The organism is Noviherbaspirillum suwonense (genome assembly GCF_900182955.1).
Classification (GTDB): Bacteria; Pseudomonadota; Gammaproteobacteria; order Burkholderiales; family Burkholderiaceae_D; genus Noviherbaspirillum_A; species Noviherbaspirillum_A suwonense.
This window is the reverse complement of sequence record NZ_FXUL01000003.1, coordinates 1-347,486: the sequence shown is the minus strand read 5'-3', so window position 1 is coordinate 347,486 and position 347,486 is coordinate 1. Positions and strand designations below refer to the sequence as shown.

Genomic DNA, 347,486 nt, shown 5'->3' with positions numbered 1-347,486 from the left:
GGTTCCGTTGTGACGCGGAACCGTCGCTCACTCAAAATACTGACAGTTGTGTTCTTGCGAACCTTTCTGTATTTCTTCTGCGTGAGCACTTGCTTGTATAACTTGAGCATTCCGGCATTGCTGCCGGCGCACTCCATCAAGTGCCCACACTTATCGGCTGTTAGTTGTTAAAGAACCGTCATTCTGTCTGCTTCGGCGCCTGAAGGGCCGGGGCTGCGAAGCGTTGTGTTCGTCAGCAGCAGAGAGGCGAGATTATGGGGCGCTTGCTTCTTGTCGTCAATAGTCTTTTGTCGCTTCGCTTCAAAAAATTTTCGACTGCGCCTGCACTTTCATCGCCCCGCCGCGGTGGTTTGCGACGGGAGGCGGACTATATCAAAGATGCCGAAAATTTGGCAAGCGTTTTTCGAGAAAAGCGTTCATGCCCTCTTTCTGGTCTTCGGTGGCGAAGGTGCTATGGAACAGCCGGCGTTCGTACTGGACGCCGTCCGCGAGCGCAGACTCATAGGCGCGGTTGATCGAATCCTTGATCATCATGACCACCGGGAGCGACATCGACGCGATGGTGTTTGCGGCAGAGATCGCTTCATCGATCAGCTTGTCGGCCGGCACGATGCGCGACACCAGCCCTGCCCGTTCGGCTTCTTCCGCATCCATGATGCGCGCCGTCAGGCACATGTCCATCGCCTTGGCCTTGGACACGGCGCGCGGCAGGCGCTGGGTCCCGCCTGCGCCCGGCATGGTGCCGAGCTTGACTTCCGGCTGCCCAAATTTTGCCGTGTCGGCGGCAATAATGAAGTCGCACATCATGGCCAGCTCGCAGCCGCCGCCCAGTGCATATCCGGAGACAGCGGCGATGACCGGCTTGCGCACCTGCCGGATGGTTTCCCAGTTGCGCGTGATGTACTGGCCCTTGTAGACATCCATGTAGCTGTAGCCGGCCATCGCGCTGATGTCGGCGCCGGCCGCAAACGCCTTCTCGCTGCCGGTGATCACGATGCATCCGATGTTTTCATCCGCATCGAAGGAAAGCAGCGCGCTGCCAAGCTCATCCATAAGCTGATCATTCAGCGCATTGAGCGCCTTGGGACGATTCAGGCGTATCACTCCGACTTTGCCCTGGGTTTCCACAATGATATTTTCATGCTGCATGGAAGTCTCTCCTGAAGTTTGCCGGATGGCCGGCGAATTGTAGCCGCTGCCAGGCGGTGGCACCGCGGCGCCAGCCTGCCTGCCGATATCACGCACGCTGGCGCCAGCCGTGCGTAACCAATGCCGCCCTTACCTGCGGGACAGTTCCTGGCCAGCGCCGAGTTTGGGCAGCAGCACCCATAGCATGCCGCGCTGCTTCATCCTGCCAGCCTTCTCGCCCGCTTCCGCGCCGAAGCCCCAGAAGTAATCCGCCCGCACCGCATTCTTGATCGCGCCGCCGGTATCCTGCGCAACCATCATCCGCTGCAGCGGCAGGTTGCTGCCGGGTTGCGTGGTCGACAGAAAAACCGGCGCGCCCAGCGGGATGTAGTTCGGGTCCACGGCGACCGAACGCTGCGGGGTCAGCGGCACGCCGAGCGCACCCTTAGGTCCCTTGCGCGGGTCGACCAGTTTTTCCTCCTTGAAGAAGACATAGCCGGGATTGGCATTGAGCAGTTCCTGCTGGCGCTTCGGATTGGCGGCCAGCCATGCCTTGATGCCCTGCGCCGACGCCTGGTCCATGGTCAGTTCCCCCTTGTCGACCAGGTAGCGGCCGATCGAACGGTACGGATGCCCGTTCTGGTCTGCGTAGGCGACGCGCACGGTTTCCCTGGTGTCGGCGATCTGGACCCGGCCCGAGCCCTGGACCTGCAGGAAGAACGCGTCGATCGGGTTGTCGACCCAGATCAGTTCGGACCCGGCCAGCGCGCCGGACTGGGCCAGCTCGGCGCGTGCCGGATACGGCACCACCTTGTTGCCTGCCAGCCTGCCGCGCAGGCGCATGTTCTTCAGTTCGGGATAAATGCCGCCGAGATCCACGGTCAGCAGGTCGTCGGGCACCCGGTGCAGCGGCGTCTGGTAAGGGCCGCCGCGCTTGCGGGCGCCATTGAGCAGCGGTTCGTAATAGCCGGTGACGAGGCCATTGTCGGTGCCGTCAGGATTGAATACCTGCTGCGGCGTGAAGAACGCTTCAAAGAATGTGCGGATTGCGCGCGTGTTGCCGCTGTCGACCGTGCGCGCGATCGAACATGGCTCCCGCCATTCGGCGCGCTTGGTCATGACGTCGCAGGATGCGAGAAATGCCGGCCAGGCGTCGCGCAGTTCATCGCGGTCCCAGCCGGGAAGGCTGCTGAAGGCGACCGGGCGCAGCACCGGGCCGGGCGCGGCGCCTGGAGCAGCGGCGGCGGCAGGAGCCTGCGCCGTTTCCGTCGACTTGACCGGGGGCGGAGGCGTGGTGCTGCATCCCGCGAGGATGATCGCCGCGGCAAGCGATAGCGATCCGAGTAAACTACGACGCCTGGTTGACATTAAGGATGAATGATATGTGGTTATTGGTGGTGGAAGCATGCGTTGCTTTATTCGTGCTGGTGTTTATCGTTTGGTGGACCATGTTCGCGGGCAGGAAGCCGGACCAGCATGCCCGCAAGCCGCCGCCGGCCAACGAGGACGACGACAGGAAGGCCTGAGTCGCAGGCCGGATGACGGCGCCGCCGGTGCAGTCAGTGTAGCGTGCGCGGCAACGACAGCACAAACTCCGGCACGGGCGCTTCGAACCGTGTGCCGTCCTCGGCCACGCAGAAATAGGATCCGGACATCGAGCCTTGCGGCGTGGCCAGCGACGTCCCGCTGGTGTAGTCGAATTGCTCGCCCGGCTTCAGCAGCGGCTGGTGGCCGACCACGCCCAGTCCCTTCACTTCTTCAACCTTGTCATTTGCATCCCTGATGATCCAGTGCCGCGAAATGAGCTGTGCCGCCACCTCGCCGGTATTGCGTATCGAGATCGCGTAAGCGAAGACGTAGACGTTGCGTTCCGGGTCCGACTGCTCTTCCAGGTACTGGGTCCGGACCGAAACGGTCAATTCATAAGCTGCCATACATTTCCTTCTGCTGGAGTGGTGCGCAGCGTCATCGCCCGGGGCTTGAAACCCGGGGCGGCGCGCCAATGTAGAATACCGGATTGTTACAGACCCTGAATGCCATGCCTACTTATCGCATTGCTCCCAGCATCCTTTCCGCCGATTTTGCGCGCCTCGGCGAAGAGGTGCGCAACGTGGTCGCCGCGGGGGCCGACATCATCCATTTCGACGTGATGGACAACCATTACGTTCCCAATCTCACGATAGGCCCGCTGGTCTGCGAGGCGATCCGCCCGCATGTGCAGGTGCCCATCGACGTGCACCTGATGGTCAAGCCGGTGGATCGCATCATTCCCGACTTCGCCAAGGCCGGCGCCAATATCATCACCTTCCATCCGGAAGGGTCCGAGCACATCGACCGCACGCTGCAGCTGATCCGCGACCAGGGCTGCAAGGCCGGCCTGGTGTTCAACCCGGGCACCCCGCTGCATCATCTCGACCACGTGATGGACAAGATCGACATCATCCTGATCATGTCGGTCAACCCCGGCTTCGGCGGGCAGTCCTTCATCCCGGAAGCATTGAAGAAGATCGCGGCAGTGCGCCAGCGCATCGATGCATCGGGCCGCGACATCATGCTGGAAGTCGATGGCGGCATCAAGGTCGACAATATCGCGGACGCGGCGGCGGCAGGCGCCGACACCTTCGTCGCCGGCTCGGCCATTTTCGGCAAGCCGGACTACAAGGCCGTGATCGACGCGATGCGCGCGCGACTGGCAAGCCTGTGAACGCGCCCGCCAGCCTGTTCGCGGATATCCGCGCAGTCATCATCGACCTCGACGGCACGATGCTGCACACCGCGCCCGATTTCCTGGTCGCGATCAATGCCATGCGCGCCGAACTGCAGCTTGCGCCGGTTGGGGTCGACGTGATCACCCGCTTCGTCGGCAAGGGCACGGAAAACCTGGTGCGCAGCGTCCTCGGCGTCGATTACACGCATGACCAGGTGGCCGAGCGCTACCCGCAGGCGCTGGAAGCCTACATGCGGCATTACACCGTCATCAACGGCAGGCACTCGACGGTCTACCCCGGCGTTGCCGAAGGCGTGCGCCAGATGCAGGAACAGGGCCTGCGCCTGGCCTGCGTGACCAACAAGCCGATCGCCTTCGCGCTGCCGCTGCTGGAAACGACCGGCCTGCTGCCGGCCTTCGAAGTGGTCTACGGCGGCGATTCGCTGCCCCGGAAAAAGCCGGACCCGATGCCGCTGCTGCAGGTCTGCGCCGACTTCAGCCTGGCGCCGCACCAGGTGGTGGCCATCGGCGACTCGTCCAATGACGCCCAGGCCGCGCGCGCCGCCGGGTGCCGGGTGCTGAACGTGCCGTATGGCTATAATCATGGCCAGCCTATACATGACGTTGATTCGGATGGTATAGTCGACACGCTGCTCGACGCAGCCCGATTACTCTCAGCAGCAAACCCCAATCAACATGTCTCTCAATAAAAAACGCAGCTTTTCTGCGCCGGCCGTTCCTGAGGCCTGGCCCTGGCGACGCTGGCAATCTTGGACTCGTTAGTCCCCGATTAGCTGTCGAGCGCGCGCACGCGCGCCCGATCACGTTTTTAAACTCATGGACCGCCACCTATCCTGCGCGCGGTCGGGAGAGAAGCATGACTGAACTCGAATTCAAATCGCTGGCCGCGCAAGGCTACAACCGCATCCCGCTGATCGCCGAAGCATTTGCCGATCTCGAAACCCCGCTGTCGCTGTACCTGAAGCTGGCACAGCAGCAGAACGGCGGCAAGAACACCTTCCTGCTGGAGTCCGTGGTCGGCGGCGAACGCTTCGGCCGCTATTCCTTCATCGGCCTGCCCGCGTCGACGCTGCTGCGCAGCTATGGCCGGCGCATCGAAGTCGTCAGGGACGGCGCCGTCGTCGAAACGGCGGAAGGCAACCCGCTCGATTTCATCGCGCAATTCCAGGCCCGGTTCCGGGTCGCCATCCTGCCGGGCATGCCGCGCTTCTGCGGCGGGCTGGCCGGGTATTTCGGCTATGACACGGTGCGCCATATCGAAAAGCGCCTGGCCGACAGCGCACCCAGGGACGACCTCGGCCTGCCCGACATCCAGCTGCTGGTGACCGAGGAACTGGCCGTCATCGACAACCTTTCCGGCAAGCTCTACCTGATCGTCTATGCGGACCCGACGCAGGCCGAGGCCTTCCCGCGCGCGCGCCGGCGGCTGCACGACCTGCGCGCGATGCTGCGCCGGGCGGTCGATGCGCCGGTGACGTCGGCGTCGGTGCGGACCGACGCGGTGCGCGACTTCGACAAGGCCGACTACCTGCAGGCGGTGGCGCAGGCCAAGGAATACATCATGGCCGGCGACCTGATGCAGGTGCAGATCGGGCAGCGCATCAAGAAGCCCTACGTCGATTCGCCGCTGTCGCTGTACCGCGCGCTGCGTTCGCTCAATCCGTCGCCCTACATGTACTTCTATAACTTCGGCGACATGCATATCGTCGGCGCATCGCCTGAAATCCTGGTGCGCAACGAAGGCACGCCGGACGGCGGCAAGAAGGTCACGATACGGCCGCTGGCCGGCACCCGGCCGCGCGGCAATACGCCGGAACGCGACGCCGAGCTTGCCACCGAGCTTCTGGCGGACCCGAAAGAAATCGCCGAGCACGTGATGCTGATCGACCTGGCGCGCAACGACATCGGCCGCATCGCGCAGACCGGCAGCGTCAAGGTGACCGACAAGTTCGTCATCGAAAAATACTCGCACGTGCAGCACATCGTCTCCAACGTCGAAGGCACGCTGAAGCCCGGCATGTCCAACCTCGACGTGCTGCGCGCGACCTTCCCGGCCGGCACGCTGTCCGGCGCGCCCAAGGTGCGGGCGATGGAAATCATCGATGAACTCGAGCCGACCAAGCGCGGCATCTATGGCGGCGCCTGCGGCTACCTGTCCTTCGGCGGCGAGATGGACCTGGCGATCGCGATCCGCACCGGCGTCATCAAGGACGGCATGCTGTATGTGCAGGCGGCAGCCGGCATCGTCGCCGACTCGGTGCCCGAGATGGAATGGCAGGAAACGGAAAACAAGGCGCGCGCTGTGCTGCGCGCGGCCGAGCAGGTGCAGGACGGCCTGGATGGAGGGATCTGACATGCTGCTGATGATAGACAACTACGACTCGTTCACCTACAACCTGGTGCAGTACTTCGGGGAGCTGGGCGAGGAGGTGCGCACGGTGCGCAACGACGAGATCACGCTGGAAGAGATCGTCGCGATGAAGCCGGACCGCATCTGCATCTCGCCCGGCCCCTGCACGCCGCACGAGGCCGGCGTGTCGATCCCGGTGCTGCAGCAGCTGGGCGACAAGCTGCCGATACTCGGCGTCTGCCTGGGCCACCAGGCCATCGGCGCGGCCTTCGGCGGCAAGGTGATACGGGCAAAGGAAGTCAAGCATGGCAAGACCGATTTGCTGCACCATACCGGCGTCGGCGTGTTCAGGGATTTGCCCGATCCGTATACGGTGACCCGCTATCACTCGCTGGCGATCGAGCGGGAGTCGCTGCCGGACTGCCTCGAGGTGACCGCCTGGACCGATGATGGCGAAATCATGGGCGTGCGCCACAAGACGCTGGCCATCGAGGGCGTGCAGTTCCACCCTGAGTCCATCCTGACCGAGCACGGCCACCAGCTGCTGCAGAATTTCCTGAAGCGCTGACTTTTGGGACCACACATCATGCCGATCACACCCCAGGAAGCGCTGCTGCGCTGCATAGAACACCGCGAGATTTTCCATGACGAGATGCTGTCGCTGTTCCGGCAGATCATGTCGGGCGAGATGTCGCCGCTGATGATCGCGGCGCTGACCATGGGGCTGCGCGTCAAGAAGGAAACCATAGGCGAGATCGCCGCGGCCGCGCAGGTGATGCGCGAGTTCGCGACCAAGGTGCCGCTCGACGACACCACCGGCCTGCTCGACATCGTCGGCACCGGCGGCGACGGCGCGCATACCTTCAATATCTCCACCGCATCGATGTTCGTCGCGGCGGCGGCCGGCGCCCGCGTCGCCAAGCATGGCGGACGCAGCGTGTCGTCCTCCTCCGGCAGCGCCGACGTGCTCGAGGCGCTGGGCGCGAACATCAACCTGCAGCCGCAGCAGGTGGCCGACTGCATCGCCGAAACCGGCATCGGCTTCATGTACGCGCCTAACCATCATGCGGCGATGAAGCATGCGGCGCCGGTGCGGCGCGAACTGGGCGTGCGCACCATCTTCAACATCCTCGGCCCGCTGACCAACCCGGCCGGCGCGCCCAACATCCTGATGGGCGTGTTCCACTCGGACCTGGTCGGCATACAGGTGCGGGTGCTGCAGCGCCTCGGCGCACAGCGGGCGATGGTGGTCTGGGGCCGCGACAACATGGACGAGGTGTCGCTAGGCGCAGCCACCATGGTCGGCGAGCTGATCGACGGCCAGATCCGCGAATATGAAATCCACCCGGAAGACTTCGGCCTGCAGATGATCGCCAGCCGCAACCTGAAGGTGTCGGGCGCGGAAGAGTCCAGGCAGAAGGTGCTGGAAGCGCTGGACAACGTGCCCGGCCCGGCGCGCGACATCGTCGCGCTCAATGCCGGCACCGCGCTGTATGCAAATGGCCTGGCAGGCGATATCGGGGCCGGCATGGCGACAGCGATCGAGGCGATGGCGTCCGGCGCGGCGCGGGCCAAGATGGAGCAGTTCGTCAGCGCGACAAGAAAAATCGGCGGCGCCTGACCACGGGCGCGCATACGGCAAACAGAACCAGCAGGCAGACCATGTCCGACATACTCAACAAGATTCTTGAAGTAAAGGCCGACGAAGTGGCCGCCGCCAAAAAGTACCGCAGCCTGCAGAGCCTGCGCAGCGAGGTCGAGAGCGACCGCGAAGCACGGGCAAGCCTGCGCGGATTCGAAGGCAGCCTGCGCGGCAAGATCGCGGCGGGCCGGGCCGGCGTGATCGCGGAAGTGAAGAAAGCTTCGCCGTCCAAGGGCGTATTGCGCGCCGACTTCAAGCCGGCGAATATCGCCGAAAGCTACGCACGGCATGGTGCTGCCTGCCTGTCCGTGCTGACCGACGTGCAGTTTTTTCAGGGCGCGCCCGAATACCTGCAGCAGGCGCGCGCGGCATGCGAGATCCCGGTGCTGCGCAAGGATTTTCTGATCGACATGTACCAGGTCTACCAGGCGCGCTCATGGGGCGCGGACGCGATCCTGCTGATCGTCTCCGCCCTCGACCATGGCCTGATGGCCGAACTGGAAGCCTGCGCCCATGAACTGGGCATGGACGTGCTCGTGGAAGTGCATGACGGCGACGAACTGGACGCGGCATTGCGGCTGAAGACGCGGCTGCTGGGCATCAACAACCGCAACCTGCGCACGTTCGAGACCTCGCTGCAGAACACGCTGGACCTGCTGCCGCGCATCCCGACGGACAAGCTGGTGGTGACCGAGTCCGGCATCCTGAATGCCGACGACGTCAGGCGCATGCGCGACGCCGACGTCCATGCCTTCCTGGTCGGCGAAGCCTTCATGCGCGCGCCGGACCCCGGCGTCGAACTCGAACGCCTCTTCGCCTAATCCCGGCCCAGCCAGGCGCTGCGCAAGCGCGCCGCCGCGGCTGGCTTGGCTTCCGGCGTCAGCGTGACGTCCGGCGTATCGTCCGCTTTCAGCACCACCGTAAACGTCATCAGTTCGTCGCGCCGGAATGCATGCACGGTGATCGTGTCATTCACGCCATAGCGGGACATCAGCACATCGAGATTGCCGGCGGTCACGCGCAGGCCGTCGATGGCGACCAGCAGGTCGAGCGCGGACAGGCCCGCCAGGTGCGCGGGGCCGCCTTCATAGACATTGGCCAGCTTGCAGTCATTGCCTTCCTTGACCGTGCGCGCGCCCAGCGACGGCTTGCCATTCTTGCGCTTGTCGGCCAGCGCGATGGCGAATGGCGCGAGCAGTTTTTCCAGCGGCACGTCATCGGTGCCATGGATATGACGGTCGAAATAGCGCTTCAGGCTGACGCCGCTGACCTCCTCGAACAGCCCCAGCGCCTCGGCTTCCCCGATGCCCTGCCCTGCCCCCGCCCCTGCCCCCGCTCCTGAACCATCGCTGTAGAAGTCCCGGCCGTAGCGGGTCCATAGCGCGCGCATCACGTCGTCGAGCGACTTCCTGCCGCCGGTGGCGGCGCGTATCGTCAGGTCCAGGCCAAGCGCGACCAGCGATCCCTTGGCGTAATAGCTGACGATGGCATTGGGCGCATTTTCATCCTGGCGGTAATACTTCACCCAGGCGTCGAAACTGGACTCGGCGACGCTCTGGCGATTGCGGCCGCTGCCGCGCAGCACGCCGTTGGCGGTCTTGGCCAGCAGCTTGTAATAGTCGGGCTCCGCGATCAGGCCGGCGCGCACCAGCATCAGGTCGTCGTAATAGCTGGTGAAGCCTTCGAACAGCCACAGCAGCGAGGTATAGCCTTCATTCTGCAGGTCGTACGGCGCGAAGGCGGCGGGCTTGATGCGCTTGACGTTCCAGGTATGGAAATACTCGTGGCTGCACAGTCCCAGGTAGGTCCGGTAGCCGTCGGTCATCTCCTTCTTGCCCTGCACCGGCAGGTCGGCGCGGGAACAGATCAGCGCGGTGGAAGCACGATGCTCGAGGCCGCCATAACCGTCGCCGACGGCCAGCGTCATGAAGACGTAGCGCTGCATCGGCGCGCGCCGGCTCTTGGGCTCGAACAGGCGGATCTGCGCTTCGCAGACCTTCTTCAGGTCGGCGCACAGGCGCGCCATGTCCAGCCAGGGCACCTGGCCGGTGATCACGATGTCATGCGGGACGCCGTGCGCCTTGAACGTCGCCAGGGCGAACGCGCCAAGCTCGACCGGATGGTCGATCAGCTCGTCATAGTCGGCCGCGACGTAGCGGCCGAAGCCGTAGCGTTCGGCATCGAGTTCGGGCAGCGCGGTGGCCACGCGCCAGTCGGCATACTGCTCGCCCTGCGGACGGCGGATGTCGACTTCGTGCGGCGCCTGCTCCTGGCCCAGCACGCGCAGGAAGACGCTGGTGCCGTTGAAGAATGCATGGGTCTGGTCGAGATGCGCGGTGCGCACCGACAGGTCCCATGCATAGACCTCGTAGACCACGACCAGCGGCCCGTCGCAGCGGCCGGCCTGCCAGCTGTGCTTGTCGGTCTTTTCCAGCGCGACCTTCCTGCCGTTCGACGTCGCCGCGATGCGCACGATGTTGCGCGCGAATTCACGGATCATGTAGCTGCCGGGTATCCACGCCGGCAGCACCAGCCGCTGGCCGGCCGGGTCCGGCACGTCCACCGTGAGCGTGACTTCGAACAGGTGGGCAGCGGGGTCCCTGGGGATGATGCTGTAGCGTACCGGGTGCGTCATGCGCTGTTCCACCTTATGCATTGACGTTGACGACCAGGCGGCCGCGCACCTTGCCCGCGATGATTTCCGGCGCCTGCGTCAGCGCCTCGGCCAGCGTGATCTCGCGCGTGATGGCGTCGAGCTTGGCCGTGTCGAGGTCGCTGGCGAGGCGGCTCCAGGCGGCGATGCGGCGCTCGCGCGGCGCCATCACGCTGTCGATGCCGATCAGCCTGATGCCGCGCAGGATGAAGGGCGCAACCGATGCCGGGAAGTCCAGCCCCTGCGCCAGCCCGCAGGCCGTGACCACGCCGCCGTAGCGCACCTGGGCGATCGCATTGACCAGCGTGTGCGAACCGACCGAATCGACGACGCCGGCCCAGCGCTCCTTCTGCAGCGGCTTGCCGGGCGCGGACAATGCGGCGCGGTCCAGCACGTCCACCGCGCCCAGCGATTTCAGGTAGTCGGTTTCGTCGAGCTTGCCGGTGGACGCCACTACCCGGTAGCCCCAGCCGGACAGGATGGCGATGGCGACGCTGCCGACGCCGCCCGACGCGCCGGTGACCAGGATCTCGCCGCTGTCCTTGTCCACGCCCTGCTCCTGCAGCGCCAGCGCCGACAGCATCGCGGTGTAGCCCGCGGTGCCGATCGCCATTGCCGTGCGCGCCGACATGCCGTCGGGCCGGCGGATCAGCCAGTCGCCCTTCAGGCGCGCGCGCTGCGCCAGGCAGCCCATATGGGTTTCGCCGACGCCCCAGCCATTGAGGATGAACGCGTCGCCCGGCTTCCAGTCCGGGTGGGACGATTCCAGCACCTGGCCGGCGCCATCGATGCCCGGCACCATCGGCCATTTGCGCACCACCGGCGCGCGGCCGGTGATGGCCAGGCCGTCCTTGTAGTTGATGGTGGAATAGTCGATCGCGACGGTGACATCGCCGTCGGCCGGCAACTGGGCGTCGTCCATCTGGCTCAGCTGCGCAGCGGTGCTGCCGTCGTCGTTCTTGTTAAGCAGGATGGCATTGAACATGGGAGCGCTTTCAGGTGGGGAGCATCGATTATAGTGGGCGTTTGGCGACGGCGTGCAGGCTGCCGGCGCGACGTTCCAGGCACGGCAACATTGAAGGGAGGACAAGCAAATGACGTATGGAAAATTGTATGCAGCGGTAAGGTCCACAGCAGAGGCGCAAGCATGATTACCGCAAAGGAAGGACTGCAGAGACTGATGGAGGGCAACCGCCGTTTCGTCGCCGACGAGCGCAGCAGCGAAAGCTACGCGAGCCAGGCGCACCGGGCCGCGCTGGTGGCGGGACAGGCGCCGTTCGCGGTGATCCTGGGCTGCTCCGACTCCAGGGTGCCGGTGGAAATCGTGTTCGACCAGGGTCTGGGCGACCTGTTCGTGATCCGGGTGGCCGGCAACATCGTCGCGCCATCGCAGGTCAGCAGCGTCGAGTTCGCCGCCGAGCGCTTCGGCACGCGGCTGGTCGTGGTGCTGGGGCACTCGCGCTGCGGCGCCATCGAGGCGACGATCGATGCGCTGCAGGCGCCGCCGCACCTGCGCCTGCGCGACCCGCATTCCATCGTCGACCGGGTCAGGCCCAGTGTCGAAGGCTTATTGCAGACGGAACTGCGGCACGATCATGACGCGCTGGTGCACCATGCGGTGCGGGCCAATATCCGCGCGTCCGCCGACCATTTGCGGCATGGCTCGCAGGTGATCGAGCAGCTGATCCGGAACGATGGACTGATGGTGGTGGGCGCCGAGTATTCGCTGGAAACCGGGATGGTCGAGTTCTTCGACGGCGCCGACTGAGGAAAGGCGGGTCGGCGCGCCGACCTGCCGCGCGAAGCGGCGCCGCCGGAAAGCACGCGCCGTTCGCGACATGCGGGGCCGCCTACTTGACCGACGCCAGCTTCGCTTCCAGCCCCTTGGCGTCGATGGCGCCGGGTATGCGGGAGCCGTCGGTGAAGAAGATGGTTGGCGTGCCGGTAATGCGCATCTTCATGCCCAGCGCCTTGATCTTGTCATTCGGCGTGTTGCAGGCTTCCGGCGCGGTGGGCGCGGCCTTGTTGTTCAGCATCCAGTCGTCCCAGGCCTTGTTGCGATCGGCCGAGCACCAGATATTCTTGGACTTGACCGCCGAATCCGGCGACAGGATGTTGTACAGGAAGGTGTAGACGGTGACATTGTCCACGTCCTGCAGGTTCTGCCGGAAGCGCTTGCAATAGCCGCAATTCGGGTCTTCGAAAACAGCGATCACGCGCTTGCCGTTGCCCTTGACGGTCTTCAGCGCGGACTCGAGCGGCAGGTCGGAGAACTTGATCTTGCTGAGCTCGTCCACGCGCGCCTTCGTATAGTCCTCGGTCGTGTTGGCGTCCAGGATGCGGCCGACGAAAAGGTACTTGGCCTGCGCGTCGGTATAGAAAATCTCGCTGCCGACGCGCACTTCGAACAAGCCGCTGTAGGGCGTCTTGGTCACCGAGTCGACGGCGGCGCCGTCGCCCAGGCGCGGCTGTATCAGTTTCCTGATCGATGCTTCCTGCGGGCTTTCGGCAAACGCCGAGGCAACGGCGAACGTCAGTCCGAGCGCGACGCACAACTTGCGTGTATTCATCATTCATCAACCTTTTTTTACGGAAGGCGCCAATGGATTTCCCATCGCGTGGGCCATCAGGCGCCGTTTTAGGACAGGCAGTTGGTCGAGCAGGTTCAATCCCATATTGCGCGCGATGCGCAGCGGCTCGAATTCGGTGGAAAACAGCCGCTCCAGCCCATCGGTCGCGACCTGCATCAGCAGGATGTCTTCCTTGCGTTCCCGGGCATAGCGGCGCAGCAGCCGCGCATCGCCGCAATCGCGTTCGGCGCCGCGTTCGGCCAGCACCTGCAGCAGGCTGGCCACATCGGCAAAGCCCAGGTTCATCCCGTGGCCCGCGAGCGGATGGATCACGTGCGCGGCATCGCCGACCAGCGCCACGCGCTGCGAGACGATCGCATGCGGGCGGATCAGCGCCAGCGGAATGTCCCTGACGTTCTCGGGCTCGAGCGGCGCGAGCTTGCCGAACGGTTGCCGCGGCAGCGCGGAAAGCCGTTCGGCCAGCCGGGACAGCGGCTCCTGCATCAGCTTGTCGGCCAGTGCGTCGGGCGCGGACCAGACCAGCGACACCTGGTTGCCGGGCAGCGGCAGCAGCGCGACGATGCCTTCCGTCGACGTGAACCACTGGTGCGCGGCGCCATGGTGCGGCAGCTCGGTGCTGAAGTTCGCCACCACCGCGCGCTGGCCGTAGGGACGGTAGTCGATGCCGACATCGCATTGCGCCCGCACCCACGACTGGCCGCCGTCGGCGCCCACCACCAGCGCCGCCGGCACGGTGGCGCCATTGTCCAGATGCACGGTCGCGCGTTTTTCATCCTGCTCCAGGCGCACCGCGCGGGCCGAGATGACCTTCAGGTTGGGCGCGAAGCGCAGCGCGGCGTCGAGCGCGGCATTCAGGTTGCTGTCCTCGACGATCCATGCCAGCAGCCCGGCGCGCGCGCTGTAGGCATCGAACGCCAGCCGCCCGGCCGCTTCCGGCCCGTCGCCATTGACCACCATCGCATCGACCGGCGCGATGCGCGAGGCGTCGAGCGCATCCCATACGCGCAGCGACGACAGCAACGCATGCGCAATCTGGTTCAACGCATAGACCCGCACGTCCCACCCGGCCGGCGCGGCTTTCGACTGCGCCGCGGGCGGCGTCAGCAGCGTCACCGACGACCCGGCCTGCGCCAGCCCGAGGGCCGCGACCTTGCCGATGATGCCATTGCCGATGACACAGATATCGCTTGCTGGATTCATGGATGCGCAATCCGGGAGAGTGAATTCATCCGCGCATTATAGCCCGGTCGCTTAACGGTCATTGCGGGCGGGCCTTGCATATCGCGCGAAGTTTGTTATACTTCACCGCCTTGGCCTGGTAGCTCAGTCGGTAGAGCAGAGGATTGAAAATCCTTGTGTCGGTGGTTCGATTCCGCCCCGGGCCACCAAGATGATCTCTTACAGAACGCCAACCTTTGCAGGTTGGCGTTTTTGTTTTGGGACTCGCCTACTTCGCCCCTCTCCTGCACGTCCCCGCTTCCGCTATTGAGTAGCCGCCAACCCGGCCAAATCATCCGGTCAGGCAGCGTAACCATCCCTGATCAACGATCCTCATAGCCCTGGCTGACCCGGCGAATAGCTGACATCTCCGCTCGCCGCGCCCTCGCGCCAAGGCTGCGCGCCGATGCACGTCTCCGTGCTTCCATCAACTCATTGTGGTGCAGATCCGGCCGGCCCGGATTTCCTGGTGCGTTTCCGTGCGCCCTCTTCAAGGCGGCCCTGGAAAACGCATCCTCCAAGCCCATAAAAAAATACCTATATAAATCATATAGTTACATAACATCTCCCGAACTGCAACCTTGCGTTCGCCCAGTGGCATGCCCTTTGCTAGATAAAAACCAACTTGTATCCAAGATTGAACACATGTTGTTGCCTGAACCTCCCGACCTGTCATTCAGCACCCTTCGCCGGCGCTACCGCAGCGGGGAATTGCTGCCCAGCGCGTTGATGCGCGAGATCTGCGAACGGATCGAGGCGGCTGCGCGTCCGGAAATCTGGATCGGCAGGGTGGCGCTCCCGGACTTGCTGGCGCAGGCGGCATTGCTCGATGCGGCCTTGCACGCTGATGCGGCGGACGTGTTCGAAAAATTTCCGCTGTTCGGACTGCCGTTTGCCGTCAAGGACAACATCGATGTCGCGGCCATGGCCACCACGGCCGCCTGCCCGGCCTACGCGTATGTGCCCGCCGCGTCCGCGCAGGTCGTCGAGCGGCTGCAGGCGGCGGGCGCCATCCTGATCGGCAAGACCAACCTCGACCAGTTCGCCACCGGCCTGGTCGGCACGCGTTCACCTTATGGCGCGGTGCGCAATGCCGTGGACATGGACTATGTATCGGGCGGCTCCAGTTCCGGGTCCGCGGTGGCGGTGGCGCTGCGACTGGTCAGTTTTGCGCTGGGCACCGATACCGCGGGGTCCGGGCGCGTGCCTGCCGGCTTCAACGGCATCGTCGGGCTCAAGCCCAGCCGCGGCCTGGTCAGCATGCGCGGCGTGGTGCCCGCGTGCCGCAGCCTCGATTGCGTCTCCGTGTTCGCCGCGTCCGTGCCCGATGCGTGGCGCGTGCTGCAGTGCGCAGCCGCCTACGATGACGCGGACCCGTATTCCCGCCGGGTGAGCATGGCCGGCGTCAGGCAGCGCGGTTACCGCATCGGCGTTCCAGATGCGCTCGAATTTTTTGGCGATGCGCTGGCCGAAGCGGCATTTTCGAAGGAAATCGCGCGCATCGCTTCCCTGCCCAATGTGGAGATCGTGCCGATACCGTTTGCGCCCTTTGCGGAAGCGGCGAACCTGCTGTACCAGGGACCGTGGGTTGCGGAGCGCCGGGCGGCAATCGGCGATTTGTTCGACCAGCAGCCGGAAGCCATGGACCCGGTCGTGCGCGATGTCGTCGGCAATGCAGCGCGGTTCAATGCAGTCGACGCATTCCGTGCGCAGTATCGCCTGGCCGATCTCCGGCGTTCGGCGGAACGGTCGATGGCGACCATCGACATGCTCGTCGTTCCGACCGCGCCGACGATGCCGACAATCGCGGCGGTCGCGGCCGACCCGGTGCGGCGCAACAGCGAGCTCGGGTATTACACCAATTTCGTGAATTTCTTCGACCAGGCGGCATTGGCGATCCCTGCCTCGCCGCGCACCGATGGCCTGCCTGCGGGCATCACGCTGATCGGCGCCTGCGGGACCGACCATATGCTGGCCGCGGCGGCGATCGCCATCGGCGCTGCGCCTGGCGAGCGCAAACCGGCGGCGCCGGACGATGTCCGGCCGCTTGCCGCCGACCCGCTGCCGTTCAACGAGCCGACCGTCAGCCTCGCCGTCGTCGGCGCGCATCTCGAAGGCCAGCCGCTTGCCTGGCAATTGCTGGAACGCGGCGCGCGCAAGTCTGCGTCGACCGCCACCGCGGCGGCCTACCGGCTGTATGCGCTGCCCGACACCACGCCGCCCAAGCCCGGGCTGGCGCGGGTTGCCAATGGCGGCATGGCGATCGCGGTCGAGGTCTGGGAACTGCCGCTGCGTCATTTCGGCAGCTTCGTGGCCGACGTCCCGGCGCCGCTCGGCATCGGCTCGGTCGAGCTTGCCGACGGCCGGATCGTGAAGGGTTTCATCTGCGAGCCGTCGGCGCTGGACGGCGCGCAGGACATCAGCGCGCACGGCGGCTGGCGCGCCTACCTGGCAAGCCGGTGAAGCGACCGTGTTCAACAGAAGGAAAACCAGCAGGAAAAGCGGAAGGACAACCGGAAGGACAAGGCCGGAACCGTCCCGGCCCGTCCTCCCGCCGGCCGCTCCACCCCATTTCAATCTTCTTACTGCAAGGACTGTGACATGAACAAATTCAATCGCCGCGATTTTCTGAAAACGACCGGCGCCGCCGCGCTCGGCAGCGCGCTGCCGTTCGGGCTGGCGCAGGCGGCCGGCGAAAAAATGACGGTGGGCTTCATCTATGTCGGCCCGCGCGACGACTTCGGCTACAACCAGGCGCATGCGCAGGCCGCGGCCGTCATCAAGAAAATGGCGGGCATCAAGGTCATCGAGGAAGAAAAAGTGCCGGAAACCGTGGCCGTTCAAAAGACCATGGAAGCGATGATCGAACAGGATGGTGCGACCCTGATTTTCCCGACCTCGTTTGGCTATTTCGAGCCGCATGTGCTGAAGGTCGCGGAAAAATACCCGAAGGTGCGTTTCGCCCACTGCGGCGGCCTGTGGACCAAGGGCAAGCATCCGGCCAACGTCGGCAGCTTCTTCGGCTACATCGAGGAATGCCAGTACCTCAACGGCGTGATGGCCGGCCACATGAGCAAGACCAAGAAGCTCGGCTTCGTCGCGGCGAAGCCGATCCCGCAGGTGCTGCGCAACATCAATGCATTCACGCTGGGCGCGCAATCGGTCGACCCGTCGATCACCACGCGCGTGATCTTCACTGGCGACTGGTCGCTGCCGGTCAAGGAAGCCGAGGCGGCGAACAGCCTGATCGACCAGGGCGCCGACGTGCTGACCTGCCATGTCGACGGCCCCAAGGTGGTCGTCGAGACCGCGGAAAAGCGCGGCGTGATGAGCTGCGGCTACCACGCGAGCCAGGCCAAGCTGGCGCCCAAGGGCTACCTGACCGGCGCCGAATGGGACTGGCAGACGCCGTACACCACGCTGGTCAAGGCAGCGCAGGAAAACAAGCCGATGATCAACTTCCTGCGCGGCGGCCTGAAGGAAGGCTTCGTCAAGATGTCGCCCTACGGCGCGCCCGACACGGCCGCCGCCAAGACCAAGGCCGACAGCATCCGCACGCAGATGGTGGCCGGGCAGTACCCGATCTTCAAGGGACCGCTGAAGGACAACAAGGGCGGCATCGTGATACCTGCCGGGACCGTGCATGAGCAGACCGCCATCGAACTCGAGTCGATGAATTACCTCGTCGCCGGCGTTATCGGCCAGGTATAGCGCCTGGCCGGCGAGCTGCGCGGTCCGCGGTGGCGGATCGCGCAGCCCGGCGGCTGGCAACCCAACCTTGATCAGGCAATGTCAATTCATCTCATTTCAGGATAGCCATGCGTGCAATTTTCGAACGACTGACGTCGAGGATGCTGCCGGCGCTCCCGACGCTCTGCGCGCTGGCCGGGGCGTTGCTGATGTTCGTGCTGTTTCTTTTCCTGCAGGGGAAACCCGCGCTCGAGGCATGCCGCCTGATTTTCGTCGGCGCCTTCGGGTCGGGCTTTGCCTGGCAAAACACCCTGCAGCGCGCAGCGCCGCTGATGCTGACCGCCCTGTGCGTGGCCTTGCCGGCCCGCGCCGGCCTGGTCATCATCGGCGGCGAAGGCGCGCTGGCGCTGGGCGGCCTGGCCGCCGCACTGACGCCGGGCATCCTGCCTGCCGGCCTGCCCTCGATCGCCGGCCTGGTCCTGATGGCGCTTGCCGCGAGCGCGGCGGGCGGGCTGTGGATCGCGCTGGCCGGATGGCTGCGCCAGGTGCGCGGCGTCAACGAGACGATAGGCAGCCTGCTGCTTTCGTATATTGCGATCGCCGTTTTCCGGCACCTGGTCGAAGGCCCGCTGCGCGATCCCGCGAGCCTGAACAAGCCCTCGACGGTGCCTGTCCCAACTGACTACCTGATCGGCGCCATGCCGGGCCTGAACGTGCACTGGGGCTTGTTCTGGGGCGTCGCCGCCTGCATCGCCGCCTACGGCCTGGTGCGCCATGGCGTGTTCGGCTTTTCGATGTCGGTCGTCGGCGGCAACGTGCGGGCCGCAAGGCTGGTCGGCCTGCCGGTGAACCGGATCGTCGTCATCGCCTGCCTGCTCGGCGGCGCGGCGGCGGGCCTGGCCGGCATGATGGAAATCGCCGCGGTCCACGGCAGCGCCAACAGCGCGCTGATTGCCGGCTATGGCTACAGCGGCATTCTCGTCGCATTCGCCGCGCGCCAGAATCCGCTGGCGATCATTGCCTGCGCGCTGCTGATCGGCGGCATCGAATCCAGCGGCAGCCTGCTGCAGCGCAGGCTGGACCTGCCCGACGCGACGACGCTGGTGCTGCAGGGCCTGCTGTTCATCAACCTGCTGGCGTGGGAAACCATCACCGGGCGCCTGGCGACATGGCGGCTGCGTATCACCACGCCGCGTACTGATCTTGGAGCCGCGCATGCCTAGTCCCGATACCGCTTTCGACTTCGGCGCGCTGCTGCTGGCGCTGTTCGCCGGCGCCATCCGCGTGGGCACGCCCTTCCTGTTCGTCAGCCTCGGCGAATGCCTGACCGAGAAGGCCGGCCGCGTCAACCTCGGGCTGGAAGGCATCCTGGTCTGCGGCGCCATGACAGGCTATGCGGTCTCGCTGATGACCGGCTCGGCATGGCTGGGCGTGCTGGGCGCGGGCCTGTCGGGCCTGGTGCTGGGCGCGCTGCACGGACTGATCTGCTCGCTGCCCCGCGTCAACGACATTGCATTCGGCATCGCGCTGATGCTGTTCGGGCTGGGCATCGCGTTCTACCTTGGCAAGCCGTTCATCCAGCCGCAGGCGCCGATGCTGCCGGCGATTGCGCTCGGCGAATGGAGCGCCAATGCGCAGCTGCGCAATGCGCTGCAGATCAACGGGCTGTTCCTTGCCGGCGTGCTGCTTGCCGCGCTGCTGCACTGGGGTATGGCGAGCACGCGCTGGGGCCTGGCGCTGCGGCTGGTCGGCGACCATGCCGAAACCGCGCGCGCGCTCGGCTACCGTCTCACGCCGATCCGGGTCGCGGCAACGAGCGCCGGCGGCTTCCTGGCCGCGGTGGGCGGCGCGTATCTGTCGCTCTACTATCCAGGCAGCTGGAATGAAGGCTTGTCCAGCGGCCAGGGGCTGATGGCGGTGGCGCTGGTGATCTTCGCGCGCTGGCAACCGCTGCGCTGCCTGCTGGCCGCATTGATCTTCGGCGCCGCCGGCGCGCTCGGGCCGGCGCTGCAATCGCTGGGCGTCAGCTCGGGTTATTACCTTTTCAACGCCGCGCCATACGTCCTGACGCTGGCAATCATGATCTTCACCTGCCGCCCCGACCGCACCCTGAGCGGCGCGCCCGGCGAGCTGAGCCTGACGCGCTGACGTCAATCTTCTTACCATTTTATTGAAAGGATGCACCCATGTCCGGATTAGGCGGCCTGAACAAATCTCCCAACGGCGTCGTCATCGGCCTGGCGCAGCTGCAGCTGCCGGACCCGCGCACGCGAGAAGCAATATGGACACAGACCCAGAAGATCGTCGCCATGGTCGGCAAGGCGCGCCGCAACAACCCGGGCATGGACCTGATCGTCTTTCCCGAGTATTCGCTGCACGGCCTGTCGATGGACACCAGCCCGGACATCATGTGCTCGCTCGACGGGCCCGAAGTCGCCGCCTTCCGCGCCGCATGCGTCGAGCACCGGATCTGGGGCTGCTTCTCGATCATGGAGTTCAACCCCGATGGCAATCCGTACAACAGCGGCCTGATCATCGACGACAAGGGCCAGACCGCGCTGTATTACCGCAAGCTGCATCCCTGGGTGCCGGTCGAGCCGTGGGAGCCGGGCGACCTCGGCATTCCGGTCTGCGACGGGCCGAACGGCAGCAAGCTCGCGCTGATCATCTGCCATGACGGCATGTTCCCGGAAATGGCCCGCGAATGCGCCTACAAGGGCGCGGAAATCATGATCCGCACGGCCGGCTACACGGCGCCGATACGCCACTCGTGGAAGATCACCAACCAGGCCAACGCCTTCTGCAACCTGATGCAGACCGCCAGCGTCTGCATGTGCGGCTCCGACGGCACCTTCGATTCGATGGGCGAAGGCATGTTCGTCAACTTCGACGGCACGGTCATGGTCGAAGGCGGCAACCGCGTCGACGAGATCATCGGCTGCGAGCTCAGGCCGGACCTGGTGCGCGAAGCGCGCAAGCACTGGGGCGTGGAAAACAATATCTACCAGTTCGGCCACCGCGCCTATGTCGCGGTCAAGGGCGGCGCGCAGGATTGCCCGTACACCTACATGCAGGACCTGATGGAAGGCCGCTACCGCTTGCCGTGGGAAGACGAGGTCGTCCATACCGATGGCAGCTCCTGCGGCTTTGCGCCGCCGACGCGGCGCTACAAGGCGTGAGGCCGGCATGATCACGCAACGCCACCTCGACGCCGATCCCTACCCGTGGCCCTTTGATGGCGCGCTCACGCCGGCCAACACCGCTCTGGTCATCATCGACATGCAGACCGACTTTTGCGGCGTCGGCGGCTATGTCGACAAGATGGGCTACGACCTGTCGCTGACCCGCGCGCCGATCGCGCCGATCAAGGCCGTGCTGCAGGCCATGCGCGCCGGCGGCTTCCACGTCATCCATACCCGCGAAGGCCATCGTCTCGACCTGTCGGACCTGCCGGCCAACAAGCGCTGGCGGTCGCAGCGCATCGGCGCCGGCATCGGCGACGACGGGCCTTGCGGGAAAATCCTGGTGCGCGGCGAACCCGGCTGGGAAATCATCGACGAACTCGCGCCGCTGCCGGGCGAGGTCATCATCGACAAGCCGGGCAAGGGCTCGTTCTACGCGACCGACCTCGACATGGTGCTGCGCACGCGCGGCATCCGCAACCTGATATTGACTGGCATTACGACCGACGTCTGCGTGCACACCACGATGCGCGACGCCAACGACCGCGGCTATGAATGCCTGCTGCTGGCCGACTGCTGCGGCGCGACCGACAAACGCAACCACCTGGCCGCGATCGAGATGATCAAGATGCAGGGCGGCGTCTTCGGCGCCGTGGCCACGGGGCCGCAGCTGCTGGCCGTGCTGGACAGGGAGAACTGACATGGCTGCGCTCAGCCTGGCCACGATCGGCGCCGGCAAGTCCTTCGGCAGTTTCCGCGCGCTCGATGACGTATCGATCAAGGTCGCGGCCGGCACCGTGCATGCGCTGCTGGGCGAAAACGGCGCCGGCAAAAGCACGCTGGTCAAGGGCCTGATCGGCTACAGCCCGCTCGACCAGGGCGCCATCCTCCTCGACGGCCGCGAGTGCGCGATCGGCAGCCCGCGCGACGCCCATGCGCTGGGCATCGGCATGGTGTACCAGCATTTCACGCTGGCGCCCGGCCTGACCGTCGCGGAAAACCTGCTGCTGGCGCGCGGCCACCTGCCGTGGCGCATCTCCTGGAAAAAGGAACGCGCGGCGCTGGAGGCATTCATGGATACGATGCCGTTCCGGCTGGCGCTGGGCAGCATGGTCAGCGGCCTGTCCGCCGGCGAAAAACAGAAGCTGGAGCTGCTCAAGCAGCTCTACCTGCAGCGCCGCTTCCTGATACTCGACGAGCCGACCTCGGTGCTGACGCCGCAGGAGGCGGAGGAAGTGCTGGGCCTGGTGCGCGACCTTGCGCATCGGGATGCGCTGACGGTGCTGATGATCACTCACAAGTTCCAGGAAGTTACCGCCTTCGCCGACGACGTCACGGTGCTGCGCAAGGGCCGCATGGCCGGCCAGGCCAGGGTCGCCGACACGTCGCCGGATGAACTGGCGGCCTGGATGATGGGCCAGGGACGCGTCGTCGTCGCCGGCGCGGCCCGCAAGCCGGTGGCGACGGACGCGCCGGTCGGGCTGGACGTGCAGAAGCTGTGCGTTGGCAGCGACCGCGGGACCGAGGCGGTCGGCGGCCTGTCGCTCCAGGTCAGGCGCGGCGAGATCGTTGGCATCGCCGGCATTTCGGGCAATGGCCAGAAGGAGCTGGTGGAAGCCCTGCTGGGCCAGCGCAAGGCCACCAGCGGCGCGATCGTGGTCAATGGCGCGCCGTACCGGGCGACGCGCGCCGAGATGCAGGCGCAGAAAGTCTTTTGCCTGCCCGAAGAACCGCTGCACAACGCCTGCATTGCGGGAATGAGCGTCGCCGAGAACATGGCCCTGCGCGACTTCGACAGCGCAGCGCTGCGCCTGCCCGGATGGCGCATCAACCGGGCGGCCATGCGCGAGCGCGCCGACAAGCTGATTGCCGCATTCAACGTGAAGCCGGCGGCGCCGGACCGCCCGATCGGCACCCTCTCCGGCGGCAACGTCCAGCGCGCGGTGCTGGCGCGCGAACTGGCCGAGTCGGTCACGGTGCTGATCGCCGCCAACCCGGTGTTCGGCCTCGATTTCGCGGCGGTGGCGGATATCCATGCGCGCATCGTGGCCGCGCGCGAACAGGGCGCCGCCGTGCTGCTGGTCAGCGAGGACCTCGACGAACTGCTGGAGCTTGCGGATCGCATCGTGGTGATGGCCAACGGCGCGATCGTGCATGCATCGGATGCGGGCAGCAGCGACAGGGCGACGCTGGGCCGCCACATGGCCGGCCACGCGGTCGCGGGCACAGCGGCGAAAGCCGGATTGAAGGAAGCCGCATGAGGCCGCACGGGCGCGTTCCGATGCCGGCCTGGCATGGCGACTGCTTCCCTGCCGCGCTCTGCGCCGGCGTCGCGCTGCCGGGCGCCTGGCGAGGCCCGATGCCCGCGACCGGATGGCGGCGCAAGCGCGCCGGCGCATCGTTGCGGCCCATCTGCGTGTAATCTGATGACTGAATCATCTTCGATACGATTGCCGCTGACCGCAACCAACGCAAACGCCATGACGCATAATCCCGCCAACCCGCTTGCCGAGCAGGTGTATGCCCGCTTCAAGGAAGACATCTTCGAATTCCGCCTGCTGCCGGGCGACCATTTCACCGAGACGGAAATGGCTGCGCGGTATGACGTTTCCCGCACGCCGATGCGCGATGCGCTCTACCGGCTGCAGCGCGACGGCTTCCTGGAAGTGGGTTTCCGGCGCGGCTGGCGCGTGCGCAAGCTCGACTTCGCCTACTTCGACGACCTGTACGATCTTAGGATCGTATTGGAGACCGCAGCGATGGAACGCATCTGCCAGATGCCGGACCAGCCGGAAAAATTATTGAAGCTCAAGGACATCTGGCTGGTCCCGAAAAACGAACGCGAAAAGGATGGACGCACAGTCGCATGCCTCGATGAAAGCTTCCATACCACCCTGGTCAGTGCCGCCGCCAACGGCGAAATGACCCGCGTGCACACCGACCTGACCGAAAAGATCCGCGTCATCCGCCGCCTCGATTTCACCCAAACTGCCCGCATCGACGCGACCTACCAGGAACACGCAAAGATCCTGCAATTCCTGCTGCGCAAGAAATTCGCGGAAGCCTCGCTGCTGCTCCGCTCGCACATCCAGCTGAGCAAGCTCGAGGTGCGCAAGATCACCCTGCACAGGCTGCACGAGGCGCATGCGCCGGGCTGATTCTTGGCGGTTTTATCGTGCTGGTCCAGAGCATTGATGTTGCTGGCGCCGGTGGACGGAACGATTGCAGGCCGCGATTACATTGCGTCGCTATGCACTTGCTGGGTATTGGTGAAGTACATCGCGCTGCTCTGGCAGCCCGCGCATTCCTGGTAAAACCGCGGTCCATCCTTGCGCAGGCGCGGCTTGTGCCCTTCCTTGCTGCAGTGGAGCTTGATGGGCGTATTGCCATCGCAGCTGCCGCATTTGAAGTAATAGCCAAATTTGCCGTACTGGATCGAGATGTCGGTGCCTTCGCATTTGCGGCAGTGATGCACCGGTGCGCTTGATGTCGGCCGCGATGTAGGCGCTGGCGTTGGTGCTGACGTTGGCGTTGGCGTTGGCCTTGGCGTTGGCCTTGGCGTTGGCGTTGGCGCTGGCCTTGGCGCTGACGTTGGCCTTGGCGTTGGTGCTGGCGATGCCGAATGCCCAAATTGCGTTGTCATGCCGGCGGCGCTATCGACTGCCGGCGCCGGGGCAGCCGCTGCAGGCGCCGGCCATTGCGCGGAATGGCCGAATTGTGTTGCGGAGGTTGGAGTCGCATCGGAAATGGGCGATGCATCCGTCATGCCGAATTTGGCCGCATAGTCGATGGCAATGGGTCGATGCAAGCGGACAAGCTTCTTTGCGATATCCGCAATCGACTCCGAAAACGTCGCCTTGGCGAAACCGCCGAGCAGGCCGAGAATGCTGGCATTGTCCAGATTCTTTTGCATCGCGGTCAGGAACTGGTCCGCCTTGACCACCCTGTCGCTATTGAACCGTTTCGAGCGGTCTATCCTTGCCTGCGGCGCAATCAGGATCATCGATTCGATCGTGGGTTCGCCCATGCCCAACTTCTTCAACACGGTGCGCAGCACCGCCGCATGGCGTTCGTTTTGTTCGATCGGCGACGGCATGCCCTCGTACGTTTTTTTCCAGTCGTTCCAGCGCAGGAATTCGCCCTCGTCGGTGATCTTGACGCCATGCGCGAAGTGCTTGGTTTCCAGGATATAGAAGCGCAGCGTCCGGTGGATCAGCAAATGGTCGATCTGCGCGACCCGGCCATCGCCAAGCTGTATGCGCAAATCATGGATGACGGCGGTCTTTTGACTGTCCTTGAGCTGGAAGTCGATCAGGTAGGCTGCTTCCTGCTCGCCCTTGATGCCAGCGCGCAGCATCCGCAATTCGCGTTCAACCAGGGCTTTCTTGCCAGGGACGGCACATGCCAGCAAGCTCTCCAGGGCGGCAATCGCGCCGGCTTTGCTGTCTGCGTTCTTGCAAATCATCCTGTCACTCCCGAATCAAGAATATTGTCCTATATAAATGTTTCTATATTGTAACAATAGATCGCTCGGGAATGGAATAATTTATTTCCTAAGAGAAATTCATCTGCATTGCAGATGCCTTTCCATCGTAGTCGTCTCCCTCACGCCAGTTCAGCCACCCTCACCCGGTTGCGTCCCGCATGCTTGGCCTGGTAAAGCGCGGCATCGGCCCTTGCCAGCAGCGCGGAGAACTGCTCGCCGGCTTGCAGCGTGGCGACGCCTACGCTCACGGTGTAGCCGGTGATCGCTGCGGCTGTCGGGACGGGCTGTTCCAGCACCTGCCGCAGGCGATCGGCTACCTGCAAGGCCGCGGCGGCGTCCGAATGCGTCAGCAGCAGGGCGAACTCTTCTCCGCCGAGGCGGGCGAAGCAGTCGATTTCGCGGACGATGGCGCTGGCGCGCAGGACCAGGTCGACCAGCACGCGGTCGCCTTCGGCATGGCCGTGGCTGTCGTTGATCTGCTTGAAATGGTCGACGTCCAGTATCAGCAGCGATACCGGATCGCGATGCCGCGCCACGCGCCGCAATTCGCGGTCGGCCACCTGGAACAGCGCGCGGCGGCTCCAGGCGCCGGTCAGGTAGTCGCGGTTGGCCTGTTCCTCGGCCCGCACCACCATCCTGTCATGCACCATCATCATGCCGCCCATCGTCAGCAGCGGCAGCACCAGCGTGCCCACCGCCAGGAAAAACAGGTTCCAGGCCGTGGTCTGGTAGTCGGCAGTCTGCATGTCGCTCTGGAGCGCATACATCAGGCCGCGGCCGAGGTGGCTTGCCGCCAGCAGCAGCGCAACGCCCGCCGTGAAGAAGTAGGAATAGCGGGAGCCGGCCTGCGCCTGGCAGCGCAGGATCGTCACGCCTATGGCCGCGCAGACGGCGCCGTGAAACAGCGAGACCGCCACGGTGCGCATCGCGATGGCGTCGACCAGGTAGTGGAAGCCCGCGACCCCGGCCATCGTGCAGATCCAGCCGACGGCCAGCATGCGCACAGGCACCGGGCGCTGGAAAAACTGCTGGAAACCGGCATAGATGACGGCGATGCACATTGCCAGCAAACCGTTGGCCGCCTCGACGCTCAGCAGCGGCGGCAGGACGCCGCGTCCGGCATACAGCAGGAGCGCCAGGACGGCGAGCACATTGGCGGCGAACCAGGACCGCACGCCCGGTATGCCGCTGCGCATCAGCGAGCCCAGCACAAGCAGCATGATCACGCTCAGGGCCGCGGTGATGAGCAATAGGGTAACGGGGCTAAGCATGGGGCGGGAATGGCAGAGAAAGGGAAAAATGCCGGAAAGTATAGCCAGTCCACCGGACCATTAGTAGCAGCATGCGCGCTGCGTCGCATTTCATGGACACGCGTCCATGACCGTCCCTATAGCGGCAAATGGGGCGGCAACTTGAGCCGGCAATTCGCTCCCCTCGGGGCGCGCCGGTCGGCCCGATAAAAAAGCCCGCGCGCGGCGGGCTCGATGAATGCGGCGGAACCGTTCAGGCCTTGCTGCGCCCGGCCTGCTTGCGGCGCGATCCGGCGAAGCCGAGCAGGCCAAGGCCGAGCAGGGCCATGGTGGCGGGTTCCGGGACGGTGGCCGGCAGCTTCTCGAATACCGCGAGATCCTGCTTGCTGGCGCTGGCATACCAGGTGACGGAATACGCACTTGCGGTCGGGAGATTCGTGAGCCAGTTCTGCGCTATTGCCTTGGCCCCGCCGGATACGTGGTCCGCCTTGAAATTGCCGGTGTCCAAATTATATTTGTCGGAATTTTCATTCACGATTTCCCAGGCGGCCAGCTGGAATGCGCCGGACGTCTCGCTACCGACGACCTGGCTCAGCGCTTCCGTCGCCAGCAGCGCAAGCATGTCGACCGTGTTCCGGCTCACACCGGCGGGAACGCCGACCTTGTAGTCCTTTACCGCCTGGTTGAACGTGGTGAGCTGGAAGATATCCACGCACCAGGCCAGAAAGGTTTTTGTGCCATCGGTCACCACGAACTCGCCGGCCTTGACGTTCAGGTTCGTCGAGGTGGAATGGATGCTCGCCGTCGTGGGATTGGCGTATTTCATGTCGGTCACCGTCAGGGTCATCGCCGCAACGGGCTGGCTCATCGCAATGGCGCCGATTGCGGTGACTGCCAGACCCAACAGTGCTTTCTTGAGTGATTTCATTATGACTCCCTGATGATGGTGAAGGACGACTCGTCCAATAATTTACTCTATAGCAATGTTTATGCCAGTAAATATATTTACCTTAATAAACAATTGCTTAAATGATATTGAGTATCTGTAAACCAAATGACAACACTATCGGTGTAAAAAGTTTCGACAGAGAAAGTAATTGTCGAAACGCATACTCTGTCGATATTGGCGCGGGCTTACGCTGCATGCAGGAAACCATCGCCACGCATGCGGGTCACATCGGGATGAACGCAGCGCCCGCTGCGAGCAATCCATTGGGACCGGAAAGGCCTACCTGCATGCCAGAGCCAATACAAGAAAGCGCCTTGCCGGCGACAGCCGCCACGGAATCGGTGTCGATGCCCGCGGCGGAAAAGGCGCTGGTCGCGCATCGGCGCCTGTGCCAGCACTACGGCTGCCCGTTGCGCTATTTCCATACCATCGACCCGATGAGCGAACTGGTGTCCTCCCTGCTCTCGCATCGGACGCTGAACCGCGACTCGGGCCTGGCTTTCCGCACGCTGCGCGAGCGCTTCGCGGACTGGGCGGCGGTGCGCGATGCGCCGGTGGCCGAGGTGCAGGACGCCATTGCGGCCTGTACCTGGCCTGAACAGAAGGCGCCGCGCCTGCAGGCCGTGCTGCGCGAGGTGTCCGCGCGGCAGGAATCGACGGCCGGCGGCACGCTGTCGCTGGAATTCCTGCGCGACTGGCCGGTGGACAAGGCGCGCGCCTGGCTGGAAACGATGCCGGGCGTCGGCCCCAAGACCAGCGCCGCGGTGCTGTCGTTCAGCACCTTGCGCGGGCGGGCGCTGCCGGTGGACAGCCACCATCACCGGGTGGCGGCGCGGCTGGGCCTCATCCCGGAGAACCTGGCGGTCGGCCCTTCGCACCGGGTGCTGGAAGCGCAATTGCCGCCGGAGTGGGACGCGCAGCAGGTCTACGACAATCACCAGGTGCTGATGCGGCACGGCAAGGACACCTGCACCTGGCGCGCGCCGCGCTGCAGCGCCTGCCTGCTGCTGGACCTCTGCCCGCATGGCCAGGCGCGGGTGAAGCCGGCGGCGGCCGCCGCGGACTGACAACGGACGGATAGCGCGGCGCAGGCGGCGACGCGCATCGCCGGTCCGTCACCGATGGCGCCGGCAGGACGCGCTGATTGAACGGTCGTCGGACCGCGCGGTCTTACCTGTGCGTCCCATCAAGGCTCCAATGACCATCGAACGCATGATCGTCGCAGGCGCTTCGGCAGGCGGCGTGGAAAGCCTGATCGCTTTCACCGCGTCCCTTCCGGACGACTTCAGCGCGCCCATCTTCGTCGTGATGCATCTTGCCCCGAACTATGTGAGCAAGCTGCCGGAGATCCTTGCGCGCAAGTGCCCGCTCCCCGTCCGGCATCCGCAGGACAACGAGAAATTCCAGCCGGGACATGTCTATGTCGCGCCGCCAGACCATCACATGCTGATCGAGGACGACTGCGTCATCGTCACGCGCGGACCCAAGGAAAACCGCAACCGGCCGTCGGTCGATGCGCTGTTCCGCTCGGCGGCCTACTACTACCGCGAAAAGGTGATCGGCATCGTGCTGTCGGGCGCACTCGACGACGGCACGTCCGGGCTGTGGAACATTAAGCGCATGGGCGGCATCGCCATTGCGCAGGAACTGGCCGAATGCATGGTCGACTCGATGCCGGCCAGCGCGATGCAGCAGGTCGACATCGACCACGTGGTGTCCGCGGCGGCCATGGGGCCGCTGGTCGACCGGCTGGTCAGGGAAAGCGTGCAGGCGACGCCGACCGGCAGCGAAAAGGTACACCGGGTAATGGGCCTGGAAGTCAGCATCGCGGTGGAGGGCGACGCGTTCGAGAAAGGCATCATGGATGTCGGCAAGCTGTCCCCTTTCGCCTGCCCCGAATGCCATGGCGTGCTGGTGGAACTGAACGAGGGCGGACGCAGCCGTTTCCGGTGCCATACCGGCCATGCCTATTCGTCCAGCGCGCTGATCGCCGAGATCAGCGGCTCGGTCGACGACAGCTACTGGAAGGCGATGCGCGGCCTGGAAGAGGCGGCCATGCTGCTGGAAAAGGCTGGCCGCGAGCTGCATGACGAAAACCAGATCGCCGCGGCCGGGGTGTTCAGGGCGCAGGCGAAAGTGGCGCGCGACCAGGCCCTGAAACTGCGGGACACCGTGCTTTCGAGCCAGCGCTACAGCGGCGACAGCCTGCTGCAGAAAGCCGGGAAAGACGAGGAATGACCGCGGCCCTTGCTTGCTGTCATCGTCCTTACATATTGGCCATCTATACTTCGCGCATGCGCTTCACGGGGTCCGGCAAGGCCGTCGACATGTCCGGGCGCATCCTCCGGAGCTGGCGGCAGGCAACAATACCAGCACCATCTTCCATGACGCGAAGGGAAAGTCCTACAGCAGATATCGCCGTTGGCTGACTTACCCTGCCCTGCGTTTGGCACTACGATGTGCCTGTCTCCTCCATCCTCCCAAGGTTTGGATTTCAGCCCGCTGCCAGCAAGCCAGCGGGCTTTTTCTTGCCTTTTAGAAATGCTGCACTGCATGTAGACAGTTGGCGCATTTGCATTCATCATTCGCTCACAAAATCCATGCCTATGAGCTGGGGAGCGAGAAGACAGGGGAAGCCCGCATCGATGTCGATTGCGGGTTTTTTCTTTTCCGGCCCGGAAAAACAAACGCGCTGCAACGGCAGCCGTGCCGCTCCGCGCGGCTCGCCCCCTGCGATTCCATCCCGTTCCTCACAGGCCGGCGCACCGGCCCGCATTACCCCGCAAGCCTGATCCAGCATCCGTCGCCGCGCCACCCGATACCTGGAGTACCGGATGTGTTGATCGTTTCGCACCTTATCAAGCAGCCGCACCGCCCATAGAATCCCTGCATCCGTGTTTCATCAACAGGACGTGGGCGCCGGCTTTGGGCGTCCGCGCTCCAGCCATCGAAGGTAGCCCCGGCATGTCATTCCATCCCGCTGAATTCCTGCATCGCCTGTATGCAAGCGCTGTCGACGCGGTCAGCGCGGAACGCTGCCTGCCGCCCTTCCTTCCCGCGCCGCCCAGGCAAGGCCGCACGCTGGTCATCGGCGCCGGCAAGGCGGCCGCGGCGATGGCGAAGGTGGTCGAGGACAACTGGGACGGGCCGCTCGACGGCCTCGTCGTGACGCGCTACGGCCATGGCGTGCGCTGCCGGTCGATCGAGGTGGTGGAAGCCGCGCACCCGGTGCCGGACGCGGCCGGCCAGGATGCCGCGCGGCGCATGCTGCAGATGACCGCCGGCCTGCAGCAGTCCGACCTGGTGATCTGCCTGATCTCCGGCGGCGGCTCGGCGCTGCTCAACATGCCGGCCGAAGGCATCGCGCTGGCGCAGAAGCAGCAGGTCAACCGGGCGCTGCTGAAAAGCGGCGCCGCCATCTCGGAGATCAACTGCGTGCGCAAGCACCTGTCGCTGATCAAGGGCGGCCGCCTGGCAATGGCCTGCGCGCCGGCGACGGTGGTGACCCTGCTCATTTCCGACGTGCCGGCGGATGACCCGGCGATGGTGGCCAGCGGCCCGACGCTGCCGGACGCGACCACCTGCGACGATGCGCTGGCGGTGCTGCGCAAATATGCGATCGACCTGCCGCCCGCGCTCCACGCGCACCTGGCCAGCGGCGCCGGCGAGACGCCCAAGCCCGGCGACGCCTGCTTTGCCGGCAACCGGCATCACGTGGTGGCCACGGCGCAGCAGGCGCTGGACGCCGCGGCGGCGGCGGCGCGGCAGGCCGGCGTGACGCCCTACATCCTGTCGGATGCGATCGAGGGCGAGGCGCGCGATGTCGGCCAGGTGCATGCGGCCATTGCCCGGCAGGTCGCGCTGCATGGCCAGCCGTTCAGCAAGCCCTGCGTCATCCTGTCCGGCGGCGAGACCACGGTGACGGTGCGCGGCGCCGGCCGCGGCGGGCGCAACGCGGAGTTCCTGCTGGGGCTGGTGTGCGCGCTGCAGGGCATGGAGGGCGTGCATGCGATCGCCTGCGACACCGACGGCATCGACGGCTCCGAGGACAATGCCGGCGCGCTGGCCTCGCCCGACACGCTGGCACGCGCGGCGGCGGCCGGACTGGCCGCCCGGCCCATGCTGGAAGCGAATGACGCATACGGCTTCTTCGCCGGCATCGGCGACCTGGTGATGACCGGCCCGACCCGGACCAATGTGAACGACTTCCGCGCCGTGCTGATCCTGTGACGCCGGCCGGCGCATCCCTTCCCCCCTTTTTTTACTAAAGCGACCAGCGATGAGACGACTGCGTAATGCCAAGATTGTTGCCACCCTCGGACCCGCCAGCGGCGACGCCGCCACGATCGCCGCGCTGTTCGCGGCGGGCGCCGACGTGTTCCGCTTCAACTTCAGCCACGGCTCGCACGAGGACCATCGCGCCCGCTACGGCATGGTCCGCGAGATCGAACGGCAGACCGGCCGCCCGATCGCCATCCTCGCCGACCTGCAGGGCCCGAAGCTGCGGGTCGGCCGCTTCGGGCCTGGACCGGTGATGCTGGAGGAAGGCGCGCTGTTCACGCTGGACATGGTCGACCAGCCCGGCGACGCCAGCCGCGTGTTCCTGCCCCACCCCGAACTGTTCGGCGCGGTGGCGGCGGGCCACACGCTGCTGATCGACGACGGCAAGCTGCGCCTGCAGGTCGAGCAGGTCGACGCCGAGCGCATCCGCACGCGAGTGGTGGCGGGCGGCGTCATCTCGGACCGCAAGGGCGTCAATGTGCCGGACGTGATCGTCCCGATTCCGGCGCTGACCGAGAAGGACAGGCGCGACCTGTCGTTCGCGCTGTCGCTCGGGGTCGACTGGGTTGCGCTGTCCTTCGTGCAGCAGGTGTCCGACGTGCTGGAAGCGCGCGAACTCATCGGCAACCGCGCCGGCATCATGTCCAAGATAGAGAAGCCGGCCGCGCTGGGCCAGCTCGAGGGCATCGTCCGCGCCAGCGACGCGGTGATGGTCGCGCGCGGCGACCTCGGCGTCGAGCTGCCGGCCGAGCGCGTGCCGCCGGTGCAGAAGCGCCTGATCAGCATCGCCCGCAAACATGGCAAGCCGGTGGTGGTGGCGACCCAGATGCTGGAGTCCATGGTGTCGGCGTCCACGCCGACGCGGGCCGAGACGTCCGACGTCGCCGGCGCGGTGTACGACGGCGCCGATGCGGTGATGCTGTCTGCCGAGTCGGCCAGCGGCAGGTACCCGGTGGAAGCGGTGGCGATGATGAACCGCATCATCGAGGAAGTCGACCGCGACCCGCTGTACCGGACGCTGATGGATGCGCAGCAGCAGCCGCCGCTGCCGACCCGCGCCGACGCGATCTGCTCGGCGCTGCGCGACGTCACCCGTATCATCCGCGCCGCCGCCACGGTCAGCTACACGACCTCGGGCCACACCAGTATGCGCGCCGCGCGCGAGCGGCCCGACACGCCCATCCTGAGCATCACGCCGAACGTGCACACCGCGCGCCGGCTGGCGCTGGCCTGGGGCGTGCATTCGACCGTGAGCCCGGACGTGCGCTCGGTCGAGGAGATGGTGGAAGTCGCCATCGCCGCGACGCTGCGGGAAGGCTTCGGGCGGGTTGGCGAGAACATCACGATCTCGGCAGGCGTGCCGTTCGGTGAGTCGGGCAGCACGAATCTGCTGCATATTGCGGCGTTGCGGTAGGGAGCGGCGAGGGAGGAATGGCGGATTGGCGATGCGCTGAACATCGGGGCGCAGCCGGCAGGGAGCGGCGCAAGCCCTTGATCGGCGGGCCAAGCGATGCGCTCGTCCCGCGATACTGTTATTACTGCCGGAACGGCATGGACAGGGCTGGCAGCCGGCCGGCCGGCCCGGCCCTGCCCCGTTCAGTTCACCAGTTCACGCCATGACACGCGCTTTGCCACGCCCCGGGTCGCGGTCGAGGTCGGATTCTCCTCAATGCTCAGGCCGCCCCCGGTGTCGGTGACAAGAGTGACCGCCTTGCCGGTCGCGAGCCGGGTCAGCTTGACGCCGGCCACCAGTGCATTGCCGCCCAGCCGGATGCCGACCACGCCTCCCTTGGCGCCCGCAGCCGCCAGGCCGGTCTGGAAGTCGAAGTTATATAACCATGCATAGCCGCCGACCGTGCATGCGTCCACATTGGGCACATTGCCGACCACGGTCAGCAAGCCGAATTGCTGCTGCATGTCGACGTTGACGCGCTCGCCGGAGCTTGCCAGGTCGACGTACCATCCCGCCTTCGTCGCCCAGTTCATGGCGGTGCCATCGGTGGGAACGGTGCGCTTGTTGTCACCGGCAAGCGTCTGCAGCGTGCGGTTTACAAGAACGCCGGCGGATCGCGCCAGGCCCAGGCCGGTTGCGGTGAGGTCATCCCTCAGTGCGTAGACCGACTGCACGCTGACGTCGGTGAGGTCGCTGGCGGCAAAATAGCGCCCGGTGCCGACATGAACGACCGTGTAATGCGTGCCATTCGAGACGACATCGGTCAGCTCGGGCTTGGTCGTCACGGACTGCAGGCCGGCGCCCGCGATCTGGCCCAGGCGGGCCAGCAGGAATGCCTCGCGCCCAACCGGCGGCGTGAGGTCGTCGGTGTCGAAGCGCCACACATTCCCCAGCATGTCGCCGCCATAGAAGCGTTCCGCGCTATTGCTCGTCGGGACCGGCACCCATGCGTTGATCTTCGCAAGGTTGCTCGGCGTGGTCGTGTCGCCGGACCCGGTGCTGAGGCGCAGCAGCAGCTGCCCGGTTGCGGCATTGAGCACATACAGGTAACCCTTGCCATCGCCCGGCGACACATTGTTGTAGCCGGAGGTAAACACCACGACCCAGGTGCCATCCCTGCGCTTGGTAATCACCGGGTTGCCGAAGGTGTAGCCAAGATTTGCATCGTCGCTGACGGAGAAATTCCACAGCGCCTTGGGATTGGCCGGGTCGGTCACGTCCAATGCATAGTAACCGCGCCCACCCGCGTTCAGGCCGCCGACCAAAATCGATTTCCAGGCAGTCGCAGCACAGGTCGCCGAGGGCGCGCCCGGGCAGATGTCGCCCACGGTTGGCGAGCCGTCGACGAAGTAGCGATGGTTGGCGGCATAGTTCTGGTCGGCCAGCCGGTAAAGCTCGGGCATCACGACCGGCGGCACATAGGCCCATCGCTCGACGCCGGTGTCGCCATTGAAGGCATGCAGCATCCCATCGTTGCTGGCGACGTAAACGGTGGCGGGACGCGTGGTTTTCTGGTTTTCCTTGAACGTCGCATAGTTGAGGTCGGCATACTCGAACGGCGGCGCTTTCACATAGACCGGCTGCGATCCGACAATGTCGCCCAGCGTATGCTCGCGGCTGCGGTACAGGCGCGAGGTGTTGCTTGTAAGGTCTTCGAAACCCTTCTGGCCGCGCAGGAAATTGACCAGGTTGGCGCCTGATACGGCAGTCTGGTCCGCAGTCGACAGCGTCGTGCACTGCGACAGCTTGCTGCCGCTGCAGATGTTGTTGAAATATCCCTTTTCCGTCGCATTGAGCGCGGTCCAGGTGAAGGACTTGAGCTTGCTGGTGGCGCTGCCGTCGAAGGTATAGATGGTGCGGCTGTCGCTGGTTGCCGAGACCAAGCCGTCGAGCAGTTCCTGGGCCGACCACAGCGGCGTGGTGGAGATGGCGCCGGTCGCCGGGTCGATGGTCTTTGCCTGCAGGTCGCCGTCCCATTTGACCGTACGGTACAGCGCCGAGTACACAAAATTATCGCCGGCGACCGGCTCCAGGTTACTGGTGGCCGCCGCGGATGACGCACCGGTGCGTGCGCTGACGCCGGCCAGCGCCTTGCTCAGGCCGGTATAGAGCGCATCCGGGCTGGTCGCATTGAAGTAGGTGCCCCTGCCATTGACTGCTGCATGCCACAGGTCGTCGATGCGGGCAGCGCCTTCGTCGGTTATCGCGTCCGGCCATTTCTTGGATCCCTGGATCAGCGCGTTGTAGTCGGCCGACCCGCCCGACAGATAGTCGTCGGTATATTTCAGCGTGCCGCTGACGCCCAGCCCCAGCGTGAACGTGGTCATGTGCTGCTGGGCGTTGCGGTCCGTGCTGCCGCCAGGCACGTTGTTGTCACAGACCAGTGCCGCACTGCTCCCGAGCGCGCCCGTGCAATTGTTGAGCGCCGGCGTCCTGAGGTCCTGGTTGTAGTAATACATCGCGACGTCGGCCAGCGTGTCGGCTTTTTTCAGGTCGTCGCGCATCGGTCGGGCCTGGGTGGTTGCGCTGTCGGTGTCTCCCACGCCGACGTTGCGCGCCAGCGTGCAGCCAGCGCCGTTGCGCCCGGAGCAGCCGCTGTCGCGCCCGGTGTTCCAGTAGCCGTCCGTCGACAGGATGGCGAAGTTCTGCTGGCACGAGTACTGGACCGGGTCCGCCACCGTGGAGCCGTTGAAGGTCAGTCCGTTGAGTTTGCCTGCATAGATCAGCCCGGCCGTCGACAGCGCCGAGCGAAGCGGCGTGCCGTTGTAAGGGACGGCCGCCGTCAGCGTGTCGTACCACGATTTTTTCTGCGTTGCGGTGAAGTCGCCGATGTTGCGGTAGTCGGCGCCCGTATTGTTATTGATGCTCATGAAGCCGACCCGGTAGTTGTCGCCGACAGCCGCGAACGCCCGGGAGGCGGCGGTCTTCATCGCCAGCATGCGGGTGCGGTAGTAGCTGTACCAGTTGGCAAAATTCTGCCGCTCGTCGGTTGCGCCCGGCCCGGAATTCGAGCTGACCACGCGCTTTGTGAAAAGGTTGGACACCGTGACGTTGTTGACCTTGTCGTTCGTTCCGATGGCGGTATTGCATTCCCGGTAAAAGAACGATGTCGTGTCGCCATAATTCGGGACGTCCTGGCTGCCGCTGTAGGTGTAGTAGTAAGCAGCGCCGGCGCCGTACGAATAACGCGTATAGGAGCCGTTCGCGGCATACCAGCCGTTGGCGGCCTCGGGCACGAAGCGATTGACGATGAACTGGCTGCCGAGGTTGACGACCGGCGAGCTGTTGTCGAAGCCGTCAGAATACGCACCGCTGAAACTGGCATTGGCAAAGCTGCGCCCGGTCGAGTCCAGCGGCGGCAGGTACTTGACCGTCGGATCGTAATAGGCGCTGTTGCAATGGCTGCTGGCATAACCGTAAGCGCCCCGGAAATCGTCCGCGGCATCGGGCATATAGGTCCATGACATACTGCCCGAGTCATCCAGCACGAACATGACGTTGGGCTTGACCGACGTCGATGGCGACGACGCGATGGGCACGTTCGCGATGTCGGTGACCGCGGCCTGGGCAGCGAGCAGCGGCCAGAGCAGGACTGACGCTACCGCTGCAATCGTTGCAATTGCTGTTGAATGCTGCTTCATGATGCTTTCCTGGTGTGCCAGTTGCGGAACTGGGCTATGCCTGCTGCGGGATCGTTGCGTCCGCCGCTGCGCGTTTTTCAGAAATGAACGATGGTTTCGACAAAACTGACGGTGTTCCTGGGTCCCCTGACCCGTGTCGTGATCCGGAAATACTCGCCTGGCAATGCGCCGAAACGCTTGTCGTCGCCATATTTCAATTCGCCCCTTTTCGGGCTGGCGTCACTGCCCTGGCTGAAGCTGGCGCAACTGTTTTGCGTGTCGTTCGGGTCGAGGGCGCGCAGGCAGAGGCGATTGATGACGTAGCTGACCGTGTTGTCGACGCCGACCGGCGCCGCCGGCGCCGGGTCGATGCAGTTGGCGCTGCGCTGGCTGTTGCAGCTGTTCTGGTCCCAGTCCACCAGGGCCAGCGCCGGGTTGCGCTGGCCGCCGGTCATGTCCACCAGGTCCATGCTGGTGGCGTAATAGCCGTCGCCGGGACTGTCTTCATAAAGCTCGGGGCCGCCTATCCGGTTCTGCAGCCAGGCGATGGCAGCCTCGGTGCCGGCGTCGGCAGCCGCGGTGGCTCCCTGCTTGAACGAGAGGTTGCCGGCAACCGCATTGCCGGAATCGATCTTGCGCACCATTGCCAATGTGCCCATGGTCATCAGAACCAGCACGATCAGCGCGATCACGAGCACCATGCCGTTTTGACGCACGATTCTTTTGACGGGGCGCGACCGGTTCATGATTTGCCCCAGATCTGGTTGCGCAGAGGGATCACGGTTTCGAACACCTTGTAGCGATAGCACTGCCACAGCGCATTCGCCGTTCCGTCCGGGTTCTTGCTGACGTCGATCGTCGTCGTCCTCAGCACCCCGGTTGCAGGATCGGCCGCGGTCCATGTCGGCCGGACCAGGACCGGGGAAGCACGGGTGTAGTTGTCGCAACTGCCGTTGGCAAGCGGCTTCTCCATCTCGGCGCTGCGCGCGACGACCGCGATGCGCGCAGCGTACATGCGCTGGAGGTCGCCGGTGTCGCCCGCCGTGCCGTTGCCATCGGCATCGATGACTGTGTCGCGCCATGCGTCCACTTGCGCATCCAGTCCCGCTGGCCGCGTGTCGAAGCCGTATTGCGCCTTCAGGCTGACGATGTCGGGAAACAGCTGCTGGTCCGTGTTGGCATTGCCATTCGCCGTATAGTCCGACAGCAGCAGGTTGGCGCTGCTGTCGACCGAATAGGTGCGGACGGAGAAGCTGCCCATGTTGAACAGCAGCGCATCCGTGGTGTAGCCGCTGGTCGGGAAGATGGTGGCGCTGCCGGCCGGGTTCCACCGGCTGCCGGCGCTGGTATGGTTGACCTGGACGTTGCCGGTGGGGATATCGGTGACCTGGAACAGCGCGCAGTTCTTGCCGGGCTCGTAAGCGATCATCATGTCGCCCGGCGCGATCCCGAGCACCGTGTTGAGGAAAAAGCTGCTGCCCTGCGAAGGATGGTCAGTCACCACCCTGGCCGGGACGCTGGGGTTGCGCTTGGCGCTGGAGACGACGCGTATCGTGTCGGGCAAGCCGTTGGCGCCCTTGGTGATGATCAGCGGCGCCAGGATGAATGACCCGCCCAGCGGCGATGGCGCGGTGGGAGTCGCGCCGTTGTAGGAGCTGTTGAGCGTGCAGCCAAGCAATGCCGGCAAGCTCAGGCCATAGCCGGCCATGCGCACATCCCGCTCCAGCGTATACATGGCCAGGCCGCCTTGCATGTGCGCGTCCGACGCTGCGATGGCCGCGCGGCGCGGCGCTTCGAACATCGACAGGGCCTGCATGATCGCCAGCACCGCGACCATGCTGATGACCAGGCCGACCATGATTTCAACCAGGCTGAAACCCGCGCTGGACTTGCTGCCGTATCGCTGCGTGACCATGTCTGCCCCGTTCCTTACTGGTTGATCATCGCGGACATGGTGTAGTTGCTGGCCGCTTGCGCGCCGGGCAGTTTCCAGCGCACCGAGACAGTGACGACATTCTGCGCGTTCACCAAGATGATCGGCGGATTGGCCGCCACATCCGGCAGCACGCCGGCGACCGCGGTCTTCCACTCGACATACCTGGCGCCGTTCGGGCTTTCGTAATTGCTCTTCAGCGTGGCATTGGTCTTGTCGTCGACCCACATGCGGGCAACGATCTGATTCGCCAGGAAACTCGCGTTATTGCGGAATTTCGCGTCGGCCGTGTTCTTGAGCGAAGTTGCCACCATGCCGATCATGCCGAGTATGCCGACTGAAAAAATCAGTAGCGCCACCATGTTCTCTATCAGGATCACGCCTCGCTGCGTTGTGGCTTTCATCGTCGGCCTCCCTTAACAGCCTTGTGAATTGGCCGCGCGCGACAGGGCCGGGTCGCACATGCGCACCACGCCGCCGCTGCCTACCGTGATCACCATGCGCCTGGCGCCCGCGCTGGCCGGGTTGATGACGTCGACCCGGGCAATGTCGGCGCCGGCCGCGGGCACTGAGCGGCCAAAGCCGTCGAAGGTCACGCCAGCGGGCAAGGCGGCGCCCGCGGCAAGCGCGGTGGTGAACTGGGTGGACGGCGCAGGGTTCGGAATGATCGCCGTGCTTGCCCCGATCCGGGCCTTGCTGCTGGCCTCGACCGCGGTCCGGGCCTGTATCGTGGCCGGGCAGTCGGGCGCGGTCGTGATGCTGACGCAGCCCACCCGCCAGCCGATCTGGCCGTCGGCCTCGGTCAGCGTGAAACGTACCGGCGCATTGCGCTTGATTGCCTCCCCTCGCGCCAGCTGCATCCCGCTCTGCACGATTTCGGCGCCGCCGCGTATCTGCGCATTGCTGATCCATGCGGACATCGAAGGCATGCCGGCGGCCATCAGGATGGCAAGGATCGCGATCCCGATCATCAGTTCGATCGAGGTGACCCCGCGCTGCAGGCGATTCAGCATCCGCCGCCCTTGCGCACGATCCAGCAGTTGGCAGGCGTTGTGCCCCAACCGCTGCTTGCCGGCACGCCGGTGGTAGTGCGTGTATTTGACTCATTGACCGCGTAGACGAAGCCGGCCATCGTGCCGGTGCCGGTGGCGGTGGCGGTGAAGGCGGATGGGGTCAGTCCCGTGCAGGAAAACGTGAAATTGCTCGACGTCGGCAGGGGCGCCACGGTCCCGGCCGCGCAGCCGCCCACATAGGTGCGGTTGTCCAGGTAGTACTGCTCCATCTGCGTGCGCAGCGTGGACAGGCCATTGGTGGCATCCGGGATCCGGCCCCGCGTCACGTAGTCACGGTAGGAAGGAATTGCTACCGAGGCCAGGATGGCGACGATGGCCACGGTCACCATCAATTCGATCAGCGTGAATCCACGGTGGGAGCGGCGGGCAACGGTCTGCATATTTTTCATAATGATTTACTGGTATGTCGGGGTGCGAGGGTAAGGGCATCGCCGATGACGCCAGCGCGACAACATTACCAAATATTTATCATGGGAAATATATTTGGAGTGATATTACTCTTGGGAAATGATGGCTGCAATCATCAATTGCAGTTCCGGAGAGATTCTGCGGATCAAAGAAGGGGAAAATTGCGTTAAAGTCAAGAGTGCCGATGAAGGCGCCCAGTGAAAAGCCCGTTGGCTGGGGCATGGCGATGGCATGGCCTGACGTGGCATCGGCGCAACGCAGGGCGCGCCAAGCTACAATGCTGCCTTCACCGCAAAGTGCATACCGTACTTTCTTCAACCGGAGCAACCATCATGAGCAAGAGCCAGGACAGCAAGAAAGCAGTGAAGAAAGAACCCGCCAAGAGCCCCAAGGAAAAAAAGGAAGCGAAGAAGGTAAAGAAGGAAGCCAGCAAGCGGCAATGATGCGCTGACCCTTGCTGCGCCGGGCCGCGGCGGGCCCGCGGTCCAGTGTTCAGGCAGGCACGCGCCAAGCTACTCAGGCGCTCAGGCGCCTGGGCACCCCAGCACCGAAGCAGGGACCCGATAAGCCGCGGCCAGTCCGCGGCTTATTTTTTGGGGCCGCTGCGTTTGCCGGGCGTATGCGGGCGCGACTTGTTCTTTTGCTCGAAGACGGTTTTCGCGTCCTGCTCCGCGCGTTCCTGGGTGCGCATCTCCGGCAGGTCGTCATGCAGGCTGAAGAAGCCGGCCGCCTGCGCACGCATCACATGCTTGATCGCGTCCTCGTCGCTGACATCGTATTTCTCGGTAATCAGCGTTGTCACTTCATCCAGGTATTCCTCGTACGTCATGTTGCCTCCGGTTTGGTCAGGCCACATTCTCGCGCAGTTCGGCAAAAACCGATGGTACTATCCGCGCTCCCCCACCCCTTGCCCCGCTGCCCTCCCCCCGATGAAAGTCCCGAAACGACTCCAGCCCCTGGTTGACGAGGGCCTGGTGGATACCGTCCTGCGCCAGCTCATGAGCGGCAAGGAAGCCACCGTCTATGTCGTGCGCTGCGGCGACGACGTCCGCTGCGCCAAGGTCTACAAGGAGGCCAGCCAGCGCAGCTTCCGGCAGGCCGCGTCCTACCAGGAAGGCCGCAAGGTCAAGAACAGCCGGCAGGCGCGGGCGATGGAAAAAGGCACGCGCTACGGCCGCAAGATGCAGGAGGAAGTCTGGCAGAACGCCGAGGTCGATGCGCTGTACCGGCTGGCGGCGGCCGGCGTGCGCGTGCCCCGGCCCTACATCTGCTTCGAGGGCGTGCTGCTGATGGAACTCGTCACCGACGCCGACGGCCATGCCGCGCCGCGCCTGGCCGAAGTCGACCTGAGCATGGAGCAGGCGCTGCTCTTCCATGCGCAGCTGCTGCGCGAGGTCGTGCTGATGCTGTGCGCCGGCGTGGTCCACGGCGACCTGTCGGGCTACAACATCCTGGTCGATGCGGACGGCCCGGTCATCATCGACCTGCCGCAGGCCATCGATGCGGCGGGCAATACCGAAGCCGCGGCGATGCTGGAACGCGACGTCGCCAACCTGGCCGACTGCCTGGGCCGCTTTGTGCCGGCGCTGCTGGAACTACAGTACGGCAAGGAGATCTGGGCGCTCTACAGCGCCGGCCTGCTGACGCCGGAGACGGTATTGACGGGCAGGGTCGCGGCGCCCGCGCGGCCGGCCGATGTCGGCGCGGTGCTGAGGGAAATCGATATCGCGCGGCGGGAAGAGGAAGAGCGGCAGCGTTACCTGCAGCAGGACTAGAAAAAGCGCAGGCCGGGCTCCTTGCGGCAGCCCGGCCTGCGTATTGTGCTTGATGCCTTGCGCTTGATGCCTTGTGCTTGATGCCTTGTGCTTGATGCTGGCCGCCTAGCGCGGCAGCACCGACGAACCCATCAGGAATTCATCGACCGCGCGGGCGCACTGCCTGCCTTCGCGGATCGCCCATACCACCAGCGACTGGCCGCGGCGGGCGTCGCCGGCGGCGAAGACCTTGTCGACCGAGGTCTTGTAGCAGCCGTCGCCGTCGGTGGTGGCGCGCGCATTGCCGCGGGCGTCCTTGTCGATGCCGAATGCGTCCAGCATCTGCTGCACCGGCGAGACGAAGCCCATGGCCAGCAGCACCAGGTCGGCCTGCAGCTCGAACTCGGAGTCCGGCACTTCCTGCATCCGGCCATCCTTCCATTCGACGCGGGCGGCGATCAGCTTCTCGACCTTGCCGTCGCGGCCTTCGAGGCGCTTGGTGGCGACCGCCCAGTCGCGCTCGCAGCCCTCTTCGTGCGACGACGAGGTGCGCAGCTTGGTCGGCCAGTAAGGCCAGACCAGCGGCTTGTTCTCGGTTTCCGGCGGCTGCGGCAGCAGCTCGAACTGCACGATCGACTCGGCGCCATGCCGGTTGGACGTGCCCACGCAGTCGGAGCCGGTGTCGCCGCCGCCGATGACGACCACGTGCTTGCCGGTCGCCTTGATCTGGTCCTTCAGCTCGTCGCCCGCATTGACCTTGTTCTGCAGCGGCAGGAAGTCCATCGCGAAATGCACGCCCTGCAGTTCGCGGCCCGGCACCGGCAGGTCGCGCGGCTGCTCGGCGCCGCCGGCGATGACGACCGCGTCGAACTCCTGCTGCAGCTGTTCCGGCGAGATGGTCTCGCTGGCCCAGTTGGTCACATTCTTCGGGAAGTCCTTGCCGACCAGCACGCCGGTGCGGAAGGTCACGCCTTCGGCCTTCATCTGCTCGACGCGGCGGTCGATGTGCGACTTCTCCATCTTGAAGTCCGGGATGCCGTAGCGCAGCAGGCCGCCGACGCGGTCATTCTTCTCGAACACGGTGACATCGTGGCCGACGCGCGCGAGCTGCTGCGCGGCCGCCATGCCAGCCGGGCCGGAGCCGACCACGGCGACCTTCTTGCCGGTCTTCGTTTCGGCCGGCTGCGGCACGACCCAGCCGTTTTCCCAGCCCTTGTCGATGATGAAATGCTCGATCGACTTGATGCCGACCGGGTCATTGTTGATGCCCAGCGTGCAGCCGGCCTCGCACGGCGCCGGACAGATGCGGCCGGTGAACTCGGGGAAGTTGTTGGTCAGGTGCAGGTTGTCCAGCGCCTCGCGGTAGGTGCCGCGGTAGACCATGTCATTCCAGTCCGGGATGATGTTGTTGACCGGGCAGCTGTTGTTGCAGAACGGGATGCCGCAGTCCATGCAGCGCGCGCCCTGCACTTTGGCCTGATCGTCCGACAGGCGCAGCGTGAATTCCTTGTAATGCCTCGTGCGCTCGGTGGTCGGTTCCGCTGCTTCCTGCAGACGCTGGAACTCCAGAAATCCGGTGACTTTACCCATGTGTATGTGCTCGCTTCCTCAATGTGCTCTACCGCCGCGCGCCATGCATGAAACGGCGCGCGGCACTGTTCGTTGTCAGGCGGTGACCTTGTCGCGCGCTTCCCGCGCAGTGCGGGCCGCGTCCATCTCGGCCAGCGCCCGCTTGTACTCGGTCGGGAAGACCTTGACGAACTTCGCGCGGGCATGCGCCCAGTCGTCCAGCAACGCCCGCGCGCGGGTGCTGCCGGTGTACTTGAAGTGGCGCTCGATCAGGCCCTTCAGGATCGCCTCGTCGGTCTGGCTGGCGCCGCCGCGCAGCTGGCTGTGCCAGACCGCCCTCGGCATCTTCGCTTCCTGGTCGGCCGCGGCCTGCACCGACTCCAGCGCCACCATGGACATGTTGCACTTCCGCGCGAAGTCGCCTTCCTCGTCGTAGACGTAGGCAATGCCGCCGGACATGCCGGCCGCGAAGTTGCGCCCGGTCTGGCCCAGCACGACGACGGTGCCGCCGGTCATGTATTCGCAGCCATGGTCGCCGGTGCCTTCCACCACTGCCACCGCGCCCGAGTTGCGGACGGCGAAACGCTCGCCTGCAACGCCGTTGAAGAACGCCTCGCCGGCGATCGCGCCGTAGAGCACGGTGTTGCCGATGATGATGTTGTCCACCGCGCGGCCGCGGAACTCGGTGTTCGGGCGCACCACGATGCGTCCGCCCGACAGGCCCTTGCCGACATAGTCGTTGCCCTCGCCGACCAGGTCCAGCGTGATGCCGTGCGCCAGGAAGGCGCCGGCCGACTGGCCCGCGGTGCCGTGCAGCTGGATATGGATGGTGTCGTCCGGCAGGCCTTCATGGCCGTACTTCATCGCCACCTGGCCGGACAGCATCGCGCCGACCGTGCGGTTCAGGTTCTTGATCGGCGAGATGAAGGAGACCCGCTCGCCGCGCTCCAGCGCCGGCTTTGCCTGCGCCAGCAGCTTGTGGTCGAGCGCGCTTTCCAGGTCGTGGTCCTGGAACTCCGCCTGGTACAGCGGGATGTCGTCCGACATTTCCGGCTGGTGGAAGATGCGGCTGAAGTCCAGTCCCTTGGCCTTCCAGTGGGACACGGCGCGCGACTTGTCGAGCAGGTCGGTGCGGCCGATCAGTTCGTTGTAGCTGCGGATGCCCAGCTGCGCCATGATCTGGCGCGCTTCCTCGGCGACGAAGAAGAAGAAGTTGACCACGTGCTCGGGCTTGCCGGTGAATTTCTTGCGCAGCACCGGGTCCTGCGTGGCCACGCCCACCGGGCAGGTGTTGAGGTGGCACTTGCGCATCATGATGCAGCCCTCGGCCACCAGCGGCGCGGTGGCGAAGCCCACTTCGTCGGCGCCCAGCATCGCGGCGATGACGACGTCGCGGCCGGTCTTGATCTGGCCGTCGGTCTGCACGCGGATGCGGCTGCGCAGCCGGTTCAGCACCAGCGTCTGCTGGGTCTCGGCCAGGCCCAGTTCCCACGGCGTGCCGGCATGCTTGACCGACGACAGCGGCGACGCGCCGGTGCCGCCGTCATGGCCGGCCACCACCACGTGGTCGGCCTTGGCTTTCGCCACGCCCGCGGCCACGGTGCCCACGCCCACTTCGGACACCAGCTTGACGGAAATGGCCGCCTTCGGATTCACGTTCTTCAGGTCGTGGATCAGCTGCGCCAGGTCCTCGATCGAGTAGATGTCATGGTGCGGCGGCGGCGAGATCAGGCCCACGCCCGGCACCGAGAAGCGCAGCCGGGCGATGTACTCGGACACCTTGTGGCCGGGCAGCTGGCCGCCTTCGCCGGGCTTGGCGCCCTGCGCCATCTTGATCTGGATCTGGTCGGCGGAAATCAGGTACTCGGCGGTGACGCCGAAACGGCCCGACGCCACCTGCTTGATCTTCGAGCGCAGCGAGTCGCCTGCCAGCAGCGGCATGTCGACCTCGATCTGCTCGCGGCCGACGATGGACGCCAGCGTGTCGCCCTGCTTGATCGGTATGCCCTTCAACTCCTGGCGGTAGCGGTTCACGTCCTCGCCGCCCTCGCCGGTGTTGGACTTGCCGCCGATGCGGTTCATCGCGATGGCCAGCGTCGCATGCGCCTCGGTCGAGATCGAGCCGAGCGACATCGCGCCGGTGGCGAAGCGCTTGACGATTTCCTTGGCCGGCTCGACTTCCTCCAGCGGGATCGCCTTGGCCGGGTCGAGCTTGAACTCGAACAGGCCGCGCAGGGTCATGTGGCGACGCGACTGGTCGTTGATGATCTGCGCATATTCCTTGTAGGTGCTGAAGTTGTTGGCGCGCGCCGAGTGCTGCAGCTTGGCGATCGCGTCCGGCGTCCACATGTGGTCTTCGCCCTGGACGCGGTATGCATATTCGCCGCCGGCGTCGAGCGCGTTGGCCAGCACCGGGTCGTTGCTGAACGCCAGCCGGTGCAGGCGCAGCGCCTCCTCGGCCACTTCGAACACGCCGATGCCCTCGACATTGGACGCGGTGCCCTTGAAGTACTTGTCCACCAGCGCGCGGTTCAGGCCGATGGCCTCGAAGATCTGCGCGCCGCAGTAGGACATGTAGGTCGAGATGCCCATCTTGGACATGACCTTCATCAGGCCCTTGCCGACCGCCTTCTGGAAGTTGTAGATCACCTTCTCCGCCGACAGCTCGCCGGGCAGGCCGCGCGCCATGTCGGCCAGCGTGTCCATCGCCAGGTAGGGATGGATGGCTTCGGCGCCGTAGCCGGCCAGCAGCGCGAAATGGTGCGTCTCGCGGGCCGAGCCGGTTTCCACCACCAGGCCGGTCGACGTGCGCAGGCCCTTGCTGACCAGGTGCAGGTGGATCGCCGAGGTCGCCAGCAGCGCAGGAATGGCGACGTTGTCGCCGTCGATCTTGCGGTCGGAGACGATCAGGATGTTATGGCCGGAACGCACCGCGTCCACCGCCTGCGCGCACAGCGACGCCAGGCGCGCCTCGATGCCTTCCTTGCCCCATGCGAGCGGATAGCAGATGTCGAGCTCATGCGAGCGGAACTTGCCGCCGGTGTGGGCGCTGATGTCGCGCAGGCGCGCGATGTCGGCATAGTCGAGGATGGGCTGCGAGACTTCCAGCCGCATCGGCGGGTTGATGTTGTTGGTGTCGAGCAGGTTGGGCTTGGGGCCGATGAAGGACACCAGCGACATCACCATCGCTTCGCGGATCGGGTCGATCGGCGGGTTGGTCACCTGCGCGAACAGCTGCTTGAAGTAGTGGTACAGCGTCTTGTTCTTGTTGGACATGACCGCCAGCGGCGAGTCGTTGCCCATGGAGCCGGTGGCTTCCTCGGCCTGCACCGCCATCGGCGACATCAGGAACTTCAGGTCTTCCTGGGTGTAGCCGAACGCCTGCTGGCGGTCCAGCAGCGGCACCTCGGACACCGGCGCGACGGCGTCGGCTTCCAGGTCGTCGAGCTTGATGCGGACCGACTCGATCCACTGCTTGTACGGCTTGGCGTTGGCGTAGGTGTCCTTCAGTTCCTTGTCGTCGATGATGCGGCCGGCGTCGAGGTCGATCAGGAACATCTTGCCCGGCTGCAGGCGCCATTTCTTGATGATCTTGGACTCGGGAATCGGCAGCACGCCGGACTCGGACGCCATCACCACCAGGTCGTCGTCGGTGACGATGTAGCGCGCCGGGCGCAGGCCGTTGCGGTCGAGCGTGCCGCCGATGTGGCGGCCGTCGGTGAAGGCCATCGCGGCCGGGCCGTCCCACGGCTCCATCATCGCCGCATGGTATTCATAGAAGGCGCGGCGGTTGTCGTCCATCAGCGTGTGGTTTTCCCAGGCTTCCGGGATCATCATCATCATCGCCTGGGCGATCGGGTAGCCGGCCATCACCAGCAGCTCCAGCGCATTGTCGAAGCAGGCGGTGTCGGACTGGCCTTCATAGATCAGCGGGAACAGCTTTTTCAGGTCGTCGCCCATCACGGCCGACTTCATCACGCCTTCGCGCGCGCGCATCCAGTTGAAGTTGCCCTTGACGGTGTTGATCTCGCCGTTGTGCGCGAGCAGCCGGTACGGGTGGGCCAGCGGCCATTCCGGGAAGGTGTTGGTGGAGAAGCGCTGGTGCACCAGCGCCAGCGCGGAAATGCAGCGCTCGTCCTGCAGGTCCTTGTAATAGACGCCGACCTGGTCGGCCAGCAGCAGGCCCTTGTAGACCACGGTGCGGGCGGACATCGACGGCACGAAGAACTCCTTGCCGTGCAGCAGGTTCAGCGCCTGGATCGCGTGGCCGGACGACTTGCGGATCACGTACAGTTTCCGCTCCAGCGCATCGGTCACCATGATGTCCTGGCCGCGGCCGATGAAGATCTGGCGGATCACCGGCTCTTTCTGGCGCACGGTGGGCGACATCGGCATGTCGATGTCGATGGGCACGTCCCGCCAGCCGAGCACGACCTGGCCTTCGGCCAGCACCGCGCGTTCGATTTCCTGTTCGCAGGCGATGCGCGAGGCGGCTTCCTTCGGCAGGAACACCATGCCGACGCCGTACTCGCCGGGCGGCGGCAGGTTCACGCCCTGCTTCGCCATTTCCTCGCGGTAGTACTGGTCGGGAATCTGGATCAGGATGCCGGCGCCGTCGCCCATCAGCTTGTCCGCGCCGACCGCGCCCCGGTGATCGAGGTTCTTCAGGATCAGCAGGCCCTGCTCGACGATGGAATGGCTCTTGGTGCCCTTGATATGGGCGATGAAACCGACGCCGCAGGCGTCATGTTCATTGGCTGGATCGTAAAGACCTTGCGCGTGCATGGGGTTTCCTCACTGCTGAAAAGATTGACCCTGCAGAATAGTGCAAGGAATCAGATAGTTCAACAGGAAAAATTAGGGTCAGAGTCCAATTAAAATCACGCCCTATCGAAGTTCATTTTAATTGGTGACAGAGTCATTTTGGTGCGATAGGCATGCTTTTTGGCGGCCTCCCGCGCCGGGCCGGGCCGACGCGGCGCTGCGTGCGTTTCTCCAGTTCGCTGCGGAACGCGTCCGAACCCAGCGCCCACTCTGCCCGCACTGCCCGCTCCAGCCGGGCAATCTCGTTGACCGACATGCCCTGCTCCATCAGCCGCCGGTATGCCGCCTCCCGCTCGAACGGCGTGTTGCCGAGCGCCCAGTACAGCGGATGGTCGGCGGTCAGCGGGTCGGATTCGATGCCGGCATGGTGCGCATAGCTCGACCAGCGGTAGTCGGCCGGCTCGGCAGCCGCGCCGAGCAGCACCGGGCGCATTTCCATGTAGAGGCAGCAGTCCAGGAAATGGCTGCCGGCGTCGACCACGGTTGCCTTGTAGCGGCTGCCCCAGAGCGTGCCCGAGCGGCCGTACTTGCGGTTGAACCAGGGTACGTAATACCGCCCTATCCATTGCATCATCCGGCCCGGCCCTTCATGGTCGGAGGGCGTGACCAGCAGGTTGATTTCTTCCGGCAGCAGCAGGTAGGCGTGGATGGCGACGGCGAATTTTTTGCCGGCTTCCCGCAGCCATGCCAGGTAGGCGGCGTAATCCTCGCTGTCGCGAAAGACCGGCTGGCCGTCATGCCCGTGCTGGCTGACGTAATGCGGCTGGTGGGGAACCACGAGGCGTGGGAGGCGGGCCATGGAGGCGGACGGTCCGTTCAGGAAGCCGCCATTGTACCGTCGGCATCCGACCGGGATTCAAGGAAAAAGCCAGGCCGGAAATGGATCGATGACGAAATTTACTTGCGTCTCATCAACTCTTTGGCCGCAAAAACGTTGCAATATACTTAACATATTCAACGGAGACTTATCATGGGTACCTTCAAGGAAGTCGTCTGCGGTTCGCTGATCGTCATCACCTTTGCAGCGATCCTGTATTCGGTTCCGCTCTGACGCACGCTGCAACGCAATAGGCACGGATGCGCGGCACACGCGCCCTTTCCATGCTGATTACAGCGGCACGAGTTCCAGCCTGGTCGCGATGTCGCCGTCCTGCGCGCCGGTCGCCTGCTCCGGCTTGCCCAGCGCGATCCTGGATTCCGGCAATGACGATTTCACCAGCTGTTCCCTGACCATGCTGCCGCGCTCTTTCTGCAGCGCCGCGAGCGCATCCTGCGGCAGCGGCTGCGCGGCGATCAGCTTGTCCAGCAGCTGCGCATGCCAGGCTTCCGGCGTCACATCCGCCGCCGGCTGCGGCGCCTCGCCCGGGAAGCGTTCGCGGTACAGGGCGACGATGGCTTTCTGCACGTCCGGGCCGGCGGTGTCGACCGGTCCCGGCTCCTCGTCTGCCGCCAGCTTCACGCCCATGCGGCCCAGCAGCGCGCGCCGCGCGGCCAGCGAGCGCAATGCCGCCTCGTCCTGCTCGGCGCTGACCGCCGGATGCACCAGCAGCTTCACCGCGGGACGCTTGGCCAGCGCCTCGGCCAGCTTGTCGAGCTTCTGCTGCTCGGGCGGCGCCAGCTCCGCGCTGCCGGGATCGAACGCGATCACATCCATCTTTTCGCCGCCGCCGCCAAACAGCGACGCCAGCGCGCGGAACGGCGCCGAGACGATGTTGCGCAGCACGGTGCCGATGGCGCGGCGGGCCACCGCGCCGAAGCTGAACTGCGGATTCTGCAGGTCGCCCGTCACCGGCACGCCGATGTTGATGATGCCGTTCTCGTCCTCCAGCAGCGACAGCGCCAGCTTCAGCGGCAGGTCCATCGCGGTCGGGCTTTCCACCTTCTCGCCCAGCCTCACCTTGTTGAGCACGAAGCGGTTGTCGCCGACCAGGCGGCCTTCCTTCACCTGGTAACGCAGGTCCGAGGACAGCGTGCCGGCCGTCACCCGGTAGCCAGCGAAGCGCACCACGTACGGCGTCAGCTGGCTCAGGTCGACGTTGCGGAAGTTCATCCGCACGTCGGTCGCATAGGCCGGCTTGAACGGGTTCATCGCGCCGCTGATGCGGGCGTCGCCATAGTCGGCGATGGCGGCATTGAACTGCATCTGCGCGCGGCTGCCGGGCGCGCTGGAAAGCCCGGTCATCACGCCCTCGAAGTCATGCATCCGGGTGCTGAACTGCGGCTGCTGGCTGAAGTCGGCAAAGGTCAGCACGCCGTCGTCGACGCGGATGCGGGCGATCGAGACCGGGAACGGGTCGCCGTCGGCGGCCTTCGCCGGCGCACTGGCGGCGGCCGTTTTCTGCGCGCCGGGGGCCGGCGACTTCCTGAACACCCGCGACAGGTTGACCGTCTGGTCTTCGGCAATGATGAGCTTGCCGACCGGGCCGGCGATATTGAGCTGGCCGATCTCCAGCCGGTTCGGCGACAGCGCCAGCCGCATGTTGGCGGCCGAGATGGCGTCCCACGACAGGAAGGGCTGGCGCGGCGCGGTCTCGTCGATCGCCACCTTGTCCAGCGATGCGCTGCCGGCATAGGTGATCTTCGGGCCGGTCGCATTGCCCACCCGCAGCTTGCCGGCGCCCGACAGCGTGCCGCCGGTCAGCACCAGCCGCGCGGCCTCGGTGATATAGGGCTGCGCCAGCTTCAGCGGCAGGCCGGCGGCCTTGATGTCGAACTCGCCGCCATAGTCCTGCAGCTGCAGGCTGCCCTGCGCCTGCAGCGTGCCGCCGCCCACGCCGGCCCGCAGCGCCACGCGCGCCGGCGCGGCGCCGGCCGTGTCCAGCGCACTGACGCTGGCGACGATGTTGTCGGCATCGACCGCCAGCGGCGGCTGCTGGCGGGCATCGGCATAGGAGGCGCTGAAGTTGCGCAGGTCGATGCTGTCGGCGGTGATGCGCCATGGCGCCGCGGCTGGCGCCCGGCGCGCCGCCACCGGCGCCTTGTCCGGGGGCGGGGTCGAGGCGGTGGAAGCGGTTGAAACGGACGAAGGCGTCGTAGCCGGGGCAGCCGGGGAAGCCACCGCAGGCGACGCCGCCGGGCCGGTCCAGTTCAGGCTGCCGTCGCTGGCGAAGCGCACGCTTGCGGCGCCGTCGGCCAGCGTCAGGCTGCCGAGGTCGAGCTGGCGCGACGCCAGCCGCAGCCGCGCGCCCTTGAGTTCGAGGCTGTCCGCGTGGGCGAGTTCGCCGGGCTGGCGGGCATCGTTGGCGACCAGCTTCCTCAGGGTCGCGGACAATCCGTCGACGAGCGCATCCGGCCCCGAGGCGGGCAACGACAGCGTGACGCTCTCGGCCGCGCCGCGGCCCTCGGCAAGGCCGTACAGCGGCTCCGCGCGGGCGCCGCTGACGTTCAGCGCGGCGACCGAGACCTTGGGCGCGTTCAGGCGCACGGTGAGCGGCGCACTGCCTTCGCGCCTGGTGCTCGCGCTGCGCACGTCCAGCGCGGCCGCGCCCGACCTCAGCTTCTGCGCGCCTTCCTGCCGGGTCATCCCGGCCAGCGTCAGCGCCGCGTCATCGGCCCGCATCGAAAAGCCGCCGGCCAGCGGCTTGAGCGCCAGCCGGCCGGCCTTGGCGGCCGGGGCCGATAGCGCCATGTCGCTGCCGGCCTGCTTCAATGCCAGCTGCGGCAGCGACATGGCGCTTTCCTCCAGCACGTACGCATTGTCGCTGCCGGGCGCGAGCAGCAGCGCGCGGCTGCTGTAACGGGCTTCGGGAAAGCGTAGCCGGGTCGCGCCCTGGGCGAGGCTGGACGAACCGAGCGCCAGGCTGATGTCCGCAATCCTGCCCTGCAGGCCGGCTTCGGCCTGGGCCAGCTGCGCATGCGCCAGGGCCAGCGTCCCGCTCTCCACGGCGATGACGGCGGCGCCGGACTTCAGCGCCAGCCCGGCCAGCGTCAGCTCGACCTTGTCCAGCGTGGCCGCGAGCGCGCCGCCGGCGAGCGCCGCATCGATCTCGCCATGCAGGCCCAGCGTGCCGGCGACATCGGTCAGCGTCACCTGCCTGTGCAGCGCGCGCGCCAGGGTGCCCGCCTGCACGCCGGCCAGGTCGAGCGTGCCGCGCAGCGCCACGGGCTGCAGGCCCAGGGAGCCGCCGGCGCGCAGCACCTCGCCCGCCTCGGAACGGGCGGCCAGCGTCCACTTGCCGGCCGCGTCCGGCAGCGTGCCGATGTCGCTTGCGTCCAGCGTTACCGGGCTGATGCGGGCGATCAACGGCTGCTGCAGGCGCTGGTCGACGACATCGACGCGGCCGTTCCGGATGCTCAGGCGCTGCAGCAGCATGCGCGCCGGCGGCTGGTCGGGCGGCGCCGGATTTTTCTGCAGCGCCGACAGCAGCGGCTGCAGGTTCAGCGCGCCCTGCTTGTCGTATTCGATGCGCAGCATCGGCTGTTCGAGCTGGATGTCGGCGAGGGTCCACGCGCGCCGGAACAGGCCCGACATTTCCAGGTCGGCGCGCAGCTTCCCGGCCGACAGCAGCGTGCCTTCCCGGACCGTGCGCAGGCTGATGTCATTGACTTCCAGCGCCAGCGTCAGCGGATTGAAATAGACCTCGCCCAGCGTCAGCGTCGCGCCCAGCTGGCGCTGGGCCTGCTGCGGCAACTGCCATTTCAGCAGCGCCGGCACGCCGAACAGCCCGCCCGCGAGCCAGGCGATCGCGACCGTGCCGACGGCCAGCATGGGCCTGCTGCCGGCGATGCGGTCGAACCGGTGGCGCAGGTTGCTGATGGACTTGCTCATTTGCTAGGGGTCAATACCATGGATACGGCATTCGCACTTTGGATGCGCGATTGTAGACCGAACGGGAGCGGGAATGGCGGGAAGCGGTTTTGCCCCAGGGCGTGGGGCCGGGCGCTGCGTGGGCGAATGGGGAGGCGCGCGCAGCGCCCTCCCCGCCCGCCGGCCGTTCAGCGTGTCAGCGCCAGCCGCACGCTTTCCAGCAGGTCGCGCATCTGGAATGGCTTTTTCAGCACCGCGTTCTTGCCGACCACGCGCTCGATTTCCTGCATGTCGGCATAGCCGGTGGCAATGATGATGGGCAGGTCCGGGCGTTTCAGGCCGACCTCGGCGGCGAGCTGCGCGCCGTTCATCCCCGGCATCAGGAAGTCGACGATCATCAGGTCCGGCATCGCGCTGTCGATCTGCGCCAGCCCCGCTTCGCCATGCTCGGCCTGGGTCACCCAGTGGCCCGACATTTCCAGGCATTCGACGATGAACTGGCGCACGCCGGGGTCGTCCTCCACCACCAGGATGCGGGCCTGGCCGGCGGTGCGCGGCGGCTCGGCTGCGCGCGCGGCGGCGGCCTCGGCCGCATCCTGCGGCGCCAGCGGCAGCCAGATCTCGACCGTGGTGCCTTCGCCGGCCCGGCTTTCGATGCGCGCGGTGCCGCCGGACTGCTGGGCGATGCCGTAGACCTGGCTCAGTCCCAGGCCGGTGCCCTTGCCGACCGCCTTGGTCGTGAAAAACGGGTCGAACACCTTGTTCAGGATCTCGGGGTTGATGCCCTGGCCATTGTCCCGCACCGACACCACCGCATACCGGCCCGGCGGCAGCAGGCCGTCGGGCGGCTGCCGCAGCGCACAGTCGATGACGAGCCGGCCGCCATTGGGCATCGCGTCGCGCGCATTGATGGCCAGGTTCAGTATCGCCAGCTCGGTCTGGCTCAGGTCGGCCATCGCCGGCGGCAGGTCGGGAGCAAGGCCGAACTCAAGCTGGATGTCCGGCCCGATCGCGGCCGACAGCAGGTCCCTGACCTCGCCCATCAGGTGCGTCAGGTCGACCGGGCGCAGGTCCAGGCTCTGGCTGCGCGAAAAGGCCAGCAGCTGGCCGGTCAGCTTGGCGCCGCGTTCGGCCGAACGGCGGGCCGTCTGCGCCATGCGCTTGATGCGCTCGTCGCTCGACTGCCGCTCGATCAGTTCGACATTGCCCAAAATGACATTGAGCAGGTTGTTGAAATCGTGCGCGATGCCGCCGGTCAGCTGGCCCACCGCCTCCATTTTCTGGGCCTGGACCAGCGCCACCTGGGCCCGTTCGCGCTCGGTGATCTCGCGCATCAGCCTGTCGTTCGCCTGCGCCAGCTCGGCCGTGCGGGCGTCGATGCGCTGCTCCAGCGTCTCGTTGAGCTCGCGCAGCGCTTCCTGGCTTTCGCGCAGGCGCCGCTCGGCCGCGCGGCGTTCGGTGATGTCCTGGGACACGCCGGCCACCGCCACCGGCCTGCCATCCGCGTCCAGGCTGGCCTTGCCCTGCACATGCAGCCAGTGCAGCGAGCCGTCCGGCCAGATCACCCGGTATTCGATGCTGAAGCCGCCGCCGGCGATGATCGTCGCCTTCATCAGGTCATGGTAGCGCCGCCAGTCTTCCTGCTGGATGCCGGCGACCAGCTGGTCGTAGCCGAAAGGCTGCGCCGGGTCGCGGCCGAAGCTGCGCTTGCAGGTGTCCGAAGCCCGCAGCTCCATGCCCGGAAAGTCGATTTCCCAGGTGCCGAGGCGGCCGGCTTCCAGCGCGATGTGCAGCCTTTCCTCGGCCCGTATGCGCACCTGCAGGTCGGTGCGCGCCTGGTACTGGCGCTTGCGCGCGCGCAGCGCGGAGGCGGTGGCGCGGCGTATGGTTTCCGCATTCAGCGGCCGTTCCAACAGCAGCACATTGGCGATATTGCCAAGCAGCATGCGGGCCGCTTCCTTGCGCGGCGCGGCCTGCCGCGACACCAGCAGCACGAACGGGAAGTCGGACCACGACGCCTGCCGCGCCAGCCAGGCGGCGAGGATGTCGAGGTCGGCGCCCTGCAGCGCCTCCTCCGAAATCACCGCCGCGCCGGCGCCGGCGTCGAGCTCGCGCATCAGCGCCGGGTAGTCGCCGCAGGCGGCGCACGTCAGCCCGCTGCCGGCCAGCACCTGCGCGATGACCTGGGCGTCGCGGCCGCGCGGCGCCAGCACCAGGATGCGCTCTTCGGCGCTACTGGCCGTCATTTTCACCGTCGTCCGCCACCTGCATCATCGCCGTGCCGCCACGATAGGTCGGCAGGCCGGTCAGGATGCCCTCGAAATTTTCCAGCGCGTCGCCGACCTGTATGCCGCCGTCCGCGGTAATGCGGAATTCATGCAGCGTGCGCTGGTGGTTGTTGGTCCGGCTCTTGATGACGAACATTGCCGTGCGTATCTGCCCTGCCGCCTCGAAGAAGCGCAGGAACATGGTGGCGTCGCTCAGGTAGCTGAGGTCGACGTCCACATGCACGTCGCCGATGACGCCATGCTGGCCGAGCACCAGCACCGTGGTGATGCCCTGCTGGTTCAGGTAGCTGAGTATTTCGTGCATCTGCAGGATCAGGAATTTCTCGCCGGGCATCGCCTGCAGGTAGGCATTCAGGCTGTCGATCACGACCAGCTTCGCGTGGTTCTTCTCGACGGCCGTGCGCAGCATGTGGGAAAACTCGCCGGGCGCCACCTCGGCCGGGTCGATGTGATGGATCACCAGCAGGCCGTTGTCGATATACGGCTGCATGTCCATGCCCAGCGTCCTGCTGCGCAGCATGAAGGTGCTCATGCCTTCGTCGAACAGGTAATAGGCGACCCGGTCGCCGCGCTGCATCGCGGTCAGCGCGCAGCGCATCGCCGTCGTGGTCTTGCCGATGCCGGACGGGCCGCAGACCAGGAACGAGGTGCCCGGCACCAGCCCGCCGCCCAGCAGCCGGTCGAGCCCGGCCGAGCCGGTGGAATGCATGTCCACCGCGAACGCGCGACCGTGTTCGGCCGCCACGAGCCTCGGGAAAACCTGCAGGCCGCCGGTGCCGAGGATGAAGTCGTGATAGCCGCCGCGGAATTTCAGGCCGCGCATCTTGATGACCCGCATCCGGCGCCTTTCCGGCCCGAACTCGTGGGCCGCCTGTTCGAGGCTGATCACGCCATGCGCAATGCTGTGCAATTGCTGGTCGCCCGACTCCGACGTCTTGTCGTCCAGCAGCAGCACCGTGCATTTGCGCGACGCAAAGTAATGCTTCAGCGCCAGGATCTGGCGCCGGTAGCGCAGCGGGTTCTGCGCCAAGAGCCGCATTTCCGACAGGCTGTCGAACACGATGCGCACCGGCGCCTGCTGGTCGACCTGCTGCATCACGCTCTGGGTCGTCTCGCCAAGCTCGATTTCCGACGGATAAAGAATCGATTGCTCGCCGTCGGGGTCCAGGTTCATGTCGTTGATCAGCTCGTACACCGAGATGCTGTCGAGCATCCAGCCATGGCTCTCGGCCACCGAGGCCAGTTCCTCGGCGGTCTCCGACAGCGTGATGTACAGCCCTTTTTCGCCCTGTTTCGCGCCTTCCAGCAGGAATTGCAGCGCCAGCGTGGTCTTGCCGGTGCCCGGCGTGCCCTCGACCAGGTAGACCCGGCTGGGCGTGAGCCCGCCGCCCAGTATGTCGTTGAGTCCGGCGATGCCGGTGGATGCCCGTGTTTTGTTGGCAACGGTTTGCGCCGGGCCTGTTTTAGTCTGCATGGTCGGCCCGTGAAAGCGCTGAATATAAAGGAGAAAGTATAAATGAAAAGCAATATTGGCAGTTGCGGTACGCCCATCCTCCGGCCATCCGGGTTTGCGTCGGATCAGCGACAGCGCAAAAGTGGACCGGTCCCTGTCCTGATGGCTAGGGTCTGCCGGCGGCCGGCATGCATGCGGGGCAATATGTTAGGCTAGGCCCCCCTTTTGTCCCGCATCGCCATCGCCATGCCCAATCCGCCGGCGCGCCCTGTCCTTCATCTTTTCAACGGTTTCCAGAACCCCTACGGCGGCAGCGAGCAGGAAGCGCTGTCGCTGTATGCGCTGCTGAAGGACCGCGCGGACGTCAGCCTGTGGGCAACGTCGTCCAAGGTCTCCAGGGAGCTGATGCGGCAGTTTCCGATCCGGCGCGTGGCCCGGCGTCCGGGCGCCTTCCCGCAGGGCGGCACCTATGTCTTCATCGGCGCGCACTGGCGCAACAAGCTGTGGCCGTATTTCGTGCAGAAGCCGCGCCGGCTGATCTACCTCTACAACACCTTCCACCCGAAAGTGGTGGCGCTGACCTCGGCGATGCCGCGCCTGCTGGGCTGGCCGCGCACCGAATACGTGCTGATCTCCTCGTTCCAGAGCCGGCTGCTGTCCCTGCCCGGCGAAGTGCATCCGTCGCCTATCGATATCGAACGTTTCCGGCCGGCGCCGCGTTCGCCGGATGCGCCGCACCCGCGCATCGTCATCGGCAGGATGAGCCGCGACGTGCCGGAAAAGCACCATCCCGACGATATCGCGCTGTACCGCCGGCTTGCGGCCAGCGGCTACGCGGTGCGCCTGCAGGGCGCAAGCTGCCTGGCGGACCGCCTTGCCCCGGAGGACGGCATCGCGCTGTCGCCGGAAGGCGCGATGCCGGCGGCCGACTTCCTGCAAGGCCTGGACATCTTCTACTACCGCAGCCACACCCACGTGGAAACCTTCGGCCGGGTCGTTTTCGAGGCCATGGCCTGCGCGCTGCCGGTGGTCTGCCATGTCAACGGCGGCTATGCGGACGCGATCCGGCATGGCGAGAACGGATTTCTCTTCGAGACCACTGAGGAAGCCGCCGCGCTGCTCGAACGTCTCGCCGCCGACGCCGGCCTGCGCGCGCGCCTCGGCGCCGCCGCGCGGGCGACGGTCGAGCAGATGTACTCCGCCGCCGCCCAGGAACAAAGACTGGCGTTTTACCTCCGCTAGGCCGCCGCGCCCGGATGCAGGCACAGGCCGCGCGCCCTTTCGCCGGCGGCGCGCCGCCCTGCCCGCCCATGTCGGAATTTCTTACAACCCCGCCCTCGCCGGAAACCCATGTTCATTTAAGCAATTGTTTTTTATGGGTAATATTTATTGGCATAAACATTGCTACTTCGATAATGCAATTAGAACCATAATCCAAACCGACTCCAGGGAGCGAAAAATGAAAATGTTGAAGAAAGCCTTACTCAGCCTTGCCTTCATGACGGCAGCCGCTACTTCGATCACCGCCAGCGCGGCAGTGGTCACTGACAGCATCGCGAGAAACCCTGATGAGTTGATCTCGATAGCGCACTGGGCCACTTTCACCCACGACATCGGCAGCGGCTACACGCCAGGCAGCGATCGACTGCTTTCCGCGGTGCTCGAAGTCCGCCTGACAGACCTGCTGTTCAATGAAAACTATTTCATTACCGTAGGAACGGGCCAGCTCAAAACCGGCAGCGACGTCCCGAACGGCACCTACAATTCGGCACATGGCGGCGAGATCGTGAATTTCGCGCTGAATTCGGCATCGCTCGCGGATCTCGCGACAGACGGAAAAATTTCCATCACCGTCGGCACTATCAACCCATTGAGCACCTTCTTCTTCGCCGACTCGACCCTGACCGCGCAGGTGCCGGAGCCGCTGTCCATCGCCCTGATGGGCATCGGTTTCCTGGGCATAGGCGCGGCGCGGCGCAAGTCCGCAAAAAACAAGGCAGCCTGATCGCCTGAGCCGTCCAGGCCTCCCGGACCGGCGCGCATGCGGCGGTCCGGGAAACAGAAAGCCCCGGTTCCGGGGCTTTTTTCATGCTGGCCGGCGCGGCGCGAGCAGCGCATCGCCGCTTTTCCCGGCCCACCGCGCTGTCCTGGCGCAGGACAGGGCCGGCACGATCGGCGCTTCCCGCGCCCGATCGAAAAAAACCCCGGCATCCATCGAGGATTGCCGGGGTTGTGCGTTGCCTGGAACTGCGCGGGCGTCAGAACGGAATATCGTCGTCCATGTCCGAGAAGTTCGGCGCCGGGCGCGGCGCCGGGCGGCTGCCGCCGCCGGACGCGCCGCCAGCGGGCGCGCCGGCGTTCTGGCGTGCCGGCGGGGCGCTGCTGTAGCCGCCGCCGTCATCCATGCCGCCGCCGGCGCCGCCGCCCATGCCCTGGCGGCTGCCCAGCATCTGCATCGTGTCGGCCTTGATTTCGGTCGAGTACTTTTCGACGCCGTCCTTGTCGGTGTACTTGCGGGTGCGCAGCGAGCCTTCGATGTAGACCTGGCTGCCTTTTTTCAGGTACTGGCCGGCGATCTCGGCGAGCTTGCCGAAAAAGCTGATCCGGTGCCATTCGGTCTGTTCCTTCTTTTCACCGGTGGTCTTGTCTTTCCATGTGTCGGTGGTTGCGACGGCGATCGACGTCATTGCGTCGCCGCTGGGCATGTAGCGCGTCTCCGGGTCGCGCCCGAGGTTGCCAACGATGATGACTTTATTGACCGAAGCCATGGGTAGTTCTCCTTAACTGATTTAAACGGCGGCAGGTTGCTGACGGGGGCCGCGCCGCGGCAGGTTTTGCATATTGGACGCAATTATAAGCCACACAACAGTCAGTCCCGCGCCCAGGATGAACACCGTCGACGGCCCCGAATGCTGGGTCAGCCAGCCGCCCGCGGCGCCGCCGCAGAACAGGCCCAGCGCCTGCAGCGTGTTGTAGACGCCGAGCGCCGCGCCGCGTCCGCCGGGCGGCGCGATGCGCGACACCAGCGACGGCTGGCTTGCCTCGAGGATATTGAACGCAATGAAGAAGGCGAGCAGCAGCCCGACCAGCGCCATCCAGTGCGGCGCGGGCTGCGACAGGACCAGCCACATGCCGCCCTGGACCAGCAGCAGCAGCGCGATCGCGCCGACGAATACCTGCTTCATCCGGCCCTGCTTCTCGCCGATGAAGACCGGCGGCAGCATCAGCACGAAGGACAGCAGCACGACCGGCAGGTAGACCTTCCAGTGCTCGGCCACCGGCAGGCCCATGCCGCGCACCAGCGCCGCCGGCACGACGACGAACATCGCCATCTGCGTCAGGTGCAGCGCAAAGACGCCATAGTTCAGGCGCATCAGCTCGCGGTTCTTCAGCACCTCGGCGAAGCGCACGGTCTGCGGCGGCAGCGGCGCAGCCTGCGGCACGACATAGATCACCACCAGGATCGCGGCGATGGACATCAGCCCGATCAGCGCGAACATGCCGCCCATGCCGATGGCGCTGTAGAGCAGCGGCGCGGCCACCAGCGACAGCGCGAAGGACAGGCCGATCGAGCCGCCGACCATGGCCATCGCCTTGGTGCGGTGCTCCTCGCGGGTGCTGTCGGCGATCAGCGCGGTGATGGCGGCGGAAATCGCGCCCGCGCCCTGGATGGCGCGGCCGACGATGACCCAGCCGATATGGTTGGCCATGGCCGCGACGAAGGAGCCGAGCGCGAACAGCAGCAGGCCGATGATGATGATGCGCTTCCTGCCGTAGCGGTCGGACGCGATGCCGAAGGGAATCTGCCCGAAGGACTGGGTGAGCCCGTACATGCCCATCGCCAGCCCGATCAGCGTGGCGCTGTCGCCGCCCGGCATGCTGCGCGCGTGCACCGAGAACACCGGCAGGATCAGGAACAGGCCCAGCATGCGCAACGCGAAGATCGAGGCCAGCGAAGCGCTGGCGCGGACCTCGGTGCGGGTCATGCCGCCGTCCTGCGAAGGTGGCTGCGAAGGCGGGGACGATGCGGAATGTAAGGATGACATGGGTAGATGTTAGCGGCAAAAGCCGGGTAATACAGCGAACTTCAAAACCCGTTATAGTATCAGGTTGACCCGCACTGACCCGGTCCCTGCCGAGATTGATTGCACCGCAGCCGGGATACTCACGCTGAAAGTATTCATGGAAGAAATTCGCATTCGAGGCGCGCGCACGCATAACCTCAAGAACATCAACCTCGATCTGCCCCGCAACAAACTGATCGTCATTACCGGGCTCTCCGGCTCCGGCAAATCCTCCCTCGCCTTCGACACGCTGTACGCGGAAGGCCAGCGCCGTTACGTCGAGTCGCTGTCGGCCTATGCGCGCCAGTTCCTGCAGCTGATGGAAAAGCCGGACGTCGACCTGATCGAGGGCCTGTCGCCGGCCATTTCGATCGAGCAGAAAGCCACGTCGCACAATCCGCGTTCGACCGTCGGCACCGTCACCGAGATCCACGACTACCTGCGCCTGCTGTACGCCCGCGTCGGCACGCCCTACTGCCCGCAGCACCCGGAAAATCCGCTGGCGGCGCAGTCGGTGTCGATGATGGTCGACGCCGTGCTGGCCATGCCGGAAGACACCAAGCTGATGATCCTCGGCCCGGTGGTGGCCAACCGCAAGGGCGAGCACGTCGACCTGTTCGAGCACATGCAGGCCCAGGGCTTCGTGCGCTTTCGCATACAGAGCGGGACCAACCCGGCCCGCATCTACGAAATCGACGACCTGCCCAAGCTGAAGAAGACCGAGAAGCACACGATCGACGTGGTGATCGACCGCATCAAGGTCAAGGCCGACATCAAGCAGCGGCTGGCCGAGAGCTTCGAGACCGCGCTGCGCCTGGCCGACGGCCGCGCGGTGGTGGTGGACATGGACAGCCAGGCCGAGCACGTGTTCTCCAACAAGTTCGCCTGCCCCGTCTGCGGCTATTCGCTGCAGGAACTGGAGCCGCGGCTGTTCTCGTTCAACAACCCGATGGGCGCCTGCCAGGAATGCGACGGCCTGGGCCACATCGAATTCTTCGACCCGCGCCGCATCGTCGCCTTCCCCAACCTGTCGCTGGCTTCCGGCGCGGTCAAGGGCTGGGACCGGCGCAACCAGTTCTATTTCCAGATGCTCTCCAGCCTGGCCGCGCACTACGGCTTCGACCTCGACGTGCCGTTCGAGGACCTGCCGGAGAAGGCGCAGGACGCGGTGCTGCACGGCTCGGGCCGGCAGACCGTGCCGTTTACCTACATCAACGAGCGCGGCCGCGCGGTGGTGCGCGAGCATACCTTCGAAGGCGTGGTCAACAACCTGCAGCGGCGCTACCGGGAAACCGACTCCATCGCTGTCAAGGAAGAACTGGCCAAGTTCATCAACAAGAAGGAATGCCCGTCCTGCAACGGCGCCCGGCTGCGGATCGAAGCGCGCAACGTGAAGGTCGGCAACGGCGCGCAGGAGCGCGCGATCTATGAAGTGGCGGCCACGCCGCTGCGCGACACGCTGGCCTTCTTCGAGAACCTGAAGCTCAAGGGCGCCAAGCGCGAGATCGCCGACCGCATCATCAAGGAAATCATCGCGCGCCTGACCTTCCTCAACAATGTCGGCCTCGACTACCTGTCGCTCGAGCGCAGCGCCGACACGCTGTCGGGCGGCGAGGCGCAGCGCATCCGCCTGGCCTCGCAGATCGGCTCCGGCCTGACCGGCGTGATGTACGTGCTGGACGAGCCGTCGATCGGCCTGCACCAGCGCGACAACGACCGCCTGATCGAGACGCTGAAGCACCTGCGCGACATCGGCAACAGCGTGCTCGTGGTCGAGCATGACGAGGACGCGATCCGCTGCGCCGACTACATCGTCGACATGGGCCTGGGCGCGGGCGTGCACGGCGGCGAAGTGATTGCCGAAGGCACGCTGGCGCAAATCTTGAAGAACAAGAAGTCCCTGACCGCGCAGTACCTGAACGGCACCTTCGCCATCAAGGTGCCGGAAAAGCGCACGCCGCCCGACCCCAAGCGCCAGTTCATCATCACTGGCGCCACCGGCAACAACCTGAAGAACGTCACCTTCAAGGTGCCGGTGGGCCTCCTGACCTGCGTGACCGGCGTGTCCGGCTCGGGCAAGTCGACGCTGGTCAACGACACGCTCTACCATGCGGCGGCGCGCCACCTGTACGGCTCGCAGGCGGAGCCGGCGGCGCATGACTCGATCTCCGGCATGGAGCATTTCGACAAGGTGATCTCGGTCGACCAGGCGCCGATCGGACGCACGCCGCGCTCCAACCCGGCGACCTATACCGGCGTCTTCACGCCGATCCGCGACCTGTTCGCGACCGTGCCGACCGCCAAGGAACGCGGCTACTCGGCCGGGCGCTTCTCGTTCAACGTCAAGGGCGGGCGCTGCGAGTCGTGCCAGGGCGACGGCGTGCTGAAAGTGGAAATGCACTTCCTGCCCGACGTCTACGTGCCGTGCGACGTCTGCCACGGCCGGCGCTACAACCGCGAAACGCTGGAAGTGCAGTACAAGGGCAAGAACATCACCGAGGTGCTCGGGATGACGGTGGAGGAAGCGCACGAGTTCTTCAAGCCGGTGCCGGTCATTGCCCGCAAGCTGCACACGCTGCTGGACGTGGGCCTGGGCTACATCCGCCTGGGCCAGAGCGCGACCACGCTGTCGGGCGGCGAGGCGCAGCGGGTCAAGCTGTCGCTGGAACTGTCCAAGCGCGACACCGGCCGCACGCTGTACATCCTCGACGAGCCGACCACCGGCCTGCACTTCCATGACATCGACCTGCTGCTGAAAGTGATACACCGGCTGCGCGACCAGGGAAACACGGTGGTCATCATCGAGCACAACCTGGACGTGATCAAGACGGCCGACTGGCTGATCGACCTCGGTCCCGAGGGCGGCGCGGGCGGCGGGGAGATCATCGCGGCCGGCACGCCGGAAGCCGTGGCGAAAACGCCCGCCAGTTTCACCGGCAGGTACCTGGCGCCGATGCTGAAGAAAAAGAAGTAAGGCAGCCCGCCCGCAGGCCAGGCCCGGTCGTCCACGGGTTTGGCCTGCGGGCGGCGGTTATACTTCGGGCTGCCGCGGCGCAGCAATGCTGTTTTAATGCACGGACAGACAACTAATTGTCATTAGTGCATTAAAATGGGCAGGCTTGCGCAGTCCGACCCGTGTATAGCCAGAAAGAACACCTCGTGCAACAAACCGAACAGCGTCCCGTCGTCATGCAAACCGTCATGACATGGCTTTTCTGCCTGTACCCGGTATCCCTGATCACCAACAAGACCGCCAACGACATCGTCACCGTGCTGATTTTCCTGGCGGCATGCGCGACGCTGGCGATGGCACGCCGCCTGCCGGCCGCGGCGCCCGCCCCGGTCCGGCGCCTGTGGCTGCTGGCGCTGGCATTGCCGCTGGCGCTGGTGACGGTGCAGTACCTGGCCACGCCGCGGCTCATCGCGCTGCGCGATTTCGACGACCTGTCCCGCTTCTTCCTCTGCATACCGGTCTACCTGGCGCTGCGCATCCTGCGGCCGCCGATCCGCCCCTTCCTGTGGGGCTGCGTGTTCTTCACCGTCTACAGCATGGGACTGATGGCCGTGCACATGCACGTGCTGCACCTGGACCGCGGCATCAGCCCGAACGGCTTCCTCGGCACCATTCCGCAGACCTCGCTGTCCATCATCCTGGCCATGGTCGCGCTGCAGTGCTGGGTTGCGCCGAACGGCCTGCTGCGCAGCCGCATCGCGCCGGCGGCGCTGCTGGCGGTCGCCTTCAGCGTGCCCCTGCTCAGCCAGACGCGCAGCGGCCTGGGCGTGGCGCTGGCGCTCGGCATCGTGCTCTGGCTGCTGCTGCCGCGCAAGAACCTGCGGGTGCTGCTGCTGAGCGTGGGCGCGGCGGCCGTCGTCATGGTGGTGGTGATGAGCAACAGCACGCTGTGGGCCAGGGGCGACCAGACCGTCGCCGAGATCGAGCACTACATGACCGAGGAACATTTTGTCAGCACCTCGACGACCACCCGGCTGGAACTGTGGCGCTTCGCCGGCAGGATGCTCACCGAGCACCCGCTGATCGGCGTCGGCAACCATAATTTCGCCGGGACGCTGGCCGGCTACAAGTCGAGCGGCAAGACGCCGGCCGAACTGGGCATGTTCACCCATCCGCACAATGACATCCTGAAGTTCGCCGCGGAAGGCGGTTTGCTTGGTGCGGCCGCCATCCTGATGCTGTATTTCGTGCCGCTGACGGCGGCTTGGCGGCGCTACCGGCTGCAGCCGTCGGCCGCCAGCCCGGCGCTGCCGCTGGTCATCCTGTGCAGCGGCTTCCTGCTGGCCGGCATGGTGGACGTGGTGCTGGCATGGCGGCCGACCATCATGTTCTATGGGCTTGCGGTCAGCCTGCTGCTGGTGAACATGGACAACGCCGGGGCCGATGCATGATCACGGTACAGTGCATTTCGCTGGCCGACGAGCATGCGCGCCGCGCCTACATGCGGGCCCAGCTCGACGCCTGCGGCCTGCCCTACCGCTTCTTCGACGCCGTCCGGGTCGACCTCGGCCGCGGCTGGCCCGACGCCTACGCCCGTGACCGGCGGTTGCGCCACAGCGGCGTCGACATGCGCGCCGGCGAAATGGGCTGCTACCTCAGCCACCGCGAGGTCTGGAAGGCCTTCCTCGCCGGCGACGACCAGCTCTGCCTGGTGCTGGAAGACGATGTCGAGATCGGTCCCGACTTTGCCGCCGTCGTCGACGCGCTTTGCAGGGATACCGGCGACTGGGAATTCGTGCGCCTGACCGGCGTGTTCCAGCGCACCGCCTACCCGCTGCGGCGCCTCGCCGGCGAGCATTTCCTGGTCGACTACCTGGAGCAGCCCAACGGCACGCAGGGCTACCTGCTCAACCGCCGCGCGGCGCGCCGGCTGGTCGACTACACGGCCGACATGGCGCATGCGATCGACATGGCGATCGACCGCGAATGGGAGCATGGCGTCAACATCATGGGCGTGGCGCCGGGGCCGATCTCGCACCAGGAAAGCTTCGAGACGACCCTGGGCAGCGCAAGCAAGCCGCGGCTGTCGCTGCGCCAGAAGCTGATGCGGGAACTGCACCGCGCCGGCGGCAACATCCGCAAGCAGCTGTTCCTGGCGAAGAAGCGCCGGCGGCTGGGCGACAAGCGCACGGTGCGCTAGGCAAACCGCGCCAGCCCCTCAGTCAGGCCAGCCCCAGCCACAAGCCCAGCGGCACGAACGCCAGCGACACCAGGTTCCCGAGCAGCACGATGGACGCCACCTTGTCCGGCTCCTGCTGGTACTGCTCGGCGATCATGAAGCAGAACACCGCCGGCGGCAGCGACGCGAACAGGTACATCTGGCCGCGCTGCATCGCCGAGAGCGGCAGCACCAGGTCGAGCAGGCCGGCGCAGGCCAGCCCCGTCAGCGGGCAGGCAATCGCGCCGACCAGGCCGATGTGCCAGCTCTTGAAGCTCACGTCCATCATCCGCACGCCCAGTGAAAACAGCATCAGCGGTATGCAGGCGTCGCCCATCATCTTCAGCGCGATCTGCAGCGGCCCCGGCAGCCTGAGCTTGAGCACCGCGAACACCATGCCGACCATCATCGCCAGCATCATCGGGCTGCTCATGAACTTGAAGAAGGAGCTGCGCCGTCCGCTGCGGCCAGCCTCGATGATCTTGATGCCGACCGAGAAATACACCAGGTTGGCCGCCATGAACAGCGCCACCGCCGCCGACAGCCCGGCCTGGCCGAACGCCAGCGCCGCCAGCGGCAGGCCCATGTTGCCGCAGTTGTTGTACATCATCGGCGGCACGAAGCTGCGCGGGTCGTAGCCGAGCAGGCGCGCCACGGGCCATGCCAGCAGGCCGGAGCCGAGCGAGATCAGCGCGCCGGCGACGATCAGCGACAGATTGTTGGCGACATCGAAGTCCTTGGCGGCCAGCGCGGTGAAGATCAGCAGCGGGCACAGCACTTCCATGCTGACGCGGTTGACCGGGACCATGTCGGCGCGCACGCTTTCGCCGCGCAGCCGCGCATAGCCGTAACCGAGGCCGATGATGACGAACACCGGCAGGATGATGCCGAGTATGCGTTGAAACATGTCCATCGGCGCTCAGTCCCTCGCTGCGGCGCCGTGACTTGCCACGAAGCGTTCGACATCGTCCAGCACCGGCGCCAGGCTGCGCAGCGGACGCGACAGCGTGGCGACCAGCGTCGCATGGCCGGTGCGGCCGTAGTAGAAGGTTTCGGCGTCGACGCCTGCCTCGCGCAGGCGGCTGGCGAGCCGGCCGGTATTGCGCGCCGGATCGACCACGGCATCCTTTTCCGATGCGATCAGCAGCGCCGGCGGCGCGCCCGCGCTGACATGGTTGACCGGCTGGGACGACGGCGGCGTATCGGGGAAATGGAATACCGGCTTCACATCCGGGCTGTCGATCGGCAGGAAGTCGTACGGGCCGGCCAGGCCGATCCAGCCGCGCAATGCCGTCGGCTTCATGCCCTGCGCACCCAGCCAGCGTCCATCGAGCGCCATCATCGCCGCGTTATAGGCGCCGGCGCTGTGCCCCATCACGAACAGGCGCTCCGGGTTGCCGCCGTAGCTGCGCACCTTGCGCGCGGTCCAGGCGACCGCGGCGGCGCTGTCTTCCAGGAAGCCGGGATAGCTGGCCTGCGGATAAAGCCGGTAGTCCGCAATCACCGCCAGGATGCCGCGCGAGGCCAGCGCCTCGCCGACGAACGCATAGTCGGCGCGGTCGCCCATGCGCCAGTTGCCGCCATAGAAGAACACCACCACCGGCGCGCCGACCGCCACGTCGCGCGGCGCATAGATGTCGAGCTTCTGGCGCGGGTCGGCGCCGTAGCTGATGTCGGCGCTCTTGTGATAGCTGGCCGACGGGGTCAGCGTGTTGATCGCGCTGAGCGGGCTGCAGGCCACGCAGGCGAGCATGATGCCGGCGGCGAAAATCACCGTCAGGGATCGCTTCAAAAACGGCATAAAACTCCATTCATATCAGGGAGGAAGCAGGCGGGGCGCGGCCGTCTGCGCTGCACGGCGCGATTTCTTGAACACGCTATTGTAAAACGCTTCCGTCAGGCGATCGTTTCGTGCACGGCCTGGCGCGGAAAGCGATGAAATCTGCAGTTGCGCGCCCGCGCCCTGGCGGCGTCAGGCCCTCAGCAACCTTTCCTCCGCCAGCGCGATCGCTTCCGTCGCCCCGCGCAGCACGACGATGTCGCCGCCATGGAACACCGTTTCCGGCGAGATGTCGATGCGGCTCCTGCTGCGCCGGATCGCGGTGATCTCCGCGCCGACCTCGTGCAGTCCCAGCGTTCCCAGCGACTTGCCGATCGCATGCGCGTCGCCGGACAGGGCCACCGAGTGCAGCCGCACGTTCAGGTGCTCGGCGCCGTCCGGGCTGTCGTCGGCGCCGTGGAAGTAGCCGCGCAGCGCCGCATAGCGTTCGCCGCGCGCGTCCTGCACCCGGTGCAGGACGCGCCGCAGCGGCACGCCCAGCATCAGCAGCGCATGCGAGGCCAGCATCAGGCTGCCCTCGATCGCTTCGGGCACCACTTCGGCGGCGCCGGCGGCGCGCAGCTTGTCGAGGTCGGTGTCGTCATGGCTGCGCACGATGACCGGCAGCTGCGGCGCAAGCTCATGCACATGGTGCAGCGTCTTCAACGCCGACGGCGTGCTGGCGTAGGTGATCACCAGCGCCGCGGCGCGGTGGATGCCGGCCGCGACCAGGCTTTCGCGCCGCGCGGCATCGCCATACGACACGTTGGCGCCGGCCGCCTGCGCCTCGTGCACCCGTTCCGGGTCGAGGTCCAGCGCGTGATAGGCGATCTTCTCCTCTTCCAGCAGCTTGGCCAGGCTCTGGCCGCTGCGGCCGAAGCCGGCGATGATCACGTGCTGCTGCGTGCTCATCGTGCGGGTGGCGATCTGGGTCAGCGCCAGCGACTGCAGCATCCATTCATTGGCCGACAGCTTGAGCACGATGGCGTCGGACTTGGCCAGGATGAACGGCGTGATCAGCATCGACAGCACCATGGACGCCAGGATCAGCTGGATCAGGAAGGGGTCGACCAGCTGCAGGCCGCCGGCCTGGTTCAGCAGCACGAAGCCGAATTCGCCGGCCTGCGCCAGCCCGAGGCCGGTGCGCAGCGCGACGCCGGTGGAAGCGCCGAAGGCCCGCGCCAGCGCCGCGATCAGGCCGAACTTGATCAGCACCGGGCCGACCAGCAGCAGCAGCACCAGCCACCAGTTCTGCAGCACCAGCGGCACATTGAGCAGCATGCCGATGGTGATGAAGAACAGGCCCAGCAGCACGTCGCGGAACGGCGCGATGTCTTCCTCGACCTGGTGCTTGTATTCGGTCTCCGACACCAGCATGCCGGCGACGAAGGCGCCCAGCGCCAGCGACAGGCCGGCGCGTTCGGTGATCCAGGCCGCGCCCAGCGTGATCAGCAGCAGGTTCAGCATGAACAGTTCCTGCGAGCGGCGCTTGACGACGATCTGGAACCAGCCGCGCATCAGCTTCTGTCCCAGGAACAGCAGCAGCACCAGCACCATCACCGCTTTCAGGCCGGCCCACAGCAGCGTCGGCAGCAGGTCGCGCGGGTTGGCCAGCGCCGGCACCAGGATCAGCAGCGGCACCAGCGCCAGGTCCTGGAACAGCAGGATGCCGATGATGCGGCGCCCGTGCTCGCTTTCCAGTTCGAGCCGCTCGGTCAGCATCTTGGAGACGATGGCGGTCGAGGACATGGCCAGCGCCCCGCCCAGCGCGAACGCGGCGCGCCAGCTGATCTGCATCATCGGCGGCAGCACCAGCGCGGCGAACCAGCCGAACAGCATGGTCACCGCGATGGTCAGCAGCACCTGCGCCATGCCCAGGCCGAACACGGTGCGCCGCATCGACGACAGCTTGGGCAGCGAGAATTCGAGGCCGATGGAAAACATCAGGAACACCACGCCGAACTCGGCCAGCGTATGGGTGGTCGCGTTTTCCTCCGCGAGGCCGAGCGCATGCGGGCCGATCAGGATGCCGACCGCGAGGTAGCCCAGCATCGGCGGCAGATGCAGCATGCGGAAGCCCACCACGCCAAGCACGGCTGAGCCCAGCAGAAGCAGAGTAAGTTCGAGAGCTGAAAACATGGGCGCGGGCAGGAAAGCCGGTCCTGGTTGAAAAATCGAAACAGCCTGTTGCCGCGGCTGGATAGCGACCGATCAAATCACCGGGTTTTTGTTATCTCTGGCAGGTTTTTTGCTTTCGTAATTCGTTTATACTTTGGGCATGAGTGTACCCGATGAAAAAACAATGTCGAAGCCTTTCGACACCAGCCCGGCCCAGCGCGCAACACAGATGGCGCGTGAAACACTGCAGATCGAAGCCGACGCCATCCTCGCGCTGAAAGACCGGATCTCCGCCGACGACGGCAGCGTCGGCCGCGCCGTCGCGCTGCTGCTCGGATGCACCGGCCGCGTGGTGGTGTCCGGCATCGGCAAATCCGGCCACATCGCCCGCAAGATCTCGTCGACCCTGGCCTCTACCGGCACGCCGTCGATGTTCGTCCACCCGGCCGAAGCCGCGCACGGCGACCTCGGCATGGTCACCGAGAACGACGCGTTCATCGCCATCTCGAATTCCGGCGAGACCGCCGAACTGCTGGCCATCGTTCCGATCATCAAGCGCATGGGCGCCAAGCTGATCGCGATGACCGGCAATGAATTCTCCAGCCTGGCGCTGCTGGCCAACGTGCACCTGGACACCCGGGTCGAAAAGGAGGCCTGCCCGCTGAACCTCGCGCCCACGGCCAGCACCACCGCGACGCTGGCGATGGGCGACGCGCTGGCCGTGGCGCTGCTCGACGCGCGCGGCTTCCGCGAGGAAGACTTTGCCCGCTCCCACCCGGGCGGCGCGCTCGGCCGCCGGCTGCTGACCCATGTGCGGGACATCATGCGCAGCGGCGACGCGATCCCGGCGGTTGCCCGCGACGTGTCGCTGAACCAGGCGCTGCTGGAAATCACCCGCAAGGGCATGGCCATGACCGCCATCGTCGACGACATGCGCCGCCCGATCGGCGTGTTCACCGACGGCGACCTGCGGCGGCTGATCGAGCGCGAGCAGGACTTCAGCAAGCTTGCCATCGCCGACGTGATGCATGCCAACCCGCGCACCATCGGGCCGGACCAGCTGGCGGTGGAAGCGGTCGAACTGATGGAGCAGCACCGCATCAACCAGTTGCTGGTGGCAGACGCCGAAGGCAGGCTGGTGGGCGCCCTGCACATCCACGACCTGACCCGCGCCAAGGTGATCTGATGCAGTCCCAGGAAGAAGCCATGATCGCCAGGGCGCGCCGCGTCCGGCTGATGGTGTTCGACGTCGACGGCGTGCTGACCGACGGCAGCCTGCATTTCGGCGCCGACGGCGAAATGATCAAGACCTTCAACGTGCTCGACGGCCACGGCATCAAGCTGCTGCAGCAGTCCGGCGTGATCACCGCCATCATCAGCGCGCGCAAGTCGCCGCTGGTGGCGCGGCGCGCGGCCGACCTCGGCATCGTCCACGTGCAGCAGGGCGTGCATGACAAGCTATCCGGTTACCGCACGCTGCTGCAGGAATGCGGCATCGCGGCCGAAGACAGCGGCTTCATCGGCGACGACGTGATCGACCTGCCGGTGCTGACCCGCGTCGGCTTCGCGGCCAGCGTGCCCAACGGCCATCCCGAGGTGCGTTCGCGCGTGCATTACGTGACTACCGCCCGCGGCGGCCAGGGCGCGGTACGCGAGCTGTGCGACTTCATCCTGCGTGCGCAGGGCAACTACGAGGCGGCGCTGGCGCCGTACCTGCAATGAAAAAGGACCGCAGGCGCTTCGGCGCGCTGCCGCTGCTGATGCTGGCCGTGGTGCTGGCGCTGGGCAGCTTCTGGCTGCTGGAAATCATGCGCAAGACGGGCAATGCCGCGGGAACCGCGACGGCGCGCGTCGACCCGGACTATTTTGTCGAGAACTTCAATTTCGTTCGGCTTTCGGCTACTGGCGAAGCGCAGTACAACATTTCCGGCAAGCGCATGGTGCACAACCCGGCCGACGACACGCATACGGTCGACCTGCCGGTCGTCAACAGCCTGAGCCGCGAACGGCCGCCGATGACGGCCCGCGCCGAGCGTGCGTGGATCGAACCTGACGGCAGCCGGGTGCACATGTATGATCAGGTCCGCATCGACCGGCCCAAGACCCCGGCCTCCACCCTGTTCCACATGGAGTCCGATTACCTGCTGGTGCTGCCCGACGAGGACATCATGCGCACCGACAAGCCGGTCCGCATGACGCTCGGCGACTCGCAGCTCAACGGCACCGGCATGGTGGCCAACAATGCGACCGGCGAAGTGCAGCTCGCGAGCCGCGTGCAGGCGACGCTGCCGCCCAAGAACGCGGCGCCATAAGCCTTGAACGGCTCCGGGCTTCCGCGCATTACCTTAGAGAACACTGATGAAAAGAATCCAATGCTGGATCGTTCTGCTGCTGGGCATGGTTGCCGCAGGCGGCGCACAGGCGGAAAAAGCGGACGCTTCCAAGCCGACCAACATCGAAGCCAACCAGATGGCCTACGATGACGTCAAGCAGATCAATACGTTTACCGGCGACGTGGTGCTGGTGCGCGGCACGCTGACCCTCAAGGCCGACCGCATGGTCGTCACCCAGGACCCGGCCGGTTACCAGTACGCAACCCTGTATGCGAAGCGCGGCGAGAAGGCGACCTTCCGCCAGAAACGCGATGGCGGCCCCAACCTGTGGATCGACGGCGAGGCGGCGGACCGCATCGAGTACGACACCAGGACCGAGGTCGCCAAGTTCTATGTCAATGCGCGGGTGCGGCTGCTGGACGGCACCCGGCCGACCGACGAGGTCGAGGGCGATTTCATTTCCTACGACAGCAAGCAGGAATTCTATTCGGTCAACAACACCGCGAGCGGCGCCAGCAAGGCCGGCGGCGGACGCATCAGGGCGACCATCCAGCCGCGCAACGAGACGAAGGCGCCCTGACATGGACAACAGCACGCTCAACGTCCGCGGCCTGCAGAAAACCTATGGCGCCCGCCAGGTCGTGCGCGACGTCTCGCTGCACGTGGAGAGCGGCCAGGTTGTCGGGCTGCTCGGGCCCAACGGCGCCGGCAAGACCACCTCGTTCTACATGATCGTCGGCCTGGTGCCGTCCGACGCCGGCGAAATCGACCTGGACGGCGTCGACATCTCGCGCCTGCCTATCCACCGGCGCGCGTCGCTGGGCCTGTCCTACTTGCCGCAGGAAGCCTCGGTATTCCGCAAGCTGACCGTGGAGGAAAATATCCGCGCGGTGCTGGAGCTGCAGCGGCTGGACGGAAAGCCGCTGTCCAAGGCCGCGATCGGAAAACGGCTGGACGCACTGCTGTCCGAACTCCAGATCGAGAAACTGCGCGACAACCAGGCAATGTCGCTGTCCGGCGGCGAACGCAGGCGGGTCGAGATCGCGCGCGCGCTGGCCACCAACCCGCGCTTCATCCTGCTGGACGAACCCTTTGCCGGCGTCGACCCGATTGCCGTCATTGAAATCCAGCGCATCGTTCGATTCCTGAAGGAGCGCAATATCGGTGTGCTGATCACCGACCATAACGTTCGCGAAACCTTGGGTATTTGCGATCACGCCTATATCATCAATCAAGGCGTGGTCCTGGCCAGTGGCAGTCCAAACGACATCATTGCCGACGAATCGGTCAGGCGCGTCTATCTGGGCGAGCATTTCCGGATGTAGGCGAAGGCACAAATGAAACAGACCCTTCAACTCCGCGTATCACAGCATCTCGCATTGACGCCGCAACTGCAGCAGTCGATCCGGCTGCTGCAGTTGTCCACCCTGGAATTGCACCAGGAGCTCGAACAGATCCTGTCCGACAATCCGCTGCTGGAGCGGCTGGACGATCCGCTCGATCATTCGGTGCGCCTGCTGGCTGACGGTTCGGTCAGCAGCGCCCCCACCACGACCGCCAGCAGCGATGCGCCGGCGCCCGACGCGGCGCCCGCGGGCGACGGCGAGACCAGCTTCGAGGGCGGCGAAGGCGGCGACAGCGGGGAAAGCAGCGGCGACAGCGACTGGAGTTTCGACGACGTGGCCCGCACGTCCAAGGCGCCCGAGGACGATGACGCCAGGCCGCAGATGGAAGCGCATGACGTCACGCTGCGCGAGCACCTGCTGGAGCAGATGCGCGTGACCGTGAAAAACCCGCGCGACCGGGCGCTGGTCGAACTGGTGGTCGATGCGCTCGACGACAATGGCTACCTGACCGAGCCGCTGGAGGAAATCCATGCGCGCCTGCCCGAGGAACTCGAAGTCGAGGCCGAGGAAATGTCGATGGCGCTGAAGCTGCTGCAGAGCTTCGACCCGCCCGGCGTCGGCGCGCGCGATGCGGCCGAATGCCTTTCCCTGCAGATCCGCCGCATGCCGCGCATCCCGCTGGTCACGCGCCGGACCGCGCTGGCCATCGTGGAAAAGCATCTGCAGCTGTTCGCCCAGCGCGACTTCAACAAGCTCAAGAAGGCGCTCGATTGCGACGACGAGGACCTGCGCGAGGCGCAGGCGGTGATCCGGCAGTGCAACCCGCACCCGGGCGCCGCGTTCGCCAGCGACGCCTCCGACTACGTGGTGCCGGACGTGATCGTCAAGCGCACCAGGGCCGGCTGGCAGGTGGTGCTCAATCACGACGTGATGCCGCGGCTGCGGGTCAATGCGCTGTATGCCAACATCCTGAAGCAGAACAAGGGCGAGGGCTCGATGAGTTCGCAGCTGCAGGAAGCGAAGTGGCTGATCAAGAACATGCGCCAGCGTTTCGACACCATCCTGCGCGTCGCACAGGCCATCGTCGACCGCCAGCGCAATTTTTTCTCGCACGGCGCGGTCGCCATGCGTCCGCTTGTCTTGCGGGAGATTGCTGATACACTGGGTTTACACGAAAGCACCATCTCCCGTGTGACTACCCAGAAATATATGCTTACGCCGCATGGCATGTTCGAACTGAAATACTTTTTCGGCAGCCATGTCGCAACCGATGCCGGCGGTGAAGCGTCATCGACTGCGATACGTGCGCTGATCAAGCAACTCATAGGAGCCGAAGACCCCAAGATCCCATTTTCCGATAGCCGAATCGCAGAAATGCTGGCGGAACAGGGCATGGTGGTTGCCCGCCGCACCGTTGCAAAATATCGGGAAGCCCTGAAGATCCCTCCAGTTAACCTGCGCAAGGCCTTGTAGTTTTTGCTGCATGTACCAGTCGCCAAGTTTCATGTCCGATGAAACCTCTGCCGGCATTTCACAGGAGCGTTGTATGAATCTGACCATCAGTGGACATCATCTCGAAGTGACTCCCGCAATCCGTGAATACCTGCAAGGCAAGCTAGAGCGCATCAGGCGCCATTTTGATCATGTCATCGACATCGCCGTCATCCTGGCGGTGGACAACCTCCCCGAGAAAGAAAAACGCCAGCGCGCCGAGATCACCCTGCGTCTGCGCGGCAAGGATGTGCACGTGGCCAGCCTCGCGCAGGACCTGTACGCCGCCATCGACATCCTGATCGACAAGCTCGATCGCCAGGTGATCAAGTACAAGACGCGCACCCAGGAACACCAGCATCCGGGCTTCAAGCGCATGCCCGGCGAAAGCGTCGAGGGCGGTTCCGACATCGATGCCGACAGCGTCCCGGCCCCCGCGCCGTGAGCCTGCCTGAATTTCCGGCCGCATAGGCCAGCCAGTCCGAGGGCGCGTTCTGCGCCCTTGTTGCTACCCGCGCCGCAAAAATACTGTTTATTCATACAGTACTTGTGATACATTATCGCCATGTTCAACGTTTCTGATCCGGAGAAAACGCCATGGCGCTTCTGAATAACACCGCACCGAATGCAGTCGATTTCGACCGTCCCCAGGCTGGCTTCATGCTGCGCGTCGGCCGCCGCGAAATGCAGATCCGCCGCGAAGTCCGGCGCAGCCAGTACAGCGTGAACCCCATCATCGACTGCCGTCCCGGCGATGACCCAGGCCACCTGCAAATGCTGCTGTTCAACCGCTGGACCGTGGTGCTCGCCAAGGCCAAGTCGACCCACTAAGCGACCCGCCGAGTTTTATCCTGGCGGAATTCCGCTGGCTATCTGCCAGCCCGCTGCCACTGAAGTCGAATGCCGGTAAACTGTGCGTTTTCTTTTGGACAGCAAAGTTTATGACCGCACATGTCACCGGGACTATCAAGAATCGTATCGGCTTTATCACACTGGACCGGCCCAAGGCGCTGAACGCGCTGTCGCTCGACATGATCCGGGCATTGACGACGCTGCTGAATGACTGGCAGCAGGATGACGACGTACTGGCTGTGGCAATACGCGCCAGCACGGAGCGGGCCTTTTGCGCCGGCGGCGACATCCGTTTCTTTTACCAGGTGGGAACCGCGGGTCCTGCGGGCGGCAGCGCGTTGCTCGAGGATTTCTTCACCGAGGAATACGCGCTCAATCACCTGATACACCATTATTCCAAGCCCTACATCGCCTTCATGGACGGCATCGTGATGGGCGGCGGCATGGGCGTGTCGCAGGGCGGCCCGCACACCCGCCTGCGCATCGTGACCGACAAGACGGCAATGGCCATGCCGGAGGTGCACATCGGCCTGTTTCCCGACGTCGGCGGCAGCTATTTCCTGTCGCGTTCGCCCGGCAAGGTCGGCGACTGGCTTGCGCTGACCGGACAGACCGTAAGCGCGGCCGACGCGCTGTATGCGGACCTGGCCGATGTTGCCCTGCCCGCTTCGGCGCTGCCCGAACTGTACTCGGCGCTGGAGACCCAGCCGTTTGCATCCGGCGCGGAGGTGATTGCGCTGATCCATGCCAGCGCCGCGCCCTACGCGGCCGGGTTCAAGCCCGAAGACAGCATGCTCGCGGCCAACCGGGAAGCGATCGACCGTCATTTCGCGCATCACAAGGTGCCGGCCATCATTGCTTCGCTGGAAAGCGACGGCGGCGAATTCGCATCGAAGACGCTGGCGGCGCTGCGCCGCGGTTCGCCGCTGCTCCTGTGCGTGACGCTCGAACAGTTGCGTCGCGGCGCCGACATGACGGTGGCCGAATGCCTGCGCATGGAGCGCACCATGGTCCGGCATTCCTTCGAGGGCCAGGAGGTGCTGGAGGGCATACGGGCGCGGGTGATCGAAAAAGACAATGCGCCGCAGTGGTCGCCGGCCACGCTGGACGAGGTCACCGACGAACAAATCGGGCAATTTTTCAGCCCGGTATGGCCGGATCATGCACATCCGCTGCGGGCGCTGTAATACGCTGCAGCGCATTACCAGCTTGCCAATATCGATCCCGGTTCACAAGGCGCCATGAAACCCCGTAGGGTGTAATAAGCGCAAGCGCATTACACCATTCGTTGCGAATGAGCGATGGGGGTTGATTGGCCGATGGTGTAATGCGCTGCGGTTATTACACCCTACGGGCCAGGTGACGAATCGGCACCATGGATCTCCTTCGGTGCGCGATGACTTGGGATTGGTACACGTCGATCCGCTTCTTTCGATGCGCGGCGAATGCCGCAATGCGCCAACGTTTATTCGTACGGCCACATTGACGGGTGCTCCTGGCGAACGCGATTGTTTTCCCGGCTTGTTGGACGGCTGCGAAGAGCCGCGCCGGCTCAGAGTTCGTCTATCGTAAACAAGCGCCGATGCTCCCGCATCGCATAGCGGTCCGTCATGCCGGCAATGTAATCGGCGATGCTGCGCGCCTGCCGGCCCTGGTGCTCGCCGGCATCCACGCCTGCCGCCTGGGCGATCTGGTAGGACGGCGGCAGCAATATCGGCTCGCGCATGAAAATCTCGAACAACTCGGTGACGATGCGCCGCGCCTTGCTGGTCATCCGGTTGACCTGGTAATGCTGGTACAGGTTCTGCCGCAGGAAGCGCTTGAGCAGCAGGGCCTCGCCGCGCATGCTGCTTGAAAACGCGATCAGCGGCCCGGCGATGCGGACTTCTTCCACGCTCTGCACGCCGCTTTCGCGTATCCGCTCCTTCGACGTGTCGATCAGGTCGACGATCAGCGCATTGATCATCCGGCGCACGGTTTCATTGATCGCACGGCGTCCGCTGATGCCCGGATAAGCCGTCTCGGCCTCGCGCTTGTGGCGCGCAAAGAAATCGATGCCTTCGAGCTGCTCGACCGTCAGCAGCCCGGAACGCAGGCCATCGTCGATATCATGGTTGTTGTACGCGATCTCGTCGGCCAGGTTGGCCAGCTGCGCTTCCAGCGTCGGCTGCTTTCTTTCCAGGAAACGCTTGCCGATGTCGCCCAGCTGCGCGGCATGGGTCGCCGAGCAATGCTTCAGTATCCCCTCGCGGGTTTCGAACATCAGGTTCAGCCCGTCGAAGCCGCCGTAGCGGCGCTCCAGGATGTCGACCACGCGCAGGCTTTGCAGGTTGTGCTCGAAACCGCCGTGGTTTTCCATGCAGGCATGGAGCGCATCCTGTCCGGCATGGCCGAATGGCGTGTGGCCCAGGTCATGCGCCAGCGAAATCGCTTCGACCAGGTCTTCGTTCAAGCCGAGGTTGCGGGAAATCGACCGGGCGATCTGCGCGACTTCGATGCTGTGCGTCAGGCGCGTGCGAAACAGGTCGCCTTCATGGTTGACGAAGACCTGGGTCTTGTACTCCAGCCGCCGGAATGCGCCGCAATGGACGATGCGGTCGCGGTCGCGCTGGAACTCGGTGCGGGAACTGCTTGCCGGCTCCGGGTAACGCCGGCCTGCGGACCGCGCCGACTGCGCGGCATAGGGGGCGAGGCCGGCTTCGAAGTCCATGCTCAGCGCGCCGTGCAGGCTTGCAGCGTCGCCAGCAGCGCGTCTTGCGGCACGGTGGTGATCAGCGGCGCGCCCAGCGGCTTGAGCAGGATGAAGCGGATCTGCCCGCCTTCGTTCTTCTTGTCGACCTGCATCAGCTCCAGCCAGCGTTCCGCGCCGAGGTCAGGCGCGACATCCGGCAGGCCGGCAGCCCGCACCAGCGCCGCCACCCGCTCGCGCTCGGCGGCATCGATCAGGCCGAGGCGCTGCGACAGGTCGGCCGCCATCACCATGCCGCAGCCGACCGCTTCGCCGTGCAGCCATTGCCCGTAGCCCATGCCCGACTCGATTGCATGGCCGAACGTGTGCCCGAAATTCAGGATGGCGCGCAGCCCCCCTTCCCGCTCGTCCTGGCGCACCACGTCCGCCTTGATCTCGCAGGAGCGCCTGATCGCATAGGCCAGCGCTTCCGGGTCGCGCGCCATCAGGCGGCCGATATTGGCCTCGATCCAGTCGAAAAAGGGCGCGTCGATGATCGCGCCGTGCTTGATCACCTCCGCCAGCCCGGCCGACAGCTCCCGCGGCGGCAGCGTGGCGAGCGTGGCGGTGTCGGCAACCACCGCCCTGGGCTGGTAGAACGCGCCTATCATGTTCTTGCCCAGCGGATGGTTGATGCCGGTCTTGCCGCCGACCGAGGAATCGACCTGCGCGAGCAGCGTGGTCGGCACCTGGACGAAGGGCACGCCCCGCATATAGGTCGCCGCGGCGAAGCCCGCCATGTCGCCCACGACGCCGCCGCCGAGCGCAATGACCGTGGTCTTGCGGTCGCACTGGTCGCGCAGCAGGCCGTCATAGATGCGCTGCAGGTTTTCCCAGGTTTTCTCTTCCTCGCCATCGGGCAGGACGATCTCGGTCACGCGCTTGCCGGCTGCGCGCAGCGACTGCACGAGCGCATCGAGATACAGCGGCCCGACCACCGTGTTGGTGACGACCGCGGCGCGTTCGCCGCTGACCGCGTCGGCGACCAGCTTGCCATGTGCAAGCAGGGATTGGCCGATGCTGATCGGGTAGCTGCGTTCGCCGAGATCGACCTGCAAAGTGATCGGCTCGGCCACGGTCTGGGCAGTCTGGGCGGTCTGGTTCATCGGCGGATTGTCGGCGTCCGACAGGCGGACGCCCAATGGGTTTTCGGGAAGTTTTTCGAGGTAGGCGATGATCGTCTGGACCAGGTATTGTACGTTAGGGCGTCCGGTCTCGATGATGATGTCCGCCACTTCCTGGTAATAGGGCTCGCGCTGCGCCGACAGTTCCTCGAGGCGGCCGCGCGGGTCGGCGGTTTGCAGCAGAGGCCGGTTCTTGTCGTGCCCGGTGCGCTGCAGGATGCTGGAGACGCCGGCGCGCAGGTAGATGACGAGGCCGCGCGACTTCAGGTAGGCGCGGCTCTGGGGATTGAGGATGCTGCCGCCGCCGGTCGCCAGCACCACGCCCTCGCAGGCGGTGAGGTCGCGGATCATGTCCGCTTCCCGCTGGCGGAAGGATGCCTCGCCCTCGATCTCGAAGATCAGCGGGATGGACGCGCCGGTGCGCGCCTCGATTTCATGGTCGGAATCGAAGAAGCGTTTGTTCAGTCGTTTTGCGAGCGCGCGGCCGACGGTGGTCTTGCCCGAACCCATCAGTCCTACCAGGAAAATATTGCCCGCCGCGCCAGCCGGGATTACCACAGCCCCCGTGCAGGGTGTGCCCCTGCGTTCAGGAAATTCAATTCGTTATTACCTCACAGCCAGTTTATCGCTGAGAACCTTGGGCGTCAGAAAGATCAGCAGTTCAGTCTTGTTATTCCTGCGCGATGTCGATTTGAACAGGTTCCCCATGACCGGAATGTCGCCAAGCACCGGTACTTTGTTGATTGTATCGCGATCTTCCTGGATATAGATGCCGCCTATGACGACCGTGCCGCCGTTTTCAATCAGCACCTGGGTTTTCACGTGCTTGGTGTCGATCGCCAGGCCGCTCGCGGTGTTCTGGCCGACGCTGTCCTTGTTGACGTCGACGTCGAGGATCACGTTGCCATCCGGCGTGATCTGCGGGATCACTTCCAGCTTCAGGTTGGCCTTGCGGAACGACAGCGCGGTGGCGCCGCTGCTGGTCGCGGTCTGGTAAGGCAGCTCGGTGCCCTGCTCGATCGTCGCCTTCAGCTGGTCGGCGGTGATGACCCGCGGGCTGGACAGGATCTTGCCCTTGCCGTCGGACTCCAGCGCCTGCAGTTCCAGGCTGATGAAGCGGGTCGCCGCGGTGTTGAACAGCGTCAGAGCAACCGAACCCGGCGACAGGCCGCTGCTGGTGCTGGTCGGCAGGTTGACGGAATTGCCGCCGACCGGCGTCGGTCCGGTGCCGGGGATGCCCTGCTGGCCGCCGGCCACGATGTGGTTGTTCTGGATGCCGAAACCGAGCTTGGCGCCGAGGTCGCGGCTGAACGTGTCATTCGCCTCGACGATGCGCGCCTCGATCAGCACCTGCCGGCTGGCGATGTCGGTCTTCTGGACCAGCTTGCGGATTTCCTCCACTTTCGACGTGATGTCGGTGACGAACAGCTGGTTGGTCCGGGGATCGATGACGGCGCTGCCGCGCTTGGACAGGATGCTGCGGCCATTGCCGCCGGCATTGTCGAGCAGGGTCTTGAAGGACTCGGCCTTCTGGTAATTGAGCTGGAAGGTCTCGGTGCGCAGCGGCTCGAGTTCGGCGATCTGCGAGCGTTGTTCCAGCTCCAGTTTTTCCTTGGTCAGCAGTTCATCCTTGGGCGCAATCCACAGCACGTTGCCGTTCTTGCGCATGTCCAGGCCCTTGGCCTGCATCACGATGTCCAGCGCCTGGTCCCATGGCACGTCCTTCAGGCGCAGGGTCAGGTTGCCGGCGACCGTGTCGCTGGTGATGATGTTGAGGCCGGTGAAGTCGGCGATCACCTGCAGCACCGCGCGCACTTCGACGTTCTGGAAATTCAGCGAGAGCTTCTCGCCGCGGTAGCCCTGGGTGCCCTGGCTCAGCTTGTTCGGCTCTTCCTTCAGCGGCCGCACTTCGACCACCAGCTGCGAGTCGCTCTGGTAGGCGCTGTGTTCCCACAAGCCCTTGGGCTCGATCACCATGCGCACGTTTTCACCCTGCGATGTCGCGGTGATGGTGCGCACCGGCGTGCCGAAGTCGCCGACGTCGAGGCGGCGGCGCAGCATCTCGGGCAAGGCCGTTTTCGCGAAATCGACAACGATGTTCTGGCCCTGCTGGCGCACGTCCACGCCGACCTGGTTGCCCGGAAGGTCGATGACGACCCGGCCTTCGCCGGCGGTGCCGCGGCGGAAATCGATGTCGCGGATGGCAGGCTTGCCGGCCGGCGCGCCCGCGGGAGCTGCCTGGGTCGACTGGGCTGCCTGGGCTACCGGGACGCCGGCCGCATTGACCGCGCGGGGGACGCCGCCGGTGCCGTCTATCGTCACGATGACGGTATTGCCGTCGACCGCCGTCGCATAATTCAGCGGGCGGTTGAGGTTGAAGACCAGGCGCGAACGCTCGCCGGCCTGGACGATGTTGACGCTGCGCACGTCGCCGATGCCGACTTCCTGCACCGGCGTATTCAGGCTGCTGCTGGTGCCGGCGAAGTCCAGCGCGATCCGCGCGGGGCTGGTGATCGAAAAACCGATAGGCGGCTTCTGCACCGGGTTCTTCATCGCGATCTTGACGATCACGTTGGCGCCCTGCTGGTTGGCGCTGATGGATTCGATGGCGTTTTCCTGCGCATGGCTGACGCCGAATGCGCCGGCGATGCAAACGGCTGCACAGGCTTGCCACAGCGAACGATAGTGGTGGTTCATCATTTCTTTATCTCCTGCAGCTCCAGCTTGGCAGTGCGCTCGACCCATTCGCCGGCTGCGTCCTGTACGATTTCCTTCAGCTCGACTTCGCTATCGGTAATTTTGGTGATCTGGCCGAAATTCTGGCCGATGTAATTGCCGACCTTGGCCTGGAACAGCGTGTGTTCCGCCTGCACCAGCGCAAAGCTGGCGCCCTGCTTGCGCAAGGTTCCCACCATTTTAAGGTTATCCAGAGGAAAAGTTTCCAGTGGTTCACGACGGCGGTCGGTATTCGGCTGGAAGCGGTTGCCCGTGCCGGACGGCGCCGCCGTCGCGTTCACGAACTTGGCGGGGCTGTACGGGTCGGCCGCGCTCTTGCCGGCATAGGTGAACGGCGTGAATTTTTTCGGCTCGGTGAGCTTGGGCACCACGACCTTCGTCTGGCGCCGGGTCTCATCCATCCACTGCTTCACTTCCGGTATGCCGCCGTCGCCGCAAGCTGCTAGCAGGGCGGGCAACATGGCGCACAGGGACGCGCGTGCTATCCGGGACGGGCTCATTTCTTGATTCCCTTCTTGGCATCGGCCTCCGCCTTGCGCTGCGCGGCGACTTCCTCGCGGTCGAGGTAGCGGAATGTCTTGGCCACCGCTTCCATGGTCAGCGCGCCATCCTTGCCGGCAACCAGGTTCAGGTTGTTCAGCGTGACGATGCGCGGCAGATTGGCGATGTCGCTGGTGAATGCGCCGACGTCGTGATAATTGCCGGTGATCTTGATGTCGATCGGCAGCTCGGCGTAATACTCCTTGACCACGACCTGGCCCGGCTTGAACAGCTCGAACTGCAGCCCGCGCCCAAGGCCGGCCTGGTTGATGTCCGACAGCAGCGCATCCATTTCGGCCTTGCTCGGCAGCTGCTTCTCCAGCGTGGCGACGTATTCGCCGACCTGTTCCTTCTGCTTGCGCAGCGCTTCCAGGTTGACCGCCTGCTGCACCTTGCTCTTGTAGGCTTCGCGCAGGCGCTGCTCTTCCTGCTCGCCCATGCTCAATTCCTCGAGCTGGCCGTCCCAGTAGAAGTACCAGCCCAGCGCCAGCACCAGCAGCAGCACGCCGACGCCGCACAGCGCGCGCGGCAGCAGCGGCCACTGCCCCGGATGGCGACCGCTCAGGTTCTGGAACTGGGCGCCGATATCGAAACTTTTCATGTTTGCCATGGTGTCTTTTCCGCGTCAGGGGCGTTTTGCGGCGGCGATCGGCGCTACCGCGGCCGCTGCGGCCGCCGCGTCCGCTTCACGGCTGCGCTTGATGCCCACGTTGACCGTGAACTCGAATACCTTGCGCAGGTCCTTGGCCTGCCCCGTGGTGGCGGCCCGGATTTCCACCAGGTCCGGCCGCTCCAGCCAGGGCGACACGTTGCCCAGGTTGCGCAGGAGTTCGGAGACCCGCTCGTTGGACTGCGCGTAACCGTTCAGCATGACCTTCTGTCCTGCCTGCTTGAACGAGCGCAGGTAGGTGCCTTCCGGGACCTGCCTGACCAGTTCATCCATCAGGTAGACCGGCTGGTTGCGGTCGCTCTGCAGGTCTTCGACCGCCTGCTGCCGCGCCTTCAGCGCCTCGATTTCCTGCTTCAGCGTGGCGATTTCCTTGATCTGGATATCGAGCTTGGCGTTTTCCGCCTGGATGAAGGCATTGCGCTCGTTCTGGCTGGCGATGCGCGTGGCGATCACGCCGCCGACCGCCAGCACCATCAGCCCGCCGACGAACACCGCGGCGATGAGCATCGCCACGAACGCGGTCTTGCGTTCCTTGCGCCGCGCTTCCCGGTGGGGAAGCAGATTGATTCTGACCATCAGTCAAACCTCCGCATCGCCAGCCCGCAGGCGACGAGATAGGCGGGCGCATCGGCCCGCAGCTGTTTTTCGCGCACCGATGTGCCCAGCTGCATGCCCTGGAACGGGCTGACGACGGCGGTGGACACCTTGGTGCGGCTGGCGACGATGTCGACCAGGCCGGGTATGGTGGCGCAGCCGCCGGCCAGGTAGATCTGGTCGATGCGGGTATAAGGCGTCGATGTGAAGAAAAACTGGATCGCGCGGGTCACTTCCAGCGCGGCGCTTTCCAGGAAAGGCTCCAGCAGTTCCCGCTCGTAGCCTTCGGGCAGGTCACCGGTGCGCTTCCTGTTTTCCGCCTCTTCCTGCGCCATGCCGTAAGTGCGGACGATGTCCTGGGTGAGCTGGTTGCCGCCGAACGGCTGTTCGCGCTCGTACAGCGGCTGGCCGTCGAGCAGCACGGAAATATGGGTGATCTGGGCGCCGATCTGGAACAGCGCGACGATCTGCCCCTGGCCGCCCTGCGGAAGCAGCTCCATCACGCGGCCCAGCGCGGCGCGGGCGGCGTAGGACTCGATATCCATGATCTTCGGCTTGAGGCCGGCGGCTTCGGCGACGGCGACCCTGTCCTCGACCTTTTCCTTGCGGGACGCGGCCAGCAGCACCTCGACATCTTCCAGCGAATTCTGCAGCGGGCCGATCACGTCGAAATCGAGGCTGACCTCTTCCAGCGCAAACGGGATGTACTGGCTCGCCTCGTTTTCGACCTGGAGTTCGAGTTCGTCTTCCGACAGGCCGCCGGCAAGCACGATCTTCTTGGTGATGACCGACGCCGGCGGCATGCCCAGCACCGCCAGCCTGGCGCGGGTGCCGCTCTTCTTCCAGACCCGGCGCACCGCTTCCGACACCTGCTCGATGTTGTCGATGTTGCCGTCCGCCACCGCGCCGCGCGGCAGCGGCTCGCTGGCGTAGCGTTCGAGCCGCAGCATGCCCTTGCCGGCGTCGGACAGTTCGACGAGCTTTATGCCCGACGAGCTAATGTCCAGCCCGATCAGCGGCGCATTTTTTTTCTGGAATAAGGAAGAGAAGTCCATGGCAGAAATTTCCCCTAGAAAACAAGTTTTCTTGTTTGGCTGCGGGTTTTGTGCGCTGGCCTGACATTCGGTACGAGTATGTACATATCAAAAAAACCTTTAAATACCGATATTTAGCGCATGCGCAGGGTGTCTTCAGATCGTAGCAACAAGCTTCTCTGGATGTAAAGCAATTTCCACAGGGTAACACTATTTCGCGTTGCAAAAACCTGACGAAGCGATTGGATGGTGGACAAAAGTGCTCATTTGGGACCGTGGTGCGCCTGCGGACTGTGCTGCCGTTATAATGAGCAGTCTTTAAGACCCCCCTTCCGCACTCCTTCCCTATCCCCGCAATGAGCCCTCCAAACACCCCCGACCGTCCCTCGTCACGGACCACGCCGCCGCCCAAGCGCCGCATGAACCTGTTTGCCCGACTGACGCTGGGCGCCTTCGGAATTCTTGCTGGCTTTGCTGTTATCGGCGTTTTATTGCTGGGCTTTATGCTTGCGATGGCTTATCCGAACCTTCCGGAGCTAAATTCTTTAACTGACTACCGCCCGAAGATTCCGCTGCGGATCTTTACCGCCGATAACGTGATGATTGGCGAGTTCGGCGAGGAGCGCCGCAATGTCGTCCGTTTCAAGGAAATCCCGGACGTGATGAAGCAGGCGGTGCTGGCGATCGAGGACGACCGGTTCTACGAGCATGGCGGCGTCGACTATTTCGGCATCCTGCGCGCCGCTGTCCATAACCTCTCGGGCGGCGCCCGCCAGGGCGCGTCGACCATCACGCAGCAGGTCGCCCGCAACTTCTTCCTGTCGAGCGAGCAGACGCTCAAGCGCAAGCTGTATGAAGTGCTGCTGGCCTGGAAGATCGAGCAGAACCTGAGCAAGGACCAGATCCTCGAGGTCTACATGAACCAGATCTACCTGGGCCAGCGCGCCTACGGCTTCGCCTCGGCGGCCCAGGTCTATTTCGGCAAGAAGCTGTCCGACATCACGCTGGCGGAGGCGGCGATGCTGGCCGGCCTGCCGAAAGCGCCGTCGGCGAACAACCCGGTGGTCAATCCAAAGCGGGCCAAGGCGCGCCAGCAGTACATCCTGCAGCGCATGCATGACCTCGGTTACGTCAGCGACGAGGCCTATGCCGAGGCGAAGAAGGAAGAACTGAAGATCAAGAGCGAGACCAGCGAGTTCGGCATCCATGCCGAGTACGTTGCCGAAATGACGCGCCAGATGGTCTACGAGCAGTTCCGCGAGGAGACCTACACGCGCGGCCTGAACGTCTTCACCACGATCACCAAGTCCGACCAGGACGCGGCCTACATCGCGCTGCGGCGCGGCGTGATGGACTACGAGAAGCGGCACGGCTACCGCGGCCCGGAAGGCTATATGGATATTCCGGCGGCGCGCGAGGAAGCCGAGGACGCCATCGAGACCGAGCTTGCCGACCATCCCGACAGCGACGACCTGATCGCGGCGGTGGTCATGGAAGCCAGCCCCAAGGCGCTGCGCGCGGTGCTGGCCTCCGGCGAAGAAATCTCGATCACCGGCCCCGGCCTGGCGTTCGCCGTCAACCTGCTGAGCGACAAGGCGCCGCCGAACCGCCGCGTCAAGCGCGGCGCGATCATCCGCGTGACCCAGGAAGGCAAGACCTGGAGCATCACGCAGATGCCGGAAGTCGAATCGGCCTTCGTATCGGCCAGCACCGAAGACGGCGCGATTCGCGCGCTGATCGGCGGCTTCGACTTCAGCCGCAACAAGTTCAACCATGTCACGCAGGCATGGCGGCAGCCGGGCTCGTCGTTCAAGCCTTTCATCTACTCCGCGTCGCTGGAAAAGGGCCTGTCGCCGAGCACGGTGATCAACGACTCGCCGCTGACATTCGACGCCGGCCAGACCGGCGGCCAGGCATGGGAGCCGAAGAACTACGACGGCAAGTATGAAGGCCCGATGACCATGCGCAAGGGCCTGACCAAGTCCAAGAACATGATCTCGATCCGCATCCTGAACCGCATCGGCGCGAAGTATGGCCAGGAATATGCGACCCGCTTCGGCTTCGACGCCGACAAGAACCCGGCCTACCTAACGCTGGCGCTGGGCGCGGGCGCGGTGACGCCGCTGCAGATGGCCGGCGCGTACGCGGTCTTCGCCAATGGCGGCTACAAGGTCAATCCCTACCTGATCTCGAAGATCACCGACGCGTCTGGCGCCGTGCTGTCGGAAGTCAAACCCGACCGCGCCGGCGTCGAGGCGAACCGGGTGATCGACGCCCGCAATGCATACGTGATGGACAGCATGCTCAAGGATGTCGTGAAGTACGGCACCGCGAACAAGGCGATGGTGCTGAAGCGGCCGGACATCGCCGGCAAGACCGGCACCACCAACGACTCGATCGACGCCTGGTTCGCCGGCTACCAGACCAAGCTGGTGGGCATTGCCTGGATAGGCTTCGACCAGCCGCGCAACCTGGGCAACAAGGAAACCGGCGGCGGCCTGGCATTGCCGATCTGGATAAACTACATGCAGAAGGCGCTGAAATCGATGCCGGTGGACGAGCGCACGATGCCGGACGGCCTGATCGCGGCCAATGGCGACTACTACTATGCCGAGTACCCGCCCGGCACCGGCGTGCGTACGCTGGGCGTGGCGGAAAATCCGGGCGGGCCGGCAGGCCAGGAAGCCGAGAAGACCCGCGACGAAGTCAAGAACGAGCTGTTCTGACCTGAATTAGCCGGCATCCCTCAGCGTCAGGGGGATGCCGGCCTGCTCGGACGCCATGGTCGACAGCGCCTCGTAGAACTCCGAGCCGTCCCGCGTATTGATCCAGCGGTTATCGACGCGACGGTAATGAAAGCCGCCCGAGCGCGCGGCGATCCACATTTCCTTCATCGGCGCCTGGCTGTTGACGATGATCTTGGTGCCGTTGTCGGCAAACTCGATCTGCAGCACATTGCCGCTGCGGCTGCACTCGATATCGACATCGGTGTCCTCGGCCACCTGTTCCATCGCGCTTTCGATGTTGTCCAGCGTGGACTCCGCCAGGGCCAGGAATTCTGAATCGGTCATGTTACACTCCGCTAAGTTTAGTCACCCGTGATTCTAATCGTGAACTCCCCGTTCCACCTGTGCCGTTCCGGCCTCATTGCGCTGGCCTTCCTGCTGTCGGGCTGCGGCCAGACCGGCCCGCTGTACATGCCGGTCAAGCCCGCGCCCAGGCAGTCCGCGCCTGCGGCCGTGGCGCCACCGCCGCTGCCGGCGACCGCGACGCCGCCCGTACCTGTTTCCCAATAATTCCCTTCCCCCCACCATGCCGCATTTTTCCTATCGCGACGGCGAATTCTGCGCCGAAGCCGTGCCCCTGAAAGACATTGCCAGCCGCTTCGGCACACCGACCTACGTCTATTCGAAGCAGGCGCTGACCGAGAATTTTGCGGCCTATGCGGACGCCTGCGAGCGGCATGCCCGCGGCGCGGACGCCGCGCTGGTCTGCTACTCGGTGAAGTCCAATTCCAACCTGGCCGTGCTCAACCTGCTCGCGGGCATGGGCTCCGGCTTCGACATCGTGTCGGGCGGCGAACTGCTGCGGGTGATCGCCGCCGGCGGCGACCCGCGCAAGGTGATCTTTTCCGGCGTCGGCAAGTCGCGCGACGAGATGCGGCTGGCGCTCGAGCATGACATCCTCTGCTTCAACGTCGAGTCGATACCGGAACTGCACCGGCTCAACGAGGTGGCGGCCGGGCTGGGCCGCAAGGCGCCGGTGTCGCTGCGGGTCAATCCCAATGTGGACGCGAAGACCCATCCATATATTTCGACCGGGCTGAAGGACAACAAATTCGGCGTGGCCTATGAAGACACGCTGGCCACCTATCGCGCCGCGGCCGACCTGCCGCACCTCGATGTGGTCGGCATCGACTGCCATATCGGCTCGCAGCTGCTGGACGATGCGCCGCTGCTGGAAGCGCTGGACAAGGTGATCGAGCTGGTCGACCAGCTCGAGGCGCTGGGCATACCGCTGCATCATCTCGATATCGGCGGCGGCCTGGGCATTACCTACGACAAGGAAGCGCCGGTCGCGGCCGGCGACTACCTGGGGCGGCTGTTCGCCCGCATCAACGCCTGGCGCGACGAGAAATACCAGGGCAAGGGCATCAAGGTGCTATTCGAGCCGGGCCGCTCGATCGTCGGCAACGCCGGGCTGCTGCTGACCGAAGTGCAGTACCTCAAGCATGGCGCCACCAAGAATTTCGCCGTGGTCGACGCCGCGATGAACGACCTGATGCGTCCCGCGATGTACGAGGCGTGGCACGGCGTGAAGGAAGTCATCCAGCACAGCGGCGATGCGGCGGCCGTGTATGACGTGGTCGGCCCGATCTGCGAATCCGGCGACTGGCTGGCCCGCGCCCGGACGCTCGCCATACGGGACGGCGACCTGCTGGCCATCATGTCGGCCGGCGCCTACGGCATGACGATGGCGTCGAACTACAACACCCGCGGCCGCGCCGCCGAAGTGATGGTGGACGGCGCGCAGGTGCACCTGGTGCGCCAGCGCGAGAACCCGGCCGACCTGTTCGTGCTGGAATCGCTGCTTCCCTGAAGGGACGGCAGCGCCGTTATCCCGGACCGGGCGGCAGCGCCCGGCGAGGCGGCGGCAGTGACGGTATGTGCGCCTTCCCTCCCGGCGCATTACGTCCACGCAAAGCGGCGGGCATCTCCGCCCGCTAGACTTTTCCATCGCCGGCGCCCGGCACTGGAAAGCCTTCCCGATGGATCATCAACTTCAAAGCGTCCTGCGCTACCTGCAGGACAACAAGCTCAAGCTCGTCACTGCCGAGTCCTGCACGGCCGGCATGATCGCCTCCACGCTGGCCGACGAGCCCGGCAGCGGCTGCTGGCTCGAGTGCGCCTTCGTCACCTATTCGGAAGAGGCCAAGATGCGCTGCATCGGCGTGAAGCCGGAAACCATCAAGCGCCATAACCTGACCAGCGAGGAAGTCGCACGCGAGATGGCCGAAGGCGCGCTCAGGGCCGCCAATGCCAATGTCGCGATCTCCGACACCGGCGTTGCGGGCCCCGGCCCCGGCGAAGGCGGCATCCCGGCAGGCACCATCTGCTTTGCCTGGTCGTTCGAGCACAAGGACGGCGTCACCACCTTTTCCGAGACCCGGCGCTTCGACGGCGACCGCAACGCGGTCCGCCATGCGGCAACCGATTATGCAATCAACCGCATCTGGCACTACCACAATGCGCTGGCCGCGGACGACGCCCGTCCGCACAAGCTGCCCGAGGCGGTGTAGGCAGCCGGACCCGACTGCCTCCGGCTCAGCGCTTCTGTTCTATCCGCCTGAACTCATCCGTCGAATCGGGCGTGCCTTCGATCATCTGCTGCAGCGCCCGCGCATCGTTGAGCGCGTCCGCACTGTCCGGTTCCGTCTCGGGCCGCGCCTCATCCTGGCGTTTTCCGGCATCGGTTTCCTGCTGCTTGTCCTTGGTCATGCTGCCTCCTGGTCAATGCCAGGTTGGACTGCACGTATCGCCGATGATTCAGCAGGCCGCTTATGCAGGATCAAGCAAACAATTTTAGTTGCGTCGTAGAAATAAATTATGATGTAATATAATTTCTTACCGGAAATTTATCGGTTGTTCCTGATTTCTACACTTTGAAACATCCCATCCCGACATGAGCAAGCTCGCGTTCAACCAGCCAGACCTTCTCTCCGCCATCGATGCCGAGCCGGCAGAGGGGCTAGACCAACTCGATTTCGGCGTGATCGGCTTCGACGCCGAAACCGCCGTCACGCATTACAACGCGTTCGAGTCGCAGGCGGCAGGCCTGTCGCCGCAGCGCGTCCTCGGCCAGCCGCTGTTTACGCTGGTTGCGCCCTGCATGAACAACTTCCTGGTGGCGCAGCGCTTCGAGGATGCCGCCGAGTCGGGCACGGCGCTGGACGACACCATCGACTATGTGCTGACGCTGCGCATGCGCCCGATCAAGGTGAAGTTGCGCCTGCTGGCCGGCGCGCAACGCGGCACGCGCTACGTCCTCGTACAGCGCGCCTAGCCGCGGGACGCGGCGTGAACACGATGGAAGAAGAGTACGAAGCGCTGCTGCAGTTTCTGTACCTGGTCCCGGTAGGCGTGGTGCAGTTCGCGCCGGATGGAACCATCGGCATGCTCAACCCGCTGTGCGCGCAGCTGCTGATGCCGCTGTCCTCCCATGGCGGGCTCGACAACCTGTTCGACGCGCTCGAGCAGGTGGCGCCCGAACTGCGCAACATGGCTAACAACTTCATGGCGACGCACGGCACCATCTGCGAGGGCCAGCGGGTGCAGCTCAGCGCCGGGATACCGGGGAAGATGGATGCCCGGATGCTGTCGGTCTCGCTGTTCAGGCTCGACGGGAAGCGGCTGATGGCCGTCATCACCGACATCACGCAGGTGGTCAAGCGCGAACGCCAGCTCAAGCAGAGCGAAGCCTGGTTCAATGCGGTGCTGACCGGCGTCACCGATTATGCGCTGATGTCGCTCGACAAGAGCGGCCGGGTCGAAGCCTGGAACCAGAGCATTGCACGGGTGACGGGCCACACCGAGCGGACCGTGACCGGCTGCGAACTCACGCTTTTCTTTTCGCCCGGCTCCATTACCAGCGACCGCGTCGCCGACCGCCTGCGGGAAGCCGACGCCAACGGCTGGAGCCTGGACAATGGCTGGTGCGTACGGGCCGACGGCAGCCGGTTCTGGGCCAACACGATGATCGCGCCCCTCGCGCGGGACGATGACATGCCCGAGGAGGAAAAGGGCTATGCGCTGATCGTGCGCGACATTACCGACAAGCGGGAAGCCGGCGACAGCGTGATGCGCGCAAGCGCCTGCGACTTCCTTACCGGCATCGCCAACCGCCGCACCTTCTTCGAGGCGGCCGAGCTGGAGCTGGAGCGCTGGCGCCGTTTCCCGCGGCCGCTGTCGCTGATCGCCATCGATGCCGATTTCTTTAAGAACATCAATGACACCTGGGGCCATGCGGCCGGCGATGACGTGCTGCGCAACCTGGCGCTGACGCTGGCGGCGAACGTGCGGGAGATCGATGTCGTCGCAAGGATGGGCGGCGAGGAATTTGCCGCGCTGCTGCCGTCGACCGACCTTGACGGCGCGCTCAGGCTGGCGGAAAGATTCAGGGTGGCAGTCGAAGGCCAGCGGGTGCGCAGCGGCAACGACGAGATCGGCTATACCGTCAGCATCGGCGTCGCCAGCATGGGGCCTGGGATAACGGGCGTGGACCAGTTGATGAAGCTGGCCGACCGGTCGTTGTACGCAGCCAAGAAAGCAGGACGCAACTGCATCCGGCACCAGCATGCCGACCATCCGCTGCCGGCATTGCAGGCAGCGGCGCCGGAGCCCGCGAGCGATTAACTGAACTACTGGTTTGCCGGGCTACCGGGCGACGGCGCCACCCGCCACGGATTTACTTGGCTGGCGCGGGTGCGGGCGCCGGCTGCTGCGTCTGGGCTTGCGCCTGGGCAGCATCTTTCTTGTTGGCGCGATGGCGTCCGACTGCGCAGCCGGCAGCCGCGCCCAGCACGCCATGGTTGCCAGCCACGTGGCCGGCGACGCCGCCGACCGCTGCGCCCTTCAGGCAACCCTTGGCGGACGCGGCGCCCGACAGCGAAGCGAGCGAGGCGAACAGGCACAAGGCGAGAAGTTTCGATTTCATGGTGTTGCTCCGGAGATGAGTTATACGGCGCGGAAACCGGACCGGATCTGGTCCGTCCGCCTGTAAAGCATTATCTCCAGGCAGGTTCATTCCAACAGTGCGATGCCGAACATAAACACCCATGCAGGATTGGCGGTCAGGCTTTTTCTGGCTTGGGCTTGCCCTGCGCATCGCTCAGGCGGTACTTGGTGCGGCGGTCGCCCATCAATTCCCGCAGCTCGCGGATATCCATGTTGGAGACTTCGTGCATGCGGATCAGCATGGATGCGCCCACCGGCAGCCGGCGATGGCGGATCTTGCTGATGACCGGCGGCGCGACCTCGAGCGCACGCGACAGCGCGGCATCGTTCTTCAGGTTCAGGCGCTCGATCAGCGAGTCAAGCAGGTTGTCCGGGTTATAGGTCACCTGGGACGTGAGCTCATGCGCTTGTTGCGATGATTCCTGAGGCTGTTCCATATTTATCTCCATCCGGATCGGTTGATTGGGCGCCGTTGCCGGCGCCTCGTGATGCTAAATTGTCCATCATTTAAAACTTGCAAGAGAATAGCACTTTGCCAATGTAACGGCCAAGCACAACCTGCAGCAATTCCGGGGATTTTCTGCGCTGGACGGGATTTCAGCGTATCGGTTCGGCTTCCGCGCCGGCCTGCGTTTCGCCGCCGCCCGATGCGCCCGAGGTGGCCACCGGATGATCGTCGCCATAGTCGACCGCGCTGCGGGCAGCCATGCGGGCGCCGGTCACCGGGTCGCGGCCCATGCCGCCGAGGATGGCGCCGACTTCCTCGGCGCTGCGGGCCGGCATGGCGTCGGCCTTGCCGGCCTTGTCAGCCAGGGCGGCTGCCTGGCTGTCGCCGGCCCAGACGCCGCCGCCGACATAACGCCGCACCACGATATCGGCGCGGGTGGTCGGAGGCGGCAGCGATTCCAGTGCGGCGGCGGTCGTCACCACTTCGCCCTGGTTGTCCATCATCGCCGGGGGCGGCGCGGCGGCCATCAGAGACGGACGGGCCGGGCGCGGGAACGACGCCTTCACGTCGAGCATGCCCTTGGCCGTTGCCGCACGGAAGAAGTCGCCGACCAGCAGCAGCGCGCTATGGCCGCCCTGGCCCCAATAGTCGCTGCGCATGGTGACGCGGGCATCGTTGAAGCCGACCCATGAGCCGACCACGAGATTGGGATGCATCAGGATGAACCAGCCGTCGGTATTGTTCTGCGTGGTGCCGGTCTTGCCGGCGATATCGGCGACGATGCGGAACTGGCTCTTGATCGCAGTGCCGGTGCCGCGGCTGACCACGCCGCGCATCATGTCGATCAGTTCGGTCGAGGTTTGCTCGCTCATCACCCGCACCGGCGCCTTGCTGAATTCGGCCAGCACCCTGCCCTCGCGGTCCTTGATGCTGCGGATGAAGATCGGCTCGCGGTATTCGCCGCCGCGCGCGATCGTGCCATAGGAAGCCACCATTTCAAGCAGCGTGACCGGGCTCGTGCCCAGCGCCAGCGACGGCACCGCGTCGAGCTTGCTGCGGTTGACGCCGGCCGCCTTGGCCAGTGCGACGATGTCGTTGACGCCGACATCCTGCATCACCTGCGCGGTAATGGTGTTCTTCGAGTAGACCAGGCCGTCGCGCAGGCTCATCGGCCGGCCGCTTGCGCCGCCCATGTCCGCCGGCCGCCAGAAACGGCCGTCGCCCAGCCGGATTTCCACCGGGCCGTCCGCATACATCCGTTCCGGGCTGAAGCCGCGTTCCAGCGCCGCGCCATAGACGAAGGGCTTGAAGGTCGAACCCGGCTGGCGCTCGGCCTGGGCCACATGGTCGTACTGGTCGCGCTGGAAGTCGCGGCTGCCGACCCAGGCCCGCACTTCGCCGCTGGCCGGGTCCATCGCCAGGAAGCCGGCTTCCAGCCGGGTCTTGGCTTCCTGCAGCCGGGCGATGAAGGCCGGATCGCGCTTGAGCCGCGCCAGCGTCGCCGCCTCGCCGTCGGCGGCAACCGCGCGGCGGAACTCGGGCGTCTCGCGCAGGAAGCTGTCGAGCAGCGTGCCGCGCTCGGTCCACAGGTAGCGGAAAGGCTGCACCCTGGCCTGCATCTTTTCATAGGCCGCCGGCGTTTTCGACAGCAGACGCGGCGACGCCGTGCCCCATTCGACATCGGCCACCGCCTGCAGCACCTGCGACTGCCGCTCGACCGCTTCCGCCGCCAGCGCCTGCAGCTTCGGGTCCAGCGTGGTCTGGATGACCAGGCCTTCGGCGCCGAGATCGCGGTTGTTCCGCTCGGCCCAGTCGGCCAGCCACTTGCGGACATATTCGGTGAAATGCGTCGCGCTGCCGGCCGCTTCCGCCTGCCGCTGGAAGTTCAGCCCCAGCGGCGTGCCGCGCAGTCGCCGGAATTCCTCGTCGCTCAGGTGCCCGCCGCGCACCATCTGCGCCAGCACCACGTCGCGGCGGCCGCGCGCGCGTTCCGGGTTGACCACCGGATTGTAGTAATGGGTGCCCTTGAGCATGCCCACCAGCGTCGCGCTCTCGAGCGCGCCGAGTTCAGCCGCCGGCTTGCCGAAATACGTGCGCGCCGCCATCTCGATGCCGTAGACGTTATAGAGAAACGGCACGGTGTTCAGGTAGGTCTCGAGAATCTCATCCTTGGTATAGCGTTGCTCGATGCGCGTCGCCGTGATGATCTCCCGCAGCTTGCGGTTGACCGTCCGCGCACGCCCGATCTCTTCCGGATACAGGTTGCGCACCAGCTGCTGGGTGATGGTGGAACCGCCCTGGGTATCGCCATTGGCCGTCCGGAACGCCGCCGCCAGCGTGCGCCGCACGTCCACGCCCGGATGCTCGTAGAAACGCTTGTCCTCGGTATCGACCAGCGCATGCACCACCTGCGGCGAGACCCTGTCCAGCGGCAGCCATTCGCGCTGCACATTGCGCAGGGTCGTCAGCTCGCTGCCATCGCCCGCCAGCACCACGCTCGGATGCACCGCCCGCACGGTACGCAGGTGGTCGACGTCCGGCGTTTCCTTGATCGTGATCCAGACCAGCCCCGCCAGCAGCAGCGCCACCGCGACGCCCGCAACCGCCAGTACGCCCGCCATATGCAGCAGCATCCCGCCTGCCCCACGCACCCAGCCGCCACGCGCGCCAACGCCCCTGTTGTCCACGTTCGTTCCTTGCCAATTGATTGAATGCAATATTGACAAGTTTTGCGCAAACAGGTTTTGCGTGGATCGTTGATATGGGGTGGGGGAAAGGGAATCTTTGCGCAAGATTTGCGCAAAATCGCATGGAGATGAAGGCGGCGGGCCGTGAGAAATTCGAGGTGGCGCCGAGCGGTGCAGCGCACCAACGCCTATCGGCAAGCGATTTTCAGATGAGATAGCAGTTTCGCGCAGCGACCGGAGCCGTTGCCCGCGCAGCGACAGTTGCGGTTGCGGTTGCCGTTGCAGTGGCCGTTGCTTTTGAAGTGGCCGTTGCTTTTGAAGTGGCCGTTGCCGTTGCCTTGGCAGTGGCTGTTGCAGTGAATCCCGTTGATGACGCCACGTCGCTGGTGCCGAAATCGGAAAAAGAAGCGTCCGCTGTCTGAGCGAAGCGAGTTTCGGACGCTTCCCGATTTCGGTGCCAGCGGCGTGGGCACCCCGCGCAGCGGGGCGGCATCTCCGGGGTCGCCTTCTCTTGCCTACTTCTCTTGGCGAAGCAAGAGAAGTAGGTCGGCTGCCGGGCCGAAACCCGGCTAGGTCGTCCGGCAGGACAGACAGTATTGCTTCATCCGCCCGCCGGCGTACCGTCGCGAAGCCGCTTCTGCAGTTTGCGACGGCTGCACGTTACGAGAACACGCCACAGCAAGGCGCCGATGCTACGTCTGCTGACGGGTGGAACATTGAGGCTTCACTGCCGTGGGGAGTAGCCGGGTGTTCGGCCCGGCAGCCGACCCGCTTTTTTGCTTCGCCAAAAAAGTGGCGCAAAAAAGGCGACCCCTACGATGGCGGTCCGCTGCGCGGACTGCACGCGCCGCCAGCACCTGAAACGGGAAGCGTCCGAAACTCGCTTCGCTCAGACAGCGGACGCTTCTTTATCCGTTTCAGGCGCTGGCGACGCGTCGCCATCTAACGGGGATTCACTGCAACGGCAACGGCAACTGCCACTTCACAAGCAACGGCAACTGCAACCGCAACTGTCGCTGCGCGGGGCCAGTCGCAACTGCATCAGGATGCAATTTTCCCCTGCCCCCGCCGAAACCACCAACCCGATCAAACCTCAATCAGGCCTGATCAGGTCCCCGCTCATGCGGCATGAAGCTCCTCCACCTTCTCCCCCCGCAAGGCCGCCAGCAACGCCGCCTCCTTCGCCCGCGCAGCAAGCAGGTGCCGCTCCTTCACATGCCCATATCCCCGTATATCCTCCGGCACCGCCGCCAGCGCAATCATCTGCGCCAGATTGTCCGAAGACAGCCGCGGCAGCACACCCAGCAGCGTGTCGCGATAATGCCCGATCAGCTCCCGCTCGGTCCGCCGCTCGGCGGTATACCCGAACACATCGAGCGCGCTCCCCCGCAGGCCCCGCAGCCGCGCCAGAATACGGAACGCGCCCATCATCCATGGCCCGAATTCCCGCTTGACCAGGTGGCCCTTGCTGTCGCGCCTGGCCAGCAGCGGCGGCGCCAGGTGGAATTTCACCTTGTAGTCGCCTTCGAACATGCCGGCGATCTTCTGCGCGAACGCCGGGTCCGAATGCAGGCGCGCCACTTCGTACTCGTCCTTGTAGGCCATCAGCTTGAAGTAGTAGCGCGCCACCGTCTCGGTCAGGCGCAGGGGCTTGCCTGCCTCGACCACGGCGCTCTCGGCCTGCCGCACCTTCGCAACGAGGTCGGTGTACTGCGCCGCATAGGCGGCATTCTGGTAGCCGGTCAGGAAGGCGACGCGACGGGTGATCACGTCGTCCAGGCCGGGCGCGCGCTTGAACTCGATCACCTGGGCCGGTGCGCTGGCGCGGGCCAGCTTTTCCACCGCTGCAAGGTCATGCGCGGCGACCCGGCCCCAGGCAAATGCCTGGGTGTTGAAGGCGACCGACACGCCATTGAGCTCGATGGCCTTCAGCACCGACGCCTCGGCCAGCGGCACCCAGCCTTTTTGCCACGCATAGCCCAGCATGAACATGTTGGTGGCGATGGTGTCGCCCATCAGCGCGGTCGCGATGCGGCCGGCGTCGACGAACTCGGCCTGGCCGGCGCCGCAGGCGCGGTTGATGTCCTGCTGCGCGCCGGCTTCGGGGAACTGCCAGTCCGGGTTGCGGACGAAGGCGGCGGTCGGCGTGCCGGTCGCGTTGATCACCGCGTGGGTGCGGCCCTCGCCCATGCGCGACAGCGCGTCGCGGCCGGCGGTCACGATTTCATCGCAGCCGATGACGAGGTCGGCGGCGCCGGTGCCCACGCGGGTCGAAAAGATTTGCTCCGGGTGGTCGGCCAGGCGCACGTGCGACAGCACCGGCCCGCCCTTCTGCGCCAGGCCGCTCATGTCCAGCACCGAGCAGCCCTTGCCTTCGACGTGCGCGGCCATCGCCAGGATCTGGCCGACCGTCACCACGCCGGTGCCGCCGATGCCGGTGACCAGGATGCCGTACGGCTCCTGCGTGCCCGGCAGCGCCGGCGTCGGCAGGCTGGCCTGCGCCGGCATCGGCTTGCCGGCCTCGGCAACGGCGGCCTTCTTCGGCTTCCTGAGCTGGCCGCCCTCGACCGTCACGAAGCTCGGGCAAAAGCCGTTGACGCAGGAATAGTCCTTGTTGCACGAGGACTGGTTGATCTGGCGCTTGCGGCCGAACTCGGTTTCCAGCGGCTCCACCGACAGGCAGTTGGACTGCACGCTGCAGTCGCCGCAGCCTTCGCAGACCGCCTCGTTGATGACCACACGCTTGGCCGGGTCCGGGTACTCGTTGCGCTTGCGGCGGCGGCGCTTCTCCGACGCGCAGGTCTGGTCGTAGATCATTGCCGAGACGCCCTGCACCTCGCGCAGTTCGCGCTGCACCGCGTCGAGTTCGCTGCGGTGGCGTATCGTCACGCCCGGCGCCCAGTCGACGCCGGCCGGGTACTTGTCCGGCTCGTCGGTCACCACGATGATCGGGTGCACGCCTTCGGCCGCGATCTGGCGCGAGATCATCGCCGGGTCGATCGGGCCATCCACCGTCTGGCCGCCGGTCATCGCCACGGCGTCGTTGTACAGGATCTTGTAGGTGATGTTGACCTTGCCTGCCACCGCCGCCCGTATCGCCAACAGGCCCGAGTGGTAGTAGGTGCCGTCGCCGAGGTTGGAGAACACGTGCTTCTCGCTGGTGAACGGCGCCGCGCCTATCCAGGTCGCGCCTTCCGCGCCCATGTGGGTGAAGGTCGCGGTTTCGCGGTCCATCCATAGCGCCATGTAGTGGCAGCCGATGCCGGCCAGCGCGCGGCTGCCTTCGGGCACCCTGGTCGAGGTGTTGTGCGGGCAGCCCGAGCAGAAATGCGGGATGCGGTCCTTGGCCGGGTCGGGCGCGCTGACCTTCAGCACCGCTTCCTTGGCCTCCAGGTAGGCGATGCGCTCGCGCACCCGCGCCTCGATCGGATGGCCGGCGAAGTAGCGCGAGATGCGGCTGGCGATCGCCCGCGCAATCTGCGCCGGGTTCAGTTCATAGGTTGCCGGCAGCAGCCATTCGCCGTGCCCGGCCTGGTGCTTGTTGCTCCACTCGCCGGTGTCGTCGAACTTGCCCACCACGCGCGGACGGACGTCGTCGCGCCAGTTGTACAGCTCTTCCTTCAGCTGGTATTCGAGGATCTGGCGCTTCTCTTCGACCACCAGGATTTCCTCCAGCCCCTGCGCGAATTCGCGCACGCCTTCGGCTTCCAGCGGCCAGGTCATGCCGACCTTGTAGAGGCGGATGCCGATGTCGCGCGCCACCGTCTCGTCGATGCCGAGGTCGGCCAGCGCCTGCCGCGTGTCGAGGTAGGACTTGCCGGCGGTGATGATGCCGATCCGGGCGCGCGGGCTGTCCCAGACGATGCGGTTCAACTTGTTGGCGCGGGCATAGGCCAGCGCCGCGTACCACTTGTAGTTGCTCATCCGCGCTTCCTGCTCCAGCACCGCGTCCGGCCAGCGGATGTTGAGCCCGCCCGCCGGCAGCTGGAAATCCTGCGGCAGCACGATCTGCACACGGTCCGGGTCGAGGTCGACCGCGGCGCCCGACTCGACGATGTCGGTCACGCACTTCATCGCCACCCACAGCCCGGTGTAGCGGCTCATCGCCCAGCCATGCAGGCCGTAGTCCAGGTATTCCTGCACAGTGGACGGATACAGCACCGGGATGCCGCAGGCTTTCAGGATGTGCTCGCTCTGGTGCGCGGTGGTGGACGACTTCGCCGCATGGTCGTCGCCGGCCAGCACCAGCACGCCGCCATGGGCGCTGGTGCCGGCCATGTTCGCATGCTTGAAGACGTCGCCGCAGCGGTCCACGCCCGGCCCCTTGCCGTACCACATGCCGAACACGCCGTCGTACAGCGCGCCCTCGAACAGGTTGACCTGCTGCGTGCCCCAGATGCTGGTGGCGGCCAGGTCTTCGTTGACGCCCGGATGGAAGCGCACATGCTGCGCGTCCAGGTATTTCTTCGCCTTCATCGCGGTCTGGTCGACGCTGCCCAGCGGCGAGCCGCGATAACCGGTCACGAAGCCGGCCGTGTTGAGGCCGGCATGGGCGTCGCGGATGCGCTGCTGCATCGGCAGGCGGATCAGCGCCTGGGTGCCGGTCAGGAAGGCCCGGCCGCGCTCCAGCGTGTATTTGTCGTCGAGGGATATCGGACCGGCCGGCGATTGCCGATCGGGTGGTAATGGTGCGTTCATACTGTCTCCATGCCAAAAATTGTGTCTTTGGGGTGCGACTTCTCGCGGCCGACAACCCACCTTGTGGGCGGGCCATCTTGTTCGACCTGGCTTAAACATTAACATATCGCCCGTTAAGGCGATTAATGAATTGCTACCGTACTTGTTTAATCAACTTTCCAGTGCTTTTCGCCCGGCAGCAGCGTGTTGGCCGGGTACGGCGCCTGTTGCGACAGGCGGGCATAGATGGGTGTGAAATCGGGCGCAGTTTCCTGGAACAGCTGTTCGAAATCGCGGATCACGAAATACGTGTCCTGGTAGTCGTCGATACGGTAGAGCGTGCGCATCACCCGTTCCACATCGAAGGCGATGCGGCGCGGTTTCGGGCTGGTCAGGCAGTGCTCGATTTCCCCGCCCGAGGACAGGATGCCGGCGCCGTACGCCCGCAGGCCCTGCGCGGTTTCCATCAGGCCGAATTCGATCGTGTACCAGTAAAGCCTTGCCAGGTAAGGCAGTCCGCCCAGCGGCATGGCCTTCAGGCCGCCCTTGCCGTACTCCTGCAGGTGGTCGGCGAACACCGGGTTGAACAGCAGCGGCACGTGCCCGAAAAAGTCGTGGAAGATGTCCGGCTCGACGATGTAGTCGACTTCCGCGGGCGTGCGAAGCCAGACTGTCACCGGGAAGCGGCGCGCCGCCAGGTGTTCGAAGAACGTCTGGTCCGGGACCAGGCCCGGCACGGCCACCAGCCGCCAGCCGGTGGCCGCATGCAGCTTTTCGGACACCTGGTCGAAACGCGGTATGCCGTCCTCGGCTTCCAGCTTCGCCAAGCCCTCGATGTACACGTCCGCCGCCCGGCCCGGCAGCAGCTTCGCCTGCCGCGCATACAGCCGCCGCCACAATGCATGCTCGTCCGGCGTATAGGCATTCCAGTCCTGCCGCACCACGTACTGCGCGTCGGCGTGGGTATAGTCGCCGCGCAATGCGCCGCTGCCGGATTTCTCCGCCACCGCTTCGAGGAATGCCGCCTGTCCTGCCGGATCGAGTTCTGTGTTCATGGTTGTGTGCTCGTGCTGTCGTCCTTGATGACCCCGCGCCGCACCTGGTCGAGTTCGATCGACTCGAACAGCGCGCGGAAATTGCCCTCGCCGAAACCCTGGTCGCCCTTGCGCTGGATGATCTCGAAGAAGATCGGGCCGATCACGTTCTGCGTGAAGATCTGCAGCAGCAGTTCCTTCTGCGCCTCCTGCCCCGGCTCGGCCTGCGTCGATGCCTTGCTGCCGTCGATCAGGATGCGCAGGCGCTTGAGCTCGTCCAGGTTTTCGCCATGGCCGGGCAGGCGGCGGTCGACCAGGTCGTAATAGGTTTCTATCGTGTCCTGGAAGCCCACGTTCCTGTCCTTCATCGCGGCGACCGCGCCGTAGATATCGTCTGTCCCCAGCGCAATGTGCTGGATGCCCTCGCCATGATAGGCATCGAGATACTCGGCAATTTGCGATTTGTCATCCGACGACTCGTTGATGGGAATGCGGATCTTGCCGCAGGGCGAGGTCATCGCCTTGGACTTCAGGCCGGTCAGCCTGCCCTCGATGTCGAAGTAGCGGATTTCGCGGAAGTTGAACAGCGTTTCATAGAACGACGCCAGTTCCTTCATGCGGCCGCGATGCACGTTGTGCGTCAGGTGGTCGATATAGGTCAGGCCGACGCCTCGCGGCTGCGCATTGGCGCCGGGTATCGCGACGAAGTCGACGTCGTAGATGCTGATGTCGCCGATCGCCCCCGCCGGCACGCCGCTGGCGGCATTCTTGCCGCGCCAGCGGTCGACGAAATAGATCAGCGAATCGCCGACGCCCTTGATCGCCGGGATGTTGAGTTCCATCGGGCCGGTGCGGTTGTCGAAACCCCAGGCGCCGAGTTCCAGCGCCCGCTTGTACGCATAGGCAGCGTCGTTGACGCGGATGGCGATTGCGCAGACCGACGGGCCATGCTGGCGCGCGAAGCGCTGCGCAAAGGAATCCTGCTCGGCATTGATGATGAAGTTGATGTCGCCCTGGCGATACAGCGTGACATCCTTGTGGCGGTGGCGGGCGATGGCGGTGAAGCCCATGGTCTCGAACAGCGCGCCCAGCGCCTTCGGGTCCGGCGCCGCATATTCGACGAATTCGAAGCCGTCGGTTCCCATCGGATTGTCCCAGGTCTGCATCTCCATGCTTTTCTCCTTGATTGACTAGCGAACAGTATAGGCAGGAGTGGCTGGCATTAAATTGCAATCCCGCCTGGTGTTTGCCGGCCTTGCGCAATAATATTGCGTCGATACGATTATCTGGGGCAGATTATGGCGCGGATTGAACTGGACAAGATGGACAGGCGGATTCTGGCGGTGATGCAGGAGAACGGGCGGCTCAGCAACCAGGAGGTGGCCGAGCAGGTCAGCCTGTCGCCGTCGCCCTGCCTGCGGCGCATACGGCGGCTCGAACAGGCCGGCGTGATCCGCAAATACGTGGCGCTGCTGGACGCTGACAAGCTCGGGCTGGGCCTGCTGGCCTATGTCAACGTGCGGCTGGAAAAACACGGCGAGGGCGGCGCCCGTTCCGCGACCTCGTCACGCGCGGCCTTCGCGGCCGCGGTCATGCACTGGCCGGAAGTGATTGCCTGCCATGCGATGACCGGCGACATGGATTACCTGCTCCGGGTGCATGTCGAGGACATGGAGCATTTTTCCCGCTTCATGATGGACACGCTGCTGCGGCATCCGGCGGTGCTGGACGTCAGGTCGAGCTTTGCGCTGCAGCAGGTGAAGGAGACGACGGCACTGCCGCTGGGCTGAGCGGGCGGCCGGCCGGGACAACGGTCGCGTCACCCTGGCCGGCGCCGACCGCGCTCAATGTTCCTTGGTCAGGCTCGACAGCCACTTGGAAGCGGCGCGGGCATTGGCTTTCAGCGTGTAATCGAGCATCGCCACCTGTTCCTCGACCGCTTCCTGCATCACGGTGGCCGGGCTGGGCGGCGCCAGTTTCAGGTAGGCATCCGCCTCGCCGTAGGAGCGCTCGATCGCCATGCCGGCTTTCTTGGCGATATGCATCATCGTGCGGTTGGAAGACAGGCAATGCATGTAGAGCGTATCGACATCCGCGTTGCGGCAGTGGATGGCGGCGCGCTGGAACAGCTTGGTGCCTATGCCCATGCCGCGCGCCTCGGACGAGACCGACACGCCGAATTCGGCCACCCGCTCCTTGGTCGTCGCATCGCGCACCGCCGGCAGCGCTTCGCGCGGGGCGAAGGCCAGGTGGCCCACGCCCATCAGCTTGAACCGGTTGTCATAGACGCCGAACACCGTATCGCGCGAAAAATTCAGCTTCTGCACATAACGGGTCAGCAATTCATCCGGCAGCACCGTGCCGAAACGCAAAAGCCGGTCCGACTCGTTGAGCGCAAGGAAGTGCATCAGCAGGCGGCGGCGGTCCCGTTCCGAGAGCGCCTTGACGCGCACCGGAAACTTCTCCGGTCCTTCCTCGGGATCGCGCACGGCCAGACGGGATAAGGCATTACTCAGTAAATTCATTGTTTGCTCCAGACGGTCGCAGCATGCTGCAACGCACAACTCATTCTAGGACATGTGTGCGAAAAATGCTGGAATCCGCTCTCTAATACGAGCAGTTTTGTTTGTACTCAAAGGAGTTGGGGCGAGATAGTGAAAGTTTGAGTAGAAATTAGTGAAATAAGGCCGGAGATACGTTCTTTTAGGGCAATACATTTAAAATGTTGTTTCTTTGACGCATAGTGCAACTGCAGCAATCCGGGCCTGGTGTATCGCTTCCGTTATCCGGGATGGCTGGTCCGGATGGCTTTTCGCGACTGACTGGGCAATGGCGCCGGCGTTGACCGACCGCGCCGCTTCCATCGCCTTCTGCAGCAGCTGCATCTGCGGAAACGGCCGTTCCTCCAGCCCCATGCGGCCGCGATGGTCGCATTCGGCAACCTGCAGCATGTCGACGAAGCGCTGCGGCTTGCGGAAGGCGTCGCAGCGCTCCAGCATCTTCACGATAGTGGCCGGCCGCAGTTCCTGCGCGCGCTGCACGTTGCCATGCTCGCGTGCGGCCATCAGCGCCAGTTCGCGGCAGTCGTTGGGTATTTTCAGCCGGTGGCAGACCGCTTCCGCCAGTTCGACGCTGCGCGCCTCGTGGCCATAATGGCGCGGCCATTCGGACGGCGGCGTGGCGCCCTTGCCGAGGTCATGCATCAGCGCGGCGAAGCGCACGGGCAGCGTGCCGCCAATGCGCGCGGCCATGTCGACCACCATCATCACGTGCACGCCGGTGTCGACTTCCGGATGATGCTGGGGCGGCTGCGGCACGCCCCACAGCTGGTCGAGTTCCGGCAGGATGCGGGCCAGCGCGCCGCAGCCGCGCAGCACCTCGAACATCCGCGACGGCGCCCGCTCCATCAGCCCGCGCGACAGTTCCTGCCAGACCCGTTCCGGCACCAGCGCATCGACCTCGCCGGCCAGCACCATCGCGCGCATCAGCGCCTCGGTTTCAGGCGCGACGGTAAAGTCGGCGAAGCGGGCGGCAAACCGGGCCAGGCGCAGGATGCGCACCGGGTCTTCGGCAAAGGCGTCCGACACGTGGCGAAACACCCGCGCTTCCAGGTCATGCTGGCCGCCGAACGGGTCGATCAGCGTGCCGTCCTCGGTTTCGGCAATCGCATTGATGGTCAGGTCGCGCCGCACCAGGTCTTCTTCCAGCGTCACGTCGGGCGCCGCGTGGAACAGGAATCCCCTGTAGCCGGGCGCCGTCTTGCGCTCGGTGCGGGCCAGCGCGTATTCCTCGCTGGTTTTGGGATGCAGGAACACCGGGAAGTCCTTGCCGACCGGGCGGAAGCCCTGGGCCAGCATCTGTTCGGGCGTGGCGCCGATGACCACGTGGTCGCGATCCTGGACCGGCAACCCGAGCAGCCGGTCGCGCACCGCTCCGCCCACCACGAAGGTTTTCATATGCAGCCCGCCCCTTACTCTGGCCAGTCCTCGAAGCGCTCGACGACTTCGGTTTCCGCCTCGGCCTCGCGCATCCATTGCGCCACCGCCGGATGTTCGCGCACCCGGTCGGCATAGGCCTGCAGCGCCGGCGCCAGGAACACGCCGTAGGTCTGGAAGCGGGTCACGACCGGCGCGTAATACGCGTCGGCAATCGAGAAGTCGCCGAACAGGAACTGGTGATGGCCGAAATTGGACAGGCAGGTTTCCCAGATTTCGCAGATGCGGCCGATGTCGCCCTGCGCTTCCGGCGAGCGGCCCCGGCCCGGCAGCCGGGCGCGGATGTTCATCGTCATCGCATTGCGCAGGCCGGTGAAACCCGAATGCATCTCGGCGCAGATGCTGCGCGCCAGCGCCCGCGCGACCATGTCCTGCGGCCACATGTTCTTTTCCTGGAACTGCTCGGCGAGGTATTCGCAGATGGCCAGCGAGTCCCAGATCGTGGTTTCACGGGTGACCAGCACCGGCACCCGGCCGGAACTGGAGTACATCGCGATCTTGTTGCCGGTTTCCGGCTGGTCCAGCGGGATGCGGATTTCCTGGAACGGGATGCCGAAGGCGGTCATCGCGACCCACGGCCGCATCGACCACGAAGAATAATTCTTGTTGGCGATCACCAGCTTGTAGCCGGAGTGCTCGGCGCTGGCGAGGGTTTCGGAAAGCGTCGGGTCGAGTATGGTTGATTGCATGGCAGGATATCCGGGTGTAAGGCGGGAATGCGGGAAGGCGGCCGGGTCAGCCGCGCCGGCGGGTATGGTCGTAGCCTGTCGGCGACGGCTGGTCGCCCAGGTAGAACGGGGCGATGTCTTCCGGCGCGGTCGGCATCGGCACGGCGCCGGGGGAACCGACATTATCGGTTTGCATCGAGTCGAGGTTGTCGCGGCTCATCAGGGGTCCGCCCGGCGCATGCTCGAGGAACCAGGCCTGCATCCGCGCCAGCGCCGGCGGCAAGCCGAACACCGGGCGCGGATGGCCGCTGTAGCGGCCCGCCAGCTGCACCAGCTCGCGCAGCGTGTAGACCTTGGGGCCGACCAGCTCGACGACCTGGCCGATCGTCGCCTGGTCTTCCAGCGCGGCGACGAACGCATGCACCACGTCCTCGACATACACCGGCTGGAAGCGGGCGTCGGCGCCGCCGATCGCCACCACCGGCAGGATCTTCTGCAGCGACGCGAACAGGTTGAGGAAACTGTCGCCCTCGCCGAACACCACCGAGGGCCGGAAGATCGTGACCGCCAGCCCCGGCTGGGACAGCGCCGCCGCCTCGCCGGCCGCCTTCGAGCGCAGGTACATCGACGGCCCGTCCGGCGACGCGCCCAGCGCGCTCATGTGCAGGCTGCGGCGCACGCCGGCCCGGACGCAGGCCGCCGCCACCTTGCGCGGCAGCTCGACATGGGCGCGCTCGAAGTCCGGTCCGTAGGCGGTGCCGCTCCTGCCGCGGCGCGAGTGCAGCACGCCGACCAGGTTGATCACCGCATCGACGCCGCGCATCAGCTGCGCCAGCGCGGCCTCGTCATGGATATCGGCCTCGACCACGTCGACGCCCGGCAGCATCTGCAGATGTCTGGCGTTGATGGCGCGGCGGGTCGGCAGGACGATGCCGCGTCCCTGCGACGCCAGTTGCGCAACGAGGCGGCTGCCGATGAATCCGCTGCCGCCGAGCACCAGCACGTTGGCGCAATAGGGACCATGCAGGATAGCCATCAGAATGCATCTCCGTTCGAACTGCCGTTATAACCCTTGGGCGTGATCGTGCCCAGCCTGGCCTTGAGCGACTGCGGCGCATTCTCGAACAGGGCCGCGTAGTAGGTCGCGTTGGACATCACGTTCTTCACATAGCCGCGGGTTTCCGCGAACGGGATGGTCTCGGCGAAGATCGCGCCTTCCACCGGCCGCGTCAGCGTTGCGCGCCAGGCCTTCGGACGGCCCGGACCGGCGTTGTAGGCGGCGGTCGCCAGCGGCTGCGAATTGTCGAGCGACTGCAGCACCATGTTCAGGTAATTGGTGCCCAGCAGGATGTTGGTGCCGACATCGTTGATGCGGGCCTGGCTGAAGTCCAGCAGGCCGATCTTGCGCGCCACTTCCTTCGCCGTCCCCGGCATCAGCTGCATCAGCCCGGAGGCGCCGACATGCGAGCGCGCGGCCTGCACGAAGCGCGATTCCTGGCGGATCAGCCCGTAGACCCAGGCCTTGTCCAGCCCCAGGTCGCGCGTGGCCGGATGCATGATGTCATGGTGCGGCGACGGGAAGCGCTGGGTGAAGTCGACCTCGGTCTTCGTGCGGTCCGAGGTGTTGACCATGCGGTCCAGCACATTGCTGCGGCGCGCGAATTCAGCCGCGGCCAGCAGCTGGCGCTCGCTCATCTTGCGCAGCTGCCAGTTCCACTCGCGGTAACCCTCGAAGCGCATGTTCAGGTCGAAGAAGCGGAACGCCCGGCGGAAGCCCTGGTTCGACGCCATCGCGGCCAGGTCGTCCTCGCTCGGGGCGGCGGCGCGCGGCGGTATCGTGATCTTCTGTCCCAGTTCCTCCAGCGCGAGCTGGCCGTAGAAGCTGGTCAGCCCGGCGATCGACTGGAAGCGTTCGTCCGCCTGCTCGCGCTGGCCCTGCGCCTTGTAGGCCCGGCCCAGCCAGTAGACCCAGGCGCTGTCGTCCTTCAGCGACGCCGGCATCGCCTCGATGCTGCTCCTGACCAGCGCCCAGTCGCCGGCGCGCAGCGCGCTGCGCACCCGCCACTGGTAACCGTCGAGCGACAGCGGCGCCGGCAGGGTTTTCTTCCAGTACTCGACCGCATCCGGCTGCAGCTTCTGCGCCGCCTGCATCGCCACCATCGACCAGCCGATGGCGACTTCGCGGGGCGACAGGTAGGACGATGCGCCCAGCACTTCGGCGCCCGCCTGTTCCAGGTTGCCGCGCGCGACCCGGCCCACCGCGATCAGGAAGGCTTCATGCACCGCGCGCGGGCCGCTGGCGCTCTTCGCGATCACGGCGGCTGGCTTGTCATAGGCCAGCTGCACCAGGTTTTCCGGCGCGTCGGTCGCCAGCGCCAGCCGGCGCATCAGGTTGGGATAATTGTATTCGGCCGCCAGCCGCACCTGGTTCCAGACTTCCTCGTCGGTGAACTGGCGGGTTTCCGCGAGCCGCATCACCAGCGCCGGGCAGGCTTCGCCATAGTCCTTGGGCGACACCAGCAGCGAGCGCGCCTCGGCCGCGACATTCTGGCCGCGATCGATCCTCGACATCAGCGCATAGCACTTGACCTGCGTATCGTCGTCCAGCGCGAACAACGGATATTGCTCGTCGAAGGTCCTCCAGTCGCGCACCTTGCCCAGTTCCAGCAGCCAGTCGTTGCGCAGCCGGTCGGCGATGGCCGTGTTCTCGTAGCGGCGCAGGAAGTCGCGGATTTCCGCCTCCGGCAGGTCCTTCATGCGCGGCTTCAGGCGGTAGTAATCGATGTAGGAAGGGATGGAATAATTGCCCAGCCGGGAAGCCAGGTCGGACGTCCTGAGGACATCGTTAACCTTCGCTGCTTCGCGCAGCGCGGCAAACATGTCGTCCTCGCTGCTGTATTGCTGCTGTTGCGGGCGCTGCTGGGCGTGGGCGGCGGGGACCATGATTGCGGCGCACGCGAGCGCCAGGCCGGCTGTCCATTTCATCGGAAACATCGGTTTGCTGCCTTATTCTTGATCGTTTGGTGGGTGGACTAGAATAGCACGCCCCATCGGCCATCTGGCCTGCGGGAATCACGTTCGAATATCGCTTACAACATGATGGAAAAGCATCAATTACGGAAGACGCTGCTCGCCATGCGCAGGGCAATGCCGCCGGACGAGAAGGCCTGGCGGGACAAGGCGATCGCGGAACGGCTGGCCGCTTGGCTGGAGGAAAACCCGGCGGCATCGATCGGCCTCTACTGGCCCACGCAGGGCGAGCCGGACCTGACCGGCGTCTATTCCCTCCTTGCCGACCGCGGGATACGGCTGGCGCTGCCGGTGGTCGTCGGCCGCGACGCGCCGCTGGCGTTCCATCCGTGGCGGCCGGGCGATGCATTGGCGGCCGACGCGCACGGAGTGATGGCGCCGGCCCAACGCGGCGCCCCGGTGCGACCCGAATTGCTGGCGATACCCTGCGTGGGATTCAATGCCCAGGGTTACCGGCTGGGATATGGCGGCGGTTACTACGACCGCACGCTGGCGGTGGAAGCACCGCCCCGCACGGTCGGGATTGCGTATGCGGCATGCGAGGCGGTGTTTGCGGCGAACGCACATGACGTCATGATGGGAACGATCATTACCGAGCGTTAAACGCGCAGGCCTGCCAGGGGTCCCGGATATCCTATCCACCTCAGGCACCGGGTTTCGACTATTCGGACACGCCCACGATGATCTTCTTCAAGCCAAGGACCACGTCCCCTTCCACGTTGAATTCGCCATTCGCCTGAATGGAAAACGTCAACTCGCCGCAAAACGCCGAATTGTCGGGATCCAGTAGCACCGCATACGGTGCGGCGCTCATTGCGGCCAGGTTATCCTTGAACAGGAAATACTTTACCGTCAGGATTCCATCCGCGGTTTTCGACACGATCTGCTCCATTGGCAGAACCATCGGCGTCAGCGCACGCTCGCCCAGGGGACCGTGCAATCCGAGCGATTCCTCATCAGCCGGATGCATCAGGAATATTTTCTTCTCGGCCATCGTCGAAATGACTTGATTCGATACGTCCTGCGTGCAAAGCCTGGAAACTGTCATTGCCTGCTCTTTCGAAATCTGCAAGCGGGAAATCAGCGCGTGGATGATTGCCTGTGATCGTTCATCAGGGGTGCGGCCCGAGAAGCCGTCCATGGGCTCAGTCCCGATCCATATATGGAAGCCCCGGTTGTCGACTTTAAACTGCTCGCAAAACGGATTGCCCGCATCATGGCTGCTGTTTTGACTCAAGTTGGAAATTTCCTTATGGCTCTTTGTCAAACTTTCCTGAAAACTGGCAAGTTCAGAGGGTGAAAATTTCTTGCATTCGAAGTCGCGTTTCCAGTCTGACTCTTTTGAAAGATGGCGAGCCAGCATTGTTACGATCATTTTCCTGTCGCTTTTACGAGGGGTTCCACACTTCCTGGAACTTCCGATTTTCGGCAAAAGCCTTGTCAGGAATTTCGCGGCATCGGTTTCGCCATGCGCATGTAATTTTCCTGATAAATAATTCAGGCACTGGATGATCCTTTGCCGATCGCGCGGAACCATTTTTTCGACTATTTCCCCCTGTGTATTTCCAGGCTCGAAGAAAGACAACTCCTGGAACTTTTTCATGCGCGCGTCATGTTTTTCCGCCAACAGAACGGCAGGCAGCAGATACCACACGCTGTCCATCAATATCGCACCTGTGGCAGCAGACGTGAGCGTCACTAAAAGATCGGTTTCGGAAGATTCCGCCCGACGACCCGCTTCCGCCTTGAGAACTGCCATGTCCTCGGACGATATGCCAATTTCCATCGTTGGCAGACCGTACAGGCCGTCGTCAAATGCCTTGACCAGTTTGTCGTCGCTTAATGCGCCGGCGTGTCTCGCATCAATCAGCCATTTGTCATAACCATTCGGTGAACTGGCCGAAGGGGCTGCAGAATGTGGCGCTGTCTTTACATGCTTTGCGGCAGCCAGCGCAAAAATTCTCCGGATCTCGTTTGGCTTGCATCCGCTGGCGTGTATAAAGCGTTCAAACTTCGTGTAATTGCCGTTTGCAGCGCCAGGTTTGTCCAATTCATCCAGCCGATTTTTCGCAGCCCATGTCAGGTGGATGACCGCGGCCTTTTCGGAGGATGCTCCAGAAAGATGCGGATTCAGCAGGCCAAAGATCTTGTCTATATTCTGCATGCTGTTTCGATCCAGCAGCTCGTTGAAAACTTTATCATCGGACAGGAGTTTTCCGCAGACCGCCTCGTTGACTGCATCGAATAATGAAGAGTATGCCCCATGTGGATTCGACGCTATTGTCAGCAAACGAAATGCACGCAGGCTGTCACCAGCAATCAGCGAATCAACGATAGAACGAATGTTGCATCCGTCAGCCACTGCGCCCTGAAAAATCCTGGCAATCTCGTTGTCATCCTCGTCATTTTTAATGCTTGGATCCAGGCTCAACAAGGTAGCCAGTTTCTTCACGGCAGCGCCATGCGCCTGTGTCCGGCTCTCAATAGCAGGCTGTAGCCAGCCTAGTGAATCACCTTTTTCGCAGACCGATTTCAGTGAAGTTGCTGCGTGACTTTCCATGCTGAGGAATGCCTGGTAGATGACGCGATCCACGTCGACGCCATACCATCTTGCATCGGCACACCGCTTGTTAAAAGCAATGTCCCAATTGTCCAGCTTCATTTTATGGGGGGATTGAAGCATCTGATTCAAATCTTTTTCGATAGCGAGACGCTTGGTCACAAGCGCGCTGGAACATGAGAAAAAGTCTGTAACGGTCAGCAGGACTCTTTCAAGTATTGATTTGATGTTCTGGGTGCAAACGATTTTCTGACTTGCACGCGGAATGGATGGCTTGGCGGCGACATAATGCCGCGTGGAGAAATTTTCTTCGTCGCCGGGGGTAGTGATTGGAGCAGATGCGGAATAAGGTACATTCCAGTTCTCGTACGACTGTTCAGAAATCGCATGCATGGCAATCCTCGGGCTATGGAAACTGGCCGATCTGTACCACGCATGTCGAGCCACGTTCCCCATTGATTTATGGAGCCTGCCTTCCAGGAATCAAACCATCCGGCTACTGCCACTGCGCCGGCCGGCGCTCGACCGGCCGGCTAACATGGCTACGGCGCGAGCCCGGCAACCTGGAACGTACGCTGCGCAGAAAACATCCGCTCGAATGAAATTTTTGCGGACAACTCTTCCAATATTTCGCCCTCCCGATTGATTTCTAAATTTAATTCAGCCATGAACGAAGAAGCGTTTTCATCGGTATGAACAGTGACTTCGCTTATGTCTGCGCCTTTCCATTCCCTGATATTTTTTTGCACGGCATGGACGCGAATGACAAGATTTCCGTTGGCCTTCATGAAGACATTCTCATCGAATTGCAGGTCGGCAGGCAGCAAACCTTCGCTGGCAATGGCAGCCCCGGATAAATTCCCTGCTTCCATTTCATCGACAGACAGCGAACACAATTTTTCCTGCAAGACGAAATCGGAAAAAACATTGGCGATGCTTTGATTGGCGACCCTGCTTGCCATGAAAATTTGCGCATCGCTGATGTTGCGGAGCTTGCGCATTGCATTCAGGTATGCCTGACCCCGGCTTACGGATTGCATTGGAACCCTGGCATCGACAATTTTCGGGATCAGCACCCCGTTCACTGCCAGGTGCGCTTGCGTCGTATCGCGCAGGAACTGGCTGCAAACCGGAAATTCCTGCGAGTTTTCCGCGACCTTTCTTGAAGAGGCCGCTTGCGAGATATGTTCCAGAAGCATGGTCCGCAAGGTATTTTCCTGACCAACGGTCAGCCTTTGCAAACCTGGTCCGCGCTTCCAATTTCCGGCGTCAGGAAGAAAGTCAGAAAGCGCCTCATCCATTTCGTCCTGATCCCGGGCAGCAAGCGGCGCCAGATCGGCCGCATCCTGTTCTTCGATCAGCCTGGAAAAAAGCGGCTCTGTCCTTGTCCTTGTGCCGATTTGATCGTCGTCATTCATCCTTAATTTGTCGGACAAATGCTGGAACATCAATTTTTTATAGGCGCGTGAATATCTGCCGGGCGTTTCGTCGCCCAGATCTATCCCGATCGACTGTGGCGCCACCCCGGCACCGGCCGCATCCTGAAGTTCGACGCGGATTTTTTCCCATGCGCGGATCTCCAGCGCAGCGCGAACCAGGCGGCGGCATGTAAAAGGGAGATGGGTATCGGGATTGAACTGTTCAGCTATCAGCCGGGCTACCGCTATCGTCGCTGCATCGGCACGTCTTATTGCCTCTTTAACGAGCAGATCACGCGTGCCGGGTGGGATTTTATTTTTAGGGAAGGCAAGATAAGCAATCAGCTTGTCATCATCCAGGTCGGCCACGTCGGGCGATGCAAGGTAGTCATTGGCCGCTTCCACCAGCATGCGATCCCCGGCGGTTACCTTGGCAAGATTTGCCACTTTGACGATTGTTGCGGGATCGGATGCAGCGATTGCCTTCCTTAATATCGCCTTCTGTTCAGCAGTAGAGAAACATGCTGACGCCGATTTATTCGTCGATAAAAAACGCTGCCTGGTGCCATCGTCTCCGGGCGAACCGGCCTGGATAAGATGTTTCCTGAAACTTTCGAATAATTCAGTCCTTGCATTGAAAGTCGTGCGGTGCTGTTTTTCTGTTTCTTGCGCTGCCTTGAGCTTCCTGAAGTTATAGCAGCCTGCCAGTTTTCCGAAAGCGTCAAGTTCTGTGTCGTTTGCTGCAGTCAACCGGATATCTTTAACGTTTTTATTTTCCAACTGTTTTTCCAGGAGGAAAAAGGCGCGAGCGGAAAGAGCCTGGAGGACAGAAAGCTTTCCACTGCATCCCATGTAGTGATGCGTCGCCAGAAACAGCAATTCATTTTTATCCGATCCCTGCAATACCTGGTCGATCAATTCACTTCTTAATCCGGGACAGGCCGCCCTGAAGGCAAGGTCCATCTGCGACCAGAGTGTTTGCTGGACAGCCGAATCAAATCCTGCAGATGCCTGGGAATATTCATTCGATTTCAGAAACCCGATTCTCAGCTGACGCTTCAAATTCTCATGGGCCAGGTGGCTGTCAGCAAGACAATCGGAAAGGATGGCAAGTGCCGTTGTCGCCTGGCAGCTTGTCTGCATGGAAAAACGTTCACCGGCATTCGCAGCGGAATAGACTTCCCGGGCCACGTTCTCTATATCGACGCCGTACCAGATCGCGTTTTCCAGGCTCGTTTCCAGCTTGGTGCGGGCTGCTTTTTCTTCCTGGGGAGAATTGGTCTTGAAGGTCGACTTCAATGCCTGCTGCAAGGCGATCCTTGCATTTTCGGGGTTTTGTGCGCGTGCGGTCCTGGGAAGCCTGCTGTCCAGTATTTTGCGCTCCACCCAGTAAATCAGGTTTTTAACGCTGCCGCTTCCCAATACCTGCCACCAGGTCGACCGATGGGAGATGCGGGGCGAGCCAGGCGCGGCAGTGGTCCATGCGCGGCCCTTCGCGGCGGATGGCGAGGCGGCTTTCCGGGCGGCTTGCTGCGGCGCGGAAGGTGCCGTGTAGGAAGGAAAAAGGCAAGCCCACATTTTGCACTCCAGGAGATGGAGAAAAATGTTAGGTAGCTTGCCAACCCGAATCCGTTCCTTCAGCGCGGCATGCGGCGATGCCTGGCTTGATATTTCACTAATCCACCGCTTGCGCTACAAGCCCAGCCGCTTCCATATGGCCGTCGTCGGCCCTGCCTGGTTCAGCGTATAGAAATGCAGCCCGGGCGCGCCGCCCGCCAGCAGCCGTTCGCACAGTTGCGTCACCACGTCCAGGCCGAATGCCTTCAGCGACGCGGTGTCGTCGGCATAGCCGGCCAGCTTCAGCCGTATCCAGCGCGGAATCTCGGCGCCGCACATGTCGGAAAAGCGCATCAGCTGGGTGTAGTTGGTGATCGGCATGATGCCTGCCACCACCGGCACGTCCACGCCCAGTGCGCGGGCGTCATCGACGAAGCGGAAATAGGCATCGGCGTTATAGAAATACTGGGTGATGGCGGCGTCGGCGCCGGCTTTCACCTTGCCGGCAAAATGGCGCAGGTCTTCCTGCGCGGACCTGGCTTGCGGATGCACTTCCGGGTAGGCGGCGGTCTCGATATGGAACCAGTCGCCGGTCTCGGCGCGGATGAATTCGATCAGCTGGCTGGCATAGGCAAACTCGCCGGACGAGGCGTCCAGCATGCCGTAGCCGCTGGGCAGGTCGCCGCGCAGCGCGACCACGCGGCGAATGCCGTGCGCCTGGTACTCGGCCAGCATCGCGCGCAGTTCGTCGCGATTGCGGCCGATGCAGGACAGGTGCGGCGCGGCTTCGTGGCCTTCGGCGCTGATCTCGAACACGGTGTCGCGGGTGCCGGACTGCGTGGAGCCGCCGGCGCCGAAGGTGACGGAAAAATAGCGTGGCTTGAGCTGCGCCAGTTCGGCACGGGTGGCGCGCAGCTTTTGCGCGCCTTCCGGCGTCTTGGGCGGGAACAGCTCGATGCTGTAAGTGTTCTCGGACATTATTTTCTCAACAGTAAGGCCGATAGCCCCCAGGAAATCACGCTGTAGATCAGCGCGCCGCCCACCGCGGACCAGAAGCCGGCCACGGCGAAACCGCCGACCAGGTTGGCGACCAGCCAGAACATCAGGCCGTTGATGACGAAGATGAACAGGCCGAGCGTGACCAGCGTGACCGGCAGCGTCAGCAGCACGAGTATGGGGCGTATCAGGGTATTGACCAGGGCAAGGATCAGCGCGGCGACGAGCGCGGTGCCAAGGTCCTGCACGTAGACCGTGCGGAGAATGTAGGGCACGGCAAACAGGGCGATGGTATTGATCAGCCAGGCTAACAGCAGTCGCATGCGTGCTCCTCGGTGGACTCCAACGATACGGCGGGCAAAAAAAGGGCGGCTCGCGCCGCCCAGCCAGTCTTAGTAGCGGTAATGCTCGGGCTTGAACGGGCCTTCCTTCGACACGCCGATGTAGCCGGCCTGCTCGTCGGTCAGCTCGGTCAGCTGCGCATTGAGCTTCTTCAGCTGCAGGCGCGCCACTTTTTCATCCAGGTGCTTGGGCAGCGTGTAGACGCCGACCGGGTACCTGTCGGTGTTGACGAACAGTTCGATCTGGGCGATGGTCTGGTTCGCGAACGACGAGCTCATCACGTAGGACGGATGGCCGGTGCCGCAGCCCAGGTTCACCAGCCGGCCTTCGGCCAGCAGGATGATGCGCTTGCCGTCCGGGAAGATCACGTGATCGACTTGCGGCTTGATGTTTTCCCAGGTGTGCTCGCGCAGCGCGGCGACTTCGATTTCATTGTCGAAGTGGCCGATGTTGCAGACGATCGCCTGGTCCTTCATCTTCTTCATGTGCTCATGGGTGATCACATGGTAGTTGCCGGTGGCGGTGACGAAGATGTCGGCATGCTCGGCCGCGTAATCCATGGTCACGACGCGGTAGCCTTCCATTGCCGCCTGCAGCGCGCAGATCGGGTCGACTTCGGTGACCCAGACCTGTGCGGACAACGCACGCAGCGCTTGGGCCGAACCCTTGCCCACGTCGCCATAGCCGGCCACGACAGCGACCTTGCCAGCGATCATCACGTCGGTCGCGCGCTTGATGCCGTCCACCAGCGACTCGCGGCAGCCGTACAGGTTGTCGAACTTGGACTTGGTGACCGAATCGTTGACGTTGATGGCCGGGAACGCCAGCTTCAGGTCGCGGTGCATCTGGTACAGGCGATGCACGCCGGTCGTGGTTTCCTCGGTCACGCCCTTGATCTCGGCCAGGCGGGTCGAATACCAGCCGGGTTGCGATGCAAGGCGTTTCTTGATCGAGTTGAACAGGCAGACCTCTTCTTCCGAGCCCGGGTTCTCGAGCACCGATGCATCCTTTTCAGCGCGCGTGCCGAGGTGCAGCAGCAGCGTGGCGTCGCCGCCGTCGTCGAGGATCATGTTCGAATACTGTGGACCTTCAGCGGTGTCCGGCCATTCGAAGATGCGATGGGTGAATTCCCAGTAGTCGTCCAGCGATTCGCCCTTGAACGCGAAGACCGGGGTGCCGGCGTCGGCGATGGCCGCGGCGGCGTGATCCTGGGTCGAGTAGATGTTGCACGACGCCCAGCGCACCTTCGCGCCCAGCGCTTCGAGCGTCTGGATCAGCACGGCGGTCTGGATGGTCATGTGGATGGAACCGGTGATGCGCGCGCCCTTGAGCGGCTGGGCGGCGGCGTATTCCTCGCGGATTGCCATCAGGCCGGGCATTTCGGTCTCGGCGATGCGGATTTCCTTGTGGCCCCAGCTTGCCAGGGACAGGTCGGCTACGACGTAGTCGGTGAAATCAGCGTTGGATTTTGGTGCTTGTGGCAGGGCGCTCATCACGCCTCCTTTCTGTAAAAAACCAAGAAAAAAGTCACGTGAGCGCGGTTGCGGTGTTGATACGCCAAGCCTGGCAGGATGACCACCCTGTCGCAACGCTCCTTGACGAACCGCGAATTTTAACGGAAAAACCCGCGGCTGTCAGGGACAGGCTTACCAGCCCTGGTATTGCCGGCCGCCAGCCTCGGGAATGAAATGCTGCGGGTCCTGCTTTGCGAGCCTGTCGCTTATTCTTGCTTTCATCTCGCCAAGCGCGGCGGCGCTGGATGCGTCATTGGCGGCCGCCAGGCTTTTCTGCAATGTTTTCACCTCTGTCCGCAACGCATTCAGGCCCGCGGTGCTGCCGGTGAATTTCAGCCGGACCGAAAACACCAGGATGGCGAAGCGGGTTGAAAACGGCACGCTGCCGGACGCCTTCCCTGCGATGGGCTTGCCAAGCCCGTCGGCCAATTGCTGCCTGGGCGAACGCATGCCGATCGGCATCGGCTGCGTGCGCTGCACCTTCTGCGCCCTTTGCTCGCCCGCCCGCGTCTCTGCTTTGCCGATAGCCAGATTGGCAGGAAAGACATAATCTGCGAATTTTTTAAAGATGTTGTTTGCCGGAACTAGGATACTCATGGGAACCTCGAAGCAGTTAAAGACCGGCTTCAGTCCCCGCTGCCGCCCTTAACGTTCCAGCAGCGCACGCCGGCTTGTTTACGGCCGCGCATCCGCCAGCTTCTGCGCGGTCACGCTTCGCCCTACCCAGTTGAGCATGTCGCGCCAGATCCGGTCCACTTCGGCATCCTTGGGCATGTCCTGCGCATGCGGCAGTTCGATCGTCACGACCGGCACCTTGCGCTGGCCGCCGCCGTAGTTGCCGAGCGAGCCCGGATAGACGCCGATCGGGTCGTAGCGCAGCAGGCCGAAACGGTTGGGCGGGGCTGCCGGACCGTCGAAGTCGAGCAGGCCGAACGGTGCATGGACCGAGATGATCAGGTCGGGCTGGAAGCGGCGTATTTCATCGTCCAGCCAGCGGCTTTCCGGCTCGGACAGGGCCGAGCGCCCCGGATACCTGCGCGGGTCGCGGCCGGTGACGCGGTTCCAGTAGCGGTCGGTTTCGCGCTGCCAGTCCGGGGTCGGGAAATTGCGGTTGAGGTCGACGCCGCGCGCGTTGACGCGGGTTTTCTGCCTGGCCAGCATGCCGTCCGGATTGACCACCGGCGCAATGCTCCAGCTGAACTGGCGCGCGGTCGGCGTCTGCATGTTGCGCATCCAGCGGAAGATGATGGCCGACGAGGTGGGCTCATCGCCATGGATGCCGCCCAGCAGCAAGATGCGCACCGGCTTGGCCTTGTCGGCCGGCTGCGCCGGTATGCGGCGCACCAGCAGGGGCACGCCCTTGACCGAGCGGCCGCCGCCCGGCGCAAGCATCTGCGCCTGGCAGTCGGACGCGGCCACGCCGGGCAGCGCCTGGCTGATCTGCACGCAATGCGCCGACGGCTGGGCCGCATGCGCCGGCAACGCAGCGGCGGCCCAGCACGCAGCCAGCGCCGCCGCCGTTGCGCGGACTCGCACGTTCAGCCGACGCTGGCGCGCAGCGCTTCGGCCTTGTCGGTCCGTTCCCAGCTGAACTCCGGCTCCTCGCGGCCGAAATGGCCGTAGGCGGCGGTCTTGCTGTAGATCGGGCGCAGCAGGTCCAGCATCTGCACGATGCCTTTCGGACGCAGGTCGAAATGTTCCCTGACCAGTTCGGCGATCTTTTCATCGCTGATCTTGCCGGTGCCGAAGGTGGTGACCATGACCGAGGTCGGCTTGGCGACGCCGATCGCATACGAGATCTGGATCTGGCAGCGCTCGGCGAGGCCGGCGGCGACGATGTTCTTGGCGACGTAGCGGCCCGCATAGGCGGCCGAGCGGTCGACCTTGGACGGGTCCTTGCCGGAGAACGCGCCGCCGCCGTGGGGCGCAGCGCCGCCGTAGGTGTCGACGATGATCTTGCGGCCGGTCAGGCCGCAGTCGCCCTGCGGGCCGCCGATGACGAAGCGGCCGGTCGGGTTGATCAGGAAGCGGGTGCCGTTGAGCCATTCCTGCGGCACCACCGGCTTGATGATCATCTCGATCGCGGCTTCCTCGATCTGCTTGTGCTCCATCTCGGGCGCATGCTGGGTCGACAGCACGATGGTGTCGATGCCGACCGGGCGGCCGTCGACGTAGCGCAGCGTGACCTGCGACTTGGCGTCCGGGCGCAGCCATGGCAGGCGGCCATCCTTGCGCAGCTGCGACTGGCGCTCGACGATGCGGTGCGCGTAATGGATCGCGGCGGGCATCAGTTCCGGCGTTTCATTGCAGGCGTAGCCGAACATCAGGCCCTGGTCGCCGGCGCCTTGGTCGAGGTCGATGCCGCGGCCTTCGTCGACGCCCTGCGCGATGTCGGGCGACTGCTTGTCGTAGCAGACCATGACCGCGCAGCTCTTGTAGTCGATGCCGAAGTCGGCATTGTCGTAGCCGATGCGCTTCAGCGTATCGCGGGCGACGCCGATGTAGTCGACGTTGGCATGCGCGGTGATTTCGCCGGCCAGCACCACCAGGCCGGTGTTGCACAGGGTCTCGGCGGCGACGCGCGCCTTCGGGTCCTGCTCGAAGATGGCGTCTAGGATCGCGTCGGAAATCTGGTCGGCTACCTTGTCGGGATGGCCTTCGGAGACGGATTCGGAGGTAAAGAGGTATTCGTGTGCCATGCAGGCTCCATGAAAGTGATAGTCGAAAAGTCGCGGCCTATCTATGAGCCTGCGACGCTTTAGCGAGATTTGTAGGCCGCCTCGCAAGTTGTCTGTTAACTCGGCGGATAAAACTTCGTGCTATTTTACGCGTCTTGAAAAAAACGCGCAAAACGCTGACGTCTTCCTTAATGCTTGTCAACCTATTCCGCCTGCTGTCGCGCCTGCCGCTGCCAGTGCTGCACCTGACCGGCGCCGCGCTCGGCTGGCTGGTCTATGCCGCCTCCCCTTCCTACCGCCGCCGCCTGAACGCGCACCTGCAGCGCGCCGGCTACAGCGGCCTGCGCAGCAGCGCCATCGCCGAAGCCGGCAAGAGTTTGATGGAACTGCCTTTCGTCTGGTGCGGCCCGGCGCGGCGGGTGCTGCCGGTTGCCCATATCGAGAGCCTGGACCTGCCGCGGGCCGCGCTGGCCGAGGGCCGCGGCCTGATCTTCCTGACGCCGCACCTGGGCTGCTTCGAGATCCTGGCGCAGGCGGTGGCCGAGCACATCCCGCTGACCGTGCTGTACCGGCCGCCGCGCAAGGAGGCGCTGAAGCCGCTGCTGGAAGTGGCCCGGGCGCGGCCGGCCATGCGGCTGGCGCCGGCCAACCTGTCGGGCGTGCGCATGCTGCTGAAGACGCTGAAAGGCGGCCAGGCGATCGGGCTGCTGCCGGACCAGGTGCCGCAGCAGGGCGAAGGCGCGTGGGCCGACTTCTACGGCAAGCCGGCCTACACGATGACGCTGCCGGCCAAGCTGCACCAGATGAGCGGCGCGCCCATCCTGCTGGCCTATGCGGAAAGGCTGAAGCACGGGCGCGGCTACGAGCTGCGCTTCGTGCGCTTCGAGGAAAACCTGTCGGGCACGCCGGAGCAGCAGGCGCGCAGCATCAACGCGGCGATGGAAAAGCTGATCGCGCTGTGCCCGGCGCAGTACTTCTGGAGCTATAACCGCTACAAGACGCCACCCGGCGTGGCGCCGGCCGCAGTGGCGTCGCCGTCATGAGGCTGCTGCTGGCATTGATGTGGCTGCTGCACTGGCTGCCGCTGCCGCTGCTGGGCCGCCTCGGCACCGGCGTCGGCAGCCTGCTCTACCTCGTGATGGGCCCGCGCCGCCACATCACGCAGACCAACCTGCGGCTGTGCATGCCGGAACTGTCCGAGCGCGAACGCAATGCGCTCGCCCGCCGCCACTTCCAGCATTACGCCCGCAGCGTGCTGGAGCGCGGCGTGCTCTGGTGGGGTTCGACCGCGCGGCTGCGGCGGCTGATACAGGTGGAGCCTGGCGTGCCCGACGTGCCCGGCGCGAAGGACGTGCAGGACGTGCAACGCGAGCCTGGCGTGCCGCTGGCGCAGATCGGCGCCGGACCGACCATTTTGCTGTGCCCGCATTTCGTCTGCCTCGATGTCGCCGGCGTGGCGGTGATGCTGGAGTCGTCGCTGTGCTCGATCTATACCGCGCAGCGCGACCCGGTGTTCGACGGCGCGCTGCGCCGCGGCCGCACCCGTTTCCGGCCGATCGAGCTGGTGTCGCGCGCGGCCGGCATCAAGCCCATCATCCGCGCGATGCGCCGCGGCCTGCCCTACTTCATGCTGCCCGACCTCGACTTCGGCGCCAGGGACGCGCTGTTCGTGCCCTTCTTCGGCGTGCCGGCCGCCACGCTGACCGCGCCGGCCCGCATTGCCGCGGCGACCGGCGCGAAAGTGATCCCGGTGGTGGCGACCTTCCTGCCCGGCTACCGCGGCTGGAAGGTGCGCTTCTTTCCGGCCTGGGACGATTATCCGGGCGACGACCTGGCGGTTTCCGCGCGCCGGATGAATGCGTTCATCGAGGCGCGCGTCAGGGAGGCGCCGGGCGAATATTTTTGGGCGCACAAGCGTTTCAAGACCCGCCCGCCAGGCGTGCCCGACGTGTATGATGCCTCGTCCGATTCCACCGTCCCGATGGCGACCGACCCAGCGGACGGCTACTGAATTTCCCTGCCATGAAACTCAAGTTCACCAAGATGCACGGCGCCGGCAATGACTTCGTGGTCATCGACGCCACCGCCCAGGAAATTGCCTTCACGCCGGCGCAGTGGCAGCGCCTTGCCGACCGCCGTTTCGGCGTCGGCGCCGACCAGATGCTGGTGGTCGAAAAGGCGCAGACGCCGGGCATCGATTTCCGCTACCGCATCTACAACAGCGACGGCGGCGAGGTGGAGCAGTGCGGCAACGGCGCGCGCGCCTTCGTCCGCTACGTGACCGAAAAAGGCCTGACCGCCAAGCGCGCGATCCGCGTCGAGACCCTGTCCGGCGTGATCGAGCCGCGGATGGAAGACGACGGCGGCATCACGGTCGACATGGGCGCGCCGGTGCTGGAGGCGGCGCGGGTGCCGTTCGACGCCAGCGGCCTCCAGGGCCAACCGCAGAACGACGACACGCTGTGGCCGCTGGACGTGAACGGCCATACGGTGCTGGTGTCGGCGGTCTCGATGGGCAATCCGCATGCGGTGCAGTTGGTCGACGATGTCGACGCCGCGCCGGTGCTGCAGGACGGCCCGGCGATCGAGCATCATCCGCGCTTCCCGAAGCGGGTCAACGCCGGCTTCATGCAGGTCGTCGACCGCCACGCGATACGCCTCAGGGTATTCGAGCGCAGCGCCGGCGAAACCCTGGCCTGCGGCACCGGAGCCTGCGCGGCAGTGGTGGCCGGCATCCGGCGCGGCCTGCTGGCGTCGCCGGTGCGGGTCGGGACCCGCGGCGGCGAACTGTCCATCGCCTGGGCCGGCGGCAATGCGCCGGTGCTGCTGACCGGTCCCGCGGTCACCGTGTTCGACGGCGAAATCGAACTCTGACGACACACCATCCCCTAATCCGCTTTCATTCTCCGAAAACCGTCATGTCCATGGAATCCACCACCGTCGCCGCCTACCTTGCCAGCCATCCGGATTTCTTCGAGGAGCACACGGAGCTGCTGTCGTCGGTGCGCCTGTCCAGCGGCCTGTCCGGGCGCGCCATCTCGCTGCAGGAGCGGCAGATGGAAGTGCTGCGGGAAAAGTACAAGCAGCTGGAACTGAAGATGTCCACGCTGATGCGCAACGGCCAGGAAAACGACGCGATCGCCGAAAAATTCCAGCAGTGGACCTGCAGCCTGCTGGCCAGCCGGCATGACACCGAGCTGCCGCGCATCCTGGTCGACGGCCTGCGCAACCGTTTCGACGTGCCGCAGGTCACGCTGCGGCTGTGGGGCGTCGGCGCCGACCATGCGAACGCCTGGTTCGCCAAACCGGTCTCGGGCGACATCCGCATATTCGCAAACGGCCTGGATGCGCCGTTCTGCGGCCCCAACAACGACTTCGAGGCCGCCGGCTGGCTCGACGATGCGGGCACGGTGAAATCCATCGCGATGCTGCCGCTGCGCGCGCCCGGCGCACAGCAGGCGTTCGGCATGCTGGTGCTGGGTTCGCCCGATGCGCAGCGCTTCTCGGAAACCATGTCGACCGATTTCCTGATCCGCTTCGCCGCCACCGCCAGCGCCGCGCTGGCCAGCCTGCTGGCCTGAGGCCGCGATGAGCGCGCAGCAACGCCAGGCCCATTACCACGGCTACCTGCAGAACCTGGCGACGCAGCGCCGGCTGTCGCCGCACACGGTCGAAGGCTACCGGCGCGACCTGGCAGAACTGGAACGGCTGGTCGCGGCGGCATTCGCGCCGCCGGCCGCCGCACCCGCGCTGGAAGCGCTGGACCATTTCCATATCCGCAAATTCGCGTCGCAGATGCATGGCGCCGGCCTGCATCCGCGCTCGATCGCGCGCCGGCTGTCGGCTTGGCGCGGCTTTTTCAACTGGCTGTCCGAGCAGCTGCCGCTGGCGGCCAACCCGGTCGACGGCGTGCGGCCGCCCAAGCGCGGCAAGCCCCTGCCCAAGGCGCTGTCGGCCGACGACGCGGTGCAGCTGGTATCGAACAGCCGTCCCGGCCGCGACCCGCTGGCGCCCGACCAGCTATGCGACCGTGCGATGTTCGAGCTGCTCTACTCCAGCGGCCTGCGGGTGTCGGAGCTGGTGTCGCTGGACGCCGGCTATGTGCAGGAAGGCGGCTACACGTCGCCCGGCTGGATCGATTACGCCGGCGGCGAAGTCACCGTCACCGGCAAGGGAAGCAAGAAGCGGGTGGTGCCGGTCGGCGCCGCCGCGCTGGACGCGCTGCGCGCCTGGCTGACTGTCCGGCCGCAGCTGCTGCGCGCCGATGCCGGGGCCGACACCGCGCGGCACGCGCTGTTCCTGTCGCTGCGCGGCAAGCGCATGACGCCGCGCATGGTGCAGGTGCGCATCAAGGCGCATGCGCTGGCGCTGGGCATACCGACCGACGTGCATCCGCATGTGCTGCGGCATTCGTTCGCCTCGCATGTGCTGCAGTCGTCCGGCGACCTGCGCGCGGTGCAGGAGATGCTGGGCCATGCGTCTATATCGTCAACCCAGGTATATACGTCGCTCGACTTCCAGCGGCTGGCGCAGGTGTATGATGCGGCCCATCCGCGCGCCAGGAAGCGCGACGCCTGATCTCCCTTACCGACACTGCCAGATACTGCGCGACACAGCCATGATCCCGACCACCATCCTGACCGGCTTTCTCGGCGCCGGCAAAACCACGCTGCTGAACCGACTGCTCAAGGAGCCGCACGGCTACAAGATCGCGGTCATCGAGAACGAGTTCGGCGCCGAAAACATCGACAACGAGATCCTGGTGCAGGACAGCACCGAGCAGATCGTCGAGATGAACAACGGCTGCATCTGCTGCACGGTGCGCGGCGACCTGATCAGCGCGCTGTCGTCGCTGGCGATCCGGCGCAATGCCGGCGAGCTGCACTTCGACCACGTGGTGATCGAGACCACCGGCCTCGCCAACCCCGGCCCGGTCGCGCAGACCTTCTTCATGGACGAGGAAATCAGCCTGCATTACATGCTGGACGCGGTGATCACCGTGGTCGATGCGCGGCACGCGATGACCCAGCTCGACGAACGCGAGGAAGCGCAGCGCCAGGTCGGTTTCGCCGACCGCATCCTGCTGTCCAAGACCGACCTGTGCAGCGCCGGCGATGTCGCGACGCTGGTGGCGCGGCTGAAGCGCATGAACCCGCGTGCGCCCATCGGCAGCAACGGCCTGGAAGGCGAACCGGTCGCCAGCCTGCTCGACCTGCGCGGCTTCAGGCTCAACGACAAGCTCGACATCGACCCGGACTTCCTGGCGGCCGAGACGCAGGAGGACGGCCACGTGCATGACGAGCACTGCGGCCATGACCACCACCACCATCATGGCCATACGGACGATATCGCCGCGTTCGTCTTTCGCAGCACGCGGCCGTTCGATACCGCGCGGCTGGACAACTTCCTGGGCGGCCTGATCCAGGTGTTCGGTCCGCGGCTGCTGCGTTACAAGGGCATACTGTATATGGAGGGCGCGGACCGGAAAGTCGTGTTCCAGGGCGTGCACCAGACCATGGGGTCGGATATCGGCGCACCGTGGCTGGATGGCGAGGAGCGCGGCAGCAAGATGGTGTTCATCGGCGTGAGCCTGCCGCAGTCCACCATTCTTCAGGGACTGGAGCAGTGTTTGATATAAACTATCGCGGTTTTTCCAGATGTGACAAGCAGTCACCGGCGCCTGCAACATTGTTGAAATAAAGATTCAACATGCTTACAGTCTGTAATGCAATAAGATGGCCGATTTTCATCATCCCTGGCCGGCATTGACAAAAGAATTACCGGGAGCTACTTAATGCTTTGACAGCATTATTCATTCCGGCATACTACTGAGCAGCAACAAAACGTTTGTCCGTTTAACGGATACATTTGACTAAACCGTAGTTTCGAAAGTTACCGAAGTGGCAACCAAGACAACCAAACCGACCGTCGCCGACGATGCCTTGCTCACCGAAGAAGAAATTCTGAAGATGGGCGAGAAGGATTACATGAATGCCGCACAGCTGGCGTTTTTCCGCGCCCGTCTGCAACAGCTTGAAAAGGACTTGCTCAAGAATGCCGGCGAGACGACCGAGCACCTGCGGGAAACCGTGCTGGTGCCCGATCCTGCGGACCGCGCGACGATCGAGGAAGAGCATGCGCTGGAACTGCGCACGCGCGACCGCGAACGCAAGCTGCTGAAAAAGGTGCAGCAATCGATCGCCTCGATCGACACCGGCGACTACGGCTGGTGCGAGGAAACCGGCGAGCCGATCGGCATACCGCGCCTGCTGGCACGTCCCACCGCCACGCTGTCGCTGGAAGCCCAGCAGCGCCGCGAACTGAAACAGAAACTGTACGGCGATTGAATCCCGTACGCATCTCCGTCTCCAGCCGCAGCGCCCTGGTGCTGCTGATGCTGTGCTGCCTGCTGGGCGCGCAGTGGCTGGGACTGGGACACCGGGTGTCGCACGCCGGCTGGGGCGTCCCCGGGCAGGCGGCGAAGGCTGCCGTTTTCAGTAGCGGCGCAAGCAATGCAGGCAGCACAAGCAGCAGTATCGGCAAAATCGGCGACATCGACCTGCGCCACTCGTGCGCCGCGTTCGACGACGCCACCCTCCCCGCGCTGCTGACCACGCCGCCTTACCGGGCGCCGCTGTTGCCGGCAGCCAGCGTGCTGGCGCTGTGGGCTGCATTCCTGTCGTGGAACCAGCCGTTCTCCTGCCATTTCCAGTCCCGCGCACCACCCCTTTCCTGAACGTTTTCCGGCTCCCTTGATGCTGCCGCGCCGTCCCGCTTGACGGGATTGCCGGCCGCCACGTTTTCGCCCCAAATCGATTTTCAGGAAAAACCATGCAATTCCAACGTTCCACCATGGCGCGCGCCGTCCTGCTCGCTTGCGTCGCCTATGCCCAATCCGCACACACCGTCCATGCGGCCGATGCGCTGCCCGAAGTCGTCGTCACCACCAGCCCGCTGGCCGGCAGCGCAGGCGAGCAGATCCTGACGCCTGCCCGCGTCGTGTCCGGCGACGAACTGCGCGACCGCCAGGCCGCCACGCTGGGCGAGACGCTGTCCCATGAACTGGGCGTGTCCGGCTCCGCATTCGGCGCCGGGGCGTCGCGGCCCATCATCCGCGGCCTGGACGGCGCCCGCGTGAAGATGCTGCAAAACGGCATGTCGTTATCCGACGTCTCGACGCTGTCGAACGACCATGCAGTGGCGACCGAGACGGCAACCGCACGCCAGATCGAGATCCTGCGCGGCCCGGCTGCCCTGCTCTATGGTTCAGGTGCGATAGGCGGGCTGGTCAATGTGATCAACGACCGCATTCCAACCAGCCTCGCGCCGGCGCCTACCGGCGAAGCCGAAGTGCGCTACGGCAGCGTCGACCAGTCCAAGAGCCTGTCGCTGTCGCTGGACGGCGCCGCCGGCGCGGTCGGCCTGCATGTCGACGGTGATGTGCGCAACGCAATCGACTACCGGATACCCGGCAACGCGGTACAGGACGATCCGGCATCCGCGTCAGGCCGGCTGCCGAATTCCTTTGCCCGGCAGAACAATGTCGGCTTCGGCCTCTCCACCGTCCAGTCCTGGGGCTACATCGGCGCGTCGGCATCCACGCTGGACAAGCGCTATGGCATCCCGACCGAGGAGCAGGCCCAGATCGACATGCACCAGAATCGCTATGACATCGACGGCCTGGTCCGCAAGCCCTTCGCCGGCGTTGAAAGTGTTCGTCTACGTATGGGATACACCGATTACCGGCATGACGAACTCGACGCCGAGGGCGTGCCGCAAACCAATTTCAAGAACAGGGCGCTGGAAACACGGCTGGAACTGACGCATGAGCGCCTTGCCGGCTGGCGCGGCACGCTGGGCATGCAGGCCAACAACGAACGGTTTTCGGCGCTGGCCGCCGACGGCAGCGGCGCTACCGTGCCGGCAACCCGGTCCAATACCGTCGCCGGCTTCCTGGTGGAGGAAAAGGATGTCGGCCCGGTGCGCCTGAGCGCCGGCGCCCGGCTGGAGTCGGTCAAGCGCGAGCCGGACAACCTGCGCGACCGCCGCTTCAACCTTGGTTCCGGTTCGATCGGCGGCCTGTGGGCATTCCAGCCGGGCTACGGCCTCGGCCTGACCGGGTCGCTGGCGCAGCGCGCGCCGTCGACCGAAGAACTCTATTCGCGCGGACCGCACGAGGCGACCGGCACCTATGACATCGGCGACCAGGACTTCGCGCGCGAAACGTCGCGCAATCTCGAACTCAGCCTGCAAAAGACCGACGGCCTGGTGCGCTGGAAAGCCAACCTGTTCTATAACCGCGTCAAGAATTTCGTCTATGGCGACATCACCGGCGCCCAGGTGGACGCCAGCGGCACTGCCGGCGGCGAATTCAACGAGCGCATCTTCCGCCAGGGCGACGCCACGATACGCGGCGCCGAAGCCGAGATTTCCTACAATCCGCGCGGCGCAGGCTGGTCCGGCCGTGTGTTCGCCGACACTTCCCGCGGCACGCTGGAGAATGCCGGCAACCTGCCGCTGCAGCCGGCCAGCCGGGCCGGCGTCGACGTCAATTACCGGCAGGGTCCGTGGCGCGGCAGCATGACCGTGCTGCGCGCATTGCGGCAGGACAGGCTGGCCGTCTTCGAGACCAGCGCCACGCCCGCTTATACCCAGCTCGACGCCAGCGTGGCGTACACGCAGAGCCTCGGCCGCTATGACGTGACCTGGTTCCTGATAGGCAGGAACCTGCTGAACCAGGACATCCGTTATTCGACATCGGTCCTGAAGGACGAGGTGCCGCAGCCTGGGCGCAACCTGATCGTGGGCGTGCGGACCGCGTTCTAGCGCGGCGGGAAAGGTTTAACACCAATTCCGTTTCAGAAGGTGCGATGAAACTCCGGAGGGTGGACGTAGGGTGTAATAAGCGCAAGCGCATTACACCACTGGCCAATCAACGACCATCGCCTGTTCGCAACGAACGGTGTAATGCGCTGCGCTTATTACACCCTACGAGGCGCGCAGACGCATCGGAAGCATCGGTCTCATCCGGGACGCGATGCCCTGGGATGTGTAGGAAGCTGCCTTGCCAAAGGTCGGCAGGACAGGCGGATTGCCTATCCTGCCGCCGGCGACCTGGCGGCGGCGCGCTGGCCGAACCGCCAGTACACCCGCGCCAGCAGCAGCGCCGCGACGATCAGGCCGAACAGGATGGGCTGCGAGAAATCGTTCTTGCCGGCCTTCATCCACCAGTAATGCAGGATACCCAATGGCGCGACCAGGTAGATCAGCCGGTGCAGCCACTGCCAGCGCTTGCCGCCCAGCCGCTTGATCATTGCATTGGTGCTGGTCGCCGCCAGCGGGATCAGGAGGACGAACGCGGTGAATCCCACGGTGATGAAAGGCCGCTTGACCACGTCCTTCAGCATTTCCGCGACATCGAAGAAATGGTCGAACCAGAGAAACGTCATGAAGTGCAGCGCCGCGTAAAAGAACGCGAACAGGCCGATCATGCGCCGCAGCCGGATCAGCCAGTTCCACCCGGTCAGCCGCCGCAGCGGCGTCACCGCCAGCGTGATGCACAGGAAATACAGCGTCCAGTCCCCGGTATTGCGGGTAATGAATTCGACCGGATTGGCGCCCAGCCAGTCATTGATCGTGTACACCACCAGCCGCAGGAAAGGCAGCGTCGCGACGATGAAGAGCACGACCTTCAGGCGCCGCAGCTGCGCCGGATTCAGGCTCGACAGCGAGGTCGCCATTAGAACAGTTTTCGCAGGTCCATGCCGGTGTACAGGCTGGCGACCTCGTTATAGCCGTTGAACATCAGCGTCTTGCGCTTCTTCGCAAACAGCCCGTCCTCGCCGATGCGGCGCTCGCTGGCCTGCGACCAGCGCGGATGGTCGACCTCGGGATTGACGTTGGAATAAAAGCCGTATTCGGATGCGGCCGCCAGGTTCCACGCGGTTTTCGGCTGCTCCTTGGTGAAGCGCACCTTGACGATGGACTTGGCCGACTTGAAGCCATATTTCCAGGGCACCACGATGCGCACCGGCGCGCCGTTCTGGTTGGGCAGGACTTCGCCGTACATGCCCACGGTGAGGAGCGTCAGCGGATGCATCGCTTCGTCCATGCGCAAGCCTTCGACATACGGCCATTTCAGCACCGGGCTGCCGAGGCCGGGCATCTGCGCCTTGTCGGCCAGCGTGACGAACTCGACGTACTTGGCGTCGCCGGTCGGCTCGGCCTTCTTGATCAGTTCGGAAAGCGAGTAGCCGACCCAGGGCACCACCATCGACCAGCCTTCGACGCACCGCAGCCGGTAGACCCGTTCTTCCAGCGGCGCCAGCTTCATCAGGCTGTCGAGGTCCAGCGTCATCGGCTTCTTGACCTCGCCCTCGATCGCAAGCGTCCACGGCCGGGTTTTCAGCGTGCCGGCATTGCGGGCCGGATCGGCCTTGTCGGTGCCGAACTCGTAGTAGTTGTTGTAGGTGCTGGCATCCTTGAACGAGGTCTGCTTGTCCATCACCACGAAGGCCGGATTGGGCTTGGCAGCGAGCTTTTGCCCGGCCTGCGCGAACGCTTCGCGGTTGACCATTTCCAGCAGCGCCCCGCCGGCGATGGAGCCGACCGCCATCTGGCGGATAAAGGTGCGGCGCGACTCGAACACCTCGCGCGGCGTGATTTCGGACGAATACGGCAGGTCGATGCCGTTGGGGCCGCGTTTGATCAGCATGTTTGTTGCTCCGGAGTCTGTTTTTCGACTGGAGCACAGTACACCAAAATCGACGCAGCCGCTGTGCCCCGGTCTTGCGGAAATCGCGCCCTACAGTTCGCCGTAGGAATGCAGGCCGGACAGGAACATGTTGACGCCAAGGAAAGCAAATGTCGTCACCAAGAGGCCGACTACCGACCACCAAGCGGCGATCTGGCCGCGCAAGCCCTTCATCAGCCGCATGTGCAGCCAGGCTGCATAGTTCAGCCAGACGATCAGCGCCCAGGTTTCCTTCGGATCCCATGACCAGTAGCCGCCCCACGCTTCGGCCGCCCACAGGCCGCCGAGAATGGTGGCGATGGTGAAGAAGGCAAAGCCGACCGCGATCGACTTGTACATCACGTCGTCCAGCAGCTCGAGCGACGGCAGCCGGTCGGCCAGGATGCCATTCGACTTGCACAGGTAAGCCACGCCCACCATCGCGGCCAGCGCAAACGTGCCGTAGCCGATGAAGTTCGCCGGCACGTGGATCTTCATCCACCAGCTTTGCAGCGCAGGCACCAGCGGCTGGATCTCGGCCGCATTGCGGGTGACCGTGTACCACAGCAGGAAGCCGACCGCGGCCGAGACGATCAGCATGACGAAGGCGCCCAGCTGACGGGTTGCATATCGTTGTTCGTAGTACAGGTAGAACAGCGCGGTGATCATGCAGAACAGGATGAAGACTTCGTACAGGTTCGAAACCGGGATGTGGCCGACATCCGCACCGACCAGGTAGGACTCGTACCAGCGCACCAGCATGCCGGTGAATCCCAGCACCACGGCGGCCCAGCACAGCTTGCTGCCGATGGCGGCGCCGAAGTCCGAACGGGCAATCAGCCCGCCCCAGTAGAACAGCGTCGACAGGAAGAACAGCGTGCTCATCCACAGGATGGCCGACTGGCTCGACAGCATGTACTTCAGGAAGAATTTGGTGTTGGCCATGTCCAGCGAGCCGGCATACATCGAGATCGCCGACAGCGACAGCAAGGCCAGCAGCGGCATCAGCCATCGCACCGACTTCCAGTGCCAGCCCAGCCAGGCAAAGGTCGGCGCGGCCAGCACCAGGATGGCCTGCTCGTAATAGTCCATGTGATGGCCATAGCGATTCAGCGCGAACAGCGCACCGGCAAGCAAGGCCAGCGCGTACAGCCAGTCGATGACGGTGAGCCGCCGGAAGAATCCGGCCGGGCGGGTGTAGGCAACGTTGCCTTGTTGGGTGAGTTCCATGCGGTTTCTCCGGTTGTGCCGCGTCGTCGGCAGCACCTTGGTGCAATGTTCCTGGGCAGGCGGCAAGTATAGTGGATAGTGCCGGCCCGCCGCTTGCGCCGTGCGCAGGCTCGCCTGTGAGCCTGCGGCTAGCGGTCCTGCCCGTGCAGCAGCCCTGTCTTCAGCGTATCAAATTCCTTGTCGAAGTCCAGGCTGCGGCGCTGGGTGCTCATCGCCATCAGCGCATGCGCCCTGCCGTCTTCGGCATTCCTGACCCATACCCAGACCCGGCGCTCGCGGATGTACAGCATCGCGAACACGCCCAGCACCAGAAACAGGCAGCCCAGGTAGACCACGTTCTTGCCCGGCGAGCGCGTGACCTGCAGCACCGATGCCTTGATCTCGTCGAAGCCGTCCAGGTTCATGTAGACCGGCGCGCCGTAGAAGAAGGCATCGGCATATGCGTTCGTCGCCAGTTGCAGGAAACGCGCATGCTTTTCGTCGCTGTCGACCGGCTTCAGGCCGTCTTTCTCGCGCGCCACCTGCCACAGTTCCCACATGCCGCCGTTGAGTATCTTCATGAAGATGTCGGCGGCCTTTTCCTGCTCTGCCGCCGGCACCCGCTCCAGGAAACGGGCCACCGCGACATAGCCGGATTCGGTCGTGTTTCCGGCGAAAATGTCCATGCCTTTCTGCGCCGATTCCTTGAGCTGCGTGCGGACCGTCTCGCTGCTGCCCGGCATCGCGCGCGCCGCATAGCGTTCGGCAGCCTGCGCCCGCAGCGCCGGGTTCTGGATCGCCGCGCGCAGCCGCATCCACTCGGCGACCGAGTCGTTGTCGTCGGCCGGGATGCGCAGGTAGCGGAACGGCTCGTTCGGGTTTTCGCGCACGCCGGACAGGTAGACCCAGGCGCCATCGGCCAGCACCGGCTGCATGTAGTTGTGGAATTCCCGCGCCTGTCCGGTCTTGTCGCGCAGCTTGTACTGCACGCTGGGGCCGACGTTTTTCAGGTCCTTGGTGTTGGTGCCCTTGCCCGCCGAGCCGAGCTGCTGCTGCAGGCTGTCGGCCAGCGACTTGTTCTTGGTGACGGCGCGCAGGTCCTGTCCGCTCTGGGCCATGTTCTCGACATTGAACGGACGGAAACCCGACCACTCCACCGTATATTCGCCCGACTGGCTGCCCGTGAGCGGCGTCGATCCGCCGACTTCGCCTTCGAGCTTGAAGCCGGCGGCAAGCGGCCCGGTCATCGGGTAACCCGCCAGCTTGAGCTTGGTGCCGCCATCCTCGAAACTGGACTGGTAGAGCGCGAGGCCCTTGTAGATCAGCGGCTGGTTGACCTTGATCGTCGCCGGGAAGGTTTCGCCGGTTACATGGTCGGTCACCTGGACTTCGCTGGCGAACAGCTTGGGCATGCCGGTCGAATAGAAGTCGATGATGAAGCGGTTCAGCTTGACGGTGAACGGCAGGTCCTGGATCAGCACGCCATTCTGCCGCGCGATGATGGCGGTGGCGCTGGTGCCGCCCTCGGGAATGAGCATGTTGCCGCGGAAAGTCGGGTTGCCCAGGCCCAGCCGGTGCTGCGCCGGAATCTGGGCGATCACGCCATTGCCGGCAAACGGCGTCTTGCCGTAGGCCCATTCCTGGAAGCGGATGCTGAGGTCGGAATCGAGCAGGCCACCGACGCAGATGATGACGATTGCGCTGTGGGCGAAGATATAGCCCCACTTGTTGGCGGCGCCCTTCTTGGCGGTGATCAGCGTCGCCTGCTCCTTCTGCACGACCTTGACCCGGTAGCCATGCGCACTTATCCGCTCGGCCGTTTGCCGCACCAGCTGCGCCTGGTCCTGCGCATCATGCCATTCGGCCTTGTGATGGAAATTGCGCAGCGACTGTTCGCGCACGTTCTCGCGCCAGCTGCGCATGTCGGCCAGCATGCGCGGCGCATTGCGCACGATGCACAGCGAGGTCGACATGACCAGGAATGCCAGGATCAGCAGGAACCACCAGGCCGAATACACCGAGTAAAGGCCCAGCTTGCCGAACACGTCGAACCAGAACGGGCCGAACTGGTTGACGTAATTGGGCATCGGCTCGTTCTGCTTCAGCACGGTGCCGATCACCGACGCAATCGCCAGCACGGAAAGCAGGCTGATCGCAAAACGCATCGACGACAGCAGTTCGATGGCGCTGGCCAGCGCACGCCGTTCGGTCTTCAGTTGTATGCCTGCGGTGCTCGTGCTCATGTCGGTCGGTTCATTTCCGCTTGCGCGCTGCGCGCGTCAACGCGTTATAAAAACAAAAGGGGCAGCCTTGGCCACCCCCGCATGCATGCCTTCTTGTTTTTTGTTTTATTTCAGACCGGCAATGTAGTCCGATACCGCGGCGATCTCGTCGTCGGACAGGCGCTTGGCGATGGTGGTCATCTGGGCGCTGTTGTTGCGGGTGCCTGCGCGGAAGGCGGTCAGCTGCGCGCCGGTGTATTCCTGGTGCTGGCCGGCCAGCCGGGCAAATTGCGCCGGGATGCCTGCGCCGCTCGCGCCGTGGCAGCTAGCGCATGCCGGCACGTTCTTCTCCGCGATGCCGCCGCGGTAGATCTTCTTGCCAAGGTCGATGCTGGCCTTGTTCTTGGCCGCGCCCGGCTTGGGCTGCTGCTTGTCCAGCCAGGCGGCGATATTGTGCATGTCCTGTTCCGTCAGCGCCTTGGAAATCGGCGACATGATGGGATTGTTGCGTTCCGGCGTGCGGAAGTTCATCAACTGCTTGTAGGTGTACGGCTCGTGCTGGGCCGACAGCTTGGGGTTCTGGACGATGGTGGAATTGCCGGCGGCGCCGTGGCAGGAAACGCATGCCGGGATATTGCGGGACGTGTCGCCGTTGGTAAAGATGGTTTCACCCTTTGCAGGATCAGCCTTGACGACTTTGGCTTCTTCCGCTGCGCTGGCTATGGAAGACACGGCGAGCAATGCAACGAACAAGGATTTTGCAAACGGTAGAAACGCACGATTCATTCAGACACCCTGAGGCTTGATTTTAGATTTTGCGCTGTCGCCAACAGTGCTTGCGAACATTTCAAAAACCTGTTGGAGAGGCAGCATTTAACCCCTTATTGTACAATAGCTTTCCGGCTTTTCGCCTCTCCAGCAGCATTTTCTGTACAAACCATGTCCCAACTCTGGCAGGCACGCTTCTTCACCACCGTCAATCACCTGCGCGATCTGCCCGGGACGCAAGTCCCCGAGATCGCGTTCGCCGGCCGCTCCAACGCCGGCAAATCGACGGCCATCAACGTATTGTGCAACCAGAAAAAACTGGCCTTCGCATCGAAGACGCCGGGCCGCACGCAGCATATCAATTATTTTTCCATCGGCGGCGCGCATGTCGGCCAGCATCGCAAGGACGAGACCCGGGTCGATGAAATCCGCGGCCTGCTGGTCGACCTTCCCGGTTATGGCTACGCCGAAGTCTCGGGCAACGCGAAGCTCCACTGGCAGGCGCTGCTGGGCGACTATGTGCAGCGGCGCGCGCAGCTGGCCGCGCTGGTGCTGATCGTCGATTCGCGCCGCCCGTTCACGGAACTGGACATCCAGATGCTCGAATGGTTTGCGCCGACCGGCAAGCCCATCCATTGCATCCTGACCAAGTCCGACAAGCTCAACCGCAACGACGCGACCAACGCGCTGCGGCAGGCGCAGACCATCCTGGCCAGCTACGTGATGGAGGACGGCAGTCCCTGCCCGTTCACCGTGCAGCTGTTTTCCGCGCTCAAGCGCACCGGCCTGGACGAGGCGACCGACCGTATCGAAACCTTGCTGGGACTGAACCTGCCGGCGCCGGAACAGGCCGCGCCGGATTTGCCGGATGCGCCGCAAGCCGCGGATGACGCAGCGCAGGCATAAAAAAACCCTGGAGAAAGGGGAGTATCTCCAGGGTAGTAACGCCTTATCGTTCAGAACGAAAGGCCCCGCTCAGGGAGGAGAAGCGGGAGGCACTTGATGCACCTGTCGGTATGAGATGCATCGCTGCGAAAAGTTTCAAATTCTTTTACCCTTCTATCGAGATTTCTTCCGAGAACAGCCATGGCCCAAAACCCGCTACCACCGCAGTTTCCCGCCATCCGGATGCGCCGCATGCGCAAGGATGCGTTTTCCCGCGCGATGATGCGCGAGAATGTCATCACCCCAGCCGACCTGATCTACCCGGTATTCCTGCTTGACGGAAAGAACCAGTGCGAAAAGGTGTCGTCGATGCCCGGCGTCGAGCGGATGTCCATCGACCACCTGATCGGCGTGGCGGAAGAATGCGTCGCGCTCGGCATCCCGGTGATGGCGCTGTTCCCGGTCATCAATCCGGCGCTGAAAACCCCGGACGGCATCGAGGCGACCAATCCGAAAGGCCTGATCCCGCGCGCGGTGCGCGAACTCAAGCAGCGCTTCCCCGAACTCGGCCTGCTGACCGACGTGGCGCTGGACCCGTACACCAGCCACGGCCAGGACGGCGTGCTCAGCAATGACGGCTACGTGCTGAACGACGAGACCACCAGCATCCTGGTGCGCCAGGCGCTCACGCAGGCCGAGGCCGGCGTCGACATCGTGGCGCCGTCGGACATGATGGACGGCCGCATCGGCGCGATCCGCAGCGCGCTGGAGTCGCACCACTACATCCACACCCGCATCATGGCGTATTCGGCCAAGTATGCTTCGGCCTTCTACGGCCCGTTCCGGGACGCGGTCGGCTCGTCGGCGACGCTGGGCAAGGCCAACAAGGCGACCTACCAGATGGACCCCGCCAACAGCGACGAGGCGCTGCGCGAAGTCGCGCTTGACCTGGCCGAGGGCGCGGACATGGTGATGGTCAAGCCCGGCATGCCTTACCTCGACATCGTGCGGCGGGTGAAGGACGAGTTCCGGGTGCCGACCTTCGCCTACCAGGTCAGCGGCGAGTACGCGATGATCCAGGCGGCCGCCCAGAATGGCTGGCTGGACCATGACAAGACCATGATGGAATCCATCATGGCATTCAAGCGGGCTGGCGCCGACGGCGTGCTGACCTATTTCGCGCTCGATGTGGCGCGGCGCCTGAAGCACAATCCCTGATCGACCGGCGCCGCCTGCATGGATATTTTCCTGATTACCGACACGCAGGTACGCCTTCTCGACGAAGTGCCCGCCGCCCAGCCGCAGCAGGGTTTCCTGTGGCTGGATGCGACGCACGAGGAAGTGGTCGCCGCTCCCGAGGCCTGGCGCGCAGCCGTCGAGCGTGTCACCGGCGTCCACCTGTACGACCCCCACCTGACCGACGCCGTCAACGTGCGCCACCCGTCCTATTTCGATTCCACGCAGGACTACGAAATGGTGGTGTTCCGCAAGCTTGCGCTGAATGGCGAGTCAGCCGCCAATGCCGAGCAGGCCAAGGTCTCCGCCAACGTGACCAAACTCGCCACCCGGCCTGTCACCTTCGTCGTGATGGACAGTGCGCTGGTCACCGTCAGGGCATCGCACAGCCGCACGATAGAAAGCGCGCGCACCCGGCTGCTGGAATACCGCCCCAAGGCCAATGGCAACAACCATAGCGGCCGCCCGCCTTCTTCGCCGCGCGAACTGATGCTGCGGCTGCTCAACGCGATGGTCGACCAGTATCTCGACCTGCGCCAGCCGCTGTCGCTGCAGATCGACCGCTGGCAGCGCGCGCTGCTCAATACCCAGCGTCCGTTCAACGACTGGCTCGCGCTGCTCGATGCGCGCATCGAACTGCGCAAGCTCGATCATCTCTGCGAGGAACAGCATGATGCGCTGCAGGAATTGCGCGACCATTTCGTCGACACCTTCCATGGCCAGGACAACAGCCGCGCCAGCGACCTGTTGCTGGTGCGCATCAACGACGTGATGGAGCACATCACCCGCGTGCTCAACCACGCGCGCCGGCTCGAGTCGTCGATCGAGTCGGCGGTGCAGATCCATTTTGCCGCGATGGCGCACCGGACCAGCGAGATCATGCGCACGCTGACCGTGATCACCGCGCTGTTCATGCCGCTGACGCTGATCACCGGCATCTTCGGCATGAATTTCGAAGTAATGCCCCTATTGAAAGACCGCGCGGGCTTCTGGATCACCATGGGTGCGATGGTGGTGATGGTCGCAGTGCTGCTGTTCTTCTTCCGCCGCCGGCGCTACCTGGAAGACCAGGTGCGCGAGCAGGCGCATGTCGATTCCCGGCGCAAGCCCGGCTAGCCCGCAAGCCAACCCCGGGCCGACCCAAATGAAAAACGCCCCGAGGGGCGTTTTTTGTTGCCTGTACGAAAAGGCGTGCCGCCGGAGGGCGTTTTACTTGTTCGGCTGCGGCGTCAGGCGCAGGTAAGGCTTGGCCGCCGTGTAGCCTTTCGGATACTTCTGCTTGATCACCGCCTCGTCCTGTATGGTCAGCGGGATGATCACGTCGTCGCCGTCGCGCCAGTTGCCCGGCGTCGCCACCGTGTAGCCATCAGTCAGTTGCAGCGCGTCGATGACCCGCAGCACTTCATCGAAATTGCGGCCGGTGCTCATCGGGTAGGTGATGATCAGGCGCACTTTCTTCTTCGGATCGATGACGAACAGCGAGCGCACCGTCATCGTTTCCGACTGTTCCGGATGGATCATGTCGTACAGCGTCGACACGGTCTTGTCGGCGTCGGCAATAATCGGAAAGCCGACCACGGTCTTCTGGGTCTCTTCGATATCCTTGATCCAGTCCACGTGCTTCTCGGCCGGGTCGACCGACAGCGCGATGGCCTTGACATTACGCTTGTCGAATTCGGGCTTGAGTTTGGCGGTCAGCCCGAGTTCGGTCGTGCAGACCGGCGTGAAGTCGGCGGGATGGGAGAACAGCACCACCCATGAATCTCCGGCCCACTCATGGAACTTGATGCGTCCGATGGAGGAATCCTGTTCAAAGTCCGGTGCGGTGTCGCCAAGTCGTAAGCTCATCTCGATCTCCTTCTTTGTTATTAAGACGAAAACTATAGCGCTCCTGCCCCCGGTGTTCCAACGATTTTTACCGACTATGCAAATTACCGGCGGCAGGGTTGGGCGCTTCAGCGGCCGACGACCGCCATGGACGCGAGGAAACGGTCGGCATCCTGGTAGCCGATCACGCGTCCGCCCGGCGTCTCCGCGCCGTCCTTGCCGAAAAAGATGATGCCCGGCGGGCCGAACAGCCGGAAGCGTTTGAGCAAGGCCTTGTCGTCGGCATTGTTGGCCGTGACGTCGGCTTGCAGCAGCACCATGTTGTCGAACCGGGCGCGCACCCGCGGGTCGGTGAACGTCAGCTTCTCCATTTCCTTGCAGGACACGCACCAGTCGGCATAGAAGTCGAGCATCGCCGGCTTGCCGCTGCTGGCGGCCTGCGCCAGCGCAGCGTCCAGGTCGGCCGGCGACTTGACGCGGATGAAGCGGGTCGTGTGCTGGTCGCCGCTCAGGTGCGCCAGCGGCGCCAGCGGGTCGCGGCCGCCGGTGGCGAGGCCGGCCAGCTCGACCGCGCCGAGCATCAGGAACAGCAGCCCGGCCAGCTTGCCGCCCCAGCGGGCGTCGCGCGGCAGGATCAGCCATGCGCCGTAGCCTATGCCCAGCGCCGCCCAGCCGGCCATCTGCAGCCACTCCGGCAGCACGGGCGCGACCATCCACAACGCCGCGGCCAGCATCAGCACGCCGAAGAAACGCTTGACCGCGTTCATCCAGGCACCGGCGCGCGGCAGCAGCGAACCGGCCGACAGCCCGATGATCATCAGCGGAATGCTCATGCCGATGGCCATTGCGAACAGCGCGCTGCCGCCGACCACCACGTCGCGGGTCTGGCTGATGTAGAGCAGCGCGCCGGCCAGCGGCGCGGCGACGCAGGGGCCGACGATCAGCGCCGACAGCGCGCCCATCACGAAGACGCCCGCCAGCTTGCCGGAGGTCTGCCGCTCCGAAAACTGGCTGAGCCGGGTTTGCACCGACGCCGGCATCTGCAGCTGGTAGACGCCGAACATCGACAGCGACAGCGCCGCCATCAGCAGCGCGAACGCCGACAGCACCCACGGGGTCTGCAGCGCCGCCGACAGCCCTTCGCCGAGCAGGCCTGCGGTCACGCCCAGCGCGGTGTAGACGATGGCCATGCCGAGGCTGTAGGCGGCCGACAGCGTGAATCCGCGCAGCCGGGTCGCCTTCGCGCCTTCGCCGACGATGATGAAGGACAGGATGGGCACCATCGGCAGCACGCAGGGCGTGAACGCCAGTCCCAGTCCCAGCAGCAGGAACAGCGGCATGATGGCGAGCAGGCGACCGCTCTTCAGCGAGGACTCGATGCGACCCATCTCGGAGTCGGGCGCCGCGCCGTCCAGAGCGGACGCGCCGGCGGGTGCGCTGCCGGCGGCGCCGGATGTGCCGCGCGCCGCCGACAGCAGGCCGCCGCCGCCGGTCGGCGAGAGGCTGGCCTGCGATTCCATCGGCGTGTAGCACAGGCCCTTGTCGGCGCAGCCCTGGCTGGTCGCCACCAGCCTGAAAGGTCCTGCGGCCTCGACCGGTATCGTGACGACAACGAGCTTGCGGTAAGTCTCGACGTCCTTCTGGAAGGTCTCGTCGAACTTGACCTTGCCGGCCGGGATGGCCGGCGCGCCCAGGGTCGCGCCTTCCGCCCGGAAGGCAAAGCGCTCCCGGTACATGTAGTAGCCGTCGGCAATCTGGTAGCTGACCTCGATGGTTTTCGGGTCCAGCATGCGGCTGGAAAACCGGAAGGCCGCTTCCGGCTCGAGGTAATCCTCCTCGGCATGCGCATTCGGCGCCGTCAGGCCGGCCAGCAGGGCCAGGAGAGACAGCAGCGCCGCCAACGACAGCAGCGAAAGGAACGCCGACGGCATGGACAGGCCGCGGCGCAATACACGCTTAAACATCGGTTTCTTTCCTTGTTTCCTTGACGATCCACGCCAGGTAGGCCGGCAGGCCGGCGCTGACCGGCAGGGCAATCACTTCCGGCAAGTCATACGGATGCAGCGACCGGATGGCTTCCTCAAGCGCCGCATAGCGCGCTGTCGTGGTCTTGATCAGTAGCGTCACTTCGGCAGCCTCCTCCACCGCGTCGTTCCAGCGATAGATGGACTGCACCGCGGGCAGCATGTTCACACAGGCAGCCAGGCGCTGCTCGACCAGCGCGCGCGCCAGCTGCCGTGCGCTGGCGACGTCGGACAGATTGGTGAGGACAAGCAGCGCCTGTTCCATGATGTGCCTTTGCGATCGTGTGGCAGTTTCCGGCGCAGCCTACTTGAGCAGCCGGCGACGGGTCAGCATCGTGGCCAGGTAGAAGCCGGCGATGCAGTAGATGACCAAAATCGCCAGATCCTGCACCGGCGTCGCCGGCCAGTTCCCGAGTATCAGCGGACGCACCAGGTTGACGGCGGCGCCCAGCGGCAAGGCCTGGGAGACGATCTGCAGCCAGCCCGGCAATTGCGCCACCGGATAGTAGACGCCCGACAGGAAGATCATCGGCGTCAGCACCAGCGTGAAATAGTAGGTGAAAAAATCATAGCCCTGCGCAATCGCGTTGAAGACCAGTCCCAGCGACGCGAAGGTCATGCCGATCAGGAACAGCAGCGGCAACGCGAGCAGCGTATGCGGATGCAGGCCTATCCCGAGCAGGAACATCACGCCCAGGATGGCGACGCCGGAAAACAGGGACTTGGTCGCGGCCCACAGCATCTCGGCCAGCACCACGTCGTCGAGCGCGAGCGGCGCATTCAGCAGCGCTTCCCAGGTCTTTTGCACGTGCATCCGCGAAAACGCCGAATACAGCGCCTCGAACGAGGACGCCATCATCACCGACATGCAGATTGAACCCGAGGCCAGGAAATGGATGTACGGTATGCCGTCGACGGTCTTGAGCAGGCTGCCTAGGCCGTAGCCGAAGGCGATCAGCGTGATCAGCGGGTCGGCGATATTGCCGAGCACGCTGGCGACCGCCAGCTTTTTCCAGACCAGGAAATTGCGCCGCCAGATCGGCAGGAAGCGCAGCGAAAAAGACGGCAACGCATAGAGTGCGGTAGTGCTCATTTCAATCCCTCATTTCACGGCCGGTCATTTTCAGGAACAGGTCTTCCAGATTCGCCGGCCGGTGGATGTAGCGCACGCCGCTGACGGTTGCCAGGCTGTCCAGCAGGGGCTGTGCATCGTTGGTATAGCAGAATACGGTCTCGCCGCTGACTTCATAACGCTCGGCCATCCTGCGTCCGGTGGACTCGCCCCAGGACAGCGCATTCTCGCCGTATGCCTCGATGACCTGCGATTCGATATGCGCGGCGATCAGGTCGCGCGGATTGCCTTCGGCGATCATCTTGCCATGGTCGATCACGGCCAGGCGGTCGCACAGGCGCTCGGCTTCGTCCATGAAATGCGTCGTCAGCAGGATGGTCTTGCCGTCGGCCAGCAGGGCCTTCAGGCGCTCCCAGATCATGTGCCGCGCCTGCGGGTCGAGGCCGGTGGTCGGTTCGTCCATGAAGATCAGGTCGGGATCGTTGACCAGCGCCCGCGCCAGCGTCAGCCGGCGGCGCATGCCGCCGGAAAGTTCGCTGATCCGCGCGTCCTTCTTGGCCGTCAGGTTGGAAAATTCCAGCAGCCGCGGGATGCGCTCGCGGATCACCGCATCGGCGATCCCGAAATACCGGCCATAGACCAGCAGGTTTTCGGACACCGTGAAGTCCGGGTCGAGATTGTCGCCCTGCGGCACCACGCCGACCCTGACGCGGGCGGCGCGGGCATCGTCCGGCACCGGGCGGCCGACCAGCGTCACGTTGCCGCTGTCTGGCTTGGTCAGTCCCAGGCACAGCCGCAGGGTCGTCGTCTTGCCTGCGCCGTTCGGGCCGAGCAGGCCATAGCATTCGCCGCGACGCAATGAAAAAGACAGGCCGTCGATGATGGTGTGCTTGTCGTCGCCCGTGCCGTAGGTCTTGCGCAGGTCTTCGACTGAAAGTATCGCTGATGCTCGCATGCGGATTTTTTTCCTCTGATGCGGCAATGGCCGCAACTGCTTTTACTGGAACGCCTCAATGACAAAAGCCAGGCATCAGCCTGGCTTTCGATTGTACAACGCCTGTCAAAAGCGCCTGGGGCGCCCCGACATGCTTAGTCGGCGCTGGTGTCTTCCACTGCCTCGGTGATTTCCGGACGGTCAACCAGTTCGATGAAGGCCATAGGCGCGTTGTCGCCGACGCGGAAACCCATCTTCAGGATGCGCAGGTAGCCGCCATTGCGGTTTGCATAACGCGGGCCGAGTTCGGCGAACAGCTTGACGACCATTTCGCGGTCGCGCAGGCGGGAAAATGCCAGGCGCTTGTTGGCCAGCGTGTCGGTCTTGCCCAGGGTCAGGATAGGCTCGACGACGCGGCGCAGTTCCTTGGCTTTCGGCAGGGTGGTCTTGATGGCTTCGTGGCGCAGCAGCGAAACAGTCATGTTGCGCAGCATGGCGAGACGGTGGGAAGAGGTGCGGTTCAGCTTGCGAAGGCCGTGACGATGACGCATGGTGATTCCTTTCGGTATTGAGTTTGATTCCAGCTCTTCTATCGCCGCCAGATCTGGTCGGCGCGGGCCGGTAAGCTTGGTTTTAAAAGTGCAGCATGATATCCGAAAAAACCCCGCTGGAGGCACAATGTGCCCCAGCGGTTTCGGTAATTACTTCTCCAGGCCGGCAGGCGGCCAGTTTTCCAGCTTCATGCCCAGGGTCAGGCCGCGCGAAGCAAGGACTTCCTTGATTTCGTTAAGCGACTTGCGTCCCAGGTTAGGCGTCTTCAACAGCTCGTTCTCGCTGCGCTGGATCAGGTCGCCGATGTAGTAGATATTTTCGGCTTTCAGGCAGTTCGCGGAACGGACGGTCAGTTCCAGGTCGTCCACCGGACGCAGCAGGATAGGATCGACCGACGGTGCGCGCGACGGTGCTTCGGCAGTCGCCTCGGTGCCTTCCAGCGCGGCAAACACATTGAGCTGGTCGACCAGCACGCGGGCCGACTGGCGGATCGCTTCTTCCGGCGAGATGACGCCGTTGGTCTCGATGTTGATGACCAGCTTGTCCAGGTCGGTGCGCTGTTCGACGCGAGCCGACTCGACTGCATACGACACGCGGCGGACCGGCGAGAACGATGCGTCGAGAATGATGCGGCCGATCGTCTTGTTGGTGTCTTCAGCCAGGCGACGCACGTTGCCCGGCACATAGCCGCGGCCCTTTTCGACCTTGATCTGCATGTCGAGGTTGCCGCCGGCGGTCAGGTGGGAAATCACATGATCCGGGTTGACCAGCTCGACATCGTGCGGCAGGTCGATATCGGACGCCAGCACGGCGCCTTCGCCTTCCTTCTTCAGGGTCAGCGTGACTTCATCGCGATTATGCAGCTTGAAGACGACGCCCTTCAGGTTCAGCAGCATGTCGACAACGTCTTCCTGCACGCCGTCGAGCGACGAGTATTCGTGCACGACACCCGCGATCGTGACTTCGGTCGGCGCGTAGCCAACCATCGAAGACAGCAGCACGCGGCGCAGCGCATTGCCGAGCGTGTGGCCGTAGCCGCGCTCGAACGGTTCCATCACGACTTTCGCGTGGCCGGGACCGAGCACTTCGACTTCGATAATACGGGGTTTCAACAGGCTGTTTTGCATGAAATGTCCTTTTCAATACCCTCGGCTCATTACACCGATAAGGCTGATGGCATTACGAGAAAGCCCGCCACGGATGTGGCGGGCCAGGAGAAACGGAGTGCTGCCGGGAAGATTAACGGCTGTACAGTTCGACGATCAGCGATTCGTTGACGTCGCCAGCGATGTCGCTGCGCTCGGGAATCGACTTGAACGTGCCTTCCATTTTCTTGCTGTCGACGGTCACCCAGCTAGGCATGCCGATCTGTTCAGCCAGCGACAGCGCCTCGACGATACGGGTCTGCTTCTTCGACTTTTCACGCACGGCGATCACGTCGCCCGGCTTGACCTGGTAGGAAGCGATGTTGACGACGATGCCATTGACAGTGAATGCCTTGTGCGAGACCAGCTGGCGGCCCTCAGCACGGGTGGAGCCGAAGCCCATGCGATAGACAACGTTGTCCAGGCGGGTTTCCAGCAGCTTCAGCAGGGTTTCGCCGGTGTTGCCCTTGCGGCGGTTCGCTTCGGTGTAATAACGGCGGAACTGGCGCTCCAGGATGCCGTACATCCGCTTGACCTTCTGCTTTTCACGCAGCTGGTTGCCGTAGTCGGAGGTGCGAACGCCCGAAGTGCGGCCATGCTGGCCTGGCTTCGAGTCCATCTTGCCCTTGGAGTCCGCCGAGCGACGTGCGCTCTTCAGAAACAGGTCGGTGCCTTCACGGCGGGACAGTTTTACTTTTGGTCCGATATAACGTGCCACGAGAATTTCCTTAGTAATGACGCCCCAGGCTCATGGGAATTCCATGCAGTGCCAGGCGCTAGTCCGGCTTTCAAACGGCCAGACGGTGGTCTTGAAAATAGTCCCGTCAGGTTTCATGACGGGCAAATGCAGGTAATGCTTTGCCTTGCAGCTTGAAACGTCTTAGATGCGACGACGCTTCGGAGGACGGCAGCCATTGTGCGGAACCGGCGTCACGTCCTGGATCTGGGTGATCTTGATGCCCAGGTTGTTCAGCGCGCGTACAGCGGATTCACGGCCAGGACCTGGTCCCTTGATACGGACTTCCAGGTTCTTGACACCAAACTCGACAGCCACTTTGCCGGCAGCTTCTGCTGCGACCTGCGCCGCAAACGGGGTCGATTTACGCGAACCCTTGAAGCCTGCACCGCCGGACGTTGCCCACGACAGCGCATTGCCCTGACGATCAGTGATCGTGATGATGGTGTTGTTGAAGGATGCGTGGATGTGCGCAATGCCTTCGGCAACGTTCTTTTTGACTTTCTTGCGCACGCGTGATGCGGCGGCGTTGTTTGGTGCTTTTGCCATAATGATTTCCTTGAATCCCGATGCTGCTGTGGATTATTTCTTCAGCGATTGTGCTGCCTTACGCGGACCTTTGCGGGTACGTGCATTGGTGCGGGTACGCTGACCGCGAACCGGCAGGCCCTTGCGGTGACGCAGGCCGCGGTAGCAGCCGAGGTCCATCAGACGCTTGATGCTCATCGAGACTTCACGACGCAGATCGCCTTCGACAACAAACTTGCCGATCTCGTCACGCAGCTTCTCGAGCTCGTTGTCGTCCAGGTCCTTGACCTTCTTGTCGGTCGCTACACCCGTCTTCTGGCAGATTTCCTCTGCGCGTGGACGGCCAATGCCGAAGATCGCGGTCAAGCCGATCACGGTGTGCTGATGGTTGGGGATATTAACCCCTGCAATACGTGCCATTCGTTATTCCTCGATCAATAACGTTAATTAACCTTGGCGCTGTTTATGGCGCGGTTCGATGCAGATAACACGAACGACGCCCTTGCGCTTGATGATCTTACAGTTGCGGCAGATCCGCTTGACTGATGCGAGCACTTTCATTTTCGCCCTCTCTCTTCCAGTTCTTGGTTCAATTGAATTACTTGGTACGGAACACGATACGTGCACGACTCAAATCATAAGGCGTCAACTCTACCGTCACCTTGTCACCCGGCAGGATACGGATATAGTTCATCCGCATCTTTCCCGAAATATGTCCCAACACAACATGCCCGTTTTCCAATTTCACTCTAAACGTGGCATTCGGCAGATTCTCCAGAATCTCGCCCTGCATCTGAATAACGTCGTCTTTTGCCATGCGATTCGTTGTCAGCCCTGACGCTTAGCGCGTCGGGATGCCACCCTTGAAATTAGCCTTGCGAAGCAATGAATCATATTGCTGCGACATGACATAGTTCTGTACCTGCGCCATGAAGTCCATTGTCACCACGACAATGATCAGCAATGACGTGCCGCCGAAATAGAAAGGCACCTTCCAGCGCGCAATCAGGAACTCCGGCAACAGGCAGACCAGCGTGATATACACGGCGCCAGCCAGCGTCAGGCGCATCAGGATGCGGTCGATGTACCGGGCAGTCTGTTCGCCTGGACGAATACCTGGCACAAATGCGCCGCTCTTCTTCAGGTTGTCCGCCGTTTCCTTGCTGTTGAATACCAGCGCGGTATAGAAGAAGCAGAAAAATACGATCGCACCTGCGTACAGCAGCGCATGAATCGGCTCGCCCGGCGCCAGTGAAGCAGACAGATCCTTCAGAAAACGCACAAAAGGATTCGTCGTCTCGCCTGTCGTGAACCAGCTCGTCAGCGTTGCCGGGAAGAGAATGATCGACGATGCAAAGATCGGCGGGATCACCCCTGCCATGTTCAGCTTCAGCGGCAGATGACTGCTTTGGCCACCGTAAATCTTGTTGCCAACCTGACGCTTCGCATAATTCACCAGTATCTTGCGCTGGCCACGTTCGATGAATACCACCAGGAACGTAACTGCAGCAACGATCAGGCAGATCAGGATCGCGGAAATCGCGCTCATCGAACCGGTCCGAACCAACTCGAACAAGCCGCCGAGAGCATTTGGCAGTCCAGCTGCGATGCCGGCAAAAATGATGATCGAGATGCCGTTGCCCAGACCGCGCTCGGTGATCTGCTCGCCCAGCCACATCAGGAACATGGTGCCGGTGATCAGGGTCACGACCGTGGTAAAGCGAAATGCATAGCCAGGATCGAGAACCAGTCCAGCCTGCGACTCCAGCGCAACCGCGATACCCAGCGCCTGGAACGTGCCCAACAGCAGCGTGCCATAACGGGTGTACTGCGTAATCTTGCGCCGTCCGGACTCACCTTCCTTCTTGATCGCCTCAAGCTGGGGCGACACCACCGTCAACAACTGCATGATGATGGACGCGGAGATGTACGGCATGATCCCGAGCGCAAAGATCGTGAAACGCGACAGCGCTCCGCCCGAGAACATGTTGAACATCCCCAGGATGCCAGTCTGGTTTTGCTTGAAAAGCTGCGCCAGTTGGGTCGGGTCGATGCCTGGGACTGGAATATGTGCGCCAATACGGTACACAACCAGCGCTGCCAGCAGGAACCACAGACGGTTCCAGGGAAACCCGCTTGCAGCGCCTTTAGCCAGTTGAGGAGTAGTCGCCAATTGGTACTCCGTTCAGGATGCCGATTTAAGCAATCGAGCCGCCAGCGGCTTCAATTGCGGCTTTGGCGCCCTTGGTTACGATCAGGCCCTTGAGGCTGACTTTCTTGGTCAGTTCGCCAGAAGCGATCACGCGGATGACGCGAGCCAGCTCGCCGACGACGCCGGCCTGCTTCAGTGCCAGGATGTCGACTTCGCCGACTGGCAGCTTCTCGAGATCGGAGAGACGCACTTCCGCCTTGTAAGGCGCTGCCAGCGACTTGAAGCCGCGTTTCGGCAGGCGACGCTGCAGAGGCATCTGACCGCCTTCGAAGCCGACCTTGTGAAAGCCGCCCGAACGGGACTTCTGACCCTTGTGGCCGCGACCTGCGGTTTTGCCCAGACCCGAGCCGATGCCGCGACCAACGCGACGCTTTGCGTGCTTGGCGCCATCTGCCGGTTGAATGTTATTCAGTTCCATGTTTGCTCCGTGCGCAAGCCGCGAGGCTTACGACACCACTTTCACGAGATACGAGACCTTGTTGATCATGCCGCGAACTGCCGGCGTGTCTTCAAGTTCGCGGACAGAATTGATACCGCGCAGGCCGAGACCGCGAACGGTCGCGCGATGACTTTCGCGCGTGCCGATCAGGCCCTTGACCAGTTGCACTTTGATTGTGTTTGCCATGTCGTTCACCTTAGCCCAGGATTTCTTCGACGGACTTGCCGCGCTTGGCTGCAATATCCGACGGGGTGTTCATCTTCGACAGGCCGTTCAGCGTGGCGCGAACCAGGTTGTAAGGATTGGTCGAACCGTTGGACTTGGCCACGACGTTGGTCACGCCCATGACTTCAAAAATAGCGCGCATCGGGCCGCCGGCGATCACGCCGGAACCGTCTTTTGCAGGACCCATCATTACCGACGAGGCGCCATGCTTGCCGGTCACGGTGTGCTGCAGCGTGCCGTTCTTCAGGGTGACCTTGATCATCTTGCGGCGGGCTTCTTCCATTGCCTTCTGCACGGCGACCGGCACTTCCTTCGACTTGCCCTTGCCCATGCCGATACGGCCATCGCCGTCGCCAACCACTGCCAGCGCGGCGAAACCCATGATACGGCCACCCTTGACCACTTTGGTCACACGGTTGACCGCGATCATTTTTTCGCGCATGCCATCATCTGGCTTGTCGCTTTGCATCTTCGATTGCATCTTTGCCATGACGATTCTTCCTTAGAACTTCAGACCGGCTTCGCGAGCGGCTTCTGCCACTGCCTTGACACGGCCGTGATAACGGAAACCCGAGCGGTCGAATGCGACTTCGGCGATACCGGCTTGCAGGGCTTTTTCGGCCACACGCTTGCCCACCAGAGCCGCCGCGGCAGCGTTGCCGCCCTTGCCCGACTCGCCAGCCAGCTGCTGGCGCACTTCGGCTTCCAGCGTGGAGGCAGAAGCCAGGACGGTTGCATCCGGACCGATGACCTGCGCATAGATATGCAGGTTGGTACGGTGCACCGCCAGGCGATTTACTTTCAGCTCGGCGATTTTCGCGCGAGTCTGACGTCCGCGACGCAGACGTGATTGTTTCTTGTCCATCGTCAGCCCCTGTTACTTCTTCTTCGTTTCTTTAATCACTACGCGCTCTTCAGCGTAGCGAACGCCCTTGCCTTTGTAAGGCTCGGGAGGACGGTAGGCGCGGACTTCGGCAGCAACCTGACCAACGCGCTGCTTGTCAGCGCCCTTGATCACGATTTCTGTCTGGGTCGGCACCGTGGCGGTGACGCCTTCCGGCATCGCATGCACTACCGGATGCGAGAAGCCCAGCGACAGGTTCAGGCTGTTGCCCTGAAGTGCAGCACGGTAGCCAACGCCGACCAGGGTCAGCTTGCGCTCGAAACCCTTGGTGACGCCGGTAACCATGTTGTTGACCAGTGCGCGCAGCGTGCCGAACATGGCATTGGCTTCGCGGCTGTCGTTGGCCGCTTCGAACGTCAGCGTGCCATTGTCGTTGGTGACTTTAACCAAGTCGCCGTTGATCGCCTGCGTCAGGCTGCCCAGTGGGCCCTTGACGGTGATCTGGTCTGCCGCGATGGTCGCTTCCGCGCCGGCTGGCAGTGTGATCGGCATTTTACCTACACGAGACATGTTTCTCTCCTTAGGCCACGTAGCAAATGATTTCGCCACCGACACCGGTTGCGCGCGCTTTGCGGTCGGTCATGACGCCCTGCGGGGTCGACACGATCGCCACGCCGAGGCCGTTCATAACACTAGGAATATCGTCCTTGCCTTTGTAAATACGCAGACCAGGGCGGGAAACCCGCTGCAGACGCTCGATAACAGGGGCGCCTGCGTAATATTTCAAACCGATTTTCAATTCTGCCTTGCCGTCCGCTTCCGCGACAGCAAAATCCTCAATGTAACCCTCGTCCTTCAGGACGTTGGCAATAGCAACCTTGACTTTGGACGACGGCATTGCAACCGTGGTCTTCTTGACACCTTGCGCATTGCGGATACGGGTCAGCATATCGGCGATAGGATCGCTCATGCTCATTGCTTCTTCTCCTATTACCAGCTGGCTTTGGTCATGCCCGGGATCTCGCCACGCATGGCGATTTCACGGACCTTCGTGCGGGCAAGCCCGAACTTCCGGAAGGTGCCACGGGGACGACCGGTGAGTGCACAACGATTACGTTGGCGGGTCGGAGCCGAGTTACGTGGCAGCGCCTGGAGTTTCAGGCGCGCTTCGTAGCGCTCTTCTTCCGACTTCGATTGGTCGTCAATGATTGCCTTCAATTCAGCGCGCTTGCCTGCGTATTTCTGCACCAGGTCGGCACGCTTCTTTTCACGGTTAATCAGTGAGAGTTTTGCCATGGCAACCTCAGTTTCTGAACGGGAATTTAAATGCGGCGAGAAGCGCTTTTGCTTCGTCGTCGGTCTTCGCGGTTGTGGTGATACTGATGTTCATGCCACGCAACGCATCAATCTTGTCGTACTCGATCTCGGGGAAAATGATCTGCTCTTTCACACCGATGTTGTAGTTGCCGCGGCCGTCGAATGCACGACCGGACACGCCACGGAAGTCACGCACGCGGGGCAGCGCAACAGTGATCAGGCGATCCAGGAATTCGTACATGCGGGCGCCACGCAGGGTCACCATGCAACCGATCGGATAGCCTTCGCGGATCTTGAAACCTGCGATAGCCTTGCGAGCCTTGGTGATCACCGGCTTCTGGCCTGCGATCTTGGTCAGGTCGCCTACGGCGTGCTCGATGATCTTCTTGTCAGCCACGGCTTCGGACAGACCCATGTTCAGGGTGATCTTCAGCAAACGCGGCACTTCCATCGGCGACTTGTAACCGAATTTCTCGGTCAGCTCGCCAACGACTTTCTCTTTATACTGCTGTTGGAAACGTGCCATGATCTTTACGCCTTAACGACTTCGCCATTGGACTTGTAAGCGCGGACTTTCTTGCCGTCCACCACTTTAGAGCCCACGCGATCTGCCTTGCCCGATGCTGCGTTGAACAACGCAACGTTGGACACGTGAATTGGCATCAGCTTGTCGACGATGCCGCCAGTGGTACCCGCCATCGGGTTCGGCTTGGTCGCCTTCTTGGCAACGTTTACGCCTTCCACAACGACGTAATCTGCGCTGACGCGCTGCGCGACGGTGCCGCGCTTGCCTTTGTCTTTACCAGTCAGGACGATGACTTCGTCGCCTTTTCGAATGTTGCTCATGTCGACTCCTTACAGAACTTCTGGTGCGAGGGAGACGATTTTCATGAAGCGCTCAGTGCGCAGCTCACGTGTAACCGGTCCAAAAATACGCGTACCAATCGGCTCCAGCTTTGCATTCAGCAATACCGCAGCATTGCCGTCGAACTTTACCAACGAGCCATCTGGACGACGCACGCCTTTGGCGGTGCGAACGACGACTGCATTGTAAATTTCACCCTTTTTGACGCGGCCGCGTGGCGTGGCTTCCTTGACGGTCACCTTGATGATGTCGCCGATGCTGGCATAGCGACGCTTCGAACCACCCAGGACCTTGATGCACAAAACTTCGCGCGCGCCGGTGTTGTCGGCTACTTCGAGCCGGCTTTCAGTTTGAATCATGATATTTTCTTTCCCAACTTTTCCCGTTCCGTCCGCACAATGCGGCTTTCACGGTCAGTCTTGGTCCCGTCAGCACTCTTTAAGCAAAAGGGCGCCGATTAGGTGGACGATTTCCAAAACTACTTGCTGTTCGGTACTGCCAATTGCAGGCAGCGATTCCCTCGAGCCGGAAAATCATTTGCTCGAGGAAGCCAAGGAGTATGGCAGATAATCACTGTACCTGCAATACCCAATTACACGATTTGCGCTGCCTGTACCACGCGGGTGACGGTCCACGACTTGGTCTTCGAGATGGGACGACCTTCCTGGATCTCGACGACGTCACCAGCTTTGACCTGGTTCGATTCATCGTGCGCATGATATTTCTTCGAGCGCTCGATGATCTTGCCGTACAGCGGGTGTTTCATCTGGCGCTTGATCAGGACGGTGACGCTTTTGTCCATCTTGTCGGAGACGACTTCGCCGACCAGGGTCCGCTTGGACGTTTCTTTTACTTGCTCAGTCATTTGGTCGCTTCCTTCTGGTTCAGTACAGTCTTGACACGGGCAATGTCGCGACGCACTTTCTTCAGCTGCGAAGTGTTGTTCAGCTGCTGCGTTGCGATTTGCATGCGCAGGCTGAATTGCGCCTTCAGCAGGTCGGTCAGCTCCTTGTTCAGGGCAGCCTGATCCTTGCCGAGGAGTTCAGATGCTTTCATGTTTCGCTCCTATTATTGGCCGACCTGGCGGACGACGAACGTAGTCAGCAGCGGCAGTTTGGCTGCGGCAAGGCGGAATGCCTCGCGCGCCAGGGTTTCATCGACACCATCCATCTCGTACAGGACTTTGCCTGGCTGGATTTCGGCGACGTAGTATTCCGGATTACCTTTACCGTTACCCATACGGACTTCGGCCGGCTTGTTCGAAATCGGCTTGTCCGGGAAGATACGGATCCAGATCCGGCCGCCACGCTTGATGTGACGGGTCATGGCACGACGTGCTGCCTCGATCTGGCGCGCGGTGATACGGCCACGGCCAACGGCCTTCAGGCCGAATTCGCCGAACGACACCGCGGTGCCGCGATCGTGAGAAATGCCCTTGTTGCGGCCTTTCTGCTCTTTACGATATTTTCTGCGTGCTGGTTGCAGCATGTTTTATTCTCCTGGCTTGGTAGCGCGCACACGCTTGGCAGCACCCGGTGCGCCAGGCGCGCCTGGAGCGGACGGCGCTGCAGCTTGACCTTCGGGACGGCGGCTGCGGGCCGGAGGACGTCCGGTGCCTGGCTTGCCATCATCGCGGCGCGGTGGGCGACGCTTCTTGTCATCATCGGACGGCACGTCGATGGTCGGGGCTTCGCCGCTTGCGAGACGATCGCCCTTGTAGACCCAGACCTTGATGCCGATGATGCCGTAGGTGGTTTCCGCTTCGCTGGTGCCATAGTCGATGTCAGCGCGCAGTGTGTGCAGTGGCACACGGCCTTCGCGATACCATTCGGTACGGGCAATCTCGATGCCGTTCAGACGACCGGACGACATGATCTTGATGCCCTGGGCGCCAAGACGCATTGCATTCTGCATCGCGCGCTTCATTGCGCGGCGGAACATGATGCGCTTTTCGAGCTGCTGCGCGATCGAGTCGGCGATCAGCTGTGCATCGGTTTCCGGCTTGCGGATTTCCTCGATGTTGACGTGCACGGGCACGCCCATCATCTTGGTCAGCGCTGCTTTCAGCACCTCGATGTCTTCACCCTTCTTGCCGATGACGACGCCAGGACGCGAGCTGAAAATCGTGATCCGCGCATTCTTGGCCGGACGCTCGATGACCACGCGGCCAACCGATGCGCTCTTCAGTTTCTTCTTCAGGTAAGCACGCACCTTCAGGTCTTCGGACAGCATGCTGGCGAAGTTGCTGCTGCTGGCGAACCAGCGCGAGCCCCAGTTGCGGGTAACCGAAAGACGGAAACCGGTAGGATGTATCTTCTGTCCCATCGTGACTCCTTAGTTGCCGACAGTCACGAATATGTGACAGGATTGTTTAGAGATACGATCGCCACGACCTTTTGCACGTGCGGTGAAGCGCTTGAGTACAGCGGCCTTCTCGACGTAAATGGTGGTGACTTTCAGCTCGTCGATATCCGCGCCATCATTGTGCTCGGCGTTCGCAATTGCGGACTCCAGAACCTTCTTGATGATGACAGCACCTTTTTTAGGGCTGAATTGCAGGATGTTCAACGCTTGATCAACTTTTTTGCCCCGGATCAGGTCGGCGACGAGACGGCCTTTTTGGGCCGACAGGCGCACGCCACGGAGGATAGCTTTAGTTTCCATATCGGACCTATTTCTTCGCCTTCTTGTCAGCCGCATGGCCTTTGAACGTGCGGGTTACCGCAAATTCGCCGAGCTTGTGGCCAACCATGTTTTCGGAGACATACACGGGCACGTGCTGGCGGCCGTTATGCACTGCGATAGTCAGGCCGATGAAGTCCGGCATGATGGTCGAACGACGGGACCAGGTCTTGATAGGCTTCTTGTCCTTGGTCGCCTGGGCTGTTTCGACCTTTTTCACCAGGTGGGCGTCGCAAAACGGCCCTTTTTTCAATGAACGTGTCATGGTTATTCCTTATTTCTTGCCGCGGCGAGAGACGATCATCGAAGTCGTGCGCTTGTTGCGACGCGTCTTCTTGCCCTTGGTCTGTTGACCCCATGGCGATACCGGATGACGACCAGCTGCCGTCTTGCCTTCACCACCACCGTGCGGGTGATCGACCGGGTTCATAACCACACCACGGACCGTTGGGCGGACACCGCGCCAGCGCATTGCACCGGCCTTGCCGATCTTGCGCAGGTTGTGCTCGCCGTTGCCGACTTCACCGATCGTTGCGCGGCACTCGATGTGCACGCGACGGACTTCACCGGAGCGCAGGCGGACCTGGGCGTAAGTGCCTTCGCGTGCCATCAGCACGACGCCGGCGCCGGCGGTACGGGCCATCTGGGCGCCCTTACCTGGCAGCATTTCGACGCAGTGCATCGTGGTGCCGACCGGGATATTGCGCAGAGGCAGGCAGTTGCCCGACTTGATCGGCGCTTCCGAGCCATTCATCACGCTGTCGCCAACGGACATGCCCTTGCTGGCGATGATGTACTTGCGCTCGCCGTCCGCGTAGCACAGCAGTGCAATGTGCGCGCTGCGGTTCGGGTCGTATTCAACGCGCTCGACTTTCGCCGGGATGCCGTCCTTGTTGCGACGGAAATCAACCACGCGATAGTGCTGCTTGTGACCACCACCGATATGACGGGTGGTGATGTGACCGTTGTTGTTACGACCGGCAGTCTTGGACTTCTTTTCGATCAGGGCTGCAAACGGACGACCCTTGTACAGGTCGGGCGTCACAACCTTGACCATACCGCGCCGTGCCGGCGAGGTTGGTTTCATTTTAACGAGAGCCATTATTTAGCCTCCTCGGTGAAATTGATTTCCTGACCGGGCTTCAGGCAGACAAATGCGCGACGGGTGTGGTTGCGACGGCCAGTGAAACGGCCCGAACGCTTTTGCTTGCCTTCGCGGTTTGCGACCTGGACCGACTCAACCTGGACCTTGAACAGCATCTCGACCGCAGCCTTGATCTCGAGCTTGTTGGCATCCGGCGCGACCAGGAAGACGACTTGCTCGTTCTTCTCTGCGACGAAGGTGGCTTTCTCCGAAATCACCGGAGCCAGCAGCACTTTCATCAGGCGCTCTTCGCTATGTTTCACGTTGTTCATGCCAGCATCTCCTCAATCTTGGCCAGTGCAGCCTTGGTGATCAGGATCTTCTTGTAGTGAACCAGCGATACCGGATCGGCATGGCGCGGCTCGCAAACCAGCACGTGCGGCAGGTTGCGCGAAGCCAGCAACAGGTTTTCATCAAGGTTGTCAGTGATCACCAGCACGGAGTCCAGCCCCATGCCCTTCAGTTTCTGCGCCAGCAGCTTGGTCTTGGGCGCATCGACCGACAGGTCTTCAATAATGGACAAACGGTCTTCACGGGCCAGCTGCGACAGGATCGAGCAGATACCTGCGCGATACATCTTCTTGTTGACCTTCTGGGTGAAGTTTTCATCAGGCGAATTCGGGAAAATCCGACCGCCTCCACGCCACAGTGGCGACGACGACATACCGGCGCGGGCGCGGCCCGTACCTTTTTGGCGCCATGGCTTCTTGGTCGTGTGATGAACTTCTTCCCTGTCCTTCTGCTTGCGGTTGCCGCTACGGGCATTGGCCTGGTAGGCCACCACGATCTGATGGATCAGCGCTTCGTTGTAGTCGCGACCGAAAATGGTATCCGGCGCAGCAACGTTCGATGCAGCCTGGCCCTGGTCATTCAGGAGCTTGAGTTCCATCGCTTATGCTCCCTTCTTTGCTTTGACTTTGATCGCCGGGAACACTACTACCTGGCCATTCTTGGCACCAGGCACAGCGCCCTTGACCAGCAGCAGCTGGCGCTCGGCATCGATACGTGCGATTTCGAGGTTCTGGGTCGTCACGGTGACGTCACCCATGTGACCGGTCATGCGCTTACCCGGGAAAACACGACCCGGATCCTGCGCCATACCGATGGAACCCGGCACGTTGTGCGAACGCGAGTTACCGTGGGATGCGCGACCCGATGCGAAGTTGTGACGCTTGATGGTACCGGCGTAACCCTTACCGATGGAGGTGCCCTGCACGTCCACTTTCTGACCAACTTCGAACAGGCTCAGGGGAACGACATCACCGACCTTGAGTTCGGCGACGCGCTCTGCGCTGATACGGAATTCCTTAAGTACGGTGCCAGCTTCGACGCCTGCTTTTGCGTAGTGACCGGCGGCTGCCTTGTTCACACGCGAAGCGCGACGCTGACCGAATGCGACCTGAACGGCGGTATAACCGTCCGTCTCGGGCGTTTTGATTTGAGTCACGCGGTTGTTGGACACGTCCAGCACGGTAACAGGGATCGAGCTCCCGTCATCCGTGAAGATGCGCATCATGCCAACCTTGCGACCAACCAGGCCTTGGCCTTGATCTTGGTTCATTTTTTCTCCATTCCCGCCTGCGATTGGGCGGGGCTGATGTTGTGCTACTTGACTACCGGCTCTGCAAAAAACAAAGCCGGCCTTAAACTAAGCCGGCAATTATAACGCGGGACTTTGCCCCATACAACAGAAAGTTGATGAAGTCAAAGCCCCGCGAGACAAAAACCTTACTGCAGCTTGATTTCTACGTCGACGCCGGCAGGCAGGTCGAGCTTCATCAGCGCGTCGACAGTCTTGTCGGTCGGATCGACGATGTCCATCAGGCGCTGGTGGGTACGGATCTCGAACTGGTCGCGCGAGGTCTTGTTGACGTGCGGCGAACGCAGGATGTCGAAGCGTTCGATACGGGTCGGCAGGGGAACCGGGCCCTTGACTACGGCGCCGGTGCGCTTGGCGGTCTCGACGATTTCCTGAGCGGATTGGTCGATCAGGCGATAGTCGAATGCCTTCAGGCGGATGCGGATTTTCTGGTTCAGCTTGGTAACTGGGGTCGACATGTGATTCTTCCTTAAAAGAGCGAGCCGCGGACGGCTGTCCGTCCGCGGTAATGATGAGTCAGATAAGTGTGTCTACTGCAATCAGTCCATGATTTTTGCAACGACGCCGGCGCCAACAGTACGGCCACCTTCGCGGATTGCAAAACGCAGACCTTCTTCCATCGCGATCGGGTTGATCAGCATCACGGTGATCGACACGTTGTCGCCTGGCATGACCATTTCCTTGTCCTTCGGCAGCTCGATCGAGCCGGTCACGTCGGTCGTGCGGAAATAGAACTGCGGACGGTAGTTGTTGAAGAATGGCGTATGACGGCCACCTTCATCCTTCGACAGCACGTAGATCTCGCCGGTGAAATGCTTGTGCGGCTTGATCGAACCCGGCTTGGCCAGCACCTGGCCCCGCTCGACGTCTTCACGCTTGGTGCCGCGCAGCAGCACGCCGACGTTGTCGCCTGCCTGGCCCTGGTCCAGCAGCTTGCGGAACATTTCCACGCCCGTGCAGGTGGTCTTCTGGGTGTCGCGGATACCAACGATTTCCAGTTCTTCGCCAACCTTTACGATGCCGCGCTCGACGCGACCGGTCACCACCGTACCGCGGCCCGAGATCGAGAACACGTCCTCGACCGGCAGCAGGAAGGCGCCGTCAACAGCACGCTCCGGCGTCGGGATGTAGGTGTCCAGCGCATCGGCCAGCGCCATGATCGACTGCTCGCCCAGCGGGCCGGTGTCGCCTTCGAGCGCCAGCTTGGCCGAACCCTTGATGATGGGCAGGTCGTCGCCTGGGAACTCGTACTTCGACAGGAGCTCGCGCACTTCCATTTCAACCAGTTCCAGCAGCTCTTCGTCGTCGACCATGTCGCACTTGTTCAGGTAGACGATGATGTACGGAACGCCAACCTGGCGCGCCAGCAGGATGTGCTCGCGGGTCTGGGGCATCGGGCCGTCAGCGGCCGAGCACACCAGGATTGCGCCGTCCATCTGCGCGGCGCCGGTGATCATGTTTTTCACATAGTCGGCGTGGCCTGGGCAGTCGACGTGCGCATAGTGGCGATTTGCGGTTTCGTATTCGACGTGAGCGGTGTTGATGGTGATGCCGCGCGCTTTTTCTTCCGGCGCTGCGTCGATCTGGTCGTAGGCCTTGGCTTCGCCGCCGAACTTCTTCGACAGCACGGTCGCGATTGCCGCGGTCAGCGTGGTCTTGCCATGGTCGACGTGGCCGATGGTGCCTACGTTCACGTGCGGTTTGGTCCGCTCGAATTTACTCTTTGCCATTTGATTCTTCCTTCAAAAAGAACGATGTCTTTGACTGCAAAATGCCGGCCCTGAATGCCAGGGCCGGCGTGCGGGAATTACTTGCTCTTGGCGCTGACGATTGCTTCGATCACGTTCTTCGGCGCTTCAGCGTAGTGCTTGAATTCCATCGTGTAGGTTGCGCGACCCTGGGTTGCGGAACGCAACGTGGTCGAATAGCCAAACATTTCGGACAGCGGCACTTCAGCCTTGATGATCTTGCCGCCACCGCCGGCGATTTCATCCATGCCCTGCACCATGCCGCGGCGGGACGACAGGTCGCCCATCACGGTACCGGCGTAGTCTTCCGGCGTCTCGACTTCCACTGCCATCATCGGCTCGAGGATGACCGGGCTGGCCTTGCGGCAGCCGTCCTTGAATGCCATCGAACCAGCCATGCGGAACGCATTCTCGTTCGAGTCGACGTCATGGTAGGAACCGAAGGTCAGCGTCACCTTGACGTCGACGACCGGATAACCAGCCAGCACGCCGGAGTTCAGCGCTTCGCGGACACCCTTCTCGACTGCAGGGATGTATTCGCGAGGAATCACGCCGCCCTTGATCGCGTCGATGAATTCGAAGCCCTTGCCCTGTTCCTGCGGCTCGATCGTCACGACAGCGTGGCCGTACTGGCCGCGACCGCCGGACTGCTTGACGAACTTGCCTTCGACATCGGAGACCGACTTGCGGATGGTCTCGCGGTAAGCCACTTGCGGCTTGCCGACGGTGGCTTCGACGTTGAACTCGCGACGCATACGGTCGACGATGATCTCGAGGTGAAGCTCGCCCATGCCGCCGATGATGGTCTGGCCGGATTCTTCGTCGGTCTTGACGCGGAACGACGGATCTTCCTGTGCCAGGCGATTCAGCGCCAGGCCCATTTTTTCCTGGTCGGCCTTGGTCTTGGGCTCGACAGCCTGCGAGATCACGGGCTCAGGGAACACCATGCGCTCCAGGGTGATGACCGCGGTCGGATCGCACAGGGTCTCGCCGGTGGTCGCATCCTTCAGGCCGACAGCAGCGGCGATATCGCCGGCGCGGACTTCCTTGATCTCTTCACGCTGGTTTGCGTGCATCTGCAGAATACGGCCAAGACGTTCCTTCTTGTTCTTGACCGGATTGAACACGGTGTCGCCCGACTTGATCATGCCCGAGTAGACGCGGAAGAAGATCAGCTGGCCAACGAACGGGTCGGTCATGATCTTGAACGCGAGCGCGGCAAACTTTTCGTCGTCTTCTGCACGGCGGGTGGTTGGCTCGTCGTTCTCGTCCAGGCCGCCGACCGGTGGAATGTCCACAGGCGACGGCAGGTATTCGATCACGCCGTCCAGCATGGCCTGCACACCCTTGTTCTTGAACGCGGTGCCGCACATCATCGGCACGATTTCGCTGGCGATGGTGCGCTGACGCAGAGCGGTCTTGATCTCGGTTTCGGTCAGTTCGCCTTCCTCGAGATACTTGTTCATCAGCTCTTCGGTGGCTTCGGCAGCGGCCTCGACCATCTTTTCACGCCACTCGTTCGCCTGCTCGACCAGCTCGGCCGGAATGTCGCGGTACTCGAACTTCATGCCCTGCGACGCGTCGTCCCAGTAGATGGCTTTCATCTTGACGAGGTCGACCACGCCCAGGAAGTTTTCTTCCGCGCCGATCGGGATCTGCAGGGGGATCGGGTTGGCCTTCAGGCGAGCGCGCATCTGGTCATAGACCTTGAAGAAGTTCGCGCCGGTACGGTCCATCTTGTTGACGAAGGCAAGGCGCGGCACCTTGTACTTGTTCGCCTGGCGCCACACGGTTTCCGACTGCGGCTGCACGCCGCCCACGGCGCAGTACACCATGCAGGCGCCGTCGAGCACGCGCATCGAGCGCTCGACTTCAATGGTGAAGTCGACGTGGCCCGGCGTATCGATGATGTTGATGTGGTGCTCTGGGAAGTTATTGCCCATGCCTTTCCAGAAGCAGGTCGTTGCAGCGGACGTGATGGTGATGCCGCGTTCCTGCTCCTGCTCCATCCAGTCCATGGTCGCAGCGCCGTCATGCACTTCGCCAATCTTGTGATTGACGCCGGTGTAGTACAGCACGCGTTCGGTGGTGGTCGTCTTGCCTGCGTCGATGTGAGCGGAAATGCCGATGTTGCGGTAGCGCTCAATGGGGGTCTTGCGAGCCATGATTGATCCTAAATCGTTTAATGAACAAAACCGAGCGCCATTTTTTCAGTAAAAAAATGTGCCCGGCTTCGTACAGATTGCAGAGATGGAAACCCGCTGCGCGCAGCGCGGCAGTGGGCCGTCCATGTTCTTAGAAGCGGAAGTGCGAGAACGCCTTGTTCGCTTCCGCCATGCGATGGACTTCATCGCGTTTCTTCATCGCACCGCCACGGCCTTCAGCGGCTTCCATCAATTCGCCACCCAGACGCTGCGGCATGGATTTTTCGCTGCGCTTCTTGGCAGCTTCACGCAGCCAGCGCATGGACAGCGCTGCGCGGCGGACCGGACGCACTTCAACCGGCACCTGGTAGTTCGCACCGCCAACGCGGCGGGACTTCACTTCGACCATCGGCTTGCAGTTAGTCAGTGCGGCGGAGAACACTTCCAGCGGGTCCTTGCCCGATTTGGTCTGGATGTATTCGAAAGCGCCATAAATGATGTTTTCAGCGACCGACTTCTTGCCGGACAACATCAGGGTGTTGACGAATTTGGCGACATCAACATTGCCGAACTTTGGGTCCGGCAGAATTTCCCGTTTGGGTACTTCACGACGACGTGGCATTTCAATTCCTTTCGATCTTCAGTTGAGCTGCAGTACGACTTCTACTACCCGCTCGCGGCCAGCCATTCAGACTGACCACTTACTCGACCCATTTGGGGCCGATACCTGTTCCACCGGCTTGCGGCGGAAATACGATTACTTCTTGCCGGCCTTGGCACGCTTGGTGCCGTACTTCGAGCGAGCCTGCTTACGGTCCTTGACGCCCTGGGTATCCAGTGCACCGCGAACCATGTGGTAACGCACACCCGGCAAGTCTTTTACACGGCCGCCGCGCAGCAGCACGACGCTGTGCTCCTGCAGGTTGTGGCCTTCGCCGCCGATATACGAAATGACTTCGAAACCGTTGGTCAGACGCACCTTGGCGACCTTACGCAGCGCCGAGTTCGGCTTCTTCGGGGTCGTCGTGTAGACGCGGGTGCAGACGCCGCGCTTTTGCGGGCTGTTTTCCAGCGCCGGCGATTTGCTCTTGACGCGTGCGGAAACACGCGGCTGGCGAATCAGTTGATTGATGGTTGGCATCGTTCTAAATCCAACAAAATTACAACATTAAAAGAGATACCCTGACACAGAGTGTTTCGGGAGCGAAAACTTGGGAAGCTTGCGTATGAACAGGACGTTCATCACGCGTTCGATTTAGCTGCGGGGCATCAAGCGTGCCGTGGGCGGGAACTGCGGACCAAAGAGCGCTTAAGCCTGGAAAGCTTAAATTCGAGAACTCGCGAGTATATTCTTGTAGGCCGACTGGGTCAACTGTTCTTTAACTTAAGCAAGCTCCGCGGATAAAGTGCGGCTGATGACCGTCGGAAAGTCCCGGGCTTTCCGGGATAATGTCGGTTTTCCGCCCTTACGCGTATTTCTGCCCGATGCATCGCTTCCGCAGCCGTTCTGTCCTGTTCGTCGCCGCGAGCTACCTGGTGCTGTCGGCGCTGCCGCTATTACCGGCACTATTCGGCAGGACGCTCGCCGATCCCGCCTTGCTCGCGGCGGCGACACTCTGCAGCTGGATCGCGGTCTGGGCCGTGTTCAAGCGGCCGGCGTGGTTCCATCTGCTGCTGCTCCCGGCGTTCCTGATGCTCCCGGCCGAGATCTATCTCCAGGTTTATTTCGGCCAGAGTATCTCCGTCCACCACCTTGGCATCATTGCGGAAACCAGCCCGGGAGAGGCGCTGGAATTTCTTGGCAACAGGATCTGGCTGCTGGCCGCGGCGCTCGTGCTTGCCCTCGCCTGGTTCGGGCTGGCATGGCGCGCTGCGTGGCGCACCCATGCGCTGGACTGGCGTGGTCCGTCCCGCGCCATCACCCTGGTTCTGACAGGCATTTGCCTGGGACTGTGGCTTGTCGGGGGCAGCCCAATGTCGCCGAGTGCGGCCGCTGCGAAAAAGTCCGGCACGCTTCCGTCCTGGACTCGCGTGTCGGTGAATGAAAAGGTTCTGGCCAGGAGCTGGCCTTATGGCATCGTGCTGAATGCAGCGTCGTACCGCAAGGAGCGCCGCTATCTGGCCCAGCTATCCGCACGTAGCGCCCAGTTTCGTTTCGGCGCGCAGCAGGCCAGCCAGCGGGACGCGCCGCAGGTCGTGGTGATGGTGCTCGGCGAATCGTCGCGGGCAGACCGGTGGAGCCTGAACGGCTATGAGCGTCATACCAATCCGCTGCTCGAAAAGGAAACGAATCTGGTGAGCCTGACCGACATGATCACGCCCGTCTCCGCGACGCGGCTGTCGGTGCCGGTCATCCTGTCGCGCAAGCCGGCGACGCAGAGCCTGCGCGCCGGGTTCTCGGAAACCTCCTTCATCTCGGCCTACCGCGAAGCCGGCTTCAAAACCTTCTGGCTCTCGAACCAGATGTCCTTCGGCGAGTTCGATACGCCGGTCTCGGTGTTTGCCAAGGAGGCAGACGTCACCCGCTTCTTCAATCTGGGCGGTTTCACCAACCGTTCGGACCTGGACGATGTGCTGCTGGCGCCGCTGCAGGCGGCAATTGCGGACCCGGCGCCCAAAAAGCTGATCGTCCTGCACACGCTTGGGAATCACTGGAATTACAGCCATCGCTATCCGCAGGAATTCGACCGCTGGAAACCCTCCCTGTTTGGCGTCTACAAGCCGGCTTACACCAGCCTCAAGCTCAAGCCCGAGATCAATAACAGTTATGACAACTCGATCCTGTACACCGACTGGCTGTTGTCGCAGGTCATCGGCGTGCTGAAGACCGGCCCGGCGCTGGCCAGCATGATGTATGTGGCCGACCATGGCCAGACGCTGTACGACGGCAGCTGCAAGCTGGCCTTCCACGGGCATAACACGCAGTTCGAATTTCATGTGCCGGCGCTGGTCTGGTATTCGGATGCCTACCAGGCGGCATTCGCGGGCAAGGTGGCTGAACTCAGGCAGCACCGTGCCGCCCCGCTGTCGACCGAGAACATGTTTCATTCCCTGCTGGACCTGGCCGACATTCGCTATGCAGGGGAGAAGCTTGACCGCAGCGTCTTCAGCGACCGGCTGGCCAGGCATGTCCGTTATGTCGATAGCTACGGCTGGACCGATTATGACGACGCGACCCTGAAAGGCGACTGCAGGGAGGTGATCGGCCGGAAAAAGCCTTTGCAACGGGAAAAGTGATTACTGTTCCAGCGATTGCCCATAAAAAAACCCCGCATCGCTGCGGGGTTTTTGTTTGGCGCGTTGAAACGATCAGCCTTGATCTTCCTGGCTGCCGGAGCTGGTTGCCGCCATTTCGGCTTCCGCTTCCGCGATGCGTGCCGCCTTTTCGGACTGCAGCAGCGCGGTGCGCTCTTCCGCTTCCCAGGATTCCTTCTCCTTGCGGGCGCGGTGGAACGCGAGGCCGGTACCGGCCGGGATCAGACGGCCAACGATCACGTTTTCCTTCAGGCCGCGCAGACCGTCGCGCTTGCCCATGATCGCTGCTTCGGTCAGCACGCGGGTGGTTTCCTGGAACGAAGCGGCCGAGATGAACGAATCGGTCGACAGCGATGCCTTGGTAATACCCAGCAGCACGTTCTCGTAGGTCGCCGGGATCTTGCCCTCGGAGATCACGCGATCGTTTTCGTCCAGCAGTTCCGAACGCTCGACCTGCTCACCGGTGATGTAGCTGGTGTCGCCGGCTTCCATGACCTGCACGCGGCGCAGCATCTGACGAACAATGACTTCGATATGCTTGTCATTGATCTTCACCCCCTGCAGACGGTACACGTCCTGGACTTCGTCGACGATGTAGCGGGCCAGAGCCTCGATACCCAGCAGGCGGAGGATGTCCTGCGGATCGGCCGGGCCGTCCACGATCATCTCGCCCTTGTTCACCACCTGGCCGTCATGCACCAGCACCTGCTTGTCCTTGGTGATCAGGAACTCGTGCTTGGCGCCGTCCATGTCGGTGATTTCCAGGCGCTGTTTGCCCTTGGTCTCCTTGCCGAATGCCACCGTGCCGGTGACTTCCGCCAGCATGCCGGCATCCTTCGGCGAGCGCGCTTCGAACAGCTCGGCAACACGCGGCAGACCACCGGTGATGTCACGCGTTTTCTGCGACTCGGTCGGGATACGGGCCAGCACTTCACCCACCGACACCTGCTGACCGTCTTTCACGGTGATCAGCGCGCCGACCTGGAAGCCGATCGTCACCGCGTGTTCCGTGCCGGCGATCTTCACTTCCTGGCCCTGCTCGTTCAACAGCTTGACCTGCGGACGCAGCGACTTGGTGACCGAGCCGCGACGCTTGGCGTCGATTACCACCAGGGTCGACAGTCCGGTGACCTCGTCGATCTGGCGGGCAACCGTCACGCCCTCTTCCACGTTCTCGAATTTCACCGTGCCGGTGTATTCGGTAATGATGGGTCGGGTCAGCGGGTCCCATGTCGCCAGCGCGGTGCCGGCACGGATGGCCAGGCCATCCTTGACGATCAGCGTGGCGCCGTACGGCACCTTGTGACGCTCGCGCTCACGGCCGTGGTCGTCGGTGATCAGCACTTCGCCGGAACGGGAAATGACGATCTGGTCGCCCTTGCCGTTGGTGACGTAGCGCATGGTCGCCGTGAAACGCACGGTGCCGTTCGACTTCGCTTCGACCGACGATGCCACCGCTGCACGCGATGCCGCGCCGCCGATGTGGAACGTACGCATCGTGAGCTGGGTGCCCGGCTCGCCGATCGACTGCGCCGCCACCACGCCGACCGCTTCGCCGGCATTGACCAGCACACCGCGGCCGAGGTCGCGGCCGTAGCACATGCCGCACAGGCCATAACGGGTGTCGCAGGTCAGCGGCGTGCGGACCTTGACTTCGTCGATGCCCAGGCGTTCGATTTCCTCGACCATGTCCTCGTCCAGCAGCGTGCCGGCGTCGTACAGGTTGGCCTGGGTTTCAGGGTTGACGACGTCGGTTGCCGCCACGCGGCCCAGGATGCGGTCGCGCAGCGCCTCGATCACTTCACCGCCCTCGACCAGCGCCTTCATCGACGCGCCGTTGGAGGTGCCGCAATCGTCCTCGATCACGACCAGATCCTGGGTCACGTCGACCAGGCGACGGGTCAGGTAACCGGAGTTCGCGGTCTTCAGCGCGGTATCGGCCAGACCCTTACGGGCGCCGTGCGTCGAGATGAAGTACTGCAGCACGTTCAGGCCTTCGCGGAAGTTCGCGGTGATCGGCGTCTCGATGATCGAGCCGTCCGGCTTCGCCATCAGGCCGCGCATACCGGCGAGCTGGCGAATCTGGGCGGCGGAACCACGGGCGCCGGAGTCGGCCATCATGTAAATCGCGTTGAACGATTCCTGGGTGCCCTTGGTGCCGTCGCGGCGAACCACGTCTTCCACCTTCAGCTGTTCCATCATGGCCTTGCCAACTTCGTCGCCGGCCTTGCCCCAGATGTCCACGACCTTGTTGTAACGCTCGCCTGCGGTCACCAGACCGGAAGCGTATTGCTGCTCGATCTGCTTGACTTCCTGCTCGGCAGCCGCGATCAGCGTGACCTTCTGCGGCGGCACCAGCATGTCGTCGACGCAGATGGAGATGCCGGCGCGGGTCGCGAGGCGGAAGCCCGACTGCATCAGCTGGTCGGCAAACACCACGGTAGCGCGCAGGCCGCACTTGCGGAACGAGATGTTGATCAGGCGCGAGATTTCCTTCTTCTTCAGCGCGCGGTTCAGCACCGAGAACGGCAGGCCTTTCGGCAGGATCTCGGACAGGATGGCGCGGCCGACGGTCGTCTCGTAACGGGTGACAGTGCGGTCGAAACCGGTGCCGTCCGCGTTGCGCGGGAACTCGACGATACGCACGGTGACGCGGGAGGTCAGTTCGACTTCCTTGTTGTCATACGCGCGGATCACTTCGGACACGTCCTGGAACAGCATGCCTTCGTTCTTGCCGTTGATCTTCTCGCGGGTCGCGTAGTACAGGCCCAGCACGATATCCTGCGACGGCACGATCGACGGCTCGCCGTTCGATGGGAACAGGATGTTGTTGGAGGCCAGCATCAGCGTGCGGGCTTCCATCTGCGCCTCGATCGACAGCGGCACGTGGACAGCCATCTGATCGCCGTCGAAGTCGGCGTTGAACGCCGCACAGACCAGCGGATGCAGCTGGATGGCCTTGCCTTCGATCAGCACCGGCTCGAACGCCTGGATGCCCAGGCGATGCAGCGTCGGCGCACGGTTCAGCATGACCGGATGTTCGCGGATCACGTCTTCCAGAATGTCCCAGACCACAGGCTCCTGGATTTCGACCAGCTTCTTCGCGGCCTTGATCGTGGTCGCCAGGCCCATCAGTTCGAGCTTGTTGAAGATGAAGGGCTTGAACAGTTCGAGCGCCATCAGCTTCGGCAGGCCGCACTGGTGCAGCTTGAGCTGCGGACCGACCACGATGACCGAACGGCCCGAGTAATCGACGCGCTTGCCCAGCAGGTTCTGGCGGAAACGGCCGCCCTTGCCCTTGATCATCTCGGCCAGCGACTTCAGCGGGCGCTTGTTGGCGCCGGTCATGGCCTTGCCGCGGCGGCCGTTGTCGAGCAGCGAGTCGACGGCTTCCTGCAGCATCCGCTTTTCATTGCGGGTAATGATTTCCGGCGCGCGCAGCTCCATCAGCCGCTTCAGCCGGTTGTTACGGTTGATGACGCGGCGATACAGGTCGTTCAGGTCGGAGGTCGCAAAGCGGCCGCCGTCCAGCGGCACCAGCGGACGCAGTTCCGGCGGCAGCACGGGCAGCACTTCCATGATCATCCAGTCCGGCTTGATGCCGGAACGCTGGAACGCTTCGAGCACTTTCAGGCGCTTCGCGTACTTCTTGATCTTGGCTTCGGACTTGGAGTCCTTCAGTTCCTGGCGCAGCGTGTCGGCGTCACGGTCGATGTCGATCGAACGCAGCAGCTCGCGGATGCCTTCTGCGCCCATGAAGGCGGTGAAGTCGTCGCCGTACTCTTCGTACTTGGCCGCATAGTCGTCTTCCGACATGATCTGGCACTTCTTCAGCGGGGTCATGCCGGGATCGGTCACGACATAGGCTTCGAAGTACAGCACGCGTTCGATGTCGCGCAGGGTCATGTCGAGCACCATGCCGAGGCGCGATGGCAGCGACTTCAGGAACCAGATATGCGCGGTCGGAGAAGCCAGCTCGATATGGCCCATGCGCTCGCGACGCACCTTGGCCAGCGTGACTTCGACGCCGCATTTTTCACAGATGACGCCGCGATGCTTCAGGCGCTTGTACTTGCCGCAAAGGCACTCGTAGTCCTTGATCGGGCCGAAGATCTTGGCGCAGAACAGGCCATCGCGCTCCGGCTTGAAGGTACGGTAGTTGATGGTTTCCGGCTTTTTGACTTCGCCGTAGGACCATGAACGGATTTTGTCGGGCGACGCGAGGCCAATCTTGATCGCGTCGAATTGTTCATTTTGCTGAACTTGCTTGAATAGATCGAGCAGTGCTTTCATCTATCACTCCAGGGTGGCGTGAAAAAACTTGTTTGTAAGACCGAGCCGCAACCGGACATTATCCCCCGGACTGGCATCCCTTGCAGGACACCGCGTCCGGGGCAGAAAATCAGTCGCGCTCCAGGTCGATGTCGATACCCAGCGAGCGGATTTCCTTCACCAGCACATTGAAGGATTCCGGCATGCCTGCATCGATCACGTGATCGCCCTTGACCAGGTTCTCGTACACCTTGGTCCGGCCGTTCACGTCGTCCGACTTCACCGTCAGCATTTCCTGCAGCACGTAGGACGCGCCGTAGGCTTCCAATGCCCACACTTCCATCTCGCCGAAACGCTGGCCGCCGAATTGCGCCTTGCCGCCCAGCGGCTGCTGGGTCACCAGCGAGTACGGGCCGGTGGAGCGTGCATGCATCTTGTCGTCGACCAGGTGATGCAGCTTGAGCATGTGCATGTAGCCGACCGTGACCGAGCGCTCGAAGGCTTCGCCGGTGCGGCCGTCGTACATCGTGACCTGGTTCTTGGACGGCGTCATGCCGAGCTTGGCGGCGATGTCGTCCGGATACGCAAGGTCCAGCATCCGGTGGATTTCCTTCTCGTGCGCGCCGTCGAACACCGGCGTGGCGAACGGAACACCCTTCTTCAGGTTTTCCGCCAGCGTCAGGACTTCCACGTCGCTCAGACCGTCGATGTCTTCCTGCTTGCCCGACTCGTTGTAGATCGTGGTCAGGAACTTGCGCAGTTCGGCAGCCTTGGCTTGCGCCTGCAGCATTTCGCCGATACGCAGGCCCAGGCCCTTGGCGGCCCAGCCCAGGTGGACTTCGAGCACCTGCCCGACGTTCATCCGCGACGGCACGCCCAGCGGGTTCAGCACGATGTCGGCCGGGGTACCGTCCGCCATGTATGGCATGTCCTCGATCGGCACGATGCGGGAAACCACACCCTTGTTGCCGTGACGGCCTGCCATCTTGTCGCCAGGCTGCAGGCGGCGCTTCACCGCCAGGTAGACCTTGACCATTTTCTGCACGCCCGGCGGCAGTTCGTCGCCCTGGGTCAGCTTCTTGCGCTTCTCTTCGAAGGCCAGGTCGAACTGGTGACGCTTCTCGGCGATGGATTCCTTGATGGCTTCCAGCGCGGCAGCGGCATCGTCATCCGCAGGACGGATGTCGAACCAGTGATACTTGTCCAGGTCGTCCAGGTAAGCCTTGTCGATGGCCACGCCCTTGGCGATCTTCTTCGGACCGCCGTTGACGACTTTGCCGATCAGCATTTTTTCCAGACGCTGGAAGGCGTCGCCTTCAACGATGCGCAACTGGTCGTTCAGGTCCAGGCGATAGCGCTTGAGCTCGTCGTCGATGATCTGCTGGGCGCGCTTGTCGCGCTGTATGCCTTCGCGGGTGAAGACCTGGACGTCGATCACGGTGCCGACCATGCCCGAAGGCACGCGCAGCGAGGTGTCTTTCACGTCCGATGCCTTTTCGCCGAAGATGGCGCGCAGCAGCTTTTCTTCCGGGGTCAGCTGGGTCTCGCCTTTCGGGGTGACCTTGCCGACCAGCGTGTCGCCGGCTTCGACTTCCGCGCCGATGTAGACGATGCCCGACTCATCCAGGCGCGCCAGCTGGTTTTCCGCCAGGTTGGAGATATCGCGGGTGATTTCTTCCGCGCCCAGCTTGGTGTCGCGCGCCACGACCGACAGTTCCTCGATGTGGATCGAGGTGTAGCGGTCGTCGGCAACCACTTTTTCGGAGATCAGGATCGAGTCTTCGAAGTTGTAGCCGTTCCATGGCATGAACGCCACCAGCATGTTCTGGCCCAGGGCCAGTTCGCCGAGGTCGGTCGATGCGCCGTCGGCGATCACGTCGCCGCGTGCGACGCGGTCGCCCACTTGGACGATAGGACGCTGGTTGATGTTGGTGTTCTGGTTCGAACGGGTGTACTTGATCAGGTTGTAGATGTCGACGCCGACTTCGCCAGCCTGCGCTTCGTCGTCGTTGACACGGATCACCACGCGGCCGGCGTCGATGTAATCGACCACGCCGCCACGCAGCGCCTGCACCGTGGTGCCGGAGTCGACCGCCACCGTGCGCTCGATGCCGGTGCCGACCAGCGCCTTTTCAGGACGCAGGCAGGGAACGGCCTGGCGTTGCATGTTGGCGCCCATCAGCGCGCGGTTCGCGTCATCGTGCTCGAGGAACGGGATCAGCGATGCCGCGACCGAGACGATCTGGCCCGGCGCCACGTCCATGTACTGCACGCGCTCCGGCGACACCAGGATGGTCTCGCCCGCTTCACGGGCAGACACCAGCTCGTCCGACAGCGTGCCTTCCTCGTTGATGGTCGCATTCGCCTGGGCGATGATGTAGCGGCCTTCCTCGATCGCCGACAGGTAGTCGATCTGGTTGGTGATCTTGCTGCCCTCGACCTTGCGGTACGGCGTCTCGAGGAAACCGTACTCGTTCAGCCGTGCATACAGCGCCAGCGAGTTGATCAGGCCGATGTTCGGGCCTTCAGGCGTTTCGATCGGGCACACGCGGCCATAGTGGGTCGGGTGCACGTCGCGGACTTCGAAGCCGGCGCGTTCGCGGGTCAGGCCGCCCGGTCCCAGTGCGGAAACGCGGCGCTTGTGCGTGATTTCCGACAGCGGGTTGGTCTGGTCCATGAACTGCGACAGCTGGGACGAACCGAAGAACTCGCGGATGGCAGCCGAGATCGGCTTGGAGTTGATCAGGTCGTGCGGCATCAGGTTGTCGGCTTCGGCCTGGCCGAGGCGTTCCTTGACGGCGCGCTCGACGCGGACCAGGCCGGCGCGGAACTGGTTTTCGGCCAGTTCGCCGACGCAGCGCACGCGGCGGTTGCCGAGGTGATCGATATCGTCGACTTCGCCGCGGCCATTGCGCAGCTCGACCAGGATCTTGATCACGGCCAGCACGTCTTCGTTCGACAGCGTCATCGAGCCGGTCAGTTCATCGCGGCCGATGCGGCGGTTGAACTTCATGCGGCCGACGGCCGACAGGTCGTAGCGGTCTTCGTTGTAGAACAGGCCGTTGAACAGCGCCTCGACCGAATCCTCGGTCGGCGGCTCGCCGGGACGCATCATCCGGTAGATCGCGATACGGGCTGCGGTCTGGTCGGTGGTGTCGTCGGTGCGCAGGGTCTGCGAAATGTAGGCGCCCTGGTCCAGGTCGTTGGTGTACAGCGTCTGGATGCTGGACACATTCGCTTCGCGCAGGCGGCCGAGCAGTTCTTCGGTCAGCTCGTCGTTGGCGTTGGCCACCACTTCGCCGGTGTCGGCGTCGATGATGTTGGTCGCCAGCACGCGGCCCAGCAGGTAGTCTTCCGGCACCGAGATGTGCTTGATGTCGGCGCTTTCGATTTCACGGACATGGCGCGCGTTGATGCGCTTGTCCTTGGCGACCAGCACCTTGCCTTCGCGGTCGGTGATGTCGAAGCGCGCGACTTCGCCGCGCAGCCGCTCGGAGACGAACTCGAGTTCGGCGCCGTCATTGCGCAGCGTGAAGTTGTCGAATACAAAGAAGTTGGCCAGGATCTGCTCGAGCGTCATGCCGATGGCTTTGAGCAGAATGGTGACCGGCATCTTGCGGCGGCGGTCGACGCGGAAGAACAGGATGTCCTTCGGGTCGAATTCGAAATCCAGCCACGAGCCGCGGTAAGGAATGATGCGCGCCGAGAACAACAGCTTGCCCGACGAGTGGGTCTTGCCGCGGTCATGCTCGAAGAATACGCCAGGCGAGCGATGCAGCTGCGACACGATGACGCGCTCGGTGCCGTTGATCACGAAGGAACCGGTCGTGGTCATGAGCGGCAATTCGCCCATGTACACTTCCTGCTCCTTCATTTCCTTGACGACCGGCTTGGTCGGCGATTCCTTGTCCAGGATCACCAGGCGCACCTTGGCGCGCAGCGGCGACGCGAACGTCAGGCCACGCTGCTGGCATTCCTTGACGTCGAACGGCGGATCGCCGAGGACATAGGACAGGAATTCAAGGCGTGCAAAGCCATTGTGCGAAACAATGGGGAAAATTGACGAAAAGGCGGACTGCAGGCCTTCGTTCTTGCGTTGCGACGGCACCTTGTCCGCTTGCAGAAAGCCGGTATAGGATTCGAGCTGGGTTGCAAGCAGGAACGGGACGTGGTGAACGTTGGCGCGCTTCGCGAATGACTTGCGAATGCGTTTCTTCTCAGTAAATGAGTAGTGCATGAACACTCCGTGAGTGACAGGAAGGATAGAGAATTCAGGATTCGACACAGGTGCTGCGATGATGTTGCACCACCCCTATCTGCGAAACCTCAAGTCTCGGCCCTTCAAATCTGTGATTTAATAGACCGCCATGACGGGCGGGTGTTGCATGTTTTTACTGTCTTGAAACTTTTCGTCGTTTATGAAACGCAAAAACGACAAAGGAGCCAAAGCCGAACCCCTCCTTTCGGAAAAGGGCTCTGCGCTTTGACTCATGCGCTGTATGTCGCGCTAGCAGGCCGCAATTACTTGATTTCTGCTTTTGCGCCAGCTTCTTCCAGCTTCTTCTTCGCTGCATCAGCGTCGGCTTTCGAGACGCCTTCCTTGACTGGCTTCGGTGCGCCGTCAACCAGGTCCTTGGCTTCTTTCAGGCCCAGACCGGTGATTTCGCGGACGGCTTTAATGACGCCGACCTTGTTCGCGCCGAAGTTTTCCAGCACAACGGTGAACTCGGTCTGCTCTTCAACAGCCGCTGCGGCACCGCCGCCAGCTGCAGGACCTGCAACCGACATTGCTGCTGCGGAAACGCCAAACTTCTCTTCGAATGCCTTCACCAGGTCATTCAGGTCCATCACAGACATCTGACCTACGGCTTCCAGGATGTCGTCTTTGCTAATTGCCATTTGAAACTCCTAAATTTGATTCGATAGTTACATCTAGTCGGTAATGACGAGAACGGACAGCCCGATCAGGCTGCTTCGACGGGCGCTTCGGCTTCTGCCGGAGCGGCATCGCCACCGTTCTTTGCGGCCAGGGCGGCGAGTGCACGGGCAAATCCGGAAACCGGCGCCTGCATGATGCCCATCAGCTGGGACAGCAGAACTTCACGGCTAGGGATATTGGCCAGTGCAGCAACACCTGCCTTGTCCAGCGCTTTACCTGCGTAGTTACCGCCACGAATGACCAGCTTGTCGTTGCCTTTGGAAAAGTCCGACAGGACTTTGGCAGCGGCGACGGCGTCGTCCGAGATCGCATAGATCAGCGGACCGGTCATGTCATTGGCGAGGCCAGAGAACGCGGTACCTTCGACAGCACGGCGAGCCAGCGTGTTTTTCAACACACGCAGGTACACGCCCTGGTCACGCGCCTTGGAACGCAGTTGCGTCATTTGACCGACCGGGATGCCACGGTATTCAGCCAAGGCGATAGTCTGTGCCGATGCAACCTTGGCAGAGATTTCTTCGACTACGGCCTGTTTTTCATTCCGATTGAGACCCACGGTCAAGCTCCAAAAATGATGTTCGGCTACGACACAACCCTATGGCTGCTTGCCTTGCATCGGTTCGAACACGGCGTCCGAAGTTAGGAGTTCACTGCTGTCGCGATCCTGCTTGCACAGCGGGCAGACTACAAAACTTGTTCGGGCTCGCCATCTGCGTTGGGTGCCGGGGCTTGCGCTTCCGGCTTTTAACATCGCGCACTGCCTGCATGCGCATCAGCCCAACGGTCTTTGATTGCCCGGGCCTTCGTCCGCGAGGAGTCCGGCCCGGCCCAAAGATGCGCCCGGCGCCGTTGCCGGCACCGGGACTTGATTCAGTATTTAAGCGGCCAGAGTGGTCTGGTCTACGCGGACACCGGCGCCCATCGTGGACGACAGCGATACCTTGCGCAGGTAGATACCCTTGCTGCTGGCTGGCTTGGCCTTGTTCAACGCATCGATCAGCGCAACCAGGTTGTTCTTCAGATCGGCGTCGGCGAAGTCCTTGCGGCCGATGGTTGCGTGGATGATGCCGGCCTTGTCGGTACGATATTGCACCTGGCCTGCCTTGGCGTTCTTTACAGCCGTTGCCACGTCCGGGGTCACGGTGCCGACCTTCGGGTTAGGCATCAGGCCGCGCGGTCCGAGGATCTGGCCCAGCGTACCGACGATACGCATGGTGTCAGGCGAGGCGATCACGATGTCGAACGGCATGTCGCCGGCCTTGATGCGTTCTGCCAGGTCTTCCATGCCGACCACATCGGCGCCGGCAGCACGGGCTGCCTCGGCCTTGTCGCCAGCGGCGAACACCGCAACGCGAACGGTCTTGCCGGTGCCTGCTGGCAGCACGACGGAGCCGCGAACGACCTGGTCCGACTTCTTGGCATCCACACCCAATTGAACCGACACGTCGATCGATTCATTGAACTTGGCGGTAGCGCATTCCTTGATCAGTGCGATTGCATTGTCAAACGGATACAGCTTGGTGCGATCAACTTTGGCCTTGATTGCCTTGGCGCGTTTGGACAGATTAGCCATTACAGACCCTCCACCGTGATGCCCATGGAACGGGCAGAACCGGCGACGGTGCGCACGGCTGCTTCCATGTCGGCTGCCGTCAGGTCAGCGTTCTTGGTTTTTGCGATTTCTTCAGCTTGCGCGCGGGTGATCGAGCCAACCTTGTCGGTATGCGGCTTCGGCGAACCCTTTTGAATGCCAGCGGCTTTCTTGATCAGGTACGTTGCCGGCGGCGACTTCATCACGAAGGTGAAGGACTTGTCTGCGAATGCGGTGATGACGACCGGAATCGGCATGCCAGGCTCGATACCCTGGGTCTGTGCGTTGAACGCCTTGCAGAATTCCATGATGTTCAAGCCGCGCTGACCGAGGGCCGGGCCGATCGGGGGAGACGGATTTGCTTTACCAGCTGGCACTTGCAGCTTGATAAAACCGATGATTTTCTTTGCCATGATGGCTCCAGTTTGAGTGAGTGTTAGCGCCGACAGGCAAGCGTGCTAGCCCGCCTGCCGGCTCCTCTGTTGATACGCGCCGGTTTCACTATGAAAGATGCGCCCGGCACGGGCGCTTGCTGCATTCTTAAACTTTTTCGACCTGGCCGAATTCGAGTTCGACCGGCGTAGCGCGTCCGAAGATGGTCACGGAAACCCGGACCTTGGACTTTTCGTAGTTGACTTCCTCGACGTTGCCGTTGAAGTCGGTAAACGGGCCATCCTTGATACGGACCAGCTCGCCAACTTCGTACAGCACCTTGGGACGCGGCTTTTCGATGCCTTCCTGCATCTGGTGCAGGATCTTATCTACTTCGTGCGGTGGGATCGGCGTCGGCTTGTTGGACTTGCCACCGATGAAGCCAGTCACTTTGCTGGTGTTCTTCACCAGATGCCAGGTGTCGTCCGTCATTTCCATTTCGACTAGCACGTAGCCGGGAAAGAAACGACGTTCGGTCACCGACTTGTGACCATTCTTGACTTCGATGACTTCTTCGGTCGGCACCAGGATGCGACCGAACTTGTCTTCCATGCCGGCACGCGTGATGCGCTCGGTCAGCGCGCGCTGCACGCTTTTTTCCATGCCGGAGTAAGCGTGAACCACATACCAGCGCTTGTTGCCGGTAGGCGCGGACACCACTGCCTCGGTAGGCACGCCGTCTTGCAGATTTTCGCTCATTATCGTTTCCAGCCCAGAATCAAGTCATACAACACGAATTCCAGTATCTTGTCGGTGCCCCAAAGAAAGATCGCCATCACCAGCACGAAGCCGAACACGATGGCGGTAATCTGCATGGCTTCCTTGCGGGTCGGCCACACCACTTTCTTTGTTTCACGGATAGCTTCCTTGGCGAACGCCAGAAAGCCCTGGCCTGACAGAGAAGTCCAGAGCAAGCCAATTCCAACCAGCAGACCGGCGACCAAGGCCAGCGATCGCACCAGTGTCGACTGCCCTGCAAGCAGATAAAAACCTACTACACCGGCAACAGCAGCGCAAATAGCCAGGCCGACCTTCACTTTGTCGCCTGACGTATTGACGGTCTGCACGGGTTGATTAGCCATACAATTTTACTTTCGGTGCCCTGCACCTGAAACGGTGGCAGGGGCGGAGGGCCTCGAACCCCCGACCTTCGGTTTTGGAGACCGACGCTCTGCCAATTGAGCTACGCCCCTACGTTAAAACGGTAAACCCGGAACCACCGAATCACCTGCGCCAGAAAACCGGCACAGGCTTTTCAGATTATTCCTTAGTCCATGATTTTTGCAACGACGCCGGCGCCGACAGTACGGCCACCTTCGCGGATTGCAAAACGCAGACCTTCTTCCATCGCGATCGGGTTGATCAGCATCACGGTGATCGACACGTTGTCGCCTGGCATGACCATTTCCTTGTCCTTCGGCAGCTCGATCGAGCCGGTCACGTCGGTCGTGCGGAAATAGAACTGCGGACGGTAGTTGTTGAAGAATGGCGTATGACGGCCACCTTCATCCTTCGACAGCACGTAGATCTCGCCGGTGAAATGCTTGTGCGGCTTGATCGAACCCGGCTTGGCCAGCACCTGGCCCCGCTCGACGTCTTCACGCTTGGTGCCGCGCAGCAGCACGCCGACGTTGTCGCCTGCCTGGCCCTGGTCCAGCAGCTTGCGGAACATTTCCACGCCCGTGCAGGTGGTCTTCTGGGTGTCGCGGATACCAACGATTTCCAGTTCTTCGCCAACCTTTACGATGCCGCGCTCGACGCGACCGGTCACCACCGTACCGCGGCCCGAGATCGAGAACACGTCCTCGACCGGCAGCAGGAAGGCGCCGTCAACAGCACGCTCCGGCGTCGGGATGTAGGTGTCCAGCGCATCGGCCAGCGCCATGATCGACTGCTCGCCCAGCGGGCCGGTGTCGCCTTCGAGCGCCAGCTTGGCCGAACCCTTGATGATGGGCAGGTCGTCGCCTGGGAACTCGTACTTCGACAGGAGCTCGCGCACTTCCATTTCAACCAGTTCCAGCAGCTCTTCGTCGTCGACCATGTCGCACTTGTTCAGGTAGACGATGATGTACGGAACGCCAACCTGGCGCGCCAGCAGGATGTGCTCGCGGGTCTGGGGCATCGGGCCGTCAGCGGCCGAGCACACCAGGATTGCGCCGTCCATCTGCGCGGCGCCGGTGATCATGTTTTTCACATAGTCGGCGTGGCCTGGGCAGTCGACGTGCGCATAGTGACGATTTGCGGTTTCGTATTCGACGTGAGCGGTGTTGATGGTGATGCCGCGCGCTTTTTCTTCCGGCGCTGCGTCGATCTGGTCGTAGGCCTTGGCTTCGCCGCCGAACTTCTTCGACAGCACGGTCGCGATTGCCGCGGTCAGCGTGGTCTTGCCATGGTCGACGTGGCCGATGGTGCCCACATTCACGTGCGGTTTGGTCCGCTCAAATTTGCTTTTTGCCATCTTAGACTCCTAACGATTTGATGAGAATGTCCAGGCACTGCCCGACTATCTTGCTGATGTGCTTGCTGCCTGAGGCGCATCGCGCGATGCGATGCGCCCCGTATTAGACTGGTGCCCTTTACGTGGATTGAACACGTGGCCTCTCCCTTACCAAGGGAGTGCTCTACCACTGAGCTAAAAGGGCAAAACCTTTGTTGCATGATGCTGAAACTCAGCACCTTCAACCGAAAACTGGAGCGGGTGAAGGGAATCGAACCCTCGTCATAAGCTTGGAAGGCTTCAGCTCTACCATTGAGCTACACCCGCAAGGGTGACCACACAGCCACTCACAACTAAAACAATCACCTACCGCGCTTCGCCTGTTGGTGGAGGGGGCTGGATTCGAACCAGCGTACTCGTAAGAGGGCAGATTTACAGTCTGCTGCCATTAACCACTCGGCCACCCCTCCGCAGGGAACCCCGAACTATATTGGGAAACCCTCGGCCTGTCAACTTCGAAGTGTTTTCTACATGCACTTGCCGTCGAAGGAGCCGAAGAATAGCACGAGCCCTGCAGGAAATAAAAGTGCGTTTTGCCCGGGAAACAAGAAAAATGTGGAGACTTGTTGGGACAGCGCCGGTTTTACGCGCCACTGCCGTGAAAAAACCACATCAACCCGCGATAATGCCTGATCGTCAACCCAGCAGGCTCGCTCCATGTCCCGTGTTCTCGTCCTTTATGCGCATTCGGCGCCGCAGGCTTCCCGCGTCAACCGGCAAATGGTTGCCGCAGCGCGCTCGTTGCCCAATGTGACGGTCAACGAACTCTATGAGCTCTACCCGGACTTCGTGATCGATGTGGCGCGCGAACAGGCCTTGCTGGCCGAGGCCGACCTGATCGTCATGCAGCATCCGATACAGTGGTACGGCATGCCGTCCCTGCAGAAGGAGTGGCTGGACCAGGTGCTGGAACACGGATGGGCCTATGGCAAGAACGGCAATATGCTCAAGGGCAAGCGCTTCCTGCTGGCGATCACGACCGGCGGCGGCGCCGGCGCCTACAGTGCGCAGGGGGAACATGGCTATCCGCTTGCCGCGTTCCTGCCGCCTTACCGCCAGACCGCGGTGCTTTGCAAGATGCAATGGCTGGAGCCGCTGGTGATGCATGGCGCCCGCCAGGCCGATGAAGCAGCCGTGGCCGCGCATGTCGACGCCTATCGGCGCATGCTGGAAGGCATGCCGCCGTCCGCTCCTTTTCACCCTTGAACCGAGGCAAGTAAGCAAGATGGAACAAAACCTGTTGCAAAACGCGATGGTCTATTTGCTCGCCGCGGTGGTCTCGGTTCCGATCGCCAAGCGTCTTGGCCTGGGCGCAGTGCTGGGCTACCTGCTGGCGGGCATTGCGATCGGCCCGTGGGGGCTGGGGCTGATCCGCGGCGTGCAGGACATCCTGCACTTTTCGGAGTTCGGGGTCGTCCTGCTGCTGTTCCTGATCGGCCTCGAACTGGAGCCCAAGCGGCTGTGGGCGATGCGCCGGCCGATCTTCGGCGGCGGCGGCGCGCAGGTGCTGCTGGTCGCAGCCGCCCTCACCGCGGTCGCCCTGCTGTTCGGCGTCCACTGGAAAATCGCGCTGATTGCTTCGCTTGGCCTGTCGCTGTCGTCGACCGCCATCGCGCTGGCGACGCTGGACGAGCGCAACCTGATGGCGACGCCTGCCGGAACCGCCGGGTTCGCCATCCTGCTGTTCCAGGACATCGCCGCGATCCCGATGATTGCCATCGTGCCTATGCTGGGCATCGTCACCCAGGACGACAGCAGCAACTGGCTCGGCTTCGCGCAGGCGGTTGCGGTGATCGCGGTGCTGGTGCTGGGCGGGCGCTACCTGATCCGCCCGGTGCTGCGCATCATTGCCAAGACGGCGCTGCGGGAGATCTTCACCGCCTTCGCGCTGCTGCTGGTGATCGCCATTGCGATGCTGATGCAATGGGTTGGGCTGTCGATGGCGCTCGGCACTTTCCTGGCCGGCGTGCTGCTGGCCGATTCCGAATACCGGCATGCGCTGGAATCCGACCTGGAGCCGTTCAAGGGCCTGCTGCTGGGCCTGTTCTTCACCGCGGTCGGCATGTCGGTGGACTTTGCGGTATTCCTGGCGCAGCCGTGGCGCATCCTCGGCATGGTCGCCTTGTTTCTCCTGATCAAGGGTGCGGTGCTCTACCTGCTGAGCGCGCGCCTGGGCATTGCGCGCAGCCAGCGCGCGCTGTTCGCCTTCATGCTGGCGCAGGGTGGCGAATTTGCCTTCGTCGTGTTCGGCGCGGCGGCCACGGCCCGCGTATTCACGCCCGAAGTGGCGGCAATCCTGGTGGTGACGGTGACGCTGTCGATGATGATGACGCCGCTGCTGCTGCTGGTGCATGACCGTTTCATCGCCCCCGGCTATGCCGCCGCGAAGAAGCGGCAGGACGACAAGATAGAGGCGAACGAGGACCACGTGATCATCGCCGGCTTCGGCCGCTTCGGCCAGATCGTCGGCCGCCTGCTGCATGCGAACGGCGTCGACCTGACCGTGCTCGACCATGACCCGGACCAGATCGACCTGCTGCGCCGCTTCGGCTTCAAGGTGTTCTACGGCGACGCCACCCGCATCGATCTGCTGCATGCGGCTGGCGCCGGACGTGCGCGGGCGCTGGTGCTGGCAATCGATAATGTCGAGGACAGCCTAAAGCTGGTCGAAGCTGTGCGCGCCGCGTTCCCGGACCTGCCCATCCTGGCGCGGGCGCGCAATGTCAGCCATTACTACGACCTGATGGACCGTGGCGTCACCATCATCGAGCGCGAAACCTTCGAGAGCGCGCTGCTGCTCGGGCGCAGGGTGATGCAGCAGCTCGGCGTCAGCGCCTGGCAGGCCCGCCAGGCCACGATGAAGTTCCGCGCCCATACGCTGAAGTCGCTGGACGATGTCTACCCGTATTACCGCGACCAGCAGCAATACGTATCGATGGCGCGGCAGGCCCGGGACGAACTCGAGGCGATGTTCGCCCGCGACGCCGAAGCGCGCGCCAGCCAGCGCAAGGACGGCTGGGACTGACGGGCGCTAGACCGGCGCCTGCGGTTCGCGGATGCGCCATGCGGCCGCCACGGCAAGCGCCGAAATGACGGCGATGAACACGAAGGTTTCATCGAAGGCGCGCAGGCTGTGCGCGCCCGTGCCGGCCGGATACAGCGACAGCCGCCATTCCAGCACGATGCCGACCAGGCTGACGCCGATGGCGCCGCCGAGTTGGCGCAGGAAGTTGATGGTGCTGGAACCCTGGGCAATGAGCGCGAAGTCGACGCCGCGCATCGATCCCAGGCTGAGCGCCGGCAGCACCAGGCCGAGACCGATGCGTCCGACGATGGCCCACAGTATCAGCACGATATAGCTGGTGTCGGGCTTGACCAAGGCCATCAGCGCAAACGACAGCGCCAGCAGCAACACGCCGGTCGCGACCAGCAGATGCGGCGGGAAGCGGTCGACCAGGCGCCCGCCCAGCCAGATCGTCACCGCCAGCACGCCGCCGGCCGGCAGCAGCACCAGCCCGGCCTGCGACGGCAGGTAATGCAGGCCGAGTTGCATGTACACCGGCAGCAGGTAGGTCGAGCCGAACAGGCCCATGCCGTAGATGAACGCGACCAGCGCGCCCATCGCAAACTGCGGATAGCGGAACAGCGCCATGTTCATCAGCGGATGCGGGGTCTTTAACTGGTAGACGACGAAGCCGACCAGGCCCGCCAGGCCGATGCCCAGCAACACGGCGGCAATCAGGCCGTTCTGGCGCACTTCGACCAGCCCGTTGAGCAGGCAGATGATGGCGACGCCCGCCAGCAGCAGGCCGCGCCAGTCCAGCGGGCGGGCTTCGCCGCCGGTGGCGTTGGCGGCGAGGTAGCGATTCGCCATCGCCAGCACCGCCAGGCAGAAAGGCACCATGATGAAGAAGATCGAACGCCAGCCGAAATGCTCGACCAGCACGCCGCCCACGCTGGGGCCGAGCGCCGGCGCCAGCACCACGCCGAAGCCGAACAGCCCCATCGCCCTGCCCTGCTCATGCTTGGCGAAGGACCGCAGGATCATGATGGCGGGAATGGGCTGCACCACGCCGCAGGCCAGGCCCTCGACCACGCGCATGGCGATCAGCATCAGGTAGTTGACGGAAACGCCGCCGAAGATGCCGCCGCACAGCAGCAGCAGCATCGCGCCGCCGTAAGTGCGGCGCAGGCCGAAGCGCAGCAGCAGCCATGGGGTCGTCAGCATGGACAGCGTCATGGCCAGCATGAAGCTGGTAGACACCCATTGCGCCCGTTCCTGGCCCAGCGTGAAATGGCGCGACAGGTCGGGCACTGCCACATTGACGATGGTGGATGACATGATGGCCGCCATCGACCCGATCATCACGGTGATCAGCACCAGCCATTTATAACGCTCGCCGTAGCGAGCCTGCAGTTCTTCCCCGGTCTGGGCCATGTCTCTGGATTATTTTTAGCGTTGGCCGGGCAGTATACCCAGTTGCAGACAGGACAGGTTTGTCCCCGCGCCAACCGCCTGGCTGCCGTGGCGCGCATGGATGGACAGGCATCGCGCCTGCAGGCCTACAGGTAGCGGGCGACCAGGAAAATGACGGTGGACAGCAGGATGGTGGAGGCGAACGGCAGGAAGACGGTCTTGCCGAACAGCGAGAACTTCACGTCGCCGGGCAGGCGGCCCACGCCCAGCTTTTCCAGCCATGGCAGCAGGGCCGAGAACACGATCAGCGCGATGAATATCGTCAGGACCCAGCGTATCATGCGCGGCTTTCCATTAATTGATGCAGGATTGTAGCGCGGCCGCCGGCCTGTACGCGGTCACAGCCGGTGGCTGCGGTCGTTGCGGGCAAACTTCTCCGGCAATTCGACCTTGGTGCCGAGCGCGATGACCTTGAACAGCTCGCCCATCTCGGCCGGCGACGTCAGTTTCTGCAGCTCGTTGGCCCGCGGCAGGTAGCGCAGACGGTCGGTGGCGGGGATGCGCTGCAGCAGGTCGCCGATGCCGGCATCGATCAGGAACGCAGCCTGGCTGGTATAGCTCAGCACGTCGAGCCCGCTGTTGACGGCGGTGCGGGCGATCGCGGTGAAGTCGACATGGGCGGTGATGTCCTGCAGGCCGGGCAGGTAAAACGGGTCGCCATGCGCATGATGGCGGTAGTGGCACATCAGCGTGCCCTCGGCGCGCTGCGGCAGGTAGTACTCGTGCGCGGGGAAGCCGTAATCGATCAGCAGGGCGGCGCCGCCGTGGCCGGTGTAATCGTAGCCGGCGCGCAGCATGTCGGCCAGCGTGCGCACGAAGCCGAGCGCGATCGGATGCACTTCGGTCAGGTAGCCTTCGGGCAATGCATCGGCATTGGGGATCTGCGCCAGCAGCGCCGGGTCGCAAGGCCGGTCGCGGTAGACGAACTTCTTCGGCGCCAGGCCGATGCCGCGCTCGCGCCATCCCTGCGCCGTCTTGGTCACCAGCTGCACCGGCATCGCGTCGAGCACCTCGTTGCCCAACACAACGCCGGAGTAGACCGCTGGAAACTGGTCGAGCCAGGTGACCTGCGAAAAACCGCGCAGCGTCTGCTGCTGGCGCGCCCGCAGTTCGCCGGACAATTCGACGATGGAATAGCGATGCACCGCGACGCCCATCGCCGCAAGCTCGGTCAGCACGTCGCGCGCCAGCTTGCCGGTGCCGGCGCCGAACTCCATGATCTGCGGCGTGGTCTTGCCTATCAGGTCGGCCACGACATGCGCGATCGTCTGGCCAAACAACGGCGACATTTCGGGCGCGGTTGTAAAATCACCGTCCCTGCCAAGCTTGGCGGCGCCGCCGCTGTAATAGCCGACGCCGGGCGCGTACAGCGCCAGCTCCATGAAACGGGAGAACGGTATCCACCCGGAGTTGTGGCGTATGTCGTTGGCGATGAGGGTTTGCAGCGAGCGCGAAGCCATCAGCGCATCGAGACCAGGATCGGGCAGTTGCAGTTGCATAGACGGTATTGTAGTCAATCGCTTTAGGGGTTGTATATGAATCTACGCGGCGCCGGAAGGCTTGCACGCAGACATGATCAGACCACGGCGGCGCGGAAAGTTGCACTGGTGACGGGCGCGGGCAAGCGTCTGGGCCGCGCCATCGCGCTGGCGCTGGCCGAACGCGGCTGGGACATCGTCGTGCATTACCGGCATTCGGAAGACGACGCCGACATGACCGCGCTCGATATCGAAGCGCTGGGCCGGCGCGCGCTGCTGCTGCAATGCGACCTGTCCGACGAAGCGGCGGTGCGCGCGCTGCTGCAGCGCACGGCCGCCTTCGGCCCGGTCACCTGCGTGGTCAACAATGCGGCGCTGTTCGAGCAGGACGATGCAAGCGACTTCTCGGTCGCGCGCCTCGATGCGCACATGCATGCGAACCTGGCCGCGCCGGTGCTGCTGGCGCAGGCGCTGCACGCGATGACCCCGGACGGCGCCCAGGCCGTGGTGATCAACCTGCTGGACCAGAAGCTCCATAACCTGAATCCCGACTTCCTGTCCTACACCCTGTCCAAGGCCGCGCTCCAGGCCGCCACCACCATGCTGGCGCAGGCGCTCGCGCCCAAAGTGCGGGTCGTCGGCGTCGCCCCCGGCATCACGCTGCCGTCGGGCGCCCAGACGGAAGCCGCCTTCCAGCAGGCCCACCAGGTCACCCCACTGGGCCGCTCCAGCACCCCCGACGATATCGCCGCCGCCGTCTGCTACCTGGCCGAAGCCGGCGCCGTCACCGGCACCACCCTGGTCGTCGACGGCGGCCAGCACCTGCTCCCGCTGCCGCGCGACGTGATGTTCCTTGCCACCTGACCGGTGGCTTCCCAACTTTTTTGAGAAATCAATGCTGCCTACCCTGTTTTACCCGGAGCTCTCCGACTGCCGCCGCCTGTTCCTGCGCAATTACGAAGTGCAGATCAACATCGGCGTCCATGAATTTGAAAAGCAAGGCGAGCAGCGCGTCCTGATCAACGTTGATTTGTTTATTCCGCTGGCGATGTCGACGCCGCAGGGGGACCACCTGGATGAAGTGGTGGACTATGACTTCATGCGGGACACGGTTGCGCGGCGCATGGCGCAGGGGCATATCCATTTGCAGGAGACGCTGTGCGACGATGTTGCGAGGGCGATGTTATTGCATCCCAAGGTGAGGGCGGTGCGGGTTTCGACGGAGAAGCCGGATGTTTATCCGGATTGCGAATCCGTAGGGGTCGAGGTGTTTCATGTCAAGCAGGCTTGACGGGAACTGACGCTGGTAGTTGTCCCTCGCCGGGAAGGCCGTGGTTGTTAGCTCCGCGCAGCGACAGTTGCCGTTGCAGTTAGCCCCGCGCAGCGACAGTTGCCGTTGCCGTTGCCGTTGCCGTTGCCGTTGCCGTTGCCGTTGCCGTTGCCGTTGCCGTGAATCCCCGTCGATGGCGACACGTCGCCAGTGCCGAAATCGGATAAAGAAGCGTCCGCTGTCTGAGCGAAGCGAGTTTCGGACGCTTCCCGATTTCGGTGCTGGCGGCGTGTGCACCCCGCGCAGCGGGGCGCCATCATCGGGGTCGCCTTCTCTTGCCTACTTCTCTTGGCGAAGCAAGAGAAGTAGGTCGGCTGCCGGGCCGAAACCCGGCTAGGTCGTCCGGCAGGCCAGCCGGTATTGCTTCATCCGCCAACCGGCGTACCGTCGCGAAGCCGCTTCTGCAGTTTGCGACGGCTGCACGTTCGCACGGCGCCAATACGCAAGGCGCCGATGCCGCGTCTGCTGACGGGTGAAACGTTGAGGCTTCACTGCCGTGGGGAGTAGCCGGGTGTTCGGCCCGGCAGCCGACCCGCTTTTTTGCTTCGCCAAAAAAGTGGGGCAAAAAAGGCGACCCCTACGATGGCGGTCCGCTGCGCGGACTGCACGCGCCGCCAGCACCTGAAACGGGAAGCGTCCGAAACTCGCTTCGCTCAGACAGCGGACGCTTCTTTATCCGTTTCAGGCGCTGGCGACGCGTCGCCATCTAACGGGGATTCACTGCAACGGCAACAGCCACTTCACAAGCAGCTGCAACGGCAACGGCCACTTCACAAGCAACTGCAACTGCAACTGCAACCGTCGCTGCGCGGAAGGTCAACTACAACTGTCGCTGCGCGGGCTAACAGCAACCACAACTGTCGCTGCGCGGGGCTGCACGCAACGGCATCTGCCCCGCAGCGACAACTTCCTCGATCAGATCAACCTGATCACGGCCCCGCCCTGCCCCTGCGGCTCCGCCGGATCAAAAAGCGTATCGCCCTCCACCGCCCCACCCTCCGCCAGGGTGAACGAATTGAAATCAAACAGCTCCCGATCCAGCATGTGCGACGGCACCAGATTGCTCATCGCGGTGAACATGCTCTTGATCCAGAGCGGATTCTTCGCCTCCCACGCGTTGGCCATCTCCCGCATCGCCTGCCGCTGCAGGTTAGGCTGCGTCCCGCACAACGTACAGGGAATGATGGGAAAGCCCATCGCCGCCGCATACTTCTTGATGTCCGATTCCTTGCAATAGGCAAGCGGCCGTATCACCACGTTCTCGCCGTCGTCGGCCCGCAGCTTCGGCGGCATGGTTTTGACGGTGCCGCCGTAGAACAGGTTGAGCATGAAGGTATGCAGGATGTCGTCGCGATGGTGTCCCAGCGCGATCTTGGTTGCGCCGATTTCCTTCGCGGTGCGGTACAGGATCCCGCGCCGCAGCCGCGAGCACAGCGAACAGGTGGTCTTGCCGGGGGCGACCTTTTCCTTCACGATGCTGTAGGTGTCTTCCTCGACGATGCGGTAAGGCATGCCGATGCCGTCGAGGTAGCGCGGCAGCACCTCTTCCGGGAAGCCGGGCTGCTTCTGGTCGAGGTTGACCGCGAACAGCTCGAAGTTGATCGGCGCGACCTTTTGCAAATAGCGCAGGGTTTCGAGCATGGTGTAGCTGTCGGCGCCGCCGGACAGGCAGACCATGACCCGGTCGCCTTCTTCTATCATGTTGAAGTCGATGACGGCCTTGCCGGTCTGGCGGCGCAGGTTCTTTTCCAGGATCTCGAAGCGCCGCGAGCCGGTGTGCATCTGCTCCTGGGCGCCAGCGAGGTCTTCGGCTTCGGTGTCGTTGGAGGGGCTGACGGCGGTATTCATACGTGATCTCTTTGTTAATGGAAGCGGCATGCAGCAAGCAAAAGCGCCGGTAAGGCAGACGGGCGGAGGCGGCATTTTCTCACATTGGCGGGTGCGGGGCCGGAGCCGGGCGGACGCGGGCGTCGGGGGTGGCGCATGCCGTTCCTGATCCTGAGCCGGCGCGGGCTGGCCGACCTGCAGGCGGCAGGCCCGATACGGGATGGGCTGTGGCTGAACCCCGGGGTGCTGTCCAACGATGAAATCGCGCAGCTGCGGCATGAGGGCGTCACGCTGAACCTCCTGCCGCAGCCGGTCGATCCGCATTCGGCGGCGCAGCGGGAAGCCGCCGCGCGCGGGCTGGCCGGCGGCGGCACGCTCTGGGTCGAGCATGCGCCGGACGACGCCGCGACGATGCATCCCGCGCTGCAGAAGGCGCGGGACATCGCGCAGGACGGGGCGGCCAGCCTGGTGCGGGCCGCGGCCCGGCGCATGCGGCGCCATGCAGCCGGCGACGGCGCCGCCATCATCGTGCCCTACATGGGCTACGGCACCGCCGACTGCCTGACGCTGAGGGGACGGGTGCTGAAGGATGAAGGCTTCCAGCCGCCCGACCCGGCCCATAGCGGCCTGCGCAACCTGGTCGAACTGTACAAGCGGCTCGGTTCGGATGAAGTGCCGGGCGCGGTGCTGCGCGCATCGTTCGGCGGCATCGAACAGGACATCGTGGCCGACGACTCCGGTTATTTCCATGCGGCGCTGAAGCTGCCGCAGCCGCTGGCCGGGGGCTGGCATGCGGTGCGGCTGACGCTGCAGGATCCGAAGCCGCGCAGCGGCCCGCCGGCGGAGGCCGAGGCGCGGGTGCTGGTGCCGCCCGCCGCCGCGCGCTTCGGCGTCATCAGCGATATCGACGACACGGTCCTGTGGAGCAATGTGACCAGCAAGCTGCGGATGCTGAAGATGCTGGCGATGTCGAATGCCCACACCCGCAAGCCGTTCAAGGGCGTCACCGCGTTCTACCGGGCGCTGCAGCGGGGCGCGGAAGGCGACGCCGGCAATCCGCTGTTCTATGTGTCGAGCAGCCCCTGGCACCTGTACACGCCGCTGGTCGACTTCCTGGAGTCGCAGTCACTGCCGCTGGGTCCGCTGCTATTGAAGGAACTGGGTGTGCGCAGCCTGTTCGGGGCCGGCAGCCACATGGACCACAAGCTGACGCATATCGCGCAGATCCTCGAGACCTATCCGCACCTGCCCTTCGTCCTGATCGGCGACAGCGGCCAGCAGGACCCGGAAATCTACCGGGAAGTCGTGCGGCGCTATCCGCAACGGATCAGGGCGATCTATATCCGCAGCGTCAACCCGGACCCGGCGCGCATCGAGGCGATCGACCGGCTGGCGGAGGAGGTGAACGACAGCGGCACGCAGCTGGTGCTGTCCCTGGACAGCGAATTCGCGGCGGCGCATGCGGCCGGCGCGGGCCTGATTGCCGCGGCCGCGGTGGCCGACGTGCGCGCCGACAAGCGCGGCGACCAGGCGGCGCCGGCCCTGCCCTGACGGTCAATCCATGCGCACCCGCTGCGCATGGGCATACACCACCTGCCTGTCCTGCCGCACGAAGCCGGCCAGGGTCAGGCCGCCCTGCTCGGCCAGCCGCACCGCCATCGCGGTCGGGGCCGAGATGGCCGCCAGCAGGCGGATGCCGGCGGCGGCGGCCTTGTGCACCATCTCGAAGCTGGCGCGGCTGGTGACGACGGCGAAGCCATCGCGCGGGTCGATGCCGGCATAGGCGAGCGCGCCGATCAGCTTGTCCAGCGCATTGTGGCGGCCGACATCCTCGCGCGCGAGCTGCAGGCGTCCGTCCCAGCCTGCCCAGCCGGCTGCATGGACCGCGCCGGTGGCCTGGTGCAGCACCTGCCTGTCCTTGAGCGCCGACATGGCCGCATGCAGCGCCGGCGCGCTCACGCTGCCGCCGGCCTGCACCGGCGCGATCGGCCGCGCCACCTGGTCCAGGCTCTCGGTGCCGCACAGGCCGCAGCCGGTGCGGCCGGCCAGGCTGCGGCGGCGCAGCTTCAGCGCATGCATCGCGCCGCTGGCGATGGTCATCTGCAGCGCAATGCCCTGCGCCGACTGCTGCACGTCCATGTCGTACAGGTCGGATGCGCCGGCGAGGATGCCTTCGCCCAGGCTGAAGCCGAGCGCGAAGTCTTCCAGGTCCATCGGCGTCGCCAGCAGCACCGCGTGCGATATGCCGTTGTAGACCAGCGCCACCGGCACTTCCTCGACCACGGTCTCGGTGGCCGCCAGGCCGTGGCGCCAGGCGACGACCTGGCAGCTGGCTTCCGGCAGCGTGTCCATCGTTGCGCAGTTCATGCGGCCTCCGTGCGGCTGAGCGTGATGGAAATCGCCTTGGCCGCCGGCACCATGCTTTCCTCGGCGTGATGCCACAGCGGGATCAGCGGATTGCATTCCGGGAAATAGCCGGCGGCGCAGCCCTGCGGCACGTTGTAGGGCGTCACGCGCAGGCCGGCCACGGTACGGTCCACGCCGTCGTCGGCCAGGGTGGCGGCGGTCACCCGGTCGCCTTCGGCGAAGCCGAGGCGCTGGATGTCGCCGGGGTTCATCAGCAACACGCGGCGGGTGCCGTAGACGCCGCGGAAACGGTCGTCGTTGTGATAGATCGTGGTGTTGAACTGGCCGTCGGAGCGCAGCGTGAAGAGCGTCAGCACGTCGGGCCGGCCGGGCATGTCGGGGTTTTCGTCGAGCGAGGCCGGCGCGACGAACGTGGCCTTGCCGGTCGGCGTCTTCCAGATCCGCTGCCTGGCGGCGATCGGGCGGGCAAAGCCGCCGGGCTTCCACATGCGCGCCTCGAAATCATGGAAGATTTCCGGCCAGGTCCTGGCGATCTCGGCGCGTATCAGGCTGTAGTCGCCGACCCAGGTCTGCCAGTCCAGCGCCGGATTCGGCGCCAGCGCGGCCTGCGCAATGCCGGCGACGATGGCCGGTTCCGACAGCAGGCCGGGGCTGGCCGGCTCGACCTGGCCGCGCGATCCATGCATGCAGCCGGTGCTGTCCTCGACCGACACCGCCTGCTCGCCGCTGGCCTGGCGGTCGATCTCGATGCGCCCGAGGCAGGGCAGGATGTAGGCGACCTCGCCGTGCAGCACGTGGCTGCGGTTGAGCTTGGTGGCGATCTGCACCGACAGCCGCAGCCGCCGCCATGCCGGCTCCAGCAGGTCGGTTTCCGGCGCGGCGCGCACGAAGTTGCCGCCCAGGCTGACGAAGGCCCGGACGCTGCCGTCGAGGATGCCGTGGCAGGTATCCACCGTCGCCAGTCCCTTGTCGCGCGGCGCCTTGAAGCCGAACTGCTGCTCCAGCTTGTCCAGCGGCACCAGCTCCGGCTTTTCGCTGATGCCGACCGTGCGCTGTCCCTGCACGTTGGAATGGCCGCGCACCGGGCAGATGCCGGCGCCGGGCTTGCCGATATTGCCCTTCAACAGCAGCAGGTTGGACAGCATCTGCACGTTCTGCACGCCTTTCTTGTGCTGGGTCAGGCCCATGCCGTAGACGCCGATGACGGCCCGCGCATTGGCATAGGCGCCGGCCGCCAGCTCCAGCGCGCCGCGGTCGAGGCCGGACTCGCGTTCGATCGACTCCCAGCTGCAGGCCCGCGCCGCCGCGGCGAATTCCTCGAAGCCATGCGCATGCTGCTCGATGAAGCGGGCGTCGAGCACGCGCGCCCTGCCGTCGCGCAGCGCGGCGTCGTCCCACTCGACCAGGAACTTGCACAGGCCCATCAGCGCCGCGCTGTCGCCGCCGGCCTTCAGCTGCAGGTACTGGGTGCTGATGCCGGTCTCGTCCGCGGTCAGCATCTGCGCCGGGTCCTGCGGATTGGTGAAGCTGACCAGGCCGCGCTCGCGCAGCGGGTTGAAGGTGATGACCGGCACCCCGCGCTTGCGGGCTTCCTGAAGCTGGTGCAGCATGCGGGGGCTGTTGGTGCCGACGTTCTGGCCGAAGAAGAAGATGCAGTCGGTCGTCTCGAAATCGTCCAGCGCCACCGTGCCGATCGGCACGCCTATCGTCTCCGGCAGCGCCACCGAGGTGCTTTCGTGGCACATGTTGGAGCTGTCGGGCAGGTTGTTGCAACCGTACATTCGGGCAAGGAGCTGGAACATGTAGGCGGTTTCCAGCGACGCGCGGCCCGAGGTGTAGAACACCGACGACTTCGGCGCCAGCTTCTTCAGTTCCGCGCCGATCTCGTCAAACGCCTGCTTCCACGTCACTTCCAGGTACTTGTCGCTGGCCGCGTCCCAGCGCAGCGGTGCGGTCAGCCTGCCTTCCGCCTCCAGCGCGTGGTCGGTCCAGGATTCCAGCTCGGTCGCGGTGTGGCGCTGGAAAAAGCCGGGGTCGACCCGCTTGCTGGTGATTTCCCAGGCGGTGGCCTGGGCGCCGTTGGAACAGAATTCGGCCGGATGCGGATGCGCCGGCTTGGCCCAGGCGCAGCTGACGCAGGCGAAGCCGTCGGGCTTGTTCTGCTTCATCAGCACGCGGCCGCCCTGCAGCAGCACCTTTTCCTGCGCCAGGATCTTGGTCACCGCCTTGACCGATCCCCATCCGCCGGCGGGCTGATGGGCCGATTCGAACTTTTCTTCCTTGCTCATGACAACTGTCTCCCGACACGATGGACGCCCTGCCCGGCGCCGGCGCCGGCAAGGCACGGTTTGTGGAATGCTGCGAAATTTCCCCGGCTAGGCGGACGCCTGCGCCGCCGGCTTGCGCCACAGCCGGTTCATCAGCGGCTTGACGCTGGTGCCATGGAGCAGGATGGACAGCGTGATCACCACCAGCGTCAGCTGGATCAGTTCGCGCGCCAGCCCGGTCGGCAGGCCATGCTGTATCGCATAGCTCAGGTAATAGATGGAGCCGATGCCGCGCACGCCGAACCAGCCCGAGATGCCGCGTATCCGCATCGACGTATTGGTGCCGATCAGGCCGATGAAGACGCTGACGGGCCGGGCCACCAGGAACAGGAACAGCGCAAAGCCGACCGAACTCCAGGTCCAGTATTCCCGCACCATCATGCCGCCCAGCAGCAGCACCAGCATCAGCTCGGAGAGCCGCTCCAGGTGCTCCTTGAACACCAGCGCCTCGACGCTGACGATCTGCGGCGGCGCTTCCTCGCCCTCGGGCGCGGGCGCCAGCGCGGCGATGTGCGCATCCTCCCCTTCGAGCTTTTCCTTCGAGACGCCGGCCTTGCTGGCCAGCCGCATTTCGGCCTGCCGCAGCGCGACGCCGGCGAAGAAGACGGCCAGGAAGCCCCAGGTGCTGACATAGACGGCGAAACCGTAGACCACGCCGATCAGGCCGAGGCCGACCAGGTCGTCCAGCACCTCGTGTTTTTCCGTCATGCCGCGCAGCCGCCAGCCGATATTGGCGATCAGCACGCCGCCGGCGACGCCGATGGCGATCGCGCCGACGGTTGCCCAGACCACGTCGACCAGCATCCAGCGCCAGCCGAACTCGCCCAGTTCATGCAGGCCCAGCATGCCCAGGCCCAGCATCACGAAGGGAAATGCGGTGCCGTCGTTCATGCCGGCCTCGCAGGTCAGCGTGAAGCGCAGCCTGTCGTTGTCGCCGGGATGGCGGGTCTGAACGTCGGTGGCGAGGACCGGGTCGGTCGGCGCCAGCACCGCGCCCAGCAGGATGCCGGCGCCCAGCGGTATGCCGAGGACGAAGTAGGCGAAACCGGCGATCATCGCGACCGTGATGGTCATCGACACCCAGGCCAGCCGGACCGGCGCGCGCCACTTGGCCCATGTCAGGGGCACCGGCATTTTCACGCCGGCGGAAAACAGCGAGATCAGCACCGCGATCTCGGTCAGCACTTCCAGCAGGCCGGATTGTTTCAGCGGGTCGAAGTAGAAAACGTTGAGCAGGGTCGGGCCGAGCAGGATGCCGGCTGCCAGATAGATGATGGCCGATGTGAACGGAAGCCGCTTCAGGGAAGTGGCTGTCAGTCCGCGCGTCAGCATCAATATGCCGACCAGCAGAAACCATAGTGCATTCGTCATTGCCGCAATTCATCTCGTGTGTAAGGCAATGTGACTCTGCAATGGCGGCTTGGTTGCAGAATAGACAAAACCAGCGCACCGCTTAACGTTTCTGTTGATTGTCCTCAACAGGCAGCGGGCACACCGACCGGACTTTCAGATGCAGTGCGGCCTTGACCAGCAGATGCGCGCTGACCGGGGTGCTGATGAAAAGAAATAGCGTGATCAGCAGTTCATGCAAACTGGGCTCGCCGCGTGCGGCGAAATACAGCATGGACGCGACCAGCATGCCGCCCACGCCGAGCGTGGACGCCTTCGACGGCCCGTGCAGCCGGGTGTAGAAGTCCGGCAGACGCGCCAGGCCCCAGGAGCCGAGCAGCGCAAACAGCGCGCCGCCCACCAGGAAAAAGGAAACCAGCGCTTCGATCAGCGTCGCCATGTCGCTCTCCTCACTCGATGATGTCGCCGCGCAGCAGGTACTTGGCGAGCATGGCGGTGCCGACGAAACCCACCATCGCCATCAGCAGCGCGATCTCGAAATACGCGCGGCTGTTCTGCTGTATGCCGAACAGCACCAGCAGCGCCATCGCATTGATGTACAGGGTGTCGAGGGCCACGATGCGGTCCGGCAGGTCCGGCCCGCGCAGCAGCCGGTAGAGGTTGAGCAGCAGCGCGGCGGCAAGCAGCGCCGACGCGATCCAGATGGCGGTGTTCAGCATGCGAATATCTCCTTGAGCGGCAGTTCATAGCGTTGCCTGATGTCGGCGATCAGGGCGGCTTCGTCGTCGACATCGAGCGCATGGACCAGCAGCCAGCGCCTGTCCTCGCTGATGCTGGAGGACACCGTGCCCGGCGTCAGCGTGATGATGCAGGCCAGCGTGAACACCGCGTACGGCTCGCGCAAGTCGACCGGCACCCGGACGAAGCCGGGACGCAGCGCCGCGCGCGGCCCGAGGATGAGCCGGGCGACGGCCAGGTTGGCGACGACGATGTCCCACAGCACGGTCAGCAGCAGGCGCAGCGCCAGCAGCGGCCGGCGCAGCGGCACCCGGCGGCCCAGCAGGCGCGAGGACAGCAGCGGAATGCTCCAGCCGAGGAAGGCGCCCAGCAGCACGTGCGCCGGGGCCAGCGTGCTGTTGAGCATCAGCCACACCGCCAGCAGCGTCGCCGACGCGTAGGGGTAAGGCAGCCATCTTGCGGTCTTCATCGGCGCTCTCCGTTTGCGGCGGCGGCGGGATGCTGCAGCACGCTGTCGATGTAGCCGGCGGGCTGCAGCAACTGGCTTGCGGTTGCCGCCGCGTAGTCGGCCGCCGGTCCTGCCGCCGCGGTCAGCGCGACGATGCAGCCCATCAGCAGCAGCGCCGGCAGCGCGTCGGCCGCCAGCACTTTCGCCGGCTGCCAGGCGGGCATGGGCATGGGCGCGGACGCCGGTTCTGCGGTATCCGTGTGCCAGAACACCAGGCTGCCGGCGCGCGCCATGGCGACCAGGGCCAGGAATGCATTGCCCAGCACCACCGCCCAGACCAGCGCCGCGGCGTCATGCGCCTGCGCCGCCTGCAGCAGCAGGACCTTGCCGAGGAATCCCGACAGCGGCGGCAAACCGACGACCGCGATGGCCGTGGTGAAAAACAGCGCGCCCAGCAGCTTCGGGGGCGTGGGCGCGGCGCCGCGCGCAATGCTGTCGCCGTCGATGCGGCGGCGGCGTATCAGGTCGACCAGCAGGAACAGCAGGCTGATCACCAGCGTGCTGTGCAGCAGGTAATACAGCGCCGCGGCGATGCCGGCAGCCGAGAACATGCCGACGCCGGCGCAGATGATGCCGACCGAGGCGATGTTCAGGTAGCCGGCCATGGTGCGCAGGCTGCGCCCGGCGAGCACGCCGAACGTGGCAATCGCCACGGTCATCAGCGCCGCCGGCAGCAGCCATGCCTCGACGACGCCGGCGGCCACGCCCGACGCCGGTCCGAAGACCAGCGTGGCCACCCGCAGGATCGCGTAGACGCCGACCTTGGTCATGATCGCGAACAGCGCGGCGACCGGCGCTTCGGCGGCGCTGTAGGCGCGCGGCAGCCAGAAATACAGCGGGAACAGCGCCGCCTTGGTCGCGAACACCAGCAGCAGCAGCAAGGCTCCGGCGCGGATCAGCGCGCCGTCCGCGGCCGGGGCGGCAGCCACCTTCTGCGCCATGTCGGCAAAGTTCAGCGTGCCGGTCACCGCGTACAGCAGGCTGGCGCCGACCAGGAACAGGAAGGAGCCGGTGAAGTTGATGGCGACATAGTGCAGGCCGGGCAGCAGCTGGCCGTTTTTGCCGCCATGCAGCAGCAGGCAGTAGGACGCGATCAGCAGCACTTCGAAGAAGACGAACAGGTTGAACAAGTCGCCGGTCAGGAAAGCGCCGTTGATGCCCATCAGCTGGAACAGGAACAGCGCGTGGAAGTGGCTGCCCTCGGCGTCCCGCCCGCGCATTGCATGCAGCAGGCTGCAGGCGGCGATGACGGATGTCAGCAGCAGCATCATCGCCGACAGCCGGTCCAGCACCAACACGATGCCGAACGGCGCCGGCCAGTCGCCCAGCGCATAGACCTGGTGGCCGCCCTGGGCCGCCAGCATGACGAGCCAGGCGGCGAGCGCCGCCAGCGCGGCGCAGACGGCGCCGGCGGCAAGGCGCTGCCAGCGCAGCGACGGGCGCAGCAGCAACAGCAGCGCCGCAGCCAGCGCCGGCAGCACGACCGGCGCGATCACCAGGTGGTTCATTGGGACGCCTCGCCGTCGACATGGTCGCTGCCGTGCGCATGCCGCGCGCGCAGCGCCAGCACGACGACGAACGCGGTCATGCCGAAGCCGATCACCAGCGCGGTCAGCACCAGCGCCTGCGGCAGCGGGTCGGCATAGCCGGCGGCGCCGGCGGCAATCAGCGGCGGGGCGCCGGGCGTCAGCCTGCCCATCACGAAGATGAAGAGGTTGACCGCGTACGAGATGAGCGTGAGCCCCAGCACCATCGTGAAGGTATGGGCCTGCAGCAGCAGGTAGACGCCGCCTGCCGTCAGCAGGCCGATTGCGCCAGCGATCAGCAGTTCCATGGTCAGGTCTCCTTGTCGGTTTCAGGGCGGGCGGCGACGGTCGCCCGGCCCAGGCTGGACAGCACCAGCAGCACGACGCCGACCACGGTCAGGTAGACGCCGAGGTCGAAGGCCATGGCGCTGGCCAGCGGCAGGTCGCCGATGACGGGCAGATTGGGATGGCCGTGCGCGCTGGTCAGGAACGGCCTGGCGAACAGCCAGCTGGCGATGCCGGTCAGGCCGGCGATGAACACGCCGGCGCCGATCACCGGCGCGAATGCCAGCTGCATGCGGGCGCCTGCCCAGCCGATGCCGTTGGCGATGTAGAGCAGGATCAGCGCGATGCCGGTCACCAGGCCGGCGACGAAGCCGCCGCCGGGCAGGTTGTGGCCGCGCATGAAGATGAATACCGCCACCATCAGCGCCAGCGGCAGCAGCAGGCTGGTCAGCACCGACAGCATCAGCGGATGCAGGTCGGGCGACCAGGGCCTGCCGTCCTGGTCGGCGGCGCGGCGCGCCGACAGCGGCTTGCCCATCATCGCCGCGATGCCGAGCGCGGCGATGGCCAGCACGATGATTTCGCCGAAGGTGTCGTAGCCGCGGAAGTCGACCAGGATGACATTGACCACGTTGGCGCCGCCGCCGCCCGGCATGCTGTTGGCGAGGTAGAAGTCCGACAGCGACCGGAACGGCCTGGTCAGCACCGCGTAGGCCAGCGCCGCCATGCCGCCGCCCGCCGCCAGCGCGATCGCCGCCCGGCCCAGCGTGCGGCCGCGGCGGGAGCTGGGCTCGGCCGGGCTGTGCTGCGGCAGCCAGTGCAGGGCCAGCAGCAGCAGCACGATGGTGACGACTTCCACCGTGACCTGGGTCAGGCCGAGGTCGGGCGCTCCCAGCCAGGCGAACACCAGCGTCGGCACCAGGCCGACGGCGCTGACCATGATGAGCGCCACCAGCCGCTGCCGGTGCAGCGCCACCGCGGCGGCGATGCAGACCGCCAGGATCAGCCAGATCACCAGCGCCATGCCGTTGACCGGGGTGCGCGGCCGGTCGCCGCTGCTCCAGCCGAGATGCAGGAAGGGCCAGGCGGCCAGCACCAGCGCGGCGATCACCAGCCAGCCCAGATAGCGCTGCAGCGAATTGTTCTCCAGCCCGGCGGTGAGCCGGCCCGAAAAGCCGAGCAGGCGGCCCAGTCCCTTGTGATAAAGCCAATGGCCATTGAACAGGGTGGGCAGGTGGCGGTGCAGGTCGTACGTGCGCTGCAGGAAATAATAGGCAAACAGGCCGCCGGCCAGCGCGATGCCGCTCATCGCCAGCGGCAGGTTGAAGCCGTGCCAGATCGCCAGCGAATACGGCGGCACCGGCGCCCCGTTGACCGTGGCGTCGACCGCCGCCGCCAGCAGCGGCGCGACGGTGTGCTCGGGGAAGATGCCGACCGCCAGGCAGACGGCGACCAGCAGTTCGACCGGGATGCGCATCCAGTGCGGCGGTTCGTGCGGCGTTTTCGTCAGCCCCTGCGGCTCGCCGTTGAAGAACACGTCGTCGATGAAACGCACGCTGTAGGCCACGCTGAACACGCTGGCCAGCGTGACCGCCACCGGCAGCAGCAGGCCCCACTGCGCGCGCCCGGCGAACTGCACGGTCTCGGCCAGGAACATCTCCTTGGACAGGAAGCCGTTGAGCAGCGGCACGCCGGCCATCGCGCCGGCCGCCACCATCGCCAGCATGCCGGTATAGGGCATCGTTTTCCACAGGCCGTTCAGCTTGCGCATGTCGCGGGTGCCGGCTTCGTGGTCGATGATGCCGGCGGCCATGAACAGCGACGCCTTGAAGGTCGCGTGATTGATGATGTGGAACACGGCGGCCACCACCGACAGCTTCGTCTGCAGCCCGAACAGCAGCGTGATCAGGCCCAGGTGGCTGATGGTGGAATACGCGAGCAGGCCTTTCAGGTCATGTTTCCATAGCGCCGCATAGGCGCCGAAGGCGAAGGTGACGAATCCGGTGGTGGTGACGATATAGAACCAGGCGTCGGTGCCGGACAGCACCGGGTAGAAACGGGCCAGCAGGAAGATGCCGGCCTTGACCATGGTGGCCGAATGCAGGTACGCGCTGACCGGGGTCGGCGCGGCCATCGCATGCGGCAGCCAGAAGTGAAACGGAAACTGCGCCGACTTGGTGAACGCGCCCAGCAGGATCAGCACCATCAGGGGCAGGTACAGCGGGCTGGCCCGCACCTGCTCCGCATTGGCGAAAATCTCGGTCAGCTCGAAGCTGCCGGCCGCCTGGCCCAGCAGCACCATGCCGGCCAGCAGGCTCAGGCCGCCGGCCCCGGTGACCGCCAGCGCCATCCGCGCGCCCTCCCTCGCGTCCGAGCGGTGATGCCAGAAGGCGATCAGCAGGAAGGACGTCAGCGAGGTCAGCTCCCAGAACACCACCAGCAGCAGCACGTTCTCCGACAGCACCACGCCCAGCATCGCGCCGGCGAACAGCAGCAGGTAGGCAAAGAAGCGGCCTATCGGGTCGTCGTCCGACAGGTAGTACGCGGCATACAGCACCACCAGCAGGCCGATGCCCAGGATCAGCAGGCAGAACAGCAGCCCCAGGCCGTCAAGCCGGAACGAGAGGTTGATGCCGGCCTGCGGCAGCCACTGCCAGGCGGCGCGCAGCGTCTCGCCGGCCAGCACGCGCGGCGCCTGCGACAGCAGCAGCGCCAGCGCGGCCGCCAGCACCGCGCCCGCGCTCCATGCGCTCGCATTGCGGCCGCTGCGCATGGCCAGCACCGGCAGCCAGGCCGCGAGGAACGGGATGAGAACGATCAGGGGAAAGGTCAATGACTGCAAGCTCCGGTGGTCTTCTATCGGGTTGACCCGGCATGGCCGGGGACGGGATGGCGTGGCCGCCGGGCGCTGCAAACCGCAGGCTGGCGTGGGAACTGCATGGCGAAGGGCAGCGCCATGTTAGCGGATAGGACCGGTCGGCGCCAGCGCAGCGCGGCCAGCCGCGGTTGAAAATGACTTCCGTTTTTCCTGCCGGTCGGTGCGGCTCCATGCGGCGGCGCAGGCAGGCGCAGCCGCCTTTCGCATCGGCCCGGCGGCGGCCAGGAAAGCCGGGCGCCAGGCGCCGGATGTCGCCCGGCAACCTTGCCCGCCCTTGCCGTGCGGCTGCATCCGCGGATGGCCGCGGCCCGCGCTTATCGCAGGCCGCGGCGCCCGTTCCCGCTCAGCGCCGCCGCGCGCTATTGTCCATGCCCGGCATGGTGTTCATGCCCTTCCATCGCGTCCGCGCCATGGTCCGCGAGCTGGGCGTCGAACCACTGGTGCAGCACCGGCACCAGCGCCGGGTTTGAGGTGGCGTACCTGATCTGGGCGCCGTTCGCCAGTTCGCGGTACTGGATGGAAATCTCGCCCGGCTTCGCCTGCCGCAGTTCCGCCAGGCCAGGCATGTCGGCGCCATGGATCTTCGCCGGCGCGCCGAAGTCGCCCTGCTCGAAACGCCCGGCGATCTCGCGCAGGTGGCTGCGCACCTGCCGCAGCTGCCTGCCGTCCTTGTGATTTTTCACCATGACCTGCTGCAGGCCGCCGTTGCGGCTCTTGGTGAATACATGGCTGCTCGCCGCCAGGTCGAAGGGCATGACCTCGGCGCCGCGGGCAGCGACTTCCGCCTGCCTTTGCTGGGCCTGCGCCGGCATTGCGGCAATGGCGGCCAGGCAGAACGCGGACAGGGCGACGAACGATGATTTTTTTTGCATCTCGATCCCGCAGGACGGCATGAGGAAGAAGTGGGTATCTAGCGCCGCCCGGCGGCGGCGCGCAGTTCGGCTCAGTTCGGTTCAGTTCAGTTCAGTTCAAGTCAGTTGACCGGAATGCGCTGGGCCGCCGGCGGCGGGTCCAGGCGCGACAGGGTGTCGAAATCGTCGATCCAGCCCTGCACTTCCTTCTCGAAATGCTGCTTCTGCTCCGGCGTGCTGATATTGAAGATGCCCGCCACCATGCGCATCTGGGCGGCGCGGTATTTCTCGAAGTAATTCTGGTATTCGGGATGATTGTAGTGATCCATCGCGCCAGATACATACTGGCGGATCATGCCGACCGCGGCTTCCCGCGTCGGTTTCTCGGCTTCGATCCGCTGCAGCATGCGGATCATTTCCGCCTGGCGCTGCATGCGGTCGGCCAGCACCAGCTCGTCGTCCAGCGGACGGGCGTCCGACAGCAGGCGGATCTGGCGCTCCTGCTCGGTGGAGAAATTGCCGAACCATATCTTGGCCTGCTTCATCGAGCGCTTGAAACGCTCGCGTTGCCGCTGTGCAAGGTCGCCGCGCAGGTGTTCCTTCCGGAAAGTCTCGTTATTGTCGGCAAACTTCCGCTCGATGCTGGCAATCTGTTCCGGCCTCAGCGCCAGCGCCAGGTCGGCCGCCACCGGCGCGGCACGGTCGGTGATGACCAGCACGCGGCGGCGGATATCTTCATAGTCCTGCACCAGTTCGGCCTCGCTGACCGGCTTCTGCACCCGTTTTTTCGCCTGTGCCAGCAAGGGCAGGTATTCTGGCAACTGAGTGCGGCGGTGCCAGGCGAAAAGACCGGCCAATTCCTTTTTTACCCACGGTTTTTGATCGGCATCGAAACCGATGTAGCCATTCAGCCAAAAATAGGAAACTGTTTCCCCGTTGTTATAGCCCAGACGTGCCATGCTGCAGCCCGACAGGAAAACGACAAGCAGTCCAATAAGCAACCGTACAGCGGCCGTTTGTGCGAATTTGCAAGGAGTTCGCATGTTAAAATTTTGCATCATTTCAACTAATCACTTATGAATATCGTCATTCTTGCGGCAGGAATGGGAAAGCGCATGCAGTCCGCGCTACCCAAGGTCCTGCACCCGTTGGCCGGCAAACCGCTTCTTTCCCACGTGATCGATACCGCCCGCGCACTGTCGCCGAGTTCGATCTGCGTCATCTACGGACATGGGGGAGACATGGTGCCCCAGAAGCTGCAGTCTGACAATCTCGCATTTGCCCGCCAGGAACCCCAGCTCGGCACCGGCCACGCGGTCATGCAGGCGCTTCCGCAACTGCGCGACGACGTCCCGACACTGGTCCTGTACGGCGATGTGCCGCTGACCCGGGTCGGGTCGCTGCAACGCCTGTTGGACACTGCCGGCGACGACAAGTTGTCGATACTAACGGTCGACATGGACGACCCGACCGGTTACGGCCGTATCGTACGCGACCAGGACCGGATCGTCCGCATTGTCGAGCAGAAAGACGCGACGGCCGACGAGCGGGCCATCACCGAGGTCAATACCGGCATCATGGTGGCGCCGACCGCGCGGCTGCGCGAATGGCTGTCGACGCTGTCGAACGACAATGCGCAGGGCGAGTATTACCTGACCGACATCGTCGCGCGCGCCGTGGCCGACGACGTGCCGGTGGTCTCGGCGCAGCCCGGCGCGGTGTGGGAAACGCTGGGCGTGAACAGCAAGGTGCAGCTGGCCGAGCTGGAACGCATCCACCAGCGCAACCTCGCTTACCAGTTGCTGGAACAGGGCGTGACCCTGGCCGATCCGGCCCGCATCGACATCCGCGGCAGCCTGGTCTGCGGCCGGGACGTGACCATCGACGTCGGCTGCGTGTTCGAGGGCGACGTGACGCTGGCCGACGGCGTGACCGTCGGCGCGAACTGCGTGCTGCGCAACGCCCGCGTTGCCGAGGGCGCAGTCATCAAGCCGTTCTGCCATATAGAAGACGCGGTGATCGGCGCGAAGTCGATGATCGGGCCGTACGCCCGGCTGCGGCCCGGCACCGAGCTGGGCGAGGATGTCCATATCGGCAACTTCGTCGAGGTCAAGAACAGCCAGATCGCGGCGCACAGCAAGGCCAACCACCTGGCCTATGTCGGCGACAGCACGGTCGGCTCGCGCGTCAACATCGGCGCCGGCACCATCACCTGCAACTACGACGGCGTCAACAAGTTTCGCACCGTGATCGAGGACGACGTCTTCATCGGCAGCGACACCCAGCTGGTGGCGCCGGTGACGGTCGGCCGCGGCGCGACGCTCGGGGCGGGCACCACGCTGACGGCCAATGCGCCGGCCGGCAAGCTGACCGTGTCGCGCACCCGGCAGACCACGATAGATGGCTGGAAACGGCCCACCAAACAACCCAAATAGGAAGACCACCATGTGCGGCATCGTCGGCGCGGTTGCGCAGCGTAATATTGTCCCCATCCTGCTCGAAGGCCTGAAGCGGCTCGAATACCGGGGTTACGACTCCTGCGGCGTGGCCGTGAACAACAATGGCCTGAAGCGCGCGCGCAGCGTGGCACGCGTGGCCGAACTGCAGGAGCAGGTCGCCAGGACCGAATTCGAAGGCAACACCGGCATCGCCCACACCCGCTGGGCGACGCATGGCGCGCCGGCCACCAACAATGCGCACCCGCATTTCTCGACCAAGGATGGCGAGCAGCGCATCGGCCTGGTCCACAACGGCATCATCGAGAACTACGAGGAAATCCGCACCGAGTTGAAGGCGCTGGGCTATGTGTTCGAGTCGCAGACCGACACCGAGGCCATTGCCCACCTGGTCAACCACATGTACGACGGCGACCTGCTGCGCACGGTGCAGAAAGTGGTCAAGCGCCTGCATGGCGCATTCGCCATCGCGGTGTTCGCCAAGGACGAGCCGCAGCGCATCGTTGGCGCCCGCCTCGGCTGCCCGCTGATCGTCGGCCTGGGCGACGGCGAGAATTTCCTGGCGTCGGACGCGATGGCGCTGGCCGGCAGCACCGACCAGATCGTCTACCTGGAAGAAGGCGACGTGGTGGACGTGCGGCTGGACGGCGTGCAGATCTACGACAAGCTGGACCTGCCGGTCGAGCGCCGGGCGCAGACGGTGCAGGCGTATTCGGGCGCGATCGAACTCGGCCCCTACCGCCACTACATGCAGAAGGAAATCTTCGAGCAGCCGCGCGCGATTTCCGACACGCTCGAAGGCGTACTGGGCTTCACGCCCGAACTGTTCGGCCCGAAAGCCGAAGCGGTGTTCAACGATATCGACAGCGTGCTGATCCTGGCCTGCGGCACCAGCTACTATTCCGGCATGACCGCGCGCTACTGGCTGGAGTCGCTGGCCGGCCTGCCGACCAGCGTCGAGATCGCCAGCGAGTACCGCTACCGCAAGCCTGCCGTCAACCCGAACACGCTGGTGGTGGTGATCTCCCAGTCCGGCGAAACCGCCGACACGCTGGCCGCGCTCAAGTATGCGCAGGAGCTGGGCCACAAGCATTCGCTGGCGATCTGCAACGTCGGCACCTCGGCGATGGTGCGCGAAACCGAACTGTCCTACCTGACCCGCGCCGGCGCCGAGATCGGCGTGGCCTCGACCAAGGCCTTCACCACCCAGCTGACCGCGCTGTTCCTGCTGACGGCGACGCTGGCCAAGATGCGCGGCCGCATGGACGCCGAAGCCGAGGCCTTCCACCTGAAGAACCTGCGCCACCTGCCCAATGCGCTGCAAAGCGTGCTGGCGCTGGAGCCGCACATCATCGCCTGGTCGGAAGCCTTTGCGCGCAAGGAGCATGCGCTGTTCCTGGGCCGCGGCCTGCATTACCCGATCGCGCTCGAAGGCGCGCTGAAGCTCAAGGAAATTTCCTACATCCACGCCGAAGCCTACCCTGCCGGCGAACTCAAGCACGGCCCGCTGGCGCTGGTGACCGAGGACATGCCGGTGGTGACGGTCGCGCCGAACGACACGCTGATCGAAAAGCTGAAGTCCAACATGCAGGAAGTGCGGGCCCGCGGCGGCCAGCTGTACGTCTTCGCCGACGGCGACTCGCAGATGCATTCGAGCGAAGGCATCCACGTGATCCGCCTGCCGGAACACTACGGCCTGCTGTCGCCCATCCTGCACGTGGTGACGCTGCAGCTGCTGGCGTACCACACCGCGCTGGCGCGCGGGACGGACGTGGACAAGCCGCGGAACCTGGCGAAGTCGGTGACGGTGGAGTAAATCCGGGGCGGCATCCGTGCCCGGCTTTGATTGACTAAAGTTATGGCGAATTTCTTGGGAAAAAACTACGATTCGCCTATTATTAGATGTAATGGAGAATTTGACCAAAAATCTGGAATTATGGTGAATATCCAATTGAGTTTCCAGAAGGTTATTTAGGTTAGGTTCAGGTCAAGTAACGCATCGGTAACTATCAGTGCCTACTAGTGAGATTTCGCTTGGACGAAGACATGCTCTGAAAGATGCCGCAATGCCAGCAAAATATCTACAAAGCAATCCTCCCCAGTATGACTTGCCTAAAAGTTAATAAAGCCAGCAACCAAGTGCACGCTTGAGAAGCCGAGGACTGCATTTCTGCATTAAAAGTTTGCGGCACGAAGCTTTATCCGCATTACGCATTCGATTCCGATATGCAACTATGCCCTGTGCTGACTGAAATGTTTGTTGTGTTGGGTACCCCAAATGACCCATGGGATACTTCGACCTGATTTGGGTTATCAAAAGTCTGGATACAGTTACAACAGCCTATAAAATGTGCAGACTGAATTAGAGGGAGCCATATGCTCCCCGAGTAACATTAATAGCTGGGGCTTGGCTGATCACGGATCGACGATACAAAGCAAATGCAATACACGTATCGCCTTACTATCTTTTAATGCTGCAGTCCATCCTGTTGGTTTCATTATAATCAAAGCCAAGCTTTTGAAAGCAAAGAAGCCTCGCTAGGACATATGTTCTGCATGCCCTCTCAAACACCATGTATAGCCTGAACGTCTGCAATGCAGCGAAAGCGGACAGTTGCGGTAGTCCTTTCATTAAGCCGCTCATTAAACGAGGATAAGGACTTTAATTTGACAGTTGAATGCAACAACACTAGCTAGAAGTATCCATTCGTTGCCTCTAGGCATATAAGTGTTCTACGCTCCGCTATAATGCCTGCCAAAAATGCAGTATGACTATGCCAGTTGACAGACCCCAGACAAAAAGCCAGCCATGGCCCGAAAAGCGCACAGGAGACGATAGTTGTTCGAGATAAGATTCCTTTCAGGGAATAAATTTAAAATCGAAGAAGCTTCGACAATTTTGAAGCGCGTATCGGTATCAGTAATTCCAATTAATGAAAAAATAGAGGAACTACAAACAGCGGATACGCATAATTTGGTAAAGGACAAGGCATTAAAGGCATTTCAGTTGATTGGTAGGCCGCTCTTCGTAGAACACACAGGTCTCTATCTGAGTCATATGAATGGACTACCGGGCGGCCTCACTCAAATTTTTTGGGATACTCTGCAAGCAGAACGATTCACCCAACTTTTTGGGTCAGCCGCAGACAATAGCGTCATCGCGAAAACATTAATTGGCTTTGTTGATGGCAGAAAATTTGAGTTTTTTGAAGGAAGTATAAAAGGAAGCGTGCCAGTCGCGCCACGAGGCAATAGAGATTTCCAATGGGATTGCGTCTTCGTTCCAGATGGGTATGCTCAAACATTTGCGGAAATGGGGGATCAGAAAAATGAGATATCAATGCGACGCCGTGCCTTGGATCAATTTAGTGAATATCTTGAAAACAGAGGGAAGGTGTAAGCATGCAAGAACTTGTTGAGGCAATAAGAAACCGAAAGGCGATTCTGTTCGCGGGTGCAGGGCTGTCTATGAATCTCGGCCTCCCTTCGTATGGTTCATTAATTTCTAGGTTAGCGCAAGAATTAGATTTTGATCCTCAACTATTTCAGTTGTCTGGCGATTACCTTTCACTCGCCGAGTATTACTATCAGGTTAAAGGTAAACTAGGACCTCTTAGAAGCTGGATGGATACGACTTGGCATGCCAACTCTATCGATATCTCCAAATCTTTTTTGCATCGTGCAATTGTTGAGTTAAAGTTCCCCTCTATATACACTACAAACTATGATCGCTGGATCGAACGCGCATTTGAGCACTGGAACGTGCCATTCAGTAAGATAACAAACGTGTCTGACATCGCCCTAGCAAAAGAGGATAGAACCCAAATAATTAAATTTCACGGGGACTTTGACGACGACGATTCCATTGTTCTCACCGAATCCAGCTATTTTGATCGTATGAGTTTTGAGTCTCCTCTTGATATTAAGCTTCGGGGAGATGTGCTCGGAAAATCGGTCCTATTCTTAGGGTACAGTCTCTCTGATATTAATATGCGCTATTTGCTATATAGGCTTCATAAACAGTGGGAGCTTGAGGGTTTTCAGAAAGCGCGGCCGAAATCGTACATATTTCTTACTAGGCCAAATATTGTCCAAGAAGGAATTCTGCGCTCTCGTGGTATAGTGCCTATTGTCGCAGAATCAGATAACCCAATGGATTCGGTCAAAACCTTTTTATTGGATCTGCTCAAGGAAGCATATGGAAAGACAATAGAAGAGCCTTAACTTTTATCCAAATGGAAAACCGATCATCAATTCAGCAATTGAGTATTAGGACGGTTAACTAAATATTGCTTAGTTTGCCGGCAGAAATAGTTTTTTTTAAAAACTAATATCAATTTAGGCATAGCCATAATTCATCATCTTTCGAATTAAGAAACAATCTAGCGGCTCGCTATGCCATAAATTTATTCATCTTGATAGAATTATCTTTTATCCTTACTTTAATCCTTGCTGATTTGTAATGCCAAAGGGAATATGAACAGACGGTACAACTTTAGAAGCTGCCTCTAGGTGACCTGACTGATCGTCAAAGAAAATGTGGGGACGCAGCACGGCAAGTACCCTTCGTTTCTCAATGCCACCCAGGAAGAATGCGTCATTAGCCATGACGCCCCAACTCTTTAACGTATTCAATGCACGCTCATGGGAAGGTGCATTGCGAGCTGTAACTATAGACACTCTAAGGCGATTTTTGTATGAGGGGTCAGCTTTTTTCCGGCGTTCTTCTTCAGATTGAATTTTTGATACTTGAACCAGGAACTGTTGAAGTGGACCGGGATTGTGAGGTTGCATTACGTTTGTAACTTCATGTGCATGGAACTGTTTTAAATCCTTTGTTTCCTGAAAAACAGTTTCCGATTCGTCGTCGGCCAACACACCATCAAAGTCAAACGCGATCCGCAGTTCCTCATCATCTTCATCATCTATAACGGATGAATTCATTACATGCCCTGCAGGAAATTTAAGGCCTATTGCTGCTTCAACGTCATCCATACTTCCAGACAAAAAAAGTGATATGTTAAGCGCGGGAATATATTTATATGGAGCTAGCCCTTGCATAAAGATCGCCCTTGTCATTCCCAAACCGTAATATTCAATAGATTTCATTACTCGAAGTCCAGTGTCGGGGTCATTCTTAGACAAGAGCACTACTTCAACAAGGGGGTTGTTCGTGGAATCGATGGAAAGGTCATTTAAAGACAGTAATCGCTTAATGAAAGAAAATGCAATTCCTTTAGGGAGTGGGTTATTGAGATTTTGTTCTTGGAATCTTCGATAATTTTCCTCACCTTCACGTTTGAATACTTCGTCTGATTCAGATAGATCAAACATGGCACTCGACGCAACTCCTATAACTAAGCGGTTATCAAGATCATATGGCATAAGTTGGATTTGGTAAGCTAGATGAAAAAATAAAATGCAGATGGTTTTGCTGGAATAATTCTAAGCTATATTACACGGAAATGCCCAGTTTATTTTTGAAGTGAGCGAAGCTTAATTTTACCTATGAAGTAATAATATGGGCGTATTGCCGGACCGGCAATGTTGCAACCGTATATGAGTCAGTTTATGAAATGAAAGGCTCGCGTCGATAACTGCGTCTAGTCGACTAAATGAGTAAAAGATTGCAAAATTTTAGTAATACAATTCGATCTTACTTATGCTGCTGCTACGGCACCACAGGTTGTAGCACTTGCCGGTTTGCTTAATATCCTCCTAATATTTATAAATGGGTGGAAAATAAGATCGCTAATATATACTGATAATGGATTTCTTTAGGTGCTGCAGTTAAGGTTGTTGAAAAATTTTCAAGAATAGGATAAAGCTATGAAGATGAAACACCGTCGAAAGCAGTGGTACCAGAATCGGAATTCAGATGTACGACCTATCAAGTTGTATCATCAAAAGGTATCGTCAGCATTGTTTGCGGCGTTGCTAGAGGAAGATCGGTACTGTTTATTGCTTGCCGGGCATATTCATGATGAACTCAATTGGCTGCAGCGCATGGCCTTCATCTCTACTCGCCAACAAAACTTAGGGTCATCAGTGGAACGAGGCGGAAAAATGATGCAAACGACAATGCTGGTACGTCTACTTCTTGGAAAACTGTGGGAATTCAACGAAGTTTTTTCACCACAAAATGCGCATTTACGTGCCTTTGTTGTTAAATACTACAAACCAGAAGAGAAAGATGCTGGATCAAATAAAGTTCGTGAAATTTTAGCTGCATTCGAATCACAAGAGTGGCTTAGATCCGCACGTAACAAGCACTTTTTGCATTATCCAAAATTTGGGGATATAAAGGACGCTCTTAACGATGCCAACATGGAGTGGCATTTCGAGTCATTTCACGGAAAGAATTCTGTTAATACTTTTTACCCAACGGCTGACGTGTTAGCCAACTACTCGTGGTTTAGACGTGTAAACGTAGAAAAACCAACAAGTGGCTTTGAAGATGCTGTTGATGCCTTGATCGGGCTTACGCGACTGACCTTAGACGCTCTTGAAGTATCTATTGCGCACTTCATTGATGTGAACCTAGTCCAGTTCCGCGATAGTAAAGAAATTACCCTTTCTGGTCCTCCCCTTCGGAGCCTGCGATTGCCGTATTTAGTGGCAATATAAATTCTGTCGGCATCATTCTTTGGTCCGCTTTCAGTCTTTTGTGAATTTGGGGCTGATGCCTTGTCATTTAGACAAAAGTGGCTGTTAAGCTGCTTTAAGGGCGCATCGCTTTAAATCTCAGGCCGGAATTTTGATATCTCACGTCTTGCAACGTACGTTCGTACAACGAGAATAGCGCTAAATGCCGCTCTTCTGCACCACCCCAAATAGCATCCACTTCACGGCAATGCCTCGTTAAAGCATCATCTAATGCAACTATTAGAGTCCGTTCAGCTATTCCATTTCTCCTGAAGGGAGTGTCTACAAACATTTGAAATAATTCACAGACTCCATCGAAGAAACGCACATATCTAAATGCTACAACTCTTTCATCTATAAACGCTACGTAGAAAACATGATCTAGAGCCGAATTGGTAGTTAAATCTTCCAAATGTTGATGTCGTCTGACCAAGTCAACTTCAAGGGCGAAAAATTCATCGGGCGTCATTGCTCTAATCATATAAATCTCCATCTATGTAATTTTTATATTAACTGATTGTTTCTGGTGCAATCTTGACACTTGGAATAGACTAATGATGTGACGTTTTTATATTCACATAATTAGGGCGAGATATTCCGCATTTTTCTCCAAAAATTGCATGCGCATTACGCTCCCAATCGCAACAAAAAATGCATTATGCTTATTTAGATTAGCTATGTGATTTCGTCATTTTTTCAACTTAACGCCTTAGATAAGCAATAGCTGCTTCCAGAAGGTGTGTGCTGTCATGAAACTTGCCAAGGCCGGTATTGCAATTCGTGCAAAGTAGCCCTCTTATTTTCCCGTTAGGATCGTTGTGATCATGGTCAACTGCCGGATATCTACGGATACCTTCCAATGTCCAATGCGGGGTCTGACATATCATGCATTTCCAGTTTTGTGCTTCACCCATCACAAGATAATCTTTGAATGAAATGTTTATATTGAGCTTTTTCCAATTGGCCTTTCGTTGCGATTTTTCTTTACATCCTAAGCAGACAGCCGCTTTTGACTTTGGAATTTTTAAATTCGGATCAAACCTTGCTATTGGCTCGACCAAATTGCATTTGCTGCAATGACGGTTCATTTTCTCACCTAGAGAAAGTTAAAGTTTAATTAGGTATTATTTAATTTATGAAGAGTTTTTATATAATTACCGCGTTAAAATTTTACAAATAACGAACTTAACCTGATCTCACTGCAAGAGAAAATGATCAATAATAAATCTTTTTCCAATGTGTGGTGCGAGTTTCTATCCTTAACGTCACAAGCTGGATGTTCGCTTACAGTTTGCGGTCAAGGCTCGAGGACTGGGTCCGCCGCCTTCGGCAGCCTTTGAAAAACACGCGCCAAATTTCTGGCGACAACAACACTCCTTTTCTTGATATTAAGGGCAGCGTTAAATATGCAGTGGAAATGTCCGCTATCAGTCTAAATATGACCGCTTATAAAAGCGGACATTACAGAAAGATCATTAGACGCAAGAAACGCATCCTACGCAGAAGTTGATCATTGATGGGCCAACGCCACGACCAATCATTCAAACCGGGTTAGTATTTGTAGAAAATGCAACGTCCTTTTGTGCATCCAGTGTTGCTACTCTATCTAACAGTGACCTACGTATAGATAAAAAAGTATCGCCGTCCATTGTCAATCGTTTCAGGGCGGGGCTGAAAGCAGTTAATGTGAGTTCTCAAATTAACATTTTAGGACCGAGGTATAAGAAAGGTTAGCCAGTCCGGCATTCCCCTATTTCTGCGGAATAAGCGTCGTCACAGTAGGCACGTTATCCATATTTTCCACCGCAAACTTCACCTTGCTTCCCTTCGTAAGGCCTGATAGCGCCGATTTTTCTTTGACTGCGAAAGTCATGGTCATCGGCCCCATATTCATGTTTTCAATGGTGCCGTGCTTCAGCGTCACATGACCCGCCTTTGCGTCGACGTCCTTGACCTCGCCGTCTGTGAGTTTCGTGGCCTTTGCAGTATCCATTTTCTTGCCGCCCTCATCCTGTCCGCCCCCAGCCTGCTGAGCATTAGTGCTCATGGCAAAAAGTGCAAATCCAAGAGTGGCGACGGCTTTCGAAACTTGGTTCTTCATAGTTCTACTCCTTCAGGTTGAAATTGCGTTTGTGATTGGTTTTTCGGGTTTTGGATGGCCTGCCGAAGCTTGCGCTCCTGCAAGAGGCGCCAAGCCGCTGGGATGACGAACAAGGAAAGTAAGGGGGCGGTAATCATGCCACCCACCATAGGCGCGGCGATGCGCTGCATGACCTCCGAGCCGGCGCCTGAGCCGTACATGATTGGGATTAGGCCGCCCAGGATAACGGCAACAGTCATCGCTTTCGGGCGCACACGCATCACCGCTCCTTCACGTATCGCATCGACAATCAGTTCCTTGGTCAACAGGTGTCCCGCCTGCAACCGCTGGTTCAGGGCATTACGAAGGTAAATCATCATGACCACGCCAAATTCCGCAGCTAGGCCGGCCAAGGCAATGAACCCCACCGCTGTAGCAACCGATATTGCATGGCCAAGGAACCAGATGAACCAGAATCCACCAATCAGGGCGAACGGGACTGTAAGCATCAAAAGCAGCGCTTCAGAAACCGACCGGAATGCGAGATACAGCAGGACAAGGATGACCGCCAGCGTCAAGGGAATAACCGTCTGCAGTTTTGCAGTGGCCCGCTCCAGGTATTCAAACTGGCCCGACCAGCCTATTGAGTAACCGGGTGGCAGTTTCACCTCCTTGGCCACAGCTGCCTGCATTGCATTGACAGCCGTTCTTAGGTCTGTACCGCGAACGTCGACGTACACCCATCCGGAAAGCCGGGCATTTTCGCTGCGTATCATCGGCGGCCCGTCCGTGACTTTCACGTCTGCGACGTCGCCGAGGCGAATCTGCGCACCCTTCTCAGTTATCACAGGAAAATCGCGCAGCAATTGCACTGAGCCCCGGTAGTCTTGGGGATAGCGCACGTTGATAGGAAAACGCTGGCGTCCCTCGATAACCTCGCCTATGTTCTCACCACCGATGGCCGACGATACGACAGACTGGACATCGGCTACTGATAACCCATAGCGTGCAGCGCGCCTGCGGTCGACATTCACATCGATATACCGACCACCACTAAGGCGCTCTGCGAGCGCGGACGTCACACCTGGTACCGTTTTGACTGCAGCCTCAATGCTGGCAGCGACCCTGTCAATTTCTGCGAGGTCAGGACCAGAAACCTTGACGCCGACAGGTGTCTTAATGCCCGTTGACAACATGTCAATGCGGTTTCGTATTGGCGGCACAAACACGTTAGAGAGACCTGGCACCTTCACCACGCGGTCTAGTTCCTCTACCAGTTTCTCCGGCGTCATCCCCTCCCGCCACTGCTCACGCGGCTTGAACTGAATCGTGGTTTCGAACATTTCGAGCGGCGCCGGGTCGGTGGCTGATTCCGCTCGCCCAGCCTTGCCAAAAACAGTAGCCACTTCGGGAACGGTTTTGATGAGCCGGTCAGTCTGCTGCAGCAGTTCACTCGCCTTAGATGCCGACAGGCCAGGCAGCGCCGACGGCATGTATAGCAAATCACCTTCGTCGAGAGGTGGTAAAAATTCCCCCCCAAGGCGGGACAACGGGATGACCGTCAGGGCAAGAGCAACAAGTGCAATCGCGATGGTTGCAATTGGATGGCGCAGCGTCACCTCGAGCAACGGACGATAGGCTCGAATCAGAACCCGGTTAATCGGGTTGGAAGCTTCACTGGGAATACGTCCCCGAATCATGTATCCCATCAGCACTGGCACCAGGCTGATGGCAAGCCCGGCTGCGGCAGCGAGGGTATAGGTTTTGGTGAATGCTAGCGGCGAAAAAAGCTTGCCCTCCTGCGCTTCCAGTGAAAATACCGGGATAAACGAGAGCGTCACAATGAGGAGCGAAAAGAACAGCGCCGGTCCAACTTCTATCGAAGCTTCCTGGATGAGCGCCCAACGCTCCCGGTTGCTTATTGGCCGGCCCTGGTTTGCATGCTCATGTGCTTCCAGGTGCTTATGGGCGTTTTCAATCATGACCACTGCCGCGTCCACCATGGCGCCAATAGCAATGGCAATCCCTCCCAGCGACATGATGTTTGCATTCACGCCTTGGTAGTGCATCACGATAAAGGCAGCCAGCACACCCAGCGGGAGCGATACGATGGCGACCAAAGCGCTACGAAGGTGGAACAGGAATATGGCGCAGACGATTGCAACGACAACAAACTCCTCGATGAGCTTGTCCCGGAGATTCGTGACTGCCGCCGTAATCAACTTCGAGCGGTCATAGACCGGCACGACCTCTACACCTTTAGGTAAAGAGCTTTGTAGCGAAGCCAGCTTGGCTTTGACTGCTTTGATGGTGTCCAAAGCATTCTTGCCAGAGCGCATGACCACCACACCGCCGGCGACCTCACCCTCCCCATTGAACTCAGCGATGCCACGCCGCATTTCAGGACCTAAACGCACTGTGGCCACGTCTCTAAGTAAGACCGGCGTTCCGGCCTCGTTGGCACTCAGCAAAATATTGCGGAAATCTTCAAGCGTTCGCAGATACCCGCGGGACCTCACCATATATTCCGTCTCGGCCATTTCCACCACCGAGCCCCCGGATTCCTGATTGGCCTTGCCAATCGCCTCCAGCACCTTTGCATGAGAAATGCCGAATATTCGCAGCTTGTCGGGGTCGAGGACGACCTGGTATTGCTTGACCATGCCGCCGATGCTGGCGAGTTCAGCGACGTCTGGAACCGTCTTGAGCTCGTATTTTAGGAACCAGTCGTTCAGCGCCCGCAACTGACTTAGGTCTTGTTGGCCAGTGCGGTCCATCAGCGCGTATTCGAACACCCAGCCAACGCCTGTGCCGTCCGGCCCCAGTTCAGCACGCACGCCTTGGGGCAGACGGCTCTGAACCTGGTTGAGGTATTCCAAAACCCGGCTGCGCGCCCAGTACAGGTCTGTAGCATCGTCAAAGAGGACGTAGACAAATGAGTCACCGAAAAACGAATAGCCCCTGACCGTCTTAGCGCCTGGTACTGCTAGCAGAGCCGTCGTCAATGGATAGGTGACCTGGTCTTCGACCAACTGCGGCGCCTTGCCTGGATACTGGGCTCGAATGATGACCTGGGTATCGGACAAATCGGGCAACGCGTCCAAAGGGGTGTTTTTCAGCGACCACAAACCCCATCCTGCAATGGCAACTGCCGCAAGCAAGACCCAGAACCTGTTGGCAATCGACCAGCGAATAACCTGGGCAATCATTTCTTGCTCCCACCAGCCGGCACAACGGTTTCAAGCAGGTAGCCGTCCTTGCTTTCCTTGAACGCAAACTCAACCTCTTGGCCAACCTTGATATCGGAAAAATCTTCCGGGCGTGGCTTGCCGAAGTCCATGGTCATTGCGGGCCATTTCAATTCCGGAATGGGCTTATGGGACAAGGTGAGGCTGTCCGGGGATGCTTTCTCTACCTTGCCGACACCGCGGTAGACCGGCGACAGACTTGTAGAGGTCGGCTCGGTCGCCGATGGACCTTTTTGCGCCTGCATTTGTGCTTGCGCCGTATCGGCAAACTTGGGCAGAACCGACTTCAGGCTAGCTTCGGAATCAATCAGGAACTGACCGGAGGCCACAACTTTCTGACCTTCGGAGAGACCGGTCAGGATTTCCGTATCATCGCCCACATCGCGTCCAGTTGTGACCGTTACCGGCTGCATGCTGTTGTTTTCGCCGGCCACGAGGACTACGGAGCGCTTCCCAGTTGTAATGACCGCCTCAGTGGGCACCAGCACCCGGGAAACCGGCTTTTCCGCACCAATGCGGACACGCATGAGCATGCCGGGAGTTAGGCTGCCGTCTTTATTATCGAGCTCAAGACGGGCTTGGACCGTACGAGTTGTTGTGCTCACGCCCGGAAGGATTTCACGCACCTTACCGGTATATTTGCGGCTGGCGTCGCCAGAGGCGGTAGCGTCTACTGTCATTCCAGGTCTTGCTGAGTTGGCTAACGCTTCAGGAATCTCAGCGACAAGCCATACCTTGTTGAGCCCCGCCACCTTGGCAATCGTCATGCCGGGCGAAACCATGGCTCCTTCCCGCACGCCCAGCTCGGTAATCACACCGTTGACTGGTGACGTGAGCGTCAAATTTCTCTGCGCTTGACCAGTCTTTTCAGCCTGCGCGATGAGTCCGGGTGGGATGGAAAGCGCCTGCATCCGCTGGCGGGCCGCTGCGGCAAGCGTCTCGTTTCCAGAGCGCTTGAGTGCAAGGTACTCCTCTTGGGGCGCAATCCAGTCCGGCACAAAGAGCAAAGCGACCGGTTCGCCGCGCTTGATGCGCTGCATGGGCGCCCGGGCATAGAGCCGGTCGATATAGCCGGTTACCCGGCTTTGGACGACCTCGGCAATGCTTTCGTCAAACTGCGTTGTGCCGATGAGGTCGTAAGATTCGCGGGTTTCTTCACGCCGTACCGTGGCAAACCGGATGCCTAGATTCTGCTGCAGGGTGGGACTGACTTTCACCCCGCCTTCATCACCGCCTTCATCCGCATACACGGGGACCAGCTGCATGTCCATAAAGGGTGATTTGCCCGGCTTGTCGAATTTATTCCCTGGCACCATGGGGTCATGCCAATAGAGCACCTTGCGTCCGGTCTTCGGGTCAACTTTGTCTCCAGCTGCTGCAGAAGTGGTCTCAGTGGAAGTTGCACTTGCCGGCATGCCACGATGGGTACCGGCCCAATACCCGCCGTATGTTAATCCCGCGCCCGCAAGGGCCAATGCCACAGCTTTCAATGCGATATTTGATTTCATTGCTCAGCCCTCCCTGCGGCCACCTGGTTGTGTGGAATCACGTGGTATTCGAGCTTGGCCCAAGTAATAGCTGCCTCTTTCTCCACGTCTAACACCTGCATCTGGGCGTCGAGCGCCATCCTTTTTGTATTGAAGACTGCAGCTAGGCTGCCCGTCCCAGACCGGTAAGCCGCGGTGGCTACCTCAACCTGCTGGTTTGCGGCAGGCAAGAGTTGAGTCTGTAGTTGGGCTACTCGCTCCTTGAGACTTGCCAGGGTCAATGACTGGTCTTGAATCTCGGCTTTCAGCTCGCGCAGTGCGTCTTCGTACTGCATCCGTGCTTTCGTGCCCAATGCAGACTTTTCAGCGATATCGCGGTCTTGCCTCTGCGCCCGGTTCACCGGGAGCGGGATGGTCACGCCGACCGATACCATGTTGGAGTACTGGCTGCCCCGCTGTGCATAGCCTGCCTCAAAGCTCCAGTCAGGGTTGCGCTCTTTGGTAGCTACAGCGGTTTCGGCGTCGGCAAGCGTTATAGCTCGGCGCGTGCCCAGAAGCATCGGATGGTATTTCTCTAGTTCTTCGACAGGGAGATTTGGCACATGAGACGTCAGCGCTGGTAGTTCACCCGCGACGACCTCCACAGGCGTGGCTACCCAGCGGGACAAAGCGGTTTGAGCGCTTCTCAGTGCCTGCTCTCCTTTGCGGGTGCGGTCCTGAGCTTGGGAGAGTGTCAGCTGTGCTTGGAGCACATCGGATGTGCCCATTTTCCCGCCTCGCAGCGCTGCCTGACCAGTCATCAAGTCCTGGCGCGTTTCATTTTCCAATGCCTTCAGCAATTCCACTGTCCGCTGGGCATAGAGGACGTTTATCCAGGCTAGTGCGGTTTCCTCTCGTACCTTCGCGACATTGGTCAGGTAACTGGCTTCCTCTGTTTCAACGGCTCGTTGGCCACGTTCAGCGCGGGCGGCGCGCTTGTCGGAAGACACCCATTGTTGCTCGACGCCTACTCGGCGCATTGTCATGAAGTCGCGGTTCAGGCTGAACTTGTCGGGTCCGTTGACTGGCAAGTTTTCGATGCCGAACTTGAGCATTGGGTCAGGAAACTGGTCGGCCTTTGCCGCCATTTCCCGACTTGCTTGCACGGAGGCTTGTGCAGCCTGGCTCGACGCCGAGCGTTGGGTTGCCATTTGAAGCGCCTGCTCCAGGCTCATTCTGGCGGTTTGAGCCTGAGAAAAAGTGGAAGCAAGCGTGAGCGCTATGAGCGCACTGAAACGGATTAGATGGCGCGACTGGCCTGCAGGCACCAGTGGCGCGTGGTCATTCAAAAACATACTTTCCCCTGTGAATAGACGAAAGCCAGCCTTGGCAATATGCCGGCCGGCGAATCACTACAGGGTCAAGTCAAATACGAAGTCGAAGCGTTCGGAGGTATGGCGGGTCTACGCCAGTTTCGAGACGCACATCGCCCTGCACAGAAGGAAGGACGACGGGAATAGCCGGCGCAGGAGCCGGGATGACGGAAGAAGCGAAAACTGGAGTTAAGGCTGGTGCCGCTGCTAGATGCTCCAACGCTAGTTGAGCGCCGGACTGAAATTCTGCGCAGTGGACAGGTTTTTCCTTGTCCATCTCGGCGCATGGCATGCCTTCCATTGCGACTTCCTGCACTGGCGCAGGTGCCAGCTCTGGGCACACGTACGCAGCCATTGCGATTCCTGAAGTCAGAACAGTCATGACTAGGAAGCAGGCTATCAGTCGGCAGAAAGATGAAAATGAATGGCGCATGGGTTTCGGGACATCGAACGTGCGTAGTTTAACGACAATTCTTTCACACGTCTAAAAGAATGGGCGTTACTGCAGTGGGAAGGTCAAGCAAGTTCTTTAACATTTGATGTTGGCTCCGAACCCTTCCAGAAACTGACTGCCAAAGGAATATAGTCTCTGGGAGGTTGAAATGGTCATGGACTCAACCGCTGCAAAGGCAGTATTCGTCGTGCTCGCCATAATCGGTGTGTTAGCCCTACTGGCTGCTGCAAGCATGCTGTTCATGCATTCCTCCATGATGGGAGGTTTTCAAACCCATGGGCTCTTGTCTTCCATGACCAATATGTGCCGCGGCATGATGGGGAGCTAGGGTGGTGTGGCGGCCGACAGATGCCCTTTCGTTTGTCTAAGCAGACTGAGCAGCACCGGCATCATCGCCACGGAAGGCCGGGAGCGCAATTGGATGCAATACTGCCGCAAAGATTGATGCACTTAGGGTAAAGCCAAGGTCAGTTCCTTATCCATCGGCGGGTAGCACACCCCCTTTTTCTCGTGGCAGCCTTGATATCCTGCCACTAGGGTAAGACTCTTCGCGTTCGGCGCGCGGTCCAAAATAATTTCCGCCTGAATCGTCTTCTTGTACGTTTCCGTACGGCCATAAAACTGGTCAGTCTTAATTTCACCGGCCGGAAGCTTTACCGCTCGGATGGCGACGCCAGACGTATTCTTGAGAGCGAACTTGATACGCTCGCGGTATAGATAGTATCCATTCGCCGGCGTCAGCTCCGCTACGAGTACCGTCGGGCTTTTGAAAGATGTCTTAAATTTGAACGCAAGGTCAGGCTCGAGCAATTCCTCCTCTTTCGGGCTCGAAAAGAGCCCGCTGAGCCGGTTTTGCACACCCGGTGCGACCGACTGCTGCGCCGAACTGGCTAGGTGCATGGATAGCAGCGCGGTAGCGAGTGCAAGGCCAATAAATACGCGTTTCTGATACATAGATACTTTCCTGACTTACAAAACTCGATGGAGGCTGTCGGCTCCGCCGCATAGAAGCACAAGCCGGCTGCACTGAATGAGCCGGCCTGCTTGACGGAATTAGTTCTTCGAGAACTGCTTGCCCGAAAAATCAACCGTGACGAGATTGCCATCCATCTTGCCCATGCCGGGTGAGTTCGCAGGCATGCCTGGAACGGCGACTCCCTTGACCGCTGGCGTAGAAATGAGCTTGGCCAAAGCGGCCGCAGGCACATGCCCTTCTATGACTTGCCCTGATGCATCCACGACGCCCGTGTGGCAAGACTCAAGCTTTTCAGGCACACCAAGGCGTTTCTTCACCGCAGTCATATCTTCCGAGTTGACCGCTTTTACCTTGTAGCCAGATTCGCGCAAGTGCTCTATCCACTCAGCACAGCAGCCGCAATTTGGGTCCTTGTACACAGTAATGGCTTCGCCCGCAGCGTGGGCAAGCGTCGAGGCAGCCACCAGTAAGGTTGTTAGCAATAGCTTCTTCATTTGTACTCCGTAGTCGAGTGATTTTGATAAAGACCGTGTCCACCCTACTCCTTCCTCCGATAGGAAGGTCAAGCGATTTAACATCAAGTTTCTTTTGTCATTACTTGCTATCAAATGTGGCCTCTACGTGCTTACGATTAGTGACAGCCACCACCATGCGTCCCAAGATGAGTTGGTGCTACGCCATCCGGGGTGGCAAGCGTCTGCAAAATTTCACAGTCCTTGGCTGCTTGCGCGGAATGGCACGTACTGCGTAATGTCTTGAGCTGCTTCTGCAAAGATTGCAGTTCCCGAATGCGCTGGAATACATGCTCGATATGCCTGTCTAGCAGGAGATTCACCTCGTTGCAGCTCTCTTCCGGCGTATCCCGAAATGACAGAAGTTCGCGGATTTCGCCCAGCGTCATGTCGAGCGACCGGCAATGTCGGATGAACTGCAGCCGTTCGGCATGCGACGGGCCGTAAAGTCGGTAGTTACCCTCCGAGCGCGCCGGCGTCGGCAACAAGCCCTCCCGCTCGTAGTACCGAATCGTTTCTACCTGAGAGCCGGTCTGCTTTGCCAGCTCGCCAATCTTCAGCAGTTCAACGCCCATTTGTCGCCTCGTTCACTTTTTTCTTCAATCCACTTGACCCTGTAGTGGCTACAGGGTTTTAAATGGCACTATACAGAAGAAAGGAAGTGAAATGTCTGCTTGCTGCTCTGGAGGATGCGCCTCCGACAAACCCCCGGTTGACCCCACATACCGCCGTATTCTGTGGGTTGCCTTAATCTTGAATGCTGGGATGTTCCTCGTTGAGATGGTAGGCGGCCTAGCTTCGGGCTCGGCTTCACTCCTTGCGGACGCCGTTGACTTCTTTGGCGACGCTTTTAACTATCTCGTGAGCATAGCCATACTCGGCCTCTCGCTGACCATTCGTGCCCGCGCGGCGCTGGTCAAAGGCGTCACCATGGGTGCTTACGGCCTGTTCGTGCTGGGAACCGCTGCCTGGCACTTCACGGCAGGCACGGTCCCAGAAGCGGGCACCATGGGCGCGATTGGCGTACTGGCCTTAGCCGTGAACGTCTTCGTTGCGGTGCTCTTGTTTGCCTATCGGACCGGTGACTCGAACATGAGGTCGGTGTGGCTCTGCTCCAGGAATGATGCTATCGGCAACCTGGCAATTATTCTGGCTGCGCTTGGCGTGTTCGGTACTGGAACCGGTTGGCCAGACATTGCCGTGGCGGCTGTGATGGGCGTCTTGGGGCTGACGGCGGCACGCACGGTCATCGCACAGGCTCGTAGCGAGATGCAAACTGCCTCGGTCGTTCCAAGCCAACCCGTGACCGTTGAACTGAAACGGAGGTAATCCATGGCACCCTTACTGAAAGCCGCTTTTGAACGCGAGATGGCCAAGGCCAGGCGCCTCTACCAGGAAGGCCGACTAGACCAAGCGTTCAGCCACCTGGAGACCGCCCACGTTCTTGTCCAACGCCATGTCGTGCCTCACGTCCGGTCGCACTGGCTCATGTTGAAAATTGGCCTACGCCGTCGTTCCGTGCCCGAGGTCTTTGGCCAAGTTGTCCGCATCGTTCTTGGTGGCATCGGTTCTGCCGTCGGCATTGTGCCAGTTGGCAATACAGGCGGCACCAACATCAGTATGTTCAAGCGGCTGCCTATTGCCGCCGATATTGCCCATATCGCCGACAAGAGGTGACAGCCTGCCACAGAGCCATATAAAGCCTAGTGCTACAATTCCTATCGTGAAAAAATATCTTCTCATCCTGATGCTATTCGCTCTGCCATTCCAGTATTCCTGGGCGGCGGCGGCTGCGTATTGCCAGCATGAGACGACCCATACCTCACATTTCGGTCACCATAGCCATCACCATGTGGCGCAAGCCGAGAAGCTGGCCGAAAAGTCAGACGAGAAAAGCAAGCTGGCAACGCTCGATGACGACTGCGGCTATTGCCATCTGTCGTGCCAGGTAACGCCCACGTCGTTTACACCTGAGCTGACCGTGCCGCAGGCTCTTGCGCCGCCAGTGCTTCAATTTATCTCGTTTTCCTCCTACTTCCCTGAAGGCCCGAAGCGGCCCGATCGCACCCTCGTCGCTTAACGCGGCGAGACGCTCTTTCACATTCATTCAATCTGCAGCACTGAGGTGACGTCTCGTCGAATTCCATCCTGTTTACCTGGAGAATTCGATGTACAAGTTTTTATTGCCACTGATGCTGGTGGCATCCATTTTTCTTCCTGCTGCCGCGCAAACGCTGGATTTGCCACGCAACGGAGACATGGCCCAAGCGTCACCCGACCGCCCGGCCAAGGCTCTGGAGCCCTCCGGGCCACTCACCCTGCAGTCTGCATTGGCACTGGCGCTGAGCGCCAATGCGGAAGTGTCAGCTGCGCGGTATGAACTGGCCGCTGTCGAGGCGTCGGTCGTGCAAGCCGGCGCATCGCCGAACCCTTCGCTCGGTGTGCAGATGCAGGACACGCGACGCACTACGCGTGAAACGACCGTGCAGCTTAGCCAACCATTCGAGCTAGGCGGGAAACGAGCTGCGCGGATCCAGGCAGCCGAGCGCGGCCGTGACGCTGCAGGCGCCGAACTCGGTGCCAAGCAGGCCGAGGTCCGGGCCGCTGTCATTTCATCCTTCTTCGACCTGATGATTGCGCAGGAACGCGTGCGCCTGGCGCAAGAGTCGGCTGACTTGGCTCAGCGCGCCTCGACAGTCGCTTCCAAGCGGGTTATCGCCGGAAAAGTATCCCCGGTTGAGGAAACGCGGGCACGGGTTGCAGAAACAGGCGTACGGCTCGAGCTGCTGCAAGCGAGAAGTGACCTGACCTCTGCCAGGAAGAGGTTGAGCGCGATGTGGGGCAGCTTGACGCCGCGTTTTGAGCGCGCTGAGGGTGAGCTTCAGTCTTTGCCGGCACTGCCCGATCCAGCCGCTTTGTCAGCAGGCTTGGTCAGTTCGCCAGCCTTGGCTCGCGCCCGCTTTGAGGTTGACCGCCGGCAGGCGCTGGCACGGCTCGAACGCAGCCGCCGCACGCCGGACGTGACAGTCAGCCTAGGCGTGAACCGCAATGAAGAACTGGGACGCAACCAGGCCATTGTCGGCGTCTCCGTCCCTCTGCCTATCTTCGACACGAACCGCGGCAACGTTCTTGAGGCGCTGCGACGCACTGACAAGGCGCGCGACGAACTTGCAGCGGTCGAGATCCGTCTGGGCAGCGAGCTTGCTCTAGCCGTTGAAAAACTGACCACTTCCCGCCAGGAAGTCCAGGCACTTCAGCAAGACATCCTGCCAGGTGCGCAAAGCGCCTATGAAGCCGCGACGACCGGCTTCGAGTACGGCAAGTTTGGCTTCCTTGATGTGCTGGACGCCCAGCGCACCCTCTTGCAAGCCAGATCCCAATATCTGCGCGCTCTTTCAGAGGTACACCGCGCCGGCGCTGAAATCGATCGCATTCTTGGCGCGCCGATGGCCGCCGCTAACCAGTAAGACGTCATCATGAAAACCAACCTGACAAAAAAACAGTTTTTATCCATCGCCGCCATCCTTGTGCTAGGTGCTCTGCTAGGTGCTCTCATCCTGAACATGGGCGGTACGTCATCGGTCGAAGCCAAGGAACAGGGCCATTCCAAAGAAAACGCAGAAGCTGGCCACAAAGACGAGCATGCAGAAGCTGGTCACAAGGAAGGAAAGGCGGGCGGCCAACACGGAGAAGAAAAGCGCGCCGCAAAACCCGGCGAAAAGCGCGAAGAGAAGCCGGGTGAAAAGCGTGAAGAAAAGCCCAGCAAGATTGCCTTAAATGAGGCTCAGGCCAAGGCAGCGGGGATCACAGTCAGCACCGCTGGCGCAGCCAACATCAACACTGTGGTCACGCTCCCTGGCGAAATTCGTTACAACGAGGACCGCACTGCCCATGTCGTGCCACGGCTTGGCGGCGTCGTAGAACGTGTCCTGGCCGATTTGGGCCAAGGAGTCAAAAAGGGCCAAGTTCTTGCTGTCATCGCCAGTACCGGCCTTTCCGAGCAACGCAGCGAGCTCTTGACTGCGCAAAAGCGTCTGTCCCTTGCCCGGACAACGTTCGAGCGTGAAAAGAAGCTGTGGGAAGACAAAATCTCTGCCGAGCAGGACTACCTACAAGCGCGCCAGGCAATGCAGGAAGCGGAGATTGCAGTGCAAAACGCGCGCCAGAAGCTGGAAGCCTTGGGCGCGAGCGCCACCAGTGCCAGGGGTCTGAACAGCTACGAGGTGCGCGCGCCGTTCGACGGGATGGTCATGGAGAAGCACTTGTCGCTGGGCGAAGCGGTCAAGGAAGACGCCAGTATCTTCACAATTTCCGACCTGTCGACCGTATGGGCTGAAGTTGCTGTCCCAGCAAAAGACTTGAACGCGATACGGGTTGGCGAAAAGGTCGTCGTCAACGCAACGGCCTTCGATGCGAAAGCAACCGGAACCGTTGCCTACGTCGGTTCGTTGATCGGCGAGCAAACCCGCACGGCCAAGGCCCGCGTTTCCCTGGCCAACCCGAACATGGCTTGGCGCCCGGGCCTATTCGTGAACGTTGAAGTCGTCTCCGGCCAGACCGAAGCGCCAGTCGCCATCTCCGCAGAGGCGATCCAGACGATCGAGAACAAGACCACTGTCTTTCTGAGCGTGCCAGGTGGCTTTGTTGCGCAGGAAGTGACGCTGGGCCGCAGTAACGGCAAGGTTGTTGAGGTGACCAAGGGGCTGCAGGCCGGTGCTCCATACGTCAGCACCAACAGCTTCATCCTCAAGTCCGAACTGGGTAAAGCCGGTGCGGAACACGCTCACTGATGCGAAAGGATACTTATTATGTTTGATCGCATCATCGGGTTTTCAATAGAGCAGCGATGGCTCGTCATGCTTCTCGTCGCGATGCTGGCTGCGTTGGGAATCTATAACTACCAGAAGCTTCCTCTGGACGCCCTCCCGGACATCAGTTCCGTGCAGGTGCAGATTTCTACTGCAGCGCCCGGCTATTCGCCCCTGGAGACTGAGCAACGCGTTACTTATCCGCTTGAAACAGTCATGGCTGGCCTTCCCAATCTGGAACAGACGCGTTCCCTGTCACGGTACGGCCTGTCCCAGATCACGGTTATCTTCAAAGACAAGACGGACATATTCTTTGCGCGCCAACTGGTCAATGAGCGGCTTCAGGAAGCCAAGGAACGGCTGCCTGCCGGCATCACGCCGGTGATGGGACCAATTTCGACTGGCTTGGGCGAAATCTATCTATGGACGGTTGAAGCAAAAGAAGGGGCGAAAAAGCCGGATGGCACTGAATACACCCCAACGGACCTGCGGGAGATACAAGACTGGATTATCAAGCCGCAGCTGCGCAACGTGCGTGGCGTCACTGAAATCAACTCCATTGGCGGCTATGCGAAGGAATACCAGGTCGCCCCAAACCCGGACAAGCTTGCGTCTTACGGCATCACGCTTGCCGACATCGTTACTGCCCTGGACCGTAACAACAGCAACGTCGGCGCCGGCTATATAGAGCGTCGCGGCGAGCAGCTGCTAGTACGCACCCCCGGACAAGTGCGCACCATTGGCGACATTGAAAATATTGTCGTACGCAGCGCGGACGGCGTTCCTATTCGCATCAGCGATGTTGCAGAAGTCGGTATTGGACGTGAACTGCGCACTGGGGCTGCGACAGAAAATGGCCAAGAGGTGGTACTTGGCACCGTATTCATGCTTATGGGCGAGAACAGTCGCGCAGTGTCGAGAGCCGTCGATAAAAAGATGCTTGAAATTAACAAGACTTTGCCAGAGGGAGTACAGGCGGTGACGGTCTATGACCGTACGGTACTGGTGGACAAGGCAATCGATACGGTCAAGAAGAACTTGCTCGAGGGAGCTGTACTGGTCATCGCCGTTCTGTTTCTGTTCCTGGGGAACATTCGCGCTGCAATCATTACAGCACTGGTGATTCCTCTGTCCTTGCTTTTGACGTTCACCGGCATGGTGACGTACAAGGTTAGTGCCAATTTGCTAAGCCTTGGCGCCCTAGACTTCGGGATTGTCATCGACGGCGGGCTCGTACTAGCGGAAGCAGCCGTTCGCCGGCTGAGCCATGCACAGGCGCATTTTGGCCGGTCCCTTACCCTGTCTGAACGTTTTCACGAGGTATTCGCTGCAGCGAAGGAAGTACGGCGACCTCTGATATTTGGCCAGCTCATCATTATGGTCGTCTATCTACCCATCTTTGCGTTGACGGGTGTGGAGGGCCGAATGTTCCATCCGATGGCAATCACGGTCGTCATGGCTCTGTTTGCAGCGATGGTCCTGTCTTTCACGTTTGTCCCTGCGGCAGTCGCGCTGTTCATTGGTAATCGAGTCGCTGAGAAGGAAAACGCACTGGTCCAAGGTGCAAAACGGGGTTACGCGCCGCTTCTTGACTTCGTCCTGGCGAACAAGCCGGTGGTGCTTACTTTTACCGTAGTCACCGTTCTCTTGTCCGGGTTGCTTGCCACTCGAATGGGTAGCGAATTTGCCCCGAATTTGAATGAGGGTGATTTTGCCATCCAGGCGATACGCGTCCCGGGCACCAGCCTGACGCAATCGGTCGCCATGCAGCAGCAACTGGAACGCACACTCAAGGAAAAGCATCCGGAAATCGAAAGGGTATTCGCCCGCACTGGCACCGCGGAGATCGCTTCGGACCCGATGCCGCCCAACATCTCGGACGGCTACATCATGGTTAAACCGGAAAGCGAGTGGCCCATGCCCAAGAAGTCGCGTAATGAATTACTGGCCGCCGTCCAGGAGACAGTCTCGAAACTGCCTGGCAATAACTACGAGTTTTCTCAACCAGTCCAACTCCGGTTCAACGAGCTCATCTCAGGCATCCGAAGCGATGTGGCGGTCAAGCTGTTTGGTGACGACACGGACGTACTGAATAGCACAGCCAACAGGATTGCGGATGTCTTGCGCGGAGTGCCTGGCGCCACTGATGTCAAAGTCGAGCAGACCACCGGGCTTCCGATGCTGACTGTTCAAATAAACCGTGAACAAGCCGCCCGCTACGGCTTGAACGTCGGTGACATACAGGACCTGGTAGCGACCGCTATCGGTGGCAAGGAAGCCGGTACGCTGTTCCAGGGCGACCGCCGGTTCGATATCGTGGTCCGGCTACCTGAAACGTTGCGTAACGACCTGGAGGCGATGAAGCGCCTTCCAATTTCTCTGCCTTCTGGCGCGAATGGCCGGGCCAATTACATCCCGCTGGGCGAGGTGGCGAAACTTGAGGTGGCGCCAGGGCCAAACCAGATTAGCCGGGAGGACGGCAAGCGGCGCATCGTTATCAGCACGAACGTACGTGGCCGGGACATGGGTTCGTTTGTCGCCGACGCCGAAAAGGCGATGGCCCAGCAGGTCAAAGTTCCATCCGGCTACTGGACCACCTGGGGTGGACAGTTTGAACAGCTGCAGTCGGCCTCACAGCGTCTGCAGATAGTGATCCCGGTCGCATTGCTGTTGATTTTCACTTTGCTGTTCATGATGTTTGGCGAAGTGAAAGTCGGACTGGTTGTATTTTCAGGCATCCCATTCGCACTCACTGGCGGCATCGTTGCCCTCTGGCTGCGTGGAATCCCGCTCTCCATATCAGCGGCAGTCGGGTTCATCGCGCTGTCCGGCGTCGCCGTGCTGAACGGGCTGGTGATGGTGTCTTCCATACGCCATTTGCTTGAGGAAGGTCGCTCGCTGGATGAAGCAGTGCACGAAGGTGCAATGACCCGCCTGCGACCGGTGCTCATGACAGCCCTGGTGGCATCACTGGGCTTCATACCGATGGCCATTGCGACCGGTACTGGCGCCGAAGTACAGCGGCCTTTGGCCACCGTTGTTATCGGCGGAATCCTGTCTTCAACGGCACTCACATTGCTGGTCTTGCCATTGCTCTATCAGGTGGCTTACAGAAGACAAATAGCTGAAGAGCTTCGAACAGCTACGCGTCAACCATCCCTTCAACCATCTACGGAACCATCATGAGCGCAGGTCATAACCATGCAGCTGGAAACAACAACGAAAAAGCGCTCTGGATCGCTGTCGCCCTGACAGGTAGCTTCCTGATAGCGGAGGTTATCGGTGGCATCATCAGTCAGAGCCTGGCATTGCTCTCTGACGCTGCTCACATGTTCACCGATGTCGCAGCGCTGGCTATCTCGCTTGCGGCAGTCCGCATTGCACGCCGGCCGGCCGATAAGCAGCGCAGCTTTGGCTACTACCGGTTCGAGATCCTGGCGGCGGCCTTCAATGCGCTGCTGCTGTTCGCCGTGGCTATCTACATCCTCTATGAGGCATACAGGCGGCTTTCCAGCCCACCGGAAATCCAGTCATCCACCATGCTGGTCATCGCAGTTCTGGGACTGATCATCAACCTCATCAGCATGCGGGTGCTTACGGGGGGTAAGGATGAGAGCCTGAACCTCAAAGGTGCGTACCTCGAGGTCTGGAGTGACATGCTGGGTTCACTTGGCGTCATCGCGGGGGCTGTCATTATCCGGTTCACGGGATGGGCTTGGGTGGACTCGGTAGTCGCGGTTGGCATTGGGCTGTGGGTACTGCCCCGTACGTGGGTTCTGCTGAAAGCCAGCCTGAACATCTTGCTGGAAGGCGTACCCGAGGAAATCGACGTTGGCCACGTTGGTGACGCAATAGCGGCGGTGCCAGGCGTGCAGAGCTACCACGACCTCCATGTCTGGGCTATCACCAGTGGCAAAGTCAGCCTGACGGTTCATGTCGTCCATGTCCCGGAGGTGTCAGCGTCCTCGGTGTTGGACGCGATACGGGAGCGTCTGGCACACGACTTTCGCATTACTCACGTAACCATCCAGTGCGAGTTAGTGGAGTGTGAGCAGATCGATGAGGACTACCACTTTGGCTCACATGCCGAGGCACATGGTTCGCATGCAGGGCACGGTCACTAGCTTGGCGGGCTGTGCAGTACAAAAATTCCACGTCCGACCGGTCCTCAATCTAGGGATCCGGTCCCCAACCTAGAGAGTCGGTCAATTTAGAATGTTCCGTTATTCCCTAGGGCTATTGGTAATCCCGGTCTTCGTTGCAGCTTGCGCAGCGCCAGATACGCGTTCTGATATGCCGTATTACCTTTGTCGCCCTTTCAGCCACGTATGGAAGAAATGTGCCGCTATTCCACTTGCGCCGCCTGCCGAAGACATAGAGGCAAAAAAGTTTCACGCCCCGCCTGTTGAGCACGGGAAGGTCTATCTCGTTCGACGCTATCTAACAGAGCATCAACAAACATCTGAGGTAACTCTAAATGATAAAACAATTGCTAAATTGGCACCGGAAACTAACATCGTCCTTAATGTCGAACCTGGAATGCATACGCTCAGGGTCCGTACCTACGACGAGTCGTTGGTTAAGTTAGCAGTGATGCCAGGGGAGACTTACTACGTCAGTTACTCTCTAAAGCTGTGGATCAATACTGTGAGTGGAAAATTAACAGTGATTGATGAGAAAAAAGGACGGTCTTTGGTAACTCAGTCGAAGCTCGCCCTATTGATATCGTCTCCCTGAGTGCATAAGTAACTTTTTTACGAATTACGGTCCAGATAGGTTATCAATTCGTCACTATGATCATGTATAACAGATGTCGGACAAAACACTTGACCTTCCCAATGTGGGAAGCTCTACAGTTGTATATCAGATGTCGCAGAAGCGATACCCAATGAAATGGTATACTTACGACATGAACCGCGTCCTCAAGACATTTTTGGTCTGGCTGCTACTTGCCGCGCTGCCTCTTCAGGGGTTTGCTGCGGCTGTCCAGGCGTCTTGCGGTCCGGCGGCACACCATGACGCTGCCGAAATAACGATGCAAACGGAATCGCATCACCATGAAGGCGACGCTCCAGACAGTGTGACAGTCGTGGCAGCCAAATCTGCCGGCGATTCTGCCGACATCAAGCATAAAGGTTCTCTTTGCAGTGCTTGCGCAGCCTGCTGTGTAGGTGCAGTCGCTCCGCCTTCCGTTCCGGCCTTAATTTCTGCCTATAGCAGCTCGCTGCCTGAAGTCATCTCTCCCTCTCCTTTGGTCACCGGCTTCATCCCGGCCGGCCTCGAACGTCCCCCCAAACGCATTACCGCTTAATCGACGTACCGAGTTGAGTACGCCGGACGGCATTCGTTCGGCTTCCCAGCCCGCGTACTAGCCGCGTGCCTTCGCACGTCTGTCCTTTCGATTTCGAGGTAATCATGTCTTTTTCACACTGGATTACGGTGGCCGCCGTGGCATTCCTGCCGCTCGCTGCAACTGCGCAACAAGCACAACCCAACCCGGCAGACGCAAATGCGTCCGTTGCAGAGACGACCTATGTCTCTGCATTCAAGAACTATTTAACCACTCCGGAAGAAACGACCACTCCGGACCAAGTATGGCGCGCCGCTAATGAGCAGGTTGCTCAAGGCGACCCGCACGCTGGCCATGGTGGGATGCCTGGCATGACGACTCCGCCTGCTGCCCAGCAAGCCGGCTCTACTCAAGCTGACCCGCATGCTGGCCATGCCGGACACGGTGCCGCTATGGCTGCGCCGCGCGCCAATACGCAGGCTGCTACACCGAAGGTTAGCCAATCTCAGTCGGACCCTCACGCGGGGCATGGCGTCATGCCTGGGATGAAGGCTGCGCCTGCCGCACAAAAGCCCAGTTCTACGCAGCCTGACCCCCACGCCGGCCATGCGGGTCACGGTAGTAACCACAACATGCAAGGGAAATGATGATGGACACCCAACAAAAAGCGGCGCAGTTGAAGCCGCTCGCTATCGCGCTCTCTGCCCTGATCTTGACCGGGTGCGCGACTTTCTCGAAGGACGGCGGCCTGGACACCGTGTCTTCGTTGACCAAGGAGCGCACGGGCCAGACGGTCCAGCGCGACAAAACGGAAGACGATGCGGCGGCTACCCAAGCACGCGTCAACCAGCTGCTGGCGCAACCGCTGACGCCCGACTCCGCCATCCAAATTGCCCTGGCGAACAACAAAGGCTTGCAGGCTGCATTCGCAGAACTGGGCGTTGCCGAAGCCAATCGTGTGCAGGCTGGCCGACTCTCCAATCCCGGGTTTTCTTTTGGTCGGCAGCGCGGTGGCGAGGACGTGGAAATCGAGCGCAGCATCATGTTCAATTTCGTCGGCCTACTGACCATGCCGATACGCAGCAACATTGAAGGCCGCCGGTTCGAGCAGGCAAAACTCCAGGCGGCGTCGCAAGCAGTGCAGCTGGCCGCCAACACCCGGAAGGCCTATTTCAACGCCGTCGCGGCGCAGCAGAGCGCTCAATACGCCGAACAGGTGGCTACCGCTGCCGAAGCCAGCGCAGATCTCGCCCAACGCCTGGCCAAGGTCGGCAATTGGAGCAAGCTGGACCAGGCTCGTGAGCATGCGTTTCATGCGGACGCCACGACCCAGTTCGCCCGCACCCGGCATAACGCAACCGCCGCTAGGGAACAGCTGACACGGCTGCTCGGCCTGTGGGGCACCAATGCGGCTTTTAAACTCCCTGAGCGCCTGCCGGATTTGCCTAAGGCCCCAAATGAGGTGGCCAATCTTGAGTCGCAGGCTATGACGCAGCGGCTGGACGTCCAAGTGGCGCAACGCGACGTCTCCGCAACCGCCAGCAATCTGGGCCTGACTCAAGCCACGGGGTTCATCAACGTATTTGAGGCCGGCTACACCAACAAGAGCGAGACGGGCAGCCCGCGCGCCAATGGCTACGAAATTGAGTTGGTTCTACCAATATTTGACTGGGGTGGCGCTCGAACCGCGCGCGCTGAAGCGACCTACATGCAATCTGTCCAGCGTACGGCTGACACGGCAGTACGAGCACGCTCCGAAGTCCGGGAGGCGTATTCAGCATATCGGACGACCTACGAGGTGGCGAAGCACTACCGGGACGAAGTCGTGCCTCTGCGGAAACGAATTTCGGACGAGGTGCTGCTTCGCTACAACGGCATGCTCGCCAGCGTTTTCGAACTACTTACCGACGCTCGCACCCAGGTCAGCAGCGTCAATGCGGCTATCGAAGCACAACGTGATTTCTGGATAGCCGAGACCAACCTCCAGGCCGCCGTCAACGGCAGCGGCACCGGCGGTGGTTCCACCCAAATGACTGGCCAAGCTTCTGGTGAAGCTGACGCCCCCGCACACTAGAAGGATTAGCCATGGTTTCACGTAGAAATTTCTTAACAGGCGCTGCCGCTTTGGTCGGCGCAGGCGCTGTCAGCCGCGCCGGCGCGGCTACCTTGCCTGAATTGGTCACAGTGGACGGCGCCGCAACGCAAACTCCGCTGCTGCCGCCCAATGGCCGCCCATACAACCCCGTCGTCACCCTGAACGGATGGTCGCTGCCTTGGCGCATGAACAACGGTGTCAAGGAGTTCCACCTGGTAGCAGAGCCCGTCGTCCGCGAGTTCGCTCCTGGCATGAAGGCCAATCTCTGGGGCTACAACGGCCAGTCTCCCGGCCCAACCATCGAGGTCGTGGAAGGCGACCGGGTACGCATCTTCGTGACCAATCGGTTGCCGGAGGAAACGAGCATTCACTGGCACGGCCAGCGCCTGCCAGCTGGGATGGATGGCGTGGCCGGCCTTACTCAACCAGCCATCCCAGCTGGAAAGACCTTTGTCTACGAGTTTGTAGCCAAGCGCCCCGGCACCTTCATGTATCACCCGCACGCGGACGAAATGGTGCAAATGGCCATGGGAATGATGGGCTTCTGGGTGACGCATCCGAAGAACATCGACTTCATGAAAGTCGACCGCGACTTTGTTTTCCTACTCAGCAATTACGACATCGAGCCGGGCAGTTTTACGCCCAAGACCAGCACGATGCTGGACTTCAACCTGTGGGCCATCAACAGCCGTGTCTTCCCAGGCGTCGATTCGATGAACGTACGCCAGGGCGACCGAGTGCGCATCCGAATGGGCAACCTGACCATGACAAATCACCCGTTCCACCTGCATGGGCATGAATTTGTTGTAACGGGCACTGACGGTGGTTGGACACGCCCCGAATCCCGCTGGCCGGAAGTGACTCAGGATATCGGGGTTGGCCAGATGCGTGCCATTGAGTTCGATGCGACTGACTTGGGCGACTGGCCCTTCCACTGCCATAAGCCACATCACACGATGAATGCAATGGGGCATGACATTCCGACAATGATAGGCGTGAACCAAAAAGACATTGCCAAGAAAATTAATGGGCTCGTCCCGGACTACATGGCAATGGGCGAACGCGGCGGCTCGATGGGCAGCATGGAGATGTCACTGCCTGAAAACACTCTGCCGATGATGACCGGTACCGGTCCATTCGGAAACATCGAGATGGGCGGAATGTTCACCACAGTAAAAATCCGCAAAGACCAGAAGCCAGGCGATTACAAGGACCCGGGTTGGTACAAGCATCCGGCAGGCACCGTCGCATACGAATGGAAGGGTGACGTGCCAGTAGCAGCCAAAGCGCCCGAAACCGGCAAGTCGGTGCCCGGCGTCGAAATGAATGTTCGAAAGCCGCAAGGCGGCCATAGCAACCACTAACCATCGCAACAGAAGGAGATTCACATGAAAGCAGCACAAAAACACGCTCTATCTATGCTGTTCGTAGCAACTGCAATGGCAGGGGCTTCCAACGCTTGGGCCCATGCTGGTCTCCAAACCTCAGTCCCGGAGAAGGACGCCGAAATCGCTGCTGCGCCGAAGGAAATCACTCTGCAGTTCAATGAAAAGTTGGAGTCGGCGTTCAGCACCGCGAAGCTCGTCGATAGCACTGGCAAGCAGGTCAACGTGGAAAAGCCCACCCTGGATGCTAGTAATCCATCAGTCATGAAGCTGCGCGTTCCGGCTCTGTCACCCGGCAAATACAAGGTCGAGTACGTCGGCGTCGGCCACGACGGCCACCGCCGTAAGGGCGACTACTCCTTCACCGTGAAGTAACCAATGGAAGCGACGGCTCCACAAGTAGCGGCCACTGCGCTCATCAACGTCAGCTTTGCTTGGGTCGTCGGCGTGCTGACCTCCAGGCTTTGGCTGATGAAACAGACCGCAGGGTGGCAGCTAACGGTCGATAAGCGGCTGTCGACTGCCATGTCGGCCGGCCTGCTTGTCTGCATTACCGGCATTTTCCTGTCCCTATGGACCGAATCCGCTGTCATGGGCGACGTTACATGGCTGGAGGCAGGGCCGGCCTTTGCCCAAATGCTGGCGTCTACCCACTACGGACATGCTGGTGCCGCCGCGCTTGCGTTTCTGGTCATTGCGCTTCTCGTCCATTTGTTCCGGCGAGGGGACGTTCCGAGCGTGAGCTACCTAGGCATACTCACTGCCTTGTTGTTGTTCACGGCCGCTGCGCGGGTCACCATCGGACACGCGTACGAGCACGGCCCTTTCAGTGTTGCCGTCGCGGTGGAATGGCTGCATCTAGTCGTGATGGCCTTCTGGGCTGGCATCGTGTTTGTCGCCGGCTGGCTCGTACTCCCGCGCGTGCTGGCCGGTGATTCAACTCCGACCAAGGAGATCGCGACTTACCTGACATCAATGTCGAACTGGGCAGGCGGCGCCTTGGCGGGAATCCTGGCGACCGGCGCATACAACGCTTACCGCGTGCTCGGCAGCCCTAGTCAGCTCATCGAAGTGGACTACGGGCAAGTGCTCACCTTCAAGCTTTGCCTGGTCGTCATAGCCATTGCCCTTGGAGGATTCAACAAATTTGTTGGCCTGTCTGTGGCGACGTCGCAGCGTGGTCTGCGCACCGTTATCACCATCCTGCGCGTTGAATCCGTGGTCCTCTTGCTTGTTCTGATGGCCGCAGCAGTCCTTACCAGCAGCGCGCCACCTGGCTAGCTGCACATTTCTTCTAACAACCTAAATCAACCTGTTCACAAAGGAACTCACCATGAAATCGCTCGTTAAAGCTGCACTAATTGCTACCCTCGCTCTGTCTTCCGTCTCCGGTGCATATGCACAGTCTGAGCCGGCCACCGCAGCAGCATCCAACTCGATGTCCACCGGAGAGGTGAAAAAGGTCGACAAGAGCGCCGGCAAAGTGACCATTACGCATGGTCCTCTGCAAAACATCGGCATGGACGCCATGACGATGGTCTTCCGCGTCAAGGACCCTGCCATGCTGGACCAGGTAAAGACCGGCGACAAGATTAACTTCGTCGCAGAGGAGCCGAACGGTCAGCTGACCGTAACCAAGCTGGAAAAGCAGCAGTAAGACATAGGGGCTGATTTGCGAAAGTCGGCCCTTGGTTTTAGGGGCGCATTGGGCAGGGAATCCTGCCCATGAACACGCTCGCCCAAACTCAGGAGGAGTGGCTTGATTGAACGCTAAACCACTGAATCTATTTGAGTTTTCTCAGAACCTTCGATTTCGCCATATATCGTACGCACAGCGTGTACGGGCTTGACCGCCTGGTCTATTAACCCCTGTATGGAGGAAATCGAACATGTCGATATTCAAAAGCACGGCAATTGCCGTCCTGGCTTGCACCCTGGGTGCCCCGGCCTTGGCACAAGACGCCAAATCTCATGCGGGCGTGCATGACCACCATGCCATGACAAGCTCGCCGAACGCGGCCAAAGCGCCGTATGACCATCAATTTTTGGACACAATGTCCGCGCACCACCAAGGCGCCATGCACATGGCTCAGCTTGTTGAAGAGCGCTCGGCCCATGACGAATTAAAGCAAATGGCCAAGAAAATGATTGGCGACCAGGAAAAGGACATTCAACAGCTGCAGGACTGGAAAAAGCAGTGGTATGCGGGCAAAGGCGACGCTATCAACATGAAGATGCCCGGCATGGAATCCATGAAAGGCATGTCGATGAGCAAGCTGGCCGCCAGCAAGGGGGAACAGTTCGACGCCATGTTCCTTGACATGATGCCTAAGCATCACGCGGGTGGCATCAAAATGGCAAAGGATGCGTTGAAAAAAGCGAAGCACCAAGAAATCAAGGATTTTTCGCAAAAGGCAATTGATTCTCAGACCGAGGAAATTGCGCAGATGGAAAAGTGGAAAAAGGACTGGAAGTTAGCTGGAAAGTGACCGAGTAGAGCGGCTTCCTAGCCGCCGGCACCTTCAGGGAGGACTGGTATGCCCCTTAACGAACTTTGCTTAAAGGAGAAACACCATGGTTCACACCCCCTTAAACAGTACCCGCCAGGCTCCAATGATTTCGCCTGAACGCCGGCCATCTGCCGGTAAGGCACTGGTGGCGATTGGCAGTGCGTTTTTGCTCGCAACATTGGCATTGCCAGCGAGCGCCGACGGGCCAGGCCGTGGTCAGACCGCTGATTTCGAGAAAGCCTATCTCGAATTCATTATTGACCACCACTACTCTGCATTACGGATGACAGATGTGACTTTCTGAAATTGATGCGAAGCAAGGTCCTGCGGTGCCGGGCTGCACCCACCTGATTTTGCTAATAGCTGCGACGATTTTTCGCTGAATAGCTGCGACTGAGCCATAGGGATATCGAAATTGCTGCGACCGACTTCGCCCTGACATGACAACTTAAGTGGCGCCACTGACAGAGCCAAGGATCGGGACCGTGACCGGCTGCTTCCGACCCACTGCAGACAGTCGCTTAAATTTTTTGAACGGCTGCTCTACTACAGTAAGGAGTCATTATTATCCTGCTGGGTTAGCTCCATATGCGGTTTCACCCAGGCGCACCATTACGAACAAAGAACGGTTTGAGTGGTGGTACGGTATGCGTCCTGGACACCGAGCTTGGCTACAATTTTACCGAATCCATCAATTTCTCCTAAGAAAATTTGCGGCGTTGGTTATGGTGCCAATTGAAAGCCTATGATCGATTGGACTTATTAATCAAGTCACCGGCTTACTCAACCATCGAGCGGCGTGGCTTAAAACTGTGTGCGCCAAATTTATTTAAGGCGTCGTGGAATAAATCAGCTGCTGGTCTCGTACACCCAAGTGTAGGCAGGCAATTTCAGCGTCCGACGGCTGCCTTATGTTTAGCCTGCGCACCCAAGGCTGCTGGGACAACCCAAACGTTACTCTTATAGGATATTCATCATGAAAGCAGTTCATCTTTTGGCGTCGATTATTGCTACTCTGTCCTTCGCTGCAGGATCTGCCGTTGCCTCCGATGCCGCACTTAAACAGGCCAATGGCATTCTGGTCGACCATAACGGAAAAACGGTCTATACCTTTGATAAAGACGTCGCTGACAGCGGCAAAAGTGTATGCAACGGCCCGTGCGCTACATTGTGGCCACCCGTAGCAGCCAGTGCCGCACAACCATCCACGCCGTATTCTGTGGTTACCCGGGATGATGGCAGCAAGCAACTTGCCTACAAAGGCAAGCCGCTTTACCTCTATACGGCGGATCAAAAGGCAGGCGATCGAACCGGCGACAACTTCAAAGACATCTGGCACGTCGTCAAAGATTAACGAGAACTACGTCAATGGATAATCTTTCACAGGCATCCTGAACCAACGCGCTATGGAACAGAACAGCGCTCAGCTCGTTGCCTGTATTCCCCGCCTGCGCCGCTATGCACGCGCATTGGTGGGGAACCGCGCCGAGGCTGACGACTTGGTGCAGGACACACTGGAGCGTGGCTGGAGCAAGCTCGCGTCCTGGCACCTTGGCAGCGACATGCGGGCGTGGATGTTCGGCATCATGCACAACCTTTACGTGGACCAACTGCGCAAGCAAGTTGTTACGACGGTCGAGCTAGATGAGGATACGCCCGTGCCATTTTACAATCCACCGCAGATGCAAAACATGGAAATCCGCGATATGCAATCGGCCCTGGCAATGCTGCCGGCCGAGCAGCGCGAAATTCTGCTTCTGGTCGCTTTGGAAGAAATGACCTATGAGGAAATATCTTCCACCCTGCGCATACCCCTGGGCACAGTCATGTCGCGTCTTTCGCGCGCACGCGAACGACTGCGGCTTCTAATGGAAGGAAAAGCCATCCCATCTCGTTTGAAGGTCGTTAAATGACTCAACTACCTGTTACCGAAGCCGATCTGCAATCTTATATAGACGGGCATCTTCCGGAATCGCGGCGTACCGAGATCGAGGCTTATCTTGCCGCACGGCCCGACGAAGCCGAGCGGGTTTTAGCTTACCGTCTGCAGACCGAAACCTTGCGCGTGCTATTTAATCCCGTGTTATCGGAGCCAGTGCCGCCGCGGCTGTCCGGCGTACCTCAGGCAAAAAACTGGATGCTGCAGCGCTGGGCCGCAGGCGTGGCCATTGCCGTAGCCGGTGGCGCCGCCGGGTGGACGCTGCACGGTCAAATGGATGAGCCAGGCGTTTCTATCCAAGCGCAAAGATCAGATCGTATTGCGGAAGGCCGCCAGGTAGCCAACCTTGCGCGGCAGGCGGCGATCGCTCATGTGGTTTATAGCCCAGACGTAAGACGCCCGGTCGAAATCGGTGCGGACCAGGAGGAACAGCTCGTGACATGGCTGTCAAAGCGGATCGGCAGCAAAATTCAGCCCCCGAAACTCGGCAAGCTGGGGTACGAGCTGATTGGCGGACGCCTGCTGCCCGGCGAAAGCGGCCCGGTTGCCCAATTCATGTACCACGATTCAACCGGCCAGCGCCTGACACTGTATGTCTCCACGGAGCAGGCGCACAACAAGGACACGGGTTTCCGCTTTGCTGAGGAAGGACCGGTCAACGTGTTTTACTGGATAGACGGCAAGTTCGGCTATGCCCTATCGGCCGGTACCAACAAAGGTGAACTGGCTCGCATCGCCAGCGCCGTCCACGAACAGCTTAAGGCGCCCGCATGACCGCATATCCCATACCCCTGCCTGCCAGGATTACAACATCCATTTTGCTCTGCCTGGTGCTTATGATGTCGCTGGCATTGCCTCACCAGGCTTCGGCACAACAGACAAACCAGGGGCATGAGGAGCACCAGCATCATAGTGCCGGCGCTGGCAAGGCGCCTGCGCCGTTCATAGCCAGCACCGCCAAGCCTTTTTCAGGCCTGATGGACGACGCCATGGCGGTCATGGACGACGGCATGAGGCGCGCGCTGATGAACGGTGTCCCCGAGCATGATTTCGTCACGATGATGATTCCCCATCACCAGGGCGCGATCGACATGGCGAAAGCACTCCTGCTCAGCACCCGCGATCCGGAAATGCGCAACCTGGCGCAGGCTATCATTACAGAACAGCAGAACGAGATCCGTCTCATGCAGACGTGGCTCACGCGCTACCAGAAATCGCAGGCCGGCAACGCCGCGGCACCGAAATAACTTTCCATTTCTATCAAAAAAAGGCAACCATGAACCGAGTTCTTTTATTGGCCGCTGTCACCATCACTACCGTCTCGGCCAGCCTGGCATGGGCCGCCCCTGCTGCGACGGACCGGGTCTACACAGCCGACCAAAATAGCAACACCGTCTCGGTCATCAACCCGTCCACCAACGCCCTGGTCGGTCAAATCAGATTAGGAAATCAGCGCCCCGACGTGCTCTCACCCCTGTACAAGGGCGAGATCAATGTGCATGGTCTTGGTTTTTCGCCCGACCACAAAACATTGATTGCCATTTCCAATGGGTCCAACTCGGTGACTTTCATCGATACTGCGACCAATAAGGTCAAAGGCGTGACCTACATTGGCCGCTCGCCGCATGAAGGCTTTTTCACGGCAGACGGCAAGGAAGTCTGGGTAGTGGTCCGGGGCGAAAACTATATCTCGGTGATCGACCCGATCACCTACAAGGAAACACGCCGCATCGATACCACGCCAGGTCCCGGCATGGTGTTGTTCCACCCGAACGGCAAGCAGGCCTTTGTTGTATCAAGTTTCAACCCGGTGGTCGACGTCATCGATGTCTCGTCGCACAAAATCGTCAAGCAGATCAAGGTAGTCAGTCCGTTCTCGCCGTTTCTGCAATTCACCCCCGACTTCAAGGAGATGTGGATGACCCACAAGGACGTGGGAAAGGTGACTCGCATTGATACCGCAACACTTGAAGTGAAGGGCGTCTTTGACGTCGGCATGATCACCAACCATCTGGCCTTTTCCAAATCAGCCAACGGCACGCTCGCCTATGTCACCGTCGGAGGCGAAAATGCAGTAAAGGTATTCACGACTGACGACACGCCTAAGCTGATGGCGACCATTCCGGTCGGTGCGCTGCCGCACGGCATCTGGGCATCTGACGATGGCACTCGCCAGTATGTTGGGCTTGAAAATGGCGACGCGGTGGATGTAATCGACGCAGCCTCCAACAAAGTAATTGCACGTGTGCCGGTCGGGCAGGCGCCCCAGGCCCTGGTCTATGTGTCGAATGCAGTCATAGAGGGAGATGGGGCGGCGAACCTGACGCCGCGTGGCAATAGCGATCCGATCAATATTGCATTAAAACCGGTTGTGGGCGACGGCAAGGGCTTCGTGGTGGCACGCAATCTGGGGGTCATCGATTCGCTGGAAGTCTCGCTGTTTAAGCTGAAACCGCTGACCGTCTACAGCGTGTATGTGACCGGTCAAAAAACGCCGGTTGCCAGCTTCAAGACCAATCCGATGGGCATGGCCAATGGAACGGCGATCGGGCCGTTGCGCGAAGTTTCCAACACCTTGTCCACCAAGGACGTGGCGGCCAGCAAAATCATCGTAATGGAGGGTGAAGCTGGGGCAGATACGGCAAAGGCCGTCCTCGTCGGCTCTTGATGAACTCAACTGGGTGCACAGCGACATCGCGCTGTTCAACCCGGTGTTCTGAAAGTATGCTGAGGCGCTGCAAGCGCCGGCGAGGCTGAAATGATCCAGAGCCTGTAAGAATGCGTTCAAATAAATATCAATAAAGGAGACGAAAATGCTACTCAAACAAAACGAAAAGGCGGATCAGACGCAGCAGCTTGCCAGCCCCCGCCGTCGCCATCTGCTGGCGGGAAGCGCGGTCGCCATGACGGCCGCCGGTTTAGCCGCATTCACCCGGTCTGCCATGGCGCAGGCGGTTGCCAGCACGGTGCCGGCCGCCAAGCCTCTACCGGCGTACGTGACCTGGAAAGATGCAAACGCGATGATTGTGCATACCTCCAGCACGTTGGAGACCAAGCGCAGCGCATTCGGTACCAGCATCATCACACCGACCGATCAACTCTATATCCGCAACAATCTGCCGGCGCCGGACGCCTCGATCATCGCCGATCGTGACGGATGGGCAGTGTCGGTTGAAGGCGTAAAGAATCCGCGTACCCTCACGGTCAAGGATCTCAAATCGATGGGGCTGGAGACGATGGCGATGGTCCTGCAATGCTCGGGCAATGGTCGTGGCCTGTTTCCAACCAAGCCGAGTGGCACACCCTGGCAAGTGGGGGCTGCTGGCTGCGTGGTTTGGAGCGGCGTACCGGTGCGCGCAGTGGTCGAGGCATTGGGGGGCATAAACGAGCGCATGCCCTACATGACAGGTACTGGCGGCGAAAAGCTGCCGGAAGGAATCGATCCGAAAAGCGTGATGGTCGAGCGCTCGGTACCCGTGAAGGCAATGGCCGACGCCCTGCTGGCCTGGGAAATGAACGGCGAACCAATTCCGCTGGCCCACGGCGGCCCCCTGCGTCTGATCGTGCCAGGCTATACCGGCGTGAACAATGTTAAGTATATCAAGCGCCTGGCTTTCACCGCCGAGCAGACTGATGCAGCCATCCAGAAAACCGGATACCGGATCTCCCCGCCTGGCCAGAAAGGGGACCCGAGTCATCCTTCCGTATGGGAAATGGGCCCCAAGTCATGGATCAATTCACCTGCGCCGGAATCCGGGCCACTGGTAGCCGGTCCAGTACAGATCAAGGGGGTGGCATTTGGCGGCATCAATGCGGTGAAGTCAGTGGAAGTGTCCGTTGATGGGGGCAAGACCTGGAAGCAGGCGCGGCTGGTCGGCCCGGATATGGGGCGCTACGCGTGGCGGCAGTTCGTGCTGCCGGCAACGCTCGAGCCGGGCAGTCATACGATTGCTTGCATGGTTGTCGATGCGGAAGGAAACCGGCAGCCGGAAGGTCGGGTAGAAAACGCTGGCGGCTACAACAACAATAGCTGGCGCGATCATGCGCTGACCCTCAGTGTCGTTTGAAAGAAACTCTATGTCATTGAAAATTAGATGTTTCGCTGTTGCCGCCGGCATAGCTGCATTGCAGTTCGGTACTGCAGCCGTTGCACAGGACGAGGTAGGCGCGGGAAAGAAACTCTTTAACCAAACTGCAGTCCCTGCCTGCTCGGTGTGTCATACGCTCAAGGACGCGGGCGCTGTAGGTGAAATTGGACCCAATCTAGATGAGCTCAAGCCCGACGCGTCACGTGTGGAAAAAGCAATTCGCAATGGAATAGGTCAAATGCCCGCCTTCACTAACCTCAGCGACGAACAGGTCAAACTACTGTCACAGTACGTTGCCGGGGTAACAGGTGCGAAGTAAAAAGAGGCAACGGCGGTCATGTAAGCTTCGCGGATAAAAGGCCGCTTTTAATCTCAAGCAGGCGTTCGAGGTTGAGTTCTCCACCGGCTGCAAATGGCCGAGAGAGGAAACCGCGGAATGCTCCGGCGCGGTCGGGGCAGCGACGACCGTTATGGGGTTTGGATGCGCGGAGTCGGGTTGAGCGCGACGATCCGGCAGGCACATCGCCCAGCGCTGTCACACCCATGCCCGGTAACTGGATGATTCCGCCGCTTTGCCCGGCGATGGACGCGGTCGGAAGCCGTGCTTTTGCGGCGTAAGGCAACGCCTTGCCCTATCGATGGTAGCTGCGAACGAAGAACCGACGAGCGGGTTGGACCGGGAGAGATGCCTCGGGTCATGGCGGGCCTCGTGACCGCGGTGGCGCACGGATCGGCTGATGGCGCAGGAAGGTCTCGATGATGCGCATCGCCGCGCCACAGCACGGGCACACGAAGGTCGGCTGGATTGATTCAGCCGACCCAGCCTGCGGCGCTTCCCTGGTCGCAGGCGCTTCGCACCCCAGCAATGTACATACCCGTGCAAGGTTCGCACGGCGCCCGGCATTGGCAAGCAGCCCGTAGTGACGGATGCGGTGAAAGCCGCCAGGCAGGACATGCAGCAGGAACCGGCGCATGAACTCGGGCGCCTCCAGCGTCATGGTCTTGTGACGCGTCTTTACCTTGGCGCGGTAATCCTTCCAGCGGAACGTGACGCCATGCTCGTCCATGGCGACGAGGCGCTGGTTGAAAATCGCCACCCGATGCGTATAGCGCGACAGATACGCCAGCACCGCCGCCGGCCCGGCGAACGGGCGTTTGGCATAGACCACCCACTCGCACTGGCGCAGCGGCGCGAGCCAGTCGGCGAAGGCTGTCGCATCGGCCAGCGCGGCGTGTTCACCGAAGAACTGCAGCTGGCCGCTGTCATGGACCTTGGCAAGCTCTTCGAGGAAGCGCCGTCGGAACAGCCGCGAGAGCACGCGCACCGGCAGGAAGAAGCCCCGCCTGCAGGCGATCCAACGTTCCCCGTCAGACGACAGCCCGCCGCCCGGGACGATGCCATGGACGTGGGGATGGTGCGTCAGCGCCGAGCCCCAGGTGTGCAGCACCAGGGTGGTGCCAATCTGGCCCCCAGATGCCGCGGATCGGCGGCAATGGTGTGCAGGGTTTCGGCAGCGATGTCGAACAGCAGACCGTACATCACCGCCTTGTTGGCATAGGCAAACGCGCTGATCGGGGCCGGCAAGGTGAACACGACATGGTAATACGCCACCGGCAGCAAGTCGGCCTGACGGGCCTCGAGCCAGCGTCGGGCGGCAGTGGCCTGGCACTTCGGGCAGTGCCGGTTGCGGCAAGAGTTGTAGGCAATCTCGACCTGCTCGCAGGCGTCACAGCGCAGCACATGACCGCCCAGCGCCGCGGTGCGGCACTGTTCGATGGCCGACATCACCTTGCGCTGACCCAGGCTCAGGTGAGCATGCTGCGCCTGGCGCCAGGCCGGCCCGTGGGCGCGGAAGATATCCGCGACCTCCAGGCCAGGCGTTCCCATGGCCGGGCCCTACCCGGGCTGCACGGCCTCCAGCGGACTGACGACTTCGCGCAGAATGTCCGTGGCGACCTGGGCATACAGCGCCGTGGTCTCGAGCTTCTTGTGGCCGAGCAGGACCTGGATCACGCAGATATCGACCTTCTGCTCCAGCAGGTGCGTTGCAAAACTGTGGCGCAGCGTGTGCATTGAGACCCGCTTGTCGATCCGGGCAGCTTCTGCGGCGGCATGGATGGCCCGGTTGAGCTGACGGGTACTGAGCGGCTCGATCGGGTTCAGGCCGGGAAACAGCCAGCCGCCATCGAGCATCTTGCCTTGCGCGCGCGCCACACGCCACCACACGCGCAGGCGCTCAAGCAGCACCGGCGGGAGCATCGCATAGCGATCCTTGTGGCCCTTGCCCTGCTCAATGCGCAGGGTCATGCGCTGACTGTCGATGTCGCCGACCTTGAGCGAAATGACTTCGCTGGCGCGCAGTCCCGCACCATAGGCGACTGAGAGCGCCGTCTGGTGCTTGAGGTTGCCGGCGGCAACGATCAGACGGCTCACTTCCTCGCGGCTGAGCACAACGGGCAGGGTACGCGGGACATGCACCGGCTGCATTCTGGCCATCAGTCCGGACTGTTTGGCCGTGATCGTGAAGAAGAACTTGAGCCCCGTGATCGCCGCATTGAGCGAGACCGGCGAGGTGCCCTGGTCGACCAGGTGCAACTGGTAGCGCCGCAAATCCTCGACGGTGGCCGTGTCAGGCGAGCGCCCCAGATAGCCTGCAAACTGCCGTACGGCGCGAAGGTAGTGGCTCTGGGTCTTGGGGGAGAGTTTGCGCATCCGCATGTCGTCGATCATGCGTTGGCGCAGCGGCGAAATGGCTTGAGTCGAGGGGGTCATGGCTGTGCTCCTGTCGGAAACTAGGCGGATTGCCTCATCTCCCAGCATAGGAAACAGCCACGCTGTGCTTCTCTCTCAACTACCGGCGCCCGCGCGTAGCCTCCTACCGCGCGAGCGGTTTAGTCCTTTGGCCGAAAGCGGAAGTTCATCGCGGCTAGTGTAACTTGGTAAGAAGCGGCGGACCTTGCTACTTCGCGCCCGGTAGTCGCAGCAATTTCCAAAACGTCGCATCTATTTCGGAAAGTCACAACAGAACTTGCCGCAGGCACGGACCTCCAGCTTGATACAGCAATCAACAATCCTCAGGAAGGCACTGCCCCAACTCCGAATACAAATCCGACACCCGCGAAAGCCACAGACGAGCAAATCAGGTCCATGTCCCGGCAGGCGAACCGGTCGCAACGTGAAGAAATTCTGAAAGCACAAAAGTTTTTGCACGACTGGTATGGCATTAACTACACACCGCAACTGCAGGGCCAAGGACGCCAGGCAATCCAGCAATTGGAGCAGACGCCGGCCGGAGCCGAGTTCAACCGGACTTTTCTTCAGACCTTTAGCAATCACCATTACCGCGCACTTTTTCCAAGCCTGGCATGTCAAGTGAAGCGGAATATCGACCACGACGGACTGGAACGCTATTGCAGCGGTATCGTTCATGCACAGACGAACCAGATTAACGACATGCGAGAAATGCTGTGTAAGAAGTTTCCCTCTGCGATTTCCTGCCAACCGCAAATCTAGGACAGGCATTACCACTCATAAACCGACCATAGCCACCGAGTGCTTCCGAAAAACCGTCACGGAGCCTTTCTTAATAACTGACCGGAGGAAATGATGCCTAACCAACAATATGCTGCATGTATTGAAGCTTGTAACGCCTGCGCTGTAGCCTGCGACTTTTGTGCGGCCTCCTGCCTGCAGGAGCAAGACGTCAAGATGATGGCTCGATGCATAGCAACCGACATGGACTGCGCACAAATATGCCGCCTCGCCGCTGCATACATGGCCCGTGGTAGCGAATTCGCGAAGGCACTCTGCCAGCAGTGCGCAGACATCTGCCAGGCATGCGGCGACGAATGTGCCAAGCATCAGATGAGCCATTGCCAAGAGTGCGCAGCAGCCTGCAAGCGCTGTGCGGATGAATGCCGTCGGATGGCGGCCGCCGCCTAAATCCCGTTAGCAGTAGCCAAGCGCTGCACAAAATCGGCTCGCGGGTGCATAGGTAAGCTGGCTTGTTCTGGGTAGACGACAGCGTTGATGAGGCCCAGAAGCAAACTTGCTTCTGGGTTCCCTGTTTTAAGCGCGAGACAATGAAAAAGCGGGCTTTTACGCCTAGTTCTTGTTTTCCAACTCCGCTATGAGAGATTTCATTTCAGTGATTTCCCGACGTTGCGCCGAAATAATGCCGTCTGCGAGTTTGCGTACGCGCGGGTCCGTAATGTGTGCCCGCTCACTCGTCAGAATAGCAATGGAGTGATGTGGAATCATCGCTTTCATATAGGAAACCTCATCGACCGTTGTTTGGCTGCGTACCAGCCAAAGCGCAACGATGAACACGAAAATACTGCCTACGAAGATGGCAGCGTTTGCTGACCGGTTCGTATACATCCCTAACATGAATGCCAACATGATGAAGGCCATGGTCGCGCCCATTACAAGCGCCATATAGGACCGTGTTTCGCTGAAAAAGATATGGTCTAGCTGGTAGGTATTCAAATACATCAGTCCAAACATCACGATTGTTGATGTAAAAATCATTAGTCCAAACTTCGCATACTTGTTCATGTTCAACCCTTTCCCAGGAGATGGTCTTATTAGAAACGTCTACCTTCTTGGCAATATGAACGGTACGAAATGGATTTGTTCAAAAGTAAATGAATTCATACTATGGCAGCAACGAGAACACGCCTATTTAAGGAAGGCTTGACCTTTCCATCACTGGAAGGTCTACAGTGGTGTTTCAGCCATAAAAGGAGCAACAGCATGTACGAGCTACAAGTTGAAGGCATGAACTGCGGCGGATGTGTAAAAGGTGTGACCAGGTCAGTCCAGGCGGTCGACAGCAATGCAAAGGTTGACGTAGACCTGCCGGGCAAAAAGGTTCGAGTCAACACCCAGGCGAGTCTGGACGCTGTGAAGTCAGCAATCAACGACGCCGGATACCCGGTCACGGCCAGCGCTGCCGTATGACATGAAGGAAGCGGAGCGGCTTGTCTGCTCCGTCCTTGAGCATTGGAGCGAAAAGTGCCAAAAATCACCGTACGTCCCCACCCTGAATATGCGCCCGCCGGCATCGTAGTGGCAGTAACTTCGCAAACGACTATTTGCGATGCATTGCTCGAACACGGTGTGGACATTGAGCATGCATGTGGCAAGGTAGGTGCCTGCACTACCTGTCACGTCGTGGTTATCCAAGGGTTTGACTTACTGAGCCCTCTCGACGAAAACGAGGAGGACATGCTTGATATGGCATGGGGTCTGCAGCCTCATTCCCGTCTCTCTTGCCAAGCTCGCATCGGAACGGCTGACGTTGTCGTCGAAATCCCCAAGTACTCCATCAATCATGCTAAGGAGAATGCTTGACCGGGCAGAGTCAAATATTGGTTCTACAAGACAGGCACCGCCCGATATAGGCGCTTATTCAGACAACGTACTTATCAGGAGCAGCGAATGAACTCCCACTCCCATCATGGCCACAATCATCACGAAGGCGATACAACAAGCCACTCGAGCGTCGTGGATAGTCCTGATAAGCGCTTCACCGACCCCGTGTGCGGGATGAAGGTTGCCGCCAACCCTGAGCGAACAATCGAATACAGCGGCACTACCTACCATTTCTGCAGCGCTGGGTGCATGACGAAGTTTCGCGGCAATCCTCAGGCTCACCTGGCGCCTAAAAACGCTGAGCAGACGCCGACACCCGCTGCCCCCGAAGGTACGATATACACCTGTCCGATGCATCCCGAAATTCGGCAGCCGGCTCCTGGCAATTGCCCTATTTGCGGCATGGCGCTGGAACCGCTGATGCCCTCGCTTGAGGACGCAGAAAATCCGGAGTTGGTCGATTTTCGCCGGCGGTTCTGGTGGACGCTACCGCTGACCGTTGCCGTCTTTGCACTGGCTATGTTTAGCCACTGGCTTTTCCCCAACGGACTTCCTTACCAGAACTGGATTGAATTGGGGCTGAGTACCCCGGTCGTCCTATGGGCTGGCTGGCCTTTCTTCGTGCGCTGGGGCCAGTCAATTGCTAACCGCAGTCCAAACATGTGGACGCTCATCGGGTCTGGAGTAGCTGCGGCCTATGGTTATAGCCTCCTTGCCACTGTCGCGCCTGGCTTATTTCCAGCGACCTTTGCGGGCCATGGTGGCCGTGTAGGCGTCTATTATGAGGCAGCTGCGGTCATCGTCTCTCTCACACTGCTGGGGCAAATACTGGAGTTGCGAGCCCGCTCCCAGACTTCCTCGGCAATCAAGGCATTGCTTGGCTTAGCGCCGAAAACAGCCCGCAGAATCAAGCAGGACGGCACCGAGGAAGATATACCGCTTACTTATGTCCATATCGGGGACACCCTGCGGGTTCGCCCGGGCGAAAAAGTGCCAGTGGATGGTGTTGTTCTGGAAGGCGAAAGCGCCCTGGACGAATCCATGCTTACGGGTGAGCCAATTCCGGTGACGAAGCGCCCAGGCGACAAGCTGATAGGGGCAACAATCAATACCAGCGGCAGTCTGATAATGCGGGCAGACAAGGTCGGCTCGCAGACCATGCTCTCCCAAATCGTCCAGATGGTTTCCAATGCCCAGCGCTCGCGCGCCCCGATGCAGCGGTTGGCGGACGTCGTTGCCGGCTATTTCGTGGTCGTCGTGGTTGGCATTGCTTTGCTCACCTTGCTGGGATGGGGATTTTTCGGCCCTGAACCGAGCTGGGTGTATGGCTTTGTGAATGCGGTTGCCGTCCTGATCATTGCCTGCCCTTGCGCTCTTGGACTCGCGACACCAATGTCCATTATGGCTGCCACAGGCCGCGCAGCCACTCAAGGCATTCTATTCAGGGATGCAGCCGCAATTGAAGACATGAGGAAAATCGATAGCCTGATTGTCGACAAGACAGGAACACTGACCGAAGGTAAGCCGGCTTTTGACAGTGTGGTAGCGGCCCCCGGCTTTACCGAGCAGGACGTGCTGCAAATCGCAGCCAGCATCGACCAGGGGAGCGAGCATCCTCTCGCTCATGCCATCGTCGCAGAAGCTCTTAAGCGTGGACTGACCCTAGATAAGCCTGAGACATTTGAGTCGTCCAGTGGCATTGGCGTTCGCGGCACCGTAGTGGGTCGGCGTATCGCCATAGGCAATACCGCACTTATGGACACCGAAAAAGTGGACTGGCACAGTCTTGCAGACCAGGCTGAAGCACTGAGGGGTCAAGGCGCTAGCGTCATATACCTCGCATCGGACGGCCGCCTGGCTGGGCTCCTTGCGGTATCCGACCCGATAAAAGCGAGCACGCCAGAAGCGCTTGAGACCTTGAGGAAGGACGGCTTGAACATCATCATGGCGACCGGCGACGGCTTGACAACAGCTCAGTCAGTAGGCCGCAAGCTTGGTATCAGCGAGGTATATGGCGAGGTAAAGCCTCAAGACAAGCTGCTTTTGGTTGAAAAGCTCCAGGGTCAAGGCAGGAAAGTAGCAATGGTGGGAGACGGAATCAACGACTCGCCTGCCCTGGCCCGCGCTGACGTCGGCATCGCAATGGGAACCGGGACCGATGTTGCCATCAACAGCGCGCACATCACTTTGGTAAAGGGCGACTTGCGAGCCATTGCAAGGGCGCGGATTCTGTCCACTGAAACGGTGCGGAACATGCGGCAGAACCTTGCGTTTGCCTTCGTGTATAACGCCTTGGGCATTCCGCTGGCAGCTGGCCTGCTTTACCCGTTCACTGGTCAACTGCTCTCCCCGATGATTGCCGCATTAGCGATGAGTCTCAGCTCTGTTTCAGTCATCACCAATGCATTACGGTTGCGAGGCACGGCAAAATGACACGGCTAGGCGACCAGAGCGCCTACCTGAAACAGGTTTTCCTCATATTTATCGTTGCAGTCACACTGAATTACCTCTGGGAGGTCGCACAGGCGCCACTGTATGTGGGGCTCGAAAACTGGAATTCAGTATGGTGGCATTGCTTCGTCGCAGCATTAGGCGATGGCATTCTGGTTTTGCTGATTTTCGTGGTCGGCTGGATTACGTTTAGGCGCTTTGACTGGTACGTGCATCCAAACGGCCGAGCCCTTGCTGTGATGCTTGTAACAGGATTGTTCATCAGCATTGGCATTGAGTGGGTGGCCATCAAAATGCTTGGCCGTTGGGCCTACACCGCAGACATGCCGCTTCTGCCCGGACTTGAGGTCGGGCTGGTTCCAGTTCTTCAAATGCTTCTACTGCCGCCGGTGATATTCCGGATTGCTGCTCGGTGGCGTAGTCAGGGCATAACTGCTGCCCGAAAGACCTAAGATGGACGGTTCAATGATAGACAAATCATCACGATATTTGCCGCATTCCTCTACCGTACTATTTTTTGGCGGCGTCATTCTGGTAGGGCTAGGCTTGTACCTCATGTTCTTGCGCCCGCCGTTATTGCCGGAAGACCCTCGTTACATGGGAACTTCTCTCGAAGAGATTCGCACCCGTATTCCTGGGCTACTGCTTTGGCTGCGCCGCGTGTTTTTCGTGCTGGGTGGTTACATGACTTCGACTGGCCTTCTGACCTGTTATCTCGCCAAGACCAGCTTTCGGACCAGAGTAGCCGGTGTCACTTGGATAGTTGCTGTCACGGGGCTAACGTCCATAGGCTTGATGGCTGCCGTCAATTTCATTATCGCCTCGGACTTCAAGTGGCTTCTCTTGCTGTTCACTACACCTTGGGTACTGTCTTTGTGGCTCTTCCACCAAGAGAACAGAGGGACTCGAACCGAAATTGCCTGAAACAAGTTGACCTGCTCAGCGGCCTCGGTACAGGCGTCTCATGTGACGGCAACGCATGTTAAGGATAAAAAGGATTCTGTGAATACGAGTACTCCCGAAACATTGGCGGCCCTAGCCGCGCACGACAAAGAAGGACCGGCAACGCTGGCAAGCGAGCGCTTGAACAGCAAGTGTTTCTGCATCACCTTAAATGAAGATGCCCTACGACAAGGCATGACTACCGCACTCGGGTCTTCTGCCATGGCCGAGCTGGTCGAGGAAAGATGTCCCTATCTCTTTTCCGCCCGTCCCGTGTTCATTTCCGACGAGCAGACCGAACGCATGGCGAGCGTGGTGCGTGCGGTCGAATCCGTTGTCGCTTTGCCAGCCTATCGGGACCGCGTTCTTGGAGAAGCACTTCCAATCGCGCGCCATGACCCGGGCGGCGCGAAAGGCGTTTTCTTCGGTTACGACTTCCATGTCCGTGACAACGAGGTCGGCCTCATCGAAATCAACACCAATGCAGGCGGGGCAATGTTGAACGCTGTAATGGCCAAAGCACATCATGCATGCTGCATTGATACGGCACAGGCAGCGACTACAGCGATATCGTCCAGGGCGCTTGAAAAAGGCATTGTCGATATGTTTTATGCCGAGTGGCGGCTTTCGGGGCGAGACCGTCCTCTACAGACCATTGCCATTGTTGATGCAGCACCGGAAGAGCAGTATCTGTATCCCGAGTTCCTGCTGTTCAAGCAACTTTTTGAGCGTCATGGTCTTCGCGCGGTTATTGCGGACCCGGCGGAGCTGCAATTGCGCGACGGCGTACTCTGGCATCACGACACTGCCATCGACCTCGTCTATAACCGCCTGACGGATTTCATGCTCGAACTGCCGGCGAGCGCAGCACTGCGCGCCGCCTACCTCGAGCATGCCGTCGTACTGACGCCACATCCCCAGGCGCATGCGCTGTATGCGGACAAGCGCAACCTTGCTTTGCTGTGTGACGCAAAGCTGTTGGACGCGCTCGGCGTGGCGCCAAGCACCAGAGATGTTTTGCTTGCCAATATCCAGCACACGGAGGTAGTAGATGTGGCACACGCAGACAGGCTTTGGAGTGAGCGACGCCGGCTTTTTTTTAAACCGACCGACGGATATGGCGGGCGCGCCGCCTATCGAGGTGACAAGATAACCAAACGAGTCTGGAATGAAATTCTGGCAGGCAGCTACGTCGCGCAAGCCATCATGGTCCCTGGGGATAGAGTCATTGGTAGTCGATAAAGTCCACAAACGCTTAAATTTGACATCCGAACCTATGCCTACGATGGCCAACTTCAGTGGGCTGCGGCACGCATGTATCAGGGTCAAACCACAAACTTCCGCACGCCCGGCGGCGGATTCGCGCCCGTTTATAGCCTTCCGGATAGTGAGATTGTTTGTGAACTTGAAGCAATTACAAAGGACCTAGGTCGCCTGCCTACCTAAGTGAAAAAAGGTAGCAACCGGACCAGCGCTTTTGAAGCGGCAGTACCCGACGTTTCTCATCCAATTGATATCGTCATAGGCTTCTACCCCTTCTTAAACGCCTTTTAGCCGCTTACGCTCGTTCATTGTTCAATCAATCTATTGCTAACCCTTTTTCCTGAGAGGTCTTCAATAATCGGGCAGTCCGGGCGATTGTTTCCTCGGCAGCAATCTGACAAATGCTGCAGCTGGTCACGAATCGACTGAAGTTTCTGGATATCCTGGTCTAGTTCTTCAATGTACTGGCGAGCCAGCTTTTTCACATCACCACTCTTCCGCCCGCGGTCCTCCCATAGGCTCAACAGGGTTTTGATGCGCTCAATGGAGAAACCAAGGTCACGTGAGCGCTTGATGAACCGGAGTGTCTGGATGTCTTTCTCGGTGTACTGCCGATAGCCTGAATCGGTCCGGTTTGCCTCGGATATCAGGCCAATGCTTTCGTAGTAGCGAATCATCTTCGCGTTGACGCCGGCAGTTTCCGCAGCCTGTCCTATATTCATATCACGCCTCCCTTAAATTTTAACCATTTCAAAATCTTCCTTGGCTGTACCGCAATCGGGGCACGTCCAGTCGACTGGGATGTCCTCCCATCTAGTGCCGGCGGCAATTCCGTCGTCCGGTAGCCCTACTGCCTCATCGTAGATAAAACCGCACACGATGCATTCATACTTGTTCATATTTTTCCTTAAGAATATCGAAAGTCAGCGGACGTTTCGGTGCCCCTACCGTTGCTTCTGGCTTTGCGGCTTCCAGCGTTTCAGCAGCAACGCATTGCTCACAACGCTGACGGAACTGAATGCCATAGCGGCGCCCGCGATAACTGGGTTGAGCAAACCGAACGCGGCTAGCGGAATCCCGACCAAGTTATAGACAAAAGCCCAGAAAAGATTTTGCTGAATTTTGCGGTAGGTTTTCTTCGAGATATCAATCGCGTCTGCAACCAAGGTGGGGTCACCGCGCATCAAGGTAATCCCGGCCGTATGCATCGCCACGTCCGTGCCGGTCGACATGGCGATGCCAACATCGGCCGACGCGAGCGCCGGAGCATCATTGATGCCATCGCCAACCATTGCGACCGCCTTGCCATTCTGCTTGAGGGCAGCAACGACGTTTGCCTTGTCGGCGGGCAGAACCTCAGCCCTGAAGTCGGTGATACCAACGGCCGATGCAACAGCTTTCGCACTGCCTGGATTATCGCCGGTCAGCATGACGGATGACACACCGATGTCCTGCAGACGCTGGACTGCCGCTTTTGCGGATGGCTTCAAGGTGTCTCCGAATGCCAGTAACCCCGCCAGTTCTGTCTTACCTGCTGCCTGAATGGCCAACCAGGAAACCGTCCGGCCAGCGTTTTCGTGCAGTTGAGCCAAGTCTTCTAAGCTAGCCGTCGGCAGACCAATCTCCTGCAATAGACGGCGGTTACCAAGAAAGACGGTCGTGCCGCCCACTTCGGCGCGGACACCGCGACCGGGAAGCGCTTGGGCACCTGATGCTTCGCGCAGGGCAATACCTTGTTTTACCGCTTCGGCTTCCACCGCTTTGGCGAGCGGATGGTCACTGTACCGCTGGACGGCTCGCGCCAACCCTAACACCTCGTGTTCCGACTGGGAGGCGGTCTCAACAGCCACAACTGCCGGTTTCCCCTCAGTAAGCGTGCCAGTCTTGTCGAATGCGACGACGTTGACCGCATGTGCCGTTTCCAGCGCTTCCGCATCCTTGATGAGGATGCCGTACTTTGCTGCTACGCCGGTCCCAGCCATGATGGACGTCGGCGTGGCAAGTCCAAGAGCACATGGGCAGGCGATAATCTGAACGGCGACCGCGTTGAGCAACGCTTGCTGCCAATCTCCGGTCAGCAAGCCCCATCCGAGAAGTGTTACAACGGAGATGAACAGGACGACCGGCACAAAGACGGCGCTGACCTTGTCGACTAACCGTTGAATCGGCGCTTTGACTGCCTGTGCATCTTCTACCATCTTAATGATTTGCGAAAGCATGGTTGCACCACCGACCGCACTGGCTTTCATTACCACTATACCGTCCGCGTTGACCGCGCCACCGGTTATGCTATCTCCGACGTTCTTGGCCACCGGAAGGCTTTCGCCGGTCAGCAAGGACTCATCCAAGTGGCTACTGCCCTCAATGACGGTGCCGTCTATCGGCACACGGTCACCTGGTCGTACCACGACGGTATCGCCGACACGTACTTGACCAACCGGGACCACGATGTCCTGCCCGTTCCGCCTGACAATGGCATCAGTAGAACGCAAGGACTCTAGCGCGCGCAGTGCAGCAACGGTCTGATGCTTCGCCCGAGCCTCTAGCCATTTGCCAAGCAATACCAAAGTAATGACCACAGCGGACGACTCGAAATAGAGATGCCCCATCCCTTCGTGGTTTGCATGCCCAAGAAGCAGGTAGACCGACAAGCCATAAGCTGCACTCGTACCAATGGCGACGAGCAAATCCATATTGCCTGACCGGGCGAGCACGGCCTTCCAGCCCGCTTTATAGAATCGAGCGCCCAGCCAGAACTGCACAGGGGTGGCCAGCGCCATTTGCAGCCATCCAGGCAACGACCAGTGGTAGCCGAATGGCATGCCTAGCATTGGGACAACCAGCGGCAGGCTCAGCAATGCAGATAATGCTACCGGCCACCAAGTTGGTAACCTGCTCCCTGTCTGCTCCTTGGGAGCGGTGTCGCTCGACACTGCTGCGTCGTAGCCAGCCCTCTCTACCGCAGCAATCAACCTGTCGACGGGAACGCCGACAGCGCTAATCTGCGCCTTTTCTGTCGCAAGATTGACTGAAGCGTCAGTTACGCCTGGCACCTTCTTCAACGCTTTCTCTACGCGTGTGACGCAGGAGGCGCAGGTCATTCCGGATATCGACAGAGAGACCGTTTCGCTTGGCACATCGTATCCAGCTTTCTCGACAGCTGACGATAAAGCCTCAATACCAATGGTCGAGTGGGCGCGCACTGTAGCCTTTTCAGTGGCCAGGTTGATGGAAGCGTTTTCCACGCCCGGAACAGATTTCAAAGCTTTTTCGACACGCGCGACACATGAGGCGCAGGTCATGCCTTCTACCTTGAAGCTAAGGTCGACAAGGTTAGTAATAGGTTTGACGGCAGTATCCATAGGGTTCTCCAATGTTCATAACCGTACGATAGACCTTCCTATCATGGCAAGGTCAAGAGCTATCAAGACCATTTCTAGCGGAAGGGCGAAAATCCGATCGGTAGCCGGCATAAATTCAGAAAAATCACGGTCAAAAAAAATGTATTCATGCAACGGAGGTTGTGTCGCAAATAACACTGTCCACAGCCCTACTCCGCGCCGTTACAGGGTTTCTTTATCGCAGCATCGCCTGCTTCCCAGCAAAACATTTAGAATTGGAAACTATAATGTGAGATTTATTGCACACGTGCGCACATCGCATGCCGGCAACAGAGCGGCCATGCTTTGTCTGAGGAGTAGTTGCTGGTGTCAAAAAGAAAAACGAAGAAATCCCGTTTACCTCCGGTTATCGAAAATCGCGTGCCCCACGCTAGCGTTGTACCCGCTGCCCTAGTCACCCCGGCGGACGAAGCGCAGGCTAAGCTTTGTCTGCAAGAATTGCAGAGTCAAGGCTCTGCGCACATCGGTGCCGACCAGTGGGATGCACTTCTCGAGCTCAGCGAGCTCTCTTGGAAAGATTTTGCGCTTCTGGAACAGGAAGACGCCAAGGTGTATTTACTGCGCATTCGAGCATGGGCCATCGTGCATGGCGGCGACAAGTCCTATTTCAAGCTGACAAAGCCTGAAAGAACCGAGCTGACAGCGCTCTTAGCGAACTTCGCCCAATTGACCACGGACTTCTATCGCCATCCTGAGTTCAAGCTCTTCCTCTCCCTCCGCGACCACTCGCTCGAACATGCGGTGGCCGCCTACACCCATTTGGCAACCGCGTGTCAATCGGTCGTCGACATGGACTGGCTCGCCCAGCTACGCAGGCACGCTAAACGGCTACTACGGCCTCAGTTTTTCGAGGATGAGGAGCCCACTGAGGCGCAGCAGTTGTTACTCGCGCAAACATCGGACGTCAGTACTGCGCTTGAAACGGCCTACGCCTTTGCAAAGAAAAGCGATGCTCTTACAAAGGAAAACTGCCTACTGCTGGCGACGTATCAGGCTGAATTACGGGCCATGACGGCTGAAGCGCGAGACTACGCTAAAGTGGCTCCCGCAATCCGGTCCTTGCCGAGCCCAAGTCCGGCGCAAGTGGCATCGATGCCCGCCATAGATGGCCCTGACGCTGTATCCCAAGGATTGACACCAGACGGATGGGCGTTTCTATATGAGCTGGGCCATGCGCCGCTGTCCGAATACTCTCAACTGTTAAGTGAATATCCCAAGGAGTTTGGTTGTGCCCCAGTGGATGGCTTACGGCAACTCGTAGCAAGTCTTCTGGCATCTGGTGAGGAAGTGGACGCAGCACTTCAGCGAGCGGTAAACCTGCTTGCCGATTTCTTTGACGAGACGACCGAGTTCTTCGGGTCACATCTTGCCATCACGGGGACAGAGGGCCCCGTCTGGGTAGAAATCGGAAGCGACACGCTGTACTTGCCGCTTAATGTAGAGGAATTGCTGCTGCGCGTAGCGGAACATGCACCATCAACGTATCCGCGCGCCGGCCTGCTGTTGTCGCTCTACCGCGTGTTCGACGCCCATTCCTCCTATGGCGAACTTGAGTCCAAGGAGGTTCACAAGGATATCGGCGTAGTGTTGGGGAAAGGCAGCCTGCCCTTCCAGTTTATTCTGGCAGGCGTGTATGAGGATGTTGCGGTCAATACCGTATTGCTTGGTTACTCACTACGCCATTGCGTCGAATTGGGCGAAAAGCCGCCTCGCCATTATTTTCCGCGCAATATCACCGCAGAAAAATATTCGAAGGGCGACGCACTCGACATTCTTGAGATGCTTGAGCAACTGGTGCCCTTGCGGGACCGCATGACGCAGACGGTTGTCGACATTTGGCTAAATTTAGCCCATGAAATATTTTTCGCTCTCGCACGCAGTGACGCCTCTCTGCACAAACGCACTCTGGAACTTGCGCGTATGGTCAGACTTGACTTGCTCAATAAGGGCCTGGCGTTCTCCCTAGGTTATCTGGAGCAGGTTGCCGGTGACCCCCGAGCCGCGTTTGATTATTACCTGACCGAAATAGACAACGCTGGAAAAGGGGCCGACACAGCGGCCAAAAACGCTCTGCAGCTATGGCGAAAAACGTCAGATCCCGCTCTAGTTGACGCTTTGCTTGCTTCACTGCAGTCCGCGTACGTTACTTCATCGAACGGCAAAGCGATGGAGCTCCTCTTAAAAGACCTGAATGCGCGCCAAGAGGAGCTGGGCGAAGAGTCACAGTTCGCGCAAACAGCAAGGAATCGCTGGCCTACTGTGACGCCGCCGGCCCGCAAGTTGCTGGGGGTGTTGGCCACTATCACCCGGTTCAAGAATTTCAAGGAACTTGGAAGCTATGCGGGTCTGGATGAAATCTGGACGCAGCGGCACTATAACAAGCTCATCGAACTGGGGATGATTTTTGATTCGGCAGACAATTTTGAAATTAATCCGGTTATCCGCCCACTGATTGAGCAGGAATCCCAGCATGCTGTCGTTGGCCGCATCGTGCGAGCCGATGGCACCTCGGCTGTCAAGCAAGTGTTTAACAGTCAGCGCGAGTTCTCCATCTATCAGGTCATGATTCAGCTGTGCCCGAACCACCTGGTTTTTCCAAACTGCTCTCTACAAAGCGTGATGAGCTACGAGCGTATGAAAACTCTAGTGGATTCGGACGACTTCGGCTATTACCTACGCGCGAGTGTCGATATTGTGGTCGTATCGTCAACGACCTTTCTCCCCATGCTGGCCATCGAGGTGGACTCTATCTGGCACGACACTGAGCGGCAGCAACTCAATGACGACAAAAAGGACAGGCTGTTCGCTGCAGCCGGCATTCCTTTCATGCGCCTTCGCCCGGTTGGCAGCCCGTCTGAGAACACCATCCGCGGCCAGGTTGCGGAACACCTCGACGAGCTAGTACGCACGCTGCGCAGCGACTTGCCCGGCTATGAGCAGGCGCGCGGTCTGCTAGTAGACCTTTCGGTAGCGAACCCGGCAGCAGCCACCGACGTGTTGAACATCCCTAGCGTCACAGTCTTGCCCACGCTGACCCCGGTCAGCACGTCATCTGGCGGCGCTGTTGCATTGGACTAGTCTGTTTCCCTAAAAGCTAGTCAGCAACGAAAAAGACCCACAAAAATCCCGGGGTTAGAGTGTCTGAGGACGCAGTAACCATACAATCGGAAGCAGCAAAAGGCCGCCTTCTATTTTTCTTTTGAGGTTGGAGCCACTGCAGGTTTTGTCAGGGAAAATCTGCGCAGCCACATCGGTACGAGCCCACAGCTAATACGAAGCAATCAACATTTTGCAACGGGCCCCTTGCGGGATGACTAAGCGGAAAATATACTGATCAAATATACAGTATTTCCCAAGGTTAATTCCGGATGTCGAACATAGTCAACCTCGCTGAGCTGCATACGCTCGTTCCGGTAATCTGGCCGGTGAACCCCTCGCCGAAGGCAAAGGAGTCACCCCTCTTCCTAGTGAAGTGCCCCGCTGGGTTTCCGTCGCCAGCGGCTGACTATGTCGAATCAGGGCTGGACCTGAACGACTATCTAGTAAAACACAGGGCCGCGACATTTATCTTTGACGTCTGTGGCGACTCGATGTGTGGCGTCGGCATTTTCGATGGAGACAAAATCGTTGTCGACCGGTCTATCGAAGCCCGTCACGGCATGATTATCGTCGCCATCCTGAATGGCGAACACACAATCAAACGGCTCCATATCACTAGGGATGGCGTTGAGCTTCGGCCGGAGAACCCCTGCTACTCACCCATCCGCCTGAAAGAGCATGAAGAACTCGTCGCCTTTGGCGTAGTGGTCGGCGTTGTACGTAAGCTGCAGGGTTGACCATGCCTGAGCCGGCCATCCCCGTCTATGCGCTGGTTGACTGCAACAACTTCTATGTTTCTGCTGAACGGGTTTTCAATCCGAAGCTTGAAGACTGTCCTGTGGTTGTCCTGTCGAACAATGACGGTTGCGCGGTAGCTCGAAGCGCTGAAGCGAAAGCGTTGGGCATCCAGATGGGCGCGCCGTGGTTCCAACTGCAGCCGCTAGTAAAGCAGCATGGCCTCATTGGGTTGTCCTCTAACTACACCCTATATGGCGATATGAGCGCGCGCGTCATGCAAGTGCTGCGTACCTTCACGCCAGATGTCGAGGTCTACTCTATCGACGAGTCTTTCTTGCGCATTGAGCGAATGCGCCAGCTGTGGCCATGTCTAGTGGTCATGGGGCAAGCAATTCGGACACAGGTCCGTCAGTGGACGGGCATTCCGGTTTGTGTTGGTATCGGCCCGACAAAGACGCTTGCAAAGCTAGCCAACCATATCGCCAAAAAGAATCCTCAGTTTGGCGGCGTTTTTGACATGACAACCTGCCCAGAAGGCGAGTTGGTCTCCCTGCTGTCGGCCATCGATGTGAGCGAAACTTGGGGCGTTGGGCGCCGCATTGCTGCAAAGCTCGACGCAATGAACATCCGGACCGTAGAGAACTTGCGACGAGCGTCACCTAAAGCCATTCGGCTGCATTTTTCTGTCGTCTTGGAACGCACAGTCGCGGAGCTCCAAGGTATCTCTTGCTTGGCGTTGGAAGACGTAGCACCACCGAAAAAGCAAATTGTTTCCTCTAGGAGTTTCGGCCGGATGGTCATGACGTACGAGGAGCTTGGAGAAGCACTGTCCACCTATGTATTGCGTGCGGCAGAAAAGCTTCGAGTACAGAAAAGCGTCGCCGGCGCACTGCAAGTCTTTGTGATGACGAATGTCTTTCGAGAGACGGACCCGCAATACAGCAATGGCATAGTAATTCCTTTGCCTAATCCAACGAACGACACCCTGAAGTTAGTGGCCGCCGCACTCTACGGACTAAAGCGCATATATAAGCCGGGGTACGCATACAAGAAATGCGGTGTGATGCTGATGGACCTTTCACCGCAGCACCAGAGGCAAGGTTCTCTGTTCTCTCAAGTTGAGGACGTTGCCCGCCACTCAGATGCTTTGATGTCTGTCCTCGACAGCATCAACGCCAGATACGGCCGGGACACGCTGACGGTTGCCGCTGCCGGAACCCGCAATACCTGGGTGGCACGCGCTGAGAACAAGACCCCTTGTTACACGACCCGTTGGAGCGAGTTGCCAAAAGCTTGGGCACACTGACTACGCTTTGACCAGTAAATGGCACCTGCAAAGAAACCGAGTTACAACCATACCCAGAACAAATATTTCATGCGCAATCAATATGGTTTATGTACCTCGAAGACTATAGCGCCTCCATTGTCCTTCCGATTGAACCTGCGAGAATTTGGGGTGTTCTATCGTGGCACCTCCCTTAGCTTCAAACGCTTTCGAATCGTTTATTGCTAGTTCGCGCATACCAAGCCGTGGTTGGATGTCCCAATGGCCCAGCCAGTCCTGAAGCAACCGTGTGTCGGTGCCTATGTCAGCAAGCACCTGGCTGCGGGTATGCGGCAGTACATGCGGATGAACATGGCCCAAGCCAGTCCCCCAGTTGCCTTAATGAGATAGCTGACGTTCAGCCGGGTTATCTGCCCACCTTGAGAACTAAGGAACAGCCAAGGCAAGATGGTCATTGCGGGTTCGCAGAAATGCCCGAAGTGCGCGCAGTTCGTCGCCTTGGAGGGGCTGGGTCGTGCTCAGCCCTTCCTTCTGACGTCGGACCCATATGCGTTCGGTGTCGAGGTCAATGTCAGCCACTCGCAAATTTGTCAGCTCAGATACCTGAAGGGCGTGTCAAAACGTTAGCAGTAGCATGACGTGATCCCGGAGCCGAATGACCATATTTTGGTGAAGCAAGCAAACGGGTAGTTCTGATTCTGTGAGAAAGTCCCGGTGAGTGCATTTATGCTCGTCGACCGTGGCCACGTTCTCTCTTTTGACATTTCGCCCTTGGGTAGCAGCTGGTGGAGGCAATGGGTCATCTAGCAGATCAAATGATGGAATTTTTAAGTCTTTCGATATTATGGGCCTTCTGTGAAAGGAGATGGACGATAACCACTAGCACTGAGCTTTACATAGATTGACCTATACCGGCTGCACTACAGAGAGGCAACACAAGTTTTTTAAAATTTCCTTAAGGCTGTAACAACCATTTGATCGCCTGAAGCACGTTATCGACTCGCCCGAAACGTATAGCATGTAGAGGAGTTCCGCCATTTACTAGCGAGTGAAAATCCGTCACTAAAAATTGGTATTTTGCATATGCGGGAATGTCGCCAAGAGCTTGGCAAACTTTTCCTAGGCACTGCCTAACATAGTCATTGGAATCAGCAAAGAAAGCGGGATAGTAGTCCTGCCCATCCGCACCGGTAATGCTAAACATGCGGCCCCACGCTATTGCAATGCTAACTGTCTTTTTGCTTACTTTTCTGGTCGCTAAAAATTCGGGCAGGGTCAGCAATTCTTTGGATTTTATTTTCTGTAAGACCACCGCCTGGTCTGTGACACGCCACTCGCGCAAATTCTGTCGAGCTTCATTTCTTAGTCGCTCTGCCTGTATCGGCCGCATAGTGCGAAGACGTTTCTCTTGCGCCTCCAGAGCAGCCTTAAACACCCGCTTTGCCTCTTCAATTTCTCGCAATTCGATTTGGCTCTCCAATGTTTCCAACTGGCCAAGTAACTTGCTTAGCAAACACTTTACCGTTGTCACCTCAGACTTCGCAGCATTCCCAAACTGAGCTATTAGTGCACCAATTTGATCATTTGAAATGCTCCCGCCTATAGCCGCTTCGGGAGCAAAAAGAAGCGTCATAATTTCATTTAGGATACGCCTGGCGTTAGGAGAAAAGTCCTTCAATTTTTGAATCATAGATTATCTGCTTCGTTCATTTATGCTGTGATTCAGCCGCCGGAATCACTAGCACTATTAATCCAAAAAACTCCGCGTACAACAAAACGAAAACCACGGGCTTCTTCCTAGATTTGCCCTACTTTCCTGACTGTCTGCCTACGGAACGCTTTTGCAGCCTCGACCACGCATTCCAGCTCCCCAGATGCCAGTACTTCTAAAGGGGTTTTGTCAGCAAACGCTGGCACAGGGGTCGTGAAAAAACGGTATTTTCTTTCGTCAGGAGATGCACGCAAAGCCATCGACACAGCTTCAAGCGATAATCGGTCGTACTGAGGGTCAACAAAAAAAGCCGCGTAGTATTTCTCGCCTGGATCTTTGTGTACCCACTCAGGAATACTGAAGATACGACGCTCCCGAAGCTTTTGAGATAGGTCTTCTTTCGTAAAACCAGCGCGGGCCAAAAATTCCGACTCAACTATGATGCGCTTGTCATTAACAATCTCTGGAAACTGCTTTGCGATTTCTCTGTCGAGAGTGGACTCTATCTTGTCTCGATGAGACTTATTCTGATTGAACTCCTCAGGCTGCTGGATCAGCCTTAGCACGAACAGTAGCAGTGCTGTTTGTTCGTCCTTTGATAGCCCAGCCGTTGCTCTACCAAAAGCGTCAGCAACCGTTTTGACATCAGGAACGCCTCTGACGTCCTCAGGTGTCCTCTGATACGCAGTGACCGCAGCAGTAAAAAAACAATAAGATGTGAGGAAAAGAGAAGAAAACATAGTGCTTTTAAAAGTATTTCTTCGTGTAAGAGATCCTGTACCTCAACGATTTCTACGCTATTAGACGAATTGGTCTGTCAGATGCACTAAAATCTCGGCAGATGGATTTTTCCTTGAAGACATTGTGTAATGGCAAGCTCAGCAAGCTGTCTTTTACAACAATCTTCAGTGTACCGTATACAGCACATAAAGGAAGTGTTGAAGCGCTGGAAGCGGGGTTGCCTTGAGCTGCCCAACGAAGTACCAGCCTGCGCGAGAGAGGGTTGCGCGCAATGTTACGCGATGGCGTAAGGAACGTGGATTGTCACAGTTATCTTTATCAAAAGATGCCGGTCTCTCACGGACGTTTCTATCTCGGGTCGAGAATGGGGTAGAGACAGTTTCTCTAGATCATCTGGAGAAGCTGGCGATAGCACTTCAAATAGATATTGTAGAACTCCTTAAAACGGATAATTAGCATTACTTTGCCGAGTAGGGACGAGAAATTTATAGAGAGTGCAACTTAGAGGGATATCCATGATTGCATTATTTTTGCGGGACTAACTGGCATGCCGATCTCCAAGAATGGCTAAAGCCATTTCTGGCAGCTTTTGAGCGATTCGAACCGTGCTACTAGGCGCCGCACAATCTACAAAGACTTCCAGGTCTTGAACAATGCAAGCGTGTCGAACAAATGTGGCTGCCCTTTTTTGGGGCTACCGCCATGGTCATTTATTATGAACACGATGATAATGCCAGAAATTGGCTATAAATACTGTCTTGGCTAGAAAACTCAGCAAGCCCTTGCTACCGTCAGTATATCGCCTGCCTAGGTATACTCGACTTTCTAAGGTTTACTAACTCTATTCGTTAAAATACAAACTATAAATTTCTTTTAAAATTCCGTCAGAGATATCAACCGAGGGAAGACCAGCTCGTTTTCCTATTTGCTTTTTGTTTAGCTCAATACCATCTGCGGACAACTGCTGCGCGGCCCAAAGTAATTGCCTACGTTTCTTGTCTCTGTTTGCTTCAGCGATTCGGCGACGAAGTGTGGCGTTAGCATAAAGGGTGTCCAACGCTTGACTGTGGGATAAACCCGCTATGGACGCTAGCGTTGCCGTGAAGATCCGGCTTGGCCGCTGTTCCTTTTCCAAGACTTGATTCAATGCTTTTTCCAACGCAGTCAAGCGACTATGGGAAACAGCCTTTTTAGCAATATCGATATTTTTGCTCACTGTGACTTGAATACTGACCCGTTGCTCCTCAAACCAAGCAAAATCTCTTATTCGAGCACGTATCTCTGCAGCGCTTCCGTTTACTTGTAATAATTTCTGTGATTCAGTTTGTCGAGCGGCATGGCGGGCTAAGATATTGTTTCGATCGCTGAGCAGGCTCGGGACTAGCGTTTTTAAAGTTTTCGGAAAGTGTTTATATAGCCAATCTGAATCTTTAAGCTTTAACAACCAGTAGTGTTTCTGGTAAAACGATGGAGGCCGTAATGGATGTTGTTCTTGCAACTGTAACAGCGCCAGTCGAGAGGCCTCGACTGTCGTTGTATTAATATGCCCCCCGGTTTTGGCCTGTGGTACAAGAATCTTCCCTTCAAGAGCGCATTTCCGGAATTCCTTAGTAGCAGAGTCAAAGTCAACGTTGAGTGCAACGAGCAAACCACAGCACTCAGGGGCGCTCGCCGCATTTAAGTTTGGTCTAAAGCTGAGGCAAGCTGCAGCTCGACCTAACCTGCCAGAACTAAGGATAACTTTGGTTCCTCCGCTAAGTGAAAAGGTGTTTGATAAGACATCCTTATAACTTCCTAAAAAACTATCATCACCGGCTAATAGCGATTTAAAATGTGCATGAACATGTCGATAATCCCACTCAGGTAGTTCGTGATGTAGTGCGCGGATCGATACGTTTATTAGCTTTAACTCCGCAAGCGACAATACCCGGGATCCGCGCGAGACATTTAAACGTTTTCCGCATTGGCATATTATCGCTGGCATGGTCACCATAGACTTCGCGCTTGGAAAGCATGTGAAGCCACAATAAGGGCAGCTAGTCTGTAGTTCGCATAAATGTTTGTGGCAAAAAAAAATGTTAGGTAATTGATGTGCCCTATGCCAGTAAGGTTGCCCAACGTTTTGGTAATCCCATAAAAGGCATTCCGGACAATAACGCGCGTCCGCCCTTTGTCCAAGGTTCCGTTGCACTCCTAAAGATCTAATTGACGAGAGAGTAACGTTACTCCTAGATCCAAACGGCACTGGAATTTTTGACGTACCTGGAAGAGGATTTAGGCTAGAGCTTGCGGCGAAAGTCAGCCAGTAAGGAAGCGTAGTTAATTTTAGAAGATTGTCCTCATAAGTAGTGCCTAGCACACAAAACAATTTATTCAGTCGGTAATCGTAGTCGACCATGTTAAAGTAAGGAGCTTGCAGACGTCGATCGAAGCCAACTGCTTCTAGAAGCGTCCGCCAAGCGCCCCCTCCCATGCTTATACTAACTCGACTTAGCCAGGATCCGAGGATCTCATCTGGATAGGGAGGAGGTACAAATGGCAGACAGAGACTTGTTGTGGACTTACTCATTATGTTGTACCGTTTTCGATATTCTCAGCTTTACACGCTGCGTAAGCCGCATGCGTTTCGGTCCATCGGCGAATACCAGCAAATCGTCTAATGCGCCATTCAACAAGCGGCAAGCTTTTTTCGGCCAGCCGTGCTATTGCACAGTCAATCCTAAATAGCTGATAGGCAAGTGGCGTCTCCTCTAAACACTCGAGCAGCCTTTGGAGACGTGGCAATCGGTCTATGTTTGCCCGAATAAGCTTGTCATCCAAGTGATGCGTCATAAGTGTTCGGCTTATACGGGGTCTTTCGTGCTGGCTCATCAACTTTTTAACATAGTCCGAGACTGCATGAGACAAGCGCGAATCGCGTTCTTGCCAATTTACCCTCGGGTTAGGAACACGCTGTGAATGCAAGTGTCTAGATTTTTCGTGCAGCCATTCTCGATCGTGTCGATATAGCCATGTATAAGTCGAAGCTGCAGCTGAGCGAGCAGCTTTTAAACCGTTTAATTGCTGTGCTTTGATTATCTGCATCCAGTGGGTTCGTCTGGACTTCAATTCAGCCGCGTACCTCCGTCCGGCACATGCCTGTGTCTCAGCCGAAAACTGTGCCCTAAGTCTATATACCGTGCTCAGCGACACGTGATGGATGCTCGCAATCTTCTGGGGCAAAACCCCTTCTTTGAGGTCGCGAATAATTGGGGCTAAACGAGTGGAATTTAGATATTTCGGACGCTCTGAGATTGTGATCCCTAAGGCTTGGCGTTGTTTCACGACCGTCGTTACTGAAAGTCCTAACTCGCGTGCGGCTTTACGGCACGAGAATTGAGTATTTAGCAGTGCATGTAGAGTTGGCTCTGGGACTGATGTGGTTAGCTTATGACTTGAATCAACTTTTGCCGTGGCTGAACTGGGCTGCCCGACTTCGTGGTGCGCGACAGCTTCGATGAACTTGTTAACTGTTTTGAACAGAAAACCGATCAGCAGCAAATAGCATACGGGATGTAAGGATCGCGAAGGCCTGTCAACTAGTGCACGTAGCCAACAGAGAGGAGTCAGTTCGGTAGATAGCAATCGCTCGCGATGAATGAATCCAGCAAAGTCATGGTAGTGTTCACGGACCGCGATCGACAAGGCTAGATGGTCGACGCTACTTTTCCGACCAAATCCAAGTTTAATCAATTCACTAAAAAATACTCTTTGACGATGCTCCGCTTCAAGTGCAGGAAGCCGGGCATTTAATAGATCGTTGGAAAGAACCGCAAAGTCCTTTTGTTGTGGGTCAGAATTGATTCCCCGTTGACTTAGCATGTTTAGTGCGGGGGCTAGGATCAGGCGCTGTTTGTCTACTGGAGATGTGGCAGCGTAATCAAAGAGGTCAAGCCCGTGAAAAATGCACGAGCTTACCCCAGGTAATTGGTGCGAGCGGTGCCAATACGGCACTCCAAAGTTGGCGATATCGGATTCACTACATGCGGAGCAGTAGCGCAAGATTGGAGCAGCTCCGAATCTGTTTGCGACGCGACCCATAATGGTTTTTAGCCTGTTGCCTCCGCCATAAAACAATATTTTCTCAACTGTTCTCTGCCGTTCCCCGGTGAGGAAAGGGCGATGGTATGGATAGATAGTGCCGTTATCAATCAGATCCGCCGTTGAACACCATGGAGAATTTATTCCTAGTCGTCTTTGTAATGTATCAAGTCCCGTAGGCAGATCTACACTCGGAATCAAATTGCTCTCGCCGAAAAATAATTCCATTCTTGCTTTTGGCGTCCCAAGCGCATTTATAGCACCAAGTCGCCCAATTAGCGAGTACAGCAACTCGTCCGGCAATAAATTTGGGACGTGGCAAATACTTAGGCTAGTTAACATGCCTACGCTCGCTTCTTATTCTATTGACGGGCCAACGGATCCTCGCTTGGTAGCGTCCCATCAAAAATGTCGTCGGCCTTTTTCAGAGTGGCATGTGTTCCATTGCGCCGCCTTGTTGCCTTGGGAAGTTCATTAGACATGTCATCAAACTCATCTAGAATGGGATTATCTCGCCCCTTTCTATCATGTGCGGGCTCCACCGCTCCCATGGCCTTTCGAAGTGCCGTATATTGCGGGCTCCATAGCAGATCATCAAAGGCGCGGAGTTTATTCGGGTTTCTGCTGTTTAGTGCCGAAATGGCAGGCTGCAAAAATGCCATATCTGTCGCGGCTGTCCGTAAAAAGGCGATTTCATCAACTACTTCTCGTCCCCCAATCTCGTTACGCTGGGCGAGCATGAATGCTAATGCCGCAAATGCTGTGTTACCTGCGGATACTTTATGCCAAGCATCCATCACATCATCCCGAAGAGGTTCTTTTTTCTTAACAAAACTGTAGTCCCAGTAGGTCTCGCAAAAATCTCTCCAAACCTGATCATTTTTTTTCATCGGCTTAAGGACGGTTTCGCCATATGATGCAATTTTTCGCGCGTTACGGACACTTCCTTCAAACACCGGTTGTACAGCTGGAGTCGCAATCGCCAGAAGTGAAATTCCTAGCCTTTCGATAATCTCACTGAAAAGGTTTAGAACAAAGTGGGCATCTCCTCCACGTGCGTTTCGTAAATTCTGCAGCTCGTCAATCACCAGTAAGCCTAACGACACAGCAGTCGCCACTTGGCCCATTAATTGAACCATCGGAGCTATATTGCGCAGCGACCTTGCTTGACGAACATAATTCGTTTGCAGCAGAGAATCGACATTTTCGAAGAACTGCATACATAAACTTTTCAGTGTTGCGTCGTGGGGAACTCGCAGCACCATATACACAATTTGATGACACTTGAGATGCTGGCCGTTGTATCCGTCATGGCTGATTACCGGCGGATAACGGAGCAGAAACGCATTAGCAAAAGTTGTCTTACCCATTCCGCTAACTGCCATTATAAAATGACCTTTCGCGGACGATTTCCAATTTTCTGGAAATGGCAATCCGTCCGCACCGTTTAAGGCCAGTGCATGCCTTCGCTGTCGATCAATTACCGTTAAGGGATTCCTTGAAACGTAGGCATCGCGCATAATTGTAGCCATGGCAAGAGCCGCCTTTTGATACTCAGGAAATGGAAAAACAACATCATTAAGAGTCGACAACTCCATTAAACGAACAATTTCGTTCGCTTTCCGAGTTTTTGCGGTTGGTTTCGGAGGATAATGAGAAAGCCCAGTGAGGAAGGCAGCTTTCGTCGTTGCGAGAGAGGGCATAGCCTCTATGAAAGGATTTCCGTTGAAGCGTTGGACGCCAGTTTCGGTGTATTTAGCAGAAATAACATTTTCCCACTTCAACGCTTCCTCCTATGTTTCCGAACAGCGTCAAGTTTTCCTAATCGCTCTTCTTCTTCAATTCTTTCCCAGTCAAGCAGACTCGCTGTCACATTTTGTGAAATGTTAGCGGCTGTCTTTTTTCCCGTTTCATTTAAGGCCCTTTTGACCAAATCTGTTTGCTCGGCTCTGGAAGATTGAAGGGTTTTATTGCTTTCTTGTGTGAGCGGTCTAGCGAACACACTTGCGGGTATAGATTTCGAACTAAGGGAGGCTACGCGTCCGAGTCGACTATCGTGCGCAGTTTTCGCCCACAGAAGTGATGTATGAGAAGCTAGGCTCTCTTCTTCGTCCAGCGTTAGACCTGCAATTTCATTCCCACCGCCTTTAGTAATACCAAAGCAAGCCCATTTTCCTTGAGATGTGACGACGAACAACTCATGCGGATCTGTCTTGTCTATGCGAACGGTAACCTGTTTCGCGCGATTTGTAGATTTTGCGGCGAGATCGTCGGATGCTTCGTCTAGCGGTAAATATGGACGTCCTCTATAGCGAACAACACCGCCCGCTATACTAGCCATGTCTGTGGCCAACAATAATCGTTTATAGTCGCCGTCAGAAAATGGTGCCTTCCGCAAACCGATTACGTTTTTTAGCCCCCAAAGATATGCAGCTTTCGGTGACGGGTGGACGCTGGCTTGGGTAAGAACGCGCCTTCTCTTGAGTGCGGTATGGGGTCGATTGTTATGATCATGAATGATTTCGATGAGTACCCTGTAGGCGTCGGCTAACGAGTGGACGGCAGCAGTTTTTGCGCTTCGAGCTGCCCGCTTAGTGTCGGGAGTCATTGGTCGGTCTGCGTACGTGCCCTTCATTCCCTTAACTGCCATCCGTCGCTTGACTTCCCTGATTAGTCTTTCCACGATAGCTTTACCATCAGGGCAGTAGGGCGGAAGAGGAGTAAGTTCGATTCTTAAGTCACACACGACAGCCTGTTCCATCGAATTTGACATGAATTCAGAACCGCGATCAGGGCATATTACGGCTGGCATCTGTCCTACCGGCCATCGTTCGTCATCAATATCTATACCGAGGGCTTGGAAGCGACGTTCACGCGATGTGAAGGCAACCAAAAGTGCATGTCGCACCTCTTCGTACGAGGGCGACTTCAGCGATATGTAGGCAGAGACAATAAATCGGCTCCATCTGTCAACCATTAAATAAATTGTTGGCTTTCCGACATGAGATGGATTTTCCCCTGCTGTTACGAGAAATAGCCGGCCCCCAGTAGAATCAATCTCGTAAACTTCGCCTGGGCCAGTGGCGTAAAGTGAGCCTAGATGCCCTTTATTGCGGCGATGAGTGCGAAGATTACCTGCAAGCCGTTCGCTTAATTGCGCATGACGATCAATGTAATAACTATATTGTCGGGCAGTGACCGGTTCTAGCCGAGCACCTGAAAGGTAATGCGCGTGCAATTCAGGATACCGGCGACGAAATGCTCCAGCCAGGTAGTGTTCATGGGCGCTTGATTTGTACGCTGGACCTTTTTGGAGAAGCGTACGGAAGGTCCGCACCATATCGTCTATGTCCTCGGCGGACACAATGAAATCATTCGGTCCCATTTCCTTCGCAAGAGCTGATTTACGACCTCGACGTTTAGGTTCGCGCTCTAGTTTCTCTACATCTGGGCCTATACTAGCGTACTGGCCTTTGCCCGGCTTAGTCCCTGGAGGTAACTTAAGTAGGGAAAACCTTGTGCGGCCAAAATAATAGTAGCGAAGAACTAGACGGAAAAGAGTGGTGAAATTAACACCAGTTTTCTCTGCTTGTATGCGGATCGTGGCAGTAAATCTCATTCGATCTAGGTTCGCTTCGTTATCGAGGGCTTCTATAACTGGAAAAACCATGGCCCATGCTGATTCCAGTGCGCGCGCTCGTTCAGAATCGGAGGTGGGTGTGCTCGACAAAGCAGGAGGGAGGGTTAGCTGTCCCAAGGTTCCGCCACCTACTTTGATGATCTCTTCTATTTCCGATGGCGTTTTTCTCATCGGGCGTCGCGCAAGCCGTACCTCTTCTGGACCTCCAACCCACATGACGTAGACAAAATCTGCGAAAACGTGAGTTACCCGCAAGTATCGAGCATTGCTTCCGTTCAAGCGGATCACTATGCCCGGTGTTGGTACTGCATTTAAGATTGGCACGAATTCATTCATCATTTAAAACGATTCAGAACCAAGGGCTTATTCATCAATACAGGATGTCGGAGTGAAACCGGTATTCGATCAGACCATGCACTAAAGCTAAAGATATTGGTTGCCGTGGACTGATCGATTCCCAGTCGTTTCGCTATATTTTCAATTAATGTTTGGAGAACTACGTTTGGAATATAGGCGAGCAGAAATTGCTCGACGAATTCGTCCACGATCTTTTCATTTGGTTCGTAACGATTGCGGAACCAGCTGCGTAAAAACCGTAAAGTTTCAAGCACGGTCCTGTCAAATGATGACGTATCAATAAGTGTCCAAGGAATGCCGTGCGCCTGACACCACATAAACTCAACAGCAAGCCGCTGACGCACTTTCGGATCTTTCGCGTCTTCGGCGGTTTTTATACTTGCTGCACGATAGATTATTGGTTTTCCCTCAACCACTTCAGTAAGGAGGAAGTCGATTGTGAATGGCTCGGGATACCCTTCTCGATAGGCATGCTTTATGCCAAGGCTTGAGCAGAGACGAAGCGTTTCATCAATATGAAGAATCGGCCATTGTTCCCGAATGTCAACAATGGAATGTGTTCGCTCAGCAATGTAGAAATAGGTTGTCTCCAACTCGGAGAGCAAGTGGACCGGGCGTCTTACCTTTATTCCTGAAGTCGAAGACGAGGTTCCAGTTGAGGGCACGTCACAAATATTTAGCCAGCGTTTGTAATTCATACGCTCACCTACTCCCCTGCCTCGACGAATTCTGGCCCGAAGATAGGGTGGGTACAAATTGGGGTCAGATCGCCAAAACATACCTAACTGTAAAGCGATTAGTTTGAATTCTCCATGACTTTAGCCAATCAAAGCCCGGGTTCATGGAAAGTACTTGTTCTTGACGTCGGAACGGGAGCCAGGCGTCCGCAGCCTGGGTACGCTCCCGGCCTTCGGCGGACGATGCGCCGCATCGTCCCTGGTTTCATCTTCTCACTCCTGCGAAAGAACGCCTGGCAAGCCCTTCAGGACCGCGGCATTGTGCGTCAGCCGCTCGTGCAGGGTTTGCCGCCATGCGTTGTCCAGCCAGTGCGCGGTGCCGGCAAAGCCGGCCCCGATGCGGTCGAGCAGGATATCGAGATAGCTTGCCGCTTCAGCCTTGCCGCTGAACCCGAAGCGGTGCGCATCGGCCAGCACCGCGTCACGGGATATGTCGAAGCGCCCCACGGATAACTGCATGTGCAGGCGCCTCGGCGTCTCAACCGGGTTAGGGACGACGTCGAAGGCCGGCGCGAGGCGCCAGCGGCCTTCGTCGGCGCGGTAGACGATGGCGTGATTGCGGACGTGATCGTCATCGTTGCCGCATGCCGCGTTGAATACCATGCGGCCGAATAGCTCGACGCGGTCTTCCGGCGGTGAGCCGGCCAGCCGCAGCTCTTCGGCAAGGCGCGGATAACTCCAGCGGTCTGTTTGCGTAAGGTCATCCGGATATTCCGCCTGCAGCAGGGAAGCGGCGCTCACGCACATCAGGCGCCGGCCGAGATGCCGGTCGAACCGGAGCACGCGCACCGCGCTGCGTCCGCCGACGGCTGGGTGGAAAACTGTCGCCGCGAAATCCAGCCCGCTTGCCCTGCCCCATTGCTGGCCGACATGTTCGAGGAGCGGGATGTTGGCGACGTCCGAAGCGATCCCGGGCTTGACCAGCCAGAACTGCAGCGTATCGTCCTGGACCGTGGACTTCGGCCGCGCTCCGCCGACGCTGGCAGTTTGAATCAGCCGGGAACGGATCTTTGCGCGGATCGCCGGGCGACGCTCGGACAATGCCGCCAATTCCTCGACAACCTGGTCGAGCCGGGGCGGCGCGGGGCTGCCCAGATTCGATTTCGGCGCCTTGGCGCTGGCGCCGACGGCGAGCGCCCCCCAGCGGTCGATGTTGCTTGCCGCCTGCAGGTATTGCAGCGGCGGCGCATTGCCGGGCAGGTTGTGCTCTCGTCTCAGCAGCGCCTGTCCCCAGGCATCCGGGCAGGCGTCCCTAAGCACGTCATGCAGGCCCCGATACCGCGTCGCGGCGACGTCCAGGCCTGGCACGAAGCGCAGGTTTACCGGGTCGATCGACCAGGCCAGTCCTGCATCGACGTAGGAAGGGGCATACCGGAAATAGCCCTCGCCGTGCGCGGCAGCCAGGTAGCGGCCCACGGTGACCCACTCGCCGTCATCGGGCCGCTGCAGGTAGACATACAGAGACCTAGAAGTAATCGGCATCGTCGTTTCCCTGCTCCTGCCGGCTGAGCTTGACGCGCTGGCCATGGTCGGCCTGCCACAACACGGGCGGCAATGCCGGCGTTGCCTGATCGGCCACGCCCAGCGCGAGCAGCGCCGTCAGGTAGGCGCCGGTGCTGGCATCCGGGCTTCCCTGCTCCAGCCGGCGCAATGTCGCGCGCGATATGCCAAGTCGCGCGCACAGGTCGGCGCCGGTAATGCGCTGCCGCAGGCGCTGGGTATGGATGCACTTGCCCCACATGACCAGGCGCTCCTGCACCAGCGTCGGCCAGTCTATCGTCGTGGAGAGCTTCTTCGGCATGACGCCTCCGGTTCATAGATAGCGCATTATATTGGATAAAGCGTCATCTATGAACAGTTCAATTGCCGCAATCGCGGGTCAGGCCGGCGCCTGCGCATCCACCATCGACTCGATCGCGTCGATGGAGTCGACCAGGTCGATGTCGAACTCCGTGCTGGAGAAGTCGATGCCGGCGGTCTGCTCCAGGTGCATCACCAGGTTCATCATCGTGAACGAGTCGAGGCGGCCGCTGGAGAACAGCGGCTCGTCGTCGGCGAAGCCGGCGCCGTCGCCCTGGCTTGCCAGCGCCTTTTCAATGAATTCCCGGAGTTGATGCTTGGCTGATGCGTTCATGTGGATGCTCCAAAAAGAGCGGCCATGAAGTGGAGGCGCTCGGTGAGTGTGTGCGTGCGGGAGCCGTCGCCGAAGACATGGATGCCGATGACGAAGGACCAGACGAAGAGGAAGGAGGCGGCGCGCGCCAGCGGCGTGACGGCCGGGCGTATGCCCATGTTGGCGCGGACCTGGGACAGGCCGACGCCAGCCGCCAGCAGCCCGGCGTAGAACAGGTAGCTGGTGTAGCTGGCCAGTGCGCTGGCCAGGCCGTCGCTGGCGACGACGTCGATATTGCGCGTGAAATGCCAGAGCGCATTGCCGACGCCGGCCGCCATGAAGGTCGCGAAAAACATCCGCAGCCGCGGGTGGTTGCGAAACACCCGGAAGAAGGTCGGCATGAAGAACAGGTCGACCAGCAGTTCCTTGAAGTAGTAATGGAATCGGTTGAAATAGTCCATCAGCGTGCGCGCCTGCAGCGGCCGCCAGGAGCCGCGCGGCAGCCTGTAGGCGGCAAGCCGCGCGATGCCGATAAACAGGTGCGCCCAGGCGGCGACCTGCAGCGCATAGCGGGCCGCAGCCAGCACGATGGCCGCCCAGCCCACCAGCCGCGGAAAGGGCCGGCCGGCGAGGAAGGCGTCGATCGCGTCGTCGACGCCGGGCACGGCCACCCGCGCGTCGAAAAGCCAGTCGAGCAGCGCCAGCAGCGCGAACAGCAGGTTGGCCCAGACCAGCAGCTTGATGGCCTTGATCTGCGTGATCGCCGTCTCCCGCGGCGTCTTCGACAGGTGCTTGCGCAGGAAGGCGGCGCCCTTGCCGAACGGCAGGTAGGCCGGACTCCAGAACGGGCGCAGCACCGCCATCTGCAGCGGCAGCGGCGACGGCGTGCGCGAGCGCAGGTCGGCGATGGCGAAGGGCAGGAACCACAGGTAGGGCGTGAAGATGAAGACCGCCGACCAGACCAGCACGCGCGGCCAGCCGTGCAGCAGGCCGGAGCCGCCCAGCACGCACAGCAGCGCTTCGAGCGCCAGCATCAGCAGCAGCGGCCGCCTGGCGATGAGCGACTGCGGCGACTGCCGAACATGCCGCAGCACGGCGTACGATGCGATGAACAGCGCGCACAGCGAGGCCATCGCCAGCACCGGCCCGAGCGAGTCCGTCATCGCTTCCTGCGCCAGCACGGCGCGGATATTGGCCAGGGTGTCGACCTCGCCGAGCAGCGTGTTCAGGCAGGCGCTCAGCCAGGTCGCGGCAAACAGGATGGCGGTGCGCCGCGCCGGCCAGACCACCGCGGCCATCGCGGCGCCGGCCGCCAGCGCGCCGGTCCAGGGGCCGAAATGCGGGATGACCGCCGCCATCGCGGCAAGCAGCAGCAGCGCGCGCCCGGCCGAGGTCTGCGCGAACGCGATGAATCCCTCGCGCTCGTCGATGGCGAGCGCCTGCCGCAGGCCGCCGCCCGCTCCGGGCCTGCCGCCCCGGGCGGCGTCCGGCGCAGACACGTTCACGTAATCTCGTCCGCGAGCAGCTGGCGCAGCGCCTGGCGGTCGACCTTGCCGCTTGCGTTGAGCGGCAGCTCCTGCATCGCGATCACGCGGCTGGGCATCATGTAGGAAGGAATGCGGGCCTTGAGCGCGCCGATGACCTGCTTGAGGTCGATGGCCGCCGCGCCGACGAAGGCGACGATGCCGTGCGCGGCGCCCTGCACCAGCGGCCAGGCCACCGCGCTGACCAGGTCGACCCCGGATGCGACGCGCAGGTGGGCGTCGATGTCGTCGAGTTCGATCCGGTAGCCCAGTATCTTGACCTGGTTGTCGATCCGCCCGAGGCAGTGGAAACGGCCGCCGCGGTCGCGCAGCGCCAGGTCGCCGGTGCGGTACCAGCGCTTGCCCCCGATGACCGGGAACCTGGCCGCGGTCAGTTCCGGCGCGTCCAGGTAGCCGGCTGCCAGCTGTTCGCCCGCGATCAGCAATTCGCCGGGCACGCCGTCGGGCAGCGGCTGGCCGTCGCTGCCGGCGACGCGCGCCTCGCTGCCGGGGAATGGCGTGCCGATGGCGAGCACGTCCCGGCCCGGGGTCAGCGGCAGCGGCTCGTCCAGCTTCTGCGCCAGGCAGCCGACGGTCGCCTCGGTCGGCCCATACACATTGAAGACGGCGCTGCCCGTCGCCGCCTCGCGCCAGGCGGCGACGGTGGACGCTGGCAGCTGCTCGCCGCCGAAGGCGGTGACCCGCAGGTCGGGCAGGCAGCCTGGCGTCAGCGCTTTGACCTGGCGCAGCATGATTGCCAGCGACGGCGCGGAATTCCATACCGTCAGTCCCGCCATGCGGGCGAATTTCACTGCGTTCATCGTGGCGCTGGCGGGCAGCACGTGCAGCGCCGCGCCGGCTTCCCATGTCGCGAACATGTTATGCGCCGACACGTCGAAACTGAGTTCGGAGACGCCCAGCACGCGGTCATCCGCAGTCATTCCGAGCGTCGCGCCGACGGCCTTCAGGTAATGGCGGAAAGCGCCGGCGCTCACCATCACGCCCTTGGGCGTGCCGGTCGAACCGGAGGTGAAAATGATATAGGCGATGTCGCCTGCGGCCACGGCCGCCGGCGCCGGCAGCGGGGCCGGCGGCAGCGACATCAGTTCGATGATGCCGGGCCGGCTGTCCGCCGGGACGGCGGCCGCGTCGCCAGCGTGGACGATCAGGCGCGGGCATGCCGCCAGCACGCGTTCGCCGAGCAGCTTCAGGCCGTCGTCGTCGACGATCAGGGCCGACAGCCGGCATTGGGCCAGCATGTCCAGCAGCCGCTCTTCCGGCTGCTTGAGGCCGAACGGCACGTAGGCGGCGCCGGCCCAGCACGCGCCCAGCGCGGCGACGCAGGCGCCGGCGCTGCGCGAGGCGAGAATGCCGACCCGCAGCGGCGCGGCGCCGTCATCGCGTTCGCCCCATGCCGCATGCAGGCACGCGGCCAGGCGGCCGGCGCGCGCCGCCAGCTCGCCATAGCTCAGCGCGATGTCCCGATACACCACCGCGGGCGCGTCGGCGCTCTCGGTCGCGCGGCGATGGACATCGCACGCGAGATTGAAATTCCCGGTCATTAACCCGATCCTTGAAGTGTGCTGCCGGCCCCTGGGGCATGCCGGGCCGTGCCAGTCGGCGCCAGCGCTGCCAGGCAGCGCCGGTACGACGCACGAATCTTAAGGCAAACGGCTTGCCGCGCGCAGTGCGTCCCCGCCTGCGGCCGGGTTTGATCAATAGTCGGGCTGGACGCGCCTGGAGGCCGGCCAGCCGGCCTCATTCACGCGCGCCGCGGCTCCCCGGTATGTCCCGCTGGCGCGTGCCGACCGAGCGCAGGCTTGCTTCCACCAGTTCCAGCATGCCCTGCGCGGCCACCGACAGCGTGCGGTTCTTCTGCCTGACGATGAAGATGGGCCGCACGATGTCCGGCGCTTCCACCGGGATCGCCACCAGGTCCAGCGAGCGGAACTGGAACAGCGTCAGTTCCGGCACCAGGCTCACGCCCAGGCCATGCTCGACCAGCCCCGCCACCGTGGCCAGGTGCTCGACCTCCAGCCCGGTATGGACGGTTGCCACGTCCCGCAGCAGCGCGTCGACATGCTGGCGCACGCTGGTCGATTTCGACAGGTGGATCATCTCGCAGCCGGCCAGCGCCTTCAGCGCGATCTTGCGCCGGCCGGCGAGCTTGTGGTCGCGCCGGCAGACCAGGTAGAACGGGTCGCTGCAGACGATCCTGGTGTCGAACTCGGCAAGGTCGAGGCCGGGCGCGGTCAGCGCGAAATCGACCTTGCCCTCGCGTAGCATCGACAGGCACTGGTCCGACAGCGCATCGAACAGGGTCACGTTGATGCCCGGGTAGGCGGCGCGGTATTGCGCGATGACCGCCGGCAGCCCGTTTGCCGCCAGCGAGGGCAAGGCGGCGATGACGACGCGGCCCTTGCGCCGCGCAAGGTAGTCGCCCATGTCGTTGAATGCCGCATCGATCTCCCCGACCAAACTGCGCGCGACTTCGATGAACATCTCGCCTTCCGGCGTCAAGGCCACCTTGCGCGTGTCCCGCTCGAACAGCCGCGCGCCGACCGCGGTCTCCAGCCGCTGTATGGTCACGCTGAATGCCGACTGCGACATGTGGCAGCGCTGCGCGGCCTGGCCGAAATGCCGGCAGTCGTGCAGCGCGATGAACGCATGGAGCAACCGGGTGGAGATATGGGCATGCATGGCTTTATCCCGAAAATCCGATTAATCGATCGAAAAATGTCAATTTACTTCAAAGCCGATGCTGGGCACAGTAGGTCCGACCGAAAAGACAGAAGCATCGACTGGAGACAAGACGCATGTCGCCCCTGACGGGATTCACGGCCATCCCCGGCCTGCTCCCGGCCTGGCGGCAGCGCAAGACGCCATGAAGAAATCCATACGTATCGGAGGCGGCGCGGGCTATTCCGGCGACCGCATCGAACCGGCGGTCGAACTCGCCGAAAAGGGCGGCATCGATTACCTGGTCTTCGAATGCCTGGCCGAACGCACCATCGCGCTGGCGCAGCAGGCCAGGATGAAAGACCCGGACGCCGGCTACGACCCCTTGCTGGAAGCGCGCATGCTGGCCGTGCTGCCGGCCTGCGCCCGCAACGGCATCCGCATCGTCACCAACATGGGCGCGGCCAATCCGGCCGCGGCGGCCGCGAAGGTGCGCGACATCGCCCGGTCGCTCGGGCTGGGCGGGCTGAAGGTCGCGGCCATCACCGGGGATGACGTGCTTGCCACGCTGCGGGACGGCGACTACCTGATCGAGGACAACGGCGCGCCGGTGTCCTCGCTGGGCGAACGCATGCTCTCCGCCAATGCCTACCTCGGCGCTAGGCCGCTGGCGGATGCGCTGGCGGCAGGCGCGGACATCGTCATCACCGGCCGCGTGGCCGACCCCGCGCTGGTGCTCGCGCCGCTGCTGCACGAATTCGGCTGGGGCATGGAGGACTGGGACCTGCTCGGCCAGGGAACGGTGGCCGGCCACCTGCTCGAATGCGCCGGGCAGGTCTGCGGCGGCTACTATGCCGACCCCGGCGTCAAGGACGTGCCCGGCCTGGCGCGCCTGGGCTTCCCGATCGGCGAAGTGAGCCGCGACGGCACGCTGGTGCTGACCAAGGTCGCCGGCTCCGGCGGCATGATCACCGCCGGCACCTGCAAGGAACAGCTGCTGTATGAAATCCACGACCCGGCCTGCTACCTGACGCCGGACGTCGTCGCCGACTTCTCGGAAGTCAGCATCGTCGAAGACGGCCCGGACCGCGTGATCGTCCGCGGCGGCCGCGGCCGCCCGAGGCCGCCGACGCTCAAGGTGTCGGTCGGCTACGTCGACAGCTATATCGGCGAGGGCCAGATTTCCTATGCCGGCCCCGGCGCGGCGGCGCGCGGCCAGCTCGCCATCGACATCGTCGAAGAGCGGCTGCGCATCCGCGGCGCCGAGCTGTCGGAAGTTCGCAGCGAACTGATCGGCGTCAATGCCATTTTCGGGCGCGGGCCGCTCCGTCATGAACCGGACGAGGTGAGGGTCCGCATCGCCGGGCGGGCCGACAGCCTCGCGCAGGCGACCGTGGTCGGCAACGAGGTCGAGGCGCTGTATACCTGCGGCCCGGCTGGCGGCGGCGGCGCTACCCGGTCCGCCAGGCAGATCGTGGCGGTGATGTCGGTGCTGCTGCCGCGCGAGCTGGCGCAGGCCAGCATTCATTTCGAGGAGAGCTGACATGCGATTGCGCGACATTGCCCATTCCCGCGCCGGCGACAAGGGAAACACGTCCAACCTTTCCCTGATCGCTTTCGACCCCGACGACTACGCGCTGCTGGAAAGGAGCGTCACGGCCGAACGCGTCAAGGCGCATTTCGCCGGCATCGTCAACGGCGACGTGCAGCGCTACCTGCTGCCGCAGCTGGGCGCGATGAATTTCGTCATGCGCCAGGCGCTGGGCGGCGGCGTCACCCGCTCGCTGGCGCTGGATGCGCATGGCAAGTGCCTGAGTTCGGTGCTGCTGGAGATGGAAATCCCGGACCGTTAAGACAGATTTCGCCCGGCCGGCGCGCCATGCGGCGCCGGGCACAAACACAAACACATAAGGAGACAGCAACATGGCATGCAAGACAACTTCGGCAACAAGGGCACTCTCGCTCATCCTGGCATCGGCTGCCGTGGCGCTAGGCGGCAATGCCGGCGCAACGGACTTTCCCGACAAGCCCATACGCATCGTCGTGCCGTTCGCGGCCGGCACCGCGACCGACCAGCTGGCCCGCGCGCTGGGACAGGCAATGACGGCCGACAGCAAGGCGCAGGTCATCGTCGACAACAAGCCGGGCGGCAACGGCTTCATCGGCGCCGAGGCGGCGGCCCGTTCCGCGCCCGACGGCTACACCATCTTCGTGACCACCAACACCACCCATGCGGCCGCCGAGCACCTGTACCGCAAGCTGCCCTACGACCCGGTCAAGGATTTCGCGCCCATCACCGGCCTCGGCAAGGGCGGCCAGATCCTGGTTGTCAACAGCGACTCGCCGGTGAAGACCGTGCAGGACCTGCTGGCGCAGGCGAAGAAGGAGCCGGGCAAGCTCAGCTTCGGCAGCGGCAGCTCGTCGAGCCGCATCGCCGGCGAACTGTTCCAGCAGATGGCCGGCGTTCAGCTGCTGCACGTGCCCTACAAGAGCAATACCTTTGCCGTGACCGACCTGCTGGGCAAGCAGATCGACATGATGATCACCGACTCCGCGACCGGCCTGCCGCATGTGAAGAGCGGCAAGCTGCGGGCGCTGGGCGTGTCGTCGAAGACCCGCTCGCCGCTGCTGCCAGAGGTGCCGACGATCGCCGAGGCGGGCGTCAAGGGCTATGACATCGGCTACTGGTTCGCCGCCTATGCGCCCGCCAAGACGCCGCAGCCTATCGTCACGAAGCTCAACGAGATGCTGACCAAGGCCGCGAAGTCGCCGGCAGCCGCGACCTTCTACAGCGGCAGCGGCACCGAGGTGTTCACCACCACGCCGGACGAACTGGCCCGCTTCCAGGCGGCCGAATCGACCAAGTGGGGCAGCATCATCAAGGCCGCCAATATCGAAAAGGAATAAGCAGGCGGTTCATCCACATACTGGCAATCAAACCGGAGGAGACATGACACATCTTGCACGGCCGCTCGCATGCGGCATGGCGCTGCTCGCCCTTGCGGGCTGCGGCGGCAGCGACAACGACAACGACAAGGCGTCTGCAGCGACGCCGCGGCAGACGCTGGCCATCACGGCGCAGCAGGACTTCACGCCCGGCGTCAGCTATGGCCAGGTCGGCGCCTATGAACAGGTTTCCGGCACGATCAAGGGCGAGCTGGACCCGAACGACCCGAAGAACGCCATCATCCAGGACCTGGACCTGGCGCCTGTCAACGACAGGGGCATGGTCGAGTACAGCGCCGACTTCGTCATGCTCAAGCCCAAGGACATGAGCAAGGCGAATGGCGTGCTGCGCTACGACGCGCCCAACCGCGGCAACATCCTGACCATGCTGTCGCCGGCGCAGGTGCCGGGCGACGCGGTCTACCTGGAACGCGGCTACGTGATGCTGTACTCGGCCTGGCAGGGCGACGTGCCCAAGAGTTCGCCGGCGCGGCTGACGCTGCAGGTGCCGACTGCGAAAAACAAGGACGGCTCCGCCATCACCGGACCGTATGCGACCGAACTGATCATCAATGCGGCGACCCCGGTCGCGACGCTGCCCAACGGCGTCTTCAACGGCTCGATGATTCCCTATGCGCCGGTGTCGCTCGACAATACCCAGCCCGGCTTTTCGCTGGCGCGGCGGATCAATGAAGGCGACCCGAAGGAAGCCATCCCGGCGTCGCAATGGAAGTTCGCCGACTGCACCGCGGCCGGCGGCGCCAATCCGTTCCCGGGCACGGCCGACCCTGCAAAAATATGCGTCAACGGCGGCTTCGACCCCAGGTACGTCTATGAGCTTACCTATATCGCGAAGGACCCCAAGGTGATGGGCGTGGGCCTGGCGGCATTGCGCGACACCGTCACGTTCTTCCGTTCGAAGGCGGCCGATACGTCCGGCGCGGCCAACCCAGTGGCCGGGCGCATCAGGAACACCATCGGCCAGGGCACGTCGCAGTCCGGCAATGCAATGAAGACCTTCCTGCACCTGGGCTTCAACCAGGCGCTGGACGGCGGCAAGGTATTCGACGGCATCTTCGCCCACGTGGCGGCGCGCCAGACCAACATCAACACCCGCTTCGCCGTGCCGGGCGGCGGCGGCAACGTGCGCACCGACCATCGCGCCTTCGGCCAGACCGCGCCGCGCGGGCTGTCGCCCGATTATGTCGACGCGGTGGCGGGCCGGACCGGCGGCGTGATGAAGCGCTGCAGCGACACCGGCAGCTGTCCCAAGTTCTTCCTCGGCCTGTCGGGCACCGAATTCTGGCAGCTGCAGGGATCGCCGGTGCTGACCGATGCGCTCGGCACCACAGACCTGGCGCAGCCGTCGAATGCGCGCGTCTACTACTACACAAGCGCCCAGCACGGCGGCAAGTCGCAGGCCATCGGCTGGAACCCGTCCTCGTCGGTCTATCCGGCCGGCAGCAATGTCGACTTTGCCGACACCTTCCGCGCACTGTTCATCGACATGGAGGACTGGGTCGTGCGCGATGTCGCGCCGCCCGCCAGCGAAGTGCCGAAGCTGGCCGACGGCACGCTGGTGCGTCCGTCGCAGGTCGCATTCCCGGTGATGAAAGGCGTCAGCTGGCCTGTTGGCGGCGTCGCGACCGCCATACCGGCGTTCCAGTACCGGGCGCTGTTCAACAGCTACACGCTGCTCGATTTCGGGCCGCTGTACCGGCCGCAGGACGAGTCCGGCATCCCGACCATCGTGCCGCCCAGTGCGGTCGGGAAGGACTACGCGATCCTGGTGCCGCAGGTCGACCCGTCGACCGGCCTGGCTAAAGCCGGCATCAGGTCGGTCGATGTCCAGGCGCCAATCGGGACCAGCCTGGAGTTCAATTACGTCGCCACGCCAGGCGTCACCGACCTGGTCAGCCTGACCGGCGCCTACTTCCCGTTCCATAGGACCGAGGCGGCGCGCATTGCCGCCGGCGACGGTCGGCCTTCGCTGGAATCGCTCTACGGCAGCCAGGCAGCCTACGTTGCCCGCGTGACGGCGGCGGCGAACGACCTGGTGAAGCGGCGCTTCATGCTGCAGGCCGATGCCGACCGGCGCATACAGGCGGCTATCGCCAATCCCATCCTGCCCTGAACGGCGCAACGCGAGGACCGGGCAGTCGTCCCGGCCCTCGCCCCAATCCTGGTCCTCCTTTTCCTGACTGGCCTGCCCTCCCATACGCGCGATCGACGCAACGGTCCAGCCGGAATGCGTCCGCCCTGCCCCGCATCCGTTCCAAAAGTTATTTTCCTCAAGGAAATAATGCGCTAGAATTTCCATCTGGAAATTATTTAAGCGCTGCAGGGCGGCTCCGCCCTGCACTTCAACGGATACAGAGAACGCATCGTGACCTTCCTTCATGCCATGACGGGCAAGCTGCCCGCACTGCGCCTGGCTGCCATCGCAGCGGGCATCCTCCTGTTGTCTTCCTGCGGCGGCGGCGACAGCACGGCCGCCGGCAGCGCCGCGCAGGCGTCGTCGGCCAGCACCGCGCCGGCCACAACGGCGCCTGCCTTCACCGCCACGGCCGGCGCCGACGGCTGGACCCAGTGCGCCACCGAAAGCGAAGTCTGCGTCACGCCCGGCCGCCGCCAGGTCCGCTACGGCGGCGAAGGCAAGTACGCGTACCAAAACGTCGACGGCCCGGTCGGCTGCAATAACGCCAGCTTTGGCGACCCGGCCATCGGCCTGGTCAAAAGCTGCCAGTACGCGGCGCCCGACACGGTCGCGTCCGGCCAGCCGGCCTATCTGCGGGCTGCATCCGGCCGGGTGCTGGCGGTCGGCCCGGGCCGCGCCTATGCGAAGCCCTGCGACGCGCTGACGGCGGCGGCTGAAGGCGACACGGTGGAGATCGACGCCGCCGGCAGCTACGACGGCGACGTCTGCGCCTTCCATGCCAGCGACCTGACCATACGCGGCGTCAACGGCCGTCCGAAGATAGGCGCGAACGGCAGGTATGCATGGGGCAAGGGCATCTGGGTCATCACCGGCAAGCGGGCCGTGGTCGACAATGTCGAACTGTGGGGCGCCCGTGTTCCCGACCGCAATGGCGCGGCGATCCGGCTGGACGGCGCGCACCTGACCGTCCGGAACAGCTTCATCCACGACAATGAAAACGGCATCCTGACATCCAATGACGGCGAAAGCGACATCCTGATCGAGAACAGCGAGTTCGGCCACAACGGCAATGGCAGCGGCTCCAGCCATAACCTGTACATCGGCCGGGTCGCCAGCCTGACGGTGCGCTACACCTACTCGCACGACGCCGATGTCGGCCATAACCTGAAGTCGCGCGCCAGGATCAACACCATCAGCTACAGCCGCTTTTCCAGCACCAGGCCGGGCGAAGCCGGCTCCACCGCCAGCGGCGCGCCGAGCTACGAGATCGACCTGCCCAATGCCGGGACGGCCTACCTGATCGGCAACGTGATCCAGCAGCCTTCGCGCAACCAGAACAGCAACATGGTGTCGTACGGCGTCGAAGGCGCAAGCAATCCGGGCAAGAACCTGTACGTGGTCAACAACACCTTCATCAACGACGACAGCTCGAACGGCATGTTCATCCTCATCGGCGGCGACGTGAAGACGCCGGCGCTGGTGCAGAACAATGTCTTCGCCGGCACCGGCGAGATCACCGGCCAGTCCGGCGCGATCATGATGGACAACTACCGTTCACTGGCGCCCGCCTTCGTCAACCGCGCCGGCTACGACCTGCGTCCGGCGCCAGCCGCGCCGTTTGCCGGCATCGGCAGCGCGCCGGGCTTCTCGCCGAGCGGCGTGCCCCTGTCGCCGCTGGACGAATACCTGCATGTCGCCGGCGGGAAGGCGCGCGCCTTCAACGGCAAGTGGGACATCGGCGCGTATTCGGCGAACTGATGCGCGCCGCGCCGCCGGTGCCGGTGCCGGTGCCGGCCTGCCGGCGGCATGACGCGCAATCCCGCCCCGCGTTATCGCGGGAGGATGAATGCCGATCCCGGTTCAAGACGCGCCACGAAACTCCGTAGGGTGTAAAAAGCGCAAGCGCATCACACCATTCGTTGGGAACAGGCGGTGGTTGTTGATTGACCAGTGGTGTAATGCGCCTTGCTTATTACACCCGACGAGCTACGCAGACGAACCGGAACCGCAGTTCTCATCCGGTAGGCGATGACATGGGACTGGCATCAAGCGGCAGCGGGCGGGGATGGATTGCCTCGCGATGAACAGTGACAATGCATGGGGCAAAAAAAACCCGCTCACTGGGAGCGGGTAATCCATCCTTTGGGAGGGTGGAGGAGACAGGTGAAAGATTAACGGCTATTCAGGCCGCTGCCCAATTCGAAGTTCGCATATCCAACATGCGATCCATGAATAACGCAGCGGCTGCGTGCCCGATCAGGCGCCGAAGTACAGGCTATTGACGTCGCCGGCGCGCTGCATGCGGGCGGAGCGGACGGTCTCGGCGCGCACGTCCTGGCGGCTCTGGCTGCCGGCGGCAACCGCGGTGTCCTGGCCGTCGTGCTGGCGCTGGGCGGTCAGGCCTGCGCGCTCAGCGCTGACCAGGTCCTGGCGCACTTCGGCGCGGGTTGCGCTGGACTTGAAGCCGGCGTCAGGTGCGACAAATTCGGTCTGCTGGGCAAAGGCGGAACCAGCGGCGGCAAACACGGCAACAGCGGCGATCAGATTCTTGACGTTCATGGTGCTCTCCAATGGGTGAGTGAGTCTCGGCGCTCGGGGCAGCGACGCTGCCGCCGGGGTCTTCGCTGAGTCGCACTGGTTTGTCTGTGTGCTCATCGATGAAGCACAGTCTACCGACCGCCCCGCGATCGATAAACAGGCTGCGCGTCAATGGCCTGTTGCGAAAACAGGAACAACCGCGACCTTTAATACCGGCATTCCGGCCCTACTCCCATGCGTCCGCACGGATCGTTCCCAGGCCCTGGAAGATCGGCTCGCAAAACAGGAAGCCCTGCATCAGTTCGATGCCCATCGCCCTCAGGCAGTCCCTTTCCCGCGCGGTCTCGATGCCTTCCGCAATCACAGTCGTTCCCAGCCGCTTCGCCATCGCCACCAGGCCCTCGACGATGATCTGCCTGGGCGCATGGGCGTCGATGCCGCAGACCAGCCCCATGTCGAGCTTGAGCAGGTCGGGCTGGTACTGGCCGAGCAGCCCCAGTCCTGCGTAGCCGGCGCCGAAATCGTCGATCGCGGTGCGAAAGCCCATTTCGCGGTAGCGCCGGAAGATATCGAGCAGGTGAGCGGGATTGATCACGTTCTCGGTTTCCGACACCTCGAAGATGATTTGCGATGCCGGAAAACCGGTGCGCTCGCATTCGCGCAGCGTGCTGCGTATGCATTTCCTGGGACTGGAAACCGCATTCGGCAGGAAATTGATCGACAGCAGCGCCTGCATGCCGAGGGTGGCCGCGAGGCGGACCGCGCGGGTCCGGCAGGCCTGGTCGAACGCATGGAGATTGTCCGCGTCGACCTGCGCGAACACCCATTCCGCGCTCTCCCCGCCCGGACCGCGCACCAGCGCCTCGAACGCGAAGATGCCGCGCGTGGCGATGTTGACGATGGGCTGGAAGGCAAACGTGAAGTCGGGGATGGCACGGCTGGCATTCCTGCAGTCGTTGCAGCCGGGCTGGTCGCCGGAAGGCTGTTTCGCATTGGATTCCTTGCGCACCAGTTCATCCCTTTCTCAAGTCGGGCGGCATGTCGCCGGCCCCGCCCGCGGGCGCTGCGGGACCGCTCGCCCGCGCATCGCGCGACGGCGCGGCCCCATCGCGCCAATGTCCTCCTTGTTGGCAGGCGAGTCAACCTGCTGAATCCATTCGGCGCGCGCCTTCGTATAGTCCCTTGCACGCCAATGAAAACTCGACAATAAATACTCAACCCAAGGAAAACACCATGCGCAAACTGTCCCAGGCACTCGTCATTACATTCGCCCTCGCTGCAGCCGCCGGCGCCCATGCGCAATCCGCCGTGATGGTGGGCGGGCAAAGCATGCTGCCCACGCGGGACATCGTCGACAATGCGGTCAACTCCGCCGACCACACGACGCTGGTCGCCGCGGTCAAGGCCGCCGGGCTGGTCGACACGCTCAAGGGCAAGGGACCGTTCACGGTATTTGCGCCGACCAATGCCGCCTTCGCCAAGCTGCCGGCCGGCACCGTGGACACGCTGGTCAAGCCGGAAAGCAAGGCGACGCTGACCAAGATCCTGACCTACCACGTGGTGCCGGGCAAGTACGATTTCGCCGCGCTGTCCGACGAGATCAAAAAACAGAACGGCAAGGCGCAGCTGCCCACCGCCAGCGGCGGCAAGCTCAGCTTCGCGATGAACGGCATGCACAACATCGTGGTGATGGACGAGGGCGGCAACAGCGCCAACATCAGCACCTACGACGTGGTCCAGTCCAATGGCGTGATCAACGTGATCGACACGGTGCTGATGCCGAAATAAGTGCTTGGCCGGCGTAGCCGGCGCCTGCCCAGCCTGCCACGCTTGTTCAGCTAGGCAGGCTCGCTCAGTCAGCGCCGGTGCCCGGGCCGCTGCGTCGACCACCAGATCGCCGCGATCAACGCGGCCTGCAATACCAGACGCAAGGCCAGCAGCACTTCCGGAATCGCCGGGAACAGGTCCGGGTTGGCCCACATGTAGACGTTGGCGGGCGTCACCGCCACCGTCAGCGCAATCAGCCCGAGCCCGGCTGCCCGGCGCAGCGCCGCCACCAGCAGGCCGGCCGCGCCGAGCAATTCGAAAAAGCCGCTGACGTAGACCGCTTCCAGCCGGTACGGCAGGCTGGGCGGAACGATCTTCATGAAAAAATCCGGCGCGACGAAATGCCCGACGCCGCCGACCGCAAACCACAGCACCACCAGCGCCAGCACAATTTTTTTGATTGCCATCGTCATCTTCCGTCTCGTACGTCATTGCATCGATGCAAGACGCGAAGGATAACCCAGCCTCCCGCCGCCTGCGTCCGCGCCGGGACGCAATGTCCCGCGGCAATGCCGGCAGCCGCGACATGCCGGCCGGCATCGCCGGCGACGACCGTTCGTCGGCTGGTCCACGGGGCGCCGGCGCGCGCACGCAGGCAGTCATTGCGCTGTCACCGCAATTGACTATGCTGGTTGCTCGGCCGTCGCCACTTTCCCCTTGCAAGGAGCGCCTTACCATGAGCCCGGACATACTCATCATTCAGGACCAGGCGGGATTTCACTTGCTTCATGGCTATCTTCACCTGGCCATGGCCCTGAACGATTCGGGGCGCACCGCGATCGACGTGCCCGAGTTCGGCACCGTGCTGGTGGCCCGCACCGCCGACGGGCTGATGGTCGAAACCGAAGGGCGGCACCTGCCGCTGCTGAGCAATTGAAAAAAATTGCTGATTGCAAGCAAAACCCCGATAGCGGTTGTCTGGTCTAATCTCCCCATCTACACTCGGCGGGCTGCAGTTTTTTTGCCAGCCTGAGCGCGGCCCCTGCCGCCCTTTCCGTTCAACAGCATGCATCCACAGGCATTCCGCCTGCCCGTTCGGCGCCGCCGCTGCCGGCCGGCCCGTCAAGGAAACTGATTGAAAAAAAGCAAAGCGTTCCCGTTTCATCCACGATTCCCGAAACCGTTCGCCGTCGTATCGGGCTGCCTGGTCCTGCTGGGCGCGAGCATGCCGGCCCATGCGGTCTACAAGGTCGAACTGGACGCGCCCAAGTCCTTGCGCGAACTGCTCAGCGCGCACCTGGACCTGATGCGCTACCGCGACCGCGACGACATCAATGCCGACCAGCTGCGCTTCATGGTGGAAACCGGCGCCGAGCAGGTCAAGGAACTGGCCGCGACCGAGGGCTATTTTTCGCCGACCGCCGACATCAGGCTGGACACGCAGGCGCAGCCGCCGGTGGTCAGCGTCACCGTCGCGGAAGGTCCGCGCACCTCGATTGCGCGGGCCGACATCGAGGTCAGCGGGCCGGCGCGCGAGCAGTCGCCGCAGCAGGCCGCGCAGGTCGTCGACAATTGGGCGATGAAGCCCGGCGCGCCGTTCCGCCAGGAAGACTGGGCAGCAGCCAAGGACGCCGGCCTGCGCGTGCTGCAGGAGCGCCGGTACGCGGCGGCGGCCATCGCCAGTTCCAACGCCGCCATTTTCGCCGACCGCAACGAGGCCGAACTGGCGGTCAATTACCAGAGCGGGCCGCCGTTCACGCTGGGCGAGCTGAGGATCAGCGGCACCAGCCGCTACCCGGAAAGCATCATCCGCAATGTGAATCCGCTCAAGCCGGGCGAGGACTACGACGCCGGCCGCCTGCTCGCCTTGCAGCGGGCCCTGCAGCGCACGCCCTACTTCAGCAACAGCGTCGTCGACATCGACAGGGACCCGGCGCAGGCCGCGCTGTCGCCGGTCGACGTCAAGGTCACCGAATACCCGACCCAGCGCATACGCGGCGGCGTCGGCTATGCGACCGACACCGGCGCCCGCGTCGAGGGCCGCTACAGCCACAACAACGTGTTCGGCCGCGCCTGGGTCTTCGACAGCCAGGTCCGCGTCGAGCAGCAGCGGCAGAATGCGACGCTGGACCTGGCGATGCCGCCCGACGGCACCGCCTACGTCAACAGCGTCCACGGCTCGGTGGAGCGCACCACGCTCGAAGGCGTCGAGCTGCGCAGCCGCCGCGCCGGCGTGCGCCGCGCCCGCAGCACCGACACCGACGACTATGCATACTCGGTCGAGTATTACCGCGACGAGCTGCAGCAGCTGGACGGCACGACGCTGCCGGCCGACATCCTGACCGAGCCGGGCAGCCACCAGGCGCTGGTGGTCGGCTATGCCCGCACCCACCGGGCGGTGGACGACCCGGTATTCCCGCGCAGCGGCTACATCGCGTCGCTCGAAGCCGGCGTGGCGCTCAAGGGCCTGCTCACCGACCAGACCTTCTTCCGCACCTACGGCAAGCTGCGCCGCTACTGGCCGGTCGGCGAGCGCGACCTGGTGCTGCTGCGCGGCGAGGTCGGCGCGGTGGTTTCCAAGGGCGACAATTCCTCGGTGCCGGCCTCGCTGCTGTTCCGCGCCGGCGGCACCGAGTCGGTGCGCGGCTACAAGTACCAGAGCATAGGCAACGTCCGGGACGGCACGGTCTACCCGACCCGCTACCTGGCCACGGCGGGCATCGAATACCAGCGCTGGATTTCCGGCGCCTGGGGCGGCGCGGTGTTCTATGACGTCGGCACCGCCACCGACAGCTGGAGCGAAAAGCAGCTGTTCCAAGGCGTCGGCATCGGCGTACGCTACCGCAGCCCGGTCGGCCCGGTCAATGTCGACCTCGCCTACGGCATACGCAACAAGGAATTCAATCCCCACCTCTCGCTGGGCGTGGCGTTCTGATGGCGACCCCGGAACAGGACCAGGTCCAGGAACGCGCGCCGGACCAGCAGGCGCAACCGTCCGCCGCGCCATCCAGGCCCGTGCGCAGCCGCAGCCGCTGGCGCTGGCTGAAATGGATCGTCGCCACGCTGGTGCTGCTGGTGCTGCTGGCGGCCGGCCTCGTCTTCACCGCGCTGCGCACCGACTGGGGCGCGCGCACCGGCTGGCAGCTGGCCACGCGGGTGATGGGCGGCGCGCTGTCCGGCGAGTATGCCGGCGGCTCGGTCGCGCGCGGACTGGACCTGCGCAATATCCGCTACCACGACGCGCAGCAGACGATCACGATAGACCGGGTCCGCGGCGCGTGGGACTTCCGCTTCACGCCGCGCAAGCTCACCATTACCAGCCTGGAACTCGGGCATGTCGACCTGACGCTGCAGCCGTCGCCGAAGAAGTCCGAGCCGCTCAAGCTGCCGGAACAGATCAGGCTGCCGCTGGCGGTCGAACTGCAGCGGCTGGCGATCGACGAAGTGCTGGTGCACCAGGACGGCGCCACCACCCGGATCGCCGACGTCCTGCTGCGCGCCAGCTCCGACCGCGTGCATCACACGCTGGACCTCGAGAAGGCGACGACGCCGTTCGGCGCGGCGGCCGCATCGTTGAAGCTGACCGGCGATGCGCCATTTCCGCTCACCGGCAGCGCCAGCCTGAACGGCGCCTGGGAAAAGCTCGACTACAACGCCACCACCCGGCTCGACGGCACGCTGCAGGCGCTGGGCGTGACGCTGAAGGCCAGCGGCGGCAATTTCAATGCCGATGCGCGGATCGACGCGACGCCGTTCTCGCCGCTGCCCTTCACGCGCGCAAGAGTGGCGGTCGCGCACCTGAATCCGCGCATGTTCAATGCCGCCGCGCCGCAGGCCGACCTGGCCATCGACGCCGACATCGCACCGCTGCCGCTGGCCGCCGGCGCCAGCCTCGCGGACATCAGGGTCAGCGGCCCGATCTCGGTCACCAACGCCCGTCCGGGCAGCATCGACCAGGAACTGCTGCCGCTGGAGTCGCTGAAGGCCAGCGCCACGCTGGATGCGCAGCGCCAGCGGCTCGACGGCCTGGTGGTGGCGCTGCGCGGCGGCGCCCGGCTTGAAGGCGACGGCGAATACCGGGCCGACGGCAGCGGCGAACTGCAGGTCGAGGCGCGCGGCCTCGACCTGCATGCGCTGCATGCGGCGGTCAGGCCGACCAGGCTCAACGGCCCGCTCAAGGCGAGCCTTGCCGGCGACACCCAGCAGGTGACGCTGAAGCTGGACGGGCCGCCGTTCGCGATCCATGCGGACGCCGGCATCACGCCGCAGGAGATCACGCTGCGCAGCGCCCACCTCGAAGCCGGCAAGGCCAGGCTGGACGCCAGCGGCAAGCTGGGCCGCGACGAGCAGGCCGCCTATTCGATCGACGGCGCGCTTGCCGACTTCAACCCGGCAGCCTTCCTGGCGACCGTGCAGCCGCCGCCGGCGCCAGCGTCGCGCCGCAAGGGCGCACCGCCGGCCAAGCCGGCCACCATTCCCGAAGCCGACATCAACATGCGCTTCGCCGCCAGCGGCAAGCTCAAGCCGGAACTGCAGGCCAGGGTGCGCTTCGACATTGCCGACAGCAGTTACGCCGGGCTGCCGATGCGCGGCGGCGGCAGGCTGGAGCTGGCCGGCAAGCTGGTCAGCGACAGCGATGTCACGCTGTCCGTCGCCGGCAACCAGGTCGCGGTCAAGGGCGGCTTCGGCGCGCCCGGCAAGCAGCTGGCGTTCGCCATCGACGCGCCCGCCATCGACCGGCTGGGCTTCGGGCTGGCCGGCGCGCTCAACGCGAAGGGCCAGCTGGCCGGCACGCTGGAACGGCCGCTGGTGCAGGCGGACATCCAGGGTGAACGGCTGGCGTTCGGCGAATACCGGGCCGCCCGCATCGGCGGCAAGGTCGACACCCGCGGCATCCCCGGCTCCGACCCGCAGGCCCAGGTCAAGGTGGCGCTGCAGGCCAATGGCGTGCGCGCCGCCGAGCTCCAGCTCGACGAGCTTCAGGGCGATATCGATGGCACCTATGCCAGCCACACGGTCAGGCTGCAGGCAAACGGCAAGTACAGCGGCGAAGCGCTGGCGTTGACGCTCGCGGCCGCCGGCAAGCTGCAGCAGCTGCCGGCGGGACTGGCCTGGGACGGCACCGTGCGCACGCTGGAAAACCGCGGCGTGCCGAGGCTGCAGATGCAGCAGCCGCTCGCCGTTCACTATGCGCCGGGCGAAGTCACGCTGGGCGCGACCCGGCTGGAGGTGGAGAAGGCGCAGGTCAGCCTGAACAGCCTGGACTACCGCGCCGACGGCGCGATCCGCTCGCAGGGCGCCATCACCGCGCTCGACGTCGGCCACATGCTGGCGCTGTGGAAGCGCATCGGCAAGGCCGACCTGCCGGTCGCCAGCGACCTCGTGCTGGACGCCGGCTGGAACTTCACGCTGGGCGACACCGCCTCGGGATTATTCCAGGTCGAGCGCAAGCGCGGCGACGTCAGCCTGCCGGTCGGCGGCCGCACCACGCAGCTCGACCTGAAGCAGCTGCGGCTGCGCGGCGACTTCGCCGGGCAGGCGCTGCGCATCAACGCCGCGCTCGACACTGCGCGCCTCGGCAACGTCAATGCGCAGGGCCAGGTCGGCCTGCAGCAGAGCGGGCCGCGGCTGATGCCGGGGCCGGACTCGACGCTGAACATGCGGATTGCCGCCGCGCTGCCGGAACTCGGCAACCTGAGCTCGCTGACCGGGCCGCGCATCGCGCTCAAGGGCAAGATCGCCGCCAACGTCACGGTCGGCGGCACGGTCGGCGCGCCGCTGGTGTCGGGCGAGCTTGCCGGCGACCAGCTGGCGCTGACGCTGTACGACCAGGGCGTGCGCCTGCGCGACGGCGTGGCCCGCATCACGCTGGCCGACAATGTCGCCGAACTGCGCGAGCTGGTGTTCAGGGGCGGCGACGGCACGCTGCGCGCCAGCGGCAGGCTGCCGCTGGACGAGGCGCGCAACGACATCACCGCCACCATCGTCGCCGACAAGCTGCAGCTGCTGGCCGACCCGTCGGCGCAGCTCACGCTGTCGGGCCAGGCCAAGGTGGCCAATGTCGGCAAGCAGCTGCAGGTGACAGGCAAGTTCACCGTCGACCGCGGCCTGTTCAACCTGCCGGAAAAGAGCGCGCCCAAGCTGGGCGACGATGTCGTGGTCTACCGCAACGGCGCCAAGCCGGCGGCGGCGGACACCCGCGCCAGCGCGGCGGAGCGGCCCGCCAGCCCGTATGCGCCCAGGGTCGACATGCAGGTCGACCTCGGCGACGACTTCCGCTTCCGCGGATCGGGCGCCGACCTGCGGCTGGCCGGCACCCTGGCCATCCGCACCGGGCCGAACGAACCGCTGCAGGCGCTGGGCACGATCAACATCGCCGAGGGCAAGTACGAAGCGTTCGGCGCGGTGCTCAACATCGAGCGCGGCCTGCTCAACTTCACCGGCCCGCTGACCAACCCCAACGTCAACATCCTGGCGATGCGGCGCAACCAGGACGTCGCCGCCGGCGTGCAGGTCACCGGCACCGTGCAGCTGCCGCGGGTGCAGCTGGTGTCGGACCCGAACGTGGCGGACGAGGAAAAACTGTCGTGGCTGGTGTTCGGGCATGGCGGCAGCGGCGGCACCGGCGGCGCCCAGGCGGCGGCGCGCGGCGCCGCCACCGGCCTGCTCAACAAGCTGGGCGGCGAGAAGGTCGCCAAGCGGCTGGGGCTGGACGAACTGTCCTTCGGCAGCAGCAAGACCGGGCTGGGCAGCGAGCAGGTGGTCAACCTCGGCAAGAACATCACCGAGCGGCTGGCCATCGGCTACGAGCAGAGCCTGGCCGGCGCGGCCAGCGTGCTGAAGCTCACCTACCAGCTGAGCCGGGCCTGGTCGGTGGTGCTGCGCGGCGGCCAGATCGCCGGCCTGGACCTGTCCTATTCGCGCCGCTTCGACCGCTTCGGCGAGGACAGCGTGACCAGGAAGTAGGATGCAAGGCGGCGGCGGACGACGCCGTCCGCCGCGCGCGGAAGGCCGGCGGCGCAACGGCCTTTGCTCATTGCACCCTTGTCGCCCCCGCGGCCCGACCGCAAGCCACGCATGCGGGCGGCGGCGGGACCGCCCTACTTCCGCTCGGCGATCTCGCGCACCTTGGCCGCCAGCCTTTCCATGGCGAACGGCTTGGTGATCATCTCCATGCCATGCTCGAGGAAGCCGTTGGCGAAGGCGGCGTTTTCCGCATAGCCGGTCATGAACAATACCTTCAGCCCGGGCCGCAGCAGCCGGGCGGCGTCGGCCAGCTGGCGGCCGTTCAGCCCGGGCAGGCCGATGTCGGTCACCAGCAGGTCGACCGTGGTGCGCGACTGCAGGATGGCCAGTCCGGACGGGCCGTCCTCGGCTTCCAGCGCGCGGTAGCCCAGCTCGTGCAGCACGTCCACGATCAGCGCCCGCACCACCTGCTCGTCCTCGACCACCAGCACCGTCTCCCGGTCCGGCGACAACTGGGCCTCGCCCGCCGCCGGCGCATCTTCCTCGCCCGGCAGCACGCCGCGGAAACGCGGCAGGTAGAGCTTGACGGTGGTGCCCTGGCCGACTTCGCTGTAGATGCGCACATGGCCTTCGGACTGCTGGGCGAAGCCATAGATCATCGACAGCCCGAGCCCGGTGCCCTGGCCCAGCGGCTTGGTGGTGAAGAACGGTTCGAACGCGCGCTCGATCACGTCGCGCGACATGCCGGTGCCGGTGTCGGTCACGCAGATGCAGGCGTACTGGCCCGGCGTCAGGCCGCGCACGCTGGCCGCATAGCTTTCGTCGAGATGGGCGTTGCCGGTCTCGACGGTCAGCTTGCCGCCGTCGGGCATCGCGTCGCGGGCGTTGATGCACAGGTTCAGGATCGCGTTTTCCAGCTGGTTCGGGTCGCACAGCGTGGGCCACAGCCCTCCCGCCAGCACCAGCTCGATCTTGATCCGCTCGCCCAGCGTGCGCCGCAGCAGGTCTTCCATCGACGCCACCAGCGGGTTGACCTTGACCGCCTTCGGGTCCAGCGGCTGGCGGCGCGAAAACGCCAGCAGCCTGTGGGTCAGCGCGGCGGCGCGGTTGGCCGAATGGATGGCGCCGGCGACGAAGCGGTCGACATTCTCGAAACGGCCCGCATCGATGCGCAGCTTGAGCAGCTCGAGCGAGCCGGTGATGCCCTGCAGCAGGTTGTTGAAATCATGCGCGATGCCGCCGGTGAGCTGCCCGACCGCGTCCATCTTCTGCGCATGGCGCAGCGCCTCCTCGGTGCGCGCCAGCGTGATGGCCGCTTCCTTTTCGGCGGTGATGTGGCGGCCGTTCGCATACACCACGCCGTTGTCGTCATGCGAGGCCGACCAGGAGAACCAGCGGAAGCTGCCGTCCCGGTGCAGGTAGCGGTTCTCGAACTGGTTCACGCTGTCATGCGCGGCCTGGTCCAGCGCCCGCAGCGTCACCTCCCGGTCGGGCGGATGGACCAGCTCGTCGATATGCTTGCCGATGACTTCCTCCGGCCGAAACCCGAGGATGCGGGTCCATGCCGGATTGACGTTGCGGAAGTAGCCGTCGGCGCCGACGATGACCAGCAGGTCCTGCGACAGGTTCCAGATGCGGTCGCGCTCGCGCGCCTCCTCCTCGACCCGCTGCTCCAGCGCGGCATTGGTGCTCATCAGGATTTCCCGCGCGGCGCGCTGGTCTTCCATGTCGGTATTGGTGCCCAGCCAGTGGGTCAGCACGCCGTCGGCGTCGCGCATCGGCAATGCGCGCGCCAGGAACCAGCGGTAGGCGCCGTCGTGCCGGCGGATGCGGAACTCCACTTCGTACAGCGTCTCGGTCGCCAGCGCATGGCGCCAGGCGGCGAGCGCGCGTTCGGTGTCGTCGGGATGCACCACCGACAGCCAGCCGGCGCCTGCCAGGTCCCGGTCGCCGCCGGCATAGACCTGCACCTGGTGGTTCAGCCAGTCGATCCGGCCATCCGGCTGCGCGCTCCAGACATGGTTGGGCAGCGCCTGGGCCAGCGTGCGGAATTTTTCCTCGCTGTTGCGCAGCTGGATCTCGGCGGCATGCCGCTCGGTGACGTCCTGCACCACGCCGTCCATGCTGACCGGCCGGCCCTGCGCATCGCACTGGAACTCCGAGGTGCGTGCAATCCAGCGCACTTCGCCGGTGTCGCCGCGGCGGATCCGGTACTGGGTGCGGGCCGCCGCCGTTCCGCTGCTGCGGCTGGCAAGGGTCGACACCAGCTGCCGGTCTTCCGGGAAGATCAGCGATTCAACGATGTCCACGTCCAGCGTGTCGGCCGGCGGCAGCCCGAAGATGCGGCAGAACTGCGGCGTGGCGGTGATGTGGCCGCGTTCGAGGTCCACCGTGAAGACGCCGACGCCGCCCGCGCTCTGCGCGCGCTGCAGCTGGTCGTTGGACGCGGCCAGCGCGCGCGCGGCCAGGTGCTCGTCGGTGCAGTCGCGCATGACCCTGACGAAGCCGGTGACCTGGCCCGCCTCGTCCCGCAGCGCATTGGTTTCGCTGCTGGCCCGGAATTGCTCGCCCGACTTGCGCAGGTGCCAGCGCTCGGCCGGCGCCATGGCGTCGCCCAGCGCCGCCTGCATGTCATGCTGCAGCTGGCCGTCGGCCTGGTCCTGCGGCGTGCAGATCATGTCCAGCGCCTGCCCGAGGACTTCTTCCTCGCGCCAGCCCAGCATCCGCTCGGCGCCCTTGTTCCAGCGCGTCACCATGCCGTCGAGGCCGACGGCGATGATCGCGTAGTCGATTGCGCTGTCCAGGATCTGGCGGTTGCGCATCTCGCTGATGCGCAGGCTTTCCTGCGCCGCATGGGTCTCGGTGACGTCGCTGCCGTTGACCAGGATGCCGGTGATGGCGCCGGCGGCGTCGCGCCGGGGCTGGAACAGCAGGTCGAGCATGCGCAGCTCCGGCGGCGCGCCGGGCATGCGCTGGAGATAGACCTCGGCGGCGTCGGCGGAATACGGCACGCCGGTGCGGTAGACCTGGTCCAGCAGCGCCAGGTAGCCTTGCGACTCGATTTCGGGCAGCACCGCCCGCACCGGCCGGCCCACCGCTTCGCGATGGCCGATCAGCTGCAGGTAACTGGGATTGACCAGTTCGTACACATGGTCCGGCCCGCGCAGCAGCGCCAGGAAACTGGGCGAATGGTTGAACAGCACCTGCAGCCGGTCCAGCTCGGCGATTTGGGCGCGTTCCGCGAAGACCTGCGCCGTGGTTTCGGTGCAGCCGCACAGCACGCCGCCGACGCCGCCGTTCTCGTCCCGCAGCGGCGCATAGAAAAACGAGAAATAGGTCTCTTCCGGGTAGCCGCGGCGATGCATGATCAGCATCATGTCGTTCATGCTGGTCGGCTCGCCCGCATAGGCGCGCGCCATGATGGGGCCGACCTCGTCCACCAGTTCATGCCAGGCTTCGAAAAAAGGCCTGCCCAGCGCGCCCGGATGATGGTTGCCTAGGATCTCGGCATAACTGTCGTTGTAGATCATCGCCTGCTCCGGCCCCCAGACCGCGAACATCGGCTGGTTGGCCGAGAGCAGCACGCCGGTGATGGTACGCAGCGGCAGAGTCCAGCCGGCCGGCGCGCCGAGCGGCGAAGCGCTCCAGTCATGCTCACGCATCATCTGGCCCATTGCGCCGCCACCGGATAAAAAGCGTAAGGCCATAAGGGAATCTGTCGGAACGGGTTTGAATGGCGTTGAATATACCGGGAAACATGTGCCGAATGTTGCAGGGAATCACAAGTTACAACCCGGCGGCGATTTGTCCTACGGAAAAACGACCGGCGCGTGCGGCGCCGGTTTTCAGCGTCAGTTCTTCGAGAACGGCTTGCCGGCGAAGTCGACGGTGACCAGCTTGCCGTCCATCTTGCCCATCCCCGGGGAGTTCACCGGCATGCCGGGCACCGCGACGCCCTTGACCGACGGCGTCGCGAGCAGCCTGGCCAGCGCCGCGGCCGGGACATGGCCTTCGACCACCTGGCCCGACGCGTCGACCACGCCGGTGTGGCAGGACGCCAGTTCGGCCGGCACGCCAAGGCGCTTTTTCACCGCGGCCATGTCGGCGGAATCGACCGCCCTGACCTTGTAGCCGGCTTCCCGCAGGTGCTCGATCCATGCGCTGCAGCAGCCGCAGTCCGGGTCCTTGTAGACGGTGATGGCCTCGCCCGCCGCATGGGCGAAGGCGGAGGCGGCCGCGAGCAATGCGGCGAATGCAAGCTTCTTCATCGTGTGCTCCTTGTAGGTTCTGTCGGGTTCGACTGCATGCCGCTGCGCGGCCGGGTCGAAAAACGCTTGACCTTACCACTGCTGGAAGGACCATGCTTACGGCAGGCCGCATGGAACCATGCGCGGCGCAATGTTAAACTTTGAAAATGCATCGTTTCATCCGACCCTTCCTGCTCTGGCTGCTGCTGGCCGCGCTCCCCCTCCAGGGATTCGCCGCCGCGATGCAGCTGTCCTGCGGGCCGATGGAACAGCCTGCTCCGGCAAGCGCAGCAATGTCGATGTCGATGTCCCCGGGCCATCACGGCCAGGCGTCGCCCGGCCACCAGCACGATGCCGAAGCCGATGCCGCTGCGCAGCCATCGGCGCCCGACCATTCATCGATGGACGCGCGCGCGGCCTCCTCGTGCAGCGCCTGTTCGGCCTGCTGCGTTGGCGCCGTCGCCCTGCCGGTCGACACCGTCGTCACGCCGGTCTACGGCACCGCCGTGCCCGCTCCCCTCCCCGCTTCGCCGCTGCTCGCCGACTTCATTCCCGGCGGCCTGGAACGACCTCCCAAACGTATTACCGCCTGATCGACGTACCGCTACGGGTACTCCCGCGTGCTGCCGCACGCCCGTTCCATCGATTTCGAGGTAATCATGTCATTGTCAATCTGGCCCGCCGCGGCCGCGCTGGCGCTGCTGCCGGCCGCTGCGCTCGCCCAAGCAGGCGGGCACGCGCATCCGGCCGACGCCGACGCGCCTGTCCCGGCCTCCCATTACGTATCCGCCCTTTCCAGCTACCAGCCCGCCGCCGACGAAAAAACGTCGCCGGACCAGGTCTGGCGCAGCGCCAACCAGGAAGTCGGCAATGCCGGCCCGATGCATGCAATGCACGGGACGCAGCCGATGCAGGCGGCGCCGCAACCGGCAGCGGCCCCGCCAGACCCGCATGCCGGCCACGGCGCGCAGCACGACCACCAAGGAAAATGACCATGCCTATCATCACAGCAGCCACCCGGCTGCGGCCGGTCTGCATCGCGCTGGCCGGCCTGGTGCTGACCGGGTGCGCATCGTTGTCGAAAGACGGCGGACTCGACGCCGTTTCCGCATTGACCAGCGAGCGCACCGGCCATGCAGTGCAGCGCCAGGCGCCGGCGGGTAATGCGCAGCCAGCGCCATCAGCGCAGCCATCACAGCCATCACAGCCAGGCGTCGCCGAATGGCTCGCGCAGCCGTTGACGCCGGATTCCGCGGTGCGTATCGCGCTGGCCCGCAACCAGGGGCTGCAGGCCGCATTCGCCGAGCTGGGCGTGGCCGAAGCCGACCTGGTGCAGGCCGGGCGGCTGCGCAACCCCGGCGTTTCCTTCGGCCGGCTGCGCGGCGGCGAGGACATCGAGATCGACCGCAGCATCGGCTTCGACTTCGTCGGGCTGCTGACGCTGCCCTTGCGCCGCGATATCGAGAGCCGGCGCTTCGAGCAGGCAAAGCTGCAGGCGGCCAGCCAGGCGGTGCAGCTCGCCATGGATACCCGCAGGGCCTATTTCAACGCGGTGGCCGCGCAGCAGTCGGCGGTCTATGCCGGGCAGGTCGCATCCGCGGCGCAGGCCGGCGCCGAGCTTGCGCAGCGGATGAACCGGGTCGGCAACTGGAGCAAGCTGGACCAGGCGCGGGAACAGGCGTTCCATGCGGACGCCGCCGCGCAGCTCGCCCGCGCCCGCCACCAGGCGACCGCGACCCGCGAACAGCTGTCCCGCCTGCTCGGCGCATGGGGCGCCGACACCGCGTACCGGCTGCCGGAGCGGCTGCCCGACCTGCCGGACGCGCCTGACGAGATGGCCGGCATCGAGTCGCGCGCGCTGGCGCAGCGGCTCGACGTGCAGATGGCCAGGCGCAATGCCGAGGCCACGGCCAGCGCGCTGGGCCTGAGCCGCGCCACCGGCTTCATCAATGTCTTCGACGCCGGCTATGCCAACCGGAGCGAGACCGGCCGGCCGCGCGCGAACGGCTACGAGATCGCGCTCGAACTGCCGCTCTTCGACTGGGGCGGCGCGCGCATCGCGCGCGCGGAAGCGACCTATATGCAGGCGGTCTACCGGACCGCCGACAGCGCGGTGCGGGCGCGCTCGGAAGTGCGGGAGGCGTACTCGGCCTACCGCAGCAGCTACGACATCGCCCGCCATTACCGCGACGAGGTGGTCCCCCTGCGCAAGCGGATTTCCGACGAAGTCCTGCTGCGCTACAACGGCATGCTCGCCAGCGTGTTCGAACTGCTGGCGGACGCCCGCGACCAGGTCGGCAGCGTCAATGCCGCCATCGACGCGCAACGGGATTTCTGGATCGCCGAGACCAGCCTGCAGTCCGCCGTCAAGGGCACGGGCGCAGGCGCAGGCGGCGTGGCCGAACCGCGCGGACAGGCCGCCGTCCAGGCGCCTGCCCGCGCACACTGATAAGGAATGAACATGGTTACACGCAGAAAATTTTTCACGGGCGCCGCGGCGCTGGCCGGCGCGACGGCGGTCAGCCGCATCGGCGCGGCCACATTGCCCGAAGCGGCCAGCATGGACAGCGCCGCCACGCAGGCGCCGCTGCCGCCTTCCAGCGGCCGACCGTACAACCCGGTCGTCACGCTCAACGGCTGGTCGCTGCCGTGGCGCATGAAGAACGGCGTCAAGGAATTCCACCTGGTCGCCGAACCGGTGGTGCGGGAAATCGCGCCGGGCATGAAAGCCAACCTGTGGGGCTATAACGGCCAGTCGCCCGGCCCCACCATCGAGGTGGTCGAAGGCGACCGGGTGCGCATCTTCGTCACCAACAGGCTGCCGGAAGAGACCAGCATCCACTGGCACGGCCAGCGCCTGCCCAATGGCATGGACGGCGTGGCCGGCCTGACGCAGCCCGGCATCCCGCCCGGCAAGACCTTTGTCTACGAGTTCGAGGCGAAGCGGCCGGGCACCTTCATGTATCATCCGCACGCCGATGAAATGGTGCAGATGGCGATGGGCATGATGGGCTTCTGGGTCACGCATCCGAAGAATGCCGGCTTCATGAAGGTCGACCGCGACTTCGTTTTCCTGCTCGGGAATTACGACATCGCGCCGGGCAGCTATACGCCCAAGACCAGCACCATGCTGGACTTCAACCTGTGGACCATCAACACCCGCGTCTTCCCCGGCGTCGACTCGATGAACGTGCGCCAGGGCGACCGGGTGCGCATCCGGATCGGCAACCTGACCATGACCAACCATCCGTTCCACCTGCACGGCCACGAGTTCGTCACCACCGGCACCGACGGCGGCTGGCTGCGGCCGGAAGCGCGCTTTCCGGAAGTGACGCTCGACATCGGCGTCGGGCAGATGCGCGCGATCGAGTTCGACGCAACCGACACCGGCGACTGGCCCTTCCATTGCCACAAGTCGCATCACACGATGAATGCGATGGGCCATGACGTGCCGACCATGATAGGCGTGGACCAGAAGGACATCGCAAAGCGGATCAACAGCCTGGTCCCGGATTACATGGCGATGGGCGAGCGCGGCGGCTCGATGGGCAGCATGGAAATGCCGCTGCCGGACAACACGCTGCCGATGATGACCGGCGACGGGCCGTTCGGCAATATCGAGATGGGCGGCATGTTCACCACGGTGAAGATACGCCGCGACCAGAAGCCGGGCGACTACAGCGACCCGGGCTGGTACCGGCATCCGAAGGGCACAGTGGCATATGAATGGACCGGCGACATGCCGTCGGCCATCCAGGCGCCCGATGCAGGCAGGCAGGCGCCGGGCGTCGAACTGACGGTGCGCAAGCCCGTCGGCCACAATCACTGAGATCAACGACATCACTTGCATCACTTACATCACAGGCAAACAGAAAGAGGAAACAGGATGAAAGCATTCCATAACGCGCTGCTGGCTGCCGCACTGGTCCTGGCGAGCGCGCCGGCGGTCCATGCGCAGCCGGCCAGCCCGGCGGCAGTCGACGCGATGTCGACCGGCGAAGTGAAGAAGGTCAACAAGGCTACGGGCAGGATCACGATCAAGCACGGCCCGCTCAGGAATCTCGGCATGGACGCGATGACGATGGTGTTTCGCGTGCAGGACCCGGCCATGCTCGACCAGGTGGCGGAAGGCGACAGGATCAGCTTTGTCGCGGAGCAGCCGGGCGGCCAGCTGACGATTACCCGCCTGCAGAAAACGAATTGAGTCCGCGGTCGGGCTTGACCTTCCCGCCACGGGAAGGATTACAGTGAACGTTCAATCGGCAAAGGAGAGACACCATGTATGAATTGCAAGTGGAAGGCATGACCTGCGGCGGCTGCGTGCGCAGCGTGACGAAGTCGGTGCAGTCGGTCGACGGCGGCGCGAAGGTCGATGTGGACCTGCCGTCGAAGAAGGTGCGGGTCGAGACCCAGGCCAGCCTCGATGCGGTGAAGGCCGCGATCAGCGACGCCGGCTACGACGTGACCGCGGGCGCCGCGGTCTGATGGCACAGCGGCGGCCGCAACGGCCCGCCGCTTTTTTTACCTTGGTTCCAGCGCAGTTCCAGCCTAGTTCCAACCCTCAGTGCCGCAGGCCCGCGGCCAGGTCCTCGATGATCGGGCAATCCGGCCTGTGGTCACCGTGGCAGCAGTCCGCGAGATGCTGCAGCTGGCTACGGATGGACTGCAGCTTCTCGATGTCTCGGTCCAGCTCCGCGATATACTTCCCCGCCAGTTCCTTCACATCCGAACTCTTGCGCCCGCGGTCTTCCCACAGGCTCAGCAGCGTCTTGATCCGTTCGATCGAGAAGCCCAGCTCGCGCGAGCGCCGGATGAAGCGCAGCGTGCGGATGTCCTTCTCGTTGTATTGCCGGTAGCCGGCATCGGTCCGGCTTGCCGCCGATATGAGGCCGATGCTTTCGTAATAGCGAATCATCTTCGCATTGACGCCTGCGGCCTCGGCCGCCTGTCCTATGTTCATGCCTTGGCTCCTTGCGTCTTTTCTGGCTGTCCGGGCTGTCCTGCCTGTTCAAGCCGGTCGTCCCGGTCGCTGCGGTCCGCCTGCGGCTTCCAGCGCTTGAGCAGCAGCGCATTGCTGACCACGCTGACCGAGCTGAAGGCCATCGCCGCGCCCGCGATGACCGGGTTGAGCAGGCCGAACGCGGCCAGCGGAATGCCGACCAGGTTGTAGATGAAGGCCCAGAACAGGTTCTGCCGGATCTTGCCATAGGTCCGCTTCGACACGTCGATCGCGTCCGCGACCAGGGCCGGGTCGCCGCGCATCAGCGTGATGCCGGCGGTGTGCATCGCCACGTCGGTGCCGGTCGACATCGCGATGCCGACATCCGCCGAGGCCAGCGCCGGCGCATCGTTGATGCCGTCGCCGACCATCGCCACGGTCCGGCCGCCCTGCCTGAGCGCGGCGACGATGCCGGCCTTGTCGGCGGGCAGCACCTCCGCCCGGAAGTCGGCAATGCCCACCGCGGCCGCCACTGCCCTTGCGCTGCCCCGGTTGTCGCCGGTCAGCATGACGGACTCGACGCCCATGTCCCGCAGGCGCCGCACCGCGGCCCGCGCCGACGGCTTGACCGTGTCGCCGAAGGCCAGCAGCCCGGCCAGCGTAACGGCGCCCTGCGGCCCCGCCGCCAGCCACGATACCGTGCGGCCGGCTTCCTCGTGCGCGGTCGCCGCCGCGTCCAGCGCCGCCGTCGCCGCGCCGATCTCCTGCATCAGGCGGCGGTTGCCGAGATGGACGGTGATGCCGCCGACATCGGCCCGCACGCCGCGGCCCGGCAGCGCCTGCGCGTCCGACGCGGCCTGCAAGGCCACGCCCAGCCTGCGGGCCTCCGTCTCCACCGCCTTCGCCAGCGGATGGTCGCTGTACTGCTGGACCGCCCATGCCAGCGCCAGCGCGTCGTTCGCTGCGCCGCTCGCGGCTTCCACCGCGACGACCGCCGGCCTGCCCTCGGTCAGCGTGCCGGTCTTGTCGAAGGCGACGACCGTGACCGCGTGCGCCGTTTCCAGCGCTTCCGCATCCTTGATCAGGATGCCGTACCTGGCCGCCACGCCGGTGCCGGCCATGATGGAGGTCGGCGTCGCCAGCCCCAGCGCGCACGGGCAGGCGATGACCTGCACCGCGACCGCATTGAGCAGCGCCTGCTGCCAGTCGCCGGTCAGCAGGCCCCAGGCCAGCAATGTCGCCGCCGAGATCAGCAGCACCACCGGCACGAACACCGCGCTGACCTTGTCGACCAGACGCTGGATCGGCGCCTTGACCGCCTGCGCGTCTTCCACCAGCCGGATGATCTGCGACAGCATGGTCTCGCCGCCGACCGCGGTGGTTTTCAGCACCAGCATGCCGTCCGCGTTGACCGCGCCGCCGGTGACGCAGTCGCCGACGTTCTTCGTCACGGGCAGGCTTTCGCCGGTGATCAGCGACTCGTCCAGGTGGCTGCTGCCCTCGATGACGACGCCGTCGACCGGCGCCCGGCCGCCCGGGCGCAGCACGACGATGTCGCCGACCTGCACCTGTTCCACCGGTACCGCGATGTCGGCGCCGTCGCGCCTGACGATGGCGTCGGTTGCGCGCAGCGACTCCAGCGCATGCAGCGCCGCCACGGTCTGGCGCTTGGCCCGCGCCTCCAGCCATTTGCCCAGCAGGACCAGGGTGATCACGACCGCCGACGACTCGAAGTACAGGTGGCCCATGCCGGCGTGCCCAGTCTGGCCCGGCTGGCCTGCATGGGCGAACAGCAGGTAGACCGACAGCGCATAGGCGGCGCTGGTGCCGAGCGCAACCAGCAGGTCCATGTTGCCGGTGCGGGCGAGCAGCGCTTTCCAGCCGGCCTTGTAGAAACGCGCGCCCAGCCAGAACTGCACCGGCGTCGCCAGCGCCATCTGCAGCCAGCCCGGCAGGGCCCAGTCGTAGCCGAACGGCATGGCCAGCATGGGCGCGAGCAGCGGCAGGCTGAGCAGCGCGGACACCGCGACCGGCCACCAGCCGGGCAGCCCGCCGGACGCGGCATCCTGAACGGGCGGCGCATTGCCGGCAGTGGCTTCGTAGCCCGCCTTCTCCACCGCGGCGATCAGGGCCGCGACCGGCACGCCGAGCGCCGTGACCTGCGCTTTTTCGGTGGCCAGGTTGACCGAGGCGGCGGTCACGCCCGGCACTTTCTTCAGCGCCTTCTCGACCCGCCCGACGCAGGAGGCGCAGGTCATGCCCGAGATCGACAGCGACACGCTGTCGGCCGGCACCTCGTAGCCCGCCTTTTCCACGGCGGCCGCGAGGGTGTCGAACGGCATGTCGCGCCGCGCGCGCACGGTAGCCTTCTCGGTCGCCAGGTTGATCGACGCGCTTTCCACGCCGGGCACTTTCAGCAAGGCCTTCTCGACGCGGCCGACGCAGGACGCGCAGGTCATGCCATCGACCCTGAAGCTCAGGTCGACCAGGTCGGAAGCAGTTTTGACGGCAGTATCCATGGCGCTCTCCAATAGGCAAGCGTCAAGGATAGACCTTCCAGCGATGGCAAGGTCAAGCGGCCGCAACGGTGCCTGTCAGGCCATGGCGCCTGCGGCCAGCGCGCGGGCCAGCAGGCCGGGCCTGGCCGGGGGCGGCGAGCAGGCGTCGATATGCGACGCCCACTGCTCGGCGAGCTGGGCGCAGGTGCCCTGCATCAGCGGCGACAGCTGCGGCAGCGCGGCCAGCGCCTTCAGGTGCCGCTCGATCACGCAGGCCAGCTTCAGGCAGGCGGCGTCCGCGCCGGGGCGGGTGCCGTAGTGGGACATCAGGTGCAGCGCGGCTGACACCAGCAAATCCGGCTGCGACGACGGCGCTGCGGATTCAAGGTAATCGGACTGGGCGGACTGGGCAGATTGGGAAATGGCAGGAGTCATCATGGTTCCTCGGGTCGTGGACATGCTGGCTGGCTGCCGCGCTGGCGGTGGCTGGCTAGTGAAGGGGAAGCGGCCATCGCGTGGTCAGGTCATGCCGCCTTAATGAGAATTATTCTCATTTGTATTATTTGCGATCCCGCTCCGGAATGCAAGCGTATGCCCATGAATGAACCCACGGAAATGCCGGCGAATGCGATGGGCTTATGGCAAGAATGCGCGCCGATGTACGTTTTTGTCCTTACGCCATCCTCCCAATTTCCTACAAAAAAGGGCCTGTTGTCTTATACCCGGCAAGCTAGTTGCCGAAATATCATCAAATTGTCGGATACCGGCGATAACAACCTGCGATGTACGAACCGTCACAGCAGCCGCAGGTCCGAAAGCCCTCAATTCTTACAAGGAAGCCAATGATAGAGCCACCGCGCAAGCCCGACATCGCGCCCGCATTCGACGCACTGCCCGGTCCTTACGCGCTGCTCGCTGCGGATGCCGATTTTGCCGTCGTCGCCGTCAGCGACAAGCTGCTCCAGAACATGCGGCGCAGCCGGCAGGCGGTGCTGGGCCAGCCAGTGCTTTCGCTGTTCGGCAGCGGCGACGGGACGCGCGCGATGCGCAATTCGCTGGAGACGGTGCTGAGCAGCCGCGAGACCGACTGCATCCCGGCGACGCGCCTCGACCTGTCCGGCACCGGCGGCCATGGCGAAGCGCAGTACTGGGTGTTCTGCAACACCCCGGTGTTCGACCAGGCGGCCCAGCTCACCGGCATCCTGCTGCACGTGGAGAACGTCAACCGCCAGTTGCATCCGGGCGCGCACCGCCCGGCCGAGGAAGCGCTGAACCGCCAGATCCTCGACAGCGCGCGCGACTTCGCGATCTTCGGCACCGACCTCGACGGCCGCGTCACGTTCTGGAACGAGGGCGCGAGCCGGGTGCTGGGCTGGAGCGAGGCGGAAATGCTGGGCCGGGAATCGGCCTGCATCTTCACGCCCGAAGACGTGGCGCAGGGCCTGCAGGCGGTGGAGATGCGCACCGCGCTGGGCCACGGCCAGGCCAGCGGCGAACGCTGGCATGTGCGCCGCGACGGCAGGCGCATCTGGGCCAGCGGCCAGCTCACGCAGCTCACCAGCGCGGCCGGCGCGCCGGTCGGCTTCGTGCGCATCCTGCGCGACCAGACCGAGCAGCACCTGACCGCGCAGGCGCTGAGGGAAAGCCGGCACCGGCTCGACAGCGCGCTCGACACCGGCCTGGTCGGTTTCTTCGAATGGGACGTGGTCGACGGCCAGGTCTTCGGCGACGAGCGTTTCGCCGCGATGTTCGGCATGGCGCCGCTCCAGGCCAGGCAGGGACTGACGCTGCCGGACCTGATCGCGCTCGTCCATGCGGACGACCGGCAGGGACTGCGCCGCAGCCTCGACACGGCGCTGGAGACGCATGCGGACACCACGCGCGAGTTCCGCGTCGCCGCCCCGGATGGCAGCATCGGCTGGGTGCTGATGCGCGCGCGCTGCTACCTGCAGCAGCATGACAAGCCCTTGCGCTACACCGGCGCGGCGATCGATGTCAGCGCCAGCAAGCTGGCCGAGGCGCAGGTGCGCAAGCTCAACGCCAGGCTGGCCGCGCTGGTGCAGGAACGCACGTCGGCGCTGCACATGCGCGAAGCGCAGATGCGCGCGATCTTCGAGAGCAGCCACCAGTTCCAGTGCCTGCTGAGCACGGACGGCATCGTTCTGGACGCCAACCCGGTGTCGCTGGATGCAATCGGCTCCCGGCTCCCGGACGTGGCCGGCCAGCCTTTCCACGACACGCCCTGGGTGGCGCGCTCGGGCGCGGCGCGCGACGTGATCCGCGCCAGCCTCGACCAAGCCGCTGCCGGCCAGACCGCTCGCCGCGAACTCACGCTCGAACTTCCCGACGGCAAGCGCCATTACGATTTCGCGATACGGCCGGTGCATGGCAGGGACCGCACAGTGATCGGCATCATCGCCGAGGCGACCGACACCACCGGCCGCCGGCGCGCCGAGGAACAGCTGCGGCAGAGCCAGAAGATGGAAGCGATCGGCCAGCTCACCGGCGGCATCGCGCATGACTTCAACAACCTGCTGGCCGGCATCATCGGCAGCCTCGACCTGATGCGGCACAAGTTCAGCGCCGGCCAGACGCAGGACCATGCGCGCTATATCGACATGGCCACCGCGTCGGCGCAGCGGGCGGCGACGCTGACCCAGCGGCTGCTGGCGTTCTCGCGGCGGCAGACGCTGGACCTGAAGGCGGTCGACGTCAACGAGCTGGTGACCGGCATGGCCGACCTGCTCAACCGCACGCTGAACAAGAACATCGAGCTGACGTTCCGCCTGGCGCCCGACCTCGCGCCCGCGTGGACCGACGCCAACCAGCTCGAAAACGCGCTGCTGAACCTGGCCATCAATGCGCGGGACGCGATGACCGACGGCGGCAAGCTGACCATCACGACCCGCAACGTGACGCTGGACCAGGCCTATGCCAGCAGCCGTCCCGAGCTGGAAGCCGGCGCCTACCTGATGCTGTCGGTGTCCGACACCGGCAGCGGCATGACGCCGGACGTGATCGCCAAGGCCTTCGACCCGTTCTTCACCACCAAGCCGATCGGCCAGGGCACCGGGCTGGGGCTGTCGATGATCTATGGCTATGTGAAGCAGGCCAGGGGCCATGTGACCATCCATTCCCAGCCCGGCCTGGGCAGCACCATCACGCTGTACCTGCCGCGTCACCGCAGCGGCATGCCGGACCTGGACGAACAGCTGCCGGAAGCGGCGCTGCCGGCCGGGCGCGGCCAGCGCATATTGGTGGTGGAGGACGAGACCGCGATGCGCGCCATCCTGGTCGAGACGCTCAACGGGCTGGGTTACCGCACCGGCCACGCCGGCGACGCGGCCGCCGCGCTGGCGGCGATCGACGCCGGCGATGCGCCCGACCTGCTGATCACCGACGTCGGCCTGCCCGGCCTGAACGGCCTGCAGCTCGCCGCCCAGGTCCGGCTGCGCTGGCCCGGCACCCGGGTGCTGTTCATCACCGGCTACGCCGGGCCGATAGCGCGGGCCGACTTCACCGGCGAAGGCATGGACATGATAGGCAAGCCGTTTGCGCTGGACGCGTTCGCGGTGAAGGTGAGGGACATGCTGTCGGAATGATCGCGCGCGCCGGCGAAGGTCCGCGGGTCGGACACGCCGGCTACGCGTCCCGTCAATACGGCCGGCATTGGAGGCCACGTCCTTGCGTGCCCGCCCGTATAATCGTCCGCAACCCGGCCATGCGCGCCGGTCCAATAAAAACTCAGGAGACCATCGCATGACAAGAACAAGAATATTGGAAATCACCGGCATGACGCTCGCCATGGGCCTGGCGTCAGCCGCGCTGGCGCAGCAGGCTGCAACGCCGGCGGCCGCACCCGCAGCAGCACCCGCACCCGCAGCGGCGCCATCCTGGAAGCAGGGCATGGCCGACGGCCAGGCAAGCTCGCCGCTGCATCCGTTTGCGCCACACATGACGGGCCGGCCCGCCAGCGAACTGCCGATCGACAAGCTCAAGGTGCCGGCCGGCTTCAAGGTCGAGGTATGGGCCGAAGGCGTGCCCGAGGCGCGCTCGATGGCGCTGGGCGACAACGGCACGGTCTTCGTCAGCAACCGCAACCTGAGCAATGTCTATGCGATCGTCGACAAGGACGGCAAGCGCGAAGTCAAGACCCTGCTCAAGGGCCTGAACAGCCCGAACGGCGTGGTGTTCGACAAGGGCACGCTGTACGTGGCCGAGCGCCACCGGATCACCCGCTACGACGGCATCGAAGGCAAGCTCGACAGCCCGCCGGAAGCAGTGGTCGTGATCGACAACCTCGACCCCAACAAGCAGCCCGGCCACTTCTGGAAGTACATGGCGATGGGACCGGACGGCAAGCTGTACTTCAACATCGGCTCGCCGCAGAACATCACGATGCCGACCTATATGGAAGCGTCCATCATGCGGGTCGATCCGAAGACCGGCATGATCGAAAACTATGCGCAGGGCGTGCGCAACAGCGTCGGCATGGCCTTCCATCCGAAGACCAAGCAGCTCTGGTTCACCGAGCATGCGCGCGACTGGATCAGCGACGACATGCCGTCCGACGAACTCAACGTGGTGACCAAAAAGGGCGAGCACTTCGGCTTCCCCTACTGCTTCCAGGGCGACTTCCTGGACCCGCAGTACGGCAAGAACCGCAGCTGCGACGACTTCATCCGGCCCAAGCTCAATCTCGGCGCGCACGTGGCGCCGCTGGGCATGCGCTTCTATACCGGCAAGATGTTCCCGGCCGCCTATACCAACAACATCCTGATCGCGCAGCATGGCTCGTGGAACCGCACGGTCAAGCAGGGCTACAACGTGGTCCGCGTGACCATGGATGCGAAGGGCAATGCGAAGTCGGAGCCTTTCCTCGAAGGCTTCCTGACCGACGAGAAGGCCGACCCGCCGATGTGGGGCCGCCCGGTCGACGTGCTGCAGATGCGCGACGGCGCGGTGCTGGTGTCGGACGACTATAACGGCATCATCTATCGCGTGAGCTACAAGAAATGAGGCATCCGCGCTCGGTTCTTGCAAGACGGGCGGGCGCGGCGGCATCCGCCGCGCTGCTGATGCTTGCCGCTTACGCGGGGCCGGCCGCGGCCGGCGCGGAGGAAGGCCGCGCCAAGGCGGCGACCTGCGTCGCCTGCCACGGCGAGAACGGCAATTCGACCAGCCCGGCCTTTCCCTCGCTGTCGGGCCAGCCGAAGCAGTTCATCGTCTCGGCGCTGTTCCAGTTCAGGGAAGGCAAGCGGCAGAACGAGATCATGACGCCGATGGCGGCCAAGCTCAGCAATGCCGACATGAACGACCTCGCCGCCTACTTCTCGGCGCAGCCGGCGCTGGCGCCGCAGCACAAGACCGCGCCGGCCAACGTGGAAAAAGGCCGGCAGCTGTCAGTGCAGAACAACTGCGTCGCCTGCCATGCGGCCAACCTGATGGGCCAGCAGCACATACCGCGCCTTGCAGGCCAGCAGAAGGACTACCTGCGCGCGCAGCTCGCCAGCTTCAAGGCGTCGACGCGGGGCGAGATGGACGGCGTGATGACTTCCGCGGCGCAGGCGCTGTCGGCCGACGACATCGACGTGCTGGCCGATTACCTGGCCGGCCTGCCGGTCGCGGCCGGCGCACGCTGAACCGTCAACCTTGAACACGATCGAGTTGATTGCACAGCGGTTTCGTTGAACTGCCCAATCACTCGCTTTATAAGGCGATTCATTTTGCGCTTGCGGGCATTAGCAGGTCGGTCCGCGTTGCGGAGTGCGCGTTGCAAGCACAGGCGGACTGAATAGCCAATTTATTCAGGAGAAATGCAACGCTAGCAGATAGGAAAAGACGGCTATTTGCTAGTGCGCGATGAGCCGATTCTTAATCCGATCCTCAACCGACGTTTTAAACAATCTTCATGACTTTTTTGATGACACGACATGAAACATGCCTTCACAGCTTTCCCAGGCTGCACGGAGCTGCGACATGTCGTTTATTCGCTTGCCAACGCCGAGCAACGAAAGTTCTTCTTCGATTCCATAGCGTTGTTTCATGTCCGAGAAAAGCTGGCTTATATCGCTCACATTCTCAAACACCCCGGTCACCGCCCTGCCATCGTGAATAAATTTTACAAACACCGTTAATGGAGGAAGGCTTGCTCCGGTCGAGACCGTCTTTGCAGGTTCAACCGTAGTGAAAGTTCGCCGGGAAGGCGCGGCGATAAAATCCGGCTGGGTTTGGGCGAGCACTGATTTATTTGCCTGTTGGCGATTCAAAATTTTTTGTTCTGATTCTTTTGAGCGGAGGGTCGGCGCAGGTGGACCATCATTGCAGGTCTTTTCAGCCGTAACGTCAAATAATTCGGAAGACGAGGAAATCGGCTTGGAAGCATGATTGGAAGATGAAATGGTTTTGTCGGCCATGGTCCCACCTTGTGCCCGGAATTGAACAAGCCTAATTAAGAGGCGTTGTGTTTAATGATAATTAATGAACAAGATGAGTCACGGTGAGTAACGACAGGTTCCTTGGTTTCCGGCAGCCATGCGCTTCATCAATATCATTCCCTGGACGAAGCATTGCGCAACGACCGCCGTATTGCGCTTCACTTCACACTATTGGCCGTTCGCAGATGCCGCGGGTCCTCCGGTGCCGGCATTCTTCATGCTGAACCCGGCACTCGGACGCCCGCGGCTGCCCGGCCTACGGGTTCGCGCAGCTGAAGCTGGCGGCGTCGTCGATGCTGCCGGTGCCCTTGTACTTCGCGACCTGCGGATACGGGCACAGCGGACGGGTGCGGTTGGCGACGTTGCTGACGATGCGGGTGCCGACCAGCGTGGTCGGCGCCACGCTCTGGCTGACCCAGCGGTCGAGCGCGCGCACCACGTCATGTTCCGGGTCCGCCGCCGCCGCGCTGCCGGTGCTGCCGCCGATGTTTGCCACGCCGGGGCCGCCGGCGCAGTGGCCTATTCCCGGCAGCATGTAGAGCTTCAGGAAGCTGTCGGTCCCGGCTTGGCCCTGCGCCGCCTGCACCTGCTGGTAATAGTCGAGGCTGGAGAGCGGCGAGATCTGCTGGTCGGCCCAGCCGTGGTACATGATCAGCTTGCCGCCGCGGGCGCGGAAGGCGCTGAGGTTGGGCGTGGCATTGTAGATCGACGCGACCGTCTGCCCGAGCAGCTGGGTGTTCAGCGCGCGGTCGGTGTCGGTGTCGAAATTGAAGGCCGCATTATTGAACGTCGGGTCCTGGAAGACCGCGTAGCGGAAGAAGTCCCAGCCGCTGCCGCCCGGCGTGGCGCCGGTGTAGAGGCCGGTCCAGCCCAGCTCGCTGCCGCGGGTGTAGGCCGGGAAGATCTGCTGGCCGTTGGACTTGCGGGCGCCGCCGTAGATGCGGTTGGCGGCGGCCACCTGCACTGGGGTCAGGCATGTGGCCGCGTCGGCGCCGCCGGTGCACTGCAGCACCGCCGGGTCGAAGGTGCACTTGCGCGGGTCGTCGATGATGCCGTCGGTCACGCCGTCGAGCGCATCGCAGGCCTGGATCACCGCATTATTCAGCAGCGTCATCTTGGGCGCGGTGATCGCGGTCTGGTCGCGCAGGTGAGGCGTGCTGTTCCACAGCTCGGCCACCATCAGGTTGGCCCACTGCCATGCCGGCGCGCCAGCGACGATGCCGTCATAGTCGTCGGGGAAGCGCGACGCTTCCATCAGCGCATGATGGCCGCCCTGCGAGCAGCCGACGAAGTAGGACTGGCTGGGCGCCTTGTCGTAATAGCGCCGGGTCAGCTCCTTGGCCGCCACCGTGGCGACATGCTGCGCGCGGTAGGCAAAGTCGACGATCTTCTCCGGATGTCCGAGCGCCCAGGTCTGCTCGGCCGCGCCGTTCGAACGGCTGGTGTCGGTCAGGTGGCCATTGTCGGTCGCCATCACCGCGTAGCCGTCGCGCAGCGCCACCAGCATCGCGGCGGTGCCGATGGAGCCGGCCGACGATCCCGAGCCGACGCCCTGGAACTTGCCGTTCCAGCTGCCGGCCGGAGGCATCCATACCTCGAAGCCGATATTGGAATCCGCCGTCGGCTTCGACGCGGCGACGACGCGGCAGAATGGCACGTTGACGCTGGTCGTGCCGACGGTCACGCTGCCGGCGTTATAGGTGGCCGCGCTGATGGCGGACGATTCGGGCAGCGCGCTCTGGGCCAGAACCGCGCAGCGTTCGGACTCCAACCGCACCACCGGCGCGGTGCTGCCGCCGTTCCCGTTATCGTTATCGTTATCGTTGCCGCCGCCGCAGGCGGCCAGGGTGAGCAGCACGCCGGCGACGGCGGCGCATGAGGGTCGCATGATCATCTTGTCTCCTTGGTTTTTGTAGGTGCATGCCCTGCGCAGGCATGCATGCCAAAGATAAACATGCTTCGGAACGGATGAGCGGCCATGCTCCGGGAAAATATGCCGCGTTATTGATTGCGTTCAAACAACGCATGCGCTTGCCGGCAGCCGCGCCAGGAACAGCTGGAATTCCGGCAGCGACAGCGGCCGGGAAAACAGGTAGCCCTGGCCCTCGTCGCATTGCGACGCGCGCAGGGTCTCCAGCGTGGCGGCGGTCTCGATGCCCTCGGCGACCACCGACAGGTTCAGCGCATGCGCCAGGTCGATGAAGGCCTTGATGAAGTTGACGCTGCCGTCGCCGTCGATCTGCTGGTTGATGAAGGAACGGTCGAGCTTGAGGATGTCGAGCGGGAAGCGCTGCAGGTAGGCCAGCGCCGAATAGCCGGTGCCGAAGTCGTCGACCGCGATCCGGATGCCACTGGCCTTGAGTTCGCCCAGGCGGCGCGCCGACACGTCCATGTCCTCGATCAGCGCCGACTCGGTCAGCTCGAGCTCCAGCAGGTGCGGCGGCAGGCCGGCGGCGTCGAGCGCGGCCGCCACCTGCGCGCCCAGCGTCTCGCAGCGCAGCTGGCGCGCCGACAGGTTGACCGACACCCGCAGCGAGCGGCCGAACTGGCGCAGGAAGCGGCCGTTCTGCAGGCAGGCTTCCCGCAGCACCCAGGCGCCGATGTCCTCGATCAGGCCCTTTTCTTCGGCGATCGGGATGAAATCGAGCGGCGCGACCCGCCCCAGCTGCGGGTGGTTCCAGCGGATCAGCGCCTCCATGCCGACGACGGTCATGCTGCGCAGGTCGACCCGCGGCTGGTAATGCAGCTCGAACTCGCCGCGCTCCAGCGCCCGGTGCAGCGCCTGCTCGATCTGCATGCGGATGCGGGTCTCGGCGCTCATCTCGGCCTCGAAGAAGCACCAGGCATTGCGCCCGGACGCCTTGGCCCGGTACATCGCGGCGTCGGCATTCTGGAACAGCCCTTCGCGGGTGACGGCGTCCTGCGGGTACATCGCCACGCCGATCGAGGCGCTGACGAACACTTCCTGGGCGCCGAGGTCGAACGGCGCGGCCAGCGCCGCCAGCAGCAGGGCGGCGATGGCGGCGGCCGACGACGCGCCGGCCGGACAGGGCGCGACCGCGACGAATTCGTCGCCGCCGAGCCGCGCGACGATGCTGTCGGCCTGCAGCATCGCGCGCAGCCGCAGCGCCACCTGGCACAGCAGCTTGTCGCCGGGCTCGTGCCCCATCGAATCGTTGATTTTCTTGAACTGGTCGAGGTCGATGAACATCACCGCCAGTTCGCTGCCGCCCGCCTCGGCCAGCATCTGCTGCAGGCGCTCGTTGAGCAGCACGCGGTTGGGCAGGCCGGTCAGGGTGTCGTGGGTGGCCAGCTGCTGCAACCGGGCCTCGTCCTGCTTGCGCCCGGTGATATCGGTCAGAAAGCCGGTGATGGTCGCCTGGCCGCCGGCGTCTTCCTTGAAGTTGGCATTGATCAGCACGGTCAGGCCATGGCCGTCCTTGCGCCGCAGCGTGCCCTCGCGGCCATGGACGGCGCCGGGTTCGTCGCCGTCGAAGAGCGCCGGCTCATCCGGGCAATCCGGCAGCAGCGTGCCGAGCTTGCGGCCCAGCAGTTCGTCGCGGCCGTAGCCGCTCATTGCGCAGAAGGCCGGGTTGACGTCCAGCAGCCGGCCGGCGCGGTCGGCCAGCAGGTAGCCCGACGGCGTCATCGCAATGACTTCGCGCAGGCGCTGCTCGCTTTCCCGTATCGCCCTTTCCGCCATGAAACGCGCGGTGATGTCGTGGAAGAAGACCGACAGGCCGTCCTCGTGCGGATAGACCCGCGTCTCGTGCCAGGTTCCGCTGCCCGGATGAGCGGCTTCGAACGTGCTGTTGCGGCCGCTTTCCATCGCCAGGCGGAACCGCGCCAGGCTTTCCGTGCCCAGCAGTTCCGGCACCGCTTCCCACAGGATGCGCCCCAGCAGCGTGTGCTGCGGCCGGCCGACGAAGGCCACGGTCTTGCGGTTGACATAGGTGCAGCGCCAGTCGCGCGACACCGCGAAAAACGCGTCGCCCATGGTCTCGATCAGCGCCGAGAGCCGGTTGCGCGACTTCTGCAGTTCTTCCTGTATCGCCTGGCTGGCGCTGATGTCGCGCGCGCTGGCATAGACCCGGCGCTGCGACGGCAGCCAGCGCAGCGACATCGACAGGTGGACCGTGCCGCCGTCCTTGCGCAGCCAGCGCATGGCCATATCGCGCACCAGCGCGTCGCCGTGGCGCAGGTAGTGGCCGAGCATGGCGGCGCGTGGCCGGTCGTCCGGATGCACCAGCTTGTCATACGGCCGGCCGCGGAGTTCCTCCGGCGTGTAGCCGAGCGCGTCGCAGGCCGACTGGTTGATGCGCAGCAGCCGGCCGTCCTCGTCGAGGATCGCAAGCAGGTCGACCGCATTGTCGATCAACGCACTGTTTTCGGCCGCAAGATCGGCGACCATGCGGGCATTCTGCCGCTCGCCCGTGATGTCGCGGCCAATGCCGCGATAGCCGCGGAAAGCGCCGCGTTCGAAGATCGGTTCGCCGGAAATGACCAGGTGGCTGGGCGTGTCCTGCGCAGCCACGGCCGCCACGTATTCGAGGTCCTGGAACGGTTCCAGCCTTGCGGTCCTGCGCTGGTATTCGAGCAGGCCGGGGTCGTGCGGATCCGTCGCCAGTTCTTCCCTTCGCTTGCCCAGCAGGGCTTCGGGGCCGACGCCAAAGACCCGCTGCATGCCCTCGGACACAATGGTCAGCCGACCCGCCTCGTCGGTTTCCCAGTACCAGTGCGACGACAGCCGCGTCAGGCTGGGGAAAGGCTCGCGGGACGGCGGCTGCGCCGGCGCGATGCGCAATGCGCTCCGGGGCACTTCGTGCAAGGCTGGCATGACGTTTAGGGTGAGCCTGTCCATCGTTGAGGCGGTGAAAACGGCGTAAGCGCGAGGCAGGTTGCCGGCCCGGGTCGACAGGGATCGACGATTCCAGACGGGCAAGTAATATTTCTTTTGAGAAATATAAACCAAGCCCGGGGAAAACGCCAGTGCGCTGACCGAATCTGTTTCTCCAACGATGCAAGCCTGCTTGTACAAGCACACGACTACCCGATTCGGCTAAGCGCCCGGGCCCGGCGACAGCCAACCGCTGATGGCATGGCCGTGCGCGGGCCATGCTTTTCTCCAGGCAAAAACGCCGGCTTAATCGTCGTTGGTCTGCCCTGCGTCGGAATGGCTGCTGTTATGAGCGGTCAACTGGTCAAGCGTTGTCGAGATAGCGGAAGCCGTTTCGGCCGGACTCATTTCAACGGACGTTGTTTCGATGGAAATAGCGACGGCGGACAATGCGCCGGCGGTTTCGGTAGATGCCGTATCGCCGGATCGCGCATCGACCGCGGTCGCAGGCATGTCGGTGGCTACCGTCGCGGTCGAGCGTGCCGCGCGTGCATTCACCGCGACGCGGAGGACGACACCGCCAACAATGCCGATAGCAACGGTCGCTGCAAAGCTCGTCGCGACGGTCGCGCCGTCACCCCATCCCGCCGGCACGCTGCCGTCGGAATGCACAACGTCGTCTGCCGGTTGTGGCGATTGCATCGATCTGACGTTCGCCATGAACTCTGCGAACTCCGGGGCTGCCATCGATGGAACATGCAGCTGCACTCCTGCCGTGGAAGTTGGGTTTGGGTTTGGGTTTGGGTTTGGGTTTGGGTTTGGGTTTGGGTTTGGCGTCGGTGTCGGCGAAGGTGTTGGCGAAGGCGTTGGCGTTGGCGTTGGCGTCGGCGTCGTCGATAGACATGAAAGCGCGTCGGCATTGCAGGACGGGTAGCTGACGTTGCGTATTGCCTCGAGTTGCTCCACGAATTCTTCGTTCGACAGAATCACGACGGAACCGCCGGCGGCAGGCGTCCAGTTCGCCGGCGTGACATTGACAAGGGTGGTATAGGCTGAGCGATAAGAATCGATGCAGGCCTTGCTGTTGACATCGAGGGCGTCGAGAGCGCGTGGGGAAAAGAAGATTTTCGCTCCATGCTCGTAAAGCTTGAAAAGCAGCGGGTGAAAAAGCGCTGCGCCGTTTTGAAGCACCAATGTAGCGTCGGTCATCCGTCCGTTGACTTGATCGACTTGATCGTCGCATTCGACCGTCGGGCAGACCGCCATCAATTTTTCCGCCGTGTCTATGTCGGCGAAAAGAAGTTCCACGGAGCGTTTGGAGGAAGCAAGGCAAAACACGTTGGAAGAACCCTTCGTGTAGTACTCGATCAACGCTTCCTGGTTTTTGGCAGCCCCTTTTACGTAGGCGTCCAATGTCTCGGCAATTGTCCTGTCCACCGTGTCCGGCACCTGGGCGGCTGCGCCAGGCGGGCCGAAGTGCCATGCCGGCAGCGATGGCATGAATGATTCCGCAGTCAGGCTGCGTAGTCCGCGCCAGGTGCCGGAAACCTGGCCTGCCAGCAGCGCCAGCGAGCTTTCCGCAGCCTGCAGCACGGCATTTGCCGCCAGGCCCGCCTGCCGGCCTGCCCGTTGCCAGTTGCTCTCGAGAGGCGGCAGCCCCATCCACTGCCAAACGATGTTGCGTTGTTGCAACTGGTTCGGTGCGCGCGGCGTGAGCGGCTGGCGCGGGATCCGGCAGTCCGGCGCACCTTTACTGCCGACGCCGGCCTGCTGCAGCTGCGCATACAGATAATTGTTCGACGCCGGGATGCTGTGGTTGGCGCGCAGGCTGGAGGAAACGCCTTGTGGCGAAGAGGTTGCCATGGTTACTGCCCTTTTCTGGAATGAATGAGGCGGCTAGGTAACCAGGCGCTGCAAATGGTTAATGGCGCGAACATTAAATCCTTTTCGCGCGGCGCCGAGGCATCGCAGATGATGGCGGCCCCTGGAGCCTGATTCCGGCCAGGCAGGGCAGCCCCGTGGCGCAGTCGTCCGCAGGGTCGCTGCGCAGGCCGCCTAGCCTTCCGCGCCGACCGTGGCGGGCGCGTCCCGCGTCAGCAACGGGTAAGGACTGATGGCGCCGCGTGCGGTGTAGATGCCGTAATGCAAGTGCGGCGGCGTGCCGCGGGCGTTGCCGGTGGTGCCGACATAGCCGAGGACGGTGCCGGCCGCCACCCGCTCGCCGGCGCGCACGCCGGCAAAGCGGTCGAGATGCGCATAGTAATGGCGCTGGCCGCCCGGCCCCATCACCCAGACGACCTGCCCGCCCAGCCGGTTGGTGCCGACCCGCATCACGAGGCCTTCGGTGGCGGACCGCACCGGGCGGCCGCGCGGCGCGAAAATGTCCAGCCCCTCATGCCGCCGCCCGCCGCCGTCGCGCGGCGCATGCCAGGTGTCGCGCAGCGACGCCGGCCGCACGCCCTCGACCGGCATGGCCAGGTATTGCGGCGCCGGCATCGCCGCCAGCTCGGCGCTGTAGAGCGCCAGGCGCAGCGGCGCCTCCGCCAGCGCGGCGGCAAGCAACAGCACGGCGGCCCAGAACAGCGGGCGCAAAATGCGGAAGAACACGGACATGGCGCATGCGGCGGAGTGGGACACCACGCTTGGAGTGGCCTGCCGCGCACAGGTTCTTGCGCCGGCGCGCGGACTTGCGCCAACCGGCTTACTATTACTTCGTCACGACCTCGCGGTGCATCGGCGCCAGCCGCGCCAGCAGCCGGTTCTGCGTGCGCGACGGCACGTCGTTCCTGCGCATCGCCGCCTGCAGGTCCTCGACCAGCGCATTGAACTGCGCCCGGCTGACCTTCAGGTCCTCATGGATGGTCGTCATGTCCTTGCCGCTGTACTTGCAGGGACCGCCGGACACTTCGCAGAACTGCTCTTCGAGCTTGGCGGCAAGGCGTTCCATGTCGACGCCGTCGAACGTGGCATTGATGCGGGCGTCGGCCTGCAGCGCGGGCACCAGGTCGGCCACGACACGGCGGATGCCGGCGCTGCCGCCAAGCTCGTTGTAGAGGCTGTCATCGGCGGCATGGACCTGCAGGCTGGCGGCGGCGAGAAGTATGGCGATCAGGAAACGGAAGGCTGGCATGGTTGTTGGGCGTTGAGTTGCGGCGACGGTCAGAAACCGGCCTGCAGCGACAGGTAGAAACCCTTCTGCCGGGTCGGGTTGAGCACGGTGATGTCGCCCAGCGCGACCCAGGCGGCGGTCACGGACAGGTGCTTGGACGGGAACCAGGCGATGAAGGCGTCGTAGTAATCCTTTTCATTGTCCACCGCCAGGTTGCGCGGCTTCATCCGGTATTCGACGCCGGCCACGACGCTGGAGCTGAACAGGTAGGCGGCCGACGCTTCCAGCATCGGCTGGTAATGGTTGCCGCGCTCGCCGCCGAAGCCGAGCAGGCCCATCTGGTTGGCGCGGGTCGCGCGCAGCGTGCCGTTGAGCAGCAGGCTCCGGTCGAGCAGGATCTTGGTCGCCGACAGGTAGACATCGACGCCGTGGTCGCTGGCCGCTCCGAGCTGCTTCACGTTGCCGACCGCGCCCAGGCCGGACACGCCGGTGTTGCGCTTGGCCATCACGCCGACGGCGATCTGCGGCAGCAGGCTGTCCTGCTCCAGCACTGCGTCGCCGGCCAGCTTGAGCTTGATGCCGGCGATGTCCTGGCCGATGCGCAGGCCGTCCAGCGCGCCGCCGTCGCCGCGGAAGCTTTGCCGGGCCAGCGAGACCTCGACCCGGTCGGCCAGGCCCATCGCGAAACCGTAGGTGTACAGCGCATGGTCCTGGGTGCGGATTGCGGTCGCATGGACGTTGCCGCCATAGCTGTCCCGGCTGCCATAGCCGGTGATCAGCGCCCACGGCGTCAGTCCGCCGCCGCCCGCGCCTTCGACCTGGCTCACGCCGCCGGTCGCCAGCAGCTTGCCAAGGTCGGGCGAGGCCGGGCCGGCCGCGAGCGCGGCGCCGCAGGAAAGGGCCAGTACACTGGCGGCAAGCAAGGTGCGCAGGGAAGCAGGAATCATCTGTCGGCTCAATTTATTTCTTGTTGGCAATGCTAACAAACCGGATGGCGATCCCTGCAGGAATCTTTGCTTTTTGATGCGGAGATGCAACATTTTTCACGCGACCGACGGCTGTTTCAAGCCATCCGTTTCAGGCTATACTCATTGACGTTGACGTTAACGTCAATCAAACCCACCCGGCCGACCCGCCGCGCGAACCGACAGCGAGGGCGCCGCACGCATCCCGGAGACCGCATGACCGACCTGTCCGTAACCCAGAACCTCGCCGCCTGGAAACCCGCCAACAAGGTGCGCTTCGTCACCGCGGCCTCGCTGTTCGATGGCCATGACGCCTCGATCAACATCATGCGCCGCATCCTGATGGCCAATGGCGCGGAGGTGATCCACCTGGGCCATAACCGCTCGGTCGACGACATCGTCACCGCGGCGCTGCAGGAAGATGCGCAGGGCATCGCGCTGTCGTCCTACCAGGGCGGGCATGTCGAATACTTCAAGTACATGATTGACCTGCTGAAGGAACGCGGCGGCGCGCACATCAAGGTCTTCGGCGGCGGCGGCGGCGTGATCGTGCCGTCCGAGATCGCCGAGCTGCATGCATATGGCGTGACCCGCATCTTCAGCCCGGAAGACGGCCAGCGCATGGGCCTGGTCGGCATGATCCAGTCGATGATCCAGGCCTGCGACACCGACCTCTCCTCCTATGCGCCGGCCTCGCTCGACCCGCTCACCGCCGGCGACATGACCGCGCGCCACCGGCCGCTGGCGCAGCTGATCACGGCGCTGGAAAACGGCAAGGCCGATGCGGCGCTGACGGCGCAGCTGCGCGACACCGCCGCCGGCCTGAAGACGCCGACCCTGGGCATCACCGGCACCGGCGGCGCCGGCAAGTCCTCGCTGACCGACGAGCTGATACGCCGGATCCGGCTCGACCAGGACGACGCGCTGAACATCGCCGTCATTTCCATCGACCCGTCGCGTCGCAAGTCGGGCGGCGCGCTGCTGGGCGACCGCATCCGGATGAACGCGATCGCGCCGTGGCAGGGCCAGGTGCGGGTCTTCATGCGCTCGCTGGCCACCCGCGAGGCCGGCTCCGAGATCTCGCAGGCGCTGCCGGACGTGATCGCTGCCTGCAAGGTGGCCGGCTTCGACCTCGTGATCGTCGAGACCTCGGGCATCGGCCAGGGCGACGCCGCCATCGTGCCGCATGTCGGGCTGTCGATGTACGTGATGACGCCCGAGTTCGGCGCGGCTTCCCAGCTCGAAAAGATCGACATGCTGGACTTCGCCGACTTCGTCGCCATCAACAAGTTCGACCGCAAGGGTTCGCAGGATGCGCTGCGGGACGTGGCCAAGCAGTACCAGCGCAACCGCGAGCTGTGGAGCCAGCGGCCCGAAGAAATGCCGGTCTACGGCACCCAGGCCTCGCGCTTCAATGACGACGGCGTGACCGCGCTGTACCAGGGCCTGCTGGCGCGGCTGGCCGAGCAGGGCCTGCCGGTCCAAGCCGGCAAGCTCGCGCCGGTGGCGGCCCGCTATTCGTCCGGCCGCAATGCCATCGTGCCGCCGGCCCGCAGCCGCTACCTGGCCGAGATCGCCGACACCGTGCGCGGCTACCATCGGCATACCGGCACGCAGGTGAAGCTGGCGCGTCAGCGGCAGCAATTGCAGGAAGCCGCGCGCATGCTGGCCGAGGCAGGCGGCAGCGACACCTCCGCGCTCGACGACCTGGCCGCGCAGCGCGACGCCAGCCTCGACGCCGCCGCCAGGAAGCTGCTCGCCATGTGGCCGGCGATGCAGTCGGCCTACGCCGGCGACGAATACGTGGTGAAGATCCGCGACAAGGAAATCCGCACCGGCCTGGTCTACGAGACGCTGTCGGGCAGCAGGATCAGGAAGGTCGCGCTGCCGCGCTTCGAGGACCACGGCGAAGTGCTGCGCTACCTGATGCTGGAAAACGTGCCCGGCTCCTTCCCCTACACCGCCGGCGTGTTCGCCTTCAAGCGCGAGAACGAGGACCCGACCCGGATGTTCGCCGGCGAAGGCGACGCCTTCCGCACCAACCGCCGCTTCAAGCTGGTGTCGCAGGGCATGGACGCCAAGCGCCTGTCCACCGCCTTCGACTCGGTCACGCTGTACGGCGCCGACCCGGCGCTGCGGCCCGACATCTACGGCAAGGTCGGCAACTCCGGCGTGTCGATCGCCACGCTGGACGACATGAAGGTGCTGTACGACGGCTTCGACCTGTGCAGCCCGAGCACCTCGGTGTCGATGACCATCAACGGCCCGGCGCCGACCATCCTCGCGATGTTCATGAACACTGCCGTCGACCAGCAGCTCGACAAGTTCCGGACCGACAACGGCCGCGAGCCGACCGACGACGAAGCGCAGAAGATCCGCGCCTGGGTGCTGCAGAACGTGCGCGGCACGGTGCAGGCGGACATATTGAAGGAAGACCAGGGCCAGAACACCTGCATCTTCTCGACCGAGTTCTCGCTGAAGGTGATGGGCGACATCCAGGAATATTTCGTGCACCACCAGGTGCGCAATTTCTACTCGGTGTCGATCTCGGGCTATCACATCGCCGAGGCCGGCGCGAACCCGATCTCGCAGCTCGCCTTCACGCTGTCGAACGGCTTCACCTTCGTCGAGGCGTATCTCGCGCGCGGCATGCACATCGACGACTTCGCGCCCAACCTGTCCTTCTTCTTTTCCAATGGCATGGACCCGGAATACACGGTGCTGGGCCGGGTCGCGCGCCGCATCTGGGCGGTGACCTTGCGCGACAAGTACGGCGCCAACGACCGCTCGCAAAAGCTGAAGTACCACATCCAGACCTCGGGCCGCTCGCTGCATGCGCAGGAAATCGACTTCAACGACATCCGCACCACGCTGCAGGCGCTGATCGCGATCTACGACAACTGCAACTCGCTGCATACCAATGCGTATGACGAGGCGATCACCACGCCGACCGACGAGTCGGTGCGGCGGGCGCTGGCGATCCAGCTGATCATCAACCGGGAATGGGGGCTGGCGAAGAACGAGAACCCGAACCAGGGCAGCTACATCCTCGAGCAGCTGACCGACCTGGTGGAGGAAGCGGTGCTGCAGGAGTTCGAGCGCATCGCCGAGCGCGGCGGCGTGCTGGGCGCGATGGAGACCGGCTACCAGCGCGGCAAGATCCAGGAAGAGTCGCTGCTGTACGAGCACAGGAAGCACGACGGCAGCCTGCCCATCGTCGGCGTCAACACCTTCCGCAACCCGAACGCCAGCCAGGCGCCGCAGCAGATCGAGCTTGCCCGTTCCACCGACGACGAGAAGCAGTCGCAACTGCAGCGCCTGGCCGACTTCCAGCAGCGCCATGCGGCAGAGGCGCCGGCCATGCTGCAAAAGCTGCAGCAGGCGGTGATCCACGACGAGAACGTGTTCGCCACGCTGATGGACGCGGTGCGGGTCTGCTCGCTCGGGCAGATCACCGAGGCGCTGTTCGAGGTGGGCGGGCAGTACCGGCGCAGCATGTAGTACGCGTCACTTAGTACGCGTCACTTAGTACGCGTCACTTCCATACCGCCTGCCAAGCCTGGTATTGGCTCGGGCGCAGCCGGTAGCGGGCGATGCTGCCTTCATGCAGGCTCATCAGCTGCGTCTCGATCACCTCGACCAGCCGCGCGCGGTCCTGCTCCGGGACATGTACCTGCGCATGGCGATGGACGAAGGAGATTGCGTCAAGCTTGCCCATGCAGCCGCGCACCACGTCGCCAACGGCCTCCACGACCAGCTGGCGGTACTTGAGCCGGAACGGATCGGGTTCGCCCAGCGACTGGCGCACGGCGGAGTAGCGTGCGCATGAGCGCTTGTAGGCCCAGACGAACACATCGCGCAAAAGCTCGACCCGATTGTCTTCATAAATGCCGAGCATGGCGCTGACATAGGTCTGTTGAAGCACGTCGACGAATGACAGCGGGCAGAGATTGCGCTTGATCAGCGGGATGTTGGCTGCAAGACGCGAGACGCGCTTGTTGACGTCTTCGAACGGCTGCAGGTACGGCAGGTGGACCATCGCGAAAAACGCTTGCTCGAACGGGTCGGCGATGGCCGCGGCAGTGTCCAGGATCTGCTGGAAACATTCCTCGATGCGTTGCGGCCCTTCGAGCGGCAGGAAAACGGTACGGCCTATTCCAACGGAAATCGAACGCAGCCGTCCGCATGCCATCGGGTCCGCCAGCAGGTTGTCCGACAGCAGCGCATGCAGGTTCAGCAGCGTATAGCGGTTAAAGTCGATCTCCCCAGCCGAATCGATCAGGAATTCCAGCGCGTCCTTGTGGTTGAGGATCATCTGCGCTTCCAGCGCACCCTTGCCGCTCGCTGCCTCGCCTTCCTGGATCAGGCGCTCGGTTTCCAGCAGCGAATAGGTATTGCCTTCGAGCCGGCTCGAATTCCATGACAGGTCGATCAACAGCCGATGGGCAATCCGGCGCGCATAGGTGCCCGCCGGCTCGTCGGCGCCGACAGCCTGCCCATGGGCCAGCAGTTCGGTGCGGATAGGCTTGGAGAGGTAGAACGTTTCATTGGGCCGATAGCTGTCCAGGAACGCGCGCCGGTAGCCTACCGGCGTGCGTTCCTGCAAGGACCGCTGGACCTGGCGCTCGACATCGGCACCTGCCCTGCTCAGGGGAATCCGGAAATTGTCTTGCGCTGCAGCCGGCTTTCCGTGCGACTTCCTGTCCGGTTCATGGACGGCGATGTCGACACGAAGCGGCACGAAGTAGCGCGTCGCACGTCCTTTTCCGAACTTTTGCAGGCGTTCCTGGTGAATTAGCGCCTGTAGCCATCGCTGCAGCGTGCGCCGTACTGCAGGCGTGCCTAGCCTGGTTTCGATGTCCTCGATACTGGCGCCTTGCGGAAATTGCCTTACGATGGCCAGCGCGGCATCCATTTCTCGATTTGAAACCGGTTTGGCCATAAGAATCCTGTCGCGATAAGATCAATTGCGACATTAAAATGCGGCAATGTCGCAATTGATCTTATCGCGACATTAAAGCGTCGCGCAAGGCTATAGCGATATAAACCTGACCATCTCGAATTTGCCGCCGGTGAAAAGGTCGAACCCGCTTTTTGTATACAACAAAGGACATACCATGATTGCCCTGCGCGGCTTTGCCTTGCTGCTCCTGCTGCAGATGTGCGGCGAAGGCCTGGCGCGTCTGCTGTCGCTGCCCATCCCCGGCCCCGTCATCGGCATGCTGCTGCTGTGGCCCATGCTGCAATGGACGCCGCTGCGGGACAGCCTGGCCGCGGCGGCGCAACTGCTGCTGAGCCATCTGTCGCTGTTCTTCGTGCCGGCCGGCGTCGGCGTGATTGCGCACCTGGGCCTGCTGTCGCAATACGGCCTGAAACTGCTCGTGGTCATCGCGCTGTCGACCTGGATCGGGCTGGCCGTCACCGCGCTGGTGCTGCGCGCGCTGCTGGGGCGCGGGAATGAGTGACTTCGTCCAGCTCTGGGTCTACCTGTCGTCGGCGCCGCTGTTCGGGCTAACCGCAACGCTGATCGTCTATGTGATCGTGCAGGCGGCATATGAAAGGCTGGGCCATGCGCCGTGGGCCAACCCGGTGCTGTGGACGGTGCTGGCGCTGGGCTCAGTGCTGCTGGCGACCGGCACGCCGTACCAGACCTATTTCGCCGGCGCCCAGTTCGTGCATGTACTGCTGGGGCCGGCAGTGGTGGCGCTGGGCTGGCCGCTCTGGCAGCGCCGCGGCGAACTGCGCGGACGCGGCGTCGCGCTGCTGGCCGCGGCCACGCTGGGCGGGTCCGCCGCCGCTGGCAGCGCGGTGCTGCTGGCGTGGGCGCTGGACCTGCCGGCCGACATGATCCTGTCGCTGGCGCCGAAGTCGACCACCGCGCCGGTGGCGATGGGCATTGCCGAAAGGCTGGGCGGCATCCCGGCGCTGGCCGCGGTGTTCGCGGTGCTGACCGGCCTGGTCGGCGCGCTCTCGGGCAAATACCTGTTCGACCTGCTGGGCATACGCGACTGGGGCGTGCGCGGCTTCGCGCTGGGCACCGCGTCGCATGGCATCGGCGCGGCGCGGGCGCTGCAGGTGCATCCCGAGGCGGGCGCGTACGCCGGCATCGCGCTCGGGCTGCAGGTGCTGATCGCGTCGCTGCTGCTGCCGCTGGCGGCGAAGCTGGCGGGCCTGCTGCGCTAGCGCGCATGCGCCCCGGCTACAGCGAGATCATCTCGACCCGCTCGCGGTCCAGCCGCGGGTCGCCGTTCATGAAGATCGAGGTGATGGCGGTCTCCGCCAGCGTATGGATCGCATGCGCGGTCCCCGGCGGCAAGTGGACGCTGGCGCCGGCTTCCATGCGCTTGCGGAACAGGTGCCTGCCCGGGCAGTCGCATAGCAGGTAGATGTCCAGCGCGCCGTGGGTGACGGTCAGCACCTCGCTGCAGCGCCGGTGCCGGTGGTTGCCGCGCACCACGCGCGGCCGGGTCTGGATCACTTCGATCAGCGTTGGATGAACGGCGGCGCAGTCGATCGCGATCAGTTCACCGCGTTCATCCACCGCGGCGATGGCGAACAGCCGGCTGTCCTGCATGTCCTCGAAGGCGGCATGGATGCAGGGCGCGCAGCGCACGTCCAGCGCAAGCGCCGGGTTGATTGCTAGGGGTGGAACACAGTCCGTCATGACAGCTCCCGGTACGGAACAATGGCAGCGCAGGCCAGCACGGCCGGAACTCAGCCGACGATGCGGCGGACGTCTGCCAGCACATCGAACATGCAGCCAACCTTGCCGCCCAACACGACATGGTAATCGGGAAGGCCGTCGAAATCCCGGAAGACCAGCGCCCGGCTGCTGTAGGCGCCGGTTGCCGGGTCGCGCCAGGCGGACCGGGTGCCCAGCGTATAGCCGCGATAGCGCGCGCTGCGCAGCAGCGGCAGGTAGGCGCCCGCCTCGTCGATGGCCTGCCGGTAGACGGCGGGCGCGGCGTCCTCGCCATTCCAGGGCGCGGGCTTGTCGACGGTGGACGACTGCACGCGGCGGAACTTGCCCGACGCCAGCACGTGGCCCTGCCGGAAGCTCGACGGCAGCAGCGACGCGTACGGCCCCCTGATCACGGTGGCGGCGGTGCACTGGTATTGCGCCGGCAGGTCCATGACGAAATGGAGGAAGGTGTCGTGCTGCAGCGCGATGCTGGCCATGCCGGACTGCGCATGCAGGCGGTTGATGTCGGCGAATGTCACGTTGAACACGCTTGCGGCCCTGATCTTCTGCGCGCCCAGCGTCAGGTCCAGCCCGTGCGCGCACGGCTCCACGCGTTCGACGCAGGCGCCGCGCAGCAGCCGGACCCGGTTGTGCAGCAGCTTCTCCATCAGGATGCGCTGGATCACCGCGCTGTCGAACGTCTTTTCGGCGCTGACGAAGCTGGCGCGCACCGCGCCGCCGAAGATATCCGACGGGCGCGCGACTGGCTGCAGCGCGAGGCCGGCGCCGGCGCAGAAGCCGGCATAGTCGTCGGCCGAGATCTGCGAGTCCTCGTGGATGCCGTACAGCGAAAGTATGTCGCGGTCGATCGCATCGCCGAAGACATCGCAGAACCGGTCCACGTTGTCCATGCACTCCCGCGCCAGCGGCGGGTCGGCGCTATACATGTAGCCCATGTGGAACTGGCCCTGGTTGCTGGCCGACGCCTGGGTGAAGAGCGCCGGCTCCCTTTCGACGATGGTCACGTCCAGCGTCGGCTGGCGCGACTTGATGTCGCTGGCCAGCAGCGCGCCGTAAAAGCCGCCGCCGATCACGGCGACATCGGTATGGGCAAGTGTGGGCACAGGCGGCTCCCGTTTCAGGAATACAGTTCGGCATCGGCAAGCAGCGTCGCTTCGCGGTCCTTGTCCGATATGACAGGCGCGCCGGACAGCGGCCAGGCGATGTCCAGCGCCGGGTCGTTCCAGCGCAGGCTGCGCTCGCAGTCGGGCACCCGGTAATCCGTCGTTTTATAGACCACCTCGGCGGCGCCGCTGGTCACCGCAAAACCATGCGCGAATCCCGGCGGGATCCAGAGCTGGCGCCGGTTATAGGCCGACAGCACGACCCCGTACCAGCGGCCGAACGTGTCCGAGCCGCGGCGCAGGTCGACCGCGACGTCGAACACCTCGCCTCCCACGACCCGCAGCAGCTTGCCCTGCGGGCGGCCGACCTGGTAATGCAGGCCGCGCACCACGCCGTGCCTGGACCGGGACTGGTTGTCCTGCACGAACTCGTCCTGGACGCCGGTCGTCTCGCGAAAATGCCGCAGGTTGAAACTCTCGAAAAAATGGCCGCGGTCATCGCTGAAGACCTCGGGCTCGATGACGAGGATGCCCGGCAGGGAAGTCGTATGTATATGCATGGTGTGCCTTTTCGGTGACCCGGATCGGATCTACATGCCGCCGCGACCGATGCGATCCTGGACAGTGCTTGATGGAAGGGCGATTAAAGCCAAAATGTGCGATTGTTGGTAACAAAGTCATGAAAACCATTCAACAAAATTTAAATTTGATTTGGGAATGGTCGTGCGGGGTGCGGGGTGCGGGGTGCGGGGTGCGGGGTGCGGGGTGCGGGGTGCGGTACGCAGGCAGCGGAACGTAATCGGCACCCGGCAGGCCGCGACAGATAAAAACCGGCTCTGGTATGCTGCGCGCCCATGACTTCCCTGCCCCGCCCGCCCCGTGCGCTATGCGCGGTCTGCCGGCGCCCGTGCCGCGCCTGCATCTGCGGCTGGATCGCGCCGACGGCCAACCTGACCGACGTGCTGCTGCTGCAGCATCCGCTGGAGGTCGGCAATGCAAAGAATAGTCTGCGGCTGCTGGAATTAAGCCTCGCGCGCCGCACGGTCGTCGTCGGCGAGCAGTTTGCGCCGGACATGCTGGAAGGCCTGCTGGATGCGGCCGCGCCAGGCGGCGCGCAGCCCGTGCTGCTCTATCCCGATACGCCGGGCCTGCCGTCGCCGGCTTTCACGCCGGAAGCGGGCCGGCCGCTGCGGCTGGTGGCGCTGGACGCCACCTGGCGCAAGAGCCGCAGGATGCTGGCGCTGAATCCGGCACTGCAGGCCCTGCCCCGGCTGGCGCTGCAGGCGCCGCCGCCGTCGCGTTACCTGGTGCGCAAGGCGCACCGTGCCGGCCAGCTGTCGACGCTCGAAGCGGTCTGCTGCGCGCTGTCGCAACTTGAAAGCGACCAGGACCGCTACCTGCCCTTGCTGGCGGCGTTCGATGGTTTCGTCGCAGGCCAGCTCGCGTGGCGCGAGGGCGCTGACTGATACCAGTGGAGGCTTGCGGGCGCATCGATCAAGCGCGCCCGCATCAGCCGGAACACCCGCGACGTTCCTGAAGAAACCTGTCCGGCAGCCGGAACGGCCGCCGGACAGGTCAGCGGCCCGTCCGCCAGGATGCGCACCCGGTTTCAATGCGCAGCGCTGGATCGAGAGCCAGCGCGCTCGATACCGCGATGCCGCGCCAGCCGGCGCGCATCCCGGCAAGCCCGCTCAGGAGAATGACCGGTCGGCCGGCGGCGTCCACTGGTACAGCCAGGTTTCCGACAGCGGCTGCCCGTCGGCTTCCAGGTAGAGCCGCAGGTTGACCGGTCCCTTCATCTCATCGGGCACCTTCAGATCGAACATCGCACGGTAACCCTGGATGGACTCCAGCGGCCGCGCCGACGTGATTTCCACGCTGCCGTGGCTGGTGGTGATGACCGGCTTGACGACGACTTTCTTGCCCAGCAACGCCAGGTCGCCGCCGGCGAAGTCGATCGCGAAGCGCCACGAGAAATAACTGCGCTTCTGGCCGATCACGCCGCCGATGCCGGTGCGGGTGGCGACCACGGTCGCCAGGTTGGGCGTCGCGGGCATCTTGGCGCCCCAGTGCAGCCGGTAGCCGAACAGCAGTTCCTGGCCTGGCTGCGGCTTCTGTTCCGGGTTCCAGAAGGCGACGATGTTGTCGAAGGTCTCGTCCGCGGTCGGGATCTCGACCAACTGCACCGCGCCCTTGCCCCAGCCGGACTTGGGCTCCACCCACAGGCTCGGGCGGCGGTCGTAATAGACGCCGTCGTCCTGGTAATGCCCGAAGTCGCGGTCGCGCTGCAGCAGGCCGAAGCCGCGCGGATTGTTGTCGGCATACGAATTGAAACGCAGCGTGGCCGGGTTGGTCAGCGGCCGCCAGATCCATTCGCCGCTGCCGGTCCACATCGACAGGCCGTCGCTGTCATGGATTTCCGGACGCCAGTCGTTCGCCACGCGGCGGTCGTTCTCGCCGTACTGGAACATGCTGGTCAGCGGGCCGATGCCCAGGCGCTCGATGGTCTTGCGCGGATACAGCGCGGCATCCACGTCCATCGCGGTGGTCGCGCCGGGCACGATCTCGAAGCGATAGGCGCCGGCGACGCTGGGCGAATCCAGCAATGCGTAGACCACCAGCTTGCTGGAGTCGCGCGCCGGGCGCTCGATCCAGAAGTCGCGGAACATCGGGAATTCCTCGGGCCGCTCCATCCCGGTGTCGATCGCCAGGCCGCGTGCCGACAGGCCGTACTGCCAGTCGCCGCCCACTGCGCGGAAGTAGCTGGCGCCGAGGAAGGCGGTGATGTCGCGCGTCAGGTCGGTATGGAAATTGACGCGGAAGCCGGCAAAGCCCAGGTCCTTCGGCAGGTCGGCGCCCTTGAGGCCGCTCTTGCCGTAATTAAACATTTCCGGGTCGTAGGCCAGTTCCCGCGCCATGCCGTCCCGCACTTCGTGGATCTGCACCGCCTGCTTGAAGAACAGGCCGAGGTGGAAAAACTTCACCTGGAAGCGCAGCTTGTCATTTGCCCACAGCGCATGGTCGTCGCGGTAGCCGATGGCCTGGTACTGGTCCCAGTCGAGCGCCGACACCTTGGCCGGCAGTTCGCCGGATTGCGGCTTGTAGGCTTGCCCGGCCATTGTGCGCGCCCGGCCCTTGAGCCACGCGTAGTCGAAAGGCTGGGGCTGGCCCAGGGTTTTCAGGCGGGTCGGCGCTTCGGCGGCCGGACTTGCGGCGCCGGCGGGACGGGGCAGGTAGATGCCGGCGAGGGCCAGCGCGGCAGATGCTTTGAGCAGGTCACGACGATGCATGAGGCTCCTTCCTTGAAGAGGTTGAGGCGCAATACCTTGACATGCGCCGCACGCCGGACTGCAATCGGTTCATTGCAATCCATGCAATGCTGCGGCGCAGCGAAGGCGACATGATACCCAAGCGGGCAGTCGCGCGTCTTGCCCGAACCGGTGGCCCGCGTGCGCCAGCCGGCTAGATTTCGACCTGGGTGCCGAGTTCGATCACGCGGTTGGTTGGCACCCGGAAATAGTCCGCCGCATCGCGCGCGTTGCGCGACATGGTGGCGAACAGCGCCTCGCGCCAGCGCGCCATGCCGCCGCCGACGGTGGAGATGACGGTCTGGCGGGCGATGAAGAAGGACGTTTCCATCATTTCGAATTCCAGGCCATGGTCGGCGCACAGCGCCAGCGCCAGCGGAATGTCGCGCTCGTCCTTGAAGCCGTAATACACGTTGACCTGGTAGCACTCGTGTCCCAGCGGCTCGACCTTGATCCGGTCTTCCGGCAGCACCGTCGGGATGTCTTCGTTATAGACCGTCAGGAACACGATGCGCTGGTGCAGCACCTTGTTGTGCAGCAGGTTGTGCAGCATCGCATGCGGCACGCCGTCGCCCTCGGCGCGGAAGAACACGCCGGTGCCGTCAACCCGGTGCGGCGGGCCGTAGAACAGCGACTGCAGGAAATCCTGCAGCGGGATCGCCTGCTTCTTGAGGTTGTTGAAGACCAGTTCGCGGCCGCTTTTCCAGGTCAGCATGATGACGACCATCAGCGCCGACAGCGCCAGCGGGAACCAGCCGCCGCTGACGATTTTCAGCGACGTTGCGGCGAGCAGGGTCAGGTCCATGGTCAGGAAAAAGCCGGTGGCGAGGAAGGCCAGCAGCAGGTTGAATTTCCATTTGTAGCGGACCACGAAGAAGGTCAGGATGGTCGTGGTGGTCATGGTGGCGGTGGCCGCGATGCCGTAGGCCGACGCCAGGTTCCCGGATGAGCCGAAGCCGACCACGGCCAGCAGCACGATCACCAGCTGCACCCAGTTCACCAGCGGAATGTAGATCTGCCCGATCTCGCGGTCCGAGGTGTAGACCACCCGCATGCGTGGCAGGAAGCCCAGCGAAATCGCCTGCTGCGTGACCGAGAACGCGCCCGAGATGGTGGCCTGCGACGCAATCACGGTGGCCATGGTGGACAGCACCACCAGCGGGTAGATGCTCCATGAGCCCAGCTGCTGGAAGAACGGATTGGTGACCGCGGAAGGCGTCGACATCAGCAGCGCGCCCTGTCCCAGGTAATTCAGCGCCAGCGCCGGAAACACGACCGAGAACCAGGCCAGCCGGACCGACTTCTTGCCGAAGTGGCCCATGTCCGCATACAGCGCCTCGGCGCCGGTCAGGGCCAGCACCACGGCGCCCAGCGCGATGAAGGCGAACCAGCCGTTGTGTATCATGAAGTTGAACGCGTACCAGGGGTTGAACGCGGCGAGCACGGCCGGGTAATGGACGATATTGATGATGCCCATGGTCGCCAGCGCGGTGAACCAGACCAGCACGATGGGGCCGAAGAACTTGCCGATGCCGGCCGTTCCCTTGCTCTGCAGGCTGTACAGCGCCACCAGCACCGTCACCGTCAGCGGCAGCACATAGGGCTTCAGCGCCGGGGTCGCGACTTCCAGCCCCTCGATGGCCGACAGCACCGAGATCGCCGGGGTGATCACGCCGTCGCCGTAGAACAGGCCGGCGCCTATCATGCCCAGCAGCATGACCGGGTAATGCCAGCGCGAGCCGGTGGTGACCGAGGACATCGCCAGCGCGGTCAGCGCCATGATGCCGCCCTCGCCGCGGTTGTTTGCGCGCAGCACCAGCGTGACGTACTTGAGCGAGATGATCAGCAACAGCCCCCACAGGATCAGGGACACGACGCCGAGGATGTTGGTATGGGTGAGCGCGATGCCATGCTCCTCCGAGAACACTTCCTTCATCGTGTACAGCGGGCTGGTGCCGATGTCGCCGTAGACGATGCCGATGGCCGCGATGGTCAGCGTGGCGAGCCTGCTCCCATGGTTGGCCCCATGCGTGTCGTGCCCGGCCTGCTGGCTGTCGTTGTTCTGGTTAGTGGCCAATGGGCACCTGTAAATTCTGAAAACTCCGCATAGTAACCGAGAGCATGTCGGCTCCGCTGATTTGGGCGCTGGTCCGGCGCGTGCCAGAGTATGCCCTGTTCCTGCCCGGGAAGGGTTGACGCGGAAAGAAGCCGCAGCCAGTTCACTTGCGGAAATGCATGCAGGCCGACAGTGCATAATGCGGCCTTCCCTTCTTCCTTTAACCGCGCGGACGCTTCCTGATGAATCCCGGCATGCTGTACGCCGCCCTGGCCTTCGTGGCGTGGGGCCTTTTCCCGCTCTATTTCAAGGCGCTGCGCAGCATTCCGGCACAGGAAATCCTGGCGCACCGGATGGTCTGGTCGCTGGTGTTCCTGGCCGCGGTGCTGCTGTGGCGGCGCCAGTGGTCGTGGCTGGCGGCGGTGGCGCGGCAGCCCAGGGTGCTGGCGGGCTTCGCGGCAAGCGCGCTGCTGCTGTCGACCAACTGGGGCATCTACATCTGGTCGGTCAACCATGACCGCGTGGTCGACGCCAGCCTCGGCTACTTCATCAACCCGCTGGTCAACGTGGTGCTCGGCTTCCTGCTGCTCAAGGAACGCATGCGGCCGCTGCAATGGAGCGCGGTGGCGCTGGCCGCGGCCGGCGTCGCCTGGCTGACCTGGGACGCCGGCCATCCGCCCTGGATCTCGCTGGCGCTGGGGCTGACCTTCGGCTTCTACGGCCTGCTGCGCAAGACCGCGTCGCTGGGCGCGCTGGAAGGACTGTCGCTGGAAACCATCCTGCTGTTCCCGTTCGCCGCCGGCTACCTGCTGTGGCTGGCCCAGTCCGGGCAGAACGGTTTCGCCGCGGCGACGCCGCTGCCGCAGGCGCTGATGGCGCTGTCCGGCCCCGTCACCGCCATCCCGCTGCTGGCCTTCGCCGCCGCGGCGCGCCGGCTGCCGCTGTCGCTGCTGGGGCTGATGCAGTACGTGGTGCCGACCATGCAGCTGCTGCTGGGCGTCTGGCTGTACCACGAGCCGTTCGGCACGGGACGGCTGATCGGCTTCGCGCTGATCTGGGGCGGGCTGGCGCTGTATTCGGCCGAGGGCGCGGCGCGGTCCTGGCGCAGGCGCGGCTGAGGCAGGACCGCGCCGCCCGGGAGCGTCCCGCAGCTTACTGGGCCGGCTTGCGCACCAGGCTGCCCCCGTCGAAGTCGCGCAGCACGCTGGCCGCTTCCGCGTGCCCGTTCCGTAAGGCCAGGTCCAGCGCATTCAGCCTGCGCTCCGACACGACGCATTTTGCGAGCAATGCGCCCTCGGGCGATGCCAGCAGCGCCCTCACCACATCCGCATGCCCGGCCTGCGCCGCCAGCAGCAGAGGCGTCATGTCGTCGTTGGCCGCCCATGCGAGGCTGGCGCGCGCCCGCACCAGCATGGCGACGATCGCCGCATGCCCGGCTTCGGCCGCCACGGTCAGCGCATTGGCGTTCTGCCTGTTGTGATGGTCGATGATGTCGACATCGCCGTAATCGATCATCGCCCGGACCACCTCCCCATGACCCTGCCGGGCTGCGATGATCAGCGCGGTCTCGCTGTCATTCGACAACGCAGTCGCCAGGCTGCCGCCGTCCCTGGCCAGCAGGTATTTGACGCAGCGGATCGCCCCGCTTGCCGCAGCCGCCAGCAGCGCATCGCGTCCATTGGCCACGCCATGCGCCACAGCGCTGCGGCGGTAGTGCCTGAGCAAGACTTTCAGTAAGTCAATGTCGTCAGCGGCCGCAGCCATCAGCAAGGCGGTGTACCCGCTCGGCGACACCTGGTCGGCCAGTTCGCCGCCGTTCAGCGCCAGCAGGACCTCGACCATCGCGGCATTGCCCCGGCGCGTTTCGTGGAACAGCAGGTTGTCGCCGTGCGGATCCCGCCATGACATCGCCCACTTCGCGCCGTCCGCAGTTCGCAGCAGCCGCTGCATGGTCGCCGTATCCCCCGACGCGCAGGCCGCTTCCATCTGCTGTGCAATGGTCGGCGGCTTGGCCCGGACTTGCCCGGCGCTGGCCGCCGGCTGCGTGGCCGATTGGCCTTTTTGCGCATGAGCGGAAAGCAGCCCTGATGACCGGGCAAGCTCCTGCTCCCCCTGGATCCGATCCGTGCTGGCGTCCAGCTCCGCGACTTCCGCCGCTGCGATTTTTGCCTTCAGGTGTCGAAACAGGGCGGGTTGCGGGTCGGCTTGTTCATTCATCGCCCACAGCCACTTCACGATTTCCTGTTTGCGCGTCCTCGTTGCAAGGAGCAGCGCATCCGCGCCCGATTCATCGACGCTGTGCAGGATAGCGGGGTCGATCTCCGCCAGCCGGCGCATCCGCTGGCGCGTTTCCCCGCCGCCATCCCTGCCGCGCGCAAGCCGGAACCACTCGCCCTTTCGTTTTACCGGGTCGGTTTCCCAATCTGGCGCCTGCTTGCGAGCGGTGCGCGCCTGCTTGCCCTTGCGCGATGGAGCGGACGAGGCAGTGGAAACCGAGGAGACTGAGCGGGATGCGCCGTCCTCGGTTTCCTCTTCCGGCCATGCGCGGCGCATTTCACCGGCAACCAGGCCCAGCGCCTGCTTGGCCTCGGTCCAGCTGATCGAGGAAAAGATGTCCTGTTCGAGGCGGGCAAGCAAGTCCTTTGCCTCTTTCAGGGACCTTGCCAGTACAAAATCCGGATGCCGCAGCAGCCATTGCACCAGTTCCGGTTTGCCGGCGATGACGGCGTAATACAAGGCGCCGTTGCCGTATTCATCGGTGCGGTTGACCATGCCGGTGTTTTTGCCCGATGCCAGACGCATCATCTGGTCGATCAGCCCGCCGGCGCGCTCGGCGCCGCTGGCCAGCGTGAACCATTGCGTGACCGGGTCGGCCGCATTGGCCTGCTTGCCCCTGCCGGCAGCGCCGGGTTGGGCATTGCCGGCCGGCCGGGAGGCCCGGGTGCTGGATGCGGTGCCGGCTGATGCGGTGGACGACGCCGTGGTCGACGAAGCAGTAGTCGACGAAGCAGTAGTCGACGAAGCCGGTGCGCGGTAGGTGACGGACGCCCCATTCCTGCCGGCCGCCTTTCCCGGTTCGGCCATGCGGCCGGCGTCCGCCAGCTTGCTGCCTGGCGGCGACCGGGATGCCGTTCCCGGCAGTGGTGGAGGCGGCGGAGGCGGCGGAGGCATGCTGGCCGGACCGGCCTCCTCTGCTTCCAGCATCGGCGACGGCGCTTCTTCCCGGTGCGCCAGGCTGACGATGGCCGTCTGCAGCTGCGCAACGTCGGGATCGATGGTTCCCTGCCATTGCAGCAGGCCCCGCAGCGCGGCCTGCATCGTGCCCTGCTCGATGGTGGTCCACTGCTCCAGCCGGGCCAGTTCCAGCGCCTGCAGGCAGTACAGGCGCTGCGTATCGTCGTGGACCGTCTTGCGGGAAATAAACTCCAGCAGGCGCAGGAAAGCCGCCTTTGCACCCGGGCGCGCGGTCTCCCCCAGTCCATGCAGCTGCACGATGGCGCGCAGCGACAGCGCCGCCGTGGCGGTTTCCCATCGTGCGACGGCCAGGTGGGGTATGGCCGCGATCAGGCGCTGCGCCAGCGGGCCGCACTGGTCGGCCGGCGCCATCCGGCGTGCCCACACATAGGCCACGGCGGAAAGCAGGCCGCTGACGGACTGCGGCGACTGCCTCGTGAAATCCATCCTTTCCAGCAATTGCACCAGGCGCCGGGCCGCGGCCTTCAACTGGCCATGCAGCGCATGGCCAGCCAGCGCGCGCGGTGCGCTGGCCGCCTTGCTGCGCTCTTCCTGCTTTGCCATGGCCTTGACGAAGCTCATCAGATTGGACAGCGACTGGCCGTCTGCGCCGCGCAGCAGCGCGCCCGCCTCTGTGACCATGCCTGCCAGGTGCCGGCAGGCCGCCTGGTAGCCGGGCAGGCAGGACAGGAATGCGGGCTGCAGGTAGAGGCCGGTTTCCGACAGCATGCGCAGCAAGTTTGCACAGTTGGCCAGCGCCTGGCCACCGTTGCCCGCCATCTCCTCGCGCGGCGCCTGCCTCATCCGCTGCAGCAGGATGCCGATGACGGGGACCAGCCAGTCATGGGTCTGCTGCGGCAGCAGGCCGGCGTCGATGAAGTCCTTGATGGTGTTGCCGACGTTGGCCGTCTGGACGCCGCTTGCGACCTTCACGCCGGCAAGGACGCCTGGAAAAGCCATGCACAGAGATGCCATCACCTGCAGCAGCCTTTGCCGGCTCTTGCGGGCGTCCGGGCCGTTGCCCTCGAGAGGCAACAGGCCGAACTGGCGGATGGTATTGAGCTGGACGAAGCAGGCAGCCAGATAGCCGGCGTCCAGGCCGGAACGCACCGGTGCGGCCGCCCAGGCAGGCATCCGGTCGAGCGCGCTGTCGAAGGCGGCGCGGGTCGTCGGGTCGTCGTCGGCCAGCAGTCCGGCTTTCAGGCCGCGGCTGAGCCAGGTCAGCAGGTCCAGCGTCGCAGCGGTCGCCTCGCGATCCCCGGGGTCCGACGCGGTCGTGAACACATCGCATAGCGCATGGGTAAGCTGGCTTGCCGTTGCGCGCAGCGCCTTTCCGGCGTCCTTTCGCACTACGCCGGCATCGACCAGCACGGGCAGCACGCCGAGGCCCCTGCAGATTGCAGCCGCGGCGGCGGGGCCGGGAACCTTCAGGTCGATGACGCCGGCGCAAACCAGGCGGCTGAATTCGTCCAGGAAGCGCTGCATCCTTGCGCCCAGGGCGGCCAGCCCGGCCGGCGGCGGCTGCATGGCGGCCGCGCGCCTGATCGTGCTGCGCTGCATTGCCAGCTGTTCGAGGCAGGACAGCACCGCCGCCAAGTCGGAGGACGGCGTGTCGATCAGCAGCTGCATCAACGCCGCGACTGCCCGCGCCTGATGCGCGCCGTCATCGTCATCGTCGTCGTCATCGTCATCGTCATCGTCATCGTCATCGTCATCGTCCGCCGGCGCATCGCCGGTGCGCATTCGATCCGCGTGCAGGGCAGCGCTGAGGGATGGCGTCGTCCATTCGGAAGACCGCGGATGCAGGGCCGGGCGGTTCCCACGGGAGAGGCCCGGCGCGTCGGGCGGCGCAAGGGGCGCCGGAGGGGTGGCGGACAACGGCGAAGCAGGAGTAGCTGGAAGCATGTGGATATCTTCAGGAGAACAACGAGGGACACGGCCGCTGCGCTGCCGCCGGCCTGGAGGCGCGTGAGTGCCAGGCCGATGACGGCGGTTCAACCCCGGCGGTTCAACCCCTGTACCCTGCCCCGGCCTTCGGTTATGCTCATTGCCTTTCTTCGCGACCCCCTGACACCACCATGGCCAATTACGTATACACGATGAATCGCGTGGGCAAGATCGTCCCGCCCAAGCGCCACATCCTGAAAGATATCTCGCTGTCCTTCTTTCCCGGCGCCAAGATCGGCGTGCTGGGCCTGAACGGTTCCGGCAAGTCGACGCTGCTGAAGATCATGGCCGGCATCGACAAGGACATCGAGGGCGAGGCCATACCGCAGCCCAACCTGAACATCGGCTACCTGCCGCAGGAGCCGCAGATGGACCCGGAGCAGACGGTGCGCGAGGCGGTCGAGGCCGGCCTCGGCGAAGCCTTCGCCGCCCGCGCCAAGCTCGACGCGGTCTATGCCGCCTATGCCGAACCGGACGCCGACTTCGACGCGCTGGCCACCGAGCAGGCGCGGCTGGAAGCCATCATTTCCGCCAGCGACGGCGGCAACCTGGAGCTGCAGCTGGAAATGGCCGCCGACGCGCTGCGCCTGCCGCCGTGGGACGCGAAAGTGGGCGTGCTGTCCGGCGGCGAGAAGCGCCGCGTGGCGCTGTGCCGGCTGCTGCTGTCCAAGCCCGACATGCTGCTGCTGGACGAGCCGACCAACCACCTCGACGCCGAATCGGTCGACTGGCTCGAGCAGTTCCTGCACCGCTTCCCCGGCACCGTGGTCGGCATCACCCATGACCGCTACTTCCTCGACAATGCGGCCGAGTGGATACTGGAACTGGACCGCGGCCACGGCATCCCGTGGAAGGGCAATTACAGTTCGTGGCTGGAGCAGAAGGAAAACCGGCTGAAGCAGGAAGAGTCGAGCGAGAGCGCGCGCCAGAAGGCGCTGCATAAGGAGCTGGAATGGGTGCGCCAGAACCCGAAGGGCCGGCAGGCCAAGAGCAAGGCGCGCCTGGCCCGCTTCAACGAGCTGTCCGAGCATGAATACCAGAAGCGCAACGAGACCCAGGAAATCTTCATTCCCGTGGCCGAGCGGCTGGGCAATGAAGTGGTGGAATTCAAGAATGTCAGCAAGGGCTACGGCGACCGGCTGCTGATCGACGACCTGAGCTTCAAGGTGCCGGCCGGCGCCATCGTCGGCATCATCGGCCCCAACGGCGCGGGCAAGTCGACGCTGTTCCGCATGCTGGCCGGGCGCGAGCAGCCCGACAGCGGCGAGGTCGTGATCGGCTCCACCGTCAAGCTGTCGCTGGTCGACCAGTCGCGCGACGACCTCGACAACAAGAAGACCGTGTTCGAGGACGTCGCCGACGGCGCCGACCTGTTGACGGTCGGCCGTTTCGAGATGCCGTCGCGCGCCTACCTCGGCCGCTTCAACTTCAAGGGCAGCGACCAGCAAAAGATCGTCGGCAACCTGTCCGGCGGCGAACGCGGCCGCCTGCACCTGGCCAAGACGCTGCTGATGGGCGGCAACCTGCTGCTGCTCGACGAGCCGTCGAACGACCTGGACATCGAAACCCTGCGTGCGCTGGAAGATGCATTGCTGGAATTTGCCGGCAGCGTGATGGTGATCTCGCATGACCGCTGGTTCCTGGACCGCATCGCCACCCACATCCTGGCCTTCGAAGGCAATTCGCAGGTGACCTTCTTCGACGGCAATTACCAGGAATACGAAGCCGACAAGCGCAAGCGCCTGGGCGAGGAAGGCGCGAAGCCCAAGCGCATCCGCTACAAGCCGCTGCGGACCTGAGGCGACAGCCCATTGCGGCACGGGCCGGTCAATTACCACCGCCCGTGCGCGACGAATGGTGTAATGCGCTTCGCTTGTTACACCCTACGACTGTTCGCGCATCTTCTTAACGATGCGCTGTCACGCCGCGCTGTTCGCACATGTCCAGCACCGGGCAGGTCGAGCAGCGCGGCAGCTTGCCGGTGCAGATGTGTTTGCCGAAAGGCACCAGCAGGCGGTTGATCTCTATCCAGTGCGGGCGCGGCAGGGTCGCCTCGAGTGCGAGCAGCGCCTTCTCCGGCGTCGCGGCCTGCACGTAACCCCAGCGGGCCGTCACGCGGTGGACATGCACGTCGACGCTGATGAACGGCGCGCCGCAGGCGATGCCCAGGACCAGGTTCGCGCACTTCGGCCCGACCCCATCGAAGGACAGCAGCACCTCGCGCTCGCAGGGCAGCGTGCCGCCGAACTCGTCGTCGACGCGGCGCGCGATCGCCAGGATCTGTCTGGCCTTGCGCTCGTGGAAGGTGCTGCCGCCGATCAGCGCGTCCAGTTGATCGGCCGGAATCTCGGCGATGCCGGCCGGCGTGCGCGCCCGCGCGAACAAGGCGCGCGACAGCGGGAGCGTCACCTCGTCATAGGTGCGGATCGAAATGATGCAGGCCAGCAGCTGCTCGAACGCCGACGTGTAGCCTTCCTCGGCCAGCTGGAACAGCGCGGCCTTCGGCCACGGCCGCACCGCGTCGGCGATGCGTTCCATCGCCAGGCCGACGTCGAACGGCTTCTTGCCCGTGGCGGTGCTCATGGCCGGCCGCGCCTGAAGGACTGCACGGTGCGCGATGCCGCAGGGCCGTACGCGGCCGGGATGGGGAGGTCGGAATCGAAGTCGAAATCAGGCTGCATGGCGGCGTCCTCGGCAGGGAGGTGAATTCACGTCCCGTTTCGATGATGCGGCGCCTGCACAAGTTTCAGCGGCAACCGCCGCATGCCGTTTGGCGCAACGGGGCCCGCCGGCCCAGGCCGTCAGAAGGCGTCAAACCGCGGGCAGGCCACGCAGGGCAGCCATCCGTTCGCAGCGCCGCACGGTGGAATACGCTCGCTCCACGGTGCGGCGAATGACTAGATCGCCCGCGCCTGGCCCTGCCAGTAGGGGTCGCGCAGCTTGCGCTTGAAGATCTTGCCGGTGTCCTCGCGCGGCAGCTGCTGGTGGATGTCGACAATGCGCGGCACCTTGTAGTTGGCGATGCGTTCGCGCAGGAAGGACTGGACCGCCGCGGCATCCACCTGCGCGCCCGGAAGCGGCTGCACCGCGGCCGCGAGCGCTTCGCCGAACTCGGCGTCGGGTATGCCGAAGACCGCGCAGTCGGCGACGCCCGGCATCGTGTGCAGCACCGACTCGATCTCGGCCGGGTAGATGTTGACACCGCCCGATATGATCATGTCGGCCTTGCGGTCGCAGATATACAGGAAGCCTTCCTCGTCGAGATAGCCCATGTCGCCCAGCGTCACCAGGCCGTCGCGTTCGATCGCGGCGCGCGCCTCGGGCCGGTTGACATAGGTGAAGTCGGAGAGCGCACGCTGGCGCACATGGATCAGGCCGATCTCGCCCGCCGGCAGCGCCCCGCCGCCCTCGTCGAGGATGCGCACGTCGGCATCCGGCATCGCGCGCCCGGCAGAGCCGGGATGGCGCTGCCAGTCGGCGGAATCGATGAAGGTGGTATAGCCGGCCTCGCTGGACCCGTAGGCTTCGGTGATGATGGGGCCGAACCAGTCGATCATGGCCTGCTTGAGCGGCGCCGGACACGGCGACCCGGTCGACGCGACCTGCCGCAGGCTGGAGATGTCATGCCGCGCCCGCGCTTCGGGCGGCAGCGCCAGCAGGCGCTGGTACATGGTGGGCACCAGGTAGGCATGCGTGATGCGGTGTTTCTCGATCAGCGCCAGCGTGCGCGCGGCGTCGAAGCGCGGCTCCAGCACCAGGGTCGCGCCCAGGTTGCTGAAGTGGCCGAGGTAGGACATCGCGGCGCTGTGGTAGATCGGCGCGGCGAGGAAGGCGACGTCGCCGCGGCCATAGACGATATCCATGACCTGCGCGAAGCGCTCCGCCGAAGCGAAGTCGCCCGGCGCGGGCGGGATGCGGCGCACGCCCTTGGGCTTGCCGGTCGTGCCGGACGTATAGGTAATGGCGCTGTGGACCAGCCCGGCGCGCGCCGGCATGGGCGGCAGGCCGGCGCCGAACGCGGTCCAGTCCTGCGCGTGCGCCGGAGCGGCGGCGGCATTGCCCGCCACCGTGACGACCGCGACATGGCCGGGTATGCCGCCCGCGATCTGCTCCAGCAGGTCAGCGTCGACAAACAGCGCGCGGGCGCTGCTGTCGGTCAGGATGTGCTCGGCTTCCAGCGCCTTGAAGTGCCAGTTGACCGAGGCCAGGTAGAGGCCTGCGCGGCGGCAGGCCAGCGTCAGCGCCACGTATTGCGGACTGTTGCGCAGCATCGCGGCAACCGTGTCGCCCGGCCCGCAGTCGAGCGCGTGCAGGCCGGCAAGGATGCGGCGGATTTCGGACTCCATCCATTCGGACGGATAAAGCGTGTCCTGGTACCAGAGCGTGGGCAGCATGGCGTCTCCTGCGGCGCATCGGGCGCCGGGTGTTACAGGCTGCCGGCGCGGGCGCGCCGGCAGGATCAGGCAGCGACAGCAGCGGTCTTCGCGCCGCCATGCGCCATGGCGTTCGCCAGGCCCAGCCTGTGGCGCGCGGCCTGGTACTCGTCGATGAAGCGGGCGACCAGTTCGCCTGCCGGGACCACGCGCTTGATCGCGCCGACGCCCTGGCCTGCGCCCCAGATGTCGCGCCATGCCTTGGCCTTGCTGCCGCCGCCGGAGCCGAAATTCATCTTCGACGCGTCCGATTCCGGCAGCGCATTCGGGTCGAGGCCGGCATTGACGATGCTCTGCTTCAGGTAGTTGCCGTGGACGCCGGTAAACAGGTTGGAGTACACGATGTCGGACGCCGAACTGTCGACGATCATCTGCTTGTAGCGCTCGTCGGCATTGGCCTCGGTGGTCGCGATGAAGGCCGAGCCGATGTAGGCAAGGTCGGCGCCGGCCGCCAGCGCGGCCAGGATCGCGTTGCCGTTGGCGATCGCGCCGGACAGGATCAGCGGGCCGTCGAACCATTCGCGGATTTCATGCAGCAATGCGAACGGCGACAGCCGGCCGGCATGCCCGCCCGCGCCGGACGCCACCGCGATCAGGCCGTCCGCGCCCTTGTCGATCGCCTTCTTCGCGAAGAAATTGTCGATGATGTCATGCAGCACGATACCGCCATACGAGTGCACCGACTGGTTCACGTCCTCGCGTGCGCCGAGCGAGGTGATGGTGATGGGCACCTTGTACTTGGCGCACAGCTCGAGGTCGCGCTCCAGCCTGTCGTTGGACTTGTGGACGATCTGGTTGACGGCGAACGGCGCCGCCGGCCGGTCCGGATGCTTGTCGTTGTATTCGCCGAGTTCCGTGGTGATGCGGTCCAGCCACTCGTCCAGCGCCGGGTCGGGCCGCGCATTGAGCGCGGGGAAGGAGCCGACCACGCCGGCCTTGCACTGCGCGATCACGAGGTCGGGGTTGGAAATGATGAACAGCGGCGAGCAGATCATCGGCAGCGCGAGACCTTCGAGGATGGGAGGCAGGGACATGGGGAACTCCGTGAGGTGGACTTGTTGAAATGAATAGGGGAAAAGGCTCAGGCCGCAACGCCCTTGCCTGTCAGCGTGGCATAGGCCGGCGCGAGCTTCGCGGCCATCTGGGCGCCCAGCGCCTGCAGCCCGCTCATCGGCCGCACCATGACCTCGAACTCCTCGATGCGGCCCTCTTCGTCGAAGCGCAGCATGTCGATGCCCTTGAGCGCCTTGCCGTCGACCTCGGCGCTGAATTCGAGCACGATGCTGCGCCCATCCTCGCTGACGAAGCTGCGGTGGTACTGGAAATTCTGGAACACGGTGTTGACGGTCTTCAGCACCAGCTTGATGGCGGCCTTGCCCGGATATGGCGTATGCGCAACCGGCGAGCGGAACACGATGCTGTCCGACAGCAGCGCATCGAGCTCCTCCATCGCATTGCGTTCCAGGAGTTCGTGCCAGGTGGCGAGCGTGCGCCGGGCGGCGTCGGACAGTTGGGTGACTTGCATGATGGTCTCCTTGCTGAGGGCCTTCTGCGGTTCGCGGTATGCGCGTTTGCGAGGCCGGTTGGTCATTCCTGCCGCTGCATCGATGTGCCGGCAAGTAAGAGCGCGGCATGCAATACGCAACTGGTTGCATAAAGAATAGCAGGGGTCGGATCGATGTGCAACCAGTTGCATAAAGTTTTGCGGACATGCTCCCACCCGTTAAAATACCCGGCATGTCGATTCAACACGCCCTGCTGACCTCGCTGCTGGAAAAGCCCTCCACCGGCTATGACCTGGCGCGTCGCTTCGACAAATCGATCGGCTATTTCTGGCATGCAAGCCACCAGCAGATCTACCGCGAGCTTGGGCGCATGGCCGAGGCCGGCTGGATCGAGGCTACCGACGACAACGAGGCCGGAAAGCGCCGGCGGCGGCTCTACCGGGTGCTCCCTCCTGGCGCGGCCGAGCTGGCGCGCTGGGTCTCGACACCGGAAACCGACGGCGACCCGGCGCGCTCACTGCTGATCAAGCTGCGGGCAGAGGCGGTGATCGGGCCGCACGGGCTGGAGCGGGAGCTTGGGCAGCTGATGGTCGAGCATCGCGCGCGGCTGGACACCTATCGCGAGATCGAGCAGCGGGACTTTGCGGACGGGGCGCTGTCGACTGCGCAGAAGCTGCAGCATGCAGTGCTGAGGGCGGGGATTGTGGCGGAAGAAGGATGGCTGGCCTGGGCGGGGGAAGTGTTGCCTGTGCTGCGGGATCGGTGAATGGTGAGCGCTGACGCACTCGGCGGCCGGTTGGCGCATTTCCTGTAATTGCTCGAGAGTCGAGCAGGCGGCCTGGTCATCCGGTACGCCATGGCTTGAGATTGGTATCAGACCCGCGCAGCGACAGTTGCAGTTGCTTGTGAAGTGGCCGTTGCTATTGCCGTTGCAGTGGCCGTTGCAGTGGCCGTTGCAGTGGCCGTTGCCGTTGCCGTTGCCGTTGCCGTTGCAGTGAATCCCCGTTGATGACGCCACGTCGCTGGTGCCGAAATCGGATAAAGAAGCGTCCGCTGTCTGAGCGAAGCGAGTTTCGGACGCTT

307 protein-coding genes, 5 tRNA genes, 3 pseudogenes and 1 riboswitch are annotated in these 347,486 nt (G+C 62.7%); of the genes and pseudogenes, 129 read left to right on the top strand and 186 right to left on the bottom strand.

The window, feature by feature from the left end; genetic code table 11:
- Positions 1 to 372: 372 nt before the first annotated feature.
- Positions 373 to 1,149, bottom strand: a complete 777-nt coding sequence (locus QOL82_RS07215; protein ID WP_283441567.1) for an enoyl-CoA hydratase — start codon at positions 1,147 to 1,149, stop codon at positions 373 to 375.
- Positions 1,150 to 1,278: 129 nt separating this feature from the next.
- On the bottom strand, positions 1,279 to 2,496 hold the full coding sequence (gene mltA, locus QOL82_RS07210; protein WP_283441566.1) for a murein transglycosylase A: 1,218 nt from the start codon (positions 2,494 to 2,496) through the stop codon (positions 1,279 to 1,281).
- 14 nt (positions 2,497 to 2,510) lie between these two features.
- On the opposite strand from mltA, the gene QOL82_RS07205 reads away from it, so the two are divergent.
- Positions 2,511 to 2,654: a hypothetical protein gene (locus QOL82_RS07205; RefSeq protein WP_283441565.1), complete on the top strand. Its 144-nt coding sequence runs from the start codon at positions 2,511 to 2,513 to the stop codon at positions 2,652 to 2,654.
- A gap of 33 nt (positions 2,655 to 2,687) precedes the next feature.
- Here QOL82_RS07205 and apaG read toward each other — a convergent pair whose 3' ends face one another.
- Positions 2,688 to 3,062 carry a Co2+/Mg2+ efflux protein ApaG gene (gene apaG, locus QOL82_RS07200; RefSeq protein WP_283441564.1) on the bottom strand — a complete coding sequence of 125 codons (375 nt, stop codon included), beginning with the start codon at positions 3,060 to 3,062 and terminating at the stop codon, positions 2,688 to 2,690.
- Between the two features lie 104 nt (positions 3,063 to 3,166).
- Here apaG and rpe point away from each other — a divergent pair, with 104 nt between their 5' ends.
- The 6 genes from rpe to trpC all read left to right on the top strand — a co-directional run bounded on the left by rpe (position 3,167) and on the right by trpC (position 8,669).
- On the top strand, positions 3,167 to 3,832 hold the full coding sequence (gene rpe / locus QOL82_RS07195) for a ribulose-phosphate 3-epimerase (RefSeq protein WP_283441563.1): 666 nt from the start codon (positions 3,167 to 3,169) through the stop codon (positions 3,830 to 3,832).
- Positions 3,833 to 3,891: 59 nt separating this feature from the next.
- Positions 3,892 to 4,545 carry a phosphoglycolate phosphatase gene (gene gph, locus QOL82_RS07190; RefSeq protein WP_430438453.1) on the top strand — a complete coding sequence of 218 codons (654 nt, stop codon included), beginning with the start codon at positions 3,892 to 3,894 and terminating at the stop codon, positions 4,543 to 4,545.
- A 167-nt stretch (positions 4,546 to 4,712) separates the two neighbouring features.
- Positions 4,713 to 6,209, top strand: a complete 1,497-nt coding sequence (gene trpE / locus QOL82_RS07185; RefSeq protein ID WP_283441561.1) for an anthranilate synthase component I — start codon at positions 4,713 to 4,715, stop codon at positions 6,207 to 6,209.
- Position 6,210: 1 nt separating this feature from the next.
- Positions 6,211 to 6,774, top strand: coding sequence for an aminodeoxychorismate/anthranilate synthase component II (locus QOL82_RS07180; RefSeq protein WP_283441579.1), 564 nt, complete (start codon positions 6,211 to 6,213; stop codon positions 6,772 to 6,774).
- 18 nt (positions 6,775 to 6,792) lie between these two features.
- Complete coding sequence (trpD, locus tag QOL82_RS07175; protein ID WP_283441560.1) at positions 6,793 to 7,827, top strand: anthranilate phosphoribosyltransferase; 1,035 nt, start codon at positions 6,793 to 6,795, stop codon at positions 7,825 to 7,827.
- Positions 7,828 to 7,868: 41 nt separating this feature from the next.
- Positions 7,869 to 8,669 carry an indole-3-glycerol phosphate synthase TrpC gene (trpC, locus tag QOL82_RS07170; RefSeq protein ID WP_283441559.1) on the top strand — a complete coding sequence of 267 codons (801 nt, stop codon included), beginning with the start codon at positions 7,869 to 7,871 and terminating at the stop codon, positions 8,667 to 8,669.
- Here the strand turns inward: trpC and QOL82_RS07165 are convergent.
- Both QOL82_RS07165 and acuI read right to left on the bottom strand, forming a co-directional pair.
- A complete protein-coding gene (locus QOL82_RS07165; protein WP_283441558.1) occupies positions 8,666 to 10,483 on the bottom strand; it encodes a M61 family metallopeptidase in 1,818 nt (605 codons plus the stop codon). The two genes, trpC and QOL82_RS07165, sit on opposite strands and share 4 nt — an antisense overlap.
- 13 nt (positions 10,484 to 10,496) lie before the next feature.
- Positions 10,497 to 11,486, bottom strand: a complete 990-nt coding sequence (acuI, locus tag QOL82_RS07160) for an acrylyl-CoA reductase (NADPH) (protein WP_283441557.1) — start codon at positions 11,484 to 11,486, stop codon at positions 10,497 to 10,499.
- A 162-nt stretch (positions 11,487 to 11,648) separates the two neighbouring features.
- On the opposite strand from acuI, the gene QOL82_RS07155 reads away from it, so the two are divergent.
- Positions 11,649 to 12,269, top strand: coding sequence for a carbonic anhydrase (locus QOL82_RS07155; protein ID WP_283441556.1), 621 nt, complete (start codon positions 11,649 to 11,651; stop codon positions 12,267 to 12,269).
- Positions 12,270 to 12,351: 82 nt separating this feature from the next.
- Here the strand turns inward: QOL82_RS07155 and QOL82_RS07150 are convergent, their stop codons facing one another.
- Positions 12,352 to 13,071, bottom strand: a complete 720-nt coding sequence (locus tag QOL82_RS07150) for a DsbC family protein (RefSeq protein WP_283441578.1) — start codon at positions 13,069 to 13,071, stop codon at positions 12,352 to 12,354.
- Between the two features lie 6 nt (positions 13,072 to 13,077).
- On the bottom strand, positions 13,078 to 14,292 hold the full coding sequence (locus QOL82_RS07145; protein WP_283441555.1) for an FAD-dependent monooxygenase: 1,215 nt from the start codon (positions 14,290 to 14,292) through the stop codon (positions 13,078 to 13,080).
- 112 nt (positions 14,293 to 14,404) lie between these two features.
- On the opposite strand from QOL82_RS07145, the gene QOL82_RS07140 reads away from it, so the two are divergent.
- The 10 genes from QOL82_RS07140 to QOL82_RS07095 all read left to right on the top strand — a co-directional run bounded on the left by QOL82_RS07140 (position 14,405) and on the right by QOL82_RS07095 (position 24,340).
- Positions 14,405 to 14,480 (top strand) — tRNA-Phe (locus tag QOL82_RS07140).
- A 475-nt stretch (positions 14,481 to 14,955) separates the two neighbouring features.
- A complete protein-coding gene (atzF, locus tag QOL82_RS07135) occupies positions 14,956 to 16,773 on the top strand; it encodes an allophanate hydrolase (protein WP_283441554.1) in 1,818 nt (605 codons plus the stop codon).
- A 138-nt stretch (positions 16,774 to 16,911) separates the two neighbouring features.
- Positions 16,912 to 18,021 carry a BMP family ABC transporter substrate-binding protein gene (locus QOL82_RS07130; protein ID WP_283441553.1) on the top strand — a complete coding sequence of 370 codons (1,110 nt, stop codon included), beginning with the start codon at positions 16,912 to 16,914 and terminating at the stop codon, positions 18,019 to 18,021.
- Positions 18,022 to 18,128: 107 nt separating this feature from the next.
- Positions 18,129 to 19,223 (top strand): ABC transporter permease, encoded by a 1,095-nt coding sequence (locus QOL82_RS07125; RefSeq protein ID WP_283441552.1) that lies wholly within the window; start codon positions 18,129 to 18,131, stop codon positions 19,221 to 19,223.
- Positions 19,216 to 20,148, top strand: a complete 933-nt coding sequence (locus QOL82_RS07120) for an ABC transporter permease (protein WP_283441551.1) — start codon at positions 19,216 to 19,218, stop codon at positions 20,146 to 20,148. The genes QOL82_RS07125 and QOL82_RS07120 overlap by 8 nt, the downstream gene beginning before the upstream one ends.
- A 38-nt stretch (positions 20,149 to 20,186) precedes the next feature.
- Positions 20,187 to 21,179 (top strand): formamidase, encoded by a 993-nt coding sequence (locus tag QOL82_RS07115; RefSeq protein ID WP_283441550.1) that lies wholly within the window; start codon positions 20,187 to 20,189, stop codon positions 21,177 to 21,179.
- Positions 21,180 to 21,186: 7 nt separating this feature from the next.
- Complete coding sequence (gene biuH / locus QOL82_RS07110; protein ID WP_283441549.1) at positions 21,187 to 21,882, top strand: biuret amidohydrolase; 696 nt, start codon at positions 21,187 to 21,189, stop codon at positions 21,880 to 21,882.
- Position 21,883: 1 nt separating this feature from the next.
- On the top strand, positions 21,884 to 23,443 hold the full coding sequence (locus QOL82_RS07105; RefSeq protein ID WP_283441548.1) for an ABC transporter ATP-binding protein: 1,560 nt from the start codon (positions 21,884 to 21,886) through the stop codon (positions 23,441 to 23,443).
- Complete coding sequence (locus QOL82_RS07100; RefSeq protein ID WP_283441547.1) at positions 23,440 to 23,604, top strand: hypothetical protein; 165 nt, start codon at positions 23,440 to 23,442, stop codon at positions 23,602 to 23,604. The genes QOL82_RS07105 and QOL82_RS07100 overlap by 4 nt, the downstream gene beginning before the upstream one ends.
- Positions 23,605 to 23,662: 58 nt before the next feature.
- Complete coding sequence (locus tag QOL82_RS07095) at positions 23,663 to 24,340, top strand: GntR family transcriptional regulator (RefSeq protein ID WP_283441546.1); 678 nt, start codon at positions 23,663 to 23,665, stop codon at positions 24,338 to 24,340.
- 77 nt (positions 24,341 to 24,417) lie between these two features.
- Here the strand turns inward: QOL82_RS07095 and QOL82_RS07090 are convergent, their stop codons facing one another.
- From QOL82_RS07090 to QOL82_RS07080, 3 genes are all read right to left on the bottom strand, one after another.
- Positions 24,418 to 25,647, bottom strand: a complete 1,230-nt coding sequence (locus tag QOL82_RS07090) for a nuclease-related domain-containing protein (protein ID WP_283441545.1) — start codon at positions 25,645 to 25,647, stop codon at positions 24,418 to 24,420.
- A gap of 140 nt (positions 25,648 to 25,787) precedes the next feature.
- Positions 25,788 to 26,939 (bottom strand): GGDEF domain-containing protein, encoded by a 1,152-nt coding sequence (locus tag QOL82_RS07085; RefSeq protein WP_283441544.1) that lies wholly within the window; start codon positions 26,937 to 26,939, stop codon positions 25,788 to 25,790.
- A 232-nt stretch (positions 26,940 to 27,171) separates the two neighbouring features.
- Positions 27,172 to 27,846: a PEP-CTERM sorting domain-containing protein gene (locus tag QOL82_RS07080; RefSeq protein ID WP_283441543.1), complete on the bottom strand. Its 675-nt coding sequence runs from the start codon at positions 27,844 to 27,846 to the stop codon at positions 27,172 to 27,174.
- Positions 27,847 to 28,181: 335 nt separating this feature from the next.
- On the opposite strand from QOL82_RS07080, the gene QOL82_RS07075 reads away from it, so the two are divergent.
- Positions 28,182 to 28,934, top strand: a complete 753-nt coding sequence (locus QOL82_RS07075; RefSeq protein ID WP_283441542.1) for an endonuclease III domain-containing protein — start codon at positions 28,182 to 28,184, stop codon at positions 28,932 to 28,934.
- A gap of 130 nt (positions 28,935 to 29,064) precedes the next feature.
- Positions 29,065 to 30,105: a chemotaxis protein CheB gene (locus QOL82_RS07070; RefSeq protein ID WP_283441541.1), complete on the top strand. Its 1,041-nt coding sequence runs from the start codon at positions 29,065 to 29,067 to the stop codon at positions 30,103 to 30,105.
- A gap of 343 nt (positions 30,106 to 30,448) precedes the next feature.
- Here QOL82_RS07070 and QOL82_RS07065 read toward each other — a convergent pair whose 3' ends face one another.
- The gene (locus QOL82_RS07065) at positions 30,449 to 30,667 is read right to left on the bottom strand and encodes a hypothetical protein (RefSeq protein WP_283441540.1); all 219 of its coding nucleotides are present in this window, start codon (positions 30,665 to 30,667) and stop codon (positions 30,449 to 30,451) included.
- A gap of 164 nt (positions 30,668 to 30,831) precedes the next feature.
- On the opposite strand from QOL82_RS07065, the gene QOL82_RS07060 reads away from it, so the two are divergent.
- Together QOL82_RS07060 and pyk are read left to right on the top strand one after the other, a co-directional pair.
- Positions 30,832 to 32,097, top strand: coding sequence for a glycerate kinase type-2 family protein (locus QOL82_RS07060; protein ID WP_283441539.1), 1,266 nt, complete (start codon positions 30,832 to 30,834; stop codon positions 32,095 to 32,097).
- A 49-nt stretch (positions 32,098 to 32,146) separates the two neighbouring features.
- Positions 32,147 to 33,562, top strand: coding sequence for a pyruvate kinase (gene pyk, locus QOL82_RS07055; protein ID WP_283441538.1), 1,416 nt, complete (start codon positions 32,147 to 32,149; stop codon positions 33,560 to 33,562).
- 182 nt (positions 33,563 to 33,744) lie between these two features.
- Here pyk and QOL82_RS07050 read toward each other — a convergent pair whose 3' ends face one another.
- From QOL82_RS07050 to QOL82_RS07020, 7 genes are all read right to left on the bottom strand, one after another.
- Positions 33,745 to 37,242 (bottom strand): pilus assembly protein, encoded by a 3,498-nt coding sequence (locus QOL82_RS07050; protein WP_283441537.1) that lies wholly within the window; start codon positions 37,240 to 37,242, stop codon positions 33,745 to 33,747.
- 77 nt (positions 37,243 to 37,319) lie between these two features.
- Complete coding sequence (locus QOL82_RS07045) at positions 37,320 to 37,967, bottom strand: pilus assembly PilX family protein (RefSeq protein ID WP_283441536.1); 648 nt, start codon at positions 37,965 to 37,967, stop codon at positions 37,320 to 37,322.
- Positions 37,964 to 39,136, bottom strand: coding sequence for a PilW family protein (locus QOL82_RS07040; protein ID WP_283441535.1), 1,173 nt, complete (start codon positions 39,134 to 39,136; stop codon positions 37,964 to 37,966). Before QOL82_RS07040 ends, QOL82_RS07045 begins: the two co-directional genes overlap by 4 nt.
- A gap of 14 nt (positions 39,137 to 39,150) precedes the next feature.
- Positions 39,151 to 39,558, bottom strand: a complete 408-nt coding sequence (gene pilV / locus QOL82_RS07035) for a type IV pilus modification protein PilV (protein ID WP_283441534.1) — start codon at positions 39,556 to 39,558, stop codon at positions 39,151 to 39,153.
- A 12-nt stretch (positions 39,559 to 39,570) separates the two neighbouring features.
- The gene (locus QOL82_RS07030; protein ID WP_283441533.1) at positions 39,571 to 40,167 is read right to left on the bottom strand and encodes a GspH/FimT family pseudopilin; all 597 of its coding nucleotides are present in this window, start codon (positions 40,165 to 40,167) and stop codon (positions 39,571 to 39,573) included.
- Entirely contained in the window at positions 40,161 to 40,616 is a 456-nt protein-coding gene (locus QOL82_RS07025) for a type IV pilin protein (RefSeq protein WP_283441532.1), read from the bottom strand. Before QOL82_RS07025 ends, QOL82_RS07030 begins: the two co-directional genes overlap by 7 nt.
- A gap of 605 nt (positions 40,617 to 41,221) precedes the next feature.
- Complete coding sequence (locus QOL82_RS07020) at positions 41,222 to 41,464, bottom strand: hypothetical protein (protein ID WP_283441531.1); 243 nt, start codon at positions 41,462 to 41,464, stop codon at positions 41,222 to 41,224.
- Positions 41,465 to 41,564: 100 nt separating this feature from the next.
- Here QOL82_RS07020 and QOL82_RS07015 point away from each other — a divergent pair, with 100 nt between their 5' ends.
- Positions 41,565 to 42,410, top strand: coding sequence for a PA4780 family RIO1-like protein kinase (locus tag QOL82_RS07015; protein WP_283441530.1), 846 nt, complete (start codon positions 41,565 to 41,567; stop codon positions 42,408 to 42,410).
- Between the two features lie 105 nt (positions 42,411 to 42,515).
- On the opposite strand, the gene QOL82_RS07010 is transcribed toward QOL82_RS07015, so the two are convergent.
- From QOL82_RS07010 to QOL82_RS06985, 6 genes are all read right to left on the bottom strand, one after another.
- Positions 42,516 to 43,979, bottom strand: a complete 1,464-nt coding sequence (locus QOL82_RS07010; RefSeq protein WP_283441529.1) for a glutamate synthase subunit beta — start codon at positions 43,977 to 43,979, stop codon at positions 42,516 to 42,518.
- 75 nt (positions 43,980 to 44,054) lie between these two features.
- Positions 44,055 to 48,743: a glutamate synthase-related protein gene (locus QOL82_RS07005; RefSeq protein ID WP_283441528.1), complete on the bottom strand. Its 4,689-nt coding sequence runs from the start codon at positions 48,741 to 48,743 to the stop codon at positions 44,055 to 44,057.
- 133 nt (positions 48,744 to 48,876) lie between these two features.
- Positions 48,877 to 49,581, bottom strand: coding sequence for a transposase (locus tag QOL82_RS07000; RefSeq protein WP_283441527.1), 705 nt, complete (start codon positions 49,579 to 49,581; stop codon positions 48,877 to 48,879).
- Positions 49,582 to 49,890: 309 nt separating this feature from the next.
- The gene (locus tag QOL82_RS06995) at positions 49,891 to 53,550 is read right to left on the bottom strand and encodes a DUF748 domain-containing protein (protein ID WP_283441526.1); all 3,660 of its coding nucleotides are present in this window, start codon (positions 53,548 to 53,550) and stop codon (positions 49,891 to 49,893) included.
- 167 nt (positions 53,551 to 53,717) lie between these two features.
- Positions 53,718 to 55,775, bottom strand: coding sequence for a hybrid sensor histidine kinase/response regulator (locus tag QOL82_RS06990; RefSeq protein ID WP_283441525.1), 2,058 nt, complete (start codon positions 55,773 to 55,775; stop codon positions 53,718 to 53,720).
- Positions 55,762 to 57,291 carry an ATPase domain-containing protein gene (locus QOL82_RS06985; RefSeq protein WP_283441524.1) on the bottom strand — a complete coding sequence of 510 codons (1,530 nt, stop codon included), beginning with the start codon at positions 57,289 to 57,291 and terminating at the stop codon, positions 55,762 to 55,764. Before QOL82_RS06985 ends, QOL82_RS06990 begins: the two co-directional genes overlap by 14 nt.
- A gap of 204 nt (positions 57,292 to 57,495) precedes the next feature.
- Between QOL82_RS06985 and QOL82_RS06980 the strand changes: the two genes are divergently transcribed.
- Positions 57,496 to 58,512, top strand: a complete 1,017-nt coding sequence (locus QOL82_RS06980) for a glycosyltransferase (RefSeq protein WP_283441523.1) — start codon at positions 57,496 to 57,498, stop codon at positions 58,510 to 58,512.
- Between the two features lie 217 nt (positions 58,513 to 58,729).
- A complete protein-coding gene (locus tag QOL82_RS06975; protein ID WP_283441522.1) occupies positions 58,730 to 59,275 on the top strand; it encodes a PEP-CTERM sorting domain-containing protein in 546 nt (181 codons plus the stop codon).
- A gap of 253 nt (positions 59,276 to 59,528) precedes the next feature.
- Here the strand turns inward: QOL82_RS06975 and ssb are convergent, their stop codons facing one another.
- On the bottom strand, positions 59,529 to 60,038 hold the full coding sequence (ssb, locus tag QOL82_RS06970; protein WP_283441521.1) for a single-stranded DNA-binding protein: 510 nt from the start codon (positions 60,036 to 60,038) through the stop codon (positions 59,529 to 59,531).
- A gap of 21 nt (positions 60,039 to 60,059) precedes the next feature.
- Positions 60,060 to 61,256 carry an MFS transporter gene (locus QOL82_RS06965; RefSeq protein ID WP_283441520.1) on the bottom strand — a complete coding sequence of 399 codons (1,197 nt, stop codon included), beginning with the start codon at positions 61,254 to 61,256 and terminating at the stop codon, positions 60,060 to 60,062.
- 196 nt (positions 61,257 to 61,452) lie between these two features.
- Here QOL82_RS06965 and uvrA point away from each other — a divergent pair, with 196 nt between their 5' ends.
- The 3 genes from uvrA to QOL82_RS06950 all read left to right on the top strand — a co-directional run bounded on the left by uvrA (position 61,453) and on the right by QOL82_RS06950 (position 66,487).
- The gene (uvrA, locus tag QOL82_RS06960; protein WP_283441519.1) at positions 61,453 to 64,308 is read left to right on the top strand and encodes an excinuclease ABC subunit UvrA; all 2,856 of its coding nucleotides are present in this window, start codon (positions 61,453 to 61,455) and stop codon (positions 64,306 to 64,308) included.
- 227 nt (positions 64,309 to 64,535) lie between these two features.
- Positions 64,536 to 65,738: an O-antigen ligase family protein gene (locus QOL82_RS06955; protein ID WP_283441518.1), complete on the top strand. Its 1,203-nt coding sequence runs from the start codon at positions 64,536 to 64,538 to the stop codon at positions 65,736 to 65,738.
- Positions 65,735 to 66,487 (top strand): glycosyltransferase family 25 protein, encoded by a 753-nt coding sequence (locus QOL82_RS06950; RefSeq protein ID WP_283441517.1) that lies wholly within the window; start codon positions 65,735 to 65,737, stop codon positions 66,485 to 66,487. The genes QOL82_RS06955 and QOL82_RS06950 overlap by 4 nt, the downstream gene beginning before the upstream one ends.
- Positions 66,488 to 66,509: 22 nt before the next feature.
- On the opposite strand, the gene QOL82_RS06945 is transcribed toward QOL82_RS06950, so the two are convergent.
- From QOL82_RS06945 to QOL82_RS06935, 3 genes are all read right to left on the bottom strand, one after another.
- A complete protein-coding gene (locus QOL82_RS06945) occupies positions 66,510 to 67,418 on the bottom strand; it encodes an AEC family transporter (RefSeq protein WP_283441516.1) in 909 nt (302 codons plus the stop codon).
- 6 nt (positions 67,419 to 67,424) lie between these two features.
- Positions 67,425 to 68,306 (bottom strand): alpha/beta hydrolase, encoded by an 882-nt coding sequence (locus tag QOL82_RS06940; RefSeq protein ID WP_283441515.1) that lies wholly within the window; start codon positions 68,304 to 68,306, stop codon positions 67,425 to 67,427.
- 171 nt (positions 68,307 to 68,477) lie between these two features.
- Positions 68,478 to 70,463, bottom strand: coding sequence for a monovalent cation:proton antiporter family protein (locus QOL82_RS06935; RefSeq protein WP_283441514.1), 1,986 nt, complete (start codon positions 70,461 to 70,463; stop codon positions 68,478 to 68,480).
- Between the two features lie 139 nt (positions 70,464 to 70,602).
- Here QOL82_RS06935 and QOL82_RS06930 point away from each other — a divergent pair, with 139 nt between their 5' ends.
- From QOL82_RS06930 to QOL82_RS06890, 9 genes are all read left to right on the top strand, one after another.
- Positions 70,603 to 71,628, top strand: a complete 1,026-nt coding sequence (locus tag QOL82_RS06930; protein ID WP_283441513.1) for a KpsF/GutQ family sugar-phosphate isomerase — start codon at positions 70,603 to 70,605, stop codon at positions 71,626 to 71,628.
- Positions 71,628 to 72,164: a KdsC family phosphatase gene (locus tag QOL82_RS06925; RefSeq protein WP_283441512.1), complete on the top strand. Its 537-nt coding sequence runs from the start codon at positions 71,628 to 71,630 to the stop codon at positions 72,162 to 72,164. Before QOL82_RS06930 ends, QOL82_RS06925 begins: the two co-directional genes overlap by 1 nt.
- Complete coding sequence (gene lptC / locus QOL82_RS06920; protein WP_283441511.1) at positions 72,161 to 72,754, top strand: LPS export ABC transporter periplasmic protein LptC; 594 nt, start codon at positions 72,161 to 72,163, stop codon at positions 72,752 to 72,754. The genes QOL82_RS06925 and lptC overlap by 4 nt, the downstream gene beginning before the upstream one ends.
- Before the next feature lie 46 nt (positions 72,755 to 72,800).
- Positions 72,801 to 73,355 (top strand): lipopolysaccharide transport periplasmic protein LptA, encoded by a 555-nt coding sequence (gene lptA, locus QOL82_RS06915; protein WP_283441510.1) that lies wholly within the window; start codon positions 72,801 to 72,803, stop codon positions 73,353 to 73,355.
- 1 nt (position 73,356) lies between these two features.
- Entirely contained in the window at positions 73,357 to 74,100 is a 744-nt protein-coding gene (gene lptB / locus QOL82_RS06910; protein ID WP_283441509.1) for an LPS export ABC transporter ATP-binding protein, read from the top strand.
- A gap of 12 nt (positions 74,101 to 74,112) precedes the next feature.
- On the top strand, positions 74,113 to 75,594 hold the full coding sequence (locus tag QOL82_RS06905; protein ID WP_283441508.1) for an RNA polymerase factor sigma-54: 1,482 nt from the start codon (positions 74,113 to 74,115) through the stop codon (positions 75,592 to 75,594).
- Positions 75,595 to 75,667: 73 nt separating this feature from the next.
- A complete protein-coding gene (hpf, locus tag QOL82_RS06900; RefSeq protein WP_283441507.1) occupies positions 75,668 to 76,057 on the top strand; it encodes a ribosome hibernation-promoting factor, HPF/YfiA family in 390 nt (129 codons plus the stop codon).
- Between the two features lie 152 nt (positions 76,058 to 76,209).
- Positions 76,210 to 76,443 carry a hypothetical protein gene (locus QOL82_RS06895; protein ID WP_283441506.1) on the top strand — a complete coding sequence of 78 codons (234 nt, stop codon included), beginning with the start codon at positions 76,210 to 76,212 and terminating at the stop codon, positions 76,441 to 76,443.
- A gap of 110 nt (positions 76,444 to 76,553) precedes the next feature.
- Complete coding sequence (locus QOL82_RS06890; RefSeq protein ID WP_283441505.1) at positions 76,554 to 77,651, top strand: enoyl-CoA hydratase/isomerase family protein; 1,098 nt, start codon at positions 76,554 to 76,556, stop codon at positions 77,649 to 77,651.
- A 365-nt stretch (positions 77,652 to 78,016) separates the two neighbouring features.
- Here the strand turns inward: QOL82_RS06890 and QOL82_RS06885 are convergent, their stop codons facing one another.
- The 7 genes from QOL82_RS06885 to QOL82_RS06855 form a co-directional block, all read right to left on the bottom strand.
- Positions 78,017 to 79,174: a deoxyguanosinetriphosphate triphosphohydrolase gene (locus tag QOL82_RS06885; protein ID WP_283441504.1), complete on the bottom strand. Its 1,158-nt coding sequence runs from the start codon at positions 79,172 to 79,174 to the stop codon at positions 78,017 to 78,019.
- Between the two features lie 2 nt (positions 79,175 to 79,176).
- Positions 79,177 to 80,826, bottom strand: coding sequence for a bifunctional shikimate kinase/3-dehydroquinate synthase AroKB (gene aroKB / locus QOL82_RS06880; RefSeq protein WP_283441577.1), 1,650 nt, complete (start codon positions 80,824 to 80,826; stop codon positions 79,177 to 79,179).
- Positions 80,827 to 80,922: 96 nt separating this feature from the next.
- Complete coding sequence (locus tag QOL82_RS06875; RefSeq protein ID WP_283441503.1) at positions 80,923 to 83,016, bottom strand: type IV pilus secretin PilQ; 2,094 nt, start codon at positions 83,014 to 83,016, stop codon at positions 80,923 to 80,925.
- On the bottom strand, positions 83,013 to 83,513 hold the full coding sequence (locus tag QOL82_RS06870) for a pilus assembly protein PilP (RefSeq protein ID WP_283441502.1): 501 nt from the start codon (positions 83,511 to 83,513) through the stop codon (positions 83,013 to 83,015). The genes QOL82_RS06875 and QOL82_RS06870 overlap by 4 nt, the downstream gene beginning before the upstream one ends.
- A gap of 35 nt (positions 83,514 to 83,548) precedes the next feature.
- Positions 83,549 to 84,202, bottom strand: coding sequence for a type IV pilus inner membrane component PilO (locus QOL82_RS06865; protein WP_283441501.1), 654 nt, complete (start codon positions 84,200 to 84,202; stop codon positions 83,549 to 83,551).
- A 15-nt stretch (positions 84,203 to 84,217) separates the two neighbouring features.
- On the bottom strand, positions 84,218 to 84,838 hold the full coding sequence (locus tag QOL82_RS06860) for a PilN domain-containing protein (RefSeq protein ID WP_283441500.1): 621 nt from the start codon (positions 84,836 to 84,838) through the stop codon (positions 84,218 to 84,220).
- Positions 84,838 to 85,911, bottom strand: a complete 1,074-nt coding sequence (locus QOL82_RS06855) for a pilus assembly protein PilM (protein ID WP_283441499.1) — start codon at positions 85,909 to 85,911, stop codon at positions 84,838 to 84,840. The genes QOL82_RS06860 and QOL82_RS06855 overlap by 1 nt, the downstream gene beginning before the upstream one ends.
- A 335-nt stretch (positions 85,912 to 86,246) precedes the next feature.
- Between QOL82_RS06855 and QOL82_RS06850 the strand changes: the two genes are divergently transcribed.
- Entirely contained in the window at positions 86,247 to 88,616 is a 2,370-nt protein-coding gene (locus QOL82_RS06850; RefSeq protein WP_430438450.1) for a penicillin-binding protein 1A, read from the top strand.
- A gap of 6 nt (positions 88,617 to 88,622) precedes the next feature.
- On the opposite strand, the gene cyaY is transcribed toward QOL82_RS06850, so the two are convergent.
- Positions 88,623 to 88,961 carry an iron donor protein CyaY gene (cyaY, locus tag QOL82_RS06845; protein ID WP_283441498.1) on the bottom strand — a complete coding sequence of 113 codons (339 nt, stop codon included), beginning with the start codon at positions 88,959 to 88,961 and terminating at the stop codon, positions 88,623 to 88,625.
- Between the two features lie 39 nt (positions 88,962 to 89,000).
- On the opposite strand from cyaY, the gene lptM reads away from it, so the two are divergent.
- The 3 genes from lptM (at position 89,001) to QOL82_RS06830 (ending at position 91,189) form a co-directional block, all read left to right on the top strand.
- Positions 89,001 to 89,186, top strand: a complete 186-nt coding sequence (lptM, locus tag QOL82_RS06840) for an LPS translocon maturation chaperone LptM (RefSeq protein WP_283441497.1) — start codon at positions 89,001 to 89,003, stop codon at positions 89,184 to 89,186.
- 16 nt (positions 89,187 to 89,202) lie between these two features.
- Positions 89,203 to 90,489: a diaminopimelate decarboxylase gene (gene lysA / locus QOL82_RS06835; protein ID WP_283441496.1), complete on the top strand. Its 1,287-nt coding sequence runs from the start codon at positions 89,203 to 89,205 to the stop codon at positions 90,487 to 90,489.
- Between the two features lie 169 nt (positions 90,490 to 90,658).
- Positions 90,659 to 91,189, top strand: a complete 531-nt coding sequence (locus QOL82_RS06830; protein WP_283441495.1) for a CinA family protein — start codon at positions 90,659 to 90,661, stop codon at positions 91,187 to 91,189.
- A 25-nt stretch (positions 91,190 to 91,214) separates the two neighbouring features.
- On the opposite strand, the gene QOL82_RS06825 is transcribed toward QOL82_RS06830, so the two are convergent.
- Positions 91,215 to 91,388: a hypothetical protein gene (locus tag QOL82_RS06825; RefSeq protein WP_283441494.1), complete on the bottom strand. Its 174-nt coding sequence runs from the start codon at positions 91,386 to 91,388 to the stop codon at positions 91,215 to 91,217.
- Between the two features lie 184 nt (positions 91,389 to 91,572).
- Here QOL82_RS06825 and QOL82_RS06820 point away from each other — a divergent pair, with 184 nt between their 5' ends.
- Both QOL82_RS06820 and QOL82_RS06815 read left to right on the top strand, forming a co-directional pair.
- Positions 91,573 to 91,953: a PAS domain-containing protein gene (locus QOL82_RS06820; protein WP_283441493.1), complete on the top strand. Its 381-nt coding sequence runs from the start codon at positions 91,573 to 91,575 to the stop codon at positions 91,951 to 91,953.
- A 23-nt stretch (positions 91,954 to 91,976) separates the two neighbouring features.
- The gene (locus QOL82_RS06815; RefSeq protein ID WP_283441575.1) at positions 91,977 to 93,302 is read left to right on the top strand and encodes a sensor domain-containing diguanylate cyclase; all 1,326 of its coding nucleotides are present in this window, start codon (positions 91,977 to 91,979) and stop codon (positions 93,300 to 93,302) included.
- 52 nt (positions 93,303 to 93,354) lie between these two features.
- Here QOL82_RS06815 and QOL82_RS06810 read toward each other — a convergent pair whose 3' ends face one another.
- The 3 genes from QOL82_RS06810 to QOL82_RS06800 all read right to left on the bottom strand — a co-directional run bounded on the left by QOL82_RS06810 (position 93,355) and on the right by QOL82_RS06800 (position 96,758).
- Positions 93,355 to 93,603: a hypothetical protein gene (locus QOL82_RS06810; RefSeq protein ID WP_283441492.1), complete on the bottom strand. Its 249-nt coding sequence runs from the start codon at positions 93,601 to 93,603 to the stop codon at positions 93,355 to 93,357.
- 136 nt (positions 93,604 to 93,739) lie between these two features.
- Positions 93,740 to 94,060, bottom strand: a complete 321-nt coding sequence (locus QOL82_RS06805) for a hypothetical protein (protein ID WP_283441491.1) — start codon at positions 94,058 to 94,060, stop codon at positions 93,740 to 93,742.
- A gap of 160 nt (positions 94,061 to 94,220) precedes the next feature.
- Positions 94,221 to 96,758 carry a penicillin-binding protein 1A gene (locus tag QOL82_RS06800; protein ID WP_346772288.1) on the bottom strand — a complete coding sequence of 846 codons (2,538 nt, stop codon included), beginning with the start codon at positions 96,756 to 96,758 and terminating at the stop codon, positions 94,221 to 94,223.
- Between the two features lie 284 nt (positions 96,759 to 97,042).
- Here QOL82_RS06800 and QOL82_RS06795 point away from each other — a divergent pair, with 284 nt between their 5' ends.
- The gene (locus QOL82_RS06795) at positions 97,043 to 97,180 is read left to right on the top strand and encodes a hypothetical protein (protein WP_283441490.1); all 138 of its coding nucleotides are present in this window, start codon (positions 97,043 to 97,045) and stop codon (positions 97,178 to 97,180) included.
- A gap of 697 nt (positions 97,181 to 97,877) precedes the next feature.
- Here the strand turns inward: QOL82_RS06795 and QOL82_RS06790 are convergent.
- From QOL82_RS06790 to hppD, 3 genes are all read right to left on the bottom strand, one after another.
- Positions 97,878 to 101,456, bottom strand: coding sequence for an indolepyruvate ferredoxin oxidoreductase family protein (locus QOL82_RS06790; protein WP_283441489.1), 3,579 nt, complete (start codon positions 101,454 to 101,456; stop codon positions 97,878 to 97,880).
- A 146-nt stretch (positions 101,457 to 101,602) separates the two neighbouring features.
- The gene (gene phhA, locus QOL82_RS06785) at positions 101,603 to 102,490 is read right to left on the bottom strand and encodes a phenylalanine 4-monooxygenase (protein WP_283441488.1); all 888 of its coding nucleotides are present in this window, start codon (positions 102,488 to 102,490) and stop codon (positions 101,603 to 101,605) included.
- Positions 102,487 to 103,641 carry a 4-hydroxyphenylpyruvate dioxygenase gene (hppD, locus tag QOL82_RS06780; RefSeq protein ID WP_283441487.1) on the bottom strand — a complete coding sequence of 385 codons (1,155 nt, stop codon included), beginning with the start codon at positions 103,639 to 103,641 and terminating at the stop codon, positions 102,487 to 102,489. The genes phhA and hppD overlap by 4 nt, the downstream gene beginning before the upstream one ends.
- A gap of 126 nt (positions 103,642 to 103,767) precedes the next feature.
- On the opposite strand from hppD, the gene QOL82_RS06775 reads away from it, so the two are divergent.
- The gene (locus QOL82_RS06775) at positions 103,768 to 104,259 is read left to right on the top strand and encodes an Lrp/AsnC family transcriptional regulator (RefSeq protein WP_283441486.1); all 492 of its coding nucleotides are present in this window, start codon (positions 103,768 to 103,770) and stop codon (positions 104,257 to 104,259) included.
- Positions 104,260 to 104,313: 54 nt separating this feature from the next.
- On the opposite strand, the gene QOL82_RS06770 is transcribed toward QOL82_RS06775, so the two are convergent.
- From QOL82_RS06770 to QOL82_RS06750, 5 genes are all read right to left on the bottom strand, one after another.
- The gene (locus QOL82_RS06770) at positions 104,314 to 104,994 is read right to left on the bottom strand and encodes a GNAT family N-acetyltransferase (protein WP_283441485.1); all 681 of its coding nucleotides are present in this window, start codon (positions 104,992 to 104,994) and stop codon (positions 104,314 to 104,316) included.
- A gap of 192 nt (positions 104,995 to 105,186) precedes the next feature.
- A complete protein-coding gene (locus QOL82_RS06765) occupies positions 105,187 to 106,425 on the bottom strand; it encodes a multifunctional CCA addition/repair protein (RefSeq protein WP_283441484.1) in 1,239 nt (412 codons plus the stop codon).
- A 14-nt stretch (positions 106,426 to 106,439) separates the two neighbouring features.
- The gene (locus tag QOL82_RS06760; RefSeq protein ID WP_283441483.1) at positions 106,440 to 107,153 is read right to left on the bottom strand and encodes a glutathione S-transferase family protein; all 714 of its coding nucleotides are present in this window, start codon (positions 107,151 to 107,153) and stop codon (positions 106,440 to 106,442) included.
- A 46-nt stretch (positions 107,154 to 107,199) separates the two neighbouring features.
- Entirely contained in the window at positions 107,200 to 108,168 is a 969-nt protein-coding gene (locus QOL82_RS06755; protein ID WP_283441482.1) for a complex I NDUFA9 subunit family protein, read from the bottom strand.
- Complete coding sequence (locus QOL82_RS06750) at positions 108,168 to 110,126, bottom strand: lytic transglycosylase domain-containing protein (protein ID WP_283441481.1); 1,959 nt, start codon at positions 110,124 to 110,126, stop codon at positions 108,168 to 108,170. The genes QOL82_RS06755 and QOL82_RS06750 overlap by 1 nt, the downstream gene beginning before the upstream one ends.
- A gap of 69 nt (positions 110,127 to 110,195) precedes the next feature.
- On the opposite strand from QOL82_RS06750, the gene QOL82_RS06745 reads away from it, so the two are divergent.
- Entirely contained in the window at positions 110,196 to 110,765 is a 570-nt protein-coding gene (locus QOL82_RS06745; RefSeq protein WP_430438452.1) for a 5-formyltetrahydrofolate cyclo-ligase, read from the top strand.
- A 58-nt stretch (positions 110,766 to 110,823) separates the two neighbouring features.
- On the opposite strand, the gene QOL82_RS06740 is transcribed toward QOL82_RS06745, so the two are convergent.
- From QOL82_RS06740 to metK, 8 genes are all read right to left on the bottom strand, one after another.
- Positions 110,824 to 113,115: a hypothetical protein gene (locus tag QOL82_RS06740; protein WP_283441480.1), complete on the bottom strand. Its 2,292-nt coding sequence runs from the start codon at positions 113,113 to 113,115 to the stop codon at positions 110,824 to 110,826.
- Between the two features lie 149 nt (positions 113,116 to 113,264).
- A complete protein-coding gene (locus QOL82_RS06735; protein WP_283441479.1) occupies positions 113,265 to 115,718 on the bottom strand; it encodes a hypothetical protein in 2,454 nt (817 codons plus the stop codon).
- A 114-nt stretch (positions 115,719 to 115,832) separates the two neighbouring features.
- A complete protein-coding gene (metF, locus tag QOL82_RS06730; RefSeq protein WP_283441478.1) occupies positions 115,833 to 116,675 on the bottom strand; it encodes a methylenetetrahydrofolate reductase [NAD(P)H] in 843 nt (280 codons plus the stop codon).
- Entirely contained in the window at positions 116,675 to 117,016 is a 342-nt protein-coding gene (locus QOL82_RS06725; RefSeq protein ID WP_283441477.1) for a phage holin family protein, read from the bottom strand. Before QOL82_RS06725 ends, metF begins: the two co-directional genes overlap by 1 nt.
- A 69-nt stretch (positions 117,017 to 117,085) precedes the next feature.
- Complete coding sequence (ahcY, locus tag QOL82_RS06720; RefSeq protein ID WP_283441476.1) at positions 117,086 to 118,528, bottom strand: adenosylhomocysteinase; 1,443 nt, start codon at positions 118,526 to 118,528, stop codon at positions 117,086 to 117,088.
- A 33-nt stretch (positions 118,529 to 118,561) separates the two neighbouring features.
- Positions 118,562 to 118,638: riboswitch (S-adenosyl-L-homocysteine riboswitch) on the bottom strand.
- Positions 118,639 to 118,681: 43 nt separating this feature from the next.
- Positions 118,682 to 119,146: a hypothetical protein gene (locus QOL82_RS06715; RefSeq protein WP_283441475.1), complete on the bottom strand. Its 465-nt coding sequence runs from the start codon at positions 119,144 to 119,146 to the stop codon at positions 118,682 to 118,684.
- Between the two features lie 78 nt (positions 119,147 to 119,224).
- Positions 119,225 to 120,085: a M14 family murein peptide amidase A gene (locus QOL82_RS06710; protein WP_283441474.1), complete on the bottom strand. Its 861-nt coding sequence runs from the start codon at positions 120,083 to 120,085 to the stop codon at positions 119,225 to 119,227.
- Positions 120,086 to 120,087: 2 nt separating this feature from the next.
- Positions 120,088 to 121,248 (bottom strand): methionine adenosyltransferase, encoded by a 1,161-nt coding sequence (gene metK / locus QOL82_RS06705; protein ID WP_283441473.1) that lies wholly within the window; start codon positions 121,246 to 121,248, stop codon positions 120,088 to 120,090.
- Positions 121,249 to 121,418: 170 nt separating this feature from the next.
- Between metK and QOL82_RS06700 the strand changes: the two genes are divergently transcribed.
- From QOL82_RS06700 to QOL82_RS06660, 9 genes are all read left to right on the top strand, one after another.
- Positions 121,419 to 122,270 (top strand): lysophospholipid acyltransferase family protein, encoded by an 852-nt coding sequence (locus tag QOL82_RS06700; RefSeq protein WP_283441472.1) that lies wholly within the window; start codon positions 121,419 to 121,421, stop codon positions 122,268 to 122,270.
- The gene (locus QOL82_RS06695) at positions 122,267 to 123,238 is read left to right on the top strand and encodes an LpxL/LpxP family acyltransferase (protein ID WP_283441471.1); all 972 of its coding nucleotides are present in this window, start codon (positions 122,267 to 122,269) and stop codon (positions 123,236 to 123,238) included. The genes QOL82_RS06700 and QOL82_RS06695 overlap by 4 nt, the downstream gene beginning before the upstream one ends.
- A gap of 11 nt (positions 123,239 to 123,249) precedes the next feature.
- Positions 123,250 to 124,101: a diaminopimelate epimerase gene (dapF, locus tag QOL82_RS06690; protein ID WP_283441470.1), complete on the top strand. Its 852-nt coding sequence runs from the start codon at positions 123,250 to 123,252 to the stop codon at positions 124,099 to 124,101.
- Positions 124,102 to 124,145: 44 nt separating this feature from the next.
- Positions 124,146 to 124,808 (top strand): DUF484 family protein, encoded by a 663-nt coding sequence (locus tag QOL82_RS06685; RefSeq protein ID WP_283441469.1) that lies wholly within the window; start codon positions 124,146 to 124,148, stop codon positions 124,806 to 124,808.
- A gap of 7 nt (positions 124,809 to 124,815) precedes the next feature.
- Entirely contained in the window at positions 124,816 to 125,805 is a 990-nt protein-coding gene (locus QOL82_RS06680; RefSeq protein ID WP_283441468.1) for a tyrosine recombinase XerC, read from the top strand.
- Between the two features lie 40 nt (positions 125,806 to 125,845).
- A complete protein-coding gene (locus QOL82_RS06675) occupies positions 125,846 to 126,865 on the top strand; it encodes a CobW family GTP-binding protein (RefSeq protein ID WP_283441467.1) in 1,020 nt (339 codons plus the stop codon).
- Positions 126,866 to 127,127: 262 nt separating this feature from the next.
- Entirely contained in the window at positions 127,128 to 127,574 is a 447-nt protein-coding gene (gene dksA / locus QOL82_RS06670; protein ID WP_283441466.1) for an RNA polymerase-binding protein DksA, read from the top strand.
- Positions 127,571 to 127,963 carry a hypothetical protein gene (locus QOL82_RS06665; RefSeq protein WP_283441465.1) on the top strand — a complete coding sequence of 131 codons (393 nt, stop codon included), beginning with the start codon at positions 127,571 to 127,573 and terminating at the stop codon, positions 127,961 to 127,963. Before dksA ends, QOL82_RS06665 begins: the two co-directional genes overlap by 4 nt.
- 95 nt (positions 127,964 to 128,058) lie before the next feature.
- Complete coding sequence (locus tag QOL82_RS06660; RefSeq protein ID WP_283441464.1) at positions 128,059 to 130,053, top strand: TonB-dependent receptor; 1,995 nt, start codon at positions 128,059 to 128,061, stop codon at positions 130,051 to 130,053.
- 269 nt (positions 130,054 to 130,322) lie between these two features.
- Here the strand turns inward: QOL82_RS06660 and msrQ are convergent, their stop codons facing one another.
- The 5 genes from msrQ to QOL82_RS06635 form a co-directional block, all read right to left on the bottom strand.
- Complete coding sequence (msrQ, locus tag QOL82_RS06655) at positions 130,323 to 130,967, bottom strand: protein-methionine-sulfoxide reductase heme-binding subunit MsrQ (RefSeq protein ID WP_283441463.1); 645 nt, start codon at positions 130,965 to 130,967, stop codon at positions 130,323 to 130,325.
- A complete protein-coding gene (msrP, locus tag QOL82_RS06650) occupies positions 130,967 to 131,941 on the bottom strand; it encodes a protein-methionine-sulfoxide reductase catalytic subunit MsrP (RefSeq protein ID WP_283441462.1) in 975 nt (324 codons plus the stop codon). Before msrP ends, msrQ begins: the two co-directional genes overlap by 1 nt.
- A 90-nt stretch (positions 131,942 to 132,031) precedes the next feature.
- The gene (ccsB, locus tag QOL82_RS06645; RefSeq protein WP_283441461.1) at positions 132,032 to 133,189 is read right to left on the bottom strand and encodes a c-type cytochrome biogenesis protein CcsB; all 1,158 of its coding nucleotides are present in this window, start codon (positions 133,187 to 133,189) and stop codon (positions 132,032 to 132,034) included.
- Between the two features lie 128 nt (positions 133,190 to 133,317).
- Positions 133,318 to 135,411: a cytochrome c biogenesis protein ResB gene (locus tag QOL82_RS06640; protein ID WP_283441460.1), complete on the bottom strand. Its 2,094-nt coding sequence runs from the start codon at positions 135,409 to 135,411 to the stop codon at positions 133,318 to 133,320.
- A gap of 105 nt (positions 135,412 to 135,516) precedes the next feature.
- On the bottom strand, positions 135,517 to 136,176 hold the full coding sequence (locus tag QOL82_RS06635) for a c-type cytochrome (RefSeq protein WP_283441459.1): 660 nt from the start codon (positions 136,174 to 136,176) through the stop codon (positions 135,517 to 135,519).
- Positions 136,177 to 136,329: 153 nt separating this feature from the next.
- On the opposite strand from QOL82_RS06635, the gene yihA reads away from it, so the two are divergent.
- The 3 genes from yihA (at position 136,330) to QOL82_RS06620 (ending at position 139,395) form a co-directional block, all read left to right on the top strand.
- Positions 136,330 to 137,064: a ribosome biogenesis GTP-binding protein YihA/YsxC gene (gene yihA / locus QOL82_RS06630; protein ID WP_283441458.1), complete on the top strand. Its 735-nt coding sequence runs from the start codon at positions 136,330 to 136,332 to the stop codon at positions 137,062 to 137,064.
- 180 nt (positions 137,065 to 137,244) lie between these two features.
- On the top strand, positions 137,245 to 138,261 hold the full coding sequence (hemB, locus tag QOL82_RS06625) for a porphobilinogen synthase (RefSeq protein ID WP_283441457.1): 1,017 nt from the start codon (positions 137,245 to 137,247) through the stop codon (positions 138,259 to 138,261).
- Positions 138,262 to 138,279: 18 nt separating this feature from the next.
- Complete coding sequence (locus QOL82_RS06620) at positions 138,280 to 139,395, top strand: magnesium transporter CorA family protein (protein ID WP_283441456.1); 1,116 nt, start codon at positions 138,280 to 138,282, stop codon at positions 139,393 to 139,395.
- A gap of 93 nt (positions 139,396 to 139,488) precedes the next feature.
- On the opposite strand, the gene QOL82_RS06615 is transcribed toward QOL82_RS06620, so the two are convergent.
- The 38 genes from QOL82_RS06615 to rpsL form a co-directional block, all read right to left on the bottom strand.
- On the bottom strand, positions 139,489 to 140,127 hold the full coding sequence (locus tag QOL82_RS06615; RefSeq protein WP_283441455.1) for a peroxiredoxin: 639 nt from the start codon (positions 140,125 to 140,127) through the stop codon (positions 139,489 to 139,491).
- A gap of 107 nt (positions 140,128 to 140,234) precedes the next feature.
- A complete protein-coding gene (gene dsbD, locus QOL82_RS06610; protein WP_430438449.1) occupies positions 140,235 to 142,070 on the bottom strand; it encodes a protein-disulfide reductase DsbD in 1,836 nt (611 codons plus the stop codon).
- Positions 142,063 to 142,395, bottom strand: coding sequence for a divalent-cation tolerance protein CutA (gene cutA / locus QOL82_RS06605; RefSeq protein WP_283441454.1), 333 nt, complete (start codon positions 142,393 to 142,395; stop codon positions 142,063 to 142,065). Before cutA ends, dsbD begins: the two co-directional genes overlap by 8 nt.
- Before the next feature lie 39 nt (positions 142,396 to 142,434).
- Positions 142,435 to 143,223, bottom strand: coding sequence for an ABC transporter permease (locus QOL82_RS06600; protein ID WP_283441453.1), 789 nt, complete (start codon positions 143,221 to 143,223; stop codon positions 142,435 to 142,437).
- 1 nt (position 143,224) lies between these two features.
- Entirely contained in the window at positions 143,225 to 144,157 is a 933-nt protein-coding gene (locus QOL82_RS06595) for an ATP-binding cassette domain-containing protein (RefSeq protein ID WP_283441452.1), read from the bottom strand.
- Between the two features lie 134 nt (positions 144,158 to 144,291).
- The gene (rplQ, locus tag QOL82_RS06590; RefSeq protein WP_283441451.1) at positions 144,292 to 144,687 is read right to left on the bottom strand and encodes a 50S ribosomal protein L17; all 396 of its coding nucleotides are present in this window, start codon (positions 144,685 to 144,687) and stop codon (positions 144,292 to 144,294) included.
- A gap of 150 nt (positions 144,688 to 144,837) precedes the next feature.
- Positions 144,838 to 145,815 carry a DNA-directed RNA polymerase subunit alpha gene (locus tag QOL82_RS06585; RefSeq protein ID WP_283441450.1) on the bottom strand — a complete coding sequence of 326 codons (978 nt, stop codon included), beginning with the start codon at positions 145,813 to 145,815 and terminating at the stop codon, positions 144,838 to 144,840.
- 112 nt (positions 145,816 to 145,927) lie between these two features.
- Positions 145,928 to 146,551, bottom strand: coding sequence for a 30S ribosomal protein S4 (gene rpsD, locus QOL82_RS06580; RefSeq protein ID WP_283441449.1), 624 nt, complete (start codon positions 146,549 to 146,551; stop codon positions 145,928 to 145,930).
- Positions 146,552 to 146,713: 162 nt separating this feature from the next.
- Entirely contained in the window at positions 146,714 to 147,118 is a 405-nt protein-coding gene (gene rpsK, locus QOL82_RS06575; protein ID WP_194713628.1) for a 30S ribosomal protein S11, read from the bottom strand.
- Between the two features lie 33 nt (positions 147,119 to 147,151).
- A complete protein-coding gene (gene rpsM, locus QOL82_RS06570) occupies positions 147,152 to 147,517 on the bottom strand; it encodes a 30S ribosomal protein S13 (RefSeq protein ID WP_283441448.1) in 366 nt (121 codons plus the stop codon).
- 27 nt (positions 147,518 to 147,544) lie between these two features.
- The gene (gene rpmJ, locus QOL82_RS06565; RefSeq protein ID WP_012081231.1) at positions 147,545 to 147,658 is read right to left on the bottom strand and encodes a 50S ribosomal protein L36; all 114 of its coding nucleotides are present in this window, start codon (positions 147,656 to 147,658) and stop codon (positions 147,545 to 147,547) included.
- Positions 147,659 to 147,695: 37 nt separating this feature from the next.
- Positions 147,696 to 147,914 (bottom strand): translation initiation factor IF-1, encoded by a 219-nt coding sequence (gene infA / locus QOL82_RS06560; RefSeq protein ID WP_005663428.1) that lies wholly within the window; start codon positions 147,912 to 147,914, stop codon positions 147,696 to 147,698.
- 24 nt (positions 147,915 to 147,938) lie between these two features.
- Positions 147,939 to 149,270, bottom strand: coding sequence for a preprotein translocase subunit SecY (secY, locus tag QOL82_RS06555; protein ID WP_283441447.1), 1,332 nt, complete (start codon positions 149,268 to 149,270; stop codon positions 147,939 to 147,941).
- A 25-nt stretch (positions 149,271 to 149,295) separates the two neighbouring features.
- Positions 149,296 to 149,727, bottom strand: coding sequence for a 50S ribosomal protein L15 (gene rplO, locus QOL82_RS06550; protein WP_283441446.1), 432 nt, complete (start codon positions 149,725 to 149,727; stop codon positions 149,296 to 149,298).
- A gap of 27 nt (positions 149,728 to 149,754) precedes the next feature.
- Positions 149,755 to 149,934, bottom strand: coding sequence for a 50S ribosomal protein L30 (gene rpmD / locus QOL82_RS06545; protein WP_217346529.1), 180 nt, complete (start codon positions 149,932 to 149,934; stop codon positions 149,755 to 149,757).
- A 10-nt stretch (positions 149,935 to 149,944) separates the two neighbouring features.
- Positions 149,945 to 150,463: a 30S ribosomal protein S5 gene (gene rpsE, locus QOL82_RS06540; protein ID WP_283441445.1), complete on the bottom strand. Its 519-nt coding sequence runs from the start codon at positions 150,461 to 150,463 to the stop codon at positions 149,945 to 149,947.
- A 12-nt stretch (positions 150,464 to 150,475) separates the two neighbouring features.
- Positions 150,476 to 150,838, bottom strand: coding sequence for a 50S ribosomal protein L18 (gene rplR, locus QOL82_RS06535; protein WP_283441444.1), 363 nt, complete (start codon positions 150,836 to 150,838; stop codon positions 150,476 to 150,478).
- Between the two features lie 12 nt (positions 150,839 to 150,850).
- Positions 150,851 to 151,387 (bottom strand): 50S ribosomal protein L6, encoded by a 537-nt coding sequence (rplF, locus tag QOL82_RS06530; protein ID WP_283441443.1) that lies wholly within the window; start codon positions 151,385 to 151,387, stop codon positions 150,851 to 150,853.
- Positions 151,388 to 151,397: 10 nt separating this feature from the next.
- Positions 151,398 to 151,793: a 30S ribosomal protein S8 gene (rpsH, locus tag QOL82_RS06525; protein ID WP_283441442.1), complete on the bottom strand. Its 396-nt coding sequence runs from the start codon at positions 151,791 to 151,793 to the stop codon at positions 151,398 to 151,400.
- Positions 151,794 to 151,807: 14 nt separating this feature from the next.
- Positions 151,808 to 152,113, bottom strand: coding sequence for a 30S ribosomal protein S14 (rpsN, locus tag QOL82_RS06520; RefSeq protein ID WP_283441441.1), 306 nt, complete (start codon positions 152,111 to 152,113; stop codon positions 151,808 to 151,810).
- 7 nt (positions 152,114 to 152,120) lie between these two features.
- The gene (rplE, locus tag QOL82_RS06515) at positions 152,121 to 152,660 is read right to left on the bottom strand and encodes a 50S ribosomal protein L5 (protein ID WP_283441440.1); all 540 of its coding nucleotides are present in this window, start codon (positions 152,658 to 152,660) and stop codon (positions 152,121 to 152,123) included.
- 5 nt (positions 152,661 to 152,665) lie between these two features.
- Positions 152,666 to 152,980: a 50S ribosomal protein L24 gene (gene rplX / locus QOL82_RS06510; RefSeq protein WP_283441439.1), complete on the bottom strand. Its 315-nt coding sequence runs from the start codon at positions 152,978 to 152,980 to the stop codon at positions 152,666 to 152,668.
- A 9-nt stretch (positions 152,981 to 152,989) separates the two neighbouring features.
- Positions 152,990 to 153,358, bottom strand: a complete 369-nt coding sequence (rplN, locus tag QOL82_RS06505; protein WP_283441438.1) for a 50S ribosomal protein L14 — start codon at positions 153,356 to 153,358, stop codon at positions 152,990 to 152,992.
- A 233-nt stretch (positions 153,359 to 153,591) separates the two neighbouring features.
- A complete protein-coding gene (rpsQ, locus tag QOL82_RS06500) occupies positions 153,592 to 153,864 on the bottom strand; it encodes a 30S ribosomal protein S17 (protein WP_283441437.1) in 273 nt (90 codons plus the stop codon).
- Positions 153,861 to 154,055, bottom strand: a complete 195-nt coding sequence (gene rpmC / locus QOL82_RS06495; protein ID WP_283441436.1) for a 50S ribosomal protein L29 — start codon at positions 154,053 to 154,055, stop codon at positions 153,861 to 153,863. The genes rpsQ and rpmC overlap by 4 nt, the downstream gene beginning before the upstream one ends.
- A gap of 12 nt (positions 154,056 to 154,067) precedes the next feature.
- Positions 154,068 to 154,487: a 50S ribosomal protein L16 gene (rplP, locus tag QOL82_RS06490; protein WP_283441435.1), complete on the bottom strand. Its 420-nt coding sequence runs from the start codon at positions 154,485 to 154,487 to the stop codon at positions 154,068 to 154,070.
- Between the two features lie 3 nt (positions 154,488 to 154,490).
- The gene (gene rpsC / locus QOL82_RS06485; protein ID WP_283441434.1) at positions 154,491 to 155,324 is read right to left on the bottom strand and encodes a 30S ribosomal protein S3; all 834 of its coding nucleotides are present in this window, start codon (positions 155,322 to 155,324) and stop codon (positions 154,491 to 154,493) included.
- Positions 155,325 to 155,333: 9 nt separating this feature from the next.
- Positions 155,334 to 155,663 carry a 50S ribosomal protein L22 gene (gene rplV / locus QOL82_RS06480; RefSeq protein ID WP_283441433.1) on the bottom strand — a complete coding sequence of 110 codons (330 nt, stop codon included), beginning with the start codon at positions 155,661 to 155,663 and terminating at the stop codon, positions 155,334 to 155,336.
- Between the two features lie 7 nt (positions 155,664 to 155,670).
- Positions 155,671 to 155,946, bottom strand: coding sequence for a 30S ribosomal protein S19 (rpsS, locus tag QOL82_RS06475; protein WP_283441432.1), 276 nt, complete (start codon positions 155,944 to 155,946; stop codon positions 155,671 to 155,673).
- Positions 155,947 to 155,955: 9 nt separating this feature from the next.
- Complete coding sequence (gene rplB / locus QOL82_RS06470) at positions 155,956 to 156,783, bottom strand: 50S ribosomal protein L2 (protein WP_283441431.1); 828 nt, start codon at positions 156,781 to 156,783, stop codon at positions 155,956 to 155,958.
- Positions 156,783 to 157,097, bottom strand: coding sequence for a 50S ribosomal protein L23 (gene rplW / locus QOL82_RS06465; protein WP_283441430.1), 315 nt, complete (start codon positions 157,095 to 157,097; stop codon positions 156,783 to 156,785). The genes rplB and rplW overlap by 1 nt, the downstream gene beginning before the upstream one ends.
- Positions 157,094 to 157,714, bottom strand: a complete 621-nt coding sequence (gene rplD, locus QOL82_RS06460) for a 50S ribosomal protein L4 (protein ID WP_283441429.1) — start codon at positions 157,712 to 157,714, stop codon at positions 157,094 to 157,096. The genes rplW and rplD overlap by 4 nt, the downstream gene beginning before the upstream one ends.
- Before the next feature lie 3 nt (positions 157,715 to 157,717).
- Positions 157,718 to 158,386 (bottom strand): 50S ribosomal protein L3, encoded by a 669-nt coding sequence (gene rplC / locus QOL82_RS06455; RefSeq protein ID WP_283441428.1) that lies wholly within the window; start codon positions 158,384 to 158,386, stop codon positions 157,718 to 157,720.
- 167 nt (positions 158,387 to 158,553) lie between these two features.
- Entirely contained in the window at positions 158,554 to 158,883 is a 330-nt protein-coding gene (gene rpsJ, locus QOL82_RS06450) for a 30S ribosomal protein S10 (protein WP_283441427.1), read from the bottom strand.
- 81 nt (positions 158,884 to 158,964) lie between these two features.
- Positions 158,965 to 160,155 carry an elongation factor Tu gene (tuf, locus tag QOL82_RS06445; protein WP_283441415.1) on the bottom strand — a complete coding sequence of 397 codons (1,191 nt, stop codon included), beginning with the start codon at positions 160,153 to 160,155 and terminating at the stop codon, positions 158,965 to 158,967.
- Positions 160,156 to 160,232: 77 nt separating this feature from the next.
- Entirely contained in the window at positions 160,233 to 162,338 is a 2,106-nt protein-coding gene (gene fusA, locus QOL82_RS06440; RefSeq protein ID WP_283441426.1) for an elongation factor G, read from the bottom strand.
- Between the two features lie 130 nt (positions 162,339 to 162,468).
- Complete coding sequence (rpsG, locus tag QOL82_RS06435; RefSeq protein WP_283441425.1) at positions 162,469 to 162,939, bottom strand: 30S ribosomal protein S7; 471 nt, start codon at positions 162,937 to 162,939, stop codon at positions 162,469 to 162,471.
- Positions 162,940 to 163,074: 135 nt separating this feature from the next.
- Complete coding sequence (rpsL, locus tag QOL82_RS06430) at positions 163,075 to 163,458, bottom strand: 30S ribosomal protein S12 (RefSeq protein ID WP_011872533.1); 384 nt, start codon at positions 163,456 to 163,458, stop codon at positions 163,075 to 163,077.
- A 308-nt stretch (positions 163,459 to 163,766) separates the two neighbouring features.
- Here rpsL and QOL82_RS06425 point away from each other — a divergent pair, with 308 nt between their 5' ends.
- On the top strand, positions 163,767 to 165,554 hold the full coding sequence (locus QOL82_RS06425) for a phosphoethanolamine transferase (RefSeq protein ID WP_283441424.1): 1,788 nt from the start codon (positions 163,767 to 163,769) through the stop codon (positions 165,552 to 165,554).
- Between the two features lie 72 nt (positions 165,555 to 165,626).
- On the opposite strand, the gene rpoC is transcribed toward QOL82_RS06425, so the two are convergent.
- The 13 genes from rpoC to QOL82_RS06360 all read right to left on the bottom strand — a co-directional run bounded on the left by rpoC (position 165,627) and on the right by QOL82_RS06360 (position 179,713).
- Positions 165,627 to 169,865 (bottom strand): DNA-directed RNA polymerase subunit beta', encoded by a 4,239-nt coding sequence (gene rpoC, locus QOL82_RS06420; protein ID WP_283441423.1) that lies wholly within the window; start codon positions 169,863 to 169,865, stop codon positions 165,627 to 165,629.
- Positions 169,866 to 169,974: 109 nt separating this feature from the next.
- Positions 169,975 to 174,081 (bottom strand): DNA-directed RNA polymerase subunit beta, encoded by a 4,107-nt coding sequence (rpoB, locus tag QOL82_RS06415; RefSeq protein ID WP_283441422.1) that lies wholly within the window; start codon positions 174,079 to 174,081, stop codon positions 169,975 to 169,977.
- A gap of 284 nt (positions 174,082 to 174,365) precedes the next feature.
- A complete protein-coding gene (gene rplL, locus QOL82_RS06410) occupies positions 174,366 to 174,743 on the bottom strand; it encodes a 50S ribosomal protein L7/L12 (RefSeq protein WP_283441421.1) in 378 nt (125 codons plus the stop codon).
- Positions 174,744 to 174,808: 65 nt separating this feature from the next.
- A complete protein-coding gene (rplJ, locus tag QOL82_RS06405) occupies positions 174,809 to 175,339 on the bottom strand; it encodes a 50S ribosomal protein L10 (RefSeq protein ID WP_283441420.1) in 531 nt (176 codons plus the stop codon).
- Positions 175,340 to 175,660: 321 nt separating this feature from the next.
- A complete protein-coding gene (gene rplA / locus QOL82_RS06400; protein ID WP_283441419.1) occupies positions 175,661 to 176,356 on the bottom strand; it encodes a 50S ribosomal protein L1 in 696 nt (231 codons plus the stop codon).
- Positions 176,356 to 176,787: a 50S ribosomal protein L11 gene (gene rplK / locus QOL82_RS06395; RefSeq protein WP_283441418.1), complete on the bottom strand. Its 432-nt coding sequence runs from the start codon at positions 176,785 to 176,787 to the stop codon at positions 176,356 to 176,358. Before rplK ends, rplA begins: the two co-directional genes overlap by 1 nt.
- A gap of 127 nt (positions 176,788 to 176,914) precedes the next feature.
- Positions 176,915 to 177,505 carry a transcription termination/antitermination protein NusG gene (nusG, locus tag QOL82_RS06390; RefSeq protein WP_283441417.1) on the bottom strand — a complete coding sequence of 197 codons (591 nt, stop codon included), beginning with the start codon at positions 177,503 to 177,505 and terminating at the stop codon, positions 176,915 to 176,917.
- Positions 177,505 to 177,888, bottom strand: a complete 384-nt coding sequence (secE, locus tag QOL82_RS06385) for a preprotein translocase subunit SecE (protein ID WP_283441416.1) — start codon at positions 177,886 to 177,888, stop codon at positions 177,505 to 177,507. The genes nusG and secE overlap by 1 nt, the downstream gene beginning before the upstream one ends.
- Before the next feature lie 35 nt (positions 177,889 to 177,923).
- Positions 177,924 to 177,999: transfer RNA gene (locus QOL82_RS06380), tRNA-Trp, on the bottom strand.
- Positions 178,000 to 178,073: 74 nt separating this feature from the next.
- Complete coding sequence (tuf, locus tag QOL82_RS06375) at positions 178,074 to 179,264, bottom strand: elongation factor Tu (RefSeq protein ID WP_283441415.1); 1,191 nt, start codon at positions 179,262 to 179,264, stop codon at positions 178,074 to 178,076.
- 109 nt (positions 179,265 to 179,373) lie between these two features.
- A tRNA-Thr gene (locus QOL82_RS06370) sits at positions 179,374 to 179,448 on the bottom strand.
- A gap of 48 nt (positions 179,449 to 179,496) precedes the next feature.
- Positions 179,497 to 179,570, bottom strand: a tRNA-Gly gene (locus QOL82_RS06365).
- Between the two features lie 57 nt (positions 179,571 to 179,627).
- Positions 179,628 to 179,713 (bottom strand) — tRNA-Tyr (locus tag QOL82_RS06360).
- A gap of 247 nt (positions 179,714 to 179,960) precedes the next feature.
- Between QOL82_RS06360 and kefF the strand changes: the two genes are divergently transcribed.
- Complete coding sequence (kefF, locus tag QOL82_RS06355) at positions 179,961 to 180,509, top strand: glutathione-regulated potassium-efflux system oxidoreductase KefF (protein WP_283441414.1); 549 nt, start codon at positions 179,961 to 179,963, stop codon at positions 180,507 to 180,509.
- Between the two features lie 19 nt (positions 180,510 to 180,528).
- A complete protein-coding gene (gene kefC / locus QOL82_RS06350) occupies positions 180,529 to 182,328 on the top strand; it encodes a glutathione-regulated potassium-efflux system protein KefC (RefSeq protein ID WP_283441413.1) in 1,800 nt (599 codons plus the stop codon).
- 6 nt (positions 182,329 to 182,334) lie between these two features.
- Here the strand turns inward: kefC and QOL82_RS06345 are convergent, their stop codons facing one another.
- The 3 genes from QOL82_RS06345 to QOL82_RS06335 form a co-directional block, all read right to left on the bottom strand.
- Positions 182,335 to 183,741, bottom strand: a complete 1,407-nt coding sequence (locus QOL82_RS06345) for a DHA2 family efflux MFS transporter permease subunit (protein ID WP_283441412.1) — start codon at positions 183,739 to 183,741, stop codon at positions 182,335 to 182,337.
- A gap of 125 nt (positions 183,742 to 183,866) precedes the next feature.
- Entirely contained in the window at positions 183,867 to 184,061 is a 195-nt protein-coding gene (locus QOL82_RS06340) for a DUF2905 domain-containing protein (RefSeq protein ID WP_283441411.1), read from the bottom strand.
- Between the two features lie 57 nt (positions 184,062 to 184,118).
- Positions 184,119 to 185,279, bottom strand: coding sequence for a class I SAM-dependent methyltransferase (locus tag QOL82_RS06335; protein ID WP_283441410.1), 1,161 nt, complete (start codon positions 185,277 to 185,279; stop codon positions 184,119 to 184,121).
- A gap of 36 nt (positions 185,280 to 185,315) precedes the next feature.
- Between QOL82_RS06335 and QOL82_RS06330 the strand changes: the two genes are divergently transcribed.
- Entirely contained in the window at positions 185,316 to 186,122 is an 807-nt protein-coding gene (locus tag QOL82_RS06330; protein WP_283441409.1) for an SDR family oxidoreductase, read from the top strand.
- A gap of 31 nt (positions 186,123 to 186,153) precedes the next feature.
- A complete protein-coding gene (locus QOL82_RS06325; RefSeq protein ID WP_283441408.1) occupies positions 186,154 to 186,549 on the top strand; it encodes a dihydroneopterin aldolase in 396 nt (131 codons plus the stop codon).
- A gap of 47 nt (positions 186,550 to 186,596) precedes the next feature.
- Here QOL82_RS06325 and QOL82_RS06320 read toward each other — a convergent pair whose 3' ends face one another.
- Positions 186,597 to 186,848 (bottom strand): hypothetical protein, encoded by a 252-nt coding sequence (locus QOL82_RS06320; RefSeq protein WP_283441407.1) that lies wholly within the window; start codon positions 186,846 to 186,848, stop codon positions 186,597 to 186,599.
- Between the two features lie 655 nt (positions 186,849 to 187,503).
- Entirely contained in the window at positions 187,504 to 188,370 is an 867-nt protein-coding gene (gene ttcA / locus QOL82_RS06315) for a tRNA 2-thiocytidine(32) synthetase TtcA (protein WP_430438451.1), read from the bottom strand.
- 201 nt (positions 188,371 to 188,571) lie between these two features.
- Between ttcA and QOL82_RS06310 the strand changes: the two genes are divergently transcribed.
- Positions 188,572 to 189,966 carry an App1 family protein phosphatidate phosphatase gene (locus QOL82_RS06310; RefSeq protein ID WP_283441405.1) on the top strand — a complete coding sequence of 465 codons (1,395 nt, stop codon included), beginning with the start codon at positions 188,572 to 188,574 and terminating at the stop codon, positions 189,964 to 189,966.
- Positions 189,967 to 189,969: 3 nt separating this feature from the next.
- Here the strand turns inward: QOL82_RS06310 and fdhD are convergent, their stop codons facing one another.
- From fdhD to QOL82_RS06255, 11 genes are all read right to left on the bottom strand, one after another.
- Complete coding sequence (gene fdhD / locus QOL82_RS06305; RefSeq protein ID WP_283441404.1) at positions 189,970 to 190,782, bottom strand: formate dehydrogenase accessory sulfurtransferase FdhD; 813 nt, start codon at positions 190,780 to 190,782, stop codon at positions 189,970 to 189,972.
- Positions 190,779 to 193,070: an FdhF/YdeP family oxidoreductase gene (locus QOL82_RS06300; protein WP_283441403.1), complete on the bottom strand. Its 2,292-nt coding sequence runs from the start codon at positions 193,068 to 193,070 to the stop codon at positions 190,779 to 190,781. Before QOL82_RS06300 ends, fdhD begins: the two co-directional genes overlap by 4 nt.
- An 87-nt stretch (positions 193,071 to 193,157) precedes the next feature.
- The gene (locus QOL82_RS06295; RefSeq protein ID WP_283441402.1) at positions 193,158 to 194,480 is read right to left on the bottom strand and encodes a cation:proton antiporter; all 1,323 of its coding nucleotides are present in this window, start codon (positions 194,478 to 194,480) and stop codon (positions 193,158 to 193,160) included.
- Between the two features lie 82 nt (positions 194,481 to 194,562).
- A complete protein-coding gene (locus QOL82_RS06290; protein WP_283441401.1) occupies positions 194,563 to 194,898 on the bottom strand; it encodes a Na+/H+ antiporter subunit G in 336 nt (111 codons plus the stop codon).
- Positions 194,899 to 194,908: 10 nt separating this feature from the next.
- On the bottom strand, positions 194,909 to 195,178 hold the full coding sequence (locus QOL82_RS06285) for a K+/H+ antiporter subunit F (protein ID WP_283441400.1): 270 nt from the start codon (positions 195,176 to 195,178) through the stop codon (positions 194,909 to 194,911).
- Complete coding sequence (locus QOL82_RS06280) at positions 195,172 to 195,666, bottom strand: Na+/H+ antiporter subunit E (protein WP_283441399.1); 495 nt, start codon at positions 195,664 to 195,666, stop codon at positions 195,172 to 195,174. The genes QOL82_RS06285 and QOL82_RS06280 overlap by 7 nt, the downstream gene beginning before the upstream one ends.
- Complete coding sequence (locus tag QOL82_RS06275) at positions 195,663 to 197,213, bottom strand: monovalent cation/H+ antiporter subunit D (RefSeq protein WP_283441398.1); 1,551 nt, start codon at positions 197,211 to 197,213, stop codon at positions 195,663 to 195,665. Before QOL82_RS06275 ends, QOL82_RS06280 begins: the two co-directional genes overlap by 4 nt.
- Positions 197,210 to 197,539, bottom strand: coding sequence for a Na+/H+ antiporter subunit C (locus QOL82_RS06270; RefSeq protein WP_283441397.1), 330 nt, complete (start codon positions 197,537 to 197,539; stop codon positions 197,210 to 197,212). Before QOL82_RS06270 ends, QOL82_RS06275 begins: the two co-directional genes overlap by 4 nt.
- Positions 197,540 to 197,541: 2 nt before the next feature.
- Positions 197,542 to 200,349: a monovalent cation/H+ antiporter subunit A gene (locus QOL82_RS06265; RefSeq protein ID WP_283441396.1), complete on the bottom strand. Its 2,808-nt coding sequence runs from the start codon at positions 200,347 to 200,349 to the stop codon at positions 197,542 to 197,544.
- Positions 200,350 to 200,753: 404 nt separating this feature from the next.
- Complete coding sequence (locus tag QOL82_RS06260) at positions 200,754 to 201,266, bottom strand: aspartate carbamoyltransferase (RefSeq protein WP_283441395.1); 513 nt, start codon at positions 201,264 to 201,266, stop codon at positions 200,754 to 200,756.
- A 101-nt stretch (positions 201,267 to 201,367) separates the two neighbouring features.
- Positions 201,368 to 202,204 carry a DUF6279 family lipoprotein gene (locus tag QOL82_RS06255; RefSeq protein WP_283441394.1) on the bottom strand — a complete coding sequence of 279 codons (837 nt, stop codon included), beginning with the start codon at positions 202,202 to 202,204 and terminating at the stop codon, positions 201,368 to 201,370.
- A gap of 117 nt (positions 202,205 to 202,321) precedes the next feature.
- On the opposite strand from QOL82_RS06255, the gene glmU reads away from it, so the two are divergent.
- From glmU to QOL82_RS06235, 4 genes are all read left to right on the top strand, one after another.
- Positions 202,322 to 203,680 (top strand): bifunctional UDP-N-acetylglucosamine diphosphorylase/glucosamine-1-phosphate N-acetyltransferase GlmU, encoded by a 1,359-nt coding sequence (gene glmU, locus QOL82_RS06250; RefSeq protein ID WP_283441393.1) that lies wholly within the window; start codon positions 202,322 to 202,324, stop codon positions 203,678 to 203,680.
- Positions 203,681 to 203,690: 10 nt separating this feature from the next.
- Entirely contained in the window at positions 203,691 to 205,517 is a 1,827-nt protein-coding gene (glmS, locus tag QOL82_RS06245) for a glutamine--fructose-6-phosphate transaminase (isomerizing) (protein WP_283441392.1), read from the top strand.
- Positions 205,518 to 206,540: 1,023 nt separating this feature from the next.
- Positions 206,541 to 207,101: a non-canonical purine NTP pyrophosphatase gene (locus QOL82_RS06240; protein ID WP_283441391.1), complete on the top strand. Its 561-nt coding sequence runs from the start codon at positions 206,541 to 206,543 to the stop codon at positions 207,099 to 207,101.
- 2 nt (positions 207,102 to 207,103) lie between these two features.
- Positions 207,104 to 207,925, top strand: coding sequence for an SIR2 family protein (locus QOL82_RS06235; protein WP_283441390.1), 822 nt, complete (start codon positions 207,104 to 207,106; stop codon positions 207,923 to 207,925).
- A gap of 213 nt (positions 207,926 to 208,138) precedes the next feature.
- Here the strand turns inward: QOL82_RS06235 and QOL82_RS06230 are convergent, their stop codons facing one another.
- On the bottom strand, positions 208,139 to 209,086 hold the full coding sequence (locus QOL82_RS06230) for a 5'-nucleotidase (RefSeq protein WP_283441389.1): 948 nt from the start codon (positions 209,084 to 209,086) through the stop codon (positions 208,139 to 208,141).
- 444 nt (positions 209,087 to 209,530) lie between these two features.
- Between QOL82_RS06230 and QOL82_RS06225 the strand changes: the two genes are divergently transcribed.
- Complete coding sequence (locus QOL82_RS06225) at positions 209,531 to 210,328, top strand: hypothetical protein (RefSeq protein ID WP_283441388.1); 798 nt, start codon at positions 209,531 to 209,533, stop codon at positions 210,326 to 210,328.
- A gap of 94 nt (positions 210,329 to 210,422) precedes the next feature.
- Here the strand turns inward: QOL82_RS06225 and QOL82_RS06220 are convergent, their stop codons facing one another.
- From QOL82_RS06220 to cadR, 9 genes are all read right to left on the bottom strand, one after another.
- Positions 210,423 to 210,827 carry a GNAT family N-acetyltransferase gene (locus QOL82_RS06220; protein ID WP_283441387.1) on the bottom strand — a complete coding sequence of 135 codons (405 nt, stop codon included), beginning with the start codon at positions 210,825 to 210,827 and terminating at the stop codon, positions 210,423 to 210,425.
- Between the two features lie 220 nt (positions 210,828 to 211,047).
- Positions 211,048 to 211,434, bottom strand: coding sequence for an endonuclease VII domain-containing protein (locus QOL82_RS06215; RefSeq protein ID WP_283441386.1), 387 nt, complete (start codon positions 211,432 to 211,434; stop codon positions 211,048 to 211,050).
- Positions 211,435 to 212,096: 662 nt separating this feature from the next.
- A complete protein-coding gene (locus QOL82_RS06210; protein WP_283441385.1) occupies positions 212,097 to 212,447 on the bottom strand; it encodes a copper-binding protein in 351 nt (116 codons plus the stop codon).
- Positions 212,444 to 215,635 carry an efflux RND transporter permease subunit gene (locus QOL82_RS06205; protein WP_283441384.1) on the bottom strand — a complete coding sequence of 1,064 codons (3,192 nt, stop codon included), beginning with the start codon at positions 215,633 to 215,635 and terminating at the stop codon, positions 212,444 to 212,446. The genes QOL82_RS06210 and QOL82_RS06205 overlap by 4 nt, the downstream gene beginning before the upstream one ends.
- Complete coding sequence (locus QOL82_RS06200; protein ID WP_283441383.1) at positions 215,632 to 217,182, bottom strand: efflux RND transporter periplasmic adaptor subunit; 1,551 nt, start codon at positions 217,180 to 217,182, stop codon at positions 215,632 to 215,634. Before QOL82_RS06200 ends, QOL82_RS06205 begins: the two co-directional genes overlap by 4 nt.
- Positions 217,179 to 218,495, bottom strand: coding sequence for a TolC family protein (locus tag QOL82_RS06195; protein WP_283441382.1), 1,317 nt, complete (start codon positions 218,493 to 218,495; stop codon positions 217,179 to 217,181). Before QOL82_RS06195 ends, QOL82_RS06200 begins: the two co-directional genes overlap by 4 nt.
- A 922-nt stretch (positions 218,496 to 219,417) precedes the next feature.
- Positions 219,418 to 219,921, bottom strand: a complete 504-nt coding sequence (locus QOL82_RS06190; RefSeq protein ID WP_283441381.1) for a protein-disulfide reductase DsbD N-terminal domain-containing protein — start codon at positions 219,919 to 219,921, stop codon at positions 219,418 to 219,420.
- Positions 219,922 to 220,020: 99 nt separating this feature from the next.
- Positions 220,021 to 220,437, bottom strand: a complete 417-nt coding sequence (locus tag QOL82_RS06185) for a DUF411 domain-containing protein (protein ID WP_283441380.1) — start codon at positions 220,435 to 220,437, stop codon at positions 220,021 to 220,023.
- Between the two features lie 137 nt (positions 220,438 to 220,574).
- On the bottom strand, positions 220,575 to 221,030 hold the full coding sequence (gene cadR, locus QOL82_RS06180; protein ID WP_283441379.1) for a Cd(II)/Pb(II)-responsive transcriptional regulator: 456 nt from the start codon (positions 221,028 to 221,030) through the stop codon (positions 220,575 to 220,577).
- Positions 221,031 to 221,121: 91 nt separating this feature from the next.
- On the opposite strand from cadR, the gene QOL82_RS06175 reads away from it, so the two are divergent.
- From QOL82_RS06175 to sorU, 23 genes are all read left to right on the top strand, one after another.
- Positions 221,122 to 221,784, top strand: a complete 663-nt coding sequence (locus tag QOL82_RS06175) for a cation efflux transmembrane domain-containing protein (RefSeq protein ID WP_283441378.1) — start codon at positions 221,122 to 221,124, stop codon at positions 221,782 to 221,784.
- Positions 221,785 to 221,787: 3 nt separating this feature from the next.
- Positions 221,788 to 222,132, top strand: coding sequence for a DUF3703 domain-containing protein (locus QOL82_RS06170; protein WP_283441377.1), 345 nt, complete (start codon positions 221,788 to 221,790; stop codon positions 222,130 to 222,132).
- Positions 222,133 to 222,178: 46 nt separating this feature from the next.
- On the top strand, positions 222,179 to 222,535 hold the full coding sequence (gene czcI / locus QOL82_RS06165) for a cation efflux protein, CzcI family (RefSeq protein ID WP_283441376.1): 357 nt from the start codon (positions 222,179 to 222,181) through the stop codon (positions 222,533 to 222,535).
- 88 nt (positions 222,536 to 222,623) lie between these two features.
- Positions 222,624 to 223,922 (top strand): TolC family protein, encoded by a 1,299-nt coding sequence (locus tag QOL82_RS06160; RefSeq protein ID WP_283441375.1) that lies wholly within the window; start codon positions 222,624 to 222,626, stop codon positions 223,920 to 223,922.
- Between the two features lie 9 nt (positions 223,923 to 223,931).
- Positions 223,932 to 225,245 carry an efflux RND transporter periplasmic adaptor subunit gene (locus QOL82_RS06155; RefSeq protein ID WP_283441374.1) on the top strand — a complete coding sequence of 438 codons (1,314 nt, stop codon included), beginning with the start codon at positions 223,932 to 223,934 and terminating at the stop codon, positions 225,243 to 225,245.
- Between the two features lie 18 nt (positions 225,246 to 225,263).
- Positions 225,264 to 228,449 (top strand): efflux RND transporter permease subunit, encoded by a 3,186-nt coding sequence (locus tag QOL82_RS06150; RefSeq protein ID WP_283441373.1) that lies wholly within the window; start codon positions 225,264 to 225,266, stop codon positions 228,447 to 228,449.
- On the top strand, positions 228,446 to 229,387 hold the full coding sequence (locus QOL82_RS06145) for a cation diffusion facilitator family transporter (protein WP_283441372.1): 942 nt from the start codon (positions 228,446 to 228,448) through the stop codon (positions 229,385 to 229,387). Before QOL82_RS06150 ends, QOL82_RS06145 begins: the two co-directional genes overlap by 4 nt.
- Before the next feature lie 91 nt (positions 229,388 to 229,478).
- Positions 229,479 to 230,000 carry a DUF2846 domain-containing protein gene (locus tag QOL82_RS06140; RefSeq protein WP_283441371.1) on the top strand — a complete coding sequence of 174 codons (522 nt, stop codon included), beginning with the start codon at positions 229,479 to 229,481 and terminating at the stop codon, positions 229,998 to 230,000.
- Positions 230,001 to 230,151: 151 nt separating this feature from the next.
- Complete coding sequence (locus tag QOL82_RS06135; protein WP_283441370.1) at positions 230,152 to 230,574, top strand: hypothetical protein; 423 nt, start codon at positions 230,152 to 230,154, stop codon at positions 230,572 to 230,574.
- Positions 230,575 to 231,199: 625 nt separating this feature from the next.
- A complete protein-coding gene (locus QOL82_RS06130; protein WP_283441571.1) occupies positions 231,200 to 232,627 on the top strand; it encodes a TolC family protein in 1,428 nt (475 codons plus the stop codon).
- A gap of 11 nt (positions 232,628 to 232,638) precedes the next feature.
- The gene (locus tag QOL82_RS06125) at positions 232,639 to 234,012 is read left to right on the top strand and encodes a multicopper oxidase family protein (RefSeq protein ID WP_283441369.1); all 1,374 of its coding nucleotides are present in this window, start codon (positions 232,639 to 232,641) and stop codon (positions 234,010 to 234,012) included.
- Positions 234,013 to 234,036: 24 nt separating this feature from the next.
- Positions 234,037 to 234,408, top strand: a complete 372-nt coding sequence (gene copC, locus QOL82_RS06120; RefSeq protein ID WP_283441368.1) for a copper homeostasis periplasmic binding protein CopC — start codon at positions 234,037 to 234,039, stop codon at positions 234,406 to 234,408.
- A gap of 3 nt (positions 234,409 to 234,411) precedes the next feature.
- Positions 234,412 to 235,314, top strand: a complete 903-nt coding sequence (locus tag QOL82_RS06115) for a copper resistance D family protein (RefSeq protein ID WP_283441367.1) — start codon at positions 234,412 to 234,414, stop codon at positions 235,312 to 235,314.
- A 52-nt stretch (positions 235,315 to 235,366) separates the two neighbouring features.
- On the top strand, positions 235,367 to 235,690 hold the full coding sequence (locus QOL82_RS06110; protein WP_283441366.1) for a copper-binding protein: 324 nt from the start codon (positions 235,367 to 235,369) through the stop codon (positions 235,688 to 235,690).
- 232 nt (positions 235,691 to 235,922) lie between these two features.
- A complete protein-coding gene (locus QOL82_RS06105) occupies positions 235,923 to 236,522 on the top strand; it encodes a DUF305 domain-containing protein (protein WP_283441365.1) in 600 nt (199 codons plus the stop codon).
- 85 nt (positions 236,523 to 236,607) lie between these two features.
- Positions 236,608 to 236,847, top strand: coding sequence for a hypothetical protein (locus tag QOL82_RS06100; protein ID WP_283441364.1), 240 nt, complete (start codon positions 236,608 to 236,610; stop codon positions 236,845 to 236,847).
- A 672-nt stretch (positions 236,848 to 237,519) separates the two neighbouring features.
- Positions 237,520 to 237,897: a COG4315 family predicted lipoprotein gene (locus tag QOL82_RS06095; protein ID WP_283441363.1), complete on the top strand. Its 378-nt coding sequence runs from the start codon at positions 237,520 to 237,522 to the stop codon at positions 237,895 to 237,897.
- Positions 237,898 to 237,949: 52 nt separating this feature from the next.
- Positions 237,950 to 238,456 (top strand): RNA polymerase sigma factor, encoded by a 507-nt coding sequence (locus tag QOL82_RS06090; RefSeq protein WP_283441362.1) that lies wholly within the window; start codon positions 237,950 to 237,952, stop codon positions 238,454 to 238,456.
- Complete coding sequence (locus QOL82_RS06085) at positions 238,453 to 239,256, top strand: anti-sigma factor family protein (protein ID WP_283441361.1); 804 nt, start codon at positions 238,453 to 238,455, stop codon at positions 239,254 to 239,256. Before QOL82_RS06090 ends, QOL82_RS06085 begins: the two co-directional genes overlap by 4 nt.
- Entirely contained in the window at positions 239,253 to 239,729 is a 477-nt protein-coding gene (locus QOL82_RS06080) for a DUF305 domain-containing protein (RefSeq protein ID WP_283441360.1), read from the top strand. Before QOL82_RS06085 ends, QOL82_RS06080 begins: the two co-directional genes overlap by 4 nt.
- Before the next feature lie 29 nt (positions 239,730 to 239,758).
- Complete coding sequence (locus tag QOL82_RS06075) at positions 239,759 to 241,150, top strand: YVTN family beta-propeller repeat protein (RefSeq protein WP_283441359.1); 1,392 nt, start codon at positions 239,759 to 239,761, stop codon at positions 241,148 to 241,150.
- Positions 241,151 to 241,295: 145 nt separating this feature from the next.
- Entirely contained in the window at positions 241,296 to 242,549 is a 1,254-nt protein-coding gene (sorT, locus tag QOL82_RS06070) for a SorT family sulfite dehydrogenase catalytic subunit (RefSeq protein ID WP_283441358.1), read from the top strand.
- Between the two features lie 10 nt (positions 242,550 to 242,559).
- The gene (gene sorU, locus QOL82_RS06065; protein WP_125901835.1) at positions 242,560 to 242,889 is read left to right on the top strand and encodes a SorU family sulfite dehydrogenase c-type cytochrome subunit; all 330 of its coding nucleotides are present in this window, start codon (positions 242,560 to 242,562) and stop codon (positions 242,887 to 242,889) included.
- Between the two features lie 376 nt (positions 242,890 to 243,265).
- Here the strand turns inward: sorU and QOL82_RS06060 are convergent.
- Both QOL82_RS06060 and QOL82_RS06055 read right to left on the bottom strand, forming a co-directional pair.
- A pseudogene (locus QOL82_RS06060) lies at positions 243,266 to 244,458 on the bottom strand (IS91 family transposase).
- 9 nt (positions 244,459 to 244,467) lie between these two features.
- On the bottom strand, positions 244,468 to 245,343 hold the full coding sequence (locus tag QOL82_RS06055; RefSeq protein ID WP_283441357.1) for a tyrosine-type recombinase/integrase: 876 nt from the start codon (positions 245,341 to 245,343) through the stop codon (positions 244,468 to 244,470).
- A gap of 213 nt (positions 245,344 to 245,556) precedes the next feature.
- On the opposite strand from QOL82_RS06055, the gene QOL82_RS06050 reads away from it, so the two are divergent.
- The gene (locus tag QOL82_RS06050) at positions 245,557 to 246,084 is read left to right on the top strand and encodes a DUF305 domain-containing protein (protein WP_346772289.1); all 528 of its coding nucleotides are present in this window, start codon (positions 245,557 to 245,559) and stop codon (positions 246,082 to 246,084) included.
- 93 nt (positions 246,085 to 246,177) lie between these two features.
- Positions 246,178 to 246,513: a four-helix bundle copper-binding protein gene (locus QOL82_RS06045; protein ID WP_283441356.1), complete on the top strand. Its 336-nt coding sequence runs from the start codon at positions 246,178 to 246,180 to the stop codon at positions 246,511 to 246,513.
- Between the two features lie 162 nt (positions 246,514 to 246,675).
- Here QOL82_RS06045 and QOL82_RS06040 read toward each other — a convergent pair whose 3' ends face one another.
- Positions 246,676 to 247,128 (bottom strand): DUF305 domain-containing protein, encoded by a 453-nt coding sequence (locus QOL82_RS06040; RefSeq protein ID WP_283441355.1) that lies wholly within the window; start codon positions 247,126 to 247,128, stop codon positions 246,676 to 246,678.
- A 198-nt stretch (positions 247,129 to 247,326) separates the two neighbouring features.
- On the opposite strand from QOL82_RS06040, the gene QOL82_RS06035 reads away from it, so the two are divergent.
- The 6 genes from QOL82_RS06035 (at position 247,327) to QOL82_RS06010 (ending at position 252,582) form a co-directional block, all read left to right on the top strand.
- A complete protein-coding gene (locus tag QOL82_RS06035; RefSeq protein WP_283441354.1) occupies positions 247,327 to 247,533 on the top strand; it encodes a heavy-metal-associated domain-containing protein in 207 nt (68 codons plus the stop codon).
- A gap of 54 nt (positions 247,534 to 247,587) precedes the next feature.
- Entirely contained in the window at positions 247,588 to 247,926 is a 339-nt protein-coding gene (gene fdx / locus QOL82_RS06030) for an ISC system 2Fe-2S type ferredoxin (protein WP_283441353.1), read from the top strand.
- An 87-nt stretch (positions 247,927 to 248,013) separates the two neighbouring features.
- Entirely contained in the window at positions 248,014 to 250,380 is a 2,367-nt protein-coding gene (locus QOL82_RS06025) for a heavy metal translocating P-type ATPase (protein WP_283441352.1), read from the top strand.
- Positions 250,377 to 250,850: a hypothetical protein gene (locus QOL82_RS06020; RefSeq protein ID WP_283441351.1), complete on the top strand. Its 474-nt coding sequence runs from the start codon at positions 250,377 to 250,379 to the stop codon at positions 250,848 to 250,850. Before QOL82_RS06025 ends, QOL82_RS06020 begins: the two co-directional genes overlap by 4 nt.
- 13 nt (positions 250,851 to 250,863) lie before the next feature.
- Complete coding sequence (locus QOL82_RS06015) at positions 250,864 to 251,322, top strand: hypothetical protein (protein WP_283441350.1); 459 nt, start codon at positions 250,864 to 250,866, stop codon at positions 251,320 to 251,322.
- A 213-nt stretch (positions 251,323 to 251,535) separates the two neighbouring features.
- Positions 251,536 to 252,582: a hypothetical protein gene (locus QOL82_RS06010; RefSeq protein ID WP_283441349.1), complete on the top strand. Its 1,047-nt coding sequence runs from the start codon at positions 251,536 to 251,538 to the stop codon at positions 252,580 to 252,582.
- A 326-nt stretch (positions 252,583 to 252,908) separates the two neighbouring features.
- Here the strand turns inward: QOL82_RS06010 and cueR (QOL82_RS06005) are convergent, their stop codons facing one another.
- From cueR (QOL82_RS06005) to QOL82_RS05995, 3 genes are read right to left on the bottom strand one after another with little or no spacing between them, the layout of a single operon-like run.
- A complete protein-coding gene (cueR, locus tag QOL82_RS06005; RefSeq protein WP_283441348.1) occupies positions 252,909 to 253,325 on the bottom strand; it encodes a Cu(I)-responsive transcriptional regulator in 417 nt (138 codons plus the stop codon).
- 12 nt (positions 253,326 to 253,337) lie between these two features.
- The gene (locus QOL82_RS06000) at positions 253,338 to 253,502 is read right to left on the bottom strand and encodes a rubredoxin (RefSeq protein WP_283441347.1); all 165 of its coding nucleotides are present in this window, start codon (positions 253,500 to 253,502) and stop codon (positions 253,338 to 253,340) included.
- Positions 253,503 to 253,547: 45 nt separating this feature from the next.
- Positions 253,548 to 255,965 carry a heavy metal translocating P-type ATPase gene (locus QOL82_RS05995; RefSeq protein WP_283441346.1) on the bottom strand — a complete coding sequence of 806 codons (2,418 nt, stop codon included), beginning with the start codon at positions 255,963 to 255,965 and terminating at the stop codon, positions 253,548 to 253,550.
- Between the two features lie 345 nt (positions 255,966 to 256,310).
- Here QOL82_RS05995 and QOL82_RS05990 point away from each other — a divergent pair, with 345 nt between their 5' ends.
- From QOL82_RS05990 to QOL82_RS05980, 3 genes are all read left to right on the top strand, one after another.
- Positions 256,311 to 259,082, top strand: a complete 2,772-nt coding sequence (locus QOL82_RS05990; protein ID WP_283441345.1) for a DUF2726 domain-containing protein — start codon at positions 256,311 to 256,313, stop codon at positions 259,080 to 259,082.
- A gap of 290 nt (positions 259,083 to 259,372) precedes the next feature.
- The gene (locus tag QOL82_RS05985; RefSeq protein WP_283441344.1) at positions 259,373 to 259,840 is read left to right on the top strand and encodes a LexA family protein; all 468 of its coding nucleotides are present in this window, start codon (positions 259,373 to 259,375) and stop codon (positions 259,838 to 259,840) included.
- Positions 259,841 to 259,842: 2 nt separating this feature from the next.
- Entirely contained in the window at positions 259,843 to 261,147 is a 1,305-nt protein-coding gene (locus QOL82_RS05980; protein WP_283441343.1) for a Y-family DNA polymerase, read from the top strand.
- Positions 261,148 to 261,552: 405 nt separating this feature from the next.
- Here QOL82_RS05980 and QOL82_RS29245 read toward each other — a convergent pair.
- From QOL82_RS29245 to QOL82_RS05970, 3 genes and pseudogenes are all read right to left on the bottom strand, one after another.
- A pseudogene (locus QOL82_RS29245) lies at positions 261,553 to 261,726 on the bottom strand (tyrosine-type recombinase/integrase); the annotation flags it as partial.
- 355 nt (positions 261,727 to 262,081) lie between these two features.
- Complete coding sequence (locus tag QOL82_RS05975; RefSeq protein ID WP_283441342.1) at positions 262,082 to 262,816, bottom strand: hypothetical protein; 735 nt, start codon at positions 262,814 to 262,816, stop codon at positions 262,082 to 262,084.
- A gap of 107 nt (positions 262,817 to 262,923) precedes the next feature.
- Positions 262,924 to 263,577 carry a hypothetical protein gene (locus QOL82_RS05970; RefSeq protein WP_283441341.1) on the bottom strand — a complete coding sequence of 218 codons (654 nt, stop codon included), beginning with the start codon at positions 263,575 to 263,577 and terminating at the stop codon, positions 262,924 to 262,926.
- A 223-nt stretch (positions 263,578 to 263,800) separates the two neighbouring features.
- On the opposite strand from QOL82_RS05970, the gene QOL82_RS29240 reads away from it, so the two are divergent.
- Entirely contained in the window at positions 263,801 to 264,034 is a 234-nt protein-coding gene (locus QOL82_RS29240; RefSeq protein WP_430438448.1) for a helix-turn-helix domain-containing protein, read from the top strand.
- A 385-nt stretch (positions 264,035 to 264,419) separates the two neighbouring features.
- On the opposite strand, the gene QOL82_RS05965 is transcribed toward QOL82_RS29240, so the two are convergent.
- From QOL82_RS05965 to QOL82_RS05915, 12 genes and pseudogenes are all read right to left on the bottom strand, one after another.
- Positions 264,420 to 265,571 (bottom strand): hypothetical protein, encoded by a 1,152-nt coding sequence (locus QOL82_RS05965; RefSeq protein ID WP_283441340.1) that lies wholly within the window; start codon positions 265,569 to 265,571, stop codon positions 264,420 to 264,422.
- A gap of 63 nt (positions 265,572 to 265,634) precedes the next feature.
- Positions 265,635 to 266,147 (bottom strand): annotated as a pseudogene (locus QOL82_RS29235) (TniQ family protein); the annotation flags it as partial.
- A complete protein-coding gene (locus QOL82_RS05960; protein ID WP_283441339.1) occupies positions 266,147 to 268,000 on the bottom strand; it encodes a TnsD family Tn7-like transposition protein in 1,854 nt (617 codons plus the stop codon). The pseudogene QOL82_RS29235 and the gene QOL82_RS05960, both read right to left, overlap by 1 nt.
- Before the next feature lie 20 nt (positions 268,001 to 268,020).
- Entirely contained in the window at positions 268,021 to 269,442 is a 1,422-nt protein-coding gene (locus QOL82_RS05955) for an ATP-binding protein (RefSeq protein ID WP_283441338.1), read from the bottom strand.
- Positions 269,439 to 271,637, bottom strand: a complete 2,199-nt coding sequence (locus QOL82_RS05950; protein WP_283441337.1) for a hypothetical protein — start codon at positions 271,635 to 271,637, stop codon at positions 269,439 to 269,441. Before QOL82_RS05950 ends, QOL82_RS05955 begins: the two co-directional genes overlap by 4 nt.
- Positions 271,634 to 272,353, bottom strand: coding sequence for a TnsA endonuclease N-terminal domain-containing protein (locus QOL82_RS05945; RefSeq protein WP_283441336.1), 720 nt, complete (start codon positions 272,351 to 272,353; stop codon positions 271,634 to 271,636). The genes QOL82_RS05950 and QOL82_RS05945 overlap by 4 nt, the downstream gene beginning before the upstream one ends.
- A gap of 252 nt (positions 272,354 to 272,605) precedes the next feature.
- On the bottom strand, positions 272,606 to 273,874 hold the full coding sequence (locus QOL82_RS05940; protein ID WP_283441335.1) for a type II toxin-antitoxin system HipA family toxin: 1,269 nt from the start codon (positions 273,872 to 273,874) through the stop codon (positions 272,606 to 272,608).
- Positions 273,858 to 274,193, bottom strand: coding sequence for a helix-turn-helix domain-containing protein (locus QOL82_RS05935; protein WP_283441334.1), 336 nt, complete (start codon positions 274,191 to 274,193; stop codon positions 273,858 to 273,860). Before QOL82_RS05935 ends, QOL82_RS05940 begins: the two co-directional genes overlap by 17 nt.
- Positions 274,194 to 274,271: 78 nt before the next feature.
- Positions 274,272 to 274,526, bottom strand: coding sequence for a phosphopantetheine-binding protein (locus tag QOL82_RS05930; protein WP_283441333.1), 255 nt, complete (start codon positions 274,524 to 274,526; stop codon positions 274,272 to 274,274).
- Positions 274,523 to 276,010 (bottom strand): hypothetical protein, encoded by a 1,488-nt coding sequence (locus QOL82_RS05925; protein WP_283441332.1) that lies wholly within the window; start codon positions 276,008 to 276,010, stop codon positions 274,523 to 274,525. Before QOL82_RS05925 ends, QOL82_RS05930 begins: the two co-directional genes overlap by 4 nt.
- The gene (locus QOL82_RS05920) at positions 276,007 to 277,590 is read right to left on the bottom strand and encodes an amino acid adenylation domain-containing protein (RefSeq protein WP_283441331.1); all 1,584 of its coding nucleotides are present in this window, start codon (positions 277,588 to 277,590) and stop codon (positions 276,007 to 276,009) included. The genes QOL82_RS05925 and QOL82_RS05920 overlap by 4 nt, the downstream gene beginning before the upstream one ends.
- A gap of 196 nt (positions 277,591 to 277,786) precedes the next feature.
- On the bottom strand, positions 277,787 to 278,728 hold the full coding sequence (locus QOL82_RS05915) for a LysR family transcriptional regulator (protein ID WP_283441330.1): 942 nt from the start codon (positions 278,726 to 278,728) through the stop codon (positions 277,787 to 277,789).
- 184 nt (positions 278,729 to 278,912) lie between these two features.
- Here QOL82_RS05915 and QOL82_RS05910 point away from each other — a divergent pair, with 184 nt between their 5' ends.
- From QOL82_RS05910 to QOL82_RS05890, 5 genes are all read left to right on the top strand, one after another.
- Entirely contained in the window at positions 278,913 to 280,250 is a 1,338-nt protein-coding gene (locus QOL82_RS05910) for an acyclic terpene utilization AtuA family protein (RefSeq protein WP_283441329.1), read from the top strand.
- 1 nt (position 280,251) lies between these two features.
- Positions 280,252 to 280,560 (top strand): AtuA-related protein, encoded by a 309-nt coding sequence (locus tag QOL82_RS05905; protein ID WP_283441328.1) that lies wholly within the window; start codon positions 280,252 to 280,254, stop codon positions 280,558 to 280,560.
- 70 nt (positions 280,561 to 280,630) lie between these two features.
- Positions 280,631 to 281,614 (top strand): Bug family tripartite tricarboxylate transporter substrate binding protein, encoded by a 984-nt coding sequence (locus QOL82_RS05900; protein ID WP_283441327.1) that lies wholly within the window; start codon positions 280,631 to 280,633, stop codon positions 281,612 to 281,614.
- A gap of 43 nt (positions 281,615 to 281,657) precedes the next feature.
- On the top strand, positions 281,658 to 283,787 hold the full coding sequence (locus QOL82_RS05895) for an alpha/beta hydrolase domain-containing protein (protein ID WP_283441326.1): 2,130 nt from the start codon (positions 281,658 to 281,660) through the stop codon (positions 283,785 to 283,787).
- 252 nt (positions 283,788 to 284,039) lie between these two features.
- Entirely contained in the window at positions 284,040 to 285,569 is a 1,530-nt protein-coding gene (locus tag QOL82_RS05890) for a right-handed parallel beta-helix repeat-containing protein (protein ID WP_283441325.1), read from the top strand.
- A gap of 498 nt (positions 285,570 to 286,067) precedes the next feature.
- Here QOL82_RS05890 and QOL82_RS05885 read toward each other — a convergent pair whose 3' ends face one another.
- Together QOL82_RS05885 and QOL82_RS05880 are read right to left on the bottom strand one after the other, a co-directional pair.
- The gene (locus QOL82_RS05885; protein ID WP_283441324.1) at positions 286,068 to 286,370 is read right to left on the bottom strand and encodes a DUF4148 domain-containing protein; all 303 of its coding nucleotides are present in this window, start codon (positions 286,368 to 286,370) and stop codon (positions 286,068 to 286,070) included.
- Positions 286,371 to 286,575: 205 nt separating this feature from the next.
- On the bottom strand, positions 286,576 to 287,358 hold the full coding sequence (locus QOL82_RS05880; protein WP_283441323.1) for an EAL domain-containing protein: 783 nt from the start codon (positions 287,356 to 287,358) through the stop codon (positions 286,576 to 286,578).
- A 224-nt stretch (positions 287,359 to 287,582) separates the two neighbouring features.
- Here QOL82_RS05880 and QOL82_RS05875 point away from each other — a divergent pair, with 224 nt between their 5' ends.
- Entirely contained in the window at positions 287,583 to 288,137 is a 555-nt protein-coding gene (locus tag QOL82_RS05875; RefSeq protein WP_283441322.1) for a fasciclin domain-containing protein, read from the top strand.
- A 68-nt stretch (positions 288,138 to 288,205) separates the two neighbouring features.
- Here QOL82_RS05875 and QOL82_RS05870 read toward each other — a convergent pair whose 3' ends face one another.
- Positions 288,206 to 288,583, bottom strand: a complete 378-nt coding sequence (locus QOL82_RS05870; protein WP_283441321.1) for a DoxX family protein — start codon at positions 288,581 to 288,583, stop codon at positions 288,206 to 288,208.
- 269 nt (positions 288,584 to 288,852) lie between these two features.
- Here QOL82_RS05870 and QOL82_RS05865 point away from each other — a divergent pair, with 269 nt between their 5' ends.
- From QOL82_RS05865 to QOL82_RS05855, 3 genes are all read left to right on the top strand, one after another.
- The gene (locus QOL82_RS05865; protein ID WP_283441320.1) at positions 288,853 to 289,053 is read left to right on the top strand and encodes a hypothetical protein; all 201 of its coding nucleotides are present in this window, start codon (positions 288,853 to 288,855) and stop codon (positions 289,051 to 289,053) included.
- A 288-nt stretch (positions 289,054 to 289,341) separates the two neighbouring features.
- Positions 289,342 to 291,051: an autotransporter assembly complex protein TamA gene (locus QOL82_RS05860; RefSeq protein ID WP_283441569.1), complete on the top strand. Its 1,710-nt coding sequence runs from the start codon at positions 289,342 to 289,344 to the stop codon at positions 291,049 to 291,051.
- Positions 291,051 to 295,082: a translocation/assembly module TamB domain-containing protein gene (locus QOL82_RS05855; RefSeq protein ID WP_283441319.1), complete on the top strand. Its 4,032-nt coding sequence runs from the start codon at positions 291,051 to 291,053 to the stop codon at positions 295,080 to 295,082. The genes QOL82_RS05860 and QOL82_RS05855 overlap by 1 nt, the downstream gene beginning before the upstream one ends.
- A 134-nt stretch (positions 295,083 to 295,216) precedes the next feature.
- Here the strand turns inward: QOL82_RS05855 and QOL82_RS05850 are convergent, their stop codons facing one another.
- Together QOL82_RS05850 and QOL82_RS05845 are read right to left on the bottom strand one after the other, a co-directional pair.
- Positions 295,217 to 298,756 (bottom strand): PAS domain S-box protein, encoded by a 3,540-nt coding sequence (locus QOL82_RS05850; RefSeq protein ID WP_283441318.1) that lies wholly within the window; start codon positions 298,754 to 298,756, stop codon positions 295,217 to 295,219.
- Positions 298,757 to 298,933: 177 nt separating this feature from the next.
- On the bottom strand, positions 298,934 to 299,350 hold the full coding sequence (locus QOL82_RS05845; RefSeq protein WP_283441317.1) for a DUF411 domain-containing protein: 417 nt from the start codon (positions 299,348 to 299,350) through the stop codon (positions 298,934 to 298,936).
- Between the two features lie 146 nt (positions 299,351 to 299,496).
- Here QOL82_RS05845 and QOL82_RS05840 point away from each other — a divergent pair, with 146 nt between their 5' ends.
- The 6 genes from QOL82_RS05840 to QOL82_RS05815 all read left to right on the top strand — a co-directional run bounded on the left by QOL82_RS05840 (position 299,497) and on the right by QOL82_RS05815 (position 303,814).
- Positions 299,497 to 299,922: a hypothetical protein gene (locus QOL82_RS05840; protein ID WP_283441316.1), complete on the top strand. Its 426-nt coding sequence runs from the start codon at positions 299,497 to 299,499 to the stop codon at positions 299,920 to 299,922.
- A 66-nt stretch (positions 299,923 to 299,988) separates the two neighbouring features.
- Complete coding sequence (locus QOL82_RS05835; protein WP_283441315.1) at positions 299,989 to 300,321, top strand: hypothetical protein; 333 nt, start codon at positions 299,989 to 299,991, stop codon at positions 300,319 to 300,321.
- A gap of 2 nt (positions 300,322 to 300,323) precedes the next feature.
- Positions 300,324 to 301,778, top strand: coding sequence for a TolC family protein (locus QOL82_RS05830; RefSeq protein WP_283441314.1), 1,455 nt, complete (start codon positions 300,324 to 300,326; stop codon positions 301,776 to 301,778).
- Positions 301,779 to 301,790: 12 nt separating this feature from the next.
- A complete protein-coding gene (locus QOL82_RS05825) occupies positions 301,791 to 303,158 on the top strand; it encodes a multicopper oxidase family protein (protein WP_283441313.1) in 1,368 nt (455 codons plus the stop codon).
- Between the two features lie 57 nt (positions 303,159 to 303,215).
- Entirely contained in the window at positions 303,216 to 303,533 is a 318-nt protein-coding gene (locus QOL82_RS05820) for a copper-binding protein (RefSeq protein WP_283441312.1), read from the top strand.
- 74 nt (positions 303,534 to 303,607) lie between these two features.
- On the top strand, positions 303,608 to 303,814 hold the full coding sequence (locus QOL82_RS05815) for a heavy-metal-associated domain-containing protein (RefSeq protein WP_283441311.1): 207 nt from the start codon (positions 303,608 to 303,610) through the stop codon (positions 303,812 to 303,814).
- A 76-nt stretch (positions 303,815 to 303,890) separates the two neighbouring features.
- Here the strand turns inward: QOL82_RS05815 and cueR (QOL82_RS05810) are convergent, their stop codons facing one another.
- The 3 genes from cueR (QOL82_RS05810) to QOL82_RS05800 all read right to left on the bottom strand — a co-directional run bounded on the left by cueR (QOL82_RS05810) (position 303,891) and on the right by QOL82_RS05800 (position 307,204).
- Entirely contained in the window at positions 303,891 to 304,289 is a 399-nt protein-coding gene (gene cueR / locus QOL82_RS05810; RefSeq protein ID WP_283441310.1) for a Cu(I)-responsive transcriptional regulator, read from the bottom strand.
- A complete protein-coding gene (locus QOL82_RS05805; RefSeq protein WP_283441309.1) occupies positions 304,286 to 306,787 on the bottom strand; it encodes a heavy metal translocating P-type ATPase in 2,502 nt (833 codons plus the stop codon). The genes cueR (QOL82_RS05810) and QOL82_RS05805 overlap by 4 nt, the downstream gene beginning before the upstream one ends.
- Positions 306,788 to 306,862: 75 nt before the next feature.
- Positions 306,863 to 307,204 (bottom strand): hypothetical protein, encoded by a 342-nt coding sequence (locus QOL82_RS05800; protein ID WP_283441308.1) that lies wholly within the window; start codon positions 307,202 to 307,204, stop codon positions 306,863 to 306,865.
- Between the two features lie 404 nt (positions 307,205 to 307,608).
- Here QOL82_RS05800 and QOL82_RS05795 point away from each other — a divergent pair, with 404 nt between their 5' ends.
- From QOL82_RS05795 to QOL82_RS05785, 3 genes are all read left to right on the top strand, one after another.
- Positions 307,609 to 310,368: a PAS domain S-box protein gene (locus tag QOL82_RS05795; RefSeq protein ID WP_283441307.1), complete on the top strand. Its 2,760-nt coding sequence runs from the start codon at positions 307,609 to 307,611 to the stop codon at positions 310,366 to 310,368.
- A 157-nt stretch (positions 310,369 to 310,525) separates the two neighbouring features.
- Positions 310,526 to 311,785 (top strand): PQQ-dependent sugar dehydrogenase, encoded by a 1,260-nt coding sequence (locus QOL82_RS05790; protein WP_283441306.1) that lies wholly within the window; start codon positions 310,526 to 310,528, stop codon positions 311,783 to 311,785.
- Entirely contained in the window at positions 311,782 to 312,408 is a 627-nt protein-coding gene (locus tag QOL82_RS05785; RefSeq protein WP_283441305.1) for a c-type cytochrome, read from the top strand. The genes QOL82_RS05790 and QOL82_RS05785 overlap by 4 nt, the downstream gene beginning before the upstream one ends.
- Before the next feature lie 267 nt (positions 312,409 to 312,675).
- On the opposite strand, the gene QOL82_RS05780 is transcribed toward QOL82_RS05785, so the two are convergent.
- The 7 genes from QOL82_RS05780 to QOL82_RS05750 all read right to left on the bottom strand — a co-directional run bounded on the left by QOL82_RS05780 (position 312,676) and on the right by QOL82_RS05750 (position 322,096).
- On the bottom strand, positions 312,676 to 313,182 hold the full coding sequence (locus tag QOL82_RS05780) for a hypothetical protein (protein ID WP_283441304.1): 507 nt from the start codon (positions 313,180 to 313,182) through the stop codon (positions 312,676 to 312,678).
- Between the two features lie 277 nt (positions 313,183 to 313,459).
- Positions 313,460 to 315,097 (bottom strand): tannase/feruloyl esterase family alpha/beta hydrolase, encoded by a 1,638-nt coding sequence (locus QOL82_RS05775; protein WP_283441303.1) that lies wholly within the window; start codon positions 315,095 to 315,097, stop codon positions 313,460 to 313,462.
- Positions 315,098 to 315,217: 120 nt separating this feature from the next.
- Positions 315,218 to 318,040, bottom strand: coding sequence for a sensor domain-containing protein (locus QOL82_RS05770; RefSeq protein WP_283441302.1), 2,823 nt, complete (start codon positions 318,038 to 318,040; stop codon positions 315,218 to 315,220).
- Between the two features lie 306 nt (positions 318,041 to 318,346).
- Positions 318,347 to 319,903, bottom strand: a complete 1,557-nt coding sequence (locus QOL82_RS05765) for a hypothetical protein (protein WP_283441301.1) — start codon at positions 319,901 to 319,903, stop codon at positions 318,347 to 318,349.
- A 192-nt stretch (positions 319,904 to 320,095) separates the two neighbouring features.
- On the bottom strand, positions 320,096 to 320,653 hold the full coding sequence (locus tag QOL82_RS05760; protein ID WP_283441300.1) for a M23 family metallopeptidase: 558 nt from the start codon (positions 320,651 to 320,653) through the stop codon (positions 320,096 to 320,098).
- Positions 320,654 to 320,747: 94 nt separating this feature from the next.
- The gene (locus tag QOL82_RS05755; RefSeq protein ID WP_283441299.1) at positions 320,748 to 321,170 is read right to left on the bottom strand and encodes a group I truncated hemoglobin; all 423 of its coding nucleotides are present in this window, start codon (positions 321,168 to 321,170) and stop codon (positions 320,748 to 320,750) included.
- Positions 321,171 to 321,199: 29 nt separating this feature from the next.
- Positions 321,200 to 322,096 (bottom strand): DUF3034 family protein, encoded by an 897-nt coding sequence (locus tag QOL82_RS05750; protein WP_283441298.1) that lies wholly within the window; start codon positions 322,094 to 322,096, stop codon positions 321,200 to 321,202.
- 234 nt (positions 322,097 to 322,330) lie between these two features.
- Between QOL82_RS05750 and icmF the strand changes: the two genes are divergently transcribed.
- Positions 322,331 to 325,615, top strand: a complete 3,285-nt coding sequence (gene icmF, locus QOL82_RS05745) for a fused isobutyryl-CoA mutase/GTPase IcmF (RefSeq protein WP_283441297.1) — start codon at positions 322,331 to 322,333, stop codon at positions 325,613 to 325,615.
- A gap of 34 nt (positions 325,616 to 325,649) precedes the next feature.
- Here the strand turns inward: icmF and QOL82_RS05740 are convergent, their stop codons facing one another.
- Positions 325,650 to 327,029 carry a Fic family protein gene (locus QOL82_RS05740; protein ID WP_283441296.1) on the bottom strand — a complete coding sequence of 460 codons (1,380 nt, stop codon included), beginning with the start codon at positions 327,027 to 327,029 and terminating at the stop codon, positions 325,650 to 325,652.
- A gap of 202 nt (positions 327,030 to 327,231) precedes the next feature.
- On the opposite strand from QOL82_RS05740, the gene QOL82_RS05735 reads away from it, so the two are divergent.
- A complete protein-coding gene (locus tag QOL82_RS05735; protein WP_283441295.1) occupies positions 327,232 to 327,579 on the top strand; it encodes a CidA/LrgA family protein in 348 nt (115 codons plus the stop codon).
- Complete coding sequence (locus tag QOL82_RS05730; RefSeq protein WP_283441294.1) at positions 327,572 to 328,297, top strand: LrgB family protein; 726 nt, start codon at positions 327,572 to 327,574, stop codon at positions 328,295 to 328,297. Before QOL82_RS05735 ends, QOL82_RS05730 begins: the two co-directional genes overlap by 8 nt.
- 16 nt (positions 328,298 to 328,313) lie before the next feature.
- Here the strand turns inward: QOL82_RS05730 and QOL82_RS05725 are convergent, their stop codons facing one another.
- The 3 genes from QOL82_RS05725 to rfbC are packed head-to-tail and all read right to left on the bottom strand — an operon-like array spanning position 328,314 to position 330,480.
- On the bottom strand, positions 328,314 to 328,778 hold the full coding sequence (locus tag QOL82_RS05725; protein ID WP_283441293.1) for a cupin domain-containing protein: 465 nt from the start codon (positions 328,776 to 328,778) through the stop codon (positions 328,314 to 328,316).
- A gap of 50 nt (positions 328,779 to 328,828) precedes the next feature.
- On the bottom strand, positions 328,829 to 329,920 hold the full coding sequence (locus tag QOL82_RS05720; RefSeq protein WP_283441292.1) for an FAD-dependent oxidoreductase: 1,092 nt from the start codon (positions 329,918 to 329,920) through the stop codon (positions 328,829 to 328,831).
- 14 nt (positions 329,921 to 329,934) lie between these two features.
- Positions 329,935 to 330,480, bottom strand: a complete 546-nt coding sequence (gene rfbC / locus QOL82_RS05715; RefSeq protein WP_283441291.1) for a dTDP-4-dehydrorhamnose 3,5-epimerase — start codon at positions 330,478 to 330,480, stop codon at positions 329,935 to 329,937.
- 294 nt (positions 330,481 to 330,774) lie between these two features.
- Between rfbC and QOL82_RS05710 the strand changes: the two genes are divergently transcribed.
- Positions 330,775 to 331,386, top strand: coding sequence for a tRNA-uridine aminocarboxypropyltransferase (locus QOL82_RS05710; RefSeq protein WP_283441290.1), 612 nt, complete (start codon positions 330,775 to 330,777; stop codon positions 331,384 to 331,386).
- A gap of 225 nt (positions 331,387 to 331,611) precedes the next feature.
- Here the strand turns inward: QOL82_RS05710 and QOL82_RS05705 are convergent, their stop codons facing one another.
- Together QOL82_RS05705 and QOL82_RS05700 are read right to left on the bottom strand one after the other, a co-directional pair.
- Complete coding sequence (locus QOL82_RS05705) at positions 331,612 to 333,210, bottom strand: OpgD/OpgG family glucan biosynthesis protein (RefSeq protein WP_283441289.1); 1,599 nt, start codon at positions 333,208 to 333,210, stop codon at positions 331,612 to 331,614.
- Between the two features lie 172 nt (positions 333,211 to 333,382).
- On the bottom strand, positions 333,383 to 335,224 hold the full coding sequence (locus QOL82_RS05700) for a potassium transporter Kup (protein WP_283441568.1): 1,842 nt from the start codon (positions 335,222 to 335,224) through the stop codon (positions 333,383 to 333,385).
- A gap of 302 nt (positions 335,225 to 335,526) precedes the next feature.
- Here QOL82_RS05700 and rarD point away from each other — a divergent pair, with 302 nt between their 5' ends.
- On the top strand, positions 335,527 to 336,402 hold the full coding sequence (gene rarD / locus QOL82_RS05695; RefSeq protein WP_283441288.1) for an EamA family transporter RarD: 876 nt from the start codon (positions 335,527 to 335,529) through the stop codon (positions 336,400 to 336,402).
- 34 nt (positions 336,403 to 336,436) lie between these two features.
- On the opposite strand, the gene QOL82_RS05690 is transcribed toward rarD, so the two are convergent.
- A complete protein-coding gene (locus QOL82_RS05690) occupies positions 336,437 to 340,261 on the bottom strand; it encodes an ankyrin repeat domain-containing protein (RefSeq protein WP_283441287.1) in 3,825 nt (1,274 codons plus the stop codon).
- Between the two features lie 335 nt (positions 340,262 to 340,596).
- Between QOL82_RS05690 and ettA the strand changes: the two genes are divergently transcribed.
- Entirely contained in the window at positions 340,597 to 342,264 is a 1,668-nt protein-coding gene (gene ettA, locus QOL82_RS05685; protein WP_283441286.1) for an energy-dependent translational throttle protein EttA, read from the top strand.
- A gap of 106 nt (positions 342,265 to 342,370) precedes the next feature.
- On the opposite strand, the gene QOL82_RS05680 is transcribed toward ettA, so the two are convergent.
- The 4 genes from QOL82_RS05680 to QOL82_RS05665 form a co-directional block, all read right to left on the bottom strand.
- On the bottom strand, positions 342,371 to 343,048 hold the full coding sequence (locus QOL82_RS05680; protein ID WP_283441285.1) for an endonuclease III domain-containing protein: 678 nt from the start codon (positions 343,046 to 343,048) through the stop codon (positions 342,371 to 342,373).
- 314 nt (positions 343,049 to 343,362) lie between these two features.
- Entirely contained in the window at positions 343,363 to 344,859 is a 1,497-nt protein-coding gene (locus QOL82_RS05675) for an AMP-binding protein (RefSeq protein WP_283441284.1), read from the bottom strand.
- A 65-nt stretch (positions 344,860 to 344,924) separates the two neighbouring features.
- A complete protein-coding gene (locus tag QOL82_RS05670) occupies positions 344,925 to 345,932 on the bottom strand; it encodes an NAD(P)H-dependent flavin oxidoreductase (protein ID WP_283441283.1) in 1,008 nt (335 codons plus the stop codon).
- A gap of 47 nt (positions 345,933 to 345,979) precedes the next feature.
- Entirely contained in the window at positions 345,980 to 346,423 is a 444-nt protein-coding gene (locus QOL82_RS05665; RefSeq protein ID WP_283441282.1) for a nuclear transport factor 2 family protein, read from the bottom strand.
- A 212-nt stretch (positions 346,424 to 346,635) separates the two neighbouring features.
- Between QOL82_RS05665 and QOL82_RS05660 the strand changes: the two genes are divergently transcribed.
- Complete coding sequence (locus tag QOL82_RS05660) at positions 346,636 to 347,169, top strand: PadR family transcriptional regulator (RefSeq protein WP_283441281.1); 534 nt, start codon at positions 346,636 to 346,638, stop codon at positions 347,167 to 347,169.
- Positions 347,170 to 347,486 lie beyond the last annotated feature (317 nt).

Excerpts from the sequence above, each read along its gene's own strand:
- QOL82_RS06635 (WP_283441459.1), bottom strand. The coding sequence starts at position 136,176 with ATGAATCGTGCGTTTCTACCGTTTGCAAAATCCTTGTTCGTTGCATTG.
- QOL82_RS06965 (WP_283441520.1), bottom strand. The coding sequence starts at position 61,256 with ATGACCCGCACCGAGGTCCGCGCCAGCGCTTCGCTGGCCTCGATCTTC.
- QOL82_RS06955 (WP_283441518.1), top strand. The coding sequence starts at position 64,536 with ATGACATGGCTTTTCTGCCTGTACCCGGTATCCCTGATCACCAACAAG.
- icmF (WP_283441297.1), top strand. The coding sequence starts at position 322,331 with ATGACCGACCTGTCCGTAACCCAGAACCTCGCCGCCTGGAAACCCGCC.
- QOL82_RS06830 (WP_283441495.1), top strand. The coding sequence starts at position 90,659 with ATGGATCATCAACTTCAAAGCGTCCTGCGCTACCTGCAGGACAACAAG.
- QOL82_RS07165 (WP_283441558.1), bottom strand. The coding sequence starts at position 10,483 with ATGACGCACCCGGTACGCTACAGCATCATCCCCAGGGACCCCGCTGCC.
- QOL82_RS06330 (WP_283441409.1), top strand. The coding sequence starts at position 185,316 with ATGAATCTACGCGGCGCCGGAAGGCTTGCACGCAGACATGATCAGACC.
- QOL82_RS06010 (WP_283441349.1), top strand. The coding sequence starts at position 251,536 with ATGACTACCGCACTCGGGTCTTCTGCCATGGCCGAGCTGGTCGAGGAA.
- rplQ (WP_283441451.1), bottom strand. The coding sequence starts at position 144,687 with ATGCGTCATCGTCACGGCCTTCGCAAGCTGAACCGCACCTCTTCCCAC.
- QOL82_RS05945 (WP_283441336.1), bottom strand. The coding sequence starts at position 272,353 with ATGAATTACAAACGCTGGCTAAATATTTGTGACGTGCCCTCAACTGGA.
- rplP (WP_283441435.1), bottom strand. The coding sequence starts at position 154,487 with ATGCTGCAACCAGCACGCAGAAAATATCGTAAAGAGCAGAAAGGCCGC.
- rpmD (WP_217346529.1), bottom strand. The coding sequence starts at position 149,934 with ATGGCAAACACAATCAAAGTGCAACTGGTCAAGGGCCTGATCGGCACG.
- QOL82_RS06945 (WP_283441516.1), bottom strand. The coding sequence starts at position 67,418 with ATGGACATGTTTCAACGCATACTCGGCATCATCCTGCCGGTGTTCGTC.
- QOL82_RS05755 (WP_283441299.1), bottom strand. The coding sequence starts at position 321,170 with ATGCCAGCCTTCCGTTTCCTGATCGCCATACTTCTCGCCGCCGCCAGC.
- QOL82_RS05680 (WP_283441285.1), bottom strand. The coding sequence starts at position 343,048 with ATGAGCACCGCCACGGGCAAGAAGCCGTTCGACGTCGGCCTGGCGATG.
- QOL82_RS06055 (WP_283441357.1), bottom strand. The coding sequence starts at position 245,343 with ATGACCCCCTCGACTCAAGCCATTTCGCCGCTGCGCCAACGCATGATC.
- QOL82_RS06680 (WP_283441468.1), top strand. The coding sequence starts at position 124,816 with ATGAGCGCGCAGCAACGCCAGGCCCATTACCACGGCTACCTGCAGAAC.
- QOL82_RS06215 (WP_283441386.1), bottom strand. The coding sequence starts at position 211,434 with ATGAACCGTCATTGCAGCAAATGCAATTTGGTCGAGCCAATAGCAAGG.
- QOL82_RS07045 (WP_283441536.1), bottom strand. The coding sequence starts at position 37,967 with ATGAACCGGTCGCGCCCCGTCAAAAGAATCGTGCGTCAAAACGGCATG.
- QOL82_RS05675 (WP_283441284.1), bottom strand. The coding sequence starts at position 344,859 with ATGCTGCCCACGCTCTGGTACCAGGACACGCTTTATCCGTCCGAATGG.
- cueR (WP_283441310.1), bottom strand. The coding sequence starts at position 304,289 with ATGAACATAGGACAGGCGGCCGAGGCCGCAGGCGTCAATGCGAAGATG.
- copC (WP_283441368.1), top strand. The coding sequence starts at position 234,037 with ATGAAAGCAGCACAAAAACACGCTCTATCTATGCTGTTCGTAGCAACT.
- rpsG (WP_283441425.1), bottom strand. The coding sequence starts at position 162,939 with ATGCCACGTCGTCGTGAAGTACCCAAACGGGAAATTCTGCCGGACCCA.
- QOL82_RS07020 (WP_283441531.1), bottom strand. The coding sequence starts at position 41,464 with ATGACGTACGAGGAATACCTGGATGAAGTGACAACGCTGATTACCGAG.
- QOL82_RS05780 (WP_283441304.1), bottom strand. The coding sequence starts at position 313,182 with ATGGCCGACAAAACCATTTCATCTTCCAATCATGCTTCCAAGCCGATT.
- QOL82_RS06090 (WP_283441362.1), top strand. The coding sequence starts at position 237,950 with ATGGAACAGAACAGCGCTCAGCTCGTTGCCTGTATTCCCCGCCTGCGC.
- QOL82_RS05850 (WP_283441318.1), bottom strand. The coding sequence starts at position 298,756 with ATGGGCCAGATGATGCGTGAGCATGACTGGAGCGCTTCGCCGCTCGGC.
- rpsK (WP_194713628.1), bottom strand. The coding sequence starts at position 147,118 with ATGGCAAAAGCACCAAACAACGCCGCCGCATCACGCGTGCGCAAGAAA.
- metK (WP_283441473.1), bottom strand. The coding sequence starts at position 121,248 with ATGGCACACGAATACCTCTTTACCTCCGAATCCGTCTCCGAAGGCCAT.
- QOL82_RS07015 (WP_283441530.1), top strand. The coding sequence starts at position 41,565 with ATGAAAGTCCCGAAACGACTCCAGCCCCTGGTTGACGAGGGCCTGGTG.
- QOL82_RS06340 (WP_283441411.1), bottom strand. The coding sequence starts at position 184,061 with ATGATACGCTGGGTCCTGACGATATTCATCGCGCTGATCGTGTTCTCG.
- QOL82_RS06620 (WP_283441456.1), top strand. The coding sequence starts at position 138,280 with ATGGATATTTTCCTGATTACCGACACGCAGGTACGCCTTCTCGACGAA.
- QOL82_RS06660 (WP_283441464.1), top strand. The coding sequence starts at position 128,059 with ATGCAATTCCAACGTTCCACCATGGCGCGCGCCGTCCTGCTCGCTTGC.
- rplB (WP_283441431.1), bottom strand. The coding sequence starts at position 156,783 with ATGGCTCTCGTTAAAATGAAACCAACCTCGCCGGCACGGCGCGGTATG.
- QOL82_RS07005 (WP_283441528.1), bottom strand. The coding sequence starts at position 48,743 with ATGCACGCGCAAGGTCTTTACGATCCAGCCAATGAACATGACGCCTGC.
- QOL82_RS06160 (WP_283441375.1), top strand. The coding sequence starts at position 222,624 with ATGTACAAGTTTTTATTGCCACTGATGCTGGTGGCATCCATTTTTCTT.
- rpsS (WP_283441432.1), bottom strand. The coding sequence starts at position 155,946 with ATGACACGTTCATTGAAAAAAGGGCCGTTTTGCGACGCCCACCTGGTG.
- QOL82_RS06860 (WP_283441500.1), bottom strand. The coding sequence starts at position 84,838 with ATGGTCAGAATCAATCTGCTTCCCCACCGGGAAGCGCGGCGCAAGGAA.
- QOL82_RS05775 (WP_283441303.1), bottom strand. The coding sequence starts at position 315,097 with ATGATCATGCGACCCTCATGCGCCGCCGTCGCCGGCGTGCTGCTCACC.
- QOL82_RS06000 (WP_283441347.1), bottom strand. The coding sequence starts at position 253,502 with ATGAACAAGTATGAATGCATCGTGTGCGGTTTTATCTACGATGAGGCA.
- QOL82_RS06040 (WP_283441355.1), bottom strand. The coding sequence starts at position 247,128 with ATGAACAAGTATGCGAAGTTTGGACTAATGATTTTTACATCAACAATC.
- trpC (WP_283441559.1), top strand. The coding sequence starts at position 7,869 with ATGTCCGACATACTCAACAAGATTCTTGAAGTAAAGGCCGACGAAGTG.
- rplL (WP_283441421.1), bottom strand. The coding sequence starts at position 174,743 with ATGGCAATTAGCAAAGACGACATCCTGGAAGCCGTAGGTCAGATGTCT.
- rplW (WP_283441430.1), bottom strand. The coding sequence starts at position 157,097 with ATGAACAACGTGAAACATAGCGAAGAGCGCCTGATGAAAGTGCTGCTG.
- QOL82_RS06750 (WP_283441481.1), bottom strand. The coding sequence starts at position 110,126 with ATGTTTCCGATGAAATGGACAGCCGGCCTGGCGCTCGCGTGCGCCGCA.
- rplR (WP_283441444.1), bottom strand. The coding sequence starts at position 150,838 with ATGGACAAGAAACAATCACGTCTGCGTCGCGGACGTCAGACTCGCGCG.
- cyaY (WP_283441498.1), bottom strand. The coding sequence starts at position 88,961 with ATGACCGATTCAGAATTCCTGGCCCTGGCGGAGTCCACGCTGGACAAC.
- QOL82_RS07085 (WP_283441544.1), bottom strand. The coding sequence starts at position 26,939 with ATGCTTAGCCCCGTTACCCTATTGCTCATCACCGCGGCCCTGAGCGTG.
- QOL82_RS06740 (WP_283441480.1), bottom strand. The coding sequence starts at position 113,115 with ATGCATGCGATTTCTGAACAGTCGTACGAGAACTGGAATGTACCTTAT.
- lptA (WP_283441510.1), top strand. The coding sequence starts at position 72,801 with ATGAAAAGAATCCAATGCTGGATCGTTCTGCTGCTGGGCATGGTTGCC.
- QOL82_RS06700 (WP_283441472.1), top strand. The coding sequence starts at position 121,419 with ATGCTTGTCAACCTATTCCGCCTGCTGTCGCGCCTGCCGCTGCCAGTG.
- msrQ (WP_283441463.1), bottom strand. The coding sequence starts at position 130,967 with ATGGCGACCTCGCTGTCGAGCCTGAATCCGGCGCAGCTGCGGCGCCTG.
- QOL82_RS05910 (WP_283441329.1), top strand. The coding sequence starts at position 278,913 with ATGAAGAAATCCATACGTATCGGAGGCGGCGCGGGCTATTCCGGCGAC.
- QOL82_RS06185 (WP_283441380.1), bottom strand. The coding sequence starts at position 220,437 with ATGAAGAAGCTATTGCTAACAACCTTACTGGTGGCTGCCTCGACGCTT.
- QOL82_RS07115 (WP_283441550.1), top strand. The coding sequence starts at position 20,187 with ATGTCCGGATTAGGCGGCCTGAACAAATCTCCCAACGGCGTCGTCATC.
- QOL82_RS06765 (WP_283441484.1), bottom strand. The coding sequence starts at position 106,425 with ATGAAAACCTTCGTGGTGGGCGGAGCGGTGCGCGACCGGCTGCTCGGG.
- rplX (WP_283441439.1), bottom strand. The coding sequence starts at position 152,980 with ATGAGCAACATTCGAAAAGGCGACGAAGTCATCGTCCTGACTGGTAAA.
- QOL82_RS05765 (WP_283441301.1), bottom strand. The coding sequence starts at position 319,903 with ATGGCAACCTCTTCGCCACAAGGCGTTTCCTCCAGCCTGCGCGCCAAC.
- QOL82_RS06035 (WP_283441354.1), top strand. The coding sequence starts at position 247,327 with ATGTACGAGCTACAAGTTGAAGGCATGAACTGCGGCGGATGTGTAAAA.
- QOL82_RS06295 (WP_283441402.1), bottom strand. The coding sequence starts at position 194,480 with ATGACGAATGCACTATGGTTTCTGCTGGTCGGCATATTGATGCTGACG.
- QOL82_RS07070 (WP_283441541.1), top strand. The coding sequence starts at position 29,065 with ATGACCATCGAACGCATGATCGTCGCAGGCGCTTCGGCAGGCGGCGTG.
- ssb (WP_283441521.1), bottom strand. The coding sequence starts at position 60,038 with ATGGCTTCGGTCAATAAAGTCATCATCGTTGGCAACCTCGGGCGCGAC.
- pyk (WP_283441538.1), top strand. The coding sequence starts at position 32,147 with ATGAGACGACTGCGTAATGCCAAGATTGTTGCCACCCTCGGACCCGCC.
- kefC (WP_283441413.1), top strand. The coding sequence starts at position 180,529 with ATGGAACAAAACCTGTTGCAAAACGCGATGGTCTATTTGCTCGCCGCG.
- QOL82_RS05855 (WP_283441319.1), top strand. The coding sequence starts at position 291,051 with ATGGCGACCCCGGAACAGGACCAGGTCCAGGAACGCGCGCCGGACCAG.
- QOL82_RS07100 (WP_283441547.1), top strand. The coding sequence starts at position 23,440 with ATGAGGCCGCACGGGCGCGTTCCGATGCCGGCCTGGCATGGCGACTGC.
- QOL82_RS05905 (WP_283441328.1), top strand. The coding sequence starts at position 280,252 with ATGCGATTGCGCGACATTGCCCATTCCCGCGCCGGCGACAAGGGAAAC.
- QOL82_RS06790 (WP_283441489.1), bottom strand. The coding sequence starts at position 101,456 with ATGAACGCACCATTACCACCCGATCGGCAATCGCCGGCCGGTCCGATA.
- QOL82_RS05785 (WP_283441305.1), top strand. The coding sequence starts at position 311,782 with ATGAGGCATCCGCGCTCGGTTCTTGCAAGACGGGCGGGCGCGGCGGCA.
- QOL82_RS06200 (WP_283441383.1), bottom strand. The coding sequence starts at position 217,182 with ATGAAATCAAATATCGCATTGAAAGCTGTGGCATTGGCCCTTGCGGGC.
- rplK (WP_283441418.1), bottom strand. The coding sequence starts at position 176,787 with ATGGCAAAGAAAATCATCGGTTTTATCAAGCTGCAAGTGCCAGCTGGT.
- QOL82_RS06855 (WP_283441499.1), bottom strand. The coding sequence starts at position 85,911 with ATGGACTTCTCTTCCTTATTCCAGAAAAAAAATGCGCCGCTGATCGGG.
- QOL82_RS07155 (WP_283441556.1), top strand. The coding sequence starts at position 11,649 with ATGATTACCGCAAAGGAAGGACTGCAGAGACTGATGGAGGGCAACCGC.
- secE (WP_283441416.1), bottom strand. The coding sequence starts at position 177,888 with ATGGCTAATCAACCCGTGCAGACCGTCAATACGTCAGGCGACAAAGTG.
- uvrA (WP_283441519.1), top strand. The coding sequence starts at position 61,453 with ATGGAAGAAATTCGCATTCGAGGCGCGCGCACGCATAACCTCAAGAAC.
- QOL82_RS05815 (WP_283441311.1), top strand. The coding sequence starts at position 303,608 with ATGTATGAATTGCAAGTGGAAGGCATGACCTGCGGCGGCTGCGTGCGC.
- QOL82_RS06140 (WP_283441371.1), top strand. The coding sequence starts at position 229,479 with ATGTTCCGTTATTCCCTAGGGCTATTGGTAATCCCGGTCTTCGTTGCA.
- rplC (WP_283441428.1), bottom strand. The coding sequence starts at position 158,386 with ATGAACCAAGATCAAGGCCAAGGCCTGGTTGGTCGCAAGGTTGGCATG.
- QOL82_RS06760 (WP_283441483.1), bottom strand. The coding sequence starts at position 107,153 with ATGCAATCAACCATACTCGACCCGACGCTTTCCGAAACCCTCGCCAGC.
- QOL82_RS05710 (WP_283441290.1), top strand. The coding sequence starts at position 330,775 with ATGACTTCCCTGCCCCGCCCGCCCCGTGCGCTATGCGCGGTCTGCCGG.
- QOL82_RS06875 (WP_283441503.1), bottom strand. The coding sequence starts at position 83,016 with ATGATGAACCACCACTATCGTTCGCTGTGGCAAGCCTGTGCAGCCGTT.
- rpe (WP_283441563.1), top strand. The coding sequence starts at position 3,167 with ATGCCTACTTATCGCATTGCTCCCAGCATCCTTTCCGCCGATTTTGCG.
- QOL82_RS06075 (WP_283441359.1), top strand. The coding sequence starts at position 239,759 with ATGAACCGAGTTCTTTTATTGGCCGCTGTCACCATCACTACCGTCTCG.
- QOL82_RS05900 (WP_283441327.1), top strand. The coding sequence starts at position 280,631 with ATGGCATGCAAGACAACTTCGGCAACAAGGGCACTCTCGCTCATCCTG.
- QOL82_RS05995 (WP_283441346.1), bottom strand. The coding sequence starts at position 255,965 with ATGGATACTGCCGTCAAACCTATTACTAACCTTGTCGACCTTAGCTTC.
- rpoC (WP_283441423.1), bottom strand. The coding sequence starts at position 169,865 with ATGAAAGCACTGCTCGATCTATTCAAGCAAGTTCAGCAAAATGAACAA.
- QOL82_RS06015 (WP_283441350.1), top strand. The coding sequence starts at position 250,864 with ATGATAGACAAATCATCACGATATTTGCCGCATTCCTCTACCGTACTA.
- QOL82_RS05805 (WP_283441309.1), bottom strand. The coding sequence starts at position 306,787 with ATGGATACTGCCGTCAAAACTGCTTCCGACCTGGTCGACCTGAGCTTC.
- QOL82_RS06335 (WP_283441410.1), bottom strand. The coding sequence starts at position 185,279 with ATGCAACTGCAACTGCCCGATCCTGGTCTCGATGCGCTGATGGCTTCG.
- QOL82_RS05965 (WP_283441340.1), bottom strand. The coding sequence starts at position 265,571 with ATGGTGACCATGCCAGCGATAATATGCCAATGCGGAAAACGTTTAAAT.
- cadR (WP_283441379.1), bottom strand. The coding sequence starts at position 221,030 with ATGGGCGTTGAACTGCTGAAGATTGGCGAGCTGGCAAAGCAGACCGGC.
- QOL82_RS06615 (WP_283441455.1), bottom strand. The coding sequence starts at position 140,127 with ATGAGCTTACGACTTGGCGACACCGCACCGGACTTTGAACAGGATTCC.
- rpmC (WP_283441436.1), bottom strand. The coding sequence starts at position 154,055 with ATGAAAGCATCTGAACTCCTCGGCAAGGATCAGGCTGCCCTGAACAAG.
- yihA (WP_283441458.1), top strand. The coding sequence starts at position 136,330 with ATGTCCCAACTCTGGCAGGCACGCTTCTTCACCACCGTCAATCACCTG.
- QOL82_RS05740 (WP_283441296.1), bottom strand. The coding sequence starts at position 327,029 with ATGGATGCCGCGCTGGCCATCGTAAGGCAATTTCCGCAAGGCGCCAGT.
- lptB (WP_283441509.1), top strand. The coding sequence starts at position 73,357 with ATGGACAACAGCACGCTCAACGTCCGCGGCCTGCAGAAAACCTATGGC.
- QOL82_RS07125 (WP_283441552.1), top strand. The coding sequence starts at position 18,129 with ATGCGTGCAATTTTCGAACGACTGACGTCGAGGATGCTGCCGGCGCTC.
- QOL82_RS05980 (WP_283441343.1), top strand. The coding sequence starts at position 259,843 with ATGCCTGAGCCGGCCATCCCCGTCTATGCGCTGGTTGACTGCAACAAC.
- rpsN (WP_283441441.1), bottom strand. The coding sequence starts at position 152,113 with ATGGCAAAACTCTCACTGATTAACCGTGAAAAGAAGCGTGCCGACCTG.
- msrP (WP_283441462.1), bottom strand. The coding sequence starts at position 131,941 with ATGCTGATCAAACGCGGCCCCAACGGCATCGACCTGCCGTATTCGTCC.
- QOL82_RS07040 (WP_283441535.1), bottom strand. The coding sequence starts at position 39,136 with ATGGTCACGCAGCGATACGGCAGCAAGTCCAGCGCGGGTTTCAGCCTG.
- rplA (WP_283441419.1), bottom strand. The coding sequence starts at position 176,356 with ATGGCTAATCTGTCCAAACGCGCCAAGGCAATCAAGGCCAAAGTTGAT.
- QOL82_RS06640 (WP_283441460.1), bottom strand. The coding sequence starts at position 135,411 with ATGAGCACGAGCACCGCAGGCATACAACTGAAGACCGAACGGCGTGCG.
- ettA (WP_283441286.1), top strand. The coding sequence starts at position 340,597 with ATGGCCAATTACGTATACACGATGAATCGCGTGGGCAAGATCGTCCCG.
- QOL82_RS06135 (WP_283441370.1), top strand. The coding sequence starts at position 230,152 with ATGAAATGGTATACTTACGACATGAACCGCGTCCTCAAGACATTTTTG.
- QOL82_RS06975 (WP_283441522.1), top strand. The coding sequence starts at position 58,730 with ATGAAAATGTTGAAGAAAGCCTTACTCAGCCTTGCCTTCATGACGGCA.
- dsbD (WP_430438449.1), bottom strand. The coding sequence starts at position 142,070 with ATGTTTAAGCGTGTATTGCGCCGCGGCCTGTCCATGCCGTCGGCGTTC.
- QOL82_RS05705 (WP_283441289.1), bottom strand. The coding sequence starts at position 333,210 with ATGCATCGTCGTGACCTGCTCAAAGCATCTGCCGCGCTGGCCCTCGCC.
- ttcA (WP_430438451.1), bottom strand. The coding sequence starts at position 188,370 with ATGCACACCGGCTCGCGGCGCTTCGAGATCCTGGAAAAGAACCTGCGC.
- QOL82_RS06345 (WP_283441412.1), bottom strand. The coding sequence starts at position 183,741 with ATGGCCCAGACCGGGGAAGAACTGCAGGCTCGCTACGGCGAGCGTTAT.
- hppD (WP_283441487.1), bottom strand. The coding sequence starts at position 103,641 with ATGGAGATGCAGACCTGGGACAATCCGATGGGAACCGACGGCTTCGAA.
- rpsE (WP_283441445.1), bottom strand. The coding sequence starts at position 150,463 with ATGGCAAAGATGCAATCGAAGATGCAAAGCGACAAGCCAGATGATGGC.
- trpD (WP_283441560.1), top strand. The coding sequence starts at position 6,793 with ATGCCGATCACACCCCAGGAAGCGCTGCTGCGCTGCATAGAACACCGC.
- QOL82_RS05975 (WP_283441342.1), bottom strand. The coding sequence starts at position 262,816 with ATGATTCAAAAATTGAAGGACTTTTCTCCTAACGCCAGGCGTATCCTA.
- QOL82_RS06805 (WP_283441491.1), bottom strand. The coding sequence starts at position 94,060 with ATGGAACAGCCTCAGGAATCATCGCAACAAGCGCATGAGCTCACGTCC.
- hpf (WP_283441507.1), top strand. The coding sequence starts at position 75,668 with ATGAATCTGACCATCAGTGGACATCATCTCGAAGTGACTCCCGCAATC.
- QOL82_RS06865 (WP_283441501.1), bottom strand. The coding sequence starts at position 84,202 with ATGGCAAACATGAAAAGTTTCGATATCGGCGCCCAGTTCCAGAACCTG.
- QOL82_RS06020 (WP_283441351.1), top strand. The coding sequence starts at position 250,377 with ATGACACGGCTAGGCGACCAGAGCGCCTACCTGAAACAGGTTTTCCTC.
- QOL82_RS05970 (WP_283441341.1), bottom strand. The coding sequence starts at position 263,577 with ATGTTTTCTTCTCTTTTCCTCACATCTTATTGTTTTTTTACTGCTGCG.
- QOL82_RS06195 (WP_283441382.1), bottom strand. The coding sequence starts at position 218,495 with ATGTTTTTGAATGACCACGCGCCACTGGTGCCTGCAGGCCAGTCGCGC.
- QOL82_RS05835 (WP_283441315.1), top strand. The coding sequence starts at position 299,989 with ATGTCATTGTCAATCTGGCCCGCCGCGGCCGCGCTGGCGCTGCTGCCG.
- QOL82_RS05885 (WP_283441324.1), bottom strand. The coding sequence starts at position 286,370 with ATGAACGTCAAGAATCTGATCGCCGCTGTTGCCGTGTTTGCCGCCGCT.
- trpE (WP_283441561.1), top strand. The coding sequence starts at position 4,713 with ATGACTGAACTCGAATTCAAATCGCTGGCCGCGCAAGGCTACAACCGC.
- kefF (WP_283441414.1), top strand. The coding sequence starts at position 179,961 with ATGTCCCGTGTTCTCGTCCTTTATGCGCATTCGGCGCCGCAGGCTTCC.
- QOL82_RS07025 (WP_283441532.1), bottom strand. The coding sequence starts at position 40,616 with ATGAAAAATATGCAGACCGTTGCCCGCCGCTCCCACCGTGGATTCACG.
- QOL82_RS07060 (WP_283441539.1), top strand. The coding sequence starts at position 30,832 with ATGTCATTCCATCCCGCTGAATTCCTGCATCGCCTGTATGCAAGCGCT.
- QOL82_RS05830 (WP_283441314.1), top strand. The coding sequence starts at position 300,324 with ATGCCTATCATCACAGCAGCCACCCGGCTGCGGCCGGTCTGCATCGCG.
- QOL82_RS06275 (WP_283441398.1), bottom strand. The coding sequence starts at position 197,213 with ATGAACCACCTGGTGATCGCGCCGGTCGTGCTGCCGGCGCTGGCTGCG.
- acuI (WP_283441557.1), bottom strand. The coding sequence starts at position 11,486 with ATGTTCAATGCCATCCTGCTTAACAAGAACGACGACGGCAGCACCGCT.
- QOL82_RS05820 (WP_283441312.1), top strand. The coding sequence starts at position 303,216 with ATGAAAGCATTCCATAACGCGCTGCTGGCTGCCGCACTGGTCCTGGCG.
- QOL82_RS06205 (WP_283441384.1), bottom strand. The coding sequence starts at position 215,635 with ATGATTGCCCAGGTTATTCGCTGGTCGATTGCCAACAGGTTCTGGGTC.
- QOL82_RS06985 (WP_283441524.1), bottom strand. The coding sequence starts at position 57,291 with ATGCAGACTAAAACAGGCCCGGCGCAAACCGTTGCCAACAAAACACGG.
- QOL82_RS06725 (WP_283441477.1), bottom strand. The coding sequence starts at position 117,016 with ATGCGACTGCTGTTAGCCTGGCTGATCAATACCATCGCCCTGTTTGCC.
- QOL82_RS07010 (WP_283441529.1), bottom strand. The coding sequence starts at position 43,979 with ATGGGTAAAGTCACCGGATTTCTGGAGTTCCAGCGTCTGCAGGAAGCA.
- QOL82_RS06100 (WP_283441364.1), top strand. The coding sequence starts at position 236,608 with ATGGTTCACACCCCCTTAAACAGTACCCGCCAGGCTCCAATGATTTCG.
- QOL82_RS06285 (WP_283441400.1), bottom strand. The coding sequence starts at position 195,178 with ATGCTGAACACCGCCATCTGGATCGCGTCGGCGCTGCTTGCCGCCGCG.
- QOL82_RS06170 (WP_283441377.1), top strand. The coding sequence starts at position 221,788 with ATGGCACCCTTACTGAAAGCCGCTTTTGAACGCGAGATGGCCAAGGCC.
- QOL82_RS06925 (WP_283441512.1), top strand. The coding sequence starts at position 71,628 with ATGCAGTCCCAGGAAGAAGCCATGATCGCCAGGGCGCGCCGCGTCCGG.
- QOL82_RS07095 (WP_283441546.1), top strand. The coding sequence starts at position 23,663 with ATGACGCATAATCCCGCCAACCCGCTTGCCGAGCAGGTGTATGCCCGC.
- QOL82_RS05930 (WP_283441333.1), bottom strand. The coding sequence starts at position 274,526 with ATGAACGCATCAGCCAAGCATCAACTCCGGGAATTCATTGAAAAGGCG.
- QOL82_RS06130 (WP_283441571.1), top strand. The coding sequence starts at position 231,200 with ATGATGGACACCCAACAAAAAGCGGCGCAGTTGAAGCCGCTCGCTATC.
- QOL82_RS06225 (WP_283441388.1), top strand. The coding sequence starts at position 209,531 with ATGAAGATGAAACACCGTCGAAAGCAGTGGTACCAGAATCGGAATTCA.
- QOL82_RS05860 (WP_283441569.1), top strand. The coding sequence starts at position 289,342 with ATGCCGGCCCATGCGGTCTACAAGGTCGAACTGGACGCGCCCAAGTCC.
- metF (WP_283441478.1), bottom strand. The coding sequence starts at position 116,675 with ATGTCCGAGAACACTTACAGCATCGAGCTGTTCCCGCCCAAGACGCCG.
- QOL82_RS06045 (WP_283441356.1), top strand. The coding sequence starts at position 246,178 with ATGCCTAACCAACAATATGCTGCATGTATTGAAGCTTGTAACGCCTGC.
- QOL82_RS06235 (WP_283441390.1), top strand. The coding sequence starts at position 207,104 with ATGCAAGAACTTGTTGAGGCAATAAGAAACCGAAAGGCGATTCTGTTC.
- QOL82_RS05920 (WP_283441331.1), bottom strand. The coding sequence starts at position 277,590 with ATGACCGGGAATTTCAATCTCGCGTGCGATGTCCATCGCCGCGCGACC.
- biuH (WP_283441549.1), top strand. The coding sequence starts at position 21,187 with ATGATCACGCAACGCCACCTCGACGCCGATCCCTACCCGTGGCCCTTT.
- QOL82_RS05665 (WP_283441282.1), bottom strand. The coding sequence starts at position 346,423 with ATGCAAGTCACCCAACTGTCCGACGCCGCCCGGCGCACGCTCGCCACC.
- QOL82_RS06290 (WP_283441401.1), bottom strand. The coding sequence starts at position 194,898 with ATGGCGACGCTGATCGAAGCGCTGGTTTCCTTTTTCCTGGTGGGCGGC.
- rpoB (WP_283441422.1), bottom strand. The coding sequence starts at position 174,081 with ATGCACTACTCATTTACTGAGAAGAAACGCATTCGCAAGTCATTCGCG.
- QOL82_RS05875 (WP_283441322.1), top strand. The coding sequence starts at position 287,583 with ATGCGCAAACTGTCCCAGGCACTCGTCATTACATTCGCCCTCGCTGCA.
- QOL82_RS05770 (WP_283441302.1), bottom strand. The coding sequence starts at position 318,040 with ATGCCAGCCTTGCACGAAGTGCCCCGGAGCGCATTGCGCATCGCGCCG.
- QOL82_RS06990 (WP_283441525.1), bottom strand. The coding sequence starts at position 55,775 with ATGACGGCCAGTAGCGCCGAAGAGCGCATCCTGGTGCTGGCGCCGCGC.
- QOL82_RS07000 (WP_283441527.1), bottom strand. The coding sequence starts at position 49,581 with ATGGCCCGCCTCCCACGCCTCGTGGTTCCCCACCAGCCGCATTACGTC.
- QOL82_RS07205 (WP_283441565.1), top strand. The coding sequence starts at position 2,511 with ATGTGGTTATTGGTGGTGGAAGCATGCGTTGCTTTATTCGTGCTGGTG.
- rpsC (WP_283441434.1), bottom strand. The coding sequence starts at position 155,324 with ATGGGACAGAAGATACATCCTACCGGTTTCCGTCTTTCGGTTACCCGC.
- QOL82_RS06600 (WP_283441453.1), bottom strand. The coding sequence starts at position 143,223 with ATGAGCACTACCGCACTCTATGCGTTGCCGTCTTTTTCGCTGCGCTTC.
- QOL82_RS06175 (WP_283441378.1), top strand. The coding sequence starts at position 221,122 with ATGTCTGCTTGCTGCTCTGGAGGATGCGCCTCCGACAAACCCCCGGTT.
- sorT (WP_283441358.1), top strand. The coding sequence starts at position 241,296 with ATGCTACTCAAACAAAACGAAAAGGCGGATCAGACGCAGCAGCTTGCC.
- QOL82_RS07120 (WP_283441551.1), top strand. The coding sequence starts at position 19,216 with ATGCCTAGTCCCGATACCGCTTTCGACTTCGGCGCGCTGCTGCTGGCG.
- QOL82_RS06325 (WP_283441408.1), top strand. The coding sequence starts at position 186,154 with ATGCTGCCTACCCTGTTTTACCCGGAGCTCTCCGACTGCCGCCGCCTG.
- QOL82_RS06310 (WP_283441405.1), top strand. The coding sequence starts at position 188,572 with ATGCCGTTCCTGATCCTGAGCCGGCGCGGGCTGGCCGACCTGCAGGCG.
- QOL82_RS05725 (WP_283441293.1), bottom strand. The coding sequence starts at position 328,778 with ATGACGGACTGTGTTCCACCCCTAGCAATCAACCCGGCGCTTGCGCTG.
- fusA (WP_283441426.1), bottom strand. The coding sequence starts at position 162,338 with ATGGCTCGCAAGACCCCCATTGAGCGCTACCGCAACATCGGCATTTCC.
- QOL82_RS07090 (WP_283441545.1), bottom strand. The coding sequence starts at position 25,647 with ATGATTTGCAAGAACGCAGACAGCAAAGCCGGCGCGATTGCCGCCCTG.
- glmU (WP_283441393.1), top strand. The coding sequence starts at position 202,322 with ATGAATATCGTCATTCTTGCGGCAGGAATGGGAAAGCGCATGCAGTCC.
- mltA (WP_283441566.1), bottom strand. The coding sequence starts at position 2,496 with ATGTCAACCAGGCGTCGTAGTTTACTCGGATCGCTATCGCTTGCCGCG.
- QOL82_RS06775 (WP_283441486.1), top strand. The coding sequence starts at position 103,768 with ATGGCGCGGATTGAACTGGACAAGATGGACAGGCGGATTCTGGCGGTG.
- QOL82_RS06425 (WP_283441424.1), top strand. The coding sequence starts at position 163,767 with ATGTCGGTTTTCCGCCCTTACGCGTATTTCTGCCCGATGCATCGCTTC.
- QOL82_RS07150 (WP_283441578.1), bottom strand. The coding sequence starts at position 13,071 with ATGAATACACGCAAGTTGTGCGTCGCGCTCGGACTGACGTTCGCCGTT.
- QOL82_RS06905 (WP_283441508.1), top strand. The coding sequence starts at position 74,113 with ATGAAACAGACCCTTCAACTCCGCGTATCACAGCATCTCGCATTGACG.
- aroKB (WP_283441577.1), bottom strand. The coding sequence starts at position 80,826 with ATGGGTTCGGGCAAGACCACCGTCGGCCGCGCGCTCGCAAAACGACTG.
- QOL82_RS06695 (WP_283441471.1), top strand. The coding sequence starts at position 122,267 with ATGAGGCTGCTGCTGGCATTGATGTGGCTGCTGCACTGGCTGCCGCTG.
- QOL82_RS06850 (WP_430438450.1), top strand. The coding sequence starts at position 86,247 with ATGAGCCCTCCAAACACCCCCGACCGTCCCTCGTCACGGACCACGCCG.
- cueR (WP_283441348.1), bottom strand. The coding sequence starts at position 253,325 with ATGAATATAGGACAGGCTGCGGAAACTGCCGGCGTCAACGCGAAGATG.
- QOL82_RS07105 (WP_283441548.1), top strand. The coding sequence starts at position 21,884 with ATGGCTGCGCTCAGCCTGGCCACGATCGGCGCCGGCAAGTCCTTCGGC.
- lysA (WP_283441496.1), top strand. The coding sequence starts at position 89,203 with ATGCCGCATTTTTCCTATCGCGACGGCGAATTCTGCGCCGAAGCCGTG.
- QOL82_RS06300 (WP_283441403.1), bottom strand. The coding sequence starts at position 193,070 with ATGAGCAAGGAAGAAAAGTTCGAATCGGCCCATCAGCCCGCCGGCGGA.
- QOL82_RS06810 (WP_283441492.1), bottom strand. The coding sequence starts at position 93,603 with ATGAAATCGAAACTTCTCGCCTTGTGCCTGTTCGCCTCGCTCGCTTCG.
- rpsM (WP_283441448.1), bottom strand. The coding sequence starts at position 147,517 with ATGGCACGTATTGCAGGGGTTAATATCCCCAACCATCAGCACACCGTG.
- QOL82_RS05870 (WP_283441321.1), bottom strand. The coding sequence starts at position 288,583 with ATGGCAATCAAAAAAATTGTGCTGGCGCTGGTGGTGCTGTGGTTTGCG.
- rpsQ (WP_283441437.1), bottom strand. The coding sequence starts at position 153,864 with ATGACTGAGCAAGTAAAAGAAACGTCCAAGCGGACCCTGGTCGGCGAA.
- QOL82_RS06940 (WP_283441515.1), bottom strand. The coding sequence starts at position 68,306 with ATGCCGTTTTTGAAGCGATCCCTGACGGTGATTTTCGCCGCCGGCATC.
- QOL82_RS06685 (WP_283441469.1), top strand. The coding sequence starts at position 124,146 with ATGTCCATGGAATCCACCACCGTCGCCGCCTACCTTGCCAGCCATCCG.
- rplE (WP_283441440.1), bottom strand. The coding sequence starts at position 152,660 with ATGGCACGTTTCCAACAGCAGTATAAAGAGAAAGTCGTTGGCGAGCTG.
- QOL82_RS06585 (WP_283441450.1), bottom strand. The coding sequence starts at position 145,815 with ATGCAAAACAGCCTGTTGAAACCCCGTATTATCGAAGTCGAAGTGCTC.
- QOL82_RS07180 (WP_283441579.1), top strand. The coding sequence starts at position 6,211 with ATGCTGCTGATGATAGACAACTACGACTCGTTCACCTACAACCTGGTG.
- ccsB (WP_283441461.1), bottom strand. The coding sequence starts at position 133,189 with ATGGAACTCACCCAACAAGGCAACGTTGCCTACACCCGCCCGGCCGGA.
- QOL82_RS05840 (WP_283441316.1), top strand. The coding sequence starts at position 299,497 with ATGCATCGTTTCATCCGACCCTTCCTGCTCTGGCTGCTGCTGGCCGCG.
- QOL82_RS06115 (WP_283441367.1), top strand. The coding sequence starts at position 234,412 with ATGGAAGCGACGGCTCCACAAGTAGCGGCCACTGCGCTCATCAACGTC.
- QOL82_RS05670 (WP_283441283.1), bottom strand. The coding sequence starts at position 345,932 with ATGTCCCTGCCTCCCATCCTCGAAGGTCTCGCGCTGCCGATGATCTGC.
- QOL82_RS06755 (WP_283441482.1), bottom strand. The coding sequence starts at position 108,168 with ATGGCTATCCTGCATGGTCCCTATTGCGCCAACGTGCTGGTGCTCGGC.
- apaG (WP_283441564.1), bottom strand. The coding sequence starts at position 3,062 with ATGGCAGCTTATGAATTGACCGTTTCGGTCCGGACCCAGTACCTGGAA.
- atzF (WP_283441554.1), top strand. The coding sequence starts at position 14,956 with ATGTTGTTGCCTGAACCTCCCGACCTGTCATTCAGCACCCTTCGCCGG.
- QOL82_RS06890 (WP_283441505.1), top strand. The coding sequence starts at position 76,554 with ATGACCGCACATGTCACCGGGACTATCAAGAATCGTATCGGCTTTATC.
- rarD (WP_283441288.1), top strand. The coding sequence starts at position 335,527 with ATGAATCCCGGCATGCTGTACGCCGCCCTGGCCTTCGTGGCGTGGGGC.
- QOL82_RS06150 (WP_283441373.1), top strand. The coding sequence starts at position 225,264 with ATGTTTGATCGCATCATCGGGTTTTCAATAGAGCAGCGATGGCTCGTC.
- QOL82_RS06885 (WP_283441504.1), bottom strand. The coding sequence starts at position 79,174 with ATGGACTTCGAAGCCGGCCTCGCCCCCTATGCCGCGCAGTCGGCGCGG.
- QOL82_RS06110 (WP_283441366.1), top strand. The coding sequence starts at position 235,367 with ATGAAATCGCTCGTTAAAGCTGCACTAATTGCTACCCTCGCTCTGTCT.
- tuf (WP_283441415.1), bottom strand. The coding sequence starts at position 160,155 with ATGGCAAAGAGTAAATTCGAGCGGACCAAACCGCACGTGAACGTAGGC.
- QOL82_RS06155 (WP_283441374.1), top strand. The coding sequence starts at position 223,932 with ATGAAAACCAACCTGACAAAAAAACAGTTTTTATCCATCGCCGCCATC.
- QOL82_RS05660 (WP_283441281.1), top strand. The coding sequence starts at position 346,636 with ATGTCGATTCAACACGCCCTGCTGACCTCGCTGCTGGAAAAGCCCTCC.
- QOL82_RS05750 (WP_283441298.1), bottom strand. The coding sequence starts at position 322,096 with ATGATTCCTGCTTCCCTGCGCACCTTGCTTGCCGCCAGTGTACTGGCC.
- QOL82_RS06145 (WP_283441372.1), top strand. The coding sequence starts at position 228,446 with ATGAGCGCAGGTCATAACCATGCAGCTGGAAACAACAACGAAAAAGCG.
- cutA (WP_283441454.1), bottom strand. The coding sequence starts at position 142,395 with ATGGAACAGGCGCTGCTTGTCCTCACCAATCTGTCCGACGTCGCCAGC.
- QOL82_RS06260 (WP_283441395.1), bottom strand. The coding sequence starts at position 201,266 with ATGCAAAAAAAATCATCGTTCGTCGCCCTGTCCGCGTTCTGCCTGGCC.
- QOL82_RS05760 (WP_283441300.1), bottom strand. The coding sequence starts at position 320,653 with ATGTCCGTGTTCTTCCGCATTTTGCGCCCGCTGTTCTGGGCCGCCGTG.
- QOL82_RS06095 (WP_283441363.1), top strand. The coding sequence starts at position 237,520 with ATGAAAGCAGTTCATCTTTTGGCGTCGATTATTGCTACTCTGTCCTTC.
- QOL82_RS06735 (WP_283441479.1), bottom strand. The coding sequence starts at position 115,718 with ATGTGGGCTTGCCTTTTTCCTTCCTACACGGCACCTTCCGCGCCGCAG.
- QOL82_RS06870 (WP_283441502.1), bottom strand. The coding sequence starts at position 83,513 with ATGTTGCCCGCCCTGCTAGCAGCTTGCGGCGACGGCGGCATACCGGAA.
- gph (WP_430438453.1), top strand. The coding sequence starts at position 3,892 with ATGCTGCACACCGCGCCCGATTTCCTGGTCGCGATCAATGCCATGCGC.
- QOL82_RS06715 (WP_283441475.1), bottom strand. The coding sequence starts at position 119,146 with ATGAGTATCCTAGTTCCGGCAAACAACATCTTTAAAAAATTCGCAGAT.
- QOL82_RS06930 (WP_283441513.1), top strand. The coding sequence starts at position 70,603 with ATGAGTGTACCCGATGAAAAAACAATGTCGAAGCCTTTCGACACCAGC.
- QOL82_RS05790 (WP_283441306.1), top strand. The coding sequence starts at position 310,526 with ATGACAAGAACAAGAATATTGGAAATCACCGGCATGACGCTCGCCATG.
- QOL82_RS05690 (WP_283441287.1), bottom strand. The coding sequence starts at position 340,261 with ATGCGCACCGGCGATGCGCCGGCGGACGATGACGATGACGATGACGAT.
- QOL82_RS07065 (WP_283441540.1), bottom strand. The coding sequence starts at position 30,667 with ATGCTGGATCAGGCTTGCGGGGTAATGCGGGCCGGTGCGCCGGCCTGT.
- QOL82_RS05845 (WP_283441317.1), bottom strand. The coding sequence starts at position 299,350 with ATGAAGAAGCTTGCATTCGCCGCATTGCTCGCGGCCGCCTCCGCCTTC.
- QOL82_RS06190 (WP_283441381.1), bottom strand. The coding sequence starts at position 219,921 with ATGTATCAGAAACGCGTATTTATTGGCCTTGCACTCGCTACCGCGCTG.
- QOL82_RS06220 (WP_283441387.1), bottom strand. The coding sequence starts at position 210,827 with ATGATTAGAGCAATGACGCCCGATGAATTTTTCGCCCTTGAAGTTGAC.
- QOL82_RS05730 (WP_283441294.1), top strand. The coding sequence starts at position 327,572 with ATGAGTGACTTCGTCCAGCTCTGGGTCTACCTGTCGTCGGCGCCGCTG.
- QOL82_RS06675 (WP_283441467.1), top strand. The coding sequence starts at position 125,846 with ATGATCCCGACCACCATCCTGACCGGCTTTCTCGGCGCCGGCAAAACC.
- QOL82_RS06595 (WP_283441452.1), bottom strand. The coding sequence starts at position 144,157 with ATGCGAGCATCAGCGATACTTTCAGTCGAAGACCTGCGCAAGACCTAC.
- ahcY (WP_283441476.1), bottom strand. The coding sequence starts at position 118,528 with ATGAGCGCCCTGCCACAAGCACCAAAATCCAACGCTGATTTCACCGAC.
- QOL82_RS06895 (WP_283441506.1), top strand. The coding sequence starts at position 76,210 with ATGGCGCTTCTGAATAACACCGCACCGAATGCAGTCGATTTCGACCGT.
- QOL82_RS06080 (WP_283441360.1), top strand. The coding sequence starts at position 239,253 with ATGACCGCATATCCCATACCCCTGCCTGCCAGGATTACAACATCCATT.
- QOL82_RS06255 (WP_283441394.1), bottom strand. The coding sequence starts at position 202,204 with ATGGCACGTCTGGGCTATAACAACGGGGAAACAGTTTCCTATTTTTGG.
- QOL82_RS06950 (WP_283441517.1), top strand. The coding sequence starts at position 65,735 with ATGATCACGGTACAGTGCATTTCGCTGGCCGACGAGCATGCGCGCCGC.
- dapF (WP_283441470.1), top strand. The coding sequence starts at position 123,250 with ATGAAACTCAAGTTCACCAAGATGCACGGCGCCGGCAATGACTTCGTG.
- QOL82_RS07080 (WP_283441543.1), bottom strand. The coding sequence starts at position 27,846 with ATGAAATCACTCAAGAAAGCACTGTTGGGTCTGGCAGTCACCGCAATC.
- QOL82_RS05735 (WP_283441295.1), top strand. The coding sequence starts at position 327,232 with ATGATTGCCCTGCGCGGCTTTGCCTTGCTGCTCCTGCTGCAGATGTGC.
- QOL82_RS05795 (WP_283441307.1), top strand. The coding sequence starts at position 307,609 with ATGATAGAGCCACCGCGCAAGCCCGACATCGCGCCCGCATTCGACGCA.
- glmS (WP_283441392.1), top strand. The coding sequence starts at position 203,691 with ATGTGCGGCATCGTCGGCGCGGTTGCGCAGCGTAATATTGTCCCCATC.
- QOL82_RS07145 (WP_283441555.1), bottom strand. The coding sequence starts at position 14,292 with ATGAATCCAGCAAGCGATATCTGTGTCATCGGCAATGGCATCATCGGC.
- rplF (WP_283441443.1), bottom strand. The coding sequence starts at position 151,387 with ATGTCTCGTGTAGGTAAAATGCCGATCACACTGCCAGCCGGCGCGGAA.
- pilV (WP_283441534.1), bottom strand. The coding sequence starts at position 39,558 with ATGAAAGCCACAACGCAGCGAGGCGTGATCCTGATAGAGAACATGGTG.
- rpsL (WP_011872533.1), bottom strand. The coding sequence starts at position 163,458 with ATGCCAACCATCAATCAACTGATTCGCCAGCCGCGTGTTTCCGCACGC.
- QOL82_RS06995 (WP_283441526.1), bottom strand. The coding sequence starts at position 53,550 with ATGAGCAAGTCCATCAGCAACCTGCGCCACCGGTTCGACCGCATCGCC.
- rfbC (WP_283441291.1), bottom strand. The coding sequence starts at position 330,480 with ATGCATATACATACGACTTCCCTGCCGGGCATCCTCGTCATCGAGCCC.
- QOL82_RS06230 (WP_283441389.1), bottom strand. The coding sequence starts at position 209,086 with ATGCCATATGATCTTGATAACCGCTTAGTTATAGGAGTTGCGTCGAGT.
- QOL82_RS05940 (WP_283441335.1), bottom strand. The coding sequence starts at position 273,874 with ATGCCGATTACTTCTAGGTCTCTGTATGTCTACCTGCAGCGGCCCGAT.
- QOL82_RS07050 (WP_283441537.1), bottom strand. The coding sequence starts at position 37,242 with ATGAAGCAGCATTCAACAGCAATTGCAACGATTGCAGCGGTAGCGTCA.
- QOL82_RS06320 (WP_283441407.1), bottom strand. The coding sequence starts at position 186,848 with ATGATGGCGCCCCGCTGCGCGGGGTGCACACGCCGCCAGCACCGAAAT.
- QOL82_RS06085 (WP_283441361.1), top strand. The coding sequence starts at position 238,453 with ATGACTCAACTACCTGTTACCGAAGCCGATCTGCAATCTTATATAGAC.
- QOL82_RS05950 (WP_283441337.1), bottom strand. The coding sequence starts at position 271,637 with ATGATGAATGAATTCGTGCCAATCTTAAATGCAGTACCAACACCGGGC.
- QOL82_RS06105 (WP_283441365.1), top strand. The coding sequence starts at position 235,923 with ATGTCGATATTCAAAAGCACGGCAATTGCCGTCCTGGCTTGCACCCTG.
- QOL82_RS05825 (WP_283441313.1), top strand. The coding sequence starts at position 301,791 with ATGGTTACACGCAGAAAATTTTTCACGGGCGCCGCGGCGCTGGCCGGC.
- QOL82_RS05960 (WP_283441339.1), bottom strand. The coding sequence starts at position 268,000 with ATGTTAACTAGCCTAAGTATTTGCCACGTCCCAAATTTATTGCCGGAC.
- QOL82_RS06025 (WP_283441352.1), top strand. The coding sequence starts at position 248,014 with ATGAACTCCCACTCCCATCATGGCCACAATCATCACGAAGGCGATACA.
- rplN (WP_283441438.1), bottom strand. The coding sequence starts at position 153,358 with ATGATTCAAACTGAAAGCCGGCTCGAAGTAGCCGACAACACCGGCGCG.
- rpsJ (WP_283441427.1), bottom strand. The coding sequence starts at position 158,883 with ATGTCGACCCCAGTTACCAAGCTGAACCAGAAAATCCGCATCCGCCTG.
- infA (WP_005663428.1), bottom strand. The coding sequence starts at position 147,914 with ATGGCAAAAGACGACGTTATTCAGATGCAGGGCGAGATTCTGGAGAAT.
- lptC (WP_283441511.1), top strand. The coding sequence starts at position 72,161 with ATGAAAAAGGACCGCAGGCGCTTCGGCGCGCTGCCGCTGCTGATGCTG.
- rplV (WP_283441433.1), bottom strand. The coding sequence starts at position 155,663 with ATGGAAACTAAAGCTATCCTCCGTGGCGTGCGCCTGTCGGCCCAAAAA.
- QOL82_RS06820 (WP_283441493.1), top strand. The coding sequence starts at position 91,573 with ATGAGCAAGCTCGCGTTCAACCAGCCAGACCTTCTCTCCGCCATCGAT.
- QOL82_RS06935 (WP_283441514.1), bottom strand. The coding sequence starts at position 70,463 with ATGTTTTCAGCTCTCGAACTTACTCTGCTTCTGCTGGGCTCAGCCGTG.
- rplO (WP_283441446.1), bottom strand. The coding sequence starts at position 149,727 with ATGGAACTGAATAACATTCAACCGGCAGATGGCGCCAAGCACGCAAAG.
- nusG (WP_283441417.1), bottom strand. The coding sequence starts at position 177,505 with ATGAGCGAAAATCTGCAAGACGGCGTGCCTACCGAGGCAGTGGTGTCC.
- fdhD (WP_283441404.1), bottom strand. The coding sequence starts at position 190,782 with ATGAACTGCGCAACGATGGACACGCTGCCGGAAGCCAGCTGCCAGGTC.
- QOL82_RS06125 (WP_283441369.1), top strand. The coding sequence starts at position 232,639 with ATGGTTTCACGTAGAAATTTCTTAACAGGCGCTGCCGCTTTGGTCGGC.
- QOL82_RS05935 (WP_283441334.1), bottom strand. The coding sequence starts at position 274,193 with ATGCCGAAGAAGCTCTCCACGACGATAGACTGGCCGACGCTGGTGCAG.
- QOL82_RS05800 (WP_283441308.1), bottom strand. The coding sequence starts at position 307,204 with ATGATGACTCCTGCCATTTCCCAATCTGCCCAGTCCGCCCAGTCCGAT.
- rplD (WP_283441429.1), bottom strand. The coding sequence starts at position 157,714 with ATGGAACTCAAGCTCCTGAATGACCAGGGCCAGGCTGCATCGAACGTT.
- QOL82_RS07030 (WP_283441533.1), bottom strand. The coding sequence starts at position 40,167 with ATGCTGAATCGCCTGCAGCGCGGGGTCACCTCGATCGAACTGATGATC.
- QOL82_RS06815 (WP_283441575.1), top strand. The coding sequence starts at position 91,977 with ATGGAAGAAGAGTACGAAGCGCTGCTGCAGTTTCTGTACCTGGTCCCG.
- QOL82_RS06210 (WP_283441385.1), bottom strand. The coding sequence starts at position 212,447 with ATGAAGAACCAAGTTTCGAAAGCCGTCGCCACTCTTGGATTTGCACTT.
- QOL82_RS06270 (WP_283441397.1), bottom strand. The coding sequence starts at position 197,539 with ATGGAACTGCTGATCGCTGGCGCAATCGGCCTGCTGACGGCAGGCGGC.
- QOL82_RS05895 (WP_283441326.1), top strand. The coding sequence starts at position 281,658 with ATGACACATCTTGCACGGCCGCTCGCATGCGGCATGGCGCTGCTCGCC.
- QOL82_RS07215 (WP_283441567.1), bottom strand. The coding sequence starts at position 1,149 with ATGCAGCATGAAAATATCATTGTGGAAACCCAGGGCAAAGTCGGAGTG.
- QOL82_RS06770 (WP_283441485.1), bottom strand. The coding sequence starts at position 104,994 with ATGAATTTACTGAGTAATGCCTTATCCCGTCTGGCCGTGCGCGATCCC.
- phhA (WP_283441488.1), bottom strand. The coding sequence starts at position 102,490 with ATGAACACAGAACTCGATCCGGCAGGACAGGCGGCATTCCTCGAAGCG.
- rpmJ (WP_012081231.1), bottom strand. The coding sequence starts at position 147,658 with ATGAAAGTGCTCGCATCAGTCAAGCGGATCTGCCGCAACTGTAAGATC.
- QOL82_RS05915 (WP_283441330.1), bottom strand. The coding sequence starts at position 278,728 with ATGCATGCCCATATCTCCACCCGGTTGCTCCATGCGTTCATCGCGCTG.
- QOL82_RS05985 (WP_283441344.1), top strand. The coding sequence starts at position 259,373 with ATGTCGAACATAGTCAACCTCGCTGAGCTGCATACGCTCGTTCCGGTA.
- QOL82_RS06825 (WP_283441494.1), bottom strand. The coding sequence starts at position 91,388 with ATGACCAAGGACAAGCAGCAGGAAACCGATGCCGGAAAACGCCAGGAT.
- tuf (WP_283441415.1), bottom strand. The coding sequence starts at position 179,264 with ATGGCAAAAAGCAAATTTGAGCGGACCAAACCGCACGTGAATGTGGGC.
- QOL82_RS07130 (WP_283441553.1), top strand. The coding sequence starts at position 16,912 with ATGAACAAATTCAATCGCCGCGATTTTCTGAAAACGACCGGCGCCGCC.
- hemB (WP_283441457.1), top strand. The coding sequence starts at position 137,245 with ATGGCCCAAAACCCGCTACCACCGCAGTTTCCCGCCATCCGGATGCGC.
- QOL82_RS05865 (WP_283441320.1), top strand. The coding sequence starts at position 288,853 with ATGAGCCCGGACATACTCATCATTCAGGACCAGGCGGGATTTCACTTG.
- rpsH (WP_283441442.1), bottom strand. The coding sequence starts at position 151,793 with ATGAGCATGAGCGATCCTATCGCCGATATGCTGACCCGTATCCGCAAT.
- sorU (WP_125901835.1), top strand. The coding sequence starts at position 242,560 with ATGTCATTGAAAATTAGATGTTTCGCTGTTGCCGCCGGCATAGCTGCA.
- QOL82_RS06280 (WP_283441399.1), bottom strand. The coding sequence starts at position 195,666 with ATGAAGACCGCAAGATGGCTGCCTTACCCCTACGCGTCGGCGACGCTG.